416 protein-coding genes, 7 tRNA genes, 1 rRNA gene and 6 pseudogenes are annotated in these 434,150 nt (G+C 68.4%); 245 read left to right on the forward strand and 185 right to left on the reverse strand.

Features of this window, described 5'->3' with window-relative positions:
- From rrf to ASF52_RS13855, 3 genes are all read left to right on the forward strand, one after another.
- Positions 1–83, forward strand: a 5S ribosomal RNA gene (rrf, locus tag ASF52_RS23730); the annotation flags it as partial.
- A 63-nt stretch (positions 84–146) separates the two neighbouring features.
- Positions 147–223, forward strand: a tRNA-Met gene (locus ASF52_RS13850).
- A gap of 140 nt (positions 224–363) precedes the next feature.
- Positions 364–440 (forward strand) — tRNA-Met (locus ASF52_RS13855).
- 297 nt (positions 441–737) lie between these two features.
- On the opposite strand, the gene guaA is transcribed toward ASF52_RS13855, so the two are convergent.
- Both guaA and ASF52_RS13865 read right to left on the reverse strand, forming a co-directional pair.
- Positions 738–2,294, reverse strand: a complete 1,557-nt coding sequence (gene guaA / locus ASF52_RS13860) for a glutamine-hydrolyzing GMP synthase (protein ID WP_056173028.1) — start codon at positions 2,292–2,294, stop codon at positions 738–740.
- Positions 2,295–2,392: 98 nt separating this feature from the next.
- Positions 2,393–3,700, reverse strand: coding sequence for an RsmB/NOP family class I SAM-dependent RNA methyltransferase (locus tag ASF52_RS13865; protein WP_056174082.1), 1,308 nt, complete (start codon positions 3,698–3,700; stop codon positions 2,393–2,395).
- 163 nt (positions 3,701–3,863) lie between these two features.
- Between ASF52_RS13865 and ASF52_RS22980 the strand changes: the two genes are divergently transcribed.
- Positions 3,864–4,028, forward strand: a complete 165-nt coding sequence (locus ASF52_RS22980) for a hypothetical protein (RefSeq protein ID WP_200918712.1) — start codon at positions 3,864–3,866, stop codon at positions 4,026–4,028.
- Here ASF52_RS22980 and panE read toward each other — a convergent pair.
- From panE to ASF52_RS13885, 4 genes are all read right to left on the reverse strand, one after another.
- Entirely contained in the window at positions 4,022–4,966 is a 945-nt protein-coding gene (gene panE / locus ASF52_RS13870) for a 2-dehydropantoate 2-reductase (protein WP_056173031.1), read from the reverse strand. The two genes, ASF52_RS22980 and panE, sit on opposite strands and share 7 nt — an antisense overlap.
- Before the next feature lie 62 nt (positions 4,967–5,028).
- Positions 5,029–5,448, reverse strand: a complete 420-nt coding sequence (locus ASF52_RS13875; RefSeq protein ID WP_056173034.1) for an MAPEG family protein — start codon at positions 5,446–5,448, stop codon at positions 5,029–5,031.
- A gap of 85 nt (positions 5,449–5,533) precedes the next feature.
- Positions 5,534–7,027 (reverse strand): IMP dehydrogenase, encoded by a 1,494-nt coding sequence (gene guaB / locus ASF52_RS13880; RefSeq protein ID WP_056173038.1) that lies wholly within the window; start codon positions 7,025–7,027, stop codon positions 5,534–5,536.
- Between the two features lie 173 nt (positions 7,028–7,200).
- Positions 7,201–8,085 (reverse strand): DUF3313 domain-containing protein, encoded by an 885-nt coding sequence (locus ASF52_RS13885; RefSeq protein ID WP_056173041.1) that lies wholly within the window; start codon positions 8,083–8,085, stop codon positions 7,201–7,203.
- Positions 8,086–8,405: 320 nt separating this feature from the next.
- On the opposite strand from ASF52_RS13885, the gene ASF52_RS13890 reads away from it, so the two are divergent.
- Positions 8,406–9,806, forward strand: a complete 1,401-nt coding sequence (locus ASF52_RS13890; RefSeq protein WP_056173044.1) for an MFS transporter — start codon at positions 8,406–8,408, stop codon at positions 9,804–9,806.
- 1 nt (position 9,807) lies between these two features.
- Here ASF52_RS13890 and ASF52_RS13895 read toward each other — a convergent pair whose 3' ends face one another.
- A complete protein-coding gene (locus tag ASF52_RS13895; protein WP_244473819.1) occupies positions 9,808–10,320 on the reverse strand; it encodes a DoxX family protein in 513 nt (170 codons plus the stop codon).
- A gap of 97 nt (positions 10,321–10,417) precedes the next feature.
- The gene (locus tag ASF52_RS13900) at positions 10,418–11,644 is read right to left on the reverse strand and encodes a multidrug effflux MFS transporter (RefSeq protein WP_056173049.1); all 1,227 of its coding nucleotides are present in this window, start codon (positions 11,642–11,644) and stop codon (positions 10,418–10,420) included.
- Positions 11,645–12,025: 381 nt separating this feature from the next.
- Between ASF52_RS13900 and adh the strand changes: the two genes are divergently transcribed.
- Both adh and ASF52_RS13910 read left to right on the forward strand, forming a co-directional pair.
- Positions 12,026–13,546 (forward strand): aldehyde dehydrogenase, encoded by a 1,521-nt coding sequence (adh, locus tag ASF52_RS13905; protein WP_056173052.1) that lies wholly within the window; start codon positions 12,026–12,028, stop codon positions 13,544–13,546.
- 98 nt (positions 13,547–13,644) lie between these two features.
- Positions 13,645–14,070 carry a DUF779 domain-containing protein gene (locus tag ASF52_RS13910; protein ID WP_056173055.1) on the forward strand — a complete coding sequence of 142 codons (426 nt, stop codon included), beginning with the start codon at positions 13,645–13,647 and terminating at the stop codon, positions 14,068–14,070.
- A gap of 9 nt (positions 14,071–14,079) precedes the next feature.
- Here ASF52_RS13910 and ASF52_RS13915 read toward each other — a convergent pair whose 3' ends face one another.
- Positions 14,080–15,255 (reverse strand): hypothetical protein, encoded by a 1,176-nt coding sequence (locus tag ASF52_RS13915; RefSeq protein WP_056173057.1) that lies wholly within the window; start codon positions 15,253–15,255, stop codon positions 14,080–14,082.
- A gap of 110 nt (positions 15,256–15,365) precedes the next feature.
- Between ASF52_RS13915 and ASF52_RS13920 the strand changes: the two genes are divergently transcribed.
- The 3 genes from ASF52_RS13920 (at position 15,366) to der (ending at position 18,189) form a co-directional block, all read left to right on the forward strand.
- On the forward strand, positions 15,366–15,971 hold the full coding sequence (locus ASF52_RS13920; protein WP_056173059.1) for an NnrU family protein: 606 nt from the start codon (positions 15,366–15,368) through the stop codon (positions 15,969–15,971).
- A gap of 111 nt (positions 15,972–16,082) precedes the next feature.
- Positions 16,083–16,793 carry a tetratricopeptide repeat protein gene (locus tag ASF52_RS13925; protein ID WP_056173062.1) on the forward strand — a complete coding sequence of 237 codons (711 nt, stop codon included), beginning with the start codon at positions 16,083–16,085 and terminating at the stop codon, positions 16,791–16,793.
- A 43-nt stretch (positions 16,794–16,836) separates the two neighbouring features.
- Complete coding sequence (gene der / locus ASF52_RS13930; RefSeq protein ID WP_056173063.1) at positions 16,837–18,189, forward strand: ribosome biogenesis GTPase Der; 1,353 nt, start codon at positions 16,837–16,839, stop codon at positions 18,187–18,189.
- A gap of 25 nt (positions 18,190–18,214) precedes the next feature.
- On the opposite strand, the gene ASF52_RS13935 is transcribed toward der, so the two are convergent.
- The 15 genes from ASF52_RS13935 to ASF52_RS14005 form a co-directional block, all read right to left on the reverse strand.
- Positions 18,215–19,333, reverse strand: coding sequence for a carboxylate-amine ligase (locus ASF52_RS13935; protein WP_056173068.1), 1,119 nt, complete (start codon positions 19,331–19,333; stop codon positions 18,215–18,217).
- Between the two features lie 57 nt (positions 19,334–19,390).
- A complete protein-coding gene (locus tag ASF52_RS13940; protein WP_056173071.1) occupies positions 19,391–19,798 on the reverse strand; it encodes a dihydrofolate reductase in 408 nt (135 codons plus the stop codon).
- A gap of 203 nt (positions 19,799–20,001) precedes the next feature.
- Positions 20,002–20,751 (reverse strand): SDR family NAD(P)-dependent oxidoreductase, encoded by a 750-nt coding sequence (locus ASF52_RS13945; protein ID WP_056173074.1) that lies wholly within the window; start codon positions 20,749–20,751, stop codon positions 20,002–20,004.
- A gap of 10 nt (positions 20,752–20,761) precedes the next feature.
- Positions 20,762–22,252, reverse strand: a complete 1,491-nt coding sequence (gene purF / locus ASF52_RS13950; RefSeq protein WP_056173078.1) for an amidophosphoribosyltransferase — start codon at positions 22,250–22,252, stop codon at positions 20,762–20,764.
- Between the two features lie 118 nt (positions 22,253–22,370).
- A complete protein-coding gene (locus ASF52_RS13955; protein WP_056173082.1) occupies positions 22,371–22,982 on the reverse strand; it encodes a CvpA family protein in 612 nt (203 codons plus the stop codon).
- A 135-nt stretch (positions 22,983–23,117) separates the two neighbouring features.
- Positions 23,118–24,551, reverse strand: a complete 1,434-nt coding sequence (gene radA, locus ASF52_RS13960; RefSeq protein ID WP_056173085.1) for a DNA repair protein RadA — start codon at positions 24,549–24,551, stop codon at positions 23,118–23,120.
- Positions 24,552–24,572: 21 nt separating this feature from the next.
- Entirely contained in the window at positions 24,573–25,670 is a 1,098-nt protein-coding gene (gene alr / locus ASF52_RS13965) for an alanine racemase (RefSeq protein ID WP_082515326.1), read from the reverse strand.
- A 125-nt stretch (positions 25,671–25,795) separates the two neighbouring features.
- On the reverse strand, positions 25,796–27,286 hold the full coding sequence (locus ASF52_RS13970; protein ID WP_056086665.1) for a replicative DNA helicase: 1,491 nt from the start codon (positions 27,284–27,286) through the stop codon (positions 25,796–25,798).
- 269 nt (positions 27,287–27,555) lie between these two features.
- Positions 27,556–28,119, reverse strand: a complete 564-nt coding sequence (rplI, locus tag ASF52_RS13975) for a 50S ribosomal protein L9 (RefSeq protein WP_056086662.1) — start codon at positions 28,117–28,119, stop codon at positions 27,556–27,558.
- Positions 28,120–28,179: 60 nt separating this feature from the next.
- A complete protein-coding gene (locus tag ASF52_RS13980) occupies positions 28,180–29,181 on the reverse strand; it encodes a DUF2232 domain-containing protein (protein WP_056173088.1) in 1,002 nt (333 codons plus the stop codon).
- 154 nt (positions 29,182–29,335) lie between these two features.
- Entirely contained in the window at positions 29,336–29,623 is a 288-nt protein-coding gene (gene rpsR / locus ASF52_RS13985; RefSeq protein WP_056173092.1) for a 30S ribosomal protein S18, read from the reverse strand.
- A gap of 3 nt (positions 29,624–29,626) precedes the next feature.
- On the reverse strand, positions 29,627–30,106 hold the full coding sequence (rpsF, locus tag ASF52_RS13990) for a 30S ribosomal protein S6 (protein WP_056173095.1): 480 nt from the start codon (positions 30,104–30,106) through the stop codon (positions 29,627–29,629).
- Between the two features lie 326 nt (positions 30,107–30,432).
- Positions 30,433–31,137 (reverse strand): MgtC/SapB family protein, encoded by a 705-nt coding sequence (locus ASF52_RS13995; RefSeq protein WP_056173097.1) that lies wholly within the window; start codon positions 31,135–31,137, stop codon positions 30,433–30,435.
- A 35-nt stretch (positions 31,138–31,172) separates the two neighbouring features.
- Complete coding sequence (locus ASF52_RS14000) at positions 31,173–31,430, reverse strand: PepSY domain-containing protein (protein WP_056174085.1); 258 nt, start codon at positions 31,428–31,430, stop codon at positions 31,173–31,175.
- Positions 31,431–31,501: 71 nt separating this feature from the next.
- Positions 31,502–31,876 carry a PH domain-containing protein gene (locus ASF52_RS14005; protein ID WP_056173100.1) on the reverse strand — a complete coding sequence of 125 codons (375 nt, stop codon included), beginning with the start codon at positions 31,874–31,876 and terminating at the stop codon, positions 31,502–31,504.
- 116 nt (positions 31,877–31,992) lie between these two features.
- Here ASF52_RS14005 and ASF52_RS14010 point away from each other — a divergent pair, with 116 nt between their 5' ends.
- The 17 genes from ASF52_RS14010 to lpxD all read left to right on the forward strand — a co-directional run bounded on the left by ASF52_RS14010 (position 31,993) and on the right by lpxD (position 50,080).
- Complete coding sequence (locus tag ASF52_RS14010) at positions 31,993–32,751, forward strand: pyridoxine 5'-phosphate synthase (protein WP_056173103.1); 759 nt, start codon at positions 31,993–31,995, stop codon at positions 32,749–32,751.
- Positions 32,748–33,161, forward strand: a complete 414-nt coding sequence (gene acpS, locus ASF52_RS14015) for a holo-ACP synthase (protein WP_056173106.1) — start codon at positions 32,748–32,750, stop codon at positions 33,159–33,161. The genes ASF52_RS14010 and acpS overlap by 4 nt, the downstream gene beginning before the upstream one ends.
- Positions 33,162–33,278: 117 nt before the next feature.
- The gene (lepB, locus tag ASF52_RS14020; RefSeq protein WP_056173108.1) at positions 33,279–34,079 is read left to right on the forward strand and encodes a signal peptidase I; all 801 of its coding nucleotides are present in this window, start codon (positions 33,279–33,281) and stop codon (positions 34,077–34,079) included.
- 14 nt (positions 34,080–34,093) lie between these two features.
- Complete coding sequence (gene rnc, locus ASF52_RS14025; RefSeq protein WP_056173111.1) at positions 34,094–34,888, forward strand: ribonuclease III; 795 nt, start codon at positions 34,094–34,096, stop codon at positions 34,886–34,888.
- A gap of 67 nt (positions 34,889–34,955) precedes the next feature.
- Positions 34,956–35,858 (forward strand): GTPase Era, encoded by a 903-nt coding sequence (gene era / locus ASF52_RS14030; RefSeq protein ID WP_443136683.1) that lies wholly within the window; start codon positions 34,956–34,958, stop codon positions 35,856–35,858.
- Positions 35,859–36,046: 188 nt separating this feature from the next.
- Complete coding sequence (locus ASF52_RS14035) at positions 36,047–36,979, forward strand: class I SAM-dependent methyltransferase (protein WP_056173116.1); 933 nt, start codon at positions 36,047–36,049, stop codon at positions 36,977–36,979.
- Positions 36,976–37,731: a pseudouridine synthase gene (locus tag ASF52_RS14040; RefSeq protein ID WP_056173120.1), complete on the forward strand. Its 756-nt coding sequence runs from the start codon at positions 36,976–36,978 to the stop codon at positions 37,729–37,731. Before ASF52_RS14035 ends, ASF52_RS14040 begins: the two co-directional genes overlap by 4 nt.
- A 171-nt stretch (positions 37,732–37,902) precedes the next feature.
- Complete coding sequence (locus ASF52_RS14045; protein ID WP_056173123.1) at positions 37,903–38,970, forward strand: 30S ribosomal protein S2; 1,068 nt, start codon at positions 37,903–37,905, stop codon at positions 38,968–38,970.
- A gap of 138 nt (positions 38,971–39,108) precedes the next feature.
- Positions 39,109–40,032, forward strand: a complete 924-nt coding sequence (tsf, locus tag ASF52_RS14050; RefSeq protein WP_056173126.1) for a translation elongation factor Ts — start codon at positions 39,109–39,111, stop codon at positions 40,030–40,032.
- Between the two features lie 152 nt (positions 40,033–40,184).
- On the forward strand, positions 40,185–40,907 hold the full coding sequence (gene pyrH, locus ASF52_RS14055; protein WP_056173129.1) for a UMP kinase: 723 nt from the start codon (positions 40,185–40,187) through the stop codon (positions 40,905–40,907).
- Between the two features lie 147 nt (positions 40,908–41,054).
- Positions 41,055–41,621 carry a ribosome recycling factor gene (gene frr, locus ASF52_RS14060; RefSeq protein WP_056173131.1) on the forward strand — a complete coding sequence of 189 codons (567 nt, stop codon included), beginning with the start codon at positions 41,055–41,057 and terminating at the stop codon, positions 41,619–41,621.
- Between the two features lie 288 nt (positions 41,622–41,909).
- Positions 41,910–42,710, forward strand: coding sequence for an isoprenyl transferase (locus ASF52_RS14065; RefSeq protein WP_082515327.1), 801 nt, complete (start codon positions 41,910–41,912; stop codon positions 42,708–42,710).
- The gene (locus ASF52_RS14070) at positions 42,710–43,576 is read left to right on the forward strand and encodes a phosphatidate cytidylyltransferase (protein ID WP_056173134.1); all 867 of its coding nucleotides are present in this window, start codon (positions 42,710–42,712) and stop codon (positions 43,574–43,576) included. The genes ASF52_RS14065 and ASF52_RS14070 overlap by 1 nt, the downstream gene beginning before the upstream one ends.
- Before the next feature lie 13 nt (positions 43,577–43,589).
- Complete coding sequence (dxr, locus tag ASF52_RS14075; RefSeq protein WP_056173137.1) at positions 43,590–44,753, forward strand: 1-deoxy-D-xylulose-5-phosphate reductoisomerase; 1,164 nt, start codon at positions 43,590–43,592, stop codon at positions 44,751–44,753.
- 197 nt (positions 44,754–44,950) lie between these two features.
- Positions 44,951–46,111, forward strand: a complete 1,161-nt coding sequence (gene rseP / locus ASF52_RS14080) for an RIP metalloprotease RseP (protein WP_056173140.1) — start codon at positions 44,951–44,953, stop codon at positions 46,109–46,111.
- A 301-nt stretch (positions 46,112–46,412) separates the two neighbouring features.
- Entirely contained in the window at positions 46,413–48,971 is a 2,559-nt protein-coding gene (bamA, locus tag ASF52_RS14085; protein ID WP_056173144.1) for an outer membrane protein assembly factor BamA, read from the forward strand.
- 44 nt (positions 48,972–49,015) lie between these two features.
- Positions 49,016–50,080, forward strand: coding sequence for a UDP-3-O-(3-hydroxymyristoyl)glucosamine N-acyltransferase (lpxD, locus tag ASF52_RS14090; RefSeq protein ID WP_056173147.1), 1,065 nt, complete (start codon positions 49,016–49,018; stop codon positions 50,078–50,080).
- Between the two features lie 3 nt (positions 50,081–50,083).
- Here lpxD and ASF52_RS14095 read toward each other — a convergent pair whose 3' ends face one another.
- The gene (locus ASF52_RS14095; RefSeq protein ID WP_082478880.1) at positions 50,084–51,001 is read right to left on the reverse strand and encodes a Crp/Fnr family transcriptional regulator; all 918 of its coding nucleotides are present in this window, start codon (positions 50,999–51,001) and stop codon (positions 50,084–50,086) included.
- A 309-nt stretch (positions 51,002–51,310) separates the two neighbouring features.
- On the opposite strand from ASF52_RS14095, the gene fabZ reads away from it, so the two are divergent.
- The 5 genes from fabZ to ASF52_RS14120 all read left to right on the forward strand — a co-directional run bounded on the left by fabZ (position 51,311) and on the right by ASF52_RS14120 (position 55,156).
- Positions 51,311–51,766 carry a 3-hydroxyacyl-ACP dehydratase FabZ gene (gene fabZ / locus ASF52_RS14100; RefSeq protein WP_443136684.1) on the forward strand — a complete coding sequence of 152 codons (456 nt, stop codon included), beginning with the start codon at positions 51,311–51,313 and terminating at the stop codon, positions 51,764–51,766.
- Positions 51,763–52,575, forward strand: a complete 813-nt coding sequence (gene lpxA, locus ASF52_RS14105; protein ID WP_056173150.1) for an acyl-ACP--UDP-N-acetylglucosamine O-acyltransferase — start codon at positions 51,763–51,765, stop codon at positions 52,573–52,575. The genes fabZ and lpxA overlap by 4 nt, the downstream gene beginning before the upstream one ends.
- Positions 52,572–53,423, forward strand: coding sequence for an LpxI family protein (locus tag ASF52_RS14110; protein WP_056173154.1), 852 nt, complete (start codon positions 52,572–52,574; stop codon positions 53,421–53,423). The genes lpxA and ASF52_RS14110 overlap by 4 nt, the downstream gene beginning before the upstream one ends.
- Entirely contained in the window at positions 53,420–54,592 is a 1,173-nt protein-coding gene (lpxB, locus tag ASF52_RS14115) for a lipid-A-disaccharide synthase (protein WP_056173156.1), read from the forward strand. The genes ASF52_RS14110 and lpxB overlap by 4 nt, the downstream gene beginning before the upstream one ends.
- 63 nt (positions 54,593–54,655) lie before the next feature.
- On the forward strand, positions 54,656–55,156 hold the full coding sequence (locus ASF52_RS14120; protein WP_056173158.1) for a hypothetical protein: 501 nt from the start codon (positions 54,656–54,658) through the stop codon (positions 55,154–55,156).
- Here the strand turns inward: ASF52_RS14120 and ASF52_RS14125 are convergent.
- From ASF52_RS14125 to gltX, 3 genes are all read right to left on the reverse strand, one after another.
- Complete coding sequence (locus ASF52_RS14125) at positions 55,153–56,046, reverse strand: dihydrodipicolinate synthase family protein (protein WP_056173162.1); 894 nt, start codon at positions 56,044–56,046, stop codon at positions 55,153–55,155. The two genes, ASF52_RS14120 and ASF52_RS14125, sit on opposite strands and share 4 nt — an antisense overlap.
- Positions 56,047–56,169: 123 nt before the next feature.
- Entirely contained in the window at positions 56,170–57,459 is a 1,290-nt protein-coding gene (gene gltA, locus ASF52_RS14130; protein WP_056173165.1) for a citrate synthase, read from the reverse strand.
- Between the two features lie 240 nt (positions 57,460–57,699).
- On the reverse strand, positions 57,700–59,124 hold the full coding sequence (gltX, locus tag ASF52_RS14135; RefSeq protein WP_056173167.1) for a glutamate--tRNA ligase: 1,425 nt from the start codon (positions 59,122–59,124) through the stop codon (positions 57,700–57,702).
- 161 nt (positions 59,125–59,285) lie between these two features.
- Between gltX and ASF52_RS14140 the strand changes: the two genes are divergently transcribed.
- On the forward strand, positions 59,286–61,553 hold the full coding sequence (locus ASF52_RS14140) for a ComEC/Rec2 family competence protein (RefSeq protein ID WP_056173169.1): 2,268 nt from the start codon (positions 59,286–59,288) through the stop codon (positions 61,551–61,553).
- Here ASF52_RS14140 and lexA read toward each other — a convergent pair.
- The 3 genes and pseudogenes from lexA to ASF52_RS14160 form a co-directional block, all read right to left on the reverse strand.
- Positions 61,547–62,296: a transcriptional repressor LexA gene (gene lexA, locus ASF52_RS14145; RefSeq protein ID WP_056174092.1), complete on the reverse strand. Its 750-nt coding sequence runs from the start codon at positions 62,294–62,296 to the stop codon at positions 61,547–61,549. The two genes, ASF52_RS14140 and lexA, sit on opposite strands and share 7 nt — an antisense overlap.
- 266 nt (positions 62,297–62,562) lie before the next feature.
- Positions 62,563–63,752, reverse strand: a pseudogene (locus ASF52_RS14150) (IS3 family transposase).
- Positions 63,753–63,842: 90 nt separating this feature from the next.
- On the reverse strand, positions 63,843–64,061 hold the full coding sequence (locus ASF52_RS14160; protein ID WP_056173172.1) for a YdcH family protein: 219 nt from the start codon (positions 64,059–64,061) through the stop codon (positions 63,843–63,845).
- Positions 64,062–64,287: 226 nt separating this feature from the next.
- Between ASF52_RS14160 and ASF52_RS14165 the strand changes: the two genes are divergently transcribed.
- From ASF52_RS14165 to ASF52_RS14195, 7 genes are all read left to right on the forward strand, one after another.
- Complete coding sequence (locus ASF52_RS14165) at positions 64,288–64,470, forward strand: YdcH family protein (protein WP_056173175.1); 183 nt, start codon at positions 64,288–64,290, stop codon at positions 64,468–64,470.
- Positions 64,471–64,617: 147 nt separating this feature from the next.
- Positions 64,618–66,567 carry a propionyl-CoA synthetase gene (locus ASF52_RS14170; protein WP_056173178.1) on the forward strand — a complete coding sequence of 650 codons (1,950 nt, stop codon included), beginning with the start codon at positions 64,618–64,620 and terminating at the stop codon, positions 66,565–66,567.
- A 102-nt stretch (positions 66,568–66,669) separates the two neighbouring features.
- The gene (locus ASF52_RS14175) at positions 66,670–67,788 is read left to right on the forward strand and encodes an NADH:flavin oxidoreductase/NADH oxidase (RefSeq protein WP_056173179.1); all 1,119 of its coding nucleotides are present in this window, start codon (positions 66,670–66,672) and stop codon (positions 67,786–67,788) included.
- Positions 67,789–67,790: 2 nt separating this feature from the next.
- On the forward strand, positions 67,791–68,147 hold the full coding sequence (locus ASF52_RS14180) for a hypothetical protein (RefSeq protein ID WP_056173181.1): 357 nt from the start codon (positions 67,791–67,793) through the stop codon (positions 68,145–68,147).
- A gap of 911 nt (positions 68,148–69,058) precedes the next feature.
- Positions 69,059–70,369, forward strand: a complete 1,311-nt coding sequence (locus ASF52_RS14185; protein ID WP_156630157.1) for a chromosome partitioning protein ParA — start codon at positions 69,059–69,061, stop codon at positions 70,367–70,369.
- A gap of 76 nt (positions 70,370–70,445) precedes the next feature.
- Positions 70,446–70,925 (forward strand): hypothetical protein, encoded by a 480-nt coding sequence (locus ASF52_RS14190; protein WP_056173188.1) that lies wholly within the window; start codon positions 70,446–70,448, stop codon positions 70,923–70,925.
- Between the two features lie 8 nt (positions 70,926–70,933).
- Positions 70,934–71,461, forward strand: coding sequence for a hypothetical protein (locus ASF52_RS14195; RefSeq protein ID WP_056173190.1), 528 nt, complete (start codon positions 70,934–70,936; stop codon positions 71,459–71,461).
- 23 nt (positions 71,462–71,484) lie between these two features.
- Here ASF52_RS14195 and ASF52_RS14200 read toward each other — a convergent pair whose 3' ends face one another.
- Together ASF52_RS14200 and ASF52_RS14205 are read right to left on the reverse strand one after the other, a co-directional pair.
- On the reverse strand, positions 71,485–72,381 hold the full coding sequence (locus ASF52_RS14200; protein WP_056173193.1) for an alpha/beta hydrolase fold domain-containing protein: 897 nt from the start codon (positions 72,379–72,381) through the stop codon (positions 71,485–71,487).
- A gap of 22 nt (positions 72,382–72,403) precedes the next feature.
- Positions 72,404–73,198: a phosphodiester glycosidase family protein gene (locus ASF52_RS14205; RefSeq protein ID WP_082515343.1), complete on the reverse strand. Its 795-nt coding sequence runs from the start codon at positions 73,196–73,198 to the stop codon at positions 72,404–72,406.
- A gap of 209 nt (positions 73,199–73,407) precedes the next feature.
- On the opposite strand from ASF52_RS14205, the gene ASF52_RS14210 reads away from it, so the two are divergent.
- On the forward strand, positions 73,408–73,944 hold the full coding sequence (locus tag ASF52_RS14210) for a hypothetical protein (RefSeq protein ID WP_056173197.1): 537 nt from the start codon (positions 73,408–73,410) through the stop codon (positions 73,942–73,944).
- 58 nt (positions 73,945–74,002) lie between these two features.
- Here the strand turns inward: ASF52_RS14210 and ASF52_RS14215 are convergent, their stop codons facing one another.
- Positions 74,003–74,398 carry a DUF4174 domain-containing protein gene (locus ASF52_RS14215; RefSeq protein WP_056173201.1) on the reverse strand — a complete coding sequence of 132 codons (396 nt, stop codon included), beginning with the start codon at positions 74,396–74,398 and terminating at the stop codon, positions 74,003–74,005.
- A 125-nt stretch (positions 74,399–74,523) separates the two neighbouring features.
- Between ASF52_RS14215 and ASF52_RS14220 the strand changes: the two genes are divergently transcribed.
- The 3 genes from ASF52_RS14220 to gyrA all read left to right on the forward strand — a co-directional run bounded on the left by ASF52_RS14220 (position 74,524) and on the right by gyrA (position 79,437).
- Positions 74,524–75,564 carry an NADP-dependent oxidoreductase gene (locus tag ASF52_RS14220; RefSeq protein ID WP_056173203.1) on the forward strand — a complete coding sequence of 347 codons (1,041 nt, stop codon included), beginning with the start codon at positions 74,524–74,526 and terminating at the stop codon, positions 75,562–75,564.
- 213 nt (positions 75,565–75,777) lie between these two features.
- Complete coding sequence (gene ssb, locus ASF52_RS14225) at positions 75,778–76,350, forward strand: single-stranded DNA-binding protein (RefSeq protein WP_056173207.1); 573 nt, start codon at positions 75,778–75,780, stop codon at positions 76,348–76,350.
- 336 nt (positions 76,351–76,686) lie between these two features.
- On the forward strand, positions 76,687–79,437 hold the full coding sequence (gene gyrA, locus ASF52_RS14230) for a DNA gyrase subunit A (RefSeq protein WP_056173209.1): 2,751 nt from the start codon (positions 76,687–76,689) through the stop codon (positions 79,435–79,437).
- Positions 79,438–79,546: 109 nt separating this feature from the next.
- Here gyrA and ASF52_RS14235 read toward each other — a convergent pair whose 3' ends face one another.
- Positions 79,547–80,686, reverse strand: coding sequence for a GGDEF domain-containing protein (locus tag ASF52_RS14235; RefSeq protein WP_056173215.1), 1,140 nt, complete (start codon positions 80,684–80,686; stop codon positions 79,547–79,549).
- A 444-nt stretch (positions 80,687–81,130) separates the two neighbouring features.
- On the opposite strand from ASF52_RS14235, the gene coaD reads away from it, so the two are divergent.
- From coaD to ASF52_RS14260, 5 genes are all read left to right on the forward strand, one after another.
- Positions 81,131–81,631: a pantetheine-phosphate adenylyltransferase gene (coaD, locus tag ASF52_RS14240; RefSeq protein WP_056173219.1), complete on the forward strand. Its 501-nt coding sequence runs from the start codon at positions 81,131–81,133 to the stop codon at positions 81,629–81,631.
- Between the two features lie 44 nt (positions 81,632–81,675).
- Positions 81,676–82,221 (forward strand): peptidylprolyl isomerase, encoded by a 546-nt coding sequence (locus ASF52_RS14245; protein WP_056174096.1) that lies wholly within the window; start codon positions 81,676–81,678, stop codon positions 82,219–82,221.
- A 17-nt stretch (positions 82,222–82,238) separates the two neighbouring features.
- Positions 82,239–82,763 carry a hypothetical protein gene (locus tag ASF52_RS23280; protein ID WP_244473822.1) on the forward strand — a complete coding sequence of 175 codons (525 nt, stop codon included), beginning with the start codon at positions 82,239–82,241 and terminating at the stop codon, positions 82,761–82,763.
- 4 nt (positions 82,764–82,767) lie between these two features.
- Positions 82,768–83,226 carry a peptidylprolyl isomerase gene (locus tag ASF52_RS14255; protein ID WP_056173222.1) on the forward strand — a complete coding sequence of 153 codons (459 nt, stop codon included), beginning with the start codon at positions 82,768–82,770 and terminating at the stop codon, positions 83,224–83,226.
- A 113-nt stretch (positions 83,227–83,339) separates the two neighbouring features.
- Positions 83,340–84,221: an EamA family transporter gene (locus ASF52_RS14260; RefSeq protein WP_056174100.1), complete on the forward strand. Its 882-nt coding sequence runs from the start codon at positions 83,340–83,342 to the stop codon at positions 84,219–84,221.
- Here the strand turns inward: ASF52_RS14260 and mobA are convergent.
- A complete protein-coding gene (gene mobA, locus ASF52_RS14265; RefSeq protein ID WP_056173227.1) occupies positions 84,218–84,877 on the reverse strand; it encodes a molybdenum cofactor guanylyltransferase MobA in 660 nt (219 codons plus the stop codon). The two genes, ASF52_RS14260 and mobA, sit on opposite strands and share 4 nt — an antisense overlap.
- Entirely contained in the window at positions 84,874–86,031 is a 1,158-nt protein-coding gene (locus ASF52_RS14270) for an Mrp/NBP35 family ATP-binding protein (protein WP_056173230.1), read from the reverse strand. Before ASF52_RS14270 ends, mobA begins: the two co-directional genes overlap by 4 nt.
- Positions 86,032–86,370: 339 nt before the next feature.
- Between ASF52_RS14270 and ASF52_RS14275 the strand changes: the two genes are divergently transcribed.
- Together ASF52_RS14275 and ASF52_RS14280 are read left to right on the forward strand one after the other, a co-directional pair.
- A complete protein-coding gene (locus ASF52_RS14275) occupies positions 86,371–86,874 on the forward strand; it encodes a pyridoxamine 5'-phosphate oxidase family protein (RefSeq protein WP_056173233.1) in 504 nt (167 codons plus the stop codon).
- Positions 86,875–87,032: 158 nt separating this feature from the next.
- Entirely contained in the window at positions 87,033–88,325 is a 1,293-nt protein-coding gene (locus tag ASF52_RS14280; protein ID WP_056173236.1) for a nicotinate phosphoribosyltransferase, read from the forward strand.
- Between the two features lie 7 nt (positions 88,326–88,332).
- Here the strand turns inward: ASF52_RS14280 and ASF52_RS23525 are convergent, their stop codons facing one another.
- Entirely contained in the window at positions 88,333–89,403 is a 1,071-nt protein-coding gene (locus tag ASF52_RS23525) for a methyl-accepting chemotaxis protein (protein WP_443136685.1), read from the reverse strand.
- Positions 89,404–89,661: 258 nt separating this feature from the next.
- Here ASF52_RS23525 and ASF52_RS14290 point away from each other — a divergent pair, with 258 nt between their 5' ends.
- The 3 genes from ASF52_RS14290 to hisN all read left to right on the forward strand — a co-directional run bounded on the left by ASF52_RS14290 (position 89,662) and on the right by hisN (position 93,369).
- Positions 89,662–90,420 carry a LamB/YcsF family protein gene (locus tag ASF52_RS14290; protein ID WP_056173239.1) on the forward strand — a complete coding sequence of 253 codons (759 nt, stop codon included), beginning with the start codon at positions 89,662–89,664 and terminating at the stop codon, positions 90,418–90,420.
- 116 nt (positions 90,421–90,536) lie between these two features.
- Positions 90,537–92,480, forward strand: a complete 1,944-nt coding sequence (locus ASF52_RS14295; protein ID WP_056173247.1) for an AI-2E family transporter — start codon at positions 90,537–90,539, stop codon at positions 92,478–92,480.
- A 103-nt stretch (positions 92,481–92,583) separates the two neighbouring features.
- On the forward strand, positions 92,584–93,369 hold the full coding sequence (gene hisN, locus ASF52_RS14300; protein ID WP_056173251.1) for a histidinol-phosphatase: 786 nt from the start codon (positions 92,584–92,586) through the stop codon (positions 93,367–93,369).
- Positions 93,370–93,477: 108 nt separating this feature from the next.
- Here hisN and ASF52_RS14305 read toward each other — a convergent pair whose 3' ends face one another.
- Positions 93,478–94,461, reverse strand: a complete 984-nt coding sequence (locus tag ASF52_RS14305) for an alpha/beta fold hydrolase (RefSeq protein ID WP_056173255.1) — start codon at positions 94,459–94,461, stop codon at positions 93,478–93,480.
- A gap of 242 nt (positions 94,462–94,703) precedes the next feature.
- On the opposite strand from ASF52_RS14305, the gene ASF52_RS14310 reads away from it, so the two are divergent.
- Entirely contained in the window at positions 94,704–95,177 is a 474-nt protein-coding gene (locus ASF52_RS14310) for an Hsp20 family protein (protein WP_056173258.1), read from the forward strand.
- 69 nt (positions 95,178–95,246) lie between these two features.
- Here ASF52_RS14310 and ASF52_RS14315 read toward each other — a convergent pair whose 3' ends face one another.
- Positions 95,247–95,546: a hypothetical protein gene (locus tag ASF52_RS14315; RefSeq protein WP_056173260.1), complete on the reverse strand. Its 300-nt coding sequence runs from the start codon at positions 95,544–95,546 to the stop codon at positions 95,247–95,249.
- A gap of 90 nt (positions 95,547–95,636) precedes the next feature.
- The gene (locus ASF52_RS14320) at positions 95,637–96,083 is read right to left on the reverse strand and encodes a hypothetical protein (RefSeq protein WP_056173263.1); all 447 of its coding nucleotides are present in this window, start codon (positions 96,081–96,083) and stop codon (positions 95,637–95,639) included.
- A 239-nt stretch (positions 96,084–96,322) separates the two neighbouring features.
- Here ASF52_RS14320 and ASF52_RS14325 point away from each other — a divergent pair, with 239 nt between their 5' ends.
- Both ASF52_RS14325 and ASF52_RS14330 read left to right on the forward strand, forming a co-directional pair.
- Positions 96,323–97,189 carry a Kdo hydroxylase family protein gene (locus tag ASF52_RS14325; protein WP_056173267.1) on the forward strand — a complete coding sequence of 289 codons (867 nt, stop codon included), beginning with the start codon at positions 96,323–96,325 and terminating at the stop codon, positions 97,187–97,189.
- A gap of 25 nt (positions 97,190–97,214) precedes the next feature.
- A complete protein-coding gene (locus ASF52_RS14330; RefSeq protein WP_056173271.1) occupies positions 97,215–97,514 on the forward strand; it encodes an antibiotic biosynthesis monooxygenase family protein in 300 nt (99 codons plus the stop codon).
- A gap of 23 nt (positions 97,515–97,537) precedes the next feature.
- On the opposite strand, the gene ASF52_RS14335 is transcribed toward ASF52_RS14330, so the two are convergent.
- Complete coding sequence (locus ASF52_RS14335; protein WP_156630159.1) at positions 97,538–97,906, reverse strand: hypothetical protein; 369 nt, start codon at positions 97,904–97,906, stop codon at positions 97,538–97,540.
- 147 nt (positions 97,907–98,053) lie between these two features.
- A complete protein-coding gene (locus ASF52_RS14340) occupies positions 98,054–98,380 on the reverse strand; it encodes a hypothetical protein (RefSeq protein WP_156630161.1) in 327 nt (108 codons plus the stop codon).
- A gap of 249 nt (positions 98,381–98,629) precedes the next feature.
- Between ASF52_RS14340 and hemC the strand changes: the two genes are divergently transcribed.
- Entirely contained in the window at positions 98,630–99,565 is a 936-nt protein-coding gene (gene hemC / locus ASF52_RS14345; protein ID WP_082479229.1) for a hydroxymethylbilane synthase, read from the forward strand.
- 13 nt (positions 99,566–99,578) lie between these two features.
- Here hemC and ASF52_RS14350 read toward each other — a convergent pair whose 3' ends face one another.
- Positions 99,579–100,628 (reverse strand): GSCFA domain-containing protein, encoded by a 1,050-nt coding sequence (locus ASF52_RS14350; protein WP_056173279.1) that lies wholly within the window; start codon positions 100,626–100,628, stop codon positions 99,579–99,581.
- Between the two features lie 190 nt (positions 100,629–100,818).
- On the opposite strand from ASF52_RS14350, the gene ASF52_RS14355 reads away from it, so the two are divergent.
- A complete protein-coding gene (locus tag ASF52_RS14355) occupies positions 100,819–101,715 on the forward strand; it encodes a WcbI family polysaccharide biosynthesis putative acetyltransferase (protein ID WP_056173282.1) in 897 nt (298 codons plus the stop codon).
- Positions 101,716–101,730: 15 nt separating this feature from the next.
- Here ASF52_RS14355 and ASF52_RS14360 read toward each other — a convergent pair whose 3' ends face one another.
- A complete protein-coding gene (locus ASF52_RS14360) occupies positions 101,731–102,117 on the reverse strand; it encodes a response regulator (RefSeq protein ID WP_056173286.1) in 387 nt (128 codons plus the stop codon).
- 92 nt (positions 102,118–102,209) lie between these two features.
- Between ASF52_RS14360 and ASF52_RS14365 the strand changes: the two genes are divergently transcribed.
- The 6 genes from ASF52_RS14365 to glmM all read left to right on the forward strand — a co-directional run bounded on the left by ASF52_RS14365 (position 102,210) and on the right by glmM (position 109,170).
- Positions 102,210–102,653, forward strand: coding sequence for an Hpt domain-containing protein (locus tag ASF52_RS14365; protein WP_244473823.1), 444 nt, complete (start codon positions 102,210–102,212; stop codon positions 102,651–102,653).
- A gap of 318 nt (positions 102,654–102,971) precedes the next feature.
- Positions 102,972–103,496, forward strand: a complete 525-nt coding sequence (gene pal, locus ASF52_RS14370) for a peptidoglycan-associated lipoprotein Pal (protein WP_056173290.1) — start codon at positions 102,972–102,974, stop codon at positions 103,494–103,496.
- A 125-nt stretch (positions 103,497–103,621) separates the two neighbouring features.
- The gene (gene ybgF, locus ASF52_RS14375) at positions 103,622–104,599 is read left to right on the forward strand and encodes a tol-pal system protein YbgF (protein WP_056174108.1); all 978 of its coding nucleotides are present in this window, start codon (positions 103,622–103,624) and stop codon (positions 104,597–104,599) included.
- Positions 104,587–105,711 (forward strand): tRNA lysidine(34) synthetase TilS, encoded by a 1,125-nt coding sequence (tilS, locus tag ASF52_RS14380; RefSeq protein WP_443136686.1) that lies wholly within the window; start codon positions 104,587–104,589, stop codon positions 105,709–105,711. Before ybgF ends, tilS begins: the two co-directional genes overlap by 13 nt.
- Before the next feature lie 50 nt (positions 105,712–105,761).
- On the forward strand, positions 105,762–107,684 hold the full coding sequence (gene ftsH, locus ASF52_RS14385) for an ATP-dependent zinc metalloprotease FtsH (RefSeq protein WP_056173293.1): 1,923 nt from the start codon (positions 105,762–105,764) through the stop codon (positions 107,682–107,684).
- Between the two features lie 142 nt (positions 107,685–107,826).
- Positions 107,827–109,170 (forward strand): phosphoglucosamine mutase, encoded by a 1,344-nt coding sequence (glmM, locus tag ASF52_RS14390; RefSeq protein ID WP_056173296.1) that lies wholly within the window; start codon positions 107,827–107,829, stop codon positions 109,168–109,170.
- A gap of 6 nt (positions 109,171–109,176) precedes the next feature.
- Here the strand turns inward: glmM and ASF52_RS14395 are convergent, their stop codons facing one another.
- Positions 109,177–109,503, reverse strand: a complete 327-nt coding sequence (locus ASF52_RS14395; protein WP_056173299.1) for an MmcQ/YjbR family DNA-binding protein — start codon at positions 109,501–109,503, stop codon at positions 109,177–109,179.
- A gap of 222 nt (positions 109,504–109,725) precedes the next feature.
- Between ASF52_RS14395 and ASF52_RS14400 the strand changes: the two genes are divergently transcribed.
- The 4 genes from ASF52_RS14400 to ASF52_RS14415 all read left to right on the forward strand — a co-directional run bounded on the left by ASF52_RS14400 (position 109,726) and on the right by ASF52_RS14415 (position 113,128).
- A complete protein-coding gene (locus ASF52_RS14400; protein ID WP_056173301.1) occupies positions 109,726–110,604 on the forward strand; it encodes an outer membrane protein in 879 nt (292 codons plus the stop codon).
- A 215-nt stretch (positions 110,605–110,819) separates the two neighbouring features.
- Complete coding sequence (locus tag ASF52_RS14405; protein WP_056173305.1) at positions 110,820–111,704, forward strand: outer membrane protein; 885 nt, start codon at positions 110,820–110,822, stop codon at positions 111,702–111,704.
- Positions 111,705–111,813: 109 nt separating this feature from the next.
- On the forward strand, positions 111,814–112,752 hold the full coding sequence (locus ASF52_RS14410; RefSeq protein WP_056173308.1) for an outer membrane protein: 939 nt from the start codon (positions 111,814–111,816) through the stop codon (positions 112,750–112,752).
- A gap of 151 nt (positions 112,753–112,903) precedes the next feature.
- Positions 112,904–113,128: a hypothetical protein gene (locus ASF52_RS14415; protein ID WP_156398881.1), complete on the forward strand. Its 225-nt coding sequence runs from the start codon at positions 112,904–112,906 to the stop codon at positions 113,126–113,128.
- On the opposite strand, the gene ASF52_RS14420 is transcribed toward ASF52_RS14415, so the two are convergent.
- A complete protein-coding gene (locus ASF52_RS14420) occupies positions 113,129–113,677 on the reverse strand; it encodes an HNH endonuclease (protein WP_056173314.1) in 549 nt (182 codons plus the stop codon).
- Positions 113,678–114,348: 671 nt separating this feature from the next.
- Between ASF52_RS14420 and ASF52_RS14425 the strand changes: the two genes are divergently transcribed.
- Both ASF52_RS14425 and ASF52_RS14430 read left to right on the forward strand, forming a co-directional pair.
- On the forward strand, positions 114,349–116,931 hold the full coding sequence (locus ASF52_RS14425; RefSeq protein WP_056174113.1) for a DUF3772 domain-containing protein: 2,583 nt from the start codon (positions 114,349–114,351) through the stop codon (positions 116,929–116,931).
- A 34-nt stretch (positions 116,932–116,965) separates the two neighbouring features.
- The gene (locus tag ASF52_RS14430) at positions 116,966–117,454 is read left to right on the forward strand and encodes a CAP domain-containing protein (protein WP_056174116.1); all 489 of its coding nucleotides are present in this window, start codon (positions 116,966–116,968) and stop codon (positions 117,452–117,454) included.
- 8 nt (positions 117,455–117,462) lie between these two features.
- Here the strand turns inward: ASF52_RS14430 and ASF52_RS14435 are convergent, their stop codons facing one another.
- Positions 117,463–118,293 carry an OmpA/MotB family protein gene (locus ASF52_RS14435; RefSeq protein WP_056173318.1) on the reverse strand — a complete coding sequence of 277 codons (831 nt, stop codon included), beginning with the start codon at positions 118,291–118,293 and terminating at the stop codon, positions 117,463–117,465.
- A 40-nt stretch (positions 118,294–118,333) separates the two neighbouring features.
- Entirely contained in the window at positions 118,334–119,107 is a 774-nt protein-coding gene (locus ASF52_RS14440) for a motility protein A (protein WP_056173321.1), read from the reverse strand.
- A gap of 280 nt (positions 119,108–119,387) precedes the next feature.
- Here ASF52_RS14440 and ASF52_RS14445 point away from each other — a divergent pair, with 280 nt between their 5' ends.
- Complete coding sequence (locus tag ASF52_RS14445) at positions 119,388–121,163, forward strand: glucan ABC transporter ATP-binding protein/ permease (protein ID WP_056173324.1); 1,776 nt, start codon at positions 119,388–119,390, stop codon at positions 121,161–121,163.
- Between the two features lie 86 nt (positions 121,164–121,249).
- Here the strand turns inward: ASF52_RS14445 and ASF52_RS14450 are convergent, their stop codons facing one another.
- Positions 121,250–122,071, reverse strand: coding sequence for a transglutaminase-like domain-containing protein (locus tag ASF52_RS14450; RefSeq protein ID WP_056173328.1), 822 nt, complete (start codon positions 122,069–122,071; stop codon positions 121,250–121,252).
- A 148-nt stretch (positions 122,072–122,219) separates the two neighbouring features.
- The gene (locus ASF52_RS14455; protein WP_056173331.1) at positions 122,220–123,104 is read right to left on the reverse strand and encodes a YihY/virulence factor BrkB family protein; all 885 of its coding nucleotides are present in this window, start codon (positions 123,102–123,104) and stop codon (positions 122,220–122,222) included.
- 161 nt (positions 123,105–123,265) lie between these two features.
- Here ASF52_RS14455 and ASF52_RS14460 point away from each other — a divergent pair, with 161 nt between their 5' ends.
- Together ASF52_RS14460 and ASF52_RS14465 are read left to right on the forward strand one after the other, a co-directional pair.
- Positions 123,266–124,150: a DMT family transporter gene (locus tag ASF52_RS14460; protein ID WP_056173334.1), complete on the forward strand. Its 885-nt coding sequence runs from the start codon at positions 123,266–123,268 to the stop codon at positions 124,148–124,150.
- A gap of 192 nt (positions 124,151–124,342) precedes the next feature.
- Positions 124,343–126,025: an acyl-CoA dehydrogenase family protein gene (locus tag ASF52_RS14465; protein WP_056173337.1), complete on the forward strand. Its 1,683-nt coding sequence runs from the start codon at positions 124,343–124,345 to the stop codon at positions 126,023–126,025.
- A gap of 129 nt (positions 126,026–126,154) precedes the next feature.
- On the opposite strand, the gene ASF52_RS14470 is transcribed toward ASF52_RS14465, so the two are convergent.
- Both ASF52_RS14470 and ASF52_RS14475 read right to left on the reverse strand, forming a co-directional pair.
- Positions 126,155–126,337 (reverse strand): hypothetical protein, encoded by a 183-nt coding sequence (locus tag ASF52_RS14470; protein ID WP_056173340.1) that lies wholly within the window; start codon positions 126,335–126,337, stop codon positions 126,155–126,157.
- Between the two features lie 53 nt (positions 126,338–126,390).
- The gene (locus ASF52_RS14475; RefSeq protein ID WP_056173343.1) at positions 126,391–127,704 is read right to left on the reverse strand and encodes a glycosyltransferase family 4 protein; all 1,314 of its coding nucleotides are present in this window, start codon (positions 127,702–127,704) and stop codon (positions 126,391–126,393) included.
- A 109-nt stretch (positions 127,705–127,813) separates the two neighbouring features.
- Between ASF52_RS14475 and ASF52_RS14480 the strand changes: the two genes are divergently transcribed.
- Both ASF52_RS14480 and ASF52_RS14485 read left to right on the forward strand, forming a co-directional pair.
- A complete protein-coding gene (locus ASF52_RS14480) occupies positions 127,814–129,061 on the forward strand; it encodes a glycosyltransferase (protein ID WP_056173346.1) in 1,248 nt (415 codons plus the stop codon).
- A 142-nt stretch (positions 129,062–129,203) separates the two neighbouring features.
- Positions 129,204–129,566 (forward strand): phasin, encoded by a 363-nt coding sequence (locus ASF52_RS14485; RefSeq protein WP_056173349.1) that lies wholly within the window; start codon positions 129,204–129,206, stop codon positions 129,564–129,566.
- 382 nt (positions 129,567–129,948) lie between these two features.
- On the opposite strand, the gene ASF52_RS23735 is transcribed toward ASF52_RS14485, so the two are convergent.
- Positions 129,949–130,818: a pentapeptide repeat-containing protein gene (locus ASF52_RS23735; RefSeq protein ID WP_443136687.1), complete on the reverse strand. Its 870-nt coding sequence runs from the start codon at positions 130,816–130,818 to the stop codon at positions 129,949–129,951.
- Between ASF52_RS23735 and ASF52_RS14495 the strand changes: the two genes are divergently transcribed.
- From ASF52_RS14495 to ASF52_RS14525, 8 genes are all read left to right on the forward strand, one after another.
- A complete protein-coding gene (locus ASF52_RS14495; RefSeq protein ID WP_443136688.1) occupies positions 130,712–132,148 on the forward strand; it encodes a Do family serine endopeptidase in 1,437 nt (478 codons plus the stop codon). The genes ASF52_RS23735 and ASF52_RS14495 overlap by 107 nt on opposite strands.
- A gap of 80 nt (positions 132,149–132,228) precedes the next feature.
- The gene (locus tag ASF52_RS14500) at positions 132,229–133,545 is read left to right on the forward strand and encodes a replication-associated recombination protein A (protein WP_056173358.1); all 1,317 of its coding nucleotides are present in this window, start codon (positions 132,229–132,231) and stop codon (positions 133,543–133,545) included.
- Between the two features lie 203 nt (positions 133,546–133,748).
- Positions 133,749–134,996, forward strand: coding sequence for an Hsp70 family protein (locus ASF52_RS14505; protein ID WP_056173360.1), 1,248 nt, complete (start codon positions 133,749–133,751; stop codon positions 134,994–134,996).
- Between the two features lie 72 nt (positions 134,997–135,068).
- Positions 135,069–136,526 (forward strand): RluA family pseudouridine synthase, encoded by a 1,458-nt coding sequence (locus ASF52_RS14510; protein ID WP_056173363.1) that lies wholly within the window; start codon positions 135,069–135,071, stop codon positions 136,524–136,526.
- Positions 136,527–136,726: 200 nt separating this feature from the next.
- Positions 136,727–137,212 carry a hypothetical protein gene (locus ASF52_RS22110; protein WP_082479233.1) on the forward strand — a complete coding sequence of 162 codons (486 nt, stop codon included), beginning with the start codon at positions 136,727–136,729 and terminating at the stop codon, positions 137,210–137,212.
- A gap of 13 nt (positions 137,213–137,225) precedes the next feature.
- Positions 137,226–137,885 (forward strand): HAD-IA family hydrolase, encoded by a 660-nt coding sequence (locus tag ASF52_RS14515; protein ID WP_056173366.1) that lies wholly within the window; start codon positions 137,226–137,228, stop codon positions 137,883–137,885.
- 62 nt (positions 137,886–137,947) lie between these two features.
- Positions 137,948–138,781, forward strand: coding sequence for an ATP12 family chaperone protein (locus tag ASF52_RS14520; protein WP_056174118.1), 834 nt, complete (start codon positions 137,948–137,950; stop codon positions 138,779–138,781).
- Between the two features lie 120 nt (positions 138,782–138,901).
- Positions 138,902–140,434: an acyl-CoA carboxylase subunit beta gene (locus ASF52_RS14525; protein ID WP_056173369.1), complete on the forward strand. Its 1,533-nt coding sequence runs from the start codon at positions 138,902–138,904 to the stop codon at positions 140,432–140,434.
- A 124-nt stretch (positions 140,435–140,558) separates the two neighbouring features.
- Here the strand turns inward: ASF52_RS14525 and ASF52_RS14530 are convergent, their stop codons facing one another.
- Entirely contained in the window at positions 140,559–141,113 is a 555-nt protein-coding gene (locus ASF52_RS14530) for a TerB family tellurite resistance protein (RefSeq protein ID WP_056173371.1), read from the reverse strand.
- Positions 141,114–141,330: 217 nt separating this feature from the next.
- Here ASF52_RS14530 and ASF52_RS23530 point away from each other — a divergent pair, with 217 nt between their 5' ends.
- Positions 141,331–141,459 carry a hypothetical protein gene (locus ASF52_RS23530; protein ID WP_274533103.1) on the forward strand — a complete coding sequence of 43 codons (129 nt, stop codon included), beginning with the start codon at positions 141,331–141,333 and terminating at the stop codon, positions 141,457–141,459.
- A gap of 15 nt (positions 141,460–141,474) precedes the next feature.
- Here ASF52_RS23530 and ASF52_RS14535 read toward each other — a convergent pair whose 3' ends face one another.
- The 3 genes from ASF52_RS14535 to ASF52_RS14545 all read right to left on the reverse strand — a co-directional run bounded on the left by ASF52_RS14535 (position 141,475) and on the right by ASF52_RS14545 (position 144,467).
- The gene (locus tag ASF52_RS14535) at positions 141,475–142,437 is read right to left on the reverse strand and encodes a metallophosphoesterase (RefSeq protein WP_056173374.1); all 963 of its coding nucleotides are present in this window, start codon (positions 142,435–142,437) and stop codon (positions 141,475–141,477) included.
- A gap of 117 nt (positions 142,438–142,554) precedes the next feature.
- A complete protein-coding gene (locus ASF52_RS14540) occupies positions 142,555–142,770 on the reverse strand; it encodes a hypothetical protein (RefSeq protein WP_056174120.1) in 216 nt (71 codons plus the stop codon).
- Positions 142,771–143,069: 299 nt separating this feature from the next.
- Positions 143,070–144,467: an aminotransferase gene (locus tag ASF52_RS14545; protein ID WP_056173377.1), complete on the reverse strand. Its 1,398-nt coding sequence runs from the start codon at positions 144,465–144,467 to the stop codon at positions 143,070–143,072.
- 112 nt (positions 144,468–144,579) lie between these two features.
- Between ASF52_RS14545 and ASF52_RS14550 the strand changes: the two genes are divergently transcribed.
- Together ASF52_RS14550 and ASF52_RS14555 are read left to right on the forward strand one after the other, a co-directional pair.
- The gene (locus ASF52_RS14550) at positions 144,580–145,134 is read left to right on the forward strand and encodes a hypothetical protein (protein WP_056173385.1); all 555 of its coding nucleotides are present in this window, start codon (positions 144,580–144,582) and stop codon (positions 145,132–145,134) included.
- Positions 145,124–145,870: an HAD family hydrolase gene (locus ASF52_RS14555; RefSeq protein WP_056173387.1), complete on the forward strand. Its 747-nt coding sequence runs from the start codon at positions 145,124–145,126 to the stop codon at positions 145,868–145,870. Before ASF52_RS14550 ends, ASF52_RS14555 begins: the two co-directional genes overlap by 11 nt.
- Here the strand turns inward: ASF52_RS14555 and ASF52_RS14560 are convergent.
- On the reverse strand, positions 145,867–146,358 hold the full coding sequence (locus ASF52_RS14560) for a MarR family winged helix-turn-helix transcriptional regulator (RefSeq protein ID WP_056173392.1): 492 nt from the start codon (positions 146,356–146,358) through the stop codon (positions 145,867–145,869). The genes ASF52_RS14555 and ASF52_RS14560 overlap by 4 nt on opposite strands.
- Before the next feature lie 150 nt (positions 146,359–146,508).
- Here ASF52_RS14560 and ASF52_RS14565 point away from each other — a divergent pair, with 150 nt between their 5' ends.
- Complete coding sequence (locus tag ASF52_RS14565) at positions 146,509–147,288, forward strand: DUF1499 domain-containing protein (protein WP_056173396.1); 780 nt, start codon at positions 146,509–146,511, stop codon at positions 147,286–147,288.
- Between the two features lie 3 nt (positions 147,289–147,291).
- Here ASF52_RS14565 and ASF52_RS14570 read toward each other — a convergent pair whose 3' ends face one another.
- Entirely contained in the window at positions 147,292–148,209 is a 918-nt protein-coding gene (locus ASF52_RS14570; RefSeq protein ID WP_056174122.1) for an MBL fold metallo-hydrolase, read from the reverse strand.
- A 165-nt stretch (positions 148,210–148,374) separates the two neighbouring features.
- Between ASF52_RS14570 and ASF52_RS14575 the strand changes: the two genes are divergently transcribed.
- The 3 genes from ASF52_RS14575 (at position 148,375) to ASF52_RS22115 (ending at position 152,010) form a co-directional block, all read left to right on the forward strand.
- Positions 148,375–149,715, forward strand: a complete 1,341-nt coding sequence (locus tag ASF52_RS14575) for an Nramp family divalent metal transporter (protein WP_056173399.1) — start codon at positions 148,375–148,377, stop codon at positions 149,713–149,715.
- 149 nt (positions 149,716–149,864) lie between these two features.
- Entirely contained in the window at positions 149,865–151,274 is a 1,410-nt protein-coding gene (locus ASF52_RS14580) for a carbohydrate porin (protein ID WP_244473825.1), read from the forward strand.
- Positions 151,275–151,833: 559 nt separating this feature from the next.
- Positions 151,834–152,010: a DUF1328 domain-containing protein gene (locus ASF52_RS22115; RefSeq protein ID WP_003599466.1), complete on the forward strand. Its 177-nt coding sequence runs from the start codon at positions 151,834–151,836 to the stop codon at positions 152,008–152,010.
- A gap of 126 nt (positions 152,011–152,136) precedes the next feature.
- Here ASF52_RS22115 and ASF52_RS14585 read toward each other — a convergent pair whose 3' ends face one another.
- Positions 152,137–152,355, reverse strand: coding sequence for a NepR family anti-sigma factor (locus ASF52_RS14585; protein ID WP_056174126.1), 219 nt, complete (start codon positions 152,353–152,355; stop codon positions 152,137–152,139).
- A gap of 191 nt (positions 152,356–152,546) precedes the next feature.
- On the opposite strand from ASF52_RS14585, the gene ASF52_RS14590 reads away from it, so the two are divergent.
- Complete coding sequence (locus ASF52_RS14590; protein ID WP_056173403.1) at positions 152,547–153,350, forward strand: response regulator; 804 nt, start codon at positions 152,547–152,549, stop codon at positions 153,348–153,350.
- A 1,009-nt stretch (positions 153,351–154,359) separates the two neighbouring features.
- Here the strand turns inward: ASF52_RS14590 and ASF52_RS14600 are convergent.
- Positions 154,360–154,554, reverse strand: coding sequence for a general stress protein (locus ASF52_RS14600; RefSeq protein WP_056173408.1), 195 nt, complete (start codon positions 154,552–154,554; stop codon positions 154,360–154,362).
- 269 nt (positions 154,555–154,823) lie between these two features.
- Here ASF52_RS14600 and ASF52_RS14605 point away from each other — a divergent pair, with 269 nt between their 5' ends.
- Positions 154,824–155,267: a cyclic nucleotide-binding domain-containing protein gene (locus ASF52_RS14605; protein WP_056173412.1), complete on the forward strand. Its 444-nt coding sequence runs from the start codon at positions 154,824–154,826 to the stop codon at positions 155,265–155,267.
- A 3-nt stretch (positions 155,268–155,270) separates the two neighbouring features.
- Here ASF52_RS14605 and ASF52_RS14610 read toward each other — a convergent pair whose 3' ends face one another.
- Positions 155,271–155,711: a VOC family protein gene (locus tag ASF52_RS14610; RefSeq protein ID WP_056173416.1), complete on the reverse strand. Its 441-nt coding sequence runs from the start codon at positions 155,709–155,711 to the stop codon at positions 155,271–155,273.
- Between the two features lie 235 nt (positions 155,712–155,946).
- Here ASF52_RS14610 and ASF52_RS14615 point away from each other — a divergent pair, with 235 nt between their 5' ends.
- The 8 genes from ASF52_RS14615 to greA all read left to right on the forward strand — a co-directional run bounded on the left by ASF52_RS14615 (position 155,947) and on the right by greA (position 163,600).
- Positions 155,947–156,588, forward strand: coding sequence for a L,D-transpeptidase (locus ASF52_RS14615; protein WP_056173418.1), 642 nt, complete (start codon positions 155,947–155,949; stop codon positions 156,586–156,588).
- Between the two features lie 18 nt (positions 156,589–156,606).
- The gene (locus ASF52_RS22125) at positions 156,607–156,759 is read left to right on the forward strand and encodes a DUF3096 domain-containing protein (protein ID WP_082483460.1); all 153 of its coding nucleotides are present in this window, start codon (positions 156,607–156,609) and stop codon (positions 156,757–156,759) included.
- 157 nt (positions 156,760–156,916) lie between these two features.
- Positions 156,917–159,610, forward strand: a complete 2,694-nt coding sequence (gene ppdK, locus ASF52_RS14620) for a pyruvate, phosphate dikinase (protein WP_056173421.1) — start codon at positions 156,917–156,919, stop codon at positions 159,608–159,610.
- A gap of 190 nt (positions 159,611–159,800) precedes the next feature.
- On the forward strand, positions 159,801–160,055 hold the full coding sequence (locus ASF52_RS14625) for a hypothetical protein (protein ID WP_056173425.1): 255 nt from the start codon (positions 159,801–159,803) through the stop codon (positions 160,053–160,055).
- Between the two features lie 140 nt (positions 160,056–160,195).
- On the forward strand, positions 160,196–161,203 hold the full coding sequence (locus tag ASF52_RS14630) for a cell wall hydrolase (RefSeq protein WP_056173429.1): 1,008 nt from the start codon (positions 160,196–160,198) through the stop codon (positions 161,201–161,203).
- Between the two features lie 221 nt (positions 161,204–161,424).
- A complete protein-coding gene (locus tag ASF52_RS14635; RefSeq protein ID WP_056173432.1) occupies positions 161,425–162,012 on the forward strand; it encodes a hypothetical protein in 588 nt (195 codons plus the stop codon).
- Positions 162,013–162,097: 85 nt separating this feature from the next.
- Positions 162,098–163,084: an acrylyl-CoA reductase (NADPH) gene (gene acuI / locus ASF52_RS14640; protein ID WP_056173435.1), complete on the forward strand. Its 987-nt coding sequence runs from the start codon at positions 162,098–162,100 to the stop codon at positions 163,082–163,084.
- A gap of 54 nt (positions 163,085–163,138) precedes the next feature.
- Positions 163,139–163,600 (forward strand): transcription elongation factor GreA, encoded by a 462-nt coding sequence (greA, locus tag ASF52_RS14645; RefSeq protein WP_056173438.1) that lies wholly within the window; start codon positions 163,139–163,141, stop codon positions 163,598–163,600.
- Between the two features lie 9 nt (positions 163,601–163,609).
- On the opposite strand, the gene ASF52_RS14650 is transcribed toward greA, so the two are convergent.
- Entirely contained in the window at positions 163,610–164,491 is an 882-nt protein-coding gene (locus ASF52_RS14650) for a LysR family transcriptional regulator (RefSeq protein WP_056173441.1), read from the reverse strand.
- 145 nt (positions 164,492–164,636) lie between these two features.
- Here ASF52_RS14650 and wrbA point away from each other — a divergent pair, with 145 nt between their 5' ends.
- Complete coding sequence (gene wrbA, locus ASF52_RS14655; protein ID WP_056173444.1) at positions 164,637–165,236, forward strand: NAD(P)H:quinone oxidoreductase; 600 nt, start codon at positions 164,637–164,639, stop codon at positions 165,234–165,236.
- A gap of 146 nt (positions 165,237–165,382) precedes the next feature.
- Here wrbA and ASF52_RS14660 read toward each other — a convergent pair whose 3' ends face one another.
- Positions 165,383–166,360 carry an L-threonylcarbamoyladenylate synthase gene (locus ASF52_RS14660; protein WP_056173447.1) on the reverse strand — a complete coding sequence of 326 codons (978 nt, stop codon included), beginning with the start codon at positions 166,358–166,360 and terminating at the stop codon, positions 165,383–165,385.
- Between the two features lie 194 nt (positions 166,361–166,554).
- Here ASF52_RS14660 and ASF52_RS14665 point away from each other — a divergent pair, with 194 nt between their 5' ends.
- The 9 genes from ASF52_RS14665 to ASF52_RS14705 all read left to right on the forward strand — a co-directional run bounded on the left by ASF52_RS14665 (position 166,555) and on the right by ASF52_RS14705 (position 175,108).
- Complete coding sequence (locus ASF52_RS14665) at positions 166,555–168,306, forward strand: acyl-CoA dehydrogenase (protein ID WP_056173450.1); 1,752 nt, start codon at positions 166,555–166,557, stop codon at positions 168,304–168,306.
- 72 nt (positions 168,307–168,378) lie between these two features.
- Entirely contained in the window at positions 168,379–169,134 is a 756-nt protein-coding gene (locus ASF52_RS14670; RefSeq protein ID WP_056173453.1) for an enoyl-CoA hydratase-related protein, read from the forward strand.
- A complete protein-coding gene (locus ASF52_RS14675; protein WP_056173456.1) occupies positions 169,131–169,979 on the forward strand; it encodes an SDR family NAD(P)-dependent oxidoreductase in 849 nt (282 codons plus the stop codon). Before ASF52_RS14670 ends, ASF52_RS14675 begins: the two co-directional genes overlap by 4 nt.
- Positions 169,980–169,988: 9 nt before the next feature.
- The gene (locus ASF52_RS14680; protein WP_056173458.1) at positions 169,989–170,861 is read left to right on the forward strand and encodes an SDR family oxidoreductase; all 873 of its coding nucleotides are present in this window, start codon (positions 169,989–169,991) and stop codon (positions 170,859–170,861) included.
- A 10-nt stretch (positions 170,862–170,871) separates the two neighbouring features.
- Positions 170,872–171,876: a magnesium transporter CorA family protein gene (locus ASF52_RS14685; protein WP_056173463.1), complete on the forward strand. Its 1,005-nt coding sequence runs from the start codon at positions 170,872–170,874 to the stop codon at positions 171,874–171,876.
- Positions 171,877–171,970: 94 nt separating this feature from the next.
- Positions 171,971–173,653 (forward strand): methyl-accepting chemotaxis protein, encoded by a 1,683-nt coding sequence (locus ASF52_RS14690; RefSeq protein WP_056173467.1) that lies wholly within the window; start codon positions 171,971–171,973, stop codon positions 173,651–173,653.
- Between the two features lie 105 nt (positions 173,654–173,758).
- Positions 173,759–174,523, forward strand: a complete 765-nt coding sequence (locus tag ASF52_RS14695) for an SOS response-associated peptidase (protein WP_056173470.1) — start codon at positions 173,759–173,761, stop codon at positions 174,521–174,523.
- 144 nt (positions 174,524–174,667) lie between these two features.
- The gene (locus tag ASF52_RS14700) at positions 174,668–174,871 is read left to right on the forward strand and encodes a hypothetical protein (RefSeq protein WP_056173473.1); all 204 of its coding nucleotides are present in this window, start codon (positions 174,668–174,670) and stop codon (positions 174,869–174,871) included.
- Between the two features lie 15 nt (positions 174,872–174,886).
- On the forward strand, positions 174,887–175,108 hold the full coding sequence (locus ASF52_RS14705) for an alkylphosphonate utilization protein (RefSeq protein WP_056173476.1): 222 nt from the start codon (positions 174,887–174,889) through the stop codon (positions 175,106–175,108).
- Between the two features lie 95 nt (positions 175,109–175,203).
- Here the strand turns inward: ASF52_RS14705 and ASF52_RS14710 are convergent, their stop codons facing one another.
- Entirely contained in the window at positions 175,204–175,461 is a 258-nt protein-coding gene (locus ASF52_RS14710; RefSeq protein WP_056173479.1) for a hypothetical protein, read from the reverse strand.
- 286 nt (positions 175,462–175,747) lie between these two features.
- Here ASF52_RS14710 and ASF52_RS14715 point away from each other — a divergent pair, with 286 nt between their 5' ends.
- From ASF52_RS14715 to trhA, 5 genes are all read left to right on the forward strand, one after another.
- Positions 175,748–177,556 (forward strand): adenine deaminase C-terminal domain-containing protein, encoded by a 1,809-nt coding sequence (locus ASF52_RS14715; protein WP_056173482.1) that lies wholly within the window; start codon positions 175,748–175,750, stop codon positions 177,554–177,556.
- Positions 177,557–177,809: 253 nt separating this feature from the next.
- Positions 177,810–177,995, forward strand: a complete 186-nt coding sequence (locus tag ASF52_RS14720) for a hypothetical protein (protein ID WP_056173484.1) — start codon at positions 177,810–177,812, stop codon at positions 177,993–177,995.
- Complete coding sequence (locus tag ASF52_RS23740) at positions 177,992–178,288, forward strand: hypothetical protein (RefSeq protein ID WP_056173487.1); 297 nt, start codon at positions 177,992–177,994, stop codon at positions 178,286–178,288. The genes ASF52_RS14720 and ASF52_RS23740 overlap by 4 nt, the downstream gene beginning before the upstream one ends.
- 324 nt (positions 178,289–178,612) lie before the next feature.
- Positions 178,613–179,740, forward strand: coding sequence for a COX15/CtaA family protein (locus ASF52_RS14730; protein WP_056174129.1), 1,128 nt, complete (start codon positions 178,613–178,615; stop codon positions 179,738–179,740).
- 600 nt (positions 179,741–180,340) lie between these two features.
- A complete protein-coding gene (gene trhA, locus ASF52_RS14735) occupies positions 180,341–181,021 on the forward strand; it encodes a PAQR family membrane homeostasis protein TrhA (protein ID WP_056173490.1) in 681 nt (226 codons plus the stop codon).
- A gap of 32 nt (positions 181,022–181,053) precedes the next feature.
- On the opposite strand, the gene ASF52_RS14740 is transcribed toward trhA, so the two are convergent.
- Complete coding sequence (locus ASF52_RS14740; RefSeq protein WP_082479241.1) at positions 181,054–181,926, reverse strand: glycoside hydrolase family 25 protein; 873 nt, start codon at positions 181,924–181,926, stop codon at positions 181,054–181,056.
- Between the two features lie 201 nt (positions 181,927–182,127).
- On the opposite strand from ASF52_RS14740, the gene ASF52_RS14745 reads away from it, so the two are divergent.
- Entirely contained in the window at positions 182,128–182,580 is a 453-nt protein-coding gene (locus ASF52_RS14745) for a DUF488 domain-containing protein (RefSeq protein WP_056173493.1), read from the forward strand.
- An 8-nt stretch (positions 182,581–182,588) separates the two neighbouring features.
- Here the strand turns inward: ASF52_RS14745 and ASF52_RS14750 are convergent, their stop codons facing one another.
- The 5 genes from ASF52_RS14750 to ASF52_RS14770 form a co-directional block, all read right to left on the reverse strand.
- Positions 182,589–182,795 carry a DUF3606 domain-containing protein gene (locus tag ASF52_RS14750; RefSeq protein WP_056173496.1) on the reverse strand — a complete coding sequence of 69 codons (207 nt, stop codon included), beginning with the start codon at positions 182,793–182,795 and terminating at the stop codon, positions 182,589–182,591.
- 86 nt (positions 182,796–182,881) lie between these two features.
- Complete coding sequence (locus ASF52_RS14755; RefSeq protein WP_056173499.1) at positions 182,882–183,046, reverse strand: ribosome modulation factor; 165 nt, start codon at positions 183,044–183,046, stop codon at positions 182,882–182,884.
- 119 nt (positions 183,047–183,165) lie between these two features.
- On the reverse strand, positions 183,166–183,348 hold the full coding sequence (locus tag ASF52_RS14760) for a DUF3606 domain-containing protein (RefSeq protein WP_056095126.1): 183 nt from the start codon (positions 183,346–183,348) through the stop codon (positions 183,166–183,168).
- A gap of 364 nt (positions 183,349–183,712) precedes the next feature.
- Positions 183,713–183,797 (reverse strand) — tRNA-Leu (locus ASF52_RS14765).
- A 140-nt stretch (positions 183,798–183,937) separates the two neighbouring features.
- The gene (locus ASF52_RS14770) at positions 183,938–184,240 is read right to left on the reverse strand and encodes a FliM/FliN family flagellar motor switch protein (protein WP_056173501.1); all 303 of its coding nucleotides are present in this window, start codon (positions 184,238–184,240) and stop codon (positions 183,938–183,940) included.
- Positions 184,241–184,300: 60 nt separating this feature from the next.
- Between ASF52_RS14770 and lipB the strand changes: the two genes are divergently transcribed.
- Positions 184,301–185,056 (forward strand): lipoyl(octanoyl) transferase LipB, encoded by a 756-nt coding sequence (gene lipB / locus ASF52_RS14775; protein ID WP_082515331.1) that lies wholly within the window; start codon positions 184,301–184,303, stop codon positions 185,054–185,056.
- Here the strand turns inward: lipB and ASF52_RS14780 are convergent.
- The 3 genes from ASF52_RS14780 to ASF52_RS14790 form a co-directional block, all read right to left on the reverse strand.
- Positions 185,053–185,940 carry a cation diffusion facilitator family transporter gene (locus ASF52_RS14780; protein WP_056173505.1) on the reverse strand — a complete coding sequence of 296 codons (888 nt, stop codon included), beginning with the start codon at positions 185,938–185,940 and terminating at the stop codon, positions 185,053–185,055. The two genes, lipB and ASF52_RS14780, sit on opposite strands and share 4 nt — an antisense overlap.
- Positions 185,941–186,078: 138 nt before the next feature.
- The gene (locus ASF52_RS14785) at positions 186,079–186,360 is read right to left on the reverse strand and encodes a hypothetical protein (RefSeq protein ID WP_244473827.1); all 282 of its coding nucleotides are present in this window, start codon (positions 186,358–186,360) and stop codon (positions 186,079–186,081) included.
- A 46-nt stretch (positions 186,361–186,406) separates the two neighbouring features.
- Positions 186,407–186,658, reverse strand: a complete 252-nt coding sequence (locus tag ASF52_RS14790; protein ID WP_056173512.1) for a hypothetical protein — start codon at positions 186,656–186,658, stop codon at positions 186,407–186,409.
- 162 nt (positions 186,659–186,820) lie between these two features.
- Here ASF52_RS14790 and queA point away from each other — a divergent pair, with 162 nt between their 5' ends.
- Entirely contained in the window at positions 186,821–187,906 is a 1,086-nt protein-coding gene (gene queA / locus ASF52_RS14795) for a tRNA preQ1(34) S-adenosylmethionine ribosyltransferase-isomerase QueA (RefSeq protein WP_056173515.1), read from the forward strand.
- Positions 187,907–187,965: 59 nt separating this feature from the next.
- The gene (gene tgt, locus ASF52_RS14800; protein ID WP_056173520.1) at positions 187,966–189,141 is read left to right on the forward strand and encodes a tRNA guanosine(34) transglycosylase Tgt; all 1,176 of its coding nucleotides are present in this window, start codon (positions 187,966–187,968) and stop codon (positions 189,139–189,141) included.
- Between the two features lie 7 nt (positions 189,142–189,148).
- On the opposite strand, the gene ASF52_RS14805 is transcribed toward tgt, so the two are convergent.
- On the reverse strand, positions 189,149–190,213 hold the full coding sequence (locus tag ASF52_RS14805) for a hypothetical protein (RefSeq protein ID WP_056173522.1): 1,065 nt from the start codon (positions 190,211–190,213) through the stop codon (positions 189,149–189,151).
- 122 nt (positions 190,214–190,335) lie between these two features.
- Here ASF52_RS14805 and ASF52_RS14810 point away from each other — a divergent pair.
- Positions 190,336–190,411, forward strand: a tRNA-Lys gene (locus ASF52_RS14810).
- A 141-nt stretch (positions 190,412–190,552) separates the two neighbouring features.
- On the opposite strand, the gene ASF52_RS22690 is transcribed toward ASF52_RS14810, so the two are convergent.
- The 6 genes from ASF52_RS22690 to ASF52_RS23535 all read right to left on the reverse strand — a co-directional run bounded on the left by ASF52_RS22690 (position 190,553) and on the right by ASF52_RS23535 (position 193,985).
- Positions 190,553–190,702: a hypothetical protein gene (locus ASF52_RS22690; protein ID WP_156398885.1), complete on the reverse strand. Its 150-nt coding sequence runs from the start codon at positions 190,700–190,702 to the stop codon at positions 190,553–190,555.
- A gap of 583 nt (positions 190,703–191,285) precedes the next feature.
- Positions 191,286–191,522, reverse strand: a complete 237-nt coding sequence (locus ASF52_RS14815) for a hypothetical protein (RefSeq protein ID WP_056173525.1) — start codon at positions 191,520–191,522, stop codon at positions 191,286–191,288.
- Between the two features lie 666 nt (positions 191,523–192,188).
- Positions 192,189–192,395: a hypothetical protein gene (locus ASF52_RS14820; RefSeq protein ID WP_056173528.1), complete on the reverse strand. Its 207-nt coding sequence runs from the start codon at positions 192,393–192,395 to the stop codon at positions 192,189–192,191.
- A 541-nt stretch (positions 192,396–192,936) separates the two neighbouring features.
- Entirely contained in the window at positions 192,937–193,158 is a 222-nt protein-coding gene (locus ASF52_RS14830; protein WP_056173536.1) for a hypothetical protein, read from the reverse strand.
- A gap of 147 nt (positions 193,159–193,305) precedes the next feature.
- Positions 193,306–193,506, reverse strand: coding sequence for a hypothetical protein (locus ASF52_RS14835; protein WP_056173539.1), 201 nt, complete (start codon positions 193,504–193,506; stop codon positions 193,306–193,308).
- Between the two features lie 347 nt (positions 193,507–193,853).
- The gene (locus ASF52_RS23535) at positions 193,854–193,985 is read right to left on the reverse strand and encodes a hypothetical protein (protein WP_274533798.1); all 132 of its coding nucleotides are present in this window, start codon (positions 193,983–193,985) and stop codon (positions 193,854–193,856) included.
- Between the two features lie 497 nt (positions 193,986–194,482).
- Between ASF52_RS23535 and ASF52_RS14840 the strand changes: the two genes are divergently transcribed.
- Positions 194,483–194,683 carry a ribosome modulation factor gene (locus ASF52_RS14840; RefSeq protein WP_056173544.1) on the forward strand — a complete coding sequence of 67 codons (201 nt, stop codon included), beginning with the start codon at positions 194,483–194,485 and terminating at the stop codon, positions 194,681–194,683.
- Positions 194,684–195,412: 729 nt separating this feature from the next.
- Here ASF52_RS14840 and ASF52_RS14845 read toward each other — a convergent pair.
- On the reverse strand, positions 195,413–195,613 hold the full coding sequence (locus ASF52_RS14845) for a hypothetical protein (RefSeq protein WP_056173547.1): 201 nt from the start codon (positions 195,611–195,613) through the stop codon (positions 195,413–195,415).
- Positions 195,614–196,340: 727 nt separating this feature from the next.
- Between ASF52_RS14845 and ASF52_RS14850 the strand changes: the two genes are divergently transcribed.
- The 12 genes from ASF52_RS14850 to ASF52_RS14910 all read left to right on the forward strand — a co-directional run bounded on the left by ASF52_RS14850 (position 196,341) and on the right by ASF52_RS14910 (position 216,513).
- Entirely contained in the window at positions 196,341–196,556 is a 216-nt protein-coding gene (locus ASF52_RS14850) for a DUF6894 family protein (protein ID WP_056173552.1), read from the forward strand.
- Positions 196,557–196,716: 160 nt separating this feature from the next.
- Positions 196,717–197,772 carry a glycosyltransferase gene (locus ASF52_RS23625; protein ID WP_156630165.1) on the forward strand — a complete coding sequence of 352 codons (1,056 nt, stop codon included), beginning with the start codon at positions 196,717–196,719 and terminating at the stop codon, positions 197,770–197,772.
- A gap of 265 nt (positions 197,773–198,037) precedes the next feature.
- Positions 198,038–200,449, forward strand: coding sequence for a response regulator (locus ASF52_RS14865; RefSeq protein ID WP_056173563.1), 2,412 nt, complete (start codon positions 198,038–198,040; stop codon positions 200,447–200,449).
- Between the two features lie 354 nt (positions 200,450–200,803).
- Positions 200,804–201,580 carry a cellulose biosynthesis protein BcsS gene (gene bcsS, locus ASF52_RS14870; protein WP_056173566.1) on the forward strand — a complete coding sequence of 259 codons (777 nt, stop codon included), beginning with the start codon at positions 200,804–200,806 and terminating at the stop codon, positions 201,578–201,580.
- A 656-nt stretch (positions 201,581–202,236) separates the two neighbouring features.
- The gene (gene bcsA / locus ASF52_RS14875; protein WP_056173569.1) at positions 202,237–204,705 is read left to right on the forward strand and encodes a UDP-forming cellulose synthase catalytic subunit; all 2,469 of its coding nucleotides are present in this window, start codon (positions 202,237–202,239) and stop codon (positions 204,703–204,705) included.
- Positions 204,705–207,317 (forward strand): cellulose biosynthesis cyclic di-GMP-binding regulatory protein BcsB, encoded by a 2,613-nt coding sequence (locus tag ASF52_RS14880; RefSeq protein ID WP_056173572.1) that lies wholly within the window; start codon positions 204,705–204,707, stop codon positions 207,315–207,317. The genes bcsA and ASF52_RS14880 overlap by 1 nt, the downstream gene beginning before the upstream one ends.
- Entirely contained in the window at positions 207,314–208,549 is a 1,236-nt protein-coding gene (locus tag ASF52_RS14885) for a glycosyl hydrolase family 8 (RefSeq protein ID WP_056173575.1), read from the forward strand. Before ASF52_RS14880 ends, ASF52_RS14885 begins: the two co-directional genes overlap by 4 nt.
- Positions 208,534–210,525, forward strand: coding sequence for a tetratricopeptide repeat protein (locus ASF52_RS14890; protein WP_056173578.1), 1,992 nt, complete (start codon positions 208,534–208,536; stop codon positions 210,523–210,525). The genes ASF52_RS14885 and ASF52_RS14890 overlap by 16 nt, the downstream gene beginning before the upstream one ends.
- Before the next feature lie 8 nt (positions 210,526–210,533).
- Complete coding sequence (gene bcsN, locus ASF52_RS14895; protein WP_056174134.1) at positions 210,534–211,547, forward strand: cellulose biosynthesis protein BcsN; 1,014 nt, start codon at positions 210,534–210,536, stop codon at positions 211,545–211,547.
- 148 nt (positions 211,548–211,695) lie between these two features.
- A complete protein-coding gene (locus tag ASF52_RS14900) occupies positions 211,696–213,420 on the forward strand; it encodes a heparinase II/III family protein (RefSeq protein ID WP_056173581.1) in 1,725 nt (574 codons plus the stop codon).
- Positions 213,421–213,496: 76 nt separating this feature from the next.
- Positions 213,497–215,104, forward strand: coding sequence for a bifunctional phosphoribosylaminoimidazolecarboxamide formyltransferase/IMP cyclohydrolase (gene purH, locus ASF52_RS14905; protein ID WP_056173584.1), 1,608 nt, complete (start codon positions 213,497–213,499; stop codon positions 215,102–215,104).
- A gap of 56 nt (positions 215,105–215,160) precedes the next feature.
- On the forward strand, positions 215,161–216,513 hold the full coding sequence (locus ASF52_RS14910) for a DUF2252 domain-containing protein (protein WP_056173586.1): 1,353 nt from the start codon (positions 215,161–215,163) through the stop codon (positions 216,511–216,513).
- Between the two features lie 143 nt (positions 216,514–216,656).
- Here ASF52_RS14910 and ASF52_RS14915 read toward each other — a convergent pair whose 3' ends face one another.
- The 6 genes from ASF52_RS14915 to ASF52_RS14940 all read right to left on the reverse strand — a co-directional run bounded on the left by ASF52_RS14915 (position 216,657) and on the right by ASF52_RS14940 (position 226,091).
- Complete coding sequence (locus ASF52_RS14915; protein WP_082479296.1) at positions 216,657–218,402, reverse strand: MFS transporter; 1,746 nt, start codon at positions 218,400–218,402, stop codon at positions 216,657–216,659.
- Positions 218,403–218,782: 380 nt separating this feature from the next.
- Positions 218,783–220,477 (reverse strand): cation acetate symporter, encoded by a 1,695-nt coding sequence (locus ASF52_RS14920; RefSeq protein ID WP_056173592.1) that lies wholly within the window; start codon positions 220,475–220,477, stop codon positions 218,783–218,785.
- Positions 220,474–220,782 carry a DUF485 domain-containing protein gene (locus tag ASF52_RS14925; RefSeq protein WP_056173595.1) on the reverse strand — a complete coding sequence of 103 codons (309 nt, stop codon included), beginning with the start codon at positions 220,780–220,782 and terminating at the stop codon, positions 220,474–220,476. The genes ASF52_RS14920 and ASF52_RS14925 overlap by 4 nt, the downstream gene beginning before the upstream one ends.
- Positions 220,783–220,903: 121 nt before the next feature.
- Positions 220,904–222,853 (reverse strand): acetate--CoA ligase, encoded by a 1,950-nt coding sequence (acs, locus tag ASF52_RS14930; RefSeq protein ID WP_056173597.1) that lies wholly within the window; start codon positions 222,851–222,853, stop codon positions 220,904–220,906.
- Positions 222,854–223,005: 152 nt separating this feature from the next.
- Positions 223,006–223,275 (reverse strand): hypothetical protein, encoded by a 270-nt coding sequence (locus ASF52_RS14935; protein WP_056173601.1) that lies wholly within the window; start codon positions 223,273–223,275, stop codon positions 223,006–223,008.
- A 47-nt stretch (positions 223,276–223,322) separates the two neighbouring features.
- Positions 223,323–226,091 (reverse strand): ATP-binding protein, encoded by a 2,769-nt coding sequence (locus tag ASF52_RS14940; protein ID WP_056173604.1) that lies wholly within the window; start codon positions 226,089–226,091, stop codon positions 223,323–223,325.
- A gap of 206 nt (positions 226,092–226,297) precedes the next feature.
- Here ASF52_RS14940 and ASF52_RS14945 point away from each other — a divergent pair, with 206 nt between their 5' ends.
- Positions 226,298–226,789 (forward strand): phasin, encoded by a 492-nt coding sequence (locus ASF52_RS14945; protein ID WP_056174137.1) that lies wholly within the window; start codon positions 226,298–226,300, stop codon positions 226,787–226,789.
- 220 nt (positions 226,790–227,009) lie between these two features.
- Complete coding sequence (locus ASF52_RS14950; RefSeq protein ID WP_056173608.1) at positions 227,010–227,366, forward strand: hypothetical protein; 357 nt, start codon at positions 227,010–227,012, stop codon at positions 227,364–227,366.
- A gap of 117 nt (positions 227,367–227,483) precedes the next feature.
- On the opposite strand, the gene ASF52_RS14955 is transcribed toward ASF52_RS14950, so the two are convergent.
- From ASF52_RS14955 to ASF52_RS14985, 7 genes are all read right to left on the reverse strand, one after another.
- Positions 227,484–228,137, reverse strand: a complete 654-nt coding sequence (locus ASF52_RS14955) for a L,D-transpeptidase (RefSeq protein WP_056173609.1) — start codon at positions 228,135–228,137, stop codon at positions 227,484–227,486.
- Between the two features lie 105 nt (positions 228,138–228,242).
- The gene (locus ASF52_RS14960) at positions 228,243–229,049 is read right to left on the reverse strand and encodes a transglutaminase-like domain-containing protein (protein ID WP_056173613.1); all 807 of its coding nucleotides are present in this window, start codon (positions 229,047–229,049) and stop codon (positions 228,243–228,245) included.
- A gap of 74 nt (positions 229,050–229,123) precedes the next feature.
- Positions 229,124–230,044: a transglutaminase family protein gene (locus tag ASF52_RS14965; protein ID WP_056173617.1), complete on the reverse strand. Its 921-nt coding sequence runs from the start codon at positions 230,042–230,044 to the stop codon at positions 229,124–229,126.
- Positions 230,045–230,142: 98 nt separating this feature from the next.
- A complete protein-coding gene (locus ASF52_RS14970; RefSeq protein WP_056174139.1) occupies positions 230,143–230,682 on the reverse strand; it encodes a response regulator in 540 nt (179 codons plus the stop codon).
- A 213-nt stretch (positions 230,683–230,895) separates the two neighbouring features.
- Complete coding sequence (locus tag ASF52_RS14975) at positions 230,896–232,068, reverse strand: transglycosylase SLT domain-containing protein (protein ID WP_056173621.1); 1,173 nt, start codon at positions 232,066–232,068, stop codon at positions 230,896–230,898.
- Between the two features lie 107 nt (positions 232,069–232,175).
- Entirely contained in the window at positions 232,176–233,282 is a 1,107-nt protein-coding gene (gene leuB / locus ASF52_RS14980) for a 3-isopropylmalate dehydrogenase (protein ID WP_056173624.1), read from the reverse strand.
- Positions 233,283–233,367: 85 nt separating this feature from the next.
- Entirely contained in the window at positions 233,368–234,330 is a 963-nt protein-coding gene (locus ASF52_RS14985) for a polyprenyl synthetase family protein (protein WP_056173627.1), read from the reverse strand.
- On the opposite strand from ASF52_RS14985, the gene mtgA reads away from it, so the two are divergent.
- The 3 genes from mtgA (at position 234,329) to ASF52_RS15000 (ending at position 236,920) form a co-directional block, all read left to right on the forward strand.
- The gene (gene mtgA / locus ASF52_RS14990; protein ID WP_056173630.1) at positions 234,329–235,129 is read left to right on the forward strand and encodes a monofunctional biosynthetic peptidoglycan transglycosylase; all 801 of its coding nucleotides are present in this window, start codon (positions 234,329–234,331) and stop codon (positions 235,127–235,129) included. The two genes, ASF52_RS14985 and mtgA, sit on opposite strands and share 2 nt — an antisense overlap.
- A gap of 151 nt (positions 235,130–235,280) precedes the next feature.
- Entirely contained in the window at positions 235,281–236,321 is a 1,041-nt protein-coding gene (locus tag ASF52_RS14995) for a DUF4424 family protein (RefSeq protein WP_082515334.1), read from the forward strand.
- A 32-nt stretch (positions 236,322–236,353) separates the two neighbouring features.
- On the forward strand, positions 236,354–236,920 hold the full coding sequence (locus ASF52_RS15000; protein WP_056173633.1) for a hypothetical protein: 567 nt from the start codon (positions 236,354–236,356) through the stop codon (positions 236,918–236,920).
- Between the two features lie 48 nt (positions 236,921–236,968).
- On the opposite strand, the gene ASF52_RS15005 is transcribed toward ASF52_RS15000, so the two are convergent.
- Positions 236,969–238,210, reverse strand: coding sequence for an argininosuccinate synthase (locus tag ASF52_RS15005; RefSeq protein ID WP_056174143.1), 1,242 nt, complete (start codon positions 238,208–238,210; stop codon positions 236,969–236,971).
- 178 nt (positions 238,211–238,388) lie between these two features.
- Between ASF52_RS15005 and ASF52_RS15010 the strand changes: the two genes are divergently transcribed.
- From ASF52_RS15010 to atpC, 8 genes are all read left to right on the forward strand, one after another.
- The gene (locus ASF52_RS15010) at positions 238,389–239,018 is read left to right on the forward strand and encodes a 2-hydroxychromene-2-carboxylate isomerase (protein ID WP_056173636.1); all 630 of its coding nucleotides are present in this window, start codon (positions 238,389–238,391) and stop codon (positions 239,016–239,018) included.
- A gap of 66 nt (positions 239,019–239,084) precedes the next feature.
- Complete coding sequence (locus ASF52_RS15015) at positions 239,085–239,774, forward strand: DsbA family protein (protein ID WP_056173640.1); 690 nt, start codon at positions 239,085–239,087, stop codon at positions 239,772–239,774.
- A 301-nt stretch (positions 239,775–240,075) separates the two neighbouring features.
- The gene (locus ASF52_RS15020) at positions 240,076–240,648 is read left to right on the forward strand and encodes a F0F1 ATP synthase subunit delta (RefSeq protein WP_056173643.1); all 573 of its coding nucleotides are present in this window, start codon (positions 240,076–240,078) and stop codon (positions 240,646–240,648) included.
- A gap of 68 nt (positions 240,649–240,716) precedes the next feature.
- A complete protein-coding gene (gene atpA / locus ASF52_RS15025) occupies positions 240,717–242,246 on the forward strand; it encodes a F0F1 ATP synthase subunit alpha (protein WP_056173645.1) in 1,530 nt (509 codons plus the stop codon).
- A 111-nt stretch (positions 242,247–242,357) separates the two neighbouring features.
- Positions 242,358–243,233 (forward strand): F0F1 ATP synthase subunit gamma, encoded by an 876-nt coding sequence (locus ASF52_RS15030; protein WP_056173650.1) that lies wholly within the window; start codon positions 242,358–242,360, stop codon positions 243,231–243,233.
- A gap of 45 nt (positions 243,234–243,278) precedes the next feature.
- Entirely contained in the window at positions 243,279–244,739 is a 1,461-nt protein-coding gene (atpD, locus tag ASF52_RS15035) for a F0F1 ATP synthase subunit beta (RefSeq protein ID WP_056173653.1), read from the forward strand.
- A gap of 2 nt (positions 244,740–244,741) precedes the next feature.
- Entirely contained in the window at positions 244,742–244,990 is a 249-nt protein-coding gene (locus ASF52_RS15040) for a hypothetical protein (protein ID WP_056173656.1), read from the forward strand.
- Positions 244,991–245,067: 77 nt separating this feature from the next.
- Complete coding sequence (gene atpC, locus ASF52_RS15045; protein WP_056173659.1) at positions 245,068–245,469, forward strand: ATP synthase F1 subunit epsilon; 402 nt, start codon at positions 245,068–245,070, stop codon at positions 245,467–245,469.
- 19 nt (positions 245,470–245,488) lie between these two features.
- Here atpC and ASF52_RS15050 read toward each other — a convergent pair whose 3' ends face one another.
- From ASF52_RS15050 to ASF52_RS15065, 4 genes are read right to left on the reverse strand one after another with little or no spacing between them, the layout of a single operon-like run.
- On the reverse strand, positions 245,489–246,718 hold the full coding sequence (locus ASF52_RS15050) for a CCA tRNA nucleotidyltransferase (RefSeq protein ID WP_056173661.1): 1,230 nt from the start codon (positions 246,716–246,718) through the stop codon (positions 245,489–245,491).
- Entirely contained in the window at positions 246,715–246,972 is a 258-nt protein-coding gene (locus ASF52_RS15055) for a DUF6111 family protein (RefSeq protein WP_056173665.1), read from the reverse strand. Before ASF52_RS15055 ends, ASF52_RS15050 begins: the two co-directional genes overlap by 4 nt.
- Complete coding sequence (locus tag ASF52_RS15060) at positions 246,969–247,634, reverse strand: CoA pyrophosphatase (RefSeq protein WP_056173668.1); 666 nt, start codon at positions 247,632–247,634, stop codon at positions 246,969–246,971. The genes ASF52_RS15055 and ASF52_RS15060 overlap by 4 nt, the downstream gene beginning before the upstream one ends.
- Positions 247,631–248,200, reverse strand: coding sequence for a DUF1285 domain-containing protein (locus ASF52_RS15065; protein ID WP_056173671.1), 570 nt, complete (start codon positions 248,198–248,200; stop codon positions 247,631–247,633). The genes ASF52_RS15060 and ASF52_RS15065 overlap by 4 nt, the downstream gene beginning before the upstream one ends.
- Positions 248,201–248,450: 250 nt before the next feature.
- On the opposite strand from ASF52_RS15065, the gene ASF52_RS15070 reads away from it, so the two are divergent.
- From ASF52_RS15070 to ASF52_RS15095, 6 genes are read left to right on the forward strand one after another with little or no spacing between them, the layout of a single operon-like run.
- Positions 248,451–249,455, forward strand: a complete 1,005-nt coding sequence (locus ASF52_RS15070) for an AAA family ATPase (RefSeq protein WP_056173674.1) — start codon at positions 248,451–248,453, stop codon at positions 249,453–249,455.
- A 3-nt stretch (positions 249,456–249,458) separates the two neighbouring features.
- Entirely contained in the window at positions 249,459–250,394 is a 936-nt protein-coding gene (locus tag ASF52_RS15075; RefSeq protein WP_056173677.1) for a DUF58 domain-containing protein, read from the forward strand.
- 11 nt (positions 250,395–250,405) lie between these two features.
- A complete protein-coding gene (locus ASF52_RS15080) occupies positions 250,406–253,213 on the forward strand; it encodes a DUF4159 domain-containing protein (RefSeq protein ID WP_056173679.1) in 2,808 nt (935 codons plus the stop codon).
- A 37-nt stretch (positions 253,214–253,250) separates the two neighbouring features.
- On the forward strand, positions 253,251–255,332 hold the full coding sequence (locus ASF52_RS15085) for a hypothetical protein (RefSeq protein ID WP_056173682.1): 2,082 nt from the start codon (positions 253,251–253,253) through the stop codon (positions 255,330–255,332).
- A 53-nt stretch (positions 255,333–255,385) separates the two neighbouring features.
- Positions 255,386–255,631 carry a hypothetical protein gene (locus ASF52_RS15090; RefSeq protein WP_056173685.1) on the forward strand — a complete coding sequence of 82 codons (246 nt, stop codon included), beginning with the start codon at positions 255,386–255,388 and terminating at the stop codon, positions 255,629–255,631.
- Positions 255,628–255,969 (forward strand): DUF6883 domain-containing protein, encoded by a 342-nt coding sequence (locus ASF52_RS15095; protein ID WP_056173689.1) that lies wholly within the window; start codon positions 255,628–255,630, stop codon positions 255,967–255,969. Before ASF52_RS15090 ends, ASF52_RS15095 begins: the two co-directional genes overlap by 4 nt.
- 80 nt (positions 255,970–256,049) lie before the next feature.
- On the opposite strand, the gene ASF52_RS15100 is transcribed toward ASF52_RS15095, so the two are convergent.
- From ASF52_RS15100 to ASF52_RS15125, 6 genes are all read right to left on the reverse strand, one after another.
- The gene (locus ASF52_RS15100) at positions 256,050–256,934 is read right to left on the reverse strand and encodes an alpha/beta fold hydrolase (RefSeq protein ID WP_056173692.1); all 885 of its coding nucleotides are present in this window, start codon (positions 256,932–256,934) and stop codon (positions 256,050–256,052) included.
- A 32-nt stretch (positions 256,935–256,966) separates the two neighbouring features.
- On the reverse strand, positions 256,967–257,470 hold the full coding sequence (locus ASF52_RS15105) for a GNAT family N-acetyltransferase (RefSeq protein ID WP_056173694.1): 504 nt from the start codon (positions 257,468–257,470) through the stop codon (positions 256,967–256,969).
- Positions 257,467–258,573 (reverse strand): microcin C ABC transporter permease YejB, encoded by a 1,107-nt coding sequence (locus ASF52_RS15110; RefSeq protein ID WP_056174145.1) that lies wholly within the window; start codon positions 258,571–258,573, stop codon positions 257,467–257,469. Before ASF52_RS15110 ends, ASF52_RS15105 begins: the two co-directional genes overlap by 4 nt.
- A 10-nt stretch (positions 258,574–258,583) precedes the next feature.
- A complete protein-coding gene (locus ASF52_RS15115) occupies positions 258,584–260,440 on the reverse strand; it encodes an extracellular solute-binding protein (protein ID WP_056173697.1) in 1,857 nt (618 codons plus the stop codon).
- Positions 260,437–262,350 (reverse strand): extracellular solute-binding protein, encoded by a 1,914-nt coding sequence (locus ASF52_RS15120; protein WP_056173700.1) that lies wholly within the window; start codon positions 262,348–262,350, stop codon positions 260,437–260,439. Before ASF52_RS15120 ends, ASF52_RS15115 begins: the two co-directional genes overlap by 4 nt.
- Positions 262,351–262,592: 242 nt before the next feature.
- A complete protein-coding gene (locus ASF52_RS15125; protein WP_056173702.1) occupies positions 262,593–263,381 on the reverse strand; it encodes a c-type cytochrome in 789 nt (262 codons plus the stop codon).
- A gap of 301 nt (positions 263,382–263,682) precedes the next feature.
- Between ASF52_RS15125 and ASF52_RS15130 the strand changes: the two genes are divergently transcribed.
- Genes ASF52_RS15130 through ASF52_RS15140 form a run of 3 tightly spaced genes read left to right on the forward strand, consistent with a single transcriptional unit; the run spans position 263,683 to position 265,699 of the window.
- A complete protein-coding gene (locus ASF52_RS15130) occupies positions 263,683–264,426 on the forward strand; it encodes a 3-deoxy-manno-octulosonate cytidylyltransferase (protein WP_056173705.1) in 744 nt (247 codons plus the stop codon).
- 24 nt (positions 264,427–264,450) lie between these two features.
- On the forward strand, positions 264,451–265,308 hold the full coding sequence (locus ASF52_RS15135; RefSeq protein ID WP_056173708.1) for a prephenate dehydratase: 858 nt from the start codon (positions 264,451–264,453) through the stop codon (positions 265,306–265,308).
- Positions 265,309–265,312: 4 nt separating this feature from the next.
- Complete coding sequence (locus ASF52_RS15140) at positions 265,313–265,699, forward strand: hypothetical protein (protein ID WP_056173710.1); 387 nt, start codon at positions 265,313–265,315, stop codon at positions 265,697–265,699.
- Between the two features lie 27 nt (positions 265,700–265,726).
- On the opposite strand, the gene ASF52_RS23745 is transcribed toward ASF52_RS15140, so the two are convergent.
- The 3 genes from ASF52_RS23745 to ASF52_RS15155 form a co-directional block, all read right to left on the reverse strand.
- Positions 265,727–266,437: a cell wall hydrolase gene (locus ASF52_RS23745; RefSeq protein ID WP_056174148.1), complete on the reverse strand. Its 711-nt coding sequence runs from the start codon at positions 266,435–266,437 to the stop codon at positions 265,727–265,729.
- A 106-nt stretch (positions 266,438–266,543) separates the two neighbouring features.
- A complete protein-coding gene (locus ASF52_RS23300; RefSeq protein ID WP_244473061.1) occupies positions 266,544–267,032 on the reverse strand; it encodes a hypothetical protein in 489 nt (162 codons plus the stop codon).
- A gap of 73 nt (positions 267,033–267,105) precedes the next feature.
- On the reverse strand, positions 267,106–267,831 hold the full coding sequence (locus ASF52_RS15155; RefSeq protein ID WP_056173713.1) for a fused DSP-PTPase phosphatase/NAD kinase-like protein: 726 nt from the start codon (positions 267,829–267,831) through the stop codon (positions 267,106–267,108).
- A gap of 194 nt (positions 267,832–268,025) precedes the next feature.
- On the opposite strand from ASF52_RS15155, the gene ASF52_RS15160 reads away from it, so the two are divergent.
- The 3 genes from ASF52_RS15160 to ppa all read left to right on the forward strand — a co-directional run bounded on the left by ASF52_RS15160 (position 268,026) and on the right by ppa (position 269,607).
- Positions 268,026–268,532 (forward strand): GNAT family N-acetyltransferase, encoded by a 507-nt coding sequence (locus ASF52_RS15160; RefSeq protein ID WP_056173715.1) that lies wholly within the window; start codon positions 268,026–268,028, stop codon positions 268,530–268,532.
- Between the two features lie 69 nt (positions 268,533–268,601).
- Positions 268,602–268,925, forward strand: a complete 324-nt coding sequence (locus ASF52_RS15165; RefSeq protein ID WP_056173718.1) for a DUF2892 domain-containing protein — start codon at positions 268,602–268,604, stop codon at positions 268,923–268,925.
- A gap of 142 nt (positions 268,926–269,067) precedes the next feature.
- Positions 269,068–269,607, forward strand: a complete 540-nt coding sequence (ppa, locus tag ASF52_RS15170; protein WP_056173721.1) for an inorganic diphosphatase — start codon at positions 269,068–269,070, stop codon at positions 269,605–269,607.
- A gap of 19 nt (positions 269,608–269,626) precedes the next feature.
- On the opposite strand, the gene ASF52_RS15175 is transcribed toward ppa, so the two are convergent.
- Complete coding sequence (locus ASF52_RS15175) at positions 269,627–270,886, reverse strand: FAD-dependent monooxygenase (RefSeq protein WP_056173724.1); 1,260 nt, start codon at positions 270,884–270,886, stop codon at positions 269,627–269,629.
- Positions 270,887–271,046: 160 nt separating this feature from the next.
- Here ASF52_RS15175 and tesB point away from each other — a divergent pair, with 160 nt between their 5' ends.
- The 6 genes and pseudogenes from tesB to ASF52_RS15200 all read left to right on the forward strand — a co-directional run.
- A complete protein-coding gene (gene tesB / locus ASF52_RS15180; protein WP_056174149.1) occupies positions 271,047–271,925 on the forward strand; it encodes an acyl-CoA thioesterase II in 879 nt (292 codons plus the stop codon).
- A gap of 315 nt (positions 271,926–272,240) precedes the next feature.
- A complete protein-coding gene (locus ASF52_RS15185) occupies positions 272,241–272,579 on the forward strand; it encodes a P-II family nitrogen regulator (RefSeq protein WP_056094106.1) in 339 nt (112 codons plus the stop codon).
- 132 nt (positions 272,580–272,711) lie between these two features.
- Positions 272,712–274,217 carry an ammonium transporter gene (locus ASF52_RS15190; RefSeq protein WP_056173726.1) on the forward strand — a complete coding sequence of 502 codons (1,506 nt, stop codon included), beginning with the start codon at positions 272,712–272,714 and terminating at the stop codon, positions 274,215–274,217.
- A gap of 201 nt (positions 274,218–274,418) precedes the next feature.
- Positions 274,419–276,506 (forward strand): DNA translocase FtsK (locus tag ASF52_RS15195; protein WP_156630182.1); only part of this gene is annotated, 2,088 nt, incomplete at its 3' end.
- Between the two features lies 1 nt (position 276,507).
- Positions 276,508–276,764, forward strand: a pseudogene (locus ASF52_RS23750) (FtsK/SpoIIIE domain-containing protein); the annotation flags it as partial.
- Between the two features lies 1 nt (position 276,765).
- A pseudogene (locus ASF52_RS15200) lies at positions 276,766–277,303 on the forward strand (DNA translocase FtsK); the annotation flags it as partial.
- A 131-nt stretch (positions 277,304–277,434) separates the two neighbouring features.
- On the opposite strand, the gene ASF52_RS15205 reads toward ASF52_RS15200, so the two are convergent.
- From ASF52_RS15205 to ASF52_RS15220, 4 genes are all read right to left on the reverse strand, one after another.
- Positions 277,435–278,724 carry an alpha-hydroxy acid oxidase gene (locus ASF52_RS15205; protein ID WP_056173735.1) on the reverse strand — a complete coding sequence of 430 codons (1,290 nt, stop codon included), beginning with the start codon at positions 278,722–278,724 and terminating at the stop codon, positions 277,435–277,437.
- Between the two features lie 152 nt (positions 278,725–278,876).
- Complete coding sequence (locus tag ASF52_RS15210; RefSeq protein ID WP_056173738.1) at positions 278,877–279,197, reverse strand: YnfA family protein; 321 nt, start codon at positions 279,195–279,197, stop codon at positions 278,877–278,879.
- Entirely contained in the window at positions 279,194–280,231 is a 1,038-nt protein-coding gene (locus ASF52_RS15215; RefSeq protein ID WP_056173743.1) for an aldose epimerase family protein, read from the reverse strand. Before ASF52_RS15215 ends, ASF52_RS15210 begins: the two co-directional genes overlap by 4 nt.
- A 57-nt stretch (positions 280,232–280,288) precedes the next feature.
- A complete protein-coding gene (locus tag ASF52_RS15220; protein ID WP_056173746.1) occupies positions 280,289–282,070 on the reverse strand; it encodes an ABC transporter ATP-binding protein in 1,782 nt (593 codons plus the stop codon).
- A 185-nt stretch (positions 282,071–282,255) separates the two neighbouring features.
- On the opposite strand from ASF52_RS15220, the gene ASF52_RS15225 reads away from it, so the two are divergent.
- Complete coding sequence (locus ASF52_RS15225) at positions 282,256–283,155, forward strand: metal ABC transporter solute-binding protein, Zn/Mn family (protein ID WP_156630167.1); 900 nt, start codon at positions 282,256–282,258, stop codon at positions 283,153–283,155.
- A gap of 4 nt (positions 283,156–283,159) precedes the next feature.
- Here the strand turns inward: ASF52_RS15225 and ASF52_RS15230 are convergent, their stop codons facing one another.
- The 4 genes from ASF52_RS15230 to ASF52_RS15245 all read right to left on the reverse strand — a co-directional run bounded on the left by ASF52_RS15230 (position 283,160) and on the right by ASF52_RS15245 (position 286,911).
- Positions 283,160–283,792: a LysE family translocator gene (locus ASF52_RS15230; protein ID WP_056173753.1), complete on the reverse strand. Its 633-nt coding sequence runs from the start codon at positions 283,790–283,792 to the stop codon at positions 283,160–283,162.
- Positions 283,793–283,857: 65 nt separating this feature from the next.
- Positions 283,858–284,835: a tetraacyldisaccharide 4'-kinase gene (lpxK, locus tag ASF52_RS15235; protein ID WP_056173756.1), complete on the reverse strand. Its 978-nt coding sequence runs from the start codon at positions 284,833–284,835 to the stop codon at positions 283,858–283,860.
- A 10-nt stretch (positions 284,836–284,845) separates the two neighbouring features.
- The gene (locus ASF52_RS15240) at positions 284,846–286,192 is read right to left on the reverse strand and encodes a 3-deoxy-D-manno-octulosonic acid transferase (RefSeq protein ID WP_082515335.1); all 1,347 of its coding nucleotides are present in this window, start codon (positions 286,190–286,192) and stop codon (positions 284,846–284,848) included.
- On the reverse strand, positions 286,189–286,911 hold the full coding sequence (locus ASF52_RS15245; RefSeq protein WP_056173759.1) for a lysophospholipid acyltransferase family protein: 723 nt from the start codon (positions 286,909–286,911) through the stop codon (positions 286,189–286,191). Before ASF52_RS15245 ends, ASF52_RS15240 begins: the two co-directional genes overlap by 4 nt.
- A gap of 313 nt (positions 286,912–287,224) precedes the next feature.
- On the opposite strand from ASF52_RS15245, the pseudogene ASF52_RS15250 reads away from it, so the two are divergent.
- Positions 287,225–287,701 (forward strand): annotated as a pseudogene (locus ASF52_RS15250) (VIT1/CCC1 transporter family protein); the annotation flags it as partial.
- A gap of 85 nt (positions 287,702–287,786) precedes the next feature.
- Positions 287,787–288,686: a metallophosphoesterase family protein gene (locus tag ASF52_RS15255; protein ID WP_056173765.1), complete on the forward strand. Its 900-nt coding sequence runs from the start codon at positions 287,787–287,789 to the stop codon at positions 288,684–288,686.
- Positions 288,687–288,735: 49 nt separating this feature from the next.
- Here the strand turns inward: ASF52_RS15255 and ASF52_RS22985 are convergent, their stop codons facing one another.
- Together ASF52_RS22985 and ASF52_RS15260 are read right to left on the reverse strand one after the other, a co-directional pair.
- Entirely contained in the window at positions 288,736–288,909 is a 174-nt protein-coding gene (locus ASF52_RS22985) for a hypothetical protein (RefSeq protein ID WP_200927096.1), read from the reverse strand.
- A gap of 314 nt (positions 288,910–289,223) precedes the next feature.
- A tRNA-Glu gene (locus ASF52_RS15260) sits at positions 289,224–289,298 on the reverse strand.
- A 200-nt stretch (positions 289,299–289,498) separates the two neighbouring features.
- On the opposite strand from ASF52_RS15260, the gene ASF52_RS15265 reads away from it, so the two are divergent.
- Together ASF52_RS15265 and rpoH are read left to right on the forward strand one after the other, a co-directional pair.
- Positions 289,499–290,503, forward strand: coding sequence for an RluA family pseudouridine synthase (locus ASF52_RS15265; protein WP_056173768.1), 1,005 nt, complete (start codon positions 289,499–289,501; stop codon positions 290,501–290,503).
- Positions 290,504–290,764: 261 nt separating this feature from the next.
- Positions 290,765–291,655 carry an RNA polymerase sigma factor RpoH gene (gene rpoH, locus ASF52_RS15270; protein ID WP_056173774.1) on the forward strand — a complete coding sequence of 297 codons (891 nt, stop codon included), beginning with the start codon at positions 290,765–290,767 and terminating at the stop codon, positions 291,653–291,655.
- Positions 291,656–291,732: 77 nt separating this feature from the next.
- On the opposite strand, the gene ASF52_RS15275 is transcribed toward rpoH, so the two are convergent.
- The 5 genes from ASF52_RS15275 to purB form a co-directional block, all read right to left on the reverse strand.
- On the reverse strand, positions 291,733–293,163 hold the full coding sequence (locus ASF52_RS15275; RefSeq protein ID WP_056173777.1) for a hypothetical protein: 1,431 nt from the start codon (positions 293,161–293,163) through the stop codon (positions 291,733–291,735).
- Positions 293,164–293,242: 79 nt separating this feature from the next.
- Positions 293,243–294,535 carry an adenylosuccinate synthase gene (locus ASF52_RS15280; RefSeq protein ID WP_056173780.1) on the reverse strand — a complete coding sequence of 431 codons (1,293 nt, stop codon included), beginning with the start codon at positions 294,533–294,535 and terminating at the stop codon, positions 293,243–293,245.
- Between the two features lie 169 nt (positions 294,536–294,704).
- On the reverse strand, positions 294,705–294,992 hold the full coding sequence (locus ASF52_RS15285; RefSeq protein ID WP_082479298.1) for a hypothetical protein: 288 nt from the start codon (positions 294,990–294,992) through the stop codon (positions 294,705–294,707).
- Positions 294,993–295,146: 154 nt separating this feature from the next.
- Positions 295,147–296,007 carry a D-amino-acid transaminase gene (locus ASF52_RS15290; RefSeq protein WP_056173786.1) on the reverse strand — a complete coding sequence of 287 codons (861 nt, stop codon included), beginning with the start codon at positions 296,005–296,007 and terminating at the stop codon, positions 295,147–295,149.
- Positions 296,008–296,067: 60 nt separating this feature from the next.
- A complete protein-coding gene (gene purB, locus ASF52_RS15295; protein WP_056173791.1) occupies positions 296,068–297,375 on the reverse strand; it encodes an adenylosuccinate lyase in 1,308 nt (435 codons plus the stop codon).
- Positions 297,376–297,751: 376 nt separating this feature from the next.
- Here purB and ASF52_RS15300 point away from each other — a divergent pair, with 376 nt between their 5' ends.
- On the forward strand, positions 297,752–299,896 hold the full coding sequence (locus tag ASF52_RS15300) for a TonB-dependent receptor (RefSeq protein WP_056174152.1): 2,145 nt from the start codon (positions 297,752–297,754) through the stop codon (positions 299,894–299,896).
- 37 nt (positions 299,897–299,933) lie between these two features.
- Here ASF52_RS15300 and ASF52_RS15305 read toward each other — a convergent pair whose 3' ends face one another.
- Both ASF52_RS15305 and ASF52_RS15310 read right to left on the reverse strand, forming a co-directional pair.
- Entirely contained in the window at positions 299,934–300,560 is a 627-nt protein-coding gene (locus ASF52_RS15305) for an alpha/beta hydrolase (protein WP_056173795.1), read from the reverse strand.
- Positions 300,561–300,622: 62 nt separating this feature from the next.
- On the reverse strand, positions 300,623–301,549 hold the full coding sequence (locus ASF52_RS15310; RefSeq protein ID WP_056173798.1) for a ring-cleaving dioxygenase: 927 nt from the start codon (positions 301,547–301,549) through the stop codon (positions 300,623–300,625).
- Between the two features lie 92 nt (positions 301,550–301,641).
- Here ASF52_RS15310 and ASF52_RS15315 point away from each other — a divergent pair, with 92 nt between their 5' ends.
- Positions 301,642–302,613, forward strand: coding sequence for a LysR family transcriptional regulator (locus tag ASF52_RS15315; protein WP_056173801.1), 972 nt, complete (start codon positions 301,642–301,644; stop codon positions 302,611–302,613).
- On the opposite strand, the gene ASF52_RS15320 is transcribed toward ASF52_RS15315, so the two are convergent.
- The 4 genes from ASF52_RS15320 to ASF52_RS15335 form a co-directional block, all read right to left on the reverse strand.
- Complete coding sequence (locus ASF52_RS15320; protein ID WP_056173805.1) at positions 302,558–306,016, reverse strand: SbcC/MukB-like Walker B domain-containing protein; 3,459 nt, start codon at positions 306,014–306,016, stop codon at positions 302,558–302,560. The genes ASF52_RS15315 and ASF52_RS15320 overlap by 56 nt on opposite strands.
- A gap of 88 nt (positions 306,017–306,104) precedes the next feature.
- Positions 306,105–306,737 (reverse strand): DUF4194 domain-containing protein, encoded by a 633-nt coding sequence (locus ASF52_RS15325; RefSeq protein ID WP_056173808.1) that lies wholly within the window; start codon positions 306,735–306,737, stop codon positions 306,105–306,107.
- 74 nt (positions 306,738–306,811) lie between these two features.
- Positions 306,812–307,078, reverse strand: a complete 267-nt coding sequence (locus tag ASF52_RS15330; RefSeq protein ID WP_056173812.1) for a hypothetical protein — start codon at positions 307,076–307,078, stop codon at positions 306,812–306,814.
- Between the two features lie 138 nt (positions 307,079–307,216).
- The gene (locus tag ASF52_RS15335; protein WP_056173815.1) at positions 307,217–308,593 is read right to left on the reverse strand and encodes a Wadjet anti-phage system protein JetA family protein; all 1,377 of its coding nucleotides are present in this window, start codon (positions 308,591–308,593) and stop codon (positions 307,217–307,219) included.
- Positions 308,594–308,782: 189 nt separating this feature from the next.
- Between ASF52_RS15335 and ASF52_RS15340 the strand changes: the two genes are divergently transcribed.
- A complete protein-coding gene (locus ASF52_RS15340; protein ID WP_056173817.1) occupies positions 308,783–310,024 on the forward strand; it encodes an acyl-CoA dehydrogenase family protein in 1,242 nt (413 codons plus the stop codon).
- 49 nt (positions 310,025–310,073) lie between these two features.
- Here the strand turns inward: ASF52_RS15340 and ASF52_RS15345 are convergent, their stop codons facing one another.
- The 3 genes from ASF52_RS15345 to ASF52_RS15355 all read right to left on the reverse strand — a co-directional run bounded on the left by ASF52_RS15345 (position 310,074) and on the right by ASF52_RS15355 (position 313,337).
- The gene (locus ASF52_RS15345; protein ID WP_056173820.1) at positions 310,074–311,228 is read right to left on the reverse strand and encodes a dimethylmenaquinone methyltransferase; all 1,155 of its coding nucleotides are present in this window, start codon (positions 311,226–311,228) and stop codon (positions 310,074–310,076) included.
- A 70-nt stretch (positions 311,229–311,298) separates the two neighbouring features.
- Positions 311,299–312,540, reverse strand: coding sequence for a hypothetical protein (locus ASF52_RS15350; protein WP_056173823.1), 1,242 nt, complete (start codon positions 312,538–312,540; stop codon positions 311,299–311,301).
- Positions 312,541–312,683: 143 nt separating this feature from the next.
- Entirely contained in the window at positions 312,684–313,337 is a 654-nt protein-coding gene (locus ASF52_RS15355; RefSeq protein WP_056174155.1) for an ABC transporter ATP-binding protein, read from the reverse strand.
- Between the two features lie 289 nt (positions 313,338–313,626).
- Here ASF52_RS15355 and ASF52_RS15360 point away from each other — a divergent pair.
- The 3 genes from ASF52_RS15360 to ASF52_RS15370 all read left to right on the forward strand — a co-directional run bounded on the left by ASF52_RS15360 (position 313,627) and on the right by ASF52_RS15370 (position 315,274).
- Positions 313,627–313,716: transfer RNA gene (locus tag ASF52_RS15360), tRNA-Ser, on the forward strand.
- A 941-nt stretch (positions 313,717–314,657) separates the two neighbouring features.
- A complete protein-coding gene (locus ASF52_RS15365) occupies positions 314,658–314,858 on the forward strand; it encodes a hypothetical protein (protein ID WP_056173826.1) in 201 nt (66 codons plus the stop codon).
- A 185-nt stretch (positions 314,859–315,043) separates the two neighbouring features.
- The gene (locus ASF52_RS15370; RefSeq protein ID WP_056173828.1) at positions 315,044–315,274 is read left to right on the forward strand and encodes a DUF6894 family protein; all 231 of its coding nucleotides are present in this window, start codon (positions 315,044–315,046) and stop codon (positions 315,272–315,274) included.
- A gap of 63 nt (positions 315,275–315,337) precedes the next feature.
- Here the strand turns inward: ASF52_RS15370 and ASF52_RS22990 are convergent, their stop codons facing one another.
- A complete protein-coding gene (locus ASF52_RS22990) occupies positions 315,338–315,511 on the reverse strand; it encodes a hypothetical protein (RefSeq protein WP_200918877.1) in 174 nt (57 codons plus the stop codon).
- Positions 315,512–315,729: 218 nt separating this feature from the next.
- On the opposite strand from ASF52_RS22990, the gene ASF52_RS15375 reads away from it, so the two are divergent.
- Both ASF52_RS15375 and ASF52_RS15380 read left to right on the forward strand, forming a co-directional pair.
- Positions 315,730–316,995 (forward strand): efflux RND transporter periplasmic adaptor subunit, encoded by a 1,266-nt coding sequence (locus tag ASF52_RS15375; RefSeq protein WP_156630169.1) that lies wholly within the window; start codon positions 315,730–315,732, stop codon positions 316,993–316,995.
- A gap of 16 nt (positions 316,996–317,011) precedes the next feature.
- Complete coding sequence (locus ASF52_RS15380; RefSeq protein ID WP_056173831.1) at positions 317,012–320,149, forward strand: efflux RND transporter permease subunit; 3,138 nt, start codon at positions 317,012–317,014, stop codon at positions 320,147–320,149.
- Positions 320,150–320,402: 253 nt separating this feature from the next.
- Here ASF52_RS15380 and ASF52_RS15385 read toward each other — a convergent pair whose 3' ends face one another.
- The 4 genes from ASF52_RS15385 to ASF52_RS15400 form a co-directional block, all read right to left on the reverse strand.
- Positions 320,403–320,588: a hypothetical protein gene (locus tag ASF52_RS15385; RefSeq protein WP_056173834.1), complete on the reverse strand. Its 186-nt coding sequence runs from the start codon at positions 320,586–320,588 to the stop codon at positions 320,403–320,405.
- A 119-nt stretch (positions 320,589–320,707) separates the two neighbouring features.
- Entirely contained in the window at positions 320,708–322,033 is a 1,326-nt protein-coding gene (locus ASF52_RS15390) for an ATP-binding protein (protein WP_082479300.1), read from the reverse strand.
- A 76-nt stretch (positions 322,034–322,109) separates the two neighbouring features.
- Positions 322,110–322,835 carry a response regulator gene (locus tag ASF52_RS15395; RefSeq protein WP_056173838.1) on the reverse strand — a complete coding sequence of 242 codons (726 nt, stop codon included), beginning with the start codon at positions 322,833–322,835 and terminating at the stop codon, positions 322,110–322,112.
- Positions 322,835–323,380: a MarR family winged helix-turn-helix transcriptional regulator gene (locus ASF52_RS15400; RefSeq protein WP_056173841.1), complete on the reverse strand. Its 546-nt coding sequence runs from the start codon at positions 323,378–323,380 to the stop codon at positions 322,835–322,837. The genes ASF52_RS15395 and ASF52_RS15400 overlap by 1 nt, the downstream gene beginning before the upstream one ends.
- Positions 323,381–323,569: 189 nt before the next feature.
- Between ASF52_RS15400 and ASF52_RS15405 the strand changes: the two genes are divergently transcribed.
- From ASF52_RS15405 to ASF52_RS15415, 3 genes are all read left to right on the forward strand, one after another.
- Complete coding sequence (locus ASF52_RS15405; protein WP_056173844.1) at positions 323,570–324,457, forward strand: branched-chain amino acid aminotransferase; 888 nt, start codon at positions 323,570–323,572, stop codon at positions 324,455–324,457.
- Positions 324,458–324,565: 108 nt separating this feature from the next.
- On the forward strand, positions 324,566–324,820 hold the full coding sequence (locus ASF52_RS15410; protein WP_056174160.1) for a DUF3072 domain-containing protein: 255 nt from the start codon (positions 324,566–324,568) through the stop codon (positions 324,818–324,820).
- 106 nt (positions 324,821–324,926) lie between these two features.
- Complete coding sequence (locus ASF52_RS15415) at positions 324,927–325,154, forward strand: Flp family type IVb pilin (RefSeq protein ID WP_056173845.1); 228 nt, start codon at positions 324,927–324,929, stop codon at positions 325,152–325,154.
- A 30-nt stretch (positions 325,155–325,184) separates the two neighbouring features.
- Here the strand turns inward: ASF52_RS15415 and ASF52_RS15420 are convergent, their stop codons facing one another.
- Positions 325,185–326,015, reverse strand: a complete 831-nt coding sequence (locus ASF52_RS15420; protein ID WP_056173848.1) for a DUF937 domain-containing protein — start codon at positions 326,013–326,015, stop codon at positions 325,185–325,187.
- 216 nt (positions 326,016–326,231) lie between these two features.
- Here ASF52_RS15420 and sfsA point away from each other — a divergent pair, with 216 nt between their 5' ends.
- A complete protein-coding gene (gene sfsA, locus ASF52_RS15425; RefSeq protein WP_056173854.1) occupies positions 326,232–326,942 on the forward strand; it encodes a DNA/RNA nuclease SfsA in 711 nt (236 codons plus the stop codon).
- Between the two features lie 104 nt (positions 326,943–327,046).
- Here the strand turns inward: sfsA and ASF52_RS15430 are convergent, their stop codons facing one another.
- On the reverse strand, positions 327,047–327,877 hold the full coding sequence (locus tag ASF52_RS15430) for an FkbM family methyltransferase (protein WP_056173858.1): 831 nt from the start codon (positions 327,875–327,877) through the stop codon (positions 327,047–327,049).
- Positions 327,878–328,020: 143 nt separating this feature from the next.
- Between ASF52_RS15430 and ASF52_RS15435 the strand changes: the two genes are divergently transcribed.
- A complete protein-coding gene (locus ASF52_RS15435; protein ID WP_056173861.1) occupies positions 328,021–328,785 on the forward strand; it encodes an alpha/beta fold hydrolase in 765 nt (254 codons plus the stop codon).
- A 10-nt stretch (positions 328,786–328,795) separates the two neighbouring features.
- On the opposite strand, the gene ASF52_RS15440 is transcribed toward ASF52_RS15435, so the two are convergent.
- From ASF52_RS15440 to ASF52_RS15485, 10 genes are all read right to left on the reverse strand, one after another.
- A complete protein-coding gene (locus ASF52_RS15440; RefSeq protein ID WP_056173864.1) occupies positions 328,796–329,761 on the reverse strand; it encodes a hypothetical protein in 966 nt (321 codons plus the stop codon).
- Between the two features lie 33 nt (positions 329,762–329,794).
- Positions 329,795–330,556, reverse strand: coding sequence for an ABC transporter permease (locus ASF52_RS15445; RefSeq protein ID WP_056173867.1), 762 nt, complete (start codon positions 330,554–330,556; stop codon positions 329,795–329,797).
- Complete coding sequence (locus ASF52_RS15450; protein ID WP_056173869.1) at positions 330,553–331,476, reverse strand: ABC transporter ATP-binding protein; 924 nt, start codon at positions 331,474–331,476, stop codon at positions 330,553–330,555. The genes ASF52_RS15445 and ASF52_RS15450 overlap by 4 nt, the downstream gene beginning before the upstream one ends.
- A gap of 286 nt (positions 331,477–331,762) precedes the next feature.
- On the reverse strand, positions 331,763–332,248 hold the full coding sequence (locus ASF52_RS15455) for a F0F1 ATP synthase subunit B family protein (protein WP_200918883.1): 486 nt from the start codon (positions 332,246–332,248) through the stop codon (positions 331,763–331,765).
- A 111-nt stretch (positions 332,249–332,359) separates the two neighbouring features.
- Positions 332,360–332,923: a F0F1 ATP synthase subunit B family protein gene (locus tag ASF52_RS15460; RefSeq protein WP_056173874.1), complete on the reverse strand. Its 564-nt coding sequence runs from the start codon at positions 332,921–332,923 to the stop codon at positions 332,360–332,362.
- A 130-nt stretch (positions 332,924–333,053) separates the two neighbouring features.
- Complete coding sequence (locus ASF52_RS15465) at positions 333,054–333,281, reverse strand: F0F1 ATP synthase subunit C (protein WP_018044493.1); 228 nt, start codon at positions 333,279–333,281, stop codon at positions 333,054–333,056.
- Positions 333,282–333,391: 110 nt separating this feature from the next.
- Entirely contained in the window at positions 333,392–334,147 is a 756-nt protein-coding gene (locus tag ASF52_RS15470) for a F0F1 ATP synthase subunit A (RefSeq protein WP_056173877.1), read from the reverse strand.
- Positions 334,148–334,232: 85 nt separating this feature from the next.
- Entirely contained in the window at positions 334,233–334,607 is a 375-nt protein-coding gene (locus ASF52_RS15475) for an AtpZ/AtpI family protein (protein WP_056173881.1), read from the reverse strand.
- A 172-nt stretch (positions 334,608–334,779) separates the two neighbouring features.
- Positions 334,780–335,436: a thioredoxin domain-containing protein gene (locus ASF52_RS15480; protein WP_056173884.1), complete on the reverse strand. Its 657-nt coding sequence runs from the start codon at positions 335,434–335,436 to the stop codon at positions 334,780–334,782.
- A gap of 93 nt (positions 335,437–335,529) precedes the next feature.
- Positions 335,530–336,027: a DUF721 domain-containing protein gene (locus tag ASF52_RS15485; protein ID WP_056173886.1), complete on the reverse strand. Its 498-nt coding sequence runs from the start codon at positions 336,025–336,027 to the stop codon at positions 335,530–335,532.
- A gap of 126 nt (positions 336,028–336,153) precedes the next feature.
- On the opposite strand from ASF52_RS15485, the gene mutY reads away from it, so the two are divergent.
- Positions 336,154–337,497, forward strand: a complete 1,344-nt coding sequence (mutY, locus tag ASF52_RS15490; RefSeq protein WP_056173890.1) for an A/G-specific adenine glycosylase — start codon at positions 336,154–336,156, stop codon at positions 337,495–337,497.
- Positions 337,498–337,560: 63 nt separating this feature from the next.
- Here the strand turns inward: mutY and ASF52_RS15495 are convergent, their stop codons facing one another.
- Positions 337,561–338,754: a site-specific DNA-methyltransferase gene (locus ASF52_RS15495; RefSeq protein WP_274533799.1), complete on the reverse strand. Its 1,194-nt coding sequence runs from the start codon at positions 338,752–338,754 to the stop codon at positions 337,561–337,563.
- 609 nt (positions 338,755–339,363) lie between these two features.
- On the opposite strand from ASF52_RS15495, the gene ASF52_RS15500 reads away from it, so the two are divergent.
- The 6 genes from ASF52_RS15500 (at position 339,364) to ASF52_RS15525 (ending at position 344,686) form a co-directional block, all read left to right on the forward strand.
- Entirely contained in the window at positions 339,364–339,711 is a 348-nt protein-coding gene (locus ASF52_RS15500; RefSeq protein WP_056173892.1) for a septal ring lytic transglycosylase RlpA family protein, read from the forward strand.
- 144 nt (positions 339,712–339,855) lie between these two features.
- Positions 339,856–340,170, forward strand: a complete 315-nt coding sequence (locus ASF52_RS15505) for a polyhydroxyalkanoic acid system family protein (protein WP_056092422.1) — start codon at positions 339,856–339,858, stop codon at positions 340,168–340,170.
- A 75-nt stretch (positions 340,171–340,245) separates the two neighbouring features.
- Positions 340,246–340,455, forward strand: coding sequence for a hypothetical protein (locus ASF52_RS15510; protein ID WP_056173895.1), 210 nt, complete (start codon positions 340,246–340,248; stop codon positions 340,453–340,455).
- Positions 340,456–340,519: 64 nt separating this feature from the next.
- The gene (locus tag ASF52_RS15515; RefSeq protein ID WP_056174164.1) at positions 340,520–342,346 is read left to right on the forward strand and encodes an ABC-F family ATP-binding cassette domain-containing protein; all 1,827 of its coding nucleotides are present in this window, start codon (positions 340,520–340,522) and stop codon (positions 342,344–342,346) included.
- 104 nt (positions 342,347–342,450) lie between these two features.
- A complete protein-coding gene (locus ASF52_RS15520) occupies positions 342,451–344,400 on the forward strand; it encodes a hypothetical protein (RefSeq protein ID WP_156630171.1) in 1,950 nt (649 codons plus the stop codon).
- A 10-nt stretch (positions 344,401–344,410) separates the two neighbouring features.
- Positions 344,411–344,686 carry a hypothetical protein gene (locus tag ASF52_RS15525; RefSeq protein WP_056173898.1) on the forward strand — a complete coding sequence of 92 codons (276 nt, stop codon included), beginning with the start codon at positions 344,411–344,413 and terminating at the stop codon, positions 344,684–344,686.
- Between the two features lie 8 nt (positions 344,687–344,694).
- Here ASF52_RS15525 and ASF52_RS15530 read toward each other — a convergent pair whose 3' ends face one another.
- Positions 344,695–347,022, reverse strand: coding sequence for a lytic transglycosylase domain-containing protein (locus tag ASF52_RS15530; protein WP_056173900.1), 2,328 nt, complete (start codon positions 347,020–347,022; stop codon positions 344,695–344,697).
- A 183-nt stretch (positions 347,023–347,205) separates the two neighbouring features.
- On the opposite strand from ASF52_RS15530, the gene dapA reads away from it, so the two are divergent.
- The 3 genes from dapA to ASF52_RS15545 all read left to right on the forward strand — a co-directional run bounded on the left by dapA (position 347,206) and on the right by ASF52_RS15545 (position 349,319).
- On the forward strand, positions 347,206–348,105 hold the full coding sequence (gene dapA / locus ASF52_RS15535; RefSeq protein ID WP_056173903.1) for a 4-hydroxy-tetrahydrodipicolinate synthase: 900 nt from the start codon (positions 347,206–347,208) through the stop codon (positions 348,103–348,105).
- Positions 348,106–348,186: 81 nt separating this feature from the next.
- Complete coding sequence (gene smpB, locus ASF52_RS15540; protein ID WP_056173907.1) at positions 348,187–348,660, forward strand: SsrA-binding protein SmpB; 474 nt, start codon at positions 348,187–348,189, stop codon at positions 348,658–348,660.
- Between the two features lie 71 nt (positions 348,661–348,731).
- The gene (locus tag ASF52_RS15545; protein ID WP_056173910.1) at positions 348,732–349,319 is read left to right on the forward strand and encodes a peroxiredoxin; all 588 of its coding nucleotides are present in this window, start codon (positions 348,732–348,734) and stop codon (positions 349,317–349,319) included.
- Here ASF52_RS15545 and ASF52_RS15550 read toward each other — a convergent pair.
- From ASF52_RS15550 to rpoZ, 4 genes are all read right to left on the reverse strand, one after another.
- Positions 349,316–349,993: a LabA-like NYN domain-containing protein gene (locus ASF52_RS15550; RefSeq protein WP_056174168.1), complete on the reverse strand. Its 678-nt coding sequence runs from the start codon at positions 349,991–349,993 to the stop codon at positions 349,316–349,318. The genes ASF52_RS15545 and ASF52_RS15550 overlap by 4 nt on opposite strands.
- A gap of 411 nt (positions 349,994–350,404) precedes the next feature.
- The gene (gene pyrE / locus ASF52_RS15555; RefSeq protein WP_056173913.1) at positions 350,405–350,995 is read right to left on the reverse strand and encodes an orotate phosphoribosyltransferase; all 591 of its coding nucleotides are present in this window, start codon (positions 350,993–350,995) and stop codon (positions 350,405–350,407) included.
- 43 nt (positions 350,996–351,038) lie between these two features.
- A complete protein-coding gene (locus ASF52_RS15560; RefSeq protein ID WP_056173917.1) occupies positions 351,039–353,276 on the reverse strand; it encodes a RelA/SpoT family protein in 2,238 nt (745 codons plus the stop codon).
- A gap of 250 nt (positions 353,277–353,526) precedes the next feature.
- On the reverse strand, positions 353,527–353,931 hold the full coding sequence (gene rpoZ / locus ASF52_RS15565; protein WP_056092390.1) for a DNA-directed RNA polymerase subunit omega: 405 nt from the start codon (positions 353,929–353,931) through the stop codon (positions 353,527–353,529).
- Positions 353,932–354,417: 486 nt separating this feature from the next.
- Between rpoZ and ASF52_RS15570 the strand changes: the two genes are divergently transcribed.
- The 12 genes and pseudogenes from ASF52_RS15570 to gmk all read left to right on the forward strand — a co-directional run bounded on the left by ASF52_RS15570 (position 354,418) and on the right by gmk (position 367,380).
- Positions 354,418–356,034 (forward strand): putative bifunctional diguanylate cyclase/phosphodiesterase, encoded by a 1,617-nt coding sequence (locus ASF52_RS15570; RefSeq protein ID WP_244473829.1) that lies wholly within the window; start codon positions 354,418–354,420, stop codon positions 356,032–356,034.
- 33 nt (positions 356,035–356,067) lie between these two features.
- On the forward strand, positions 356,068–357,204 hold the full coding sequence (locus tag ASF52_RS22140) for a BLUF domain-containing protein (RefSeq protein ID WP_082515337.1): 1,137 nt from the start codon (positions 356,068–356,070) through the stop codon (positions 357,202–357,204).
- A 299-nt stretch (positions 357,205–357,503) separates the two neighbouring features.
- Positions 357,504–358,220 (forward strand): carbonic anhydrase, encoded by a 717-nt coding sequence (locus tag ASF52_RS15580; protein ID WP_056173922.1) that lies wholly within the window; start codon positions 357,504–357,506, stop codon positions 358,218–358,220.
- A 91-nt stretch (positions 358,221–358,311) separates the two neighbouring features.
- Positions 358,312–359,250, forward strand: coding sequence for an ACP S-malonyltransferase (gene fabD / locus ASF52_RS15585; RefSeq protein ID WP_056173925.1), 939 nt, complete (start codon positions 358,312–358,314; stop codon positions 359,248–359,250).
- Between the two features lie 14 nt (positions 359,251–359,264).
- The gene (gene fabG / locus ASF52_RS15590; RefSeq protein WP_056173928.1) at positions 359,265–360,005 is read left to right on the forward strand and encodes a 3-oxoacyl-[acyl-carrier-protein] reductase; all 741 of its coding nucleotides are present in this window, start codon (positions 359,265–359,267) and stop codon (positions 360,003–360,005) included.
- Positions 360,006–360,314: 309 nt separating this feature from the next.
- Complete coding sequence (locus ASF52_RS15595; RefSeq protein ID WP_018044468.1) at positions 360,315–360,551, forward strand: acyl carrier protein; 237 nt, start codon at positions 360,315–360,317, stop codon at positions 360,549–360,551.
- Between the two features lie 99 nt (positions 360,552–360,650).
- Positions 360,651–361,913, forward strand: coding sequence for a beta-ketoacyl-ACP synthase II (gene fabF, locus ASF52_RS15600; protein WP_056173931.1), 1,263 nt, complete (start codon positions 360,651–360,653; stop codon positions 361,911–361,913).
- Positions 361,914–362,087: 174 nt separating this feature from the next.
- Positions 362,088–362,237 (forward strand): annotated as a pseudogene (locus tag ASF52_RS22695) (beta-ketoacyl-ACP synthase II); the annotation flags it as partial.
- 103 nt (positions 362,238–362,340) lie between these two features.
- Positions 362,341–363,969, forward strand: a complete 1,629-nt coding sequence (locus ASF52_RS22145; protein ID WP_082515349.1) for a DUF262 domain-containing protein — start codon at positions 362,341–362,343, stop codon at positions 363,967–363,969.
- Positions 363,970–364,215: 246 nt separating this feature from the next.
- Positions 364,216–365,577 (forward strand): endolytic transglycosylase MltG, encoded by a 1,362-nt coding sequence (gene mltG / locus ASF52_RS15605; RefSeq protein WP_056174169.1) that lies wholly within the window; start codon positions 364,216–364,218, stop codon positions 365,575–365,577.
- 268 nt (positions 365,578–365,845) lie between these two features.
- Positions 365,846–366,724, forward strand: coding sequence for a YicC/YloC family endoribonuclease (locus tag ASF52_RS15610; protein WP_056173934.1), 879 nt, complete (start codon positions 365,846–365,848; stop codon positions 366,722–366,724).
- Positions 366,725–366,735: 11 nt separating this feature from the next.
- On the forward strand, positions 366,736–367,380 hold the full coding sequence (gene gmk / locus ASF52_RS15615; RefSeq protein ID WP_056173937.1) for a guanylate kinase: 645 nt from the start codon (positions 366,736–366,738) through the stop codon (positions 367,378–367,380).
- 1 nt (position 367,381) lies between these two features.
- Here gmk and ASF52_RS15620 read toward each other — a convergent pair whose 3' ends face one another.
- Together ASF52_RS15620 and ASF52_RS15625 are read right to left on the reverse strand one after the other, a co-directional pair.
- Entirely contained in the window at positions 367,382–368,428 is a 1,047-nt protein-coding gene (locus ASF52_RS15620; protein WP_056173940.1) for a lysylphosphatidylglycerol synthase domain-containing protein, read from the reverse strand.
- A 70-nt stretch (positions 368,429–368,498) separates the two neighbouring features.
- Positions 368,499–368,903 carry a hypothetical protein gene (locus ASF52_RS15625; RefSeq protein ID WP_200918879.1) on the reverse strand — a complete coding sequence of 135 codons (405 nt, stop codon included), beginning with the start codon at positions 368,901–368,903 and terminating at the stop codon, positions 368,499–368,501.
- Between the two features lie 242 nt (positions 368,904–369,145).
- Between ASF52_RS15625 and ASF52_RS15630 the strand changes: the two genes are divergently transcribed.
- Together ASF52_RS15630 and ASF52_RS15635 are read left to right on the forward strand one after the other, a co-directional pair.
- Entirely contained in the window at positions 369,146–370,459 is a 1,314-nt protein-coding gene (locus ASF52_RS15630; RefSeq protein WP_056174171.1) for a hypothetical protein, read from the forward strand.
- A gap of 109 nt (positions 370,460–370,568) precedes the next feature.
- Positions 370,569–370,844 carry a hypothetical protein gene (locus ASF52_RS15635; protein ID WP_056174174.1) on the forward strand — a complete coding sequence of 92 codons (276 nt, stop codon included), beginning with the start codon at positions 370,569–370,571 and terminating at the stop codon, positions 370,842–370,844.
- 106 nt (positions 370,845–370,950) lie between these two features.
- Here the strand turns inward: ASF52_RS15635 and flbD are convergent, their stop codons facing one another.
- From flbD to ASF52_RS15675, 8 genes are all read right to left on the reverse strand, one after another.
- Positions 370,951–372,318: a sigma-54-dependent transcriptional regulator FlbD gene (flbD, locus tag ASF52_RS15640; protein WP_056173943.1), complete on the reverse strand. Its 1,368-nt coding sequence runs from the start codon at positions 372,316–372,318 to the stop codon at positions 370,951–370,953.
- 55 nt (positions 372,319–372,373) lie between these two features.
- Complete coding sequence (gene fliN / locus ASF52_RS15645) at positions 372,374–372,718, reverse strand: flagellar motor switch protein FliN (protein ID WP_056173945.1); 345 nt, start codon at positions 372,716–372,718, stop codon at positions 372,374–372,376.
- An 18-nt stretch (positions 372,719–372,736) separates the two neighbouring features.
- Positions 372,737–373,324 carry a FliH/SctL family protein gene (locus ASF52_RS15650; protein ID WP_056173948.1) on the reverse strand — a complete coding sequence of 196 codons (588 nt, stop codon included), beginning with the start codon at positions 373,322–373,324 and terminating at the stop codon, positions 372,737–372,739.
- Complete coding sequence (gene fliG, locus ASF52_RS15655) at positions 373,321–374,373, reverse strand: flagellar motor switch protein FliG (protein ID WP_056173951.1); 1,053 nt, start codon at positions 374,371–374,373, stop codon at positions 373,321–373,323. The genes ASF52_RS15650 and fliG overlap by 4 nt, the downstream gene beginning before the upstream one ends.
- A 44-nt stretch (positions 374,374–374,417) precedes the next feature.
- Entirely contained in the window at positions 374,418–376,031 is a 1,614-nt protein-coding gene (gene fliF / locus ASF52_RS15660; protein ID WP_056174176.1) for a flagellar basal-body MS-ring/collar protein FliF, read from the reverse strand.
- 231 nt (positions 376,032–376,262) lie between these two features.
- A complete protein-coding gene (gene sciP / locus ASF52_RS15665; RefSeq protein WP_018044452.1) occupies positions 376,263–376,538 on the reverse strand; it encodes a CtrA inhibitor SciP in 276 nt (91 codons plus the stop codon).
- Positions 376,539–376,639: 101 nt separating this feature from the next.
- Entirely contained in the window at positions 376,640–377,317 is a 678-nt protein-coding gene (locus ASF52_RS15670; protein WP_056173954.1) for a flagellar hook assembly protein FlgD, read from the reverse strand.
- 13 nt (positions 377,318–377,330) lie between these two features.
- The gene (locus tag ASF52_RS15675) at positions 377,331–378,893 is read right to left on the reverse strand and encodes a flagellar hook-length control protein FliK (RefSeq protein WP_156630172.1); all 1,563 of its coding nucleotides are present in this window, start codon (positions 378,891–378,893) and stop codon (positions 377,331–377,333) included.
- Between the two features lie 334 nt (positions 378,894–379,227).
- Between ASF52_RS15675 and mnmA the strand changes: the two genes are divergently transcribed.
- The 4 genes from mnmA to ASF52_RS15695 all read left to right on the forward strand — a co-directional run bounded on the left by mnmA (position 379,228) and on the right by ASF52_RS15695 (position 384,072).
- Positions 379,228–380,376, forward strand: a complete 1,149-nt coding sequence (mnmA, locus tag ASF52_RS15680) for a tRNA 2-thiouridine(34) synthase MnmA (protein ID WP_056173961.1) — start codon at positions 379,228–379,230, stop codon at positions 380,374–380,376.
- 37 nt (positions 380,377–380,413) lie between these two features.
- Entirely contained in the window at positions 380,414–381,067 is a 654-nt protein-coding gene (locus tag ASF52_RS15685) for a class I SAM-dependent methyltransferase (RefSeq protein ID WP_056173964.1), read from the forward strand.
- Between the two features lie 391 nt (positions 381,068–381,458).
- On the forward strand, positions 381,459–383,189 hold the full coding sequence (gene ilvD / locus ASF52_RS15690) for a dihydroxy-acid dehydratase (protein ID WP_056173966.1): 1,731 nt from the start codon (positions 381,459–381,461) through the stop codon (positions 383,187–383,189).
- A complete protein-coding gene (locus tag ASF52_RS15695; RefSeq protein WP_056173969.1) occupies positions 383,176–384,072 on the forward strand; it encodes a tetratricopeptide repeat protein in 897 nt (298 codons plus the stop codon). Before ilvD ends, ASF52_RS15695 begins: the two co-directional genes overlap by 14 nt.
- Before the next feature lie 30 nt (positions 384,073–384,102).
- Here the strand turns inward: ASF52_RS15695 and ASF52_RS15700 are convergent, their stop codons facing one another.
- Positions 384,103–384,729, reverse strand: coding sequence for a glutathione S-transferase family protein (locus ASF52_RS15700; RefSeq protein WP_056173971.1), 627 nt, complete (start codon positions 384,727–384,729; stop codon positions 384,103–384,105).
- A 90-nt stretch (positions 384,730–384,819) separates the two neighbouring features.
- Positions 384,820–385,608 (reverse strand): exodeoxyribonuclease III, encoded by a 789-nt coding sequence (gene xth / locus ASF52_RS15705; RefSeq protein WP_056173974.1) that lies wholly within the window; start codon positions 385,606–385,608, stop codon positions 384,820–384,822.
- Between the two features lie 107 nt (positions 385,609–385,715).
- Here xth and ASF52_RS15710 point away from each other — a divergent pair, with 107 nt between their 5' ends.
- The 3 genes from ASF52_RS15710 (at position 385,716) to glpX (ending at position 389,000) form a co-directional block, all read left to right on the forward strand.
- Positions 385,716–386,420 (forward strand): ceramidase domain-containing protein, encoded by a 705-nt coding sequence (locus tag ASF52_RS15710; RefSeq protein ID WP_056173977.1) that lies wholly within the window; start codon positions 385,716–385,718, stop codon positions 386,418–386,420.
- 151 nt (positions 386,421–386,571) lie between these two features.
- Positions 386,572–387,894, forward strand: a complete 1,323-nt coding sequence (locus ASF52_RS15715; protein WP_056173980.1) for a homoserine dehydrogenase — start codon at positions 386,572–386,574, stop codon at positions 387,892–387,894.
- Between the two features lie 113 nt (positions 387,895–388,007).
- Positions 388,008–389,000, forward strand: coding sequence for a class II fructose-bisphosphatase (gene glpX / locus ASF52_RS15720; protein WP_056173982.1), 993 nt, complete (start codon positions 388,008–388,010; stop codon positions 388,998–389,000).
- An 18-nt stretch (positions 389,001–389,018) separates the two neighbouring features.
- Here glpX and ASF52_RS15725 read toward each other — a convergent pair whose 3' ends face one another.
- From ASF52_RS15725 to ASF52_RS15735, 3 genes are all read right to left on the reverse strand, one after another.
- Entirely contained in the window at positions 389,019–389,285 is a 267-nt protein-coding gene (locus ASF52_RS15725; protein WP_056173985.1) for a YARHG domain-containing protein, read from the reverse strand.
- A 188-nt stretch (positions 389,286–389,473) separates the two neighbouring features.
- The gene (locus ASF52_RS15730) at positions 389,474–390,343 is read right to left on the reverse strand and encodes a tetratricopeptide repeat protein (RefSeq protein ID WP_056173988.1); all 870 of its coding nucleotides are present in this window, start codon (positions 390,341–390,343) and stop codon (positions 389,474–389,476) included.
- A gap of 265 nt (positions 390,344–390,608) precedes the next feature.
- The gene (locus tag ASF52_RS15735) at positions 390,609–392,483 is read right to left on the reverse strand and encodes an ABC-F family ATP-binding cassette domain-containing protein (RefSeq protein WP_056173992.1); all 1,875 of its coding nucleotides are present in this window, start codon (positions 392,481–392,483) and stop codon (positions 390,609–390,611) included.
- A gap of 294 nt (positions 392,484–392,777) precedes the next feature.
- Here ASF52_RS15735 and ASF52_RS15740 point away from each other — a divergent pair, with 294 nt between their 5' ends.
- Genes ASF52_RS15740 through ASF52_RS15755 form a run of 4 tightly spaced genes read left to right on the forward strand, consistent with a single transcriptional unit; the run spans position 392,778 to position 396,251 of the window.
- Positions 392,778–393,464 carry a Crp/Fnr family transcriptional regulator gene (locus ASF52_RS15740; RefSeq protein ID WP_056092281.1) on the forward strand — a complete coding sequence of 229 codons (687 nt, stop codon included), beginning with the start codon at positions 392,778–392,780 and terminating at the stop codon, positions 393,462–393,464.
- A 21-nt stretch (positions 393,465–393,485) separates the two neighbouring features.
- Positions 393,486–394,556 (forward strand): ABC transporter ATP-binding protein, encoded by a 1,071-nt coding sequence (locus ASF52_RS15745; RefSeq protein ID WP_244473830.1) that lies wholly within the window; start codon positions 393,486–393,488, stop codon positions 394,554–394,556.
- Positions 394,492–395,466, forward strand: a complete 975-nt coding sequence (locus ASF52_RS15750) for an ABC transporter permease subunit (protein WP_082515338.1) — start codon at positions 394,492–394,494, stop codon at positions 395,464–395,466. The genes ASF52_RS15745 and ASF52_RS15750 overlap by 65 nt, the downstream gene beginning before the upstream one ends.
- Positions 395,463–396,251 carry an ABC transporter permease gene (locus ASF52_RS15755; RefSeq protein ID WP_056174000.1) on the forward strand — a complete coding sequence of 263 codons (789 nt, stop codon included), beginning with the start codon at positions 395,463–395,465 and terminating at the stop codon, positions 396,249–396,251. Before ASF52_RS15750 ends, ASF52_RS15755 begins: the two co-directional genes overlap by 4 nt.
- 60 nt (positions 396,252–396,311) lie before the next feature.
- Here the strand turns inward: ASF52_RS15755 and ASF52_RS15760 are convergent, their stop codons facing one another.
- Positions 396,312–398,261 (reverse strand): AsmA family protein, encoded by a 1,950-nt coding sequence (locus ASF52_RS15760; protein ID WP_244473831.1) that lies wholly within the window; start codon positions 398,259–398,261, stop codon positions 396,312–396,314.
- A 249-nt stretch (positions 398,262–398,510) separates the two neighbouring features.
- Here ASF52_RS15760 and ASF52_RS15765 point away from each other — a divergent pair, with 249 nt between their 5' ends.
- The 3 genes from ASF52_RS15765 (at position 398,511) to ASF52_RS15775 (ending at position 400,458) form a co-directional block, all read left to right on the forward strand.
- Positions 398,511–399,239 (forward strand): CoA transferase subunit A, encoded by a 729-nt coding sequence (locus tag ASF52_RS15765; RefSeq protein WP_056174004.1) that lies wholly within the window; start codon positions 398,511–398,513, stop codon positions 399,237–399,239.
- A gap of 22 nt (positions 399,240–399,261) precedes the next feature.
- A complete protein-coding gene (locus ASF52_RS15770; protein ID WP_056174007.1) occupies positions 399,262–399,921 on the forward strand; it encodes a 3-oxoacid CoA-transferase subunit B in 660 nt (219 codons plus the stop codon).
- A 141-nt stretch (positions 399,922–400,062) separates the two neighbouring features.
- On the forward strand, positions 400,063–400,458 hold the full coding sequence (locus ASF52_RS15775; protein ID WP_056174012.1) for a hypothetical protein: 396 nt from the start codon (positions 400,063–400,065) through the stop codon (positions 400,456–400,458).
- 65 nt (positions 400,459–400,523) lie between these two features.
- Here the strand turns inward: ASF52_RS15775 and ASF52_RS15780 are convergent, their stop codons facing one another.
- Both ASF52_RS15780 and ASF52_RS15785 read right to left on the reverse strand, forming a co-directional pair.
- Positions 400,524–401,081, reverse strand: coding sequence for a metallophosphoesterase (locus ASF52_RS15780; RefSeq protein ID WP_056174015.1), 558 nt, complete (start codon positions 401,079–401,081; stop codon positions 400,524–400,526).
- A gap of 146 nt (positions 401,082–401,227) precedes the next feature.
- Entirely contained in the window at positions 401,228–401,596 is a 369-nt protein-coding gene (locus ASF52_RS15785; RefSeq protein WP_056174180.1) for a hypothetical protein, read from the reverse strand.
- Between the two features lie 284 nt (positions 401,597–401,880).
- Between ASF52_RS15785 and gntA the strand changes: the two genes are divergently transcribed.
- The 4 genes from gntA (at position 401,881) to ASF52_RS15805 (ending at position 405,289) form a co-directional block, all read left to right on the forward strand.
- Positions 401,881–402,582 (forward strand): guanitoxin biosynthesis heme-dependent pre-guanitoxin N-hydroxylase GntA, encoded by a 702-nt coding sequence (gene gntA, locus ASF52_RS15790; RefSeq protein WP_056174018.1) that lies wholly within the window; start codon positions 401,881–401,883, stop codon positions 402,580–402,582.
- Positions 402,575–403,186, forward strand: coding sequence for a DUF1989 domain-containing protein (locus tag ASF52_RS15795; RefSeq protein ID WP_056174021.1), 612 nt, complete (start codon positions 402,575–402,577; stop codon positions 403,184–403,186). Before gntA ends, ASF52_RS15795 begins: the two co-directional genes overlap by 8 nt.
- A gap of 131 nt (positions 403,187–403,317) precedes the next feature.
- Positions 403,318–404,331, forward strand: coding sequence for an SDR family oxidoreductase (locus ASF52_RS15800; protein WP_056174024.1), 1,014 nt, complete (start codon positions 403,318–403,320; stop codon positions 404,329–404,331).
- Between the two features lies 1 nt (position 404,332).
- Entirely contained in the window at positions 404,333–405,289 is a 957-nt protein-coding gene (locus ASF52_RS15805; protein WP_082515339.1) for an alpha/beta fold hydrolase, read from the forward strand.
- A 307-nt stretch (positions 405,290–405,596) separates the two neighbouring features.
- Here ASF52_RS15805 and ASF52_RS15810 read toward each other — a convergent pair whose 3' ends face one another.
- Positions 405,597–406,106 carry a ferritin-like domain-containing protein gene (locus tag ASF52_RS15810; protein WP_056174027.1) on the reverse strand — a complete coding sequence of 170 codons (510 nt, stop codon included), beginning with the start codon at positions 406,104–406,106 and terminating at the stop codon, positions 405,597–405,599.
- A 348-nt stretch (positions 406,107–406,454) separates the two neighbouring features.
- On the opposite strand from ASF52_RS15810, the gene ASF52_RS15815 reads away from it, so the two are divergent.
- The 20 genes from ASF52_RS15815 to ASF52_RS15920 all read left to right on the forward strand — a co-directional run bounded on the left by ASF52_RS15815 (position 406,455) and on the right by ASF52_RS15920 (position 429,261).
- Positions 406,455–407,216: a histidine phosphatase family protein gene (locus ASF52_RS15815; RefSeq protein WP_056174028.1), complete on the forward strand. Its 762-nt coding sequence runs from the start codon at positions 406,455–406,457 to the stop codon at positions 407,214–407,216.
- 29 nt (positions 407,217–407,245) lie between these two features.
- On the forward strand, positions 407,246–408,130 hold the full coding sequence (locus tag ASF52_RS15820) for an NAD(P)H-hydrate dehydratase (RefSeq protein ID WP_056174030.1): 885 nt from the start codon (positions 407,246–407,248) through the stop codon (positions 408,128–408,130).
- Positions 408,131–408,290: 160 nt separating this feature from the next.
- Positions 408,291–408,366 (forward strand) — tRNA-Ile (locus ASF52_RS15825).
- An 84-nt stretch (positions 408,367–408,450) separates the two neighbouring features.
- Positions 408,451–410,274 (forward strand): site-specific integrase, encoded by a 1,824-nt coding sequence (locus ASF52_RS22150; protein ID WP_082515340.1) that lies wholly within the window; start codon positions 408,451–408,453, stop codon positions 410,272–410,274.
- Positions 410,275–410,965: 691 nt separating this feature from the next.
- A complete protein-coding gene (locus ASF52_RS22700) occupies positions 410,966–411,694 on the forward strand; it encodes a hypothetical protein (RefSeq protein ID WP_156630174.1) in 729 nt (242 codons plus the stop codon).
- Positions 411,695–411,838: 144 nt separating this feature from the next.
- On the forward strand, positions 411,839–412,807 hold the full coding sequence (locus ASF52_RS22155; RefSeq protein ID WP_082515341.1) for a reverse transcriptase family protein: 969 nt from the start codon (positions 411,839–411,841) through the stop codon (positions 412,805–412,807).
- Between the two features lie 428 nt (positions 412,808–413,235).
- Positions 413,236–413,511 (forward strand): phage tail tip lysozyme, encoded by a 276-nt coding sequence (locus ASF52_RS23755; protein ID WP_162241030.1) that lies wholly within the window; start codon positions 413,236–413,238, stop codon positions 413,509–413,511.
- The gene (locus ASF52_RS15845) at positions 413,424–413,609 is read left to right on the forward strand and encodes a hypothetical protein (protein ID WP_056174037.1); all 186 of its coding nucleotides are present in this window, start codon (positions 413,424–413,426) and stop codon (positions 413,607–413,609) included. Before ASF52_RS23755 ends, ASF52_RS15845 begins: the two co-directional genes overlap by 88 nt.
- A 166-nt stretch (positions 413,610–413,775) precedes the next feature.
- Positions 413,776–414,525: a hypothetical protein gene (locus ASF52_RS15850; protein ID WP_056174038.1), complete on the forward strand. Its 750-nt coding sequence runs from the start codon at positions 413,776–413,778 to the stop codon at positions 414,523–414,525.
- A gap of 330 nt (positions 414,526–414,855) precedes the next feature.
- Positions 414,856–415,332 (forward strand): hypothetical protein, encoded by a 477-nt coding sequence (locus ASF52_RS15855; protein ID WP_056174040.1) that lies wholly within the window; start codon positions 414,856–414,858, stop codon positions 415,330–415,332.
- Positions 415,333–415,804: 472 nt separating this feature from the next.
- Positions 415,805–416,050, forward strand: coding sequence for a hypothetical protein (locus ASF52_RS15865; RefSeq protein WP_056174044.1), 246 nt, complete (start codon positions 415,805–415,807; stop codon positions 416,048–416,050).
- Between the two features lie 147 nt (positions 416,051–416,197).
- Entirely contained in the window at positions 416,198–416,452 is a 255-nt protein-coding gene (locus tag ASF52_RS15870) for a hypothetical protein (RefSeq protein ID WP_156630175.1), read from the forward strand.
- Between the two features lie 797 nt (positions 416,453–417,249).
- Entirely contained in the window at positions 417,250–417,810 is a 561-nt protein-coding gene (locus ASF52_RS15880) for a recombinase family protein (protein ID WP_056174050.1), read from the forward strand.
- A 606-nt stretch (positions 417,811–418,416) separates the two neighbouring features.
- The gene (locus ASF52_RS15885; protein ID WP_156630177.1) at positions 418,417–419,433 is read left to right on the forward strand and encodes a hypothetical protein; all 1,017 of its coding nucleotides are present in this window, start codon (positions 418,417–418,419) and stop codon (positions 419,431–419,433) included.
- 1,137 nt (positions 419,434–420,570) lie between these two features.
- On the forward strand, positions 420,571–422,406 hold the full coding sequence (locus tag ASF52_RS15895) for a type I restriction-modification system subunit M (RefSeq protein ID WP_056174056.1): 1,836 nt from the start codon (positions 420,571–420,573) through the stop codon (positions 422,404–422,406).
- A complete protein-coding gene (locus ASF52_RS15900) occupies positions 422,403–423,719 on the forward strand; it encodes a restriction endonuclease subunit S (protein ID WP_056174058.1) in 1,317 nt (438 codons plus the stop codon). The genes ASF52_RS15895 and ASF52_RS15900 overlap by 4 nt, the downstream gene beginning before the upstream one ends.
- Positions 423,716–427,012, forward strand: coding sequence for a type I restriction endonuclease (locus tag ASF52_RS15905; protein WP_082515342.1), 3,297 nt, complete (start codon positions 423,716–423,718; stop codon positions 427,010–427,012). The genes ASF52_RS15900 and ASF52_RS15905 overlap by 4 nt, the downstream gene beginning before the upstream one ends.
- A gap of 38 nt (positions 427,013–427,050) precedes the next feature.
- Positions 427,051–427,365: a DUF6883 domain-containing protein gene (locus ASF52_RS15910; protein WP_156630179.1), complete on the forward strand. Its 315-nt coding sequence runs from the start codon at positions 427,051–427,053 to the stop codon at positions 427,363–427,365.
- Positions 427,366–427,823: 458 nt separating this feature from the next.
- Positions 427,824–428,639: a hypothetical protein gene (locus ASF52_RS15915; protein ID WP_056174063.1), complete on the forward strand. Its 816-nt coding sequence runs from the start codon at positions 427,824–427,826 to the stop codon at positions 428,637–428,639.
- Positions 428,629–429,261 (forward strand): hypothetical protein, encoded by a 633-nt coding sequence (locus tag ASF52_RS15920; RefSeq protein WP_056174065.1) that lies wholly within the window; start codon positions 428,629–428,631, stop codon positions 429,259–429,261. Before ASF52_RS15915 ends, ASF52_RS15920 begins: the two co-directional genes overlap by 11 nt.
- Before the next feature lie 590 nt (positions 429,262–429,851).
- On the opposite strand, the gene ASF52_RS15925 is transcribed toward ASF52_RS15920, so the two are convergent.
- The 8 genes and pseudogenes from ASF52_RS15925 to ASF52_RS22705 all read right to left on the reverse strand — a co-directional run.
- A complete protein-coding gene (locus tag ASF52_RS15925; protein ID WP_244473834.1) occupies positions 429,852–430,961 on the reverse strand; it encodes a tyrosine-type recombinase/integrase in 1,110 nt (369 codons plus the stop codon).
- The gene (locus ASF52_RS15930; RefSeq protein ID WP_056174067.1) at positions 430,958–431,158 is read right to left on the reverse strand and encodes a hypothetical protein; all 201 of its coding nucleotides are present in this window, start codon (positions 431,156–431,158) and stop codon (positions 430,958–430,960) included. The genes ASF52_RS15925 and ASF52_RS15930 overlap by 4 nt, the downstream gene beginning before the upstream one ends.
- Positions 431,158–431,715: a hypothetical protein gene (locus ASF52_RS15935; RefSeq protein ID WP_156630180.1), complete on the reverse strand. Its 558-nt coding sequence runs from the start codon at positions 431,713–431,715 to the stop codon at positions 431,158–431,160. The genes ASF52_RS15930 and ASF52_RS15935 overlap by 1 nt, the downstream gene beginning before the upstream one ends.
- Positions 431,712–432,086 (reverse strand): hypothetical protein, encoded by a 375-nt coding sequence (locus ASF52_RS15940; protein WP_056174072.1) that lies wholly within the window; start codon positions 432,084–432,086, stop codon positions 431,712–431,714. Before ASF52_RS15940 ends, ASF52_RS15935 begins: the two co-directional genes overlap by 4 nt.
- Positions 432,083–432,700 carry a hypothetical protein gene (locus ASF52_RS15945; RefSeq protein WP_056174074.1) on the reverse strand — a complete coding sequence of 206 codons (618 nt, stop codon included), beginning with the start codon at positions 432,698–432,700 and terminating at the stop codon, positions 432,083–432,085. The genes ASF52_RS15940 and ASF52_RS15945 overlap by 4 nt, the downstream gene beginning before the upstream one ends.
- 249 nt (positions 432,701–432,949) lie before the next feature.
- The gene (locus tag ASF52_RS15955) at positions 432,950–433,414 is read right to left on the reverse strand and encodes a hypothetical protein (protein ID WP_056174079.1); all 465 of its coding nucleotides are present in this window, start codon (positions 433,412–433,414) and stop codon (positions 432,950–432,952) included.
- Positions 433,411–434,049, reverse strand: coding sequence for a hypothetical protein (locus ASF52_RS15960; RefSeq protein WP_156630181.1), 639 nt, complete (start codon positions 434,047–434,049; stop codon positions 433,411–433,413). The genes ASF52_RS15955 and ASF52_RS15960 overlap by 4 nt, the downstream gene beginning before the upstream one ends.
- A gap of 15 nt (positions 434,050–434,064) precedes the next feature.
- A pseudogene (locus ASF52_RS22705) lies at positions 434,065–434,150 on the reverse strand (IS5/IS1182 family transposase); the annotation flags it as partial.

The raw sequence follows: 434,150 nt of genomic DNA on the forward strand, positions 1-434,150 counted from the left end.
TCCCATCTCGAACTCGGCCGTTAAACGCACCAGCGCCYATGGTACTGTGTCTCAAGACACGGGAGAGTCGGTCGCCGCCAGACCTGCACAGCACATCACATCCCCTCCAGACGATCCGAACTTGCCCAAAAGGCAAAACACCCTGGCGCGGGGTGGAGCAGCCCGGTAGCTCGTCAGGCTCATAACCTGAAGGTCACAGGTTCAAATCCTGTCCCCGCAACCAACATCACAACAACAAACCAAAAGCCCCCAACCTCACGGTCGGGGGCTTTTCGCTGTGCCAAGGAGCCCGCGGGGTTCACGGGTGGCCCCACGCTGACGCTGACGGGCAACAACACCTTCACAGGCGGTCTTTCNCCCTGGCGCGGGGTGGAGCAGCCCGGTAGCTCGTCAGGCTCATAACCTGAAGGTCACAGGTTCAAATCCTGTCCCCGCAACCAACATCACAACAACAAACCAAAAGCCCCCAACCTCACGGTCGGGGGCTTTTCGCTGTGCCAAGCTGATCAGCCGCGGGTAGGGCCCGCCTGGTCAAGCGAACCAATAACGAGAAGGCCTGAGAGGGTAGGGGCCCCTCGACGACCCCGGGCACCCGACTGGGATCTCTGGATCGGGGGGCGTGAAGAACGCTGTCGTTCCTCCGCACCGTAGTCGTCACAAAGCGCGGGTGCTTCCTATTCGGTAATCCTGCACATACGTTCCGACAGAGGTGGATCGGGTCCGGCGTTCGGTCCGCCTCATTCCCACTCGATGGTGCCGGGGGGCTTCGAGGTGATGTCGTAGGTCACTCGGTTGATGCCCTTGACCTCGTTGATGATGCGGGTCGCAACACGACCGAGGAAGGCCATATCGAATGGGTAGAAGTCCGCCGTCATGCCGTCGACGGAGGTGACAGCGCGCAGCGCACAGACATGGTCGTAGGTGCGCCCGTCACCCATCACGCCCACGGTCTTCACCGGCAGGATCACGGCGAAGGCCTGCCAGATGGTGTCGTAGAGGCCGGCCTTGCGGATCTCGTCTAAGTAGATCGCATCGGCCTTGCGCAGAGCCTCCAGCTTCTCCCCTGTGATGGTACCGGGGCAGCGGATGGCGAGGCCCGGTCCCGGGAAGGGATGGCGGCCGACGAAGGCGTCCGGCAATCCGAGTTCCTTGCCAAGCACCCGGACCTCGTCCTTGAACAATTCGCGCAGGGGTTCGACGAGCTGCATGTTCATGCGCTCGGGCAGGCCACCGACATTGTGGTGGCTCTTGATGGTCACCGAGGGACCGCCAGTGAACGACACGCTCTCAATCACGTCCGGATAGAGGGTGCCTTGGGCCAGGAACTTGGCGCCGCCGATCTTCTTCGCCTCGGCATCGAACACGTCGATGAACAGGCGGCCGATGGTCTTGCGCTTGATCTCCGGATCACTGACCCCCTCGAGCTCGCCGAGGAACAGACCTTGCGCCTCCACGTGGACCAGCGGGATGTTGTAGTGGTCGCGAAACAGACGCACGACCTCGTCGGCCTCGCCCATGCGCAGAAGCCCGTGATCGACGAAGACGCAGGTGAGTTGCTCGCCGATGGCCTCATGGATCAGCACCGCCGCCACGGAGGAATCGACGCCGCCGGACAGGCCGCAGATCACCTTCTCCGAGCCGACCTGTTCGCGGATTTTTGCGATGGCCTCTTCGCGATAGGCGCCCATGGTCCAATCGCCGGAGCATCCGGCGATGTCGCGGACGAAGTTGCGGATGAGCAGCGCCCCGTGCGGGGTGTGGGCCACCTCGGGGTGGAACTGGACCGCGTAGTAATTGCGCGATTCGTCGGCGACCGCCGCGAAGGGGGCATTCTTCGACATGGCGACGGTGGTAAAGCCGTCCGGCAGCTTCGTAACCCGGTCGCCATGGCTCATCCAGACGGGGTAGTGCTCACCCACATGCCAGACGCCCTTGAACAGGGGGCAATCCGACAGAATCTCGATCTCGGCGCGGCCGAACTCGGCATGGTGTCCGGCCTCGACCTCGCCGCCGAGTTGGGCCGCCATGGTCTGCTGACCGTAGCAGATGCCGAAGACCGGGACGCCCGAATCGAAGACGATCTGCGGCGTTCGCGGCGAAGCGTCCGTGGTCACCGATTCTGGACCGCCCGAAAGGATCACGCCCTTCGGCTTCGACTCGGCAAATGCCTCGGCGGCTTTGGTGAAGGGGACGATCTCGCAGTAGACGCCCTCCTCGCGCACACGTCGCGCGATGAGTTGCGTCACCTGGGAGCCGAAATCGACGATGAGGATCTTGTCGTGGTCGGTGATCATGGAACCGGAGTTAGACGAGGCTCACGCACGGTGCAACGGATGGAGCGATGTGCGCCGTGCAGGAACCGCAACCGTCTGGGGATTCTGCGGTTCGGGTGTCAGCTGCCCGCCTTGCGCTCCAGAGTCGCAAGGTAGAATCCGTCCGTGCCGGTGAGAGCCGGGCTCATCTGCAAACCGTGCTCGGTGAACCGCAGGAACGGGCCGAGATCGGGCTTCTCCCCAGCCACCACGGCCGTTGCCGGCACCACCGCGAAGGCGTCGCCAGCGCGCGCGAGAAAGCCAGCGACCGCCGCATCGTTCTCGTCCGGCAGCAGGGAGCAGGTGACGTAGGTGATGCGTCCGCCCGGACGCACCAGGGCAGCAGCGCGGTCGAGCACCGTGGCCTGCTCGTTGACGCGGGCGGTAAGCGCTCCCGGCCGCATCCGCCACTTCGCATCGGGATTGCGGCGCCAGGTGCCGGAGCCCGTGCAGGGCGCGTCCACGAGAACGCGATCCGCGGTACCGTCGAGGTCCGCCAGAACATCGGTCCGAGCCCGGCCGCCGCGCGGGGTCCGGATCTCGGCGCGGGCTCCAGCCCGGCGCAGACGCTCGTGAATGGGTGCAAGGCGACGTGGATCGTCGTCGCTGGCGACCAGTCGTCCGTCATTGCCCATCATCGCCGCCAAGCTCAGGGTCTTGCCGCCGCCCCCCGCGCAGAGATCGATCACGGTCTCGCCGGGCTTCGCGCCGGACAGCAGGCTCGCGAGCTGCGAACCCTCGTCCTGGATCTCGTACCACCCGCCGAGGAATTCAGGCTCGACATGCAGAGCGGGGCCGCGCCCATCCTCGCCGATGGGGATACGCAGGCCGTTGGGCGCGTGGGGCGTCGTCGCCGGGGCGAGATGGGTCAGGCCCGCCATGGCCGATTCACGGCTCTGCCTGAGGGTGTTGATCCGGATATCGAGGGGCGCGCGGCGCGCCAGGGCCCGCAACTCGTCGAGCAGCGCGTCGCCGAATGTCGTTGCGAGGGCGGGCAGCACCCATTCCGGCACGTCGCCGGCGACGTGGTCGGGCGCCTGCGCCAAGCTCGCATCGGTGAGGCGGGTCCGTTCGTGATCGGACAACGGCGCGGGGGCGAAGCGATCGCCCGAGAACTGGGCTGCGATGGTGGGGGCCGCGAGCCCATGCTGGAGGCGCAGCATGCCGATGACGAGGGCGCGCGGACTCTCGTCGTCCATGATCCAGGCGGCGGACGCCCGCCGGCGCAGGGCATCGTAGACGAGGCTGGCGATGGAAGCCCGGTCGCCCGAGCCGGCGAAGCGGTGGGCGAGGCCCCAATCCTTGAGGGCATCGGCGGCGGGGCGACGGCGTCCGGCGATGTCGGCAAGGACTTCGATGGCGGCGGAGAGGCGGGCGGGGGGCGTCAGGGCGAAGGTCCTCCGGGCGGGATCACGAGGGTCGGGCGAATGCCGTGATACGGCCACGCTTAAAGCGCGGCGGGGTCACAGGGGTGTCGAGCTTCTGGCACTATTCCGGGGCACGAAGGCAGCGGGACCACATCGGTTGGTGCCCGGAGCTTTAGAGAACCCCATGCCCCCCGTCATCCATCTTGGCCTTGCCGGACTCCTGTTGCTCTTCGTCGCCGCTTGCGCGACGGCCCCGGCCGCCATCGATCCGACCCCGCCGCCGCGCCGGCTCGACGCGAAGACGCAGCTGGAATACGGCAATCCACCGCCGCCCGGACCGCGCTACTGAACCGTCGTGGCTTCGCGAGTGCGCCGGGCCTCGTAGGCTTTCAGATGCGTGTGGACACGGTCGAGCAAGGGATGCCCGGCCGTGTCGGGCGCCCGTGCGATGAGGTCGCCGATGATCTGGTCGACTTCGATCCGGGCCCCGTTCTCGATGTCGCGCAGCATCGAGGCGGTGAACCCCGACCCGTCCGCCGTGAGGGTGGCGCGGGTTCGCGCCACGAACTTCTCGCGGGGGGCATGGCCAGCGCTCGCCGCGATGCTACGGCACTCCTCAAGCAGGGCCTCGATGAAGTCCCGCCCGCCGGGGGCCGAGACGATGTCTCCAATGGTCGATCGCATGAGGCAGGTCGATCCGGCCAACGTCGCCAGGAAAGTCCACTTCTCCCACATTTCCAGCATCATGGTCTGGCTCAGGCGAGGGTCGAAGGTCGCGCCTTGCATCAGGGCGTCGATGGCTTCGATGCGCGGCGACAGGCTGCCGTCGCGCTCGCCGTAGGTCAGGGTGTGCAGTTCGTTCATCTGGTGGACGGTGCCGTCCGCTCCGAGCGTCGCCGCAATGGCGCAGGTTCCTCCGAGGACGCGCTCCGACCCGAACCGGGCTTCGAGGGCGTCGAGGTGGCGCATGCCGTTGAGCACGGGCAGGATCGCCGTCTCCGGGCCGATGCCGGGGGCGACGTCCACGAGAGCTGCGTTGAGGTCGTAGGCCTTGCAGCTGAGGAACACGAGGTCGAAGGCGCCGGCCGAGGCCAGCTGCGCCGCCGTCACGGTCTTCGGCGACGAAAGCGTCAGGTCGCCGTGTGGACTCTTCAGGCTCAGGCCACGCGCAGCGAGCTTCTCCGCGCGCGCCGGGCGAACGAGGAACGTCACGTCCCGGCCGATCGCGGCCAGCCGGGCACCGAAATATCCTCCGGTGGCTCCGGCACCAACGACGAGTACGCGCATGGGACGATCCCTTTCGATTCGAGGACGTTCTCTCTGGAAAGTTTCTATACGCCCCGGGCGTATCAGCTCGCCAGAATTCGTATGGCGAACACACTCCACATCACCAGGAGGACCACCACGCCGGCGGCGAAGGCTTGGAAGCGATACGAGAGCGGATTGGTCGTGACGTAGAGAACCGCGTGGACCGCCCGCGTCGCGACGAAGACCCAGGCCAGCACCACGAACAGCAGGTCGGCTTTCCGGGTGTACAGTGCCAGCGGCACCAGGGCGTAAAACAGAACCGGCAGTTCGAACTGGTTCGCGTAGGCGTTGGCCGCCCGTTGGGCGCGATCTGGCCAAGTCCTCTGGCCGACGGCGATGTCGCCGACCCGAACGGTGCCGGCCCTCAACGCGGCGAAGCGGACATGCCCCATCCAGAACAGCAGCGCGAAGGTGAGGAACACCTGCGCGAAGGCCGGTGCGAGGATGGCCGGAACCGTCATGGTTGAGTCATCCGCGCGTGATGAAACTCCTGCGCCCGGGGCACGCGGGAGACTGGACGGGGCGAGATTGTTCGTCGGGTGGGGTTCAACCGCGTCCGGGGTAGTTCGGGCTCTCGCGGGTGATGGTCACGTCGTGGACATGGCTCTCGCGCAGGCCCGCATTGGTGATGCGGACGAACTGCGCCTTGTCCTGGAACTCCGGGATCGTGGGGGCGCCGACATAGCCCATGGCAGCGCGAAGGCCCCCGGCAAGCTGGTGCAGCACCGCGGCCACCGGTCCCTTGTAGGGCACCTGCCCCTCGATGCCCTCGGGGACGAGCTTGTGCGTGTCGTTGACCTCCGCCTGGAAGTAGCGATCGGCCGAGCCACGGGCCATGGCGCCGACCGAGCCCATGCCGCGGTAGCTCTTGTATGAGCGGCCCTGGTGCAGGAAAACCTCGCCGGGCGCCTCGTCGGTACCGGCCAGGAGGGAGCCCAGCATCGCCACGGACGCGCCGGCCGCGATGGCCTTGGCGAGGTCACCCGAGTACTTGATGCCGCCATCGGCGATCACCGGCACGTTGGCGCGGTCGGCCGCCTCGACGGCCTCCATCAGGGCGGTGAGCTGGGGCACGCCGACACCGGCGACGATGCGGGTGGTGCAGATGGAGCCCGGGCCGATGCCGACCTTGATGGCGTCGGCGCCCGCGTCGATGAGGGCCTGGGCGCCGTCGCGAGTGGCGACGTTGCCGGCGACGATCTGCACGGTGTTGGAGAGTTGCTTCACCCGGCGCACGGCGTCGAGCACCTTGATCGAGTGCCCGTGGGCGGTGTCGACCACGACCACGTCGCAACCGGCATCGATGAGACGCTCGGCCCGCTCGAATCCGCTGTCGCCCGTGGTGGTGGCCGCCGCCACGCGCAGGCGGCCCTGCTCGTCCTTCACGGCGCCCGGATACGCGACCTGCTTCTCGATGTCCTTGACGGTGATGAGGCCGATGCAGCGGTAGTGGTCGTCGACCACCAGGAGCTTCTCGATGCGGAACTGGTGCAGGAGGCGCTTCGCCTCGTCCTGGTTCACGCCTTCGCGCACGGTGATGAGCCGGTCGCGGGTCATCAGTTCGGCGACGGTTTCGGAGGAATTCGTTGCGAAGCGCACATCGCGGTTGGTGAGGATGCCGACGAGCTTGCCGCGCGAGCCGTTGGGGCCGCGCTCCACCACCGGAATACCGGAGATGCGGTTCTGCTTCATCAGCGCGAAGGCGTCGGCCAGGGTCTCGTCGGGGTGGATGGTGATGGGGTTGAGCACCATTCCCGACTCGTACTTCTTGACGAGGCGGACCTGCTCGGCCTGCTCGTCCGGCTCGAGGTTGCGGTGGATGACGCCCATGCCGCCGTTCTGCGCCATGGCGATGGCCATGGGCGCTTCCGTCACGGTGTCCATGGCGGACGCCAGGATCGGCAGATTGAGGTGGATGGTGCGGGTGAGCCGGCTCGCGACGTTCACCTCGGTGGGCATCACCGAGGAGGCGGCGGGGCGCAGGAGGACGTCGTCGAAGGTCAGGCCTTCGATGATGGAATCTGCGGTGATGCGGGCCATGAACCAACTCCCAGAAGGGGTGAGACGCCGGGTCCGTGGACCTCTTCGGCGTCATCGAGTTGGCAAGGGCCAGTATCATGCGGGCCCGACCCGCGCAAAGGCGGAATCCGCGGGCGGCACGAGGATATCCCCCGTCCGCATGGCTCACCGGCCGCGCGGTCCGAGCCGTTCGGTCACCGGACGGGCGCGAGGGGGCCCTTGTCGGTGTATTCCGGCGGCAGGCCGATGTAATCCGCCGCGATGCCGTCGACGCCCGGCGCACGGCCGAAGGCCTCGCAATCGGGGTCGAGGGGCGCCTCGCCGAGGGTCGTGATGCGGATGCGGTCGTAGCTCGGGATGGCCAGCGGTGCCTTGAATGGATCGACGCCGGTGGCGAGGTAGCCGCCCCAATCCTGTCCGAATTCGCCAGCGAGGTCGTAGGCGTCGCTGATGGGCGAGAAGCGCGGCTGGCTCGTGAACGAATTGGCGGCCCCGCCCCACACCATGGCGGCCCGCTGTTCGTGGCGGCCGTCGAGGGCCTCCGCCTCAATGGTGATGCTGCCGAGGCCGATGGGAATCCGCGGGATCGGGACGCGGCCCACCGACGTGGCGAAGCCGACACCGACCTGCGATGCGATGCTGACGCCGGCCGAGGTGGCGATGGTGGCCCCCGCAGCCGGCAATCCGGTGAGTTCGACGCGGGTGACGGCGGCGCGCACGGTCAGGTCCGCCTTGCGGCCCGAGACCACGTCGTAACGCAGAGACAGTTCGTAGCAGAGCGCCCGGTCCGCGGCGTTGGCGACGAGGCGACGCTCCACGGACGTCAGGCCGGGACCTGAGACGGCCTCGGAAAACGTTGTCGGGATGATCCGGATCGTTCGTGCGGCGGCGGTGGCGGCACGGTCGATGTAGAGCTTCGCCCGGGTGGCGACCTCTTCGCTGCCGACGAGACGGTCGTAGCGGGTGAGTGAGCCGGAATCGTTCAGGAGGACCGTGCCGCAGCCGGCCATGGCGAGCATCAGGGCGAAACCGGCGGTCATGCCGGGTACCCTGAGACGACGTTCGAAGCGCGAGGGCATCCAGGAACCTTGACGGAAGTACGGGAACGGCGGCTCGGCGCATCCGGGGCAGACATGCCCTCGAACGGTACCAGACGGTCCGTGTTGGGCGACAGCTTAGCGGCGGGGACGACCACGTGGAAAGGCGTTCGACGCCCCTCCGCCCGCTGTTGCGGCTGCGTGTGGCGGAAGCGCCACGCAGTTCCGGCACGGTTCCGGCTGCGTTCATCCACCATACGCCAACAGAACGGCACACCGCTCTCAGGAATCGGGACGTAGCCGATAAGTTTCTCTCGCCGCAGGTGCAACCCGATGGCCCATCCGGGACTTGTTGCCGTCCGATGCGCCCGTCTCAGATCGTCCCCCTCGTCGTCGCCACAGCCCTGTTCATGGAGAACACCGACGCGACGGTGATCGCCACGGCGCTGCCCACCATCGCCCGGAGCCTCGGCGAAGACCCTATCGCCCTGAAGCTCGCGCTCACCGCCTACCTCGTGAGCCTCGCGATCTTTATTCCCATCAGCGGCTGGATGGCCGACCGCTACGGCGCCCGTACGGTGTTCCGGGTGGCGCTCGGGGTGTTCATGGCCGGGTCGCTGGCCTGCGCGGCATCCGATTCCCTCGTCGGCTTCGTCGGCGCCCGGTTCTTCCAGGGCCTCGGCGGCGCCATGATGGTACCGGTCGGCCGCCTCGTCATCCTCCGCAGCGTGCCGAAGAGCGAGCTCGTCAGTGCGCTCGCCTACCTCACCATCCCGGCCCTCATCGGTCCGATCATGGGGCCGCCCCTCGGCGGCCTGATCACAACCTACCTCGACTGGCGCTGGATCTTCCTCATCAACATCCCCATCGGGTTCGCCGGGATCGTGCTGGCAAGCGTGTATTTCGAGAACGTACGCGAGACCGCGCGGCCGCCCCTCGACCTCGTCGGGTTCGCGCTTTCGGGTCTCGGGCTTGCGACCCTGATGCTCGGGCTTGCCTCGACGGGGCGCCACCTCCTGCCCGAGGGTGTCTCTTGGGGGTGCCTCGCCGCCGGCATCGTCCTGCTATCGCTCTATCTCCGCCATTCGCGCAGGGTGGCGCATCCGGTCATCCGCCTCGATCTCCTGCGCTATCCGACGTTTCGCGCGGCCGTGACCGGGGGCAGCTTGTTCCGCATCGGCACCGGGGCGATTCCGTTCCTGCTCCCCCTGATGCTGCAGATCGGGTTCGGCCTCGATCCCCTGCAATCGGGCCTTCTCACCTTCGCCGCCGCCGCCGGCGCGCTCCTGATCAAGCTCATCGGTCCGCGCATCCTGCGGGCCTACGGCTTTCGCCGGGTGATGCTGATCAACGCCGCCGTCGCCGCGGGCTTCCTCGCCGCGAACGGCCTGTTCACGGCGCAGACGCCGCACGCGATCATCGTCTGCACCCTGCTGCTCGGCGGCTGCGTGCGCTCGCTTCAATTCACCTGCGTCAACGCCATCGCGTATGCGGATCTCGAACCGCGGGACATGAGCGCCGGAACGAGTCTCGCCAGCGTCGCCCAGCAACTGTCGCTCAGTCTCGGCGTCTCGCTCGGAGCGCTCGCCCTGGAAGGCAATGCCGCCTGGCACGGACGAACGGATCTCCACGCGGAGGATTTCGGACCGGCCTTCCTCGCCGTCGCGGCGATCTCGGCCCTGTCGGTCTTCGCCTTCCGTCGTCTCGCGCCCGATGCGGGCGCGGAGGTATCGGGGCATCGCCGGGTCGCGCCGGCGCCGTGATCTACGCCGCCGCGCGGGTCGGACTGCGTCCAGCGGGACGTTTGCCGCGCGAGGCCGCCTTCGGTGCCGCGGCCCTCGCCGCGGTGGGTCTCGGTTGAGGCCGCGCGCCCTGGCGCCAGCCCTGCCAGCTCCATGCGCCGGGACCTGTCGCAGCGTACAGGAGGAACCCGCCGGCGAGCCCCAGATCCGCGAGCATCAGGGTGCGCTCGGCCACCGCGGCGGGCCCGGAGAACTGCCAGAACGGGTGCAGCAGGACCGCCATGGCGACCGCGAAGCCTCCGAGACCAAGGCCGGTGAGGCGCGGCAGGACGCCGACGAGGAGCGCCAGGGGACCGAACACCTGAACGACGACGGCTGCCGTCGCCACGAGGTTCGGCGAGGGCAGGCCTGTTCCGGCGAGCGTCAGGGCGAAGCCCGAGACGTTCAGCGCCCGAGCGATGCCCGTCGGAAGGAGGGCGGCGGCGAGCAGCAGCCGGGCGAGGAGAAGCAGTCCGTCATGAGTACGGCCGGGCACGTCGCGGGCTCCGTCTGGATTGGTTTGAGAACAAACCATGTCCTGGGGGGCTGAAGACGGGGTTAAGGCGCGGAAAGCCGCTGGTGAAACGGGAAGCTCATCCCGAAACGCCCCCGCGATACAGGCGTCCGCGCTCCGTCCAGGCGACGACCAGGAGGGCGAGGGCACCGAGGGCCGCATAGCCGAGACCGATGGGCAGGACGGTGCCGTCGAAGGCCTGGCCGATGAGGAAGCCGCACAGGGCACCGAGAATCGTGGTGTAGAAGCCGAGGAAGGACGAGGCCGTCCCGGCGATCTCCCCCAGAGGTTGCAGGGCCAGGGCGTTGAAGTTCGGCATGGCGAAGCTGATCAGGAACTGATTGGCGGCGAGAAGTCCGAGGAACAGGCCGAGGGGTGGGCGCCCGCCATAGGCAAGGGCCGCCATCACCTGGACCATTGCGACGGCGACGAAGGCGGTGAGCCCGGCATGGGAGAGGGGTCGCATGCCGAGGCGGCGGACGAGGCGGGCGTTGACCAGGGTCGCCGCACCCATGGCCCCGGCCACGAGTCCGAAGGCGAGGGGAAACAGGGCACCCAGATGATAGAGGCCGGTGTCGAACACCTGCTGGGCCGAGCCGACATAGCCCATGATGCAGCCCGTCAGCAGGCCGAGCGCCGTGGCGTAGCCCACCGCCACCCGGTTGCGGAACGTGACGGCCACAGCTTGGCCGACGACGCGCAGGGAAAACGGGCGTCGGTATTGCGGGTGCAGGGTCTCGGGCATCCGGGCGGAGAACCACACGACGAGGAGGCCGGCGAGCACCAGCATCGACACGAAGACGTAATGCCACGAGCCGAAAAGAAGCATCGCCCCGCCGATGGCCGGCGCGATCATCGGTACGATCAGGAACACCATCATCACGAGCGACATCACGCTCGCCATCTCGCGCCCGGCGAACCGGTCGCGCACGATGGCAGTGGACAGCACCCGGCCGCCGGCCGCGCCGATGCCCTGGATGACGCGCGCTGCGAGCAGCCAGGCGAAGGACGGGGCGATCATGGCGAGCACGGTGCCGGCGACGTAGATCGAGAGGCTCACGAGCAGCACCGACCGGCGCCCGTAGGTGTCCGAGACGGGACCGTAGACGATCTGCGCCGCCCCGAAGCCGATCATGTAGACGTAGATCAGCCATTGCAGCCGGTTGGGATCCGCAACCGCGAACTCGGCCTGGATCTCGGGGAACGCCGGCAGGAGATTGTCAATGGAAATGGCGGTCACCGCCATCATCAGGGCGACGATCCCGACGAACTCACCGAAGCGCGGGCCGCTCCAGACCGAAGGCATCGGTGCTACGGGGGCGGGTGGGGGTGTCAACGACAAGGCGATCCTCGACGCGGGAGCGGAAGTTGGGAGCGGAACGGATCGGAATGCGTGACCGTACCCGCACGAAAGGACAGCCCTGGCCTAACGGCCTGCATGCGAGCTTGATCCCGATCGGCCGGCCGTCGGTCGTGCAGTGGCATGGGTCGAAGGCATGACGGGGTGACGGATGCCGCGCCAACCCGGGTCGCAAAGATCCGCGATCGGGTCTACCATTGCACCCCCTGCCCGGACGCCATCCGGTGCGCGGACGCCGATCCGGGTTGGCCAAAGGTCCACCTTGCGTCGGCCGGTCGTGTGGCCTTGTCTGCCGCACGCATAAAAACGAGATTCGGAGGAAGCACCATGAACAAGCCCGAATTCCTGAACCAGGGCACCAAGTCCCCGTTCTCCGCCCGCTACGAGAACTTCATCGGCGGTCAGTGGGTCGCACCCATTGCTGGCCGCTATTTCGAGAACACCTCGCCGATCACCGGCCGGGTGATCTGTGAGGTCGCCCGCTCGGACGCTGCCGACGTCGACAAGGCGCTCGACGCCGCGCACGCCGCAAAGGAGGCCTGGGGCCGCACCGCACCGAACGAGCGCGCGCGCATCCTGAACAAAATTGCAGACCGGATGGAGGACAACCTCGATCTCATCGCGCTCGCCGAGACCTGGGACAACGGCAAGCCGATCCGTGAGACCACACACGCCGACATTCCGCTCGCCATCGACCATTGGCGCTACTTCGCCGGCTGCCTGCGCGCCCAGGAAGGCTCGATCTCCGAGATCGACCACGACACCGTAGCCTATCACTTCCACGAGCCGCTGGGCGTCGTCGGCCAGATCATCCCGTGGAACTTCCCCATCCTGATGGCAGTGTGGAAGCTGGCGCCCGCGCTCGCCGCCGGCAACTGCGTGGTGCTGAAGCCCGCCGAGCAGACCCCCGCGTCGATCCTCGTGGTGGCCGAACTCATCGCCGACCTGCTGCCGCCGGGCGTGCTCAACATCGTCAACGGCTTCGGCCTGGAATGCGGCAAGCCGCTGGCCTCCTCGCCCCGCATCGCCAAGATCGCCTTCACCGGTGAAACGACGACGGGCCGGCTGATCATGCAGTACGCCTCGCAGAACCTGATTCCGGTGACGCTGGAGCTCGGCGGCAAGTCGCCGAACATCTTCTTTGCGGATGTCGTCAACGAGGACGACGACTTCTTCGACAAGGCGCTTGAAGGCTTCACGATGTTCGCCCTCAACCAGGGCGAGGTCTGCACCTGCCCGAGCCGGGCGCTGGTGCACGAATCGATCTACGACCGCTTCATGGAACGCGCGATCAAGCGCGTCGAGGCGATCACGCAGGGCTCTCCCCTCGACCCCGCCACCATGATCGGCGCCCAGGCCTCCTCCGAACAGCTCGAGAAGATCCTGAGCTACGTCGATATCGGCCGGCAGGAGGGCGCCGAGTGCCTCACCGGCGGCGAACGCAACGTCAAGGACGGCGAGTTCGCGGACGGCTTCTACATGAAGCCGACGGTGTTCAAGGGCCACAACAAGATGCGAATCTTCCAGGAGGAGATTTTTGGGCCCGTCCTCTCGGTCACGACCTTCAAGGACGATGCCGACGCCCTCGCGATTGCCAACGACACCCTCTACGGCCTCGGCGCCGGAATCTGGACCCGCGACGGCACCCGCGCCTACCGCTTCGGCCGTGCCATCCAGGCCGGGCGCGTCTGGACCAACTGCTACCACGCCTATCCGGCCCACGCGGCCTTCGGCGGCTACAAGCAGTCCGGCATCGGACGTGAGAACCACAAGATGATGCTCGACCACTATCAGCAGACCAAGAACATGCTGGTGAGCTACTCGGCAAAGAAGCTCGGCTTCTTCTAACCGTCGACCGCGAGACCACCTTGCCCCGGCCGGAAGGCCGGGGCTTTTTCGTTATCCGCCCCATATCTTCGGCAGATCGCCCGAGCGAGGACAGACCGATGAGCGACGTTGCCACCCGCGAACAGACCACCGCCGATCAAGTGGGCAACGACGGCACGCCGCTTCGCGTCACCGCGACGCCGGCGGCCCTCGCCCTCATCGAGGAGTTGCGCGCCGAGCACGGCCCGGTGATGTTCCACCAGTCCGGCGGCTGCTGCGACGGGTCCTCGCCCATGTGCTACCCGCAGGGCGAGTTCCTCACGGGCGACAGCGACGTGCATCTCGGGACCGTGGCGGGTGCCGATTTCTGGATCAGCCGGCCGCAGTTCGAGGTCTGGAAGCACACCCACCTCATCCTCGACGTGGTGCCGGGCCGCGGCGGGATGTTCTCCCTCGAAAATGGCCGCGACAGGCGCTTCCTCATCCGCTCGCGGCTGTTCACGGACGCCGAGAACACGGCGCTCGCCGGAGCCTGCAAGCTCTGATCACGGGTCTCACGGCCAGACCTTGATGGCGAGGGGCCGGCGCACGAGGTCGCGATCCGACGTGATGGCGCAGCCCTCCGTGCGCAGGGTCACATAGGTGAGGAGCGCGGTGTCGCCGGTGTCGTCGAAGTTACGGCCCATGGCGGCGGGGTCGAGCAGCGACGGATACGCGATCAAACCGGCCGACGCGCCGCAGGGATCGTCGTAGAGGGTCGCACCCGCCAAAAGCAGGCGCGGACGGTCCCAAGTCACGAGATCGCGTGAACTCGTCCAGTAGAATCCGGATTCGGGGAAGTCCGCCGCCTTTCGCGCCATGAACACTGCGATCCAGGCGCCACTGCCGCGATGGCGCACCACCGCACCCACGGGGGTGGGGAAGGGCGCCACGGGCTTGCACGTCGCCAGATGCATCGCCGGTTTGGTGTAGGGGTCTGGGAAAGCTGCAGTGAAGCCGGTGCCGGTCCAGGCGCGCCAGCGCGACGGGTCGGCGGGATCGTCCGTGCGGAACAGGCAAACCCCCGCCGCCTGGTCGCTGCCCTTGAGATCCCAACCGGTGGTCGAGGCGAACATGTAGCGCCAGCGCCCATCGCCAAAAATGTTCGACGGGTTGAAGAAGCCGCGATGACGGCCCTGTTCGACTTCCTGGCGGAACGGAGCACCGGCCACAACCACGGGCGGCGTCGCCCGCGAGAACCGCTGTCCGCCATCCGTCGAGGCGGCGGCCACCACCGTGTTGTACCAGCACTCCAGGTAGACCTTGGAGCGGCATCGGCCCGGATGCTCGTTGGCTTGGTATTCATGGTGGAGGAGAGCGGCGACGGCTTTGCCATCGTCGGTCCAGGTGGCGGCGACCCACGAACGGTCGTCGTACAGAGCCGGGTCGGGCTTCTCACCGGAATCGAGGACGATGGCGCAGTCGAGCTTGAGCGCGTCGAGGGACGGACCCCGCAGGGCGCGGTTCCGGTAATGCATCCCATAGAGCGCGACGGCGCTGGAAGCGTCTCGGAACGCCCGCGCGGAGGCATCCGGCACGTCCGCTCCATCGCAAGCATCGCGGCCCGCCTTGAAGACCACGGTCGGGGGTCCGACGAGTGTCAGCGCCGAGAACGGCGGTTCCGAGGCCGCGCCGGCCGCGTCCGTGAGGCTCGCCAGCGCGAGGAGGGTGCGAAGAATGAGGCGCGTCATCGCGTATGCCTGGACATCCCGTCGAGTTTGGGTTTTGAACCGTTACAGACTGATTGCCGCGACGCCGCGTTTTCGGCGGCTGTCCACATCCCGATGCACGAAAGCCCACCATGCTGATCCTGATCCTCGGCCTCGTGCTGTTCCTCGGCATGCACGCCTTCTCCATGGCGCGGGCCAAGCGCGCGAGCGTCATCGGCGATGTCGGCGAGGGCCGCTACAAGCTCGTCTACACCGGCGTCTCGGTGCTCGGCCTCGTGCTCATCGCCTACGGTTTTCACCTCTATCGCCAGGCCGGCTACATCGCCGTCTGGAATCCGCCGGTCTTCACACGCCACCTCTCCCTCGTCCTGACCCTGCTGGCCTTCATCGTCCTGGCCTCGGCGTACCTGCCGGGCCATATCCGAGCCAAGGCCAAGCATCCGATGTTGCTCGCGGTGAAGATCTGGGCGACCGCCCACCTCCTCGCCAACGGTGATCTCGGCTCGATCCTGCTGTTCGGGAGCTTCCTCGCCTGGGCTGTGGTCGCCCGGATCAGCGCCAAGCGTCGGGCCCTGAACCCCACGGCCGTGGCTGCCCAACATGGCGTCGTCGCGGCCCCGGCCGGATGGCGCAACGATGCCATCGCGGTGGTTGTGGGTCTCGCCGTGTGGTTCGTATTCGGCAAGGTCCTCCACCCGATCCTCATCGGCGTCGCCGCCTGGCCGGGGCAGGCCTGAGCACGACGGCCCCGCGGCGAAGACCGGTCGCCAACGGCGCGGGCCTGTGCTAGGCGCAGGCCTTCCTCTTCCTTTGAGCGGTCGGTCGCGTCTCGGCCGGCGTGAGACAGCATGGCCGAGAACAACGAGTTCATCCGCGAGGTCAACGAAGACTATCGCCGGGATCAGGTCGCCGAGATCTGGCGTCGCTACAGCGGCGCGATCATCGCCGTGGCGATCCTCGTCGTGGCCGCCGTCGGCGGCTGGCGCTACTGGCAGCACGACCAGCGCGTGCGCGCCGATGCGGCCTCCGAACAGTTCGACGCCGCCAACCGCCTTGCCCGCGACGGCAAGAACGCGGAGGCCGACAGGGCGTTCGCGGCGCTCCGCAGCGACGCACCGGGCGGTTATCGCCTCCTCGCCCGCTTCCGCTCGGCCGCCGAGACGTCGAAGCGCGACGGGGCTGCCGCCGCCACCGAGTACGACGCTCTTGCGGCCGACACCGGGGTGAGCGATGCCCTGCGCGACCTCGCTCGCCTCCGCGCCGCCCTCCTGCGCCTCGACGGGCCGCAGCCCGACGCGGCGCTCGCCAGCCTCCAGGGCCTCGCCGCGCCGACCGGCGCCTTCCGCCACACCGCCCGCGAGATGCTCGGTCTCGTCGCTCTCAAGCGCGGCGAATACGAGGCGGCCGGACGCTGGTTCGACCAGATCAATGCCGACCCGCAGGCGCCGCAGAACCTTCGCCAGCGCATCGAGGTCTATGCCGCCCTCGTGGCCGGCGGTCCGGTCTCCGTGACGGTTGCGACGCCGGAGCCTGCCGCGCCACTGCCCGTGACGCGCTGACCAAACGCCTTTCCCCATCCTGTACGACTGAATCGAGCACACCATGGACATGCCGACCGTCGCGATCGTCGGACGGCCGAATGTCGGCAAGTCGACCCTCTTCAACCGCCTCGTGGGCAAAAAGCTCGCCCTCGTGGACGACCGCCCCGGCGTGACCCGCGACCGGCGCGAGGGCGACGTCAACTTCGGTGGCCTCGTCTTCCGCATCATCGACACCGCCGGCCTCGAACAGGCCGATGCCGATTCGCTGCTGGGCCGCATGCGCGCCCAGACGGAGGCGGCGATCCTCGAGGCCGACGTGGTGCTGTTCGTCATCGACGCCCGCGCCGGGATCCTGCCCGCCGACCAGCCCTTCGCCGAGCTCGTGCGCCGGGCCGGCTGCCCCGTCATCCTCATCGCCAACAAGGCGGAGAGCGGCGCGGGCCTGAGCGGCGCCTACGAGGCGTTCTCCTTGGGGCTGGGCGATCCGATCCCGTTCTCGGCCGAGCATGGCGAGGGCATCGGCGAACTCCACGACGCCCTGACCGAAGCCCTGCCGGCGCAGGACGAGGAGGATGCGGACGAGGATCCGTCCGACCGCTCCCTCAAGGTCGCCATCGTCGGCCGCCCCAATGCGGGCAAGTCGACCCTGATCAATCGGATGCTCGGGGAGGAACGCCTCCTCGTCGGCCCGGAAGCCGGCATCACCCGGGATTCCATCTCCCTCGACTGGGTCTGGCGCGGGCGCCGGATCAAGCTCCACGACACCGCCGGCATGCGCCGCAAAGCCCGCATCGACGACAAGCTCGAGAAGCTCGCCGTGTCGGACGGGTTGCGCGCCGTGCGCTTCGCCGAGGTGGTGGTGGTGCTTCTCGACGCCACCATCCCGTTCGAGAAGCAGGACCTCACCATCGTCGATCTCATCGAGAGCGAGGGCCGGGCGCTGGTCATCGGCCTCAACAAGTGGGATCTCGTCGCCGACCAGAACGGCCTCTTGAAGAAGCTGCGCGAGGACTGCACCCGCCTGCTGCCGCAGGTGCGCGGCGTGCCCGTGGTGCCGCTCTCGGGCCTCGCCGGCGAGGGCATCGACAAGCTCATGCAGGCAGTGACGGGCGCGGAGGTGGTGTGGAACACACGCGTCTCCACTTCGCGGATCAACGACTGGCTCAGTGCTGCGACCCAGCGCAACCCGCCGCCTGCCGTCTCGGGCCGCCGCATCAAGATCCGCTACGCCACCCAGGTGAAGAGCCGCCCGCCGCACTTCGCCCTGTTTGGCAACCAACTCGACGGCCTGCCGAAATCCTACACCCGTTACCTCGTCAACGGCCTACGCGAATCCTTCGAGCTCCCCGGCGTGCCGATCCGGCTGTCCCTGCGGACCTCGAAGAACCCGTTCGACAAGGACAACAAGGGCTGAGCCGGTACTCCGTCGCACGGTAGATTCAACTGTCGCCCCGCGTGATGGCCGCTAGCCAATCCACCACCGCGCCGAGGGAGCTTCGGTCATCGGATCGGACCGTTTCGAAAGCGGCGATCTGGCATTCCGCGCTCGTGCCGTCACGGACGATCCTGCGGGCGGCCTCGACCTCCGCCACACAGCCCAGGGCTTCGGCGTCCTCGACGATCAGCGTAAGCAGCCTGTCGAGGGCTTCACCGAATGGCACGGCCTGCTCGCTCGCCTCGTCGATCATCTCCGCCTTCGTACCCCCATGCTGCGCCCGCCAGAGGTTCTCCTGCGCCAGCGCCCGCGAGACGCCGTCGAGGCCGGCGTTCAGGTCCGGGCGGCGCACGGCGCAGCGAACGAGGCAGCGATAGAGCGCCGCGATGGTGATGGCGTTGTCGATCCGCGTGCAGGAATCGGCGATGCGCAGTTCCAGGGTCGGGAATTTGATCGAAGGGCGCAGGGACCACCACAGAAAGCTCGCATCCTGGATCGAACCGGCTCGGGTCATGATCCGAACGTAGCGCTCGTAGGCTTTCGTATCGGCGAAAAGCTCGGGTAGGCCTGTCCGCGGAAGTTCGCCGAAGGCGCTGAGGCGATAAGAGGCGAGTCCCGTCGGCTGGCCCTGCCAGAACGGCGACGAGGCCGAGAGAGCGAGCAGGATGGGCTGGAATGGCAACAGCCGGTTCATGAGGTCCACCCGCGCGTCGGGGTCCGGCACCTCGACATGGACGTGCATGCCGCAGATCAGGCTGCGCCGACCCGCCAGACCCACATCCTCCAGGATACCGGTGTAGCGCTCGCCTTGCGTCGCCACCTGCCTCGCCCAGGCCGCGACCGGATGGGTGCCGGCGGCGAAGACGAGGACGCCGTGCTCCCGTCCGATCCGCGCCAGAATCGCCCGGTGATGCGCGAGGGTCTCGCGGGCCTCGCTAAAGCTTTCCAAGGGCGGCGTGCAGGCCTCGATCTGTGATTCGAGGAGCTCGCGGCCGATCTCCGGCAGGGCAGCCCCGGCCGCGTCGTGGAAAGCACCGAGCGGCCGGTCCGGCGTGCCGCGCGTCTCGGAATCGGCCAGAAAGTACTCTTCTTCGATGCCGAAGCGGTACGAATGCGAGCTCATCGGGGACCTTGGGGCTGGAGGGCTCATCTCAACCCGCAAGCGTAGTCCTTTGTGCCGTCAGGTGCGGAGCGGGCCGCCGACGAGCCACGCGGGATCGAACCAGCGGTCGGCCTCGCCGTCATAGGGCAGGCGGGTCACGTCCCAGTGCTGGATATACTTGGCGTACACGTTCCAGACGCTGATCCCGCCACCCACGAAGATGCGCCGGCCGGGATACCGCTTCAGCACCGCCTCGGGATCCTCGTGGCTGCGGATCACGTCGATGGTGCGGTCCTTGAACGCTAAGTCGGGCACCGACGCGATGGTTTTCGGTCCGGCGATGAGCACGTGGCCCATGGTGATGGCGAAGAACCGCGTGACGTCCTCGACGAAGAGGGGATCGGTGTTGCCCTCCCAGGGGAGATGCCCGTTGAGCCCGAGCTGGCCCCGTTGGCCGATGGCGCAGATGCAGCGAACGTCGATCATGGTGGACCTGGCACTTAGTGATGAGACGGTGATCCGAACCGAAGACTTGTCGGGAGAAGTCAGGGCACGTCGGTTGCGTGCGTCATGCCCCGGAGGACTTTTTTAGTGCGCTCTCCGCCAAAGTGGATACCGGTTCGGCGGGGAAAGCGCGGCAAAACAAAGGCCGCGCGATGTGTCCCGACCCAACGTGGTCGGGCACAGCTCTAGCGCGCCATCTGGGGCGTCAGCACGCGGTCGCTCGGAAAATCGAAGATCTTGCCGGTTTCGGTCCAAGCGGGGCTCGCCAACCGGACGATGTGCGGCGCCAGATCCTCCGGTGTCCTCAAGGTCTCGGGATCCTCGCCCGGCATGGCTGCGCGGCGCATGTCCGTCCGCAGGGGGCCGGGATTGAGCAGCATGGCACGAACCGGCGTCGTCTCGGTTTCGGCGGCGTAGGTCCGGACCAGGGCATCGAGGGCGGCCTTGGAGACGGAGTAGGGGCCCCAATAGGCCTTGCACTTCTGGGCGGCACCTGAGGTCACGAAGATCGCCCGACCGGCATCGGACATTCGCAGGAGCGGATCGAACGAGCGGATCAGGCGCCAGTTCGCCGTGACGTTGATGTCCATCACCTGGGTCCAGGTTTTGGGGGTGACGTGGCCGAGCGGCGTGAGGTTGCCGAGAATGCCCGCATTGCCCACCACGATGTCGAGGCGCTTCCAGCGTTCGTGAAGTCCGGCGCCGAGGCGGTCGATGGCGTCGTAATCGGTGAGATCCAGCGGCACCAGGGTGGCGCTCGAACCCACCGCGCGAACGGCATCGTCGAGTTCTTCCAGCGCACCCTGGGTCCGGGCGACGGAGACGATGTGGGCGCCTGCCTCCGCCAGGGCGAGGGCGGCGGCCCGGCCGATGCCGCGCGACGCACCGGTGACGACGGCGACGCGCCCGGCCAGGGGTTTTTGCGGGTCGATCATGGGCGCGCGTTCAGTCGGCTTCGGCCAGCATCGCCAGCCGGCGCGGACCGGCGATGGCCATGTCGGTCAGGCTCGTCGGGTAGTCGCCGGTGAAGCAATGGTCGGTGTATTGCGGGCAGGCCTCGTCGCGGCGTTCCTCGCCCATGGCCTTGTACAGCCCGTCGATGGAGAGGAAGGCCAGCGAATCGGCGCCGATGTAGCGGCGCATACCCTCGAGATCGTGCGTGGCAGCGAGGAGCTTCTCGCGCTCGGGCGTGTCGATGCCGTAGAAGTCCGGGTAGGTGATCGGCGGGGAGGCGATGCGAAAATGCACCTCGCGGGCGCCGGCTTCGCGCATCATGCGGACGATCTTCACGGAGGTGGTGCCGCGTACGAGGCTGTCGTCGACGAGTACGATGCGCTTGCCCTCGACCACGGCGCGGTTGGCCGAGTGCTTCATGCGCACGCCGAGTTCGCGCACGGACTGCGTCGGTTGGATGAAGGTGCGCCCGACATAGTGGTTGCGGATGATGCCCATTTCGAAGGGCAGGCCGGTCTCCTGGGCGAAGCCGAGGGCGGCGGGCACGCCGGAATCCGGCACAGGGATCACCACGTCGGCGTCGGCCGCCGATTCGCGGGCGAGTTCGTGACCGATGTTCTTGCGAACCGAATAGACGCTCTTGCCGTTCACCACGGAATCGGGCCGGGCGAAATAGATGTACTCGAAGATGCACGGGCGCATGGGCCGGGCCGGCGCGAAGCGAATCGACTGGATGCCCTCTTCCGAGATCACCACGATCTCGCCGTTCTCGACGTCGCGGATGAACTTGGCGCCGATGATATCGAGGGCGCAGGTCTCGGAGGCGAGGATGTAGCGGCCGTCGAGTTCGCCCAGCACCAGGGGCCGGATACCCATGGGATCGCGGGCGCCAATGAGCTTCTTGTTGGTGAGCGCGACGATGGCGTAGGCGCCCTCGATCTGCTTCAGGGCTTCGGTGAACCGCTCCACGATCCGCGGCGCGCGGGAGCGCGCGGCGAGGTGCAGGATCACCTCCGTGTCGGAGGTCGACTGCGTGATGGCGCCATCGCGCACGAGGTCGCGGCGGATCGACAGGGCGTTGGTGAGGTTGCCGTTGTGCGCGACCGCGAGGCCGCCGCTGGCCAGTTCGGCGAACAGGGGCTGCACGTTGCGCAAGATGGTGCCGCCCGTGGTCGAGTAGCGCACATGCCCGATGGCGGCCCGGCCCTTCAGGCGGGCGATGGTCTCGCCATCCGAGAAGGAATCGCCGACGAGGCCGGGGCGGCGCTCCGAATGGAAGACTTCGCCATCGAAGGAGACGATGCCGGCTGCTTCCTGGCCGCGATGCTGGAGGGCATGGAGGCCGAGCGCCACGATGGCCGAGGCATCGGGATGGCCGAAGATGCCGAACACCCCGCATTCCTCGCGCAGGGTATCGCCGTCACGATCGAGGCCGTCCACGGTCCCGGCGGCCGGACCGGCACTCGGTTTCACTGCCAACATGGTGCGGTCGATCCCTGATTGCCCGGTACTGGGCCAGCCAGCCTCGTCACGAAGCCGTCATGCGCGAAGCCAGCATGTAAGCGGCGTCCGCCCGGGCACCAAGCGCCGGCACCGCAGATCAGCGTCGCGAGGCGGGCGTGGCTGGGGACGGTGCATCGCTGCGGCGCTGGGCCGGCACGTCGCCCTCCGGCGGCTCGACGGGGTCGGACGGGTTGTCCGCCTTCGGCTTCTTGAACTGCTTCAGCAGGCCTTCGGGGTTCTCTGGCAACTGCGCCACCAGGGCCTCCCCGGACTTCTCCAGCATCGGGCGGCTGCGGGCCTGGGCTGCCCAATCGGGCATCTTGCCCTGGACGAGCCAGGCCAGGAACACCCAGCCGATGACACAGATCAGGAAGCCGCGCCCAGCGCCGAACAGGAAACCGAGAGACCGATCGATGGCGCCGATGCGCGAATCGAGGATCATGTCCGACACCTTCACGGTTATGATCGAGACCACGATGAGGGTGCCGAGGAAAATCGCCGCGATGGACGCCACCAAGGCCACGGTGGCGTTGGTGACGTGCTGGCTCACCGTCGGCAGGAGCAGGGGATAGAGCTTCCAGGCAACGGCGGCGGCGGCGACCCAAGCGATGATGGCCAGCACCTCTCGGGTGGCGCCACGCACGGCCGCGAGCAACGCGGACACCACGACGATGCCGAGCACGACGAGATCGAGAACGGAGAACGGCATCGTGGGCGATTGTCACTTCAAGGGAGTTGCTTCGGCAAAGCGTATCCTGCGGCTTCCCCCGGCCGCGCCCCTGTATATCGTGCCGAATCCTGGCCGTCACCCTCAAGCCGACCGGCATCCCGGCCGGGACGAGCTTCAATCCTCGTCGTACTCCACCCCACCGCGTCCCCGGCCGGACCCGACCCGGCGCGGGCCGTTGCTGGCGATACCGGCGACGAGGTCGGCGATGTGGCGCAGGGCTTCGGTGGGAAACCCGTCGTTGCCGCCCTCGCCGCGCCCCTGAGGCGTCACCGCCTTGGCAAAGCCGAGCTTCAACGCTTCCTTCAGGCGGGCCGGCGCCTGGGCCACCGGGCGAATGGCGCCCGACAAACCGATCTCCCCGAAATACACCGTCTCGGACGGGAGTGCCGAGCCCGAAAGGGACGAGACCAGGGCGGCGGCGACAGCCAGATCCGCCGCCGGTTCGGTGATGCGCAGGCCGCCGGCAACGTTGAGGTAGACGTCGTGGGTGCCGAGCCGGATGCCGCCATGGGCCTCCAGCACGGCGAGCACCATGGACAGGCGGTTGGGGTCCCAGCCGACCACGGCGCGGCGCGGCATGCCGAGGGAGGAGGGCGCGACGAGGGCCTGGATCTCGACCAGCAGGGGTCGCGTCCCCTCCATGCCGGCGAACACCGCCGTGCCCGGCGCCGCGTGGTCGCGGCCGGCAAGGAACAGGGCGGAGGGATTCGGCACCTCTGCCAGCCCCATGTCGGTCATCTCGAACACGCCGATCTCGTCGGTGGGTCCGAAGCGGTTCTTCACCGCGCGCAGGATGCGGAAGTGATGGCCCTGGTCGCCCTCGAACGAGGCGACCGCGTCGACCATGTGCTCGACCACGCGGGGGCCCGCGATCTGCCCGTCCTTGGTGACGTGACCGACGAGGATCACCGCCGTGCCGGTGGTCTTGGCGAAGCGGATCAGGGTCTGGGCCGAGCCGCGCACCTGGGTGACGGTGCCGGGCGCCGATTCCACCGTCTCGGTCCACATGGTCTGGATCGAATCGATGATGCAGAGGGCAGGCGGCGTCCCCTGCGACAGGGTCTCGACGATGTCCTCGACGTTGGTCTCGGCCGCCAGCTCCACCGGCACGTCGGCGAGGCCGAGGCGCTCGGCGCGCAGGCGCACCTGGGCCACCGCTTCCTCGCCGGAGATGTAGACGACGCGCTCCCCCGTGCGCGCCATGGCGGCGGTGGCCTGCATCAGCAGTGTGGATTTGCCGATGCCGGGATCGCCGCCGAGCAGGATCACCGAGCCGCGGACGAAGCCGCCGCCGGTCACCCGATCGAGCTCGTTGATACCCGATGGAATGCGCGGCGCCTGCTTGACCTCGCCGGTGAGCCCCTCCAGCGGGAACACCCGGCCCTTGGCGCGGCTCGGCCGCGTCTTGACCGGGCCGGACTGGGGGCCGGCGGCACCGGTCTCTTCGGCGATGCAGTTCCAGCCGTTGCAGGCTTCGCAGCGCCCGCGCCAGCGGTTGTAGACCGCGCCGCAGGACTGGCAGACGAAGGTCTGTTGGATCTTGGCCATGACGCGTCCGGAAGAGGCCCCTCAGGCCTCGGTTCCTGTCACATAATGGCGAACATAGCGAGAACCCAGCCCCGTTAGGATCTCGTAGCCGATGGTGCCGGCAGCGTGCCCGACAGTGTCGATGTCGAGAACGTCACCGATGAGCGTCGCGGTTCCACCACGCGCTGCGCCGGGGGCGCCGGTGACGTCGAGAATGACGAGATCCATAGAGATGAGCCCGACGATTGGGCAACGTACGCCGTCGACCAGGGCCATACCCCGTCCGCTCGCCGCACGCGGATAGCCGTCGGCGTAACCGAGTGAGAGGGTAGCGAGGCGGCGTCGGCCATCCGCACGCCAGGCGGCGTTGTAGCCGGCGGTCTCGCCGGCCACGACGGTACGAACCTGCACGATGGTCGCCTCCAGGCGCACCACTGGACGCATGGGATTGGGTGTACCCGGCTTGGGGTTGCCACCGAAGAGCGCATAGCCGGGGCGCAGCAGGTCGTGGTGGGCTCGCGTACCCAGGAAGACGCCGGATGAATTGGCGAAGGAGGCGGGGATTCCCGGCAAGGCCGCGCGCAGGCGGGCGAAGTCCGCAGCCTGCCGCGCATTGATGGCCTCGTCCGGCAATTCGGCACTGACGAGATGGGTCATCAGGAGGTCGATGCCCGCCCGGGCCACGAGGGGATCGTCGACGAGTCCCAGCGCCTCGGACACGCAGAAGCCGAGGCGGTTCATCCCGGTGTCGATATGGAGCGCGGCGGGCCTCGGAGCGCCGGACTCGGCGGCAAGCGCCGCCCACTCGATCATCTCGTCGCGCGATCCTAGGACCGGGCGCAGGGCATGGGCGATGAGCGCGGGGCCGATGCCGGGCAGGAGCCCGTTGAGGACGTAGATGGTCGCATGCGGCAGAAGCGCGCGCGCCGCGACGGCCTCGCCGAGGTGGGCGACGAAGTAGGTTCGGCACCCGGCCGCCCACAGGGCGGGCGCGACTTGGGTGAGGCCGCAGCCATAGGCGTCGGCCTTGACCACCGCCGCGCAGGTGAGGCCGGGCGCCTCGTCCGCGAGGCGGCGCCAGTTCGCCGCGATGGCCCCGAGGTCGATGGTGAGGGTGGCGCCGTGGCCTGCTTCGATCACGCTGTCCAGCTTTGTTCGGTCATTGATTCGGCAGGGTTCGTTCCGAAGCAGACCCTAAACAAGGGCCGGAGGCTTCCACCACCAGATCGCTCGCAGGAATTGTCACCGAATCGCCTGACATGCGATCACATATGCTGGTCGGGGATCCGGTCCGACTGGGCAAGGTTCGAGAACCGCGTGATGTTTGCGTCGAACTGGAGCTCAACCGTGCCGGTGGGGCCGTGGCGCTGCTTGCCCAGGATCACCTCGGCCTTGCCGTGGACGCGGTTCATCTCGGCTTCCCAGGCGAAGAACTCTTCCGTGCCCTCACGGGGTTTCTTGTTGTTGACGTAGTACTCCTCGCGGAACACGAACATCACCACGTCAGCGTCCTGCTCGATGGAGCCCGATTCGCGCAGGTCCGAAAGCTGCGGGCGCTTGTCCTCGCGGTTCTCGACCTGACGCGAGAGCTGCGACAGGCCGATGATCGGCACGGCGAGTTCCTTGGCCAGCGCCTTCATGCCCGTGGTGATCTCGGTCATCTCCTGCACGCGGTTGTCCGAGCGCTTGCCGGAGCCCGACAGGAGCTGGAGGTAGTCGACGATGAGCAGGTCGAGACCCTTCTGGCGCTTGAGGCGCCGGGCACGCGCCGCGAGCTGGGCGATGGAGATGCCGCCGGTCTGGTCGATGTAGAACGGGATCGTCTGCATGTCCCGGGCGGCATCGGTGATCTTGTAGAAATCCTCCGGGCGGATGTCGCCGCGGCGGATCTTGTAGGAGGGCACGCCGGACTGCTCGGCGATGATGCGGGTGGCGAGCTGCTCGGCCGACATTTCGAGGGAGAAGAACCCGACGATGCCGCCGTTGACCGTCTTCATCACGCCATCGGCGCCCTTCTCGCCCTTATAGGCCTTGGCGATGTTGAAGGCGATGTTGGTCACCAGCGAGGTCTTGCCCATGGCCGGGCGGCCCGCGAGGATGATGAGATCCGACGATTGCAAACCGCCCATCTTGGCGTCGAGGTCGGACAGGCCGGTGGCGATGCCCGAAAGTTTGCCCTCGCGCTGGTAGGCCTTGGCGGCCATGTCGACGGCGGTGGTGAGCGCCTCGGAAAATTTCTGGAAGCCGCCGTCGTACTTGCCCGATTCGGCGAGTTCGTAGAGCCTGCGCTCGGTGCCCTCGATCTGGTCGCGGGGCGAGGATTCCACCGGGGCCTCGTAGGCGCCGTTCACCAGATCCTCGCCGATGGTGATGAGCCGGCGCCGTATAGCCAGATCGTAGATGGTGCGGCCGTAATCGCCCGCGTTGATGACCGTGGTCGCCTCGGCCGCGAGGCGGGCGAGGTACTGCATCACCGTCTGGCCACCGAGATCGGCGTCGCCGAGATACGTCTTCAGGGTGATCGGGGTCGCGAGCTTGCCACCCTTGATGAGCTGCGAGGCCACCTCGAAGATCTTGCGGTGGACGTCTTCCATGAAGTGCTCGGCCAGGAGGAAGTCCGAGATGCGATAGTAGGCGTCGTTGTTGACTAGGATCGCGCCGAGCAGGGCCTGCTCCGCATCGATGTTGTGCGGCGCGACGCGGAATTCCTGCGTCACCTGTTGAAGGTTGGCCACGAGGGCGTTGGGCAGGGCCATGGGCTGACTCGAGGCTCCGACTTTTCCAAGCGCGCGGGGATGTGGTCACCCAACCCGCCTTCATTCAGAGGCCAACCATGGCGCACCGTGGTTAAGAGCCTCTGATCACGATCGACCGATCCGCGTGCGAACCCGGCCAGAGCCGGACGCACGAACGCCCGCGACTCAGGCGAGGCGCGGGCGTCTATTTTGGAACAAACGAGGAACAAGTCAAACCGTGAAAGCTATCGCTCCCCGTTCTCCACCGCCCCGAAGGGCCGTGAATCGGCTTACTCGCGGTCGTCGCCGGCCTCGGCCAGCGCCGCGCCGACTTCGAGGCCGAGGTCGTCGAGGTTGAACGCCTCGCGCTCGGTGGTGGACTCGCCGCGGGCCTGACGCTCGGCCTCCTCGGGGGAGCGGGCGACGTTGACGGTCACGGAGACCTCGACCTCGGGGTGCAGCACGACGGGGACGACGTGCAGGCCGAGGGTCTTGATCGGCTGGTTCAGCGCGAACTGGTCACGACCGACCGAGAAGCCCTCGGCGGTGACGACCTCGGCGAGATCGCGGGTCGAGACCGAGCCGTAGAGCACGCCGGTCTCGCCCGACTGGCGGATGAGCACGAAGCTCTTGCCCTCGAGAGTCTCGGCGACGGTCTGGGCCTCGGACTTCTTCTCGAGGTTGCGGGCCTCGAGTTGGGCGCGCTGGGTCTCGAAGTGCTTCTTGTTGCCGGCGGTGGCGCGCAGGGCCTTGCCGCGGGCGAGGAGGAAGTTGCGGGCGTAGCCTGGCTTCACGTTCACGGTCTCGCCCATCTGGCCGAGCTTGGCGACGCGCTCGAGGAGGATGACTTCCATGGTTCTGGTCCTTCGGTTGGGGTTGGGATGGAAAACCGCTGGCCTCGGCCGGCGGCAGGCTCAAGGTCGCCCGGGCACGTCCTTCGGACGGCGCCGGTCGAGGGCGGTGTCGGCGATGCCGAACAGGGTCAAGGCCACGAAGGCGATCCCCTGGGTCACGAACAGGATGAGGTACAGGCCGAACAGTAGGGCGAGACGCCCCGGGCGGCCCCGGCTTCGGTCGTGGAAGGCGGCAAGTCCCTGGATGGCGAAGGCCGCGCTGAGGGCGCCGGCCACGGCCACGCCGAGCACACCGGGATAGCCCGGCGTGAAGGTCAGCAGGAGGGCGACGGCCAGGATGCCGAGGACCCGGCGCGGCATCCGCGTGGAGGGCAGGTCGGGCCAAGGCCGGGGCAGGCGGCCCGACACTTTTACGATTTTCGCGGCGGCCCATAAGTAGAACACGAGGAGGACGGCCAAGCCCTGCGCGGCGAGACCCGGCGCGATGCGGGCCAGGGCGTCGGACACGTCGTCCTTCAAGGTGTCGTCGGGCTTGCTCGCGTCCGGTTTCGGAGCATCCGGGTCCGCCGCATCAGGGGCGGTCTGGGCCGGGACGGCCGCGCGCCCCTGGGTCTGGATCTTCACGATGGTGCGCGTCATGTCGCGCAGTTGCGTGTGGAAGGTCTCGTAGTTCGGCGCCGCGATGACCGCGATGGCGACGAAGGCAAGGCCGGCCGTGCCGGCGGTCCAGGCCAGCAGCCGGCCTGTCGGATACCATTCCATAGTACCGTCGGCGCCGGGCCGGCCGAGGAGCGCGAGGTAGGCGAGCCACCAGGCGGGCAGGGCCAGATAGGCGAGAAAGCCGAGGCCGAGGAAGGGCTGCACCACGAGGGCCAGCGCGAGGCTGCCGGTGACGGCCGCGACGAGGGCGGCCTTGTGGCTCCAGCCGAGCCCGACGATGAGGATCGGGAGCGGGGCGAGCAGATAGAGGATGATGGCGAGTGCCGTCGCCTTCAGCAGCACGCCGAAGAGGAGAGCCGAGACGAGGCCCGCGCCGATACCGATTCCGAGAAACTGACCCATCGATCCCGCTGTCCCACTGTCCCGGTGCCGGGCAGGGTTAGAGGCACGCATCGCCCCAACGTCTCCCAGCCCTCACCATCGAAGGCCGGTACGAAACACTTCTACCGGTGAACCGGCATGTGCCTCGGCTCCATCGGAGCCGAGGCGGTCGTGACTACTTGATCACGTAGGGCAGGAAGCCGAGGAAGCGGGCGCGCTTGATCGCCTGGGCGAGCTCACGCTGCTTCTTGGCGGACACCGCCGTGATGCGCGACGGGACGATCTTGCCGCGCTCGGAGACGTAGCGCGACAGGAGCTTGACGTCCTTGTAGTCGATCTTGGGCGCGTTCGCGCCCGAGAAGGGGCAAGTCTTCCGACGACGGAAGAAGGGACGGCGTCCGCCGCCCGCACCACCACCAGCACCGCCAGCGGCGGGTGCACCGGGTCCAGCACCAAACGCCATAGCTTAAGCCTCCCCGCCGAAGCTGCGCTCGGGGCGGTCGCCCCGGTCGCCGCGATCACCACGGTCGCCGCGATCGCGGTCGCCGCCGAATCCACCACCACCGCCGAAGCCTTCGTCGTCACGACGACGGCCGCGCTCACGATCCTTGCGGTCGTCGCGGTCGCGCTTCTGCATCATCGCCGACGGCTCGGACTCGAGCTCTTCGACGCGGACGGTCATGAAACGCAGGACGTCCTCGGAGATCTGCATCTGGCGCTCCATCTCGGCCAGGGCGGCCGGGGGGGCGTCGACGTTGAGGAGCGTGAAATGCGCCTTGCGGTTCTTCTTGATGCGGTAGGCGAGGGACTTCACGCCCCACATCTCGATCTTCTCGACCTTGCCGCCATTGGCTTCGATGACGCCCTTGTAGGTCTCGACCATGGTCTCGACCTGCTGGGTCGTCACGTCCTGGCGTGCCAGGAAGACGTGTTCGTAGAGAGGCATTAACGGGCCCTTCATATCCAAAGGGACCCGACGGCACATGGGAGTGCGGGATAAGAAGCGTCGGGCCGGTTCGTACGCGAAATCGCCCGGCGCCAAGCCCTTCGAGCCGTTTGAAGGCCCGAGCGGTTGATCGAAGGCGGAGACACGGGACGACGGGAAAAGCCCTTGCGGAACCTCGCCCTATGCCGAACGAATCGGCATCGTCCGTTCAGCCCCCAGCCGGAGCGAACACGAGGGGTGGCGGATAAACCAGTTGTTCGGGCTTGGCAAGGCAGCCGCCATTCGGGCCCAGAGCGGTGAGAAGGGCCGACCTTCGGCTCGGCATCTCAGACGCTGGGATCCCGCGTGGTGGTTTCGCGGTGGATCGTCTCCACGCTCGCGACGGCTTCGTGCCGGCGCAGCCGCTCGGTCAGCGCATCGAGGGTATTGCGGTCGACATGCACGAGGCAAAGGGTGATCTCATCGCTCGCATCGACTCCGTGCTGGCGAATTACGATCTGCCGCAGCTTCGGCGCACACGGCCCGGCGAGGGCGTGCAGGTGTGCGAGGGTCAGCGCATTGTGTCGAGCGACGATGCGCAGATCGTATTTCTGGCGCCGCTCGCGGTAGCGTTCTTCCAGCGGCTTCATGCCCGCCAGGATACCCAGCACGATGGCAGTTGTGGCGATGGCCGGTACGTAGAGCCCGCCCCCGGACGCAAGACCAATGGCGGCCACCGCCCAGAGGCTCGCGGCGGTTGTGAGGCCCTTCACGACCTCACCGCGCAGGAGGATCGTGCCGGCACCGAGGAAGCCGATGCCGGACACCACCTGGGCGGCGACACGCGACGGATCGAGGGTCACGTTCGGTCGGCCCAGGATGTCGGCGAACCCGAAGGCCGAGACGATCATCAGCAGGCACGAACCGACGCAGACCAGCATGTGCGTCCGCATGCCGGCCGCCCACACCAGTCGCTCCCGTTCGAAGCCGATGACGCTGCCGAGCAGCGCGGCCACGAACAAGCGGCCAACCATGTCGACGTTGCTCAGCACGATTCGACGCTCATCGTCCGCTCGTGGGCGTCCGGTTATTTGTTCGGCTTTTCGGACAGGAGTGCCCCCGTCTTCGGATCGGCGTGGAACTGCATCTTCGTGCCGTTCTTCACGCCCTCGCCCTCCCAATGGCCATCATCGGCCTCGAACTCCGTGATGCTGGTGTAGCCCTCCGCCATCAACTTCTGTTTCACCTGCGCGGCGGGCATCCAATCGGCTCCGGGCTGGTCGGCGAGTGCTGCCGTCGATGCGGCAAGGGCGAGCGCCAGGGCGAGGGGAATCGAGCGTGACATCCAGAACTCCATGAGCCGGCAAAAAATCCAGACGGTTCAACGGGAATGCCGGGGGTGGGTTCCTGCGCGGCCTACCGAATCGATGCCGCGATCGCCTGCTGGATGCCCAGGATGTTCGCGCCCCGCTTCAAGGTCTTCTGGATCGGCTCGGCCCTGCCGGACACCCAGATCTTGAGTTCGGAATCGAGGTCGAAACTCCCGGCCGTCTCGACGGAGAAGCAGGTGATCGCCCGGTACGGCACCGTCATGTACTGGACCTTGCGGCCGGTGATCCCCTGCTTGTCCACGAGGATCAAACGCCGGTCGGTGAACACGATGAGATCCCTCAGGAGTCGGAAGGCGACCTGCACGCTTTCACCCTCCGTGAGGATGCCGGCGAGCTGCTCGCTGACCTCCGCCGCCGAGAGGTCGCTGCCGTGGCCGAGAAGGCCGTCGAGAAATCCCATCGTATGCCGTATCCCCGTTCGTACTTGCGAGGCCTATGTAACGATGGTGCTGGCCTGGTGAAACGACCGGGCCGTGTTGATCTCCGTGGGGATCGCGTTTGGAGTCCGCCGGATACATGATTCATCGTTCCTTGCGTCTCGGCGTGAACATCGACCACGTCGCCACCGTTCGCAACGCGCGCGGGGGCGGGCATCCCGATCCGATCCGGGCGGCGCGAATGGCCGTCGAGGCGGGGGCGGACGGCATCACGGCGCACTTGCGCGAGGACCGGCGCCACATCCGCGACGCCGACATGGAGACCTTGGCCCGGGTCCTGACCGTCCCCCTCAATTTCGAGATGGCGGCCACCGACGAGATGGTCGCCCTGGCGATTCGCCTGAAGCCCCATGCCGCCTGCCTCGTGCCGGAGAAGCGCGAGGAGCGCACCACCGAGGGGGGGCTCGACATCGTCGGCGGCCACGAACATCTGGCGCCCCGCATCATTGCCCTGAGCGCGGCCGGCATCCGCGTATCCCTGTTCGTCGAGCCCGATGTCGCGGTGATGGACGCCGCACACCGCCTCGGCGCCCCCGTGGTCGAGCTCCACACTGGGACCTATTGCGAGGCGGTGGCGGCCGGAAACACCGAACGGGTATCGGTGGAACTCGCTCGAATCGCCCGCGCGGCGACGCATGGCGCCAGCCTCGGCCTGGAGATCCATGCCGGTCACGGCTTGGCCCTGGACAGCGTCGGACCGGTGGCGGCGTTGGCCGAGATCGCCGAGCTCAACATCGGCCACGCCCTCATCGGCGAGGCGATCTTCACGGGGTTGGATCAAGCCGTCCGCGACATGCGGGCGGCCATGGACGCCGCCCGGGGAGCGAGCGCCGCATGATCGTCGGCATCGGCTCCGATCTCTGCGACATCCGCCGCATCGCACGCTCCCTCGAACGCTACGGCGAGCGCTTCACCCACCGGGTCTTCACCGACGGAGAGCGGGCGAAATGCGATGCCCGCGCCGCCCGCGCGCCGTCCTACGCCCGGCGCTTCGCCGCCAAGGAGGCCTGCGCCAAGGCGCTCGGCACCGGTCTCAGCCAGGGCGTATTCTGGCGGGACATGGAGGTGGTGAACCTGCCCGGCGGTCGCCCGACCCTACGCCTGACCGGCGGGGCCGCGACGCACCTCGCCGGGCTGATTCCGGCGGGTTATGCCCCCAAGGTCCACATCACCCTTACGGACGATCCTCCCATGGCTCAGGCCTTCGTGATCATCGAGGCGGTGCCGCTCGGCACCCTCCGGGCCTAGCTGGCGGCCCCCTCGCGTTGCGGCTCCTCCGCGCATGGTCTATGCCGCCGCTCGACCGTCGATGACGGACGGGGCCTGGATGTCGGCCTTCCGTGTCGAATCGGAGAGGCCAGCCAGATGGAACGTGCCCGCGTGGACCACCAGACGAAGCATGACTTGAAGGCGGCCGAGACCGGAACCTGGGCCAGCATCAAGGAAACCCTGAAGGTCGGCGGCCAGGCGCTGCTCATCGCCCTCGTGGTACGGACGCTGCTGTTCCAGCCGTTCAACATCCCGTCGGGGTCGCTCGTGCCGACGCTCCTCATCGGCGATTACCTGTTCGTCTCGAAATATTCCTATGGCTACTCGAAATACTCCCTGCCCCTGAGCGAGTACCTGCCGTTCACGGCCGACGGCCGGGTCTGGGCGGCGACCCCGAAGCGCGGCGACATCGCGGTGTTCAAGCTGCCCAAGGACAATGCCACGGACTACATCAAGCGCGTCATCGGCCTGCCCGGCGACAAGATCCAGATGAAGGCCGGCCTGCTCTACATCAACGACGTGCCGGTCAAGCGCGAGAAGATCGCGCCGTTCGAGACCACCGGCCCCTACGGTGAGCAGGCCAAGGCCGAGCAGTACCTCGAGACCCTGCCGGGCGGCGTCACCCACAAGGTGATCGAGCGCGACGGCGACAACGGTTACTGGGACAACACCGAGCCCTACACCGTGCCGGAAGGGCGGTTCTTCATGATGGGCGACAACCGCGACAACTCCACCGATTCGCGCGATCTCGCCAATGTGGGCTTCGTGCCGTTCGAGAATTTCGTCGGCCGGGCGGAGATGATCTTCTTCTCCATCGACGAGGGCACGCCGGCGTGGCAGATCTGGAACTGGCCGGCGAAGGTCCGCTGGGGCCGCCTGTTCACCACCATTCAGTAGGGCGATTGCGAACCGTGGACGAAGAGGCGCGTCCCTCCAGCCGGGCGCGGCGCGCGCCGCGTCCGAAGCCCGGCCTCGCCGTGCTCGAAGCCGCGATCGGCCATGCCTTTGCCGACCCGAACCTGCTGGTCCTGGCGCTGACCCACGTGAGCAAGGCGGGCGGCAATGGCCGTCTCGGCAGCTATCAGCGCCTCGAATTCCTCGGCGATCGTGTGCTGGGTCTCGCCATCGGCGATCTCCTCTACGCCGCGTTTCCGGGAGCCGACGAGGGTGACCTGTCGCGGCGCCTCGCCGGCCTCGTCCGGCGCGAGACCTGCGCCGCCGTGGCCACCACCTGGGATGTCGGTCCGCACCTGTTGCTCGGCCCCGGCGAGGTCCAGAGCGGCGGGCGCCGCAACCAGACCATCCTGGCCGATGCCTGCGAGTCGATCCTCGGCGCCGTGTTCCTCGACGCCGGCTATGCCAAGGCCAAGGCCATCGTGGAGGCCGCCTTCACCCCGGGCGTCGACACGGCCGCCCCGCGGGGACGCGACGCCAAGTCGTCGCTCCAGGAATGGGCGATGGGCCGCGGCCTGCCGATCCCCGCCTACGAGGTGGTGGAGCGCTCCGGCCCCGATCATGCCCCCCTGTTCCGCATAGCCGCCCGGGTCGAGGGCTTCGCGCCCGGCATCGGTTCCGGCCCGTCCAAGCGCCTTGCCGAGCAGGAGGCCGCCCGCCTTGTGCTGGAGCGCGAGGTGCTCGGTCAGACCCCCACCCCAACAATGGAGACGTCGGCGGACGTCCGCGAAGGAAATTCCCCCGATGTCTGATCCCGATTTCGAGACCGACCACGACGACGACGATCTGCCGCCCCTGGTGCCGATCCCTTCGGCGCCCATGCCGGAGAACACCACCGCCGGCTTCGTCGCTCTCATCGGCATCCCGAATGCCGGCAAGTCGACACTTTTGAACAGCCTCGTCGGCACCAAGGTGTCCATCGTCTCCCGCAAGGTGCAGACGACGCGCGCACTCGTGCGCGGCATCGTCATGGAGGGCACGGCGCAGATCATCCTCGTCGACACCCCCGGCATCTTCGCGCCGAAGCGCCGCCTCGACCGCGCCATGGTGCATTCCGCCTGGAGCGGCGCGTCGGACGCCGACGCCGTGTGCCTGCTCATCGATGCCCGCAAGGGCGTCTCCGACGAGGTCGAGGCGATCCTGGCCAAGCTCCCCGACGTGAAACGCCCCAAGGTCCTGATCCTCAACAAAATCGATCTCATCCCGCGCGACCGCCTGCTGGCGCTCTCCGCCTCGCTCAACGAGCGCATCGCCTTCACCCACACCTTCATGATCTCGGCGCTGAACGGCGACGGCATCGACGTGCTGAAGGCGACCCTGGCTTCAATGATGCCGAAGAGCCCGTGGCTCTACCCCGAGGATCAGGTCTCGGACGCCCCGATCCGCATGCTGGCCTCCGAGATCACCCGCGAAAAGCTCTACGACCGCCTGCACGAGGAACTGCCCTACCGCTCCACCGTCGAGACCGATCAGTGGCAGGTGCGGACCGACGGATCGGTGCGCATCGAGCAGACCATCTTCGTCGAGCGCGAGAGCCAGCGCTCCATCGTGCTCGGCAAGGGCGGTCAGACCATCAAGGCCATCGGCCAGGCGGCGCGGCGGGAGATCGCCGAGGCGGCCGAGCAGACGGTTCACCTGTTCCTGCACGTGAAGGTGCGCGAGAACTGGGCCGACGATCCGGCACGCTACCGCGAGATGGGCCTGGAATTCCCCCGCGGCTAGCAAGGTTTCACCCATGTGGTCGCCGGTTTCCCGTCGAGGATCGGCGACCTGTCAGGAAGCCGAACAGGGTGAAGCGTTGGCTTGCCGACGCGAACCTGCTTCGGCATCGGCTATCACCGACCAGCCCAGGTCACCCGTCACGCTCTCAGCCGTCGAGGCGCGCACCATCCGCGCCGGATCGTATCATCATGTCCGTCACATCGTTCTCGCACGCCGTCTACGGCCTTCCGCCCGCTGAACTCATCGATGGGCCGGAGGGGGCCGCCGACGGCGCCGTTCAACTTTCGCCGCTGATCCCGGGGTCGCCACGGATCGAGGATGTCGATCTGGGCAGCCTCGAACGGATCGACGTGCTGGCGCCGGCCGGCACCATCGAGCGGCGCTACGTCCTGGCCCAGGCGTTGCGCGCGCTGCGTCCCGGCGGTCGCCTCACGGCCCTCGCCCCGAAGGACAGGGGCGGATCGCGCTTGGCCAAGGAACTCGCGGGCTTCGGAGCGCCGGCGACGGAGAGCGCCCGGCGCCACCACCGCATCTGCGTGGTCGATCGGCCGGAGGCCATCGGCGATCTGAAGGCGGCCCTCGATGAGGGTGGTCCGCGTCATATCGACAACCTCGCCCTGTGCTCGCAGGCCGGCATCTTCTCCTACGACCGCCTCGATCCGGGCTCGGCCCTGCTCCTGTCGCTGCTCCCCCCGCTCTCCGGCAGCGGTGCCGATTTCGGCTGCGGCCTCGGGGTCCTGGCGCGCTCCGTCCTGCATTCGCCCAAGGTCACGACCCTGACCCTCATCGACATCGACCGGCGTGCCGTGGAAATGGCGACGCGCAACGTCGGCGATCCGCGCGCCACGATCCGCTGGGCCGACATCCGCGCGGGCCATCTCGGCCTCAGCCGCCTCGACTTCGTGGTGATGAACCCGCCCTTCCACGACGGCGGTTCAGAGGATCAGGCCCTCGGCCAGGGCTTCATCGCCCGTGCGGCCGAGGCCCTGCGCCCGGGCGGTACCCTGTGGCTCACCGCCAACATGCACCTTCCCTACGAGAAGCCCCTCAAGGCCGCATTCAAGACCGTCGAGCTGAAAGCATCGTCCGGCGGCTACAAGATCTTCGAGGCCCGGAAATGAGCAAGGCGGGCAAGACCCCGACCCTGCGCCTCGACCGCCTGCTCGCGAACATGGGCTACGGCTCGCGCCGTGAGATCGGGCTCCTCACCGGGGCCGGCCTCGTCGTCCTCGACGGCGCCGCCTTGCGGGATTCGGACCAGCGCATCCCGGTCACACCCGATCTGGCGCAGCGCATGATGGTGGACGGCGCCCCCCTCGATCCGCCGCCGGGCGTGACCCTGATGCTGCACAAGCCGCTCGGCGTCACCTGCTCGCACAAGGAGGCGGGGCCGCTGGTCTACGGTCTGCTGCCCGACCGCTGGCGCCGGCGCGACCCGGCCCTGTCCACCGTCGGCCGCCTCGACAAGGAGACGTCCGGCCTCCTGCTGCTGACCGACGACGGCGCCCTGCTGCATCGGATCATCGCGCCGAAATCCAACGTCGCCAAGCGATACCAGGTGACTCTGGACCGCCCGCTCAAGGGCAACGAAGCCGCGATCTTCGCCTCCGGCACCCTGATGCTGGAGGGCGAGGACAAGCCGCTCCTGCCGGTGGAGACGGAGGTTCACGACGAGACCCGCGCCGCCGTCACCCTGCACGAGGGTCGCTACCATCAGGTCCGGCGCATGTTCGCCGCCGTCGGTAACCACGTCGTCGGCCTCCACCGCGACCGAATCGGCGGGCTCGACTTGCCGGCCGATCTCGAGGCCGGCGCGTACCGGGTGATGGACGAGGCCGCGATCGCCGCCGTTTTCGGGGGCGCACAGGCCTGACGGGCTCCGCCCGCCCCAAAACCTTGCCATCGCAAAAACCGTCTGGTAAGGCCCCGCCCATTCCACACGCGGAGTTGGCCTCATGCCTGAATGAGGCGTTTCCGGTGACCGGTGCCCCACGGGACCCTGGTCGCTTCCTCCGCGGCGGCATAACCGGAGAGACAAAAGATCATGGCCGTTGATTTCAGCATGCGTCAGCTTCTCGAGGCCGGCGCCCACTTCGGGCACCAGGCCCACCGCTGGAACCCGAAGATGCAGTCCTACATCTTCGGGACGCGCAACAACATCCACATCATCGACCTGGCCCAGACCGTGCCGGCCCTCCACCAGGCCCTGCAGGCCGTGAGCGACACCGTGGCCAAGGGTGGCCGCGTGCTGTTCGTCGGCACCAAGCGCCAGGCCGCCGACACCATCGCCGAAGCCGCTAAGCGTTCGGCCCAGTACTACGTCAACTCCCGCTGGCTCGGCGGCATGCTGACCAACTGGAAGACCATCTCGGGCTCGATCTCGCGCCTGCGCAAGGTCGACGAAATCCTCGATGGCGGGGCCCAGGGCCTCACCAAGAAGGAGCGTCTCATGCTCGCTCGCGAGAAGGACAAGCTCGAGAAGGCCCTCGGCGGCATCAAGGACATGGGCGGCGTGCCCGACCTGCTGTTCGTGATCGACACCAACAAGGAGCAGCTCGCGATCAAGGAGGCCCAGCGCCTCGGGATCCCGGTGGCCGCCATCGTCGACACCAACTGCAACCCGGACGGCATCACCTACGTGGTTCCGGCCAACGATGACGCCGGCCGCGCCATCGCTCTGTACTGCGACCTCATCGCCCGCGCTGCCATCGATGGCATCTCGCGCGGTCAGGGCTCGAGCGGCATCGATCTCGGTGCCTCCGAGGAGCCGACCGCCGAGGAGCTGCCCGCCAACGACGAGGGCGCGGCTTCCATCGAGTCCGGCTCGGTCACCCAGGCCGATGTGGCCGCCCTCGTGGAGTCCACCGAGCACTTCGAACTGCTCTCGGCCCCGCGCGGCGCCCCCGACGACCTGTCGAAGCTCCACGGTGCCGGTCCCCAGATCGTTCAGAAGCTCAACGAAGCCGGCGTCTACCATTATTGGCAGATCGCCGCGATGAGCGAAGCGGACGTCGCCAAGGTCGATGCCGATCTCAAGCTCAATGGCCGCATCGGCCGTGACGGCTGGGTCGAGCAGGCCCGTGGCTTCGCCGAGGCCGCCGCCGCCGCCTGAGACCGCCACGGCGGCCTCGAGCCAGGGCCGCCACCGACGGATCGACACCATCATCCTGAAGCCCGGTGCTTTTTCCAGAGCGCCGGGCTCCTTCACTTCAAGAATCCCCCACATCAAGAGTCCCGGAAAGGACAGGCCATGGCCAACATCACCGCCGCACTGGTGAAAGAGCTCCGCGAAAAGACCGGCGCGGGCATGATGGACTGCAAGGGCGCACTGAACGAGACGGACGGCGACATCGAAGCCGCCGTCGACTGGCTGCGCAAGAAGGGCCTCGCCAAGGCCGCCAAGAAGGCCGGCCGCGTCGCCGCCGAGGGCCTCGTCGCCGTCGAGTCCGCCGGGCACCACGCCGCCCTCGTCGAGGTGAACTCCGAGACGGACTTCGTCGCCCGCAACGACAGCTTCCAGGGCTTTGCCCGCGAGGCCGCCAAGCTCGCCCTGGATACCGACGGCACCCTCGAAGGCCTCGAGTCCGCCAAGTTCCCCGGCGCCGAGACCACCGTCAAGGAGAGCCTCGCGAACCTCATCGCCACCATCGGCGAGAACATGACTCTGCGCCGCGTCGCCAAGCTCGACGTGACCAAGGGCGTCATCGCCTCCTACGTCCACGGCCAGGTGGTCGACGGCCTCGGCAAGATCGGCGTCCTCGTCGCCCTCGAGTCCGAGGGTGACGTCGAGGTCCTCTCCACCCTCGGTCGCCAGATCGCCATGCACGTCGCCGCCACCAACCCGGTGGCCCTCGATGCCGCCGGCGTCGACCAGCCGACCCTCGACCGCGAGATCAACATCCTGCGCGAGAAGAACGCCGGAAAGCCCGAAAATGTGCTCGCCAAGATCGTCGAGAGCGGCCTGAAGAGCTACTACAAGGAGGTCACCCTCCTCGAGCAGCCCTTCGTGCACGACGGCTCGAAGACCATCACGCAGGTCCTCAAGGAAGCCGAGGGCAAGGCCGGCGCACCGGTCAAGCTCACCGCCTTCGTTCGCTACGCCCTCGGTGAGGGCATCGAGAAGGAAGAGGCCCCGGATTTCGCCGCCGAGGTCGCGGCCGCCGCTCGCGGCTGATCACGGACCGACGGTCTGACGAAAATGTGAGGGGGGCGGTGGCAGCGATGCCGCCGCCCCTCGACGTTTCGGTCCCGCCTGCGCTAGACACCCCTCCGCTTCCGATTGGCTCGCCGCCCCGATTTCGGGACGGCTTTGAGGGGACTGGCTCGATGCCGGAGACCACACCGTTTCGCCGCGTCCTCGTGAAGCTGTCCGGGGAGGCGCTCGCTGCGCCGGACGGTTACTGGCTGCACCCCCCGACGCTCGCCGGTATCGCCGACGACATCGCCCGTACGCGGGAAGCTGGAATCCAACTCGCCCTGGTGGTCGGCGGCGGCAACATGATCCGCGGTGCGCGCATCTCGGCCGCGGGCTGGATCGACCGGGCCACCGGGGATTCGCTCGGCATGATGGCGACGGTGATGAACTCGCTGGCCCTCGAGACCGCCCTGAACGCCGCCGGCGTACCCGCCCGCACCATGTCGGCCGTGTCGATGCCGACGATCTGCGAGACCTTCGCGCGGCAGCCCGCCCTGCACCACCTCGACAAGGGGCAGGTCATCGTGCTCGCGGGCGGCACCGGCAACCCGTTCTTCACCACCGACACGGCCGCCGTTCTGCGCGCGGCCGAGCTGCGTTGCGATGCCGTGCTCAAGGCGACACAGGTGGACGGGGTCTACTCGGCCGATCCGAAGATCGACCCGTCCGCCACCCGCTACGATCGCCTCACCCACGACGAGGCCATCGGCCGCGACCTCAAGGTGATGGACACCGCCGCTTTCGCCCTCGCCCGCGAGAGCCGTCTCTCCATCGTGGTCGGGTCCGTCCATGCGCCGAGCTCGATCCGGGCCATCCTCACGGGGGAGGCACCGGCCACCCACGTGGTTCCTTGATCCACGCTCCCGCGATCCTCGGATGCGAAACGCCGAAGGACCGCGAACACATTTGCGGGCCACAGGGTTTTGGTTCATTGAAGCCGCAGAACGGGCCCCGGCGGCCCGGCTTCCCTCCCTCTCTGTTCGCGTCGGGACACTGAACGCATGGCTGCTATCCCCGAATTCGATCTGAACGACATCAAGCGCCGCATGCAGGGGGCCGTCACCTCCCTCAAGGGCGACCTCGGTTCCCTGCGAACGGGCCGCGCGACCCCGAGCATCCTCGATCCGATCCAGGTCGATGCCTACGGGGCGATGATGCCAATGGCGCAGGTCGCCACCGTGAGCGTGCCGGAGCCCCGCCTGCTGAGCATTTCGGTCTGGGACCGGGGCATGGTCAGCGCCGTCGAGAAGGCGATCCGTGAATCCGACCTCGGCATGAACCCCCAGACGGAAGGCCAGACCATCCGCCTGCGCGTGCCGGAGATGAACGAGCAGCGCCGCAAGGAAATGGTCAAGGTCGCACACAAGTATACGGAAGAGGCTCGTGTTGCCGTCCGCCACGTGCGTCGCGACGGGCTCGACCATCTGAAGAAGCTGGAGAAGGATGGCGCCATCAGCGAAGACGACGAGAAGCGTCAGGCCGGTGAAGTCCAGAAGGTCACCGATCAGCACATCGCCGAGATCGACGGCGTGCTGGCGTCCAAGGAAAAGGAAATCATGCAGGTCTAGCGCATCTGCCCGAGAGGTGGACACCGGCTTTCGCAACAGCCGATGCGTGACCGAGGATCGGGAGCATCGTCTTGGAGCGGGTATCCGAGACGATGCTCCCCTGCGCTCTGCGACGACTTAGATGTTGAGTTCGTCGTAAGGACGCAGGACGAGGGAAGGTTCTGGGACCGCGGTTCGATTTGATCGATCACGGTTCCAGCGTTCGGCGGATTGCCGTCCGAACGGGACGAAGCACGGGGGAGGGGCGCGTTGGGTCGAACTGAGGGCGCGCGTCACATCGAAGCCGGGATGGTGGGAGGGCAGGGCGCGTCGGCGTTCGAAGTCCGCCCGCCGGCCGTGTCCGGTGCGGCGCCGGTGCTGCCCGCCGGCCTCGCGCTGCCAGCGCCCGCGCACGTCGCCATCATCATGGACGGCAACGGACGCTGGGCGGCACGGCGGGGTTTGCCCCGCGTCGAGGGCCATCGCCGCGGCGTCGAGGCCGTGCGTCGGGCCGTGCGGTCCTCCATCGACCTCGGCGTACGCTACCTGACCATCTACACGTTCTCGTCCGAGAACTGGCGCCGTCCGCCGGCGGAGGTCGCCGACCTCATGGGCTTGCTCAAGTTGTTCGTCCGCCGCGATCTGGCCGAGCTTCATCGCAACGGCGTGCGCGTGCGGATCATCGGCGACCGCGAGGGCCTGAGCGCCGATATCGTCGCCCTTCTGGACGAGGCCGAGGCGATGACCCGGGCCAATCCCGGCCTGACCCTGGTGGTCGCGTTCAACTACGGTGGTCGCCAGGAGATCGTCCGCGCCGTGCGCACCCTCGCCCGGGCCTGCGCCGAGGGCCGTACGAGTCCCGACGACATCGACATCGACGCCATCACGGCGGCCCTCGATACCACCGGCATTCCAGATCCCGATCTGGTGATCCGCACCTCGGGCGAACTGCGTCTGTCGAACTTCCTCACGTGGCAGACGGCCTACGCCGAGTACGTGACCACGCCCGCCCTGTGGCCGGACTTCGACCACGACGCCTTCGTGGCGGCCATCGGCGAGTACCATCGCCGCGACCGGCGCTTCGGCGGTCTCAGCGACAAGACCGGCTGATGGGAAGCCCGAGCGAGGCGGCCCCGGGTGTGCGGCGCAATCCCCTGAGCGGGCGCGAGTTCCAGCTTCGCCTCGTGTCTGGGGTGGTGCTGGCGATCCTCGTGGTCTCGGCCCTGATCCTCGGCGGCGGACCGTTCGCCTTCATCTGGCTGGCCGCCGCCCTCGTCGGCGCCGCGGAGTGGATCGGCATGAGCCGCACCGGCCCGCGCCGGCTGCTCCTGACGATCATCGGCGTGACCCTCGCGGGCCTCTCCCTGTGCCTCCGGGAGGGAGCCACCCCCCTCGTATTCCTCGCCGTCGCCGCGACGGGGACCCTCGGTCTGCTCGTCCTGGCCCAGGACGGTCCGGCGCGGGGCCGCGCGGTGGCGGGCCTTGCCGGCGGCGCCGTGGTCGCCCTCGTTCCGCCGGGTCTGCGCGACGATCCCGGCATCGGCATCCTCGGGCCCGCCTGGATGTTCGCGGTGGTGTGGTCCACCGATGTCGTCGCCTACATCACAGGCCGGACGTTCGGCGGCCCGAAGCTGATGCCGAGTGTCAGCCCGAAGAAGACGTGGTCGGGCGCGCTCGGTGGTCTCGCCGCCGGGACCGCCGCGGGCATCGGCCTCGTCGCCCTGGCGCGGGGCTACGGCTGGAGCCCGCTCGCGGCGACCTCACTTGCCATCGTGGGCGCTGTCAGCGCCGCCGCCTCGATCTTCAGTCAGGCCGGCGATCTGGCCGAATCCGCCCTGAAGCGGCACTGGGGCGTCAAGGATTCCGGCCGCTCCATCCCCGGCCACGGCGGGGTCATGGACCGTCTCGACGGTTTCGCCGCCGTGGCCTTGCTGGCCGGATTGTATCTCCTCGCGCATCGCATGGGCGCGGTCTGAAGGATTGTCTCCGTTGAGTCTCACCGTTTCCATCCTGGGTGCCACCGGTTCCATCGGCCGCTCCACCACGGACCTTCTCGGCCAGCATCCCGAGCGCTTCCGCGTCGGCGCCCTGGTGGGCGGCCGTGACGCCGTCGCGATCGCGAAGCTCGCGCGCGAAATCGGTGCCGACTTCGTGGCGCTGGCCGACGAATCACAGGGGGCGGCCCTGCGCGATCTCCTCTCCGGCACCGGCATCCCCAACGGCGCCGGCGAAGGCGCGGTGCTGGAGGCCGTGGCACGCGATGCCGACATCGTCGTGGCCGCCGTGAGCGGAGCCGCCGGTCTTCGCCCGACCCACGCCGCGCTCCGCCTGGGTCGCACGGTGGCGCTCGCCAACAAGGAGAGCCTCGTCTGCGCCGGCGACGCCTTCATGCGGGACGCCGTTCGCTACGGAGCCACCCTCCTGCCGGTGGATTCCGAGCACAACGCCCTCGCCCAGGCGCTCGGTGACGGCAAGGTCGCGGATATCGCCACCATGACCATCACGGCCTCCGGCGGGCCGTTCCGCACCTGGACCGCCGAACGCATCGCCGCCGCCTCGCCCGCGGAGGCCGCCGCCCATCCGACCTGGTCCATGGGCATGAAGATCAACATCGATTCGGCGTCCCTGATGAACAAGGGCCTCGAACTCATCGAGGCGCATCACCTCTTCGCCATCGAGGCGGCGCGCCTCGACGTGATCGTCCACCCACAATCCATCGTGCATGGCCTCATCACCTGGCGCGACGGCGCCGTCACGGCGGGGCTCGCCATGCCCGACATGCGGGTGCCCATCGCTCATTGCCTGGGGCTCGGCGAGCGGCTGACCATCGCGCGGGGCCGTTCCCTCGACCTCGCGGCGGTGGGGAGTCTCACCTTCGAGGCCGCCGACGAGACACGGTTCCCGTGCCTTCGGATCGCCAGGGCCGCCCTGCGCGACGGCGGTGCGGCCCCGACGGTGATGAACGCCGCCAATGAGATCGCGGTGGCGGCCTTCATCAGTGGCGCCATCGGTTTCTACGGGATCGCCGATCTGGTCGAGCGCGCTTGTACCCATTTCGCAGGGCTCTACCGGCAGGCACCGTCGGATGTCGACGAAGCCCTGGCCATCGACGCCGAGGTGCGGGCCTGGAGCAGCGAAGCCCTGGCGGCTTGATCCCGCCCGGAGCGCGTCGCGGCGAGCTTCGGGTCAAGCCCTCCCTCTTTACCCAAATCGCAGGAAAACCGGCTTTCCGGCTGGTCTTTGCCCCAGTGCGACGCCAGAACCACGCTGGCGCATTTGCGTTCGCCGGCCCCAGCCCCGATCTGCTACAGGCGGATTGGCTTGCCGGCAGGACGCTTCGAGGATCGACGATGGACTTTCTGAACACGATGGGCGGGACAGCCGCCGGATTCTTCGGCAACGTGATCCCGTTCCTGATCGTGCTCAGCGTCGTCGTGTTCGTTCACGAGATGGGGCACTTCCTCGTCGGACGCTGGTGCGGCGTCGGCGTCCACGCCTTTTCCCTCGGGTTCGGCCCCGAACTCTTCGGCTTCAACGACCGTCACGGCACACGCTGGAAGCTTTCGGCCGTGCCGCTCGGGGGCTACGTCAAGTTCCACGGCGACGCGAACGGTGCCAGCGTGCCGGACCCCGATGCGGTGGCGCGGATGAGCCCCCAGGAGCGCGCCACCAGCTTTCCGACGCAGCCCCTGGCCAAGCGCGCCGCCATCGTCGCCGCCGGTCCCATCGCCAACTTCCTCCTCGCCATCGTGCTGTTCTCCGGAGCGATCTACTTCGGCGGACGCTACGAGACACCGGCCCGCGTCGAGGCGGTGATGGCAGGGAGCGCGGCCGAGCGCGCCGGCTTCCAGCCCGGCGACATCATCCGGGCCATCGGCGGCACCACCGTCAACAGCTTCACCGACATGCAGCGTTCGGTCACCACCAGCGCCGGTTCCAGCCTCGCCATCACCGTCGAGCGCAACGGCGAGCGGCAGGTGCTCACCGCCGTGCCGGACGGCGTCGAGGAACGTACCCCGTTCGGGCGGCACCGTTTCGGTCGCCTCGGCATCCAGGGTCCGAAGGGCAGCGAGGCCAAGCTCGTCCATTACGGCCCGCTCCAGTCCGTGGGTCAGGGCGTCTACGAGACCTACTTCGTGGTCGACCGGACCATCGATTACATCGGCAAGCTCGTGACTGGGCGTGAATCGGCCGATCAGCTCTCCGGGCCCATCGGCATCGCCCGGGTCTCGGGCGAGGTCGCCAAGGTCAGCGGTGCGGGCGGACTCATCGGCCTCATCGCCCTTCTGTCGGTGTCCATTGGCCTTCTCAACCTGTTTCCGGTGCCCCTGCTCGATGGCGGACACCTTCTGTTTTACGCCTTCGAGGCCGTGCGCGGGCGGCCACTGAGCGAGCGTACGCAGGAAATCGGCTTCCGCATCGGTTTGGCCCTGGTGCTGTTCCTGATGCTGTTCGCCGCCTGGAACGACGTCCTCAATCTCGGTGCCTCCTGGGGGTCGCGCGGCACCTGATCGACGTTCCCCCAGGCAAGCCTCAGACTCGATCAAATCACTGGCCGCGCTGGCGCATCCGCCGCGCGGCCAAGTTGCGTTGTGGCTTCGTTCACCATGTTCGGCGATGGCGTTTCGGCGTTAAGTGACCGGAAGGCCACGTGTCCCCAAAATCCCCTGTGAGCGGGTGACCCCAACGTTTGCTTCGACCGGGAAACCCGCTAGAAGCTGAGCTTGGGACCAGACGACGGGACGACCGGGCAAACCGGCACCTGTCCGCGGGTGCGAACCCGTACTGATAATAAAAGAGACGGGCGATTACATGATGTCGATGACGGGAAAGCGCCGACGTAAGTCGGCGGAGCGGACCATCGTCCTAGTCGCCACCACGGCCGCAGGGCTGGTTCTCGGCGGCGTGGCGCAGGCCGAGCAGATCGTCGTCCAGGGTAACAAGCGCGTTGATTCCGACACGATCCGGTCCTACGTGACCGGCACCGCCTCCGGTTCGCCCGAGGAAGCCCGCCGCAACCTCCTGGCGAGCGGCATGTTCTCCGACGTTAAGGTGTCGCGCAGCGGCGGCAGCACCGTGGTGAGCGTGCGCGAGAATAACATCATCAACCGGGTGGTGTTCGAGGGAAACAAGAAGGTTGAGAAGGCCACCCTCGAGGGTGAGATCGAAGCCAAGGCGCGTGGCCCCTACAATCAGGGCATCGTCACCGCCGACATGCAGCGCATCCGCGAGATCTACCGCCGCTCGGGCCGCGGCAGCGCCAAGGTCAGCTTCCGCACCGTCGATCTGCCCAACGGCCGCCTGGACGTGATCTATGTCATCGAGGAAGGCGACAAGACCGGCATCAAGGCGATCAACATATCGGGCAACAAGGAATACTCCGAGTCGAAGATCAAGGAGCTGATGTCCTCCTCGGAGATGAACTTCCTGTCGTTCATCAAGACCTCCGATGTCTATGATCCCGACCGGATCACCAACGATCTCGACCTCGTGCGGCGCTTCTACCTCAAGAACGGCTACGCCGATTTCCGCGTCGTCAAGGCCGATGCCCGCTACGTCGAGGCCGAGACCGATGCCGGTTGGGTGATCGACGTGGTGGTCGAGGAAGGCCAGCAGTACAAGGTCGGTGCCGTCGCCATCGATTCGCGCCTTCCCGGCCTCGACACGCAGGGTCTCGATGGCGAAGTTCGCGCCCAGGTCGGCGATGTCTACAACGCCGAGGATGTCGAGCGCACCCTCAGTGGCGTGACGAACCAGGTTGCCCGCCAGGGCTTCCCCTTCGCCCAGGTGCGTCCCACCGGGCAGCGCGATCCGGCCACCGGTACCGTAGCCCTCGGCTTCGTTGTCGAGGACGGTCCGCGCGTCTACGTCGAGCGCATCAACATCCGCGGCAACACCCGCACCCGCGACTACGTCATCCGTCGCGAGCTCGATATCACGGAGGGTGATGCCTACAACCGCGTCCTCACGGACCGGGCGGAGCGTCGCCTGAACGGTCTCGGCTTCTTCAAGAAGGTCCGGTTCTCGAACGAGCCGGGCTCGGCCGCCGATCGCGTGGTCATCAACATCGACGTCGAGGATCAGCCCACGGGTTCGTTCTCGGTCGCCGGTGGCTACTCGACCCAGGACGGCATCATCGGTGAAGTCTCGGTCTCCGAGTCGAACTTCCTCGGCCGCGGCCAGTATGTCCGCGTCGCCGGCACCGCCGGCCAGTACGCCCGCGGCGTCGACTTCTCGTTCACCGAGCCGTACTTCCTCGGCTACCGCCTCGCCGCCGGCTTCGACGCGTTCTACAAGTACAGCGACCAGACCCGCTACTCGCGCTACGAGACCACCGTGTACGGTGGCCAGCTCCGCGTCGGCCTGCCGATCACCGAAGAGTTCGGTATCACCCTGCGTTACTCGCTCTACAACACCGAGCTGCGCGTCCCGAACACCATCCGCCGGCCGTACAACGACTGCTCGAACCCGATCCCGGGTTACACGGCGGTCTATCCGAACAACACGTTCACGGCCAATGGCCAGAACGTGTCGGGCCTCGCGGCCTACCCGAACTGCGCCTTCGACGGTGAAGCCTCCATCGCCCTCAAGGGCTCGCAGGGTAACACTCTCACGTCGCTGGCCGGCCTCACGCTGGCCTACTCGACCCTCGACAACATCGGCCTGCCGCGCAACGGCCTCTACGCCGAACTCAAGCCTGACCTCGCGGGCCTCGGTGGTGACTCGAAGTTCTTCCGCGTGACCGGCGACGCCCGGTACTACAAGGAGTTCTACGAGGACGTGGTCGGCTTCGTCCGGCTTCAGGGCGGTCACATCTCGGCGCTCAACGACGAGCCCCTGCGCATCACGGACCAATTCTTCCTCGGCCCGTCGCTGGTTCGTGGTTTCGCGCCCAACGGCATCGGTCCGCGCGACGTCGGCATCGCCGACAGCCGGTCCAACGCCATCGGCGGCAGCACCTATGTGGGCGGCACCGTCGAGGTCCAGTTCCCGATCTGGGGTATTCCCAAGGATCTTGGCCTGAAGGGCGCAGTCTTCGCCGATGCCGGTACCCTGTTCGGCTACAACGGCCGCACGCAGTTCAACGTCAATGGCGACGCCTTCATCAACGGCATCGCACCCGGCGGCGTCTGTAACTTCAATTCGGCCACCATCGGTGTCGAACCGGAGTGCGTGAACGTTCACGACAAGGCGGTCATCCGGTCGTCCATCGGTGCCTCGATCCTGTGGAACTCTCCGCTCGGACCGATCCGCTTCGATTATGCCTACGCCCTCACCAAGGACGAAGGTGTGAAGGTCCCGGGCACCAACTTCCGCATCGGCAAGGATCAGCTTCAGGCGTTCCGGTTCTCCGGCGGCTCGCGCTTCTAACGACAAAGGCGTCGCCCTTTTCCAAGGGCGGCGCGTTTCCGGTCATGGCAGATCCGATCTTCATCACGCCCGACACCACCCTCAGCCTCGGCGCCATCGCCGAGGCTGCCGGCGTTTCGCTCCCCCCCGCGGCGGACGCGCAGGCAATCTTCAACGGTGCCGCGCCCCTCGAGAGCGCCGGCCCGAGCGATATCGCCTACATGGACAATGCCCGCTACGGTGACGCCCTGGCTCAGACGCGGGCCGGAGTGTGCCTCGTCTCACCGCGTTTCGCCGCCCGTGTGCCGACCGGCACCATTGCACTGATCACCCGTGATCCTTACCGCTCCTATGCGGGCCTCCTGGCCCGGCTCTACCCGGAGGCGATGCGTCCAGCCTCCGTCTTCGGTTCAAACGGGGTCGCACCCGGTGCCCATGTCCACCCGGAGGCCCGCCTCGAAACGGGTGTCCGTATCGATCCCGGTGCAGTGATCGGTCCGGGCGCCGAGGTCGGCTCAGGAACGGTGATCGGTCCGGGCGCGGTGATCGGCCCGAATGTCCGGGTCGGGCGGGATTGCGCCATCGGCGCGGGTTCGACGGTCACCCATGCCCTGCTCGGCAATCGCGTCATCGTCCATCCCGGCGCCCGCATCGGCCAGGACGGGTTCGGCTTCGCCATGGGGCCGGGCGGCCACCTCAAGGTGCCCCAGATCGGTCGGGTCATCGTTCAGGACGATGTCGAGATCGGTGCCAACACCACCATTGACCGGGGTGCCAGTCGCGATACGGTGATCGGGGAGGGGACCAAGATCGACAACCTCGTCCAGATCGCCCACAACGTCGTCATCGGACGACATTGCGTCATCGTTTCGGGCGTCGGCATCTCCGGTTCGACCACCCTGGAGGATTACGTGGTCCTCGGCGGGCAGGTCGGCGTCGTCGGCCACCTGCGCATCGGCATGGGTGCACAGATCGCCGGGTCGTCCAACGTCAACCGCGACGTACCGCCCGGCTCTCGCTGGGGTGGCACGCCGGCCAAGCCGGTTCGCGCGTGGTTCCGTGAACTCACCACCCTCGCACGCCTCGCGGAACGCTCCGGCGGCGACGAGTCGAAGGAGCCGAAGGCCTGACGCTCATGCCATTTCCCGCAGGCGGAGATAGCCGGCCTCAAAGCCCGCCAACGCTCGGAGCGAAGGCCGGTCGTGGATCGTCAGCGCGCGCCCCGTCAGGGTGATCAGGCCCTGACGGCGCAACTCCTGCAGCGTGCGGTTGACATGGACGCTCGACAGGCCTGCGGTATCGGCGAGATCGTATTGCGTGATCGGCATGTCGCACCGATCGTTCTCCACCAATCCCACGGCCCGAAGGCGAAGCTCGAGTTCGCAGAACAGGTGCGCGATCCGCTCGAGAGCCGGGCGGGCTCCGATGTTGACGAGCCACTCGCGCAGGGTCGCCTCCTCCACCTTCTCGGCAGCGCGCAAGGCCCCTGCGATGCTTGGGTGATCCTGCACCACCGCCTCGATCGTCGACGACTCGGCGCGCACGATGCGAGCCGAGGTCAACGTCGTCACACCGTGGTCCATCCGGTTCGACGCTGCCGCATCGAGATCGTAGCTGTCCCCGGGGACGAGATAGGCCGTGATCTGGCGGCGCCCCCCCGTCAGCAGACTGTAGCGGCAGGCGAACCCTTCCATCAGAATCAGGCGTCCGCCCTTCGTTTCGTGCCGGGCGGTCAGGTCGGACCGTGCGGAGAAAGTTTCCGACGAAGCGGTCAGCCGCTCGACGGCATCCCCATCCTGGCTCCCGAGTGCGACGTGACTCTCGAGTTTGCGCCTGAAACGGTTCACGCCTTGGCGGGTGCCGACGCGAAGCGATCCGCCGTTCTCACCGGTTTGGGCTGTCGAGAAGCCGGTCGCCTGCAGTGCCGAGCCGAAACTCACGTCGGTCGTTTGATGACCCCAGGTGGCTTCCGGCTGTTGCGAAGCGACGGGGCGGCCGGTGCGATCACGTGAACGCCGAACCGGAACAGCGGACGGGTGGTTGACGGACATGAGACCCATATCTTGATGGCGCACGATCCAGAGATGCCTTCCGCCATCCTATGGTACGATTTCGCACTGAAGCTTTGGCTGGTCAACGTGCGTGAGCTGGGTTCACGGCGGAACACGCGCGACCGGTTGTCCGACAGGGACGCGTGACTTCCCCCGCCCGGGGGTTGCATCCGGCGAAGTTTCTGCCGAAAGACTTCACCTCAACCACAAAGACTTCGCCTTTTTTCGAATGGCGGATACGAGAACGAGCGGGGCGAAGCGCCGGAAGCGCCGCCGCGTGTCAGGGAGATGATCCGATCGATGAACGAGATGCCGCGCGAGCTCGGCTCGGCCGATATCCAGAAGGTTCTGGAACTCCTGCCGCACCGCTATCCCTTCCTCATGATCGACCGGATCGTCGAGATCGACGGTGACCGCTCCTGTGTCGGCATCAAGAACGTCACGATCAACGAGCCGCAATTCACCGGGCACTTCCCCGGTCTGCCGGTATTCCCCGGCGTGCTCCTCATCGAGGGAATGGCTCAGACTGCCGGCGCCATCTGCTGCCAGCACATCATGACCGACGATCTGCGCGCCAAGCAGGTGTTCTTCATGACCATCGACAAGTGCAAGTTCCGCAAGCCCGTCGTGCCCGGAGACACCGTGCGCTACCACATGACCAAGCTGAATCAGCGCCGCACCATGTGGTGGTTCCGGGGTGAAGCCCGTGTCGGTGACACCCTGGTGGCGCAGGCCGAGATCGGCGCCATGCTGGTGACGGAATGACCGCTGTGGTGGGCATCCACCCGAGTGCCGTGATCGAGGACGGCGCGATCCTCGGGGCCGATGTCCGCATCGGACCGTTCTGCCATGTCGGCCCGGAGGTCAGGCTCGGCGATGGCTGCGAGCTCGTCAGCCACGTGGTCGTGGCCGGCTCCACCACCATCGGATCGCGCACCCGCCTCTATCCCTTCGCCTCCATCGGCCATCCACCACAGGACCTGAAATTCCGCGGGGAGGCGTCGACGCTCACCATCGGCGCCGATTGCCTTATCCGCGAAGGCGTCACCATGAACCCCGGCACCGCCGGCGGCGGCCTGGAAACCACGGTCGGTGACACCTGTACCTTCCTGGCCAACTCCCATGTCGGGCACGATTGCCGGGTCGGCAACGGGGTCGTGTTCTCAAACAACGTCATGCTCGCCGGCCATTGCACGGTGGGCGATTTCGCCATCCTTGGCGGCGGCGCGGCGGTGATCCAGTTCGCCCGCGTCGGGGCGCACGCCTTCGTCGGCGGTATGTCGGCCCTCGAGAACGACTGCATTCCCTTCGGCATGGCACTGGGCAACCGAGCCTATCTGTCGGGTCTCAACATCATCGGGCTGCAGCGCCGGGGCTTCGCCCGCGAGGATATCCATGCGTTGCGCCGCGCCTATCGCCTCTTGTTCGCCCCCGAGGGAACGCTGATGGAGCGAGTGGAGGACGTGGCGGCGGAGTTCGATACCCATCGGGGCGTCGCCGAGATCGTCGCGTTCATCCGAGCCGGCGGCAAGCGTTCGATCTGCACCCCGCGCGAGACGCCGGGCGCGCCTTGAGAGCCCTGCCGGCTCCCCTCGTCCTTGTCGCCGGAGCAGGACGTCTGCCCGAGCTCGTGGCCGAATCCCTGGACCGGGCCGGGCGTCCGTTCCGCATTCTCGCGATCCGGGGCTTCGCAGAGCGTGGCATGCGGGCTCGGGCGGAGGCCACCGTCGATCTCCTCGACATCGCCGGGGTGCTGGCCATCCTCAAGTCCTGGGGGCCGGTGAGCGTGGTGCCGGCCGGCGGCGTCTCGCGGCCGAACCCGGCCGCCATCCTCAACGCCGCCGCGGCCTTGCGCAATCGGGACGCCCTCAAGGCCATCGCCGGTGGCGGCGACGACCGGCTCTTGCGCGGGGCCCTGGCGCTGCTCGAAGAGAACGGCCACGGCGTCGTCGGCGTCCATGAGGTGGCCCCCGATCTCCTGAGCCCCGAGGGCGTCATGGGACGGCACGTGCCCGATGCCGCCGCCCGTGAATCCATCGACACGGGGCGCGCCCTCCTGGGCGCCTTGGCGCCCTACGACGTCGGGCAGGCCGCCGTGGTGGTGGCCCAGCGCGCGGTCGCCGTCGAGGGTCCCGAGGGCACCGATCGGATGCTCGCCCGCGCCCGAGCGCTCGGCCGCAAGCCGTTCGGTCTGGGAGCGAGCCAGCCCGGCACCGTTCTCGTCAAGGTGGCAAAGGTCGGGCAGGACCTGCGCGTCGATCTACCGGCCATCGGCCCGCGTACCATCGCGGCGGCGGCGGCGGCGGGCTGCGCCGGCCTCGCGATCCAGGCCGGGTTCACCCTCATCATCGACCGGCCCGCGACCATCGCAGCCGCCGATCGTGCAGGCCTGTTCCTCGTCGGTCTGGGGATCGACGCATGAGCGACAAGACCGCGCCAAGGAAGATTTGGCTCGTCGCGGGCGAGGATTCGGGCGACCAGCTCGGCGCCAAGCTCATGCGCGGCTTGCGCGACCTGTCGGACCGACCGATCCGGTTCGGCGGCGTCGGCGGCGAGGCGATGACGGAGCAAGGCTTCACTTCGCTGTTTCCCATCGATGACGTGGCGGTGATGGGCTACCTGCCCGTGGCCGCACGGCTGCGAACCCTGCTGCGCCGCATCCGCCAGACCGTGCGCGACGTAATGGACGCCCGCCCCGATATCCTCGTCATCATCGACAGTCCGGGCTTCACCCATGCGGTCGCGTCACGCGTGCGCAAGCGGATGCCGGACCTGCCCATCGTCGATTACGTGTCGCCCAGCGTATGGGCGTGGCGGCCCTGGCGCGCGGCGAAGATGCGGCCGTTCATCGATCACGTCCTTGCCCTGCTGCCGTTCGAGCCGGAAGCCCATCGCCGCCTCGGTGGTCCGGCCTGTACGTATGTCGGTCACCCCCTGATCGAGCGTCTGGAGGAGCTACGGCCCGACGCCCGGGAGGCGCAGGCGCGTGCGGCGACGCCGCCGACCCTGGTGATCCTGCCGGGGTCACGCCGCTCGGAGATCGAGCGGCTGATGCCTGTGTTCGGCGCGACCCTGGGGCAGCTCAGGAAGCGCTTCGGTGAGATCGAGGCGGTGCTGCCTGCCGTCACCCGCCACCGCGCCCTCATCGAACGCCTGGCGCGAGCGTGGGACGCCCCGGTGCGCCTCGTGTACGGCGAGGCCGCCAAGCATGAGGCCTTCAGGCGTGCCCGCGCGGCGCTCGCGGCCTCCGGCACCGTGACTCTCGAACTTGCCTTGGCCGGCGTGCCGATGGTGGTCGCCTACAAGGTCTCGCGTATCGAGGAGGCCGTGGCCCGGCGCCTGATCCAGGTGCCCACCATCGTGCTGCCGAACCTGATTCTGGCGCAGAACGCCATGCCGGAGTTCATCCAGGCCGATTGCACGGCTCAGCGCCTCGTCGAGGCCTTGGCGCCTCTTCTGGCCGGCGGGCCGGCACGCGTCGCGCAGATCGAGGCCCTGTCGCGGATCGACGGCCTGATGCGGCTGCCCGGTGGCGAGGAACCGAGCCGGCGTGCGGCCCGAATCGTGCTGGGCGCGACGCGGGTGACCTGATCGACGGGGTGTACGGCGTACGATAGGTTTGCACGGACCCAATCGTACGGCGGGCTCGGTACGGTGCGACGCACGCTCAAATTCCTCCACACCATGGGGGCCATCGGCGTCATGGGGGCGATGGCCTGCCTCGTCGTGATGCTGAGCTTCACGCCCCCGTCCTCGTCCCTCGCCGGCTATGCGCTGATGCGCGGAGCCATGGGCGCCGTGGCGTCCTGGATCTTCCTCCCTTCTCTCGCTCTGACGCTGCTGGCCGGACTGCTCGCCCTCGCACAACGCGCCTTCCACAATGCGGGTTGGGCCTGGGTGAAGCTCGCCACAGGTGTGCTGATGTTCGAAGGTGGCCTCGTCTACGTTCAGGGACCGATGCAGCAGGAGGCGGACCTCAGCGCCGGCGCCCTGATCGGCAAGGCCGATCTCGCCATGCTGGGCCAATCCCTCGGCGCCGAGGCGAACACCCTCTGGGTTCTCCTCGCGGTCGCGACGGCCAACGTGGTTCTTGGTATCTGGCGCCCGCGTCTCATCCGCTTGTCGGCGCGATCGGATCTGGGGCGAGGACCTTAGCGAAGATCCAAACCACGTAAGGTCTGCACGACGCGGTCCCGTACGCGATCCGGAAGGGGTAGGATCGGGCGTGGCGGGTCGGTGTGGCAGACCCCGAGGGCATCGGCATAGGCATAGATCACGCGCAGGCTCGAGAACTCCTTGAACAGGCTCCAGAGCGGCTGCAATCGTACGTCCAACTCCCGTGCCGCTGTATGGTCTCCCGTCCGGATGGCCCTCACGATCGCCATGGCGGTCTGCGGAAACAATCCGCCCATGACGCTGTACCAGGTGTCGGCCCCAGCCAGCAGAGCCTCGACGGTGTTCCAGTCGCCGCTGTAGCCGAGGGAGAAACCGGCCGGGACGGCCTCGCGCAAGCCTTGCAGATGTGCGGCGATCTCCGGCGGTGCGCAGGCCGGACTTTTGACGGCGATCACGCCGGGTTCACGGCTGAGGCGTCCGACGAGCGCGGCCGTGAAGGCGAAATGGGTGGTGCCGGGATTGTCGTAGATGCAGAGCGGCAGGCCGCTCTCTCGGGCGACGGTCACGAAATGCGCGAACACCTCGTCTTCGGTCAGGGGCGTATAGGAAATGGCGGCCAGCAGCCCGGCCGCGGCCCCCATGGCTCGGGCATCCTGGGCCAGCGCCACGGCCTCGTCCGTCCGCAGGGCGCCGACGCCGACGAGGATCGGAACATCGGTGCCGACTGCATCCAGGGCCGCTTCAACGGCGCGACGCCGCTCCTGCCGGCTAAGATACGGGTACGAGCCGGTGCTGCCGAGAAGGCCAATGGAATCGACCCCGGCATCGCGCAAGGGCGTAACCAGCCGACGCAACGCCCCGACATCGACACATCCGCTCGGATGCGCCGGTGTGATCGGAAAGGCCGACAGCCCATTCGGAAGGATCATGGGTGCCTCCGGGCGGCGAAGGCCGCATGCCTCCGCCCACGTAGCGGGTACGGCCGGGCGGGATAAACCCTACCCGGCTGCACTGTCCCTGGCTCGCCCTCTACCGGATCAGCCGCCCCGCATTCAGGCGCGCTGATCGATGGGCACGTATTCGCGCTTGTCCGGGCCGATATAGAGCTGACGCGGCCGGCCGATCTTCTGAGACGGGTCCTCGATCATCTCGGCCCACTGGGCGATCCAGCCCGTGGTGCGGGCGAGCGCAAACAGCACGGTGAACATCGAAGTCGGGAAGCCCATCGCCTTGAGGGTGATGCCCGAGTAGAAATCGATGTTCGGGTAGAGCTTCTTCTCGATGAAGTAGTCGTCTTCGAGAGCGATCTTCTCGAGCTGGACGGCGACCTCCAGCAGCGGATCGTCCTTGATCCCGAGTTGGCCGAGCACCTCGTGGGTGGTCTTCTGCATGATTCGCGCACGCGGATCGTAGTTCTTGTACACCCGGTGACCGAAGCCCATGAGCCGGAACGGGTCGTTCTTGTCCTTGGCCTTGGCGACGTACTTGGCCACGTTCTCAGGGTGCCCGATCTCCTCGAGCATCTTCAGGGCCGCCTCGTTGGCGCCGCCATGGGCCGGTCCCCACAGGCAGGCGATGCCTGCGGCGACGCAGGCGAACGGGTTGGCGCCCGACGAGCCGGCGAGACGCACGGTGGAGGTCGAAGCGTTCTGCTCGTGATCGGCGTGGAGGATGAAGATCCGGTCGAGCGCCCGGGCGAAGATCGGATTGACCTTGAATTCCTCGCACGGCACCGCAAAACACATCCGCAGAAAGTTCGACGTATAGTCGAGGTCGTTCTTGGGATAGACGAACGGCTGGCCGATGGAATACTTGTAGGCCATCGCAGCGAGTGTCGGCATCTTGGCGATCATGCGCAAGCTCGCGATCATGCGCTGCTTGTCGTCCGAGATGTCCGTCGAGTCGTGATAGAACGCCGACAGGGCGCCGACGCAGGCGACCATGATCGCCATCGGGTGCGCGTCGCGGCGGAACCCCTGGAAAAATCGGTTCATCTGGTCATGCACCATGGTGTGGCGCGTGACCCGGTAATCGAAGTCGGCCTTCTGGGCCGGCGTCGGCAACTCGCCGAACAGCATGAGATAACAGGTCTCGAGGAAATCGCCGTTCTCGGCGATCTGGTCGATGGGGTAGCCGCGATAGAGCAGCACGCCGGCATCGCCGTCGATGTAGGTGATCTTGGATTCACACGACGCGGTCGAGGTGAAACCCGGGTCGAACGTGAATTTGCCGGTCTTGGCGTAGAGCTGGCCGATATCGATGACGTCGGGGCCGATGGTACCGGTCTTGATCGGCAACTCGACCTGCGCGTCGCCCACGGTGATGGTGCTGGTGGCGCTCATGGAGACGTGGACCCTTTCGTGGCAGCGGGGCGGCGCCGGCCCGTGTGGCGATGGTTCACCAACCCGGTTCCGGGGCGCAAGGGCAACGCATGCTGCACTTGCTCACACGAGCATCGGGTTAGCGGATCGGTCGACCGCCTTCAACCGAGCGTCCGCGTCACGAACGCCACGAAGCGAAATCCAGGCCGGTTTGTCATTCGGCCCTGGCGTTCCGCATCGACGCCAGCGAAACCCGCCGCGTCAGGCGGTGGCCTGATCGCGCAAGCGACTGAGGCACTCTTCGCGCCCGAGCACGGCCATGACGTCGAAGACCGGCGGCGAGGTCGCCCGCCCGGTCAGCGCCGCCCGCAGGGGCTGCGCGATCTGCCCGAGCTTCACGGCCGCCGATTCGGCGAAAGCGCGCACGGTGCCTTCCGTTGCGGCAGCGCTCCATTCCGGAAGCGCTTCCAGGGCGGGCAGGATCGCGGAGAGGCGGGTCCGCGCCTCCGGGCCGAGGAGGGAGGCGGCCTTGTCGTCGAGGGCCAGGGGCCGGGCCGCCGTGAGGTAGTAGGCGCTGTCGAGGAGGTCGACGAGGGTCTTCGCCCGCTCCTTCAGGCCGGGCATCGCCGCAATCAGCTTCTCGCGGAGTTCGGGTGCCATGGGCGAGGCGATGCCGCGCGACGGGCCCAGGGCCGGCAGCACGCCGTCGAGGGCTGCGACGAGATCCGCGTCGTCGGCGCCTCGGATGTAGAGCCCGTTGAGATTCTCCAGCTTGGCGAAATCGAAACGCGCGGGCGAGCGCCCGATGGACTTGAGATCGAAGGCCGCGATCATCTCGTCGGTGGAGAACACTTCCTGGTCGCCGTGGCTCCAGCCGAGGCGCACGAGGTAGTTGCGCAAAGCCGCCGGCAGGTAGCCGAGATCGCGATAGGCGTCGACGCCCAGCGCCCCGTGGCGCTTCGACAGCTTGGCCCCGTCGGCCCCATGGATGAGCGGGATGTGCGCCATGGCCGGTGCGTCCCAGCCGAGGGCATCCGAAATCTGGCGCTGGCGCGCCGCATTGGTCAGATGGTCGTCGCCGCGGATAACCTGGGTGACGCCCATGTCGTGGTCGTCCACCACCACGGCGAGCATGTAGGTCGGGTTGCCGTCGGAGCGCAGGAGCACGAGGTCGTCGAGGTCTCGGTTCTGCCAGACGACGCGTCCCTGCACGCCGTCCTCGACCACGGTCTCGCCTTCGAGCGGCGCACGCAGGCGGATCACCGGCTTCGCCCCGGCGGGCGCCTCGGACGGGTCGCGGTCGCGCCAGCGGCCATCGTAGCGAAGGGGCCGGCCCTCGGCCCGCGCCGCCTCGCGCATGGCCGTGAGTTCGTCCGGCGTCGCGTAGCAGCGATAGGCGTGCCCCGACGCGAGCAAAGTCTCCGCCGCCTCCCGGTGCCGGTCGGCCCGGGCGTACTGGTAGATGACATCGCCGTCCCAATCGAGGCCGAGCCAGCGCATCCCGTCGAGGATCGCGTCGATCGCCCCCTGGGTCGAGCGTTCGCGATCCGTATCCTCGATGCGCAGCAGCATCCGGCCGCCGAAGCGACGGGCATAGAGCCAGTTGAACAGGGCGGTGCGCGCGCCGCCGATGTGAAGATAGCCCGTTGGGGAGGGCGCGAAGCGCGTGACGACGGTGGACGACATCGATCTTGGCTTAGACTCTGTAGGGAAGCAGGCGGACGGCGGATCGACCGGCCCGGGGATGGGCATGTAGCATGCGCGAAGGCAGGCGTTAAGAAATCGTCACCCCCACCCCTCAGAATGGTGAAGGGTCGCACGCGGGTCACGCCCGGAGGTGTCGTGGGATGGGGCAGGGGGGCGCATGGACCGCCGGACGGATGTGGGTGCGCGCCGCCGCCCGCGTTCCCGCGCCGTCCCTGTGGCTCGGCACGCTTCAGGAGGGTGTCGCCGCTGGATTCTGCCGGGAGGTCGAACAGCGCCGACTCTTTCCCTGGCTCGCGGTGGCGTTCGGCCTCGGGGTGCTGCTTTGCTTCACTGCGACCTCCGGGCCGCCATCCCTGGCGGCACCGCTCGCCGTTGCGGCGATCCTCATCGCTCTGACGCCGATCTTTGCGGCCAGACCCGTGATCCTGGCGGGTCTCATCGGGCTCGTCGCCGCATTCCTTGGTTTTGCGGCCGCCACGTTCCGCCTCGCGCAGGTGGCGAGCCCGGTGCTGGCCAGAACCACCATCGCGCCCCTCGTCGGGCTCATCGAAGCCCTCGACGAGCGAGAGGAGGGCGCACGCCTCATCGTTCGGGTCGAGAGCTTCGGCACCCTCGCGGCAGAGCAGCGGCCCCGTCGGGTGCGGGTGTCGTTCAAGAAGGCACCGCCGCTGAAACCCGGCGATCGCATCGCCGCGACGGCGCGCCTGCTTCCGCCTCCCGAGGCGGCGCGGCCGGGCGGCTACGATTTTGCCCGCGATGCCTATTTTCGCGGGATCGGGGCGGTAGGCTCCCTCGTCGGCACGATCCAAGTGCGGCCGCCCCCGGAGGATTTGCCACGGTCCTTGCAGCTCGCCGCTGCGGTCGACGACGCCCGCAACGCCCTGACGCGCCGCATCACCGACGCCAATGGCGGGCAGGCCGGCGCCGTCGCGGCCGCCCTGGTGACGGGCAAACGCGGCCTCATCAACGCGGAGACCAATGATGTCCTGCGCGCGGCGGGAATTTATCACGTCGTGTCCATCTCAGGTCTTCACATGGTGCTGGCGGCCGGGGTGGTGTTTTGGCTCGTGCGCGCGCTTCTCGCGCTGGCGCCGGCGCTGGCCCTGCGCTGGCCGATCAAGAAGATCGCCGCCGCCTGCGCCATGGCGGGTGTGACGGCCTATTGCTTGTTCTCCGGCTGGGATATCGCCGCCGAACGGGCGCTGATCATGACCCTGGTGATGCTCGGTGCGATCCTGGTGGACCGACCGGCCCTGAGCATGCGCAATCTGGCGCTGGCGGCCCTTATCGCCCTGGCGCGTGAGCCGGATGGGCTCCTCGGCCCGAGTTTTCAAATGTCTTTCGGGGCGGTGGCGGGCCTCATCGCCTGCGCTCCGCTCATCGGCGCCGTGAGCTTGCGCGGGCAAAGCGCCGGTCCCCTCGGACGCGTTGCGATCTGGATCGCCACGGCGATCATGGGCACACTTGCGACGACCCTGGTCGCACAGTTCGCGACGGCACCGTTCGCGACCTACCACTTCCAGACGGTCCAGCCCTTCGGCCTCGTCGGAAATGCCTTGACCCTCCCCCTGGTCTCGCTCGCCGTGATGCCGGCGGCGGTCCTCGGCATCTTGGCCTACCCCTTCGCCCTCGATCAGCCGGTCTGGTGGCTCATGGGTCTCGCCGTGCGGGGAATGCTGACGATCTCCACCTGGATCGCCGGGTTCGATCGCGCCACCTACGTGATCCCGGCCTTCGGACCCGGCGCCCTCGCGGCGATGACCCTTGGCCTCGTCACGCTCACCCTACCGGTGTCGCGGCTGCGCTGGCTCGGCCTCCTGCCGATGGCCGTCGGCGTCGCCCTGGCCGCGAGCGCGACGCGGCCGGATCTCTATATCGACCGCGAGGGAGCTGGAATCGCCATTCGCGCCCAGGACGGACGCCTCGCAACCCTGGGGAAACCGCCAGCCTTCGTCCTGGAGCAATGGCTGAAGGCCGATGGCGATGGACGCCGGGCCGGCACCGTCACCGCCCTCTCGACCGCTCGGTGCGATCGGCTCGGCTGCACGGCGCATTTGCCGGACGGAAGAGTGCTTGCACTCGTCACCGACAAACGCGCTCTCCACGAGGATTGCATCCGTGCCGACGTTCTGATCACCCGTCGCGATGCACCGCCGGCCTGCGCCGCCAAACTCGTGCTCGACCGTCCATTCCTGGCTGCCCACGGTGCCGCGACGATCCGCTTCCCGCCAAAGGCCGATCCGATCATCACCACGGCACGACGCGCCGGCGAGAGTGTACCCTGGCGCCCGGTGCGGGAAACGGTACCGACGCGGACCCCGACGCCGGCTGTCCCGACCGCGCCGATAGCGCCAGATACAGACGAACCCGAACCTCCCTCCGAAGGCTCGGGCGATACTCTTCAATAGCGACGGACCAGACTGACGAGGCGTCCCTGGATCTGAACCCGATCGGGCCCGAGCACCCGTGTCTCGTAGGCGGGGTTCGCCGCTTCTAGAGCGATGGACGATCCACGCCGGCGCAGGCGCTTGAGGGTCGCTTCCTCGTCGTCGATGAGAGCGACGATGATGTCGCCGGTGTTGGCGGTGTCCTGCTTGCGGATCACCACCAGATCACCGTCGAGGATCCCGGCATCGACCATGGAATCGCCGCGCACCTCCAGGGCGTAATGCTCGCCACCCGAGAGAAAGTCCGGGGACAGGGTGACCGAGTGACTCTGCTCCTGGATCGCCGAGATCGGCGTACCGGCCGCGATCCGGCCCATGACCGGAATGGTGATGGCACGACCGTCGCCATCCGTCGCTCGCGTCGTCGGCAGGCGTGCAACCGGCATGCGCTCGACGGTGCCCTTGCCCTTGCCCCCCTCGACGACGCTCGGCGTGAAACGACGCGACTCCGTCGGTGCCGCAGCGCCCGCGCCCGACTGCCCGCCGAGACTCTCGGGCATCCTGATCACTTCGATGGCGCGGGCGCGATTGGGGAGGCGCCTGAGGAAACCACGCTCTTCCAGCGCTGTGATCAGCCGATGGATGCCCGACTTCGACTTCAGGTCGAGGGCATCCTTCATCTCATCGAACGACGGCGGTACGCCCCCCTCGTTCATCTTCTGTTGAATGAACTGGAGCAGATCCAGCTGCTTACGAGTCAACATGAACGGCACCCGTCCTCGAACAGTACAAAGCGGCACTAAGCCACAGAAACAAATCACGAACAGGTTATGCGTTCCGGAAGTGTTCTGCAAGGGTTCTGAGGAAAGATACATGATGGAGAGGCCAGGCGAAATTGGCGATGGGTCTGTCATCGCCAATTGGCAACGAATCGATAATATTGTTTATCATCAATTATTTATCAGGGTTGGGGTGCCCCCCCGCTGGTCCCTGCTTTGGCCTGCCCCCGTGCGGTGGCCCAAGTTCGAAGTTAGTGCATCGTCGGTCGGGTGACGATGGCAGGGCGAGCGGACGGCACTGATCCGCTCGGTTCCGTTGGCCAGATGACGACCTCTGGTGCAGGTGGCTGGTAGCCCAGCGACGAGTGCGGTCGGATAGTATTGTAGTCTTTCCGCTACTGCTCGATGACGACACTGGCCTTCTTCAGTGTGTAGAACACCTCGCCGTTGAGGAGTTCATCGCGCAGCTTCGCGTTGAAGCTTTCGCAGTACCCGTTCTCCCACGGACTGCCCGGCTCGATGTAGGCGGTCCGCGACCCAACCGCCGCGATCCAGTCCTGAACGGCCTTGGCGATGAACTTCGGCCCGTTGTCGGAGCGGATATGACCGGGCACCCCGCGCAAACTGAACAGATCCGAGAGCACGTCGATTACGTCATACGCCTTCAGCTTGCGAGCAACCCGGATCGCTAGGCACTCGCGGGTGAACTCATCGATGACGTTCAGCATCCTGTACTTGCGCCCGTTGTGCGTGCGGTGCTCGACGAAGTCGTAGGACCAGACGTGGTCGGGGCACTCGGGCCGTAAGCGAAGGCAGGAGCCGTCGTTGAGCCAGAGGCGTGCCCGTTTCGGCTGGCGAGCGGGAACCTTGAGCCCTTCGCGCCGCCAGATCCGTTCGACTCGCTTCACGTTCACCGTCCAGCCGTCACGCCGGAGCAAGGCCGTGATCCGACGGTAGCCGTAGCGCCCGAACTGCAGAGCCAAAGCGATTATGGCGGCGGTCAGAGCGGCCTCGTCCTCGAGCATCACAGCACACTTGCGCTGGGTCGAACGATGCTGACCCAGAACACGGCAGGCAAAGCGTTGCGACACGCCATGCTCGGCAACGACGGAGTCGACACAAGCCCGGCGGCGAGCCGGGCTCAGAAGTTTTGCTGGCGCTGCCCTTTGGGTCCCGAGGCTGCCTCCTTCAGGATGAGCTTCTCCAGGGTCGGATCGGAGATCGCCCGGCGGAGGCGCTGGTTCTCGGTCTCCAAGGACTTCAGCCGCTTCACCTGACCGCCCTTCAGGCCACCTTACTCGGACCGCCACCGGTAATACGTGACCTCGGTGACCTCGATGGACCGGATTGCTTCGGCGACCTTGCGACCTTGCGAGACCAGAACATCCACTTGGCGCAGCTTGGCGACAATATCTTCAGCCGTATGCTTCTTCCGTCCCATGATGACATCCTCCTCTTGGCTCAGAGCCATACCTCAGGGAGGACCACTTTTCAGGGGGCAGGCCAGTTCGGCGAAACTGGCTGGCCTGGGTCAGGCGATGATGTCCGGCGTGATCTGGTCTTCGATGTAGGAGATCCGGTCGCGCAAGGAGAGCTTGCGCTTCTTGAGGCGCTGGATCTGGAGCTGGTCGCCGGCGACGCTCAGTTCGAGGGCGTCGATGGCGCCGTCCAGGTCGCGGTGCTCCTGCTTGAGCCGCTCCAGCTCGTCGGCGAACGCCGTCGGTTCGTCGTCGTTCAACGCACTCGCCATCGCACCCTGTAGCCCCGGGATTCCCGTGCGCCGACCATGCGGCACCGCTCCGCCGACGGCAAGAACCCCCGGCGCGACCTGCACAGGCAAGGTCTCACAGGAGCCGGTTAACCATGCCCGAGGCCGGTCCGGAAAAACCCGCAAGCCTGGCCGCCAATAGCCTTCGACAGCCGGCTTCACATATGTCAGTCTCCGATTCGTCGAAACGAGACAGGAGAAGACACTCATGTCACTGCAGACGCACCTGACCCAGCTCGCCCGGAAGCACGAAGCCCTCGAGCGGGAGATCCACGACGCCAAGCACAGGCCCTCGGCGAACGACCTGCGCATCGCAGAACTCAAGAGAAAGAAACTCCTTCTCAAGGACGAGATGAACCGGCTTCGAAGCGACACCGATTCGCTGCACTGAGCCTGTACAGGCCCAAATTTTTCTCTGAGCGTTCGCCGCCGCCCCTGGTCTCCAGGGCGGCGGTTCTCGTTTGCGGGAAGCCCGCCGTCCCGCATAAGGTCCGGCTCAAGCCGGCGACCACGACCGGTCCGACGACCGGAGGATTCGATGGACGCCCCCGCCAACGCCCGGCCCGGCAACGCCGCCTATTCCGAGGTCCACGCCGCCTCCCTCGCCGACCCCGAGGCGTTCTGGCTCGCTGCGGCGCAGGCCCTCGACTGGGCGAGCCCGCCGACCCGTGCCTTCGACGCATCGGCCGGGGCCTGCGGCCGCTGGTTCCCCGACGGACGCCTCAACGCCTGCCACAACGCCGTGGACCGCCACGTCGCCGCCGGTCGCGGCACGCAGGCGGCGATCCGGTACGATTCGCCCGTCACCGGCACCCGCCGCACCATTACGTACGCGGACCTGCTCGACGAGGTGGCGACCCTCGCCGGGCTCCTGGCCGCGTGCGGGGTGGGCCCCGGCGACCGTGTGGTGATCTACATGCCGATGGTGCCCGAAGCGCTGTTCGGTATGCTCGCCTGCGCCCGCCTCGGGGCCGTCCATTCCGTGGTGTTCGGGGGATTCGCCGCCAACGAACTCGCCATCCGCATCACCGACGCCACGCCCAAGGTGGTGCTCGCGGCCTCGTGTGGGATCGAGCCGAACCGCGTCGTCGCCTACAAGCCGCTGCTCGATGCCGCCATCGCGGCGTCGTCGCACACGCCGCATGCCTGCCTGATCCTGCAGCGCCCGCAAGCGGAGGCGACCCTGGTGCCGGGGCGCGACCGGGACTGGGCCGAGGCCGTCGCGACCGCCAGGGCGGCGGGTCTCCGGGCGGCCTGCACGCCGGTGGCGGCCACGGACCCGCTCTACATCCTCTACACCTCGGGCACGACGGGCAAGCCGAAGGGCGTGGTCCGGGACACCGGCGGCTACTGCACGGCGCTGGCCTGGACCATGCCCAACCTCTACGACGTGGCGCCCGGCGAGACCTATTTCTGCGCCTCCGACATCGGCTGGGTGGTGGGGCATTCCTACATCGTCTACGGCCCGCTGCTGCACGGCTGCACCACGATCCTGTACGAGGGCAAGCCCGTCAGCACCCCCGATGCCGGCGCCCTGTGGCGGGTGGTGTCGGAATACGGCGCCGCCTGCCTGTTCACGGCGCCCACGGCCCTCCGGGCGATCAAGAAGGACGATCCGCGGGCCGAGCGCGTGCGGGACCACGACCTCTCCCGCTTCCGCAGCCTGTTCCTCGCCGGCGAGCGGGCCGACCCGGATTCCGTCGCCTGGGCCGAGCGGGCGCTCGATCGCCCCGTCATCGACCATTGGTGGCAGACGGAGACGGGCTGGGCCATCGCGGGCAATCCGCTGGGTGTCGGCCTGCTGCCGGTCAAGCACGGCAGCGCCTGCGTGCCGATGCCGGGCTACGACCTCGCCGTGCTTGACGAGGCGGGACGTCCGGTGCCGGAGGGCACCATGGGCACCATCGCGCTGAAACTCCCCCTGCCGCCCGGCTGCCTGCCGACCCTGTGGGGAGCGGAGGACCGCTTCCGCACGAGCTACCTCACCACCTATCCGGGCTGGTACGACACCTCGGACGCGGGCGTGGTCGATGCCGACGGCTACGTCACGGTGCTGGGGCGCACGGACGACATCATCAACGTCGCCGGCCACCGCCTGTCCACGGGCGGGATGGAGGCGGTGCTGGCCGCGCACCCCGATGTGGCCGAATGCGCCGTCATCGGCATCCGCGACGCCCTGAAGGGCGAGCAGCCCTGCGGCTTCGTGGTGCTGAAATCCGGCGTCGACCGCGACCCCGGTGTCATCGAGACGGAGCTCGTCGCCCTGGTGCGCGAGCGCATAGGCCCCGTCGCCGCCTTCAAGCTGGCGTTGACGGTCGCGCGCCTCCCCAAGACGCGCTCCGGAAAAATCCTGCGCGGCACCATGAAGCGCATCGCCGACGGCGAACCCTGGACCCTGCCGCCGACCATCGACGACGCCGGCACCCTCGACGAGATCGACGCGAGCCTTCGGGAGCGTGGCTTGGTGTCGGACGGGCAGACACCCTGACGGGCAGATGCCCCGGGGGATACGGGCCCCTCCCGGGCGCGGAACCCTAGCGGGCGCCGCGGGGTTCGGCCAAAAGCACGGGACCGCCCGGGAGAGCCACGCATGACCGTCCGCCTGTTCGAGCCCCTGCGCCTCGATGACCTAGAAATCGAGAACCGCATCATCGTGGCGCCCATGTGCCAGTACTCGGCCCATGCCGGTCAGGCGGGCGACTGGCACCTCATGCATCTGGGGCAGATGGCGCAGTCCGGCGCCGGGCTCCTGACCCTGGAGGCGACGGCAATCTCCCCCGAGGCGAGGATCTCGCCGACCGACCTCGGCCTCTACTCCGATGCGACGGAACTGGCGCTGGGACGCGTCCTCGATTCCATCCGGGCCTCCGCGCCGATCCCCCTGGCGATCCAGATCAACCACGCCGGCCGCAAGGCCTCGAGCCACGCCCCCTGGGACGGCGGCGCCCAGATCGCACCGGACGCCCCCGACGGCTGGCGTACGGAAGCACCCTCGGCGGTGGCCCACGGCGCCGACGAGGTGCCGCCACACGCCCTCGATGCGGAGGGGCTGAAGCGCATCCGCGACGGCTTCGTCGCCACCGCGCGGCGCGCGCTCAGGCTCGGGATCGACGGGTTCGAGCTGCACGGGGCGCACGGCTACCTGCTGCACCAGTTCCTCTCGCCCCTATCGAACCGGCGGACCGACCAGTACGGCGGCGATCTGGCCAACCGGATGCGGTTTCCACTGGAATGCTTCGAGGCCGTGCGCGACGCCGTGCCGGCGGGCAAACCCGTGTGGATGCGCGTCTCGGCCACCGACTGGGTCGAGGGCGGCTGGACCGTGGAGGAGACCGTGGAACTCACCCACGCCCTCAAGCGCCGGGGTGCGGCCGCCATCCACGTCTCCACGGGCGGCCTCTCGACGGAGCAGAAGATCCCCCTGTCGGCCGGCTATCAGGTGCCGTTCGCCGAGCGGATCAAGGCCGAGACCGGGCTGACCACCATCGCGGTCGGCCTGATCACCGAAGCGGCCCACGCCGAATCGATCCTCGCCGCGGGCCAGGCCGACGCCGTCTCGCTCGCCCGCGCGTTGCTCTACAACCCGCGCTGGCCCTGGCACGCGGCGGCCGAACTCGGCGCGAAGGTGCGGGCGCCCAAGCAATATTGGCGCTCCCAGCCGCGCCAGTACAAAGACCTGTTCCACGAGACCCGTCACGGACAACGCTGAGCATGGACGACGACATCACCACCTTCTCGGTCCAGCGCGTCCGCTACGACGAGGAGAACGGCATCTGCCTCATCTCCGGCGCCGACGACGAGGAGGAGCCGGCGGGCTACTTCATCATCCAGATCGAGAAGGGCGACCCCGACGGTCCCCTCATCGAGATCTTCGGCGAGGACCTGACCCAGGCGGACGGCGTCGAAGCCTTGGAGATCGGCCTGCGCTCCCTGCAGTTCACCTTCGACCCGAAAAGCCTCATCGGTGCGGAGATGCCGATGGTGCGAATCGAGTCGCAGACCGAGATTCCCGAACGGGCGCGGACGCGGTTGGCGGTGGCGTTCGGCAAGCGCGCCAAGCGGGCGTGAGCCGGGTTTCGGCGGATCGGTTTTGCAAGACGGCCGCGCAGGAGAAACGCGATGGCACCGGTCAGGGACCGGGCCGCGCTCGTCGGTCGCGTAAGGAGACCGTCCTTGTTGTAGGCAGAAAACCGCGCGCCGACGCACAGGCGGGGCGTTCGAGGCGAGGCCCGCGTCTCCTCTGGTACGTCCTCGGCGGCGCAGTCCGCAAGCGACCGACCGAATTCAGGTGGTCCGCCGTCAGGATCGAGGATTGGAACGACGGCAAGCGATTTTGAAACGCGCAGGCAACGGGCGTCCGTTGCCGCGACCAAACCGAATTCCTGGGAAGCGTTCGTCATACGTTCGGAACGAAAGGCGTTCGCGTGTGGCAGACCAGTCCTCCCGCGCCCTGCAGCCAGCCATGTGAGGGTGGCACTATGCCTTCGTCGTGGGCGCCCCGCTCCGGCCACGCACCCGACGCCGAGCTTTCACCTCGACAAATCCGTGGCGCGCTGAGTCGAAACAGTTCATCGCCGGTCGGAAGTATCACCAACAATTTTTCGTGATGTTCCGTGATGAGGGACACACGCGAAGTGAGCTGTCGGCTCTGAGGACACACCTAAAAATTTCGTTAATTCGAACGCCGATATCACGTTGACGGCACCTTCGAGTTGTATGCATCTGCACACAGACATGACGACGGGCCATCGAAAATGAACTGGTCGCTCTTTGGAAAATCCAAAGCTTTGAAGAACGATGGCAGAAGCATCGATTTTCGTAGCGCCAGCAATTCCGAGATAGAGGATGTCGAGGACGCCTCGCACGAGACTTCGCAGCGATCGGCTCAGCCCATCCCTTTTCTGATGAAGAACAATAAAGATTTTTCCATCGACTCCGTCGGACAGAAATCGGAAATCATTCGGTTCCGGATTTCCGAGATGTCGGACCGCCTCGAAGATCTCCGGTCCCTGAAGGACGATTTCGCTTCGATCCTCGAGCCGATCATCGAGATCACGGATGAACTGCCCAAGGCGAAGATTCGAATCTCCGAGATCGAAGCGCTTCTCGCCCTCGAACAGGCGAACACCTCCGGGATGCGGCGCGAGTTGGCCGACAGGGCGGAACGGCTCGTCGATGTCACCAACAACTTCTCCGCGGCCACCATCCAGTTGCAGCACCTTGAGGCCAGCCTGCGGGACCGGGATACGACGGGCGAGGAATTGCGCGTCGGCTTGCGCGACAAGACGCTCGTCGCCGAAAATCTCGAGCGGCAGCTCTATGCCGAAACCGAGCAGACCCGGGCGCTCCAGGGTGAAAGCAAGGCCCTGCGGAGCGAGGCCAAGGCTCTCGATCAGGCACTGGCCCGTTCCGAGAGCGAACTCCAGGATATCCGCGAGACGCGCAGCCTGCTGGAGCAGGACAATCAGCGCCTGCAGGCCCTGAGCGAGAACCAAGTCGTTCGCATCGAGGAGCTCGCGGTTCGCGCCCAGGACTCCGAAACGCAGCTCGAACTGTCCCGGACGGGGCTTCGAAACCTCGAACAGCAGCTGTCGAATGCCGTCGCGGCGGCGCAGAAGGCCGATGTCCAGTACGAGACCGAGATCGCCGCCCACCGGACCGAGCGCACCACCCTGGCGATGCGGCTCGAAGCCGCCACGAGCCGTCTCGGAACCACGGACCAGATGCTTCAGCAGGTCCGCAATCAATTGCGCGACCGTGACGAGACCGGCCGGGTGGCGGAGCGGGGTCTCAAGGAATCGTCCATCGAGCGGCTGACCCTGGAGCGCCGCCTGGAGAGTACGCAGGCCGACCTCGCACGACAGACCGAGCGCTTCCTGGAGATGCAGCGCCTGCGCTCCGAACTCGATCACCGGTGCGAGATGTTCGCCAAGGCCATCGCGGCGAAGGACGCGGCCCTCGATCAGGCGACCGGTCGGGTCGCGAGCCTCATGGAGCGCATCGAGCAGCACGTGCATCGCCAGGAGGCCGAGCGTGCGGATTTCGAGACCGTCAATCACCGCCTCGTCGAGGAACTCCAGCACGAGCGCTCCGAGCGCAAGATGGCGCAGGGGGCCCTCGACATCGCCCGCGAAAGCCGCGTCTCCCTTCAGAAACAGCACGACATGCTGAAGCGCGCGACGCGTTCGTATGGGGCGGACGAAACGGGATCACGGGCCGAGACGGCGCCGGCGGCACCGCAGGAAGCGAACAACGTCCGGCCGTTCATGCCGGTCGAGAAGTCGACCTGACCCCCCTGCGAATCGGAACGATCGGTGCCGTCACCGTGCGGCGGACAACGACACGACATTCGGTGGAAAGCGGACGATGACCGAGAACGCCCTGCGCGACCGAGAGACCTCGTCCGCCGCTGCCGCCGCCTGGCTCATGCGGGGACGGGCGGAGAGCATGCCCGTCCTGGTTCAGGACGTGGTCCCGCAGAACTTCATCCCGTCGCATCCGACCCACGAGGCAGTACCGATGGACGAGGTGGCGAAGCCGGACAAGCGCAACTGGTCGTCGACCCTCGACCTCATCCACGAGGCGACCACGGCGATCCGCATCAGCGAGGAGCGTGCGACGGAGCTGGAACTCGAACTGCAGCGCACCGTGACGCAGGCCATCGAGCGCGAGCGCTTCCTCGAGCAGAAGATCGCCGCCACGGAGGCGCGCGCCGAACTCGCCGAAGGTCGGGCGAAAGAGGCCGAGGAGTGGCTGAACCGGCTTCACGAGGCGGTGGTCAGCGGATTCACCCGGGCGTCGTCGGAATCCGCGCAGCCCGATGTCCAACGCTCGTCCGTCGCGTAGCCCGTGCCATGGCGTCCTCCTCGCGGCTGATCGAACCCGCACCGCATTCCCAGCCGTTCCCCGTGGGCGGCCGACGTGTGTCCCATGCGCTGGTCCTCTACGAGCCCGCGCAAGAGGCCGAGTGCGACGGGGCCAGAACCCTGCGCCTGGTCGAGCAGGCCGTCGAATCCATGCAGGCCCTGCGTGAGCGGGCGGACTACATCACGGCCCAGGCCCACGATCTGATCCGGCTGACGAACCTCGAACGGGCACAGGTCGAGACCGAATTGCGCAAGGTGCGCGAGGACAAGGCGGCCGTCGAGCGGCAGATGCGGGACGCCGAGCAGGCCCTGGCGCGGGCGAACCTGCGCCTGCGGGAAGCCGAACTCGGGCGGCGGGAAGCCCAGGTGGCGGCGCGGGAGGCCGAGACCCGGGCCGTCGACGCCGAAGCCCGGGCCGTCGACGCCGAACTTCGGGAGCAGGGGCTCGCCTCCTACCTGAAGAAGATCAGCGCGTTCCTCCAGGTGCGGCTCGCCGTGGCCGAGAGAGAAGCCTGAGGCCGACTGGACCCGGCCGGCGCTCAATCCCACAGCACCCGCTCGACGAAGCCGGCGATCCAATCCTGCGCCGCCCGCGCCTCCGGCAGAACGCTGAGGATCGGGTACACGTGCATCAACCCGGGCTCCTCGTGATAGATCACCTCGCAGCCCGTGCGTGCGGCGAGGCGGCGGGCATCGGTGACGAGGATGTCGTGACCGCCGCAGAACATCAGGATCGGCGGCACGCCCGCAAAGGAGCCGAAGAGCGGGCTGACGCGGGGGTCGGTGACGGGCAGGGCGCCGGCGTACCAGCGGCCGGCCGCGCGGGCGCCGGGGCGCATCAGCATCACGTCGCGGGGTTCGATCGCGGCCTGCTCCGGATCGCTCAGGGTGACGTCGAGCCATGGTGAGATGAGGACGAGGCCGCCCGGCGCGGGCAGGCCCGCCGCCACCGCCTGCTGGGCTAGCGCCAGGGCCAGGCCGCCGCCGGCCGAATCCCCCATGACGATCACCCGGCCCATAGGGTCACCGGCGACCAGGTTGCGGTAGAGTGCGAGGGCGAACGGGATCGTCTCGGCGCAGGTGTGGGCGGGCGCGAGGGGATAGAGCGGTACCACCACCCGCACTCCGAGGCGCTCGGCGAGGCGGGCGACGAACCACCAATGAATTCGGGTGATCGGCGCAGCGTAGGCGCCGCCGTGGAAGTAGATCACCGTGCAGGACGGCGCCCGCCCGCGCGGCATGACGGTGTAGACGGCGTGGCCGTCCTGCAGCGTCTGCCCGACGTCTAGGCGGCGGCGCAGGGTGCGCGGGGGGAGGGCGGGCTTCGGATCGAAACCGAGGAATTCCCGCGGCGTCACGTCGGCACGGGCGAACTTGCGCCGACCGCCCGTGAGGCGAATGAGCAGCGCGAGGGCGTGGGCGGCGAGGCTCGGCACGACGGATCGCGTCTCCGCCCGCCTACCGCGTCACGGCACCGACCATCGGCCCGAGGGGCCGACTGAGGTCGGAGCGGTTCATGGACGGCGCGTAGAGGCTCGACACGCTGCCGTCGAGGAACAGGGCGTTGCGGCAGCCGAGCGCATCCTTGAACAGGCGCGCGAAGGCGCCGAAGCTCACGGGGCGCTCGGAGATGGCGAACACGGCAGTGCGACCGTCGTCGCGCACGCCGACGCCGTTGCGGATCTTCTGACTCGGCCCGTCGCTGGAGATCTTGGGGTGGATGTGGCCGTCCACCACCAACATCGGCCCCGATTGCGTGGCGAAATCGGGCTTCGGGTTGACGCGCAGATAGCGGGTGGTGTCGAGGACGCCGGCGCGGTCGCCCTTCACGTAGAAGATGCCGTTGGGCTTGAGGTGGAAGTTGCCCGGGCCGTTGGCGGTGGACACGCCCTTCAGCTCGCGCCCCTCCTCGACGTAGAGGCCGACCGGGGCCTGATCCTTGTCGTACATGCCGGCATTCATGGCGAAGCGCAGGGACGGGCCCTGCCTGTCGCCGAGGGTCGAGAGCGACGAGTAGGGCTGCCCGTCGGGGCCGCGCCAGAACAGCCGAACCTTCTCGCGGCGCAGATCGACGGTGCAGACCGTGTAGGTCTCGCCCTCGGCCTGGACCGGCCTGCACGGCGCGGCGGCGGGGGGCGAAGCGGGGGCGGGGGCGGCGGAGACCGAAGCCGTGCAGGCCAGGAATGCGGCGAGGGCCGGAGCAAGCCATCGCCGCGTCCGGCAGGCGGCATCCTGAAGGGCGAGACCGTGCATCGCGAAACCCTTGCGGCCGGGAGGAGAGCCGGGACGCGCTTCCTCGCCCGAAAGCGGCACGGTTTTCAAGTCGCCCGGCGCGCCGATTGGCCGGGCGGGGCGTGCGCCTTCACGATTGCGGCAAAACGGATCGCTCGCTGAACCGTTGCAGGGCGTTCCGCGTTCCTGTGCCGTTGGGGGACGCAACGGTATCTCTCGGAGAGTGTGAGATGAAACGAGTTGTTCTGGCCTCGGCGGCGATGATCGGCGCCCTCGCGATGATCCCGGCGACGGCGGAGGCGCGCGGCTTCCACGGCGGCGGGTTCCACGGCGGCGGGTTCCACGGTGGCGGGTTCCACGGTGGCGGTTTCGGCGGCGGTGGCTTCCGCGGCGGTTTCGGAGGCGGTGGCTTCCGGGGCGGGTTCGGTGGGTATCGCGGCGTCGGTTTCGGCGGCTACCGCGGTGGCTTCGGCGGTTACCGCGGCGGGTTCTACGGGCATCGCGGCGGCTTCTACGGCGGTCGCGGGTTCGGACGCGGCTACGGCTACGGGCTCGGGGGCCTCGGCCTCGGTGTGGGCCTCGGCCTCGCGGCGGGCGGTCTCTACGGCGGCTACGGCCCGGGTTACGGCTACGGCTACGGTGGCGGATACGCCCCGGTGGGCTACGGTGCCTACGACGTCGGCTACGGCGGCGGCTGCTACACGGTCCCGCGCGTGCGCTGGACGCCTTACGGCTACCGCCGGGTGCTGGTCGAACGCTGCTACTGAGCACAGAGACCCGGTCGCGACACAGGGGGGCTGCCTGCGGGCAGTCCCCTTCTTCGTTTCAGCGCCCCATCTCGTCCCGCCGCATCGGCATGGCGTCGATGGTGGCGAACAGGGTCTCGGCGGGCAGCGGCGCGGCGGCGTCGAGCTTCGTCCCCCCGTCCTTGCCGACGAGCACCACCCGGAACGACGCATCGGGAAGGCCGAGGCGCGCGCGCAGGCCCCGCGCTTCGGCGGTGGTGCCGACCGCCTCCAGAACCACGAGATCGCGGTCGCGCACCCCGTCCGGCACCGCCGCCAGGAGCGCGCGCTGGCGCATCAGGTGCGGATCGTCCGGCCCGGGGGCCGACATCACCACCACGCGGGCCTTCCAGTAATGAGCCGCAAGGGGATTCTCGGCCGCCCTCGCCCCGCCGCCCATCAGCACCATTCCCATCAGCAACAGCCCCCGAACCATCGCGCGTTCCTCGTCTGCACGTCCGTACCTGCACGTCCGTCAACGCGCGAGGACCCGATTTGCCTTCCCCGCCCGGGGCCCCATTTGCCGAACCTCGGGACAGCGTTCAAGATCGGAGATTGCCCATGACCCAAGCGACGAACCCGACCGCCGGCACCGTCAACCGCCGCATCGTCCTGGCCGCCCGTCCGCACGGCGAGCCGAACGAGAGCCATTTCCGCCTGGAGGAGGGCCGGGTGCCGACGCCGCGCGACGGCGAGGTGCTGCTTGCCAACCGCATCCTGTCCCTCGATCCGTACATGCGCGGGCGCATGAGCGCGGCCAAATCCTACGCCGAGCCGGTGGCCATCGGCGACACCATGGTGGGCGCCACGGTGGCGGAGGTGGTCGCCTCGCACCATCCCGATTTTTCCGTCGGCGAGACCGTGGTGGGCTTCGGCGGCTGGCAGGATTTCACCACCTCGGACGGCAAGGGCCTGCGCAAGCTCGACCCCGCCGCGGCGCCCGTGAGCACCGCGCTCGGCGTTCTCGGCATGCCGGGCATGACCGCCTATACGGGCCTCCTCAACATCGGCGCCCCGAAGCCCGGCGAGACCGTTGTGGTGGCCGCCGCCACGGGGCCCGTCGGCTCCCTCGTCGGACAGATCGCCAAGCGCAGGGGCGCGCGCGCCGTCGGCATCGCCGGAGGTCCCGAGAAATGCGCCTACCTGCGCGACGTTCTCGGCTTCGACGCGGCGCTCGACCACCGCGCCGATGACTTTCCCGACGCCCTCGCGGCGGCCTGCCCGGACGGCATCGACGTGTATTTCGAGAATGTCGGCGGCGCGGTGTTCGACGCGGTGCTGCCCTTGCTCAACACCTTCGCGCGCATTCCCGTCTGCGGCCTCGTCTCGGGCTACAGCGCCACGGACCTGCCGCCCGGCCCCGACCGCATCCCGCTCCTCATGCGGGCGGTGCTGTCGAAGCGGCTGCACCTCCAGGGCTTCATCGTCTGGGACTTCGCCGATCAGGAGGCCGAGTTCCTGCGCGAGGTCGGCGGTTGGCTCCGCGAGGGGAGCATCGTCCACCGGGAGGACATCGTCGACGGCCTGGAGAACGCCCCGACCGCCTTCGCGGGACTTCTGAAGGGCCGCAACTTCGGTAAGCTGCTGGTGAGAATCGCCTGAGTCGGTCCCTCCGAATCTTGCCGACGCTTGAGAACGAATGTAGAACATCAGTGACGCGGCGGAACCCCGTGAGTCACGGGGACAACCCGCCCGCGATGATTGCCGGGGCCTTCGGGACGGCCCATGACAGGCGGCGTCGAGTGCGGTTCGGCCCGTCACCGGGCCGGGCAGCGCTTCGGCGCGCGGTGAGATCGATCGAGAGGAGAGAGCGGCATGGCCGGCAGCGTGAACAAGGTGATTCTGGTGGGCAATCTCGGGCGCGATCCCGAGACGCGACGCCTCGCTTCCGGCGATCCCGTGGTCAACCTGCGCATCGCCACATCGGAGTCCTGGAAGGACAAGATGTCGGGCGAGCGCAAGGAAAAGACCGAGTGGCACGCGGTGGTGATCTACAACGAGAACCTCGCCCGCGTCGCCGAGCAGTACCTGCGCAAGGGCTCGAAGGTCTACATCGAGGGCCAGCTCCAGACCCGCAAATGGGCCGACCAGTCCGGCGTCGAGAAGTACACCACCGAGGTGGTGCTGCAGCGCTTCCGCGGTGAGCTCACCCTGCTGGACGGCCGTTCGGGCGGCGCCGGCGGCGAGATAGGCGCCGACGAGGAGGGCGGCGGCCAGATCAGCCGTGGCGGCGATTATGGCGGTGGCGGCGGGGATTACGGTAGCGGCGGCGGTGGCCGCGCCTCCGGCGGCGGTCGTCCCTCCGGCGGCGGCGACCGGCGCCCGGCCCCGTCGAGCGGCGGTGGCTCCAAGCCGAACTACGACCTCGACGACGACATCCCGTTCTAGGTCTTTTACGAAGAGGGCGCGGCACCGGACGGGGCCGCGCCCTCTTCGATTCCACGGGTGGAAACCCCTTCGCCCGGGCGACATCGTCGGGGCCCGGGATCAGGCCGCGCCCGTCCACCACAAGCCGTTGCGGGTCCACGGCTTTCCCGTGCGCGCAAGGCGACGCTCTGTGGCGAGGGCCGGACGGATCGGGTATACGGGGCGGTGAGGCCGGTCGAGGCCGGTTCGCCCAGGCGAGCCGAGACGACGATCCGGCACCCCAAAAGTTCCCCGTGAGGGGTCGTCGTCCATCGACGCCCCGCGCTTCGGGCGCCCACCCGGCAGAGATCCAGAGCCTTGGCAGAGAACGACATTCCCGGCGCCGGAGCGCCCCCCGCCTCCGACATCAAGCCGGTTTCCATCGTCGACGAGATGCGCCGGTCCTATCTCGATTACGCCATGAGCGTGATCGTGAGCCGGGCGCTGCCCGATGCCCGCGACGGGCTCAAGCCCGTGCACCGGCGCATCCTGTACTCGGCCTACGAGAGCGGGCACTTGCCCGAGCGCAAGTACGTTAAGTCGGCCCGCATCGTCGGCGACGTCATCGGTCTCTATCACCCGCACGGCGACCAATCGATCTACGACGCCCTGGTGCGCATGGCGCAGGACTTCTCGATGCGGCTCATGCTCATCGACGGGCAGGGCAATTTCGGCTCCGTCGACGGCGATCCGCCGGCGGCCATGCGCTACACCGAATCGCGTCTCGCCAAGCCCGCCAACGCGCTCCTGGCCGATATCGACAAGAACACCGTCGATTTCCAGCCGAACTACGACGAGTCGCGTGAAGAGCCGACGGTTCTTCCCGCCCGCTTCCCGAACCTGCTCGCCAACGGCGCCGGCGGCATCGCGGTGGGCATGGCCACCAACATCCCGCCGCACAACCTCGGCGAACTCATCGACGCCTGCGTCGCCCTCATCGACGATCCGGGCCTGTCCATCGAGGGACTGACCGAGATCGTCCCCGGCCCCGACTTCCCCACCGGCGGCTCGATCCTCGGCCGGGCCGGCACGCGCCAGGCCTACGCCACGGGGCGCGGCTCCATCATCATGCGGGCGAAATCCCACGTCGAGGAACTGCGCAAGGAGCGCGAGGCTCTGATCTTCACCGAGATCCCGTATCAGGTGAACAAGGCGACGCTCATGGAGAAAATCGCCGAGCTGGTGAAGGAGAAGCGCGTCGAGGGCATCTCGGATCTGCGCGACGAATCCGACCGCGACGGCATGCGCATCGTCGTCGAGATCAAGCGCGATGCCATGGCGGACGTGGTGCTGAACCAGCTCTACCGGTTCACGCCCCTGCAATCGTCGTTCGGCTGCAACATGGTCGCCCTCAACGGCGGCCGCCCCGAGTTGATGAACCTCAAGGACCTGCTCCAGGCCTTCGTGGACTTTCGCGAAGAGGTGGTGTCCCGGCGGACCAAGTTCCTGCTCAACAAGGCCCGCGAGCGCGCCCATGTGTTGTGCGGCCTCGCCATCGCGGTCGCCAACATCGACGAGGTGATCCGCCTCATCCGGACCTCGCCTGATCCGAACTCCGCCCGCGAGGCCCTCATGGGCCGCGACTGGCCGGCCAAGGACATCGCGCCCCTCATCGCGCTGGTGGACGACCCGCGTCATCGCATCAACGACGACGACAGCTACCGCCTGTCCGACGTGCAGGCCCGCGCCATCCTCGACCTGCGCCTGCAGCGCCTCACGGCGCTCGGCCGCGACGAGATCGGCGACGAGTTGCAGAAGCTCGCCGATGAGATCGCCGACTACCTCGACATCCTGCGCTCGCGCCCGCGCATCATGGGCATTGTCAAGGACGAGCTCGCCGAGGTCCGCGAATCCTTCGCCACGCCGCGCCGGACGGTGATCCTCGATTGGGATTCCAACGTCGAGGACGAGGACCTTATCCAGCGCGAGGACATGGTGGTGACCGTGTCCCATGCGGGCTACGTCAAGCGCGTGCCGCTCTCCACCTACCGGGCCCAGCGTCGGGGCGGCAAGGGACGCTCAGGGATGGCGACCCGCGACGAAGATTTCGTCACCCGCCTGTTCGTGGCCAACACCCACACGCCGATCCTGTTCTTCTCGAACATGGGTCAGGTCTACAAGGAAAAGGTCTGGCGCCTGCCCATGGCGGCGCCGAACGCCCGCGGCAAGGCCCTCGTCAACATCCTCGCGATGGATGCGGGCACCGAGCGCATCACCACCATCATGCCGCTGCCCGAGGACGAGGCGTCGTGGGAGACCCTCGACGTGATGTTCGCCACCGCCAGCGGCGGGGTGCGGCGCAACAAGCTCTCGGACTTCGTGCAGGTGAACCGCGCCGGCAAGATCGCCATGAAGCTCGATGAGGGCGACCACATCGTCCACGTGGAGATCTGCCGGGCCGACCAGAACGTGCTCCTCACCTCCAAGGACGGGCAGTGCATCCGCTTCCCCGTGGAGGACGTGCGGGTGTTCAAGGGGCGCGATTCCACCGGCGTGCGCGGCATCAGCCTCGCCAAGGACGATCGCGTCATCTCCATGACGATCCTCAACTCCTTCGAGGCCAGCCCCGAGGAGCGAGCCGGCTACCTCAAGATGCGCCGGGCCGTCATCGGCGACGGCACGGAAGGCGAAGAGGCGAGCACGGAGGCAGAAGAAGGCGTCCAGGAGGCGAGTGCGATCTCCCTCGAGCGCTACAACGAGATGGGCGCCCACGAGCAGTTCGTGCTGACACTGTCCGAGCGCGGCTTCGGCAAGCGTAGCTCGTCGTTCGAGTACCGTACCTCCGGACGCGGCGGCAAAGGCATCACGGCCATGCGGGTCAACGCCCGTAACGGCACCCTGGTGGCCTCCTTCCCGGTGCAGCCCTCGGACCAGATCATGCTGGTCACCGATGCGGGCCAGCTCATCCGCGTGCCCGTGGACGACATCCGCATCGTCGGGCGCGCCTCGCAGGGCGTCACGGTGTTCAACACCGAGAAGACCGAGCGCGTGGTCTCGGTGGAGCACATCGAGGGCGAGGACGAGGCGGGCGACGCCCCCGGCGAGATCACGGGCGAAGCCGCAATGTGATCGCCCGGACCCCCGTCGTCATGGCGACGGGGGTCCGGGACGGGTTCGGGCCCCGTCGGGATGGCGGGGATGCGGCCTCGGGGGCAGGAAGGCGGACGTCGGTGTGGGCTCAAGCCGCCCTGCGCGGGGAGGCGAGGGTGCAGCGGGCCTTGCCCCGCGCCTTCGCCTCGTAGAGCGCCGCGTCGGCGGCGGAGACCAAGCTCGCGAGACCGGTGCCGTCCTGGGGCGACGCGGCGATGCCGATGCTGACTCCGATGGTCGCCGTGCGGTCGCGCCCGAGGCCGTACGGTACCGAGATGCGCGCCGCGAGCCGCTCGCCGAACATGATCAGCGCCTCCGGGGCGAGCGCATCGGCGAGGACCACGAACTCGTCGCCGCCGAGCCGCGCGATGACGTCGTGCGGTCCCACCGCCTGTCGCAGGCGATCGGCGACGGCTTGCAGGAGCTGGTCGCCCATGCCGTGGCCGTAGGTGTCGTTGACGGCCTTGAACCCGTCGAGGTCGAGGTAGAACAGGGCCGTCGGGCGATCCTGCCGCCCCGCCATGGCGTCCGCGAGGCCGAACCGGTTCGCCAACCCCGTCAGGCTGTCGTGCTGCGCCCGGAACGCGTTCTCGCGTTCGGCCCGCATGGTGGCGACCAGCATCTTGTTGAGCCGGAAGCCGGCCGCACTCATGCTGGCGAGATAGAACGGAATCTGCAGGAAGGTGATCAGCAGGACCGGCTCGCCGGTGAACGGCGCGCCGAGGCAGCACGAGCCGAGGGTCAGCACGATCATCGCGCCGGCGAGGCGGGGCGCGCCGAAGTTGCGGAACGAGATGCCGCCAACCATGGCGGCGGCCGAGAGGCACGCGAGGGTCGCCACCACCCAATCCCCGCTGATGAGGCTGATCAGGGTGCCGTAGCCGACGCTCGCCGCCCAGGCGAGGCCGAGGAGGATGTAGAGGTCCGTGGGGGTTTCGCCCCCCCTGGCCGCCGCCCGCCGAGCCTGAACCAACACGACGAGCCGCACGAGGCAGATGACGCATTCGAGAACGCACCAGACCACGAAGTGCGGCTGCGGGATTCGGACGGCGACCAGCATCGACACCGTCAGGGTGTTCAGGACGCCCCCGGCGAAGATCGGAAGCGTGCCGAACAGGCTCGCGATGAGGGCGGCGCGGATCTCGTCCGGAACGTCGCGCCCCGCATCGGTGAGCCACCGCGTGACGCGCCAACGGGGCAGGCTGAACAGCAGGGGATCGTTGCGCATGGAGCGACTCGGCGGCGGTGGGACGGCCCGCGGGCGGCGAAACCGGGGTCCGCCGTCCACGACTCTCCTGCGGCTCACCGGGTGCTGGCCGCGCTTCACCGCTCGCATGTGTTGGGTTAACATTCACACCACGAGGTATAGACGATCGTGCGGATTCGTACCCTCGGCGGTCGATCCCGCGCGTCGGAACGTCTGCGAAGACGAATGCGGCAGCCTGATCATGCCGTTCGCATGCGAGACCGGCGCACCGGCATGGGGCAATAGGCTGATCCGCGACCGGGTCGCACTCGATAGCCATCCGACATCCATCGGCGGTTCGCGAACATCCGACGAGGTCTTGGTCACGGCCGATCCGGTTGAACCGCACCCGCTTGGACGGCCTCGCCCACCGATCGACCGGGCCCCGGTTCCGTTCGGGCGAAAAATGCTCTACCCCGGGCCGCGATGATCCGCACCGCGCTCTACGCCGGCTCCTTCGACCCGGTCACCAACGGACACCTCGACGTGATTCGTCAGGCGTGCCGGCTTGTGCAGCACCTCGTCATCGCCATCGGGGTGCATCCGGGCAAGGCCCCGATGTTCACCGCCGAAGAGCGGGCCGACCTCCTGCGCGACACCTGCACGCCGCTGGCGGAGGCGGAGAGTGCGCGCCTGGAGATCGTCGCCTTCGACGACCTCGCCGTCACCGCCGCCCGGCGCCACGGCGCCACCCTGTTCATCCGGGGCCTGCGCGACGGCACCGACCTCGACTACGAGATGCAGCTCGCCGGCATGAACGGCGCGATGGCGCCGGAAGTCCAGACGGTGTTCCTGCCGGCCTCCACCGGCGTCCGCCCCATCACCGCGACCCTGGTCCGCCAGATCGCCGCCATGGGCGGCGACGTCTCGCCCTTCGTGCCGGCCCTGGTGGCCGAGCGCCTGGCACGACGTTTCGCCGGATCCTGATCCTGTTTCGCCTGAAGAGAGAACACCCGCTCATGAACTTCGGAATCAATCGCCGGATCGCCCTCCTGGCCGTCGCCGCCCTCCTCGGCACGGCGCCCGCGGCGCTGGCGGCGGACGAGAACACCGTGTTCCTCGACACCAAGGACGGTCGCGTCACCATCGAGTTGCGCCCGGATCTGGCGCCGAAGCACGTCGCGCAGATCAAGACTTTGATCAAGCAGGGCTTCTACAACGGCCTCAAGTTCCACCGCGTCATGGACGGCTTCATGGCCCAGACCGGAGACCCGAAGGGCAACGGCACCGGCGGTTCGAGCCTGCCCAACATCCCGGCAGAGTTCTCGCAGACCCCGTTCCGCCGCGGCACCCTCGGCATGGCGCGTTCGTCCGAGCCGAATTCGGCCAATTCGCAGTTCTTCATCTGCCTCGGCGATGCGCCGTTCCTCAACGGCCAGTACACCGTCGTGGGTCTCGTCTCGTCCGGCATGGACGCCGTCGACAAGATCAAGAAGGCGGCCCCCGGTGCCGCCGGCGGCGCCGTGCAGGATCCCGACAAGATCGTGAAGATGCAGTTGGCCCAGGGCGCGAAGTAATCCGGGGGGCGCGGGGCATGGCGGGCGTCGGCCGGGCCTGGGGGTTCTGTAGCCTCGCGTTCGCGCTGCCGCTCGGCACTGTCGGGGCGGAATCGGCGCCCTCGACGGGCCCGCTCACCCTGCCCGAGACCCTGCGGGGCACCGTGCAGGTCCCGTCCCGGCACGGCACAACCTCGAACGGCATGACCGAGAATGGAATGGCGCAGGCCCCCGACGGCAAGCGCCTCGACACCCTCAAGGATCTCTATCCCGCGCTCGCCGCCTGCTGGATCGTGCCGGAAGGCCTCGCCCGCTTCGAGCGCACGGAGATCACCGCCCGGTTCGCCCTTCGCCGGGACGGATCGGTCATCGGAACCCCGCGCGTCACCTTCGCGACGGAAGCTGGCGACGGGCGGGCGCGTGCCCTGCTGGCGGAGGCCGCCGTTTCGGCGATCCGGCGCTGCACGCCCGCGCGGGTCACGGCCGCCCTCGGGGCGGCCATCGCGGGGCGTCCCATCGCGCTCCGCTTCATCCATCACGGACCCAGAGGACAAGGAATCTAGACCCATGGCAGACACCGAGACCCTCACCCTCGAGACCACCAAGGGCCGCGTCGTCATCGGGCTCCGCCCCGACCTCGCCCCCAACCACGTCGAGCGCCTCAAGACCCTCGCGGCCCAGGGCTTCTACGACGGCGTGCCGTTCCACCGCGTCATCGACGGCTTCATGGCCCAGACCGGCGATCCCACGGGCACGGGCTCGGGCGGCTCGGACCTCCCGGACCTCAATGCCGAGTTCAACGCCGAGCCGCACGTGCGCGGCACCTGCTCCATGGCCCGCACCAACTTCCCGCACTCGGCCAATTCGCAATTCTTCATCTGCTTCGGCGACGCCCGCTTCCTCGACAAGCAGTACACCGTCTGGGGCAAGGTGACGGAGGGCATGGACATCGTCGACACCCTCAACAAGGGCGAGCCGCCGCGCTCCCCCGACAAGATCGTCAAGGCGACCGTCTCGGCCGCCTGAACCCGACGGGTTCCGCATCGGGGAGGGTCCGCGCGCCAGGCGTGCGGGCCCTCCTTCGCGTTTCGGAGTCGCGCGCCGTCCGGGTATTCCGGCGCGTCGGAAGCGAGTCGATCATGCACGCCGCCACGCTTCCCCCGCGCGACCTGCTGCTGGCCCTCGCCGTCGTGGCGGTGTGGGGCACGAACTTCGTGGTCATCCGCATCGGGCTCGACCATCTGCCGCCCCTGCTGTTCGCCGGCCTGCGCTTCGTGCTCGCCGCCCTGCCGGGCGTGTTCCTCGTGGCCCGGCCCGCGGCGTCCTGGAAGAATCTCGCCGCCTACGGCCTGCTCATCGGCGCCGGGCAATTCGGCCTGCTGTTCATCGCCCTGCGGAGCGAGATCGCGCCGGGTCTCGCCTCCCTGGTGGTGCAGGTGCAGGTGTTCTTCACCATCGGCCTGTCCATCTGGCTGACCGGCGAGCGGGTGCGCGGCTACCAATGGGCCGCCCTGGCCCTCGCCGTCGCCGGCATCGGGGTCATCGCCGGCCACACCGACGCTACCACCACGCCGCTGGGCCTCGGCCTCGTGATCCTCGCCGGCCTGAGCTGGGCCGGTGGCAACATGGTGGCGCGGGCGAGCGGGGTGCGCAACATGCTGCCCTACGTGATCTGGGGCGGCCTGTTCTCGGCGCCGCCGCTGCTTGCCCTCTCCCTCGTCCTCGAAGGCTGGGACGCCATCCGCGACGGCCTTGTGCGGGCCGATGCCGCCACCTGGGCCGCCGTGCTGTGGCAATCCGTCGGCAACGCCCTGTTCGGCTACGCCGTGTGGGGCTGGCTCCTGGCGCGGCACCCCGCCGCCCTGATCACCCCCATGGCCCTGCTGGTCCCGATCTTCGGCATGGGCGCCTCCGCCCTCTGGCTCGGCGAGCCCCTGCCGGCCTGGAAGATCGGCGCCGCCGCCCTCGTCATGACAGGGCTTGCCATCGGCGTGCTGTATCCGCGCTGGCGGCGGCCCTAGATCGACGGCCGATCCGACAAGCGCGCCTCCGCCGCCGCCAGATCCTCCGGCGTGTTGATGTTCCAGAACGGATCGAGGGGCTCGGCCGGCCAGTCCACCGGGACGGCGCCGTGGGCGCGCAGAAAGGCGCCGACCCGGCGTTCCGCCCGGACCACGAGGGCGTCGTGAAGCGCCGCCCGCAGGGCGACGGGCCAGAGCGCCACGGTGAAATGCTCCCGCCCGTTCGAGGCCGCCATCGCGATGGGGGAACCGGCGATCGGGGCGCTAGTGATGGACGCGTCGCCCAAGGCCGCCGACAGGCGGGCGACGAGATCGACCGGCAGGAACGGCGCGTCGCCGGTGACGCTCGCCACGTGACCCACCCCCGGGTGCAGGCGGGCGGCGTGATCGAGGGCGGCGAGGATTCCCGCCAGGGGGCCGGGGTTGCCCGGCACGCCGTCGGGCACGACCGGACCGGGGAACTCCGAAAACCGGGCGGGATCGCCGTTGGCGTTGAGGATCAGCCCGGCCGCGCATTGGGGCGCGAACCGCTCCACCACCCGGTCGAGGAGGGTTCGGCCGCAAAGGGTGCGCAGGGCCTTGTCGCCCCCGCCCATGCGCCGGGACAGGCCGCCGGCCAGGACGACGCCCAGCACGGCGCCGGGATCGGGCCTCATTCGATGACGATGCGGGGGGCCGCGCGGGGGGCCGAGGCGCCGTTGAGGTTCGCCCAAAGCTTGGCGGCGATGGCGCGATAGACCTTGGCGTGCGGCCCGTCGGGATCGACGGCCACCACGGGCCGCCCGGCATCCGAGCTCTCGCGGATCGTCATGTCCAGGGGCACCTCGCCGAGGAACGGCACGTCGAGGCGGGCGGCCTCGTCGCGGGCGCCGCCATGGCCGAAGATGTGCGAGGCGTGGCCGCAATTCGGGCAGACGAAGGTCGCCATGTTTTCGATGACGCCGAGGATCGGCACGGCGACCTTGCGGAACATGGTGACGCCGCGCCGGGCATCGATGAGGGCGAGATCCTGCGGGGTCGAGACGATGACGGCGCCGGACAGCGGTGTCGCCTGCGCCATGGTCAGCTGGGCGTCGCCGGTGCCGGGGGGCATGTCGACCACGAGGATGTCGAGATCGCCCCAGGCGACCTCGCGCAGCATCTGGGTGATGGCCGACTGGACCATGGGTCCGCGCCAGATCATCGCCGTCTCGGCCTCGATGAGGAAGCCGATGGACATCACCTTGATGCCGTAGCCCTCCATGGGAGCGAGCAGACGCTCCTCGATCACCTTGGGCTTGCCCGACAGGCCGAACAGCTTCGGCACCGATGGGCCGTAGATGTCGGCATCGAGCAGCCCGACCTTGAGGCCCTGGGCGGAGAGCGCGAGGGCGAGGTTGCAGGCGGTGGTGGACTTGCCGACGCCGCCCTTGCCCGAGGCCACGGCGACGATGTGGCGGACCCCCGGCAGGGCCGGCCCGGTGCGGGGCGGCTGCGGGGCGGGGGGCCGACCGGGGGCGGGCGGCTGCGGCGCGGCCTGACCTTGCGCCGGATGCGGGCCTTGCGCCGAATGATTGGGGCCGCGCTCCGAGGTCAGGCTGGCGAACACGCCCGAGACGCCCGGCGTTGCCAGGATCGCGCCCTCGGCTTGGCGGCGGATCGGTTCGAAGCGCTCGGCCTCGCTCGGATCGATGAGGATCGAAAACATCACCCGGCCCGTCGGATCGACGACCACCTGCGACAGGCGCCCGGACGCGGGCAGGGTGGTGCCCCCGGCATCGATGGTGACGGCCGACAGGATCTTCAGGACATCGTCGCGGGTGATCGCCAACACTCGGGCTCCTTGGCGCTACGGGCGGGCGGGCCCGGGCCGGACGCAGAAACGGGCGGCGCCCTCCGCCCCGGACTGGGGTTTCGCGCGCGGATGCCCGCAAGGGGACAGCATGGGGACGCGGCGAGCGCAACCCCGGGCCGCGCGGCCCTTTATCGCGAATCCGTGAATCGCGGGCTCGAATCGGGACGCGGACGACCGCCGGAAACGAGGCTTGGCGAAACGGTGAAGGGCCGAAACAAAAGCGAAGCTCGCCCGTTGTGCCCTCGAACCGATCGCCGGCGCCCTTCAAGGTGCGGCGTCCGGATGCGTCGAGACCGAGTCGGAGATTCCAACCCCATGCACCAGGGCAACCACCGCGATCACGAGGGCGCCAAGAAGCTCTTCGCCCTCATCAAGGACATCAAGGTCGCGATGATGACCACCGCGGACCCCGACGGGAAGCTCTACAGCCGCCCGATGTGGTGCCAGGAGGCGGACGAGAACGGCGACCTGTGGTTCTTCTCCAAGCTGCACTCGCCCAAGACCGCCGAGATCAGCAAGGACAACCAGATCAACCTCGCCTATTCCGACCCCTCGAGCCAGACCTATGTGTCCGTGGCGGGCAAGGCCGAGATCGTGACCGACCAGAAGGTCATCGACGACAAGTGGACCGAGAGCCTGAAGACCTGGTTCCCCAACGGCAAGGACGATCCCGAGGTCGCGCTGATCCGCGTCCACCCGGAGAAGGGCGAGTACTGGGACAGCCCCAACGCCACCGCCCTGCACATCTACGGCTACGTGAAGGCCGCGTTGACCGGCGAGTCGCCCAAGACCGAGACCAAGAAGGTCGATCTGGCCTGATCGTCTCACACGTCACGTTTTGGGAGGGGCGGCTTACCGGAGGGTGGGCCGCCCTTTCGCGTTCCGGCATCCGGCCGGCCGATTGACTCGGAGGCGAGGCCTATGCGCCTTTCGCGGCTGAGCGGGCGTCTCGGTCCCGCGCCGGACGGTGCCCGACCATGATCGACCTCGCGACGCGGGTGTACAACCACAACTTCCAGATCGATCCCATCGTCCGGTCGCTGCTCGACACCGATTTCTACAAGCTGCTGATGGCGCAATCGATCTTCCGCCGCCGTCGCGACGCCCGGGTCACCTTCGGCATCCAGAACCGGTCGAAGAGCGTGCGGCTCGCCGACTTCGTCGATGCCGGGGAACTGCGCGAGCAGCTCGATCACGCCCGCACCCTCACGCTGAGCCGGGGGGAATCGACCTGGCTGCGCGGCAACACCTTCTACGGCCAGCGCCAGATGTTCGCCCCCGACTTCATGGACTGGCTCGAGACGTTCCGGCTGCCCGAATACGAACTCGAGGCCCGCGACGGGCAGTACGTGCTCACCTTCCACGGCCCGTGGATCGAAACGTCGATGTGGGAGGTGCCGGCCCTCTCCATCCTCAACGAGCTGCGGAGCCGGGGCGTCGTACGCCACATGGGCAAGCTCGAACTCCAGGTGCTCTACGCCCGGGCGATGACCCGGGTGTGGGAGAAGATCGAGCGCCTCCGCGCCCTGCCGGACCTGTCCATCGCCGATTTCGGCACGCGCCGCCGCCACGGCTTCCTATGGCAGGACTGGTGCGTCGAGGCCATGCGGGCCGGCCTCGGCGACCGGTTCCTCGGAACCTCGAACTGCCTCATCGCGCTTCGCCGCGAGGTCGAGGCCGTGGGCACCAACGCCCACGAACTGCCCATGGTGTATTCGGCGCTGGCCGACGGCGACGAGGCCCTGGCGCGGGCCCCCTACGACGTGCTGGCGGACTGGCAGCAGGATTACGCCGGCAATCTCCTGGTCATGTTGCCGGACACCTACGGCACCAGCGGCTTCCTCGCGCACGCCCCCGAATGGATGAACGCCTGGACGGGCATCCGCATCGATTCGAAGGAGCCCATCGCGGGCGGAGAGGAGGCCATCGCGTGGTGGCGGTCGCGGGGCTGCGACCCCCGCGAGAAGCTGGCGATCTTCTCCGACGGCCTCGACGTCGAGACCATCGAGGCCATCCACGCGCATTTCCACGGGCGGATGCGCATCGGCTACGGCTGGGGCACCCTGCTGACCAACGACTTCCGCGGCCTCGTACCGGATGGGCGCCTCGATCCGATCTCCATCGTCTGCAAGGTCATCACGGCGGATGGGCGGCCCACGGTGAAGATCTCCGACAACCCATCGAAGGCCATCGGGCCGGCGGACCAGATCGCGCGCTATCGCCGGGTGTTCGCGGTCGCGGACGGGCCGGCGATGCCTGTTCTTGTATGAGCCGGGTTCACGGCTCCGCCCCCTGGACGATGACGCCGTACCAGCCGAGGCCCGTATAGGTCTCGTAGCCAGGCGTCCGGTGAAACGCCGTGACGGCGCCCGAGCGCGGATCACGGTCCGCGCCGCTCGCACGGCCCGCCTTCTGGAGGGGCAGGACTTCTTCGAGGACGCCGCGCCCGTCGGAGGCCGCAAGAACCCGGCACCGGGCATCGACGAGGAGCACCCGGGTCCGGCCCCGATCCTCCGGCGCCACCCGCACGCCCTCGACGATGGCGCGCGCCTGCGTCTCCCAGTCGAAATGGATGGCCAGCACGCCGACGGGCCGCCCATCGCTCACGCCGCCCGCCCGAATGCCGGCGCAGTAGGTCGCCACCTGGGCGTTGCCGAGACGCGGCTGCCGCGCGACATCGGCGGCGACGTAGGAGTCACATTCGTACAGGCCGGCAGCCTCGCGGAACCACGGCTCGGCCGAGACGTCCCGGCCGACCACGTCGTGGAACCGCTCCGGGCGGCCATGGGCAAGGACGATGCCCTCCGGCGAGCACAGCCACAGGTCGAGGTAGACCGTGTAGGCGTCGAGGATCACACCGAGGCGCGCCGTCGCGTGCGCCACTCTGTCGGGCGTCGGGGCAGTGGCGCACGCCACCATGGCCGCATCGGTGGCCCACCAGCGCACGTCGCAGGTGCGCTCGTAGAGGTTGCGGTCGATGAGTTCGACGGCGTTCAGGGCGAGATCGATGAGGCGGTCGTCGCGGGTGCGGGTCGACAGATCCTCGACCTGGGCCTGCAGCCCGGCGATCCGGTCGGACAGCTCGGCCTCGAGGGCCCGGGCGATGCCCTCGACCTCGCCGCCGATGGCCCGGACTTCCTGGGCGACCACGGCGAACCCGCGTCCCATCTCGCCCGCCCGCGCCGCCTCGATGAGGGCGTTGAGGGCCAGGATCTTGACCTGGCCGGTGATGCCCTGGATGCGGCGGCTCTTCTCCGACGAGATGCGCTTGAGTTCCGCGATCTCCGCCGCGACGCCGCGCAGCCCGGTCCCGGAGGGGGACGCCACGGCTCCGTGCAGGAGGCTCAAACCCGACATCCATCTCTCGCTGGTCTTCGACACGCAGCGTCAGGTTGCGGGAAAACGCCTAAGATCGTGTTAAATCCGCCGCTCGCGGCGACTTGTATTTGTATTCTCGGCGTCCGAAGGTCTTATAGAACGGGACGATACTTCCGTGAAGAATCCCGAAGACAGAGTCTCGCGAGCGCCGATGCGAATGAGGGTTCGGGCATCCGCAACCCCGCGTCGCCCCGAGCATTCCAGGGCAGCCCTCGAACGGAGACCTGCATGCGGATCGATCTCAACGCGGATCTCGGCGAGGGTTACGGCGCCTACACCCTGGGCGACGATGCCGCGCTCCTCGACATCGTCACCTCGGCCAATGTCGCCTGCGGCTTCCACGCCGGCGATCCGTCCATCATGGTCGCCACCGCCCGGGCCGCGAAGGCGCGCGGGGTGGCGCTCGGCGCCCATCCGGGCTTCGACGACCTGCGCGGCTTCGGACGGCGGGTGATCCGCGCCACGCCCGGCGAGATCGAAGCGGATGTCGCTTACCAGATCGGTGCGCTGCAGGCCTGCGCCGCGCTCGCCGGCCACCGCGTCACCCACGTGAAGGCGCACGGGGCGCTCGCCAACCTGTCCAACGCCGAAGCCGGCGTCGCGCGAGCCATCGTCCGGGCGGTGCGCGGCGTCGATCCCGGCCTCGTCGTGATGGTGATGCCGGGCCTCGAAGCCGAACGGGCGGCCGAGGCGGCGGGCTTGGCCGTCGTGCGCGAGATCTACGCCGACCGCGCCTATGCGGAGGACGGGCAGCTCGCGCCCCGCAGCCAGGCCGGCGCCGTCATCACCGACGCGGTCGAGGTCGCCGAGCGAACCCGCCGCATGGTGGAGGAGGGCGCGCTCCTCACCCTGTCCGGCCGCCGAATCCCCGTCGCCATCGACACGGTCTGCGTCCACGGCGACGATCCGCATGCGGTGGCGACCGCCGGCGCCGTACGCCGGTCCCTGGAGGAGGCCGGCTTCACCCTGGCACCGTTCGTCGCCTGATCACGGAGCCGCGATCCAGAGCATCCCGCGGAGGGATCGTTTTGCGGCGCCGCACCGTTCCCCCGACGCGGCGCCCGATCCGAGGGCGGCCGGCGTAGCGTCGAGACGGAACCGGCATGGCGACGAGACCCACCACGAAACCCCCGCTGATTCCGCCGCGCCCGACCCGGATCGCCGCCGCCGAGACGCCGGCCCCGACCATGAGCTCGCCCCTCATCGTCGCCGCACTCATCGTCACCGGCCTCTATCTTGGCCGCGACGTGCTGATTCCCATCGCCATCGCGATCCTGCTGTCCTTCGTCCTCGGCCCCCTGGTGAACCTGCTCCGGCGCTGGCACCTCGGGCGCTTCCTGTCGGTGGCCGCCTCGGTACTGATGACGCTCAGCGTCGTGGGTGCCCTCGGCGCCCTCATCGGGGTCCAGCTCGCCGACATCGCCGGCGATGTCCCGCGCTACCGCACCACCATCGAGCGCAAGGTCGAGGGCCTCAAGGACACCCCGGCCGGCCGCATGGCCGAGTATGTCGCCGGCATCGGCCGGACCATGCACCAGGACGGCCCGAAGCCGGAGCCGAAACCCGAACCGAAGCCCGACGCGGCCCCGGCCGCCCCGCCGCCCGAGAAGGCGATCCTCGTCGAGGTGAAGGACCGCGCGCCCGACGCGCTGACCATGGCGGGCACCCTGCTGTCGCCGATCCTGCATCCCCTCGCCACCATCGGCATCGTCTTCGTTGTGCTGCTGTTCCTGCTGATGCAACGCGAGGACCTGCGCGACCGCATGATCCGCCTCGCCGGATCGAGCGACCTGCACCGCACCACCGTCGCCATGGACGACGCCGCCAAGCGGCTCAGCCGCTACTTCCTCGTGCAGCTCGCCCTCAACGCCTCGTTCGGCCTCGTGGTCGGCGTCGGCCTCTACGTCATCGGCGTACCGAGCCCGGTGCTGTGGGGCATCTTCTCGGCCCTGATGCGGTTCGTGCCCTATATCGGCGCCGTGCTGTCGGCGGTGTTTCCCCTGGCCCTGGCCGCGGCCGTCGATCCGGGCTGGACCATGGTGGTCGAGACGCTGATCCTGTTCGCGATCCTCGAGCCCCTCGTCGGCCACTTCATCGAGCCGATGCTGTACGGCCACTCCACCGGCATGTCGCCGTTCGCCGTCCTCGTCTCGGCCCTGTTCTGGACATGGCTGTGGGGGCCCGTCGGCCTGCTGCTGTCGACGCCGCTCACCGTCTGCCTCGTGGTGCTGGGGCGCCACGTCGACAAGCTCGAATTCCTCGACGTGCTGTTCGGCGACCGGCCCGCCCTGACGCCGGTGGAGAACTTCTACCAGCGCATCCTCGCGGGCGATGCCGACGAGGTGCAGGAGCACGCCGAACTCATCCTCAAGTCCTGCTCGCTCGCGGCCTATTACGACGAGGTGGTGATCCGGGGCCTCGAACTCGCCGCCCGCGACGCGGCGCGCGGCGTGCTCACCACCGAGCAGAAAGCCGACATCCGCCAGAGTCTGGCCGGCCTCGTGGAGGATCTCGCGGAGCGCGAGGACGAGGGGGCCGAGCCTCCTGACGCCGAGGAGGCGCGGACCGGCGTCACCGAGGCCTGGGCCGAACCCGGAACCGTCCTGTGCGTGTCGGGGCGCAGCTTCGTCGACGAATCCGCCTGCGCGATCCTGGCCCAGCTCCTGCGGACGCGCGGGATCGGCGCCCGCACGGTGCCGTTCGCCGAGCTGGCGCGGGCGCGGATCGACACCTTCGATCCAGGCCCGGCGCGCCTCGCCTGCATCGTCTCGACGGCGATCAGCGGCGAGCCGACCCACCTCCGGCGGCTGGCCGAACGCCTGCGGCGCAAGCTGCCCCGGGCCCGCCTGGTCGTCGGCCTGTGGCAGGCGGACGAGAACGGTCTCGACGAGGCGGCCCAGCGCCGGGCGATCCCGGCGGACATGCACGTCACCTCCCTGCGCGGCGCCATCGACGCCATCGTGGCCGCCGCCGATCCGGCCACCCCGGATCCCGTGGCGGCGGAGCGGCCGGCCGCGCATCCCGTCGGGGCGCCAGTGCCCGTCTAGGGGCCGGGCGCCCGTCCGATCGCGGGTCGCGCGTCCGTCGGGACTTGACGGCGAGGCGTCGCGTCCGCTTCGCTGCCGTCAGGGTCCCGGACAGGAAGTTTCGATGAGCGTCGTCGATCTCGCGCGGTTCATGGACGATCTCGCCACCGAGTCCGGGCAGGCGATCCTGCCGTTCTTCCGCGCCGCCTTCGGCATGGACGACAAGGGCCATGGCGGGACCTTCGACCCCGTGACGGAGGCCGACCGCGCGGCGGAGGTGATCCTGCGCGGCCTGATCCGCCGCAGCTTCCCGACCCACGGCATCCTGGGGGAGGAGTTCGGTTCGGAGAACCTCGACGCCGAATGCGTCTGGGTGCTCGACCCCATCGACGGCACCCGTGCGTTCATCGCCGGCCTGCCGACCTGGGGCACCCTCATCGGCCTCACCCGGCACGGCGTGCCTGTCCGCGGCCTGATGCACCAGCCGTTCCTCGGGGAACGCTTCTCCGGCGACGGCGCCACGGCGCGGATGCGCTCCTCCCGGGGCGAGCGGATCCTGCGCGCCCGGCGCGGCACGGTCCTGAAGCACGCGCTGCTGGCCACCACCGATCCGCGCCTGTTCGCCGACGGCCCCGAGCGCGACGGCTTCACAGCCATCGAGGCGGCCGTGCGGATGTCGCGCTACGGCACGGATTGCTATGCCTATTGCATGCTGGCGGCGGGCCAGGTCGATCTCGTGGTGGAAGCCGGGCTCAAGCCCTACGACATCGTCGCCCTCATCCCCATCGTCGAGGGAGCGGGCGGCGTCATCACCGCCTGGGACGGCGGACCGGCCGCCGCCGGCGGCCGCATCGTCGCCGCCGGCGACCGGGCACTGCACGTCGAGGCCCTTCGTCTCCTCAACCCGTAGGGCTCATATCAAATCCGGCTGATCGCTTCGCGATGCGGATTTGAGCTTCGCTCAGGCGCCGCGCGGGCTGCCTGAGACTGTCTCCGAATGGATCATCCGGAAACAGTCTCAGGCATCGGTGTAGGCCCCGGCGGTCCTGGTCGGCTCGACGACGGTGCCGGGCACGAACGCGTCGAACGCCGCCCAGAAATCGTCACGGATCGCGTCGGTTTCCGACAGGATCTCGTGGCGGGCGCCGGGTAGGACCAGGATGTGCGCCCCGCGCACCAGCCGGGCGAACCGCTCCGTCGCCCGCGTCTCGCAGACAGGGTCCGCCCCCGCGCCGACGACGAGGGCCGGGATCGCGATGGATGCGGCCACCCGACGGTCGCGCAGGCGCCGCATGGTGCGGAAGGCGCCCGCGAGCCACGCGATGGTCGGATCGCCTACGGCCCCGGCCCCGACGGCCCGCGCCGCCGCGGCGTTGCGGGCATAGCGCACCGGGTCACTCGAGAGGCGGTTGCGGGCGAACGGCTTCGTGGCGATGGAGGTCGGCGTTCCGAACGGGATGTAGCGCCGGCCGAGGCCGAGGCGGTGGAGGATGCGCGCGAGCGCCGAGGCGCCGGCCGGCCAGCGCACCATGCGCAGGGCGAGCATCGGCGCCACGGTGACGATCCGGCTGAACGGCAGCCAGCCCTCGTAGGCCCCGATAAAGGCCACGGCGCCGCCCATGGAATGCGCGAGACCGATATGCGGATGCGGCATCAGGGGCCGCAGGACCGCCTCCTCGACGGCCTTGAGGTCGCGTCGATAATCGTCGAACCGGGCGACGTGGCCCTTGTGCGCGTCGGCGACCTGGCGCTGCGATTCGCCCTGGCCACGCCAATCGAACGCCACGACGGCGAAGCCGCGTCCGCGCAGATCACCGACCGTCTCGTAGTATTTCTCGATGAACTCGGCCCGGCCCTGCAGCAGGCAAACGGTGCCCTTCACGAGACGGGTGGTGGGGCGCCAATGCGCGACCCGCAGCTCGACGCCGTCCTCGGTGCGGACCGCCTTCAGGGCGCCGCCGGGCGGGACAGGATTGTCGGGTGTTGAACCCAGCGTCAGCATCGGCCGATCCTCGTGCGGCAGGCCTTACCCCACCGGTGCGCCTCTTGTGCCATGCCATCCCTTCCGGCCTGTCACCACATCGAAAAAATTGCGAAAAACACCGCGACGCGCGGGTTTCAGGCTCTTGCGAAGACAAACGACTCCGCCAATATCACGGAGGCACCGGCCGTTACGGCGGTGCGACAGGTCCGGCCCTCGGGCGGACCCGATCTAAGCATGTTGCTTCTTATGGAGAATATGTCATGCGCCAGTTCGATCTTGCTCCTCTCTACCGCTCCACCGTCGGCTTCGACCGCCTGTTCTCGGCCCTCGACCAGTACGTCGCCGCCGATCCGGCCCCGACCTATCCGCCCTACAACATCGAGCGCACCGGCGAGAACGCCTACCGGATCACGGTGGCGGTCGCAGGGTTCACGGACTCCGATCTCGCCATCGAGGTCAAGGAGAACGCGCTGACGCTGAAGGGCGAGCGTGCGACCGATCCCGACAAGCCGGTTGCGTTCCTGCACCAGGGCATCGCCGCGCGCGCCTTCGAGCGCCGCTTTCAGCTCGCCGACTACGTCCAGGTGACGGGTGCGGTGCTGGAGAACGGCCTCCTCCACATCGATCTCGTCCGCGAGATCCCGGAGGCGAAGAAGCCGCGCCAGGTCCAGATCGCCACGGGTCGCGCGTCCGCGACCCCGACCATCGAGGGTTCGGTACAGCAGGCGGCGTAAACGCCGCTCCACTCTCAAAACCAGCGGGGCGCCCCGGCGGAAAGGCCGGGGCGCTTTCATTTCGAACCGTCAGGATTCGTCGTCGAAGCGGTCGCCGCGGCCCGGCTCCTTGCAGCGATAGCCGACGAAACAGCGCGGCGTGTCGCCCGCAGGGACGAAAGCCGGAATCGTGATCTCGGTAATCTCGCAGAAGCTGCGGTCCCGGACGAAGCGATCGTAGGTCGGGCCGCCGGTACCGAGGACAATGCCGCCCTCCCGCCCGACGATGCCTTTCGCCTGGGCGCAGCTCATGGTGGTGGTGGACGGCCGCTGTGCGAAAGCCGGGCTGACCGCGCCGACGCAGATCAGCGCGAGAAGTATGCGCGTCATGATCGATCCCTCACGCCGTGGACCCGTCCACGGCACATGGGAAAACGCTTCGCCGTGCCCCGTGATCCTGCGGCGGGACACCGCGCCGTCCTAGAGATCCCCGAAGATGAGCTGGCCCTGGGGGCTCGGACGCCGCGCCGGGGCCCCCGGCCGCGCGGCAGGCTTCACGCTGCGCTTGACGGGCGGACGTTTCGCCACGGGCTCGGCCCGCAGGCGGGCCTTGGCCTTATCGCGGGCGATGGCTTCTGGGGCGTTCGGATCGTCATCGAGCCACTTGCCGCGCTTGATCACCTCGTTGACCCGGCCCTGGTTGACCCCGACCTTGAAGGCGATCTCCTGCTGGGTCATGCCCGTGGAGGCGTGAAGGTCGAGGATGGCGCGGGCGAGTTCGGGCGTCATCTTCTGCCCCGTGAGGCGGCGCGCCGGCTTGATGGTGCGGGTGGCGCGGTCACGCTCGCGCAGGCGCTCCAGCAGGGCGAGCGCCATGAGCATCCCGTGCTCGCGCAGCGACTCCTCGAATTCCTTCAACGTCGCCATGCTGGCTTCCTTGCCGGTGCCGGATCCGCGCTCGGATCTCGGACCGCCATACAAACGTGCCGCGCGCCGTGAAGTTGCGCGCAACGGGAACCGCATGGTTGAGCCTCCCGCCGCACCCTGACAACCGGCCAGAGCCGTCATCCACCGGTATTCGCGCGCCCGACGGCCGGGTTGGTCTCGGGCGTCACCTTCGGATAAACCCCGTCTCCACCCGCCGGAAACCCAGGACGCCGCCCGCGATGATCAGCCCGATCGTTTCCGTCTCCCGAGAAGGTTCGGCCCCCGGTGCGCCATCCCTGGTCGATGCCCTGGAGGGCGGGGCGGTCCTGATGTTCCCCGATCTCGACTTTCCGTTCAGCCCGTTCGAGGAGCGCTTCGTCGAACGGCCCTTCGCCGACGGCAAGGCGAAGAACGTGAACATCCGGGGCGAGGCCGCGAGCCTGCGGGGCGCAGCCGGCACCCCTGAGGAACAGGAGGCTCTGCGCCAGCTTCTCATCCGCTACCGCGCCTTCGCGGACGCCCTCATCGCCCGGTATCTCCCAACCTATGCGGGCAAGATCGCCCTCGCCGGCACCTCCTACCGCCCGTTCGAGGTGGACCAGCGCAAGCTGAGCTGGCGGCGCGACGACACCCGCCTGCACGTCGACGCGTTCCCGTCGAACCCCATCGGCGAGAAGCGCATTCTTCGGATCTTCCGCAACATCAACCCCGAAGGTCAGCCGCGCCTGTGGCGGGTGGGCGAAGACTTCGCCTCGATGGCCCAGAAGTTCGTGCCGAAGCTGCCGGGTTATTCGCCGCTCTCGGCGCGCCTGCTCGCGGCTCTGAAGATCACCAAGGCGCGGCGCTCGGAATACGACCACCTGATGCTGCATCTGCACGACGCTTTGAAGCAGGACATGGCCTATCAGGCCGATGCCCCGCAGGCCGACGTGCGCTTCGCGCCGGGCCAGACCTGGGTGACGTTCTCCGACCTGGTGATGCACGGCGCCATGGGCGGCCGCTACATGCTGGAACAGACCGCCTACCTCCGGGTCGCCGACCAGGCCGACCCCGAGCGCAGCCCGCAGCGCATCCTCGCCCGCACCCTCGGCCGTCCCCTGCGCTGACCCCTCCCCGAACAAAGGACCCGCCATGATCCTCGAAATCGCGCAGATCGACCTCAAGCCCGGCACGGAATCCGACTTCGAGGCCGGCATCGCCCGGGCCGCCGAGATTTTTCGCGACGCCAAGGGCTGCCGCAGCTTCGCCGTGCGCCGCTCCATCGAGAAGCCGCAGCGCTATCGCCTCCTCATCGAGTGGGACACCCTGGAGAACCACACCAAGGATTTCACCGGCTCCCAGGCCTGGCAGGATTACCGCGCCATGGTCTCGCCGTTCTTCGAGGCGCCGCCGAGCGTTGAGCACACGGAACTGACGCTTCAGGCCTTCTGACGCGAGACCGCTGACGCGAGACCTCACTGCCCGGAGTTGCGGACGATCATCTTGATGCGCGCATCGAGGTGGTTCCAGCGGGCGGCGATCCGGCGCCTGGCGCAGGCCTCGAACGAATCGCCCGCGAAGAAGCCGACATGGACCGACCGGTGCCGGCATTCGAGGAGCGGCGGCACCACGATCACCGCCGGTATCGGCAGGGACAGCAGGGCGAGATCGACGGCGAGGCCGAACTTCCAGCCGATCCCGACCCGTTTCGGCTCCGTCGCGTGCGCCTCCCGCAGGCGCCGGCGCTCCGCGGCGAAGGCCGCGGCTCCGTCGCGGTCGGTGCGTCGCAACGGGGCCGGGTCGGCGAGCCCGGGTGGGCGTGAGGCGTCGGACGTGGGTGTCATGGCCGGGATCTCGCGATGGAATTCGGGCAAGCGGCCGGAACGGCCCAGGAGCGCTCACCGCCGGATCCGATACCGGTTCGGTAGAAAAGAACGCAGCAAAACAAAGACCTAACCATGTGTCCCGACCCAATGTGGTCGGGCGCAGCCCTAGCGCAGGGCGCCGGCGATGGAGCGGAAACGATCGTCCAGTCCGCGGATGTGGCCCATGACCGCCTGGCGGGCGCAGACAGCGGCGACGAGGCCCGGCGGCAGGAAACCCGGCCCGGCGCCGGAGCCGCAGGGCATCAGCAGGGACGCCCCGAGGAAGCCGACCCCGCCGAGGAGCAGCACGAGCTTGACCGGGCCGGGCCCGCGGCGGCGACCGCGCATCCGCTCGGGCGCGCGGGATCGCACGGGCGCCGGCTCCGGCGCGTCGGGATCGTCGCGCGGGCCGAACTCGGCCTGATAGTAGCGCTCCAGCTTGCTCACTCTCATCCGGCCGCATCCCCGCCAAGCTTTGCAACCAGGAGGCGTCATGAATCGCTAAGTTTGCGATAACGCAACCGATCGACTCGTCGCGAGCGGACCCGCTCACGCGCGCCCCAGCGGGGTTCAAGGCGGAACCGGGGCCGCTTGTGCGAAACCCGCTTCGGATGCGCCGTGCGGCCCCCGGATGCCCGGTGACAGGGCCGTGCGGACTGCGTACCACGGTGTCAGGACACCCACCCGGAGCGATCCGCGCCGATGACTTCGCCCAAGACCCAGCGCCCCCTCCGCATCGGCACGCGCGGCAGCCCGATGGCCCTCGCTCAGACCGGGATGGTGCGGGACAAGATCGTGGCCGCCAATCCGGGGCTCGAGACCGAGATCGTGGTGGTCAACACCGTGGCCGATCGCATCCTGGACCGGCCGCTCTCGGAGATCGGCGGCAAGGGGCTGTTCACCAAAGAACTCGAACAGGCGCTGTTCGCCGACGTGGTCGACGTCGCCGTGCATTCCATGAAGGATGTGGAGACCTGGCTGCCCGAAGGGCTCGTGATCGCCTGCATCCTCGAGCGCGACGACCCGCGCGACGCGTTCCTGTCGCCGCGCGCATCCGGCTTCGCCGACCTGCCGTCCGGCGCCCGCATCGGCACCTCGTCCCTGCGCCGGGCCGCCCAGGTGCTCATGCGGCGGCCGGATCTCCGCATCGTCCCCCTACGCGGCAACGCCAACACCCGGATGCGCAAGCTGGAGGAGGGCACTTGCGACGCCACCCTCCTGGCCCTGTGTGGGCTGGAGCGCCTCGGCATGGCCGACATGGCCCGCTCCGTGCTCGCCGTCGAGGAGATGCTGCCGGCGGTGGCGCAGGGCGCGCTCGGCATCGAGTGCCGCGCGGATGATTCCGACGTGCGGGCCCTCCTCGCCCCCCTCGTCAGCGCACGGGCGACGGCCGAACTCGCCGCCGAGCGCGGCCTGCTCGCCGAACTCGACGGCTCGTGCCGCACCCCCATCGCGGCGCTGGCCCGCATCGACGGCGACAGCCTGTCCCTCGACGGCCTGCTGTTCCTGCCCGACGGCAGCGCGCACTGGGCGGTCCAGCGCGCGGGCTCCGTCGCCGATGCCGCCCGTATAGGCGCCGAGGCCGGCGCCGAACTGAAGCGCGCGGCCGGCGACACCTATTTCAAGCACCTGCAGTAGGGGCCGGACGGCCTCAGGCGAGGCTGCGTTCGATGGCTTCCTCGTCGCAGATCACGCCGGCCGCGCGGGCGTATTCGAGGCCGAGCGGGTGGGGCACCCGGGCCACGGGCGCCGCATCCGTGAAGGCGCCGAGGAACACCCGCATGACGTGGGCGACGGCCTCGGGCGTCACCGAGCGCAGATCCTCGGCGTAGTACCGGCCGGCATTGGCCGTGCTGGTGACGATCTCGTAGGCGGGGAAATACACCGCGCGCGGCGCGGCCTCGACCACCTCCTCCGCCGCCACTCGCAGGGCCGCCTTGCTGTAGGCGTTGGACACGAGCACGTGCCGGTCGGCGTAGGACGCGATGAGCGGCACCGGCGAGACCGTGAGGATCACCCGGGCGCCCGGATTCACCGCGAACAGCCGGTCGAGGAACGCCAGCATGTCGTCCCGCACGGCGCCCGCACGGGCGTTGACGAAGGCGTAGCGCGCCGGATCGAAGGCGTCGCCGATCACGCCCGGCGCCACGGGCAGGGCCGCCCCGTCGGCGCGATGCTCCCAGCCCTCCGTCAGCCCGAGGGTGAACACGAACACGTCGAGGTCCGCGAACATGGTTCGCACGGCCGCGAGGTGCGTTTCGCGCGACGCCAGGAGGGCCACTTCGTCCGCGAAGCCATCGGGCTCGACGGCGGGGCGGAACGGATCGACGAGGCGTCCGTCCGGCCGGGTCCACGCGGTCACCTCGGGGCGATAGGTGCCGTAGGCCCGGTCGAAGAGCTGGAGCAGTTGGCGCGCGGTGTAGACGTTGCCGGTGCGGGCGCAATAGGTGCCGTACTGGCGCGCCTCCGCCTCCGCCTCGGACAGGCCGGGGGGCGCCGGCTCGGCGAGGTAGCGGCCCAAGCCGGCCTCCGTGAGCGCCCGCGCCACGTGCTGCGCGAAGCAGCTTCCCGCGGTGGCGACCCGGGCCCCCGGCGGGATGAGAAACACCCCGCTCGGCCCCGGCGCCAGGGCGAAGGGCGGCACCCCGGTCACGGCCTTGCGCCAGAATCGCTCGGCCGGTAGATCGGCGTAAGGGTTCATCACCACGGCGGCACCTCTCATCCGTTCGCTCACAGGCTGGCCGCACCGGGCCGTCGCACGGGTCGAGACCCTGACGCGATCCGTCTCATCGTTCAGATCTCGCGTCTGCTCTTGGTCGCCATCCTGGGCGGGACCATGGCGCCGGGCCGTCGCTTCGGGAGAGCCGGTCCGAACGGGTCGCCGCATCGCCGTGCTGGGCAATTGCCAGGCCGACGGCATCGCACGCGCCCTCAGCCTGCTCCTGCCCGAGGCCCGGGTCACCCTCGTCCCCCTGGCGACCCTGCGGCGGGACCACGCCACCCTGGCGCGCCTGCGCGACCACCTCGCGCCCTTCGACCACGTGTTCTCGCAGTTCTTCCCGGAGGGCTTCGTCACGGGCGGCAACGTTCACGCCCTGGCGCAGGGGGATGCGCGCCTACGCCTGTTCCCCACGATCCTGTTTCCGGCCTTCCACCCGGATATGGTCCATGTCGGCGATGTCGGCGCGCTGTCGGCGACCCACCTCGTGCGTTCGCCCATGGGGCCGTATCACTCCGCCATCGCCCTCTGCGCCTACCTGGAAGGCCGCACCGTTGATGAAGCCCTCCGCCTGTTCCGCGACGACGTCTACGCGCGGCTCGGCTACTACGACGCCTGGGACCACGCCAGCACCTACCTCCTCGGCAGCGCGCGCGACCTCGCGTTTCCCCTGGACGCGGAACTCGCGCGCTGGTCGCGGCGGGGCTGCTTCATGCACGTCCTCAACCATCCGAAGCTGTTCGTGCTCGCCGACATCGCCCACCGCCTCGCCCGCGAGGCGGGTCTCGCGCCCCTGTCCGTCGCGGCGGAGGACTATCTCGCCGACGACCTCGTGTCGGATGCGGTCTGGCCGCTCTATCCGGAGATCGCGCGGCGCTACGGCCTCCCGGGAACCACGCACTACAAGCCCAAGGAGCGGAAATGGGGCGCGGCCCCGATTCTGTTCGATCGCTCCGCCTTCGTCGCCGGCAGCTTTTCCGCCTACGCCCGGCATCCGGCGGACCGCCTCGTATGTCCGCGCGTCGCGGCCTGGCGGGCAGACCCGGCGGTGCGGGCTCTGTTCACCTGAATCCCCGGCTCCGGGCTATCCGGCGGCGCGCAGACCCGATGCGGCGGCGATGCCCCGGGCGAGTTCGGCGATGGGCTGCATCCGGAACGGCTTGGCGACGAACAGGCTGTCGCTGACGGCGCGATTGCGCGGATACGTGCCGCTGGAGGCATAGACCACGGGACGGCGGGGATGCAGCGCCCGGAACGCGTCGGCCACGCTCCAGCCGTCGACGAGGCCGGGCAGGTTGATGTCGGTGAACAGCCAGTCGATGGTCGGGCCGGTCTCGCGGATGGATGTCAGCGCCGCTTCGCCGCTCGACACCGCGACGACGCTCAGGCCACCCTGATCGAAGACACGGCTGAGCATGTCGAGCAGCAGGTAGTTATCCTCGACGATCAGAACCCGGCAGTGGGAATCCATCACCCGTCCCAACTCTTCGCCCCAACTCTTTGCAACGACGCGTCTATCCTGATAATGGTTAAGCCTCTTTCAACTCCAGCGGTGGCTTGACCGTGCCCGCATCCGCGCCTCCGATCGACAGCACGCAGGCCCTCGATGTTCCGTTCGCAGCGGGCATCGCGTCGCGGGTCGCCGGCGTGGTGCCGGTCTACGATCCGGCGACCCTGGCCGAGCTCGAAGGAGTGTTCGGCCAGGCGCGGCTGATGGACCTCCTGGGCCATCTCAGGATCGAGATCTCGCAGCGGCTTGGCTGGCCCGATACCGACCGCCTGGCCCTGCGCCACGATGCGCACACGCTGCTCTCGGTCAGCGGTTCGCTCGGGTTCTTCGACCTGTCGCGGTGCTGCCTGGAGATGGAGCAGGCCTGCCTCCTCGGAGCCGATCTGGCCGCTCCTCTGAAGGCGGCCCGAGCCGCGGCAGAAGGGGCGATCGCGGCCATCTGCGCGATGGAAGCCGGCGCGCGGCCCGAGACCCCGTTGGCGGCCTGCGCCGCCTGACCGAACGCGGCAGATCCGGACCGGGCGATCGCACGGCCGCGAGGCCGACCGTTGCGGTGAAGCGACACGAATGCGCGAAAGATCGGGCTCGGTCGAACCGTCCCGACGCCGCCGTATTGTCGGATGACGATAGTCCCATCGGCATCGGCGTGCGGGCTCGCACGTCATCTGCCGCGAATCGATGGTGGAAACGCTCCGTCAAGGTTGACGGAACCTTCGCTTAACCTGCCCGGCTTAGACAACGGGGCTGAAGACACCGCACCAGCCCCGGATATCGGGCCGCGCCGCGCGCCGGCGCCGTTCGAGGAGAACAGGACCATGACCACGATCGCGCGCTCCCGCGTGTTCAGGCTCGCGGCGGCGCTCTGCGCCGCGCTCAGCGTCGCCGCCTGCAGCAACGACAAGGATCTCGCCGACGCCTCCGGCTTCGGCGCCGGCGCGGGTGGGGCCTACGGGGCCGGGGCGGGCACGCCCGGCAGCGCCCAGGACTTCGTAGTCAACATCGGCGACCGGGTGTTCTTCGAATCCGATTCGACGGACCTGACGTCCACGGCGACGGCCACCCTCGACAAACAGGCGGCCTGGCTCCAGCGCTACCCGCGCTACACCTTCCTCGTCGAAGGCCATGCCGACGAGCGCGGCACCCGCGAGTACAACTTCTCCCTCGGCGCCCGCCGCGCCCAGGCGGTGAACGACTACCTCGCCGCGCGCGGCGTCGCCTCGGGCCGCATCCGCACGGTATCGTACGGCAAGGAGCGGCCGGTCGCCGTGTGCAACGACATCTCGTGCTGGTCGCAGAACCGGCGGGCTGTCACCGTGCTCGACCGCGGCGCCGGTTCCTGATCATGCGAGAGGCGGGCGCTTTCGGAAACGGGGCGCCCGCGTTTTGCCGCAATGCGGCACACCTGTTATGGGGCGGGAGGCCAGTCGATGGCCTTCGCGGGACACGTTCACCGGTGCCGATCGCCATGCTCCGTCGCCTCCTCCTCGTCACCTGCCTGGCGCTCGCGGCCCTGTCGCCCGCGGCGGCCCAGGACGGGTCCGATTTCGTCGTGCGCCTGAACCGGCTGGAGAACCAGTCGCGCCAGCAGGCGGGGCAGATCGAGACGCTCCAACACGAGAACCGCCAGCTCAAGGAACAGCTTCGCAAGTTCCAGGAGGATGTCGAGTTCCGCCTGCAGGAGGCCAAGGGCGGTCGCGGTGCGGCATCCCCGAGCGGCAATCCGGCGCCGCAGAAGCCGGCCAAACGCAGCGACGCCTTCGATCCCGACCAGAACCCCGGCCGACCGGGCGCACCGATGCAGCTCGGCACCACGACGCCCTCGAACGCCATGTCGTCAAACGCCATGTCGTCGAACGCCATGTCCGCGGCGCCTTTGGCCGAGGCGCCCCGCGCCCGCACGGTGCCGCCGACGGTGGTGGAGGCCGACGACGAGGAGCCCGGCCTGTCGCCGCCCGGCTTCGGCGGCCCCGTCGATCTCACGCCGCCGTCGCGTGTACCGACCACGGGCGCCATCGCGGCGCCGGCCCGCCCGGGCGTCGCCGCCACCGCCACGGGTGACGCCCGCGCCGATTACGAATCGGCTTACGCCTACATCCTGCAGCGGCAGTACGAGCAGGCCGAGATGGGCCTGCGCCAGTTCATCCAATCCCACCCGCGCGACGGGCTGGTGCCGGCGGCGACCTACTGGCTCGGGGAGAGCTACCTCCAGCGCAATCGCAATCGCGAGGCGGCCGAGCAGTTCCTGAAGGTGTCGACGGATTACGCCCGCTCGGCCCAGGCGCCGGACGCGATGCTGAAGCTCGGGACCTCGCTCAACGCCCTCGGCGCCCGTGAGCAGGCCTGCGCGACGCTGGCCGAACTCGAGCGCAAGTTCCCCGGTGCCGCCCCCTCCGTGCGGCAGGGTGTGGCCCGCGAGCAGAAGCGCGCCCGCTGCGCGGCGTGACCGCGCCGGACTTCGACCCTGCCGCCATCGAGGCGGCGCTCGCTCCCTACGTCGCGCCCGCGATCCCGCATGGCGGCGTGCTGCTCGCCGTTTCGGGCGGTCCCGATTCGACGGCCCTGATGCGGGCCGCCAAGCAGGCCCTCAAGCGGGTCGGTCCCACGATCCCGCTCCACGTCGCCACCGTCGATCACGGGTTGCGGGCCGCCTCGGCCGTCGAGGCGGAGGGCGTCGCCACCCTGGCGCGGGACTTCGGACTGCCGCACCGCATCCTCGCCTGGACCGGCCCGAAACCGGCCCACGGCCTCCAGGCGGCGGCGCGCGAGGCGCGCTACGCCTTGCTGGGCGCCCACGCGCAACGGCTCGGTCTCGATTGGGTGCTCACCGGACACACCCGCGACGACCAGGCCGAGACCGTGCTGATGCGCCTGCTGGCAGGGAGCGGCCCGGCGGGTCTCGCCGGCATGCGGGCCGTGCGTCCCCTCGTCGGTCGGGTCCGCCTCGGACGACCGTTCCTCGACCTGCCGAAAGCCGGCCTCGTGGCGTATTGCATCGCCCATGGCCTCACCCCCATCCAAGATGCGTCGAACGCCGATCCCCGCTTCGCCCGCGCCCGGCTGCGCCGCCTCCTGCCGGACCTCGCCCGGGAGGGGTTGAGCGACGCCCGCCTGACGCGACTTGCCGCGCGGTGCGCCCGCGACGACGCAGCTCTCACCGAGGCCGCCCGCGCCGCCTACGTCACGGCGCGCCGTCCGGCCGATGCTCCCACCCTGGTCCGCCTCGACGCATCGGGGCTGGCGAACCTGCCGGACGCGGTCCTCATCCGCGTCGTCGCCCTGGCCCTCGCGGAGGCCGGGGCGGGACGGCCGCGCCTGGAGCGAATCGAATCCCTCGTGCTCGACGCCCTGCGCCCGGCTCTTCGGGATCGGGCGCCCCTGCGCCGGACCCTGGCGGGCCTGCTGGTTTCCCTGACGCGTGGGAGGGGGTTCACCCTCGCGCCGGCACCGGCCAGGACCGGCGGCGACGGGGCTGGGGACCGCCTTGCCGCAGGAGTACGCGATTTACTTGGCAAGGGGGGCGGGGCTGCCTACATTGGCTCGGAGTGTCCGGACTGATATCCGCCCCATTCGCGCCGCGGGCCCGGATGCCCCCCAGGGATTGATCGATGAACCCGAACTTCCGCAATTTCGCCTTGTGGGTCGTCATCTTCCTGCTCGTGCTCGCCCTCGTGACGCTGTTCCAGAATCCGGGACATCGCGGCGGCGGCGCCGAGATCGCCTACAGCCAGCTCTTGAACGATGCCGATGCCGGCAAGATTCAGACGGTGGTGATCTCCGGGCAGGACGTCAGCGGCTCCTACGTCGGCGGCGGCAACTTCACCTCCTACGCGCCGAACGACCCCGGCCTGGTCTCGAAGCTCCAGAGCAAGGGCGTGCAGATCACCGCGCGGCCGCCGTCGGACAACACGCCGTGGTTCATCCAGTTGCTCGTGAGCTGGCTGCCGATCCTCGTGTTCATCGGCGCCTGGATCTTCCTCAGCCGCCAGATGCAGTCCGGCGCGGGCCGGGCCATGGGATTCGGCAAGTCAAAGGCCAAGCTCCTTACCGAGGCTTCGGGCCGCGTGAGCTTCGACGATGTCGCCGGCGTCGAGGAAGCCAAGGAGGACCTGCAGGAGATCGTGGAATTCCTGCGCGACCCGCAGAAGTTCCAGCGCCTCGGCGGCCGCATCCCGCGCGGCGTTCTCCTCGTCGGCCCCCCCGGCACGGGTAAGACCCTGATCGCCCGGGCGGTCGCGGGCGAGGCCAACGTGCCGTTCTTCACCATCTCGGGTTCGGACTTCGTCGAGATGTTCGTCGGCGTCGGCGCAAGCCGCGTCCGCGACATGTTCGAGCAGGCGAAGAAGAATGCGCCCTGCATCATCTTCATCGACGAGATCGACGCGGTGGGCCGCCATCGCGGCGCCGGCTTGGGGGGCGGCAACGACGAGCGAGAGCAGACCCTGAACCAGCTCCTCGTGGAGATGGACGGCTTCGAGGCCAACGAGGGCGTGATCATCATCGCGGCCACCAACCGGCCCGACGTCCTCGACCCCGCCCTCCTGCGTCCGGGCCGCTTCGATCGCCAGATCATGGTGCCGAATCCCGATGTCGTCGGCCGCGAGCGCATCCTGCGCGTCCACGTCCGCAAGGTGCCGCTGGCACCGGACGTCGACCTCAAGGTCATCGCGCGCGGAACCCCGGGCTTCTCGGGCGCCGACCTCATGAACCTCGTCAACGAGTCGGCGCTCCTGGCGGCGCGTCGCGGAAAACGCATCGTCACGATGCACGAGTTCGAGGACGCCAAGGACAAGGTGATGATGGGCGCCGAGCGGCGCACCCTGGTCATGACCGAGGATGAGAAGCGTCTCACCGCCTACCACGAGGGCGGCCACGCCATCGTCGCCTTCAACGTGCCGGCCACCGACCCCGTCCACAAGGCGACGATCATCCCGCGCGGCCGGGCGCTGGGCATGGTCATGCAACTGCCGGAGCGCGACAAGCTGTCCATGAGCTTCGAGCAGATGACCTCGCGTCTCGCCATCATGATGGGCGGCCGCATCGCCGAGGAGATGACCTTCGGCGCAGACAAGGTCACCTCGGGCGCCCAGTCCGACATCGAGCAGGCGACGCGTCTCGCCCGCATGATGGTGACCCGCTGGGGCTTCAGCCCCGAACTCGGCACCGTCGCGTACGGCGAGAACAACGACGAAGTGTTCCTCGGCATGTCCATGGGCCGTCAGCAGACGGTCTCGGAAGCCACCGCCCAGAAGATCGACGCGGAGGTCCGCCGCCTCGTCGAGACCGGTCTGGAGGAGGCCCGCCGCATCCTCGGCGAGCACAAGGACGACCTCGAAGCCCTCGCTCAGGGACTGCTGGAATACGAGACCCTGTCGGGCGACGAGATCAAGAATCTCATCGCCGGCAAGCCGCCGGTGCGCGATTCCGGCGATGGTCCCTCAAGCACCGTCCGGGGCTCGTCGGTTCCCTCCGCCGGTCGCGGCCGGCCGCGCGAGACCGATGGCGGCCTGGAGCCGCAGCCCCAGGCCTGAACGCCTCGAATTCCCTGGGATAAGCCCGTGAGCCCGCCCCCCGGCGGGCTCACGCATGTCCGGGCCGCGTTAACCGTGCCGGGATAGCCTCGGAGGCGGATTCCGGGTCCACCGCAGCAGACAGCAGACGGATCGCGAACCCATGTCGCGCAAGTATTTCGGCACCGACGGCATCCGTGGGCGCGCCAACGGCGTGATCACGCCCGAACTCGCCCTCAAGGTCGGCCAGGCCGCCGGGCTCCTGTTCCAGCGCGGCGACCATCGTCACCGGGTGGTGATCGGCAAGGATACCCGCCTGTCGGGCTACATGATCGAGACGGCCCTGATCGCCGGTTTCACTTCGGTCGGCATGGATGTGCTCCAGCTCGGTCCGATGCCGACGCCCGCGGTCGCCATGCTGACGCGCTCCATGCGGGCCGACCTCGGCGTGATGATCTCTGCTTCCCACAACCCGTTCGAGGACAACGGCATCAAGCTGTTCGGTCCGGACGGGTTCAAGCTCAACGACGACGTGGAGCGCGCCATCGAGGCGCTCATCGACGGCGAGATGCACAAGCGGCTGTCGGGCTCGCGCGATCTCGGCCGGGCAAAGCGCATCGAGAGCGTGCATGCCCGCTACATCGAGTTCGCCAAGCGCTCGCTGCCCCGCAACGTCACCCTCGACGGTCTGCGGATCGTGGTCGATTGCGCCAACGGCGCGGCCTACCGCGTCGCGCCCGAGACCCTGTGGGAGCTCGGCGCCGAGGTCATCGCCATCGGGGTCGAGCCGGACGGATTCAACATCAACCAGGATGTCGGCTCGACGGCGCCGGCGGCGCTGGCCGCCAAGGTCCGGGAACTCCGCGCCGACATCGGCATCGCCCTGGACGGCGACGCCGACCGGGTTCTCATCGTCGACGAGAAGGGCCAGTCGGTGGATGGGGACCAGCTCATGGCCGTCGTCGCCCGCTCGTGGAAGGAGGACGATCGCCTGACCCAGCCGGGGCTGGTTGCGACGATCATGTCGAACCTCGGCCTCGAGCGCTACCTCGGCGGCATAGGCCTGTCCCTGGCGCGCACGGCGGTGGGCGACCGCTACGTCCTCGAGCACATGCGCGAGCACGGCTACAACCTCGGCGGCGAGCAATCCGGACACATCATCATGTCGGACTACGCCACCACCGGCGACGGTCTGGTGGCCGCCCTGCAGCTCCTCAGCGTGGTCAAGCGCTCCGACCGGCCGGTCAGCGAGGTCTGCCACTGCTTCGATCCCCTGCCGCAGATCCTCCGCAACGTCCGCTACCGCGCAGGCGAGCCGTTGCGGGCGGATTCGGTCGTGACCGCCATCGCGCAGGCCCGCGAGCGCCTCGGCAACGACGGTCGCCTCGTCATCCGCGCCTCGGGCACGGAGCCGGTGATCCGCGTGATGGCCGAGGGCGACGACCGCGCCCTGGTATCGGAGGTGGTCGACACCGTCGTGGACGCCGTGGCCAAAGCCGCGGCCTGATCGCCCTCAATCCCCGTCGAGGGCCGCCGGCGCCACGTTGCGCCACGCCGCCAGCAGGGCGTCGCGCAGCACCGCCTCGTCGGCGTCCCACAGGTCGAGGTTGGTCCAGCCGCGCCGCCCCCATGCCCCCGGCACGGGCGCGAACAGGTCCGGCGCCTCGGCCAGCAGGTGTTCTTGGTCGCCGGGCGTGAGCTTCAGGACGACCCGCTCCTCCTCGACCCACAGGGTCGCGAAGATCCGGCCGCCGATGCGAAAATCGGGATGCCCCTGATGCGCGGCCTCGACCACGCCGGGGAGCAACAGGGCAAGGGCACGGACATCCTCGGGGCGCATCGCCGCGTGTCTACACAGGTGCAGGTTCGGATGCACCGGTCCGGATCGACGCCGGCCTGCCCGCCTGACTTGGCCCGGAGTCTCCACTTGTCTCGTCATAGTCCGGCAAGGATAAGATTTAACGTTAAGCCTGATTTAACCCCGTTGCGCCAATCATGCCTTCGTCATCCGAGCCGGCGCCTCGTCGCTCCCGGCAAACGGTCGAGTGAAGGACTGAATTCCATGCGCCGCTCCAAGCTGTCTGCCTTGGTGCGCTCGTTCACGCTCCTTGCGAGCGTGGGAGCGCCCAGCCTCGGATACGCCGCCGACCTGCTTCCCCCCCTGCCGCCCGAGCCGCTGCCCCCGCCCGTCGAGATCGGCGGCGGCTGGTACCTGCGCGGCGATATCGGCGTGGGTGCCGCGAGCTACGAGAAGGTGGTGACCACCGTGCCGGGCAAGGCACTGCCGCCGAACTATGAGATCCACCAGAAGAGCATGGGCGACCAGTTCTTCGGCGGCGGCGGCGTCGGCTACCAGTTCAACGGCTTCCTGCGCGGCGACATCACCGGTGAATACCGGGGCGGCGGCCGCTTCTCCTTCGTCGAGAAGTTCGATCTGCCCTACGGCAACGGCGTTCCGGCCAAGGGGATCGACTACGACCAGGGCAACCTTTCCACCGTGGTCGCCATGGCCAACGGCTACGTCGATCTCGGCAGCTGGTACGGCGTGACGCCCTTCATCGGCGGCGGCGTCGGCTCGGCCTTCCACACGGTGCACGGCTTCAACGACACCGGCGCCGGTTCGGCCGCCGGCGGCTTCGGCATCGCCGCCACCAAGCGCACCACCAACCTCGCCTGGGCGGCCATGGCCGGCCTCGGCTACAGCGTCACGCCGAACCTCAAGCTCGAGCTCGGCTACCGCTACATGAACCTCGGCCATGTCGGCACCGGCTCGGTGAGCTGCTTCAACGATCCGGGCTGTGCCGGCGCCTCCTACAAGCTCAAGGAAGTCACCTCCCACGATGTGCGCATCGGCATGCGCTGGATGCTCGGCGGTATCGTCGCCGCTCCGGTCATCGCCGATTACCAGCCCGAGCCGGTTCCGCTGATCCGCAAGTACTGACACACCCTCGGGCGTCACAGCACCCATGACCAAGACGGCGCGAACCCTCCGGTTCGCGCCGTCTTGGTTTGCGACAGCAAACCTTCGCCAGCAATCGCGTTAAGCTTAATCCGCTCCTAACCTTCCTCTTTGATACTCGCGCGCATGACGACAGCCAGGTCGGTCCCTACGGGTGCGTGCCGCCCGGGACAGGGTGCAAACGGTTCGGGGACAGCATGACACAGCAGACGCGCCCATCGCATCGCGCCCATGGGCGGACGCGCGCCGCGGTCGCCGGATCGGCCTTGACCCTGATGTCGCTCGCAGCCCTCGTGCCCGCGTGGGGCGCCGACCTGCTGCCGCCCCCGCCGTCGGAGGCCGCCCCCGTGCCCATCGGCGGCGGCTGGTATCTCCGCGCCGATTTCACCGAGAGCTTTCCGCTGCGCCCGACGGACGCGACCCTGCCCGATCCCAACGACCCGGGCATGCCGCCCCTGGTGCGGCGGACCCTGAGCCGCGAGGCCGGCTACGGCGGCGGCGTCGGCTACCGCATCAACCCCTGGCTGCGCGTGGACGCCACCTTCGACCAGCGCCAGGATTCGACCTACAGCGCGTACTCGTCGCGCACCAACTTCGCCACGGGCTACAACGTCGAGGCCGGTCGCCTCGGCGCACTCACAGGCCTCGTCAACGTCTACGCCGACCTCGGGACCTGGTGGGGCCTGACCCCGTATATCGGCGCCGGCGTCGGTTTCGCACGAAACGAGTTTCGCCGGGGCTACACCCAGACCACCTGCCTCATCGACGCCTGCGACGGCGGGCCGGGCGCGGGCTCACGCCCGGCGGTGATCCGGCCCAACCGCTCCGTCACCAACCTCGCCTGGGCGCTCACGGGCGGCGTCGCCTACGAGCTCGGCGCCGGCTTCAGCCTGGATGCGAGCTACCGCTACGTCGATCTAGGGCGCGCCGAATCCGGCCTCGACGCCTTCCGGTCAGGCAGCAGCCTCAAGGATCTCGCCGCCAACGAAGTCCGCGTCGGCCTGCGCTATGCCTTCCGCGACGGCATTCCGAGCCTGCAGGGACTACCCACGGTGTGGAGTAGCGGAAACCCCTACGAGTAGGCCCGGCCGGCTCCGGAGACCGAAACGCTCCGTTAAGGTTACTCAAGTACACATTCCAGAACAGGCTCAGTAAAAACCCAGTCGATCTGACGCCTTGAGGACGACATCGATGCGGACCCTGACCCTCGCGCTCCTGACGACGCTCGCCCTCGGCGCCGGCTCCACCGCCGGCGCCGCCGACCTCGATTACGGCGTCCTGCGCGGCCCGGACTACGAGCCGGCGGCCCCGATCATCGATTGGAACGGCGTGTATGTCGGTGGGCATGGCGGCTATACGTCGGCCGCGCTCCAGCAGAAGAACGTCTTCCAGGATATCCTGGCCCTCCAATTCCGAGCACGCGATATCGAAAGCCAATTCTCGGCTTCGAACCTGCTAGCGATCCCTTCGACGCGTATCGAAGGAACCAGCTACGGTGCGTTCGCCGGATTCAACTATCAGTTCGACGAAGCCGTCGTCGGCATCGAAGCGGACTACACGCGTTTCAATCGCACGGGCGTCGCATCGAACGGCATCGGCCGAATTATGATGACATCCGGCGGCATTGCGGAAACGGTCAATCTCTTTGGTGAATCCACCACAAAAATCGAAGATTATGGAACTATTCGAGCGCGTGGTGGCTGGAGTTTTGGCAGCTTTCTTCCCTTCGTCACAGGCGGCGTTGCGATCGGCCGCGCCATCGTTACGGACCAAGTCCTCGTACAGAACTATGGATACGATGCCAGAACTTATGCAGCCAACCAAGCTCTGACTGCGGGAGCACCGGCTTACGTGTCCCGTCACGATTACCTCAGCTTCAACCCGGCTTATCCTGGCGTTCAATCATCCCCCAACGGAGCGTTGCAGACCGTCCCCGCGGCTCCAGTTGCGATTTCCAAGGGGCCGACGGAGAAGATCGTCGGCGGCATCGCCCTTGGCGCGGGCATGGAATACGCCCTGACGCAGAACATTCTCCTGCGGGCCGAATATCAGTACGTGCTGTTCAACGATTTCGACGGCCACAAGGTCAATCTCAACACCGTGCGCGGCGGTGCGGCCGTGAAGTTCTGATTTTGCCTCGACACCGTCTCCGGTGGATGGCCGGCCGCTGCGCAATGGGACGGAACACGCGCGGGCTTGTTAAGGCAGCACTCGCTTTTGGCGGGGTAGGATAGGGGTGCCGCACCCGATCGATTTCACCGATGCCGGAAACGCCCGAACCATGATCCGCCTCGTCCTCAGCGCCGGACTGGCCTCGGCCAGCCTCGTCCTCGCCGGTCTCGGCCCGGCACAGGCGGGGGGAGAACTCCGTCACCGGCCGTTGCCGCCGCCCGAGATCGCCTATCGAGATCCGGCCTACCTGCCGCCGCCGCCGCCTCTGCCCGTGGTGCGGGTGCCGCGCTCCCTCAATCTGCCCCTCTACAACGAGCCGCCGCGCCGGTTCTGATCAGCTCTCCAGCTCGGAATCCCAGTAGAGGTAGTCCACCCAGGTGTGGTGGTACTGCCGGTGGTCGAATTCCGGCTGGCGGCGGTGCAGCTCGTGCCGGGTCGGGCGGTGCGGCTCGTGCAAGAGGGGCATCTCGGCCTCGGCCGGGGTGCGGTTGGCCTTGCGCAGGTTGCACGGCGAACAGGCCGCGACCACGTTTTCCCAGCTCGACAGCCCGCCGCGCGAGCGAGGCACCACGTGATCGAAGGTGAGCCCGCCGGACGGCAGGCGCAGGCCGCAATACTGGCACGAGAACGTGTCGCGCAGGTAGATGTTGTAGCGGGTGAAGGCCGGGCTGCGCGCCAGGGTCACGTAGCTCTTGAGGGCGACGACGCTCGGCACCCGCAGGGAGCGGCTCGGGCTACGCGCCTCGACATCGTAGCTCGCCACCAGGGTGACGCGGTCGAGGAACAGGGCGGTGAAGGCGTCCTTCCAGGACCACAGCGAGAGCGGATTGTAGGACAGCGGCCGGTAATCGGCGTTCAGCACGAGCGTTTGGAGATCCAGCATGGCGCACCCCTCTCGGCGGGTCGACACGGGGACAACGCGCGGGAATCGCCCGGCGCGCTGCCCCTGTCGGATGAAAGATCAAACGTTTTCGGAGTTTGGACCGGTGCGTCCCGTGGGCGGGCGCGCGCAGAAGGCGCCGTCGGAGCGGCGCAGGCGCGGCGGAAATCACGGAAGGCTTAGGCCAAAAGCGGTCGCATCGGGCGAATGCGCCCGGCTGGTGGCAACGTCCCTCGACGCGGACGACCGTCACCACCTCATCGCACCGATACGAAAAGGCAAAGTCCATCACGGGTTAGTGTAATATCAGCATGACACGCTTGTGAAGGTCACCCCGCATGCGCGCGACGCCATGCCCACAAGGAGCGATGCCCACAAGGAGCGATGCCCACGGGCCGCCGGGCCGGCAGCTCGTTTCCCCACAGGTCGTCTGCCCGCGATCCGCACGCCAGCGATGCGGCCGGGGCGGGGCACGGTCAGCCTTTCGCCCCATTGCTCGGCGATTGCCGCGTCTCCCGACCCTGATCGCCCTGGCCTCGTTCGTGCGATCCCGCAGCGTCGCCCCGGCACGCCGCGCCATTCCGAGCGGGCAGGGCCCCGACACGAAGGACGGCACCTTGCACGAGACGAACGCCCCGACCGCTCATCGGCCCACCGAGGGGAGGGTGCGTCGCATGCCCGGCGGGACCGGGCGCAGGCTGCGTCTCGTCCCGGTCCTGGCAGCGGGATGGCTCGGCCTCGCGAGCTTCGTTCCCGGCGCGGTCTTCGGACAGGCGCCCCAGCCGGCGGCACCCGCCGCCCAGCCGGCCGCCCAGCCGGCCGCACCCGCCAAGCCCCCGGCCCCGAAGCCCGTGGTGTCGGAGGAGATCAAGACCGTCCGCGACACCCTCGACAAGGCGAAGGACGACCTCGAACACCGCGAAAAGATCCTCGCCGGCGAGACTGTCGGCAGCGGCGACCTGACCCGCGCGCGCGATGGCGTCGACGCCATCGCCGACCGCATCCGCCACGTGATCGATCTCACCACTCCGCGGCTGGAGGCGGCCCGCGAACGCCTGACGCAGCTCGGCCCCAAGCCGAAGGAGGGGGCGGAGGGCGAGGACGTCGCACGCGAGCGCACGGAGCGCGAACAGGCGGTGGCCGAGATCGACGAGACCCAGCGCCTCGCGAAATCCCTCCTCGTGCAGAGCGACCAGATCGTCGATCAGGTCACCAACAAGCGCCGCGCGGCCTTCACCCGCGGCCTGTTCGAGCGCTCCACCGCCCTGGTCACCCCGGACCTGTGGATGCGGATCGCCGCCGACATCCCGCGCGACGTCCGCGCGCTTCAGAACGCCGTCTCGGACACCGCCGACCTGTTCGCGCGCAACGGCACCCTCACCAACCTGCTCTTCCTCGGGATCGCCTTCGGCATCTCCATCGCCCTGTATTTCGGTCGCCGCAACATCGCCCCGCGCCTCGGTCGGCGCGACGCCAAGGCCACGGATCCGTCACAGCGCAAGAAGCTGCTGGCCGCCTGGCGGGTCTTCCTCCTCGGCACCGTGCCGGCGGTGCTCGGGAGCTATGCGGTCTACTACGCCCTCGACGTCACCAACCTCCTGCCCATGCGGCTGCTGCCGGTGGCCGGGGCGATCCTCATCGGGCTCGCCTTCATCGCCTTCGTCGAGGCCCTGGCCGACGCCCTGCTGTCGCCCGACAAGCCGTCCTGGCGCACCACGACGATGACCGATGCGGCCGCCTCGCGGATCACCACCCTGGCGGTGAGCATCGCGGTGGTGATCACCGTGGTGAAATCCGTCGAAGCCCTGAACTCCGCGATCTCCGCGGCCCTCCCGATCTCCATCGCCACGCGCGGCCTCGGCGCCATCGCCACCGCCCTCATCCTCGCCATCGGCCTGCACCGCTTCGCCGACACGGCGGAGAAGGAGGAGGCGTGCTTCGGGCCCTACGTGGCGCCCGAGGCCGCCACCGGCATCGGCGGCCCGGCCCGGCTCCTCGGTTGGGCTGCGGTGGCGGTCATCGGCGCGGCCGCGCTCGTCGGCTACGTCGCGTTCTCGACCTTCCTCATCGACCAGCTCGTCTGGACCGCGAGCCTGTTCGTGCTGCTGTTCCTGTTCATCGGCAGCGCCGACACCTTCATCGGCGGGACCCTGCGCGACGACACCAAGATCGCGACCGCGCTCCAGGCCAACACCGGCCTGCGCAAGCGCTCCCTGAACCAGATCGCCGTGCTGGCCACGGGCTTCGCCCGCGTTGTCCTCATCCTGGTCGCGGCCCTCCTGGCGCTCGCCCCCTGGGGCCTCGATTCGACGGACGTGTTCACCTCCGTGCGCAGCGCCTTCTTCGGATTCAAGGTCGGCGACGTCACCATCTCGCTCTCCACCATCGCGCTGGCCGTCGGCCTGCTCGTGCTCGGCATGGCCGTCACCCGGGCGATCCAGCGCTGGCTCGAAAACACCTACCTGCCGGCCACCGACCTCGATGCGGGCCTGCGCAACTCGATCTCGACCATCGCGGGCTATTGCGGCTTCCTGCTCACCCTGGCGCTCGCGTTCTCGTATCTCGGCCTGAGTCTCGAGAAACTGACCATCGTGGCCGGCGCCCTGTCGGTCGGTATCGGTTTCGGCCTGCAATCCATCGTCAACAACTTCGTCTCGGGCCTGCTGCTCCTGTGGGAGCGCCCGATCCGCGTCGGCGACCAGGTGCTCATCGGCGACAGCGAGGGCATCGTGAAGCGCATTTCCGTGCGCTCCACGGAGATCCAGACCTTCGACCGCTCCGCCGTCATCGTGCCGAACTCGAACCTCATCTCCGGCATCGTCAAGAACCGGGTCCGAGGCGACCGTACCGGCCGGGTCTCCATCACGGTCAACGTCCTGCGCAACCAGGACCCGGTGCGCGCCGCCGAGATGCTGGTCGCTTGCGCCAGCGCCCACCCGGACGTGCTGAAGGAGCCTCCGCCCCGGGTGGTCTTCCGCAAGATCGGCGACCCGTTCCTCGAGTTCGAGCTCATCGCCATGATCATCGACGTGAGTTTCGGCCTGAAGGTGCAGAACGATTTGAACTTTGCCGTGTTCAAGTCCTTGTCCGAGGTCGGAATGATCCCGGCCATGGGTCCGGGCTCCAGCAACGTCGTCGTGCAGGGGCTCGAACCGTTCCAGGAGGCCATGGGCCGGATCGCCAGTTCGTTCGCGGAGCCGAGGGGCGACGCGAACGGATCGGCGGGCCGGCGGGAGGCCGAGATGCCGAAGGGGTGAGCAGGTGGGCCAGGGATTTTCGGGTGTCCGGGGCGTGTGTTTCGGAGCCTGCCTCGTCGCCGGAGCGACGCTCACGGGGTGCGCGACGCAGCAGCCCCTCGAGACCGCCACGGCCCTGCCGAGCCTGTACTGGCCGATGACCACCGCCGCGGCGCAGGTCGACGCGGCCACGGCCCGCGACATGATCTCGGCCTACCGCGCCCGCACCGGCGGCACGGCGCTGCGCCTCGACCCCGAACTGCAGAAGCTCGCCGAAGCCGAGGCCGCCGCCATGGCGGCCGCCGATCGGCCGAGCCGCGCCCAGACCGTGCGGGTCGCCATGGAGCGCCTCGGCCACCCGTCGGCCGGCGCCAATCTGTCGGCCGGCTACCACACCCTGGCGGAGGCGTTCTCGGGGTGGCGCGACAGCCCGGCCCACAATGCCGTGATGCTGGCGCCCGACGCCACCCGCATGGGCATCGCCACGGCCTACGCGCCGAACTCGAAATACCGGGTCTACTGGGCGCTGCTGGTGTCGAAGTAGCGTCCCCGTCAGGGGAACTTCATCTTCCGCGAAACCACCGGCGCCTCCGACAGGAGCGTCACCGTCACCCGGCGGTTGGCTGCGAGAAACGGGTTGTCGGGAAACAGCGGCTCGGTGTCGGCCTTGCCCGTGACCGAGGCGAAGCGATCGTCGGGCACGCCGCTGCCGGCGAGGATCTCCCGCACCGAGATGGCCCGGTTGGCCGAGAGCTCCCAGGGCGGAGCGGCTGGCCGCGCGCCGGGACGCTCCGAAGCGGTGAAGCCCGCGATGGCGATGCGGTTTGGCATCTTGCGCAAAGTCGGCGCCAAACGTTCCAGCAGGCGCCGGGTGCGGTCGTTCGGCCGGCTCGACCCGTCCGGAAACATCGAGGCGCCGTCCTGATCGACGATGGCGATGTCGAGGCCCTTGGCGGTCGGCGTGACCATGATGTTCTTCGAGGCCTCGGCGATCTCCGGCATGTCCTGCAGGGCCTGGCGCAGGCTGGCGGCGGCGAGGCCGTACGCCTCAGGCATGCCGGTGTCCGGTGCGCCGTCGTCCGCCGTCCCCTCGACGTCCGGCGGATTGGTGTGGTCGGTGGACTGCTCCGGCGGGATGTCGCGCTTGTGCTTGACGAAGTTCGCCGTCGGCAAGCCGTCCTTCTCGATGATGCCGGCGAAGCGCGATTCCTTGTTGACGCCGAAGGCGTCGCGCATGGAGCCGGCCACCGCCTGCATCTTCTTCTGGTCCTGGGTCGAGTAGGCGGCGATCATCACGAAAAAACTCATGAGCAGCGCCATCAGGTCGGCGAAGGTCACGAACCAGCCGTGGCCGCCATGCGCGCCGCGCTTCTTCTTGGCCACGACTTGGTCTCCCTCTCGCCCGTCGGACCGGCCGCGCCCGTCAGGCCGCCTCGGCCCCGACTTCGTCGCGGTGATTGTGCGGCAGGTATGCGATCAGCATTTCGCGCACGAGCGAGGAGCTTTTGGAATCGCGGATGAGCAGGATGCCGTCGATGATGAGCGAGCGCGAGACGTCCTCCTCCTCCAGCTTGACGTGGAGTTTGTCGGCGAGCGGAAGAGTGACCATGTTGGCGAGGAGCGCGCCGTACAGGGTGGCGAGCAGGGCCGTCGCCATGGCGGGCCCGAGCTTCGACGGGTCCGACATGTTGGCGAACATGGTGACCATTCCGAGGATGGTGCCGATCATGCCCCAGGCCGGCGCGCAATCCCCGAAGGCGCGGTAGATCTTCGAGCCCTCGTCGAGGTGCATGAGGAAGTTGTCGCGGTCCCGCTCCATGGTGTCGCGGATGAAGTCCCGGTCGTAGCCGTCGGCGATGTAGCGCGCGCCCTGGGCGAGGAACGGGTCGGAAATCTCCATGCTTTCGAGGGCCATCGGGCCGGATTTGCGCACCACGTCGGCGATCCGGGTGATCTCCTCGATGAGTTCGCGCGGCTTGATGGCCCGCATGGAGAACGCGTAGCGCAGACCCATGGGCAGGCCGTGCATCATGGTCGAGAACGGGAAACGCATCATGGTCGCGGCGGTGGCGCCGCCGAAGATCACGATGACCGCGTGCTTATCGAAATAGGCGGCGAAATTGCCGCCATCGATCATGATCAGGACAAAGACGGTGAGGAAGCCGCCGATGAGCCCGATACCGGTTGCGAGGTCCATGATCACCGAGCCTTCGGCGGCCGTCGGGGGCCGCGAGAGCGCCCCGGGACGAGGCGCCGTCCCCACGTTGGCGGATTCAGCGTGAACGAACCGTAAAAGACCTCGCGCGGCTTGGCCGATCGTGTCATTCGCCGTTCAGGGAGCGAACGCCATAAGCGCGTCACGTCAAGGATTTGGCCGACCCCGCACGCGGTGGGCGGAGACCGGACCGGCGACGCGTCACGGCGCATCCAACCCCATGCGGGCCGCGCCAGGATCGGCACTCGGAGCGAACGGTATCATGTCGTTGATTCGTCTCTATGCCCGCGTCATGGGCCTCCTCGGGGCCGACAAGCACCTGGCGGTGGTTCTGGCGACGGCGAACGTCGCCCTCGCCGTCGCGGCCTTCGCCGAGCCCCTGCTCATGGGCCGGATCATCGACCAGCTCACCCACCTGAACGCCAAGTCCAACGCCTTCGCGACCCTGGCGCCCCTCATCGGCGCCTGGGTGGCCTTCGGCCTGTTCACCATCGCGGCAGGCGTGACCATCGCGCTCCACGCCGACCGGCTGGCCCACCGCAACCGCCTGTCGTCCATGGCGAACTATTTCGAGCACGTCCTCGAACTGCCGCTCGCCTTCCATTCCTCGAACCATTCCGGCCGCGTCCTCAAGGCGATGCTGGAAGGCTCGAACGGCATGTTCTGGCTGTGGCTCGGCTTCTTCCGCGACCATTTCGTCGCCTTCGTGTCGCTCGCCGTCCTCCTGCCCATGACCCTGTTCGTGAACTGGCAGCTCGGCTCGATCCTCGTCGTGCTGGTGCTGGCCTTCACGGTGCTCACCACCCTGGTCATGCGCCGCACCGAGACCCTGCAGGGCCGGGTCGAGGAATATCAGTCGGGCCTCGCCGAGCACGCCTCGGACGCGCTCGGCAACGTCGCCGTCATCCAGTCCTTCACCCGCGCCAAGGCGGAGAAGGACGCCATGCACGACATCATCCGCAACCTGCTCGCGGCCCAGATCCCGGTCCTGTCCTGGTGGGCGCTCGCCAACGTCGCCACCCGCGCCTCCGCGACCCTGACCATGACGGCCATCTTCATCACCGGCATCGCCCTGCACCAGCACGGCCAGGCCACCGTCGGCGAGGTCGTCGCCTTCATGAGTCTGGCCACGATGCTGGTCTCGCGCCTCGATCAGGTCGCCACCTGCATCAACGGCCTGTTCCAGCAGATGCCTAAGATCGCCGAGTATTTCGAGATCCTCGACACCACCCCGGCGGTGCACGACCGTCCCGGTGCGGCTCAGGTCGCCCGCTTCGACGGCGCCGTCTCGTTCGACGCCGTCGGTTTCTCCTACAATTCCCGCCGCAAGGCCCTGGAGGACGTGTCGTTCACGGCGCAGGCCGGCGAGACCATCGCGCTCGTCGGCACCACGGGTTCGGGCAAGTCCACGACCCTCGGCCTGCTGCACCGCGCCTTCGACCCCGACCACGGCGCCATCCGCATCGACGGCACCGACATCCGCGACATCGGTCTGTCCTCCCTGCGCCACAACATCGGCGTGGTGTTCCAGGAGCCGATGCTGTTCGCCCGCTCGATCCGCGAGAACCTCCTCGTCGGCCGGCCGGACGCGACGGATGCCGAGATGATCGACGCCCTCGAGCGGGCCCAGGCCACCGAATTCATGGCCCGTCAGGCCGACGGCCTCGACACGGTCATCGGCGAGCGCGGCCGCTCGCTCTCCGGCGGCGAGCGCCAGCGCCTGTCGATCGCCCGCGCCCTGCTCAAGAATCCGCCGGTTCTGATCCTCGACGAGGCAACCTCGGCCCTCGACGCCACCACCGAGCGCAAGCTCCAGGGCGCCCTCGAAGCCGTGATGGAGGGCCGCACCACCTTCGTCATCGCCCACCGCCTCGCGACCATCCGCAACGCCGACCGCATCCTCGTCTTCCACGAGGGCCGGATCGTCGAGTCTGGCACGTTCGACAGCCTCGTGGAGCAGAACGGCCGCTTCGCCGATCTGGCCCGAGCCCAGTTCATGGCGGCGGAAGAGCCTGTCGCGATGCAGCTCGCGGCCTGAACGAAAAGGCCCTCCCCGATCTCCGGCTCGGACGGGATCGGGGAGGGCGCTCGGCTGGGTCGCGGTGGCGCTGCGCGCCGGGCGCGCTATTCCCGATGCGGCGTCGCCGCATCCTCCGCCCACACCCGGAACTTGGTCAGGCGGTTGCCGCCGAAGGTGTGTGTGAGGGGTACGTCCGCCGCGTCACGCCCGCGGGCGACGAGGATGCGGCCCCGGCGCGGGGCGTTGTTGCGCGGATCGAACACGTGCCAGGCGCCGCCGAGATAGCATTCCGTCCAGGCGGCGAAATCCCCCGGCCCGTGCGGCTCGGGCTCGCCGATGAAACTGAGATAGCCGGTGCAGTAGCGCGTCGGAACGTTCAGGGCCCGGCACAACGCGACGAACAGGTGCGCGTAATCCCGGCACACGCCGCGCCCGCCCGCCAAGGCGTCCACGGCCGTGCGGTCCACGTGGGAGTAGGCGTACCCGAAGGCGATGTGGTGGTGGACGAAGTCGCACACCGCCTGCACCCGCGCCCAGCCGGGTTCGAGGTGCCCGAACCGGTCCCAGGCCTCGTCGGACAGCAGGTCGGATTCGCAGTACCGGCTCGCGACGAGGAAGGGCAGGGCCTCCTCGGGCAACTGCTCGACGGGGTGCTCCACGGCGTCGGGCACGATCGCGTCGAGGGCGCCGTCGTCGGGGATCTCGGCGTGAACGCTGAGGGTGATGGAGCCCGCCGGCGCCAAGAAGCGCACGGTGCGATTGCCGAAGGCATCGCGAAAGGTCCTGGTCGGCACCGGCGGATCGAGCTGCAGCACGTCGGGCGGGACGGCCGCGAGCCCCTTGACCGGATAGGTGTTGAGACGGGCGATCAGCGGGGTCGGATGGGAAAACTCGTAGCCCATCTCGCAACCGAACCTGATCCGCATGGAAGCCCTCTCCGGCCGGCCGCCGCGCCGACCTTCGCCCTATGCCCGGCCCTGGTGGGAGGGAATAGGCCGCGCAAGTCACACGCGCATGTCATTGCGTCCCCTGTGCGCAGATGAAGCGTCCGGGTCGTCGAAGCCGGGTGAACCCCTAGAGACCGTGGGCCCGAGCCTGCTTCTCCCGCATCCGCGCCTGGAGCCGCACGCGCCGCGCTGCAATGACGGTGCCATTGATCTCGCCGCCGAAGAGGAACATCGCGGCGAGCCAGTACAGAAACACCAGGGCCACCATGGCGGTGGCCAGACTCCCGTAGGTCGAGACGTAGGCGTTGGAGAACCGGTCGAGATAGTAGCCGAAACCGAGGCCGGCGAGGAACCACAGCAGCAGGGTCACGGCGACACCCGGAATCACGGCGAGGAACGAGCGCCGCCCGGTGGCGATGAATTTGTGGGCGATGACGAGGACGCTCACGAGCAGGAAGGCCGTGATGCCGATGCGCCCGATGGCCACCGTCAGGCTCAGGGGTTCCAGGCCGGGGGCGACGTTGATGACGTTGCGCCAGATCAGGGGTCCGAGAACCACCAGCAGGGCGAAGGCCAGCATCGCGAGGGCGCCGCAGATCACGTAGGCGATGGATTCCAGCCGCGTGAGCCACCACGGCCGCTGCTCGCGCAGGCCGTACGCGCGATTGAGCCCGACCCGCAGGCTCTCGACCCCGGCCGAGGAGAAGTACAGGGCCAGCACGGCACCGACGGTGAGGACGCCGCCGCGCTGCTCGGTGAGCACCCGGTGCATCTCGTTGACCACGGGCTTTGCGATCTCGCGCGGCCAGGCGTCGAAGATCAGCACCCCGGCTTCATCGGCAAGCGACTTGGTGCCGAACAGGCCGGCCAGCGCGGCCAGCAGGATGAGGAACGGGAACAGCGCGATGAGGATCGAGAGGGCGATGTGGCTGGCGATGGCCCAGCCGTCATGGGCGATGAAGCGCCGGGCGGCGACGCTTCCGATCTCGAGTGGCTTCGTCAGGCGGCTCACGGGGGCGGGCTTGTCCTCTGCTGATGCATCGTCGGTCGACGGATCGGCCGTCCTCTAAACGCGACGCCGGGGTCCGGCGCAACGCGGAAGGGGCGTTTGGGGGGGCATCGATCCGGCGTGCCTTGTGTTCCAGGCCGCACTGTGGTGCCTGCGCCACCAGCATGACCAGCCCATCCTCCCCCGGATCCACGGCCACCGTGCCGGCCGTCTTCGTGCTCATCTGGGCGACGGGCTTCGTCGCCGCGCGCTTCGTGGCGCCCCATGCCGATGCCGTGACCTTCGTGGCCCTGCGCGTCGTCTGCGTCGCCGGCGTCCTGGCGGTCCTCGCCGCGATGCTCGGCGCGCGCTGGCCGCGCGGGCGCCGGGGCTGGGCCGACGCCCTCGTGGCCGGCATCCTGATGCAGGGCATCTACGTCATCGGGGTGTTCTGGTCGGTGCAGAACGGCCTGCCGGCCGGCATCGCCGCCCTCGTCGGCAGCCTCCAGCCCCTTCTCACGGCGCTCCTCGCCGGGCCGGTACTGGGCGAGCGGGTGAGCCCGCGGCGCTGGTCCGGCATCGGATTGGGCTTTGCCGGCGCCGCCCTGGTGCTCGCCCCCAAGGTCGGGGCAAGCGGCACCTCGGGCATTCCGGTGCCGGCGCTCGCCGCCTGTCTCGCCGCCATGGTCGCCATGACCGGCGGGACCCTGTGGCAGAAGAGCCGGGGCGGGTCCGCCGACCTCCTGTCCAACGCCGCGATCCAATTCGTCGGTGCCGCCGCCCTGGCGATCCCCGTCGCGCTTCTCATCGGGACCGGCCGGTTCGACGCCACCCTTCCGGCCTGGTTCGGCCTCGCCTGGTCGGTCCTCGTCAATTCCGTGGCGGGGATCCTGCTGCTTCTGCTCTTGATCCGGCGCGGGGCGGTGGCGGGCGTCGCCTCCCTGCTGTTCCTCGTCCCCCCGGTCTCGGCCCTGATGGCCTACGGCCTGTTCGGCGAATCCCTCGCGCCGGTGCAGCTCGCCGGCATGGCGCTCGCCGCCGCCGGGGTCGCCCTGGCGAGCCGCGGCTGATGTTTTTCTTTGATGCGACCGGCAATTAAATTAGCGAACCTGCCGCGCGCGAAGGACAAGAGGGATTCTTCTCTCGTAAAATAATGAATTCAAGCGGGAAAGTGCCACTCTGCGGCGAGACGCCTCTACAGACCCGCCGAACCTGCCTATAATGAGCGGCAACCCATCCTCTTTTCTGGAAAGAGTTGCCGCATGTCCGCTTCTCCCGTCACGACCTCCGAACCGCAGGATCTGCTGACCCTCGCCCGCGAGGCCGCCGAGGCGGCCAAGGCGCTCGTCGCCGAGGCCACCCGCCGGGTCCGCACCCGCGTGCTCTCGCCCGAGGGCAAGATCTCGGCGGAGAAGATGGAGCTCGAGCAGCACGCCACCCACGGGCTCGCCTGGATCGCCACCTACGCCGAGGGCGTGCGCGAACTCGGTGCCTACGCCGCCCGCCTGACGGAGTCGGGCGAGTTCGGCGAGACAGAGGCGCTCCTCGTCAGGATCGGGCTCGGCGAATACCTCGACCAGATGTTCTCCGGCATTCCCATGAGCCAGGGCGAAATGGTGCGCCCGACGGGGTCCCTCGGCCTCGGCGCCCGTGAAGTCGCCCAGTTCCGCAACGACGCCGTCGAGGCCCTCATCGCCGACGGCAACACGGCCGAGAACCGTGCGGCGCTCGTCGCCCGCATCCGCGACAACGGCGGCTCGGCCACCATCGGCAAGTCCGGCCTCGACGAGGACATGGAGGCGATCCGCTCCGAGATGCGCCGCTTCGGCCTGGCCGAGGTCGTTCCGCACGCCCACGCGTGGCACAGCGAGAACGCCTACATCCCCATGGAGATCGTGACGAAGATGGCCGAGCTCGGCGTCTTCGGCCTGACCATCCCGGAAGAGTATGGCGGCATGGGCCTGCCCAAGATCTCCATGTGCGTGGTCTCCGAGGAGCTGTCGCGCGCCTATATCGGCGTCGGCTCCCTCGGAACCCGCTCCGAGATCGCCGCCGAACTCATCCTGTGCGGCGGCACCGAGGAGCAGAAGCACCGCTTCCTGCCCGGCATCGCGTCCGGCGACACGCTCCCCACCGCCGTGTTCACCGAGCCGAACACCGGCTCGGACCTGGCCTCGCTCCGCACCAAGGCGGTCAAGGACGGCGACGTCTGGAAGATCTCGGGCAACAAGACCTGGATCACCCACCCCGTGCGCGCCGACATCATGACCTGTCTCGTGCGCACCAAGCCCGAGGAGAAGGGCCACAAGGGCCTGTCGCTCCTCATCGCCGAGAAGCCGCGCGGCACCGACGCCGAGCCTTTCCCCGTCGCGGGCCTGTCCGGCGGCGAGATCCACGTGCTCGGCTACCGCGGCATGAAGGAGTACGAGCTCGCCTTCGACAATTTCGAGGTGCCGGGCGCCAACCTTCTCGGCGAAGTCGAGGGCAAGGGCTTCACCCAGCTCATGCAGACCTTCGAGTCGGCCCGCATCCAGACCGCCGCCCGCGCCATCGGTGTGGCGCAGAACGCCCTCGACCTCGGCCTGCGCTACGCCGAGGACCGGGTGCAGTTCGGCAAGGCCCTGATCAACTTCCCGCGCGTCGCCGACAAGATCGCCATGATGGCGGTGGAGATCAACATCGCCCGTCAGCTCACCTACTTCTCGGCCCGCGAGAAGGACGAGGGCAAGCGCTGCGATCTCGAGGCCGGCATGGCCAAGCTGCTGGGCGCCCGCGTCGCCTGGGCGGCGGCCGACAACGCCCTGCAGATCCACGGCGGCAACGGCTTCGCGCTCGAATACGCGGTCAGCCGCGTGCTCTGCGACGCCCGCATCCTCTCGATCTTCGAGGGCGCGGCCGAGATCCAGGCCCAGGTCATCGCCCGCCGGCTGCTCGAAGCCGCCTGATCCCGACACCCGTATCGCTCCGTTCGCGGAGCGGCACGGTCGAGCCGCCGAACGAAGAACGCCGGAGCCCATGGCCCCGGCGTTCTTCGTTTCGGCTCCGCGAAGGCGCCACTTTTGCCAAGGAAACCGCTATTTGGTGATCTTCACCGAGACCGGATCGCTCGACGGAAAAGTCTCTTCCAGGGCCTCGTCGAGGCGTTCGCTGAGTTCACCCTGCTGGTTCTCGGGCCGGCTCTTGTCGGACCCCTTCGGCGCGGGTTGGCCCGTGGTGGAGATCGTGTCGGTCTCCGGTGACTTGGTGTCCTCGGCCATGGCGGCGTTTCTCCGATTCCCGTGGTCCGCCGCATCGGGCGAACCTCGCTGGATCAACGCGGGTGACCCGCCCCCGTATCCACCGCCGAGCCACGGCGGGGCAGGGCGGCCACGGCGGCACTGCCCCGACGTCCGGGCACCGGCGCCCGGGATGCGGCTTCGCGAAGAACGGTCTCGTAGACTTCGCTCACCCGGTCGAGATGGGCGTCGAGGGTAAGGGGGGCGGCCCAGTAGCGCCCGTGGGCGGCCCGGCTTATCCGCGCGGCGCAGGCGTCGTCCTTCAACCGGACGAGATGGGCGGCCAGGGCCTCGGCATCGCCGGAGCGGAACCAGAATCCGGTCTCGCCGTCCTCCACCGCCTCGCGACCGGCGCAGGCATCGCTGACGATGACGGGCGCGCCGCAGGCCAGGGCTTCGTAGACCGTCAGCGGCTGGCCCTCGTACCAGACGCTCGGGAACACGAGGGCGCGGGCCTCGCGCATCAGGGCGTGCACGGCGGCCTCGTCCTTCCACCCGAGCATCCGTGCCTCGGGGTAGCGCGCCGCGAGATCCGCGGCGGCGGGACCGTCGCCGACGAAGACCGGGCGCACCCCGGCGCGGCGCGCGGCTTCGGCGAAGACCGGCGCGCCCTTCTCCGTGGAGATGCGCCCGACGAACAGGAAATCCCCCGGCGGTTCGGAACGCGGCGCTGCCTTCGCGACGGCGATCGGGTTGTCGACCCGATGAAACAGGGTCGTGGCCGGCAGGTGCGGCCGGATCACCGCTTCCTGCAGGGCGCTGATGGTGACGATGTGGGGGAACAGCCGCCGCATCCCGGCGACGTGGTCGAGGGCGGCATGACGCACCACCCGCAGGAGCTTGCGGGGATAGCTCCGCGCATCGCAGTTCGTCGTCAGGCAGTCCCGCGACATCGGCGTGCGGTGGCAGATGCTCTGCGCCGGGTACTCGTAGAAGCCGCCATTGGGGCAGACGAGGAAGAACTCGTGCATGGTGTAGAGTAGCGGCAGGCCGGAGGCCCGCAGGCTCACCCCGATGGAGGGCGACAGGGCCTTGGCGAAGGCGTGGACGTGGACCACCGTCTCGCGCGGGTCGAGCCCCGCCAGGACCTCGGACAGGCGCTGCGCGGCCTTTGCGTTCCAGATCGCCTGCACGGCGAACGCGAGCTTGTTACGAGTGGAGGCGATGTCGTCCTGGCCGAGACAGACCACCCGGATGCCGGCGGCCTCCAGGCGTGGATCGGCCGGACCGACGGCGGCGAACACCGTCACCTCGTGTCCCCGTGCCCGTAGGCCGAGCCCCGCATCGAGGGCCACCTTGGCCTGCCCGCCATTGATGAAGGCGTGATCGACGACGAGAACGACGTGCATGGCGGGCGTTTCCGTCGAAGATGATGCGTCGGCAACGTTTACCGCTCGTGCGTTGATCTCCGGTAAACCGAGGTCCGGGCGTGCTCGCCCCGGGGACTCGGCCGACGCCATGCACATCGCGATCTTGGCCGAATTCGCCGTGGCGAGCGGAGGCGCCGAGAAGGTGGCGGTGGAATCCGCCCGCGGCCTCGCCGAGGCCGGACACAGCGTCACCTATCTTCAGGCCATCGACGGGCCGGCCGACGCGCTCCTCGACCATCCGGGCATCACCCGCCTGACCCTGCACAATCGCGACATCTGGGACAGACCGGCGCACCGGGCCGCCGTCTCGGGCATCTGGGACGGGCCGTCGGCCGCCCGCCTCGGTGCCGCCCTCGACGCCCTGCCGGTGCGGCCGGACCTCGTGCACCTGCACCAATGGACCCGCAGCCTGTCGCCGAGCGTGTTTCCGCCGCTGTTCGCCCGCGGCGTGCCCGTGGTCGTCACCCTGCACGATTACTTCATGGCCTGCCCGAACGGGGTCTACTACCGGTTCGACCGCGCCGCGCCCTGCGCGCTCACCCCCCTGTCGACGGGGTGCCTCGCCGCCCCCTGCGACGGCCGGAGCCGCCTGCACAAGCTCGTCCGGGTCGGGCGCAACGCCGTTCTGCGCACCGTCCTGCGGGGGCATGCCCTCGACGTGATCCATGTCTGCGACGCCAGCGTCGCGCGGATGGGCCGCCTCCTCGGCCATCTCGACCTGACCCACCACCGCGTCGACAATCCCGTGCGGGTGGCGCGCACCGAGCCCGCCGATCCGGCGCAGGGCGACGCCATGGTGTATGTCGGCCGCCTCACCCGGGAGAAGGGGGCCGACCTCGTGGCCGCGGCGGCCGCCCGTGCCGGCCTGCCGGCCATCTTCATCGGCGCCGGCCCCCTGGAAGCCGAACTCGGCGCCCATCCCCACGTCGAGATCCTGGGCTGGCGCAGCCCCGAGGCGGTCTGGGAGACGGTGCGGGCCCGGGCCCGGGCCCTCGTGGCGCCGTCGCGCTGGTTCGAGACCGGCCCGCTCACGGTCTACGAAGCCCTGGCCCACGGCATTCCGGTGATCGCCTCGGTCCGGGCGGGTGCCGCCGAGCGGATCGTCGACGGCGTCACCGGCTTCACCGTGGAACCCGAGATCGAGGCTCTGGCGGGGGCCATGCGGCGCCTGTCCGACGATTCGGCGCTGCGCAGCCTCGGGCGTGCGGCGAGCGAGCGGTACTGGGCGACACCGACGACTCCGGCCGCCCACGCGGCGTCGCTCGAAGCCGTCTATGGACGCGTCATCGCGGCAAGGGCCGTGGCGGGACAGCCGGGCAGGGGACGGGCCGCCTGACGCGCGCCCTACGGTCGGGCGAACGATTTCCGACGGCCGGCATTTTCCTTCCACGACGATCTTGACGTCCATGTTGCACTGCAACATAAAGCCTTCGCGGCGCGACGTTTTGGAGCGCGCTCCCGCAAGAGAGAGATACGCCATGACCGGCCAGACCTTCGAGATCCCGACCGAGATGCGCGCCTTCGCCGAGAAGAGCGTCGATCAGGCCCGCAGCGCCGTCGGCAACCTGATCGGAACTGCGATCAAGACCTCCGAGCAGCTTCAGACCCAGTCGAAGACCGTGCAGGAGTCGATGCAGACCGCCCTCGCCAAGAGCTTCGACCACGCCCAGGAGAACGCCACCGCGACGTTCGACTTCGCCCAGAAGCTGGTGCGGACCCGCGACCTGCGCGAGGCCTTCGAGCTGCAGTCCGAGTTCCTGCGCAGCCAGATCGCCAGCCTGCAGAATCAGGCCAAGGATCTCGGCGCCCTCGCGCAGAACACCCTGCGCCCGTCGGCCTGATCCGATCCCTACCCCGACGGTGCCGCCCGTATCGGCGCGCCGCGAGACGGTCGGATGAACCAAGCGCCGGAGGTGTGATCCGACCGATTCGGGCACGGCTCCGGAACGGATCGCTTCATCCCTTCGGCGCATTCCATCGAGGCCCGTCCCCTCCGCCAGCGGCGCGAGGGCGGGATTTCGGCGGAGTGCTCCGATTCGGGTAGGATGCGTCCGAACGGCTTCGAGGAGACATGGCCATGGTGAAACGGCGTAAGGGGCCGCCCGCGCGGTCGAGCGCGGTGCGGCGCAATCCGGAGGAAGCTCAAATGGTCGTGGAACCCCGTCTCCCCGAGCCCGAGATCGCGCTGGAATCTGCGGAGGCGTCCGCCCTCGGCACCGAGGTTCATGTGCCGTCGGTCCACGACGCCCTCCTGGAGACGGTCTCCGCCGACGCCCTCGAAGCTGCGGCGGGGCAGCCCGTGTCCTCCGGACCGGCCGAGGCCCAGCCGACGGAAGCGGCCGAGACCGCCGAGACCGCCGACGACGCGACCGAGCCGACGCCCGTCATGCAGCCGCCCGAAGCCCTCGAGGCCGCCCCGGACGCCGTCACCATTCCGGACATCGCGCCCGAGCCCGAGACCGCGCTGGCGGTCGCGACGCTCCCCGTCGCGGTGATGGAAACCGCATCGGTCGCGCAGGCCGTGGCCATGGCCCAACCCGCGCTCCCCCGTCCGACCGAGGCCTCCTTCGACGTGATCGGCGAGATCACGCAGGCGAACGCGACGATCCTGGCGTTCCTGCGGAGCGAGGGCAGCGCCGCCATGGCGCATTGGCACAGCCTGTCCGGCGCCAGGACGCCGGCCGACGCCATCCGCATCCAGGTCGACGAGATGCAGCGGGCCGCCGATGCGTCGCTGACCTGCTTCAGCGTCCTGGCCCGCCGGGCCGGCCGTCTCGCAGCGGGGATCGGCCGGGTCTGACGGGGCCCCTCGCGCCGAGCCCCCGGCACGTCTAGATAACCCGAGATCCCCGCCTCGCCCCCCATCGCCCGTTGCCGACGGGGGGCACGCGGTTCGTTATCCCGGGAGTCCTCGATGCCGCGCTCGTATCCCCTGCTCGTTCCCCTCGTGGCGGCCTGGCTCGCCACCGGGCCGGCCGTCGCGCAGATGGCGCAGACGCCGGACAAGATCGCGCCGGACAAGATCGCGCCGGACAGATCCGCGCCCGAGAAGGCGAGCCCGGACAGCGGCGAGAAGACGGTCCCGCAATCCAAGGGGCAGGTGCATCTCTCGTTCGCGCCCGTGGTGAAGCGGGCCGCGCCCTCCGTGGTCAACGTCTACGCCTCTCATGTCGAGACGCGGGGGGCCAGCCGCAGCGCCATGGACGAGTTCATGCGGCGTTTCTTCGGCGAGAACGGCGGCGGTCGCGGCCGGGGTGGAGCACCGGGCGAGCGGGCGCAGAAATCGCTCGGATCCGGTGTGATCCTCGACGAATCCGGCCTCGTCATCACCAACAACCACGTCATCGAGAACATGAACGAGGTTCGTGTCGCCCTGGCGGACCGGCGCGAGTTCGAGGCGACCATCGTGCTGCGCGACCCGCGCACGGATCTGGCCGTGGTCAAGATCAAGAGCCCGACGGGCGGCCTCGTGGCGATGCCGTTCGGCGATTCGGAAGCCCTCGAGGTCGGCGACTTCGTCATGGCCATCGGCAACCCGTTCGGCGTCGGCCAGACGGTGACCCAGGGCATCGTCTCGGCGCTCGCCCGCACCCAGGTCGGCTCGTCGGACTACCAGTTCTTCATCCAGACCGACGCGGCGATCAATCCGGGCAATTCCGGCGGAGCGTTGGTCGATCTCAACGGACGGCTGGTGGGCGTCAACACCGCCATCTATTCGCAATCGGGCGGCAGCCACGGCATCGGCTTCGCCATTCCGGCGAGCATGGTCCGCGCCGTGGTGGAGACCGCCAAGGGCGGGGCCACCTCCGTGCGCCGGCCCTGGCTCGGCGCTCGGGTGCAGAGCGTGACCCCGGACATCGCCGACAGCATGGGGCTCGACCACCCCACCGGCGTCCTGGTGGCGAGCCTGCAGCCGAAGAGCCCGGCCGAGGAAGCCGGCCTCAAGCGCGGCGACCTCATCCTCAGCGTCGACGGCAAGACCGTCGACGACCCGGAGGCCTTCGGATACCGTTTCGCCCTGAAGGCGCTCACCGGCACCACGAAGTTCGGCATCCTGCGCGGCACCAGCCGGACCAACGTGCTGGTGAAGCTCGGCCCCGCGCCGGAGACCCGGCCGCGCGACACCCTCAAGGTCCGCACCCGCTCGCCGTTCCTCGGCGCCACCCTGGTCAACACCTCGCCGGCCGTGGCGGAAGAGATCCAGGTCGACCTGCCCGCCGAGGGCGTCGCCGTGGCGGGGGTGGAGGAGAATTCCATCGCGGCCCGCGCCGGACTTCAGAAGGGCGACATCATCGTCGCCATCAACGGCGCCCCCATCTCGACCACGAAGGACCTGGAGCGGATCACCCGCAACAGCCTGAACATGTGGGAGGTCTCGATCAACCGCGGCGGCGAGGTGCTCACCTCGGTGTTCGGGGGATAACAGCCGGCGCGAATCCCGCGGGCGGGGTTCGCGCGGCGTTCCGGGTTGCGAAGCCGGCGCCCCCGCGTCTTGATGCGGCCATGTCCGATCTCTTCGTCTCCGCCGGCCTCCAGAACGCCGCGCCGCGTCCGCTCGCCGACCGGCTACGCCCCCAGACCCTGGCCGAGGTGGTGGGCCAGGAGCATCTCACGGGGCCGGACGGGGCGCTGACGCGGTTGCTCGCGGGCAAGTCGTTCGGCTCCCTGGTGTTCTGGGGGCCGCCCGGCACCGGCAAGACCACCGTGGCGCGCCTGCTCGCCCACGAGACCAGCCTGCATTTCGAGCAGATCTCGGCGATCTTCTCCGGCATCGCCGACCTCAAGAAGGTGTTCGAGGCGGCGCGTCAGCGGCGGACCCTGGGGCAGGGGACCCTGCTGTTCGTCGACGAGATCCATCGGTTCAACCGCTCGCAGCTCGATGCCTTCCTGCCGGTGATGGAGGACGGCACGGTCACCCTCGTCGGCGCCACCACCGAGAACCCGTCCTTCGAGCTCAACGCCGCCCTGCTGTCGCGCGCCCGCGTCCTGCTGTTCCGGGCGCTGGACGACGCCGCCATCGCCAAGCTGATGGTTCGGGCCGAGGCCCTGACCGGCCGGCCGCTGCCGTTGGACGAGGAGGCGCGCGGCGTGCTGGTGCGGATGGCGGACGGCGACGGGCGCGCCTCCCTGACCCTGGCGGAGGAGGTCTGGCGCTCGGCCAAAGCCGGTGAGGTCTTCGGCGCCGAGGCGCTGCAGACCATCATCCAGCGCCGGGCGCCGATCTACGACAAGTCCCAGGAGGGGCACTACAACCTCATCTCAGCCCTGCATAAGACGGTGCGGGGTTCCGACCCGGACGCGGCCCTGTACTACCTCTGCCGGATGCTCGACGGGGGCGAGGACCGCCTGTTCATCGCGCGCCGTCTCGTCAGGATGGCGGTGGAGGATATCGGGCTCGCCGACCCGCAGGCCCTCGTGGTCGCGACCGCCGCCAAGGACGCCTTCGATTTCCTGGGCTCCCCGGAGGGTGAACTGGCGCTCGCGCAGGTCACCGTCTACCTCGCCTGCGCGCCCAAATCGAACGCGGTCTACAACGCCTACAAGGCCGCGACGCGGGTCGCGAAAGAGCACGGCTCCCTGCCGCCGCCGCGCACCATCCTCAACGGCTCCACGAAGCTGATGCGCAAGATCGGTTACGGCGAGGGCTACCGCTACGACCACGACGAACCGGACGCGTTCTCGGGCCAGGATTACTGGCCGGAGAAGCTCGGCCGCCAGCACTTCTACGAACCCACCGACCGGGGCATGGAGAGCCGCTACACCGATCGCCTCGCCCATTGGGAACGCCTGCGGCAGGCGCGGCGCGACGCGGACGGGTGACGGTCGAGGAGTGACGACGGGGCGGCGCGTCGGCGGTTTCGGCGGGGCGCTGGTGGCTGCGATGCGCGTCGTCGCGGCGGCCGCTCCGTTGCGTCGGCGGGGCGTGCCGCGTCGCCGCGCTGCACAAAATTCCGTGGACCGGAGACGGTCGAGCCTGTAGGGGAGCCGGCCCAGCGCAACCGATCCATCGCCGGAGACCCACCATGGCGGCCTGCGGCCTCGATTTCGGTACCTCGAACACCACCCTCGGCCTCGTCACCGGGCAGGCGCCCGCCCTGGTGCCCCTGGAAGACCGGCACGTCACGATCCCGAGCGCGATCTTCTTTCCGCCGGGCCAGACCGCCTTCGTCGGACGCGCCGCCATGATGGAATACGTCGAGGGCACGCCGGGGCGCCTCATGCGCAGCCTCAAATCCGTGCTCGGCTCGTCCCTCCTGGAAGAGACCACGCCCGTCGGCCGCGAGCGCATCAAGTTCCGCGACGTCATCGGCCGCTACCTCGCCGCCGTGAAAAGTCGGGCCGAGACCGCCACCGGCGCCTCCCTCGACACGGTGGTGCACGGCCGCCCGGTCCACTTCGTCGACGGCGACCCGGAGGGCGATGCCCGCGCGGAGGACGCCCTGCGGGAGATCGCCCGGGGCATCGGCTTCAAGCACGTCTCCTTCCAGTTCGAGCCCATCGCGGCGGCCCTCGACTACGAGCAACAGGTTCGCGCCGAGGAGATCGCCCTCATCGCCGATATCGGCGGCGGCACCTCGGATTTCTCCATCGTGCGCCTGTCGCCCGAGCGCCACGCCAAGACCGAGCGGGCGGACGACATCCTGGCCAACGACGGCGTGCGCATCGGCGGCACCGATTTCGACCGGCGCCTCAGCCTCGGCACGGTGATGCCGCTGCTCGGCCTCGGCAGCCCCATGAGCCGAGGCGACATCAACGTGCCCAACGCCTATTTCCACGACCTCGCCACGTGGTCGAGCATCAACCGGCTCTACAATCCCCGGACCCTGCGGGAGATCGAGGAGGTGCGCCGCGACGCCCGCCGACCCGAGCTCATCGACCGGCTCTACGCGGTGGTGGAGGCTGAGCGCGGGCATTCGTTGGCCATGGAAGTCGAGGGCGCCAAGATCGCCACGTCGGATGCGGGCCGCGGCAGCATCGATCTCGACTGGGTCGAGCGCGGGCTCGTCGCCGACATCGACCGCACCGGCCTCGTCGCCCACACCGACGAACTCGCCCGGCGCATCGCCGAGCGGATCGGCCGCTGCCTCGCCCAGGCCGGACTCACCGCCGACAGGATCGACGCCCTGTTCCTCACGGGCGGGTCCACCGGGCTGCCGCATGTCCGCGCGGCCCTGACGGCGGCGGTGCCCAACGCCCGGATCGTCGACGGCGACACCTTCGGCTCCGTCGGCACGGGTCTCACCATCGAGGCGGCCCGGCGCGCCGCCTGATTTCCTGTTGGTCGGCGGGGCCTTGCGCGGCCTGCGCTATGCCCCGGCGGGTGCCGGTGGTACGAGCGGGGCATGACCACACGACCACCTTCACGCGGCGGCGCCGGACGCAAGGGCTCCGGGGCCGGAGCGACCAAGCGACCCGGGCGCGGACCCGGCCCCGCCGGCAAGAGCTCGTTCGGCACGAAAAGCGCGTTCGGCGGCAAGCGCCCGTTCCGCAACGCCAAGGACCCCGATCGCGAACGCACGGGGCCGCGCACCAGCGCCCTCGACGCGGCCCAGCGGGCGGCGTCCATGCGCGGCGAGGCCGACAAGCGTGCGCCCTGGCGCCCCGGCGACGCACCCGATCCGCAAGCCGAGCAGCGCGATCAGCAGGAGCTTCCGAGCCGCATCCGCAGCCCCCGGCCGCAGAAGCCCGAGGCGACCCCTGAGGACGCGCCGCGCCGCGCCCGTGCGCCGCGCGCCGAGACGGCTGCCCCCGTCGAAGGCCCGACCCGGCGCGAGCAGCGCGCCGCCGCCTCCGCCACCCTGGCGTCGGGGGTCCAGACCCTCGTGGTCGAGGAGGACGAGGCCGAGATGCGGATCGACCGCTTCCTCACCACGCGGTTTCCGCAGCTGCCCTTCACCCGCGTCCAGAGCATCGTCCGCAAGGGCGAGCTCCGCGTCGACGGCCGCCGCGCCAAGCCCAACGACCGGCTCCTGCCCGGCATGAGCGTGCGGGTGCCGCCCCTCAAGCTCGATGCCGTGGGCGAGCGGCCGCGCAGCCCTCAGCGCGACGCCACCGACGCCGACTTCATCCGCTCGCTGATCCTCTACGAGGATGCCGAGATGATGATCCTCAACAAGCCCTTCGGCCTCGCGGTCCAGGGCGGGTCCGGCACCGTGCGGCACGTCGACGGCCTGCTCGAATCCCTGGCCGGCACGGACGGGCAGAAGCCGCGTCTGGTCCACCGCCTCGACAAGGACACGGCCGGTTGCCTCATCGTGGCCAAGACCCGGCTCGCCGCCGCGACGCTGGCGAAGAGCTTTCGTTCCCGCTCGGCCCGCAAGGTCTACTGGGCCCTCACCGCCGGGGTGCCGCGGGTGCCGCAGGGCCGGATCTCGACTTACCTCGCCAAGGAGGAGCCCACCGACGCGGATGCCCGCATGCGGGTGGCCCAGCACGGCGACGACGGGGCGGCGCACGCGCTGACCTACTACGCCATGGTGGACAACGCGGCCCAGAAGCTCTCATGGCTGTCCCTCAAACCGGTGACGGGGCGCACGCACCAGTTGCGCGCGCACGCGGCGCATATCGGCCATCCCATCGTGGGCGATCCGAAATACTTCAGCATCGAGAACTGGGAGTTGCCCGGCGGCATCCAGAACCGCCTGCACCTGCTCGCGCGCCGCATCGTGATTCCGCATCCACGCACGGGCAAGCCCGTGGACGTGACGGCCCCCCTGCCACCCCACATGGCCCAGAGCTGGAACCTCCTCGGCTTCGACGCGTCGCGCTACGATCCCATCGTCGAGGCACCCGAGGCCTGAGGCGCGGCCACCGGCATCCGGCCGGGAAGGCCACCGCGGAGGCGGACAAGGCGACGGTGCCGCACGCGGCGACCTTGGCAATCCGACCGCATGCCTTATCCTCTCGTGCAACCTGAAGGCTCCGCCGCGCCGCGGCGGGACCTCAACCGCGCCAAGCTGGCCTGCGGGTCGTCTCGCAAGCCGTCTCGAAGGTCACGTCCATGAACCCCGCGACTGTCGCCTGTAGCGCGCTCCTGTCCCTGTCCCTGCTGACACTCGCGTCCGGCACCCTGGCGCAAACGGCGCCGACGGCTCCGCAGGTGCGACCGGCACCCACGCCCCCGTCCCCCGCCCAGCAGCGCCCGGCGACCTCCGGCACGACCGGTCCTGGACAGACGAACCCTGGACAAGCGAACCCTGGACAAGCGGGCGCCGGCCAATCCAATCCGAACCAGGCCACGGCGCCGCAACCGACGCCCGCTCCACGACAGGCCAATCCCGGCCAGCTCCCGACCCAGGCGGCCCAGGCGCCGGGCGGACGCGCGGCGGGTGCGGGCCGGCGCGCTCGGGCGTCCTACGCGAGCTGCAACCGGCAGGCCCATGCCCGTGGCCTGCGCGGCGGGGCGCGACGCCGCTTTCTCATCCGGTGCAAGCTCGGCTACGAACGTCCGCGTCAGCCCCAGTCCGCACCGGCGCGCCAGCCGTGACGGGCGCCCCCCCGTGACGCTCATCGTCTTCGACGTCGATGGCACCCTCATCGACAGCCAGCACCTCATCGTGGCGGCGCAGGGCCTCGCCTTCGCCGAGCACGGCCTCGCGGCCCCGAGCCGGGCCGAGTCCCTCTCCGTCGTCGGCCTGTCCCTGCCTCAGGCGTTCCGGCGCCTCGTCGGCGACGAGGGTCCGGTGGACGGCCTGTCGGAAAGCTACCGGCGTGCCTTCAACCTGCTGCGCCTCGACCCGAACTACGAGGAGCCGCTGTTCCCCGGTATGGAGGCGCTGCTCCAGCGCCTGCACGCCCGAAGCGACATCCGGCTCGGCATCGCCACCGGCAAGGCCCGGCGCGGGGTGGACCGGCTCATCGAGACCCATGGCTGGCGGGGCTGGTTCGCCACCACCCAATCTGCCGACGACGCGCCCTCGAAGCCCGACCCGACCATGCTGCGCCAGGCCATGGCGGAGGCCGGCGCCACGCCCGAGACCACGGTGATGATCGGCGACACCACCTACGACATGGAGATGGCGGTGAGCGCAGGCGCCGTCGCCATCGGGGTCGGCTGGGGCTACCATCCGGCCGGTGCCCTGTTCGGCGCCGGTGCCGCGACGGTGGTGGACACTGCGACCGCCCTCGGCGAGCTGTTTCCCGGCCCCGCCCACCCCTGATCCCCGGATCCGGGATGGCGGCGGGTCTCGCGGGCGCCGCGCCGATGCGCTATCCCCGGCCCATGAGCGACGATCCCAAATCCGACTGGCTCGGCGGCGCCGACGCCCCGCCCCCGAAGCCCGCTGCCGACCCCACCGCCTCCGCCCGCGGCCCCGGCAAGCCGGCCCTGCCGAAGCGCTTCTACGCCGCCGCCGGACTCGCCGAGGCCGAGGGCGGCCTGCGCCTGACCCTCGACGGCCGCCCTGCCCACACGCCGGCGCGCAACCCCCTCGTTCTGCCGAACCGAGGGCTCGCCGAGGCCGTGGCGAGGGAATGGGAGGCGCAGGTCGGGGTGATCGATCCCGCGACCATGCCGCTGACGCGGCTCGCCAACACCGCCATCGATGGCGTCGCCCCCCGGCGCGACGCGGTGATCGACGACCTCTCGGCCTATGCGGGCACCGACCTCCTCGCCTACCGGGCCGGTGAGCCGGATCGCCTCGTGGCCGCGCAATCCGCCGCCTGGGACCCCGTGCTCGACTGGGCCCGCGAGAATCTCGGCGCCCGCTTCATCCTCGGCGAAGGGGTGATGCACGTCGCCCAACCGGAGGACACCGTCGCGGCCCTGCGCCGGGCCATCGCGGCGACGGACGGGCCGTTCCGGCTTGCGGCCCTCCACACCCTGACGACCCTCACGGGCTCCCTCGTCCTGGCGCTGGCCGTGCTCGCCGGGCATCTCACGCCGGCCGAGGCCTGGGCCGCCGCCCACGTGGACGAGACCTATCAGGCGAGCGTCTGGGGCACGGACGCCGAGGCGGCGGCGCGCCACGCCCTGCGCACGGCCGAGTTCGAGGCGGCAGCCCACCTCGCCGCACTGGCGCGCCGAGAGCCGGAACGTGGTTCGCCGAAGACTTGAAATCCATTTTCGCTGAAAGCGCCGCGTGCTAAGTGCGCTTCAAACCGTAGCCGTTGGGCTCTCGCGAGAGAGCCCGTGGGCGCGGGTCCCGTCATCTCTCCAAGGCAAGGCGTTTTCCGCATGAAAGACATTCTCGAACGGCTCGAGGAGCGGCGCGCCCAGGCCCGCCTCGGCGGCGGTGAGAACCGCGTCGTGGCCCAGCACAAGCGCGGCAAGCTGACGGCGCGCGAGCGCATCGAACTCCTCCTCGACCATGGGTCGTTCGAGGAATTCGACATGTTCGTGCAGCACCGCTCGACCGATTTCGGGATGGAGAAGCAGAAGATCCCCGGCGACGGCGTCGTCACCGGCTGGGGCACCATCAACGGCCGCACCGTCTTCCTGTTCTCGAAGGACTTCACGGTGTTCGGCGGCTCCCTGTCGGAGTCGCACGCGGCCAAGATCGTCAAGGTCCAGGACATGGCCCTGAAGATGCGCGCGCCGATCATCGGCATCTTCGATGCCGGCGGCGCCCGCATCCAGGAGGGCGTCGCGGCGCTCGGCGGCTACGGCGAGGTCTTCCGCCGCAACGTCGCCGCCTCCGGCGTCATCCCGCAGATCTCCGTCATCATGGGCCCGTGCGCCGGCGGCGACGTCTACTCGCCGGCCATGACCGACTTCATCTTCATGGTGCGCGACACGAGCTACATGTTCGTGACCGGCCCCGACGTGGTCAAGACCGTCACCAACGAGGTCGTGACCGCCGAAGAACTCGGCGGCGCCAAGGTCCACACAACCAAGTCCTCCATCGCCGACGGCTCGTTCGAGAACGACGTCGAGGCGCTGCTGCAGATCCGCCGCCTCGTCGACTTCCTGCCCGCCAACAACATCGACGGCGTGCCGGATCTCGAGAGCTTCGACGATCCGCTGCGCCTCGACATGAGCCTCGACACGCTCATCCCCGACAACCCGAACAAGCCCTACGACATGGGCGAGCTCATTCGCCGCGTGGCCGACGAGGGCGACTTCTTCGAGATCCAGGCGACCTACGCCCGCAACATCATGACGGGCTTCGGCCGCATCGAAGGCCGCACCGTCGGCTTCGTCGCCAACCAGCCCATGGTGCTGGCCGGCGTGCTCGATTCCGATGCATCGCGAAAAGCCGCCCGCTTCGTGCGCTTCTGCGACGCGTTCTCGATCCCGATCGTCACCTTCGTCGACGTACCGGGCTTCCTGCCCGGCACCGCCCAGGAATACGGCGGCCTGATCAAGCACGGCGCCAAGCTGCTGTTCGCCTACTCCCAAGCGACCGTGCCGCTGGTTACCATCATCACCCGCAAGGCGTTCGGCGGCGCCTACGACGTGATGGCCTCCAAGCACGTCGGCGCCGACCTCAACTACGCCTGGCCGACGGCCCAGATCGCCGTGATGGGCGCCAAGGGTGCGGTGGAGATCATCTTCCGAAGCGAGATCGGCGACCCGGAGAAGATCGCGGAGCGGACGAGCGAGTACGAGGACCGCTTCCTGTCGCCCTTCGTGGCGGCCGAGCGCGGCTACATCGACGAGGTGATCATGCCCCACTCCACCCGCAAGCGCATCGCCCGGGCACTGGGCATGCTACGCACCAAGGAGATGGAGCAGCCCTGGAAGAAGCACGACAACATCCCGCTCTGAGGGCAGGGAGCCGAAGTCCCGCTCACCGGGCGCGCAGGCCGGACACGGGCCCATGCTGCGCATGAGGCAGACCGAAATCGCCGGCCCGACACCTCCGGGCCGGCGGTTTCGTTTTCGAGATCCATCAGCCGTGGCCGTCGGTTCGGCTGGTCGCGAGGATTGGCCGATCCGCCACGAGGCGCCGTTTCAGACGGATCAATGCCTCCCGCTGCAACTCGCTCGGCGCCGAATGCGCGGAGGCGACCGATCTCACGAGTTCGACGAACTGCAGCCGCTCGGCCTCCGTCAGGTGGGCCTTCAACAGCGGCACCAGGGGATCGGCGATTTGCGAGAACGGGTGGCGTGGCTGCGTGTAGGTCCAGGCCCGCTCGAACATCTGGGAGATCCGCTCGATCTCCAGGGGCGTCTCCATCACTTCGAGGATGCGCGTCTTCTCCGCGGCGGTGATCGGACTGCCGGTGCGCACGATCTGGATCAGCAGGATCACGGCGGCCAGCCTGACGTCGTTGACGCGCTGGAGGGGTGATCCGAAGAAATCGGTGAAGGCGCTTCGCGCGCGGCGCTGCAGCCCCTTCGTGTCCCGGTCGACCTCGCGGAGTTGCGAGACGGTGCCGTGCACCCGCAAGACCCAGAACACGACGCCCGCCACGATGGCCAAGGCAAGGAGGAGGATCGGCAAACTACATGCTCCGCGAACGATGAATCGGGTCGAACACGAGCGCAACACAGACCGAGGCGATGGTCAAATCCCCGTGATCGGGAAACGACTTATCCACGATGTGAGCGTCTGTTGAAGATACCCGTATTCAAGGTAGTGCAGAGGATTTCTCAGTTTCTGTGCTGTGGTTTTCGAAAGTCGTGCCATGATCGCACCCCGGACGATCGAGGAGACCATCATGGCGACCGAAAACAAACGCGGCAGTCGCGAAGCGAAGAAGCCGAAAAAGCCCGTGGTCAAGACCATCGCGGCGGCGGCCTCGACCAAGGATATGGTCAGCGCGGCGGTGAAGAACGCCAAGAAATAACAGTCCGGCGAACCGTCAGCCGTGCCGGAGCGCGTCTTCCTGCACGGCGTGGCCGGGCGTGACGATGCCGGGTCCTGCCGCACCACCGAGTTCGAGCAGGACGATCTCGGGCGGAACGCCGAAGCGCACCGGGACCCGGCTGACGCCGAAGCCGCCCGAGACGATCATGTGCCGATTCTTCAGCACCACGTGCCCGTAGGCGAAGTCGTTGCCTTTTCGCGATGGAATCACGGGTGAGTAGCCGAACAGGCGGATCTGACCCCCATGGGTGTGGCCCGCGAGGGTGAGGGAGACGCGGTCGGGCACATCGAGAAATACGTCGGGCTCGTGCACCATGAGGAGCACCGGGGCCGGATCGGTGATCTGCGCGAGGGTGCCGGGCAGGTCGTCGCGGCCCTCGTAATTGCCGACCTTCACGAACGGCTCCTGGTCGCCGAGGCCCGCGATCCAGAACGGGTGCCCGTCCTTCTCCAAGCGAAGCACGGTGTTCTCCATCACCGGGATGCCGCGCGCCTCCAGCACGCGCTGCGCCTCGGTGACGTCGCTTCTGCCCGCCTGCGTGTCGGCGTCATCCCACCAGTCGTGATTGCCCAGGATGGCGTGGACGCCGAGGGGTGCGCGCAGGCCCTCGACCACCCGGGCGAACTCCATCAGCGGCACCTTGCGGAAGGTGACGGTCGGACTCGCCGGATAGTCGCCCAGCATCAGGATCAGGTCCGGCTTCAGCGCGTTGGTCGCATCGACGATCTCGGCGATGCGGTCGAGGGGCATGAACGGCTCGCCGACGTGAAAATCCGCTAGGACCGCGACCCGCAGGCGCAAGCCCGGCGTCCAGCGTGGAAGCACCGGGCTGTACCGGGTCACGACGAGGCGGAAGCGCGGCTCGATGACGAAGGCATAGGCCCCGGTGGATAGGCCGAGAACGCCCGCCGCGCCGAGGCCGCCCAGCACTTGCCTGCGACTCGGCAGGATCAACATCGAAAGGGTCCTCGGGTGACGGGCCGATCCCGTCTCCCTCGGCGCCAATGGTGACGAATTGACGACGGCGCAGGGCGATTCAGACGGTCCCCGCACCACCGAAGGACCACCCGAGCATCAGACCTGCGGAGCGTCCTCGTGCTCGAAGCGCGCCGCCATCCGGGCAGCCTTTGCCCGGGTCGCCACCGCCTTGCCCGCCAGAGCCGACACGAGGACCGCGGCGGCAAGCGCCGGAAGGGCCACGGGCCGGAAGCTCTCCGCGACCCGGCCGGAGGCGGGGGTACGACGGTCGAGTTCGGGGGCGGCGCTCTGGGTCTGATCGGGGGCGTACATGAAACGGGTGTCCTGCTTTGCGCTCATACGGCGGCCGCCGGGGTGTCCTGACCCGCCCGGTCGCCCCACGCTCGCGGGCACCTTGCGGTTCGACCCGGACGCGTGTCGAGCTTCACAGCAACCATAAAGGTGGTCGCAATATGAATGGCGGATTAAGACTACGCGGATGCCCGAAATCACGGCAGCCTTGTTTCTCGTCACAGACAGCCGAGGCAACAGATCCGTGATCGACGTTGCGGCATTGCAATAACCCGCACCGCAATGCGGTCGTTGCTTGAATACAGCTGGCGTGTGGCCCGTCAGCCACGGGCGTGGGACATGGCTTCGAGCCCTTCCGCGGCGATCCACGCCTGGGTCCGATCGAGGGCACGGGTCAGGCGATCGAACAGGGTGTCGATCTCGTCGGGCGCGATGACGAGGGGCGGGCACACGGCGACGCGGTCGCCGGCGAGAAACCGGACGATCAAACCCTCGGCCTGAGCGAACGCGACGCACCGGGCGGCAACGCCCAGCTTGGGGTCGTACTGCCGCTTCGTCTTCTTATCGGCGACGATTTCGAGACCGCCGATGAGGCCGAGCCCGCGCGCCTCGCCGACGATGGGGTGATCGGCGAGTGCCGACAGGCGGGCCTGGAAATGCGGCGCCTTGCGGGCGACGCCCTCGATGATCCCGTCGCGGCGGTAGATCGCAATGGTCTTGAGGGCCACCGCACAGGCGACGGGGTGCCCAGAATAGGTGGTGCCGTGACCGAAGGTGCCGAGCTTGGCGCTCTGCGAGACCATGTGCCGATAGAGCGGCTCGTCGATGGAGATGCCGCCGAGCGGCATGTAGCCGGAGGTCACCGCCTTGGCGAAGGACAGGCTGTCGGGCCGCATGCCCATGGCCTCGGACCCGAACCAGGTGCCGAGCCGCCCGAAGCCGCAGATCACCTCGTCGGCGATGAAGCGCACGTCGTGGCGGTCGAGCACCGCCTGGATCTTGGCGTAGTAGCCCGCCGGCGGCACGATGGCGCCACCGGCCCCCAGCACCGGCTCGGCCACGAACGCCGCCACCGTGTCGGGGCCTTCACGCTGGATGAGGGCCTCGAGTTCGGCGGCGAGACGCGTGGCGAACGCCTCCTCGGTCTCGCCCGCTTCGCCGTACCGGTAATGGTGCGGGCAGCCCGTGTGGAGGAAGCCCGGCAGGGGCAGGTCCCAATCGGCATGGTTGGCGGGCAGCCCGGTCATCGAGGCGGTGGCCACCGTGACGCCGTGGTAGCCCTTCACGTGGGAGATGATCTTCTTCTTCTTCGGCCGGCCGAGCGCGTTGTTGAGGTACCAGGTCAGCTTGACCTGGGTGTCGTTGGCCTCGGAGCCCGACGAAGTGAAGAAGATCTTCGAGGTCGGGACCGGCATCAGCTCCTTCAGGGTCTCGGCGAGCTCGATGGCCGGGTCGTGGCTGCGGCCCGAGAACAGGTGCGTGAACGGCAGACGCGACATCTGCTCTTTCGCCGCCTCCACCAGCTCCTCGTTGGAATAGCCGAGTGCCGTGCACCACAGGCCGGCCATGCCTTCGAGATACGGACGACCGTCGCTGTCGTAGACCCAGACGCCATGGCCGCGCTCCAGGACCAACCCCCCGGTCTCGCGGAAGGTCGCGAGGTTGGTGTAGGGGTGGATGAGGGTCTCGACGTCGCGGGCCGCCAGGTTCGAGAGCATCGGGTGTCCGTTCCATGAAGCGGGCCGCACGGGGCCCTGATCGGAGCGGCCACACTAACGGCCCGATGCCCGGGCATAAACCCGCTCACCGTCGCACCGGACGCACGCTGTCATGCTCTCGCCCACCACCCTCGACCCCGCGAGCGTCATCGCCACACCCGCCCCCGGGCGGGCCTGCGGCCCCTGCACCCTGTGCTGCAAGGTCTACGATGTGCCGGCCGTCGAGAGCACCGCCGGGCAATGGTGCCGGCACACTGCTCAAGGCCGCGGCTGCGCCATCCACGCCAGCCGGCCGGACCATTGCCGGGCCTTCCACTGCCTCTGGATGACGGAGGCCTGGCTCGGCCCCGAATGGAAGCCGGACCGCGCCAAGATGGTGCTCAGCCTCGATCCCGTGTCGCGCCACATGAACGTGCAGGTCGATCCCGGCCAGCCCAACGCCTGGCGGCGCGAGCCGTACTATACCCAGCTCAAGCGCTGGGCCGCGTCGTCCCTGCCGCAGAAGCGCCACGTGCTGGTCCATCTCAACAAGGTCACCACCGTGGTGCTGCCCGACCGCGACGTGAACCTCGGCGTGTTCGAGCCCGGCGACCGTATGGTGGCCCGCGAGCGCGTGACGCCCACCGGCATCGTCATCGAGGTCGAGAAAGTTTCCCATGCGGCGTGAGCGCGGGGGATTGTGCGGCATCCTGTTCGACAAGGACGGGACGCTCGTCGATTTCGACCGCACCTGGGGCCCCGCCGCCCACGCGGTGATGGCGACCCTCGCGGGCGGGGACCGCGGCCGCTTCGAAGATCTGATGCGCGTGAGCCACTACGTCGAGGCCGAGCGGCGCTTCCTGCCGACGTCGCCGCTCCTCGCCGGTGCATCCTCGATCTACGGGCCGCTCTGGGCGCGAGTGCTCGGCCGTCCCGCCGGACCAGAGCTGTACGCCGAGATGGACCGGCTGTTCCGCGAGGCCGCCCTGCGCTCGCTCCATCCCATCGGCGCACCGGCGGACCTTCTCGCGCATCTGGCCGGGGGAGGCTACGCGCTCGGCATCGCCACCAACGACGCGGAAGCGTCCGCCCGGGCCCAGTCCGCGGTGCTGGGTCTGATGCCGCATCTCGGATTCATCGCCGGTTACGATTCCGGGCACGGGGCCAAGCCCGAGCCCGGCATGGTCCTGGCCTTCGCCGCTCATCTCGGGGTCGACCCGTCCCGCGTCGCGCTGGTGGGCGATACGCCCGCCGACACCCAGGCGGCACGGGCCGCGGGGGCTGTCGCCATCGCGGTGCTCAGCGGACCGGCGGGGGAGGGCGCCCGCGAGACCATGGCGGCCCTGGCCGATCACGTCATCGGCTCCATCCACGACCTGCCCGCCCTGCTGGCCGAGATCGAAGGCGCGAAGACTCAAGGCTAGCCCCGAGGAGCGGCCGCATCCTCGCGGGCGACATCGCGCCAGCGCAGCACCAGCCGCTCGAACCCGGCGATGTCCTCCGGAGCGAGACGGCCGAGGGTCCGGGCGACGTAGGCCTTCTGAGCCGCGATACCGCGGGCGGCGAGATCCGCGCCGGCACGCGTGAGGTGGAGGGCGTGCGAGCGCCGGTCCCCGGGGATCGCGCGGCGCTCGACCCATCCGGCCTCCACCAGGCGATCGACTAAGCCGGAGACATTCCCCTTCGTGACATAGAGCCGCGCCGCGAGATCCTGCTGGGTGGCGCCCTCGCGCTCGGTCAGGGTGGACAGCGCATCGAATTGCGGGATCGAGAGGCCCAGCCCACGCAGTTCCGCGCCCATGGCGGCGGTGACGCGGCGGTTGAGGCGGATGAACCGGAACCAGACCCGAAGCGGATCCGGGGTCTCGGCCTCCGGCAACGCCGCGGATCGGTCTGGGGCGGTCGCGCTCATGGTCGCCTCGCTATAGCAGAACCGGTGGGCAGCGGAAGCACGGGCGGGTGGCGCACGGTGCCGACGCCCGGTAAAGCTCGGCGGGCCGCCTCGGAGTCTCCCGCGGCCGCGCGAGGGGCAGCGTGCCCGACAGGGATCGTCGTCAAACCCATGCGTCGTCTGCCCTTCGAGGAGCCCGTCACCCGCGCCGGCCCGCTCGCCCGCACGGTCGCCGGCCTCGCCCTGTTCGTCAGCCTGTTCGCCCTCGTGCTCGTGCGCGATCCGCGTGCGGAGGCCGGTCCGGCCCTGGCGACCCTCGGCGCCGGCCTGGTCCTCGCCGTCACCGCCGTGGGGCTCGCGACGTTCGCCTTCGTACGGGTCTGGCGCGAGGGCGCGCGCGGCCTCGGCGCGGCGCTGGCCGGGCTGTTCGTGGCCTGCCTGATCCTCGCCTATCCGGCCTTCGTGGGCCTGCGGGCCCTGCGCCTGCCCGCACTCACGGATATCTCCACCGATATCGACAACCCACCGGCGTTCTCGCGCTCGCGCACCGCCTTCGCGGCTCGGGACGGGCGCTATCCGCCGGACCCCGGACCGGCGGCGCGGGCCAGCCAGCGCGCGGCCTATCCGCAGGTCGCGCCCTTGACCCTCGACCTCGATGCCGACGTCGCGTTCGAGCTCGCCCGCAAGGCGGCGGTGAACCGGCGCTGGCAGATCGTCGAGGCGATCCGCCCCGGCGGCCGGATCGGCAACGGCCGGATCGAGGCAGTGTCGCGTGGCCTCCTGCTCAACCTCGCCGACGACGTCACCGTCCGGGTCCATCCCCGGGCCGACGGTGCCCGGATCGACGTGCGCTCCGCGTCCCGCCTCGGGAGCCACGATTTCGGCGGCAACGCCGACCGCATCCGCGCCTATCTCGACGAGGTCGCCAACCTCGCCATCGCCGTCAAATAGGCGTCAGGCGGGGGCGTAGCGCCCCTCCAGGCGCGGTGGCCCCTCGGTGACGACGAGGCCGCGCTCCACCAGATCCTCCAGATGGGCGAAGACCGAGAGGGCGGCGGCGCCCCGGAGGGCTGGATTCAGCCCCTGGTAGATCGCCCCAACGATGGCGCGGATATCGCGGTCGCCGGCCTCGATCCGCCCACGGATCGTCGTCTCGCGCTGCCGGCGATGGGCGCTGAGCCCGCGGACGAACCGGCGCGGGTCCCGAACCGGACCGCCATGTCCCGGCCAGTACACGGTCTCTGTCCGCTCGCGGAGCTTGTCGAGGGAGGCCATGTAGGCCCGCATGGAGCCGTCCGGCGGCGCCACGATGCTCGTCGACCACGCCATGACGTGATCGCCCGAGAACAGGGCGGATTCTTGCGGCAGCGCGAAGGCGAGGTGGTTCATGGTGTGGCCCGGGGTCTCCACCGCCTCCAGGGTCCAGCCATCCCCCGTCAGGGTATCGCCCTCGCGCATGAGGCGATCCGGGACATGGTCGCGGTCCGCACTCGCGTCCAGGTGCGGGAACTCGCCCTCGGCCAGATCGCGCGCCGCCCGGTGCGGTCCGCAGCCGACGATGGGCGCCCCCGTGCGGGCCTGGAGCAGGCGCGCTGCCGGCGAATGGTCGCGATGGGTGTGGGTGACCACGATGGCCTCGACCCGCTCGCCGGGGATCGAGGCCAGGAGCGCGTCGATGTTCGCCGCATCCTCCGGGCCGGGGTCGATGACCGCGACGGCACCGCTGCCGACGATGTAGGTGCAGGTGCCGCTCGCCGTGAACGGGCTCGCGTTGGAGCAGACGCGGCGCCGGATCAGCGCCGACAGCCGCTGCGTCTCGCCACTCGTGGGAGCGCCCGAGTCGAAGACCGGATCGTCGCGCGTTTCGCTCATGCGGTCTCCGGGGAGGTCCATGGACATGCCCGCCCCTACGCGATCCCCGGGCGCGCGACAACGCCACGGGAATGAAGCCTTTTATTTTCATTATAGCCAATGCTATATCGCGAGAAGGCAAGCTGGGCGCGGAGCCGCGCCGTCACCGAGGGACCGTACGGAGCGATGGGTTATCAGGACGGCACGTGGCGCTTCCACCGCGACACGCAGGAGCAGCCGAGCCTCGGCGCCATGAACGGCAGCGTTCCGGTGCTCGCCACCGGGACGTGGCTGCGCCGGCTCCTGGCCTTCATCGGGCCGGGGTACATGATCTCGGTCGGCTACATGGACCCGGGCAACTGGGCCACCGACATCGCCGGGGGGGCCCAGTTCGGCTACACCCTGCTCTCCGTCATCCTGCTCTCGAACCTCATGGCCATCGTGCTGCAGGCGCTGGCCGCGCGGCTCGGCATCGCCACGGGCCGCGACCTCGCCCAGGCCTGCCGCGACCACTATTCGCGTCCCGTCGGCCTCGTCCTGTGGCTCGCCTGCGAGGCGGCGATCATCGCCTGCGACCTCGCCGAGGTGATCGGCACCGCCATCGCCCTCAAGCTCCTGTTCGGCATTCCCCTCGTGCTGGGGGCGACCATCACGGCGCTGGACGTGTTCCTGATCCTGCTGCTGATGCGGCGCGGTTTTCGCGCCCTCGAAGCGTTCGTCATCGCGCTGCTCGGCGTGATCTTCGTCTGCTTCGGCGTGCAGATCGCCCTGGCGAGCCCACCCCTGCAGGCGGTGCTCGGCGGCTTCCTGCCGACGCCCGAGATCGTGACGAACCCGGCGGCCCTCTACATCGCCATCGGCATCATCGGCGCCACGGTGATGCCGCATAACCTCTACCTGCACTCCTCCATCGTACAGACCCGCGCCTACCCGCGCACCGACGAGGGCAAGCGCGCGGCCTTCCGCTTCGCCTTCACGGATTCCACCATCGCGCTGATGCTGGCGCTGTTCGTCAATGCGGCGATCCTCATCCTGGCGGCCTCGGTCTTTCACGCCAACGGGCGGACCGACGTGCAGGAGATCGAACAGGCCTACGAACTGCTGTCGCCGCTCCTCGGGGCCGGCATCGCCTCGACCCTGTTCGCCGTGGCGCTCCTCGCCTCGGGGCTGAATTCCACCGTGACCGCGACGCTCGCCGGCCAGATCGTCATGGAAGGCTTCCTGCGGTTGCGCATCCCCGATTGGGCGCGCCGGCTCATCACCCGGGGCATCGCCATCGTGCCGGTGATCGTCGTCACGGCGCTCTACGGCGAACAGGGCACCGCCCGCCTCCTCGTCCTGAGCCAAGTGGTGCTGTCGATGCAGTTGCCGTTCGCCGTGATCCCCCTGGTCCGCTTCGTCTCCGATCGGAGCAAGATGGGCGCCCTGGTGATTCCCGGGTGGCTGAAGGTCCTGTCCTGGGCCATCGCCGGGCTGATCGTCGTCCTCAACGTCAAGCTCCTGATCGACACCGTCATGGGCGCCTGATCCGGCGGCGCGTCGCCCGAAAGGGTCGCGGGCCGCCTCTTTCCGAACCAGCGCACGACGGAAACGGATCCGGGGCACACCCGGGCGCCGCCGGACAAACACACCTCGAAAACATAGCCGTGGCTTACTCTTCCAGCAGAGGCTTCACCATGTCCGGTCCACCCCGCGCCTGGCGGGCGGCATTCGTCTCCTTGATGATCTCCGCAACCCCGCCGCTCGCCCTGGCGCAGGCTCCCGGGGAGATCCCCGAACGGCCGCCGCAATCGGCCGCCGCCGAGCCGCAGGGTGATTTCCCGGTCTCGATCCGGTCGTCGCTCGGCCCGTGGGGCGATCCCGGCGGCCTTCGCGCCGCCTGGGCCGCACGCGGCGTGAATCTGACCCTGCTGTCGACCGACGAAGTGCTGGGGAATCCCCATGGCGGCGTGCGCACCGGCCCGATCTACGCGGGCAAGGTCGAGGCCATCCTCAGGCTCGACCTCGAGCGCCTCGCGGGCCTCGACGGCGTGAGCGCTTTTGCCAACGCCTTCCGGATTCACGACACCGGCGGCCTGCGCGACCGAAGTTTTCAACGGCTCATCACGGTCAGCAACATCGAAGCGTATCCCACCACCCGCCTGTCGGAACTCTGGCTCGAACGGCGGTGGGACTCGGGGCTCGGCCTGCGAATCGGGCAGCTCGCCGCCGACGGGGAGTTCTTCGCCTCCGAGACGGGCAAGCCGTTTCTCAGCAACGACTGGCCGACGATCACCGGCGCCAACCTTCCGAGCGGCGGACCGGCCTATCCCCTGGCCACCCCCGGCATCCGCCTGCGCTACGAAGCCGGCGCGGACCTCTCGGCTCTGGTGGCGGTGTTCAACGGCGATCCCGGCGACCAGCGCGTGGTCAACCGGTACGGAACGAACTTTCGCGTCGGCGACCCGCCCCTGGTGATGGCCGAGATCCAGATGCGGCGGAACCAGGAGACGGAGACACCTGCGCTCGCGGGAACCCTGAAACTCGGGGGATACCGGCATTTCGGCCGGTTCGACGATCTGCGCTTCGGCGCGGACGGCCTACGCCTCGCGGATCGATCCAGCCTCGGGACGGCGCGGCGCCTGCGCGGGACCAGCGGGATCTACGCCGTCGTCGATCAGCAACTCTACCGCCCGGACGGGGGCGGTCCATCGAGCGGTGTGTCGGTCTACGCCCGCGTCTCGGCGAGCCCCTCGGACCGCAACCCGATCGACCTGTGGGCGGATGGCGGTGTCGTCGTCGCCGGCTTGATCCCGGGGCGGCCGGACGATCTGTTCGGCGCCAGCGTGATCTACGCCCGGATCAGTGAGGCTGCGCGCGGCTTCGACCGCGACCGTGTCGACCTGCAGGCGAGTGGGGAGCCGATCCGCACGGCGGAAGCGACCTTCGAACTGTCGTATCAGGCCCAGATCAGACCCGGCTGGACCGTGCAGCCGGATCTTCAGTACATATTCAATCCCGGGGGCGGACTCGCGGACCCCGAGCGCCGGAACACACGGATCAAGGGTGGTTTCGTCTTCGGGATGCGTTCGACCCTGGTCTACTGACCGGACGCGTAGAGGATGGAGGCGATCACGACCGCCGACGCGTGGCGCGAACGCGCACGGGTACGAGCTGCGGCGCGGGGGCCGACCCTTCCACCAGGGCGCCGAGTCCCCGGGACACGGCTTCGCCAACCGAACCCGCTGCCTTCACGAGGCGCCGCACGATCGATCCGACGAACGATGTACTCATGACGGGCTCCTTGATCAGCGACGGGTACCGAACGCGACCGGCGACGGGCCGGTTCCGATGGCGGTTGAGAGACAGATAAGGAGCGATGTCGTGCCTGCGCAGGACCGGAGGTCGATCCGTCGCACCATCACGCCGCTGCGCCCTCAGCTGCCCCCTGGGCCGTGAGCTTGACGGTAAATCTGGCACGCCGAGCACCGGTCCGGCAAGGCGGCACACGGCCGTTGAGGTTTGAAACGAGCCGTGCGCGAAAATCCTTCGCGGTCGCTGTGAATCCGACCGGACGACGCCGGAACCGGGGCGAAAACTTGGCGTTATTGCTGCAATGAGGTCGCAGCCTGACGCTGCGCCAAATCTTTCGAAGGATAGAGTCAGATGCTCGGTTGGGCCGTAACATTCCTCGTCGTCGCCCTCGTGGCAGCTCTGCTCGGTTTCGGCGGTATTGCCGGCACCGCCATGGAAGCCGCGAAGCTCGTGTTCTTCGTCGCCATCGTTCTGTTCGCCATCTCCGCCGTCATCGGCCTGATGCGCGGACGTTCCCCGACCCTCTGACGGGCGTCGGTTCGCACGGCACCGGCCGGGTGGGCATCGGCCCACCCGAAGCGATCAATGAGGGCCGCCGGCGCATCGCCGTGCGGCTCTCGTCGATTCGGATGGTACGGGCGCCGGATCGGCGCCTCAGGATGTCGCTTCGTCCGGCGGGGACGCTTCGAGCTGGGCAATGAGATCGCGGAAGCGGTCGGGTACCGGTTGCTGCACGACCGTATCGTACATGGCCCGAAGGTGCAGACCGATGCGCTTCTGGGTGTGGTCGCTGAGGCCACGGCCACGGGTGTCCTCGTCGGCACGCACGGTACGATCCCCAGGGGCGGGATCGCCCTTGTCGTGTGTGTTCATGCGTCGATTCCCCTTGATGCCGGACACCGGCATCGCCGCGATTGTTTTGCGGCTTGACATAGGTCATGGCTGCAGCTGCAACGCCGATGCGATCAGTCGGTTCCCGTCAGGCGGAACGGAGCTCTCCAATCCGCGTTGTGGCGGAAGCGGCCAAGGCACGTGGCCAAGAACGGCAAAGCCAAGGGGATAGTATGTCGACAGCCCAACTCGTGGTGCAGCACCTGCCGTATCTGCGCCGCTACGCTCGGGCGCTCACGGGTAGTCAGGTCGCCGGAGACGCTTACGTCGCCGCCACCCTCGAGACCCTCGTGAACGAGCCCGAGACGCTCGGCCGCAGTGCCAACGTCAAGGCCGATCTCTTTCGCGTGTTCACGCGCATCTGGAATTCCCTGTCGGTGAACGGCCAGAGCGAGCAGGTGCAGCACGACCTGCCGGCCGAAGTCCGGCTCGGCCAGATTACGCCCCTGCCGCGCCAGGCCTTCCTTCTCTCGTGCCTCGAAGGGTTCTCGGAGGAAGACGCTGCAATCATCCTCGACGTCGACGTCAGCCAGGTTCGCGACCTCGTCGACGAGGCCGGCCGTGAACTCGCGGCCGACATGGCGACCGAGATCCTCATCATCGAGGACGAGCCGCTCATCGCCATGGACCTCGAAGCCCTGGTGGAAGGGCTCGGCCACAACGTCATCGGCGTGGCCCGCACCCGCACGGAGGCGATCAAGATCGCGTCCGAGGGGACCCGCCCCGGACTCATCCTGGCGGACATTCAGCTCGCCGATGGAAGCTCGGGCCTCGATGCTGTCAACGACCTCTTGAAGACCTTCGAGGTGCCGGTGATCTTCATCACCGCCTACCCCGAGCGCTTCCTCACCGGCGAGCGTCCGGAGCCGGCCTTCCTCATCGCCAAGCCGTTCCAGCCCGCGAACGTCTCCGCGGTGATCAGCCAGGCGCTGTTCTTCCAGCAGAGCGCACGCCGCCGCGAGGTCAAGTCGGCCTGAACGCCCCTCGACCCCACGATCCTCGGCAACAAACGACGAAAGGCCCCGTCACATGCCGGGGCCTTTTTGCTGACCTGTTCGGACCGGGCCCGTGGCGGCTGAAGGACGAAAAAACGGGCCGGAGATCGCTCTCCAGCCCGTCGAAAAGGTTCCGGCCTATGCACAAGGGGATGCGGGGGGAGGACCAGGCGGCCGGGGTGACCAGACAACGATCCGACCTCGCTGTCGTTCCGTCTCCCGGCATGGGCAACTCGAATTTTTTGCGCACAGCGGTTTTTTCGCAACACTTGCAGTTCGGCGGAAGCAGGATTTCCGTCAAATCGTAACGATCCGTACTTCGAGCTGTACTGGAGATTGCTCAATTCGAAACAGTCGAGGAACCCGAGACTGCGAGACGCGTTTGCTCGATATCCTGTCAAGCTCCTCATCGGAGATTACGACGATGTTTCGGTCAGGCCTCCTCCTCAGTGTCAGTGCACCGGCTGCGCTCCTGACATTGCTGATCCAGCCGACCGTCCAGCAGGCTGCCGACCAGAGGGCACTCCGGGCAGCACCATCGACCGTCATTCAGGTCACCTTGTCTGGACCGGACCTTCCCGGGCAGCGCGTTGCATCGACGGCGATCAGTCCGGTGCGCTTCGCGTCCGTGAGCCGCCCGTCATCCCTCCCGAAGCCCGGTGTACTCGGACAGAGCGGCCGGACCGCGAGTGAGAAGGATCAGCCGAAGGTTCGCCGCTCGATGCGCGAAGGCTGCGAAGGCGCCATCAGCTCACTGGCCGGACCGGAGGCGCGCCGCATGCTCCCGGGTCGTTGCATTTCCTGATTTTCGTCGACCGGGAGTCGCTCCAGCACAACCTTCGTCATGGTCGCGCATAGGCCGACATCGCCAAGAACTGGTTCTTGGATGAGAAGACTCTGAAGGGGCATGAAAAAGGCCTCGTCCATTTCGGACGAGGCCTTTTTGTTTCAATTGAGCTTGGAACCCCCGAAGGGGCTCCAATGACCGGTATCAGTCCTCGCCTGGGCGACCGGTGCCGGTGGACTGACCACCCTTGCGACCGGCGGACGACGCCAGTTCGCGATCTTGGGAGAACGAGCGCTTCTCGGCCGGCACACTGCGCCCGCCCTTGCTCGCGATCTCCCGTTGCCGCTCCAGATCCATCGAGGCAAAGCCCCGCTTCGAGGTGGAGTTCGATGCCATCAGCGCCTCCTCAGATTTGCTCTCACTGCCAAGACAACCTTCACCAATATCGATGGTTCCTTAGGGAAACCCGGGCTGATCAGCGTAGAGCGGGGCAAGCGTGGCTATAAGCATGGGTATAGGAAACGCTCGCGTACAGGGCACTTCGACGGCCTCGGCGCGGCGGCTCTCCCGCCCCGTGGCTTTGCCGGGACTGGACAATCCGTGTGCGACCCGCATGGATGCGGTATGGAAAACCGTTCGATGCCGCCGCGCGACGCTGGGGTGCACCAATGACCCTCGACACCGAGGTCTCGTCGTTACGGCAGGTGCCGCTGTTTCGAGGCGTCGAACCGTCGCGCCTGAAGCTCCTCGCCTTCACCAGCGAGCGGGTTCATTTCGAGGCCACCCAAGAGCTGTTCGCGCGCGGCGATACCGCCGATGCGGCTTATCTGATTCTCGAAGGCGAAGCCGAGGTTTCCATCGAAGGGCCGCAGGGACCGTTTCGGCTGGCGCTCCTCGGCGCCAACGCCCTCCTCGGCGAAATGGGAATCCTGGCCGACCAGCCTCGCTCGGCCACGGTCGCGGCTCTGACACCCCTGACGGCCCTGCGCATCGACCGCACGGTCTTCCTCGAGCTCCTCGCTCAGTTCCCGCAGATCGGCATCGCGGTCATGCGTGAACTCGCCCTGCGCCTCGAGCAGACCAACCAGCAATTGGCGCAGAGCCGGAGCTGACGTTCACTCCGGGTAGGTGATGAACTCCATCAGCGATCCGTCCGGATCCCGGAAATAGACGCTGAGGCCCCGACCGGCCGCACCGTCGCGTTCCACGGGCCCGCGCTCGACCGGCACGCCGTGCGTCGCGAGATGCGCCATGGCCCCCTCGATGGGGCCGGACCAGCGAAAGCACAGGTCGCTGTTGCCGGGCATCACAGGCTTCTCGGCAAGCGGCGTCGCCTCGATGCCCGGACCATGGACATTGAGCTGCACCCCGCCGAAGCGATAGGCGGCGCCGACGGGGCGCTCCACGATCTCGGCCCCGAGCACGTCGCGGTAGAAGGCCGTCGAACGTGCCCAATCGGAGACGTGGATCACGCAATGATCGAGATGGATCGCCGGGGCGAGGTTGTCGAGGACGTCGCCTGCGTCGGAGACGGGCAGGGTCTGGGTGTCGGCCATGGGCGGATCCTCGTGTGGCGTTCATGATGCGATCAAGCGCGACGCCGACGCAACACCGCGGATCGCCTGATCGAGCCGCGGTTGCCTCGCAGGCTCGCCTGAATATGGCGGTGCGGGGGCGACGCTTCCCCACACCTGCGGCGGGAAAGATACACCCTCGGCGGTCCGGGACGGCTAGTCAGGGGGAAGAATCCTGCAACCCGCCCCCCTCAACCCACACCCCGCGGAGCCAGCCATGTCCACCCGCCGCCTCATCTTCGGCCTGCTCCTCATCGCCCCCCTGGCGGCCTGCAACGCGCGCGGCCCCGTCAATGTCGCGGCCGACGACGATGCCGCCTGGTACACCGGCACCATGCCGGACAAGCCGTTCGACGTGCCCATCGTCGACAAGTCGCGCCTCGACCCGAAGTACCGGCGCCAGATCGTGCGCTACACCGGGCCGGAGAAGCCCGGCACCATCGTGGTCGACATCGACAATCGGCAGATCGCCCTGGTGCAGGAGGACGGCACCGCCGTTCAGTACGGCGTCGGCGTCGGCAAGGCCGGCTTCTCGTGGAAGGGCGAGGCTCGCATCGCCCGCAAGGGCGTGTGGCCGGATTGGAGCCCGACCACCACCATGGTCTCGCTCAATCCCGATCTGCCGCGCACCCGCAAGGGCGGCCTCGACAACCCACTCGGCGCCCGCGCGCTCTACCTCTACCAGGGCAACCGCGACACGCTGTTTCGCATCCACGGCACCAACGAGCCCTGGAGCATCGGCGAGCAACTGTCGTCCGGCTGCGTGCGGATGCTGAACGAGGACATCGTCGACCTCTACGAGCGCGTCCCCGTCGGCACCCAGGTGCTGGTGAAGCGCAACGGCAAGTATCGGGTGTAAGACGAGGACCGTTCGGCCATGACCATCACCATCGCCCACCTGCAGCCCCTCGTCGCCCTCGGCGCCGGGGTGCTGATCCTGCTGATCCCCCGGCTGCTGAATTTCATCGTCGCGGCCTACCTCATCCTCGTCGGGCTGATTGGCCTCGGGGTGTTTCGCGCGCTATCGTGAGCCGGCGCGACGGCGGTCGGTGACAGAGGTACAGAACCGTCACGCGGGTCCCCACTCCGCGCGGCGTTCATCTTGCGTTGCAGCATGAGATGGTCCAACCCGCCGGGTACGATAGGCGCGCAATTCGCGTTTCATTCCAGCAACCGGACGGGTGACGATGGGCAAGTGGGTCTATTCCTTCGGTGACGGCAGGGCCGAAGGCCAGTCGTCCATGCGCAACCTGCTCGGCGGCAAGGGCGCGAACCTCGCCGAGATGTCCAATCTCGGCCTTCCGGTGCCCCCGGGCTTCACCATCACGACGGAAGTCTGCACCGCCTACTACGACAACGCGCAGACCTACCCGGCCGAGCTGAAGGCCGAGGTGGCCGCAGCCCTGGAGGCCGTCGGCAAGCTCACCGGTCGCGGCTTCGGCGATCCGAAGAACCCGCTCCTCGTCTCGGTCCGCTCGGGCGCCCGCGCCTCGATGCCCGGCATGATGGACACGGTGCTCAACCTCGGCCTCAACGACGTGACCGTCGAGGCCCTGGCGACGGGCGCCGGTGACCCGCGTTTCGCCTACGATTCCTACCGGCGCTTCATCACCATGTATTCCAACGTGGTTCTGGGCGTGGAGCACCACGCCTTCGAGGAGGCTTTGGAGCATTACAAGGAAGAGAAGGGCGTCAGCCTCGACACCGAACTCGGGGCAGACGACTGGAAGCATCTCGTCGGGCGCTACAAGGCCATCGTGAAGGCCGAGCACGGTTCCGACTTCCCGCAGGGCGCGGAGGACCAGCTCTGGGGTGCCATCGGTGCCGTGTTCGATTCGTGGATGATCCCGCGCGCCAAGAAATATCGCGAGTTGAACAACATCCCCGAGAGCTGGGGCACGGCCGTCAACGTCCAGGCCATGGTGTTCGGCAACATGGGCGACACCTCGGCCACGGGCGTCGCGTTCACCCGCAACCCGTCCACCGGCGAGCGCGCCCTCTACGGCGAGTTCCTGATCAACGCCCAGGGCGAGGACGTGGTGGCGGGCATCCGCACCCCACAGGACATCACCGAGAAGGCTCGGCTTGAGGCCAAGTCCGAAAAGCCGTCGATGGAGCGGGCGATGCCCGAATCCTACGCCGAGTTGGTCCGGATCTACGGTCTCCTCGAGAACCACTACCGCGACATGCAGGACATGGAGTTCACCATCGAGAGCGGCAAGCTCTGGATGCTTCAGACCCGCAACGGCAAGCGCACGGCCAAGGCCGCTTTGCGCATCGCCGTCGATCTCGCGGCGGAGGGTCTGATCACCCAGGAGGAGGCCATCGGCCGGATCGAACCGGCGGCCCTCGACCAACTCCTGCACCCGACCATCGACCCGAAGGCTGAGCGCAAGGTGATCGCGTCGGGCCTGCCCGCTTCGCCGGGCGCCGCCACGGGCGAGATCGTGTTCAATTCCGAGGATGCCGAGGCCGCCCGCAAGGCCGAGCGCAAGTGTATCCTGGTGCGCGTGGAGACCTCGCCCGAGGACATCCACGGCATGCACGCCTCCGAGGGCATCCTCACCACGCGCGGCGGCATGACCTCGCACGCAGCCGTGGTGGCGCGCGGCATGGGCAAGCCCTGCGTTTCGGGCTGCGGCACCGTCCGGGTCGATTACAAGGCCGGCACCCTGTCGGTGGCCGGCACGGTTCTGAAGGCCGGCGACAAGATCACCATCGACGGGTCCACCGGTCAGGTGCTGTTGGGCGAGGTGGCGATGCTGGAGCCGTCCCTGTCGGGCGAGTTCGCGACCCTGATGGGTTGGGCCGACAAGGTCCGCACCATGAAGGTCCGAACCAACGCCGACACGCCGACCGACGCCCGCGCCGCCCGCAACTTCGGCGCCGAGGGCATCGGCCTGTGCCGCACCGAGCACATGTTCTTCGAGGGCGACCGCATCGTCGCCGTGCGTGAGATGATCCTCGCCGACGACGCCGAAGGACGCCGCTCGGCGCTGGCCAAGATCCTGCCCTACCAGCGCCAGGACTTCGTCGAGCTGTTCACGATCATGTCGGGTCTGCCCGTCACGATCCGCCTGCTCGATCCGCCGCTGCACGAGTTCCTGCCGCATACCGACGTGGAGGTGCGGGACGTCGCCAGCAGCATGGGCGTGTCGGAGGACAAGCTGCGCCGTCGGATGACGGAGCTGCACGAGTTCAACCCGATGCTGGGCTTCCGTGGGTGCCGCCTCGCCATCGCGTTCCCGGAAATCGCCGAGATGCAGGCCCGCGCCATCTTCGAGGCCGCCGTCCAGGCCGCCAAGGAGACCGGCGCCCCGGTGACCTCGGAGGTGATGGTCCCGCTGGTCTTCACCAAGATGGAGTTCGACATCGTCAAGGCGCGCATCGACGCCATGGCGAAGGCCGTCTCCGAGGAGACCGGCAGCGCGGTCGACTATCAGGTCGGCACCATGATCGAGCTGCCCCGCGCCGCCCTGCGGGCGGGCGACATCGCCGAGACGGCGGAGTTCTTCTCCTTCGGCACCAACGACCTGACCCAGACGGCGCTCGGCATTTCCCGCGACGACGCCGCGACCTTCCTCGGGGCCTACACCCAGAAGGGGATTCTCGCGGCCGACCCGTTCATCTCCATCGATCAGGAGGGGGTCGGCGAACTCGTGCGCATCGGCGTCGAGCGCGGCCGGGCCGTGCGTCCGGACATCAAGCTCGGCATCTGCGGCGAGCACGGCGGCGACCCGGCCTCCATCGGCTTCTGCCAGGAGGTCGGCCTCGACTACGTGTCGTGCTCGCCCTACCGCGTGCCGATCGCCCGCCTCGCTGCGGCACAGGCGGCCCTGGCCGCCCGCGACGCCGCCAAGGACGCCGCCAAGAAGGCCTGATCCGGAGGCTCGATCCGAACTCTTCCGGGTGGCTTCACGCCGCCCGGGAGAGTCGCGGCGAAATCCGTTCAACAAATTGTCGAAAACGCGGCGAACCGATTTCGTGCCGGCACGTTCAGTGCTAGTGCCGATCCATTGCGCGAGCATTCCAGCTCATTGGGGCGGCTGCCATCGCGTGGGAACGCCGGCCATGATCGAAACGACGCCCACCCCACTCTACCTCAACGAAAATTCCGCCGTCACCCCGATCCCGAAGGTGGTCCAGCAGGCCTCCCTCTGGACATTCGGCGGCCTCGCCACCCTAGCGCTGTTCGTGTTCGCCGTCGCCACCCAGAGCGGTGCGGATGCGGAGCGGATCGCCGAGATGCGGACGGGCGGCGACAGCGCACCCTCCGCCCTGGTCAAGGCATTTGCCGTCGCCCACGGACGCCCCGGCACATTCTGAACCAACCGTTGCGGAACGGGCTTAACCGCTCCGCAACCATGCCACGCAAATATGCCTGAACCGGCTGCCGCATAGGGAACCCCTTCGGGTGACCTGATCGGCCGACCGGAACGGTGTTGCGGAACGTGGATCGGTTGGGCGTGGGCACGAAACGGGTACGACGCGATTCGAGCCTGCGCTGGTTCAGTGCCGCCATGGCGCCCTGGGCCGCCGGCATGGGCTTCCTTGTCTCGTTCACGGCCAGCGCCGGCACCGACGGCACGACCCGCTCCCTCGCGCACGATGTGCGGATCGCCTCGGCCTTGCCGCACGGGGTCCCCCTCATCGGTGGACGGGTGAGCACCGAGCGGATGCGGGCGGGGCTTCCTGCCGAGCTCGACCGCGGTACCGCTTCGGTTCTGCATGCCAACCTCTCCGGCTCGGCCAACGGCGCCCTCCTGCCGGGACCGGCCGTCTGGAATCCGGAGCTCGAACCGGATCTCGGCTTCGTCCCGCCCCCGGCCGACGGGGAGGAGGCCATCGAGACAAGCGACGGTGCGACGCCCGCGATCCCCCGCGCCGTCGCCCTGTCGTCGACGACCCCGGCCCCGGCCGATGCGACGCCCATCGAGGTCGCGGCCGCGAACCTCGCCATTCCGGGCGGGCTCGCCATTCCGGGGTTCTCGCCGCGCCGCGACGCCGAGGGGCCGGTCGGCGATAGCGCCCGCCATCGCTACGCCGACCTCATCGGTCCCGACGCCCTCGATCGCGAACAGCGCTGCCTCGCCGAAGCCGTCTACTTCGAAGCCCGCAGCGAGCCTGAGGACGGCCAGGCCGCCGTGGCACAGGTGGTGCTGAACCGGGTCAAGAGCGGGCTCTACCCCAGCAACGTCTGCGGTGTGGTCTACCAGAACCGCCACCGCTACATGGGCTGCCAGTTCTCCTTCGCCTGCGAGGGCAAGTCCCTGCGCATCACCGACGGGCCGTCGTGGCAATCGGCCACCCGCATTGCCAGCGCGGTGATCGAGGGACGGACGTACCTCAGCGAGGTCGGCGGGGCGACGCATTACCACGCCGATTACGTGAAACCCGGCTGGTCGCGGCGCCTGCGCAAGATGGACGTCATCGGGCGGCACATCTTCTACCAGCTCAAGCGCGGGCAGACCTGAAGGCCGGTCGAGCGCAAACCAATGAGCAGACGTGATCCGGTTCCATCGAATTCTACCTAAGTAGGGGAAGATCTAAGTAGTCCTAAGCTTAGGTTAATTTTACCCTGAGTCTGAATTCGGCTTGCCCGAGCGGCAACTTGGCTGCCTCTGATACGTCGAGATGCGCGCACCACAACGGCGCCATCCCGCCAGTATCCGCGTCACAGCCCGAGGAAGCCCGCATGACCGCGCCGGTCACCCGATTCATCCCGTTTGCCTCCGCCATCGCCGGCGCCGTTCTGTTCGCAGCCTCCGCCCAGGCGGGCGGCTGTGGCGGTTCCGAATGCTACCGCCACGTCTCGACCCCGCCGGTCTACGGCGCCGTGTCCGAGCGCGTCCTCGTGCGCCCGGCCGAGACCGTCTACCGCACGATCCCGCCGATCTACGAGACCGTGTCTGAGCGCGTCGTCGTCAGCCCGGGCGGCCGTGTCTGGCAGACCCGTCGCGATCCCTACGGCGAGCTCGTTGGTTGCTGGGTCGACGTGCCGCCGCGATACTCTGTGCGCCATCGCCGGGTGCTGGTCCAGCCGGCCCAATCGATCCCCGAGACGATCCCGGCCGAGTACGCCAGCATCCGCCGCCGCGTCCTCGTGCAGCCGGCCCGCGCCGGATGGGTCCCGGCCAATTACGGCAACGGCGGCGGCTATCCGGGCGTCTACGGACCCCGCATCGGCTCGATCCCGGATGCCGTCGGCATCGCCGGCGCCAGCTCGGCGGATATCGGCGTCGGCCTCGGTTTCTCCACGGGCAGCATCTACGACGGGTACTGAGACGCCTGACGCCCCGGCCGAACCGGCCGGGGCGGTTGATTCCGCCCGGCCATGCCACACCTCCCTGCTGACGCGGGAGGTGCGCATGGACCGGTTCAAGGCGTGGGTGGTCGAGAAGACCGAGACGGGGCAAGCCCTGACGTTCCGCGATTTCGACGCGGCCGACCTCATGGACGGCGACGTCACCGTCCGGGTCACCCATTCCACCGTGAACTACAAGGACGGACTGGCCATGACCGGGCGCTCGCCGGTGGTGCGCCGCTTCCCGATGATCCCCGGCATCGACTTCTCCGGTGTGGTCGAGGCATCGGATCACCCGAATTACGCCCCCGGCGATGCGGTGATCCTCACGGGCTGGGGCGTTGGTGAGACCCATCTCGGCGCCTATGCGGAGCGGGCGCGGGTGAAGGGCGACTGGCTCGTGCCCCTGCCGGAAGGGCTCGACGCAGCCGACGCCATGGCCATCGGCACCGCGGGCTACACGGCGATGCTGTGTCTCATGGCCCTTGAACATCACGGCGCTCGGCCTGGCGACGGTCCCGCCTTGGTCACCGGCGCATCCGGCGGCGTCGGCTCCGTCGCCGTGGCGCTGCTCGCCCGGGCCGGCTGGCAGGTCATCGCCTCCACGGGCCGGGCCGGCGAGGAGGATTACCTCCGCGGTCTCGGCGCCACGGAGATCCTCGACCGTGCCGAACTCTCGTCCCCGGGCAAACCACTGGCGAAGGAGCGTTGGGCCGTCGCCGTCGACGCCGTCGGCTCCGTGACCCTCGCCAACGTGCTCGCCGGGACCAAGGCGGACGGCGCCGTCGCCGCCTGCGGGCTCGCCCAGGGCATGGACCTGCCGACCTCCGTGGCACCGTTCATCCTGCGCGGCGTGTCGCTCCTCGGCATCAACAGCGTGACCACGCCGCTGCCGAAACGCCGCGCGGCGTGGGCGCGCCTCGCCAGCGACCTCGACCGCACGGCCTTGGCCGCGATGACCACGACGGTGCCCCTGGCCGAGGTGGATCGCCTCGCCGAACGGATCCTTTCGGGCGGCGTACGCGGACGGACGGTGGTGACCGTTCCTTAAACGGATCGTCGGTCGGGGCGGAACTTAGCCGTACCGAGGCGCATTGCTGGTTTCATGAGCAGTGCATTTGTCAAAGAGACCGAAGGCGGCGAAGCCTTCGAGGATCTCCCCGATCGCCCCATCTCGGAGCACCCGAACTTCGTCACACCCGAGGGGTTGGCGCAGATCGAGGCCGAGGTCGCCCGCCTGCGCGATGCGTTCTCGGCCCTGACGCCCGACGCCAAGGCGGACGAGTCCCGCGTGACCCGCGACCTGCATTACTGGACGGCGCGGCTGGGATCGGCCCAGCTCGTGGAGGTCGAGCCCGGCGACGTGGTGCGGTTCGGCTCCACAGTGACCATCGCCCGCGCGGACGAGAGCCACCAGAGCTTTCGTATCGTGGGCGAAGACGAGGCGGATCCGACCCAGGGCAGCCTGTCCTACGTTTCGCCCATGGCACGGGCCCTGACCGGCAAGGGCGTCGGCGACACCGTCGAGGTGAACGGCCAGGAGATCGAGATCATCGAGACCAAGTAGGCTCGGAGATCATCGAGGCGGAGCCGTCTTGCCCTCGATTCCGGGGCGCAACGTCACGATCTCCTCGGTCATGAAATCCATGAAGGCCCGGACCCGCGCGGCATGGCGCAGGTCCGGATGGGTCAGGAGCCACAGGCCGGCGGACAGCTCCGGCAGGTGGTCCGACAGCCGCACGAGACCCGGGCGTGCGTCGGCCGACCAGCAGGGCAGGGGGCCGATGCCGATGCCGGCCTCCACCGCCTCGCGCAGGCCCAGCACCGTGTTGAGGGTGAGGACCACGCGCTCGGCGGCGGCATGGCTCTCGCGGAACCGTACGAAACGTCCACCCGCCACACCGTCACCCGGCACCACCCACGGACATTCCTCCGTCGGTCGCCCGGTGAACTCGGACCGCCCGTAGACGGCCCAGGCGATGGTGGCGAGCCGGCGCCCGACCAGGTTCGCGGCGGGTGCATCGCTGGCGCGCAGCGCCACGTCCGCGTCGTGGCGCGACAGGTTGAGGGCCTCCTCCGAAACCAGCAGGTGCAGGCGGATGCGCGGGTAGCGCACGGTGAACCGGGCCAGCACCGGCATCAGCATATCGGCGACGAGACCCGCCGGGGTGGTGATTCGAAGGTCGCCCACGGGACTGCGATCCTGCCCGGCGAGTTCGCGGGTGAAGCGCGCGACGTCGGCTTCCATCCGCCCGGCAGCCTCCACCATGGCGAGACCGGCGCCCGTCAGTGCGTAGCCGGCGCGGTGACGGTCGAACAGCGTCGTGTCGAGGGCTGCCTCGATCCCGGCGAGACGACGGAACGCCGTCGAGGGATTGATGCCGAGATGCTCGGCCGCCCGCGCCAGGCCGCCGTGTTCAGCGACGCTGCGCACGAGGCGAAAATCGTCCCAGTCCATTCCGTCGGCTCCGATCGTGCATTCCTGCAAAGATCGTTTTGCAGAACAGGGCGTTTTCGCAAAGGCAGTTCCGAGCGATAAGGCGCGGCGAAACGCGTGCCGGCTCCGATGGGCCGACCCGTGCCACACCGTAGGAGACGACCCGATGACCAAGGTTCTGGTGCTGTACTATTCGTCGTGGGGCCACGTGGAGAAGATGGCCGAGGCCGTCGCCGAGGGCGTTCGCGAGGCCGGGGTCGAGGTCACGATCAAGCGCGTGCCGGAACTGGTGCCCGAGGAGGTCGCCCGCCAATCGCACTACAAGCTCGATCAGGCCGCCCCCATCGCGACGGTGGACGAACTCCCGGACTACGACGCCATCATCTTCGGTACCCCGACCCGCTACGGCAACATGGCCGCGCAGATGAAGCAGTTCATCGATCAGACCGGCGGCCTCTGGGCCAAGGGCGCCCTCGTCGGGAAGGTCGGCTCGGCCTTCACCTCGACGGCGAGCCAGCATGGCGGACAGGAGACGACACTGACGAGCTTCCACACGGTGCTGCTGCACCACGGCATGGTGGTGGTCGGCCTGCCCTACGCGTTCCAGGGCCAGATGGGTGTCGACGAGGTGAAGGGCGGCTCGCCCTACGGCGCCACCACCCTGGCGGACGGCGACGGCTCGCGCCAGCCGAGCGCCACGGATCTGGCCGGTGCCCGCTACCAGGGCCGCCACGTCGCCGGCATCGCCGCGAAACTCGCCGGCTGACGCGACGCCGGGGATTCCCGCCCAAGAAAAAAGGCTCGGATCGCTCCGAGCCTTGAGAGACAAAAGGCCATTTGGGGGCTGAACTGGCCTTCGTTCTAGTCAAACGGACCAAGGCTCCGCAAAGTTCCACCCCCGTTGAAAAGATTTCAGCGTGGAGCCGCGGCACGGCGCAGGCGATCGTTGATCGCCTCGCCGAGTCCCGTCTGCGGGATCGGCGCGACGGCGATGGATTCCGTGCCCGAGGCATCGAGACTCCGCAGGGCGGAGAACAGGTTGGCGGCCGCCTCGGCGAGATCGCCGCCCGGGCTGAGGTCGAGGGAGGCGCGCGCCTCCGTGACTGCGGGCATCCCGCCGAACCGCAGCACGGCCTCGCCGGCCGCCACCGTCGTCGCGTCGAGGCGCACACGGGCACGGGGCGCATAGTGCGAGGCGAGGAGGCCGGGCCCGATGGGACGCGCGCTATCGTCCGGAGCCGGGCCGGCGACGGCATAGCCCAAGATGCGTTCGAGGTCGCCCCGCGTCACCCCGCCCGGCCGGAGCAGGCGTGGGGAACCGTCGAGGCAGGCGACCACCGTCGATTCCACACCCACCGGCGCCGTACCCCCGTCGAGGATCGCGTCGATCCGCCCATCGAGGTCGGCACGCACATGCGCGGCACGGGTGGGGCTGACCCGGCCCGAGCGGTTGGCCGACGGCGCCGCCACGGGTCGGCCGACCCGGGCGAGGAGATCGCGGGCGATGGTGTTGCCCGGCACCCGCAACGCCACGCTCGCCAGGCCGGCACGGGCGAGATCGCAGACGGTGCAGCCCGGGCTGGCCGGGACCACGAGGGTGAGGGGACCGGGCCAGAACGCGTTCGCGAGGGCCAGGGCGGCGTCATCGAACACCCCCTGCACCTGGGCCGCGGCGAGATCCGCCAGATGCGCAATCAGGGGGTTGAAGCGCGGGCGTTCCTTGGCGGCGTAGATCAGGGCCACGGCCGTCGGGTCGGTGGCATCGGCGCCGAGGCCGTAGACGGTCTCCGTCGGGAAGGCGACGGTGCGTCCGAGCCCCAGCAGCCGTGCCGCCTCCAGGATGCCGGCCTCGTCGGCGGCGAGGCGCAGGCTTGACCGGAGATCGTTCATATCTAAACTATCCCTGGAGAGCGGAGCGGCTGGGCCGGGTTAAGCCGTTGCCCCATTGAAGCTTCCCCGCGCAGGGCGATCTCGGAGCCGGCCGGTGCTCTAGCGTCCGGCCGAGGCTTGCGTCAAACACGGGCGGCGAACGATACGCCAAGCGCATCAAGCGCGACACAAGAAGACGCTCATAGGGAGCTTCCATGACCTACCGCGCCCCGGTCTCCGAGATGCTGTTCGCCCTGCGCCACGTCGCCGGGCTGGACGCGACCCTGGGCGAGGCCCTGACGCTTGACGATGTCCGGACCATCCTGGACGAGGCGGCCCGCGTCGCCGACGGCGTCATCGCACCCCTGAACCGCGTCGGCGACCGCCACGGCACGCCCCTTACCGACGGCGCCATCACCACCGCGCCGGGCTGGCGCGAGGCCTACCGGACCTGGACGGAGGGCGGCTGGAACGGCCTGTCCGCCGATCCGGACCACGGCGGCCAGGGCCTGCCGCTCCTCCTCAACGCCGCCTGCACGGAGATGTGGAACGCGGCCAGCATCGCGTTCGGCCTGTGCCCGCTGCTCACCGCCGGCGGCATCGAGGCCCTGGCGCAGCACGGGTCCGAGGATCTGAAGGCGCGCTATCTCGGCAAGCTCGTCTCGGGGGAGTGGACCGCGACCATGAACCTGACGGAGCCGCAGGCGGGCTCCGATCTCGCCCTGCTGCGCAGCCGCGCCGAGCCCGTCGGCGATGGCCGCTACCGCATCGTCGGCGCGAAGATCTACATCACCTACGGCGAGCACGATCTCACCGACAACATCGTCCACCTCGTGCTCGCCCGGCTCAAGGACGCACCGGCGGGCACCCGCGGCATCTCGCTGTTCCTCGTACCCAAGATCCTGCCCGACGGCAGCCGCAACGACCTGCGGTGCTCGGGGCTCGAGCACAAGCTCGGCATCCATGGCTCGCCGACCTGCTCCATGGCCTTCGGCGATGCGGGCGGCGCCATCGGCTGGCTCATCGGCGAGGAGAACCGCGGCCTCGCCTGCATGTTCACGATGATGAACTCGGCCCGGCTCAATGTCGGCCTGCAGGGCGTCGGCATCGCCGAGCGGGCGACGCAGGCCTCCCTGACCTACGCCCGCGAGCGCCGCCAGGGAAAAGCGCCGGGCGCGCAAGGCCCGAGCGCCATCGTCGCGCATGCCGACGTCCAGCGCATGCTGCTGACCATGAAGGCCTACACGGCGGCCGCCCGCGGCATCTGCTACCTCACCGCCGCCGCCCTCGACGCGGCAAAGGGACCGGAAGGGCAGGGCGCCCACGACCGCGCTTCGCTCCTCACCCCCGTCGCCAAGGCGTTCTCCACGGACATCGCCAACGAAGTCACGTCGCTGGGCGTGCAGGTCCATGGCGGCATGGGCTTCGTCGAGGAGACGGGGGCGGCCCAGCACATGCGCGACGCCCGCATCCTCGGGATCTACGAGGGCACCAACGGCATTCAGGCCATCGACCTCGTCAGCCGCAAGCTGCCGCTCCAAGGGGGCGCCACCGTACGTGCGCAGATCGCGTCCCTGCGCCGGGTGGCGGAGGGCCTCCTGAAGGATGCCGACCCGGCCTACGGCCATCTCGGTGCGCGGTTGCGCGCCGGCATCGAGAGCCTCGACCGGGCCACCAGCTTTCAGCTGGCGGCGCTCGCCTCGAACCGTCCGGAGACGGCGCTCGCCGGGGCGACGCCGTATCTGCGCCTGTTCGGCCTCGTCCAGGGCGCGGCCTGCCTCGCGCGGGAAGCCCGCGCCGCACGGGCCGCCCTCCAGGCCGGCGAGACCGATCCAGCCCATGCCGGGCGGATCGCCCTGGCGCGGTTCTTCGCCGAGAACGAGCTGACGGCGGCGAGCGGCCTCGCCGACAGCGTCATTGACGGCGGTGGCTTCACCGAGACGGCAGCCCTCGCCCTGGCGGGGTGAGCGCGGGACGCCCCTCCCGCGGAGGGGAACGGGACCGCGCGCAGGGAACGGCAAGACAGGCGAGACAGCACCATGACCGAGCACGTCGTCATCGAAGACACAGGCGGCGTCCGCCTCATCCGCCTGGACCGGCCCGATAAGTTCAACGCCCTGACGAGCGCCATGTACGACACCCTGCGCGAGGCCCTGGCGGAGGCCGACGCGTCGGAGGCCATCGGTGCCGTGGTGTTTTCCGGCTCGCCCGGAGCGTTCAGCGCCGGCAACGACCTGTCCGACTTCGTCGAGGCCTCGCGGCACCCGTTCGAGGATTCGCCCGCCCTGCACTTCATCCGGCAGCTCGCCCGGACCCGGACGCCCATGGTGGCGGCCGTCGACGGGGTGGCGGTCGGCATCGGCGCGACGCTCACCCTGCATTGCGACCTCGTCTACGCCAGCCCGGCGGCGCGCTTCCGCATGCCGTTCGTGGAACTCGGCCTCGTGCCGGAGGCGGGATCGAGCTACCTGCTGCCGCACCGGATCGGCCTGCAGCGCACCACCGAAATCCTGCTATTCTCGGAAGCCTACGATGCTGACGAGGCCGTGCGCCTCGGACTCGCCAACGCCGTCGTGCCGGCCGACCGGCTCCTCGACCACGCCATGACCCAGGCCGCCCGGCTCGCGGCCCTTCCCAAGGGACCGCTGCAGGCGACGCGCACCCTGATTCGGAGGGATCAGGCCGCCCTGGAGGCGGCGGTGGAGACGGAGGCCGTGGCCTTCGAGGCGCGCCTGCGCTCGCCGGAGGCTCAAGACGCCTTCGCGGCCTTCCTCAACCGGTCGCGCAAGGCGTGAGCCCGGCGCCCGATCTTCGCGCCAAGGTCTGCCTCGTCGCCGGGGCGTCGCGGGGCGTCGGGCGCGGCATCGCCCAGGCACTCGGCGAGGCCGGCGCCACGGTGATCGTCACCGGCCGCTCCAGCGAGACCGGCCCGCGCACGGACGGGCGGCCCGAGACCATCGAGGACACCGCCCGGATCGTGGACGCCACCGGCGGCACCGGCCACCACTACCTCTGCGACCACACCAGCGAGCGGGCCGTCGACACCCTGGTCCACTGGGCCTTGCGCCGCTTCGGCCGGATCGATGTGGCCGTCTCCAGCGTCTGGGGCGGGGCCGAGGGCTATGACGGCGAGCGCTATCCCGACGGGGCCGCCTGGGGCACCCCGTTCTGGCGCCGCTCGGCCGAGCCATTCTCGGAGTTCTTCGGCAGCGGACCCTATCCGGCACTGCTGCTCGCCCGCGCGGTGGCGCCCGCCATGGTCGCGGCGAAAGCCGGCCTCGTCGCCTTCGTGTCGTTCGACACTGGGCCCGGCTACCTCGGCGACGTGTTCTACGATCTGGCCAAGGCGACCACCAACCGCCTCGCCTTCGCCTGCGCGCAGGAACTGGCGCCGCACGGTGTCACGGCCCTCGGCCTGTCGCCGGGCTTCGTCCGCACCGAACGGGTGATCGATGTCGGGCACGCCGACATGGCCACGGAGAGCCCGCTCTATGCCGGCCGCGCGCTGGCGGCGCTCGCCGCCGACCCGGACGTCGCAGCACAGGCCGGGCGCATCCTGCATGCGGGCGACCTCGCCGCCCGGTACGGCTTCACCGATGCCGACGGCACGCGCCCGGCGCGCTTCCACATCGGACCCTGAGAGGACGCCATGACGGGACCCAGCAGCGGATCACTGAAGGGCAAGACCCTGTTCATCACCGGCGCCTCGCGCGGCATCGGGCTCGCCATCGGCCTGCGGGCGGCGCGGGACGGCGCCAACGTCGCCATCGCGGCGAAAACCGACGTGGCCCATCCGAAGCTCGACGGCACCGTCCACACAGCCGCCGCCGCCATCGAGGCGGCGGGGGGGCGGGCGCTGCCGCTGATCGTGGACGTGCGCGACGAGGACGGCGTCGCCGCCGCCATCGCCACCACGGCGAACACCTTCGGGGGAATCGACATCGTCGTGAACAACGCCAGCGCCATTTCGCTGACCCGTACGCCCGAGACGGAGATGAAGCGCTTCGACCTCATGCACGGGATCAACACGCGCGGGACCTACATGGTGTCCAAGTATGCGATCCCGCACCTCGAAAAGTCCGAGAACCCTCATATCCTGATGCTGTCGCCGCCCCTCGACATGGCGGAGAAATGGTTCGCGCCGCACCTCGCCTACACCATGGCGAAGTTCGGCATGTCGCTCTGCGTCCTTGGGTTGGCGGGCGAACTGCGCCGTCAGGGCATCGCGGTGAACGCCCTGTGGCCGCGCACCACCATCGCGACGGCGGCGGTAAGGAACCTTCTCGGCGGCGAAGCCCTGATGCAGGCGAGCCGCACGCCCGAGATCATCGCGGACGCGGCCCACGCCCTGTTCGGCCTGCCGGCCCGGGAGACCACAGGGCGCTTTCTCATCGACGACACGTTCCTGGCGGAGCAGGGTGTCACGGACTTTACAAAATACCGCGTCACACCCGACGTCCCCCTTGCTCCGGACTTCTTCGTACCGGATGCGAGTTCACCGCCTCCCGGGGCCCTCGCCTGAGACGTAACCCGTGATCTTCATCCACCAGCCGGTCGCCGGCGCCGGGCAGACCCTGCTCGAGCGCACCTCCCTCGAATTGCAGGACCCGATCCCCGACGACACCGTGTGGCTCGACATGATCCGCCCGACCCGGGAGGAGGATCTGAAGGTCGAGGCCTTCATGGGCATCTCGGTGCCGACCCGCGAGGAGATGAAGGATATCGAGCCCTCCGAACTCCTCTACGTCGAGGACGGGGCGCGCTACATGACCGGCCGGGTGCTGAGCAAGGTCAGCGACGGCGACGAGCCGGGGCTGGCCGGCATCACCTTCATCCTGCGCGGCAACCGCCTCGTCACCGTGCGCTACGAGGAGCCGCAGGCGTTCCGGATGTACACCCAGCGCGCCGGGCGCTCGACGGGCAACGGGCCCTCCGCCATCCCGTCCGGCGAGACCATCCTCGCCGGCCTCATCGAGACGGTGATCGACCGGGCGGCGGACGTGCTCCAGCTCCAGGGCGAGCGCATCGACCGCCTGTCGGGCAAGATCTTCGAGGAGAAGGCCGACCCGTCCGCCCGCAACACCGCCCTGCAGGACACGCTGCGGGCACTCGGGCGCCACGGCGACCTGATCTCGAAACAACGCGAGAGCCTCGTTTCCATGGAGCGCATCCTGCTCTCGCTCTCGGCGACCTACCGCACCGCCAAGGCCCCGCGCGAGCTGCGCGAGGACGTGCGCTCGACCCTGCGCGATCTCCAGTCCCTCGAGGAGCACGCCACCTTCCTGTCCTCGAAGATCCAGTTCCTCCTCGACGCGACCCTCGGCCTCGTGAACCTCGAGCAGAACAACATCATCAAGCTGTTCTCGGTGATGGCGGTGGTGTTCATGCCCCCGACCCTCATCGCCTCGATCTACGGCATGAACTTCAAGGCAATGCCGGAACTCGACTGGGGTCTCGGCTACCCGATGGCGGTGGTGATGATGGTGGTCGCCGCCGTGCTACCTTACGTGTTCTTCCGCTGGAAGCGCTGGTTGTAGCTGCGTATTCGAACCAACCCGTTAAGGATGTCGCGGCATCATGCCGGCATTCAGCGTGCTCCGGTGGCCGGTCGCACGTTTTCGGAGCGGGTCGATGTCACTGCAGAAAGTAACTATCCGGGCGAAGCTGATTGCCAGTTTCTCGATCATCACGGCATTCATCCTCGGGATCGGCTGGCTCGGAGTGACGGGGTTGTCTCGGGTCGATGCTCTACTCACCGATGTTCAGACCAACTGGCTCCCGAGCATCCAGACGAGTGGACGCATCGACACGGCGCTCGCGCGATACACCACCAGCCTGCTGCGCACCACGCAGACGACCGATGCCGCCGACCGGGCGAAGATCGACGCCGACATGGGCAAACGGCGCGAGCAGATCGCCGCCCTCGCGAAGGCCTACGAGCGGCTGATCAGTTCCGAGACCGAGCGCGCGCAGTTCGAAACCTTTCGCAAGGAGGTGAACGGCTTTCTCGCCGTCGCCGACCGGATCGCCGCGGCGGCGCGGAACGGCAGCGACGGCTACAACCTCTACCTGTCCGAAGCGGTCGAGCCGCGTCGGCGGGCCTCGACGGCCCTGGAGAAGCTCATCGAGATCAACGATGCCGGTGCCCTCAAGGCGCATGAGGAAGGCAACGCCCTCACGGCACAGACGAAGACCATCGCGTTGACGGCCCTCACCCTCGCGGTTGCCCTCGCCCTCGTTCTCGCGATCCTGATCGTCCGCAGCGTCACCCATGGCATCGACGCCGTGGTTCGGCCGATGACCGGCCTGACGAAGGGCGACCTCGCGGTGACGATCCCTCACCAGGGCACCGGCACCGAGATCGGCCGCATCGCCGACTCCGTCCAGATCTTCAAGGACGGGCTCATTCGAATGAAACGCCTGGAAGACGAAACCGCCCAGGCCCGCGCGGGCGCCGAGGCCCAGCGCCGCCGAGCCATGCAGGAAATGGCCGAGGCGTTCGAGCGCGCCGTCGTCGGCGTTGTGGCCTCCGTCGGTCGGTCCGCCGCCGACCTGCAGGCGACCGCGCAGGCCATGAGCGGCACCGCCACCGAAACCGCGAGCCAGTCGGTCTCCGTGGCTGCCGCCGCCGAGGAGGCCGCGTCCAACGTCGAGACGGTCGCGGCGGCCGCCGAGGAACTCGGTTCGTCCGTTCAGGAGATCGGCCGCCAGGTGCAGGGTTCGGCCGAACTCGCCGGAGCGGCCGTGCGCGAGGCGGGTGCCACCGCCGCCCTGGTTCAGGAACTCAGCGGCGCGACGGCGCGCATCGGCGACGTGGTCAAGCTCATCGCCGACATCGCCTCGCAGACGAACCTTCTGGCGCTCAACGCCACCATCGAGGCGGCGCGGGCCGGCGAGGCCGGCCGGGGTTTCGCCGTGGTGGCCACGGAAGTGAAGGAACTCGCGGGCCAGACCGCCCGTGCCACCGGCGAGATCGGCACGCAGATCGCCCGGATCCAGGGCGCCACGGGCGAGAGCGTGCGGGCCATCGAGGCGATCCGCGGACGCATCGGCGAGATCAGCACGGTCGCGACCTCAATCGCGGCGGCTGTCGAGGAGCAGGGCGCGGCGACCCAGGAGATCGTGCGCAACGTGGCGCAAGCCGCGACCGGCACCGGCGAGGTCACGGCGAACATCGCGGGCGTAGCGGCCGCCGCCGAGGAGACGGGTGCGGCGGCAAGCCAGGTGCTGGCCTCCGCGTCCGACCTCTCGCGCCAGTCGGAGCATCTCGGCTCGGAAGTCGAACGCTTCCTTTCCAGCGTGCGCGCGGCCTGACCGTGAATCACCGGAGGCGCACCCCGCACCTCCGGTGACCGTGCCCGTCGGTCTCGACCTTCGCCGCCCCTTGCCGAACCGGACTGGATTTCCGATCGTCCCGTCATGTGTGGACGCTACTTCGCTCTCCAGTCGCCAGAACTCTACCGGCGGTTCTACGGCTATGCCGAGCAACCGAACTTTCCGGCGCGTTACAACATCGCCCCGACCCAGCCGGTGCCGATCGTGCACGTCGAGAACGGGAGCCGGCATTTCCGGCTCGTGCGCTGGGGCCTGTGGCCGAGCTGGCTCAAGGATCCAAAGGACTTTCCCCTCGTCATCAACGCCCGTGTGGAGACGATGACCGAGAAGCCGACCTTTCGCGGGGCCCTGCGCCACCGCCGCTGCGTCTTCCTCGCCGACGGGTTCTACGAGTGGCGCCGCGAAGGCACGGGCAAGACGGCGACGAGGACGCCGTTCATGATCCGCCGGGCCGACGGGGCGCCGATGGCGCTCGCCGGTCTGTGGGAGAACTGGCTCGGGGCCGACGGCTCGGAGATCGATACGGCAGCCATCGTCACCACGGGCGCCAACGGGCTCATGGCGGCGGTCCATGACCGCATGCCGGCGATCCTGTCTCGCGATCAGGTCGAGCCCTGGCTCGACACGCGCGGCGTCGAGCCCGCTTCGGCCGCCGCCCTGTGCCGGCCGTGCCCGGACGACTGGCTGACCCTCGATCCCGTGAGCCCGCGCGTGAACGACGCCCGCAACGATGGGCCGGACCTCGTCGTGCCGCTGGAGCAGCCGAGCGTTGCACCCGAGGCCCCCGGCATACCCGCGAAGGATCGGCCGCGCTCCAGCGACGAGGATGCGCAGGGCTCGCTGTTCTGAGATCGGCCGCTCCGAAGGGCGCCGTGATTTCCGACGTTGCGTCGGGGGGCCAAAGGCGGCATCGCTCGCAACACTGCGTGCGGGGCCGAGACGGTCCATCGGCCGGTTCGGCCCCGCCCGACCACAGAACGGGGAGACGAGACCATGACGCCCGAGGACATCGCCGACCTGAACCGGGCACGTGCCAGTCTGGCCCGGCAGCGCAGCGCCCTGTCGAAGCGCATCGGCGCCAGCGAACTCGCCGCCGCTTCGGCCGCCGAAGACCTGATGCGCATCCTCCTCGCCATCGAGGCGGTCGACCGGGCCCTGACCGATGCGGGACAGCCCTACACCCCGCCGATGGCCTAACGGCGCGACACGGTCATGGACGAGACCAAGGATTCGAACGGCACCAAGCTCGCAGACGGCGATGCGGTGACCCTGATCAAGGACCTCAAGGTGAAGGGAACCTCGACGACCCTGAAGCGCGGGACCCTGATCAAGAACATCCGCCTGACCGGCGATCCCGAGGAGATCGAGTGCAACGCCGAGAAGGTCAAAGGCTTGGTTCTGAAGACACAGTTCCTGAAGAAGGCCTCGTCCTGAGGCGAACCCGGTCCTGAGGCGAACCCGGTCCTGAGGCGAACCCAGGCGCGGGCGGCCGTTCCTTCGGACCGGCCGCCCCGGGAGCCTTGGTCTCTTCAGTCGCCCGTCACGGCGCTCGGCACGCGGATCGGCGAACGGGTCAGGCTCCGGATCGGCTTCAGCGGCCGGCCCGACTTCTCGGCGATGACCCGGTCCTGCTCCTCGATGATCTCCCGCGCCGGGGCATCGCCGTCGAGGCCGCCGAGGATTTCCATGGGGACGCGCCGGTTCGAGGCGCGGGACTCGTCCTCGTAGAGGACATCGAACAGGACGGAGCCACGCTCCTGCGGTTTCGACTTCGTGCGTTTGGCCATGACGGGACGATGCTCGGACGCTGGAACAAAGGGATAGGGCAAAAGCCAACGGCCACGGAGAGGCCCGAGGTGCGCGTACATCCGGCGTCACCCCAAACCGTCATCGTGGCCGTCTCCGGTCGAGCGACGTGGGTCGCGACCGGCATGGGCCTTAGATGGGATCGCGACGGGCGGTTGGCAACCCGTTTCGGGGCCGGCCGTGCCGACTCCCTGCGGGATCTTGGCACGGGCCGTGCCCCTCGGCAGGATCGCGTGAGCGACAGCCGCGGATGCCCAGGGAGCCGGCATGACCGAGAAACCAAACCTGACGCGCTTTTCCGTCGCGCCCCTCGCCAGCATGACGCGGCAACTCGCGGCCGTGGCCTCGGGGCGGGCCGAGCCGGATCGCGTCCTCACCGGGGCTCGCCTGCTCTCCACCTATTCGGACCGCATCCTGCCCGACCGTGAGGTCTGGATCGGCGGCGGCCGCATCGCCGCCGTCATGCCGGCGGGAACCTATCGGGGCCCGGCCGAGCGTATCGACCTCGGCGGGGGCCTTCTGGCGCCGGGCCTCGTCGATCCGCACCTGCACATCGAGAGCAGTATGGTGACGGCCTGTGCCTATGCGGAGGCCGCGCTCCTCAACGGCACCACCACCATCGTGTGCGACAGCCACGAGATCGGCAACGTGCTCGATGTGAACGGCGTCGAATGGATGCTGGAGGATGCCCGTCAGGCACCGCTCAACATCTATCTCACGGTGCCCAGCACCGTGCCGGCGACCTCACCCGATCTGGAAACCGCCGGCGGCGACCTGACGGCGGCCAAGATCGCGGCCCTGTTCGACCAGTGGCCGGAAGCCATCGGCCTCGGGGAGAAGATGGATTTCGTCGCCGTCTGCGAGGGCGATCCGCGCGCGCACGCCATCATCGCGGCATCGCTGGAGCGTGGTCGTCCGGTCTCCGGACACATCTACGGGCGCGGCTTCGTGTCCGCCTACGCGGCCAGCGGCGTCACCGACACCCACGAGGCCATCGACCGGGATATCGCCGACGACCTCCTGGAAGCGGGAATCTGGATCTACCTGCGCGGCGGGCCACCGACGACGCCGTGGCACAGCCTGCCGAAAGCCATCGGCACGGTGCTGGATTACGGTGCTTCGGCCAAGCGCGTCTGCGTCTGCACCGACGACCGCGACGCGCAGGACCTGCTCGCCTTCGGTCTCGACTGGGTGGTGCGCGAGGCCGTGCGCCTCGGCATCCCGAAGGCCCAGGCCTGGGCCATGGGCTCGCTCCACCCGGCGACGCGCTACGGCCTCGACGGCGAGATCGGCGGGTTCGGCGGCGGACGACGCGCCGATCTCGTCCTCCTCGACGACGATCTCGTGCCGCAATCGACCTGGTATGGCGGGGAATGCGTGGTGAAGGACCGGTCGATCACCCCGCTCCTCGACGCCGCCCTGTCGCAGCCCTACCGCTACCCGGCCCCGGCCTACGCGACGGTGCACCTGCCCGATCCGCTGCCGGGCCTGGTTCCGGCGTTGCCGGCGGGTTCGGTGCGGGTCAACGCCATCCGCACCACGCTTCCGGGCATCGAACTCACCCACGAGGTGTTCGACCTCACCCCCAGCGCCGACTGGCCGACGACGCTGGCCGCCAACGACCTCACCTTCGTCACGGTGATCGAACGTCACGGCCGCTCCGGCACGGTCGCACACGGGCTTCTGCGGGCGTTCGGGCTGAAACGCGGCGCGGTGGCGAGCAGCGTCGGCCACGATTCGCACAACGTGATCGTCGCCGGCCTGAACGAGGCCGACATGCGCGTGGCCCTCGACGCCATCGGCACCATCCAGGGTGGGGTCTGCGTCGTGGAGGACGGAGCCGTCGTCGCCCTGGTGCCCCTGCCGGTCGCCGGTCTCCTCTCCGACAAGCGGGTCACGGCGGTGGCCGGGGAAGTCCGTGTCCTGAAGGACGCCTGGACGCGCGCCGGGTGCACCATTCCCTATATGGGGTTCAACCTGATCCCGCTCTCGGTGATTCCCGAGATCCGCATCACCGACAAGGGCCTCGTCCTCGTCCCGGGGATGCGCATCGTGCCCCTGTTCGAGGCCTCCTGAACCCGGTGTTATTTTTGCCGGCTCGCGAGGAACTGGCCAACCCTAGCGCGGGTTGTAAGTCAGGGTCTCAACAGCCTCGCTTCCTCCCAAGCCTTTCAAACAGCCTGTTCGCCCAAGCGGCGGCGGGCTGCTTCTTCTTGCGCCCTCGCGCGTTGAGAGGTTCCTGTGTCCACGAGCAGCGAAGGGCGCGGGCCGGGGCATCGGCGAGCCCCTTCATCGGCAGGCCCACGGCCCGATTCCCCGGAGCGACTCCATGCGTAGCCTACTCACCCTCGTCATCGTCGGCGCCATCGCGTTCATCCTCGTCGGGATGTACGTGGCGCCCTCGCAACCCGACATGCGAGCCTGGTACCTGCGCAATGCCTGCGAGCATCTCGATAAGCTGAGCCCGAAGATCTGCGAGCCCATGCGCGAGGCCGACGGGGCGCGACGCATCTGAGCGCCCTCGCACGCGCGCGCGACTGGTGGTTCCGCGACCGACGCACCGGCGCGATCACCGTCGCCCAATGGCCGAATGCGCCGCTCGTGATGTTCGGCCTCTGCGCTGGAGCGGACTGGGCTTTTGCCCCGGCTGGGCCGGCGGGGACGGTTTTGCGGGGTGTCGGCCTGGGGGCGCTGGTCGTCTGGGCCGTCGACGAGGTCGCCCGCGGCGTCAATCCCTGGCGGCGCTGCCTCGGGGGCGGCGTGCTGGTCGGCCTCGCGCTCCGGTGGACCATGGCCGCCATGGCGTGAGGCCGCCCATGGCGTGACAGCGCCTCGTCCGTCACGCCGTGTTTGACCGCTTGCGGTGCGGCGCCAGTGGCCTATCATCGGGCATCGTCACGCGGAACGAGGCAATACGGATGGCTTTCTTCATCGGAATCGCCTGCCCCTGGCTCGTGGTGGCCTTCCTCGATCTCATGGCGCTGAACCGCAGCCGGGAGTTGGCCGCCGCCGAATAGCGGCCTTCCGTACGAGGCCGCTGCGTCCCCAACAGGCGTTGCCCTCGCGCGAGCCTGCGTCTACCTCCCCGGTCTCCGATAGGGATCGTCGGGTGGCGGACGGGATGGCGCGATGATGTCCAGACATGCAGCCGGCCAGGAGCACACGCGCCGCGCGGGCGAATACGGTGCCGTACGTGTCTGGCTCTACGTGCTCGCGGCTCTCGTGGTCGGCATGGTGGCCGTGGGTGGGGCCACGCGCCTCACCGGCTCCGGGCTATCCATCACCGAATGGCGTCCGGTCACGGGCGCCGTCCCGCCGCTTTCGGCCGAGGCCTGGACGGCGGAGTTCGACAAGTACAAGGGCACTCCGCAATACCGCATCCTTAACCAGGGGATGGGCCTATCCGATTTCAAGACGATCTATGCCTGGGAATGGGGCCACCGGTTCCTCGGACGCTTCGTCGGCCTCGCATTCTTCCTGCCCCTGCTGTGGTTCTGGTGGCGTGGGCTCCTGAGCCGGCGCCTCGGGCTCGGACTCCTCGGCCTCGGCCTCCTCGGCGGCCTCCAGGGCGCCATCGGCTGGATCATGGTCGCGTCCGGCCTCGAGCCTGGCATGACGGCGGTCGCCCCGCTGAAACTCGCCCTGCATCTCACCACCGCGAGCCTCATCCTCGCCGGTCTCGTCTGGCTCGCCGCCGGCCTGCGCGCCGCCCCCTCCGCGCCGGTGCCGGCCAGGCTCAACCGCACGGCCGTGGCCGTGATGGCCCTGGTGTTGGCGCAGATCTTCCTCGGCGGCCTCGTCGCCGGATCGAAGGCAGGCCTCGTCTACAACACCTGGCCGGGGATGGACGGTGCCTTCGCGCCGCCCCTGGCCGAGTTGTTCGCCGTCCGGCCCTGGATCGAGAATTTCGTCGACAACCATGGCCTGGTGCAACTCGACCACCGCCTGATCGCCTATGTCCTCCTTGCCGTGGCAATTCTCCATGCCGTCGACGCGCGGCGGACCCTGCCGGGCAGCGGCACGGCACGGCGCGCCACCGGCGTGGCCGTCCTCGTCCTGGCGCAAGCCGCCCTCGGGATCACGACCCTGCTTCTCGCGGTTCCGCTCTGGGCCGGGCTGAGCCATCAGGTCTTCGCCATGGCGGTGCTGACGATGGCGACGGTCCATGCCCGCCTGAGCCCCGGTGTGACGGCTCGGCCGATGCGCCCCGAAGCGGCACCGGCCTTCGGCTTCGAGGCCTTGACCAACCGCGCGACCTGATTCCGCCGAACGGAATTCGCGCGCGCGGGACGGATTCCAATCCACCGCCTTCTCGCGCTCCGTGTCGACGCGCACGCGGCTTGGAAGAAGGCGCTTCCCTCGGCCGCCAGGGTACACCATCGTTCGGAAGCCGCGGATTATTGCGATGCAGCGAACCCGATCGATGCACGCGCGTTACGCCTCCGGCGACGCTCGGCATTTCGCGTTCTCTCCGCGCCCAACGAACGAGGACCACGACTGCATGACGCTTGGTAAGCCTTTGGTAGAGCCCATTTCGAGCACCGAAACCGTGAAGATCGAGCCCCGGTCTTCGGGAAGACCTGTCCGGCGTCACACACGCGATCGCCAGACGCGCCGCATCGTCTTCGGCCTCACGGGTGTGCTGGGAATCGCTTGGGCCGTTGTGATCGCGAGCCGCTACTCCGGACTGCTTCCGGGGTAGGCCAAGCCACACCCGGGCAGGCGCGAATCCGTGTCACACGCTGCCGGAAGCGTGCCGGCACGAAGCTATTCCTGTGTACAGCACGAACTCGGTAGTTCTCGCCGGGAACGCTCCGGCACGGCCGAGCGTAGCTTTCGTATGACCGATCGGAGTCAGCGATGTTCCTGGCAGAGGATGGACGCCCCGCGGGGCTGAACTGGAACTACACCCCGCGCGAGCTTCTCGCCGACGGGATCGTCCACTTCCTCGGCGTGGCCCTCGGCCTCGCCGGGGCCATCGCGATCGTGATCTTCGCGGCCCTGACGCCGCTCCCGGCCATCGATCAGGCGGCGGTCGCTGTCTACGGCGCCGCCCTCGTCTCGATGCTCGGCGTTTCGGCGACCTACAACATGTGGCCGGTGGGCCGCCGGAAGTGGCTCCTGCGCCGTGCCGATCACGCGCTGATCTATCTTATGATCGCCGGTACCTATACGCCGCTGGTCGCCCTAGTCGGCACCGGCGCCATCGCCTGGGGCCTACTCGCCACCGTGTGGCTGGTGGCCGGCATCGGCATCACCCTCAAGCTGACGCTGCCGGGACGCTTCGACCGGGCCGCCATCGGGCTCTACCTGCTTCTCGGCTGGAGCGGACTGGCGGCCTACGATTCGGTGATCGCGCGGCTCGAGCCCACCGCCCTGTGGCTGCTTGCCATCGGCGGACTGCTCTACTCCTTCGGCGTGGTGTTCCACGTCTGGCGCAGCCTGCCGTACCAGAATGCCATCTGGCACGCCTTCGTGCTGGCCGCCACGGCCTGTCACTACGGCACGGTGCTCACCACCGTGGTCCAGGCCGGGGCCTGAACCCTTTGGACGTTGTGTCCGTTTCGCCTCCGTTACTTGCCGGCGCAGAGGCCCCGTCCGGATAGGGAATGGTGGTCGCGCGGGTCGCAGTCGGTGGCCAGGAACGAGGCCCATTCGGCCGTCGATCCGTAGAAGGCATTGCGGTCGACGTCGCCGCGCACGCCCGGTACCCGGCCGGTGGAAGTGAACTGCCACAGCATCCACTTGCGCTTGGCGAAGCGCTGCTCGGGCTCGGCCGCGGTGGAGCGGACCCAGTGGGGGTAATCCGGCAGCTCGTCCTCGAGTACGTCCTTGTGGAACGTGATGTCCGTGTAGATGATCGGGCGCTTGCCGGTGTAGCGCTCCATCTCGTCGAGCATGTAGCGGATCATTCCCAGCGCCTGGGCCTTCGGCAGCTTCTTCGGGCAAAGCTGCGAATGGCCGTTCCACTCCACGTCGAGAACCGGGGGGAGGGCGGTTGGATCCTGCGGGACGTTCTTCTTGAACCACTCGATCTGGTCCTGGGCCGAGCGGCACCAGAACACGAAATGATAGGCCCCACGCGGAACGCCGGCCCGGGCCGCACCGTCCCAATTCGCGCGGAACCGCTCGTCGACGTGGTCGCCGCCCTCCGTCGCCTTGATGAAGGCGAACTGTGTGCCGGCCGCCCGCACCGACGTCCAGTCGATGGGGCCCTGCCACTTCGAAATGTCGATGCCCTGGATCGGATGCTGCTTGGCGCGCGCGACGCCGGGATGGGGCTTCACGTCGCCCTTGGTCGGATAGAAGTCCGTCGCCGTGCCGGAGCATGCGGCGAGGCCCGCGAGAAGGGCGATTCCGGCGATCCGGCTCGCCCAGCCACCGAGGCGCGTTTCACCACGGCGGGTACGGCGGACGGTCGGGGCAGTCCTGTTCGTCAGCGACATCAATGCCCGGCCCATTACTTTCCACGCACGCAACAACGGGTAAGGGATGCCCGTGCGCGGTTAACAGAGCTTTGACGGCAATGCGGCGGTTTTCGGGAAGTCGTGACCGGTCAGCCACATACGCCGCAGGTTCCACGGCTGGCCACAGGCCGGAAGACACCTAAGTCCCGCTCGAAACGCAGCATTTGCAGAGGAGGCCGGATGCGTAAGACTTTGTTCACCATCGGCTACGAAGGCCTCGATCCCGAGCGCTTCACCCTGGCCCTCACGGATGCCGGGGTCGGGACACTCGCCGATGTCCGCGCCGTGGCGAACTCGCGCAAACGCGGGTTTTCCAAGGGCGCCCTGAAAGCCGGCCTCGAAGCGGCCGGTCTATCCTACAATCACGCCCGGACCCTTGGGACCCCGAAAGCCGGTCGGCAGGCCGCGCGAGCGGACGACCCCGCGCTCATGCGCCAGATCTACTGTGAGGAGGTCCTCGACACCGCGGATGGCGGCCTCGCCCTCGACGCCCTGTGCGACCTTGCCGCCCGAAGTCCGACCTGCCTGATGTGCTTCGAGCGCGACCCCGCCCGCTGCCACCGCAGGGTCTTGGCCGAGCGCATGGAGGCGCGCGGCTTCGTCACCGTCGATCTCTACGGGGTGGACGTCTAGGAATGCCGTCAGACGATGCCGCCGCCATCCTGCGCCGGCCAGGACTTGCCGAGATGGGCCGCGACGGCGCCCGGATCCTCGCCCACCGTAGCAACGGCGTCCTCGACGGCTTCCACTGGGACCTCGAAGTAGCGCGCCCAATAGGCCCGCGTCCAAGGCTCGGTGACGTTCACCGATCTCGGGGCATGTGGATCGGGCTTCAGGTTCTCGTTCATGGGGCGTCCACGGTCGGGGGGCTTGAGACAAGCACCGGATCAACGCGACCCGGTGGGCCGCGGTTCGGTGGCGTCCGGAATGCCGCTCACGCTTCCTTGCCGTCCTGCACCGCCGCATCGTATCCGGCCGTCCATTGCGCGTGCGCCTCGGTGCCCTCCGCATAGGGGCAATCCTGGCGACGCAAACCTTTGCGCGGCGCATGGAAGCCGAGGGTATAATGGTCGAGGTTGTCGTCTGGCATCTGGGTCATGTGCGGTAACGTCGAACTCGCGCGCGAGCTCCCGAAGAGCCGTCGCCCGTTCCGGCGACGCGGCGTCGGGTAGGGGAGATGCCCCAACCGCCGCGTTCGGCGTGCGCCAACCGGATCGCCTATCGCTTCTTGCCCAGCTCCGCGGCGATGTCCTTGACCATGCGGCCGGCCTTCCGATGCGCGGTGGTGAGCTGATCCTGCGTGACGCCCCATCGTTTCATCCAGAACTCGACGGCCTTGCGCTCCGACAGATCGAGCCGGTCCTTGTCGATGAAGCCTCGCTTGTCCTTCAACCCGGCCATGTCCGTTCCTCCAAACCAAAGGCGCGCCGCTCGCAGGCCCGCATGCGAAAGTTTCTCGGGGGGCTCGGAGGCCGGCCGGGCCGTGCGGTCGTGAAGGTCCAGGGTTACCGCCAGCCGCGCCGAACCCGGAGCGGTGGCGATTCCACTCCGCTCCGACAGACGCCAGCACATCCGGCTCCGAATGAATCGGACCTCGGACAACCCACCGATTTAGCAAAGCCACGCGGGAGAATGTATAATCTTCGCGCTCGTCACCGAGCGAAGGAACATCGCCGACCGTTGCGGCGGACCTGTTCCCAGAGCCGAGGTCGGCGGATAAATCCTCGCCACACCTCGGAAGTCTCAAGCACCAACATCGTTATGTTGGTGCGGCCAAGAGGACTCGAACCTCCACCCCTTGCAGGACTAGCACCTCAAGCTAGCGCGTCTACCAATTCCGCCATGGCCGCATCGTCGTCACCATCGTCTCGAAGCCGGCCCGGTCGGGCGAGGCGTCCGTTTCGTCTGGCGCGGCGCAGCAACTAGCAGATGGATCTGGAGCCGACAAGCGGGTTTGCAGGAAATCGCGGGTTTGCAGGAAATCGCGGCTTCAGAGGAAATCGACGCCGTCGAGGACCGGAACAGCGCCTTCGCCGATGGTGACCCCGGGCAGGCGCACCACCTCCGCCTTGCGGATCAGCTCGGTGACCTCGACGGAGATGCGGTTTCCCGTCACCACGATCTGGCCCCGCGCGATCGGATGGTCGTTGGCCAGAATCTCCACCATATCGCTCTCCGTGGCTTCGAGTTCGATGACGGCGCCGCGCCCCATGCGCAGCAGGATGTGCAAGGGCATGTGCCGGCGCCCGAGAACCACCTTGAGGTCGACCTTGAGATCTTCGAGAACCGCCACGCGACCCGTTCCTTCACCCTGGGGAGCGCGCACCCGCACCGGCCCCGGAACCGACTGTCCATGCGCGATGGTGAAGCCTTGGTAAACGAATCGCTAATCGCCCCACGGCTCGGCGTCCGAACCGGGGATTTCTTCGCCCGCGCCGGTTCGCCGCCCGTAGAATGGCGGATCAGCGACGTGCCGGTCCCCTACGAGGAGGCCGTCGTCTACATGGAAGCGAGGGCCGCCGAGATCGCGGCGGGGCAGGCCCGGGAATGCGTATGGCTGCTGGAGCATCCGCCGCTCTACACGGCCGGCACCTCGGCGCGGGCGGCCGACCTCGTCGATCCAGAGCGTTTTCCCGTTCACCGGACCGGCCGGGGCGGGCAATACACCTATCACGGTCCCGGCCAGCGGGTGGCCTACGTGATGCTCGACCTCAACCGCCGGCGCACGGACCTGCGTGCCTACGTGGCCGCCCTGGAGGCGTGGGTGATCGCAACCCTTGAGGCCTTCAACGTCCGGGGCGAGCGACGCGAGGACCGCGTCGGCGTCTGGGTGCGCCGCCCCGAGAAGGGGCAGGTCGACGGCGAGGGAGTCGAGGACAAGATCGCCGCCATCGGCATCCGGGTTCGGCGTTGGGTGAGCTTCCACGGCATCAGCCTCAACGTGGAGCCGGATCTCGCGCACTTCACCGGCATCGTGCCCTGCGGCATCACCGGCCACGGCGTCACCAGCCTCGTCGATCTCGGCCATCTCGTGACCCTGCCGGAGGTGGACATGCAGCTGCGCGCAGCGTTCGAGGCGATCTTCGGGGAGACGGCGACACCGGATTAGACCACCGGCACCCCACGCCCCTTGGCCTGCTCGCCCGGCTCCACATGGATCACCACGACGGCGCCCTCGACGGCGCCCTCGATGGCCGCTTCAAGGCGGTCGCAGATCTCGTGGGAATCCCGCACCGTCATCTCGCCCGGCACCACGAGGTGGAAGTCGATGAAGGTGGCCTGCCCGGCGTGGCGAGTCCGGACGTCGTGCGCTTCCAGGGCGCCCTCTCCGTGGAGCGAGATGAGTTCGCGGATCTTCGTCACCATCTCGGGCGGGGCGGCACGATCGAGGAGGCCACTCACCGAGTCGCGCACCATGGTCCAGCCGGACCACAGGATGTTGAGGGCGACCAGACCGGCGATGATGGGATCGAGAACCGCCGCTCCCGTGAGGAGTACGAGGCCGAGACCCACGAGTACCCCCAGGGAGGTCACCACGTCGGCCATGACGTGGCGGGCATCGGCCACCAGGGCCGGCGAGCGCCAGGCCTTGGCGCGGCCCAGGAGATAGACCGCCCACACCCCGTTGATCGCCGTCGCGACGCCGTTCACCGCCAGACCGAGGACCGGCGCGTCGAGGGGCTTCGGATCGAGGATGCCGTGGAACGCCTCGCGCAGGATCAGCATCGCCGCCGCGATGATGAGCGCGCCCTCGATGACGGCGGAGAAGTACTCGGCCTTGTGGTGGCCGTAGGGGTGATCGTCGTCGGCCGGGCGTGCGGCCACCCGCAGGGCGACGAAGGCGAAGGCCGCCGCCACCACGTTGATGATGCTCTCGAGGGCATCGGAGTAGAGCGCGAGGCTGCCCGTGAGGGCGAAGGCCGCGAACTTGACGCCGGTGACGAGGGTGCCGATGGCGGCGCTCGCCAGGGCGGCCTTCTGAGTGCGGTCCATCACGGCATTCCAGGGTCGGGGTCGGGGTCCGATCGAACCCGCCCTTACGCGCCCGCACGCCCCCAAGGCCACGGCAAAGGTTGAACCCGCCACTGAACGATTGAGGCTCGGCTATAACCGCTGCCCTACCCCCTGCCGTCAGGTGGCCGGTTCGTCGCCGTCGCGCATGGCCTCAGGAATCCGGCCCCGGGCGGCCTCCCGATCGGCGCTCCGGGCCGCCTGGGCGCGCGCCCGCTCGGCCTTTCTGGCGTAGCCCCGCGCGATCCAACGCCACCGGGTGGAGGCCGCGAGGGCGTCGAGGCGGACCGCTTCGCGCTCCCAATAGGTGAGCAGCTGCGAATCCAGGGTCGCGCGCCGGGGCGACGACACGGCGGACGGCTTCGCCCTGGGAGGCTTGGTGTTCGAAGCGGACGGGGGCATGGCGCGGCTTCCCGGAATGGAGAAGGGGTTGGGAGCGGACCCGTGCTCAGGCGGGCGGCGGGCTCTGCGGCTCCGGCGCTTCCTCGACGAGCAGCGCATCGGGGTCGTCGCGGAATCCCGCATCGCCCGCATCGGCCACGGGCGAACCCGGCGTGCCGAACGGACGACTCGGATAGGCCGCCGTGAACTTGTCCCGTGCCGCCTGCGGATCGTCCGCCTTGAGGGTGATGCTCGGGCTGTCGGGCAGGGGCCAGCGCGGATCGGCGGGATCGCGGGGTCTCAACGCATACCAAGTCATTCGGAAGCTCGCTCTGCCTTCTCGCACGGCATCCGTACGGGTGAAGCATGAACCGGAGCGGTGCGCCCGAGTTCCCACGTTCCCGGGCTCCCGAGTCCCCGCTCATCGATCCGAGAGTCGCGCCCATTGATCCGACCCGTCAAACCGTGCTGTTGGCGCGGCATGCGCGTCGATCTCTTCAATTTCGAGTTGCCCGAGGCGGCCATCGCCCTGCGGCCCCCGACCCCCCGCGATGCCGGCCGTCTCCTCGTGGTCCAGCCGGGCGAGCCCTTCGAAGACCGGGCCGTGCGCGACCTGCCCGGCCTCCTGCGGCCGGGCGACGCCCTGGTGTTCAACGACACACGGGTCATCCCGGCCCGGCTCACCGGCATCCGTCATCGTCCCGGCTCCCCCGGCCTGCGCATGGAGGCGATGCTGCACCTGCGCGCCGGCCTGGACACCTGGCGCGCCTTCGCCCGACCGGCGAAGCGCCTCGCGCCGGGGGATCGCGTCGTATTCGGCCGCCACGGGACGAGCGAGCCCTGCGACCTCGGTAGCCTCGACGCGACCATTCAGGAGAAGGGCGAGGCCGGCGAGATCACCCTGCGGTTCGACCTCTCGGGTCCGGCCCTCGAAGCCGCCATCGCCGCCACCGGCAGCCTGCCGCTGCCGCCCTACATCGCCGGAAAGCGCCCGACGGATGCCCAGGACGCCACGGATTACCAGACCGTCTATGCCGCTCGGCCCGGGGCCGTGGCGGCTCCCACCGCCGGCCTGCATTTCTCGGAATCACTCCTCGCCGATCTCGATGCCGCCGGTCTCCACCGCCACCGCGTGACCCTGCATGTGGGAGCCGGCACCTTCCTCCCGGTGAAGGCCGACGACACGCAGGATCACCGCATGCATGCGGAGATCGGCAGCCTCACGGCGGAGACGGCCGATGCCCTCAACCGGACCCGCGCGGCGGGCGGGCGCATCGTGGCGGTGGGCACCACCGCCCTTCGCCTCCTCGAGAGTGCCGCCGACGCGCAGGGGCGGCTGCACCCGTTCTCGGGTCCGACGGAGATCTTCATCACGCCCGGGACGCCGATCCACGCCGTCGACGCCCTCATGACCAACTTCCACCTGCCGCGCTCGACCCTGTTCATGCTGGTCTCGGCCTTTTCGGGCCTGGAGACCATGCGGGCCGCCTACGCGCACGCGATCGAGCACGGATACCGGTTCTACTCCTACGGGGATTCGAGCCTGCTGTTTCCGGCGGGGCGGTAGGGGAGGCCGGCGCACCGTCCCGCCTGCCCACCCGGTCGATCCGGTGCTAAGGAGCGCCGATGTCCGAACCAGCCACGTCCCCCCTTCCGAGCACGTCCCCCCTTCCGAGCGCGTTCACCTTCCGGGTGGATGCCACCGACGGACCCGCGCGCACCGGCGCGATCAGCATGCCGCGCGGCACCATTCGGACGCCCGCCTTCATGCCCGTCGGCACGGCCGCCACCGTCAAGGCGATGTATCCGGGTCAGGTGCGGGAGTTGGGCGCCGACGTGGTGCTCGGTAACACCTACCACCTGATGCTGCGGCCCGGCCCCGAGCGCATGGCGCGGCTCGGCGGCCTGCACCGGTTCATGAACTGGCCACAGCCGATCCTCACGGATTCCGGCGGCTTCCAGGTGATGTCGCTCTCGGCCCTGCGCAAGCTCGACGAGCAGGGCGTCACCTTCCGCTCGCATGTCGACGGTTCGACCCACCACATGAGCCCGGAACGGTCCATCGAGATCCAGGGGCTGCTGGGCTCCGACATCCAGATGCAGCTCGACGAATGCGTTCGGCTGCCCGCCGACCGGGCCACCATCGAAAAGGCGATGCACCTGTCCCTGCGGTGGGCGGAGCGCTGCCGCGTGCAGTTCGGCGAGCAGCCCGGCAAGGCGATGTTCGGCATCGTGCAGGGTGGCGACAGTCCCGATCTGCGGGTGGAGAGCGCGCGCGCCCTCGTGGATCTCGACCTCAAGGGCTACGCCATCGGCGGCCTCGCGGTGGGCGAGCCCCAGGCGGTGATGCTGGCGATGATCGAGACGGTGGAGCCGCATCTTCCCGCCGGCAAGCCGCGCTACCTCATGGGGGTCGGCACGCCCGACGACCTCATGCGTTCGGTCTCCCGCGGCATCGACATGTTCGACTGCGTGATGCCGACCCGAGCCGGGCGGCACGGCCTCGCCTATACCCGCCACGGCCGGATCAACCTGCGCAACGCCCGCCACGGCGAGGACACCCGGCCCCTCGACGAAACGTCGTCCTGCCCGGCGGCGCGGGACTACAGCCGCGCCTATCTCCATCACCTCGTGCGCACGGACGAGATCCTGGGGATGATGCTGCTCACCTGGAACAACCTGTCATACTATCAGGACCTCATGGCCGGGATGCGCGGCGCCATCGCGCAAGGCCGCCTCGCCGATTTCTGCGACGGGACCCGGGAGGCCTGGGCGAAGGCGGAGGCCGAGCGCGCCGCCTGAACGCCCCTCAGGGGCGGGGCAAAACCCTGTAGAAGCCGTCCGGATCGTCGGTGCCCGTCGCGACGGCAGCCCCCAGGGCGGTGACGATGCGTTCGGCGATGGGCAGCCTGTAATGAAGGGCGTCCCAGTAATTCGTGTCCTCGGTCGTCACCGGGGATGGGATTCGGAAGTCCACCACGCGGGCGCCGCGCCGGGCGCCGATCGCGGCGACCCGCGCCTTGCAGGCCGCCTCCCGCGCGCCCTTGGCCGTGCCGGGCAGACCCTGCGCCGCCACGTGCACCGGCATGAAGGCGAGCACCTTGCGCGTGTCCGGCGGCATCGCACCGAGGAGATCGTCGAGCCAGCCCAGCGCCGGCATCGGCGCCGCCACGGCATCGACCGGCGGATCGACCGGGGCCGCCTCGGGCATCGCCGCGCCGCCGCCATGGATATGGGCCGCGGCGCGGCGGGCGTCGTAGCCCGCCTCGGGCGGCGTGAAGACGGCATAGCCGTCCGCCCGCAGCCGCGGCGGCACGCCGGCCCAGCGGGCCAGCGCCACCCGCCAGGCCGCGGCGAGGCCCTGCCCGTTGAGCTGCCGCAGGACGCCCCAGGGTGCCCCCTCCGCGTAGAGCCAGGCGGGGAACGGCCGGAACGTGAGGCGCTTCGTGTCGGCATCGGCCGCGCACCAATTGGCGTCGAGGCCGAACACCACGACTTTCGGCGCGGCGTACCGCAGGAAGACCCGGGCAATGGACATCTGTTCGAACGGCGTCGCGGCGTTCATGGCGAAGTTGGCGAAGCGGCCGCCGAGCACGGGTCCGAGCCGATCCGGATCGAGGAGCCGTGACGTGGAGGAACCGAAGACCGCCGCGTCGTAGAGGCCGCTGCGGGCGACCTGGGGGTACATGAAGCGCTGGTTGCCATCCATCAAGGGCGCCGGCGTCCGCCCGGGCCCGACCCGCAGGCCATAGGGGTCGAGCACGGCGACGAACCCGAACGCCGCCAGCCCGAAGCCGGCGACCGACAGGCCGAACACCCGGGCGAACCCCTGCCAGGCTCCGGCCCGCCACTCCCGTTCCGCCACTGCGCTCATCACATCCCAGCCGCCACGCCCACAGGAAGGCGGTTTGGCGCGGTTGACCCCCACCCGTCGAGCCCCTATTGCGGGCGTCGCCTCCCGACGGACCCGGGCCCCAATGCCCCCGCCACGGACGCGAGCGCGTAGCTCAGCTGGTAGAGCAACGGACTTTTAATCTGTAGGTCTTGGGTTCGAACCCCAACGCGCTCACCAAATTCCCCAGCCACCACGACGTACCGGGCCGCAATCTGCGTGCGGCCGAAGCGCTGCTGTTTCCGCGGCCTGCTCTGCTGTTGCAACGCGATTGCCGTCGTCCCCGGGGCTCCAATTGCCCCGGCCGGTCGGAGGGTGGCGTCAGGACCACACGCGAAGCACGATCATGAGGCCGATCGGGACGACGAAGATCAAGGCCGTCGCCCATTGGATGTCGTTCCGTGTGCTTTCCAGCGCGCTTTCCAACGCCGCGATGCGCGCCTCCAGGGCCCGAAACCTCGCCTCGTCCATCACCGGCTCCCTCGGCCTCTCTCACCTCGCCGATGGTGGAAGGACACGACCTCGGCTGTCCAGTTGAACACCAGGCCGTCGTGACACGAGGCACCGAGCCAGAGTCCGCACCGCCACGACGGAGCCGGCTGGGTGTCGTGAACGGCAGCGTGTGGATTTACGACAAAAGACCAAGGTGCGCGGGGGCGAGTTCGCTGCGCTCCGGCTCGGCGGTTTATCGGGAAACCCGCCCCGTCTGGGCCGGTTTCGCACCATCCGGCATGAGGAGCGACGGCATGTCGGCGGTGAACGATCCCAGCCCCGGCCGAGTTCAAGCCGATCACAAGCCCGTTCCAGTCTGCGAATACGTGCAGGATGCCGTGGTCCGGGTCACCGGCACCTGCAGCAATCCTACTCGCCGATATCGTTCCGACGGGCTATCGGTCCACGGAAATAGCCGGGATCCAGCAGGGGGATACGATCCTCGCGTTCAGGGCTGGCCCGCTCGGGATCATGGCGGCGCGCTGTGCGTGGCTGTTCGATGCCGGACGTATCATTGTCATTGAGGACGTCTTTCGCGGCACGACTGCGAAGACGGACCGGCTCAGCCCGTCGCCTTCGCATCCGCCTTATCGGCCAAGCCCTTCAATTCATCGGCACTCATCCAAGCGATCCCCGAGGGCGAGTGGATGGAATGAGCGATCAAACCCATGCCGATCTTCGTCTTCGCAGCCGCGAGGGCCTTCTCCGAACCCTCGTGCTCCTCGTGATTCCATTGCCCACTCACCTGATTGGTGGTGTCGCCCCAGAGAAGGGTCCACATGGTGATCTCCTTGACCATGAAGGGGAAACGGACCGCCCTCCATTCCGGTTTGGGACGGTCGAAGCACCAGCGGCTACCGTGTGGGCAAGCATTCTGATCCGCGCGCGAACAACACGAGATCGCCCTGCCGTGGATTGTTCAGCGCAAACGGTGTGTCGGACGCACGCGGAAGGAAACCGTTACCCAACTCACGCTCGAAGAACGGGTGCCCGACGGCGTAGAAGCAGCGGTCCTGGACGGCCAGATAATCGAACGACCGACGGAGAATCGGGGCACTCGCATCGGCGCCGGAACAATAGGCCGCGACCTCGACGCTCCCTGGACCGGACAGCCGAACCGCGCCGGTCGACCTTGGATGCACGGTCATCGAAAGCCCGTCATTCAGTGTCACGACTAGGGTATAAGGCGAGCGATTGTGGACGGACCGCAAGCAGTCGGCCGACGCAGCAGTTGATAGCGTACTTCCCAGGGTGACTGCCAGCATGAGGCCACCCAACACTTGCTTCGTCCCACGCATCACTGGTTTTCCCCTGTGCACCTCAACGCGATCGCTTAAGCCATGGCCTGTATCCACGCCAGCGGCATTGCAGCACGAGACCGAACCAAATCTCTCCGCTGTCCTTTCGCGAACACGCGTCGAACGCGGCCCAGACTGAGCCTCCCGACCGCGAAGATTCTGACGGTCTAGCCCGAGAACGAACCGAAGCCCTCGAAGTCGGACGTCGGAGGAACGATTTTGGCCGGCAGGTCGTCCCATCCCCGGACCTCGCCGCGGCGATCGTCGCGGACGAGCTCCAGGGGACGCTTGCCATTCGTGACGCTCGGCGTATGGCGGACGTCGATCGACACATCGGAGAAGTCGAAATGGTCGGTTGTGATGTAGTTCCGCATTCAGATGATCCCGTTGGTATGCCAGGGTTGCACGGATTGTTCAGTGAATGCGTGGCGCGGCACGACGTTCCTTATGGGGCACTCGAACGACGCTTCACGGGGCTTTTTCGATCGGCCCCGGCTGGGAAGGCGACGACATTCCATCTGATTGGCCGATCATCGGTGCCGCGGCTGTCGCTGGACGTCTTTACCGTCGTGGACCGGATGGCCGTCAGCCGGTCGTCCAATTGAAGCCGATCATCGCGATCGCTCCGACGACGGTCATCCCGAGAAGAACGAGACTGACGATTCGAACGCCCTTGTCGCCGGGATGGTTCTCCGACTCGTAGGATGGCCGAAGCGGACGGCCGCACCCGTCATCGGTGCCGCGCGGTTGGTTCGCGAGTCGGGTTGCATGGGTGTCGGGGTGGAGGGTCATCGATCCCTTTGGCAGCTGACGGAAGGTCCTGAGTAACGTCCCGAGGACCCACACGATCAGACGAACAGGTGCGACTCGATCGCCTCGCCGCTTCCGCTGAGACGATCGTGCGTCCGCGAGAGATCAGCCCAGAAGCCAATGAAACACGAGCGTCACCCCCGCGCCGACGATGGCCAGACCCAGCAGGGTGATGCTGCTGACCTGATCGACCTTATCGACGGTGTCTCCGGCGCGGTGCTGCGGTTCAATCGTAGAACTCTGGCTGCCGACAGGTATAGAATCGGCGTTGACGACGTCCAGAGTTGTCTTGAGCGGTGTCGCGGTGGACCGGCTCTGCGCGTTCATGACTGTCACTCCTGCGAGATCGAACAGACGATGCGCGGTCATCGGCCGATGGTGGCTGGGTCTAGAACGACTCGCTCGCGGCCTGACCACGGAATTCGGGGTTCGCTCACGGCGGCGCCTCGGTCGGCGACCGCCGCAACTCGTCGCTCAGGGGTTGCCACGCCCGCGATGGTTCGGATCGATACCGCCATCCGGCCTGGTCTCGTTCTCTATGTCGCCCTCGACGGTCGAATCCGCCGCGATGTCTTCGAAATCGTGGCCGGTCATCCCTTTGGATTGCCCAATACCCGGATTTCCTTTGAGATCTGCGTCCGTTGGGGTCTCGGTCTTCAAATGCTTGTTCGACATGGTGACTCCTGTTGCTTGGCTGGGTCGGCCCTGCCGGGAGGGCTGCCGGTGTATGTTTTCAACCCGACGGCAGGAGCCTCGTTCCTGGCTTTCGACCCCAGGCGACCCTGCGCCGCAACCCACATCGCAGACGCCGCACCGGTGGATCGTTCCCACCGATGGACCGAGCGCGAGATCGGCCCAGATTCATCCTCTGCCGCCGAGAGGGCGAGAGTCCGGTCGCCGAACGCAGCGTTTGGGGTGGCTTGGCGTCGGTTACGGCGCGAAGCAGTGCGGCTCCTGAACGAGCGCCCACGGGACGGTGGGCCTGCGCCCGCTCGCGTGGCGAGATCCCAGCCGCGGGGAGTTCAGGAACGCCGCTTCGCGAAAGAGAGGCTCCCGTGTGCTGCCCCCTTCAGCACCCAGAACCCGATACGGATATAGGCGAGCCACACGAGAAGTTGGCGGCGGATGCCGGTCGGAGCGTGGTCGTCGATCATGGCTGCGTCCCACGTGAGGCCTTGGAGCCCACCACGTCATCTAGTACTTTAGTACTGGTATAAATAGGGCCGCCCCGAGCGGCTACCTTCACGTTTCGGTGCGCCTTCACCGCTGCGCCTCGGGCATGCCTGGCGGAGCCGATTGTCGTAATCGGGAGCGTCGTTCTTGCTAAGACCTACACGTGGAACGATTCACGGCACAAAAGGACGGCCGGCAGCCGCATCGCGGCCGACGACCAGGATCGAGTTTGCGACGATGTCTTGTGCTCTTCGAACGCGAACGCTGGCGAACTCGTGAATGGGAAGGGCCTTGGCATCCGACACAACCGCTGCGACGAACGAATACCCCTCCCAAGGGGTTCTTTCGTCGACCCGACTTCACCCGCCCGGCGCGAAGCCCGGCGGGTTTTTCGTCGCACGCGCTGAGTTCCAATGATCCTCTTCGGCGGATTTCGCGTTTCCCCCGGCGAACTCCAGATCGCCAGGGAGATGATGACATGAGCTACGGCGCCACCGCGAGTGACAGTCCCTTCATCAAGGGTCGGAACGCCCGCCTCAACGGCAGGAGCCGAGAGGCCTGCCCCTACACCGAAGGCACTGCGGATTACGTTGCGTGGATGCAGGCCTTCGACGAGGCCGCGACCGACGATACCGGAACGGAATCCGGAACGATCGACCCGCAGAAGGCAGCCGAGTAGCACGCGCCACGCGTTCTCTTCTCCTCACCCGCCCGGAGCGATCCGCGGCGGGCTTTTTGTGACTCGGTTCGAGCGAAAAGCCGAGGGAGGGGGAGACACGAATTGCTCAAACAGTAAGGCGGACATGGAAGAGACCCGGCCACCATAGGTTGCCACCCGCTGAAATGGATCGACGTCAGACCAGATCCGTATTCCCTAATAATATCTTATAATTGTTTGATCCACTAAGATCTATTTGAACAATAATTTTTCGAACGAATTTCAATACTACCGCACATGGAGAACAAAATACCGAAGATTATAACCTATGTTTTTGCCTTGGCTTTTCTGATTGTCAGCGGGGGGGGATATCGAATGCACAGGAACCCGAGACGACGGTCCCCTCAAGGACTTCACCGGCGGGCACGGCCGGTGAGATGCATAAGGGTGAGCAAATGAAGGCCGGTGAGATGGGTGGCGGTTCCGGGAATACGGGCGTTCCAGGCGCATCACCCGCAGCCGATGGGAATAAGACGCAGGATTCTCGGACGACCGAGACACGAGACCGTTGAGACGGGATCCGCATCCGAAACGCAGCGAGAAATAACCCGTGTGATTCGCAGCTGTGGTGTTCTCTGCCAAAGCGCTTTCTCCCCACAGGGGACGCTTCGTGAGACGCTACCTCCACCCGCCCAGCTCCGGCTGCGGCGGGCTTTTCCGAAGCCGCCCGATCGGGCTCGCCGAATAGCGCTACTGGGTCCAGTACTCGTTCTGAGAGTCGTCGAGGTTCCGCGTGATCACCCGGCCGACCTCCTTCATCAACACACGCATCAGCGTGGCAAGGTGGGCGTCCCCCGAATCGAAGATGTCCTCCGCGAGAGCGAGCGTGAGTCGACCGAGCCGCTCACGGGTCGCAGCGTCCAGTTCCTTACCATCCTGCGGATCGGACATCGTTTCTCCCTCGCTCAAGGCGTTGCGCTCTTTTGCGCCACCACGATTGCGCGGCGACGTTCTCGGAAATATCGGTGCAAATATTACAGGTGCTCAACCTTGAAATCGACAAGACAACCGCCTTGCACAATGGCGCCTGTCACGATTTTGATCTCTCGCTAATCCGACTCATGGAACCGTTTCAGAAATTAATAACATTCCGGAGAGACAAATCATCGCGCAAGTTGAATATTCGAATATTGATGACCAAATTTTTCTTATTGCCGAATTGTTTTTAAGCGTATATTTAAAAAACACAGTGCTACGCCCAGACAGATCATACCGAACTATTATTTATGTAATTAATAAAATAACAACTCGGTCAAAAGATACTTATACTACGACGATGGCGACTTGAACATTGGTCCAGCCCGATAAAACAGACCCCGAGCCCCGACGGATTTCTATAGTCATTGGAAGATGCGACCAGGTGGCGCCCTCGGCATTCACATATATCAGAAGCACACGAAAATGTGCCCTCCAACCTTCGAAACGGGCGATGCCAACAGCAACGCCCAACCGTGGAGCTCGGGTTCGTCCGCCGTCATCGACCTTACGCAGGAGGGAACCAATAAGGATACAAGATCGAAAAACATCAAGCTTCCGCACCGGTCAAACAATGCGTTCTTCCCCATAATGCGCTAAGGTGAGGAAGAGTGATGTAATACCTCAATCCAGAGACACCAACGTGCCGACGCGCTACCGCTTTGACCTGGAAGATGATCGAACAGTATTCCGAGATGAGATCGGCGTCGAAACAGACGATCTCGATCACGCAATCGCTCAGGCTGTGTCGGCCATCGATGAACTGAGATTCATAGGCGTGACCCGAACACTTTACATCGGTTGGCATCTCGTCATCTGCGACGACAGCGGCACCGAGTTGAGGCGCGTCCGGCTTTAAGCCTTATTCGGCAGAGAGCGGATCGGCCCGAAATTCACGACGGTCAAAAGAACCACTGGGCCTCAGGCAAGGCGTCAGCGACCGGGACCGGTACGCGGCTTCCCGCTTCCGGATTGGTGGGTGGTTCCAACGCGCTGCGCTCTGCGCTACGAGATTGCCGATGAGACTACGAAACTTCACACGAAAACTCGATTCCGACTTTCCAGCGGGCCGAATGCCGGGATTCGACGAGAAGTTTTACCTCGCTGCCTATGCCGATGTCCGACAATTCTCGGGCACCCCGCTGCAGCACTATCTGACGCATGGATGGAAAGAGGGGCGAGATCCAAGCCGCGGCTTCAGTGGCGACGGGTATCTCGCGGCGAATCCCGATGTCAAAGCGAGCGGTCTGAATCCGCTGGTGCACTTTCTCGGTCATGGATTGGCAGAAGGTCGGAAAGGATGGGAGAAGGAATCCCATTCCCCCGCACCTGTAGCACGACATCAATACGTTAGAGACAACCCGCTGCTCAATTCTCATGCCGAAAACAGTATGGTTTTCATGTATTGGGTGAGTCAGGATCTGAAGGAGCCTCCGGCAGCGCCGGCTTGGCGTGCCATCTACCCGAAGTTCACGGTCTTTTCCGATGACGATGTCGTACCATTGATGCCGCAGGCATTTGTGCCGATCTTCAAAGCTATTCGTCTGCCTTCCGCCAAATCGGACATCGCCCGCTTTTTCCTCCTACGCGAATACGGTGGCTTCTATATCGACGCGCATGTCGGGCCGACGTCTCCTGCACAATTGATGGAGACGCTCGATAAACTGAATTCTCACGACCTGATCCTGTTCGGCAAAGGCTGGAGCATGACGAAGGTTACGGATTTCGACCTCATGAACGGGGTTCTGGCTGCACGAAAGAACTCCCCGTACATCGATCTGGTTCTTGATCGGATGATAGCGAACGTCCTGGAACATAAGAAAAAAGAAGACGCGACCGCCGCCTATGTTCCCTATGGACTTTTCGAGATGACCGGCACTTACGTCATCATACAGGCATACTTCGATCAGTCACTTCCTCGGCCTGAGATCAAAGCCGAGTATCGTGACAAGATATTCGTTCATTTCATGAAAAACGAAACGGATTCCGGGTTCGAAGTGGCGGCATTCTACACTTACCGGAAACCGAACAATCATTGGAGCGAGCGGCAAAACAGCGAGCGTCTCTTCATCTGAAGTCCCGAACGATGGCCGCAACGGGTCCGGGTTCCGGGTCAGCCACATGACGGCCTCGTGCTGGATGATCCGGCTGAAGGCCGTTTCGGGCGTCCGGGGGAAGCGGGCAACCGATGCTCCCCATTCCGGCCGAATCATCGGGCGCCGGAGTGTCTTCTGCTTTCGCCGCGCGCCTTGTTAACGCGTCCTTAGCCCCTTCCAGCCTCCGGTAGACATAGGCGCGTCGGTGACGCTTCGCGCCCGATTGCGGTGGAACCGGATACTCATGCTCGAGAGATTGCGGATCTCGCTGAAGGTCGTGAACGGCGTCCAGGTCGGTCTCGTGGCGGGCCTCGCCTGCGTCGGCGCATGGCTGATTCTGCCCACCGGCCGGGAGTCCCTCGAGATGCGGGAGACCGCGCGCCTCGCGGCACGCAACCTCGCGGGAGCGATCGACCTCGGATTGAAATCCGTCGAGACCGATGCCCGTTCGGCAGCCATGCTCCTGAAGGTGGGCGAGTCGGCGGCGGACGACGAGCGGCGCGGCGACACCCTTCGCGAATGGCTCGGCCTCCATCCAACCTACGCCGACGCGATGCTGGTGGGTGCCGACGGTGCCGTGCGGGTCTCCGGCGGCGGTGGCAGCGCGCCGGTGGGTCAGGCTTGGTTCCGCCGAGCCCGCGGGGCCGACATCGCCGTGGCGACGGAGCGCGGCGCCGTTCATCTCAGCGTCGCACTGGGCGGCGATCATCTCGTGCTGCGCGTCGGACCGGCTTGGTTCGGCGAACTGGAAGCCCGCGTGCGCGACGGCCTCGCCGTGTCCACATCCCGACTCGCCCTCAGCGTGACGGGTGCGGACGGAATCCCGCTCTCGGGTGTCGCCCCTCCGCGTCCGCTGCCCGACGGCGCCGTCGAAGCCACGACGCAGACCAGCGGCGCTCAGGGATTGGCGAGCACCGGCTGGGCGGTCACCTCGGTGATGGCGCCGGCGCCCGCGAGTGTCCGGCTCCCGGACCGGACATTCGCACTCCTCGTCCTCACCATGATCTTCGGCGGCACGGGACTGGGCTACGCCGTCGCGATGCATCCCGCCCGGCGCCTGCGGCGCCTGGCCCGCCCCCTCGACACCGTTTCGGCACCCGACGAGGCGGCACGGATCACCGAGATCGACGACCTCGAGCGGGCACGCGACTCCCTCGCACCGCGCGACGATCGCGGGACGCGGGATGCCCGCACGGGGCTCGGCCGGATCCGCGCACGCCTGCGCACCTTCGAGGCCATGTCGGGCTGGACCCTGTGGGAGGTCGATCCCTCGACCCGGCAGGTGATCTGGACGGACCCCAGCCACGAGACCGGACTCGCCGGCGACCGCTCGATTGCGCTGGACGAACTGATCGACGGCATTCTTCCGGCCGATCGCGCCCTGATGCGGCTGACCATGGAGGCCGCCATGGCCGAGGACGGTCCGCACGACGTGGTGCTGCGCACCTCCCATGCGGGCCCGGAGGGCGGAGAGCGCCGCCTCCTCGTGCGCTTCCGGCGCGGCGAAGCCCCGGAGGAGGGCGGTGTCCGGCTCCTCGCCCTCAGCCGCGAAATGGACGACAGCCACGAGCCGACGGCCGCCGTCAACGAGCGGCGGCGCGACGCGCCCCTCCGACGGGTCACCGACGGCATCGTCCACGACGTCAACAACGCCCTCACCGTGGTGACGGCCAATCTCGGCATCCTGAAGCGGCGCCATGCCCTCGGCACGGCCGAAGCGCGGCTGGTGGATGGGGCCCTGGCCGGCGCCGCGCGCGGGGCCGCCCTGACACGCCGGATGGCCGGGCTGGTCCGTTCGGACAAGGGAAGCCTCGCGGAGGCCGACATCGCCGCGACGGTGGCGTCGTTCCTGCCGTTCCTACAGGCGCAGGTGCTCGGTGAGATGCCGGTCATGAACCGCTTGGCCGCCGACCTGCCCACCGTGCGCTGCAGCGAACCCGTCATCGAGGTCGTACTCCTCAACCTCGCCTTCCACTTCCGCGATTGCGGCTTCGACGGGTTCGCCGTCGCGGGCAGCACGCACGAGACCGAGTCCGAGATCCTCCCCGGCCTCCTGGCGGGCCGCTATGTCCGCCTCGTCGTGGCCAGCGGCCGCCCGGCACGGCAACGCCCATCGCCCCCGGCCGGGGTCGCGCCGCTGGAGGCGGTGGCGGAACTGGTCGCAGGAATCGGCGGCCGCTTCGCGATCCAATCGGACGGGTCGGGGGCCGAGCCCTTCCTCGCCGACCTCTGGCTTCCGGCCGAGGCTCGTCGCGCGGAGGCCGCCCCAGAGCGGGCTGGCGCGACGCGCCTGCTACGCGTGCTCCTCGTCGAGAGCGACAGTCTCGTCCGGGCGTGCCTCGCCGAGGTGCTGACCGATCTCGGCCATGCTGTCGTCCAGGCGGCCTCCGGTGCACATGCCCTCGAAGCGCTCATGCGGGACGGTGCCTTCGACGCGATGATCACCGATTACGCCATGCCGGTGATGTCCGGCCTGCAACTCGCCGCGACGGTGGTCGAGCGTCATCCGGGGGTGCGCGTCATCATTGCCGGACCGCATGGCCACCTGCCGGCCACCGCCCGCCGGTTCCTCCAGCTCGACAAGCCGTTCCGCGAGGAAGACCTCGCCGCCATCCTCTCGGCCATCGCCGCGGCCCCCCTGGCCCACGCTGCCTGAAACGGGATCAGCCACCCCGGGATACCGGCCCGGGGGACAGGGATGCCTCGACGGCCGGTCCAGGCGGCCATGTCGTTCACCCGCCAGAACGCCGGTCCGGTTTCGCCCGTACCGCATGCGCCTCGCCGGTCGCACTGCCTTGTGGCATTCGCCGTGCGCAGCTGTCGGGTTCGTCGATGGTACGACCGGCCATCCGTCCATGAATGCTCATCGATGTCTCAGGACGACACAGGCCGCGCTCCGGAAGACTTTGATCGGCAGACGGATATTAACCTTCATCGATCATGAATCGGACCGTGCGGTTCTCAGGAATCTGAGCCCAGGTTTTCGCAGGCACAAAGCGAGCTTCGATCCATGCATGGCCTGAAGGCGTCCGCCGTTCTCGGCACCCTCGTCGCTTTTCCGGCGACCGTGTTCGCCGCCGATCTTCCCAATCCCCGCACCACCAGCACCGAGTGGTACACCGGCGCCGAGGCGCAAGGCATCGACGACAGCTGGCGCGTCGCCGTGGACGGGTCCACCAGCGTCACCTCGAACAGCTCCGCCTTCGGCTCGGTGACGGGGACCATCGCGGCTGCCGGAACCCTGACCCAGAGCGGGCCGCGCGTGCGCATCGACGGCACTGCGGGGACCTACTCCTATCCAGGACAGGGCGTCGCCCAGCGCGTCACCGGTTACCAGCAGGAGGGCGCGGGCCTGCTCGGCTACGAGTGGATCTGGGCCGATGCGGCACTCGCCGGCTATCTCGGCTTCAACGTCCGCAGCAACCAGCTTTCCATCGCCGATCCGGGCAACCCCGTCGTCGGCACCGGAGTCGGCCTCAAGGTCGCGGCCAATTTCTACGCCACCCCCACGGACCGGACCATGGTCTCGGCCTATGGCTCGTACTCGACCAAGTTCAACGCCTATTACTCCCGTGTCCGGGCCGGCTACATGGTCGCCGACGGCGTCTATCTCGGCCCGGAGGCCCTGTTCCTCGGCGACGATTTCTTCCGGCAGTACCGTATCGGCGCGCACCTGACCGGCGTCCGGTTCGGGCCCGTGGCGATGTCGGTGGCGGCGGGCTTCGTCCAGGATCGCATCCAGGGCAGCGGCTACTATTCGAGTCTCGAAGCACGCATGCAGTTCTGAGGGGATCTCGGCGCACGGCCGGGCGTCATGTCCGCCGAATCGGATCCGGACCGCTCGAGTATCGCGTGGATCTGACGACACGTCTGCGATCTTGTCGGACGCGTTCGCCACCCGAATCGGTCCCCGCGGCGGCATCGCTCGCGTGACACGCGCTCGGGTCCGGGTACCCTCGCACCGTGCAGCGACATTCTACCACAGGCACCGAATGCCCGGACGGCTCGACCTCCATCGATCGCCCGGCGCCGGCGCCGTCACCGCCTTACTGTGCAGCGCACAAGACATTTCTTCATCCGAGGCCGATTGTCAGATCGCCGTTGCGCCCTTGCGAGACGTTTCCGCTGCAACCAGGGGGAAAAACAATCGTCGGGCCCGGGAATTCCCTCGCGACGTCATAGATTCCGTATCCTGGACCTATCCTCTCCTCGCATCGCCGTCGTGCATTCATCGTTCTGGCAAATCGACACCTTCGCGGATTTGACGGTGTCCGATCCGTCCGGGTCGTACGCGACCGCTCCAGATCCTTCTGGCTGCCCCGAGGACGACTGTCGGCGCTTGTCCATCGACGCAAACAAGCCCTGATTAACCGGCTTTCATGCCTCTTTGGAAAGAACCCGGAGCCATACCGAGGTCCGGTGGGCGAAGAAGGAGCGCGGCGTGTGAGGATCGGGGTCCGATGGCTAGCGTGGATCGTCGCGACCGTTGCCGGTCTCGTCCTGCTCGGCCAGCCGGTCGGTGCTCAGAACCAGCTCGTGATGAGTCTCGCCGCGATGCTGGCGATGCTGGTGTTGTGGGTGTTCTTCGACGGCCCGCGTGCGCGCTTCGTGTTCCTCGCCCTCGGCTCCATGGTGGTGCTCCGCTACGTCCTGTGGCGGGTGACGAACACCCTGCCATCCCCGGGCGACCCCGTCGGCTTCGGCTTCGGCCTGGTGCTGCTGCTCGGTGAACTCTACTGCGTCTTCATTCTGTTCGTCAGCCTCATCATCAACGCCGATCCCCTCAGGCGTCCCCCGCCTCCCTTGGCGGCGGCGGCGGACCTTCCCGAGGTCGACGTGTTCGTGCCGACCTACAACGAGGACGAGAGCATCCTGGCGATGACCCTCGCGGCCGCGCGGCAGATGGACTACCCGGCGGACAAGCTCATCGTCTGGCTGCTCGACGACGGCGGCACGGACCAGAAATGTGCGGATGCCGACCCCGCCAAGGCCGCGGCGGCGCGCCAGCGCAGGGTCGACCTCCAGCGGCTGTGCGGCGATCTCGGTTGCCATTACCTCACCCGCGAGCGCAACGAGCACGCCAAGGCGGGCAACCTCAACAACGGCCTCGCGCACGCACGTGGCGACGTCGTCGTGGTGTTCGATGCGGACCACGTGCCGTTCCGCTCGTTCCTCACCGAGACGGTCGGTCACTTCGCGCAGGACCCACGGCTCTTCCTGGTCCAGACCCCGCACGCGTTCCTGAACCCCGACCCTGTCGAGCGGAACCTGCGCACCTTCGACCGGATGCCGTCCGAGAACGAGATGTTCTATTCGGTGACGCAGCGCGGCCTCGACAAGTGGAACGGCTCGTTCTTCTGCGGGTCGGCGGCCCTCTTGCGGCGTACCGCCCTCGACGAGGCCGGCGGCTTCTCCGGCATCACCATCACGGAGGATTGCGAGACGGCGTTCGAGCTGCATTCGCGCGGCTGGACCAGCGTCTACGTCGACAAGCCCCTCATCGCCGGCTTGCAGCCCGACACGCTCACGGACTTCATCGGCCAGCGCTCGCGCTGGTGCCAGGGGATGTTCCAGATCCTGATGCTCAAGAATCCACTGTTCCAGAAGGGTCTCGAGCCGATCCAGAAGGTCGCCTACCTGTCGAGCATGACGTTCTGGTTCTTCCCCGTGCCGCGGCTGATCTTCATGTTCGCGCCGCTGCTGCACATCTTCTTTGACCTGAAGATCTTCGTCGCAAGCGTCGATGAGTCGATCGCCTACACGGCGACCTACATCGTCATCAACCTGATGCTGCAGAACTACGTCTACGGCAAGTTCCGCTGGCCGTTCGTCTCCGAACTATACGAGTACATCCAGGGCCTGTTCCTGGCCAAAGCCATCGTCTCCGTCATAGCCTCTCCGCGGAAACCGACCTTCAACGTCACCAACAAAGGTGCCACCCTCGACCACGACCACCTCTCGGCCCTGGCCGGTCCGTTCGTCGCCGTCTATCTGCTGTTGCTCGCGGGCTGCGGCGTCGCCGCTTATCGCTACCTGTTCGAGCCCGGCGTCACCAACCTGATGTTGGTCGTGGGCCTGTGGACCTTCTTCAACCTGATCACGGCCGGCGCGGCTTTGGGCGTCTGCGCCGAGCGCAAGGTGACGGAGCGGACGCCCTCCCTCGTCGTCGACCGCCAGGGCGCGCTGACACTGGGCGGCCGCGTCACCGACGTGACGGTGGAGCGCGTCTCGGCCGAGGCCTGCACGGTTCGGCTGAATGCCGCCTTCCTCGCCCCCGGCATGGGGCTGAAGCCGCTGCCCGGCAGCCTGTCGGTGGTGCCGGTGCCGGGCGCCCGCAGGGCCGGCCCGCTCTCGGTGACCTTGCTCGGCGTCGAGCGCACGCGTGACGAGGCGATCTGCCGCCTCGGCTTCGGTGCGCTCTCGACACAGGATTACGTCGCCCTGTCGGGCCTGATGTACGGCGAAGCCGACGCCATGCGCCGGTTTCAGCTGCGCCGCAGGCGCCACAAGGACCTGTTCACCGGAACGCTGCAGTTCGTGTGGTGGGGCTTGGTCGAGCCCGTGCGCGCCCTGCGCTACGCCTTCCTGCCGAAGCCGGCACCCGCGGCCGAGGCCCCGCCGACGGCCCAGACCCGTCCCAGCGAGAGCCCGCGCCTGGGCCTACGTCCGCCCGACTCGAATTTCGACCAGTTCGGCACGGCCCCAGGGTCGGCCGGTCCGGGTCCGGCGGGCTCGGGTCCCACCGCCCCGGGCCCGACAGGCCCGGCGCCGATCCGGCCGGCCCCCGCGGCGGCTACGGCGAACGCACACGAGGCAGGGGCCGGCGACTGGGTCCGCCTGATGCTTGAGTTCGAGAACGAGCGCCGGCTTTCGGGCGGTCGTGCCGATCGCCGCAAGTCGGTGGCATCCTGATGCGCACGCTCTCGCGACGGCCTGTCCCACGGCTCCGCCGTCTGGTCCGCATCGTGCGGGCCACGGGCCTCTGCACGGTCCTGCTCGCAGGCGCGGCGAACGCACAGACGTTCCTCGGCGGCAGACCCTCCGACCGGTTCGGCGGGCCCCCGGCTCCCGAGACGCAGCGCCCGGCCACCGCCCCGACGGGCGGCCCCAAGCTCGGCAATTCGCCCCCGGGCGGTCCCACGGCGGGCCGGGTCACCGAGGCCGGATCGACCATCGCGTCGGCGCGACGACTGCCCTCCGGGACGCGCGGCATGCGCCTCTCGGGCGAGGCCGACAGCCTGCAATATCCGGTGTTCCTCACCCCCGGTCAGGCCCGCGGCCCGGCCCGGATGCGCGTCTCCTACCTGTCGGCGATCTCGGTGGCCCCGGAATCCTCCGAGCTGACCGTCACGGTCAACGACGAGAAGATCGGTTGGACCCGGGTTCAGGCGCCGGGCGCGGTGAAGGTGGTCGAATTCGCGATACCGGACGGTCGCTTGAAGCCGGGCTACAATGCCGTGCGGCTCAGCGTGATCCAACGCCACCGTGTCGATTGCTCCGTCGACGCCACCTACGAGTTGTGGACCCAGATCGATCCGTCCCGAACGGGGCTGGTGGTTCAGCCCGCCGGCCAGGACCTCGACCTGCGCAACCTCGCGGCGCTCGAACCGGACGAGAGCGGAGCCCTGCCGGTGCGTGTCCTGCTCACCGAGAAACCGAGCCTGAAACGCCTGCGACGCATGATCGGGGCGGTTCAGGCGATCGCCCTGGTCGGGCGCCTCGCGCGGCCGGCCGTGGAGTTCGGCGGTCCGATGGCGGGCCGTGCCGGCCTCAACCTCGTGGTCGGCACGGCCGAAGAGTTGCGCGGCGTCGACGGCGTGGCCGACCTCGGCGCGATCACGGGACCCAAGCTCGCGCTGCTTCCCGACCGGAGCGACCGTGCCCCCACCCTCGTGGTCACGGGTGCGGGCGACGGCGACGTGGCCGAGGCGATCCAGACCCTGGCGCGGGCACCGGAGGGGGCCGGGGGCGAGGATCTCGCCGACCTCACCCGTGGCTACGAGGTCACGGGTGGCGAGACCCTGAGCCTCGATGCCGTCGGCATCGCCTCGCAGGAATTCAACGGCCGCCTGCTGCGCACGCGGTTCGAACTCCGGCTGCCCGCCGATTTCGTTCCGGCGGATTACGGGAAGGTGATGCTCCATCTGGCCGGGGCCTCCGCCGCGCGCCTGTCGCCGGAGGCGCGGATCATCGTCGACGTAAACGGCCGGAACGCCGCGAGCGTCCCCTTGGCCTATGCCAATGGGGAGCTGTTCGAGGACAGTGCGGTTCCGCTCCCCCTCGGCCTGTGGCGGCCCGGCCTGAACCGGATCGACATCTCCGCCCAGGTGCCGACGGACGCCGACCGGACCTGCGACACCCTGCAGCCGGGCTCGACCCAGGCGCGCTTCCTGCTCCTCCAGAAGACGCGCATCGTGATTCCGCGCCTCGCGCGCGCCGTGCGCAATCCGGATCTCGCCGCCGTGAAGGGCGGGGCGATCCCGTTCATCGCCGCCGGAGGCCAGCCCCGGCTCGTCCTGCCGACGCCGGACCGGGATTCGGCCGCCGCTGCCGCGGTGATCGCCGCCCGCCTCGCCATCGCGGCCAAGCGGATCATCGACTTCGAGGTGACCTCCGACCACGAGGGCGGGCGCGGCCCCGCCCTCGTGGTCGCCCCCGCCCGTGCACTCAATCCTGCCACCGTCGCGTCCGTGGGCCTCGACCCCGACCGTATCCGGCAGGGCTGGGAGGGTCGGGCCGAGACCGTCGCGGCGCCGGGACCCGCCGGCGCCGAAGGGATCCTCACCCTCGACCGGCTCCGGCGCAACGTTCCCATGCGCTGTGCCTTGCCATCCGCCGTGATGCCGCTTCGCCTCGCGGACGGAGCCGCCGAACGGGTCCGCGAGCGCCGCGCCGGACCGCCCGCCACACCGGTCCCGGCCCCGATGCAGACCGCCTCGCCCCTCGTCCAGCTCTCGGGCGCCGACGGCGACGGCGGCTCCTCGTCGGGGGACCTCGTCGCCAAGTGGGACCAGCGCCTGCGCGCCGGCCCGTCCTCCCTCGACACCCTGGCGGACGCCGGCAATGCCATCTCGGATCGCGCCCAGCAGGTGTGGCACGCCCTGGTGGACGGGGTCGGGATGGCGCCGGGCAAGTCCGTCGAGACCTTCGATGCCCGGGCCTCCCTGATCGTCGCCCAGGGCGCCGGTGCCTCGTTCGATTCCAGCGTCGTCCTGGTGACCGCTCCGAATGCGTGGCTCCTCAAGGCTTCGGCGTCCTGCCTCGTCGATCCGCGGGTTTGGACGAACCTCTTCGGACGTGCCGCCTTCCTCGACGCGGCGGAAGGCACCTTCACCATCGACCAGCCGGAGAGCGTGAGCGTGATCGAGACCCAGCCGCGCAGCCTGTCGAACCTTTGGCTGCTGGCCGCCGCGTGGCTGTCCCTCAATCCCGCGATCTACGTGGTCCTCATGCTGCTGGTGGCGCTCTGCCTCGGCTTGGCGACGGCGGCCCTGGTGCGCGATGTCGGCCGGAGCAACCGATGAAGCCGCTCGTCCACCGCGTCCGCGGGCTCGTCATGGCGGCCGCCCTCGGCCTCGCCCCGTCCATCGCGCCCGCGCAGACCACACCGAAACCGGCGCAGGCCCAGAAAGCCGAGCCGGCCGACGAGCCGACGCGCGAGATGTCCCGCCCCGCTCCCACGGGAACCGCCGTGCCGCCATCCACCGCCCTACCGTCCGCCCCGGGCGATGGGAGCGGCCCGGCGACCACGGTCCCGGTTCTGGCGGGCGCCCTCGGGGATTCGCCCGGATGGCGCACCTACCGCGCCCGGTTCGTCACCGCGGCGGGGCGTGTCGTCGATACGGCGAACGGGTCCATCAGCCACAGCGAAGGCCAAGGTTACGGCATGCTCCTGGCGGTGGCCGCCGACGACCGCGCCACCTTCGAGCGGATCTGGGGATGGACCCGCGCCAACCTGATGGTTCGCTCCGACGCGCTCCTGGCCTGGCGCTGGGCGCCGGACCAGCGCCCGGCCGTGTCCGACCTGAACGACGCCACGGATGGCGACCTCCTCGTCGCCTGGGCCCTCACCGAGGCGGCGGAAGCCTGGGGCGAAGGCGCCTACCGCACGGCCGCGCGCCGCATCGCCGTCGAGGTCGGCCGCAAAGCGATGCTGTTCAAGGACCCGCACGGCACTCTCCTGCTTCCGGCGGTGGCGGGGTTCTCGGCGGCCGACCGACCGGACGGCCCGCTGGTGAACCTGTCCTACTGGGTGTTTCCGGCGTTCCAGCGCCTCGGTCTCGTTGCCCCGGAATACGATTGGCAGGGCCTGATCCGGAGCGGAATCGACATCCTGCGCCAAGCCCGGTTCGGACCGTCACGCCTTCCCACGGAGTGGATCTCCATGAAGGCGGAGCCCCGCCCGGCCGACGGCTTTCCGGCGCTGTTCTCCTACAACGCGATCCGCGTGCCGCTCTATCTCGCCTGGGCGGGGGTGGGACGCCCGGAGGATTACGCGCCGTTCGCCACCCTGTGGAACAGCACGGACGTCGATCGCCTGCCCATCGTCGACACCCGCGACGGGCGCGCCGTCGAATGGCTCACGGAGAAAGGCTACGCCGCGCTGGCCAGCCTCGTGGCCTGCGCCGCCGATGGCCGGGCCGTTCCGGCCGATTTCGAGACGGTGCGCGACACCGAGAACTACTATCCGACGACGGTGCAGCTCCTCAGCATGGTCGCGGTTCGGATGAGGTACGCGTCATGCCTGAAGCGCTGAGCCGTTCCTTCGGCAGCGAAGCCGTGCGCGTTGGCCTCGGGCTCCTCCTCGCCAGCGGTGTCGCCGGGGCCGCATTCGCCCAGACGCCGACGCCCGGTCGGCAGGTCGTCTATGGCGATGGTGCGCGTGCGCCCGCCATCCTGGCGGCTCCCACCACGGCCGCGACCCCCGGCATGGTGGACGAGAGCGCCCTGCGCTACTACGCGGCCCAGAAGCAGACGGCCCGGATGAAGGCCGAGATCGGCCGTCTGAAGCGGCTGTATCCGGGCTGGACCGAGCCGGAGGACCTCGACACCCTGAAGCCGAGCCCGCCGGAGGAAGCCCCGCTCTGGGACCTCTTCACCGCCGGCCGCTTCGACGACCTGCGGGAGGCGATCGCTAACCGCCGGGCGTCCGACACCGCCTGGCAACCCTCCGAAGAACTGACGCGCAAGCTCCTGCGGGCCGAATTCCGAAGCCGGATCACCGCCTTGGGTACCGCACAGGGGGCAAAGCGCGCCGAGGATGTGGTCGCGCTGTATCGGGCCGACCAAGCCGCACTCGACCCGTCCGACGTCGAGAGCATCTGGACCATCGCGGACAGCCTCGCCGCCATGGGCAGCACCGAGGAGGCGCAGACGCTCTATCGCTCGGTGCTTCAGGGCAACGCCGATGCGGGCGCGCGCCGGGCCACGATCCAGAAGGCCATGGCCTACCTGAAGATGGCTCAGGCCGAGGAACTCATCGCCCTCGGCCGCGGCGAGGCCGACCGGAAGGGCGACGGGAAAGCCGAGTTCGATCCGATCCGCCTCGACATCACCCGTGCGCAGATCGCCGCGTTGCTGCACGACGACCCGGCCCAGGAACCCAAGGTTCCGGACCTCGCGGCGTTCCAGGCCTACGCCAAGGCGTCGAACGATCCAGGCCAGACCAGCCTGCTCGGGTGGTACGGCTACAAGCGGCGCCAGTATCGCGACGCCCTCGACTGGTTCAAGCTCGCCATCGCGCATGGCGGCGACGCCATGGTGGCGCACGGCCTCGCCCACACCCTGCGGGCCCTCAATCGGGTGCGGGACGCCGAGGAGGTAGCTTATGCGTGGCGGGACCGTTTCGTCGGCAACGAAATCCTCTACATCGATCTGCTGGAGCGCCGCCTGACGCAGGCCAACCCACCCTTCGTCGAGCCGGCCCGCATCGAGCGCTACGCGAAAGTGGTCGCGGCGTCCGGCTCGGGCGAGGGCGCCCAGGCCCTCGGCTGGTACGCCTACAATTCCTGCCAGTTCGAGGCGGCCCTGGAGTGGTTCCAGCGGGGCGTCGCCTGGCTCCCGGGCGAAACCACGGTGCTCGGCTACGCCCTGACCCTGCAACGGCTCAAGCGCCAGCGCGAGTATCTCGAGGTGATCAACCGCTACGACGGCCTGTTCCCGAAGGTGGTGGACCTCCTGTTCCGCGAGGATGTGGGCGGACCGCCGCTGCCGTGCCAAGCGACGCCTCAGCCCGCTGCGCGGCAGGCCGCCGCCGCACCGCCGGCTGCCGAGCCGAGCTATGGCCGGGTGCCGAAGCCCGGAACGTCGGCCCCGGGCGCCGCCGGCCTGCCGCCCGCGATCCAGCGCAAGGAATTCCCCCTCGCCGTCGCCCTCGACAACCCGCTGCGCTTTCCGGCGCCGTCGGCGCAGCGCCTCGTGACCGAGAACCCGCCCGGCACCTATGCGCCGGAACCGGTCATGCCGGCGCCACCCCTCGTGGCACGCCGGGTTCCCGGCGCGGGCGCCATGCCCTACGAGCGCTACGGCTTCGCCCTGCTGCCCGGCTACAACGGGAGCGACAAGCCGAGCGGCATGCCGCTTCCGGCCGCCGGTACCTTGTGGCGGCAGCAAGAGGCGGAGCGGACGGCGGTGCCGGGTCGCTCGGTTTCCGAGGACGATCGTTTCTCGGCGCCCGGCCGCGCCTCGGCGCTCGACGCAACCGGCGCGGACACTCGACGGGGCCTGCCTTGATCCACCACGTGCGCCGATTTCCTGCTGCCCGGTTCGCCGCCACCGCGGCCTTGGCCCTGCTCGCCATCGGCCCGGCGGCGCAGGCGGCGCCCGTGCTGCGCCTGCCGGGCGCCGGGCGGGTGGTCGCCACGAACGACACCCTCGTGCGCGACGGCTTCGACCAGCGCATCCAGTTCGGCGGTGGCACCGGCACGAATGCGGCGAATCTCGCCCTGCGCACTCAGACCGCCGATCTCGTCCTGGCTTTTCCAGCGAACCTCGCGCGGCCGAACCGCGCCGGGATCGACGCCGAGATCGCCGCCCTGTTTCCCGGTCAGATCCTGCGCGTGCTTCCGGTTCCGCGCCGGAACGCCTACGGCCCCGTCGGCATGGCCGTGGGTGCCGACTGTCTCTACGCCTGGCAGTGGATCGACCTGACCCCCGCCATGATGCAGGCCTCCGGCCGACCGCGCCTGTTCGGCGCCCTGAGCCGACCCGATCCCATCGGGGCGCTGTCGCTCCGCATCCGCCTGTGCCGGACCGAGCAGGCCAGCCTGCCGGACCTCATCGCAGCCGTGGAGAGCATGAGACTGGACCTCGTGGCGCGTCCCCAGGCGGATGTGGGGATCGCGCCTGCCGGCACCGAGCCCACCCGCATCCGGCGCCGCCCCCGCCCGGTCGCGGGCGCAGAGACGGCGCGGAGGGAGCGCGCCACGCCGCCGCGGCCGGTCGAGGCACGGACGAGACCTGAGCCCGCGCCCAAGGCCGGCGCCGTACCGGAAGCGGCCGGTCGCCGATTCATCGCCCCGGCGCCCTCGAACGAGGCTGTCGCGGCACCCGTCACCCGTCCGGTGCCGGGTGCCGTACCGGGTCCCGCGCCCGGCGGCCGGTACATCACGGATGTGATCCAGCAGCCCGAGGCGCCGGCCCGCGGGGTTCCGACGCCCGCGCCCAATCCGGTCGGGCGGCCGACGGGCGGTGAGGCCGTATCGTCGGACCTTCCAGCCCAGGCCTATCGCCCCGGCCAGCGCAGCCCTCGCTGAAACGCCCGCGACGGCGTCTTTCCCGCGATCGCGATCACGCCCCCTCGACCGCCCCGTCTTATGAGGTTAACCAACCCTTAAGACGCACGGCCTAGGTTGAGGGCGAGGGAATCCGGCCATATGCCGGCCCTTCGGGAAGGGAGACGGCGTGCGTTGGGGGGCTGATCGCTGGCGGTTCTATCGGCTGATCGGCCGCGAGGTCGCTCAGGTTGCACGCAATATCTATGTGGGCGCCACCGGACGACCCGATATTCTTGCGGGTGCCCGGGTCACCGGCCTCGTCATCGCGCCTCATGACTTGCGCACCAGCGATGCCACTTTCGCGGACGACATCTATGCCGGATTGTTCGTCTTCGCCGGGCGGTCCCTTTCCGTCAGCGGGCGTTCGCCGTTCGATTACGCGCCGCCATCCCCCGAATGGGCCGACGCCCTCTACGGTTTCGGCTGGCTGCGCCACCTGCGCGCCGCCGACACGGCCCTGGCCCGCGCCAACGCCCGTGCGTTCGTGGCCGACTTCATGGCCGGGCGCGGCGAGGCGGGGCTCGCCAAACCGACGCCCGTGGCGGCCCGCCGGCTCATCGCCTTCCTGTGCCAGTCCCCCCTGGTGCTGGAGGGGGCCGACCACGCCTTCTATCAGGCCTTCCTCAAGACCATCGGCCGGACTGCGCGCGATCTCGAGCGCGACCTACGGCGCGGGATCTCGCCCCAGACCCGGCTGCTCGCCGCCGTCGCGCTCTGCTACGCCGGGCTGTGCTGCGAGGGCATTCAGCCGATCCTGAGGCGAGCCACGCGCATCCTCGTGCGCGAACTCGAACGTCAGATCATGCCGGATGGCGGCCACCGCAGCCGCGATCCGCGCTTCGCCATGGAGCTGCTCCTCGACCTCCTGCCCCTGCGCCAAAGTTTCCTTGGGCGCGGCATCGACCCGCCGGAGGCGCTGCTTCACGCCGTCGACCGGATGCTGCCCCTCTTGCGGCTCCTGCGCCACGCCGACGCCTCGCTGAGCCACTTCAACGGCATGGGCGCCACCGCCGCCGACCATCTGGCCACCCTGCTGGTCTATGACGGTGCCATGGCCCAGCCCCTCATGCACGCGCCGAATTCGGGCTACGAGCGCCTGGAGGCCGGCCGCGTGCTCCTGGTCGCCGATGTCGGTGCGCCGCCGCCGCTGGTCGACTCGATCAACGCCGGAGCGGGCTGCCTCTCGTTCGAATTCTCGAGCGGCCCCCAGCGCATCGTCATCAATTGCGGCCTGCCGGCGAGCGGTCCGGAACTCCGGCGCCTCGCCCGCAGCACCGCCGCCCATTCCACGGCGACCATCGCCGATTCCTCTTCGTGCCGGTTCCTCACCGGGGGCGGGGCCTGGTACGAGCGCTGGGCGGTGACGTGGCTCGCCAGCCGCATCGGGCCCGTGGTCCTGCGCGGCCCTAGGGCCGTGAAGGCGGAGCGCACCCTCGATCCCGACGGCACGCGGGTGCTCGCCGCCCGCCACGACGGCTACGTCCCGGATTTCGGCCTCGTCCACGAGCGGCGCTGGCGCCTGGCCGCCGACGGGTCGGTTGTGGAAGGCGAGGATGCCTTCGTACGGTCGGGGTCGGCACGCGCGAGGGCCCACGAGGTCGCGATCCGCTTCCACCTCCACCCCGCCATCGCCGCCCGCGGCCGAGAGGAGGGCGGCCTCGAGCTCGTCTCGCCCATCGGCGAGGTCTGGCATGTCGAGGCCGAGGGCGCGCAGATGGCCCTGGAAGAGAGCGTCTACTTCGCCGGGCTGACGGGCGCACGACGCACGGACCAGATCGTCCTCTACCTCACGGTTTCGGAGGACACCCGTGTGCGCTGGCGCTTCGCCAGGGCGACACCCACGACGGGCTGAGGACCACCCTGGTCGCCTGCCGGGATTTCGTGTTAGGCGCCGGGCGGTTCCATCGCTTTCGACCGGACAGCCTTCCATGTCGCATGATCAGGTGCGGGTGACCCGCGCGCTCCTTTCCGTCTCGGACAAGGCGGGGCTCGTCGCGTTCGCCCGGGCCCTCGACGCACGCGGCATCGCCCTCGTCTCCACCGGCGGCACCCACCGCGAACTCCAGGCCGCGGGCCTGCCTGTGGCGGAAGTCGCCGATCTCACCGGCTACCCCGAGATGATGGACGGACGGGTCAAGACCCTGCACCCGGCGGTCCATGGCGGCCTCCTGGCGGTGCGCGACAATCCCGAGCATCAAGCCGCGCTCGCCGCTCACGGCATCGCCGCGATCGACCTCCTCGTGGTCAACCTCTACCCGTTCGAGGCCACCATCGCGCGTGACGCATCCTACGACGACTGCGTGGAGAACATCGATGTCGGCGGTCCGGCGATGATCCGCGCGGCGGCCAAGAACCACGCCGACGTGGCCGTGGTGGTCGATGTCGCCGATTACGGCGCGATCATCGCCGAGCTCGATGCCCAGGGGGGCTCCCTCTGCGGCGGCACGCGCCGGGCGCTCGCGGGCAAGGCCTTCGCGCGCACCGCCGCCTACGACGCGGCCATCGCCAACTGGATGGCAGGGCAGGGCGAGGGCACGGCCGGGACCTCGGCTCCGGCCTTCCGCGCCATCGGGGGGAGCCTCGCGCAAAGCCTGCGCTACGGCGAGAACCCGCATCAGAAGGCCGCCTTCTACCGGGCGCCGGGGCTCGTCCGCGCCGGAATCGCCAGCGCGCGCCAGCTTCAGGGCAAGGAGTTGTCCTACAACAACTTCAACGACACCGACGCGGCCTACGAATGCGTGGCCGAGTTCGATCCCGCCCGCATCGCCGCGGTGGCGATCATCAAGCACGCCAATCCGTGCGGGGTCGCCGAGGGTGCGAGCCTCGTCGAGGCCTACGAGCGGGCCCTCGCCTGCGACCCGACCTCGGCCTTCGGCGGCATCGTCGCCCTGAACCGGACCCTGGACGCCGAGGCCGCGGCGCGGATCGTCGAGATCTTCACCGAGGTGATCATCGCGCCCGATGCGAGCCCCGAGGCCATCGCCATCGTGGCGGGAAAGAAGAACCTCCGGCTGCTCCTCGCCGGCGGCCTGCCCGACCCGCGCGCGACCGGCGAGACGGTGAAGACGTTGTCCGGCGGCTTCCTCGTTCAGGACCGGGATGCCGCCGTCATCGACGACATGCCGCTGGATGTGGTGACGAAGCGCGCGCCCACCGAGCGGGAATACGCCGACCTGCGCTTTGCTTACCGCATCGCCAAGCACGTGAAGTCGAACGCCATCGTGTATGCCCGCGACGGCGCCACCGTCGGCATCGGCGCCGGGCAGATGTCGCGGGTGGATTCCTCCCGCATCGCCGCCTGGAAGGCCGCCGAGGGTGCGGCGCGCATCGGAGCCGCCGAGAGCCTCGCCGAGGGTGCGGTGGTCGCCTCAGATGCGTTCTTCCCGTTCGCCGACGGCCTCCTCGCCGCGGCCGAAGCGGGTGCGACGGCGGTGATCCAGCCGGGCGGCTCCATGCGGGACGCCGAGGTGATCGCCGCCGCCGACGCCGCCGGCCTCGCGATGGTGTTCACCGGACACCGCCACTTCCGGCACTGATCTCGCAGGGCGCGCCGCCCGCGCAACGTGCCGCATCCCGACCGAGGCCTACCTCCATGACCGACACCCAGACCTCATCCCGCCGTGGCGAGCGCCGCGCGGCCGGCAAGCGCCTGCGCGATTCGGTGCCGCGCGAGTCCCACGCCGAATGGCAGCCGGCGCCGGGTCGCGATCCCCTGGCGATCCTGAACGCCGGCGATTCCGGCCGGCTCATCGAACTCATTCCCCTGCGCCACGAGCGCATGCGGGCGAACCCCTTCGCCTTCCTGCGCGGGGCCGCCGCCGTGATGGCCGCCGACCTCGTCGGTGCGCCGGCGCCGGGCATCCCGGTCCAGGCTTGCGGCGACTGCCATATCGGCAATTTCGGGGTGTATCGCAGCCCCGAAGGGCAGACCCTGTTCGACATCAACGATTTCGACGAGACTTTGTGGAACGTCGACTTCACCATCGACGTGAAGCGCCTCGCCGCCAGCGTCGCCGTCGCGGCCCTGTCGCAAGGCGAGGACAAGGCGCGCCGCGCGGCCCGGGCCGGCGTGCGGGCCTACCGCGAGCATATGCGGACGCTCTCCGACCTGGCTCCGCTGAGCGTCTGGCACAGCCGGATCGACCTCGACCACGAGATCGGACGCCTCGGCGATGGCGACCTCTGCCGCAGTCTCCTGGCCAAGGCCGCCACCGAGACCTCCGACGGCCTCAGCCACGGGGACGCGCCCGACCTCGATCCGGCCACACAGCGTTCCGACCCGGCGCAGTGGCGCATCGCCGACAAGGCGCCGACGATCTTCCATGCCGGTGCGAACGGCTTGACCGAGGCGGTCGACGAGGCGGCGGCGGCGCTGCTGACCTACCCGCAGAGCCTGACCGCCGACCGCAACCTCCTGGTGCTGCGCTACGTTCAGCGCGACGTGGCCTTCAAGGTCGTGGGGATCGGCTCCGTGGGCACGGTCTGCGCCGTCGGGATCTACGCCGATGCCGATGGGGCGCCGCTGTTCCTTCAGATCAAGGAAGCGCGGCCCTCGGTTCTGGCTCCCCTGGCCCTGAGCCCGTTCTTCCTTGCGTCGGAGGGCCAGCGCGTCATCGACGGGCAGCGCATCATGCAGGCGGCGAGCGACCCGTTTCTCGGCACGTCCCATTCCGGGCCGAGCGGCCGCTCCTATTACGTGCGGCAGCTGAAGAACAAGAAGCTCTCGGCCGTGGCCGAGATCCTCGCCGAGAGCGGGGCGAAGGCCTACGCGAAGCTGTGCGGAACCACCCTCGCGCGAGCGCATGCGCGCTCCGGCGACGCGACCACCATCGCGGGCTACCTCGGACGGGGGTCGGCCTTCGACGAGGCCATCGCCGAGTTCGCCATCCGCTACGCGCGGCAGACTCAGGCCGATCACGCCGCGATGGTCGACGCGGAGGGGTGAGAACGCCGGCTCCGGCCGATCCCGCTCGCATCCGACGAAAAAGGCCCCGTCCTGCGACGGGGCCTTTTCTCATCCGCTGCCCGAAGGCGGGCGACGTCCGGACGAATGTGTCGGATATCGTCCCCCTTCGGGGTCCATGAGGCTCAGGCCGAGCGGGCCGGTGCCTCGTCGTAGGTGAAGATATCGCGATCCTTGGTCTCGGGGATGAACAGGGCCCCGATGACGGCGGTCGCGAGGGCGATGACGATCGGGTACCAGAGGCCGAAGTAGATATCGCCGGTCTGGGCCACCATGGCGAAGGCAGTGGCCGGCAGGAGGCCGCCGAACCAGCCGTTGCCGATGTGGTAGGGCAGCGACATCGAGGTGTAGCGGATTCGCGTCGGGAACAGCTCGACCAGGGCAGCCGCGATCGGGCCGTAGACCATCGTCACGTAGAGGACGAGGATCGTCAGGATGCCGATGATGGTCAGCTTCTGGGCCGAGAAAATGTCGATCATCTTGGCGAAGTTCGACAGGCCGTCCTTCGGGTCGATGACGATCTTCACGATGCTGGGGTTGTTGGCGGTCGGGTAGCCGGAGGCGGTGAGGGCGGCGCCGACATCCTTGGCGAAGGCCGGATCGGCGGCGGCGAACTCCTTGCCGGCGACGGTGACGGTGGCCTTGGTGCCGGCGGCGACCGGCTCTGTGGTGTAGTTCACCGCGGACCGGGCGAGCAGCGCCTTGGCGATGTCGCAGGAGTTGGTGAACTTGGCGGTGCCGACGGGATTGAACTGGAACGAGCAATCCGCCGGATCGGCCTTCACCACCACCTGGGTGTTCTGCTGGGCCGCGTGCAGGGCCGGATTGGCCGCAGCGGTCAGCGCCTTGAACAGCGGGAAGAAGGTCAGTGCCGCGATCACGCAACCGCCGAGGATGATCGGCTTGCGGCCGATCTTGTCGGAGAGCGCGCCGAAGAACAGGAACCCGCCGGTGCCGAGGATGAGCGACCAGGCGATGAGCACGTTGGCGGTGAACTGGTCGACCTTCAGGATCGTCTGCAGGAAGAACAGCGCGTAGAACTGACCGGTGTACCAGACCACGGCCTGGCCGGCGGTGAGGCCGAGCAGGGCGAGGAGGGCCCACTTGGCGTTACGCCACTGGCCGAACGCCTCGGAGAGCGGCGCCTTCGAGCCAGTGCCTTCTTCCTTCATCTTCTTGAAGGCCGGGCTCTCCTGCATCTGCAGGCGGATCCAGACGGAGACGCCGAGCAGCACGATGGAGACCAGGAACGGGATGCGCCAGCCCCAGGCGGCGAACGGCGTGATGGTGCCGGCCGTGCCGTCGGCCAGGGTGGTGGCCACGGGGGCGTAGTTGGCGTTCACGTAGATCTGGGTGAACAGGATCACCATCAGCGACAGCAGCAGCCCCAGGGTCGCCGTGGTCTGGATGAAGGCGGTGTAGAAGCCGCGCCGACCGCGGGGGGCGTGCTCGGCCACGTAGACCGCCGCACCGCCATACTCGCCGCCGAGCGCCAGGCCCTGCAGCATCCGCAAAGCCAGCAGCGCGACGGGGGCGACCCAGCCGACGCCGTACTCGTTCATGGTCGCGTAGGAGGGCAGCAGGCCGACGACGAAGGTCGAGATGCCCATGATCAGGATGGTGATGAGGAAGGTGTACTTGCGGCCGACCATGTCGCCGAGACGGCCGAACACCAGGGCACCGAACGGACGCACGAGGAAGCCGGCGGCGAAGGCCAGCAGGGCGAAGACGTTGCGCGTGGCTTCCGGGTAGGCGGAGAAGAACTGCGCCCCGATGATCGCTGCGAGCGAACCATAGAGGTAGAAATCATACCACTCGAACACGGTGCCGAGTGAGGACGCCAGGATGACCTTCTTCTCGCCAGCACTCATCGGCCGCGTGGCCGAATCGCTGACGGGCATTGCGCTTGACGCAACCATAACGACGTTTCTCCAGTATTTCGATCGCCCGAACGTTGTCCGCCCGTAGCTGTTGGACCCTTGTGCGTATCCAAGTTGTCGTGGCCCGGGGTGGCATGAACCGGCCCCAGGTCCGCGAGCGACGTTCCTGAATGCGTCGGGCCGAATGCTAAGCGACGCCTCGATTTCGCCCAATAGCGCCGCAGCAACGGAGAGTACCGAATTCGAAACGAATTCGGTGAAATGACAATTATTTTTTGTTCTGGGCGAGGATTAAAGCGTCCACCCATGCGTGAAGGGGCGCGGATTGCGCCGCGCCCCTTCAGATCTCGAGCTTTTCCGTCCTCGCAGCCTCAGTGTGCGTGCGCTCCGTCGGCACCGATTCCGGTCTCCGAGCGGATGAACTGTGCCTCGAACGACGCCCGTTCGGCCTGGGCCCGACGGGTGTTGTCGAGCTTCGAGACGACGAAGATCGTCAGGAAGGCGAGCGGCATCGAGAACAGGGCCGGGTTGTCGTAGGGAAAGATGGCGACCGGATTGCCGAATGTGGTCACCCAGACGGCCTTCGACAGCACCACCATACCGACGGCTGCGACGAGGCCGACGAGACCGCCGATGAGCGCCCCCCAGGTCGTCGTGCCCTTCCACAGGATGGACATGGCCAGGACCGGGAAGTTGCAGCTCGCCGCCACCGAGAAGGCGAGGCCCACCATGAAGGCGACGTTCTGGTTCTCGAAGACGTACCCGAGGTAGATCGCCACGATGCCGATGACGACGGCGGCGATCTTCGAGAGACGCACTTCCGCCGCCTCGTTGGTGCGCCCGCGGGCGATCACCTGGGCGTAGAGGTCGTGGCTGACCGCAGAGGCACCCGCCAGGGTCAGGCCCGCCACCACCGCCAGGATGGTCGCGAAGGCCACGGCCGAGATGAAGCCGAGGAAGTACGGACCGCCCACCGCGTTGGCGAGGTTCACCGCCACCATGTTGGTGCCGCCGATCATGCCCTTCAGCTTGTCGAAGGCGCCGGCCGCATCGAGGTTGAAGTAGGCCGGATCGGACATCAGCAGGGAGATGCCACCGAACCCGATGATGAACGTGAGGATATAGAAGTAGCCGATCAGACCGGTCGCATAGAACACCGACTTGCGGGCGGCCTGGGCGTCCGACACAGTGAAGAAGCGCATCAGGATATGCGGCAGGCCGGCGGTGCCGAACATCAGGCCGACGCCGAGCGAGATCGCCTCGATCGGGTTGTTGACGAGGCCGCCCGGCGCCATGATCGCGTCACCCTTCGGGTGCGTGGCGACGGCGGCGGCGAACAGGGTCTCGGGGTTGAAGCCGTAGCGGTAGAGCACCGCGCCGGCCATGAAGGTGGCCCCGCCCAGCAGCAGGCAGGCCTTGATCACCTGCACCCATGTGGTCGCCTTCATGCCGCCGAAGGCGACGTAGACGATCATCAGCACGCCGACGATGATGACGGCGTAGAGATAGGGCAGGCCGAACAGGAGCTGGATCAGTTTCCCCGCGCCGACCATCTGGGCGATCAGATAGAACGCCACCACCACAAGCGTGCCGGTGGCCGAGATGATGCGGATCGAGGTCTGGTCGAGGCGGAAGCTTGCCACGTCCGCGAACGTGAACTTCCCGAGATTGCGCAGGCGCTCGGCGATGAGGAACAGCACGATCGGCCAGCCGACGAGGAAGCCGGTGGAGTAGATCAGCCCGTCGAAGCCCGAGGTGTAGACGAGGCCGGAGATTCCGAGGAACGAGGCGGCCGACATGTAATCGCCCGCGATGGCGAGCGAGTTGGTTCCGGCCGAGATGCCGCCGCCGGCGGCGTAGAAATCGGCGGCCGACTTGGTGCCCTTGGCGGCCTTGTAGGTGATGCCGAGGGTGAAGATCACGAAGAACGCGAACATGCCGATGGCCGGCCAGTTCGTCGCCGATTTCGTGACGTTGCCGAGGTCCGGGCCGGCCGCGTAGGCGACGCTGGCGGCGAGGCCCGCGAGGGTGGTGCCGAGGACGATGGGGTGCCGGAGGCGGATCATCGGCCGAGATCCCGCTTCAGCGCGGCGGTCAGGTCATCGTAGCGGCCGTTGGCGCGCTGGACGTAGATGCCCGTGAGGATGAAGGCGAGCACGATCACGGTGACGCCGAGGACGAGGCCGAGGGAGGCGGTGCCGCCGCCGATCTTCACGGCCAGCAGCGCCTTGTCGAAGGCGATGAGGCCGATGAAGCCGAAGTAGATCAACAGCATGATGGCGGTGAGCGTCCAGCCGAACCGCGTGCGCTCGTGGACGAGCTCTTGGAAACGCGGATTCTGCGCGACGCGCGCAGTCTCGAGATCCGACATGACATGATCCTCCCCGGGCGCTGTCTCTTGACGGACCAGCATCCCGTTGTGACGAAGCGTGTGTGCGAACGCAGGCGCGCGGGCATCGGAATGCCCGCGCGGATGATCGGACCGGTGTCGCTCAGTGAGTCCGGTTCTGGCGATTCTCGATGAGGTCGTCGACGACCGCCGGCTCGGCGAGGGTCGAGGTATCGCCGAGGGACGAGAACTCGTCCTCCGCGATCTTGCGCAGGATGCGACGCATGATCTTGCCCGAGCGGGTCTTCGGCAGACCGGGCGCGAACTGGATCAGGTCCGGAGACGCGATCGGGCCGATATCCTTGCGGACCCAGGCCACGAGCTGCTTGCGCAGGTCGTCCGAGCCCTCCTCGCCCTCCATCAGGGTGACGTAGGCGTAGATGCCCTGTCCCTTCATGGCATGGGGATACCCGACCACCGCCGCCTCGGAGACCTTGGCGTGGGCCACAAGGGAGGATTCCACCTCCGCCGTTCCCATCCGGTGCCCCGAGACGTTGATCACGTCGTCGACACGCCCCGTGATCCAGTAATAGCCGTCGGCGTCGCGCCGGCAGCCGTCACCCGTGAAGTAGGTGCCGGGATAGGTCGCGAAGTAGGTCTGCTCGAAGCGCTCGTGGTCGCCGTAGACCGTGCGCATCTGGCCGGGCCAGGAATCGGCGATGCACAGATTGCCCTCGCACGGACCATCGAGGACCTTGCCTTCGGCATCGACGATGATCGGCTGCACGCCGAAGAACGGCCGGGTGGCCGAGCCGGGCTTGAGCTTGGTGGCGCCCGGCAGGGGGGTGATGAGGATGCCGCCGGTCTCGGTCTGCCACCAGGTGTCGACGATGGGGCACCGGGAATCGCCCACCACCTTGAAGTACCACTCCCAGGCCTCGGGGTTGATCGGTTCGCCGACGGAGCCGAGGACCCGCAGGGACGACCGCGAGGTCCGCTTCACCGGGGCCTCGCCGCCGCCCATGAGGGAGCGGATGGCGGTGGGCGCGGTGTAGAAGATGTTGACCTTGTGCTTGTCGACGACATCCCAGAAGCGGGAGTTCGACGGATAGGTCGGGATGCCCTCGAACATCAGCGTCGTGGCGCCGTTGGCGAGCGGCCCGTAGACGATGTAGCTGTGCCCCGTCACCCAGCCGACATCGGCGGTGCACCAGTAGACCTCGCCCTCGCGATAATCGAAGACGTATTGGTGCGTCATCGACGCGTAGACGAGGTAGCCGCCGGTGGTGTGGACCACGCCCTTGGGCTGGCCGGTGGAACCGGAGGTGTAGAGGATGAAGAGCGGGTGCTCGGCCTCCACGGCCTCGGCCGGGCACTCGTCGGTGACCTGAGCGGCGGCCTCGTCGTAATAGACGTCGCGGCCCGGCTCCATGGCGACGTCGGAGCCCGTGCGGCGCACCACCACCACGTGGTCCACGGCGTCCTTGCCGAGACGCGCGATGGCCGCATCGACATTGGCCTTCAGCGGAACCTTGCGGCCACCGCGCAGGCCCTCGTCGGCCGTGATGACGAGCTTGGAGGCGCAGCCCTCGATGCGGCCGGCGAGGGAATCCGGCGAGAACCCGCCGAACACGATGGAATGGATCGCCCCGAGCCGCGCGCAGGCGAGCATGGCGTAGGCGGCCTCGGGAATCATCGGCAGGTAGAGGGTGACGCGGTCACCCTTCGAGACGCCACGATTGCGCAGCACGTTCGCCATCCGGCAGACTTCGGCGTGAAGCTGACGGTAGGTGATGTGCTTGGATTCCGTCGGGTCGTCGCCCTCCCAGATGATCGCGACCTGATCGCCGCGTGTCTCGAGGTGGCGATCGATGCAGTTGTAGGCGACGTTGGTACGTCCGTCCTCGAACCACTTGATGTCGATATTGCCCGGCTCGAAGCTGGTCTGCTTCACCTTGGTGAACGGTGTGGACCAGTCGATCCGCTTGCCGTGCTCGCCCCAGAATGCGGCAGGGTCGTCGACGGAGGCCCTGTACATGGCCTGATACTTCGCATCGTCCACATGGGCACCTTCGACCCACTCGGTGCGGACTGCCACCACCTTCTCGTCCATGACGTTTTCCCTGAGCGGTGCCCGATCGTATCGCGATGATCCGCGCAGCCGGGGCTTCCCAAAACCTTCTTATGCTTAGGGGGATAGTCGCTGCAAGCACCTTACCGGCGAGACTTCTGGACAGGTTGCCCGAAGATCGGGCGGTGGCGCAGTCAGTTGCAGCCGGTGCAGATTCCCGACCCGATCTTGCGGTCGAGGGTGCGCTCCCGTCGGGTCGGCTCGGCGGATTCCCGGGGGCTCGCGCCGTCGAGGGCCCGGCCCGGCGGCTTGGTCACCCCGGTGGAGGTGATGTTGCGAAATTCGCCGGCGGATTCGAGGTTCTTCAGGGGCGCGGCGTCCGTCCCCTGCGCCGGGGCGGGGGTGGCGGCCAAGGCCATCAGACCTGCGACCAGGAACACACGGCTCGATACGATCCTGAGCATGGGAACCTCCTGCTTTTTCAGACAACGCGCGGAGCCTGCGCGAGGTTCTAGCCTTCCGCGCGCCGGCTCGCCTGGGCTGCGGGGAACAGCATCTCCACCAGGGTACCCTCGTCCTTGCGGCTGGTGATCCGGAACTCGCCGCGGTTGGCCTCCACAAGGGCCTTGGTGATCGGCAGGCCGAGGCCGGTGTCTCCACCCGGGCGCGGGCCCTGCACCGGCGCGGCGCGGTAAGGCTCCAGCAGGGTCTCGATCTCGTCGGGCGTGAGGCCGATGCCGGTGTCGCGGACCCTGAGGGCGATCTCGCCCCGGTCGGCCATGGTGGTGGAGACGATGACCTGACCGCCGGCCTCGGTGAAGCGGATCGCATTGGCGATGACCGTCAAGGCCGCCTGACGCAGGGAGCGTTCGTCGGCGAGCAGCGGCGCGAGATCGGCTGAGAAACTCGTCCGCACCACGATGCGCTCGCGCGCGGCCTCCGGCTGCATCTGAGCGACGCAGCGCGAGACGAGATCGTTCAGGGGAATCTCGGTGAAGTCGAGATCGAGATGCCCGGCCTCGATCCGGGCGAGGTCGTTGAGATCGTCGACGAGGCCCAGAACCTCCGAACCGGATTTGCGAATGTCGTCGAGGTAGTTGCGGTAGCGCTCGTTGCCCAGGGGACCGAAGGGCTCGGTGAGCATCAGATCCGTGAACCCGAGGATGCCGCTCATCGGCGTCCGGATGGCGTGGCTGACGCGCGCCAGGAACGCCGATTTCCGAACGTTCGCCGTCTCGGCGAGACGCAGGGCCTCCGAGGAGGACGCCGCTGCATCCTGGGTGAGCCGCACATCCGGCCCGCGCTGCGGACGAAGGATCGCGCAGAGCCGGGTCTCGGCGTCGCGCGGGACCGTGCGGATGGTCAGCCGGAGGGGGAGGGGGCCGTCCGGCCCGCGGGCGATCACTTCGCAGGCCGCTTCGCCGGGGGACGATCCCGGTTCGGGAACGCCATGCGTGGCGGCCAGCACGTCGACGGCGCTTTCCGGCGCGAACAGACTGAGGAAACTCTCACCCACGACCTCGCGGGGATCGGCACCGAACAGAGCGGCGGCCGCACGGTTGAGGGCGAGGATGCGGGCGCTGTCGTCCAGGGTGACGACCCCCTCGTCGAGGGCGTCGAGGATGCCGAGGGCGTCCTGGGCACGGCGCGCGGCGAAATCCTGCGCGATCCGCTCGGCCGTTCGTGCGCGGGCCGGTTCGTCCCTCACAGCGTCGCGCGCGAGAAGAATTTCGGCCGGGCGGCCGCACCAATCGATGGCCGAGCGCTGGAGTTCGACGCCGCGATGGGCGCCGTCGCTCGCCGTCAGGATCGCGGGCGCGTCGCTCGTCGAGCGTTCGTGCGGGGGCAGGCCGCGGAACAGGTGAGCAATGCCGCCGGCCGCCACGAGGGCCGGGAAATCGGGAAACCCGGCGAGATCGAGGAGCGTGCGGTTGGCGAACAGGACGTCGTCGCCCCGATAGACGAGTACGCCCGTGGGCAGGCGTTCGAGCGTGGCGACCACGGCCGCGTCCGGCGCCGGCTCCTCCGGCTCAGGCGCCCGGGGCGGCGGTCCGGGAAATGCCATCACGGCGCCGCTCGGGTTGGCACGTCCCTCGTCGCGCGAAGCCTCCGCCAGATCGTCGCCGGCGAAACGCGCACCCAGGGCGCGGGCGATCTCGCGGAACGCCGCATGCTCGTGAGTCGTCAGGGACTCGTGGGTCACCGGTGTTTCTTGGGTCACCGGTGTTTCTTGGGTCACCGGTGTTTGTTGAGTCACCGGTGTTTCTTGGGTCGTCGGGGACAGATCGACGTCCGGGGCCGGCGTGCCGGATGCGGCTTCCGACGGCGAGGGTTCCGAGATCAGCTCGTCCGGAGCGGTCTCGAGTCGTTGCGTCGGGCCCTCCTGCGGTGCGGCCTCGGAGAGTGGCACCGGGGTGGGGGGGGTCGGGACGACCGCTTCGGGTTCGGATACAGCAGCGGCCTCGACGCCGCGCACGATGCCGAAGCCCGCGAACCCGCGTGGCGGCTGTCCGGTGCGCGCCAGCGGCGCCCCGGACAGGTCGAGTTCGACGACACGGCTCGGGCCGGCGAGGTGGATGCCCAAGGGGATCGCCCGGAACGTGCGGTTGGCGGCGAGGACGGCGAGCAGACCTTCGGCATCCCGGGCGATGCCGCCTTGCGACAACGCGGTCCAGGATCGCCCGACGATCGCGCCGCGCAGGAGTGCGCCGGCCGGACCGTCCACACGCACGAGGGTGCCGGCCGCATCGGTCGTCCAGGTGAAGCGCGGAACGGCGCTCGGCTCTGCTGGCACATCCGCGGGCACATCGGCCTCCGCCGCAGGCAGGGAGGACGCGGCGGGCGGGACTGTCTCGGGATGCCCGCTCGGAGCAGCCGGCACGACGGGGCGCAGTCGGGGAACGGCCTCCGTCAGGACGAGAACCCGCACGACGCGACCGTCGGACACCGTCCCCAGAACCACGAGACAGGTCGTCGGCGGGGCAAGGCCGCGCCGGTCGAACCGGATGCGGGTCAGGGCGGGCCGGGGCGTCGCCTGGATCTGCGCAGCGAGACGAAGGCTCGGCAGGACGACCCCGTTCGCGTCCGCGATGGCATGCGCCAAAGGACGTGCCGCACTGGATGCGTGGACGAGGCGGGTACCGGCCTCGTCGAAGATCAGCAGGGCGCAGCCGGGCATGCTCAGGAGCGGCCCGAGGCGCGGTTCGCCCCCGAGACTCCGCACCAGGGCTCCCAGCGCCGCATCGTCCGGGACAAGCCCTTCGACCCCGTTATCGAACATTCGCACCCGTTTCACGTGGCGAGCTTATGGAGAGGATGTTTTCTCTTAACCCCAGCCGGGCCGGAGAGTGGACATCAATCGGTGGCGCCACACGTTTACCTGTTGTCAATCTTAATGCAGCCGCACAGGGTGGCATAGGGCGGACGGTGTGTTATTGTGCAGCGCACAACGAACGAATCAACAAGCAGTCCAAGAAGGAGAGGATGATGACCAGCACCCCGAATTATGAAGTCCCCGCCGAGATGCGCGACTTCGCCGAGAAGAGTGTCGATCAGGCCCGCAAGGCGTTCGATTCATTCATCAGCGCTGCCCGTCGCACAGCCGATACGGTCCAGGGTTCGGCCGAGACCGCCCGCACCAGCGCGCACGACGTGTCCGCCCGCGGCTTCGAGTTCGCCGAGCAGAACGTGACGGCGGCCTTCGACCTCGCCCAGAAGCTGGTCCGCTCGCGCGACCTCCAGGAGGCCATGCAGCATCAGGCCGAGTTCGTCCGCAGCCAGTTCGCGGCGATCCAGGCGCAGGCCAAGGAGTTCGGCGGTCTCGCTCAGACGGCGATGCAGCAGAGCGCAGAGAAGGCCAAGGGCGTCATGCAGGAATCGGCCGAGCAGGCCCGCAAGGCCATGGAGCAGGGTGCCGAAGCCGCGCGTAAGGCCGGCGCCGACACCGAGCAGGCCCTGCGCAACGCCACCAACAACTGAGATCCGGCTCGTCCGAGATCCCGGTTCGGTCAAGCCACCGATCGACGCCCGACGGCTCGTCCCGCATCCCAGCGGGGCGGGCCGTTTTCGTCGTCGCCATATTCCTAGGCGCTATGCTCGAAAACCCGATTCCCCTCCGCGCCGCGATGCCTTAACGGTTGCGCCCCGCCGGGCGTCCCGCCACGAGCGGACCGGATCAATCGAGGAGCTGCGTATCCCGATGCGACCTGCCTACCGAATCAGCGTGATGGTCGCGGCCCTGACCGCCGTGCTCGGGTCCCAAGGCGCCAGCGCACAATATTACGACGACGGTTACGACCGTCCGCCGCCGCGCCGCTACTACGACGACCGTGGGCCGCCGCCGCGCCGCGCCTATGACGATCCCTACGGGCGTCCGCCGCCTCGCCGGGTCGCGACGGGCCTCAATTGCGACGCCGTGCAGTCCGGTCTCACGGGCTTCAAGCCCTATTCCTGTCCCTTGCCGGGGCCGCGCCCCCTCGGTGTGCGCTGCTTCTGCGACATGCCCATCGCCTCGTTCAGCGCGCCGCAGACCGCCGTCGGCCGGGTGGTCCCGTAACGGACCGGCCTGGCCCCCATCTCCTGCACCCCGTCTACGGACACGAAAGCGCCGCCCCCTCGAACGAAGGGGCGGCGCTTTCGATTTACGTCGGTTTCTGGCCGGCGCCCGAAAGGATCAGTTCAGAACGACGACCTTGGCGCCGACCCGGACACGCTCGTAGAGGTCGGTGACGTCCTCGTTGGTCATGCGGATGCAGCCCGAGGAGACCGCCTGCCCGATGGTGTCCGGCTCGTTGGAGCCGTGGATGCGGTACTCGGTGTTGCCGATGTACATGGCCCGTGCGCCGAGGGGGTTCTCGACTCCGCCGGCCATGTAACGCGGCAGATCGGGACGGCGGGCAATCATGGCGGCGGGCGGAGTCCACGACGGCCATTCCTTCTTAGCCGTCACGGTCTTCGTGCCAGACCACGTGAAGCCCGGGCGACCGACGCCGACGCCGTAGCGGATCGCCTCGCCACCCGGCAGGACGAAGTACAGCCGGCGCTCGGAGGTAGAAACCACGACGGTCCCGGGCTTGTAGTCGCCCCGGAAGGCGACGAGTTCACGTGGGATCGGAGCCACCTGCGCCTGGGGAGCGGCCTGGACACCCTGGCCGACCGTGCCCTGGTAGCCATAGGGGCTCGCGCCGGTCTGCCCGTAAGCGGGGTCGGCGTAATAGTCTTCGCCGGCATCGCCGCCGAAGGGATCGTAGGGGTTCGCCAGCACCGGGCTGCCGGACAGGACACAGACGCTGAGAATGCCCGCGAGGGCGGAGGCCAAGGTCTTCATCGTTGATGCCTTACCTGAAGCGTAACCTTTGCTATACAAGCGTAAGCGTAGGGTGCCGGTTCCACGAGGCCCTGAAGATTTCGTTTCTCCGCCGATCGCGCGCGATCAGAACACCTCGTCGGTGTGCACGTCGAAGCGGGCGAGGTGCGCGTAGCCGAAGTTGGTGGTGATCGCCACGTCCGTGGCATCCCGGCCCCGGGCCATGACGATGCGGCCGATGCGCGGCGTGTTGTGGCGGGCGTCGAAGGTGTACCAGCCTCCGTCGAGATAGACCTCGAACCAGGCCGAGAAATCCATCGGATCGGGCACGGGCGGAATCCCGATGTCGCCGAGATAGCCGGTGCAGTAGCGTGCCGGGATGTTCATGCAGCGACAGAAGGCGACCGCAAGGTGCGCGAAGTCCCGGCACACGCCCTGGCGCTGCATGAACCCATCCCAGGCCGTGCGGGTGGCGTCCGCACACATGTAGTCGAAGCGGATCCGCTCGTGGACGTAGTCGACGATGGCCTGAACCCGGCCCCAGCCCATGGGCGTGCCGCCGAACAGGGACCAGGCCGTCTCGGACAGCTTGTCCGTGTCGCAGTAGCGGCTGCCGAGGAGGTAGACGAGCACGTCCGACGGGAGGTTCTGGACCTCGATCTGCTGTGCCCAGGGGGCGTACACGTCGGGCTGCCCGGAATCCTGCACGATGAAATCGGCCGAGATGGTCAGCCGCCCCATCGGCGTGACGATGCGCGTGAGGATGTTGTCGAAGACGTCACGGTATTCCTGCGACGGGATCGGCGGATCGAAGGTGATCATATGCGGCGTGAGCAGGTCGGGCATCCGGGAGGGATGGACGCTCAGCGCCAGGATCATGGGGGTCGGCTGAGCCGATTCGAAGGCGATGTCGAACCCAGTCCTGATCTTCATGACGCTTACCCAATCTCTCGAATTTGAAATGTCGTGTCCCGCGGGAAGATCCGGGCAATGCAGTAATTGGACCGTCAACGCGCGATCATAGGGTCCGGAACCCGTGCATCGCCAGCACCCGGCTCGACTTCATCCACGGCGACGCTCACGGTCATGCCGAGGTCGTCCGCGGGAAACCCGAAGAAGGAGCCGTGCAGGGGCACGGCCTGGCGCGGATCGCGGGCAACGGCGACGCGGATCAGGTCGCGGTTGCCCACGATCCCGTTGGTCGGATCGAATTCGATCCAGCCGGCACCCGGCAGGTAGACCTGCACCCAGGCATGGGTGGAGCCGCCGCCGACATGGCGTTCACGGTCGCCACGCGGGTTGTAGAGGTAGCCGGAGACGAACCGTGCGGCCATGCCGAGCGCCCGCACGGCCTCGATCATCAGCACGGCGAAGTCGCGACAGCTCCCGCGCTTCAAGCGCAGGGTGGTGACCGGGTCCTGGACGCCCTTCTCCGAGCGAGCGAGGTAGGCGAAGTTGCGCCGAACGCTGCGAGTCATCTCGGCGAGGAGATCCTGGGTCGCGATACGGCCGTTGGGCGGGACGAAGCCGCGGGCCCAGGCGTCGACCTCGTTGCGCGGATCGGGATGCTGCCGCTCCATCGAGCGGCTGAGGTCGGGGATGTCATCGGCGCCGTAGCCGAACGGGTAGAAGGCCGCGTGCGGGGCGAGCGGGAAGATCGGCGCGAGTTCGGGCGTGTGATCGAGGGTGATGGTGCATTCGAAGGTCAGGGTAGAGGCCCGCCCCTGGAAGGACGCCACGGCGACGCAATTGCCGAACACGTCGTGCAGCCAGCGCAACGACACCGGCTCGGGCGTGATCTTCAGGGCGGCGGAGAGGAGCCGCTGATCGTAACTGTCGCGCGGCCGGAACATGATCCGGTGCTCGCCGAACGCCACCGGCTGACGATAGCGATACGTGGTGATGTGGCGGACGGACAGAATCGGCACGAATCGGCTCCACCGCGCCGGGCGGCGCGGTCTCGTCCTCGATTAATGCAAGAGGTGCGCCCAAGCGAGATGGTGCGATGCAAAAGGCGGGGTTACTCTCAGGGCAGGATCGGCTGCGGCTCGGCGCAGGCCCGCTCCGCCTCGCCAAGAAGGTCCATCGGACGCCACGGTTTCGGGATGAACACAGCCTGAGGGGCGAGGCTGCCCGGTCGCTGCGTGCGCTGGCCCGAGGTGACGACGAGCCGGGTCATCGGCCACAGCAGGGCGATCGCGGACGCGAGCTGAACCCCATCCATGACGCCCGACAGATGCACGTCGGCAAACACCAGGGACACGTCGCCGCCACGCGTGCGCATGATCTCGATGGCCGCCTCGGCGCTGTCGCACCCCACGACACCGAGTTCGGTCTCTTCGAGCAAGGCCTCCGCCAGGGCCCGGGTGGTCGCGTCATCCTCGACCACGAGGGCGAGTTTGCCCGATTTGGAGGTGGGCTTGCCGGCGATGGGGCTGGCGACGGCGGGTGCGGGCTCGGGTTGGCGAACCTGGCGCACGAGGGCGGCCAAGTGCTCGGGCACCCCTTCGGCGATGAGATCGTCGTAGAACGAGGCCAGGGCCTGACCGATTCGGTCGAGGGACAGGCTCGGGCTCAGGGTGTCGGCGGGACCGAACACACCTCCCTCTGGCACGCGACGGTGCGGCGTGCCGTTCGTATCGGCCTCGAAATCGGCCAAGCGGAGCCTCCAGCTTTACGGTCTCGTGGTGGGCCGAGTGTCGGACACACCTACATTAAAGCCGGGAGGGCACGCTGGGTTGCCGAAAATCCATCGTGCGTTCGCGATGCGGGCGCGGAATCAGTCCGCGGAGGCGTCCGCATAGGCCATGACGCCGGCCACGGAGCGGACATCGCGATAGCGGGCGCCGCGCGCGCTCATCATCGCCTCGAACTTCTCGTGAACCTGGGCCACGGACAGGCTCGTCGCCTTGCGGCGTCCGCGCTGAGCCGCGAAGAAGATCGTCTTGTTGGCGCGCGCGGGCCCCGGCAGCATCTGGGCGGCGGCGGCCTTGGGCTTGTCGGCAACGGTGGCGAGGAACTCCTCGGCGTCGTCCGGTCCGAGGAAGTGAGCGAGATAGACCTCCCCCAGCGACAGGTCGCGGCCGATGCGCAGGGCGATGCGGGCGGCGTCGCGCTTGAGCATCTCACCGGCCATGAGGGCGGAGAGGTAGGGGTCGCGGCGCAGTTCGAGGATGCGGGTGCGCTCGGCCGGATCGGCGACGGCGGGGCGGCCGTTGTCGCCCGTCGTCACGAGGGCGGCGTCCTGCGTCAGCCCGTGCTTGGGTCCGAAATCACGCACCACGCCGAGCCAGGTCCGCTCGATGAACTGGAACAGGCCGGTGGCCGAGGAGGTCTGGGCCTGCACCTCGGTCTTGAAGCTCGATTCCTTATCGGCCACCGCCATGAGCAGCACCGGGTCGGTCTGCACGGCCTGGGCCGCGCGGACGATCTTCTGCACGAGGTGGCGGCGGATCTTCATCGGGCCGAACTCGAGGACGTCGTTGGGATCGCCCACCGCGCTTTCGGTGATGAGGAAGTCGTACGAGACCCGGTCGACGGCGTTGGAGCCGAGTTCGGTATCGAGGTCGTGGATCGGCGCGAAGGCGGCCGACGCGGAGAGGACGCTCGCAGGAGTCCCGAGAATGGCGGGCGGGGCGATCTGAACGCGCGGGCGGGGCATCGCCACGGTGGTCATGGCCTGAGCCGACTGAACCACGCCACCGAGGCCGGACCCGGCCGGACCGACCCCGTTGAGGAGGGCCACGCTGAGCCCACCGACGAGAAGCGTCACCAGGAGGACGGAGCGCGTCAGCGCCGCCCGGCTGCCGTGTTCGCGGCCGACGCGGCCGCCGAGGGTCAGGGCGTCGGAAGTGGGGGACGAAACGATCGCGGCGGAACGACCGCGGAGGGGACCCTTGACGGGACCGTTGGCGAGGGCAGTCCGTGACGATCCGACCGTGCGACCCTGCATGTGCTCTCTTCGTCCCCGCGGCTGGTAACTACGGGGAGAGATTAACTTGACAGATGTGGCGACAACACGGCTCCGCTCGTGGCGAAGCCGTGGCGGCCGAGTTTTCCTCAGCCGATGCGCGCCTTGAGGGCGGCCACGACGGCATCGCCCATCCCGGCGGTGCCGAGCGCCTGTGCGCCCTCGGCGGCGATGTCCCGGGTGCGGGCGCCACTGGCGAGGGCGTCCGTGATCGCGCCGTCGAGGAGATCCGCCGCCTCGCCGAGGCCGAACGAGTAGCGCAGGGCCATGGCCAGCGATCCGATCATCGCGAGGGGGTTGGCGATGTCGCGCCCGGCGATGTCCGGTGCCGAGCCGTGCACGGGCTCGTAGAGGGCTTTTCGCGAACCCTTGTCATCGACGGCGCCCAGCGACGCCGAGGGCAGCATGCCCAGGGACCCGGTGAGCATGGCGGCCACGTCGGAGAGCACGTCGCCGAACAGGTTGTCGGTCACGAGCACGTCGTACTGCTTCGGGCGGCGCACGAGCTGCATGGCGCAATTGTCGGCGAGCACGTGCTCCAGGGCCACGTCCGTGTACTCGGCATGGACCCGGGTGACGACCTCCTTCCACAGGACGCCGGACTTCATCACGTTGTGCTTCTCGGCCGAGGCGACCCGGCCCGAACGCTTGCGCGCCAGATCGAAGGCGACGTGGGCGATGCGCTCGATCTCGCCCGTGGTGTAGACCTGGGTGTCGACGGCGCGCTTCGACCCGTCGGGCAGGGTGGTGATCTCCTTCGGCTCCCCGAAGTACACGCCGCCGGTGAGCTCGCGTACGATCATGATGTCGAGGCCCTCGACGAGCTCGCGCTTGAGAGCGGAGGCGTCGGCGAGCGCCGGGTAGCAGATCGCCGGACGCAGATTCGCGAACAAGCCCAGATCCTTGCGCAGGCGGAGAAGGCCCGATTCGGGGCGGATCTCGTAGGCGACGTCGGCCCATTTCGGACCGCCGACGGCGCCGAGCAGTACCGCATCGGCCGCATCCGCCCGGGCGAGGGCCGCGTCGGTGAGCGCCACGCCATGGGCGTCGATGGCGCTGCCGCCGACGAGGTCGTGCTCGGTCTCGAACGCCGCGATGCCGGCCTGCCCCAGGAAGCCGATCACCGTCTCGACCTGTGCCATCACCTCGGGGCCGATGCCGTCGCCGGGCAGAAGGAGGAGCTTGTAGGTGGTCATAGGATCAACTCGCCTGGGTTCATCGTCCCGTCGGACGCTGTACGATGGGCTGCGGCGGAGCCGCAGCATTTGGGGTTGCGGGTGTTCAGACCTTCCGCGCCACGGTGAACCGCGCCGCGTCCCGCAGAATCTGGGCCCTGTCGCCCCAGGCCGAGACCGCATCCTCGCAGACGCCCACGAGACGGTCGCACTCCGCGCGTGCGCCGTCGAGGCCGAGGCGGTCGACGAGGGTGGCCTTGCCGGCGTCCTTGTCCTTGCCCGTCGCCTTGCCCATGGCTTCCGCCGAGGCTTCGCGGTCGAGGATGTCGTCGGCGATCTGGAAGGCCTGACCCAGGGCGTGGCCGTAGCGCAGGAGCGCGCGACGCTGGTCCGGCGTCGCACCGCCCACGATGGCGCCGGCCTCCACCGAGAAGGCCAGGATCGCGCCGGTCTTCATGGCCTGGAGCTGCAAGGTATCGTCGACGGTGAGCGAGACGGCTCCGAAGCGCCCTTCCGCCCCGAGATCGAGGAGCTGGCCGCCGACCATGCCGCCGAGGCCCGAGGCCTTGGCGAGGCCGAGTACGAGATCGGCCCGGATGGCAGGATCGGGCTGCCAGGCCGAATCGGCCAGGACTTCGAAGGCCAGAGTTTGAAGCGCGTCGCCGACCAGGATGGCGGTGGCCTCGTCGTAGGCCTTGTGCACGGTCGGCTTGCCGCGCCGCAGGTCGTCGTCGTCCATGGCCGGCATGTCGTCGTGGACGAGGGAGTAGCAATGCACGAGTTCGATGGCCGAGCCGGCGGCGAGCGCCCCGGCCTCGGGGCCGCCGAGCATGCGGGCGGTCTCGACGGCGAGGAACGGGCGCAGGCGCTTGCCGCCGCCGAGCACGGCGTGGCGCATGGCCTCCATCAGGCGCACGGGGCGGGTGATCTCGCCGGCTTGCGTCTCGGCGGTCAGGCGGTCGGCGAGCCAGGCCTCGACGGTGTCGGCCACCGTGGCGAGCCTGTGGGAAAACGCGTCGACCGGGGCATCCGCCTTGACCGAAGCGTGAGATCCTTGCGTTGACGTCATGGTCGGGCGGGCCTTCGGAAGTGTGAGCGTGGCGCGAGCGGAGGAGGTTCGAATTCAGGACGAGGCCGAGAGTGCCGAGCGGCCCCTGCGGCGCAGGCCGCCCCAGGCAGCCGCACGCCCGGCCCGTGGCCGCGGCCTGCGCAGGCTCGTCGGCCTCGTGCTGCTGGTGCCCGCCCTCGCGGTGGGTTTCCTGCTCGTCATGGCGCTCGTCTATAGCGCGGTGACCCCGCCCTCAACCCTGATGCTCGGGCGATGGGCGGCCCTCAAGGCTGTCGACCGGCAGGCCGTGGCCCTGTCGGCGATCTCGCCCCACCTCGTCCAGGCGGTGATCGCCTCGGAGGACCAGCGGTTCTGCCTGCATGGCGGCGTCGATTGGAACGCCCTTCGGGACGTGGTCGACGACGAGGAAGGCCCGAGCCGCGGCGCCTCGACGATCTCGATGCAGACCGTGAAGAACGTGTTCCTGTGGCCGGGGCGGTCGGTCCTGCGCAAGGGCCTCGAGATTCCCTTGGCCCTGGCGACGGATGCCCTGTGGGGCAAGCGCCGGATGCTCGAGGTCTACCTCAACGTCGCCGAGTGGGGCGAGGGGGTGTTCGGAGCCGAAGCCGCGGCGCAGCGCTGGTTCGGCAAACCCGCGCGCGACCTGACGCGCGCGGAGGCGGCCCTGCTCGCGGCGGTGCTGCCCAATCCGATCCTGCGAAACCCGGCCCTGCCGTCGCGCGGCGTTCGCGCGGCGGCCGCTCGCATCCAGGCCCGAATGAACGGGGTGGGCGGGCTGATGGGCTGCCTCAAACGATAGCCCCACCTCGACACCCGGGGCGCGGAGGCGGCGGCGGGAAACGCCGTCGCGGTTCGTGACCCGCGTTTGAGGATTTCTCGATGCGGCCGACGTGATATCGCGATCCGCCCGGTGATTCGGCGCCGGCCTCGATTCCGGACGATCGCACGCCATGCTCCGCACGCTCCCACGCCCATCCCTCCGCGTTGCGGCCGTCCTCCTGTCGGCGAACCTATTCGCATCGGTCTCGGTCTCGCCCGCCCGGGCGAACGACAGCGCGGCGGAACTCGACGCCGGCGGTCTCGTCCTGGTGAAGGACCGAGACATCGGTCTCGTTCGCGAGGATCTGCGCATCGGCCTCGAACGAATCACCGTGCGCTACGTCTTCCGCAATCGCTCGGCGAGCCCCCGCACCGTGCGGGTGGCCTTCCCGCTGCCCCCCATCGATGGCGCCGAACTCTCTTTTTCGGCCCAGGATCTGCCCGATGAATCGAGCGCCAACTTCGTCGGCTTCACGGTGGCGGTGGACGGCATACCCCTGACCCCGCAACTCGAGGAGCGCGCCTTCCTCGGGGACCGCGAGGTCGGCGATCTCCTGCGCAAGCACGCCATTCCCCTCAACCCCATGCGGCGCGACGACCTCGCCAAGGCGCTGGCCAAGTTGTCGCGGCCCGCACGGGCCGAACTCGTCGCCGCCAAGCTGATTCCGGAGGCAGCCGAGATGGGCGAGGGCCTCTGGCGCAGCGAAGCGAAATTCCATTGGGACCAGACGTTTCCGCCCGGGCGCGACCTTGTCGTCGAGCACGTCTACCGGCCGGTCAACGGCAGTCTGCTGATCGGCGAGAGCGACCTCAAGGACCAGGCTTTCCGCGCCCGCTACTGCCTCGACGATGCGGGGGCGGCGGGGCTGCGCCGGATCATCGCCGCCGCGGGGGCGAAGCCGGTCGATGCGGGCGGAGGCCCGAACGCCGTCGTCCGCGCCGTGGTGGTTCCCTACATCGTCACCACGGCACGCAACTGGGCCGGCACCATCGGGACTTTCGCGCTCACCGTCGACAAGGGGCATCCCAAGACTCTGGTGAGCCTGTGCCGAAACGGCCTCGTCAAGACCGGCCCCACGACCTTCGCCTTCACCGTCACCGACTTCGTACCCGATGCCGATCTGAGGGTGCTCTACGTCTCGCCGGATGCGGAGGCGCTCGGCATCCGTTAGAGGAGGCCGGAACGCTTCCAGAGAGACACGCGATGACCGAGCCGACCTTCGAACTCACCCTGGAGCGCATCGCGCTGATCCGCCGGATGGTGGTGGCCTGGAACCGGGAGGGGAGCGGCGCCCCCATCGTCCATCCGGACGCGCCCTACGGCAGCACGGATCGGGACGGCGACATCTTCAACGTCACCGGCGACGACGACGGCGCGGACGAGGAGCACCGGACCCTCGGCGACGGGCTGGCGGTGTTCTGCGCGAACGCGGTCCTCAAACCGGGGCGCTACGCCTATCACAACACCCTGGCCAAGCTCGATTCGGCCGATGTCGGCGACGTGTTCCGCGACGAGACCACCGGCGAGACGCCGGAGCACGTCACCTTCGACATCACAGCCGAGCATATCGCCCTGGTGCAGGCCCTGAACGTGGTGTGGGACACGGCCCGTGACGTGCCGGCCATCGACGTGGCCCGGCCCTACGGCACCGCCTCGGAGCCACCGACCCTGCACCACGAGATGCAGCCGGCCCTGCAGATCTTCCTGCGCTACGCCGATCTCGGCCCGGGAATGTTCCGGAGAGGCGTGGCCGGCTGGATCCCGGCTTGACCACCGCTCGGACAAGCTCTCCCCCGTTGCGGGGGAGGGCCGCGCGGCTCAGGCGCCGAGCTTCTTCTTGCGCTGGGCGAGGGTGCGCAGGCGCAGGGCATTGAGCTTGATGAAGCCCGCCGCGTCGCGGTGATCGTAGGCCACGGCCCCTTCCTCGAAGGTGACGAGGTCCTGATCGTAGAGGGAGTTCGGGCTGGTGCGGCCGATCACGTGGATGCCGCCCTTGTAGAGCTTCAGCCGGACCTCGCCGGTGACCATCTCCTGGCTCTTGTCGATGAGGGCCTGGAGCATTTCCCGCTCCGGTGAGAACCAGAAGCCGTTGTAGATCAGCTCCGCATATTGCGGCATGATCTGGTCCTTGAGGTGCGCCGCACCCCGGTCGAGGGTGATCGACTCGATGGCGCGGTGGGCCGGCAGAAGGATGGTGCCGCCCGGCGTCTCGTACATGCCGCGGCTCTTCATGCCGACGAAGCGGTTCTCCACGAGATCGAGGCGGCCGATGCCGTTGTCGTGGCCGAGCTGGTTGAGCTTGGCGAGCAGCGAGGCTGGCGACAGCGCCTCGCCGTCGATGGAGACGGCGTCGCCCTTCTCGAAGCCGATGGTGACGATGGTGGGGGTATCGGGCGCCTCTTCCGGCGACAGCGTGCGGGAATAGACGTAGTCCGGCACCTCGTCGGCGGGATCCTCGAGCACCTTGCCCTCGGAGGAGGCGTGCAGGAGGTTGGCGTCCACCGAGAACGGGCTCTCGCCGCGCTTGTCCTTCGAGATCGGGATCTGGTGCTGTTCGGCGAAGGCGATGAGCTGCTCGCGGCTCTTCAGGTCCCACTCACGCCACGGGGCGATGACGGTCACGTCGGGCTTGAGCGCATAATAGCCGAGCTCGAACCGCACCTGATCGTTGCCCTTGCCGGTGGCGCCGTGACAGACGGCATCCGCGCCGAGGCGCTCGGCGATCTCGATCTGCTTCTTCGCGATCAGCGGCCGGGCGATGGAGGTGCCGAGGAGATAGACCCCCTCGTAGACTGCGTTGGCGCGAAACATCGGGAAGACGTAGTCCCGCACGAACTCCTCGCGCAGATCCTCGATGAAGATGTTCTCGGGCTTGATGCCGAGGAGCTCGGCCTTCTTGCGCGCCGGCTCCAGTTCCTCGCCCTGGCCGAGATCGGCCGTGAAGGTGATGACCTCGCAGCCATAGGTGGTCTGCAGCCACTTCAGGATGATCGAGGTGTCGAGACCGCCCGAATAGGCTAGCACGACCTTGTTGACGGGCTTCGGGTTCGCGTCTGGCATCGGACTCGCTTCGGGTTCGGACATCGGGCGTCTGGCGCGGCTTATCAGCGGAGCGATGGACGGTGCAACCGCCGTGCCGCCGACGCGTTCGTCAGCGTGACAGTGGCCCTGGCGACCTTGCCCCCGTCGCTTCCAGGGGCCAATCTGGCCGCTTCCAGAGAATCCGGAGATTCGACGTATGCCGCGCCGGCCGACCCTCGAATTCTGGTACGAGTTCGCATCCACCTATTCCTATCTCTCGGCCATGCGGATCGACGCCCTCGCGGACGCGACCGGTGTCGAGGTGCGCTGGCGGCCCTTCCTCGTCGGGCCGATCTTCGCCGCCCAGGGCTGGAACTCATCACCGTTCAACCTCTACCCGGCCAAGGGTCGGAACATGTGGCGCGACGTGGAGCGCGAGGCCGCCCGGATCGGCCTGCCGGCGGTGACGCGTCCCGATCCGTTCCCGCAGAACAGCCTCAGCGCCACGCGGGCCGCCACCTACGGCATGGACCACGACTGGCTCGTGCCGTTCTCGAAGGCGGTCTACGAGGCCGAATTCGCGCGCGGACAGTCCATCGCCGAACCACCCGCCGTGGTCGCCCTGCTCAACGGCCTCGGCCTCGACGGGACGATCATCCTCAAGCAGGCGGCGTCGGAAACGAACAAGGGGCGCCTGCGCGTCAACGGCGAGGAGGCGCGCTCACGCGGGATCTTCGGCGCACCAACCTTCCTCACCGGCGACGGCGAATTGTTCTGGGGCAACGACCGCCTCGAGCAGGCGCTCGCCTGGGCGGCGGGCGACCGGCCCGGGGCCATGCGGGAGTAGGCGTTTCGCCCCGAGCCGATCGGGATTAGAACCGGGCCCGACCTCTCCTCGATCCCGGGCCGCCCCATGCGCTTCGACCGTCGGCATTTTCTCGCCTCCACCGCCGCCATCGGCCTCGCGGGCGCCGGCCGGGCGTTCGCCCAGGGCTACGGCCAGACCTACAAGGTCGACAGCGACGAGGGCCGCCCCGTCGCCAACATGCGCCTGCCCGGCGAGATCGTCGGCGAGATTCCGGGCCTGAAGGGGGTGACCTATATCGGGCCCGCCGACGCCGAGACGACCCTGTACGAGTTCTTCGACTACAATTGCCCGTACTGCCGAAAGGCCGCCTCCGACATGGTTTCGCTGGCGGAGAGCGATTCCACTCTGCGCATCGGCCTCGTCAACAATCCGATCCTCGCGCCCCAATCGGCCCAGGCCGCCAAGGTGGTGCTGGCCGTGCAACGCCGGCTCGGCTCGGCCGCCGCATGGAGCCTGTACCGAATCCTTCTCGCCGGACGCGGCACCATCGACGGTACCGGCGCCCTCAAGGCCGCGGCCAAGCTCGGCGTGCCGTCCGCCGAGCTGGAGACCATCGGCGACAGCGAGGAAGTCCGCCTCGCCCTGAAGGCCCAGATGCGGATGGCGGCCGATCTCGGGCTTGCCGCCACACCGTCCTACGTGCTCGGCAACACGGGCCTCCTCGGGCATCCCGGCGCCAAGTCCCTGGCCCGGATGATCGCGGCCACGCGGCGTTGCGACCGGATCGCCTGCTGACGCCCGCCTCACCTTCGCCACCGTTCGGCGCGACCGCGTGTTCGAGACGCTGCTGCGTCGCACGAGCGGCCGTGCCCCGATCGGGCGCGCAACCCCCTCGACGGGCTGTCCCGTGTCGGCGTGGCCGATCGTCTTGCGCCCCTAGAACCCGCATGCTAGGCCCTCGCCGCGCCGGAAGGGCGGGTTTTTCCATGACCCGCGCAGACCGGCACGTTCCCAATCCTGACGGTTTCGCAAACCTGCGCCGGACACGGCACGCAGTGGCCGAAACCCTAGGGCCGGATTGAAGAGAGAGCGGCGCGTGGCGCAGAACGGTTCCGAGGCGGCTTCCCCGGTTGCAGGCGTGGCGGCGCGCTATGCGTCGGCCCTGTTCGAGCTGGCGCGCGACGAGCGCGATGTCGATGGCGTGGCGGAGAGCCTGGAGCGCTTCGGCGGCCTGCTCAACGAGAGCGCGGATCTGCGCCGTCTCGTGCGCAGCCCGGTTTTCTCCGGAGCCGAGCAGGAGGCCGCCATCGGCGCCGTGCTCGACAAGGCGGGCATCACCGGTCTCGGTGCGAACTTCATCCGCCTCGCCGCCGCCAACCGCCGCCTGTTCGCCCTGCCGGACATGATCCGCGCGTTCCGTGTGCTGGTCCGTGAATCCAAGGGCATCGTCCGCGCCGAGGTCACCGTCGCCGAGCGCCCCTCCGACGCCGTCGTCGAGGAGATCAAGGCCAGCTTGCGCGATGTCGCCCGCGCCGAGATCGACCTCGACCTCAGGATCGACCCCAGCCTGATCGGCGGCCTCGTGGTCAAGATCGGCAGCCGCATGGTGGACGCCTCCCTGCGGACCAAGCTCAACGGTATTCGCCTCGCGATGCGGGAAGCCCGGTAAGGACCCGTCAGGGTTCCCCCGCTCCCGTTCTCCACCCATTCAATCAATCAACGACAAGAGGCCCGACGATGGATATCCGCGCCGCCGAGATCTCCGCGATCCTGAAGGATCAGATCAAGAATTTCGGCCAGGAAGCCGAAGTCTCCGAGGTGGGCCAGGTCCTGTCCGTGGGTGACGGCATCGCCCGCGCCTACGGCCTCGACAGCGTCCAGGCCGGCGAGATGGTCGAGTTCGAGTCGGGCGTGCGCGGCATGGCCCTCAACCTCGAGCAGGACAACGTCGGCATCGTGATCTTCGGGTCCGATCGCGACATCAAGGAAGGCCAGACCGTCAAGCGCACGGGTGCCATCGTGGACGTGCCCGTCGGCAAGGCGCTGCTCGGCCGCGTCGTCGACGCGCTGGGCAACCCCATCGACGGCAAAGGCCCCATCGCCACCACCGAGCGTCGCCGCGTCGACGTGAAGGCCCCGGGCATCATCCCGCGGAAATCCGTGCACGAGCCGATGGCCACCGGCCTCAAGGCCATCGACGCGCTGATCCCCGTCGGCCGCGGCCAGCGCGAGCTGATCATCGGCGATCGCCAGACCGGCAAGACCGCCATCGCCCTCGACACCATCCTGAACCAGAAGCCGGCCCACGCGGGCACCGACGAGAACGCCAAGCTCTACTGCGTCTACGTCGCCATCGGCCAGAAGCGCTCCACCGTCGCTCAGTTCGTGAAGTCCCTCGAGGACAACGGCGCGCTCGAATACTCCATCGTCATCGCCGCAACTGCGTCGGACGCGGCACCGATGCAGTTCATCGCGCCCTTCGCCGGCTGCGCCATGGGCGAGTACTTCCGCGACAACGGCATGCACGCCGTGATCGTGTACGACGATCTCTCCAAGCAGGCCGTGGCCTACCGTCAGATGTCCCTTCTGCTGCGCCGCCCGCCGGGCCGCGAGGCCTATCCCGGCGACGTGTTCTACCTGCACTCGCGGCTTCTCGAGCGCGCCGCCAAGATGGGCGACGCCGCCGGCAACGGTTCGCTGACCGCGCTGCCGGTCATCGAGACCCAGGCCAACGACGTCTCGGCCTACATCCCCACCAACGTCATCTCGATCACCGACGGCCAGATCTTCCTCGAGACCGACCTGTTCTACCAGGGCATCCGCCCGGCGGTGAACGTCGGCCTCTCGGTCTCGCGCGTTGGCTCCTCGGCCCAGACGAAGGCGATGAAGAAGGTCGCCGGCAAGATCAAGGGCGAGCTCGCGCAGTACCGCGAGATGGCCGCCTTCGCGCAGTTCGGCTCGGATCTGGACGCCTCGACCCAGAAGCTCCTGAATCGCGGCTCGCGCCTCACCGAGCTCCTGAAGCAGCCGCAGTTCTCCCCGCTGAAGATGGAAGAGCAGGTCGCTGTGATCTATGCCGGCGTCAACGGCTACCTCGACGCCCTGCCGGTCTCGAAGGTCCGTCCGTTCGAGGACGCCTTGCTCTCGACCCTGCGCACCAAGCACGCCGATCTGCTCGCCAAGATCCGCGACTCGAAGGATCTGTCCGACGACAGCGCCAAGACGCTGAAGGGCGTCGTCGAGGCCGTGGCCAAGTCGTTAGCCTGAAGGACCCTCGGCCGATCCGCAGATGATCGGCCGAACGTCAGTGTAAGCGAGGTATCCGGAAGGCCGGATACCTCGCCTTGAGCCGCAGCGGATGGATCTGGAAGTCACCCCATGGCGAGTTTGAAGGATCTGCGTAACCGCATCGCTTCGGTGAAGGGCACGCAGAAGATCACCAAGGCCATGCAGATGGTCGCCGCCGCCAAGCTGCGGCGCGCCCAAATGGCCGCCGAGAGCGCGCGTCCCTACGCAGAGAAGATGTCCCAGGTGCTCGGCAACTTGGCCGCCAACCTCGTCGGCGGCGTCCAGGGTCCGAAGCTGCTCTCGGGCACCGGCTCGGAGAAGACCCACCTCCTCATCGTCTGCACGGCCGATCGAGGCCTGTGCGGCGGCTTCAACTCGTCGATCGTGCGTCTGGCCCGCGAGCACATCCGCCGGCTCACCGCCGAGGGCAAGACGGTGAAGATCGTCACCGTCGGCAAGAAGGGCTACGACCTCCTGCGCCGCCAGTACCGCGACCAGATCATCGAGAACCGCGATCTGCGCGGCAACAAGCCGGTGGATTACGAATTCGCCGCCGAGATCGCCGACAGCGTCATCGCCCGTTTCGAGGCCGGCGAGTTCGATGTCGCGACGCTGTTCTACTCGCGCTTCCGCTCGGTGATCGCCCAGGTTCCGACCGCCCAGAAGCTGATCCCGGCGGAACTGCCCGAGACCGGTGCCACGGCCCCGGACGCCGCCCTGCAGTTCGAGCCGAGCGAGGAGGCCATCCTCGACACCCTGTTGCCGCGCAACCTCACGGTGCAGGTGTTCCGGGCGCTCCTCGAGAACGCCGCCTCCGAGCAGGGAGCCCGCACGGGTGCCATGGATTCGGCCACGCGCAACGCCGGCGAAATGATCAAGAAGCAGACGCAGATCTACAACCGTACGCGTCAGGCCATGATCACCAAGGAACTCATCGAAATCATCTCGGGCGCCGAGGCCCTCTAGGCCGCTCCGGCACCCTGACCGCAACATCGTCGAAGGACCCGTATCATGGCGAACACCGCTACCCCCGGCGCCGGCTCCAACAAGGTCGGCAAGATCACCCAGGTCATCGGCCCCGTGGTCGACGTGCATTTCGACGGCCATCTGCCCGAGATCCTGAACGCCCTCGAGACCAAGAACAACGGCAACCGTCTCGTCCTCGAAGTCGCCATGCAGCTCGGTGAGAGCACCGTGCGCTGCGTCGCCATGGACACGTCGGAAGGCCTCGTGCGCGGTCAGGAAGTCACCGACACCGGCGAGGCCATCAAGGTGCCCGTGGGCTTCAACACCCTCGGCCGCATCATGAACGTCATCGGCGAGCCCATCGACGAGGCCGGCCCGATCGTCTCCGAGACCCTGCGCGCCATCCACCAGCCCGCGCCGTCCTACGCCGAGCAGTCCACCGAGTCGCAGATCCTCGTCACCGGCATCAAGGTGGTCGATCTTCTTGCTCCCTACGCCAAGGGCGGCAAGATCGGCCTGTTCGGCGGCGCCGGCGTCGGCAAGACGGTGCTGATCATGGAGCTGATCAACAACATCGCCAAGGTGCACTCGGGCTATTCGGTGTTCGCCGGCGTCGGCGAGCGCACCCGCGAGGGCAACGATCTCTACCACGAGATGATCGAGTCCAAGGTCAACATGGACCCGAAGGAGAACAACGGCTCGGCCGAAGGCTCCAAGTGCGCCCTCGTGTACGGCCAGATGAACGAGTCCCCCGGCGCCCGCTCGCGCGTCGCCCTCACGGGTCTGACCATCGCCGAAGACTTCCGCGACCAGGGCCAGGACGTGCTGTTCTTCGTGGACAACATCTTCCGCTTCACCCAGGCCGGCTCGGAAGTGTCTGCGCTGCTCGGCCGCATCCCGTCCGCCGTGGGCTACCAGCCGACGCTCGCCACCGACATGGGCGCCCTGCAGGAGCGCATCACCACCACCACCAAGGGCTCGATCACCTCGGTGCAGGCCATCTACGTGCCGGCCGACGATCTGACCGATCCGGCGCCCGCCGCCTCGTTCGCCCACCTGGACGCGACGACCGTGCTGTCCCGCTCCATCGCCGAGAAGGGCATCTATCCGGCCGTGGATCCGCTCGACTCGACCTCGCGCATGCTAAACCCCGCCGTTCTCGGCGAGGAGCATTACGCGGTAGCGCGTCAGGTCCAGCAGACCCTGCAGCGCTACAAGGCCCTGCAGGACATCATCGCGATCCTGGGCATGGACGAGCTCTCGGAAGAGGACAAGCTCACCGTCGCCCGCGCCCGCAAGATCGAGCGCTTCTTCTCCCAACCCTTCTCGGTCGCCGAAATCTTCACCGGCTCGCCCGGCATCCAGGTCCCGCTGGCCGACACCATCAAGGGCTTCAAGGGCCTCGTGAACGGTGACTACGACGATTTGCCGGAGGCGGCGTTCTACATGGTCGGCACCATCGAGGACGCCAAGGAGAAGGCCAAGAAGATCGCGGCGGCGGCCTGATCTTGAGCAGCAAGATCGGTCTTCTCCTCGTCGGTCTCGTCGTCGGCGCCCTGGCCGGGTACCTCACCCGGCCCCAGGCCGCCGAAATCAAGATCGGGGATTTCAGCCTCGAAGTTCAGGGTGACAAGCCGGCGGGTACGTCCGGCGGTACCCTGACCACCGGCCAGATGCAGCATATCGGCATCTTCGCGGTGATCGGCGCGGCCCTCGGCCTCGGGGTCGGCTTCGTCGCCGGCCGCGGCCGGGCCTGACACCCTCTACGGCGCACGGCCCCGGGCCGCGCGCCGTTCCGCACGACAGACACACCCGAACCGGGATTCGCGACGTCATGGCCACCTTCCAGTTCGATTTCGTCGGTCCCGAGCGGACGGTGTATTCCGGCCCGATCGAGGCCGTGCAGCTTCCCGGCATCGAGGGGGAGATGACCGTTCTGCCGGGCCATGCTCCGGTGCTCACCGCCCTGAAGGTTGGCGTCATCGTGATCAACGAGGCCGGCCACGCCGGCAAGCGCGTCCTCGTACGCGGCGGTTTCGCCGATATCGGGCCGACCTCCGTCACCGTCATCGCCGAACGGGCCAATCCCTTCGAGGAGATCACACCGGAATCCCTCGACCGCGATATCGCCGCCGTCGAACTCCTGCGCGATGCGACCACGGATTTCGCCAAGAAGGACGAGCTCAACGGCCAGATCGTCCAGCTTCAGGATGCAAAGGTCGCCCTCGCGCTCTGAGGTCGAACCGGCCCGAAATCTACGAAGCCGCGCGCTCGAGCAAGGCCGTGCGCGCGGCTTCGTCAGCCGGGCAGCCGGCCGCGAGCCACTGCGTCCGCGCCCGTCCGAGGCGGCGCCCGATCTCCGGTCCAGCCGGGATACCCCGTGCGACGAGGTCGGACCCGGTCAAGGGGAAGACCGGAACCGACACTTCGCCCCGTACCATCAGCCCGAGTAGATCACCGGCCTCCGCCGTGATTTGTGATGGACACGCCCCAAGGGCGTCGCTGGCCAGGGCGATGGGCTCGGCGCCATGAGCGGCCGTCAGCCTGCGCATCTCCATCACGTCGATCACGGTTCTGCTCCGCAGAGCCACCAGCGCACGGGCATAGCGCCCGAGCCGATTCTGTTCCGCCTTCGACAGCCTCAGGCGAGCGGTCAGGCGTTCGGCATCGTCCGCCGAGAACACCGAAAGGGCCGCCAGCCGCGCCGGCGCGTCCCAGGGGTGCCGGGTCGTCCGTTCGAACCGTCGCAGGTCACCGATCCCGCCGACGAGCCGGCCGAGGAGGCCGGTCTCGCTCAGAACGGTCACGGCCGGAACCGCCCCAGGGGCGAGGAGCAGTTTCAGCAGTTCACCGCGCACGCGCTCCCGCGACAGGCCGTCGAGGGCGGCCCGGGCGCCGATGCAGGCCGCAAGCCCCTCCGCATCGGGTGCTTCGGCGCCGTAGCGGGCGTGGAAGCGGAAGAATCGGAGGATCCGCAACGCATCCTCACGGATGCGTGTCGCGGCTTCGCCGATGAAGCGCACACGGCCGGCACGAAGATCGGCGAGGCCGCCGGTCGTGTCGTGGAGGTGACCCTCGGCATCCACCGAGAGGGCGTTGATGGTGAAATCCCGCCGCTGCGCATCGAGGCCGAAGTCGCGGCCGAACCGGACCACGGCGTGACGTCCGTCCGTCTCGATGTCCTCGCGCAACGTCGTGACCTCGAACGTCGCAGTCCCGGCCATCAGCGTCACGGTTCCGTGCTCGATACCCGTGGGGATGCTGCGCAGGCCCGCCGGCCTGGCGCACGCCACCACGGCTTCCGGCAGGAGCGTGGTGGCGAGATCGATGTCGTTGGACGGATGCCCGAGGAGCGCGTCGCGGACGCAGCCTCCGACGAGGCGGGTGTGTTCCCCCGGAACGCGCAGCGCGGCCAGGACGCGTGCGAGGCCGGGAGTCGCCAGCAGGGTGCCCAGCCCATCCGGGTCGAGGCGGTGCGCCGTCACTGGAAACGACCCGGCACGACCGCGCCGTTCTCCAGGCGCGGCGGTACGTAGCCGCCGCGATGGCGCTCACCGAACAGTCCGGTGGCGACGAGGGAGAGGATCACCAGGACGATTCCCGCCATGGTCAGGCGAAAGACCTTGCCCTCCCAATGGGCATGATGGCGCGGATGCCGGCCGCTGAGGGCGAGATAGCCCGCGAACAGCAGGAACGGCAGGAGGAAGATCAGCACTTCTTCGACGAGCTTGCGGATCATGAAACTCTCATTCGCGGCGACGTGCCGGATGGGGGATACAGGCGTTCGTGGAGGTTGTTCACGATGCCGGCGGTCACGCCCCAGATCCGATGATTACCGTAGGCGATCACGTGGTAGCGCCGGGTGCGCCCTTGCCAAGTCGCGGTCTCGATTCGGCGTCGACCCGGATCGAGCAGGTAGGATAGAGGCGCCTCGAACGTGTCGGCGACTTCGTCGGGGTTGAGACGCAGGGTGGCGGCCGGATCGACGAGTCCGAGCACCGGCATCACCAGGAAGCCCGTGGCCGAGAGGTAGGGGTCGAGATAGCCGAGGGTCCGGATGGCGCCGGCCTCGAGGCCGATCTCCTCGCGGGCCTCGCGCAGGGCCGCGTCGGCGGGCGTCGCGTCGGTGGGATCGATCTTGCCGCCCGGAAAGGCGATCTGGCCGGAATGATCGCGCAGGTGTGCGGAGCGCACGGTGAACACCACGCCGAGGCCGTCGGGACGCGGCACCACCGGTACCAGCACCGCCGCATTCCGGTGTGGCCCGGGCGGCACGACGTCGATGCCGTCGAGATCGTGGTCGCCCCGCGGATTGGCCGTCGGGTCACCCGGCCCGGGTGGTTCCGCGTCGAGATACCGGGCGGCGCGGTCGATGAGCTCGGCGACGGCGTCGAGTCTCATGCGGTGGCGGTGGGTGCGATCCGGTGGAACGTGCCGCCCGCGGCGATGCCGAGCCAGCCGTCGCGTTCCTCGGCCAAAGCCACGAGATCGTAGGTCAGCGCCCGGGTCACAAGCGCCCACAGGCCGCGCCGGACGTGCACGTAGGGGCGCAAGCCGCCGGCCTCGTCCTCCTCGAACCGCAGGGCATGGTCGGAACCCACCGCCACGAGGTCGTCGACGTTGGTGCGCAGCGCGATGCGGCGGCCGTCGCCGTCGCCCTCCACCGCCATCTCGACGGCGACGAAGGCTGCATCCTCGACGGTGATTCCGACGCTTTCGACCGGCGTCACCAGCACGATGCTGCCGTCCGGCTCGCACCGGAGGATGGAAGCGAACAGCTTCACCAGGGCCGGGCGCCGGATCGGCGCACCATCGTGGAACCACGTCCCGTCGGCGGCGATGCGCATGTCGATGGCGCCGCAATAGGGCGGGTTCCACTGGTCGACGGGCGGGGGACCGCGTCGGGGCAGATCACCAAGGGCGGCGCTCAAGCGGTCGATGGTCGGGTCGGATTCGTTTGGTGCCATGACGGAAAGATAGCGCTCGAAGCCGCCTTTGGAACGCCTGGAGGCAGGCCTGTTTCGTTGCCCGCATGCGTCCGATTCGCGACAGGAAAGGCACTGTCGAACCGAAGGCGAACGCCTGCGGCGTCGCGCCGACCTTGCCAGGGCGGCGCAAACGGCGCCACACTCGACCTGCACGGCCACCGCATGGCCGTTCCCTGACTGCTGCCATCGACCCCCAGAAGTCGAGGCGGAACGCGAGGACCGACACCGCATGACGCAAGGCTCCCAGCCGGCCACCGCCCTCGACGACGGCATCGTCGCCACGGCGGAAGCGTGTCTCGGAGCCGTCGGCGCGGCGCGTGAAGCGGTTCACAAGGTCATTTTCGGCCAGGAGCAGGTGGTCGATCTCACGCTCATCACCATCCTGGCGGGCGGCCATGGGCTGTTGGTCGGTCTCCCCGGCCTCGCCAAGACCAAGCTGGTCGAGACCCTCGGCACCGTCCTCGGCCTCGACGGGCGCCGGGTCCAGTTCACCCCGGACCTGATGCCCTCGGACATCCTCGGCACGGAAATCCTCGACGAGGATGCCAACCGGCACCGCTCGTTCCGGTTCGTGAAGGGGCCGGTCTTCACCCAGTTGCTGATGGCCGACGAGATCAACCGCGCCAGCCCGCGCACCCAGTCGGCCCTGCTGCAGGCGATGCAGGAGCATTTCGTTTCCGTGGCGGGCGAACGATACGATCTGCCGCGGCCCTTCCACGTGCTGGCGACCCAGAATCCCATCGAGCAGGAGGGCACCTACCCGTTGCCCGAGGCCCAGCTCGACCGTTTCCTGCTCGAGATCGACGTCGGCTATCCGGATCGGGCCGCCGAGCGCCGCATCCTCATCGAGACCACGGGCGTCGACGACCACAAGCCTCAGGCGGTGATGTCCACCGAGCAGCTCCTTACGGCCCAGCGCCTGGTGCGCCGCCTGCCCGTGGGCGATGCCGTGGTCGACGCGATCCTCGACCTCGTGCGTTCCGCCCGGCCCGAGGGGGGCGACCCGTTCCTCAACGGCAAGCTCCTGTGGGGGCCCGGCCCCCGCGCCAGCCAGGCCCTGACCCTGGCGGTCCGCGCCCGTGCCCTCATCGAAGGCCGCGTCGCGCCCTCCATCGCCGACGTGAAGGCCCTCGCCGAACCGGTGCTCAAGCACCGCATGGCCTTGAGCTTCGCCGCGCGTGCGGACGGGGAGACCGTCCCGGGTCTCATCGCCCAGCTCGCGGCCAAGCTCTAGCGCATGGCCATAGCCCCCACGCGGACGGCCCCCACGCGGGTCCTCCCCGCCGAGGCCCGCGTTCCCGGGCGGCGCGAGACCGAGAGCGCCCTCGGCCTCGCCGAGCGGATGCCGCGCTTGATCCTCGAAGCGCGACGCGTCTCGACCACCCTGGCCCACGGCCTGCACGGCCGCCGCCGGGCGGGACCGGGGGAGAGCTTCTGGCAGTTCCGGCCCTTCGTCGCCGGAGAGGCCGCCGCACGGATCGACTGGCGCCGCTCCGCCCGCGACGACCGGCTCTACGTCCGCGAGCGTGAGTGGGAGGCCGCGCACAACATCTGGTTCTGGATCGACCGATCGGCCTCCATGGGCTTCGCCTCGCACCTCGCCCAGGCGCCGAAGGTCGAGCGCGCCCTGGTCCTGGCATTCGCGCTGGCCGACACCCTGGTGGACGGGGGTGAGCGTACGGGACTTCTGGGACTGACCCGCGCCGTCACTTCGCGTCGCATAGTCGAGACCCTGGCGCAGGCGCTCGTCGGCGACCACGCCGGTCTCACACGCGACATGCCGCCCCGCGCTTCGCCGGGTCGCTTCGACGAGGCGATCCTGATCAGCGATTTCCTGTCGCCGCTCGCCGAGGTGCGCCAAGCCGTGGAGGCCATCGCGGCGCACGGCACCCACGGCCACCTCGTGATGATCGTCGATCCCGTCGAAGAGACTTTCCCGTTCTCGGGCCAAGCCGTCCTGCACGATCCGGAAACGGACCGGACTCTGGCCATCGGCGACGCCGGAGCCTGGGGTGAGGCCTACCGTGCCCGCATCGCCGAGCATCGGGCCGGCCTCTCCGAGATCGCCCGCGCTCAGGGCTGGACCCTGACCATCCACCGCACCGACCGACCGGCCAGCGAAGCCGCCCTTCGCCTGCTCACCCTCGTCGCCGCCGCGCGCGGGACCGGCTGAGGATCGTTACCGTGCTCGGATTGCCCCTGACCTTTGCCGCCCCCCTGGCGCTCGCCGCGCTCGTTGCGCTGCCGGCCCTGTGGTTCCTCCTGCGGGTGACGCCGCCGCGTCCGCGCCGCATCGACTTTCCGCCGCTGCGGATCATGGCCGACCTGCTGCCCAGGCGCGAGACGCCGGCCCGCACGCCGCCATGGCTCCTGATCCTGCGCCTGCTCGTGGCGGCCTTTCTGATCCTGGCGGTGTCCGGGCCGGTCTGGAACCCGTCGGGCCTCGGCGGGGAGACGGGACGCACGCCCCTCGTGGTGATGATCGACAACGGATTTTCCGCCGCCCACGATTGGCGCGAGCGCCAGCGGGTCGCCACCGATGCCGTGGAGACCGCCGCCCGCGACGGGCGTCCCGTGGCCCTGATGGCGTTGGCCGAGCCGGCCGCGCCCATCGAGGCCCGCGTGCCCGCCGATGCCCTAGAGCGCCTGCGCGCCATCGCGCCCCGGCCGCACCTCGCGGAGCGTGCGACACATCTGTCCGTCCTGGCCGCCTTCTTCGAGCGGACACCGGGCGCCGCTGCGCTGTGGATCAGCGACGGCGTCGCGGGACCGGGCGAGGACACGTTCGCCAAGGGCCTCGCAGACCTCGTCGGCAAGCACGGCACCGGTCTCACCATCCTGCGCACCGATCGGCCGCCGGCCCTTGCGCTTTCGGCCGCGGAATCCGGCGGCCGGCTCACGGCCCGTGCCCTGCGCGCCTCGCCCAACGGTCGCGACGGCGGCACCGTGCGTGCCCTCGACGCGAAGGGCCTGCCGCTGGCCGAGCACGACTTCACCTTCCCGGACGGTGCAACCGAAGCGGCGGTCGCCTTCGATCTGCCGGTGGAACTGCGCAACGGCATCAGCCGCCTCGAGATCCTTGGCGAACGCTCGGCCGGCGCCGTGACCTTGGTGGACGAGCGCGGCAAGCGCCGCCGCGTCGGGCTCGTCTTCGGCGGAACCAGCGATCAAGCCCAGCCGCTGTTGGCCCCGACTCACTACCTTTCCCGCGCCCTGGTGCCTTTCGCCGACGTGCAGGAGCCGCGCGGCGCCAAGGGCGTCGCCGAATCCGTTTCGCAGATGCTCGATGCGCAGGTTTCTGTGCTCGTGCTGGCCGATGTCGGTGCCCTCGACGCCGCCACCCTGGAGCGGGTCGAAGCCTTCGTCGATGCCGGCGGCCTACTCCTGCGCTTCGCCGGGCCGCGCCTGGCGGCGGGCAACGACCCCCTCGTGCCCGTGCGCCTGCGCCGGGGCGGTCGGACCCTCGGCGGGACGCTATCGTGGGACAGCCCGAAGACCTTCGCGACCTTCGCGCCGGAGAGCCCGTTCGCCGGACTCGTTCCACCGGCGGATATCGGCGTGCGCCGGCAGATCCTCGCCGAGCCCGACGGCGAGCTCCCGGGACGGACCTGGGCGTCGCTCCAGGACGGCACTCCCATCGTGACTGCGCAGAAGCGGGGCCAAGGGCTGGTGGTGCTCTTCCACGTCACCGCCGACACCACATGGTCGAACCTGCCCCTGTCGGGCTTGTTCATCGACATGCTGCGCCGGGTCGTGGCCCTGGCCGGCACCGGAGCGGCGCCTGCCGGCGACGTCGCACGTCCCCCGGCGGTGCTCGCCCCACGCCTGACCCTCGATGGGTTCGGGGCCCTCGGCGCGCCGCCGGCCGGCGCCACCGCCGTGCCGGCGGATTACGCCGAGCGCGGCTCGTTCGAGCATCCGCCCGGCTTCTACGGTCCCGCCGATGGCGGCGTCGCCGTCAATGCGCTGACGGTGGCCGACCGTCTCAAGCCCATCGACTTCGCGCCCCTCGCCAGCGCCCGCACGGGATCGCTCGCCGGTGCCGAGACCCTCGATCTGCGCGCCACGCTCTTCACCCTGGCCCTCATGCTCCTCCTCCTCGACACCCTTGCGGGGCTCTGGCTCGGTGGCTTCCTTCGCCGGACGGGCGGACGGGCGGCAGCGGCCGCGTTCGTGCTCCTCTGCCTCGCGGCCCCCGACTTCGCCCCGGCGCCGGCTTGGGCCCAGGCCCAAGCGACCGGTCGGCCGAACGGCATCGACTCGGCGCTCGCGACCCGTCTCGCCTTCGTCGTCACCGGCGACGAAGCGGCCGATACGGCGAGCCGCGCGGGCCTCGCCGGCCTGACGCAGGTGCTGTCCAACCGCACCGCCCTTGAGCCCGGCGATCCCATCGGCATCGATCCGGCCAAGGACGAACTCGCGTTCTATCCCCTGATCTACTGGCCCATCGTCGCCGGCCGACCCCAGCCGAGCGCCGTCGCGATCCGACGCATCGACGCGTTCATGCGCAACGGCGGCACCGTCCTGTTCGACACCCGCGATGCGCTGACGGCCCGCCCGGGTGGACCGCCGACGCCGGAAGCCCTCTACCTGCGCACCATGCTGTCCACTCTCGAAGTCCCCGAACTCGAACCGATCCCGGCCGACCACGTGCTGACCAAGGCGTTCTACCTCGTCGACACGTTCCCCGGCCGGTACGCCACGGGCCAGACCTGGGTCGAAGCCCTGCCGCCGGCGGCGGACGGCACCGAGCGCCGCCCGGCGCGGGCTGGGGACGGAGTGTCGCCCATCGTCATCACGGGCAACGATCTGGCCGCCGCCTGGGCCGTGGGCAAGCGCGGCGAGCCGCTCTACCCCGTGGTCGGCGGTGAGGAGCGCCAGCGCGAAATGGCATTCCGTGGCGGGGTGAACTTCGTGATCTACACCCTGACCGGCAACTACAAGGCGGATCAGGTCCACGTGCCCGCCCTGCTCGAACGGTTGGGCCAGTGAGCGGAGCCGGATCCGGAATGCGGGAGGCCATGCGCCGATGCTGAGCCTCAGCTTCACCCCCCTCGTCCCATGGCCGGTGCTGGCCGGTTTCGGGATCCTGGTCGCGCTGTTCGCCGTGCTGGCGATCCTGGCGCGCGGCGGCACGGCCATCCTGCGCGCCGTGGCCCTCGCCTTGGTGCTGCTCGCCCTCGCCAACCCCGCCCTGGTCCGGGAGGACCGGGAGCCCGTCAAGGATATCGTCGCCGTGGTGGTGGACCGATCGGGGTCCCAGGGTCTCGGCGACCGTCCGGCCATGACCGACGCCGTGCGGGCCGAACTGCAGCGCCGCTTCGGGGCCCTGACGGGGATCGAGCCGCGCTTCGTCGACGTGCCGGACGCCAAGGAGAGCGACGAAGGCACGAAGCTGTTCACCGCGCTGTCTCAGGCTTTGGCCGATGTGCCGCCCGAGCGGCTGGCCGGCGTCGTGATGCTCACCGACGGCGTGGTGCACGACATCCCGGCCTCGGCGTCGGCGCTCGGCATCAAGGGGCCGCTGCACGTCCTCGTCACGGGGCATCCGGACGAGCGCGACCGGCAGATCAAGCTCATCGAAGCGCCGCGTTTCGGCATCGTCGGGCGGGACCTCACGATCCGCGCCGAGGTGATGGAACGCGGCGGCACCGGCAACGCCGTCGTCACCGTGCGGCGGGACGGCGAGGAGGTGGGCCGGCGTGCCTTCCCGACGGGACGGCCCTTCTCCCTCACCATGCGGATCGAGCACGGCGGCCCCAACGTGGTCGAGATCGAGGTCGAGCCGCTGCCGGGCGAGCTCACCGTCGTGAACAACCGCGCGGTGCTCCCCATCGAGGGCATCCGCGAAAAGCTCCGGGTGCTGCTGGTCTCGGGCGAACCGCACCAGGGCGAGCGCACGTGGCGAAACCTGCTCAAGTCCGACGCCAACGTCGATCTCGTGCACTTCACCATCCTGCGGCCGCCGGAGAAGCAGGACGGCACGCCGATCTCGGAGCTGTCGCTCATCGCCTTCCCGACGCGTGAGCTGTTCGTCCAGAAGATCAAGGATTTCGACCTGATCATCTTCGACCGCTACGCCAACCAGAGCGTGCTGCCCTCGGCGTATTTCGACAACATCGTCCGCTACGTCCGCGAGGGCGGAGCGCTCCTCGTGGCGGCGGGACCGGAATTCGCCGGCCAGGCGAGCCTGTCGCGCACCCGGCTCTCGGCGATCCTGCCGGGCGAGCCCAACGGCCGCGTGGTCGAGCAGCCCTACAAGGCCGGGCTCACCGGCATCGGCACGCGCCATCCCGTCACCCGGGCCCTGCCCGGATCGGAGGCCTCTCCGCCGGCCTGGGGCGACTGGCTGCGCATCGTCTCGGCCCAGGTGAAGCCCGGCATCCAGCCGATCCTCCAGGGGCCGAACGCCCTGCCGCTGCTAGCCCTGTCGCGCGAGGACAAGGGTCGCGTGGCGCTCCTGCTCTCGGACCACGCCTGGCTGTGGGCGCGAGGCTATCAGGAGGGCGGCCCCTACCTCGACCTGCTGCGCCGCCTCGGTCACTGGCTGATGAAGGAACCCGCCCTCGAGGAAGAGGCCCTGCGCGCCCAGACCACGGGGCGCGGACGCGAAGTCCGCGTCGAGCGCCAGACCATGGCGGACACCGTCGAGCCCGTGACCGTCACGGGTCCCACGGGCGTCGAGCGCACCCTGACCCTGGCGCAGGCCGAGCCCGGCCTGTTCTCATCCACCTTCGAGGCGGAGCAGCTCGGGCTGCATACCCTGCGCTCGGGGAGCCTGATCGCCTTCGTCAGCGTTGGCCCGCCGAACCCGCGTGAACTCGCCGACGTGTTCAGCGACACCGAGCGTCTCAGGGCCCTCGCCGAAGCCACGGGCGGCTCGATCCGCCGGGTCGCCGAAGCCGGCGGCACCGTGGTGCCGCGCCTGCAGGCGGTGCGCGGCGGGCGCTTGGCCGGGGCCGACTGGATCGGCTTCCGCCCGAGCGACAGCGCCAACATCCGCGGCGTCGCGGTCTATCCCCTGGCACTCGGCCTGTGGGCGCTCGCGGCGCTGGTAGCGGCCGTATTGGCCATGTGGCTGGTGGAAGGGCGGCGCGGCCGGACCGGCTGATCGCCCTCTCTCGGGACATTTGCCAATCCCCCATTCGGCGGTATCCTGAGGGCATGTCCGTAGAAGCCCTCTACCTGCTGCGAAAGACCGAACCGCGTCCGGGCCCACAGGATCTCGATAGCGTGGTCGTGACGGCTGACGTGCTCACCGACGACGGCGATGCGGTTCCGGCCGGCACGGAGGGCACCATCGTCGGCGTCTACGGCGACGGCGCTGCTTTTGTCGTCGAGTTCATCGAGCCGCTAGGCGCCCTGGCGAACGTCGCGGCCGATGGATTGAGGCTCGTGGAGCGTGCTTGAGCCTCGACGACCAACCAACATCCTGGCTCATCGATCAGGATAAAATCACGAAGTATCTTCTGAACCTCACGCACCGATCAGGCGGTCCCAAGCCGCGATTCTTCCTGGCCTTCGGCTTCGCGATCGAACGACCGCAAATCCTGGCCCACGCATTGGCCAGCCATCCCATCCTGAACCCGCCGGGCCGCGAACGCACGATGCCCCTCGGCTATCCGCGCCTCGTCTTCGAGGGACCGCTCGAAACGCCGGATGGGCGCGCCCCGCAGATCCGCACGGTCTGGCAGTGCGAGCATCCCACAGAAGCGCGCTTCCTGACGGCCGTTCCCCTCACGCGCTGAGCGGCGATAGCTTCGCGGGGGTATGCGGATCGGCTTTCGCTTGGTCCACCACAGGCATGGTAGACGGCAATGAACGCAGTTCATGCCCCACGCCCCTCGAAAAACCGTGCGATCTCCGTCGCCGCCCGGTCCGGCGCCTCGCGGTGTGGAAAGTGCCCGACGCCCTCCAACGGCGCGAGGTCCAGGTCCGAAAAGGTCTCGCCGAGGCGGTCGGTCCAGGCGTAGGGGAACAGCGGGTCGGCGGTGCCCCAGCGCACGCAGGTCGGCACCGCGATGGGATCCTGCGGCGGGGCCGTGCCCGCGATCATGGCGAGGCGGCCGGCCTGCGCGCTGAGGTACCAGTTGAAGCCGCCCTGCAGGTTGCCCGGTGCCATGAAGTTGTCGGTGAAGGCGTCGAGCACCGCGTCGAAGGCGGCCGGGTTGCCGCCGGCCCAGTGGCGCAGGAAATGGCCGATGTAGAGCCGGCAGGCCTCGCGCGACGAGCCCACGAGGTCCGCGGCGAACGGCTTCACCTGAAACGACTGGTACCAGATCTCGGCCAGCATCTCGGGCGCGGCCAGACGCGGGCCGATACCCGGATACGGACAGTCGAAGAAGAACAGGCCGGTGAGGCGGTCGGGCGCAGCGCGGCCCAATGCCTGCCCCACATAGGCGCCGACATCGTGCCCCACCACGCCGGCGCGTTCGATCCCGAGGGTATCGAGGAGCCCCACCATGTCGGCGGCGTGGACCTCGGCCCCGGCCCTGTCGGAGGGGCCGGGATCGGGCTTCTCGCTCATGCCGAAGCCGCGCAGGTCGGGGACGATGAGGTCGAAGCGGTCGGCGAGCCGGGCCATCACCGGCTCCCAGGTCAGCCAGAATTCCGGCCACCCGTGGAGCAGGACCAGGGGCTTACCGCGCCCGGCGCGGGCGACGTGGAGAGCGATGCCGTTGGCCTGCACGGTCTCGTGGTGGATGGGTGTCATCGTTCACTCCCGCGCGGTTGCCGCGCGGGGGATCAACGCCGGCGCACCGCGCTCACGTTCCCCGACACCGTCCCGGCGGCACCGGACACGAGTTCGCACCACAGGAAGCGGGTGGGATCGACGGGGCCGGGCGGAATCAGCCGGCCGGGCGGCACCGGGCTGAAGCCGAAGCGGCGGTAATAGGGGGCGTCGCCCACCAGCACGACGAGGCCGTGGCCGGCGCCGCGGGCCGCATCCAGGCTCGCCCGCATCAGGGCGGCGCCGATGCCGCGCCCCTCGAAGCTCGGATCGACGGTCAGCGGCCCCAGCACCAGGAGCGGTGCTTGCGCCTCCGCCGGCCCGAGGCGCACGGAGCCGACGAGGTCCGTGCCGATCAGGGCCGTGAAGCCCAGGTCGGCCAGCGGCGCGGTGCCCTCGCGCAGGCGATAGGCGGTGCGGGCGAAACGTCCCGGCCCGAAGGCGCGGGCGTGCAGGCGCTCGATGGCCGCGGCGTCCCCGGGATGCTCCATCCGCAGGACCAGGGGCAGGGAGGTCACGTCGCCCGGGCCGAGAAATCGATGCGCGGGTCGATCCAGGTGTAGATCAGGTCCGACAGGAGGTTCACCGCGAGCCCCACGAGGGAGAAGATGTACAGGGTCGCGAATACCACCGGATAATCCCGCCCGACGATGGAGGTGAAGGACAGCAGCCCGAGACCGTCGAGGGAGAAGATCGTCTCGATGAGAAGCGAGCCGGTGAAGAAGGCGGAGATGAACGCCGCCGGGAAACCCGCGATGACGATCAGCATGGCGTTGCGAAACACGTGCCCGTACAGCACCCGGCGCTCGGACAGGCCCTTCATCCGCGCCGTGAGCACGTACTGCTTGCGGATCTCGTCGAGGAACGAGTTCTTCGTCAGCAGGGTCGAGGTGGCGAAGGCTCCGAGCACCAGGGCGGCCAGCGGCAGAGCCATGTGCCAAGCGTAATCCACCGCCTTGCCCCACAGGCTCAACGAGTCGAAGTTCTCGCTCGTGAGGCCGCGCAAGGGGAAGATCTGGAAGAACGAGCCGCCGGCGAACAGGATGATGAGGGCAATGCCGAACAGGAAGCTCGGGATGGCGTAGCCGACGATGACCACGCCCGAAGTCCAGAGATCGAAGCGCGAGCCGTCCCGCACGGCCTTGCGAATCCCCAACGGAACCGAGATCGCGTAGGAAATCAGCGTCATCCACAGGCCGAGCGAGATCGACACCGGCAGCCGCTCGCGGATCAATTGCAGCACCGACACATCGCGAAAATAGCTGTTGCCGAAATCGAACCGGGCGTAGTCCCAGATCATCTTCAGGAAGCGTTCGGGTGCCGGCTTGTCGAAGCCGAATTGCTGTTCGAGCTTCTTGATGAAGGCCGGGTCGAGCCCTTGCGCCCCGCGATAGCGGGCGTTGGCTTCGCCCCCGCCGCCACTCGACCGAGCGGCCCCTCCGAGATCGCCGGCCCCACCGGTGACCCGCGACAGGCTGCCCTCGCCCTGGCCCTGGAGCTGGGCCAGTACCCGTTCGACGGGTCCACCGGGGGCGAACTGCACGATGACGAAGGTGATGAGCATGATGCCGAGGATGGTCGGCACCATGAGGGCGAGGCGGCGCAGGATGTAGCCGAGCAAGGAAGCGTCCTCAATTCCGGCCGATGCGCCGGGCTTGTGCCGCATCGTACCACCATAGGGCGGGTGCGCCGAGGTCGTAGGCCGGGCCCTTGGCCGGGCGGCCGTAGACGTCCCACAGGGCGAGGCGGTGGTCGGCCTTGTACCACATCGGCACCCAGTAGCGTCCGGCGCGCAGGGTCCGGTCTAGGGTGCGGCAGGCGGTGACGAGTTCGGCCCGGGTTGCCGCATTGGCCACCCGGTCGATGAGCCGGTCGACGGCCGGGCTGGCGATCCCCGCGAGGTTGTTGGAACCCGGCGTGGCCGCACTCCCCGATCCGTAGGCCTCCCGCAGCTCGGCGCCGGGCGTCATGCCGCTGGCGTAGCGCCGGGAGGTCACGTCGAAATCGAAATCCTTGAGACGGGACTGGTACTGCGAGGCATCGACCACCCGCATGCGCGCCTTGATGCCGATGAGGCCGAGGTTGCGGATGAACGGGTGCGTCACCGGCTCGAACACCGGATCGCTGTCGAGGAACTCGAGTTCCAGTGGCCTGCCGCTGGGCAGGCGCACGACACCGCCGTCGCGGGTGCAGCCGGCTTCGCGCAGCAGGGCCACGGCGCGGCTGAGATTGGCCCGGTCCTGGCCCGATCCGTCGGAATCCGGTGGGCTCCAGGCTTCGCCGAACACCTCCGCCGGAAGATCGGCGCGCAGGGGATCGAGCAGGGCGAGTTCGGCCGCATCGGGGGTGCCGGTGGCCTTCAGGTCGGAATTCTCGAAGAACGAGGCCGTGCGGATGTAGGCCCCATAGAACAGGTTCTTGTTCGACCAGGCGAAGTCGAAGCACAGGCCGACGGCCTCCCGCACGCGGGGGTCGCGAAACGCCTCCCGGCGGGTGTTAAGGAACCAGCCCTGCGTCCCGGAGGGACGCGCATCGGGCACGATCTCCTTGCGCACCCGGCCCTCCGTCACGGCGGGGAAGTCGTAGAGCGTCGCCCAGACCCGGGACGTGAACTCCTCACGGAAGGTGAATGCGCCGCTCTTGAACGCCTCGAACGCCACCTGCCGATCGCGGAAATACTCGTACCGGATGGCGTCGAAATTGTTCTGGCCGACATTCACCGGCAGATCGACGGCCCAGTAATCGGCCACGCGCTGCAACTCGATAAATCGGCCCGGCTCCAGGCGCCCGACCTGATACGGACCGGAGCCCAGCGGCGTCTCCAGGGTCGAGGCCTCGAAGTCGCGGTGCTGGTAATACGCCGCCGAGAACACCGGCAGGCCCGCCACGAACAGGGGCAGGTCGCGGCTGCGGCCGGGCACGAAGCGCACCACCACGGTATCGTCGCCGTCGGCCGTCGCCTCGCTCATGTCCCGGAGCATCTGGGCGATACCGGGATGACCCTTGGCCTTGAGGATCGTGAGGGAAAACGCGACGTCGCGGGCTGTGAGCCGGGTGCCGTCGTGGAACCGCGCCTGGGGCCGCAGGGCGAAATGGTAGGTCAGCCCGTCCTCGGAGACCTCGACGGACCGGGCCAGCAATCCATAGAGGGCGTCGGGCTCGTCGAGCGCCCGCACCATCAGGGAATCGAAAGTGAGGTTCATGCCGGCGGCGCCATCGCCGCGCAGGACGTAGATGTTGAGGGTGTTGAAGGTGTCGCTCGCCTGGTTGCCCAGGGTCGAGGCGAGCTGGGCCGAGAAGCGGCCGCCGCGCGGCGCCTCCGGGTTCACGTAATCGAAATTCTTGAACGCGGCCGGGTATTTCAGTTCGCCGAAGCTCGACAGACCGTGGCGCGCCGCCCCTTGCGCTCGGCCGGATCCGGGCAGGACGCAAGCACCCGCGACCGCCCCGGCACCAAGGACGAGGGTGCGCCGGCTCGGGCCCCTCAACGCGGCGCCCCGGTCTTGGCGGCCAGGGCCTCGTCGTACCACCAGGTGCTCGGAAAACCCGAGCTGCCGTAGGTCGGCAGGACCTTGGGCCGGGCGAAGCGGTTCCAGCGGATCGTCCGTGAGACGTTGGAGGCCCATTGCGGCACTACGTAATCGTGGGCGAGCAGCACCCGGTCGAGGGCGTGGGTGGCGGCCAGCACGCCCGGCCGGTCCTTTGCGTAGATCACCCGGTCGATGAGGGCGTCGATGCCCGCATCCTTGATGCCGATGAGGTTGCGCGAGCCTTCCTTGCCGGCGGCGGCCGAACCCCAGTACTCGCGTTGCTCGTTGCCGGGCGAGAGGGATTCCGGCCACGACGACGTGGTGATGTCGAAGTCGAAGGCGCGCAGTCGGTTCTGGTACTGCGCCTGGTCGATGACCCGCAGGTTGCTCTGGATCCCGATGAGCTTGAGCTGGGCCGCGAAGGGCAGCACCACGCGCTCGAACACGCTCTGGAACTCGAGGAACTCGACGGTCAGCGGCTCGCCCGTCTTGGCGTCGACCATCTGGCCGCCACGCAGTTCGTAGCCGGCCTCCTTGAGGAGGCGCACGGCCTCGCGAAGGTTGGCGCGCACGGAATCCGGCGTGCCGGCCACGGGGTTGGTGTAGGGGGTGGTGAAGACGGAGGCCGGGACCTTGTCGCGCACGCTCTCCAGGATCGCCAGTTCCTCGCCCTGCGGCAGGCCGGAGGACGCCAGTTCCGAGCCGTAGAAATACGAGTCGATGCGCTTGTAAAGGCCGAAGAACAGCGACCGGTTCATCTCCTCGAAGTTCATGGCGAGGTTGAAGGCCCGGCGCACCCGCGGATCGGCGAACTTGGCGCGCCGCGTGTTGAAGGCGAAAGCCTGCATGTTGCCGTTGCCGCGATCCGGGAACTCCTCCTTGACGAGGCGGCCGTCCTTCACGGCCGGGAAATCGTCGTAGGCGGTGGCCCAGTTGCGGGCGATGTTCTCGGCGCGGAAGTCGTAGAGGTCGCCCTTCAGGGCTTCGATCTGCACGGTGGCATCGCGAAAGTACTCGAACCGCATGGTGCCGAAATTGTTGCGCCCGGCGTTCACGGGCAGATCCTTGCCCCAGTAATCGGCCACGCGCTCGTAGGTGGCGCTGCGGCCCGGCTCGAACTTCGCGAGCCGATAAGGGCCGGACCCCAGCGGTATCTCCAGGGTCGTCTGCGTCACGTCGCGGGCTCTGCCCTGCGTGTCCGTTCCCGTCCACCAGTGCTTCGGCAGGACGCGCAGCTGCCCGATCACCTGGGGCAGTTCGCGGTTGCCGGCTTCGGCGAAGCTGAACGTCACCTCGCGCGGTCCCGTGACCTCGGCCTTGGTGACGTTGTGGTAGTAGGCCGCGAGCGAGGGGCTGTTCTCCTTCTGCACGGTGAAGGACCACACCACGTCCTCGGGGGTGATCGGCCGGCCGTCGTGCCAGCGCGCGCCCTCGCGTAGGCGATAGGTCACGGCGGAGAGGTCGTCGGCCAGCCTGAGCCCCTCGGCGAGGAGTCCGTAGGACGAGAACGGCTCGTCGGCCGATTCCGTCGTCAGGGTATCGTAGAGCTGGGCGATGCCGTTCTCGAGGTCGCCCTTGCGGCCTGCCACGACGATGTTGAAGTTGTCGAAGCCGCCCTGCGCCCCAAGGCGCACGAGGCCGCCCTTGGGCGCGGCCGGGTCGGCGTAGTCGAAATGCTTGAAGTCGGCCGGGTACTTCGGCTCGCCCATGAGGGTGACGGCGTGGCGCCAGTCGCCCGACGGCGCATTGGCGACCGGCATGCCGGCGACGGGATCGGGTGCGGCAGAGGCCGAAGTGATGGCGCAGAGGGTCATGGCGCAGACCGACACGGCGGCGGCGAAACAACGTCCGATCAGGGCTTGTCGCATCACGATGGGGCGCTCTTTTCGATTTCGACGGCATCCTCGCGGGCCGTCCGCACGACTACCGCAAGGGCCGTTCTAGGACGGACGGAGGGGACACGCCAAGCGGCCCCATTCGCGCAGGACGAAGGGTCCGCATGCGCGCGGGACGCCCGACGCGTCCTGGCGCGGGCGTCGTCGCGGGCCTTCGAACGAAAAAAGGCCGGGACTGAGCCCGGCCTTCACGATCGTGACAGTGCTGGCGCGACCTACTCGGCTGGCTTCTCGGCGGGAGCCGGAGGCGCGGGCGGAGTGGGCGGCTTCTCGGGCGCCGCCGGGGGGGCAGGCGGCGCTTCGGCCGGGGGAGCAGGAGGGGCGGGCGGCTTCTCGGCCGGAGCTGCGGCCGGGGCCGGCTTGGCCTCCGCGGGCTTGGCAGCGTCAGGCTTGACAGCGTCAGGCTTGGCTTCGGCGGGCTTCGCCGCATCGGGCTTGGCTTCCGCCGGCTTGGCCTCGGCCTTCTTCTCCGCCGCCGGCAGGGGCGCCGGGGTATCGGCGAGGGTACGCAGATACGCGATAACGTCGGCGCGCTCGGCGGGCGAGGTGATGCCGGCGAACGCCATCTTGGTGCCGGCGGCGTAGCCCTTCGGGCTCGTCAGGAAGTGGTCGAGGTCGTCGTAGGTCCAGGTGCCGCCCTTCTCCTTGAGGGCGGCCGAATACTCGAACCCGCTCTCATGGGCCTTCTGGCGCTCGACGACGCCCCAGAGGTGCGGGCCGACCTTGTTGGGGCCGCCCTTGTCGAAGCTGTGGCACGAGGCGCACTTCTTGGCCGCCGACTGGCCCTTGTCGGCGCTGGCGCTGGCGAGCCGGATCGGCAGGGGCTCGGCCTTCGCCTCGGGGGCGCCACCGGCGGCCTTCGCCTGGGGCTCCGGCAGGGCGTAACCCGCGGCCCCGGCGGGCTTGGGGTGGTAGATCAGCTCGGCGACGAACCCGGACCCTACGGCGAACAGGAGTGCGCCGAGCGCAGCACCCGCGACCTTGTTCAGCTCGAAAGAGTCCATTCTCGACAACTCCGATGCGTCCGGCTGGGCGCGCTTGCGGGCGGGTCCGGACACGGGGATGTGTCGGACTTTGGAAACAGTCGAGGGTGCTTAGCCGCTGGAGCCCGATCTTGACAATGGCGCGCGGCGACGCCGCGTAGTCGCAGAGGCCGATCCGTCACCGGTGTGGCCCCCGGGGATCGCCCCCGGTGCATGACAACACCCCACCCCGCTGATAAGCGACGGGCTTCGAACGCGCCGGGAACGGACGTTTTCGAAGTCAGAGATCCTCGGCAGCCAGCCGAAGCGATGGGCGAAAAGAATGTCCGATCCCCTCGTGCTCATCCCCGCCCGCCTCGCCGCGACCCGCCTTCCGGACAAACCGCTCCTGGATCTCTGCGGCGCGCCGATGATCGTCCATGTCTGGCGCCGGGCCGTCGAGGCCGGAATCGGCCCCGTGGTGGTGGCGACCGATACCACGGCCATCCGCGACGTGATCGAGGCGGAGGGGGGCATCGCGGTGATGACCCGAGCCGACCACCCCACGGGCTCGGACCGCCTCGCCGAGGCCCTGGAGATCATCGATCCGCAGGGCAACCACACCATCGTCGTCAACGTCCAGGGCGACCTGCCGACCATCGATCCCGCCATCATCGGTGCCGCGATCCTGCCGCTCGCCGACAAGGCCGTCGACATCGCCACCCTGTGCGCCGTGATCACCGACGCGGCGGAGCGCGACGATCCCAACGTGGTCAAGCTCGTCGGCCATCCCGTCGGCGAGAACCGCCTGCGCGCGCTCTATTTCACCCGGGCGCGGGCGCCGTGGGGGGAGGGGCCGCATTACCACCACATCGGCCTCTACGCGTATCGCCGCCGTGCGCTGGCGCGTTTCATGGCCCTGCCGCCCGGCACCCTCGAAACCCGCGAGAAGCTGGAGCAGCTGCGCGCCCTGGAAGCCGGCCTGCGCATCGACGCCATGATCGTCGACGACCTGCCTCTCGGCGTCGATACCCCCGCCGACCTGGAGCGGGCGCGCGCCGTCCTCTCGGCCCGGCGCCTGAACTGAACCGTTGGACGCGAAAAGATTCCGATGCCCCACCGCACCATCTCATACCAGGGCGAGCCCGGCGCCAACTCGCACATCCTCTGCGCCCAGGCCTACCCGGACTGGACGCCGCTGCCGTGCCCGACCTTCGAGGACGCCTTCGCGGCGGTGAACGAGGGCCGGGCCGCCCGGGCGATGATCCCCATCGAGAACTCCATCGCGGGCCGGGTCGCCGACATCCACCACCTCATCCCGACGGCGCGCCTCCACATCGTCGCCGAGCACTTCCTGCCGATCCACTTCCAACTGATGGTGCTGCCGGGGACCGAGGTGGGGACGCTCAAGTCCGTCCACAGCCACGTCCATGCGCTCGGCCAGTGCCGCAAGATCATCCGGCGCCTCGGGCTCCGCGCCGTGGTGGCGGGCGACACGGCGGGCGCCGCCCGTGAGGTGGCGGAGACCCGCGACCCGAGCCGGGGTGCCCTGGCGCCGGCGCTGGCGGCCGAAGTCTACGGCCTCGAGATCGTCGCCCGCGATGTCGAGGACGAGAGCCACAACACCACCCGCTTCGTGGTGTTCGCCCCCGAGGCCGAGCCCCTCGCGGCGGAGGCCGGTCCGGCGGTGACGAGCTTCATCTTCCGGGTGCGCAACATCCCGGCCGCCCTCTACAAGGCACTCGGGGGCTTCGCCACCAACGGCGTCAACATGTCGAAGCTCGAGAGCTACATGGTCGAGGGCCAGTTCTCGGCGACCCAGTTCTACGCCGAGGTCGACGGCCACCCCGACGAGCCCGGCCTCGCCCGGGCCCTTGAAGAACTTGCCTACTTCTCGCGAGAAGTGCGGATCATCGGCACCTATCCGGCCGATCCCTATCGCGAGGTCAGCCGCCTGGCGGCGGAATAGGGCCTTGAGCGAACGCGACGCAGCGAGCCGGATCGTGAGCGGGATACCCGAGACTGACGACACGACCCCCTGCCTGTTCGAAATCCATCATGGATCGACCGTGCTTCGGGTCGCCGACGATTGGAGCGGGCACGTTCTGATCGAGCGGATCTACAACGGCCTGCGCGAAGCGCGGCGATCCCGCGACGTCGGGCATACGGTCCCGACGGCACCGACGCCCGGCAGCGAGGCCGAGAACCTCACGGTCGAGGCCGCCCTGTTCCACGGCTTCCGGCCGATCGACGGCACCGCGGATTATCGCGCGAGCGCGCAGCAGATCGTCGCCCTGGTGCATGCGGCGCGGGAGCAGGGTCGGATGGATGTGCTGCAGACAAGGGAACCGAACGACTGATCCGACCCGACAGGGTCGGGTCAGGCCCTAGCCGCCCCGGCTCGCGCTGCTCAGCCCCGCGGTCCGACAGATGTCCTTGGCGGGTTCGTTGAGGATGGTCTGAGCCGCCGGCACATCGCGCTCGGCATCGGCCATGCGCGCCTGGATCGGCGAAGCCGCGGGGGCCGCGGGGGCCGCAGCGGCGTACGCCATGGCGGTGGTGGGCATGCTCGGGCCCGTCGGTGCCGGGGCGCCCGGCTTGCGCTTCTCGTAGAACGCGTTGCCGCCGGCCACCGCCACGTAATGCATGTTGTTGTAGGGGAAGCGCAGGCCAGCCGTGTGGAAATGCATGGCCCGGCCGACCTTGGGGTGGCGCTGCCCGGCCAGCACCGCGTCGGTCACGTCGGCGACGCGCTGGAGATCCTTGGCCTCCATCGACTTGGTGAGCACGCCCGGGGCGAATTGCCGGGGCTGACCGACCACCGAGCAGATGCCGCTGCCCTGAGGCGCCGACTGCACCCGGTTCATCACCACGGTGCCGACGGCCAGGAGGCCGTCGCGGTCGCTGCGGTTCGATTCGAAGTACATGGCGCGCCCGAGGCAGTCGCGCTCCTCGTCCGTGGCGGCGACGGGCTGGGCCATGGCGAGGCTGCCCGTGTTCTGGCCCGGGATCAGGGTGGAATTGCAGGCCCCGAGGGCGGGAATCACCACGATCAAGCCGAGGAGAGAACCCGTTTTCGTCGCCCACGAACCCTGCATGCCGTCTCGCTCCATCGTGATTTCCGTCGCCGGGGCGCAGGCCCCTGACGATCCGCGACGGCCAGGCTTGGCCGCCATTCGGGTCTTTTTCGGGCAGGACCCGGGCTCAGGCGGCTTTCGGACGGGCCGCGTTCGCCATCGCCGGGGACTGTGCCGTATCGGCCTCACCCGCGACCACGACGGGGGCGGGGACGGCGGGGAATTCGAGGACGCGCAGGAGTGGGGCGGGGGTCGCATCCGCCGAAACCGCGGGCTTCGACGCGATCTCGCCGGCCTCGGTCTCAGCCGCCACGATCTCGGACTGAGGCACGGGCGCCGGGCGCGATTGGGCGAACAGGGCCGCCCCCGCCTTGGGTCCGGCAGCCTTGATCAGGGTGGCCTCGCCGCAGGTGCCGGCCATGCGCTGACCGAGGTCGAGGAGGCGTTCGCGCTCGACGCAATAGGCCGCCACCCGGGCGCGGGCATATTCGGGCATGCCGGCGATGAGCGCATCGAGCTCCGCCCCACGCGCCCGATACAGGGTCGTGATGAGTTCGACGGGGATCGGGTACTTCGCCAGGGTCGGCGTGGTCGGCCGGAGGGGAGAGGCTGCCATCGCGGGTCTCGTCACTGTGCGGAAGCATCAGTTCGGCCCGGTTTGGTTAACGGGGGGTTACCGGGCCGGGCGGCTATTCCCGCTTGATCAGCCGGTCGACCACGAGATCCGACCAGAACCCAGGCCGAAACTCACGCTTCAGGGCCTCCGGGTCGTAGACCGTCTCGACCCACGTGAGGAAGTCGAGGCCGCGGGCCTCGCCCTCGCGAAGGTAGAGGTCGAAGAATGCATCGAGGATGCCGGTCTTGGCGAAGCGGAAATGGCCGTAGCGGGCCGAGAGCTGGCCCATGGCCTCCGCGACGGGCCGGCTCTCGTGCAGGATGAGGTAGAGCACCGCCCCCATGCCGGCCCGGTCGGCGCCCGACTTGCAGTGCATCATCGCCGGATATTCGACGCCGGCGAAGAAATCCTTGGCGGCCAGGATCGTCTCGCGGGACGGCGCCTCGCGCGAGCGCAGGACGAACTCCACGAGGGTCAGGCCCTGGCGGGCACAGGCCTCGCGCTGGAGCGGCCAGGACCCGTGCTCGCGCCCGCCGCGCAGGGAAATCACCGTGCGGACGCCCTGGCGCTTGAACCAGGCGAGCTGGTGCGGCGTCGGCTGGGCCGAGCGCCACAGCTTGCCCTGTCCCACCCGGTGCCGGTTGAGGTAGGCCAACCGGAACACGCCGTGATCGACGAGGAGCATGTTGGCCCACGCCTTCGCCCGCGAGACCGGCCCGGCGATGGGCTTCTCGAACCGGGCGATGCGCGCCATGCGCCGCGCGTAGCGGGTCTCGGGCTTGAGGAAGCGCTTGAACACGGGGCGGGGAACGTCGCGGCTCTACGGGGGAGGAGCCCCGGCATCTAACAGGCGCGCCCTGGCCCGGCAAACGGCGGGCCCCTCGGGACAAACGAGGTCGGCGCGACCCGGCATCGCCCTTGCCTTGTGTTCGCCCGGATCGTCATCTCCGATACCGATGCCTGATCGATCGACTTCGAGCGCGGGGACCCGTCATGAGCACGAGCACCACCAGCATTCGCCGCGCCCGCCCCACCGACGCCGACCGCCTGTCGGACGTGTTCGAAGAAACCTGGCGCGAGGCCTATCGGGGCATCATCCCGGGTGTTTCCCTCGAGCGCATGATCGCCCGGCGCAGCGCGCAATGGTGGCTCGGCGCGGCCCAGCGCCGGCGTCCCCTCGTGGTGGTGGAGACCCGCGAGGGTGTGGTCGGCTACGCGGTCTACGGGCAGGCCAGGGGCCGGGGTCTCGGCACCGCGGGCGAGATCGACGAACTCTACATCCTGCCCGAGCATCAGGGGCTCGGCCTCGGCCGGCGGCTGTTTCGGGCCGTGCGCAACGACATGATGGATCACGGCCTCCACACCCTCGGGGTCTGGGCCCTTGCGGGCAACGACCGGGCGAAGGCGTTCTACCTCGGCCTCGGCGCCACGATCGTCGGGGACGCCAGCGACAGCATCGCCGGCTCGGTGCTGCCCAAGGTCGGCTACCGCTTCGCCTGAGGCCGGCTCGCCGAATCGTCATGGCCTCCCCATCTCATCCCTGTGGCCGACTGGCCGAGGGGAGAGCCGATGACCGCCAGCGGACACGAGACCGTCACCGCGAAGGACTGGGACGACCGGGTCGCGCGCCTGACGGAGAAGCTGCCCACGCGCCTGGGGGAGGCCCTCGATTGGCTGCGCGAGCCGTCGCGGCGCATCGTCCGGATCATCGCCGCTCTTCTGTTCATCCTCGGCGGTGTGTTCTCGATCCTGCCGGTACTCGGCCTGTGGATGCTGCCCGTCGGCCTCGCGCTGCTCAGCGAGGACATTCCCGGACTCAAGGTTCCCCTGGAGCGCAGCGCACGCTGGATCGTGGCGACGTGGGCGCGGGTGAGGGCGTCCTTCCGGCGCTAAGCCCGCGCGCCCGGGCGGAGGCGTGATAATCCCCGCCAAACGTAGCCGGGCGACCGGGCCGGAGATTTCCTTGAGGCGGCAACGGCTTTAAGAGACGCCCGGAGAGGCCTCTGCGGCCCGAAGTGCACGGGAGAAACAGCCCATGATCATCGACAATGTCTCGATCGGCAAGAACGCGCCCGATGATGTGAACGTCATCATCGAGGTTCCCATCGGCGGCGACCCGATCAAGTACGAGATGGACAAGGAATCGGGCGCCCTCGTGGTCGATCGTTTCCTCTACACGGCGATGCATTACCCGGGCAATTACGGCTTCATCCCGCACACACTCTCGGGTGACGGCGATCCGTGCGACGTGCTCGTCGCCAACACGCGCGCCATCGCGCCGGGCGCCGTCATGAGCGTGCGCCCCGTCGGCGTGCTGGTGATGGAGGACAATGCCGGCGAGGACGAGAAGATTATCGCCGTGCCGTCGCGTCACCTCACCATGCGGTACGACCGCGTGGAAAATTACACCGACTTGCCCGACATCACGATCCATCAGATCCAGCACTTCTTCGAGCACTACAAGGATCTGGAGCCCGGCAAGTGGGTCAAGATCGTGCGCTGGGGCGACAAGGCCGAGGCCCACCGCCTCATCCACGAAGGCATCGCGCGCGCGAAGGCCAACAAGGACAAGTAGGACCCGTTGCGCGGGCGGCCTAGAGCGCCTGCCCGCGCAAAAGTTTCGGCAGGGTGCCGCGTACCGCGGCGGCTTGCCCAATGAACAGGCGCTTGAGGCCCGGCAGGCGATCGACGAGGCCGAGGCCGAGATCGCGCGCCAGGCGCACCGGCAGGGCGTCCGTGGAGAACAGGCGGTTGAGCCCGTCCGTCATCGCCCCCATGGCGAGGGTCTCGAACCGGCGTTCGCGCTCGTAGGTCTGCAGCACGTCGGGGGCGCCGGGATCGAGGCCGAGCCGCAGGGCGTCGGTGACGGCCTGCGCCAGGGAGGCCGCGCCCGCGAGCCCGAGGTTCAGCCCCTGTCCCGCGATGGGGTGGATGACGTGGGCCGCGTCGCCGAGCAGCGCCATCCTGTCGGCCCGGAACCGGCGGGCGATCCCGAAGGCGAGGGGGTGCGCGCTCGGCCCCGCCTCCAGCACGATCCGGCCGAAGCCGAGGCCGAATCGGCGTTCGATCTCCACCAAAGTCTCGTCGGGTCCGCCACCGAGAAGAGCCGGCACGTCCGCCGCCCGCTCGGTCCAGACGATGGACGAGCGGTGCCCCAATGCGCCGCCCGCGACGAGGGGCAGGATCGCGAACGGGCCGCTCGGCAGGAAATGCTCGTAGGCCCGGCCCCCATGGGGACGCTCATGCCCGATGGTCGCGACGATGCCCGATTGCGGATAGGACCAGCCGACCCAGCCGATGCCGGCCCCTTCGCGCAGGCGCGAGCGCGCTCCGTCCGCCGCCACGAGGAGGCTCGCTGTCTCGGCTCGTCCATCGGTGCGATGGAGTTCGGTGGCCTCGGGCCCCGGATCGGCGGACGCGATCCCGACGGGATCGAGGACCACCCCCGCCGCCGCGCAGGCCGCCAGCAGCGCGGCGACCAGGGGTTCGGCCTCGACCATATGGGCGAAGGGCTCGCCCGCCACCGCATCCTGGGGGGAAGGCTCCTGAGCGAAGGTGAGGAAGACCGGTCGCACCGGGTCGGTGAGGCGGCTGTCGCTCACCACCATGTCGCGGATCGGCTCGGCCGCCGCGGACACGGCCTCCCAGATCCCGAGTTGGGCGAACATCCGTCGCCCCCCCGCCGCCACGGCGAAGGCCCGGCCGCGGTGGCGCGCCGCGCCGGACGCCAGGGCCGGATCGCAGACGGTGACGGCGAGCGCCGGGCCGTGCGCCCGCTTCAACGCCAGGGCGAGGCTCAGCCCCGGGATTCCGGCCCCGGCCACCACCACCCTGCGCTGCCCCGATCCCGTCATCTCGCGTCCCCGTCCCGATCCGCCCGGAGTGCCACTCCCCGGGGTCGAGGGCAACGCGCGGGCCGCCTCCGCGGCAGCGGCATCGTCGCCGGCCGCATGGATCGCGCCCCCCAAGCTTGCTATGGCGGCGGCATCGTCCGTTCCACCACCGGGGGTCCCCATGGCCGGCATCGTCGCCGAACTCCTCGACATCCTCGATCTCGCCCCCCTGGGACAGGACCGCTTCCGGGGCGAGAGTCTGCAGACCGGCTGGTTTCGGGTGTTCGGCGGGCAGGTGGTGGCCCAGGCCCTAGTGGCGGCCTCGCGCACGGTGCCGAAGACGCGTCCGCCGCATTCCCTGCACGCGTATTTTCTGCTCGGCGGAGATCCGAAGGCGCCCATCGACTACGCCGTCGAGCGCATCCGCGACGGGCGCAGCTTCGCGACCCGCCGGGTGGTGGCGAGCCAGCACGAGCGGGCGATCTTCGCCATGTCGGTCTCCTATCACGACGCGGAGGAGGGCGCCGTCCACCAGGCGACGATGCCCGACGTGCCGCCCCCCGAAGAGGTGGCCGAGGCGCCGGCCGCCGCCGCGCAGGCAGCCCGCGAGGGCGCGGCGATTCCGGCGCCGATCCTGTCCTATTTCGGGCGCCGCCGCCCCATCGAGCTGCGCCCCGTGGAGATCGAGCGCTACCTCAGGCGGGCGCCGCGCGACCCGCGCTTCCACGTCTGGATGCGCGCCGTCGACCGGCTGCCCGACGATCCCGCCATCCACCGGGCGGTGCTGGCCTACGCCTCCGACATGACGCTGCTCGATGCCACCCTGATCCCGCACGGGCAGACGGTGTTCGACGGAGAGATCCAGTCGGCGAGCCTCGACCATGCCCTGTGGCTGCATCGCCCGTTCCGCGCCGACGAGTGGCTGCTCTACGCCCAGGACAGTCCAAGTGCCGGGGGAGCGCGCGGCTTCGCCCGGGGGCAGATCTTTTCGCGGGACGGCAGCCTCGTGGCGTCCGTCGCCCAGGAAGGCATGATTCGGCCGCGACGCGCCGAAGGCTGACTCCACGCGGCGGCGCGGCGCCGATCTCCAGGCATCTCGCGAGGTGCCCGGACACCTCTCAATCTGCCTATCGATGCGCCATAATGCTTGCGAACAGCGCAAACTTGGCGGGAATTTCGCCCGTATCCAGGGCACGGTACGGACAGTTTCTAAGCAGATAGGGCCGAACGCGAAAAGTTCCCGTTGGCATAGTCCTTGAATAACGAAGGGCGAGCGTCTGGGTCAGTCCGATCCACGCCGAACATCCGGACCCGTCGGGTCGCGACGCGAGAGCGCGCCGGCCGGGCAACCAATCGGGACAAGGGGGCGCCGCCCATGAAGATCGTGATGGCTATCATCAAGCCGTTCAAGCTGGAGGAGGTCCGGGACGCCCTGACCGGCATCGGCGTGCACGGGCTCACCGTCACCGAGGTGAAGGGTTACGGCCGCCAGAAGGGCCACACCGAGATCTACCGCGGCGCCGAGTACGCCGTGAGCTTCCTGCCCAAGCTGAAGATCGAGGTGGCGGTGGCCTCCGACCTCACCGGCAGCGTCATCGACGCCATCGCGGCCGCCGCCCGCACGGGCCAGATCGGCGACGGCAAGATCTTCGTTCTTCCCCTCGAGAAGGCCGTCCGCATCCGCACCGGCGAGACCGACGTCGACGCCCTCTGAGGCAGCCCCTCGCAGTCCGCAGCCGTACTTCGGGTCCGCGCGCCGGCCCCCGGGAGAGTCGGGCCGCCCGCCGGTCCCCGCCCCACGATCGTCCCCCTTCAGCATCGCACAGTGACCGGGAGTCCTGTTTCCATGAAACTTCGCAATGCCCTGGCGCTCGGAATGGGAGGCGCCGCCCTGGCGCTCCTGTTCATCGAGCCATCCCTCGCGCAGTCGCCGACCACGGAGGCCGCACCGGCCGCCGCAGTGGCCGCGCCCGTCCCGAACAAGGGCGACACCGCCTGGATGCTGATCTCCAGCGCCCTCGTGCTGCTGATGGTCGTACCGGGCCTGGCCCTGTTCTACGGCGGCCTCGTGCGTACGAAGAACATGCTCTCGGTGCTGACGCAGGTCTTCGCCATCGCGTGCATTTCCTCGCTGCTGTTCGTGATCTTCGGCTACAGCCTCGCCTTCACCAACGGCGGCGGCCTGAACGACTTCGTCGGCGGGTTCTCGAAGGCCTTCCTGAAGGGCATCGACGCCAACTCCACCGTCGCGACCTTTTCGAACGGCGTCGTGATCCCCGAATACGTCTACATCTGCTTCCAGATGACGTTCGCGATGATCACCCCGGCCCTCATCGTCGGCGCCTTCGCCGAGCGGATGAAGTTCTCGGCGCTCGTCGTGTTCATGATCCTCTGGACCACCCTCATCTACTTCCCGATGGCCCACATGGTCTGGTATTGGGGCGGCCCGGACGCCGTCGGCAACGCCGCCAAGGCGCTGGCCGCCGCCACCGACGACGCCTCGAAGGCGACCGCACAGGCGGCCCTCGACGCGGTGAACGCCGATGCCGGCCTGCTGTTCAAATGGGGCGCCCTCGACTTCGCAGGCGGCACCGTGGTGCATATCAACGCGGGCATCGCCGGCTTCGTCGGCTGCCTCATGCTTGGCAAGCGCATCGGCTACGGCCGTGACCTGCTCGCTCCGCACTCCCTGACCATGACCGCCATCGGCGCCTCGCTGCTCTGGGTCGGCTGGTTCGGCTTCAACGCCGGCTCGAACCTCGAGTCCAACGGCACCGCCGCCATGGCGATGCTCAACACCTTCGTGGCCACCGCCGCCGCCGCCCTCTCCTGGCTGTTCGTGGAGTGGATGCTGAAGGGCAAGCCCTCCCTGCTGGGCATGCTGTCGGGTGCCATCGCGGGCCTCGTCGCAGTCACCCCGGCCGCCGGTTTCGCCGGTCCCATGGGTTCGATCGTGCTGGGCCTCGTCGCGGGCGCCGTATGCTTCATCATGTGCTCCACGGTGAAGAACGCGCTCGGCTACGACGATTCCCTCGACGTCTTCGGCGTGCACTGCATCGGCGGCATCCTCGGCGCCGTGGCGACCGGCATCCTGGTGAACCCGGATTTCGGCGGCGTCGGCCTGCCGGACTACGCCTCGAAGCCCGGTGAACTCGCGGTGGGCACCTACGAGACGGCGGCGGCCCTGATGAGCCAGCTCAAGGCCGTCGGCTTCACCATCCTGTGGTCCGGCATCGGCTCCGCCATCCTGTACAAGCTCGTCGATCTCACCATCGGCCTGCGCGTCACCCAGGACGAGGAGCGCGAAGGCCTCGACATCGCCGATCACGGCGAGCGCGCCTACAACTACTAGGATCGATCCCAGGGCCGACTTCCGGGGCGGCCCGAGGCAACACGAAAGAAGGCCCCGGATCGCACGATCCGGGGCCTTCTTTCGTCTGCACGTCATCTTGGACACCTGTCGCATTCGGGAGCTCAGGAGCACACTTAAACCCCCGTTAACCGCGCGGGCGTTAGCGTTACCGGATCGTTTCCCCATCGCGTCTGGTTCCGAATGCGCTCGCTTCGCCGTTCCGCATCGCCCTACGACACGTTCGTCGACAGCTTTCGGCCGTTCCTGGCCAAGCGGATGACGGAGTTGGGCGGTCTCATCCTGTTTGCCGGCGCGACGGCCCTGACCGTCGCCCTGGCGACGTGGTCCATCGACGACCCGAGCCTGAACCACGCCACCGACCACGCCGCCCACAACGTGCTCGGCACCAGCGGGGCGGTGATGTCCGACCTCGCCATGCAGCTCCTCGGCCTCGGCTCCCTTGCTTTCGTCCTGCCACCGGCCCTGTGGGGGGTGCAGCTCATGCGCTCCCGTGCCCTGCCGCGCGGGGGCCTGCGCATCACCCTGTGGATCATCGGCTTCTTCTCCGCGAGCGCGGTGGCCAGCGCCCTGCCGTCCACGGCGCGCTGGCCCCTGCCCACGGGGCTCGGCGGCGTCACCGGCGATGCCCTGATCCACGCGGCCCGCACCATCGTGGGCATCGTCGCCTCGCCGGCCGCGGCGTTGGTGGGCTTCCTCTTCGCCGCCATCGCCATCCTGAGCCTGACCGGTGCCTGCCGGGTGGGCGAGATCCCGGAGGAGGAGGACGAGCCGCTGCATCCCGTGCGGCCGCCCGCCCGCGCCCGCAACGACGACCGCTACGAGGACGACGAACCGAGCCTCGGAGTCGTGTCCCTCGGCGCCCTGGCGCAGATGCTCATGGGTGGCCGCGCCGCCCTGGCCTCGCGTGTCGAGACCTGGCGCGAGGGCCGCGCCGCGCAGGCGGTTGTCGCCCATGACGGCGCCTCGCCGGCCCTGGCGGCACGGCGCGCCTTCTCCGACGACGACACCCCCTGGGAGGCACCCAGCCCGCGCGATCCGCGCCGCGAACCGGTGTTCGACACCGAAGCTGCGCCCGCGCCCGTGCGACGGGCCGCTCCCGTGCTGCACGACGACGAGCCCGACGATGGCGGCGAGGAGCCGGTCTTCGCGCAAGATCCCCAGCCCGCGCCCCCGGATGCGCGCTCGCGCGTCGCCGCGCCGCCGTCGCCCCCCGTGCCCCAGCGGCGTCCGGCCCCGGCTCCTGTGCACAATCCGGGTGCCTACGCGGTTCCGGCGCTGGGTCTCCTGGCCGAGCCGCCCCTGGTCTCGCCCTCCGCCCAGGTGTCCTCGGAAGCCCTCGAGCAGAACGCGACCCTGCTCGAAGCCACCCTGAGCGATTTCGGCGTGCGTGGCGACATCCTGGCCGTACGGCCCGGCCCCGTCGTGACCCTCTACGAATTGGAGCCGGCCCCCGGCACCAAGTCGAGCCGCGTGATCTCGCTGGCCGACGACATCGCCCGGTCCATGTCCGCCGTCTCGGCCCGCGTCGCCGTGGTCCCGGGCCGGAACGCCATCGGCATCGAGCTACCCAATGCGCGGCGCGAGACCGTGTACCTGCGCGAGCTCCTGGCCTCCGTCGATTTCGCCGAGACGAAGCAGAGCCTTGCCCTGTGCCTCGGCAAGAACATCGGCGGCGAGCCGATCATCGCCGATCTCGCCCGGATGCCGCACCTGCTGGTGGCCGGCACCACCGGCTCCGGCAAGTCGGTGGCCATCAACACCATGATCCTCAGCCTGCTCTACCGGATGACCCCGGAGCAGTGCCGCCTGATCATGGTCGATCCGAAGATGCTCGAACTGTCGGTCTACGACGGCATCCCGCACCTGCTCTCGCCCGTGGTCACGGACCCGAAGAAGGCGGTCATCGCCTTGAAGTGGGCCGTGCGCGAGATGGAGGAGCGCTACAAGAAGATGTCCAAGGTCGGTGTGCGCAACATCGACGGGTTCAACGCCCGACTCGCCGAGGCGCGGGGGCGCGGCGAGATCCTGACTCGGACCGTGCAGACCGGTTTCGATCGCGAGACCGGCGAGGCCGTCTACGAGAACGAGGAGATGGACCTCACCCCGCTGCCCTACATCGTCATCGTCGTCGACGAGATGGCCGACCTGATGATGGTGGCGGGGAAAGACATCGAGGGCGCGATCCAGCGCCTCGCCCAGATGGCACGCGCAGCCGGCATCCACCTCCCGTCAGGTTGTCGAGGCCGTTGCGCAGGCCTGCCGCGGCCTNCTGCCCTACATCGTCATCGTCGTCGACGAGATGGCCGACCTGATGATGGTGGCGGGGAAAGACATCGAGGGCGCGATCCAGCGCCTCGCCCAGATGGCACGCGCAGCCGGCATCCACCTCATCATGGCGACGCAGCGCCCGTCGGTCGACGTCATCACCGGCACCATCAAGGCGAACTTCCCGACCCGGATCTCCTTCCAGGTGACGAGCAAGATCGACAGCCGCACGATCCTCGGCGAGATGGGCGCCGAGCAGCTNCGGCACCATCAAGGCGAACTTCCCGACCCGGATCTCCTTCCAGGTGACGAGCAAGATCGACAGCCGCACGATCCTCGGCGAGATGGGCGCCGAGCAGCTGCTCGGCCAGGGCGACATGCTGTTCATGGCCGGCGGCGGGCGCACGACGCGCGTGCACGGGCCGTTCTGCTCGGATTCGGAAGTCGAGAGCGTCGTCGCTCATCTCAAGCGCCAGGGCCGGCCGTCCTACCTTGAGGCGGTCACCGCCGACGAGGGCGAGGGGGCTAAGGGGTCGGCCTCCGACGAGGTCGAGATGGACGGTGCGGTGTTCGACCAGGGCAGCTTCGGCGAGACCGGCGGCGACCTCTACGCCCAGGCCATGCAGGTGGTGCTTCGGGACAAGAAAGCGTCCACGTCCTACATCCAGCGCCGCCTGCAGATCGGCTACAACCGCGCCGCCTCCCTCATGGAGAAGATGGAGATGGAGGGCATCGTCGGACCGGCCAACCACGCCGGGAAGCGCGAGATCCTGGTCGAGGCGGACGCTCACGTGAGCTGATCCGCAAGAGCTGATCCGAAAGCGTTCTCGATGAAAACAGAACCGCCCCGAAGGGAAACCCTCGGGGCGGTTCTGTTTCGCGTCGCGGTGTCTCGGGGGAGCGGAAACGAAATCCCGCTCTCCCGACGGGATCAGGCCCGGCTGACGCTCGCGGCGTTGATCTCGGCGATCTTCGTCGCACCGACCTGACGCATGATCGTCTCGAACTCGCGCTGCATGAGGGTGAGCACCATCTCGACGCCGGGCTGGCCGAAGGCGGCGAGCCCCCAGGCGTAGGGGCGGCCGACGCAGACGGCGGTGGCGCCGAGCGCCAGGGCCTTGATCACGTCGGTGCCGCGCCGGAACCCGCCGTCGATGAGGATCGGCACCTTGCCGTTCACGGCCGAAACGATCTCCGGCAGGACGCCGATGGTCGATTGCAGGCTCTCCTCGGCGCGGCCGCCGTGGTTCGACACGATGAGGGCGTCGACGCCGTATTCCATGGCCTTCTTGGCGTCCTCGTGGGTGACGATGCCCTTGAGGACGAGCTTGCCCTTCACGATGCCGCGCAGGCGCTTGACGTAGTCCCAGGTCATGCCGGTGCCGTAGAGGTTCGTCACCTTCGACACGTCGAGGTCGTCGAACATTGGCTTGCGGCTCACCTCGTTCTTGAAGCCGGGCGTATGGCAATCGGTGCAGGTACGGGTATCGCTGCGGCGCTCACGGAACAGGGTCTCGGTGTTGCGACCGCCCTGCCGGTCAACGGTGAGCACGATGGCCGGGGCGCCGGCCTTCTCGGCGCGCTTCACCAGGGCCTCGGTCACGGCCCAGTCGTCGGTGGGGTACAGCATGTACCAGACCGGGGAACCGCGCTCCTTGATCACGTCCTCGATGGAGGTGCTGCCCACGGTGGACAGGATCATCTGATGGTTCTTCGCCTTGCAGGCGCGGGCGACGGCGCCCTCGGCCTCCGGGTGGAACGCACCCTGGCTGGAGATGGGCGCCAGTGCGATGGGGCTGCCCCAGGTCTCGCCGAAGATCTTCACCGTGGTGTCGATCTTGCGCACGTCGATAAGGCGGCGGGCGCGGATGGCGATCTTCTCGAAGCCCTCGCGGTTGGCCTTCAGGGTCTCGTCGCCGTCGACGCCGCTGGCGAGGTAGCCGTAATGGGCGGGGGGCAGGGTCTTCTTCGCCACCGCCTCGAAATCGAAGACGTTCAGGGCCTGGGCGGGATTGGCGATGAGGTCGCCGTCCATGACGGGCGCCTGCCGGAGGACGTCGTAGCTCTGAGCCATCGCCCCCGAAGTGCCGGCGGCGAGCATTCCGGCGACCGCGCTGATGGCGCCCGGTGCGAGGATCGGGCTGGCGGACAGGAATTCCAGCAGTTTCCTGCGATTGAGCGACGCCTCTCGACCGTTGGTCTGCTGGTTGTGGCTTGACATGTGAACTATAAATCTCGCGCGTCGGGTACGACAGGCGACGGTTTTGACCTATTCGCAGTCGAAAACGCAAGATGCCGCACTGCAAAACAGCCATGCTGCAGTGCAATTAATCGGCCTGCAGCTTTGCCCCATCCAGTCCCACGGCGGACCTTTCAGGTGCGCGGACCATAGAGGATGAGGCCCGCCCCGGCGAGGCACAGGGCGGCGCCGGTGACATCGAAGCGGTCCGGCCGCTGGCCTTCCGCGCCCCACATCCATAGGAGGGACGCGCCGATGTAGAGCCCGCCATAGGCCGCATAGGCGCGGCCGGCCGCCTCGCTCTCGACGCGCGTCAGCAGCCAGGCGAACAGCCCCAGGGCCACGGCGCCCGGTACCAGCCACCAGGCCGAGCGCCCGAGCCGCAGCCAGGCCCAGACCGAGAAGCACCCGCCGATCTCGAACAGGGCGGCGGCGGCGTACACGACACCGGTCATGCGACGGTGAATCGGTACGTGGTGACCGCCGAGAACGATTCGCCCGGACGCAGGACGGTGCTCGGGAAGTCGGGATGGTTCGGCGCGTCGGGAAATCCTTGCGCCTCGAAGCACACGGCATCCCCGGCGCGGTAGAGCCCACCACCCGAGCCCGTCGCCGTGCCGTCGAGCATGTTGGCGGTGTAGAGTTGCAGGCCGGGTTGGGTGGTGGCCACGGTCAGGTGCCGGCCGCTCGCGGGATCGTGCGCGGTGGCGACCGTACGCAGGCCACCGGCTCCGCGCAGCACGAAGGTGTGGTCGTAGCCATGGCCCCGGATCAATTGGCGATCGGCCGCGCGGATGCGGGCGCCGAGGGCCGTGGGGGTGCGAAAATCGAAGGGCGTGCCGGCGACCGCGCACCGCTCGCCGGTGGGGATCTGATCCGCGTCGACCGCCAGGTATGCGTCGGCGGCGATTCCCACCACGTGGTCGAGCGCATCGCCCGCGCCCTCGCCGGCGAGGTTGAAATAGCTGTGGTTGGTCAGGTTTAGAACCGTCGGCCGGTCGGTCTCGGCCGCGTAGGTGATGGACAGGGTCTCGTCGTCGGGAAGGGCGTAGGTCACCCGCACGTCGAGGGTGCCGGGGAAGCCCTGGTCACCGTCGGGCGAGCGATGGGCGAGGGTGAGGTCGGTACCGGTCGCCGATTCAACCCGCCAGACCTTGCGGTCGAACCCCGCCGGGCCGCCATGCATGGTGCTGTCCCCCTCGTTGCGGGGCAGATCATGGACCTGTCCGTCGAGGCTGAACCGGCCGTGCGCGATGCGATTGGCGTAGCGGCCGATGAGGGCGCCGAAATGCGCGTCGCTGGCCTCGTAGCCGGCGAGGTCCATGGCGCCCAGGACCACGTTGGTTCTCCGTCCCGTCCGGTCGGGTGTCTCGATGGCGGAGACGATTCCGCCGTAATCGAGGATCCGCACGGTAAGCCGCCCGCGCGCGAGGGTGTGGCGGGCGACGGGTTGCCCGTTCTTGGTGCGGCCGTAGGGCTCGGGTGTCATCGGCGGCGTATCTCCGCGGGGGTCACGGGCGGTCGACGTGCGCGTCACGCCGTCGCCTCAAGGCGCCAGGGTCTCGTCGGGGGCGTCGCCCGAGAGCTGCATCCGGTGCAGGCGGGCATAGGCTCCGCCACGGCCCATGAGGTCGGTGTGGGTGCCGGTCTCGGCGACGCGGCCGGCCTCCATCACCACGATGAGATCGGCGTCGCGCACCGTCGAGAGGCGGTGGGCGATGACGAGGGTGGTGCGCCCGCGCATGAGGCGCAGGAGCGCGGCCTGGACGAGGCGCTCGGACTCGGAATCGAGCGCACTCGTCGCCTCGTCGAGGAGCAGGATCGGCGCGTCCTTGAGGAAGGCGCGGGCGAGCGAGATGCGCTGGCGCTCCCCCCCCGACAGCCGCCCACCGGCGGGGCCGACGCGAAATTCGTAGCCCTCGGGCAGGCGCGAAACGAAGCCGTGGGCGGCCGCCGCCTCCGCCGCCGCCTCGATCTCGGCTCGGGTGGCGCCGGGGCGGCCAAAGCCGATGTTGGCTGCCACCGTGTCGTCGAACAGCACCACCTCCTGGGACACCACCGCAACGGCCCGGCGGAGCGACGCGAAGGTCACGTGCCGGATGTCCTGACCGTCGATGGACACGGCTCCGGCATCGACGTCGTAGAGGCGCGGCACGAGGTTGAGGAGCGAGGATTTTCCCGACCCCGAGCGCCCCACGAGGGCCACGGTGGCGCCGGCCGGCACGGCGAGGTCGATCCCCTCCAGGGCCGGCGCGTCGGCGCGGTAGCGGAAGCGCACGTCGGAAAAGCGGATCGCGCCGCCGCCCACCAGCAGGTCCCTGGCGTCCGCCGCCTCGCGGATCAGCGGGGCCTCGTCCATGAGGGCGAAGTAGCGCTGCAGGGCCGCGCCCGCCTCCTGCAGGATGGCGTTGAGGGTGCCGAGCGCCCGGGCCGGCTGAGCGGCGAGCAGCAGGGCTGCGACGTAGCCGGTGAAATCCCCCACCGTGCGCTCGCCCGACATCACCCGCTGGCCGACCAGCACCAGCACGGCGGCCACGGCGAAGCCGCCGCCGATCTCGAGGAGCGGATCGAGGCGCCCGCGGGCGTTGGCCGCCTTCATCTTGAGGCGGCGTACCTCGTCGAAGGCCCCCTGCGCCCGGCCCTTGAGGTAGCCTTCCAGCGCGTAGGTCTTGGCGATGCGCGCGCCCTGCAGGCTCTCGGAGATGAGGCTCGCGGTGAGCCCCATCTGCTCCTGCGTCGTCGTCGAGACCCGGCGCAGCTTCTTGCCGACCCGGCCGATGGGGCCGGCGACGAACGGCACGGTCACGCCGGCCACCAGGGTCAGGAGCGGGTCCATCCAGATCAGCGCCGCCACCAGGGCGATGAGCATGGCGATGTCGCGCAGGAGCACCGTGGAAATGCGGGTGAGCGCCTCCTTGATGAAGGCGAAATCCGTGGTGAAGCGCTGGGTGAAGGCGGCCGGGCTCTCGCGCCCGAGCTGGGCCAGATCCGAGTCGATGAGGTGGGCGTAGAGGGCCGCCTGCATGTCGGCCTCGACCCGCGTGACCACCCGGTTGGTCAGCACCGTCTGGCCGAACAGGGCGAAGCCCCGGATCGACGTGATGGCGATGACGATGAGGGGACCGTAGGCGAGGGCCGCCGTGTCCTTGGCGTCGAAGGCGTCGAAAGCGCCCTTGATGAGGGCCGGGTAGAACCCCGTCGCCGCGCCCACGATGGCGATGAGCACGAGGACCACGGCCAGCGTCGCCCGGTGGGGGCTGAGCCACTCGCGCCAGACACGGCCCAGGAGGGGGAGGGTGTCACCCCTCAGGAGCGGCCGACGCGCCATGGTTTTTTATGACTTTCTCAACGCCCCGAGAAATCGGATCGGCCGGTGTTTGCGGCCGGGGGGACGAGAGATCAAGTCGAGGCATCCAGGCTTGGCAATGTGATAATGTTACACTACTGAACCGAGGAAGCCTGAACCGAGGACCTTTGCCGATGTTGCGTGGACGCCTCCCGACCGGACTGCCGATGGCGTTCGCCCTGCTGCTCGCCGTTCTCTGCGGCGCGGCGCCGGCCCTGGCCGACCCCGAAAAACTCCGTGTGGTGGCGACGTTCTCGATCCTCGGCGATCTCGTCTCACAGGTCGGCGGCGAGCGGGTGGCGGTGACCACCCTGGTCAAGCCCGACGCCGATGCCCACGGCTACGCGCCGGCCCCGAGCGACGCCCGCACGCTCGCGGCGGCCGACATGGTGGTCGTCAACGGCCTCGGACTCGAGGGGTGGATCGACCGCCTCATCAAGGCGTCCGGCGCCAAGGCACCCGTCGTGGTGACCTCGAAGGGGATCAAGCCCATCGAGGAGGCCGACGACCATGGGCACGGCCATGCCCACGACCACCACGCCGATCCGCACGCCTGGCAGAGCATCGCCAACGCCAAGGTCTACGTCGCCAACATCCGCGATGGGCTCGCCAAGCGCGATCCAGCCCATGCGGCGGCGTACGCGGCCCGGGCCACGGCCTATCTCGGCGAACTCGATGCCCTGGAAGGCGAGGTCCGCGCCACCATCGCGAAGATTCCCCCCGCACAGCGGCGGATCATCACCACCCACGACGCCTTCGGCTACTTCACCGCCGCCTACGGCCTGACCTTCATCGCGCCGCAAGGGGTCTCGACGGACAGCGAGGCGAGCCCGCGCGACGTGGCGCGGATCGTCCGGCAGATCCGGGCGGAGAAGATCCCGGCGGTGTTCCTCGAAACCATCGCCGACCCGCGCCTCATGGAGCAGATCGCCCGCGAGAGCGGTGCGGCCATCGGCGGCAAAGTCTATTCCGATGCCCTGTCGGGCCCCGACGGCCCGGCACCGACCTACGTGGCGATGATGCGCAACAACCTGACGGCCTTCGCGCGGGCGCTCGGCCCACGCTGACGCGTCAGCGCCGCGACTCGGCGGCCATGCGCAGGGCGAGGCCGGCCAGAACCGTGCCCATGAGCCAGCGCTGGGCCACCTGCCAGGCCGGACGGCCACCGAGGAAGGTGGACACCGACCCGGCCCCCACCGCGATGAAAGCGTTCACGCCGACGCTCACAACGATCTGGACCGTGCCGAGGATCAGGGCCTGGACGAGGACGCTGCCCCGCGCCGGGTCGATGAATTGCGGCAGCAGCGACAGATACATCACCGCGATCTTCGGGTTCAGCAGGTTGGTGACGAACCCCATGGTGAACAGCCGGCCCGGGCCGTCATGGGGCAGGGCGCGTGCCGCGAACGGGCTGCGCCCGCCCGGCCGCACGGCCTGCCAGGCGAGGTAGAGTAGGTAGGCGGCCCCGGCCCAGCGCAGGGTATCATAGGCGAACGGCACGGCGAGCAGCAGGGCGGTGATGCCGAAGGCCGCGCACAGCATGTAGACGACGAACCCGAGCGCGACGCCGCCGAGGGAGATCAGCCCGGCCCGCGGCCCCTGCGCGATGGAGCGCGACACGAGGTAGATCATGTTCGGCCCCGGCGTCAGGACCATGCCGAGGGAGACGAGGGCGAAGGCGAGGAGGCTGGTCGATTCGGGCATGATCCGACGCTAACCCCCCATCGCGCACAACCACAAGGACACTTGAACGAGGGCGGACCGGACACTCAGGGGCGGGGCAGGATGTCCGCCAGTTGCGCCGCGAGGGCACCGGCATCGACGAACGCGAGGGTCACGGGCAGGACCGTGACGCGGGTGGCGAATTCGGGCGGCAGCCGGACGTGGTCCTTCCGGGTGGTGACGAGGTCGACGCCGAGGCGCACCGCCTCCGCCGCGAGGGCGCCGAGTTCGGCCCGTCCGTAGGGATGGTGGTCGGCGAAGGCGCGGGTCGCGACCACGTCGGCGCCGGCTTCGCGCAGGGTGGCGAACATCTTGTCGGGCCGGCCGATACCGGCGAACGCCAGGACCCGGCGCCCGGCCCAGTTGCCTTCCGGGACGAGCCGGGCGCGGTGCACCGGCAACCCACGGTGCGCGGCGTCCTCGGCCACGGTCTCGCCGGGGGCGCCGGCGCCGATGAGAACGAGGCCGTGGATGTGGCGCCATTGCCGGGCGAGGGGCACCCGCATGGGGCCGGCGGGGAAAACGCGGCCGTTGCCGACGCCCACCCCCGCATCCACCACCGCGAAGGACAGAGCCTTGGCGAGCGCCGGGCTCTGCAGACCGTCGTCCATGACGATCACGTCGGCGCCCGCCTCGATGCAGTGAGGCGCGCCCGCCAGCCGGTCCCGCGCCACGATGGTGGGGGCGAACCGGGCGAGCAGCAGGGGTTCGTCGCCGGTGTCCACGGCGGCGTGCCGGTCGGGATCGACGCGCACCGGGCCGGCGAGGCGGCCGCCATAGCCACGGGTCAGGAAGGCCGGGGATGCGCCGAGGTCGCGCAGGAGACCGGCCACCGCGAGGGCGGTCGGCGTCTTGCCGGCGCCGCCGAGGGTGAAATTGCCGATGCACACGATGGGACAGGGGCCGGGCGTGCCCCGCCGGTCCATCCTGGCGGCGCTGCGCCAGCCGTAGAGGGCGGCGAGGGGCGCCAGAGCCCGTGCGACGGGGTGCCCAGGCCCGGCATGCCAGAAGGCCGGGGGCCGCATCAGGCCCGGCTCACTGCGCCGTCATGGCGGTGAGCCGCATCTGCGCGATGAACGGATCGAGCACCGCCAGGGTGCGATCGACGGCGCCCTCGAACGGCGCGAGGGCCGCTGCTCCCGCGCGGGCGATGGCGTCGATGCGGGCGGGTTCGGCGAGAAAATCCGCGAGGGCCGCGGCAAGGTCGTCCGCGTCGGCGACGCAGCGGGCGCCACCGGCACCGTCGAGGGCCCGGTAGACCTGCGTGAAGTTGAAGATGTGCGGCCCGTGCAGGACCGCGGCGCCGAGGCGCGTCGGCTCGATGGGGTTCTGGCCGCCGTGCTCCACGAGGGAGCCACCGAGAAAGACCAGGGACGTCAGGCGATAGAACAGGCCGAGTTCGCCGAGCGTGTCGGCGACGTACAGGTCGATGCTCCCGTGCGGGCGCCCGCCCTGGGAGCGCTGGGCGCTGCGCAATCCTTCGACCGAGGCGCGGGCCGCGACATCGCCGCCGCGATGGGGATGGCGCGGGACCACGATGGTGAGGATTTCGGGCCAGCGGCGCTTCAGCACCGCGTGGACGCGGGCCGCCACGGCGTCCTCGCCCGGATGGGTGCTGGCCGCGACCCAGACGGGGCGGTCGCCGATGCAGTCGCGCAAGTGCGCGAGCTGCTGCTCGTCCACGGGCGGCACGTCCGAATCGTATTTGAGGTTGCCCGAGACGACGACCCGGGGTGTGCCGAGCTGGGCGAAGCGCGCCGCATCCTCCTCCGTCTGCGCGAGGCAGACGGAGATGCGCGCCAGGAGCGCGCGGGCGGTGCGGGGCGTACGGCCCCAGCCGCGGAACGAGCGCTCGGACATCCGGCCGTTGACGAGGATCAGGGGAATGGCGCGGGCGTGGAGGCCGGCGACGGTGCTGGGCCAGATCTCGGATTCCGCCACCAGGGCGAGGTCCGGCCGCCAATGGTCGAGGAAGCGCCCGACCCAGCGCGGTGCGTCGAGGGGCATGTACTGGTGCACGGCTCCCGACGGCAGGCGGCTGCCGATGAGATCGGCGGCGCTGCGGGTGCCCGTGGTGACGAGGACGGAGAACCCCCGCGCGATCATGCCGTCGACGAGGCCGACGAGGGAGAGGATCTCGCCGACGCTGGCGCCGTGCATCCAGACGAGGCGGCCGATGGGGCGGGCGCGGCCGGGCAGGCCGCGGCGCTCGGACAGGCGCCCCGGGTCCTCCTTGCCCTGGCGCGAGCGCCACGCCAGCAGACCAGCCACCGCCGGCTCGCCGACGAGGAGACCGTAGCGATAGAGCTTCAGGATCGCCGTCAGGGGCGGGGCCTTGGTGGGGATCGCCTTCACCGACGCGGGCTGAGCCGGCGCTCTCATGCGGGGTTTCCCACCCGGTCGGTGCGGCCGACGAGGGTATAGGCGCGGTCGTGAACGCGGTTCATCTCTGCCTCCACCGCGAGGCGCAACGCCTCGAACGCCTCGGGTCCGGTCTCGCGGGGCACGTGGATCGGCGTGCCGAACACCATGGCGCCGCGCCCGAACGGGAGGCCGAAGCAGGCCCGGTCCCAGCTGTTCAGCCGCAGGTGCCGGCTGGTGACCACGGCCACGGGCACGATAGGCCGGCCGGAGAAGCGGGCGAGGGTGAGGATGCCGGCGTCGCAGCGGCGCGAGACCTTCGGCACGTCGGCGCTGAAGGCGACGGATTCACCGTTCTTCAGGGCGCGCAGCATGGCGCGCAGGCCCTCGGCACCGCCCTTGGCCTTCACGTCGCGCACGGCCCGCCCGCGCGCGCCCGACGCCCGGATCACCCGCACGCCCATGCGCTCCAACGCGATGGTGTTGATGTTGCCGTCGGCCGAGCGCGAGATGATCGTGGCGATGCGGTCGTGCGGCCGGCGCATGAACGAGATCATCGTGTGCTGGCCGTGCCACATGCCGGCGATGAACGGCCCGAGGCCGTCGAGCCAGGGATCGGGCTCGGCCGGCTCCATGGAAAAGCGGTTGGTGGCGCGCACGAGGCGCAGGTACCCGCCCGCGGCGCGGCCGAGGGCCTGCTGGACCGCTGGGGCGCGGCCGATGCGCTTGAGGACACTCATGATGCAACGCCTTCGCGGCGAGGTGCGCGGACCGACCCGGCGAGAGGGCCGGGAAGGGCCGCCTTGGCCGTCGCCGGGCGGTGTCTAGCGCCGTTCCCCGCAGGGGCGCAACGCTCGGCCTCCGTGCACCCCCGGTCCGATTTTCGACGAAAGGCGGCAAATCCCCGTCGACACCCGACAAAATCGCTTTTTCATAACAGTTCTAAATTATAGATTGGAATGAATCAAAACTGGCGACCGGGCGATGATCGCGACTGCGGGCGCCGAGACGCGCATTCCTTCCCCAACCCCGGATGCGGCAACCGACGCGAACCGGGCTTTCGTCCTCCGCTACGTTCAGCCGGCGCTCGCCGGACTCATCGACGGCTCGGTCTCGACCCTGGCGCCGATCTTCGCCGCGGCCTTCGCCACGCACAGCAACGGCGCGACCTTCCTCGTCGGGCTGGCCGCCTCCCTCGGTGCCGGTATCAGCATGGGCTTCACCGAGGCCCTGTCGGATGACGGGTCGATCACCGGACGTGGATCGCCCTGGATGCGCGGTCTCGTCTGCGGCGTGATGACGACGCTGGGCGGCCTGGGGCATACGCTGCCGTACCTGATCCCCGATGCGTGGCCGAATGCGTTCGCCGTGGCGACGGGTCTCGCCGTCCTGGTGGTCGTCATCGAGCTGTTCCTCATTGCCGGCATCCGCACGCGCTACATGGCCACACCGTTCTGGCGGGCCGCGCTTCAGGTGGTGCTGGGCGGCGCCCTCGTGCTGGCGACCGGCATCGTCATCGGCAGCGCGTGAGTGGCGTGTGGTGCGCGCCGACCGGGTTGACCCCGCCGCCGCGAGTGGCGATGCCGGGCGTGACTTCCATCCGCAACGGACACGCATGTTCCGCCTCGCCCACATCACCGACCCGCATGTCGGGCCGCTGCCGCGCCCGCGCCTGCGCCAGCTCTTCAGCAAGCGCGCCACGGGCTACGTGAACTGGCGGCGCGGGCGCAAGAACGCCCACGACATGGACCTGCTCGCCGCCCTGGTGGCCGACCTGCAGACGCAGCCGCACGACCACATCGCCTGTACGGGCGACCTCTGCAACATCGGCCTGCCGAGCGAGTGGGCGACCTCACGGGTGTTCCTGGAGGCCCTGGGCGATCCCGAGGCGGTGAGCTTCGTGCCGGGCAACCACGACGCCTACGTGCGCGGCTCCCTCGACGGGCTGCTGGCCGCCTGCGGCGCCTGGACCACGGACGACGACGGCACGCCGGGCGTGTTCCCCTATCTGCGCCGCCGCGGCCCCGTGGCGCTCATCGGCCTGTCTTCGGCGATCCCGACGAAGCCGTTCGTGGCCAGCGGGCGCCTCGGCCCACCGCAGATCGTGGCGGCTCGCGGCATCTTGGAACGCCTCGGCGCCGAGGCCGAACCGCCGTGCCGGGTGGTGATGATCCACCATCCGCCCCATCCGGGCGGTGCCTCGTCGGGGCGTGAACTGAAGGATGCCGAAGCGTTCATGGCGATGATCGCGCAGGCCGGAGCCGACCTCATCCTGCACGGCCACAACCACGTCGGCAGCGTGCATTTCGCGAAGGGGCCTGGGGGACGGCCGGTGCCGGTGGTGGGATGCACCTCGGCCTCGGCCCGCGAGGGCGGACCGAACCGGCGGGCGAGCTACTACCTGTACACCATCACGCGCGGTCCCGCCGGCTACGGCATCGCGGGGCGGGAGCGGGGACTCACGGAAACCGGCCTCATCGACGATCGCGGACCGCTACGATTGACGCCAGCTTGACCGGCGCGCAGGTGCGTCGCCCGCGGACGGGCGACGCCGGGATAGCCCGTCAGGCGGAGAGGCCGGTCGGGCGGTTGGGCGTGCCGAGGGAGGCGAGGAAACCGAGATCGGCCTCGTAGCGCTCAGCCTGGGTGCGAGTGAGGCCGCTCACCAGGACTTCAGTCCCACGATAGACAGTATAGGTGCCATCGTGGGTCGGCGTGACGCGAATGGTCTGGGACATGGCAAACACCTTGTCTCGATCTGGAATCGTCGAACGCTGTGAAGTCGCCGATGGTAACCCAAACTTAAGACGCAGCAAGGCCGAGCCCGGCGCGCGCACAAGACTTTCGTTGCGGCAACGCACCATCCGCGGCATGAATAAGGTCGACAGAACGGATTTTGGGGAATGACCACCGGCGCTTCGCAAGTTCCGCAGCGCGTCACGCCCTGGACGATCTTTGCGACCAGCGGAAACAACGCGTCGGGCGAATGCCTCGACTTGAAGCGAATCAACTCGACTTGCACCGAATCAAGTAGACTGGAGATAAAGTGGATTGGCGCGCCCACGGGGAATCGAACCCCGGTCTGATCCGTGAGAGGGACCTGTCCTAACCGCTAGACGATGGGCGCGGTCTTCAATCCAACGCGGCCCCCTTGGGGCACCGACGCCGCTTCCCGTTCACTCCGATCCCGTGGGACCGTCCGGCGGGAGGAAGCTTCCCGGCGGTGTTGCGATCGTATAGCGACGGTCCGGCGAGGGAGCAAGTGCCCCCGCGCGTGATTTTGCGCGATCCGTCCGGGTCGCGGTGAACGGGGCGGAGGGACGATCGTTGCAGCAACCAGAGGACCGTCGGGCGACACTCGCCGACGACGTGACGCCGGAGCGCCTCGACCGCGCCCTGGCGCGGGCATTCCCGGACGTGTCGCGGGCGCGCCTGCAGGATCTGATCCGGACCGGACAGGTGACACGCAACGGCGCGGTGGTGCTCGATCTGTCGGTGAAGGTCGGGCCCGGCACCGAACTCGCCGTGACGATCCCGACCGCCGTGGCGGCGACCCCGCAGGGCGAGACCCAGGATCTCGTCGTGGTCTACGAGGACAGCGACCTGATCGTCATCGACAAGCCGGCGGGTCTGGTGGTCCACCCCGCGCCCGGACATGATTCCGGCACCCTGGTTAACGGCCTCATCGCCCATTGCGGCGACAGCCTGTCGGGGATCGGCGGCGTGCGGCGGCCGGGAATCGTCCACCGTCTCGATAAGGACACGAGCGGGCTCCTCGTGGTGGCCAAGAACGACCGGGCGCACAAAGGCCTGACCGAGCAGTTCGCCGATCACGGCCGCACCGGCCCCCTGGAGCGGGTCTACCGCGCCCTGGTCTGGGGCGTGCCCGAGCCGCGCATCGGCACCATCGACGCCTATCTCGCCCGCAGCATCCGAAATCGTGAGAAGATCGCCGTGGTGCGGGCCGAGACGGGTCGGGAGGCCATCACGCACTACCATGTCGAGGAAGCCCTCGACGCGATGGGTCTGGTCGCCCTGGTCCGGTGCGAGCTGGAGACCGGACGCACGCACCAGATCCGGGTGCACATGAGCCATCGCGGCCACCCGCTCCTGGGCGACGCCGTCTACGGCAGCGCGTTCAAGACCAAGGCCACGCGGCTGGGCGAGGAGGCCCGTGCCGCGCTCCTGGCCCTCGGGCGTCAGGCCCTGCACGCCAGCGTGCTCGGCTTCGCCCATCCGCGCACGGGCGAGACCCTACACTTCGAGTCGCCGTTGCCGCCCGAGATGGAGGCGCTCCTGTCGGCGCTGCGGAAGAAGGGGGCGACGACCTGAGGGAACGCAGTACCCGCGTGGCGCATCTGTCACAGTCAAGCCCGGACCCGAAGGGCGTGCGGAACGGCACCGCCCGGCGCGGCGTTTCGTGTCACCCCTGAGCCATCGGCGACATCGCGCGTTGACCGCGATGTTCGTTGGGCGAGCCGCCTTCCGGGGTCTTCTGTTTCCCGGTAGAGATGGGGAGCCGAAACGCCGGCTCAAGGGAGCGGCGGTTCGGTTCGGGTCCGCCCATTCGGGGACCATTCAAGGAGGAAGACCATGGCCGGCGCATTGCCCGTGCTCGCCACCGAGGGTGGCCTGTCGCGCTACCTCGATGAGATCCGCAAGTTTCCGATGCTGGAGCCGAACGAGGAGTTCACGCTCGCGAAGGATTGGCGGGAGAAGGGCGATCGTGGCGCCGCCCATCGCCTCGTCACCTCGCACCTGCGCCTCGTGGCCAAGATCGCCATGGGCTATCGCGGCTACGGCCTGCCCATCGGCGAAGTCGTGTCCGAGGGCAATGTCGGCCTGATGCAGGCGGTCAAGCGTTTCGAGCCGGACAAGGGCTTCCGCTTGGCCACCTACGCCATGTGGTGGATCAAGGCGGCAATCCAGGAATACATCCTGCGCTCGTGGTCCCTCGTGAAGATGGGAACCACCGCCAACCAGAAGAAGCTGTTCTTCAACCTGCGCAAGGCCAAGGGCCGCATCTCGGCCCTGGAAGAGGGCGACCTCAAGCCGGATCAGGTGGCGCAGATCGCCGTCAAGCTCGGCGTGCCCGAGCAGGAGGTGATCGACATGAACCGTCGCCTCTCGGGCGACACCTCCCTCAATGCGCCGTTGCGCGAGGAAGGCGAAGGCGAGTGGCAGGATTGGCTGGTCGACAACAGCCCGAGCCAGGAGACGGTGCTCGCCCGTGAGGAAGAAGGCCAGAACCGGCTCTCGGCCCTGCGCGATGCCCTCTCGGTGCTCAATGCCCGCGAGCGCCGCATCTTCGAGGCGCGGCGTCTGGCCGACGATCCGATCACCCTCGAGGACCTGTCGGGCGAGTTCGGCGTCTCGCGCGAGCGCGTGCGGCAGATCGAGGTGCGTGCCTTCGAGAAGATCCAGGAGGCGGTCAAGCGCAACCTGGCGTCCCGCGAGGCACCGCGCGCAGCCGCCCACGCCTGAGCGGAGCGACGACTTCAAACGACAAGGGCGGCCCGAAGCGCTCGGGCCGCCCTTGTCGTGTCAGCGGTCCCGGCCCGTCAGCGCCACTGCGCGAAGGCTTTCTCCATCACCTGCGTGCCCGCCGCGCCCTTCTCGAAATTGATGATCGCGCGCGCACCGGAGTTGAACTTCACCGCGAGTTCGAGCCAGTTCCGGTGAAGGAGCAGGTCGGTGTTGCGGTCGATGTCGTTGCGCAGGGACGACAGACCGATGAGGAACAGGTTCTCCCGCACCCGTACCGGCAGGCCCGAGACCGGCGACCCGCGGGCATTCTCCTCGTCCTTGGCCTGAAGCAGCCCGATGTCCTGCACCGTCCGGCGCGCGGCATTGGTGCCGTCCGTGGTGAAGGCGAGCTCGATGGTGTGCGATGCCGGCAAGCTCGCATCGAGATTGCGATTGATGGTCATCTGCAGGGTGATCCCCGCCTCGGGGAACTCCACGTTCGCGCGAACGGCCGTTTCGAGGGCCTGACCGCGCTCGCCGTTCACGGTTTCGAGGCGCCAGAGGACGCGCCCCTGCACAACGGTCGGCTGGGCGTTGGTGGCGGACGTGTTCTCCTCGTAGAGGACGGCGCGCTGCGCCACGGAGACGTCCGGCTGCACGGCGCCCGCCGAGGAAGGCGCCTGCGCAGGCCGTGCCGGCGCCGGCGGCGCCACGGGGTCGCCACCGATACGGTCGGCATACTTGGTCTCGGCGCTGTCCTGCGCCGTGTCCTGTTGCTCGGCCAGGGGTTGAAGGTCGGCCGGCTTGTCGCGCAACAGAAACGCCGCCACCGCGATCAGGCCGATGACGGTGAACAGCACGGCTCCCACGACGGCGTTGCGCAGGAGGCGCGACCGTCCGGCCCGCGGCGCGACCACGTCGATGCGCGGGCGCTGACGGGCACCGCCCGCATCGGCCACGAGGTCGTCGGACGCCGGTTCCTGGGCGGACGCGTCCGTCGAGGACGACACCGCCTCGGCGGCGGGATCGGCCACGGCGGCGGGCGACCGACCCTTGCGGGCCTGGATCGGGATGATCGGCGCGCTCGCCGGCTCCTCCGGCGGCATGAACGGGGTCCGGCCGAGGTCCGGCGGGGGCGCCGGCGGCAGGAACGGCTCCGGGGCCGGAGCGGTGGGGCGCAGGGGCTCCGACCCGGGGGCGTCCGGCAGCGATTCCGGCAGATCCCGCAACGCATCCGCTGTGACGGGCTGCTCGGGCTCGGGCTTGAGTTCCGGCACGGGCTCGGACGGAGGCTCGGCCAAGGGCTCGGGGGCCGGAGGGCCGTGCTCGGTCTCGAGCCGATCGATGGCGGTCTCGAGGGCCCGCGCCTCAATATCGATATCCGCCTCGGACAGGGGGGGATCGAGGGAGCGAAGCTGGCCGATCAGGGCGCTGCGCGCACGCTCGTACACGGCCTTGCGAAGGGCCGGCGAACGGTCCGGCATCGCTTCGAGGGCGCGCGCCAGCAAGGGGTAGTAATCGGCCATCGTGACTGGGGTCCGCTCAACTCAGGGCGGGCCGGCACCCCGCCCGAGAGCGGATGCGCCGCCCATCCTCTCAGACGCGTTAATCCTCGAAGGGGCTGTGCATCAGAATGGTGTCGTCGCGCTCCGGCGAAGTCGAGAGCAGCGCTACCGGCGCACCGATGAGTTCCTCGATGCGGCGCACGTACTTGATCGCCTGAGCCGGGAGATCGGCCCACGAGCGGGCCCCCGCCGTCGTGCCCGACCAGCCCTCGATATCCTCGTAGATGGGTTCGACCTTGGCCTGCGCCGCCTGGTTCGCCGGCAGGTGGTCGATCACCTGTCCGTCGAGGCGGTACCCGGTACAGACCCGGATGGTCTCGAACCCGTCGAGGATGTCGAGCTTGGTCAGCGCGATGCCGTCGATGCCCGAGGTCTTCACGGTCTGGCGCACCAGAACGGCGTCGAACCAGCCGCAGCGGCGCTTGCGCCCGGTGTTGACGCCGAACTCGCGGCCCTTCGCGCCGATGGTCTCGCCGATCTCGTCGAACAGCTCCGTGGGGAACGGACCTTCGCCGACCCGGGTGGTGTACGCTTTCGCGATGCCCAACACGTAGCCGATGGCCGAGGGCCCCATGCCGGAGCCCGTCGCGGCCTGCGCCGCCACGATGTTGGACGAGGTCACGAACGGATAGGTGCCGTGGTCGACGTCGAGGAGCGCGCCCTGCGCGCCCTCGAACAGGATGCGCTTGCCGGCCCGGCGCTCCTCGTCGAGGAGCTTCCAGACGGTGTCGGCGTAGGGCAGGATGGTGGGCGCGATGGCCTTCAGTTCGGCGAGTAGGGCGTCGGCATCGACCTCCTCAATGCCGAGGCCGCGCCGAAGGGCGTTGTGGTGGGTCAGGACCCGCTCGATCTTGGCGGCCAGCGTGCTCTCGTCGGCGAGATCGACGACCCGGATGGCGCGGCGCCCGACCTTGTCCTCGTAGGCCGGTCCGATGCCGCGCTTCGTCGTACCGATCTTGAGACCCGCGTTCGAGGTCTCGCGAAAATGGTCGAGCTCGCGGTGCAGAGGTAGGATCAGCGTGGCGTTATCGGCGATCCGCAGGGTTTTCGGCGAGATCTCGACGCCCTGGGCCTGAAGCCGGGCGATCTCGTCGACGAGGTGCCACGGATCGACCACGACGCCGTTGCCGATCACCGACAACTTGCCGCCCCGCACCACGCCCGAGGGCAGCAGGGCCAGCTTATAGGTCACGCCGTTGATCACGAGGGTGTGGCCGGCATTGTGGCCGCCCTGGAAGCGCACCACCACGTCGGCCTGCTCGGAGAGCCAGTCGACGATCTTGCCTTTGCCTTCGTCACCCCATTGGGCGCCTACGACGACGACGTTTGCCATTCACTCAAGACCTGTCCCGAGGACCCGCGCGAAAACGATCCGGCCATGGAGGCCGGACCGTCCCACGTTCCTCGGGTCTTTCTGCGATCCGTAGCCGGAAATCAAGCAACTGGCCGATCCGGCTCCGAATCACCGGGGGAATACGTACCGTGCGGTCGCCCGAGGGCGGCTACTTGGCCTCGGTGCCCGGCTCGCGACCGGGGAGGTCGCCCGGCTTGATCACCGGCATGGAGCCCGGGTTCGGATCGGGCGGGCGCACCACCATGCCGGGGGCCGTGTTGCCCGGCGGCTTGATCACGCCGTCGTTCTTCTCGAGTCGGTCGCTCAGGGTGCCACCGGTGCCGGGCGGGCCGGCATCGGGCTGAATCTTGTCGGGAACCGGGCTGCTCGGCGCCGTTACCTGAGCGAAGGCGGCGGTCGCCAGCAGGCTCAGGCCGGCGGCCAGGGGCCATATCATGCGCATCGTGACACCTTCTGGAAGACAGGGTTCGTGCCGGAAGAACCGATCCGGGGCCGATGCGTTCCTGGCGTGAGTGCGTTCCTGGCTTGAGTGTGTTCCTGGCGTGAGTGTGTTCCTGGCGTGAGACGGATGTCCTGCGGCCGTGCGGGATTCAATCGCTCGCGCGGGCGAGTTCGAGATAGAGTTCGCGCAGGCTCAGGGTGTGGGGGCCGGGGGCGCCGGTGCCGATGGGCTGCCCGTCGAGTTCCACCACCGGCATCACAAAGGCCGAGGCGCTGGTATAGAACGCCTCCGCCGCCGCGTGGGCCTCGGCCACGGAGAACAGGCGCTCCTCCAGGGCAAGTCCGGATTCGGCGGCGAGACGCAGCACCGCCTGCCGGGTGATGCCGGGCAGGAGCGCCGTCGAGAGCGGACGGGTCACCAGGGTGCCGCCGGCCGTGACGATGAAGGCCGTCGACGACGAGCCCTCCGTCACCGCATCGTCCTCGACCATCCAGGCCTCGCTGACGCCCGCGGCGGCGGCCTGCTGCTTGGCGAGCACCTGGGCCAGCAGCGCGATGGACTTGATGTCCCGGCGCTTCCAGCGAAGGTCCGGCACGGTGATCACCCGGGCGCCCTTGGCCGCCAGGGGGTTGGCCGCCACGGTCTTCGCCTGCGTGAACATCATCACGGTCGGCGCGGTGCCGGCCGGCGGATAGGCGAAGTCACGCTCGTACACGCCGCGCGTCACCTGCATGTAGACGAGGCCCTCGGTGACGCCGTTGCGGGCGACGAGCTCCGTCTGCAGGGCGACCCACTCGGCCAGCGTGTGCGGATTGGCGATGTCGATCTCACCGAGCGACCGGTCGAGGCGGGCGAGATGCGCTTCGTTGTCGACGAGGCGGCGATCGAGGATCGCCGAGACCTCGTAGATCCCATCGGCGAACAGGAAGCCGCGATCCATGATCGGCACCCGCGCGTCTTCGAAGGGGAGGAAGTCGCCGTTGAGGTAGACGATGCGGGGGTTCGACACGGAGCGGGACCTTTGAATCGCCGATGGGAAGGGCGCGACGCAGGATTTGTGCGACGGGGCTCAGGAAGCCCCGAACACCCGTGAAAAGATCGTGTCGACGTGCTTGAAGTGGTAGCCGAGGTCGAAGCAGGCCTCGATCTCCGCCGGGCTCAGGGCGGCGGTCACGTCGGTGTCGGCCTTGAGCAGGGTGAGGAAGTCGCCCTCGCCGCGCCAGACCGGCATCGCGTTGCGCTGGACCAGGCGGTACGAATCCTCGCGCGAGACGCCGGCCTGGGTCAGGGCCAGGAGAACGCGCTGCGAGTGGACGAGGCCGCCGAGCTTGTCGAGGTTGCGCTGCATCTGCTCGGGATAGATCAACAGCTTGTCGATGACGCCGGTGAGGCGGCCGAGGGCGAAATCCAGGGTCACGGTGCTGTCCGGGCCGATCATCCGCTCGACGGAGGAATGCGAGATGTCGCGCTCGTGCCAGAGGGCGACGTTCTCCATGGCCGGGAGGGCGTAGGAGCGCACCATGCGGGCGAGGCCCGTGAGGTTCTCGGTGAGCACGGGGTTGCGCTTGTGCGGCATGGCCGAGGAGCCCTTCTGCCCTTCCGAGAAGAACTCTTCGGCCTCCAGCACTTCCGTGCGCTGGAGGTGGCGCACCTCGATGGAGAGGCGCTCCACCGAGCTCGCCACCACGCCCAGCGTCGCGAAGAACATGGCGTGGCGGTCGCGCGGGATCACCTGGGTCGAGACCGGCTCCGGCGACAGGCCCATGGCTTTCGCGACGTACTCCTCCACGCGCGGATCGATGTTGGCGAAGGTGCCGACCGCCCCCGAGATGGCGCAGGTCGCCACTTCCTCGCGGGCCGCCACGAGGCGGGCGCGATTGCGCTCGAACTCGGCATAGGCCTGGGCGAGCTTGAGGCCGAAGGTGACGGGTTCGGCGTGGATGCCGTGAGAGCGGCCGATGGTCGGCGTCAGCTTGTGCTCGAACGCCCGGCGCTTGATCGCGGCGAGCAACGCGTCGACGTCGGCGATGAGGAGATCGGCGGCGCGCACGAGCTGCACGTTGAAGCAGGTGTCGAGAACGTCCGACGAGGTCATGCCCTGGTGGACGAAGCGGGCCTCGGGGCCGACGATCTCGGCGAGATGGGTGAGGAAGGCGATGACGTCGTGCTTCGTCACCGCCTCGATGGCGTCGATGCGCGCGACATCGAACACGGCGTCGCGGCCCTTCTCCCAGATCGTGTCGGCGGCGGCTTTCGGCACCACGCCGATCTCGGCCAGCGCCGTCGTGGCGTGGGCCTCGATCTCGAACCAGATCTTGAAGCGGGTCTCGGGCGACCAGATCGCGGTCATCTCGGGGCGGCTGTAACGGGGGATCATGGGCGCCTCGGAGGTTTTCGCGATGCAGACGGGTGCTGAGGGGCGCCTAGCATGGGCGGGGGTGCTGCCTCAACCGAAGTCCGGCGGCCCGGGAGGCCCTAACAAATGTGATATTTTTATCGAGATGCTGGAGTTTCGATTACAATCTGGAAACATTCCGATGTCGAAGGAGGACGGATTTCCTGTCCATTGCGGGCAACTTAACCGCCTTACTGGACCGGCTCTTAGAAGCACTCGAAACTGGAAACCCTCCTAACCTCTTCAAATCGCTTGCCGTTTTCACGCCCGGACATACAGGAGCTTTCGGCCGCGTGAAATGTTTCGCGCCGGCGACGACGCGCCCTCGATTCGGGCGATACGACGAAAGTTCACGATCATGCTTCGGCGACGGGATGGGCAGGCGGTAGGGCTCCTGCTGGCGGGGACGTTCGCGGCCGGGACGGCACAGGCACAGATCGCGACGCCGGCGATCGGCAGCGCGGTCACCCTCGATCAGCTCAGTGTCGAGGGCGCGGGCGGCACCGTCGGCTACCTCACGAAGCGCACCCGCTCGGCGACGAAGACCGACACGCCGCTCATCGACACGCCGCAATCCGTGACGGTGGTCACCCAGCAGCAGATCCGCGACCAGGGCTTCCAGAGCATCAACGAGGCGATCCGCTACGTGCCGGGCATCATCCCGCACCAGGGCGAGGGCAACCGCGACGATCTTGTGATCCGCGGTCAGCGCTCCAACGCCGATTTCTACGTCAACGGCGTGCGCGACGACGTTCAGTACTTCCGTGACCTGTACAACACCCAGCGCATCGAAGTGCTCAAGGGCCCCAATGCCCTCGTCTTCGGTCGCGGCGGCGGCGGCGGCGTCATCAATCGCGTTCTGAAGGAAGCCGACGGCACCCCGATCCGCGAGGTTCTGGTCCAGGGCGGCCAGTTCTGGAACAAGCGCGTGGCGCTCGATGTCGGCGACCGGGTCAGCGACAGCGTGTTCTTCCGGATGAACGGCGTGTTCGAAGATACCGGCACCTACCGCGATTTCGTCGACATCCGCCGCTACGGCTTCAATCCGACGATGACCTTCCTGCTCGGCCCGGCGACGACGCTCAAGCTCTCGTACGAATACTTCCACGACGAGCGCAACACGGACCGGGGCATTCCCTCGCAATTCGGGCGGCCGTACAATTACCGACGCAACACCGCGACCTACTTCGGCAATCCGGATCTCAGCGTCGCGCGCATCGACGCCAACATCGCCACCGCGACCCTGGACCATCGCTTCGATTCCGGTGTCGACCTGCACAGCACCCTCCGCTTCGCCGATTATCAGAAGTTCTATTCGAACGTCTATCCGGGCGGGGCGGTCAACGCCGCCGGCACGTCCGTGAACATCACCGCGTACAACAACGACACTCCCCGGACGAACTACTTCTCGCAGAACGACTTCACCTATAAGTTCGACACCGGCCCCCTGAAGCACACCCTGCTCGCCGGGTTCGAGCTCGGCTATCAGGAAGGCCGTGCCTTCCGCGAGGAAGGGTTCTTCGCCAACGGCGGCCTGACGCTGGCCGTCAACCCGCGCTTCCCGACGACCCGCGCGCCGGTCAGCTTCCGGAACACGACCGGCGCCAACACCCGCTACGACCTCGGGTTGGCCGCCGTCTACGCGCAGGACCAGATCGAGATCGGACCGCACCTCCAGTTCATCGGCGGCCTGCGCTACGACCACTTCGACTTCAAGGCCGACAACCTCAACGCGACCGGTTCGACCCCCGTCCGCACCACGCGCATCGACAATCTGCTCTCCCCTCGGGCCGGCGTCGTGGTGAAGCCGATGGACAACCTCGCCTTTTACGGCAGCTACAGCGTCTCCTATCTGCCCTCCGCGGGCGACCAGTTCAGCAGCCTCGCCCCGGGGCTGGCGATTTCGCAGCCCGAGCGGTTCGAGAACGGGGAGATCGGCGTGAAGCTCGACGTCTCGCCCGTGCTCCAGCTCACCGGAGCCCTGTACAACCTCGACCGGTTCAACCAGCGCCTCGCCGATCCGAACCGGGCCGGCTTCTTCCTGGCCACCGGCCAGACCAACACGCAGGGCGCCGAGATCGGAGCCAACGGCTACGTCACCGAGTGGTGGCAGGTGGCCGGCGGCTACGCCTTCACCGACGCGACCATCGTCAGCGGCTTCGGCACGGCCGCCCAGGGTGTGCGACCGGGGAATCGGGTCGGCCTCGTGCCGTTCAACGCCTTCACCCTGTGGAACAAGTTCGACGTGACGCCACAATTCTCGTTCGGCGTCGGCTACATCCAGACCGGCCACACCTTCGCCTCGGCGGACGACACCGTCCGCCTGCCGGGGATCACCCGCTTTGACCTCGGACTGTTCTACCGGGTGAACGAGTTCGTGCGGGCCCAGGTGAACATCGAGAACCTGTTCGACCGGCGCTACATCGCCACCGCCGACGGCAACAACAACATCACCCCCGGCGCACCGCGCCTGGTGCGCTTCCAGGTGGTGGCGAACTTCTGAGCCGGGCAGGGGCGCCGGCCCAGTGGCCGGCGCCCCTTCAGATCGCGAGTCCCGCCAGCCAAGCCTCCGCCGTCGTCACGTCGGCCTGGGACAGACCGTGCCCGACGGGGAGTACGCCGTGCTCGACCCGGGCGCCGGATCCGCGGAAGCGCTCGGCCAGCGCTCGCGCGTTGGCCTCCGGAACGATGGGGTCCTGCGCGCCGGAGAGCATCAGCAGGGGCAGCCCCGTGAGATCGAACGCCGGCGGCTGGGCCAGCGGCAGCATCGGACGCAGGAGTACGGCCCCGGCAAGGACGCCCGGATGCAGCATGAGCAGGGCGGCGGCGATGTTGGCGCCGTTGGAGAAGCCGAGCGCCACGGGGGCGGGGAGGCCGTAGGCCGCCCGCGCGTCGGCGACGAAATCCGCCAGGTCCTTCGCGCGGCGGCGCACGTCGTCCTCGTCGAACACGCCTTCGGACAGGCGCCGGAAGAAGCGCGGCATCCCGTTCTCCAGCACAGGTCCGCGCGGCGACACCAGGGCCGCGCCCGGTGCCACGGCGCGGCCGAGGGGCAGGAGATCGGATTCGTCTCCGCCGGTGCCGTGGAGCAGGAGCAGGGGCGGACGGTTCGCACCGGGCTCGAAGCGGTGAACGAAGGCGAGGGTCTTCGGGGTGGACGCGGTCATGGCGGACCTCCGGGTGTCACGAGCGGCCCCGGCCCGCGGGAATGCGGGCCGGGGAAGACTGGTCAGGCGAGGGGCGGCAGGGCCGCCTCGATCCGGGCGCGGTGCGGCTCGAGGCCGGCGGGCAGCTTCAACCCCGTGCCGAGGTCGGCGATGGGCTCGTCCACGCTGAAGCCGGGCACATCGGTGGCGATCTCGAACAGGATTCCGCCGGGCTCGCGGAAGTAGACCGAGCGGAAGTAGGCCCGGTCGCGCTGCTCGGTGACCCCGAGCCCGTGACGGGTGGTGAGGGCCTCGACCATCGCCGCCTGCGCGGCGTCGTCCGCCGCCCGGAAGGCGATGTGGTGGACGGAGCCCGCCCCCTGGCGGCCCCGCAGGAATTCACCCACGGCCCGCAGGGTGACGAAGCCGCCCTCCGCGGCCCCGCTCGCGTATCGGGTCGAGGACCCCTCCCGCGTGTCTTCGGTGAAGCCGAGAACGTCGGTCAGGATCGCCGCCGTCGGTCCGGCCTCGCCGAGCAGCAGGGTGACGCCGTGCAGGCCCCGGATGGCATGCTCGGCCGGCACGGTACCGGTCCAGGCGGACGCCTCGCCGGCCTCCGCGACACCCACGAGGGCGAGCATCGTCCCGTCGGGATCGCGCAGGCGCAGGGTCGGCTCGCCCATCACCGCGACCGGCGCGTCGTGGACGATTCCGGCTTCGAGGAGGCGCTGCAGCCACCAGCCGATGGAGGCGCGGGGCACCCGGAACGCAGTCTCGCTGGTCTCGCCGATGCCGACCCGGCCGGGGGCCGCGTCGGCGATGGGAAAGAACGTCAGGATCGTGCCGGGCCGGCCGGTCTCGTCGCCGTAATAGAGGTGATAGGTGCCCGGATCGTCGAAGTTGACGGTCTTCTTCACCAGCCGCAGGCCGAGGACCTCGGTGTAGAAATCGAGATTGCGCAACGCCGAACCGGAAAACGCGGTGACGTGGTGGAGTCCGTGATGGGTCATGCTGCTGTCTCCTTCTGCTGGGGACAAGATGGCCCTTGCCGCATCCCGCTAAAACGGAAACGATGGAAACACATCGTTTCCGGAATGCAGGCATGAAACTCCCCGATTTCGAAGCTTGGGCGGTCTTCGCCAAGGTGGCGGAGACCGGCTCGTTCGGGCAGGCGGCGCGCGACCTCGGGGTCGCGCCCGGCACCGTGTCGAAGGCGGTGGGTCGCCTGGAGGCCCGCATCGGCGCGCGCCTGTTCCACCGCACCTCGCGAAAGCTCGCGCTGACCGAATCGGGCCTCGCGGCACGGGACGGGGCGGCCCGGCTGCTCGCCGAGGGCGAGGCGGCGGAGGCGCAGGCCCGCGACGGAGCCGCCGCGCCGCGCGGGCGGGTGCGGCTCGCGACCCCGATGTCGTTCGGCGTGATGCACGTCGCGCCGCTGCTGCCGGACTTCCTCGCCGCTCATCCGGGCCTGACCATCGACCTGCATCTCGGCGACGCCCTCGTCGACCTCGTCGGCGGCGGGTTCGACCTCGCGCTGCGCATCGCGGCCCTGCCGGATTCGTCCCTTCGGGCGCGCCGGCTCTGCACGGTCCACCGCTCCCTCGTGGCCGCCCCCGCCTACCTTGCCGCGCAAGGGCGGCCGGAGCATCCGCGCGACCTCGCCCGTCACGCCTGCCTCGGTTACGCCTACCTGCCGAGCCCCGACCGCTGGCGCTTCCTCGCGCCCGACGGCACCGAGGCCGTGGTGATCCCTGGCGGGCCGCTGCGCGCAAACAACGCCGACGCCCTGGCGCCGGCCCTGCGCGCCGGGCTCGGACTCGCCGTGCAGCCGGACTTCATGCTGTGGGACGATCTCGCGGCCGGACGGCTGGAGCGGGTGCTGCCCGGGTGGTCGGCCCCGCCCATCGCGCTCCACCTCATGACGCCGCCGGGCGATCCGCGCCCGGCCCGGGTCACGGCCTTGGCCGACTACCTCGCCCGCACACTCTCGGCGGCGCCCTGGGCGCGCGGCACCGACGTCACGCAGCCGCACCGGGCAGGCGAAACCCCTCGATCCCCTGGCGTTCCGGGTTGATGGCGGCGAGCGCACGCTTGGCCGCTTCCAGGGGGTGCTCGGATTCGATGCGGACGCCCTTCAGGTCCGGGCTCTTGTAGACGGTGACGATGGTGTCCATCACCTCGGTGAGCGTCGTGCGCTTGTCCTCGGGCGCGGCGATGAGGAGCTGCAGGCCCCACGCCTGGTAGAGGTCGACGAGGGCTTGGGAGTTGCGCACGTCGAGCTTCGAGAACGCCTCGTCGAGGAGGCAGAGGCCGAGCCCCGGATTCTCGTCGCCCGGTCGGTCGCCGGGATAGTAGGCCGAGGCCAGGGAGGCCGCGATGGCGACGTAGAACGGCGCCTGCGCCTCGCCGCCGGAGCCGCGCAGAGCCCGGTTCGACATGGTGGTGCGGTTGCCGGCGGCATCGCGCATGCCGATCTCGTAGACGAAGTAGTTGCGATAATCGGCCAAACGCGCCGCGCTCTCCTCACCGGCGATGAGGGCCGAGATCTCCTCGATGGCGGCCGAGAGCGGGCCTTCGGCCGGCGTCTCGCCCTGGCCCGGCAGGACCGCCTGCGCCGCATCGGGCGAGCGTGCGACTTCGGTGGCGAGCGCGTGGACGGCGGCGTAGCGCCGGTCGACGGCGGCCTCGAAGGCGTAGGTCTGGCCGGTGAAGGTCTGGCTCGACAGGCGTTCGTTGAGGGCGTCGAGGCGGGCGCGGACGCGCTCGAACTTGTCGGCGAGACGCGTCAGCAGGTCCTCGGTCATCAGGCGGCGCATCTCGCCTTCCGCCCGCACGGCCTGATCGCGGTAGCGCCTGAGCTCGTGGCCCGCGACCTCGTCGTAGGCGCGCCGGGTCCAGCCGTAGCCGAACGAGGCCGGAGCGTCGCCGCGCCCCAGAGGGTTGTCGATCCGCCACTGCACGCAATACTCGGCCAAGTCGCGCTCGGCGGTGCGGCCCTGCGTACGGGCCGTCTCGAGGGCCTCGCGGGCGGCGCTGCGGGCGGCGGCGGCGGCGGCCGCGAGTTCCTTCGCGTCGAGGCCGGCGAGGTCCGCCCGGGCCTTGGCCACGGCCCGCGGGTCGAAGCCCTCCGGACGCACGAGGCGGATGCGGACCGTGTCGCCGCCGACCCAGCGCGCATGCGCCGAGCGCCGGGCGGCCAGCGCCGCGCGCGCCGCCTCGCGGGAGGAGGCGACCTTGGCCTTCAGGCCCGCTTCCTCGCCCAGCAGGGCATCGCGCTTGGGTTCGAGCACCTGCACGAGTTCCGTGAGGTAGGCCGAACGCTCCTTCGCGAGCTCCTTCAATTCGGCTTCGAGGGCGCCGGTATCGGCCTTCTCGACGCTCTCGCGCTCGGTGGCGAGACTGCGGCGGCGGCCCTCGATGGCGTCGCACTCGGCCCGCAGGCCGAACAGGTCGATGGGCGCTTCGGCCAGACGTGCCTTGAGCTGCGCGGCGATGCGGGCGGCCTCGCGCAGCACGCCGGCCTCGCCGCGCAGGCGCCGCGCCTCGGCCACAGCCCGCTCCATGGCCTCGCGGCCCTCCTCCGTCGGACCACGGCTGCCGCGCGTCATCATGAGCTGCACGGGACGGACCACCGAATAGGCCATGCCGGAGGTCGAGCGCCCGCTCGGCGCCACGGCCCGGCTCATATGCGCGAGGGCCGCATCGTCGGGGGCGAGGTCGTAGCCGCCGAGGCGCGCGGCGAGGAACGCCTCGGCGTGGGGATCGCGGGTCTCGATCATGCCCAAGGGGCCGTCGTCGTAGCGCCCGCCCCGGCGCCGGGCCGTGTCCGTGGTCTTGACCAGAAGGCAGCGGTAGAACTGTGCTTTCCGGGCTTCGAGATGGGCGAACGCCTGATTCAGCCGGTCGGGCTGCACCACCAGGGCTTCGCGAGCACCCCCCAGAAGGCCCTCCAGGGCCATGCCCCATTTCGGCTCGACGATCTCGGCGAGTTCGCAGACCGGCACGGCGTCGATGCCCAGCCGCGCGAGTTCGTCCCGGAACGCCGCCACATCCGAGGACAGGCGCGCGCCCTTGGCCGCCCCGCCACCGGCGAAGGGCGCCGACAGGCCCTGCGCCTCCGTCTCGGCGGCGCGGGCGCGCAGGGCCATGTCCTCGGCCGCCGTATCGAGGGGGCCGGCGATGTCGGGCATGTCGACGAGCGCCGTCACCAGGGTATTCAGGGGCCCGTCCGAGCGAAGCGTTTCCTCCGGCGGGGCCTCGCGGCGGAGCCCTGCGCGGGCGCAGGCCTCGACGAAGCGGGCCGCACCCGGAGCGACCCGGCGGACCTCGCCGATGACCGCCGTCAGGCGGGCGACGTCCTGGATCAGCCCGACGAGGCCCGTCACCCGCAGGGTGAGGTCGCGTCGGTCGCGGGTGAGCACGGCGAGGCCCGCATCCGAGGCGGCGAGCCGCCCCTGCGCGTGGGTCCCGGCCATGAGGGCCTTCTTCTGCGCGATCTCGCCGTCGATGTCGCGCACGAAGCCCTGGCTGGTGGCGACGCTCTCGCGGGCGATGCGCAAGCGCTCGGCGACATCGGCGAGGCCGGTGCGGGCGGTTGTGTAGTCGACGACTCGGCGGCGCAGATCCGCGCCGGCGGCCCGCAGGTCGTCGAGGGCCGCCGACAGGCTCGCCTCCGCCCAGGTCTCGTAGCGGGCGAGGATGCGGCCGAGATGCGACAGGCGCCGCTCCAACTCCTCGATGGTCTCGAGGAGACGGCGCCAGTTCTCCACCGACTGGCGGATGCGGGCGACGTCGAGGGGCTCGGGCTCCAGCACGAAGGAGCGCACGAAGGCGGAGGAATCGAAGATCGGCTTGAAGGCGACCGCATTGGAGAAGGTGCGCAGGAAGTGGCGGGGTTCGGGCACCGGCGCGCCCTCGCGCAGGAGCCCGAGCACCTCCGCGGTGAAGCGCTCGCCGGACGCGCGGAACTCCTCGAAGGTCTCGGAGCGGATGCGCAGATCCTTGGCGATCTCGGCCCAGGGCGCGACGAAGGAGCCGTCGGGCGTCTCGCGGACGTAGTCGGCGATCTCGAAGCGATGGCCTGTGCAGACGAAGCGCGACAGGGTGGTCTCGCGGCTGTCCTCGGCCCGGGCGCTCAGCGCCAGCCCAACGGAGACGACGCGGCCCGAGACCGGGTTCTCGAACACGAGGACGATGAGGGTCTCGCAGGCCTCGCGGGTCGGGCGGCCGCCCTCGGCCGGGTCGCTGATCCAGCCGAGGCAATAGTCGCGCACCGTGCGGGCCGAGCGGCCCGACGCCGAGGCGTTGAGCGCCAGACGGCTGGCGTTGTTGCCGGCCAGCACCGTGCCGACGGCATCGAAGATCGTCGACTTGCCGGCCCCCGTCGGCCCGACGAGGGCCGTCGCGCCGCGGATGCGAATCTGCTCGCGCCGGATCAGGTACCAGTTCGAGAGGGCGATGTCGGTGAGGCGATACACTGAGGCCGGGTGATTTTTGCACGCTGCGAAGGATCGTCGGGCCTTCGCTCGCATGGCCGGGGGCGGCGAGGCAAGCCGGCCGGGGCGATCAGGCGGCGTCATCCCCGGCCGAAGCCCAGGCCCGGACGTGCTCCATCCAGGCGTCGGGCGAGAGCACGCCGATGCCGGGCAGCACCATCAGGGGCGTGAGCTTTTCGGTTCTATCGCGCTCGCCCAGGCGCAGGGCGCCTTTCCGGGAGAACAGCCGCAGGATCTCCAGCAAGCGGGTCTCCTCCGGCGGGTCGCTGCGGGTGGCGGTGCGGATCGATTCGGCGATGTCGTCGGTGGTGCATTCCACCACCCCCTCGGTGGTGACGCGGTGGTCGCGAAGCCCTTCCTCGTAGGCGAGCCGCAGGGCGAGCAGCACCAGGGTCTCGTCCTTGCGCAGGCGCTCGGCCTGACCGTCGTGGCGCACGCCCTCCGGGGGCACGCGCAGGAACACCATCTGGTCCCGGTGCGAGACCTCGAAACCGTACCCAAGGCAGGCGAAGTAGCTCTGGAAGAACGGCGCGTAGTGCCGGGCGAGGTCGTAGGTCCGCCCGATGCCGGGGGTGCCGGAATAGACGCACTGGCTCTTGAGCAGCACCTGCAGGGCGCGGGTCAGCTCCTCGTCGGAGGGCGCACGGGCGCCGGGCGGCGGCGGCTCGTCGCCGTCGACGATGGCGCGGAAGGCTTCGAGCATGGCGGTGGTCCGGGAGCGAATGGGACTCGCGAGGCCGCGTGTCTATCCGCCTCCCGCCGGTCGCGCCAATCCGCTCAGGCGGCGGCGGCTTCGGCCCGGAACAGGGAAATGCACTTGGTGTCCCGGTGCATGCTGAGGATCGAGGCCCGGTCGAGGGACGGGTTGGCGGCGAGCACACGGCGGACCTCGGCGACGATGCTGTCGTAGCGCGCCGCGTCGTAGTTCTGCTCCAGGGGGCTCACGGCGATGTACGTCTCCACCACCAGCACCCGTTCGCAGCGCTCACGCCCGACCTCGACGGCGACCCAGGCGGATTTGATCAAGCATTTGCCGGATACCATGGCCCATCTCCCGAAGACGCGACGTTCTTCCGCGCTGCGCGTCGGAGACCAGGATGAACCCTGTCTTCGCAGATGCCAAGGGTGGTCGTTGCATGGGACGCCGAAGTCTCGCGGCGATCGAATATTGCGCCGCAGCACTCAGCGTGTGCGTTCCAGCAGGAAGTCCGGGCAGTCGAGCCAGCCGTTGGCAACCCGGCCCTCGACCCGCGAGAGGCGGTAGCGACCGCTCAGGCTCCCGTCGAACAGCACGTCGATCTCGCGCAGGCGCTGGAACACCACGAAGGCATCGACGTCGGCGATCGGCATCTGCGAACCCCGCACGGCGCCCTTGCGCCCGAGCCGGCCCTCGAGGAAGTCCACCATCCGGTCGGGCGTCACCGCCACGCGGTGGCGGAACGCGTCCTTCGCCGCGATGAAGGCCTCCACGGCCGGATCGAGGAAGAGTTCCGGCAGGGGCTCGCAGTCGATGGGCGGGCGCTTGAGGCGCGGCGCGTAGAGGTGGACGGCGCCGATGGGCGGGCGCAGGAGCGAGATCCCGGCCGGTGGCATGCCCTCCATCGGCGCATCGGTGCCCGCCACGGCGCGGAGCGCCGCGGCCGTGCGTTCGATGCGGTCGGAATCCCGGTGGTCCATGTAGCGCAGGGCCGCCGCGATTCGCCGCTCCAGGCGGGCGACGATGTCGGCCACCGCGTCGAGGTGACGGTCGAGGCCCTCGAAGATCGCCAGGATCTCTGCGAGATCCGCCCGCACGGCCCGCTCGGCCACCTCGACATCGGGCGCACGGCCCTCGCGGATCCCGGCCTCCGCCAGGGCCCGCAGGGTGAGGGGATCGCGCAAGGCGCGGCCCGCCTCCCGCACGATACCGGAGCGGAAGCGGAACGGGTTCAGGCGGGTGTGCAGGGTGCGGTAGTCGCTGACGATGTGGCGGGCCACGAACTCGTCGAAGTAGAGCCGGAAGGCCGCGCGCTGGTCCTCCTGCGCCAGGATGCGCGCCTCGATCTTGCGCATGGAGCCGGCGAGCGTCCGCAGGTGGCTGAGGAAGGCCCGCGATGCCTTGGCGGCGTTGACCAGGGCCTCGGAACGCTCGGCCGGGTTGGCGATGGCGCTCTCCAGGCTGCCCAGCACATCGAGCACGGCGCCGCCGTAGGAGCGGGTCTCGCCCCGGTCGAGGCGGGCGAGTTCCTCGATGAGGATGCGGGCCTCGGGGTCGAAATCCACCACCGGCACGTAGCGCTCGCGCCGCTCCACCAGCCAGCCGGAGTCCAGCAGGCGCCGGTAGACGGCCGAGCGCCGCTCGATGGGATCGACGGGCGTGGTCTCGTCGTCGGCGATCTCGCCTTGGGCGAAATCGGCGGAGAAGTCGCCGATGGCGGCGAGCAGCTCGGTCTTGCGCAGGGGCTCGGCCGTATCGCCGAACACCCGCGCGTGCAGGTGCAGCAGCAGGGCGGCGTTGAAGGCCCGGCTCGGGGAGGCGAGGGGCCGGAACAGGTCGTCGGACAGGCGGGTGAACAGCATGGGACTGGGACGGACTGCAGCCCGCCGGAACGGCGTCTGTCAATCGATCCGAGGCCCGTAGCGGACCGAACGGGCGGTTTCCCTGGGGGAAGCGACCGTCCGGGTGGCAGTGGGTGGCGGGAACGCGGACATGCTAGGACGGACGGCAAGGCGCCGCGAAGGCGTCACCGAACCATCACGGGAGACCCCATGCCGAAGCCGGATCAAGAGCCCCGTCGCAGACAAGAGCCCCGTCCGCCCGAACTCGTGACGCCGTGGCGCACGGAGGCGCGCGCCGCCCTGCAGGCCGAGGCCCGAGCCTTCGCCCGCGACGTGGTAATGCCCATCGCCGACGAACTCGACCGGCAGAAAGCCGAGATGCCGCGCACGCTCATCGACGCCATGGCGCGGAAGGGCTGGTTCGGCATCACCATCCCGACGGAGCATGGCGGCCTCGGCCTCGGGGTGTTCGAGTATTGCCTCGTCTCGGAAGAACTCGCCCGGGCCTGGCTGTCCGTGGGCAGCATCCTCGCGCGGGGCCAGGGCCTCGGCACCCAGGTCCTCGACGAGGGGCGCCGGGGCGAGTTGCTGGCCCGCTCGGCCCGGGGCGAATGGATCGGCAGCATCGCCCTGTCGGAGCCGACCGCCGGCTCGGATCTGGCCGGGGTGCAGACCCGCGCGGTGCGCGAGGGCGACACCTGGGTGCTCACCGGCACCAAGCGCTGGGCCGGCTTCGCGCAGGCGGCCGATTTCGTCGAGGTTCTGGCCCGCACCCGCGATCCGGAGCCCGGCGAGTCGCGCTCGGCCGGCCTCGAGCCGTTCCTGGTGGTCAAGGAGCCCGGCACCTTCCCGGCCGGCATGACCGGCCAGGTGATCGACAAGATCGGCTATCACGGCTTCCTCACCTTCGAGCTCGCCCTCGACGGCGTGCGCGTGCCCGAGAGCGACCGGCTCACCGGCCTCTACGGCGACCAGGGGGCGGATGCCGATGCCGGCGGTTTCGCGTCCGTGCAGCGCGGCCTCAACATCGCACGGGTGCACACGGCGGCGCGCGCCGTCGGCGTCGCCCGGGCGGCGGTGGAGGATTGTCAGCTCTACCTGCAGGAGCGCGAGCAGTTCGGCCACCCCATCGGCGACTTCCAGGCCCTGCGCTTCGCCCTGGCCGACATGGCGGCGGAGGTCGCACAAGCCCGCGCGTTCTGGCAGCAGGTCGCGCATCTGCTCGATGCCGGCGAGGCGGCCGAGAGCGAATCCGCCATGGTCAAGCTGCTCGCCACCGAGATGGCCGTGCGGGTGACCAACCAGGCGATGCAGCTTCACGGCGGCAACGGCTACACCACGGAACGCCGGGTGGAGCGCTACTGGCGCGACGCCCGTCTCACCACGATCTTCGAGGGTACGAGCGAGATCCAGCGCCGGATCATCAGCGACCGGATGCTGCCGCGCCCCTGATGGAAGCGTCCCGGATGATGGGTCCGGGACGCAGCTCAGGGCCGAGAGACTACCCCTTCCAGCCCTTCAGGGCGGCAAACGGGCTGCTCGACGGGTCGGGCGGGGGCGGATTGAGGATCGGCTCGACCTGCGCGACGGCGTCGGCCAGCGAGAAGGCGGAGCCGGTGGGCAGCTTGCCGCCGGCCGCATCCTTGTGGCCGCCGCCGCGGAACCGGCGCGCGCCCTCCAGCGCCGTCTCGTCGTTGGAGCGGAACGACATGTTGCCCGTGCGCTGGACGTTGAGGACGCGCTTGGCCTTGCCCGCATCCATGATCAGGTCGGAGACGCGCTGGAAGGTGCCCGAATCGAGGCCGAAGGACAGGTAGGTCCCGTCCGAGAGCGGCTGGAACAGGTCGGAGCGTGCGAGCACGCGGGCGATCCGCATGCGGGTGGTGAGGCGGGGATCGTCGGTCTCGTCGCCGGCCAGATACCCGTCGACGATTCCCGTGCGGATGGCGCCGACCCCGGCTTCGAGTTCGGCCGGTGAGGCCCCGGCGCGCAGGCGTCCGGCGAGGGCGACGAGGAGGTCGCTCACGAAGCGGTCGTGCCACGCATGCCCGATGGGCACGAGGTTGGAGACGTTGTCCCAGAACACCTCGTCGAGGGCATGGCCGCCCGCGAAGGTCGGCCGGTCCTTGCGCCACAGGTCGACGGCATCCACGGCCTCGACGAGAGCGAGGAGGTCGGCGTCGCCCTCGATGGCGTCGGGCGCGTACAGGGTGCGGCGGCGATAGGCGAGCTTCGTGGCGCAGCGGCCCTCGTCGATGAGCACGACGATGGCGGGATCGTCGAGGTCGAACCGCATCACGCCCGGATCGTCTGCCTCCGGCACAGGCTCGAGGGTCTGCTCGCGCAAGCGGTCGATGGAGGAGGCATGGTGGTCGAGGACGATGAGCCGGTGCCGTTCGGCCTCGGCCCGGCCCCGGTTCATCGCGGCGAAGTTGCGGATGAAGGTCACCGCCACGGGCTCGAGACCGAGATCGGTGAGGATCAGGGTCTCGGGCTGCCGCGTCCGCCCGAGGCGCTTCAGCTCGCCCTCGACCACGGGCCCGACATCGCTGTAGCGCGGCACGTGGACGATCCGCGAGACCGGAACGAAGCGCCCCACGATGGTGGAGGCGCCGTAGCCGTCGAGGTCGTGATGGGTGATCTGGGTAACGGTCAAGACGGGGTCCTCGGCGGGCGGCGTCCGCGGCTTATGACGCGTTTTCCGGCCCGCGGCGACCCGTGACGGATCAGCTGGTCTGCTTGCGGGCGAACACGGCCCCGGCGAACAGGAGCGCCGCGCCCCCGGCGATGAGGCTGATCATCAGGAGCCGGCGGGGCTGCTGGGCGGATTCGGCCTGCACCGGCTGGACGATCATGCTGAAGAACTCGACCTGCCGGCTGGCGATGATGCGCGAGCGCTCGTAGGCGGCCAGGACCTTGGAAAAGTACTTCTCCGCCTCGTCGCGGTCGTTCTCGAAGGCCTCGAACTTGGTGAGGGCGTCGGCCAGGATGCGCCGCTGTTCCGGGTCCTCGCTCGCCGACTGGTTCTCGATGCGCGTGATGGCGTCGTCGAGATCCTTGATCTGGGACTTGATGTCCTGGATGCGGCGCGACTCGGGACCGAGGTCGCGCTGGCCGAGATTGAGCTGCACGGCTAGGTTGATGCGCGCGGTGCGCAACTCGCCGATCACCTTGAGGTTGCTGTCGTTGGTCTTCTTGGCATCGAGAATGCCCTCGCGGTTGCGCAGGGTCGCCATGGCGAGGCGGACCTTCGTCATCCGCTCCTCGGCGAGCTTGAGTTCGCGCGCGCTTTCGACCACGGCGTCGGCGCGCGCGCGGTCGCTGAGCGCGTTCACCATGCGCTCGCTCTCCTTCAGGATCGCCTGGGTGAGGGCCAGGGATTCGGCGGGATCGAAGGCGCTGACCGTCAGGCTGATGATGCCCGAACCGCTCTCGATCTTGGTGGTGACCCGCTCGCTCCAATATCGCACGAAGCGCTCGATGGGCTTGTCCCGGTCGAAGCGCGAGAGGAAGTCGATCCCATCCCGGGAGAACATGTCCCGCAGGGGCAGGTCCTTCTCCAGGACCTCGATCATCGGCCGGCTGTGGATGTAGTTGAGGGCCACGAGACTGTCCTGGGCCACCATCTGGGAGACGACGCCCTTGGTGGTCCCGACCTGGTCGGACGAGGCCTTGTCGGCGGAGCCCAGCGCCGGCCGCAGGGCGAAGCGCGCCTCGGTGACGTAGCGATCCGAGGCGATGAGCCCGAAATAGATCACCCCCAGCAGCGTCGGCAGCACGAAGCAGAGCCCGAACAGGATCGGGATGACTGGGTCGGACTTGTTGTGGCTCTGGTAGGAGCGGATACCCTTCTTGCGGTCGGCGAAGCGCGAGACGCGGGCGACCTGACGCAGGGACTCCGCCACGGCATTCGAGCGGTCGGCCGTGGTGACGGGCTGCCCGGTGGGGTTGCGGATCTCGACGCTCATCTGCCTTCAGCCATCCATTCCGTTCGGGCGGCCATCCTTCGCCGCGCGTACCCTATTCCACGATTGGGACGGCGAAAGCATGTCCGGGCCCCTGCACGCCCGAATGAGGGCACGGGCGAACGCCCGCTTCGCCGGTGCCGCGGTCATGCGTTCAGGCGGCGGTAGACCTCGATGGCGTCGTTGACGTCCTCGTACAGGATCGCGCGCCCGTTGATGAGCACGATGCCCTGCTGGCACCAGGTCCGGATCACCTCCATGCCGTGGGAGACCATGATCACGTTGGAATTGACGCGGCGGGCGGCGAAGGCCTCTTCGCAGCGCTTCTGGAAGCGCGCATCGCCCACCGCCGTGACCTCGTCGATGAGGTAGCAGTCGAACGGGATCGCCATGCTCATGCCGAAGGCCAGGCGCGAGCCCATGCCCGACGAGTAGGTCCGGATCGGCACGTCGAGGTAGCTGCCGAGTTCGGAGAAATCCTCGACGAATTCGAGCACCTTCTTCGGATCCTCGCCATAGATGCGAGCCACGAAGATGATGTTGTCCCGGCCCGTCATCTGCGGATGGAAACCGCCGCCGAAGCCGAGGGGCCACGACACCCGCATGGTGCGCTGGACGCGCCCCCGCGTCGGCGCCTCGGTGCCGGCGATGAGGCGCATCATCGTGGACTTGCCGGCCCCGTTGATGCCGAGGATGCCGTAGGAGACATTGGGTTTGAGCGTGAACGACACGCGCTCGAGGATCGTCCGGCGGTGCCCATCCGTCCGGTAGACCTTTGTGACATTGTCGAAGCGGATCACGGTCGGTTTGTGGCTCCGGGAGGCTCGGGCCCGGAGAACGGGCCGCGCGTCCCGCGTTTCGCCCGCGAAAGCGGCGAATCTGAGGACCACCGTCCGGGGTATCAACGGAGCGGGGGCAGGGGCCGTGTCGCCGGGACGCGGGAAATCGACACATTCGCGGTACGTTCGACACGATCGCGCCTTGCACCCCGCCGACACGGCTTGTACAGCGTGCCACCCGCGGCGTCGCGGCGATCCTGCAGGCCCCGGATTTACCAACCGGACGCCGTCGGTCGCGATGCAGGGGGCTGGAGGGGTGGCCGAGTGGTTGAAGGCGCACGCCTGGAAAGTGTGTATACCGGAAACGGTATCGCGGGTTCGAATCCCGCTCCCTCCGCCAGTTTCCTATAAACCACCGCAGATCAACGGCTTTTAGCGCTCGATCCCGGCCCACGTGCAGACTATTGTGTCACCGTGGCTGTGGGGAGCGAAGCCAACGGTGCGCCGTCCCGATATTCTGCGATGTCGCCGGGGTCGCGTATACGTCCGTGTCCCGACTCGCCTCGGTGGGTTGGCGGTTCCGTTCGAAGGTCTCGTTCAGCGTGAGAGCCTGTGGGCCGAATGCCGCCGGCAACGGCGAGCGGCGCAGGGACGAGGCCACCGATCAAACCGCCGGGGCCAAGGGCCCCACCGGGCGCTGCCAAACCCTCCGAGTAGGGACCCGGTTTGCGGAAAGATTCATCTGTTCGACCACCTCCGCCCGGATAAACGTCTTCACGCGGATCCAAGGTCTCCTCGAAGGCGTCCCGCGTCGTGATCTCGAGGAACAGCCTGCCCTTCGTTGCCATGTTGCGGTAAGCCGGGGTCGGAATCACGCCTTCGGGCGTCGGCTTGGCAACCGCCGTTCGTGTGACGGCTAGAGATGTCTGTAGCCGCAAGCAGACCGCGAGCGAAACCACGACGATGCATCAGGAGTATCCTGAGATCATGGGATGCACCCTGGAAAAGCACGATCTCGGGGCGCCCCATAGGCAGTCCGTACGTCAACCCCAGCTTTCCGAAACCTAGACTACGCGATATTTGACACGATCCACCTCGACGATTTCTTATCCTACCCTCCGAGCGGTCATCACTCATTTGATAACTCACCTGGCCCGTACACCTTAGCTTGTCGGGCATCACACGCAGGCGTTCGGGACGGCGTTTCATCGGGACGCGAGTTCGCCCTTCCCTTGGTGAGCGAGCGTTCACGGCGCGAGGGCGTTGCACCCAACAATCGCGCGTCAACGAATGAACATTCCGCCGCCTCGTGTCGTTTCCAGTCCTTGCCCAGGAGCCGTGATGCTGCGCGACGAACATGAGGAACTGCCGGTCGCATCCAGCGAGACCGGCGGAATCGTTCTCAGCGAAATGACGCGCCTGCGCCTGGGGCGTCAGCTTCAAGCGATGTATGAACCGGTCATCGATGAGCCCCTCGACCCACGGCTTGCCGAGCTGATGATGCAGCTGGATCGCGATAAGGCCGGAAATCCTCATGCTTGATGGTGCCCGAGGGTAGAAATCCGATCAGCGGGGCGGCATCCAACGGGCGATCCTAGACGGAATGCCGCGGGGGATTTCCTGTCAATGCCCCGACGCGACAGGGCTTTCCAACGTTCATGGGCCGGCTTAGGAACTGGACGCAGCGGCTTCGACCCGTTCCCCCGCCACTGACCGAACGCTCCCTCATGCCCGCCTACCGTTTCACCGTCACCATCGCTAGCGATGTGCCGCACGAGCCGGTGTTTCGGCACCTGCGCGACGCCGATGCGGCCTGGGACGAGGCGGGTCGGCTTGCGCGCGAGATCTGTGCGGCGAGCGGCGATCGGCGCCTGATGCAGGCCGTGGTCGTCGTGACCGATGCGGCGGGGGAGATCGTCCTCGAATTTCCCTTTACGGAAGCCCTCACGGCGCCCTGAGACGAGAACGGCGCCGGTGGCCCGAAGCCACCGGCGCCGCTGCGACCGTCGGGTGAAGGCGGTTCAGTCGAGCTGAGACGCCTCCGGACAGGCCGCGCGGATGGTCTCCGGTAGGGCGGCGAAATCGGCGTAACCGGCCTCGCGCGCCATGGCGTCGAGGGCCGACACGGCATCGGCGGCGCTGCCGGTCCACAGCACGGCGCCGTTGGTCTTCTGCTTGATCTGGAAGATGCTCATGATGCGTTCGCCCAGGCTATCGAGGGATCTCGAAGGTCAGAACGCGCGAAGTGCGCCGCAGTTGCGGTAAGGTCGAGCGGTTCGGTCCTTCGTCACCGCCGACGATCCGGCTATGTTCGAAGCCCGGAACGACGCCTTGAAAAGGCCGGCGTCGGGCGTCACGGCTCGGCGCCTCATCCTCGGCCCTGTGGGCACACCTCGAGCGAATGCCACAGCCCATGCGCGCGCGCGACCTTCTTCCGGCCCTCGCCCTGCTGCCGGCCTTTCTCCTCACCCCGATCGGCGCCGAGGGGACGAGCGGAGCGAAGGCGGCCGAGACCGCTGCCGTCCCGGATGCCGCCGCCCTGGCGCCCGCCGTCACCGTTGTGCCGGCCGAAGAGCGAGAGGTGGTCGAGCGGGCGGTGGTCACCGGCACCCTGGTGCCGCGCGACGAGATCCTGGTCGCCCCCGAGATCGAGGGCACCCGCATCACCGAACTCCTGGTGGAAGAGGGCGCGCGGGTCGAGAAGGGCCAGCCGCTGGCCCGCCTGTCCCTGGAGATGATCGTCACCCAGGAAGCCGCCAACGCCGCCGCCCTGGCGCGGGCCGACGCCGCGATCGTCCAGGCCCGCAGCCAGATCGTTCAGGCCGAAGCCGCGCAGGTCGAGGCCAGCCTGGCCCTCGAGCGGGCGCGAAGCCTGGTGAAGACCGGCAACGCCACGGCGGCCGTGCTGGAGCAGCGGGTCTCGGCGGCACAGGGCGGGGAGGGGCGTCTCGCCGCCGCCCGCGGCGGGCTCCAGCTCGCGGAGGCCGACCGCGCTACCGCGCGCGCCCAAGGCTCCGAGATCGCCCTGCGGCGCGCCCGCACGGACATCCGCGCGCCCGAGGGCGGCATCGTCAGCCGGCGCACGGCAAGGGTCGGTGCCACGGCGAGCGCCGTCGGCGAGCCGATGTTCCGCCTCATCGCCCGGGGCGAGATCGAACTCGAAGGCGAAATTCCCGAGGTGTCGATGCCGCGGCTCAAGCTCGGCGATCCCGTCAGCCTTGAGGGCGAGGAGGGCCGCATCCTCACGGGACGCGTCCGCCGCATCGATCCGGAGGTCGACCGCATGACCCGCCTCGGCCGCGTCCGCATCGCCCTGGCACCCGACCCTTCCTTGCGCATCGGCGCCTTCGCACGCGGCAAGGTCGAGGTCGCGCGCCGGCGCGGGGTCGCCGTACCGCTCTCGGCGGTGCTCTACGCAACCGATGGGGCCGCCTCGGTCTTCGTGGTGAAGGACGACCGGGTCGAGGCCCGCCGGATCGCCCCGGGGCTCGCCGCCGACGGCATCATGGAGGTCCGTTCGGGCGTCCAGGCCGGCGAGGCGGTGGTGGCACGCGCCAGCTCCTTCCTGCGGCACGGCGACCTCGTGCGGGCGGTCCGGCCGGCCGGGCAGGCCGCAGGGGCGCAAGCCGTAGGGGCGAAAGCCGCGGACGCGACGCCTCCGCAAGACGCCACGCGCTGAGATCGGACCCGCCGCCATGCGCCTCAACATCTCCGCCTGGGCCATCCGCAAGCCGATCCCCTCCATCGTGCTGTTCCTGGTGCTGGTGGTGCTCGGCCTCGTCAGCTTCCGCGCCCTGCCGATCACCCGGTTTCCCAACATCGACATCCCCATCGTCGCCGTCACGGTGACGCAGGCGGGTTCCGCCCCCTCCGAGCTGCAGACGCAGGTGACGAAGGTGGTGGAGGACGCGGTGGCCGGCGTGAAGGGCGTCAAGCACACCATCTCGGCCATCACCGAGGGCATCTCGACCACCACCATCGAGTTCCGCCTGGAGACCAACACCGACCGGGCGGTCAACGACGTCAAGGACGCCATCTCGAAGGTACGGGTGAACCTGCCCCGCACCATCGACGAGCCGATCATCAACCGCGTCGAGATCGCCGGCCTGCCGATCATGATCTACGGCGCCGCCGCCCCGGCGATGACGCCCGAAGACCTGTCCTGGCTCATCGACGACGTCATCGCCCGCCAGATCCAGGGCGTGAAGGGGGTGGGCGGCGTCGAGCGCCTCGGCGGCGTCGCCCGCGAGATCCGCGTGACCCTGAAGCCCGACCGCCTGCTGGCGCTGGGCATCACGGCGGCGGACGTGAACCGCCAGCTGCGCCTGACCTCGGCCGACATGGCCGGCGGGCGCGGCGAACTCGGCGGCCAGGAGCAGTCGATCCGGACGCTCGCGGGCGCGGCCAGCCTCGACACCCTGGCACAGACCTCCATCATCGTCCCGGGCAACCGCAAGGTCCGCCTCGACGAACTCGCGACCCTGGTGGACGGCGCGGAGGAGCCACGCACCTTCGCCCGCTTCAACGGCGAGCCGGTGGTGGCCTTCGCCATCTCGCGCGCCACGGGGGCGAGCGACGCCGAGGTCGCCACCGCCGTGGCGAGGAAGATCGACGAACTCCGGGGCAAGCACCCGGGCGTGCGCTTCGATCTCATCGACACCTCGGTCACCAACACGGTGGGCAACTACCACTCGGCGATGCTGAGCCTCGTCGAGGGCGCGGCGCTGGCCGTCATCGTGGTGTTCCTGTTCCTGCGGGACTGGCGCGCGACCCTCATCGCCTCCATCGCCCTGCCGCTGTCGGTGCTGCCGACGTTCTGGATCATGAACACGCTGGGCTTCTCGCTCAACGCGGTGAGTCTCCTCGCCATCACCCTGGTGACCGGCATCCTCGTCGACGACGCCATCGTGGAGATCGAGAACATCGTCCGGCACATGCGCATGGGCAAATCGCCCTACCGCGCGGCCCTCGAGGCGGCCGACGAGATCGGGCTGGCCGTCATCGCCATCACGGCGACCATCATGGCGATCTTCGCCCCCGTCTCGTTCATGAGCGGCATCGCCGGGCAGTACTTCAAGCAGTTCGGCCTCACCATCGCGGCGGCCGTGTTCATGTCGCTGCTCGTGGCGCGGCTGATCACGCCCCTGCTCGCCGCCTACTTCCTGCGCGATCACGGGCCGGAGGACGAGCGCGAGGGTCCGGTCATGCGGGCCTACACCCGCGTGGTGGCCTGGTCCGTACGCCACAAGTTCATCACCCTGGTGGTGGGGCTCGCCTGCTTTGCCGCCTCGATCATGTCCACCCGCCTCCTGCCGGCGGGCTTCCTGCCGGCCGAGGACGCGGCGCGCACGATCTTCGTCGTGGAGCTTCCCCCGGGGGCGCGGCTTGCCGACACCACCCGGGTCAGCGACGGCCTCGTCGACCGGATCAAGACCCTGCCGGAGGTCCGCAGCGTCTTCGTCGACGGCGGCCGCCAATTGCCGGGCAAGAAGGAGGTGCGGCTCGCCACCTTCACCATCAACCTGACGCCGAAGAACGCGCGGCACCGCACGCAGAAGGAAGTCGATGTCGCCATCGGCGCCCTCCTGCGCCAGGAGCCCGACATCCGCTCCTGGGCCCTGCGCGAGAGCGGCCAGCGCGACCTCACCCTCATCGTCTCGGGGCCGGACAAGGCCGTGGTGGCCGACGTGGCGGCCCAACTCCAGCGCGAGGCGGCGCAAGTCCCCCACCTCGTCAACGTGCTCTCCACCGCGCCGCTGGACCGCACCGAGATCCGCATCCGCCCGAAAGCCGGGGTCGCGGCCGATCTCGGCGTCTCCACGGACCTCATCGCCGAGACCGTGCGGGTCGGCACCATCGGGGACATCGGCGCCAATCTCGCCAAGTTCAACGCCGTCGACCGGCAGGTGCCGATCCGCGTGATGCTGCCCGAGCGCCTGCGCGGCGACCTCTCGCAGCTGGAGACCCTGAAGGTGCCGGTGAAGGGCGGGGCCTCCGTGCCGCTCTCGACGGTGGCCGATCTCAGCCTCGGGCGGGGGCCCACGGCCATCGACCGCTACGACCGCGCCATCCGGGTGGCGCTCGAGGCCAACATGGAGGGCTCGGACGCACTCGGCTCCCTCATCGCCGCGGTCCTCGACCTGCCGGCGGCCAAGAACCTACCGCCGGGCGTGGTCATCCGCCAGACCGGCGACGCCGAGGTGATGGGTGAGGTGTTCGAGGGCTTCGCGCTCGCCATGGGTGCGGGCCTGATGATGGTGTTCGGCGTCCTCGTGCTGCTGTTCGGCAACTTCCTGCAGCCGCTCACCATCCTGTTCTCCCTGCCGCTCTCCATCGGCGGGGCGATCCTCGGGCTGCTCATCTTCAACAAGCCCATCTCCATGCCGGTGGTCATCGGCATCCTCATGCTCATGGGCGTGGTGACGAAGAACGCCATCATGCTGGTGGATTTCGCCCTCGAGGAGATGGCCAAGGGCGTCGACCGGGCCACCGCCATCACCGACGCCGGCGCCAAGCGCGCGCGGCCCATCGTCATGACCACCATCGCGATGGCGGCCGGCATGGTGCCTTCGGCCATGGCCCTCGGCATCGGCGGCGAGTTCCGCGCGCCCATGGCCATCGCGGTCATCGGCGGCCTCATCGTCTCGACGGGCCTGTCGCTGATCTTCGTGCCGGCGATCTTCGTGCTGGTTGACGACCTCTCGCGCCTGTTCGTGCGCCTGTTCGCCCGCTTCATCGGCCAGAAGGACGAACCGGAGGACGGCGCCTTCGCCCTGCCGGCCGCGTCCGCCAACGACCAGAAAGGCTTTCCGCCACGCATCGCGGCGGAGTGAATTCTTCTCGGTTCGCGTTCCTTTCGCAAGGACGGAAGGTCGGCGTGAGCCGTAACGCGCTCGCTCTCCTCCAGGTGACGACATTCATGGATCTCGCGGACAGCGCGGGTCCCCTCTCCTGGAAGGAGAGGGGACCCGCGCTCGGTCCATGCCGATGCCCGAACCGATCAGGTAATGACGCCCCCAAACGAAAACGGCCCGAACCTGAGAGGTCCGGGCCGCAAAATCGCGTCGCAAAAAACCGAAAAGAAGCTCAGGCGCGCTCGGCGAGGCGGCTGGCGCCGTAGCAGAGGCCGCCGGCGACGATGAACAGAACCACGAAGGTCTTCACCGTGGAATAGAACAGAGCCGGCTCGATGCCCGCGTCCGTATAGAGCAGCAGGCCGATGGCGGCGATGGGCAGGAGCAGGAGGGCCAGGATCGGGGTCAGCGGGTTCATGGGGTCACTCAGCCTCGACGCGGACCCGACGTGCCGGCCCGTATGATCGCGATTACGTCCACCTCCTTAGCACTCCGGTCCGTACGGCGCCAAGGGTCGCGCGGCGCCAAGGGGTCGCGTCAGGCCGGAATCCGCACGGTGGCGCGCAAGCCTCCGAGCGGCGAGTCGTGCAGGCTGACGTCGCCGCCATGCGACCGGGCGATGTCGCGGGCGATGGAGAGGCCGAGTCCCGAACCGCCGGCATCCTGGCGTGCGTCGTCGAGGCGCACGAACGGCTTGAACACCTCCTCGCGCTGGTCGAGGGGAATGCCCGGTCCGTCGTCGTCGATGGAGACGAGAAAGCTGCGAACCTCGCGCCGGCCGACCACCGCGACGGTGTCGCCGTAGCGGGCGGCATTGGCCGCGAGGTTGAACAGGCAGCGCCGGATGGCGTCGGGCCGCAGGGTGACGCTGGCCTCGCCCTCGATCTCGACGGCTTCCACGTGGGCGCCGAGGCGCTCCATGTCCGTGCGCAGGTCCTCCAGCATCGCACGCATGTCGGTGGGCACGGCGAGTTCGCCGGAATCCCCGCGCGCGAAGGCGAGGTAGGCTTCCAGCATCCGGCTCATCTCGTCGACGTCGCGCTGGAGGTCCTCGACGTCGGCCGTCTGGTCGATGAGCGCCAGGGTCAGCTTGAACCGGGTGATGATGGTGCGCAGGTCGTGGCTCACCCCGTTGAGCATGGTGGTGCGCTGCTCCATCGCCCGTTCAATGCGACGTTTCATCTCGATGAAGGCGTGACCGGCCTGGCGGACCTCGCGGGCGCCGCGTGGGCGGAACTCGATCTCGCGGCCCTTGCCGAAACTCTCGGCGACGGCGGCGAGCCTCAGGATCGGCTTGATCTGGTTGCGCAGGAACAGGATCGCGACGCCGAGGAGCACCAGGGACGATCCGCTCATCCACAGGAGGAAGATGTGCGAGTTCGAGGCGTAGGCCATGCTGCGCCGCGCCGTGACCCGCAGCACCCCGTCGGGAATGGCGACGCGGATCTCGATGAGGCTGGAGCGGCCCACCGTGTCGATCCAGTACGGTCGGCGGATCTGGCGCTTGATCTCATCGGACAGCACTTCGTCGAGGATCGAGAAGAACGGTCGCGGCCCGGCGACGGGCAGCGTCGCCCCCTTCAGGATGTCGAGGTCGAGGTTGAGCCGGGTGCCGGCGATGCGCGTGAGGGTCTCGGCGTCCTTGTCCTGGGGGTAGCTCTCGTAGACGTCGATGAGGGCGGCCACATCCGCCGTCACCGCCGCCGACAGGCGCCGGGTCACGAGCTGCCAGTGCCTCTCCATGAACGTGTAGGCGATCACCGATTGCAGCAGCACCACGGGCGCGATGATGATGATCAGCGACCGTGCATAGAGGCCCTTCGGCAGGAGGTCTCCGATGGCGCGGCTGAGGAGCCGCCACATCCGTCGCGGCGGCGGCACCCGCGCGAGGGCCGTCAGCAGCCGATTCGGCGCGTGCGTGCGCGGCACGGCCCGGCGATCAATCGACGGCGAGGCGGTAACCGACGCCCCGGACGGTCTGCAGGAACAGGGGGTTCGCCGGGTCGACCTCGGTCTTGCGGCGCAGGCGGTTGATCTGCACGTCGATGCTGCGCTCGGCGGCGAGGCCGCCGGCCCCGGCGAGCGCCTCGCGTTCCACGTTGGCGCCCCCGGCCTGGGCCAGCACGGTGAGGATCTCGCGTTCGCGCTCGGTGATGCGGATGGTCTCGTCGGCGCGGCGCAGCTCGCCCCGGTCGATGCGGTAGGAGAACGGCCCGAAGGTCACGGTCTCGAGGCCGGGCTCGCGCGCCGGGGCGCCCTCGGCGCGCCGCTTGATGATGTTGTTGAGACGCAGGATCAGTTCGCGCGGCTCGAAGGGTTTCGGCAGATAATCGTCGGCGCCGATCTCGAGGCCCATGACCCGGTCGTTGGGGTTGGAGCGGGCCGTGAGCATGAGGATCGGCACCCGCGAGGTCTCTCGGACGTGGCGGGCGTAGTCGAACCCGCTCTCGCCCGGCATCATCACGTCGAGGACGAGGGCGTCGAACACGAAGCACTGCGCCTTGGTGCGCGCCTCGGCGACGTTGGCGGCGGCGGTGACGCGGAAGCCCTGCTCGTAGAGGAAGCGGGTGAGGAGCTCGCGCACGCGGCGGTCGTCGTCCACCACGAGGATGTGGGGCGCGTTGTCGGCCAGCTCGACGCTGGCCTTCAGACCGGGGAGGGACATCAGGCGGCGCTCCGGGCCCGGCGGGCCATGAGGCGACGCACGGCGGCGCGCTCCTCGGGCTCGATCATGGCGAGCAGGAAGTTCTGGGCCGAGAGCGCCCCGCCTTCCCCGGCGCCGGGCGCCGGCTCGGCGAGCGCCCGCGTCACCCGGTGGGTCTGGACCCGGATGAGGTCGCCCGCGAGCGCGGTGCCGCGATCCGTACAGAACAGCAGCCGCTGGCGCCGGTCGCTCGTTCCGGTCTTCTGGACGATGTAGTCCTGCTCGATGAGATCCTTGAGCACCCGGTTCAGACTCTGCTTCGTGATCCGCAGGATATCGAGGAGTTCGGCGATGGTGAGGCCCGGGTAGCGATCGACGAAGTGCAGCACCCGGTGATGCGCCCGGCCGAACCCGTATTGCGCCAGGATGCGGTCCGGGTCACCGACGAAATCGCGATAGGCGAAGAACAGCAGCTCGATGAGGTCGTCGCCGGGGCTTTGTGATGAAGCGGTCTCCGCCGGACCGTGTGCGTCGCTGCCGGCCGTCTGGGTCGCGGGAAAGGTCACGTCGGGGGCGGCCTGATTTTATGTCAGTGTTATTGACATATTTCAGGTGCGTTGCTACCCGTCAAGCCTTCCGGTAGGGCGTCACGACCCCGTGGCCTGTTTCAACTTCTGGCCTGTTCCGCCGCCCGACCCCCGACTCCCATCTGACGCCGGCTTCGAGGGCAAGCCCGCGTGCCGAGGAAGCCCACCATGTCCCTGATCCCGTTCGACGCGCGCGAGGGCACCATCTGGTACGATGGCGCGATGGTGCCGTGGAAGGATGCCAAGATCCACGTGCTGTCCCACGGCCTGCATTACGGGTCGTCGGTGTTCGAGGGCGAGCGGGCCTATGGCGGGCGCATCTTCAAGAGCCGCGAGCATGCGGAGCGCCTGCTTCGCTCGGCCGAACTCCTCGACTTCAAAATTCCCTACAGCGCGGCCGAGATCGAGGCGGCCAAGGAGCTCGTCCTGCGGACCAGCGGCCTCGCCGACGCGTATCTGCGCCCGGTGGCGTGGCGCGGCTCCGAGATGATGGGCGTGGCCGCCCAGAACAACACCATCCACCTCGCCATCGCCGCGTGGGAATGGCCGAGCTACTTCGATCCCGAGACCAAGATGAAGGGCATCCGCCTCGACATCGCCGATTACCGCCGGCCGGACCCCCGCACCGCCCCCTCCACCTCGAAGGCGGCGGGCCTGTACATGATCTGCACGATCTCCAAGCACCGGGCCGAGAACAAGGGCTACGCCGACGCCCTGATGCTGGACTGGGAGGACAACGTCGCCGAATGCACCGGCGCCAACGTGTTCTTCGTGGCCGACGGCGTGATCCACACCCCGCTCGCCGACCGCTTCCTCAACGGCATCACCCGCCAGACCGTGATCGAGCTGGCCAAGCGCCGCGGCATCCAGGTGGTGGAGCGGCGCATCCTGCCGGCCGAGCTCGAAGGCTTCTCGGAGTGCTTCATCACCGGCTCGGCGGCCGAGGTGACGCCGGTGTCCGAGATCGGTCCGTACCGGTTCGTGCCCGCCAGCCTGACCAAGACGCTGATGGACGACTACACCGCCGAGGTGCAGCCCAAGGCCGAGGCGGCCTGAGGCCCGCGACATCCGACCCAAGGCCCCCGGGGGCCTTGGGTCGGGCGATGCGGAACCGCGACCCCGACCATGCGTTCACAGGGAACATTCCATGAACGCGAGGCGATGATGACCAAGGCTGCTGAGAAGGCCGTCGCGGCCGACGAGACCAATCCGAAGATCGACCCGAAGGACACGTCGAACCAGATCAAGGATCCGAGCGAGTGGACCACCGGCGGCGAGCCGATGACCGGCGCCCAGGCCTCCTACCTCAAGACCCTGTCCGAACAGGCAAAGGACCCCGACGCCTTCTCGCCCGACCTCGACAAGGCCGAGGCCTCGCAGCGTATCGATGCCCTTCGCAAGGAGACCAAGGGCAACTGATCCACACCGGGGGCCGGCTCGAATTCTACGTTCGGGTTAAGCCCCCGGAAGTATCTGACCGGTTACCGTTACGTTGCTTCGGAACCGGCAGGGATTTTTTCGAACGATGGCTGGGTTTCCGAACGGTTTCGAGCATCGCGGTGATCCCGATGCGGCACAGGACATCCAGCGCGGGCGGGCACGGTTCGCCGCCGACGCGAGCGGCGCGACGGCCGTCGAATACACGCTCCTCGTCGGCCTGATTGGTCTTGCTCTGGTCGGGGCGATGCGCGCCTATTCCGACAAGATGGTGATCGTCTACAACACCCTCGCCACGGCGATCACCACACCCTGAAGGCGCCCCGGGAACCGGCGGAACGCGACGTCAGCGCCCGCCTGACTTGCCGGACTCCGCCTTGCCCGACCCGGTGCGCGCGGTGGCGTCGCCCGACGGGTTCGCGTTCCGACCGCTCTCCTGTTGACGGCCCTCTTGCCAGAATGTGTCGAACAGGCGCTGCATCGCCTTGGCGTTCTCCTGCTGGACGTCGAGGCCGGACTGGAACATCTGCTGAAACAGCTCGAAGGGCGCCGCGTCGTTGGTGGCCGGGGCCGGTTGCCCGGGCGTGACGCGCGCCGGGGCGGGCTGGGGCGCCAACCGCGTCGGCTTCACGGCCGTGCGGACCGGGGGCGCCTTCGGCGCCGGCGTTCCGGGCGCGAGGGCGCCACCGGCCGTCATGAAGGCGTTCACCATGTCGGTCCAGTAGGGATTCGGCGGAATGCCGAACGCGTTCGGCGCCGGCGCGGGCGCCGCCTGCGGCGTCTGGTTGATCATCACGTGGACGATGCCGGCCACCACCATCCCGACCATCACCGGCAGCATCTGCTTGAGCACCGGCGTGGCGATGCCGCTCGTTCCCGCCGCCTGCTGCAGCACCGCCTGGCTCAGATGCGGCGAGCCGAAGAGCTGGCGGACCAGCATGTCCATCTGCGGCGAAGCCGATGGGCGCGGCGCCGTCGCACCAGCACCCGCCAGACTGAAGAGGTGGGCGAAGCCCGTCGGGTCGTTGGCGGCGTTGCGCTGGAGCCCCATGGTGAGGGCGGGCAGCAGCGCCTCCATGGCCCGCCGGGTCTGGTCCTGCGACAGACCGAACTGCTGTCCGAAGCCCTGAGCGCCCGGACCGGCCTGCGCCTGGAGGATATCGAACAGGTTGAACATGGAACTGGGCCTCGTGAACGGATGGGCGACGCCGATCCGGGTCGTATGCTCGCGTGCGTGGGTTCAAGTCTGTCGCATCGGCGGTTGACTTACCAGCCCGCCGATGGCGATGCCCCCTGCGGGAGGCCCGGAATGCCGATTCCGGACGGCGTTTCCCCGTCGAATCGACACGGCGCCACCCGTTTTCGCCACCGACACCCTCAGCAAGGCGCCCCGATGCGGTTTCCCGCGCCCCTCATCCCCGCGCGCCTCGTGCGCCGCTACAAGCGCTTCCTCGCCGATATGGAGCTCGCGGACGGCAGCCTGGTCACGGCCCACTGCGCCAACCCCGGGGCGATGCTGGGCCTGCTGACGCCCGGCGCCCGGACCCTGCTCTCCGCATCGACGAAGCCGTCCCGGAAGCTCGGATTCTCGTGGGAGCTCGTGGAGGCCGACCTCCCCGGGGGCCCGCAATGGGTCGGCATCGACACCCAGCGCCCGAACGCCCTCGTGGCCGAAGCGTTTCGCGCCGGGGCGTTGCCGCAGCTCGCCGACTATACGGGCTTGAGGCCGGAGGTCCGCTACGCCGCGGCGAGCCGCGTCGATTTCCTGGCGCAGGGGGAGGGGCTCGGGCCCTGCCACGTCGAGGTCAAGAACTGCCACCTCCTGCGGACGCCCGGCCTCGCCGAGTTCCCCGATTGCGTCGCCGCCCGCAGCGCCCGGCACATGGCGGATCTCGCCGACGTGGTGGCGAACGGCGGCCGGGCCATGCTCATCGTCGTCGTGCAGATGTGGGCGACCCGCTTCGACGTCGCCCGCGACATCGATCCGGCCTTCGACGCCGCCTTCCAGACCGCCCGCGCGGCCGGCGTCGCGGTCCACGCCCATCGCTGCCGGGTCGACCCCGAGGGCGTCGCCCTCGCGGACGCGATTCCCGTGGTCGGGTGACGCCTCATGCCGGTCGATCGCCTCGCGATGCGGATTTGGGCTTCGCTCAGGCGCCGCGCGGGCTGCCTGAGACTGTCCCCGAATGGATCATCCGGAAAACAGTGTCAGGCACTCCGCTCGAAGATCAGGTTCAGCCGGGTCCGGGCCAGGAGGCGGTAGCCGTTGGCCTGCAGCAGGGCGGGCAGGTCGATCTGCCACTGGTCGGTGCCGTTCTCCACGAGGAGCAGCTGCGGATGGAGCGAGACCGGGGCAGTGCGGAAGAACGGCTCGAGGATGAGATCCTCGGCGCCCTCGACGTCGAGTTTGATCGCGTCGATGCGGGTGATGCCTTCGCCCTGCGCAAGGTCGAGGAGGGTGACGGCCGGCACGCGGATCTGCGCCCCCTCGTTGGTGCCGACGATCTTCAGGCTCGACTCGCCCCGGTTGCGCGGATCGACGAACAGGGTGAGGGCACCCGCCTTGTCGGCCACCGCGCAGGCCACGGCCTTGACGGTGCCGAACGGGTTCTGGCCGATGTTGTAGGTCAGCCGGTCGAACACGTCGGGCTGCGGCTCGACGGCGAGGATGCGGGCCCGCGGCCCGGCGAAGGCCGCCACGAACAGGGCGTACGCGCCGATGTTCGCGCCGATGTCGAGGAAGGTGCAGCCTGGTTCCAGGCGCGCTTTGAGAAGCGCACGCTCCTCGGGATCGAAGAATTGCGGCGTGAAGAGCACCTTCTTCTCGCAATTGTTGTTGTACGGGTAGAGCCGCATCCGGGCGCCGTAGCGCTCGACGTCGAGGGGCTTTCCGCGCAGCAGGCCGATGCCGATCCGGCGCAGGAACAGGGCGAGGCGGCGGGCGCCCCAGCTCCCGTAGGAGAGCCGGCCCGTGCGTCGGGCGATGCGCGCGACGAGGCCGGTGGGGGCGTAGGTGCCGTAGGGCTGCGTGTCCTTCATCGCCAGGGGTGATGCCAGCCCGATCCGGCGGGGGCAAGCGCCGGCGCCATCCGGGGGGCTTCCCTCCATCGCCGGCGCGGACCACAACGGCATCGGCCCCGCCCGCTGCCGTACCCCGAGCCTCCCATCACCCCGAGCCTCCCATGCAGACCTTCCTCTCCGACGGCGTCAGCATCGCCTACCTCGACACGCCCGCGCGCGACGGGGCCGGCGACCCGATCCTGCTGATCCACGGTTTCGCCTCGAACCACCGCGTCAACTGGGTCAACACCCTCTGGGTGAAGACCCTGTCGGAGGCCGGGCGCCGGGTGATCGCCCTCGACAATCGCGGCCACGGCGAGAGCCAGAAGCTCTACGATCCGGAGGCCTACGGGTCCGACCTCATGGCCCGGGACGCGGCCCGCCTCCTCGACCATCTCGGCATCGATCGCGCCGACGTCATGGGCTATTCCATGGGCGCGCGCATCGCGGCCTACCTGGCGCTGGACGACGCACCCCGCGTGCGCTCCCTCCTCCTGGGCGGCCTCGGCCTGCATCTCGTGGAGGGACGCGGTCTGCCGAGCGGGATCGCCGAGGCCCTGGAGGCGGAGCCCGGCACTCCCGCGCCCAACCCCACCGCCGCAGCCTTCCGCACCTTCGCCGAACAGACGAAAAGCGATCTCAGGGCGCTGGCCGCCTGCATGCGCGGCTCGCGTCAGACCCTGTCGCGGGCCGAGGTCGCCGAGATCCGGGCGCCGACCCTGGTCACCGTCGGCACCCTCGACACGGTCTCCGGGCCCGGCCCGGCCCTCGTCGCCCTGATGCCCAACGCCCAGTCCCTGGAACTGCCCAACCGCGACCACAGCACGGCGGTGGGCGACCGGCAGCATCGCGCGGGCGTCCTCGCGTTCCTCGACGGACGGGCCTGAGACCGGACATCTACGCGGCGTCCGGGTCCGAAAGCCACGCAGGAACCCAGCGCTCGGGCCGGGGGGCACGGGCAAGGTCGGCACGCCCCTGATCCACGGGCGCCGGCGCCCCGTCGATGACCGGGCGGGTCTGATAATCGAACCGCGGCAGGATGGTCCCGTCCGCGTGCATGTCGAAGTGCATGGTGAACCACAGGCCGCATCCCGGCTCGGACAGCGCCTGTGCGTCGCGCAAAGCCCGGAGTATGGGCTCCATGAGGGCTGCTTCGGGAATCGGCTGCGGTCCACGTTCGAAGACACGCGCTTGAAACAGGTCGCCGACGAGGAAGACCTCGAACCGGGTCGAATCCCAGGGGTTGCGGCCTTTGGGACGATGAGCATTCAGGAGATGGGCCAGATCGGCCAGCGCCGGATGCCGGCCCCAATAGGCTTCGCGCTCCTCGCTCCGACGCGCCATCCGGGTCGCGAACACGCTGCTGTCGCCCGGCACCGCGACGGCCTCGAGGTCGGATCGACCCAGCCGTCCACGCAACCACTCCGCCAAGTCATTGAGGCCGTCCTCCACGACGAGTTCGGACGGCGCGAAATCGCTCCATGTGCCGCCATCGTCGAAGGCCCCGACCGCGAGACGCGCGAGGAAGGCTTCGAGGCTCGGGGCAATGACGCCAGCCTCGCCTTCGGAGCCCAGGCCGACGATGCTCGGCGCGTTCGGATCGTGTCCGGGCGGGAGCCAGAACCCCGCCTCCGATCCGTCCGGCAGATGCAGGAACAGGGCGAATTCCCGGCGCAGGGGTGTGCCGTCCACGATGGGCGCATCATCGGTCCAGCTTCCGGCAAGATCGAAGCAGCCGACGCTGCCCCAGGGCCGGCCCGCGAGCCATTGCCCGAACTCCATCAGCAGGCCGGGAGGCTCAAGGCTGGGCGGAAAGGCCCGGCGGATATCGGCCTCGTCGACCTTGTAGACGCGCGTAGACATGCCTCGTTTCTCCATCCCGACGGCGACGGCCGCTCAGCTCTTCAGGCGATACCCGGTGCGGAAGATCCAGGTGACGCCGGCAAGGCACAGGGCGAGGAACACGAGGGCCATGGCGAAGCTCACGCCGATACCGACGTCGGAATTGCCGAAGAACGACCAGCGGAACCCGCTGATGAGATAGACCACGGGATTGGCGAGACTCAGGGCCCGCCACACCGGCGGCAGCATGTCGATGGAATAGAAGCTGCCGCCCAGGAACGTCAGCGGCGTGACGATGAGGAGCGGCACGAGCTGCAGCCGCTCGAACCCGTCCGCCCACAGGCCGATGAGGAAGCCGAACAGGCTGAAGGTCACCGCCGTGAGCAGGAGGAAGCCCACCATCACGAACGGATGCTCGATGCGGATCGGCACGAACAGCGTCGCGGTGGCCAGGATGATGAGCGCGATAAGGATCGATTTCGACGCCGCCGCGCCGACGTAGCCGAGCACGATCTCCAGGGGCGAGACCGGTGCCGACAGGATCTCGTAGATCGTGCCGGCGAAGCGCGGGAAGTAGATGCCGAACGAGGCGTTGGCGATGCTCTGCGTCAGGAGCGAGAGCATCATCAGGCCGGGGACGATGAAGGCGCCGTACGCGACCCCGTCAACGGAGGCCATGCGGGAGCCGATGGCCGCGCCGAACACCACGAAATACAGGGACGTGGCGATGACGGGGGCGACGATGCTCTGCAGGGCGGTCCGCCAGAAGCGGGCCATCTCGAAGCGGTAGAGCGCGCGGACCGCGTACCAGTTCATGGCCGTTCCTTCACGAGGTCGACGAAGATGTCCTCCAGGGAGGATTGGCGGGTATCGAGGTCGCGAAAACCGATGCCGGCGCGGGCGAGGTCGGCGAGCAACCCCGTCAGGGCCGCGTCGCCCTTGGTGCTGTAGGTGTAGACGAGGTCGCGCCCGTTCTCCGCCAGTTCGAGGTCGTGTCCCGAGAGGGCGGGGGGCAACGCCGCGAGCGGGGCGTCGAGGTGGAGGGTGAGCTGCTTCTTGCCGAGCTTGCGCATGAGCTCGGCCTTCTCCTCGACGAGAATGATCTCGCCGTTGCGGATCACGCCGACCCGGTCGGCCATCTCCTCGGCCTCGTCGATGTAGTGGGTGGTGAGGATGATGGTGACGCCCTGGTCGCGCAGCTTGCGCACGAGGCGCCACATGTCCTGGCGTAGGGCCACGTCGACGCCGGCCGTGGGCTCGTCGAGGAACAGGATGCGGGGCTCGTGGGCGAGCGCCTTGGCGATGAGCACGCGCCGCTTCATGCCCCCCGACAGGGTCATGATCCGGCTGTCCTTCTTGTCCCACAGGGAGAGGTCGCGAAGCACCCGCTCGATATGGTCCGGGTCGGGGGGCAGACCGAACAGGCCGCGGCTGAAACCAGTGGTGGCCCACACGGTCTCGAAGGCGTCGGTGGTGAGCTCCTGCGGCACGAGGCCGATGGCTCGACGCGCCGCCTTGTAGTCCGTCGCGATGCAATGTCCGTCGACGCGGATGCTGCCCGCGCTCGCCGTGACGATGCCGCAGACGATGCTGATCAGCGTGGTCTTGCCGGCGCCGTTGGGGCCGAGCAGGGCGAAGATCTCGCCCTTGCGGATGTCGAGGGAGATGTTCTTCAGGGCGTTGTGCCCCGTACCGTAGACCTTGGACAGGTTGGCAATCGAGATGATCGGCGGCATCGAGTCTCCGCTTGGAGGGCGCTTGCGCGCGAGGGGCCGGGCTACGGGACAGATGAGTCGGCCCGGCGGCGGGGCCGACCGGCGCGGGCTCTCTCTCCTGAAAGGAGAGGGACAGGGTGAGGTGTGTAGCTCATCCGAATCGGTCACACACCTCACCCCAACCCCCTCTTCCAGGAGAGGGAGCCTGTCGCGATCGTCCGATCCCGGCCGAGCCCCGACCCGCGAACGATCCGGGAAACGAAAAAAGCCGCCTCGCGGCGGCTCTCCCGTCAGGTCGATGGAGCGTTCAGGCCCGGAGGCGGGTACGGACCTCGCCGAGGCTCTGGCGAACCAGATCCTGGGCCGCGTCGCCCTGCATGCGCTCGCGCAGGATAACCTCCGAGACTTTCACGGCGGCGTCGGCCGCGGCGGCGCGGACCTGGGCGGTGGCCTGGACCTCGGCCTGGGCGATCTTGGTTTCGGCCGACTTGGTGCGGCGGGCGATGAATTCGTTCAGGCGGGCATGGCCCTCGTCGGCGATGCGCTGGGCCTCGGCGCGGGCACCGGAGACGATGGCCTCGGCCTCGGCCTCGGCGGAGGACCGGCGCTTCTTGTAGTCGGCGAGGATACCGGCGGCTTCTTCACGTAGGCGGCGGGCCTCGTCGAGCTCGGAGCGGACGCGCTTGGCCCGGCCGTCGAGACCGTTGGTGATCTGGTTGAAGCCGCCGACCTTCCAGACGACGGCCATGAACAGCACGAAGGCGACTGCGACCCAGAATTCGGCTTCCAACAACATGCTCGTCGTCCCAACTCGATGGCGCCCGGGCCGGAGGATCGGTCCTGGGCGGAGCCGTCGGCCCCCGGAGGGACCGCCGGCCGGTAAGGTGTAGGGTGGCGTGCCCGCTCAGTGCGGGAGGGCGACGCTATCGAGGGCCTTGGCGATGGCCGCCTCGTCCGGGCTCCGGCCGGTCAGGCGCTCGACGATGGCGGATGCCGTCTCGCCGGCGATGCCGCGGACATTGCCCATGGCCTCGGCGGTGCGGCCGCGGATGGTGGCCTCGGAGGCCGCGATCTTGGCGTTGAGTTCGGTTTCGAGCGCCTTGCGCTTGGTCTCGGCGTCCCGCGTCAGGGCCGTGCGGGTCTCGAGTGCGATGGCCTGGGCTTTGGCCTGGGCATCGCTCAAGGACTTCTCGTAGGCGGCTCCGGCGGCGTCGGCCTCGGCCTTGAGGCGTTGGGCCTCGTCGAGGTCCGACGACAGGCGATTGGCGCGGTCGTTCAGGATGGACTGGATGCGCGGCAGGGCGATCTTGTCCATGAGGTAGTAGAGCAGCCCGAAGGCGAGGGCGAGCCAGATGAGCTGGGACGCGAAGGTGTGGCTCTCGAAGGGCGGAAAGCCGCCGCCGTGCTCGGAGGCCGGCGTCGCGGCGAAGCCTTCATGCGTTGCGGTCGGATGAGCCGGCTGAGCCATGACGTCCTTCGGTCAAATCGGGGGACTTGCGGTCAAATCAGAGACTGGGGCCGGACGCGCCTTGCATCCCTTTGGAGACGCCGCATCCCCTCGGGGATGCCGCGTCCGGCCCGGTATCGGTTCGCTGGACTTAGACGGCGAACAGGAGAAGCAGCGCGACGAGCAGCGAGAAGATGCCGAGCGCTTCCGTGAGGGCGAAGCCGAGGAGCAGGTTGCCGCGCTGGCCGTCAGCGGCCGACGGGTTGCGCAGGGCACCGGCGTAGAACTGGCCGAAGAGGTTGCCGAGGCCGATGGCGGCGCCCGCCATGCCGAGACAGGCGAGGCCGGCACCGATGTACTTGGCAGCTAAGGGATCCATCAAATTGCTCCTGGGGTCCGTGTCGTCGTTGCGTGGAGAGAATCCGGGCCGCGAGGGCGGACCCGGGGACGGAAGGGGTGCCCGGCCGCGAGGGCCGGAATCCACCGGCCTTAGTGGCCGGGATGCAGCGCGTCGCTGAGATAGATCGAAGCGAGCGTGGCGAAGACGTAGGCCTGCAGGCCGGCCACGAGGAACTCGAGGGCCGTGACCGCGACGCTGAGGGCCAGAGGGAGGGGCGAGATCGCCCCCCAGGCGCCGGCGGCGAGGAGCGCCGGAACGAAGCCCGCGAAGATCTTGAGGGCGATGTGGCCGGCGAGCACGTTGGCGAACAGACGCACCGCGAGGCTGATGGGGCGCGAGATGAACGACACGATCTCGATGGCGACGATCATCGGCAGGAGCCAGCCGGGCACGCCGGAGGGCACGAACACCTTCAGGAACTTCGTGCCATGGGCCATGAAGCCGTAGACGATCACGGTGCCGATCACGAGGAAGGCCAGCGCGAAGGTGACGATGATGTGGCTGGTCACCGCGAAGGCGTAGGGGATCATGCCGAGCATGTTCAGCACGAGCACGAACATGAACAGCGAGAAGATCAGCGGCATGAACCGCTCGGAGCCGTGGCCGGCGGACTGGCGCAGGGTCGAGCCGATGAACTCGTAGAACACCTCGGCCATGGACTGCATGCGACCCGGCACCACCGAGCGCTGCGCGGTGGCCACGATGGTGATCAGCGCGATGATCCCCACGGCGGCGAACATGTACAGGGCCGACTGCGTGAACGCGATCTCCTGGTTACCGATATGTCCGAACGAGACGAGCGGCTTGAGCTCGAACTGGTGGATCGGATCCATCTTTACGGCCATTGCCGCTCCCGTCCTTTTCGAAACCGAACGGGCCGGAGGCCCGCCACCACCAATCGCCGCGCGAGCGGCGTTCTCACGAAATCGCCTAGCGATCCCGTTCCTTCGTCGGCGCCTTCGAGAGCGATCCCGAGACACGCATGACGTTATAGACGCCGGTCAGGAAGCCCAGCATCAGCAGGACGATCAGGCCCCAGGGTTTCGTCCCCAGGAAATGATCGCACATCCAGCCGAGTATGCCCCCCGCCAGGACGCCGGCGATGAACTCCGTCGAGAGTCGCATCGCCTGGCCGAGAGGAGAGGGCCCGGTCGAAGAACCGGAACGCGACGAAGGACCGGGAGGGGCGCTGGGCCGCTTCCGCTCGATCTGCGTCTCGAGACGTTTGAGCCTCTGGGAGAGGTCCTCGTCCCGCGCTTGCTCCCGTTCGGCTCCGCGCCCATCCCCAGCGTCGTTGCCGCTCATACGCGAAAACTCACATTGGCGAGAGCGGAGAGAACCGGCCGGGACGCCTCCTTCAAGCGGGCGGCAACATAGTTTCGCCCACCTTGGGTGTCAAGGCGACCTCGACACGACTTAACATATTGCGCCCATTCGGGAATTCGCTGTTTTGCCCGTGCATCGCAAAAGCGATGCGTCAGGCGCCGAGAATCGGCTTGATCACCTTCTCCATGCCCTCGATGGACATCTCGCCGGTGTAACGCTCGCCGTTGATGAAGAAGGTCGGGGTGGAATCCACCTTGAAGGTGTCCATGCCACGCTGCTTGACCGTGTTGATGGCCCCGTAGAGCTTCTGGTCCTTGAGGCAGGCCTCGAACTTGTCCTTCGAGAAACCGGCCTGGCGCAGCATCTGCTCCAGGGCGTCCACGGGCGATTGCGGCTTCTGCACGTAGGCCCAGCCCTGCTGCTGGTCGAACAGCAGGTCGGTGATGGGGTAGTACTTCGCGTCGCCGTCGCAGCGCGCCAGCATGAAGGCCGCGGTGGCGAGCGGATCGAGGGGGAATTCCCGCAGGGTGAAGCGCACCTTGCCGGTGTCGATGTAGCGCTCCTTGAGGACCGGGTACGTCGTCCGGTGGAAGGCGGCGCAATGGGAACAGGTCATCGAGGCGTACTCGATGATCGTCACCTTCGCGTTCTTCGGGCCGAGCCAGACGTCGCCCAAGGGCCCGGGCTCCATCAGGGTCGAGAGATTCGCCCCGCCTTGCGCGAACGCATCCAGGGTGAACCGGGGCAGGAGGGCCGCCGCGCCGATGGCGAGGCCGGTGGCTTTGAGGGCGTCGCGCCGGGTGATCATGGTCGTGACAGGCTCCGCTTGCGGACAAACGCATCGTCTCCCGCCTGCGGTAGAATCTGCCGGCCGTCCTGACAAGGCGCGCGGGCGCCCGACTCAGCGCCGGGGCACGGCTTTCGGGGCCGTCGCGACCACCGCCATGCCGAGGCGGTCGAGGGCATCGCGCAGGGCGTCGTCGTCGATGGTGCGGACCGCGAGTGCCACTTCGCCGCGGCGGACGGGGTCGACGACGGGCGGTGGCACCTTTCGGCCGATACGGTCGACCCGGCCCTGGCGCATGACGATCTTGGCGACGCAGGCCCAGCCGTAATGGGCGTTGACCCGCTGGATCACGATCGGGGCGAGGTGCTGGAGTTCGAGGGCGAACACGCCCTCCACCCGCACCACCAGGGTGCCGGGATCGGGGCGACCCTCCTCCTCGCGCCGGCGCCGGCGCGGCCATTCGAGCTTGGAAGGCTGGCAGTAGCGCGCAAGGCGCTCGCCGACGATCTCGGGCCAAGCGGCGAGGATGTCCGTGGAGGCGAAGCCCTGCGCGGCGAAGGCCGGGCCGATGCAGGCATCGAGGAGTTCGGCGAGTGGCTTGACCCGCGCCATGCGCAACCGCTTCCGTTTCCCGCCGCCGATCCACACCGTATCGCGCCCGAATGGTTAGCACGGCGTTGCGTGCCGTCGAAGGCCCGGTTGGAGGCGTCGAGCGGCCGGGGTAAGGACGGGTGCCCCATGCCAGTGCCGAGCCCCGTGACCGACGCATCTCTGCCAAGCCCCCTGGCGGGCGATCTACCAAGCCCCCGGGCGGACGATCTGCTGACTTGGTACGACCGGCACCGCCGCGTCCTGCCCTGGCGCGCCCTGCCGGGGCAGGCGCCGGACCCGTACCGGATCTGGCTTTCCGAGGTGATGCTGCAGCAGACCACCATCGCGGCGGTGAAACCCTACTTCCACAAGTTCCTCGAACGCTTCCCCAGCGTGGATGCCCTGGCGGCCGCCTCCGAGGAGGCGGTGATGTCGGCCTGGGCCGGGCTCGGCTACTATTCCCGGGCACGCAACCTCCACGCCTGCGCCAAGGCTGTGGCGGAGGCCGGCGCGTTTCCCGACACCCTCGCGGGCCTGAGGAAGCTTCCCGGCGTCGGCGCCTACACGGCCGGCGCCATCGCGGCCATCGCCTTCGACCGCCCGGAGGCCGCCGTCGACGGCAACGTCGAACGGGTGATGACCCGCCTCTACGCCATCGAGACGATGATGCCGGCCGCCCGCACGGAGGTTCGCGCCGTGACACAAGCCCTGGTGCCGCACGACCGGCCGGGCGATTTCGCGCAGGCGGTGATGGATCTCGGCGCCACGATCTGCACACCCAAGCGCCCGGCCTGCGCCCTGTGTCCGTGGATGGCGCCGTGCCGCGCCCGGGCCGCCGGCACGCAGGAGACGTTTCCGCGAAAACTGAAGGCGGTGAAGGGGACCCTGCGCAAGGGCGCGGCCTTCGTGGCGGTCCGGGCCGGCGATGAGGCGGTCCTCCTGCGCACCCGCCCGCCGGAGGGCCTGCTCGGCGCCATGGCCGAGCCGCCCATGAGCCCGTGGGAGCCGGATTACGATCCGGCCCAGGCCCTCCTCGACGCGCCGTTCGACGCCCGCTGGAAGCGTCTGCCGGGGCTCGTGCGCCACGGCTTCACGCATTTCCCCCTCGAGCTGACGGTCTTCCTCGCCCGCGTCGCCTTGAGCACCCAGGCCCCCGCCGGCATGCGCTTCACGCCCCGGCGGAATCTCGACGACGAGCCACTGCCCGGCGTGATGAAGAAGGTGCTGGCCCACGCCTTCGATCCGAAGCCCGAGCCGGTGAAGCGCGGGCGCCCGAAGGCCCTGCGGGCGGTCGCCGACACGCCGCTCTTCGCCGAGCCGGAGGAGGAGGCTCCGCCGCCACCGCCGAGTTTTCGCCCGGTGCCGAAGCCGGCGCCGCGTGCTGTGGTGGCACCACCCGTCGAGGACGGGGAGGGGTTTTTCGGGGAGCCGGAGGAGGAGGCGCCTGCCCCGCCGCGAAAACGCGGCCGGCCGAGGACGCGCGGGCAGTAGGGCGCGACCCCTCCCTACTCTGCGGGAGAGGGCATTCCGCGGAAGGCGGGCTGTACCAGAAACTCAGGCGGCCGAACCCATGGCCGCCCGCATCCGGGCCCGGAACACGTCGATCACCACGGGCTTGCCGTCGCGGGTGGCGTGCCAGAAGTCCCAGCCGTTGCAGGCCGGCAGGCCCTGCACGAGGGCGCCGATCTTGTGGATCGAGCCCGAGGCCGGGCCGGCCATCACGGTGCCGTCGGGGCGCACGATGGCCGAGTGCCGCCCGCGCGCGTCCGTGAGGGTCTCGCCGGCACGAATGTGACCGGCCTCGAGAACGCTGAGGAAGGCGACGCGGGGCTCGGCGCGCTTCGTCGGCGCCACCATGAGGGCGGCCTGCGACAGGGGCTCGACGGCGTCGATGCGGGCGCGGGCCGCGTCGGCATAGACGGTCTCGCGCTCGATGCCGATGAAGCGGCGGCCGAGGCGCTTGGCCACGGCGCCGGTGGTGCCGGTGCCGAAGAACGGGTCGAGGATCACGTCACCCGGATTCGTGGCCGATAGGATGGTGCGGGCGAGCAGGGCCTCCGGCTTCTGGGTCGGGTGGACCTTCAGGCCGTCGGCGCCCTTCAGGCGTTCGTCGCCGGTGCAGAGGGGGATGAACCAGTCCGAACGCATCTGAACGTCGTCGTTGCCGCCCTTCAGCGCCTCGTAATGGAAGGTGTAGCCCTTCGATTCGGCCGAGCGCGACGCCCAGATCAGGGTCTCGTGGGCGTTGGTGAAGCGCTTGCCGCGGAAGTTCGGCATCGGGTTGGCCTTGCGCCAGACGATGTCGTTGAGGATCCAGAACCCGAGGTCCTGGAGCGCGCCGCCGACGCGAAAAATGTTGTGGTAGGAGCCGATGACCCACAGGGTCGCGTTCGGCTTCATCACCCGGCGGGCGGCGGTGAGCCAGGCGCGGGTGAAGGCGTCGTAGGCGGCAAAGCTCGAGAACTGGTCCCAGGCGTCGTCGACGGCGTCGACGCGGCTCTGATCGGGCCGCAGGAGCGAGCCCTCGCCGAGCTGGAGGTTGTAGGGTGGATCGGCGAACACGCAGTCGACGCTGCCCGCCGGCAGGGCGTTCATGGCGCCGATACAATCCCCAACGAGAATCTCATCGAGGGGAAGGCGCTGAACGGGGGGTACGAGACCCATCCGCGGCGCCGACACGAGTCGCCCGGTACGCGAGACACTTTTCCGGGCGACGGTATCGGCAACCGCGGTACGCAGGGGAGCCATGGCAAACACCGGTTACGCGACTGACAAGGCGGACCATGCGGCCGTTAACGTAAAGGGCGGGTTGCCGGGTTGAGGCGAATGCGTCTCGATTTGGGGCTGCAGTTTTTGCCGGGTGCGTTGCCGGACCGTCCCGCAGGCTAATTGCGAGCACCGATCGGTCCTGCATCAGTGTTGCCCTGGGTGTCGGAGGGCATAACCCGAGATGTCGCCAACATTTTCACCGATCCGGAACACGGGTAGGGCGGGGTCTGCTGAACCCCCGGACGTCAGGCAACCGGCCCCCAAGCCGCGATCTTGAAAATAATCTTTCTCCTTCGGCCCCGGGAGGGCGGCGCATGGCTGGGTTTCGTCGCGCGCAGGGCAGTTTTTTGCTGCTCGGTGCGGGGGCAGGCAGAGCCCGCGGCCGGATCGGCCCACGGCAGCATTCACTTGAAATGAAACGTCTTTTCGGCTTTCACACATCGATCCACACTACATTGTTGTACAACTACAGATGATGCCTCGGATCTAGCCTCATATGTGACCGCAAATGCCTCATTTCACCCGGTCTCATTTTGGCCCCGTTCGAATTCATTTTGCCGGCCATCCGAAACAACCGAGCAAGACCGAATGAACATCAATTCCGTTCGTGTGGCCGCCACCCTCATCGGCACCGTCATGACCTTCGCCAGCCTGCCGGCCGCCGCCCAGAGCGGTGGCGCGTCCTGGTACGGAAGCGGTCGCCAGACGGCCAACGGCGAGCGCTTCAACCCGAACGGCATGACGGCCGCCCATCGCAGCCTGCCCTTCGGCACACGGGTGCTGGTGCAGAACAAGCGCAACGGCCGCTCCGTGGTGGTGCGGATCAACGACCGGGGGCCGTTCGTGCGCGGCCGGATCATCGACCTCGCCAAGGGACCGGCCCGCGCCATCGGCATGGGCGGCGTGACCCATGTGGCGCTGAGCGTGGTTCACTGAGGCGCGCATCGCAGCGCGCCTCGTGAAAACCGAGGCCCGCATCGCGTCGCCTCCCTCGAAAACGTCACCTTCCGCGGCCGCCGGCGTTGTCTCGCCGGCGGCCGTCCCCATGTCGGGGGTCGGAGCCAACCGCGCAGGACCCCCATGGCCAAGCCCCTGATCGTCGAAATCCCGCATGAGCTCGGCCTGGCCGAAGCCCGCCGGCGCATCGCCGACGGGATGGGTCAGGTCCAGGGGCTGCTCGACAAGACCGGCGTCGCCGTCGACAAGTTGGCCTGGACCGACGACCGCCTCGACTTCGCCATGGCGGCCATGGGCCAGAAGGTCGACGGGCAGGTGGATGTCGGCCCCCAGACCGTTCGGGTCGAAGTGCGCCTGCCGCTGCTGCTCGCCCTGTTCGCCGAACGCATCCAGAAGAAGCTCGGCCAGGAGGGCAACCTGCTCCTGACGAAGAAGTAGGCGGGACCGGAAACGAGGCGGAACCGGCACGCCGGGCGCCCGTTCCTCACGCCCGACCTTTTCGCGAGGCCTGCCATGTCGAATCCCGGTGCTCCCGTTCCCGAGACGCCCTACGAGGCTCCGCAGACGCCGCCGCCCGGGCCCGATCTGCCCGCGCCCGAGTTTCCCGGCCATACGCCGACGGAAGCGCCCGACGTGACGCCGGACGAGATTCCCGTGAACGATCCGGGCGTCGGCCCCGATGTCGGCCCTGCGCCCACGGGTCCCGCCAACCCGGTCATGTAGGGTTTCCGCGTCCGGCGCCCCGAACCATTTGTTCACGGGCGCCGGCACTGCCATAAGCCCGGCCATGGCCGCTCCCCCGCTTCTCACCCTCCAAGACGTCGCCCTCACCTTCGGCGGCACGCCCCTCATCGAACGGGCCGAGCTCGCGATCTCGCCGGGCGAGCGTACCTGCCTCGTCGGCCGCAACGGCTCGGGCAAGTCGACCCTGATGAAGATCGCCGCCGGATTGGTGGAGCCCGACAAGGGGTTACGCTTCGTCCAGCCCGGCACCACCATCCGGTATCTGGCCCAGGAGCCGGACTTCTCAGGGTTCACCACCACCCTCGACTTCGTAGAAGCCGGGCTCACCCACGGCGACGAGGCCTACCGCGCCCGCTATCTGCTGGAGAGCCTCGGCATGACCGGGGAGGAGGACCCGTCGCGCCTGTCCGGCGGCGAGGGCCGGCGCGTGGCCCTCGCCCAGGCCCTGGCGCCCGAGCCCGACATTCTGCTCCTCGACGAGCCGACCAACCACCTCGACCTGCCGGCCATCGAGTGGCTGGAAGCCGAACTGAAGAGCGTGCGCGGCGCGCTCATCCTCATCAGCCACGACCGGCGCTTCCTCTCGGCCCTATCGAAGACCACGGTCTGGCTCGATCGCGGCACCACCCGGCGGATCGAGCAGGGATTCACCACCTTCGAGGCGTGGCGCGACGCGTTCTTCGAGGAGGAGGAGCGCGACCGGCACAAGCTCGAGCGCAAGATCGCCGACGAAGAGCATTGGCTGCGCTACGGCGTCACGGCCCGGCGCAAGCGCAACGTCCGGCGCCTCGGCAACCTCCATCAGCTCCGCAAGGACCGGCGCGAGGACCGCCGCCCCGTCGGCACCGCCACCATGAGCTCGACGGAGGCCGACCCGTCGGGCGCCCTCGTGGTGGAGGCCAAGGGCGCGGCGAAAGCCTACGGGGAGCGCACCATCGTCGCCGACCTGTCGATCCGGGTGATGCGCGGCGACCGCCTCGGCATCGTCGGCCCCAACGGCGCCGGCAAGACCACGCTGATCAACCTGCTCACCGGCCAGCAACCGCCGGATTCCGGGACCATCGCGCTCGGTACCAACCTCAAGATGATGCTCCTCGACCAGACCCGCGCGGTCCTGGAACCGTCGATGACCGTGACCGAGGTGCTCACCGGCGGCAGCGGCGATTCGGTCACCGTCGGCGGGGTGAGCCGCCACGTCATCGGCTACATGAAGGACTTCCTGTTCGCGCCCGAGCAGGCCCGCACCCCCGTGAGCGTGCTGTCGGGCGGCGAGCGCAACCGCCTCCTCATCGCCCGGGCACTCGCCCAGCCCGCCAACCTGCTGGTCCTCGACGAGCCGACAAACGACCTCGATCTCGAGACCCTCGACCTCCTGCAGGAGATGCTCACCGACTATTCCGGCACCCTGATCCTGGTCAGCCACGACCGCGACTTCCTCGACCGGGTCGTGGGCAGCGTCCTCGTCAGCGAGGGCGAGGGCGCCTGGATCGAGTATGCGGGCGGCTACACAGACATGATCGCCCAGCGCGGCGAGGGCGTGCAGGCCCGCACCGTCGCCTCAACCACGCGGGCGGGCCGGGCCGAGCAGCGCGAGCGCGGCAAGGCGCAGGAGGCCGCCAATGCGGAGGCCGCCCCCCCCAAGGGCAAGCTCAACTTCAAGGACCAGCACGAGCTGAAGACCCTGCCGGAGCGGATCAAGAAGCTCGAATCCGACATCGGCAAGCTGAGGGCGGTGCTGGCCGACCCGCATCTCTACGCCCGCGATCCGGCGCGCTTCGCCAAGGCCTCGGGTCTGCTGAGCGAGGCCGAGACCCAGCTCGGCCAGGCCGAGGACCGCTGGCTTGAACTGGAGATGCTGCGCGACGCGTGACGGCCTTCATGATGCCGTGAAAACCGTGTGATTGGGTTGGCTTCGCCAAGCGCCACTTCGCCAAGCGCCGCTTCGCGAAACGCCGCCTTCCACCGGGATCGAACGTGTCCGCCTCTCTTTCCGCCCTGATCCGTCGCACGGGCTGGCTCGTCGGCCTGCCCGGCGTCGCCGTGATCCTCGGCGTCGCCGTGCCCCTGGTGACGCCGCCCCTGGAGGCGCGCCTCGACGCGGAGGCCGCCGCGATCGTGCGCGAGACGGCGCGGGCGGGCACCGAGCCGTGGCTGCGTGCCACGGCACGGGGCCGCGACCTCGTGGTGTTCGGCGAAGCGCCCGACGCGGTGTCCCGCGACACCACCCTGGCCCGCCTCGCCGCCCTGCCGGGCCTGCGCCGGATCGAGGGCAGTCTCGGGCTCGTCGAGACCGCCGCTCCCTTCGTGTGGACGGCCACGCGCACGGGGCCGGACCGCATCGCGCTCACGGGCAACCGCCCGGCCGAGATCGGCCCCCTTGCCCTGACCGACCGTCTGACCCCGTCCCTCGCGCCGGGCACGCGCCTCGACGACGACGCCCGTGCGGCCTACGGCGCGCCGGCCGAGTTCGCGCAGGCCGCCGCGGAAGCGATCTCGGCACTCAAGGCCCTGCAGCCCGGCGCCCGGGTCGAACTGTCCGACACGCGCCTGTCGGTTCGGGGGGAGGCGATCTCGACGGAGGAAGAGGCGCGCCTGCGCGCGTCCCTCGCGACGCCGCCCACGGGGTTCACCCTCGGCACCATCGAGATCCTGCCGGCCAACGTTCCGGACTTCGCCTTCGGCCTCGCCCGCGCGCCGGGCGGCGCCATCACCCTCACGGGCCACGTGGTCTCCGAGGCCGCCCGCGCCAGCCTGCGGGCCCGCGCCACGGAGATCGCCGAGGGCGCCGGCATCCTCGACGAGACCCGCACGGCACGCGGCCTCGATCCCGCCATCGATCCCGCCGGCCTCGCCGCTTTCGCCCTGCGCCTCGTCGCCTTGCTGCAGGAGGGCGGCGTCGCCTTCGCGCGCGGCGCGGTGTCGGTCACGGGCGTCGCCCTCGACGGGCAGGCGGTGGACGAGATCGCGACCCTGCTGCGCGACGGGCGCCCTTCCGGCGTCGCGGCCGGGCCGGTGCGCCTGGAGACCCGGCCGCTCAAGCCCTACCGCGTCCAGCTCCGGCGCGAGGCCGACAGCGTGACCCTGGGCGGCCACCTGCCGGACGCGGCAACCCGCGAGCGCATCCTCGCGGCCCTGCGTCCAAAGTTCTTCCGCGAGCGGATCGTCGACCGGAGCCGCCTCGCCGACGGCGCCCCCGAGGGCCTGACGGGCGCCCTCGATCAGGGCATCGCCACCCTGGCGGTGCTGGCGCGCGGCGAGATCCGCATCGCCGACCGCGCCCTCACGCTCACGGGCGACAGCCTCTACGCCGAGAGCGCGCGCCGCATCGAATCGGATCTGCCCCGCGCGCTGCCCGCCGGGTGGCAGGGCAGTGCGGCCATCGCGGTGCCGGGCGTGGGTACCGCCCCCGACGCGAAGGCCTGTGCGACGCGGTTCACCGCCCTCGATCCGGGCCGGGCCCTGACGTTCGTGCCCGGCAGCGCCATCCTGACGGCGGCGTTCTATCCCCTCCTCGATTCGGTGGCGGCCTGGGCCAAGGCCTGCCCCACGGGCCGCATCGCGGTCACCGGCCACACGGACCCGGCGGGCGCCCCGCCGGCCCCGAAGCCGGCCGTCGAGACCGCCGTGGACAGCACGGCCTCCGTCGAGCCCCCGAAGGACGCCAAGGCGCCCACGAAGGCCGACACCAAGGCGAAGCCCGCCACGGGCGCGAGCGCCAAGGCCGCCACCAAGACGCCTCCCGAGAAGCCGTCCGCCAAAGCGGACATCCCGTCCGAGCCCGAGCCGGACCTGCCGCGGCAGCGCGCCCTCGCCCTCGTCGAGTATCTGCTCCAGGCCGGCCTCCCGCCGGACCGGGTCGCCGCCGATCCCGCCGCGCAAAGCCGCCCGCCCGCCGAGGGCATCGGCCTGGCCCTGCGTCCATGAGGAGTCTCGCGTGATCCCCCTGCTGACGCTGATCGGCCCGGCCCTGGTGCTCGGCTTCCTCCTCGGCGCGGTGGTGGGCCGCTTCGCCGGCCTGCCGCGCACGGGGTCGACCCTGGCGGGGACCCTCGCCCTGGTGCTCGCGGCGGCCGTTGCGGGCGGGCTCAGCCTCGCCGGGCTCGTTCCGGGCCGCGCCGGCCTCTGGGTCGAGGTCGGTGCTCTGATCCTCGCGGCCTACCTCGCGGGTGCGGCCGTGGGCGCCGTCTCGCCCGGGCGACAGGCGGCCTGACCTGTCCCTCAGCGCGCGCCGCGCTGCAGATCCCCGTCGATGAGGAGCGCGCTCTTGGTGTCGAGGCGGGTGCGGTAGATCTGTAGGTTCTCCATCACCCGCTGGACGTAGTTGCGCGTCTCCGTGAAGGGGATGCGCTCGACCCAGTCGATGGGGTCGACGCCCGCCTTGCGCGGATCGCCGTAGGCGTCGATCCACTTCTTCACGTTGCCGCCGCCGGCATTGTAGGAGGCGAAGGCGAGGATGTAGGAGCCGCGCCAATCGTCCATGAGCTCGCCGAGATGGGCGTGGCCGAGGCGGGCGTTGTAGGCCGGATCGCTGGTGAGCCGGTCCTGGTCGAAGGCGGCGCTGACCCGGCGGGCCGTGCGCTGGGCCGTGGCCGGCATCATCTGCATCAGGCCGCGCGCGCCGACGCTCGACTGGGCCAGGGGGTCGAACTGGCTCTCCTGCCGGGCGATGGCGAAGACCATGGCCTTCTCGACCAGGGGCACGGCGGCAGACGCCTCGTAGGCCGGGATGCCGATGGTCGGGTAGGCGTGGGCGTCCAGCGGCAAACCGCGCTGCACGGCGATCTTGCCGATGGCCACGAGCGCCCGGGCGTTGCGGACATCCGCCGCGATGTTGCCGAGGGCATTGAGTTCGGCCGGATCGGAGAGCTTCGTCGCCGCGTCGATGTAGAGCGGCAGGGCCAGATCCTTCAGGGAGGCCGCCTCCAGCATGCGCAGGGCCCGGACGTAGAGCCGGTCCGAGAAGGCCGCCTGCGCGGGTGCGTCGAGCTCGGGAATCGAGCGGAGCGACAGGTTGGCGCGGCCGAGCTTCGCCCGGGCGAGCTGGCCGTAATAGGCGATGGGCTGAAGGGCGGCGCGCTCGTAGGCGGCCTTCGCCACGTCGGTCCGCCCCTCGGCCTCGGCGGCGCGGCCCTGCCAGTAGGCGGCGCGGGCCTGCGAGATCGGCGTCTCGGCGATGGCGGCGGCGGCGTCGAAATGACGGGCGGCGGTTCCCGCGTCGTCGAGGAAGCGCAGGGCGATCCAGCCGGCATGGAACTCGGCCTCGATGCGCTTCTCCACCGTGCGGGCGCTGTGGCGACCGGCGACGATGTAGGCGGTGCGGGCGTCGCCGAGATCGACGAGCTTGCGGGCGACGATCCGGCGCTCCACCCACCACTCGTCGCCGTCGACGAGGACGTCCGGGTTCGTCGGCGCGACGGAGAGCAGGGCGGCCGCCTCGGCATACTTGTCGGTGCGGCGCAGGTGCTGCGCCCGCGACAGGATGTAGGACGAGTCGTTGCGCAGGGACGGCGGCACCGCGTTGAGGGCACCGGGCGCGCCCGAACTCTTGTCCTCCACGGCGCGGCGGGCCCGCACCAGACTGGCGTAGCTCCCGCCCGCGAGCGCGGCGGCGCGGCCGGCGGTCTCGTAATCCTCCTTGAGGAGGGCGCGCTCCATGCGGAAGCGGTGGTCGATGCGGGTGAGCACGCCCGGAAAGGCGTCCATCACCTTGGCTTCGAGGCTGCGCCCGAAGGTGTCCGAGCGCCACAGCTCGCGCACCAGGGCGGCGGCGTCGGCATCGAGGTTCTCGGCCCGGAACGCCAGCGCCAGGGCGAACCGGCCCGGCGCGCTCGCGGGCTTGGAGGCCGCGAAATAGGCACGCACAATGGCCGGTCCCTTGCGCTCGATGAGCAGGGCCTCCTCGGCGCGCCGACGCAGCAGCGGCCCGGCCGGCCAGTCCGGGTTGGCGCGGGTGAACGCGATGGTGCGCTCGAACCCGATCCCGGCGCCGGCCCGGATCGCGACCCATTCGAGGAGCGCGCGGGCGGCCGGGTCCTTGAACCCGTCGCGCAGGCGGTCGCCGTCCCCGACGCGCCCCTTGCGGTAGGCGTCGATGGCCTGGCGCAGGGCCGGCACGTCGATGTCCGGGGCGATGCGGGCGGCGCGGACCGGATCGGGCAGCTCGGGCACCGGAGCCGCGGGCGAGACGGCGGCGTCGGGCAAGGGGAAGGCGATGCCGGCTTCCGGGTCGGCCGAGGCGTAGGCCTTCACCGTGGCGGGCAGGCCTGTCCGGGCCCCGGGCGGTGCGGTGTCGGCCGGTGGGGTCTCGGCGGTCCGCGCCTCGACCTTCAGGGCATCGGCCGCCACGGGATCGAGGGTCTTGGTATCGGTCAGGGCGCTCGACGGGGCGGCGGCGTCACTCGCCGGTAGCGCGTCCGATCCCGCCGCGAGCACGCCGGAGCCGAGGGGGCGAGGCAGGGTCGAACCGACGAAGGCCGTCCCGGCCAGGGCGGTGCCGCCCAGGAAGAGGGCCAGGGCGGCGCGATGCGAACACGTCCGGAACACCATGGATCTTACGAATCCCTGCGGGAGCGGGCCTCCTTCAAGCTCATCCAAAGGGCGTTAAGAAGGCATTAACCCCGTCAAAGCAGCGTTTGCGCCCGTGCGGCCGAGGCCTTATGTCTCCCCGCCTGATACGGGGCCGGTCCTGGCCCCGGCGCATGACGAGCCCCAAGGGCCGGGAACGCCAGGATGACCAGCACGACCACCCGGCGCCTGAAGGGCGCGATGACCGCCCTCGTGACGCCGTTCCGGGACGGCGCCTTCGACGAGGCCGCGTTCCGTGACTTCGTGAACTGGCAGATCGCGCAGGGCATCCACGGCCTCGTGCCCGTCGGCACCACGGGGGAGACCCCGACGGTGACTCCGGCCGAACACGATCGCGTGGTCGAGATCTGCATCGCCGAGGCCGCCGGGCGCGTGCCCGTGATCGCGGGCGCCGGCTCGAACTCCACCGCCGAGGCGGTCGAGCGCGCGCGCCATGCCGAGAAGGCCGGCGCCGATGCGGTTCTGGTGGTGACGCCCTACTACAACAAGCCGTCCCAGGCCGGGCTCTACGCCCACTTCAAGGCCGTCAACGACGCCATCGGCATCCCGATCATCCTCTACAACATTCCCGGCCGCTCCATCGTCGACATGAGCGTCGAGACGATGGCACGCCTTGCCGAGCTGACGAACATCGTCGGGGTGAAGGACGCGACGGCCAGGCTCGACCGGGTCAGCCTCCAGCGCCAAGCCATCGGGCCGGACTTCGTCCAGCTCTCCGGCGAGGACGCGACAGCCCTGGGCTTCAACGCCCAGGGCGGCTGCGGCTGCATCTCGGTGGTGTCGAACGTCGCCCCACGCCTGTGTGCCGACCTGCAGGAAGCGACGCTTTCCGGCGACTACGCCAAGGCGCTCCGGCTGCAGGACATCCTGATGCCCCTGCACACGGCCATGTTCATCGAGCCGAACCCGGCGCCGGCGAAGTACGCCCTGTCCCGCCTCGGGCACATGCGCGAGGATCTGCGCCTGCCGCTCCTGCCCGTGAGCGAGGAGAGCAAGGCGGCGATCGATGCCGCCCTGCGCCATGCCGGTCTTCTGGACGGCTGAAACCGCTGGCGAAACCGCACGCGACAGACCATATCCCTCGGCCTGGCCGTATTCCGGCGGCTGGCCTGAACCGACGATGTGATGGCACCCAAACCCGATCCCGATCGCCGCGTCGTCGCCGACAACCGCGCCGCCCGCTACCATTACGAGATCACCGACACCATCGAGGCCGGGCTCGCGCTCACTGGCACCGAGGTCAAATCCCTGCGCAAGGGCAAGGCGACCATCGGCGAGGCCTATGCCGGGCCGTCGGGCTCCGACCTGATGCTGTTCAACGCCTACATCCCCGAATACGTCGAGGCGAACCGCTTCAACCACGAGACCAAGCGCCCGCGCCGGCTGCTGCTGCACCGAAAGCAGATCAACAAGCTCATCGGCGCCACACAGCGCGAGGGCTTCACCGTGGTGCCCCTGAAGATCTACTTCAACGAGCGCGGCCGGGCGAAGATCGAGCTCGGCCTCGGGCGCGGCAAGAAGCTCCACGACAAGCGCGAGGCGACGAAGCAGCGCGACTGGGAGCGTGACCGCGCCCGGATCATGCGCGACCGCGGCTGATTTTTTGAAACCTTGTCCGCCGGGGTGGAGCGGAGATAGCCTGACGCCGCCCCAACCGCCGGATCGCCGTCATGACCCCCGACTACGCGTCCCTGCCCGCCGACCTGCCCGTGCCGGAGGATGACGGCGCCGCGCGCCACCTCGAAGGCCTGATCGCGCCCGACGTGTCCCTTGAGGCGACGGACGGAACGCGGGTGTCCCTGAGCCGCCTGCCGGGCCGTGCGGTGATCTATGCCTATCCACGCACGGGCGAACCCGGCCGGCCCACTCTCGTGCCCGAGTGGGACGCGATTCCGGGCGCGCGCGGCTGCACACCCCATGCCTGCGACTTTCGCGATCACCACGCCGAGCTGATCCGGCGCGGGGTTTCCCATGTGCACGGGCTCTCGACGCAGACGAGCGCCTACCAGCGCGAGGTTGCGGCGCGCCTGCACCTGCCGTTCAGCCTGCTGGCCGATCCGCATGGGGCACTCACGCAGGCGATGCGGCTGCCGACCTTCACGGCCGGCGGCCTCACCCTCCTGCGCCGCCTCACCCTGGTGCTCGACGACGGGCGGGTGAGACAGGTGTTCTACCCGGTGTTCCCCCCCGACCGCAGCGCGGCGCAGGTGATCGCCTGGCTCGACGCGGGCGCATCGTCGCCCGAGCGGGCGGACTAACCCTCCGGATTGTCCTCGCCCTGGCGGATGCCGTAGCGGGTCTCGAGACCGAGGCTCGGGCGGGCCGAGCGCTCGGGGGTCTCGCCGCGCGAGCGGGTCGCGGTGTCGCCGGGGCTGCGGGCGTCCGGGGCGGACCGCATGGTCCGCTCGCCCGGATCGCGCCCGACCCGGGGGATGAGCTGGACGAGGTCGAGGAACTCGTCGGCCTGCCGGCGCAGGTCGTCGGCCACCATGGCGGGCTGGGTCTGGATCGTGGAGACGACGGTCACGCGCACGCCCTTGCGTTGCATCGCCTCGACGAGGGAGCGGAAATCGCCGTCGCCGGAGAACAGCACCATATGGTCGATGCGGGGGGCGAGTTCGAGGGCATCGATGGCGAGCTCGATGTCCATGTTGCCCTTGATCTTGCGCCGCCCGGCGGAATCCGTGAACTCCTTGGCGGGTTTGGTCACGACCCGGTAGCCGTTGTAGTCGAGCCAATCGATCAGCGGGCGGATCGAAGAATACTCCTGATCCTCGACCATGGCGGTGTAGTAGAATGCCCGAATGAGATTGTCGCGCGCCTGGAATTCCTTCAACAGACGCCGGTAATCGATATCGAACCCAAGCGCTTTGGTAGCGGCATAGAGGTTGGCCCCGTCAATGAAGAGGGCGCTGCGCTGCTGTGCGCTCATGTAATGATCCATTTTCTGATAAGCATTTAGGTCGTAGCGGCCTTGAGCGCTCCGATACCCAAAAGATCTGATAGTTTAATTGTACGCATCGGCCTCGGAAGACCTGACTTCAAATCGGCGAGCTCGACAAACGACCGTGCTTCAAAAACGAGCGCCGAAACAATCTAGATCACTAATGCAGGTTAATAAGAATTTTGTCAAGCTCAAGCATAATGGCACTGGCTTTTTATGAAATTACCCGGCCTGGTTTCAATGCGTTTCCAGAAGATGTAGAAGATGTAATTGTCGATCGCTTGGCGCACCAGCTTGGCGCGCCTGCTTGGGTGATGTCGACGACCCAGATTTGGGGCCGATACGCGGACAAGTGGCCGGCCCCGACGCAAGTTCCGGAGGCGCGGCGCCGTATGCCTCTCACTGTTTCGGTGAGACCCGGCTGCCGGGCTTGACCGCCGGCAGGGCGGCGAGTTCGGGCGGCAGGGCATCCGCCGGATAGGCCGGGATGTCGAGGGTGACGAGGGTGACCAGCGGCAGGCCGATCTCGCCGCGCCCGCCCGAGCGGTCGATGAGGCAGGCCGCGCCCACGATCTCGCCGGCCTCGCCGCCAAGGGAGGCGAGGCACTCGCGCGCCGAGAGCCCGGTGGTGACGATGTCCTCGACGATGACGGCCCGCATCCCCGCCGGGATGCTGAAGCCGCGCCGCAGGGTGAAGGGCCCGCCGGGGTCGCGCTCCACGAAGATCGCGCGGGCGCCGAGGTGCCGGGCGGTCTCGTAGCCCGGCACGATGCCGCCGATGGCGGGCGAGACCACGATGTCGACGGGGCCGAACCGCTCGGTGATCTTCGCCGCCAGGGCCTTGCACAGGCGCGCAGTGCGGACCGGATCGGAGAAGATCGCCATCTTCTGCAGGAACACCCCGGAGTGCAGGCCGGAACTGAGGACGAAATGCCCGTCGAGGAGGGCGTTCGCGTCTCGGAATTCGGCGAGCACCTGCTCAGGGGTCATGATCTCGGCTCCGGTCGGTTCGGGATTGCGGGCGTATGTAGGCTCAGCCGTTCACCCGGTCCACCCGTGCCACCGTGCGCTTGCCGCGCAGCTCCGCCACGATGGCGTTGAGGTGCTTCAGGTCCCAAACCGCCAGATCGATGACGATCTCGGTGAAGTCCTGGGTTTTGCGCTTCATCGAGAGGTTGTCGATGTTGCCGTCGTGGTCGGCGATGACCTGGGCAATGGAGGCGAGCACGCCCGGCTCGTTGATGGATTGGAGGGCGAGGCGCGCCGGGAAACGTTCGCTGGCGCCGGCCTCCACGTCCCAGCGCACGTCGAGCCAACGGTCGGGCTCGTTGTCGAAGGCGGCCAGGGCCGCCGACTGGATCGGGTAGATGGTCACCCCGATCCCGGAGGTGAGGATGCCGACGATGCGGTCGCCCGGCACGGCGCCGCCATTGGGCGCGAAGCTCACGGGCAGGTCGGTGTCGAGGCCCCGGATGGGGATCGCGTCGGGGCGCCCGGCCTCGGACGGTCCCTCCGGGAAGGTCAGACGCATGGTCTGGTCCTTCGAGAGGCTGAGGCGTCCGGCCCCGCCGGCGACGGGCTGCTGCAGGGGGGAGGGCGCGGTGCGGCGCTCGTCCTTGTGGTCGGGATAGACCGCCCGCACCACGTCGCCCGAGAACATCTCGCCCCGGCCCACGGCCGCGAACACGTCCTCCGTCGAGAGGCGGGCGAGGCGCGGCAGGGCGCCGCGCAACTTGTCCTCGGAGAAGCTCTTCGCCGCCCGCTCGAAGGCCCGGTCGAGGATCTGGCGGCCGAGGCCGGCATATTGACGCCGCACGGCCGAGCGCGTCGCCCGGCGGATGGCCGCGCGAGCCTTGCCGGTCACCACAAGGGATTCCCAGGCGGCCGGGGGCGATTGCCCGTCGGCCCGGGCGATCTCGACCTCGTCGCCGTTGACGAGTTCGTGCAGGAGCGGCGCCATGCGGCCGTTGATCTTGGCGCCCACCGCCGAATTGCCCACATCCGTGTGCACGGCGTAGGCGAAGTCGATGGGCGTCGCCCCGCGCGGCAGGGCGATGAGCCGGCCCTTCGGGGTGAAGCAGAACACCTGGTCCTGGAACAGCTCGAGCTTGGTGTGCTCCAAAAACTCCTCCGGGCTGTCGCCCTCGGCCAGGAGTTCGATGGTGCGGCGCAGCCACTGGTAGGCGCCGCTTTCGGTGGCGAGCCGCGGATGGACGCCGCCCGCGTCGTCCCGGGCCGCCCCCTCCTTGTAGAGGGCGTGGGCGGCGATGCCGTACTCGGCGATCTCGTCCATGGCGGCGGTGCGGATCTGCAGCTCGACGCGCTGGCTCTTCGGACCGATCACCGTGGTGTGGATCGAGCGGTAATCGTTCTGCTTCGGGGTCGAAATGTAGTCCTTGTAGCGCCCCGGCACCATTGGCCAGGTGGTGTGGACGACGCCGAGGGCCCCGTAGCAATCGGCCAGGGACTCGACGATGACGCGAAATCCGAAGATGTCCGACAATTGCTCGAAGGCGACGGATTTGCGCTCCATCTTGGCCGAGATCGAGTAGGGGCGCTTCTGCCGTCCCGTCACGGCGGCGGTGATGCCCTGGGCTGCCAGCCGCGCGGTGAGGTCCTGCTCGATGCTCTCGACTAGGCGCTCGGACTTCGCAGTGAGGTCGGAGAGGCGCTGCGCGATGGTGGCGTAGATCTCAGGCTTGAGGTTGCGAAGCGCCAGATCCTCCAGTTCCTCGCGCAGCTCCTGCATGCCCATGCGACCCGCGAGGGGCGCGTAGATGTCGAGGGTCTCCTCGGCGATGCGCTCGCGCTTGTCGACGCGCATGTGGTGGAGGGTGCGCATGTTGTGCAGGCGGTCGGCGAGCTTCACCAGCAGCACGCGGACATCGGCCGCCACCGCCAGGAGGAGCTTGCGGAAGTTCTCGCCCTGGGCCGCGCGCTTCGAGACGAGGTCGAGGCGCTTCAGCTTGGTCAGGCCGTCCACGAGGGCGCCGATCTCGGGGCTGAAGATCGCGCGGATCTCGTCCAAGGTAGCGGCGGTGTCCTCCACGGTGTCGTGCAGCACGGCGGCCACGATGGTGGCGTCGTCGAGGCGCAGATCCGTGAGGATCGCGGCGACTTCGAGGGGATGGGCGAAGAACGGGTCGCCGGACGCCCGCTTCTGGGTGCCGTGGGCGCGCATGGCGTAGACGTAGGCGCGGTTGAGCAGGGCTTCGTCCGTGGCGGGGTTGTAGCGCTTGACCCGCTCGACAAGCTCGTATTGGCGCATCATCCGCGAGACAGACCCTTTTCGGCTTCGAAGTCCCGCACCGCGCGGGCGCCCCCCCTGGATTTGTCCCGCATCGCACGCGCCCACGCCAGCCCCCAAGGCGCGCGGGCGGACATTAATGCGGCCCCCCGTTGGTTTTAGAACGTCGCAGGCCGCAGCGAAGGCGCGACGAGCAGGGTTTCGGGCGCGGACATCCAACAAAAAACCCGGCCGCGAGGCCGGGTTGTTCGAAACGTCCCGTCGGGTGGACCGATTACTCGGCCTCTTCGTCCGTCTCGGTCGGGGGCGCCAGGTTCTCGAGGCCGCGCAGAAGATCTTCCTCGCTCATGCGGTCGAACTGCACGTCGTCGCTGGTGGATTGCGGGGCGACGGCGGCGGCGGCGGGCGAGCTCGACAGCAGCGGCACGGTCTCGGCCTCGGGCTCGTCGACCTCGACGTATTTCTGCATCGAGTGAATGAGCTGTTCCTTGAGGTCGTCGGCCGTGATGGTCGCGTCGCCGATCTCGCGCAGGGCGCAGACGGGGTTCTTGTCGCGGTCGCGGTCGATGGTCAGGGGTGCGCCGGCGGCGAGCAGGCGGGCGCGGTGGCTCGCGAGCAGCACGAGCTCGAACCGGTTCTCGACCTTGTCGATGCAGTCTTCAACGGTGACGCGAGCCATGTGGACGGCTCCTTCCTCGAACAGGGTGTGGGGAATTGAACCGGCCTCTTACACCCCTTGACGTTTGGCAACAAGGCAGGGGTGGGGATGGAGCGACGCCCCTGGGCAGGGGCGTGCGGTCTCGCCCATGGCTCGGCCCCGACGCAACGAACGGCCGTCGATCCCGGAAACTTCGGAAACGCGGGATCCCGGACTTGCAAAGCACCGGCGAGGGCGCTCCCCCGAGACGACGCGGTGCGACGTTGTGCGGCCGAGTTCAGACGCGATCATGGTAGCCACGGCTTAGTAGAAATTTAGCTGTTCCCAGGCAGACCGTTCGATAACACGCCCATGGCGATTTCAGCGCCGGCATCGGATTGCTTTGATATGGCCGCTCCACTGCGCAATCAGATCGACACAACCATCCGAGACATAACAAATATCAATTCCGGCTCCCCGACGGAGGTCCCATCCTTCGTCGCTGGTTTGCTGCCGTACCTGAATGCCATGCGCCACGGCCTCCTGCTGATCGACGAGACCGGACGCATCGTCCTCGCGTCGGGCCAGACCTTGCACCTGCTCGGGAGCGAGGAGGCCTTGATCTCCGTGGGATCGTCCCTTCGACAGGTGCTGTACCTCGTCCGGCACCATGCGGGGGATACCTGGAGCCAGGTTCGAGCCCAGCTTCCGCGCTCCTTCGTGCAGCCGGACTCGTCCCGGTTCGAAGTGACCCTTCGCGGGCACCTGCTGGAGGTGCACCTGCACCCCGTCGCGGGCGGGCGCTGGGCCGTCGCGTTCGAGGATGTCACGGCGCGGCGCGCCGCCGAAGCGCAAGCCGAGGAGATGGCCCGTCACGATCTGCTCACGGGCCTGCCGAACCGCCTGCTCCTGCGCGAGCGCCTGAAGGAAGCCCTGGGACGGTTGCAGCGGACCGGGGAGGCCTGCGCCGTCTTGCTGATCGATCTCGACCGGTTCAAGCCCATCAACGATACCCTCGGCCACCCCATGGGAGATGCCCTCCTGAAGAAGGTCGCCGATCGCCTGCGCTCGACCGTGCGGGTCACGGACACCGTGGCACGGATCGGCGGCGACGAGTTCGTGATCCTGCAAACCGGGATTCGCGGAGCATCCGATACCCAGATCCTCGCACGGCGCATCGTCGATCTGGTCGGCCGGACCTACATGGTCGAAGGGCAGCTCCTCACCATCGGCGCCAGTGTCGGCGTCGCTCTCGCGCCGAACGACGGCGAGGATGCCGACCGGCTCCTGAAGAACGCCGACCTGGCCCTCTATCGATCCAAGCTCGACGGGCGGGGCACCTATCGCTTCTTCGAACCGGAGATGGATGCGCGCATGCAGGCGCGCCGTCAGCTCGAACTCGACATGCGTCAGGCCCTGGCACGCCGCGAGTTCTACCTGCACTACCAGCCGCAGCTCCAGCTGGAAGGCAACCGTCTCGTGGGGTGCGAGGCCCTGATCCGCTGGCAGCACCCCGTGCGGGGCATGGTCTCGCCCCTCGACTTCATTCCCTTGGCGGAAGAGATCGGCCTCATCGTTCCCATCGGCGAATGGGTCATGCGTCAGGCCTGCCGCGACGCGGCGACCTGGCCCGCCCCGCTCTCCGTCGCGGTGAACGTCTCGCCGGCGCAGTTCAAGAGCGAGCGTCTGGTCGAGATGGTCATGTCGGCCCTGTCGGCCTCGGGCCTCCCTGCGACGCGCCTGGAAGTGGAGATCACCGAAGGCGTCCTCCTGAACGAGAGCGAGAAGACCCTGCAGACCCTGCATCGCCTGCGCGAACTCGGCGTCCGCGTGTCGATGGACGATTTCGGGACCGGGTACTCGTCCCTGAGCTACCTCCGCTCGTTCCCGTTCGACAAGATCAAGATCGATCGGTCCTTCGTCAGCGACCTTTCGGGCAAGCGCGACGGCGAAGCGATCATCCGGGCCATCGCGGGCCTGGGGCGAAGCCTCGGGATGACCACCGTCGCCGAGGGCGTCGAGACCGCCGACCAGTTGGAGCGTATCCGGGCGGAGGGGTGCACCGATGTGCAGGGCTACCTCATCAGCAAGCCCATTTCCGCTTCCGAAGTCTTCAAATTCCTCACACTCGACAACCCCAGATAAAAGATTGCGGTTATTTTCGATTTCGGAGTTTTCATGATGAGCGACCTTTACCGACTGGTCTATGCCAGCAAGAATCTTCTTCAAGGCACGGACGCCGAGATCGCGCAGGCAGTCTCCCAGATCCTCGCGGCCTCGCAGCGCAACAACACCGGCGTCGACGTCACGGGCGCACTGATGTTCAATGCCGGGGCGTTCGCGCAGGTGTTGGAAGGCCCGCAGCGCGGCGTCGAAACCACCTTCGAGCGCATCCAGTGCGATCCGCGCCACGGCGACGTGACGGTTCTGCAATGCGGCCCGGCCGAGAATCGCAGCTTCACCAATTGGTCCATGGCCTTCGTCGGGCAATCCGCACTCGGCAAAACCCGTTGGGAGGGAATCGCGTCCGCGAGCGGATTCGATCTGACCCGCCTCGACGGCGACGCGGTGTTCGCCATGCTGCACGAACTGGTGCTGGACGAGGAAGGCCTGCCACCGGCGAGCCTCGCCGCTTCCGGGACGCCCGCGGGGGCCGACAAGCCGGTGGAAGCCGAGAAATCGGCGGCCACCGGCAGATTTCCCACTCCTAGATCCGGGGCGACGCTGGACGTCGCGCGCGTCCGAGCCGAGTTGCCGCAACCCGGCCAAGCCTTGCAGGCCAGGCACGGATCTTCGATCGAGCAAGACGCTTCCGTCGGGGAAGACGCTCCCGTGCGGGAAGACGCTTCCAACAGGGAAGACGCTTCCAACAGGGACGGCGCCCGCACCGAGCGAGGTGCTTCCATCGTGCAGGATGCGGGACGCAGACAGGACGGCGGGACGGCGCAAGCCGCTGAAACGAAGGCCGGCGAGGCGAAAGCCGCCCGCGCAGCATCGGACGACGGGGATCGTTTTGCGGCCAAGCCCGATGCCGTCCTCACGGTGCTGCGCACGGCCCTGGCGCAGGAGCGTCAGTTGACGACGGACCTGCGCAACGAACTCGACGGCCTGCGCATCGCAATCGCACTCCAGCAGGAACAGTCGGACCGGCTCTCGCGGGAGCGCGACCTCTGGGCCGGGCGTGCGCAGCTGCTCGCGAGCGCCATGAGCCAAGAAGCGGGTGCGGTCCCGGGGCGTTCCGGAAACGGGGATCGCGGCACCGCGCCTGCGCACCGGGAGGATCGCTCGGGCTCGTCGATCAAGGCCGTCGCCTGAGAGGGCCGGGGCACGTCGATGACCGGACACGCCGTCGGAGTCCCCGGCGGTGGGACGACGAGGGGTCGCGTCCCCCGAGTTCCGCCCCGGAATACACTTGATTCGAGCCGGACGGCGTAGGGAAGGATCCGGCGTCGTGGGGCCAAGCCCCCCGGGATGAGGCGGCCCGTACGTCCGAACGGGCCGCCTCATCCCGGCACCGCCCTGCGCGAATGGCCCGGGCGACACCGTGCCGAATACTCCTTATCGTCGCGCGTCCGGGGCTCGCCCGAGACCGGAACGAGGGGAGCTCCAAACCGATGACCACCCTGCTCAGCCGCCGCGGCCTGCTCGCCTGCGGCTGCGGCCTTGGCGCCGCGTGCTTTGCCGCCACCAGCCTGCCGGCCCTTGCGGCAAGCCCGTCCGCGAAGAAGACGACGCTCGGCGCCGACGAGGCCCTGGAGACCCTGAAGCAGGGAAACCGCGCCTACCAGACCGACAGCCCCGTGCGCGCCGTGCAGGGCCGCGAGCGCCGCATCGAGATCGCGCTCGGCCAGACCCCGTTCGTGGTGCTGGTGAGCTGCTCGGATTCCCGCGTCTCGCCCGAGATCCTGTTCGGCCGGGGCCTCGGCGAACTCTTCATCGTGCGCAACGCCGGCAATTGCGTCGACACCGCCGCCCTCGGCTCCATCGAGTACGGCGTCTCGCAGCTCGGCGTGCCCCTGGTTCTGGTGATGGGCCACAGCCGCTGCGGCGCCGTCGAGGCCGCCATCGATGTGGTGAAGAACAACACCGTCTATCCCGGCTCCATCGGCCGGATGATCGAGCCCATCGTCCCCGCAATCCTGTCGCAGCGCGACAAGCCCGGCGATTACGTCGAGAACTGCGTCCGGGCCAATGTGAGCCGTGTGGTGAACCGTCTTCGCTCCGCCTCGGAGCCGTCCCTGCTCGATCCCCTGAAGGCCGGCAAGCTGCGGATCGTCGGCGCCTCCTACAGCCTCGACACCGGCACGGTGGATTTCTTCGACGAGGCCTGACCGGTGCCGTCCGTCGCGTTCGACGGGAATAGTTGACACGGGGGGCGGGCGGTGCGACTGCGCCGCCCTCTTCGCGAACGAGGACAGCTCAATGGCGCGCGCACTCATCTTCCCCGGCCAGGGCAGCCAGGCCGTCGGCATGGGACGCGCGCTGGCCGAGGCCTTTCCGCAGGCCCGCGCGGTGTTCGAGGAGGTCGATGCGGCCCTCGGGCAGCACCTCTCCCGCCTCATGTTCGAGGGGCCGGTGGACGAGCTCACCCTCACGGCCAATGCCCAGCCGGCCCTCATGGCGGCGTCGCTCGCCACCCTGCGGGTGCTGGAGGCCGAGCGCGGCCTCGATCTCAAACGCGACGTGGCCTGCGTCGCCGGCCACTCCCTCGGCGAATACACGGCGCTCGCCGCCGCCGGCACCTTCTCCATCGCGGACGCGGCGCGGTTGCTGCGGATTCGCGGAGAGGCCATGCAGGCGGCGGTCGCCCCGGGGGCGGGCGCCATGGCGGCCCTGATCGGTGCCGAGATCGCCGCGGCGCAGGCCATCGCCGAAGAGGCGGCGCAGGGCGGCGTGTGCGACGTCGCTAACGACAACGGCGGCGGCCAGGTGGTGCTGTCGGGCGATCGCGCCGCCGTGGAGCGCGCGGTCGCCCTGGCGCAGGCCCGCGGGATCAAGCGCGCGGTGATGCTCAACGTCTCGGCGCCGTTCCACTGTCGCCTCATGGCCCCGGCCGCCGAGGCCATGCGGGCGGCCCTCGGGCAGGTCGCCATGCACACCCCCGTGGTGCCGATCTACGCCAACGTCCTGGCCGCCCCGATCACCGACCGCGACGCCATCCGGGACGCGCTCGTCGCCCAGGTGACCGGCACCGTGCGCTGGCGCGAGAGCGTCGCCGCCATGGCGGCGGAGGGCATCGACTGCTTCAACGAGATCGGCGCCGGCAAGGTGCTCACCGGCCTCGTCAAGCGCATCGCCGCCGGGGCCGCGGCCAGCGCCGTCGGCACGCCCGACGACGTCGCGGCGTTCCCCACCTTCTGAGCACAGGACGAGCCATGTTCGATCTCTCCGGCCGCAAGGTTCTCGTCACCGGCGCCACGGGCGGCCTCGGCGGCGCCATCGCCAAGACCCTGCACGCGCAGGGCGCCACCGTGACGGTGTCGGGCACCCGGCGCCCGGCCCTCGAAGCCCTGGTGGCGGAACTCGGGGGCGAGCGCCTGCACATCGCCGAGTGCGACCTCTCCGACAAGGCGGCGGTGGAGGCCCTGGTGCCGGCGGCCGAGAGCGCCATGGGCGGCCTCGACGTGCTGGTGAACAACGCCGGCATCACCCGCGACAACCTCCTCCTGCGGATGAAGGACGACGAGTGGGACGCGGTGATCGCCGTCAACCTCAGCGCCGCCTTCCGCCTGTCGCGCGCCGCCGTGCGGGGCATGATGAAGCGCCGCCACGGCCGCATCATCAACATCGGCTCCGTCGTCGGCACCACGGGCAATCCGGGCCAGGTGAACTACGCCGCCGCGAAGGCCGGCTTGGTCGGCATGACCAAGGCCATGGCGGCCGAGGTCGCCACCCGCAACCTCACGGTCAACTGCATCGCGCCGGGCTTCATCGCCTCGCCGATGACGGACGCCCTGAACGAGAAGCAGCGCGAGGGCATCCTCACCCGCGTGCCCATGAACCGCCTCGGCACCGGCGCGGAGATCGCGGCCGCTGCCCTCTACCTCGCCTCCGACGAGGCCGGCTACGTCACGGGCCAGACGCTCCACGTCAACGGCGGCATGGCGATGGTGTGAGCGCAAGCTTTGCTGCACCGCACACCCGGAATAGCCCCGGGCGGCTCGAAAAAGCCACAGCGATGAACGGCTTGTGAACCGGGCCTCGCCAGCACCGGAACCCTGTGTTAACACCCCGCCTGCCGTGCGAGGGGGGTTGACGGTTCGGCGTGTTGCGGAGATTTCCATAACGACGCGGACCTTGTTAAGGACCGCCCGAGACGCGCGCGATCGAACACACCGGCCGTATCCCAGACCAGCCCATTTCGGTCACGGGCCGGCGGCCACGGCGACACCATCACGACCTTGAAGAGCTAAGGACCAAGAACGATGAGCGATATCGCTGAGCGCGTGAAGAAGATCGTTGTCGAGCACCTCGGTGTCGAGCCGGAGAAGGTGGTCGAGGGCGCGAACTTCATCGATGATCTCGGCGCCGACAGCCTCGACACCGTCGAGCTCGTGATGGCGTTCGAGGAGGAATTCAACGTCGAGATCCCCGACGATGCGGCCGAGACCATCCAGACGGTCGGCGATGCGGTGAAGTTCCTCGAGAAGAACTCCGCCTGAGGCACGACGAGGCGCCGATTGACTCGCGAGTCATGAGCGGGGTCGTGTCCGACCCCGCGCGCCATTCGTTTCATGATGGGACCGGTTCGGGATAGCGCGATGCGTCGGGTTGTGGTGACGGGTTTGGGCATGGTGACGCCGCTGGCCAGCGGGGTCGAGGCCACCTGGAGCCGGTTGATCGCGGGTGAGTCGGCGGCCAAAGTGGTCACGGCGTTCCCCGTCGACGATCTCGCCTGCCGCATCGCCTGTTCCGTGCCGTTCGGCGACGGCTCTAACGACACCTTCGATCCGGATGCCTGGATGGAGGCGAAGGAGCAGCGCAAGGTCGATCCGTTCATCGTCTACGCCATGGCGGCCGCCGGCCAGGCGCTGGACGACGCCGACTGGCACCCGAAGAGCCACGAAGATCAGTGCGCCACCGGCGTGATGATCGGCTCCGGCATCGGCGGCATCGGCGGCATCTACGACGCGTCCGTGACCCTGCACGACAAGGGTCCGCGCCGGATCTCGCCGTTCTTCATCCCCGGGCGGATCATCAACCTGGCCTCCGGTCAGGTCTCAATCGCCCACGGCCTCAAGGGCCCGAATCACTCCGTCGTCACCGCCTGCTCCACCGGCGCCCACGCCATCGGCGACGCGGCCCGGCTGATCCAGTTCGGCGATGCCGACGTCATGGTGGCAGGCGGCGCCGAATCCCCGGTGAACCGCCTGGCGCTCGCGGGCTTCGCCGCCTGCCGCGCCCTCTCCACGGGCTTCAACGACGACCCGACCCGCGCGTCCCGCCCCTACGACAAGGCCCGCGACGGCTTCGTCATGGGCGAGGGCGCCGGGGTGGTCGTACTGGAGGAGTACGAGCACGCCAAGGCGCGCGGCGCCAGGATCTACGCCGAGGTGGTGGGCTACGGCCTCACGGGGGATGCCTACCACATCACCTCGCCGGCCCCCGACGGCGACGGCGCCTTCCGCTGCATGAGCGCCGCCGTCAAGCGCGCCGGCATCCAGGCCTCCGACATCGACTACATCAACGCCCACGGCACCTCGACGCCCATGGGCGACGAGCTGGAGCTGAAGGCCGTGGAACGCCTGCTCGGCGACGCCGCGCCCCGCGCCGCCATGTCGTCCACCAAATCCGCCATCGGCCACCTGCTGGGTGCCGCCGGCGCCGTGGAAGCCATCTTCTCGGTGCTGACCATCCGCGACGGCATCCTCCCGCCGACCCTCAACCTCGACAACCCCTCCGTCGAAACCGCCATCGACCTCGTGCCGCACGAGGCCAAGCGCAAGCGCGTGGACGTGGTGCTGTCGAATTCGTTCGGGTTCGGTGGGACGAATGCGAGCTTGGTGATGCGGCGGGTGGATTGAGGCCATCGGCTTCCATCACGAGGGGTCAACACCTCCTCTGACGCTTTCGAGACTATCTTTCCGTCAGTTCAAATAGCTGCGTGGCCGGTTGCGGCATCGGGTAGAGCGTAGGTCCCCTCTCTTGGAAGGAGAGGGGACCTGTCGCGGTCGATCGATCCGCAATGGGCCCTTCTGCCGACAATCAACCTCAACAATCCATTCGTGGTCACCGCCATGGATCTCGCGTCGCACAAGGCCAAGCGCAAGCGCGTTGACGTGGTGCTGTCGAATTCGCTCGGGTTCGGTGGGACGAATGCAAGTTTGGTGATGCGGCAGGTCGAATGACGCCAGAATTGACTCTCGTATAAGCCATACAAACCTGTTGACGGAATCGGCAGACATCAGCAATATTCTTACTTGATTAGATTTTTCAATTGTGGAATTTTTCGTGGCGAAATCACCCAGCGACAGCAAAGCAGATTTCACTAAAGCTCCTCAGCCTTCAGTTGATCGGATTGAGGAAGTTGCAACAAGAATACTTACAGGGGATATATTACTACCCAAATTTCAGAGGAATTTTGTATGGTCAAAAGGACAAATATTAGAACTATGGGACTCTATCGCAAAGAATTACCCGGTAGGAAGCGTACTGCTGTGGCGTAGTAGGGAAGAGCTACAGTCCGAAAGAAGCATTGCGGACCTCAAGATTGCAGATACCAAAGAAGATTACCCGGTAAACTATTTACTTGATGGACAACAACGACTTTCGTCGGTTTGTGGTGCGATTTTTTGGAACGGCTCGGATGCGAAGAGCCGATGGAATATTGCTTATGATCTTCGTCACAAGAAATTTCTGCACCTAGAAACGCTTGATAGTCCTCCAAATCATCAAATTCGTCTCAACTGGCTTCCTGACCCCGCCCAGTTCTTTGGTCAGATGGCACGTGTTTCTTCTGAGACAGACGCCGCAGCGTTAACTGCGGCTGGGAATGAGTTGTTTCGACGCTTCAAAGACTACAAGATAGCGACAGTTACTTTGTTGGATATGCCGATGAATGATGTCGCACCAATATTTGAAAGAATAAACAGCAAAGGCACCCCACTTACTATCGTTGACCTTATGCGAGCTGCAACGTGGAGCGACAGCTTTGACTTGATCGAGTCAATCGAAGCAATTTTATCGTCTATTGAGGAGAAGGGCTTCGAAAATATAGATCAGAAAGTTGTTCTAAGAAGTTTCTCCGCGGCGGCTGGCGGAGGATTTTCTGAAGGTAGTATAGACAACCTAAGAAAATACAAGTCGTCAGAACTTAAGATCGCACATATCGCAACCGAGAATGCCTATAGAATCGCAGTCGATTTTTTGTCGACAGATCTTAGCATTCCGTCAAGTAAACATATCCCTTACGCGAATCAGATTGTAGTACTTTCCGAAATATTCCGAATTCTCCCCAACCCATCGGCGATACAACGGTCAAAGATTCAGCACTGGTTTTGGCGGAGTGCAGCTTCCGGCTACTTTGGAGGGTGGAACACTGGTAACATGGCGTCGGATCAAGCGGCGGTCGGAAGATTCGCGAGAGGAGATCTCGAAGCCTTGTCATCTGGGCTCAGTAATCTCGGAAAAAATATTTGGCTGACCCAGCAATTTCGCCTCAACACAGCTCACGCAAAGATTTTGTCACTTATTCTTGCATTTAACAGTCCAATTGATCTGCTTACAGGTCAAAAAATTGATCCTGATAAGGCTTTACATTATGCAAACAGCAAAGAGTACCACCATTTTTTCCCGCGAGACTTTCTTGCTGCGAGGGGAACCGATAGCCGTCAAATAAATTCACTAGCAAATTTTATAATGCTTACTTCTGCCAGCAACAAAAGAATAACTAACAGATCTCCATCTGACTATCTTATAGAAGCCAAAAATTTACTAGGAACTGAACTGCGAAACGTTTTGCAGAGTAATTTAATCTCTGACGCTGCATATGAGGCGGCACTTCACGATGATTACCCGCGTTTCTTGGACGAAAGAGCGAGAACGATTTCAAACTGGGTGAACAAACTAGCTGGTTGGTAAAAGTAAAAGCGGCTATCAACCCCGATACCTCAGTCAATCATCGAAATTTCCAACTAAGCGCTGGGATCTCCTAAACAGCGCTTAGTCCACGTAACTGGATATCGTTCAACCCCCATTTCGCCACAAAACCGACCAAACTCGCGCGCCTAACGGCCAGCCCGTCGCGCCCATTCGAGGCGGCGCGAGACTGTCCCACGTCCGAAAAACACGGCGGGGGAGGGGGCCCGAGGCCCGAACAGGATGTCCATGTTCTTCCGCAAGCGCCCGAATCCCGAGCCCGTGCCGGCCGCCTCCGAGGAGCGGGCCTTGCCGCAGCGCCTGTCGCCGCGCAGCCCGAGCGAGGCCATCAAGCCCACCGCCGCGCCGCCGCCGCCCGATCTGCCGGAGCGCCGCCGGGGCGGCCTGCTCGCCACCATCTCGGGCCTGCTCACCCTGTCGGTGGTGCTGGCCATCGGGGTGATGATCGGCATGACGCTGTTCGAGCGGCAGGTGAAGGAGCCGGGGCCCCTGCCCGCCGACAAGGTGGTGGTCATCTCGCCTCGCAGCGGCACCTCCGAGATCGCCGAGGCCCTGTCCCGCGAGGGCGTCATCGCTCACACCGCCCTGTTCGAGTGGGCCGCCCGCCTGAGCGGCAAGGCCCTCAAGGCCGGCGAGTACACGTTCAAGGCCCATGCCAGCATCAACGAGGCCATCGAGACCCTGTCGTCGGGCCGCCAGGTCCAGCACGCCGTCACCTTCCCGGAGGGACTGACGAGCGAGCAGATCGTGGCGCGGCTCAACGACAACGACATCCTGTCGGGCGACATCAACGAGATCCCGGCCGAGGGCGCGCTCCTGCCCGACACCTACAAGTTCGAGCGCGGCGCCACGCGTCAGCAGATCGTCAACCTCATGCGCGCCAAGCAGCGCGAGGTCCTGGCCGACATCTGGAAGCGCCGCTCCGCCGAGATCCCGGTGAAGACCCCGGCCGAGATGGTGACGCTGGCCTCCATCGTCGAGAAGGAGACCGGCCGGGCCGATGAGCGGCCCCGCGTGGCGGGCGTGTTCGTCAACCGCCTCAACAAGCGCATGAAGCTGCAATCGGACCCGACCATCGTGTACGGGCTGGTGGGCGGGCGCGGCACCCTCGGGCGCGGCATCCAGCGTTCCGAGATCGAGCGCGCGACCCCCTACAACACCTACGTGATCGAGGGCCTGCCGCCCGGCCCCATCGCCAATCCGGGCCGCGCCGCCCTCGAGGCCGTCGCCAACCCGTCGCGTACCAAGGACCTGTTCTTCGTGGCCGACGGCACCGGCGGCCACGCCTTCGCCGAAACCCTGGAGGGCCACTCGCGCAACGTCGCCCGCTGGCGCCAGGTCGAGCGTGCCCGCCAAGCCCCGACCCCCGACGCCGCCGTCGACAAGGTCGAGCCCAACCCGACGCCCGATCCGGGCCGCGCCTCGGCCTACGCACCGGCCGACGGCACCAACTTCGCCGGCGGCGCCGACCCCTCGGCCCCGCGTCCGAAGGCCTTCGACGCCTCCGAGGGCACACGCCTCGATCCCCTACGCAACAAGACCTTCGACCTGAATTCGCCCAAAAGCGTCCCGGTGCTGAAGCAGCCGTGAGACGCGGGGTAGCCGCGCGCGTCCCCGCGCCCCGCTTGTGGGGAGAGGGCCGCGACGCCCCCGTCGTCGGCGCGGCGAGGCGGCAGCCGAGGGTGAGGGGGCGGCCCCGAACGAGCCTCCTGCTGATGAGAGGCCCCCTCATCTTCGCTTCGGCTCCGCCTGCGCTCCCCGCCTGCACGCCGAGGTGCAGGCAGGCCTCTCCCCGCCCGGCGGGGAGAGGGGAGCGGCAACCGGTGTGGCTCTCCTTCGAATACGGTCCCGTCCAACAATGATCCTCTCCAGCATGACAGGGTTCGCCCGGGCCGCCGGCACCACCGGGGCGGTGCAATGGGCCTGGGAGGTCCGCGCCGTGAACGGGCGCGGGCTGGAGGTCCGCCTGCGCGTGCCCAACGGCTACGACGCGGCCGGGGAGGTCGCCCGCACCGCCCTGCAGAAGACCCTGGCGCGCGGGCAGTGCCAGCTCTCCCTCAACCTCTCCCGACCCGACGCGGCCCCGCGCATCAGGATCAACGAGGGGCTGCTGGCCGAACTCGCGGCGGCGGTGGCGCGGGTGCCCCGGCCCGAGGGCGTCGCCCCGGCGACCCTCGACGGGCTCCTGGCCCTGCGCGGCGTCATCGAGGCCGAGGACGAGGCGTCGACGGATACGGAGGCCCTCCACCGCGATCTCGCCGAGGGGGTGGTGCGCCTCGTCACCGACCTCGTGGAGGCCCGCCGCGCCGAGGGGCGGCAACTGCGCGCCGTCATCGAGGCGCAGCTCGCCGAGATCGGCCGCCTGACCCGAGCGGCGGAGGACTGCCCGGCGCGCAAGCCCGAGGCCGTGCGCGCCCGCCTCGCCGCCACGGTCTCGACCCTGATCGCGGTCGGCAACCTCGACCCCGACCGCCTGCACCAGGAGGCGGTGCTGCTCGCCGCCAAGGCCGATGTCCGCGAGGAACTCGACCGCCTGGCCGCCCACCTCGCCAGCGCCGCCGACCTGCTGGCGGCCGGTGGTCCCGTCGGCCGCAAGCTCGATTTCCTGGCGCAGGAGCTGGGCCGCGAGGCCAATACCCTGTGCGCCAAGGCGAACGACATCGCCCTGTCGCGGATCGGACTCGACTTGAAGGCCGTGGTGGAGCAATTCCGCGAGCAGGTTCAGAACGTCGAGTAGGTTTTTTTGCGATGCAGGCGACGGCGATCGAGCGGCGCGGGTTCATCCTCATCCTGTCCTCACCCTCGGGCGCGGGCAAGACCACCCTGACGCGGGCCGTGGCCGGCGACCCGAAATGGGGCCTCGACCTCTCCATCTCGGTGACAACCCGCGCGCGCCGCCCCTCGGAGATCGACGGCAAGCACTACAACTTCATCGACCGCGAGGCCTTCGACGCCCTGCGCAGCGCAGACAACCTCCTCGAATGGGCCGAGGTGCACGGCAATTTCTACGGCACCCCGCGCCGCCCCGTGGAGAAGGTACTGGGGGCCGGCCGGGACATGATCTTCGACATCGACTATCAGGGCACCCGGCAGGTGCGGTCCAAGCTCACCCAGGACGTGGTGACGGTGTTCATCCTGCCGCCCTCGCTCGCCGAGCTGCGCCACCGCCTGGAGCGCCGGGCCGAGGATTCGCCCGACACCATCGAGAAGCGCCTCGCCAACGCCCGGATGGAGATCCAGCGCTGGAGCGAGTACGACTACGTCATCGTCAACGACGACCTCGACGACGCCTTCCGCTCGCTCGAAGGCATCCTCATCGCCGAGCGGCTGAAGCGCGACCGTCGCACCGGCCTGACGCCGTTCGTCGAGGGACTGCTCGCCGAGCCGGACTGAGCTACACCCGGGGCGAGACCACCGTGGCGCGGCGCGCCTCCAGCATCTGCCACGCGATGAGGGCCGGCACGCCCAGCACCACGTCGGGCACGCGCTTGGCCAGCGACAGCGCCAGCGCCGTCCCGGGATCGAGGCCGAACAGGCCGCCGAGGAGCACGAACCCGCCCTCCTGCACCCCGAGCCCGCTCGGCACCGGGAACGCCGCGGACTTGATCGCCTGACTCAGCGCCTCGATCACCACGATCTCGGTCCACGTCACCCCCTCGACGCCGATGCAGGCGAGCGCGATCCAGATCTCGACGGCGCCCATGCCCCAGGCGAGGAGGTGGAGGCCGAATCCGGCCGCGAGCGCACCGCGCCGATCCGGGGCCCAGACCGCGTCGAGGGCGTCGTAGACCCCGCCCGGCGCGCCGTTCCGCGGCGTCACGGCCGCGCCAGCCCAGCGGCGCATCCGGTCGGTGGAACGGCGCACGAGGTCACGGGCCGCGCCGCTGCGCTGGACCGCGAAGAAAGCCGCGACGATCACCGCCGTCACGGCGAGCGCCCCCGCCGTCCAGGCCGCCAAGGCCTCGGCGGTGCCGCCGCCCACCCGCGTCAGCAGCACCACGCCGAGGAGCGCGAACAGACCTTGGGTTGCGACCTGCATCAGCATGTCGACGAGGATCGAGGCCGCCGCGAGCGACCCGGTCACGCCCCAGAACGTCAGCAGGCGTCCCCCCACCACATCCCCCCCCACCGAGGCGACGGGCAGCAGCACGTTGATGCCCTCGCGCACGAAGCGCAGGATGAGGAACGCCCCCGTTTCAACCTGAGCGAGCCCCGCAAGGAGCCGCGCCCAGGCAAAACCACAGGTTGCGACGATGGCCGCCCGCACAAGGACGATGCCGACGAGGCCGAGGGCGCCGATCCGCCCGAACGCCTCCCCGACCGCATGCAGATCGTGCGTCACCACGAGCCAGATCCCGAGGCCCAATCCCAGAATCGTCCCGATCAAGGGCAGCCGGCGCAGGAGCGCCCGGCCGATGGCGCCGGTCGAAGACGGCTTCATGATGGGCGATCCTGGCGGATCGAAACGCTTCGGATCTGCATCATCGCGGGGGGCGGATAGCCTCGGGAATTCAGGGCGCACGCGGCCCGGAACACGGATCTTCCGGAGTGCCGGGCGGCGTTAGCTTAGCTTTGGGGCCGAAATCGGGGAGGAGGGCGGCGAGGATCGCCCGACGGTCCCCCGCCGGATCGATGAGGACGATGCGCCCCTCGGCGAGGCTCGCGGTCGTTGCCACCGCCACGGTCCGTTTCGGGCATGGTCCGAGGCAGCCGACCTCTACGAGGCGGGGCTTGAGGAGGCCCCCCTTCGACGATCCGCCGCACTCCTTCAGGGCGCGTTTGAGGATCGTGCGCACGGCGCCCTTGGGCAGTCCCTGACGCTTGGCGCATTTGGTGCAAACGAGAACGACATCACCGAATTTGGCCCGGGCGTACCGGATCTTATCGGGCGTCACATCGGTCAGGTCTCGTGTCATCGTGTTCCTCGGCGGGGCGGTCTGCCCGGCGTTCATTCGTTCCTGCGCTCGACCCGGCCGCTCGGGTCTAGCCACCCGGGCTCGACCGCTGAAGCCACGCCTTAAAAAGGGCCGAAAAACACGGGACTTCCCAAGGTAACGGCATGGGGTCGAAAGGGCTCCGCGCCGCCTCCGGTGCCATGGGTGCCGGAAGCGCGGTGTGGGGTCGCGTTCGCGCGCCGAGCCTTCAGGAATCCGATGCGATGAATGTCGACGAGGTCAAGCAGTCGGAGCGCCTGCGCGGGGTCATCGACCTCGCACTGCGGGCGGTCCCCGATCTGCGGCGCAACGCCGAGACCGTAGAACCGATCCCCACCGGCCGGGCGCCGACCCTCCTGCGCAGGGCGAGCGAACGCCTCGACTGGCGGCGCCTTCCCGGCCTGCGGCCGGCATCCTCCAAGCCGCCGAACCTCACCATCGACCTAATCCGCAACTTCAGCGTCTTCGTGCTGCTACCGACGCTGATGCTGGCGATCTATCTCTACGGCTTCGCCGCCAACCAGTACGTCGCCGAAGCACAATTCACCGTCCGGGGCAATGTCGAGCCCATGGAGGAGGCTTCGGTCGGCCAGTTCGCCGACCTGATCCAGAAGCATAACAGTCAGGACAGTTTCATCGTCAAGGACTATATCCAGAGCCAGACGCTGGTGTCCAAGATGGAAGAAACGTTGAAGGTCTCGGCGATGTTCGCCCGTGACGAGGCCGATTTCTGGACCCGCTATCGGCCGCCCCAGCCCATCGAGGACCTGGCTCGATACTGGCGTAAGCATGTCATCGCCCGCATCGACGTGATCTCGGGCGTGATCACCCTGACGGTTCGCGCCTTCACGCCGCAGGATGCGCTCGCGATCTCCAAGGAGGTGATCGCGCGCACCGAGGTGCTGATCAACCAGATCTCGCGCGCGGCCCAGGCCGATCTCGTCGCCCATGCCGAAGCCGATGCCGTGCGGGCGCAAACACGCCTGCGCGAAGCCCACCTCGCCCTTCAGAAATTCCGCAACCGCTGGGGCATCATCGATCCGATCAAGGCGGCGGAAGCGACGCTGACGACCCTCGGCAGCCTGCGCAAGGATCAGCTCAAGGCCGAAACCGATCTCCAGGTTCTTCGCGGCTCGAACCTCGACGAGAAGTCCCGCAGCATCCAGACCCTGGTCGCCAACCTCGCGGCGATCCAGCAGCAGACCAAACGGCTTCAGGATCAGCTGACGACGGAAGGTCTCTCGGGTTCCGACCCGTCGAACAACATGACCCGGGCGCTGCTCGAATACGAAGGGCTGCAGGTCGAGAAGACCATCGCGGGCAAACTGAACGAATCCGCCAATCTCATGGTCGATCGGGCCCGCGTCGCGGCCACGAAGCAGCAGATCTTTCTGGCGACCTTCGTGCCGCCGGATCTGCCCATCGCCTCTCTGTATCCGCAACGCGGATATGCCCTCGTCGTCGGCTTCTTCTGCTTCCTGGTGGTGTGGAGTTCCATCGCCCTGATCGTCGCCGGTTTGAAGGATCAGCGTCTCTGAGGCTGCGACCGATCCGGCCGGATCGGATCGCGGCTCTCGGTCAGCGGTTCGTCGTGGTATCTCGCCGAGCCGGCATTCCCGCCCGCCCATGCGTCACAGCCGGAACGACATGTCCGAATTCTCCGACCTCATCGCTCGCGCCGTAAACCCGTCCATGACGCGCGAGGCACGGGAATCCGTCTACGGCGTGGTCAAGGAAGCGGTGCAGCGTCTCCAGACCCGCGATGGGCTGGCGGCGGACGATCCACGCATCGCGCTGCAGCAGCACCTCGTCGAGGAGACGATCCGCGACGTCGAAGCCGATATCGCCCGCTTCGTGTCCCTGGAGAAGCTCGAGCGGGCGCACGCGGCCCAGGTCGCCGACGAGGCCGCGCGGAACCGCTGAGGGCCATTGGGGGGTGAGCTGAACCCAATCCCCCGTAAAGCGGTCTCCCTGGAGAGCCAGCGGCGAGCCCCGGAATGCTCGTCGGAGCACCTCCTTCACCCGGGCGTCAGCCGTAGGCGGCAGCCGCCCGCGCGCTGCCGGGTTCGGCCACGCTCAGACCGGCATCGACATACTCGTTGAGCTTGTTCCGCAGGGTCCGGATCGAGATGCCGAGGATCTTGGCGGCATGCGTCCGGTTGCCGAGGCAATGGTCGAGGGTGTCGAGGATCAGGTCGCACTCCACCTGCGCCACCGTCTGGCCGACGAGGCCGCGGGTGGCGGCTTCGGCGACGCGCGCGGCACGCTCGGCCGGACCGGCGGCGGGACCACCGATGCTTTCGCCCTCGGGCGTCAGGATCGCGTCGGGGCCGATCTCCGGACCGGAAGCCAGCAGAACCGCCCGGTGAAGGGTGTTCTCGAGTTCCCGCACGTTGCCGCGCCAGGGATTGGCACGGACGAGCCCCTGCGCCTCGCGGCTCAGGGGTCGCACGGGCACGCCGTTCACCTCGGCGTATTTCCGGGCGAAGTGGCCGGCGAGTTCGAGAATATCGGCGGGGCGCTCACGCAGAGGCGGCAACTTTAGGTGAACGACGTTGAGGCGGTAGTATAGATCCTCGCGGAACGTGCCCTTTCGAACCTCGTCGAGGAGATTGCGGTTCGAGGTCGCGAGCACCCGGATATCGACCTTGACCGGCGCCGAGCCGCCGACCCGGTCGATCACCCGCTCCTGGAGGGCACGCAGCAGCTTCGATTGCAGCCGCACGTCCATCTCCGAGATCTCGTCGAGAAGGAGAGTGCCGCCGCTGGCCTCCTCGAAGCGGCCGATACGGCGGGCGACCGCGCCGGTGAAGGCACCCTTCTCGTGGCCGAACAGCTCGGATTCGAGGAGCGCCTCGGGGATCGCCGCGCAATTGACGCAGACGAAGGGCTTGGCCGTGCGGTTCGACTTGCCGTGGACGTGGCGGGCCAGCACCTCCTTGCCGGTGCCGCTCTCGCCGGTGATGAGCACGGACGCCTCCGAGCGGGCGACCTGTTCGGCGAGCTTCACCACCCGCTCCATGGAAGCATCCCGCCAGACGAAGGCGCGCCCGTCTTCGGAGACCGCCTGCAGCACCGCGGCGATGAGCTCGGGGTCGGGGGGCAGGGGAATGTATTCGCGTGCGCCCGCCTGGATGGCCGCCACCGCCGCCTTGGCATCGGTGGCGATGCCGCAGGCGATCACGGGCGTGCGGATGCGTTCGTCGGTGAGCGCGGTGACGAGTTCGCGGATCGGCAGACCGACATCGATCATGATGAGGTCGGCGCCCTTGGCCCGCAGCACAGCCAGTCCCTGCGGCAAGCTCTCGGCATTGGTGACCGCCGCCCCCCTGTTCATGGCGATCTTGGAAGCGGTGACGAGTTCGCCGTTGAGGCGTCCGATGATGAGAAGCCGCATGGCTCAAGGTCTCCGTGTCGGGGCCTCGCGCGGGCGCGCGGTGGGCCGGGAATGGTCAGTGATCGTTCTTGATGATCTCGGTCATGGTCACGCCGAGGCGCTCCTCCACGAGGACGACCTCGCCACGGGCGACGAGGCGGTTGTTGACGAAGATGTCGATGGCCTCGCCGACCTTGCGGTCGAGTTCGAGCACGGCACCGGGCTGGAGCCGCAGCAGATCACCGATGGGCATGCGCGAGGAGCCGAGCACCGCCGAGACCACCACGGGCACGTCGAAGACCTGTTCGAGGTCGGCTGCACTCTTGGGTGTGGTCGGCGCCTCACGGATGGATTCGGTGCCGAGTCCATCGAAGGACGCATCCATTCCATTGAGCTGCGGCAGGGTGAAATCGTCCGACATGGTCTGGCTTTCAAAGGATCAGGCGTTGAGGCCGAGGGCATCGAGCACGGCGGCTTCGATGCGGGCGCGGTCGCGCACCACACCGCCGTCGGCCCATTCCATCCGGGCATCCCCCGGAGCGAGGTCGGGTTCCCCGAGAACCACGAGGCGGCCCTCGAAGCCACGCTCGCGCGCCAGACGCTTCACCAGGGCTTCGGCTTCGTCGACGAGGCTCTCGTGGACGCGGACCACGAGGTGAGGCACGCCGCGCAGATGCTGCAGGGCGGAACGGGCCGCATCGCCGATGGCGGCCAGGGGCTGCGCATCGAGAGCCTCGCCGGCGATGCGCCGGGCCAGCGCCACGGCGAAATCCATGGCCTGCGCCTCGCGCTCGGCGTCGCGTGCGTCCGCCTGGCCGAGCAATCCGGCCGCGGCGAGCCCGAGGCGCGTAAGGGCATCGGCCATGCGACCCTGCGCCTGCATCTCGGCCTGGGCGCGGCCCTCCTGCACGCCACGGGCGTAGGCGTCGGCCACCGCCTCGGCCAGGGCCGCATCGTCCTTGGGCGAGGCGACGCTGGCGGGGCGGGGCCGGAAGTCGGTGTCGAACAGGAAGGGACGGGCGTTCAATAGACCAGTTCCTCTTCACCACTCGACTTGGCGATCATGATCTCGCCCTTCTCGGCCAGGTCCTTGGCGAGTTCGGTCATCTTGGCCTGGGCCTCGTCGACCTCCTTGAGGCGGATCGGCCCGAGCGATCCCATCTCGTCGGTGATGTTCTTGGCCGCCCGGGTGGACATGTTCGACAGGAAGAAGCCGCGCACGCGCTCCTCCGCCCCCTTCAGGGCCCGGCACAGGGTATCGTTGTCGATCTTGCGCAGGAGGGTCTGCACGCTGCCCGGATCGAGCTTCAGCAGATCCTCGAAGGTGAACATCAGCTGGCGAATCTTCTTCGCCGACCCGCGGTTGGCCTGATCAAGGGCGGCGAGGAATCGGCCTTCCGTCTGGCGGTCGAAGGCGTTGAACACATCGGCCATGAGCTCGTGGGCGTCGCGCCGCGTCGTCTGGGCGATGGTCGAGACGAACTCGACGCGCAGGGTCTCCTCGATGTGGCGCAAGGCCTCCTTCTGCACCGTCTCCATGCGCAGCATCCGGTTCAGGACGTCGATGGCGAAATCCTCGGGCAGGATGGTCAGCACCTTGGCGGCGTATTCCGAGCGGACCTTCGAGAGAACCACGGCCACCGTCTGCGGGTACTCGTTGCGCAGGAACGAGGCGAGGATCTCGGGATCGATCTGGGTCAGGCTCGCCCAGACCCGCTTGCCCGAGGCCCCCTTGATCTCGGCCATGATCGAGGAAACCTGATCCTGCGGAAAGATCTTGAGGAGGAGCGATTCAGTCCGCTCGAAGTTCGACGTGATGCCGCCGCCCGACGACAGGCGCGAAACGAAATCGACGATGAGCTTCTCCACGGTCTCGGCCTCGAGGGAGCCGAGCTGGACCATGGCGTGCGAGACCTTCTTGACCTCGTCCTCGTCGAGCATCTGCCAGATCGGCGCACCTTCGGTATCGCCGAGCAGCAGGAGGAGGGCGGCGGCGCGCTGGGTGCCGGGCATGGCGGCGAAGGCCGCTCCGCCGGCATTGGCCAGTTCCGCCGCGATATTCAAACCCGAGGACATGGCCTCAACTCCTTAGGGACGACGCGCGAAAGGCTAGGCGGATCTCAGTTGTCGTTGATCCAGTTGCGCAGGACCTCGACGGTCTCGCCGGGGCTGGCACGGACCATGTCGACCACTCGTTGCACGGTTTCGGCCTGAACCTGGCCGTTGATCTTGGCGAAATCGACGAGGCGGGCGGTCGGGTTGTCGCGTGGCGCCATCATCGCATCCAGCGCAGGGTCGCCGGTGCTCGCGGACGGGCCGGCCACCAGTGCGATGGCGACGGGCTCGGCGGTGAGCACCCTGCGCAGGAGCGGACGCACCACGGCGAGCAGCACGATGAGGGTCAGCATGGCCAGGACCGTCAGCTCGACGATGCGCATGACGTCCTCCTTGGAGGGAGACATCAGGGACTGGACGAGGCTCGGCTCGATGAACTCGGGCGGGGCCGGAGCCTCCGCGAAGCGCAGGTTGACCACCTCGACCTGATCGCCGCGCGCCTTGTCGAAGCCGATGGCCGTGCGCACCAGGGTCGTGATGCGTTCGACTTCGGCCGCCGGGCGCGGCTGGTAGGTGGGTTTGCCGTCGGCCCCCGGCACGTAGGCTCCGTCGACGAGGACCGCCACGGAGAGCCGCTTGACCCGGCCGCCCTCGACCACCTCGGTCTTGGTCACCCGCGAGATCTCGTAGTTGGTGGTCTCTTCGTTCTTGTTCGTGGAATCCTTCTGGGCCGGGGCGGCGCCCGGCTGATTGGCTCCGGGCAGTTCGTTGCCGACGCTGACGGCCCCCTCGGTCCCGCCCGTCAGGGAGGTCTCGCTGCGGGTCTGGGTCGAGCGCACGACGCGGCTCTCGGGATCGAAGCTCTCGGAGCGGCTCTCGATGCGGTTGACGTCGAGTTCGGCACTGACCTGCACCCGGGCGCGGCCGACACCGACGATGCCGGCGACGATCTCCTCGATCTGCGCGCGCAGGCGCCGTTCGAGGCCGACCTGCTTCTCCTCGAGCCCCAGCCCCTTGTCGGCCTCTGCGTCACGGGCGCCATCGGCGAGAAGTCGGCCGCGCTCGTCGACGATGGAGACCCGCTCGGGCTTGAGCCCCTCCACCGCCGAGGCGGTGAGGTGGCGGATGGCGCGCACCTGGGACGGATCCAGGTCGCCCATGAGCTTGAGCACGATGGCGGCGCTCGGCGTCTCGCGGTCACGGTCGAACAGGCGCCGCTCGGGGATCACGAGGTGGACGCGCGCGGCCTGGACCCGGCCGATGGCGCGGATGGAGCGGGACAGTTCCCCCTCGAGGGCCCGCAGGTGGTTCACGTTCTGGACGAAGTTGGTGGACGAGAACGCATCGCCCTTGTCGAAAATCTCGTACCCCACACCCGCCTGGCCCGGCAGCCCCTTGCCGGCAAGATCCATGCGCAGGCGGGGAAGATCGGCGCGGGGAGCCATGATGGTCTGACCGGCATCGCCCTTGGTCTCGTACTTGATGCCCCGCGCATCGAGGTCGCGGATCACCGCGGAGGAGTCGGATATGGACAGGTCGGCGAACAGCACGCCCATGTCGGGCTTCGAGACGCGAAGGATCACGAAGGCGAAGAAACCGATCAGCGTCATGGTGACGGCGGCCATGGCGGCCAACCGCGCCGGCCCCAACTTCATCACCAGTTCGAGAACCGATTTCACCGCGCGACGCACCCACCCGAACAAGCGTGGCGGACACCCCGCCCCCGCCCGGCAAAATTTGCCCAGGCCGTGGTTAGCGAGCGGTTAACGATGCGGAGACCATCGCGGGAATCCGAACGAGCGCCCCCCGAAAACACGAAAAAACCGCGTCCCCTGGGGGGCGCGGTCTTTCGAGAGGATCGGCGGGCGCTTTCCCCGTCGGACGAGGCGGTCCCGGTCAGATCCGATTCGTCAGTGCCGGTAATGCTGGATGCGCGTGGTGCGCAGGCCGGCAAGGCCGTGCTGGTCGATGGAGAACTGCCAGCTGAGGAACTCCTCGGTGGTGAGGGTATAGCGCTGGCAGGCCTCCTCCAGGCTGAGCAGGCCACCCCTCACGGCGGCGACCACCTCGGCCTTGCGACGGATCACCCAACGGCGGGTAGTCGTCGGGGGAAGATCGGCAATGGTTAATGGACTACCATCAGGCCCGATCACATACTTCACTCTCGGGCGGCTTGGTTCGGTCATGATACGCTCTACAACTCGACTGACCTGTCGAGATTGGAAGCTACTTGCCTCCACTTAAAATATGTTGAAGCGGAACGATTGCATCTGATTCGTCTCGACGCTCATGTGGACAACCCTGTTCCGATGCTCCGCACGCTGCCGATTGGAACCCGTGCAGAGTCGATCAGGAGGACCGGTGCGGTGCCGCTGAGATCGATCCCGTCGACCTTGCCGGTGATCTGCGTATCGACGTTCACCTGGGTCCCCGTCGCGTCGCGGGCATCGACCTTGATGGAATAGGTTCCCGACGGCGCGCTCATCCCCGTGGATGCCCGCCCGTCCCACACATAGCTCTGCGCCCCGGCCGGCATGGCCTTGCTCTGCGTCGCCACGACGTTGCCCTGGGCATCCGTGATGGTGATGGTCGCCTGGGTGGCGGCGCGCGAGGGCGTCAGGGTCCAGGTGGCCGAGCCGCCGGCCAGATCGGCGGTCTTGCCGTCGGCGGTCACGGTCTGGCCGATGAAGCCCGTGGCGGAAGCCGAACTCGACGCCTTGGCGTTGGTGAGGATCGAGTCGAGGCGATCGTTGGACTTCAATTGCTGCTCGACGCCCGCGTACTGCACCAGCTGCTGGGTGAACTGGTTGGTGTCCATCGGGTCGAGGGGATTCTGATTCTTGAGCTGCGTCGTCAGCAGCGTCAGGAATTGCGTGAAGTTGCCCGCGATCTCCTGGGCGGACGTCCTGGTGGTCGAACTCGCCGACGCGGCGGTGTTCGCCAAGCTGCTGATGCCGGATGACATATCGGATGCCCCTTCAGATTCGGATGTCGAGGCCGGTCAGGCCCCTCAGGGTGCGTACGGGGATGGCTTCGAGGGCGGCGAGGCCCTCGGGCTGGTGGGAAAGGCCGGGTCCACCGGAGCGGCCATCGGGGCGGCGCCCATCGGAGCCCTTGTTCTCCGTGCCCTGGCCGCCGGACTGCGTGTCGCTGCGCAGGGACAGGCTGATGTTGGCCTCAGGGGCGTCGAGGCCGGCCTGCGAAAGGGCCTGCTGCAGGCTGCCGGCATCGCGCTGGAGCAGGGCGAGGGTCTCGATGCGGTCGACGACGAGATGTGCCATCACCGTCCCGCGCTCCTTGTCGATGTCGAGGCTGACGTCGATGCGTCCGAGTTCACCGGGATCGAGCCGGATCTCGAAATGGTTCGAACCCTGAAGTGAGCGTAGGCCGATGGTCATCGGCACGGCTCCCAACGGTACGGCGGGCGCGGCGGCTTGCGGCGCGGGGGCGGCCGTGACCGACGCACCGGACGCCGCCGTTGCGGCGGGCGCGGCCGAGAAGCCCGGCACGAGCGCATCAAAATTCTCCCGGACGGCGGACAACCCTTCGGGCATGGCGAACGCCGCGACGGGCTCGGCGCTGCCGAACGCCTCGTGCACGGCCACCGCCGCATCGGACTTGCCGCCGAGTGCCGGATCGAACTTTCCGGCCGCCGATATGTCCGGCCGGGCTAGGGTATTCTGCCCAGCGGCGGCGGGCGCCCCGCCCCTGGACGACGGGACGCCCCCGGATGGAAGCTGGAGCTGCCCCGTCGAGGACGAGACTTGCCCAGTCACGGCTGAGGCCTGACCCGCCGCATCCTGCCCCCCCGACACCGCGTCCCCAGCGGCGGATGTCTGCCCCCCTTGGCCGGGTCCTGCTTGGAGCATGGGCTGGGGCGGAGGGGGCGCGGGCAGAACGCCGAAGCCCATGAGGGAGATGGCCGGCTCGTCGGCCGACAGCTCGGCGGGGTCCGTGTCCTCCTCCGTCCCGTCGCCGGTACCCACTTCCGAGGAACCGATGATCGCCGCGACATTCGAACTGGCGAGGACCGCCCCGGCCATGCCCGCCTCGGGGGAGCCCGCAGCGCCGGCCGGAACGGGGGCGACGACGCCTGCCCGGTCCTGCGACAGGGCGTTCGTCCCAGCCCCAGCCTCGCCGGATGGGCCGGCATTCGCCTTTGTCGAGACCTTCGCCGGAGGAGCCGGGGCGTCACGCACGGCTCGGACGGGCGCCGGTGAGCTTTCAGCCCCGGAGGAATCGATCCTCGATGGCCCGGCCTTGGTCCGTTCCGTGGTCCGGGTCTGCCCCGTGTCGATGTCCGGCGTCCGGGCTCGCTCGGATCGGCTCGCGATGTTCGCGCGGGCAAGCTCGGCCCGGGCGGTCTGCGTACGGGCGTCCGGTGTACGGACGTCCTGGGGCCGGGTGGCCACAGTCGCACGGGACGGTTCGGGATCACGAACGACGAAAGCGGCCCGTGCCGGGGCTTGCGCCGAAACACGGGGGGCGGTCGGCGTCGCACGGCGCAGGAGAAAATCCGTTTCGAGGAACGTCTGCGCCATGGGTCCAAGGTCTCCTTGTCGGATCCTGGAGCAAGGGACGCGCCAGCCTCCCGAACCAGTCAATATCTTGTAAAGACGAGATTTTTTCGTCTCGGCCCGAAGGCGATGCGGCGAAATCTGCGCGTCGCCCGGCAAAACTTGCCGGGTCTGCAGAGGGATGCCCGACTCCGAATGAGCCGTTTCGTTCCTAGAGACGCGCTCGCTTCGAAGGCGCGGCCCGAGTCCGTTCCGGTGGCGATCGGCCCTGCCGGCCCTGTCCCTGGAACTCGGGCGCAAGGAACGCTATAGACTCGCGACCGGGACCGGACCGGCCCCGTCGGTGAAACCTGGCGCGATGAATTCCCTCGATCTTCCCAAGGCCCCGCACGAGACGCGTGTCGTCGTCGCCATGTCCGGCGGCGTCGATTCCTCCGTCGTGGCCGGCCTCCTGAAGCGCCAGGGCTACGACGTCGTCGGCATCACGCTCCAGCTCTACGATCATGGCGCCGCGACCCACCGCAAGGGCGCCTGCTGCGCCGGTCAGGACATTCACGATGCCCGCCGGGTCGCCGAAGTCCTCGAGATCCCGCATTACGTCCTCGATTACGAGGATCGGTTCCGGGAATCGGTGATCGACCGGTTCGCCGAGAGCTACCTCGCGGGCGAGACGCCGATCCCATGCGTCGAGTGCAACCGGTCCATCAAGTTCCGCGATCTCCTCGCCACGGCGCGCGACCTCGATGCGGACGCCCTGGCGACGGGCCATTACGTCGCGAGCCGGCCCATGCCGCAGGGCGGACGCGGACTGTACCGCGCCCTCGATCCCGCCCGCGACCAGAGTTATTTCCTCTACGCCACCACGGGCGAGCAGCTCGATTTCCTGCGCTTTCCCTTGGGTGAATTGCCGAAGGACGAGACCCGGCGCCTTGCCCACGAACTCGGCCTGTCGGTGGCCCAGAAGGCCGACAGCCAGGACATCTGCTTCGTGCCGCAGGGACGCTACGCCGACGTCATCGCCCGCCTGCGGCCCGACGCGGCCCGGGCCGGCGACATCGTCGATCTCGCCGGCCGGATCCTCGGTCGCCACGAGGGCATCGTCCACTACACCGTCGGCCAGCGCCGGGGCCTGCGCCTCGCCGTGGGCGAACCGCTCTACGTGGTGCGCCTGGAGCCCGACACCGCCCGTGTCGTCGTCGGCCCGCGCGAGGCCCTGGCCACCAGTCGCATTCGCCTCACCGACGTGAATTGGCTGTCCGAAAGCGTGCCGGTCGATCTGCCCGTGGCCGTGCGGGTGCGGTCGACGCGGGAGCCGCGCCCGGCCCATCTCACCCTCGACACCGCCGCCGGCACCGCCGAGGTCGTTCTGGCGACGCCCGAGGACGGCGTCTCGCCGGGCCAGGCCTGCGTGATCTACGCGGATGACGGCCCGCGTGCGCGGGTGCTCGGCGGTGGCACCATCCGGCGCATCGACGCGTTGCAGGCTGGAGCCGCGCAGGCGGCCTGACCCACTCTTCCACTTCCCACAGGACTTCGAGATCGACATGCTGAGCGAGCCGCGGGAGGCCGGTCCGAGCACCGCCCTGATGCGCAAGGCCTATGCCCGCTGGGCGCCGGTCTACGACGTCGTCTACGACAAGCTGACCGAACCCGCCGCCCGCGACGCCGTGGAAGCGGCCGTGGCCTGCGGCCCGCGCATCCTCGAAGCCGGCGTCGGCACCGGCCTCTCCCTGGGGTACTACCCGCGCACCAGCTTCGTCTGCGGAGTCGATCTGTCCGAGGACATGCTGAAGCGCGCCCGCGCCAAGGTGCTCCGGCGCGGCCTCACCCACGTGCGCGGTCTCCAGGTGATGGATGTCTGCCGCCTCGGCTACGCCGACGCCAGCTTCGACGCCGTGGTGGCCCAGTTCCTCATCACCCTGGTGCCAGATCCGGAAGGCGCACTGTCGGAGTTCCTGCGGGTGGTACGGCCGGGCGGTGAGATCGTGCTCGCCAACCATTTCGGTCAGACGGACGGGCCGATGGCCAAGGTCGAGGAGATCGTGGCCCCGCTCTGCACCAAGATCGGATGGTCGTCCGACTTCAAATCCACACGGATCGAGGCCTGGGCGCGGACCAACGGCGTCGAGTTCATCGGCGTCGCCCCGACCTTCCCGGGTGGCTTCTTCAAGATCCTGCGGATGCGCAAACGCGCCTGACACCGCAACCCCGCGAACCTCTGAATCCGGCCCGGCGCGTCCCGCACGCTCCGGGCTTCTTCATGATTGCGGCTTGGAATTTCATCCTCCTCCGAAGGTCCTTCGCGCGGTCGCACCGGACCAAAGCGTGGCTGTGGCGAGGTCGCAACACCCCAAAACCATCCAGACTTTGCCTTGGGAGGCGCCAGCCCCCGCCGCGATCCCGCCATAAACCGGGACCACCTCATGCCGTGCGGTAAACGGTAGTCCCCCCAACGATTTACCGCACAGTTCCGAGTCATTCGACGAGTGAACCACGTGGGTTCGCACGCCACCCGCGTGGGGTCGTGCGGCACACCGGACGACCGGACCTCATGTCCAAGCGTAGCAGGCCGGGGCGGCGAGATTGACCATGGACGCGCGCACCACCGACAAGTCCAAGCTTCCGAGCCGTCACGTGACGGAGGGACCCGAGCGCGCCCCCCACCGCTCGTACCTCTATGCCATGGGCCTCACCAAGGAGCAGATCCATCAGCCGCTCGTCGGCGTGGCTTCGTGCTGGAACGAGGCGGCGCCCTGCAACATCTCGCTGATGCGTCAGGCCCAGGCCGTGAAGAAGGGGGTTTCGGCCGCCAACGGCACCCCGCGCGAGTTCTGTACCATCACGGTCACCGATGGTATCGCCATGGGGCATGCCGGCATGCGCGCCTCCCTGCCGTCCCGCGAAGTCATCGCCGATTCCGTCGAGCTCACCATGCGCGGCCACGCCTACGACGCCCTCGTGGGGCTGGCCGGCTGCGACAAGTCCCTGCCCGGCATGATGATGGCCATGGTGCGCCTCAACGTGCCGTCGATCTTCATCTACGGCGGCTCGATCCTGCCCGGCTCGTTCCGGGGTCGGCCCGTCACGGTGCAGGACCTGTTCGAGGCCGTGGGCAAGGTCGCGGTGGGCGATATGTCCCTCGACGACCTCGACGAGCTGGAACAGGTCGCCTGCCCCTCGGCCGGCGCCTGCGGCGCCCAGTTCACCGCCAACACCATGGCGACCGTCTCCGAGGCCATGGGTCTGGCGCTTCCATACTCGGCCGGTGCACCGGCTCCCTACGAGATCCGCGACAGATTCTGCATGACGGCGGGCGAGAAGGTGATGGAACTCATCGCCAAGAACATCCGTCCGCGCGACATCGTCACCCGCAAGAGCCTCGAGAACGCGGCGGCGGCGGTGGCCGCTTCGGGCGGCTCCACCAACGCGGCCCTGCACCTGCCGGCCATCGCGCACGAATGCGGCATCAAGTTCGACCTGTTCGACGTCGCCGAGATCTTCAAGCGCACGCCCTACATCGCCGACCTGAAGCCGGGCGGGCGCTACGTCGCCAAGGACATGTTCGAGGTCGGCGGCATCCCGCTCCTCATGAAGACGCTCCTCGACCACGGCTTCATGCACGGCGACTGCATGACGGTGACCGGCCGCACCATGGCGGAGAACATGGAGCGGGTGCACTGGAACCCGGACCAGGACGTGGTGCGGGCCGCCAACACGCCCCTCACCCCCACGGGCGGCGTCGTCGGCCTGCGCGGCAACCTCGCCCCCGAGGGCGCCATCGTGAAGGTCGCGGGCATGCCGGCATCCGCCCAGGTCTTCACCGGCCCGGCCCGGGTGTTCGATGGCGAGGAGGCCTGCTTCGAAGCGGTCCAGAAGCGCACCTACAAGGAAGGCGAGGTTCTGGTCATCCGCTACGAGGGCCCGAAGGGCGGCCCCGGCATGCGCGAGATGCTCTCGACCACCGCGGCTCTGTACGGCCAAGGCATGGGCGACAAGGTCGCCCTCATCACCGATGGCCGGTTCTCGGGCGCGACGCGTGGGTTCTGCGTCGGCCATGTCGGGCCGGAAGCCGCCATCGGCGGCCCCATCGGCCTGATCCGGGACGGCGACGTCATCACCCTGGATGCGATCAACGGCACCCTCGACGTCGCCGTGAGCGACGAGGAGTTCGCCACGCGCCGGGCCGCTTGGACGCCGCGGACCAACTCGGCGACGTCCGGCTACCTGTGGAAGTACATGCAGACCGTCGGTCCTGCCGTGGACGGCGCGGTGACCCATCCGGGCGGCGCCGAGGAGACGCACACCTATGCCGACATCTAGGACCGCCCTCGGCCGCCCCGTGCGGCCGGACCGGGCCGCCCCGGATCGGCCGACGCGCGGACGGCTGCGCGTCGCCATGGCGGCCGGGCTCCTGTTCCTATGCGGAATGCCCGTGGAGGCGCTCGACGCCACTGCACGCACACCTGTGCCCCCGGCGGGCTATCGCACCGCCCGCGAGGCCCTGCGCTCGGGCGTGCGCGACTACAACGCCGGCGACAAGGAAGGCGCCGCGCGTGCCCTCGAATACGCCGCCGGCCAGGGCCACGCCCTCGCCCTGTGGAAGCTCGGCCGCATGTACGCCGAGGGCGACGGCGTGCCCCACGACGACCTCAAGGCGTTCGAGTTCTTCTCGCGCATCGCCGACGACACCACCGACGACGGGCCCGACGCTCAGAATTCGGGCGTGATGGCCAGCGCCTTCACGGCTTTGGGCGCCTACTTCCTCGACGGGATCAAGGGCACATACGTGCGCCCCAACCCCGAGCGCGCCTACGACATGTTCAACTACGCGGCGTCGTATTTCGGCGACCCGAACGCCCAGTACAACCTCGCCCGGCTCTACCTCGACGGCACCGGCGTCGAGGCCGATCCGCGCCAGGCCGCGCGGTGGTTCAACCTCGCGGCCGAGAAGGGCCACGCCCCGGCTCAGGCGCTCCTCGGCGAACTCCTCATCAACGGCCAGGGCGTGCCGAAGCAGCGCGCCCGCGGTCTGATGTGGCTCTCCCTGGCGCGCGAGGCCGCGCAGGGCCGTAAGGACGACTGGATCGTCACCCTGTACGACAAGGCCTGGACGGCCGCGAGCGAGGACGACCGCCTGACCGCCCAGGCACAGGCCCTCCAGGCGCAGGCCCAGGTCACCGGATCGGCCCGGCGCCGACGCTGAGGTACAAGCCGCAGCGTCGGGCCGTCCGGCCTACGGGTTCGTGCGCGCCGCGAGCGCCGTGATGAAGGACGGACGCTCCAGGGTCGTGGCGACGTAGCGGGCGAGCTTGGGCCAACGCGCGGCATCGACCTTCTCGTCGGCCAGGTGCAGGTTGTGGAAGCCGGTCACCACCGAGATATCCGCGATGCTGAAAGCGTCGCCCACAAGGTACGGCCCGTCGATCTGCGCTTCGAGGTAATCGTAGATCTTCGGCAGATCCTCGTTAAGCGCCTTCGTGACAGCGGCTTCGTCGCCCGGCTGGCCCAGCAATTTGGGCTTCACGACCCGGTTGGCGAAGGGGGCGATGATCACTGGAAACATTTCCGTATCGCCGAACTTGTCGAACCAGATCGCCCGGCCGCGTGCCTTGGCTTCCGTTGGCAACAGCGGCGGAGTCGGATGTTTCGCCTCGATGTAGAACAGGATTGCGGACGAATCCGCGAGGAGGAAACCGTCGTCGTCCATGGCCGGGATCTTGCCGAGCGGGCTGGCGGACTGAAAGGCGGCGTCGGGATCGTGGAAGAACAAAGGAATGTGCTCGGCGCTCTGCTCCTTCTCGGCAAGCGCCACGAGGACCTTGCGGACGTAAGGGGAGTAGCCGGTACCGTAGAGTTTCACGTGGGAAGGCTCCTGTTCCAGAGGGACGCGGCGTGGCAACCCGCCACCGGCCCCTTTGTTCAGGAAAAACCGACCCGAGCGGGATGAAGGTCAGGCGAGTTCCACCGTCACCGGTACGTGGTCGGACGGTTTTTCCAGCCCGCGCAGATGCTTTTGTACCGAGGCCGAGACCAGGCGATCGGCGGCCCGGGGCGAGAGCAGGAGGTGATCGATGCGAATGCCGGCATTCCGGTTCCAGGCACCGGCCTGATAATCCCAGAACGTGTAGAGGCCGGGCTTCGGATCGCAGGCCCGTAAAGCCTCGGTGTAGCCCTCGGCCAGGAGCGTGCGGAAAGCCGCACGGGTCTGGGGCAGGAAGAGCGCGTCATTCACCCAGGCCGCCGGATCGGACGCGTCCTCGGGCTCTGGGATGACGTTGTAGTCGCCTGCGAGCACCACGGCTTCCTCGCTGGTCAGGAGATCGCGGGCGTGGTGCCGCAGGCGCTCCAGGAACGCGAGCTTGTAGGGGTATTTCGGGCTGTCGACGGGATTGCCGTTGGGCAGGTAGAGCGAGGCGACCCGCACGGGTGCCGTATCGTCCCCCGTGATCAGGCCTTCGATGTACCGGGCCTGCTCGTCGGTCTCGTCGCCGGGCAAGCCGCGCCGGACCTCGCTCAGCACGAGGGGGGCCCGCACCAGCAGGGCGACGCCGTTATAGGCCTTCTGCCCCAGGGTCTCGACGGCATACCCCGCCCCTTCGATCTCGGCGCGCGGGAATGCCTCGTCCTGGCATTTCAGTTCCTGGAGGCAGACCACATCGGGCTTGGCCTCGTCGAGAAACGCCACGAGGTGGCCGACCCGCTGCTTGATGGAATTGACGTTCCACGTGACGATCCGCATGGGGCTTGATGTCCTGAACCTCGGCGTCGCCCGTCATCGGGGCTTCGCGCAGCGGTGGCAAGCCGTCGGGGCGATCGCGAAGTCGAAGATGGACCGGGAAAAAGGATATGCCCGACACGTGGTTCGCGCCGCTCCAGGCCTATTGCGAGCGAACCGACGCGACATTCTGGGCCGAGCCCATCAACGCGGTCTCGAACGCGTCCTTCCTGGCGGCCGCGTTCGCGGTGATGCGGCACGAGGGGAGGGGCAGGCGACCCGACGCTCCCGTGCGAATGCTGGCCGGACTCGTCGCCCTGGTCGGCCTCGGCTCGTTCCTGTTCCATACCCTGGCGGTACGCTGGTCGCTCCTGGCCGATGTCATTCCCATCGCGCTGTTCATCCACGCCTACTTCTTCCTGGCCTTGCGGCGCTTCTTCGATCTCGGGTCGGGGCCGGCCCTGGGTCTGACGTTGCTGTTCGCCGGGGTCGGCTTCGGTCTGGAACCGGCGTTGACGGCCTTGAGCGGCAGCGATGTCGATGCCGTCAGCAACGGCTCCATCGGTTACGTCCCGGCGATCCTGGCGCTCTTCGGTGTCGGCGCCGGTCTCGCCCGCTCGCCCGGAATCCCTCAAGCACCGGCGCGGCACGGGGCCGGGCGGGCGCTCCTCGGCATCGCCGCCCTGTTTGGCGTCTCCCTGGCTTTCCGGACCCTCGACCGGAGCCTGTGCGCGAGCGTACCTCTGGGCACGCATTTCCTGTGGCATGTCCTCAATGCCGGCGTCCTCTACGGGCTCCTCGTGACAGCCCTTCGCCACGGCGCACGGAAGGCGTGAGCACGCCGTCGGCGGGTTTGTTGCACCCCCTGGAAATTCGTTGCAGAAGAGCCCGCCGCTCCCGACCGGGGCGAACGGAATGCCCCGTGGACGGTCGCCCTGTACCGGGCAAGCCCTGGACGGGCCACTGGAAGATGACGGATCGCGCGCCATGAAACAGCCCCTCCGCCTCGGCGTCGCCGGCCTCGGCACCGTCGGTGCCGCCGTGGTCCGCATGGTCGCCCGCCGGGCCGACGCGCTCGCCGCCGCCAGCGGCCGCGAGGTCCGGGTCGCCGCCGTGTCGTCGCGTGATCGAGGCCGAGACCGTGGTCTCGACTTGACGGGCGTCACCTGGTTCGACGACCCCGTGGCACTTGCCGCGAGCCCGGACATCGATTGCGTGGTCGAGCTCATCGGTGGCGCCGAGGGTCCGGCGAAAGCCACGGTGGAAGCGGCACTCGCGGCCGGCAAGCACGTGGTCACGGCCAACAAGGCGTTGCTGGCGCGGCACGGCGCCGCCCTGGCCCGGGCGGCGGAAGCGAAGGGCGTCAGCCTCGCCTACGAGGCGTCCGTCGCCGGCGGCATCCCGGTGATCAAGGCCCTGCGCGAGGGGCTCACGGGCAACGCCGTGTCGCGCGTCTACGGGATCATGAACGGCACCTGCAACTACATCCTCACGCGGATGGAGCGCGAGGGCCTGACCTTCGAGGCCTGCCTCAAGGATGCGCAGGCCCTCGGCTACGCCGAGGCCGACCCGACCTTCGACGTCGAGGGCTTCGACACCGCCCACAAGCTCGCCATCCTCACGAGCCTCGCCTTCGGCGTGGAGATCGACGCCGAGGGCGTGTCGGTGGAGGGCATCTCGGCGATCCAGCCCCTCGACCTCACCATGGCGGAGGAGCTGGGCTACCGCATCAAGCTGCTTGGGGTCGCTCAGGTCGCCGAGGGCGGGATCGAGCAGCGCGTACACCCGACCATGGTGCCGAAATCCTCGGCCATCGCCCAGGTGATGGGTGTCACCAACGCGGTGACGATCGACGCCGACGCGGTCGGTGAACTCACCCTCATCGGCCCCGGTGCCGGCGGCGAGGCCACGGCCTCGGCGGTCGTCTCCGACATCACCGACATCGCGGCGAACGTGAACCGCCCGACCTTCGGCCGACCCAACGCGGATCTCGGCCCCTCCCAGCGCGTCGCCATGCAGCGGCACGAGGGCGGCTACTACATCCGCCTCACGGTCCACGACCGGCCCGGCGTCGCCGCGGGTGTCGCCACCCGCATGGCCGAGCGCGACATCTCCATCGAGAGCATCCTGCAGCGCCGTTCGGAGAGCGCGGCCTCCAAGGACCCGCACGGCCGCTCGGGCCAGCCCGTACCCCTCGTGCTGATCACCTACGCGGCCACCGAAGGAACCATCCGCGCGGCCCTCGACGCCATCGCGGCCGATGGTCTGCTGGCGGAGGCGCCCCAACTCATCCGGATCGAGCGGGAATAGGCGCCCGGCGCAAGATTTCGCTGGAACACCGGAAGAAAACGCCCGGAACAGTAGTGTTTCTCGAACTTTAGTTCATAGAGAGCGCACGAACGGCGAGAGGCGCGGACAGGTCCATGGCGTACGGCAAGACACCCCCCGGCGGTACGGTCGATCGTACCCTGGCCCTGGAACTGGCACGGGTCACGGAGCGCGCCGCCATCGCCGCCGCCCATCTGCGCGGCCAGGGCAAGGAGCGGGAGGCGGATCAGGCCGCCGTCGATGCCATGCGGGTCGAGTTGAATACGCTTCCCATCGACGGCACCGTGGTGATCGGCGAGGGCGAGCGCGACGAGGCGCCGATGCTCTACATCGGTGAACGCCTCGGCACCGGAGCGGGCCCGAAGGTCGATATCGCCGTCGATCCCCTCGAAGGCACCACCCTGTGCGCCAAGGACATGCCCGGCGCCATCGCGGTGATGGCGCTCGCCGAGGCCGGGTCCTTGCTGGCCGCCCCCGACGTCTACATGCAGAAGATCGCCATCGGCCCCGGCTATCCGGCGGGTCTCGTCGATCTCGATGCCAGCCCGGCCGACAACATCGCCGCCCTGGCGCGCCACAAGGGGATCGACCCCGCCCAGATCACCGCCATCATCCTCGACCGGCCACGGCATATGGCCCTGGTCGCCGCCGTGCGGGCGACGGGCGCCGGTATCCGCCTGATCTCGGACGGCGACATCGCCGCCATCATCCACACCACCAGCCCGGACGAGACCGGCGCCGACATCTACCTCGGCATCGGTGCCGCCCCCGAGGGTGTCATCGCCGCCGGGGTGCTGCGCTGCATCGGCGGCCATATGCAGGGCCGGCTCATCCTCGACAGTCACGAGAAGCGCGAGCGCGCGGCACGGATGGGCATCAGCGACCCGAACCGGAAGTACGAGCTCCACGACATGGCGCGCGGCGACGTCATCGTGGCGGCCACGGGGGTCACGGACGGAGCCCTCCTGAAAGGCGTGCGGTTCAAGCAAGGGCACGTCGAGACCGAGACGGTGGTCTATCGCTCGGCCACCGGCACCGTGCGCCGGATCATCGGCGAGCATCGCCGGACCCGACCCTTCGAAGGCTGACGATGGGACGGCCGGGACTCAGTCCCGGCAGCCGTTCCGTTGCTCTTCACGCACGATATCGGCAATCTTCGCGCGATCGCGGGCGGAAAGCGGGACATCGCGGATTTCGTCGTAGCGGCAATCGGCGTTGCCGAAAGCCTTGATGCCGCGGGCCGTCTTGAAGCAGTAGCCGGCCTCGGCATAGACGGCATTGCGCTCGCCCCAGAACGCGTCGCACGGAAAGGCGGCCCAGGCCGGTGCGGCAGTCGGGACGAAAAGGCAGACAAGGATCAGACGACGCAGCATCGGAGAGCTCCCATGGATGCGCGATCCTGCCGCGTTTTCACGATGCCGCACATGTCCTCAGCCGTAAATTCCGAGCCGAGATTGCCCGGAGGCAGGCAAGCTTTCCCAAGTGGAGGCTCTCCGAGGCCCAAGAACTCCGCTCGATTGCTCCGGACCAGGCCGAGCCCGCTATCGAGCGGAGGCTGCCGTCAGTTGAAGAGCGAACCCACACCGCCCTGGACGCGCCCGAGGCCCTGCTTGGCGATGGGATTGCCGGGGTCGAGCTGCGCGGCGCGCTGGTAGCTCTCCATCGCCTCCTTGCGGCGGTTAGACTTCTCGTAGGCGACGCCGCGATAGGCCCAGGACGTCGCGTCCTTGTTGTTGACGTTGAGCGCCGCGTTGTAGTCCTCGATGGCCTTGTCGAACTGGTTGGTGGCAATCAGGCTCTGGCCGCGGGCGGCGTAGGGAGCGGCGACGAACGGGTTGCGGTCGATGGCGGCGTCGAAATCACCGATGGCCTGGGTGTTCTGGTTCTGCTTCTGCCGCACGAGCCCACGCGCGTGATAGGCCTCGGCGGATTCCGGCGTCAGGCGGATCGCCTGGTTGAGGTCGTTGCCGGCGCCTTCGAGGTCGCCCTGGGCGCGCAGCACGTTGGCGCGGCCGATATAGGCCGGGCCGTAGTTCGGGTCCGCCGCGATGGCCTTGGAGAAATCTCCGAGCGCAGCGTCGTTGCGGCCGATCTGGCGGTTGGCGAGCGCGCGGTTGTTGTAGGCCGAGGCCGAGTTCGGATCGATCTGCACCGCCTTGGTGAAATCGCCGATGGCGTCGTTGAACTGGCCCGAGCGCGCATAGGCCGCGCCGCGCGTGACATAGGCGGCGGCATCGTTCGGGTTGCGCTGGATCACTTCGCTGAGCGAGGCGATGTTCACGTTGGTGGCGCCCGTGGTGTCGGTCTCGAGGACGGCGAACTGCTTCGGCGCACCGGCATTGCCATAGGTCTCGCACCCACCGAGCGCGACCGCCACGAGGGCGGCCCCGATCAGCCCCGCCTTCGATGCCCGCAGCGTCAGAACCGTCATGAACCCGCTCCCCCCGGGCGTCCGTGCCCTGCACGGTACCGCCCAACCAACTTGTGCCCGAACCTGAGGCCGCCCCGATCCGCGAGCCCGCGCCGGAACGGTCGCGCATCGCGGTGAACGCACACTTAAGAAAGCGCCGTTCCCGACCCTCAAGCCCGGCGATGTGGCGAACGTATGGCTCGTGACACCGATGGGCTCCGGGGAGCCCCGGCGCCGGTCAAACGCTTCGGCCGTGTGGTGCCGGAGCCGCAGGTCAAGGCCTCCGTCAGGCTTCCGCGGCCTCGATGGCGCCGCTGAGCTCGAGCCACTCCTCCTCGGCCGATTCGAGGGCGCTGGCGGCGTCGGAGCGCATCTTCGCGAGTTCGCCCGCCTTGGCGGCGTTGGCCTGGAACGCGGTACCATCGGCGAGCGCCGCGTCGATCTTGGCCATGGCCTCGGCGAGCTTCTTCATGCGCGCCTCAACCGCCTCGATCTTCTTGCGCAAGGGAGCGAGGGCCACCCGGCGTTCGGCATTGGAGCGCCGCTCCACCGCCTTGACCCCGCCGGCCGCCTCGGACGCCTCCTTCTCCGCCGGCCGCTCGGGACCGGCGAGGACGAAGCGGCGATAATCGTCCATGTCGCCGTCGAAGGCCTTCACGCTGCCGTTGGCGACGAGCCAGAGCCGATCGGCACAGGCCTCGACCAGGAAGCGGTCGTGGGACACGAGGATCACGGCCCCTTCGTAATCGTTGATCGCCTCGACCAGGGCCTGCCGGCTCTCGATATCGAGGTGGTTCGTCGGCTCGTCGAGGATGAGCAGGTGCGGCCCCTTGAAGGCCGCGAGGCCCATGAGGAGCCGTGCCTTCTCGCCACCCGAGAGCTGGGAGACGGGCGTTTCGGATTTCGTGCCCGAGAAGCCGAGCCGCGCGGCGGCGGCGCGGGCCTTGGATTCCGGCACGTCCGGCATCAGGTCTCGGACATGGGCGTAGGCGCTCTCGGCGGGGCGCAACTCGTCGAGTTGGTGCTGGGCGAAGTAGGCGACCTCCATCTTGCCCGAGCGGCGCATCTCCCCGCTCAACGGTGGCAGGCGTCCGCCGATGAGCTTGCAGAAGGTCGACTTGCCGTTGCCGTTGGCCCCGAGCAGGGCCACGCGGTCGTCGGGGGCGAGGGACAGGTTGAGTCCCGACAGCACGATGCGGTCGGGGTAGCCGGCCTGGACCCGCTCCATGGCGACGATGGGCGGCGAGAGCGGCCGCTCCGGACTCGGCAGGCGGAAGGCCGGCACGTCGTCCTCGATCACCGAGGCGATGATTTCCATCTTGGCCAGCCGCTTGACGCGGGACTGCGCCTGCCGCGCCTTCGTCGCCTTGGCCTTGAACCGATCGACGAAGCTCTGGAGATGCGCCCGCTCGGCGTCCTGCTTCACCTTCGCCTTGGCCTGGAGCGTGCGCTTCTCGGCGACCTGGCGGGCGAACGAGGTGTAGCCGCCCCGGTAGATCGCGAGCTTGCCCCGGTCGAGGTGCAGGATGTGGTCGACGCACTCGTCCAGCAGGTCCCGGTCGTGGGAGATGATCACCGCCGTGCGCGGATAGCGTTCGAGGTAGTCGTACAGCCAGATGGTGCCTTCGATGTCGAGGTAGTTGGTCGGCTCGTCGAGCAGAAGCAGGTCGGGCTCGGAGAACAGCACCGCGGCGAGGGCCACGCGCATGCGCCAGCCACCCGAGAAGTCGGAGCACGGGCGGCCCTGCGCCTCGGCATCGAACCCGAGGCCGTGCAGGATCGCCGCCGCGCGGGCGGGTGCCGAATGCGCTTCGATGTCCACGAGCCGGGTCTCGATCTCGGCCCGGCGCAGGCCGTCGGCGTGTTCGGCGTCCGCCATCAGGCGCGCGCGCTCGGTGTCGGCCGCGAGCACGACGGCGTGCAGGGTCTCGGGGCCGGCCGGGGCCTCCTGGGCGACGGCGCCGATGCGCATGCCCTTGGGCATCGACACGGTTCCGCCCTCCGTCGGCAACTCGCCGAGGATCGCCCGGAACAGGGTGGTCTTGCCGGCCCCGTTGCGGCCGACGAGCCCGACCCGGGCCCGGTCCGGAATGACGAAGGTGGCGCCGTCGAGGATCAGGCGCTCGCCGATGCGATAGGTAAGGTCGTTGACGCGCAGCATGGACGGCGTTCTGGCGCCGTGCCCCGGCCGTGGCAAGCGTCGCACCGCGGTTTCGAACCCTCCCGGACGGTTTCCCCGCCGGCGCGCCGGATCGGACGCGTTCCGAGGCGGCGGGATCGGCGCGGGGCGGGCCTATCCACGCCGATCTGGGAGGCGGCGGCTTGACCGCTCCAGACCCGGCGGTCACCATCGCGGCGCGGTAAGGACCTGTCAGGTGCCGGGCTAGAATGCCGGATCGGCGGCGATCCCCTTGAGGTCAGGATCGGGCGCAGGGCGCCACCAGGAGTTTTTTCGATGAGTCGGCTGGCGACAATCCCGTTCTTCAAGGAACCGGGAATCGAGTTGTCGTCCTACGAGACGCGCTGTCATTGGCGCCGGTTCGACGAGAACGAGGTCCTGGTCGACTACGACGACGTCTCAACCGACGTGTACTTTCTCGCCTCCGGCGAGGTTCGCATCCTCAACCGGTCGCAATCCGGCAAGGAGGTGATCCTCGGCGAGATGCGCGGCGGCGCGTTCTTCGGCGAACTCGCAGCACTCGATGGCATCGGCCGTTCGGCCAACGTCACCGCGCTGACGCGGGGCGAGGTCTGCGTGGTGCCGGCGCCGATCTTCCGCCAGATGATCTTCGCCTCGGAGGCCATCGCCGACCGGCTGTTCCGCCTCCTCGCCAAACGCGTGCGCGAACTCAACACCCGCATCATGGAGCACGCGCTCCTCGATCTGCGTCATCGCCTCTACGCCGAACTGCTCCGCCTCTCGGTGCCGCGCACGGGCGGGGACGGCGCGCGCGTCGTGACCCCACCGCCCTATCACCACGTGCTCGCCGCCCGCATCGGCTGCCGGCGCGAGCAGGTGACCCGCGAATTCACCGTCATGGCGGCCGACGGTCTCATCGACCGCACCCGCGGTGCCCTCGTGATCCGCCGGCCGGACCTGCTGGAGGCCCGCGTGGCCGAGGCTCTGCGGGAGGACAGCTGAACCTTGGGCGATACCGGTTCAGTGCCCCGCCTCGGTCTGGAGGGAGTCACGAAGCGTTTCGGCGACGGGGTCGCCGTAGCGGATGTGTCGCTGGCCCTGGCGGCGGGGGAATTCTTCTGCCTGCTTGGGCCATCGGGCTGCGGCAAGAGCACGTTGCTGCGTCTGATCGCGGGGTTCGAGACGCCGAGCACCGGGCTCATCCGGGTCGATGGTCTGGATCTGGCAGGCCTGCCGCCGCATCGGCGGCCGGTGAACATGATGTTCCAGTCCTATGCCCTGTTCCCGCACAAGACCGTCGCGGGCAACATCGCCTACGGCCTCGATGGTCTGAGCCGGACGGACAGGAGCGCCCGGGTGAAGACCCTGCTGGCCCGCGTGCGCCTGGAGAACTTCGAAGACCGCAGGATCGAGACCCTGTCCGGCGGCCAGCGTCAGCGCGTGGCCTTGGCCCGCGCTCTGGCCCGCGAGCCGGGCGTCCTTCTCCTCGACGAGCCCCTCGGCGCCCTCGATCGGGGCCTTCGCGAGGAGACGCAAGGGGAGTTGCGCGCCCTCCAGCGCCGGCTCGGCACCACCTTCGTCATGGTCACGCATGATCCCGGCGAGGCGATGGCGCTGGCCGACCGCATCGGGGTGATGGATCGGGGCCGCCTCGTGCAGGTGGGCGACGCCGCCACCCTGTACGAACGTCCCGCGACCCGCTTCGTCGCCGGCCTGCTCGGCGACGTGAACCTGATTCCCGGCCGGATCACCGGGCGCGACGGCGAGTGGATCGTGGTCGAGACCGGGTTCGGCCCGCTGCGCGCCTCTGCCTCCGAATCCGCCCCGGGGGAGGGGGAAGCGGCCACCCTCGCCCTTCGCCCGGAACGGATCGGCATGGATGCCTCGGAGGGACCCGCCGGCACGATCACGGAGGTGACCTACCTCGGCGTGCGCGTGCGCAGCCAGGTCCGCATGAACGACGGTACGCTCCTGCGGGTGAGTACGCCGGCGGCGAGCCATGCATTCGGCCTCCAGGCCCGGGACCTCCATGGCCCAGGCGACACGATCCGCCTCGACCTCGCCCCCGAGGCCTGCCGGATCCTACCGCCATGATCCGGTTGCCGGCATGATCAGACCCGCCCGCCTCCTGGCCCTGGTACCGGCCCTGTGGCTCGGAGCCTTCGTGCTCCTGCCGGGCCTGATCATCCTCAAGATCAGCCTCTCCTCCGCGGCCACGGCCCAGCCGCCCTACCTGCCCGTGCTCGATTGGAGTGCGGGCTTGGAGGGGTGGAGCAGCTTCCTCGAAGCCCTCGATTTCACCAATTTCGAAACCCTCCTGAGCGATACCCTCTACCGGGATGCCGCCCTGTCGTCCCTGGCGCTGGCAGGGCTCGCGACACTGATCCTGGCGCTGATCGGCACGCCCATCGCCCATGCCATGGCGCGCGCGCCGGAGCGGGCGCAACCCCTGCTGGTCGCCCTCGTCATCGTGCCGTTCTGGACGAGCTTCCTCATCCGCATCTACGCCTGGATCGCGATCCTCAAGCCGGAAGGCCTCCTGAGCGGCGCCCTCCTGCGCCTCGGACTGGTCGACCGCCCCCTGGAGGTCCTCGGCACGCAAGGGGCGATCCTCATCGGGCTGACCTACGCCTATCTGCCGTTCATGGTGCTGCCGCTCTACGCCGTCATGGCGCGCCTCGACCCGCATCTGCGCGAGGCCGCGGCGGACCTCGGCGCCTCGCCGGCGCGGGTCTTCTGGAGCGTGACCTTGCCCTTGGCGCGGCTGGGCCTCATGGCCGGAGCGCTCCTGTGCTTCGTGCCGATGGTCGGCGAATTCATCATCCCGGATCTGCTCGGCGGCTCCGACACCCTGATGCTCGGTCGCGTTCTGTGGAGCGAGTTCTTCTCCAATCGCGACTGGCCGCTGGCGTCTGCGGTGGCGATCCTCATGCTCGCCCTCCTGGTCGTCCCCATGGTTCTCCTGCGCGACTCCGGCGCGCGTCCAGGGGAGGCGGGGCGGTGAGCGTCTTCGGCCGCCTTTCCTTAAGCCTCGGCCTCGCCTTCCTGTACGGGCCGATCTTCGTTCTCGTGGCGTACTCGTTCAACGCCTCGGCGCTGGTCACGGTCTGGGGTGGATTCTCGACCCGCTGGTACGGCGTGCTGTTCGCCGATGGGCCGTTGCTCGCCGCCGCAACCGTGTCCCTGCACGTCGGCGTCGCGGCGGCGGCGCTCGCCACCCTGTTCGGCACCTTCGCTGCGCTCGCCCTCGATCGCGGCGGACGTTTCCCCGGTCGGCCCGTCTTCGGCGGCCTTCTCTACGTTCCCATGGTCATGCCTGAGGTCGTCACCGGGCTGGCCCTGCTGCTGCTGTTCGTCGGAACCGGCTTCGAGCGCGGCCTCGTCACCCTCGTGGTAGCGCACGCCACCCTCGGCCTCGGCTTCGTCGCGGTGATCGTCGGTGCCCGGTTGAAAGGCATCGACCGCGCCCTGGAGGAAGCGGCCGCAGATCTCGGCGCCGGGCCGCTGCGTGTGTTCGCCACGGTCACCCTGCCGCTCATCGCTCCGGCAGTGGCGGCGGGCTTCCTGCTGGCCTTCACCCTGTCCCTCGACGATCTCGTGATTGCGAGCTTCGTCACCGGACCGGGCGCCACCACTCTGCCGATGCGCCTCTACAGCCAGGTCCGCCTCGGGGTGAACCCGGAAATCAACGCCGCCTCGACACTGCTGGTCGGTGGCGTCACCACCATCGTCCTCACCGCCTCATGGCTGTCGGCACGTCCCGCACGGTCTTCGGTGAAATCCGTCTGATCGCCACGCGATGCGGGCGACCATCGGCTGACGCTAGGGCGATGGGGCGACGGAGCAGGATCAGGGCGCGTAGGCACGGGCGGCCGGCGGCAGATCAGGCTTCCCGCCTGCCGCTGGATGGCGCAGGGCACCGGTCGCCGTGAAGCCGGAGTCGCCATCCTCCGGGGCGGCCTTGCGGACCACGACGGCGTTCCACGGGCCGGTGATGGCATAGCTCGGCCCCGGCCGGGTGGTTCCATCGGGGGCCGCGCGCGGCAGGATCTGCGCCCGCGTCTCGATGCGACGCTCGGGGAGGACGACGGCGCCGCTCAAGGCTCCGGTCAGCGCCGATGTCCGCAGGGTGGCGTCGACGATTTCTCCGATGCCATCGACGACCCGCAGGCTCAGGCCGGCATGCTCGAAGGCGGTCCGGCCGTTGCGGCGGGCCAGCGCGCCGGCCGCGACGGCACCGTTGCGGTGGACGACATCGGCGAGATCGATCCCCGCCAGGGCACCACCGTCGATGGCGACGCTCGCGCGTCCATCGATATGGCGCACGAGGGCGTCCGGCGTCGTTCCCGCGCCCTCGAAGGTGAACTGACCGCGTGCGCCTCCGAACACCCAGCGATCCTGGCCGAGATCGACCAGGAGGGCGCCGAGGTCGAGACGGTCGAAAGCGCCCTGGAGCCTGACCTCGGTCTTGTCCGGATCGTCCACCCCGGGCGTGAGGCCGAGGCGGCCCTTCACCAGCCCCCCCTGCAGGGTCGCGCGATTCAGGGATGCCTCGATACCGCCCTGGCGCACCAGGACGCTCGCGGCCACGTCCTCGAACGCGAGCGGTCCCATGCGGGCCTGGCCGGCCGAGATCCGCAAATCGAGGTCTCCCCCCGTGAGGGGCCGCAGGGCGAGACTGCGTCCGGTCCGACCCGGCGGGTCGTCCGCATCGAGGCCGAAGAGGCGCAGGGTTTCGGCGAGGAGGGGCGCGAGGTTGAGGGTGTCGGCCGCCAGGGTCGCCTGGATCGACGGACGCGCACCTGCCAGGGAAACGGAGCCGGCGCCCTCGAAACGGTCCTCGCCGATATTCAGGCGCACGCTCGGCAACAGAAGGGTCCGCTCGCGTACCTCGAAGCGGCCCGAGAGGGCGAGGGCTTCGATCACCGGGGAGAGAGCCATATCGCCCCCCATCCACCCCAGGGTCTCGGGCACGGATCGAGTCCGCAGACTGGCGCTGCCGGTGAGCGCCGGTTGAGCCGTGAAAGACCCATCTCCCTCGATGGAAAGGCTGCCCGCCGGCCAATCGGCCGTCGCCGCGAACGGGCTGCGTGCGCCGGCGGCGAGATCGGCCGCCCGTAATCCCGAAACGGTGAAGCGGGCCGGAACCGCGTTCCAGCGGAACGCGCCCGCGATGTCGATCTCCGGGCTCCAGGCCGGCCAGGAGACGTTGAGATCGACATCCTGCGCGGTCTGGGCCTGTCCGTCACGCAAGTCGCGCCCGGTCACGGTGACACGGCTCAGGGTCAGGCGACGGGGATGGGCCGCGCCCGGCTCCAACAGACGCGCTGCCCGTGCCCTCGGTTCGGCCCACCGCATATCGTCGTCGCGGGTCGGCAGGTTCACCATCCCGCCCTCGAGGGAGGCGGTGGTGACCTCGATGCGGCCAGTCAGGAGGGCGAAGAGATTGAACTGGAGCTTGAGGGCTCCGCCTTCGGCGAGGGGGATCTCGCCGCCCATCGAAGTGAGGCGCACGCCGCCGAGGCTGAGGCGGGGCAGGGGAAGGAGAGCCGATTCCGCGGGGCCGGAGGCGCTCAGGACGATCCCGTAGGTACGTGCGAGCGGGCCGCCGAGAAAGGCGACCGCGCGCTCGGTCGGTACCGCCCACGGGAGACAGCCCGCCGCGAGGCCGGCGGCCAGGACACCCAGGCCGAGGAGGGAAGCGAGACGTCGCAGCGACAGGGCACTCCGTGCGGAGGAACGCGAGCCGGACCCTTCCGGCGCGTCCAGCCGATGATCGTCACGGGCGCCCCCACCCATCGACGAACACTGATGCGATTCAAATCCCTACGCCCTCCGGAGCGGTTTGTCTCCCAGGGCCCGGGGCCGTGCACCGGCCAATGCCGGCGCGGGAGGGGACGTCCGAATCGGATGACACCGGTGGGGACCTGTCGGGGCGCATGGTAAACCCCCGCTGGTCATCACGAATTGCTTGGCGTAACCGCAGCGAGGCGCGATGCTGACGGCGGGCGGAAAACCTGTTGCCGGAGACCTTTGGGGAGGGCGTTGATGAAGAAGGTACGCAAGGATGCGACGGAGGCCCTGGCCGGTCTCCTGACCGACGGGATGACGGTGATGGCCGGGGGCTTCGGCCTGTGCGGGATCCCCGACGAACTCATCGACGCGATCCGCGCGTCGGGGGTCAAGAACCTCACCGTGATCTCGAACAACGCCGGCATCGACGGCGTCGGCCTCGGCAAGCTGCTCGAGACCCGGCAGGTCGCCAAGATGATTTCGTCCTACGTCGGCGAGAACAAGGAATTCGCCCGGCAGTATCTCGGCGGCGAACTCGCCATCGAGTTCAATCCGCAGGGGACCCTCGCCGAGCGCATCCGCGCGGGCGGTGCCGGCATTCCGGCCTTCTTCACCAAGACGGGCGTCGGCACCCTCATCGCCGAGGGCAAGGAGGTGCGTGAGTTCGAGGGTGAGAACTACGTGATGGAGCGCGGTCTGTTCGCCGATCTGTCCATCGTCCACGCCTGGAAGGGCGATACGGAGGGCAACCTCGTCTACCGGAAGACGGCGCGCAACTTCAATCCGATGATGGCCACGGCCGCCAAGGTCACCGTCGCCCAAGTCGAGCACCTCGTGCAGCCGGGCGAGATCGACGGTGACGCGGTCCACACGCCGGGCATCTTCATCAAGCGGATGATCCACGTGGCGACCCGCGAGAAACGCATCGAGCAGCGCACGACGCGCAAGCGCGGCGAGCCCGCCATCCCCCCCGCCGCCGTCTGACGAGAACGCAGGAGACACCCCCATGGCCTGGACCCGCGAACAGATGGCGGAGCGCGCCGCCAAGGAGCTGCGCGACGGCTTCTACGTGAACCTCGGCATCGGCATTCCGACGCTGGTGTCGAACTACATTCCCGACGGCATGTCGGTGCAGCTGCAATCGGAGAACGGCATGCTCGGCATGGGCCCGTTCCCGTTCGAGGGCGAGGAGGACCCCGACCTCATCAACGCCGGCAAGCAGACCATCACCGAGCTGCCGACCACGAGCTACTTCTCGTCCTCCGACTCGTTCGGAATGGTGCGGGGCGGGCACATCAACCTGTCGATCCTCGGCGCCATGCAGGTCGCTCAGAACGGCGATCTCGCCAACTGGATGATCCCCGGCAAGATGGTGAAGGGCATGGGCGGCGCCATGGACCTCGTGGCCGGCGTCAAGCGCGTCGTGGTGGTGATGGAGCATGTCGCCCGCAACAAGGACGGCTCCGAATCCCCCAAGCTTCTCTCGGCCTGCGACCTGCCGCTGACGGGAACGCAGGTGGTCGACCTCGTGATCACGGATCTCGGGGTCTTCACCATCGACAAGAAGGGGAACGGCGGCATGACCCTGATCGAGCTCGCCGACGGCGTGACCGAGGACGACATCCGGGCGAAGACCGAAGGGGCCTTCACGACGCGTCTCGCCTGAGCCGCCTCGTTTCGGGACGCCGAAGCCGGGCACGGCGCCCGCATGGCTAAGCGCCCGTTAAGCCGACTCGTCGAAATGTCGGCGCAGGCCGGGGACCGGGCGTTCCCGGCCTGCGTTGCGTAAGACGAGGATGATCGGCTGATGGATCACGTTCCGGCAAGGATGGACAATGTCGTGCCGTTCCGGCGGGCGGCCCCCACGACCCCACCCCCGGCCGGAAGCGTTCCGCGCAAGGCCACCAACGCGACCCGGCGCGGCGACCAGCGCGCGGTGATGGATGCGGTCTACGCCACCGGCACTCTGGCGGTCGCGGCCGGGGACCGGGAGACCAAGCTCATCGCCGCCCGTCTCCAGGTCTACGGCTTCCTGACCATCGAGGAGATCGACACCGACGGTGCGCTCCGGCGCCTGCGGCCCTCCGAGTCGATCCGCGCCCGCCCCGAACGCCCCTGGCGTGTCACCAAGGCGAGCTACGGCGCCGGTCTCGCCGTCTCGATCCCGGCCGTCGACGGCTTCCTGTTCGAACAGCCGGCCTGAGCGGAGGGCATCATGCGGTTCCCAGCGGAGCCGTGCGCTCGGGGCTAAGATCCTCGCGTTCGAGCTCAGCGCAGGCCGCGCAGCGCCATTTCCTCCGGCGCCTGTTCGGCGGCGTCCTGGCGCGCCAGCGCGGTCGCGAGATCGACGGGGCGGTAATCCCATGCGTCCATGCCGACATCGCAGGCACGGCTCGTGTCGGGCAGGCACGCATGCGTGTGTCCGTAGAGATGCCGCGTCCCACGCCAGAAGCCCGGCCAGGACCGGTGCGGGTAGTGCGACAGGAACAGGCGCCACGCCGCGCCGTCGGATGCCGCCACGGTGATCCGGGCGCTCGCCTCCGGCGGATCCGCCCATGGCAGGTCCAGCACCCGGTTGGTGTCGTGATTGCCCCGGATGAGCCGTTTGGTGCCGTTGAGGCGCGCGAACACCCACGCGCAATGCGCGCGACTGGCCCCTGCGGCGAAGTCCCCGAGGTGCCAGACGTCGTCGTGGGGGCCGACGACGGCGTTCCAGCGGTCGATCAGGGCTTCGTCATGGCCCTCGACGGAGCCGAAGGCGGACCGGCGCCGCTCGACGAGGGGCGCGTCTCCGAAGTGGGTGTCGGCCGTGAAGAAGGTTGCCATGCATCCTGCCGGGAGGGGCGCCCCCGGGACTCGAGAACGGCGAAAGGGCTCGCGGTTCCCGACATGGCGCGGCCCGAGCGGCCAGCAAGGCGACGTGCTGACTCAGGCGAGCCGACACCGTCGTCCTCCTGGCCGAACCGGCGCCGTCAGTCGTTGACCGCCGGAATGGCGAGCGGGGGTGTCTGCTGGTGCTGCACGACACGCCACTCCTCGTGGGAGAGACGTCGATACGTCGAGGTGCAATTGGCTTCGTAGGTCTCATCGTCCCGCGAGGCTTTCGCATTGTAGGCGATGACGATGAGGCCTTCCTGCGGACGGGAGATCTGGCCGTTGGAGATGTCGATGTGCGACCAGCGCGGCGTATTGGCGACGGCCTCGATCGCCTGATTGCCACTCATCACGAAGGGTGGGTGCGGCAGGACCATCAGGCATTCGCCGTCGACCAGTTCGCGATAATGATCGGCATCGCCGACCCAGAGACTCTTCTCGAAAGACCAGACCCGATTGTCGTCCACGGTGATATTCTCCCTCGTCCAAGGCTCGAGATCCAAGGCTGGTAGGAGAAGCCCAGCGCCGAAGGTTCGTTCCGCCGTCGTTCCGAGCCCTCGAATACGCTGCCCGTCGAGGATCGGGCCGACGGCCTGAACGCGGGGGTCGTACCGACGAGCGAATCCCCTGTTGGCAAGTCCCGCGACTTCTCGTCCACCTCGGAACACCCTGCACCTGCCCCCTGTTGCCCAGATCCACGCCACCGGCTGCCGCACTCCTGCGCAACCGGGTGGCTGAGTGACGAGTGCGTATGCAGTTTCCGAGAGACGACCGCGATCACGCTTTGGCCCACGCGTTCCGCGACTTCATCCGCGACCCGCCGTTCCCCTGTGTCGGCGCGAAATCGGCCTTGTCCAAGGGGCAGATGAAGATCGTGGTGGCCCGCGACATCACCTCCGGCTGGGACGACATGCGGATCTATCCCGCCCTCCTGGCCTTCGCGGCGCGCTACAAGCGGGCGCCTGATCTGTTTCAGAGCTTCGCAGTGGTGTTCGAGGGGCCGGGCGACCTCGGGGAAGAGCAGTTCGAGCGCCATCTCTGGGCCCGCGCCCAATCCCTCGCCGACAAGGATTGCTGGCTTGGCCAGCCATGGGACCAGCGTGTAGCCGACGATCCCGAGAGTCCGCATTTCTCCCTGAGTTTCGGCGGCGAGGCCTTCTTCATCGTCGGCCTGCATCCACGCGCGAGCCGACCCGCCCGGCGCTTCTCCTCTCCGGCGCTCGTGTTCAATCTTCACGCCCAGTTCGAGGCCCTGCGGGCGGCCAACCGTTACGAGAAGCTGCGGACCTCGATCCTCGAACGCGATGCGGCGTTGGCCGGGTCCGTGAACCCGATGCTGGCCCGCCACGGGGAAATGTCGGAGGCGCGCCAGTACAGTGGGCGGGCGGTGTCCGAGGCTTGGCGCTGCCCCTTCCAGGGCCGGACCGGAGCAGGCGGAACCCACGATGTGTGAGGCGCACGCATACAACGAGATCGCGCCGCGCTCAGGCGTCGCCTTCACCCTCGACAGGGGGCAGCGCCTCACGGTCATCGATCCGAAGGGCGAGCAGGTCGCGGATCTGTTGGCCTACAACCGGCGCGATACCGGTGAAGTCCTTTCTTCCGGGCGCACCCTCGACTACGCGAGCCGGATCTACCTCACCACGGGCGACCCACTGTATTCCAACCGCTCCAACGTGATGCTCACCATCGTGGCCGACACGGTCGGACGCCACGACTTCCTGCTGACCCCGTGCTCGAAGGATACCTTCCGGATCATCTATGGCGACACCGACCCGCATCGCGGCTGCTTCGGCAATCTGGCAGCGGCGCTCGCCCCCTACGGCATCGAGCCGGATCAGATCCCCATCGCGTTCAACTGCTTCATGAATGTGCCCATCGATGCGACGACCGGTGTCATCCGCGTGGAGGCGCCCCTGAGCCGGGCGGGAGATCACATCACCTTCGAAGCTCAGACCGACCTCGTCATCGGCCTGACGGCGTGTTCGGCCCTGCAATCCAACAACGGGAGCTTTAAGCCGATTTATTACCGAATCGATCCTCCAGCAGGTGCATGAGCGGAAGGGGGACATTCCGGCGCGCGTGAAATCCGCGCAAGCCCGTCATTGTCCGCAACGCCTCCGACTCCCGCGCGTAGGCCTTCCGATAGGGGCCCTCGCTGGCACCCACCGAAGCGGAGGAACGGTAGATGAAGCATAAGGCCCTGCGCGATCAGGTGATCGTCATCACCGGCGCCTCGTCCGGCATCGGCCTCGCGACCGCCCGCATGGCCGTGAAGAGCGGCGCGCGCGTCGTGCTCGCGGCCCGCAGCGGCACGGCCCTCGCCGCAATCGTGTCGGAGATCGAGGCAAGCGGCGGACGGGCGGTCTCCGTCGTGGCGGATGTCGGTGTGCGGTCCGATGTCGAGACGATCGCAGAAATGGCGGTCGCGACGTTCGGAGGCTTCGACACCTGGGTCAACGTCGCCGGCGTCACCATCTACGGTTCGCTGACGGAGGTGTCCGACACAGATCATGCCCGACTGGTGCAGACCAACCTCTGGGGCACCGTCTATGGCTCCCTCGTCGCCGTCGCGCATCTCGGGCGGCAGGGTGGAGCGCTCATCAATGTCGGCAGCGTCGCCTCCGATCTCGCCTTCCCGTTCCAGGGAATGTACTCGGCGACAAAGCATGCGGTGAAAGGCTTTACCGATGCGTTGCGCATGGAATTGCGACACGCCGGTACTCCGGTCTCGGTAAGCTTGATCAAGCCGACGTCCATCGACACGCCCCTGCCACGGCGTGCCCGCAACTACATGAACCGCGAACCGATGCTGCCCCCGCCGGTCTACCCGCCGGAAGAGGTCGCAAACGCAATCCTGCACTGTGCCGTGCATCCGCAGCGCGACGTCTTCGTCGGTGGCGCCGGAAAGGTGTTCGCGGCCAGCAAGGAATTCGCGCCCGGCGCGTTCGATCTCCTCGCCCCGGCCATCGTCGCCTTTCAGCAGCGGCCCGGCCGCCCGAGACGTCCGGCGGGCACGCTCCACGGACCGGAGCAGGACGACACCGGTCATGCGAGGGGCGATCAGCCCGGCTACGTCATGCGAACGAGCGCCTATACCCGTGCCAGCCTTCACCCGGTCGCGCTGATCGCCGGCGCAGTCGGTCTCGGCCTTGCCGCGACGGCTCTGGTGGCGCCGCGTTCCACCGGCCGACGGTCCTAAGATGAGGGCGACCGCACAACGCCTGCCATCCCCGCCACCCGTTCAACCTTCGACGGCCGACCGGGCTGTGGCGCGCCGGGTCGTCGACCTGGGCCAGGGTCGCACCCTCGCCTATGCGGAGGCGGGGGAGGGCCCCGCCATCGTCCTCATCCACGGGACATTGATGGCCCTGGAGGATTCCTGGCTCGCCCTCGTGCCGACTTTGGCCCAGCACTATCGCGTCATCGCGGTGGATCGACCAGGCCATGGGATGAGTGCGCGGCGGCGGCTCGTCGATGCCTCGCCCTGGCGCCAAGCGGAGATCATCCGGGATGCGATGGCGGCCATCGGCGTCGACCGCCCGTTGCTGATCGGTCACTCCTTCGGGGGCACCGTCGCGTTGTGCCACGCCCTGCGATTTCCGGAACAGACGGCCGGAATCCTCGCCCTCGCGCCGCTGTGCTTCCCGGAGATGCGTCTGGAACAGGTGCTCTTCGGGCCGCGGTTCACGCCCGGCCTCGGAGAGGTTCTGGGGCCATTGCTCGCGGGATTGGCCGACCCTGCCCTGCTGCCGCTCCTATGGCGCACGATCTTCCTGCCTCAGGCCATGCCGTCCTCGGTTGCCGAACGCTTTCCGTTCGCGCTGGCGAGCGGGTCGGAGCGGATGATCGCCGAAGGGGAGGATGCCGTCAGTGTCTGGACGGCGCTGACCCGCGCCGCGGCCGCTTACGGAACCTGCAAGGTGCCGGTTCATATCCTCGGGGGCACCGCCGACCTGGTTGTCAACAACGCCCTCCACGGCGCTCTGGCGGCGCAAGCGATCCCGCGCGCGCACTTCGACTGGGTGCCGGGCGCCGGCCATATGCTTCATCATTTTCACCAGAACACCGTGCTGGCGTCCGTGAGAGATCTGATCGAGCGTGACCACGTCGGACAAACAGGTCGGACAGGCGCAGCGCCCAAACTCGGCACACGGTGATCTCGGCCGACGAAGCTCGGGCCGAGACGCAACGGCACCGTCGAAACACGCGACAGCCCCGCCGCCCGATCGGATCACGGGTCGACGGGGCGTGCTTACGCAACAGGAGCCGGTACGCAACTTGGCTCGCAGCGAGAATGCCGGGGCTCGGTTATCATCACGTATCGTCACGGAACCCGGATTTCCCGAAACGGGAAAGGCCTCGAAGGCTCGGGGCCGATCCCACGTCGGTAGACACCGCTCCGAGACGTCCGGACCCTCGCCGGGTCGACCCGGGCCGCCAGACTGTCTTCCCCACGCGCAAGCGCTACCGGCTCGCAGTCGCACCGCTCAGGGTCAGTTCGAGGTAGCGCTGGGTCGTCGGCGCCACGAGGGCGGCGACGGCTTTGGCCATGCCTTCCTCCTGCTCGAGGGACAACGTGAAAGCCGACCTGTGCGCGCTCTGGCCGGCAGCCTCGCCGATGGTGAGAAGCGACGTATAGGCGGCGATCTCGAAATTCTCGAAGGCTTGGTTCGCAAAGGTGTTCTTGAGGATCTCGTCCTGGGCCGGCACGTGAGCGATGGCCATCATGTTGCCGACGAATCCAAGGAATCCCTCCTTCAGGACAGACGGCGTTTCCGACAGGGACGAGAGAGCTTCCTCCAACCGGTCGCGTTGGCCATGGGTTTCCTCGATGTGGCGGCGGAGAGCGACCTCCATCTCCGGATAGTTCTCGAGGCGCTCGACCTGCCGCTCCATGATCTGGAGCGCCTGCAACTCCAGGGCGTGGGTATTCTTGAGGGCCGTGACGTAGATCGCTCGTGCATCGCTGGTCATCGGACGCTTTCCTTACGACGATGGCGGCTATGGCCAAGTTACTGCGGTGAACTGCGCCTTGATGGCACGTGGTTCTTCGACAACTCTGCTCATGCCAACCCGTTGCGTATGCGCGATCAGAACCACGATGACGCTGAGCCGCACCTTCCATCCCGTTGGTGATCTTGCCCGTTGGTGATCTTGTGACACTTTGCCCCCGCCGCCACGCGAGCATCGAGCATCAAGCCATGGGCAACCCTGCGAGGCGACGAGGCCGGCGGCCCGGGAACCGAGGCGGCACCCAACCGGAACGTGGCCGCTGGCGGGGCGTTGCGCTCGGTCTAACCGATCGGCGCTCCGGAGATTTCCGTGCCACAGGGACACCCACTTCGGCTCTGGATCGTCCGCCACGGCGAGAGCTCCGGCAACGTCGCCCGGGATGCCGCACAGGCGACGGGCGCAGCCCGGATCGACATCCCCGAGCGCGATGTCGACGTCCCCTTGAGCGCCCTCGGACATCGGCAGGCCGGTGCCGTCGGCCGCTGGTTCGCGGCCTTGCCCGAGGACGAGCGCCCGAATCTGCTCCTCGCCTCGCCCTATCGTCGTGCGGTCGAGACCGCCGAAGCGATCAGGGGGGCGGGCGGCCTCGCGGCGGCGGCACCACCGCTTCTCGTCGACGAGCGCCTGCGGGAGAAGGAATTCGGTATCCTCGATCGCCTGACACGCGCCGGCATCGAGCGATACCATCCCGAGCAGGCCGCACTCCGGAGCGACCTCGGAAAGTTCTACCACCGCCCCCCAGGCGGCGAGAGCTGGTGCGACGTGATCCTGCGCCTGCGCAGCGCCCTCGATACGATCTCGCTCCATCACGATGGCCGCCGGGTGCTTCTCGTCGCACATCAGGTCGTGGTGCTGTGCTTGCGGTATCTTCTCGAGGAGATGACCGAGGATGGGATCCTCAGCATCGACGCGGACGGCGACGTAGCGAATTGTGGGGTGACCGAGTACGCCTTCTCGGCGTCGGCAGCGCCCGGCAGCGGTCTCGCGCTGGTGCGCTACAACTTCGTCGCACCCCTTGAGGCGGACGGCGCCCCCGTTACCTCCGAACCGGACACCGACGCCGTGCAATAGTTTTCGCGGCGACGATGGAGGATCGATCCATGCAGTCCGTCACGCCAGTCACCGAGCACCTGCTCCGGAGCATGGCCCCGCCCGAGCCGGACGGCGACAGCAAGGACAGTCGCGGTCGTGTGCTGATCACGGCGGGCTGCACCGGCCTTCCCGGCGCGGTACTTCTCGCCGCCAATGCGGCCCTGCGCGCCGGCGCCGGAAAGGTGCAGCTTGCCGTCTGCCGCGATCTCGCGATCCCGATGGGACTCGTCGTCCCGGAAGCCTTGGTGGTCGGCCTGTCACAGACCGAGGATGGCGGCATCAGCCGGGCCTGCGCCGACGGCCTCGCATCGCGTGCGGCATCCAGCGATGCGGTTCTGATCGGACCCGGCATGGCCGAGGACGCGGATACCGAGGCCGTGACCACCGCGCTCGTTCACAAGGCGAGGGACGTCGCCATCGTCCTCGATGCCGGTGCCCTGATCGCGCTCCGTGCCGACACCGACCTGACCCGCACGCGTAGGGAACCTGCGATCATCACCCCGCATGCCGGCGAGATGGCCCAGCTCCTCGGCCTGGAGCGCGAGGCGATCGAGGCCGATCCCCTCGCCGCGGCACGCCAAGCGACGGAGCGCTTCGGAACGGTGACGATCATGAAGGGCGGCCGGACTCACATCGTCGCCCCCGACGGCCGCGCATGGTGCTACGAGACGGGACATGTCGGATTGGCGACCTCCGGATCGGGGGACACGCTCGCCGGCATCATCGTCGGTCTGCTCGCCCGCGGCGCCGGACCGGAAACGGCCGCCCTGTGGAGCGTGTACGTTCACGGCGAAGCCGGTCGCCGCCTCGGACGCCGCTATGGCGGGATCGGCTACCTCGCCCGGGAAATCCCGAACGAGATCCCATCCATTCTGGCCGAGGTGCTCGTTTAGGTAGGAGATCGGCGGAGCTGAAGCCTGCCGATCGGAGCGCAATCGAGTCTCGGCGGTCCGACGCAATCCAGCCTTGCCGAGCGACCGACTTCGCGATAGCCAGAAGCATCGGCCCCCGTTCCCCGCGCGGATGGGAAGGCATAGGCTGAACCGATAAGTCGGGCCTGTAGCTCAATGGTTAGAGCCGACCGCTCATAACGGTCTGGTTGCAGGTTCGAGTCCTGCCGGGCCCACCACTTCCCCACTAAGCGCTTGTGGTGGAACAAGATACTGATAGAGAAGGGGTTTCTCAGCGCGACTGTGACACAGGACTGTGACACATGGCGGACGAACCCGTGGCCCATTACCCGAACCTCACGACTCGCGCTGGCACGTACTACTTGCGTATGCGCGTGCCCCTGGAACTGGTTCGGGAACTCGGCCGAACGCACATCACCAAGAGCCTAAAGACCAAAGAGCGCCGCGTGGCGCTGGCTCGCTTTCGATTGGCTCAGGCACAGGCTGAGAGAGACTTCGAGGCCGCCCGATGTCAGAAAAAGGATGCGGACGCCCTTCGTACGCTTCTAGCAAAGGGGCGCCTTGAGCGCTTGATGCCAGAGCAGGTGCAGGAGATCGCCCAGCGCTGGTTCGCTAGCGCCGTGCAACACGTTGCACGATCGGCTGAGGAACAGGAGCGCCTTCGCATCCTGGATTGGGACATCGTGTTGGAGGATGCAAAGGCTGAAGGTGCGCTTCTCGAAAGTCCCGATCCCCTCCACTACGAGGAGCGCATTCAACACACCACCGACCAAATACTGCTTGCTGCCGGCGTGCCGCCCGTGCCGCTCGGCTCGGGGAAAATCCAGCGGCGCGTTCGTCAGCCGAGGGTCGATCGCAACACAATGCAGTACCGGCAACTAGCTGGCTTCGTGCGTCGCGGCCTCATCTCCTTGAACCGGAATCACGTCGCGCAATTGACTGGCGAGCTGCATCTTGACCGAGCCGAGGAGATCGGCCTTTCAGCCATTGGAGGATCGCTGACGCCGAGGAGAACCCTGGATGAACTCATAGCCGCGTTCGAGGCTGATCCAGGGCGTGGAAGCCGAACTGGCAAAACGAACGTTGATTACGCGATGGTTTTTCTTGCCCTCCGAGAGGTCGTCGGGGCTTCCACCCCAGTCACACGCATCTCACGCGAGCAAGCCAAAAACGTCCGCGATCTCTTTAGGACGCTCCCGCCCAACGCAACGAAGCGGTTTCCTGGCAAGACACTTTCGCAGGCAGCGGAGATAGCAGCACGGACGGGCTTGGCATCCTTGAATACGCAGACGGTGAATTCACACCTGACGAAGGTCGCAACACTCTTTAACTGGGCTGTTCGAGAAGAGTGGATCGAGAAGAACCCTGCTTCGGGACTGTCGATCGACGAGGCCGCCCAGTCAAAACGTGAGCCGTTTTCGATTTCACAGTTACAGTCGATGTTCACGGCTCCCCTCTTCACAGGTTGCCAAGATGGCGATGCTGGGTACGCAAAGCCCGGCTCCGAGCGCCCCCGAAGTGCACGCTTCTGGGTGCCGCTACTAAGCCTGTTCCATGGGCTCCGCCTGAATGAGGCTTGCCAGCTTCGCCCCGAAGACATTGTCGAGCGCGATGGTGTGCCGGCGATCTTTGTCAGGTCCGCCGATATCAGCCAGCGCGTTAAGAGCCGTGCCGGGACCCGGATCATCCCTCTGCACCCCGAAATAATCGGCATCGGCTTCCTAGCCTTTGTGGTCCAGGCGCGTATCGACCAAAAGGAGCGCTTGTTCCCCGAGCTAAGTCAGGACACACGAGGCTACTATTCCGATGCTTTCCAAAAGTGGTTCTCCCGTTTTCTGGGTAGCTGCGGTGCGATCGGGCCCGGTAAGAGCTTCCACTGCTTCCGGCACGGCTGGGCGGACCGTCTACGTGAAGCAGGAGTGCCAGAAGTTCGTAGGCGGGCGCTGGGGGGCTGGGCCAACACCGGTGTTGACGCGGGTTATGGGCGTGGATTTCCCACTCGGATGCTGGCTGATGACATCGCGAGGGTCGCCTACCTCGGCCTTGACCTGACGTTCTTACGGACATCCTCCCCGAATAGCGAGACTGCTTCCACGCTTGGCGGTTGCTCTGTTGATGAGACCTGATAATGCTGGAGACGAAAGACGGGATTATCGCCTAGCTAGGTCTAAATGGCAAAGCACAAGGATTTTTTGGCTGTAACGTATGCGCTATAAATGTGATCCTTGTATTATAAAGATTCAATTAAAGAGAGATAAATAGATAAGCTGAAATAATTGAAGAGATACTGACCCATACTGGCGACATTAATAACTTACGGATGGCAATGAATGGAAAATGTTGCTAGGCACTTACAAGTCCGCGCTATATCTCTCCACCAGAGTGGAGATGATGGCGACACATTTGCTCGGTCTGCATACAACAGATACTACTATGCTATGTTTTTGAGCGTTCGAAGCTGCCTCTCGGGCCTGAATGCTGCATGGTCTCGACTTCCTCACTCTAACTACCCGGAAGTCTTGGAAAACACGGTACAGAAAAAGATAAACGATGGCCGTCGTCGCGCTCAGAAAATCAGTGATCAAAAGCTTTTAAGAATCTGCTCACAAGGACTCAATGCGGCGCGAAATCTAGCTGACATAATGAAGGCTGGCTACTCGATCAGGGTTATATCTGATTATCAGCCAGAGATAAGAGTATCATTTGATTCGAGTGATAGATTTAATTTAAACGGAGTTGACATAACTGTTGCTCACCAGTGGCCTCAGCAAGCGAAAGTTTTCGGTGTTTTGATAGCTCAGGCTTGGAGGCAGATCGATGTTTGAGATTGAGTTTTTGGCAGATATGATTGGCCAATTCGATGTTAAATTAAGTGGGCCGATTGTATACAGCCCCTCCGAAGTCGACTTGTTTTACGCCTTTATAAAAACAGAACTCAATGAGAAAGGTGTAGAAGTACCATCGAAATCGAGCCTATTGGAGATTTCGGGCTTTCTCCAAGCACAAGGATTTACAGTTAATTTCATCAGAACCGGCGGATCGTATCAAGATGCGGAAGCAGGTATACGGGCGATTGTTTCACGCACCATTCCAAATGATATTTTATACTGCTTCATGTCAGTGGATGCTGGAGTTGCGTCAGTATGGATAACGCCTAAGCGAGCTTTATCTGAGATTGAGTCGTCCCTTCTGCGCGCAAAGATCGAAGACTATTTAAGCGACATCGATCTGAAATTGGATCAGATAATCCTTACATTAGACGAAAATCTACCAAGCAAATTCGCCTGCCTTACATACATCAGAATAAAGGCGCCTATAGGGCTGCCGCAAATAGTAGAAGCTATGAAATCTAGGGGGTTTGATGTTCCGTCCAATGAATGGATGTCTAAACACTTAGATAATATACGCAAGGGGGGATTAATTACACGTCTTAAAAGCGGAGGTTATGCTGTTTCTTTAAGTGGTCTAAAGGCTTTAGGTAGCGCCAAAGACCGAACTAGCCCTGATATAACGCGAGTGCTTGATCTCGCACGCCGTGTGCGGTAACGTGATGGCGCGGGAGTCTCAGGCGCGGGTGTGTATCATGCCCATTTGCCAAGGTTAAACACATAAGGTCGCCGTCTAAAGCGGCGGCCTTCCTTCGAAAGTCCACCACTTTAGACGGCACTCTACGGAAGCTTGCTTCGCTAAATGAGACTCCCGCAAACCCTTCTGAACTCAATCTTTTTTACATTTGCGCTTGAGCAAGAGTTTGTTTCTGCTTTTGGAACTTCACTTCAAGCCATAGAACGTTCTGAAATCGAGCGATTAGCGGCTTTGCAACTCCCCCCAATAACATCTGAGGACGCTTTAGCGTTGATGATTGGGGTGAATCCAGGAATGATCTGGTCGCTCGTAAATAGGAATTACAAATACTACGACTCATTTGTCATAAAGAAGGGCGCGAAAGAAAGGCGCATTTCAGCTCCGCGCGTCTCTATGAAATTAATCCAAAAATGGATTTCGCTCCACTTGGAGAATGCATATGATCCGCCGGACCATGTCTATGGATTTGTCGCCGGACGATCACATTTAGATGCAGCGTCCAAGCACTGCGAAGCACAATGGATCCATTCCTTCGACATACGAAACTTTTTTCAAAATACACCAAGTAACGTCGTTGAAAATTCTCTTCTTGAAATTGGATATAAAGAGCCGTCTACGGACATAATCGTTCCGCTATGTACTCTAGCGGGGTTTCTTGCCCAGGGTGCGCCGACAAGTCCGGTGTTGTCAAACATGGCCTTCAAAAAGGTTGATGCGCAACTGGCTGAAGTTGCAGCGGCTGAAGGTTTGAATTTGACGCGGTATGCTGACGATATTGTATTCTCGGGCATAAAAGCACCTAACTCCGCGCTCATCGAAATAATAAAGCGCATCCTAGCGCAAACTCCTTGGAGTTTGGCTGAAGAAAAATCCCATTTCAGCGAGGCGCCTAATCGCCGCAAAGTCCACGGATTATTGGTTCACGGAAATAAGCCAAGATTGACTAAAGGTTATCGGAATCGCATACGTGGATTTGAGCATGCTATGCACAAGGGCAAAATCAAGCCAGAAGACTTGATCAGGATCAAAGGTCACTTAAATTATGCCGCATACGTAGAAAAAAAGTTTATATAGCGGTATATTCTGTGTATGTCTTATCTCATCGGCGCCGCTACCGAAACTGCGGCACCTAAACCTGTAACTGCCAGCATGCTCGACGGGATCGCGAGCGACCTCCTGAAGTTCGCTTCGCGCCAGCTCTTCCGCTCGCTCCTGTCCAGCGTGTTCGGCGACGGCTCAGGCGGCACCGGCTCCAACACCGGGATCGGTGGTGGACTCAGCGCGGCCATCATGGGCGCGTTCGGGGTGAAGGCAGCCCAGACCCAGGCGACAAGCGCTGTCGGCACTGACATCGGAGCCTCGCTGATCGGCGGCGTGGACAAGGCGTCCGGCACGGCGGCATCCGGCATCCGGTATCGTCTCTCTCTCTCTCTCTCTCTCTCTCGGATGCTGCCAAGGGCGCGACAGGCAGCTTCGGGGATGTCCCGTCCAAGATCGCGACCATGCTCAAGGGCCTGGGTGCCTCGGACGCGGGCGTGGCCGGCTTCCTGGGCAACGTTCGGGCGGAGAGTGGTTTCAAGGCAGACGCGGTCAAAGCGAAGAGCGGGGCCTATAGCCTGATCCAAGCCCTCGGACCGCGCAAGGCGGAGCTGTTCAAGACCTACGCTCGCCCCCGTCCGTCGACGATCAGGTGGCCTTCATCAAGAAGGAACTCCAGACCACCGAAGGCGCCTCGCTCAAGATGCTCCAGGGCTCGTCGACCATCGCGGACGGCGTGAAGGTGGGTGTGCGCTTCGAGCGTCCTGAGGGTTATGCCGACGCAGCGCGGGCGGGCGACCTCTCCCTGGTCCCCGACTTCGGCAAGCGGCTGGGCTAAGCGGGCAAATTTGGGTTCGTGGGTTCGGTCACACCCGGAGCCCAGAGCCTGGAAGGTGCGCCCCTGTCGGACGAGACCGTGTCAAGCTCAACAGCCGGTTCGACGAGATCAGCACCAAGACGGCCGGGCTCGACACCTCGTTCTCGCAGATAGGCAACGCTCTGGAGTGCGCCAACCCGCAAATCCTCAGCAGCGTCGACGGGGTTACCAGTTCCCTGACGCAGGGCGGCTCGAACATCGGGCCGGCCTTCAATCAGGTCTCGACCGACATCACCAAGGGCGGCTCGTCCGTCCTGACGGCGTTCGAGAGCCTGAAGAAGAGCGCGGCGGCGGCATCGGGAAAATCTTCGACATCGGCTCCGGCAGGAATGGCGACGGCCTCGACCTCAGCGCCGGATCGGTTGCCTCGTGGTTCCACTCCGGCGGCATCATCGGTAGCGGAGCGCAGGTCACCGGGCAGGCGGCGGCCAGCCTGTGGTCCGGGGCTCCGAAGTTCCATACCGGCGGCATCGTCGGCGGGCTCAAGAGCCGCGAGCGCGCGATCATCGCCAAGGACGACGAGGCGATTTTCCCGACCGTCCGGATGGCCGACGGCTCATTCGGTGTCCGTGCAACGGGTTTCACCGGTGGCGACATCGTCATCCAGGCCAACGGCTCGTCCGGCAACGCTCAGAAGGATCAGGCCCATCAGAAGGGCATGGCCCGCGAGGTGAAGGAAAGCCTACGCGCCCTGATCCGCGAAGAGATGTTGAACAACAGCCGGGCGGGCGGATCGCTCCAGAGGCAGGAGGCTACTGAGACTGGGCGTGCAACTTGTTGCACCGCCTGTCCGGTGATTGACAATGTATTGTGCCTGGGGTGTACCCTACACAAAATCCATTGTCAGTATCAATTGCTATTTTTCTCAATAAAATAAATACTTTTGCTTGCCGTCAGAGTAAATACAAGGTAGGCGTTTCTAGTAGATTCTGGCGATTGCGTCATTCGCGCAGGACTCGGCCGTGATGAAGCCGGGCCCATCCCTACCCCGGAGTAAATCCATGAAGCGAACTCCCATCACCGTTCGTGCGTCGGCTGATCTCGTCTCGAAAATCGACGACGTCGCACGCGACCTCGGATCGAAGACTGTTCAGCGTGTTTCGAGGGGCGCCGTTATTCGTGCGGCCTGCGAGGAATACGTCACGCGCCACTCGTCCCGTGCAACGCGTTGCACGGCTTCCGCCAGACCTACCTAGGAGCAAGTCCCATGTCCCAAGATGCAGGCATCATCCGGATCACCCGCGCGACGCGGATCGAAGCCACCCCTCAACCGATCGTCGTGTCCCGGAAGTCGGCCGACCTTGCGCTTACGCAGCGCAGTGCAGGGGCAAAGCCGGGCACGCGCGGTCCTCACACCAACCTCTTCCAGGGAGGCATGCCTGCGAAAAAGAGCGCTCCGGCACCGGAGCTGACCGTCGCTCAACGCGTGACGGCCTTCGCGGCGACACGGAAGCTCACCAAGCCCCAAGTGGCCATCCTCGGCGTCGTCGCGTCCCATGTTTTGACCTACGGCGCCGCCCTGACCGACGACGGCTTCGTGGTCGCGAAGACAGCGGGCGTCGATTACGAGACCGAGTTCAAATCGGCACGCGACAAGCTCCTGAACGCGGGCATTCTCCGGATGCGCTCAGTTGGTGCGATCGGCATCGACGGCTTCGACCTCGGCGCAGGGGTGAACCTGTGAACTGCATCGCCCTTCAGCGCGTGGAGGCGAAGTTCGCGGGGCGCCCGCCTCTCGACCTCGTGGCGTGCGCCCGTCTTCTGTCTCGGGCCCACGCGGCGCACGCTCTTGATCTTGGCACGCGGCGTGTACCCCCATGCGTCGAGGCAAAGCATGCGCGGAGGGTGGTGCGTGTTCAGGGGCTCGACTATTTCTGGGCCGTTGTCGCACTCCAGGCAGCCATCGCCGACCTCATTGAGGAACATCCGTATACTGTCAGGGGGGCGCTGGCATCCGATCTGAGGCGGTTTGCGGGGCGCCAGCTTCGGCATGTCGCCGATCCTGCCGGAGCCGTCAACACAGGCTTCCCAATCCAGGCCCTCCTGCCTCCTAGGCGCTACCTCCCTGACACCGTGCCCGCCGCCCTCGTTGAGGTGTTCGGCGAAGCTCTGGACCTCATGCCCTGCGCCCTCGCAGCCTGACTGGAGTACAAATCATGAACACGGATCGAGACCCATCCCTGATACTTCCCCTTGCGGACTACCCGTTCGCGGTCAAATGCCTTGCCGACCTCGCCAGCATCGCGGCCGATCTGGAGCCGAAAGAGCTGGCCAAGATGATCCGCAAAGCATCGCCGGCTGATCGCAGGAACCTGCACCGGCTCGCCCTTACCGTCCTCTGCGGAACGAGCCCGAAGCTGGCCGCTGCCGCAGAGGCCTTCCCCCCTTCCCTCGAAAACTAGGAGGCAGCCATGTCCCGCTCCCCCACTCGCGCACGCCTATCTTCCCGTGCACACCGTAAACCGATCCCGACACCCCCGCCCGCCGCAATGCTGGACGCCATGCGCCCCGTCTCGGCGGAGCGAACCCTGCGAGAGAAGCTGGCACTTGTGACCGGCGCTCTCGTCGCGGACCTCCTCACTGCGCAGGAGAAGACTCTGGAAGAGGCCGCCACCCTCACCGGCTTCTCGACCGCTCAGCTCCGGGCCGATGGGTTGGAGTTTGCCATGGCCCTTGTCCGCGCCATGGGCTCCGAACTGTCTGCCCTCATGGATGCCGACACGGCAGAGAGCGAGGCTGCCCAAATCGCCCGCATCGCCGCCAATGCCCATGGCACGGCGCACGTGCCCGGCACGATGGTGTGAGCTGTTCCGATACGAACCGACACGATACCGAAACGAGACTGTCCCATGCCCCGCCCATGCTCGCTTTGCTCACACCCCTCACTGGCTGCGATCGATGTCGCCCTTCAGGGCGGGGCTTCGCTCGACGAGGTGGTTGCCCTCTTCGAACTTCCCTCACGGTCCGCCCTTCAGCGGCACCGCGTCAGCCACTTGGGCCGCGCGGTGACCTTCCACATCCCGCCGGCTGTCTCCGCGCCACCCCCGACGCCGGTTGCGATCGACACACCTGCGCACGATCCTGTCAGTCCGGAAGCGGCGCTTGCCGCACTCTTCGAACGAGCGACTGGCGGCCCGGCGCGGTCACTTCAGGAAATCACCCAGCTCACGGTGAACGGCCTTATGCACGTGTATGCAGTGGCAAACACCTCCGGAGACCTAGGCGTTTCCGTCCGAGCCTTGCGCGAGCTGAGGGCGCTACTCCAGTTTCATGCCCTGGTCCCACCCGAGAGGCTTCGCCAGCACCCTGGCTGGCACGAACCGCCACAGCCGCGTGATCCGGTTTTCGCGCTTGAACGCCTGCTTCTGGCCCAAGCTACCGGCAGCGCTAACGAGGAAGCCGCCGCACGCGCAGAGCTTGGCGACCTCGCTTGGCCAGCGGACCCGATCCACTGACACCAGCCGTTCCAATAGACCTTGCTCCAGTGGACCGTTCCACACCCCATGATTTTCCGTTCCAAGAAAATAGATTTGACTTTTGGAACGGACGGAGGCTCCATGTCTAAGATCCTAATGGAACAAAACGATTGGAACGCCCCGCAATGCTTATCGGCTACGCCCGCACGTCGACCCTGGAACAGGAAGCCGGCTTGGAGGCCCAGGTCCGCGACCTCACCGCCTTGGGGTGCACCAAGCTCTACAAGGAACAGGCCTCATCCGTTGGACCGCGCAAGGTGCTCGACGCGGCTATGGAGTTCGCGCGTGAGGGCGACACGCTTGTGGTCACGAAGCTCGACCGCCTCGCCCGGTCTGTCACGCACCTGGGCACGATCATCGCCGCTCTGGAGGCCAAGGGCGTGGCCCTGCGGATCGAGAACCTGGGCGTGGATACCTCGACCTCCACTGGCAAGCTGATGCTGAACGTCCTCGGCGGCGTGGCGCAGTTCGAGCGGGAGATGATGCTGGAGCGCCAGCGCGAAGGTATCGCGAGGGCCAAGGGCGAGGGCGCTTACAAGGGCCGGAAGCCTACCGCACGCGCCAAGGCGGCCGAGATCAAAGCCCTGGCGGCTGAGGGCTTGAGCATGGCGGCCATCGCGGCGCGGCTCGGCATCGGTAAGGGCAGCGTACACCGCGCCCTCGCCCCTCAGGGCTCCACCCCGTAACGGAGCAACACGTTGCACGGGCCGACTCCAGCCCTGTGCACTTACTAGAGCGGCACAACCCCTATGAGCACCGAGACGCCTGCCGGACCGGCCTCACCCGTGAGAAAAAGAACACGACCAGAGAGCGAGACGTCGCGAAGCGGCGGCTCAGAGTCTTCCGAAGGCGTAGGGCACGGCGGATTGGCAAGGGGGGCCTTCCTTCAAGAAACCCATGGAGACAGTCAGACGTCGCGAAGCGGCGGCTGGAAGCCTTCCGGGGGCGTAGCGCACAGCGCCTCAGAACAGGAAGCGCCGCCCCGTTATTCCTTTGACGAACCCGGCCAACGGACTCTGCCACCTGTCCGGACACGCACGCGGCCGATCCTGAAGCGCCTGGACCCCGCAAGGGGCTTCGGCTTCCTCTTCGCTAGAGAGGACGCCCGGCACGATCACATCGAGGCTAACTTCACCGCGAAGGTGCGCGGCACGGCAGACGAGCTGAACACCGTCCTCCGCCGGCTGCGAGGCAGGGGGGGGCGCGGGCCGTTCAGCCTTCGTGAGAGGAACCGGACGAGCTGGCACCTCGACACCCGTCCTGGGGCCAGCCTCTTCGAGGCTCAAGGGACCGTGGAGGGTTCGCTAGAGCATGGCGTCCTCGTCCTGAGGCTACGCGTCCAGCTCAACCCGACCCGCTTCCTGGCGCACCAAGGCGACCCGAACCCCGGCGCCATCTCCCTGAAGCGCCCGCACGAGGCCTTGTACCCTGATCCGGAGGTGGAAGCGCGGCTTTCCGCCCGCACACTCGACGGCGGAGACAACGTCCTCACAACGCCTGCGCAGGTGCCAGCGTTCGACAAGCGCGACCCATGGTGGGCGGGCATCCTGCGCACCTACACCGGCCACATCCGGAAGCTGATCGTCGACCTCCTGACGCCGACGGGCTCGCGGGCTCAGCTCGACCGTGCTGAGTTCGATGCGATCCGCACGGCCGAGGTTCAGCTCGAGTTCTACCACCCTGATGCGGTCTCCTGGGTCGCGAACTTCCGTAATGCCCTCAACGTCGCGGACGATGCCTCCGGAAGCCGCCTCTACCGAGGTGCGGAGGGGCAGCGGAACGCAGTGGCGGCGTACCTGGGTCTCACGAAGGACGCCCGCCTCAAAGTCTACGCCAAAGATGTGGGCAGAGTTCGTTTTGAGGTAGTCTTTAAAGGCGCCTCCCGTATTTCGCAGTTAGTCCTAAGGAATGGCCTATCGCCAAGTCATGGCATCGCTGATAGATTTATTTGCCTCCGAGACGAGGCGGTAAAGCAGCTCCGAAAGGCATGGGGGAAGGTGATGCAGGTGACGCAAGAGACCGCCGCCACCGGCGACATGTTCGACTTCATGGCGCGGCTCAACAGCGGTGTCCCGGCCGAGAACCGCCGGACCATGCTGTCACTGCTTGGCAATCATCGCCGGCTCACGGCCACGCCGTCGGCAGGGATCGCCCCTGAGCCCGTGTGTCGTGCTCTCGTCCGGGAAGGCATCTTGGTCCCTGCCGGGATCGTCACCCGTGGGCCCCGTCGGTACGCCTTGGCGCCGGAATGGTCCGAGATGTTCGACAGGCTGCTAGGCCGATCAGACGCCGTACGGTCGCTTCACTAGGAGTCCCATTCGTGCAGCACGTTGCACCAACTGCCCCCCTCGACGACTTCGCCTCGACGCTCCTAGCTCTGAACCGGACGCCTGCCGGGCTTTGGTCGATCCTCCTGCTCTCGGAGATCGAACGCCTTCAGCGACGGGGCGTAGCGGCCAATCTCGATATGCTCGTGCGTGGCACCGGGCTCTCACGGACCCAAGTCTGGGGTGCGATCGTTGAGGCGGAGAGTGCCGGCTTGCTGCGAGCCAGGCTGATCCACCAGCATCGGATGGTCCACAAGCTCACGCCGGGAGGCCATGCTGCCTTGGACGAGGCCCGCACCATCGTTGCGGCCCTGAACGGATATGACCAGGGACCGGTAACGATTGCCGGGGGTGGCACTCAGTGCCAGGGGGGACCGGTAAATCCTACCGGGGGTGATCAATTTGATCAGGGGGAGGTGCAAAATTTGCACCTGGGTAGTCAAAATGACCAGGGCGGAGCCCAGCCTCAAAACACAACTCAGGTCCGGTCTCGTGCCCGGACGAGAGACGGCCAAGGGCTCCACGTGGTCGGTACGGCCTAGGTCTGGACCTGCTTCAGCGGGACTGCTCAAAGGCAGCTTGCGACCCAACTCAGCCGCCGGGAGCGCTGCCGATGTCACTCCAAAGCGGTCATTCGTCGGCCTGCTGGCAACTTCAGCTTGGGGTGGTGAGCCGTCATAAGGTAGCGCCCGAAAGCCGACGTTCGGCTATGCGCTCATGTCAGCCGTAGAACCCGGTCAATCTATGCCACGGAGTGGCCAACCCTGAACTAACCTTCCACCAGGTCCACTTAGTAACGGCTGATCAGTGGTCCTGACGCGTCGCAGGCGCGCAAGCGGATGGCTGATGGCTGTCGCACGGAAGGTTTGCGTCCGCTGGAGCCGGCATCAACGGCCTTGCAGCCGCCAAGGCGTTCCGCGATAGGGAACACTCCGTCAACCTGACCGAGCGAAGTCCCAACCTCGGGGACGTCGGGGCATTGATCTGTTTCGCTACAGAGCCCCCGTCCTGAACCAGGGGCGGTTTGCTCTTCCCGCGTCCGGTAAGCATAGCGATGCCTGTAATGGAACGGTGCTGGCGTGCTACGGGGTGCGCCCATCTGCTTCGGACGAGAGTCGAATGAGTGGCACTGCTCTGTCATCCCTAATCTGGTCCGTGGCCGAGGTGCTGCGCGGGCCCTACAAACCACACGAGTACTCCAAGGTCGTGCTACCCTTCACAGTGCTGCGCCGCCTCGACTGCGTGCTGGCCCCGACCAAGGCCGCCGTCTTGTCGGAGAAAACGGCGAAGGAAGGTATGGGCATGAACCCGGAGCCGTTCATGCTCCGCGCTGCGAAGCAGACCTTCGTCAACACCTCCCCCTACGACTTCGCCAAGCTAATGGGCGATCAGGACAACATCCGCCCCAACCTGGAGGGCTACCTCCAGGCCTTCTCGCCCGTGGTCCGCGACATCTTCGAGCGCTTCCGTTTTGCCGAGACTCTCGACCGACTCGCCAAGGCAAAACTTCTCTACAGGGTCGCCGAGAAGTTTGCGGGCATTGATCTTAGCCTGACCAAGATTAGCAACGAGCAGATGGGCCACGCCTTCGAGGAGCTCATCCGTCGCTTCGCTGAGGTGTCGAACGAGAAAGCTGCGGAGCAGTACACGCCCCGCGATGCCATCGAGCTGATGGTGAACCTCCTCTTCATCGAGGACACGGACGTGCTTACTCCGCGCAACCCTGTGGTGCGCCGCCTTTACGACCCTACGGCGGGGACGGGCGGAATGCTCTCCATGGCCGAGGAGTTCGTTCACGGTTTCAACAAGGCTGCCCGCTTCACGATGTTCGGCCAGGAACTCAACGACGAGGCTTATGCGATCTGCAAGGCCGACATGCTGATCAAGGGGCAGAACGTCGCGAACATCGTCCCGGGCGACACGCTGAAGGAGGACGGCCACGCGGGCGAGCACTTCGACTACATGATGTCGAATCCGCCCTACGGCTACGACTGGGACGACGCGAAGGACGTAGTGGAGAAGGAGCGGCGCGATAAGGGCTACGCGGGGCGCTTCGGCCCCGGCCTGCCCCCGAAGTCCGACGGGCAGATGCTGTTCCTGCTCCACCTCGTTTCGAAGATGCTGCCTGCCCAGCAAGGCGGCAGCCGCATCGGCATCGTCATGTCCGGCTCGCCCCTGTTCACGGGGAGCGCGGGGTCGGGACCGTCGGAGATCCGCCGCTACCTGCTGGAAAACGACCTCGTGGAGGCCATCGTGGCCCTGCCCACCGAGATGTTCTTCAACACGGGCATCGCCACGTATGTCTGGCTCCTGACGAACCGGAAGCCTGAGAACCGGCGCGGTCGGGTCCAGCTCATCGACGCGTCGGGTCAATCCGAGAAGATGCGCCGCTCGCTCGGGTTCAAGCGCAAGCGCTTGGGCGAGACTCACATTAAACGGGTCACGAAGCTTTTCGGCGATTTCGTCGAGGCTCGCTTGGCCACCATCACGGACAAGGACGGCAAGACGGAGGAGAAGCTACTACTCGGCGACGCGCCCGAGCCCGTCGTCCCCGAGGGAGGGCGAGTACGAGTGGTGCCCGTCTCGCGTATCTTCCGGAACGAGGCGTTCGGCTACCGCACGATTACGGTGGAGCGTCCTCTGCTTGGCGATGACGGCAAGCCCGTGCTGGGACAGAAGGGCAAGGGGAAGGGCAAGCCCGTTCCGGACACGGCCCGGCGCGACACGGAGAACGTGCCTTTGGGCGAGGAAGTGGGAGACTACCTGCGGCGCGAGGTGCTCCCTCACGCTCCTGGCGCATGGATTGACGGGGAGAAGACCAAGGTCGGTTACGAAATCCCTTTCAGTCGCCACTTCTACATCTTCGAGCCGCACCGCTCGCTGGCGGAGATCGACGCGGACCTAAAGCGGACCACAGACCGCATTCGAGCCATGCTGGACGGGTTGGCGGCATGAAGCCCGGCACCTCTTTTCCGACTAAGCGGCTGAAGTGGATGGCGGACATCCGCCCGAGCGGGGTGGACAAGCACAGCGTCGAGGGGGAACCCGAGGTACGCCTGTGCAACTACACCGACGTCTACAAGAATGATCGAATCACCGACGACATGCCGCTCATGGCCGCCACCGCGTCCGAGGACGAGGTGCGGCGGTTCTCCCTGCTGCCCGGGGACGTCATCATCACCAAAGATAGCGAGACCCCCGACGACATCGCCGTGCCGGCTGTAGTCACGGAGCCCCTGACCAACGTCATTTGTGGGTATCACCTGACGCTCCTTCGGCCCTTCCCGGGCACGGTTGGGCGATTCCTGTTCTGGTGCCTTAAGGCCGCGGAGGTGAAATCGCAGATGTCTCTCGCCGCTCAGGGCGTGACCCGCTTTGGCATCACCACCAGAGCCACAGCACGGGTGACCGTCCCGTGTCCCGACAAGGAGACGCAGCGCGCCATTGCAGACTTCCTCGACAGAGAGACGGCCAAGCTGGACGCCCTCGCCGCTGAGCAGGAAGCACTACTCGTGTTGCTGAAGGAGAAGCGGGCGGCAGACGCGTCCCAGTTCATTACCAAAGGGCTGAATTCCTCAGCCGAGATGAGGGAAAGCGGCGTACCCTGGATTGAATGCATCCCAAAGCACTGGAGCGTCATGCCCTTGATGCGTCTCGTGGATGAGGACCGCCCGATCATGTACGGCATTGTCTTACCTGGTGAGGACGTCGGCGCGGGCATCCCCATCGTGAAGGGCGGGAACGTGAAGCCGAGCCGTCTCAACCTCGCCAGCCTGGCGAGGACGACCCCCGAGATCGAGGCCCCCTATGCCCGTGCCCGTCTCCGAGCGGGCGACCTCGTCTACGCCATCCGGGGAACTATCGGCGACTGCGAACCGGTTCCGCCCGAACTCGAAGGAGCGAACATCACGCAGGATGTGGCGCGAGTGGCTCCACAAAAGGGCATTAACAGTTCCTGGCTTCGCCACGCACTCCTTTCCAAGCCCGTGCGTGAAGCCCTTGCCTGTGGCTCACTCGGAGCCGCCGTGCGGGGTGTCAACATCTTCGACCTGAAGCGAGTCCGTATCCCGGTCCCACCGCCCGAAGAACGCGATGCTATCGCCCGCCTGCTCGATGCCGACGCGCGCGCGATAGACGATCTTGCTGCCGGAGCCCGGGCCAGCATTGCTCTGCTCCGCGAGCGCCGGGCCGCCCTGATTTCGGCGGCGGTGACGGGCCGCATCGACGTGCGCGTCGCCGCGGCCCGGGACCTTGAGGTGGCCGCATGACTATCCACCAGGAGAAGGCCTTCGAGGACGGCATCTGCGTGGCCATGTCGACCCGGGGCTGGCTCTATGAGCCGGGGGCGGCGAAGGACTACGACCGCACCCGCGCCCTGTATCTCCCCGACCTCCAGGCGTGGATGGAGGAGGCTCAGCCTGATGCTTGGGCGGCGCTGGAGAAGACGCATGGCGCGTCGGCGCTCGCTGTCCTAGCCGACCGGCTGCGTGCCGCACTGAACAAGCAGGGCGTGCTGTCCGTGCTGCGCGACGGTTTCGACGTGATCGGCCTGAAGACCGCCCTCGCCGCCTGCCGCTTTCGCCCTGCCCTGGCCATGAATGAGCTCCTTCAGGCGCAGTACGCCGCGAACCGCCTGCGCGTGGTCCGCCAGGTCCGCTATTCGCTAGCGGGCGAGGATTGTCTCGACCTCGTCCTGTTCCTAAACGGCATCCCCGTCGCCACGGCGGAACTGAAGTCGGCCTACACCCAATCGGTCGCCGACGCGGTGGATCAGTACCGCGAGGACCGCCCGCCTTACCCCAAGGGGGGCAGGCCCGAGCCGCTTCTGTCCTTCCCGGGCGGTGCTGCGGTCCACTTCGCAGTGTCCAACACCGCCGTCCGCATGTGCACGCGCCTGAACGGACCGGGGAGCGTCTTCCTGCCCTTTGACCAGGGCAACGCGGGGGGCGCAGGCAATCCGCCGAACACGAACGGTGCGCCGACAGCCTACCTCTGGGAGCGGGTGTGGGAGCGCGACTCCTGGCTGGAAATCCTGGGCCGCTACCTGGTGCCGGTGAGGGACGATGCGAAGCGACTGAAGGACTGGATCTTCCCGCGCTTCCACCAGCTCGATGCGACCCGGAAGCTCGTTGCCGCCGTCCGAGCCGAGGGTGCGGGAGGACGCTTCCTCGTCCAGCACAGCGCGGGCTCGGGCAAGACCAACTCCATTGCCTGGACCGCCCACTTTCTGGCCGACCTACACAATGGGGCGAGCAACAAGGTCTTCGACACGGTCCTGGTCGTCTCCGACCGCACGGTGCTGGACAAGCAGTTGCGTGAGGCCATCGAAGCGTTTGAGCGCACCAATGGCGTGGTCGCCGTGGTCACGGGCGACGGCGCGGCGAAGAGCCAGGAACTCGCTCAGGCCCTTGGGGCGGGGAAGAAGATTGTAGTCTGCACCATCCAGACCTTCCCCTTCGCGCTGGAGAAAGTGCAGGAACTCGCAGCTACGGCGGGCAAGCGCTTCGCCGTGATCGCGGACGAGGCGCATTCATCTCAGTCGGGCCGGGCCGCGTCGGACCTCAAGATGGTCCTGACCGCCGAGGAAATGGCGCAGCTCGAAGACGGCGGCGAGGTGAGCACCGAGGACATTCTCGCTGCCCGGATGGCCGCGCGCGCCTCCCAGGACAAGGCGGTCACCTTCATCGCCTTCACGGCCACGCCCAAGGCTAAAACGCTGGAACTCTTCGGGCGGCTGCCCGACCCATCGAAGCCGCAGGACAAGGACAACCTGCCTGCGCCCTTCCATGTCTACCCCATGCGACAGGCGATCGAGGAGGGCTTCATCCTCGACGTGCTGCGGAACTACACTGCCTACAAGATGGCCTTTAAGCTTACCCACAAGGGTGAGGAGATGGGCGAGCGGGAGGTGGAGGCGGGCGAGGCGCAGAAGCGTATTATGGGTTGGGTGCGCCTCCACCCCCATAACATCGCAGCGCGCGTGCAAATCGTGGTGGACCACTTCCGGGAGAACGTCGCTCACCTGCTTGGCGGCCAAGCTAAGGCGATGGTGGTCACGGCGAGCCGCAGGGAGGCTGTGCGCTGGATGAAGGCGATGGAGGCCTACATCAAGCGTCGGAAGTATCCCATCGGGCTGCTCGTCGCTTTCTCGGGCGACGTGGACGACCCTGAGACCGGCTCCGGGCCGTTCAACGAGGCGACGATGAACCCCGGGCTGAACGGGCGTGACATCCGCACGGCTTTCGGGACAGAGGAGTATTCGATCCTCCTCGTCGCCAACAAGTTCCAGACGGGCTTCGACCAGCCCCTACTCTGCGCAATGTACGTGGACCGCCAGTTGGGCGGCATCCAGGCCGTGCAGACCCTGTCTAGGCTGAACCGCGCCTACCCCGGCAAGGACACCACCTACGTGGTAGACTTCGTGAACGAGCCGAAGGACATCCTCGCCGCTTTCCGCCAGTACCACGACACGGCGGAGCTCGCGGACACGTCGAACGCGGATACGGTCCTGGACCTGCGAGCGAAGCTAGACGGCACGGCGCTCTACGACACGAACGAGGTAGAGGCCGTGGTGCGCGCTACAGTGCGGGCGGGAGGGGCGCAGGCGGGCCTAGACGCGGTGATCATCCCTGTCAGCCAGCGGCTGCTCATTCGCTATCGCGCGGCCCAGCAGGCTTTCGCTGCGGCGGACGAGGGCAGCGAGACGCGCAGGGCCGCACAAGACGAGATGGGATTCCTGCGGCAGTTCCGCCACGACCTCGGGGCCTACGTACGGGCCTACGAGTTCCTTGGCCAGATGTTCAACTACGGGCAGACCTACTTCGAGAAGCTCCAGGTCTTCGCCCGCCTGCTGCTGCCGCTACTGGAGTTCGGTAGGGAGCGCGACACGGTGGACATGTACGCGCTCGCGCTGACCCATCACCGCATGCGCGACCTAGGGCAGCAGAAGATGAACCTCGGCGTGGGGGCCGCCGAGCCGCTGAAGCCGATGGGCGAGTCCGGGTCCGGCCAGCCCCAGGACAGGCACAAGATGCGCTTGGCAGAGATCGTGAAGGCCCTGAACGACCTCTTCGAAGGCGAGGTGACGGAGGGCGACGCGGTCACCTACGTCGACCAGGTCATCAAGGGTAAGATGATGGAGGACGAGGGTCTGCGCGCGCAGGCGATGGCGAACACGAAGGAGCAGTTCGCCAACTCGCCTGACCTGGGCGGCGCGCTGCTGCACGCCGTCATGGACGTGATGGCGGCGCACCAGACCATGAGCGCTCAAGCCCTGAACTCGGAGGAGAAGCGGGCGCGCATCCTGACCACGCTGCTCGGGCCGGGACGGCTGTGGGAGATGCTGCGCGATGCCCAGCACGATACTGTTCCCCCCATCGCCGAGCTGGACCGGGTCGCGCTAGTGACGGACTATCTGGATCCGAACTCTAGTCGTGTCATCCCTGCAGGAAGCAAAGGCACGGTGGTCGGCTCATGGGCCGAGGGCGAGGCGTTCGAGGTGGAGTTTACCGAACCCTTCGCCTGCCTGGCGACGATCCCAGCGACGGCGGTCGCGCGATGAGCGGGGCTGCGTCTCGCGAAGCGCCGATCTTCCACAACATGTCCGACGCGGTCGTGTCGGAAGCGAAGGTGCGCGATTACCTGCTCGCCACGTCCCACCCCGACGGGCGTGGCAAGGCGACTTTCTTCCTCGCCCGCGGCTTCACGCCCCAGGACTGGCACGAGATGGCGGACGCCCTTCGCGCCCAAGGGTCGGAGAATCCCGTTGAGCGTTACGAGTCGACCCCATACGGAAGGAAGATCATCGTGCGATGCCACATGGTTACGCCCGACGGCAGGAACCCGTGTATCCTCACGGTCTGGATGGAAGAGGACGGCAAGCCGATCAGGTTGGTCACGGCTTATCCTGGTTGACGGGCAATCGGGCGACCGACCTTCGCTGGGCCATCATCTCGCGCGATGGCCGTCACGTCTGGCTCGGGCGGAACTCTGATCCGTCCTGGTACGAGATCTCGGAGGGCCGAGCGGCCATTGGGCGCCCGAGACACCCCGGGTGTGGATCAGTGGGGTCCCGATACCAATTGGGGCAGCAAGTGTCTGCTTCAGAAGCAATGGGCGGGGTCCCGGCTTGGCTCCGATCCACATGCCAAGGGACGAGGTATACCCACCTCGTGTAGCATCCCATGGCTGACGACTCCCGCAATACCGAACCGGAAGGATAACCTTAAAGCCCCTACCACTCGCACTTGAAGGCCGCCGCTCGCCTTCCAGTTATGTGCGGCATCTTATGGAAACGCCCCATGCTGAGCGCGATCCTAAACGGGAAGGGACGCCGCCTACCAATCTCACTGCCGTCTGGAGCTTCGCTCCGTATGGCCTTCGTGCGGTCCGAGGACATCCTGACGGCGACGGTGTTCGAGCGCCTCGCCTATCTTGATGGTCCCGTGCTTTGGGCGTTGCTCGTAGCTACGTTCAAGCCTCGCATTTTACCCGAACGCAAAGTTGCGGAGCTCACTGGCATCGAGTTCTGGCCGACGTGGTGGCCGGCCGGCGAGGCGGCGGGCGGATCGGTCGAGCCCGACGTAGTCATGCGCTTCTCGATCGGCGACCCGCCTGTGGACGTCGTGCTCGTCGTCGAGTGCAAGCTCGGCGGCTTGCAGTACCCCGATCAGTGGGCGCGGGAATGGATTGCCGCGCAAGGCGAAGGCGCTGCGGACGAGGCGGTCGAGACATACCTCATCGCGCTCGGCGGCTTGCCCGCCAGCGCCGAGACTGTCGTAGAGGCGTTCACCGGCACGCTGCACGAAACTGTCGGCATCGAAGTGAAGGCAGCCGCAGCAGATTGGCGGGACCTCCTGCGGGCGCTAGACGAGCTTGATGTCGCTCGGCAGCCCGATCGTCGGATTGTTTCCGACGTGAAGGCAGCGTTGGCGTTGCACGGCTATGCCGAGCACATTCCGATGGGTGGGCTTGCCGCGATGGTCCCGAGCCTCGGAATCCGATCGGGTTCGGCCGGGGCGCTGCGATGGCCGGGAGAGCCGCCCCAAACTACCCCCGCTGCAAGGTCTGCAACGGCACCCGTCGCGCCAGTAAATGATACATTCGCGGGCTGGGACAACCGCGTCTCCCCGTTCCTCGGCTTGCGAGACCACCCGAACCTACGCTGGAGCGCTGACGATGTCCGATGAGCCTACCCTGGACGTAGCCCTGGCGGACGTGCGCAAGGCGTACCGTCTGTTGTGGTGCTATCAGAAGCGCGTCTTTGACATCGTCAAGCTGGTCGCCGCCGAGTTCGAAGACATGGCTTTCTACAACTGGCGTACGTTGCATGCCGGCCCTCCAAGCCGGAGCGACACGAACCCGATGAGTGGCCGCTCGACCTGGGAGATGCTCCCGATGGTCAAAGTTTCGTATCTGTTTCTCCCGGGCGGGACAAACCACAACGCAACTGTTGCGGGACAATGGATGCTTGAGGTGCTAGTCGAGTCTGATCGAGGCTTCGTCGACACCGAGGACGGTTCTGAGCCGGACCCAGCTATTTTCGTATCTCCGGAAAACGCGGCATCCACGATCTCGATCTTCGCATGGTATTGTCGGGGCGAGACGTCGAAGAATTGGGTGGGCGGCGTCTGGAAAGTACTTCCTTGGCCAGAGGGAGACGCTGTGAAGATCGATCACGCAGATCTACCTTTCGCGACCTTCAGACGCGATTTCAATCTTGCAGCCCTGCCAGACAAAGACGCTGTCCGTGCCGCAGTCGCCTCATTCCAAGCCACCGCAAGCGAGGCGCTCGGCGTCAACCTCGCGTAACGTTGGCTTGTTTCTGTCTCTCCTGGCCAATTAGACAGCCGGCAACCAGACCGTCCGAAAGTCCGAGAAGGGTCGAGAGCGGCCCCCGGGGCTATGTCCGCTTCGATGCATCTGGCGTCCGGAAGCAGACGGGCAGGAAACCACCCTTCTCGGACGTTCGGCGGGGGTACGAAGCGTCAGATTTCTCCCGCTAGGGCTGCCTGGAGCCTGGGCCGGAGCGATGCCAGCTTTGCTGATAGCCGGCCTCGCCCTTTCGCCCGTAGCAGAGGCCAGCCGGCGCGAGCCGCTGGCTGGCGGCCTTCCGGCGCTCGCAAGCGCGATCGGTGGCTGGATCATCTCCGGCTCCGCCACGGCAGGCCTCGTTCTCGGCAGCCCAGGCCCTAAGAGCCGTTCCCGTTCGGATTGAGTCGTGGGTTGCGGAAATGCACGCAGCATCGGTGTGCTGATCCAAGGTCACGCGTCCGCGTAAGCCCGTGCAATTTGTTGCACGGTCCAGCTAGGCCTTCCGCGAGTGCCACAGGAGTGTTACACATGGGCACCTGTGAGGTTTAGCTAAGTACCTGTTTTATTTGGTTTCTTGCTGTAGTAGGTTAAGGTCCTGCCGGGCCCACCATCGGCTTTTTAAGACCCTGATATATAGAGATTTTTCGCTTTCGATCCCGCACCGGAGCCGATGGTGCGGGAGAAGTCCTCGCCTCTCGGGCCAGCTTGGCGCGGTTCGCCGTCCGCGTGTAGGTCGCGCTTTCCCGGCGCCCGTCCGCCCATCCGAACAGCGCGTTGAGCTGGGATTCCGTCGCGCCCTCTTCGACGGCCCGGCGCGCGCCGGCCTTCCTCCGCCCGTGCGCGGACCCGGGGCACTTCGCTTCGCGGCAAGCCTTCCCAAACCAGTTGCCGAACGACTCCTTACCGAAGGACAGGCCCCGTTCCGTCGCGAGGAACGTCAGCTCGCCCGTTGCCGCGGCGGCAATCGAAGCGGCGAGGGGAGGGAGGATCGGCGCGATCACCACCATGCCGGTCTTCTCGGTGCGGATCGTGAACTCGCCGTTGCGGACGTGGGGCCTGCCGAGGCGCACCACATCGCCCCGACGCAGCCCGGTGAAGAGCAGAAGATCGAAGGCGAGCCGCTGGCGGGTATCGATCGGCCACTTCGCCTCGAAGCGTTCGAGTTCGTCCTCGGTCCAGGCGTGGAAGCCGTCTTCGTTGTTGCCGGCCAGGAGCTTGATGCCGGTCGTCGGGTCGATCTTCACATGGTCGGCGTCCAGGGCCCAGCGGAAAAGCCCACGCAGGGACTTCAGAAAGTTGTTGGCGGCATAGGGGGTGTCGCGGCGGCGGTCCCGGCCGGCGAGGATCGCGCGGCGATCGATCGCCGACAGCAGCTCATCGCCCGCCGTTTTCTCCATGGCGCGGTAGAACCCGTGCCGCTGCTTGCGGGTGGCGGGCTTCAGTTCGGACCATTCGGCCGAGGCGACGTACTTCGCGATCAGCCAGGACAGCGTGCCGGGCTTCGGGCCGGCGATCGGCGCGAGCGGCTTCCCCTCGACCGCGAGGCGGTAGTCGCGCCAGAACTCCGGGCTGCCATAGGCCTCGCGCATCCGGGTGCGCGGCCCCTGGCCGACCCGCACGTACCAGACCACCGTGCCGTGGCGGGTGGTCTCACGGACCAGATGGGGCGGGCGAGGGCGCGGCATGTCGGCGGTCATAGGACCACCACGCGCTCATCGTTGGCAACCTCGTCCGGCAGTTGGGGAGCGGCGGCGTGGTTCGGCGGGAGCACCGTTTCGACGGCGACGCCATCGGAGCGGACGACGATCCGCATCACCGGTAGACCGGCGGCCTGGACGGCTCGGATCGCCCTGGCGATATCAGCCTGCGTGACGACAGCGGCGCGGCGGGGCATCAGCCTGCTTTCGCTTCGGCGGCCAGATCCCGCGCTTGATAACACCGCGCCACGACGGTTTCGATCCAAGACGCGTTCGCGTTCGTTGGCCACCGTTTGCCTGTCATGATGTCGGTGAGGATCTTGACCTCGAAGTCCCGCAGGAAACGACCGCCGTGCTTCCTCGCGATCGACCGGTTTAGGGTGAAGCAGTGCTGGCAGACCTCCTGCCAGGATCCGATCGCGCCCTGTCGAAAGATCGGCAGCCCGAACTTGCGGGTCATGGCGTCCGGATGGTCTGGAGCACCCCCGACAGGCTCGGCCTGCTGGAACTCGTTGGCGTAGTTCCATGGGGCTGCCGACCCTGCGTCCCCATTCGACGCGGCGTCGCGGTTCGGCCGAGGCTCGGCTACGGTCTGCATCCGGTTGAGGGTGTCGGCGAGATCGTGAAGGTCGGTGCCGGCCGTCGTCAGGGTACGGGCGATGGCTCGCGCGGCGGCGATGACTTCGCCGTCCTTGTCGCTGGCGAGCAATGGAACGAGTTTGGCGACGCGCTGAGCTAGGGTCCGAGCTATCATGATGCGCCTCCCAACGCTTGGGCTCGTTCATCCGAGCGGGGATGGACAGGGCTAGGCCTCGCTGGGCTCTCGGCCCAATCCGGGTTCTCGCCCTCGGGTCCGAACAGGTCCGGCAGAACGCACTCGACGACGCGATGAAGCTCGTTCAGGCGTCGGTTCTCAGCCTCCCCCGCAGCGTTCCGGATTGCCTGCGCAGCCTTGCTGTGACCGGGCACGGCGCGATCCCTCGGGCTTCCGGTCGCGACATAGGCGTCCCCGTGCACGAACGCCTGGAACACGAGATCCACGGCGATGATGCCGATGCGGTCGCGGGTCTCGGCCGGCAGGGCGTGCCACGCCGCCTCCACCTCGGATTGACCGGGTACCTTCATGCCGACCTCCCGAGCGTTCGGAGATCCACAGCGGGGTCGCACCCCTCCAAGGATCGGGCGATGTGAAGGAAGGCGCTCTCGGCCATGCTCTCGCCGAGGCGGACGTAGTGACAGACCAGCGCGCGCAAGCCGCCGAGGGTCGCCGGCGGCGTCTGATCCAGGGCCTTCCATGCGTGATGTGCGCGCTCGGCCGCGGCGTTGCACCGGCACATCGACGCCTCATCGTCCTCGTCGAGGGTTTCGCAGGCGACGGTGTGTGCGATCTCGGCGGTGTTGGCCGCGTCGAGGACGGCGTAGATCGGATCGGGCACGCTGGGGTCGGAGGTCGAGCTTCCCAGAAGCATGACGATCTCGGCGATGCGGGCCTCGGCGCGGCCATAGGCCGGCTGATAGTCCGCCGCGAACTCGGCCTCTTCGGCGAGCCACCAGCGCAGGTGCGCGACGAGAGCGGCCGCGCCCGGCTGGGTCGCGCAGGGCGTCGCCAGGACAGTGTCCAAGGCGTCCTGCAGCTCACAGCAGGCGTTGAGGCTGTCCTCGCCCTCCGGCGCGGTCTGGAACGTGTCCCAGGCTTGCCGGTGGTGGGCGATGGCGGCGAGGATCGGATCAGGCGGCATCTCGCTCCTCCCTGTCCCTCAGACGGACAACGAGGATGTGGAGGAGGTCGCTGCACTCCGTGCGGCGGTACCGATCACGGGCCCAGGTGTAGGCAATGGCCGGCCAGAAGTCCCCGCGCGGCCCTCGACTGATCGTGAGCCCTTGCCGGACGGTCTGCATTACCTTCGGTTGGGCGAGCAGGGAATCGAGCTTCGCGGTGGGCCAAACGCGTCCGCCAACGTCGTGGTAGCCGGGGAGATCGGACAGGCTCATCGGCCCGGCCCTCCGGCATCGGCGAACAGCAGGGGCTGCTTTTCCTGAGCGAGGGCCCACACCTCGACGCAGGTTTCGTGGCCCAAGAGTTCGTAGGCGGCCTGGACGAAGGCCTGCCGCTTGGCGTCGACCTTCGATGCCGACTGCGCCTGACTGGCGCCAAGCGCTGCTGCCTTCTCGGCACGGCGCAGGACACCGATCCGTTCCTGCAGGACCGGTCGGCTTCGGCGCTTGCGCTTGAGCGCAAGTTCCGCCCGGGTCCGCCAGGTCGGATCGTCCGTCCCGGTGCCAAGGGCAATCTGGTCCTCGATCGCCAGGATAGCCCCGTCGATCTCAGCCAGGATCGCCTGTCCCTGCGCGCTCGTCTCGATGGCATCCACGCGGATCTCGGTGCCGTCGCGCAGAAGGATGGTGGTGACGCCCCTGATGGGGGGCGTCGGGAGTTGGAAAAGAGAGGTCATGATGCAGGCGCCTGCTTCGAGGCATTGCTACCCAACACCCTCAGGGTGTCGGAAACCAGCGCGTAGAGGATGCCTACTTCGTCATCCGCATCGAGTTTTTCGGCCCGGGCATCGCGGTCCGCCCAGGGGATAAAGCTTGCAGCAATCTCAGCCTTAACAATCAGGCCACGGGCCGTATGTGCTTCGAGGGACCGGGCGCGGAGAGCTGCTGCATCGTGGGCTCGGGTAGCCGCCTGTGCTGCCATTCGGAGCTCCGGGATGTCGTGGGCAAGCTCCCTCCGCTCGATTTCAGCGCGCCAGCCATCCCATGCCGCAATAATCGCCTCGGCGCGCTTTTGGGCACTCTGGTCCACCTTCCGGTAGCCGCCGCCTGCGAGCAACTCGCCCTCAGGTTTTCCACCGATGAAGACCCCCATCCTCGGAGTGGCTCTTAGCTCTTCGATCTGGTTGGAACCATAAGAAGCGTAGCCTTTTGCAGTTTGGTGCGGGAGCGGAAAGCCGCTCGCGACATCGTAGCCATAAACCCGCAACTCACGGGGCATTTCCGGAGCATTGAGGGCTTCATTTGCATCGTCTAGTCGGTCAAGAGTCCGTTTCATTTCCGCAACGAGCCCAGGCCATGCTTGTCCAAGCATGACTAGGCTCTGGACTCATAACCAATAACTGACGGTCGCTGCGATGGAGACGGCGGCGAGATAGTTGGTTGCGAGCCTGTCGTATCGCGTGGCAACGCGAC

The organism is Methylobacterium sp. Leaf112 (genome assembly GCF_001423295.1).
Lineage (GTDB): Bacteria > Pseudomonadota > Alphaproteobacteria > Rhizobiales > Beijerinckiaceae > Methylobacterium.

What these genes read in the sequence shown, in the direction of transcription:
- guaA (WP_056173028.1), bottom strand. Translation starts at nt 2,294, where the DNA reads ATGATCACCGACCACGACAAGATCCTCATCGTCGATTTCGGCTCCCAG.
- ASF52_RS22980 (WP_200918712.1), top strand. Translation starts at nt 3,864, where the DNA reads ATGCCCCCCGTCATCCATCTTGGCCTTGCCGGACTCCTGTTGCTCTTC.
- panE (WP_056173031.1), bottom strand. Translation starts at nt 4,966, where the DNA reads ATGCGCGTACTCGTCGTTGGTGCCGGAGCCACCGGAGGATATTTCGGT.
- ASF52_RS13875 (WP_056173034.1), bottom strand. Translation starts at nt 5,448, where the DNA reads ATGACGGTTCCGGCCATCCTCGCACCGGCCTTCGCGCAGGTGTTCCTC.
- guaB (WP_056173038.1), bottom strand. Translation starts at nt 7,027, where the DNA reads ATGGCCCGCATCACCGCAGATTCCATCATCGAAGGCCTGACCTTCGAC.
- ASF52_RS13885 (WP_056173041.1), bottom strand. Translation starts at nt 8,085, where the DNA reads ATGCCCTCGCGCTTCGAACGTCGTCTCAGGGTACCCGGCATGACCGCC.
- ASF52_RS13890 (WP_056173044.1), top strand. Translation starts at nt 8,406, where the DNA reads ATGCGCCCGTCTCAGATCGTCCCCCTCGTCGTCGCCACAGCCCTGTTC.
- ASF52_RS13900 (WP_056173049.1), bottom strand. Translation starts at nt 11,644, where the DNA reads ATGCCTTCGGTCTGGAGCGGCCCGCGCTTCGGTGAGTTCGTCGGGATC.
- adh (WP_056173052.1), top strand. Translation starts at nt 12,026, where the DNA reads ATGAACAAGCCCGAATTCCTGAACCAGGGCACCAAGTCCCCGTTCTCC.
- ASF52_RS13910 (WP_056173055.1), top strand. Translation starts at nt 13,645, where the DNA reads ATGAGCGACGTTGCCACCCGCGAACAGACCACCGCCGATCAAGTGGGC.
- ASF52_RS13915 (WP_056173057.1), bottom strand. Translation starts at nt 15,255, where the DNA reads ATGACGCGCCTCATTCTTCGCACCCTCCTCGCGCTGGCGAGCCTCACG.
- ASF52_RS13920 (WP_056173059.1), top strand. Translation starts at nt 15,366, where the DNA reads ATGCTGATCCTGATCCTCGGCCTCGTGCTGTTCCTCGGCATGCACGCC.
- ASF52_RS13925 (WP_056173062.1), top strand. Translation starts at nt 16,083, where the DNA reads ATGGCCGAGAACAACGAGTTCATCCGCGAGGTCAACGAAGACTATCGC.
- der (WP_056173063.1), top strand. Translation starts at nt 16,837, where the DNA reads ATGGACATGCCGACCGTCGCGATCGTCGGACGGCCGAATGTCGGCAAG.
- ASF52_RS13935 (WP_056173068.1), bottom strand. Translation starts at nt 19,333, where the DNA reads ATGAGCTCGCATTCGTACCGCTTCGGCATCGAAGAAGAGTACTTTCTG.
- ASF52_RS13940 (WP_056173071.1), bottom strand. Translation starts at nt 19,798, where the DNA reads ATGATCGACGTTCGCTGCATCTGCGCCATCGGCCAACGGGGCCAGCTC.
- ASF52_RS13945 (WP_056173074.1), bottom strand. Translation starts at nt 20,751, where the DNA reads ATGATCGACCCGCAAAAACCCCTGGCCGGGCGCGTCGCCGTCGTCACC.
- purF (WP_056173078.1), bottom strand. Translation starts at nt 22,252, where the DNA reads ATGTTGGCAGTGAAACCGAGTGCCGGTCCGGCCGCCGGGACCGTGGAC.
- ASF52_RS13955 (WP_056173082.1), bottom strand. Translation starts at nt 22,982, where the DNA reads ATGCCGTTCTCCGTTCTCGATCTCGTCGTGCTCGGCATCGTCGTGGTG.
- radA (WP_056173085.1), bottom strand. Translation starts at nt 24,551, where the DNA reads ATGGCCAAGATCCAACAGACCTTCGTCTGCCAGTCCTGCGGCGCGGTC.
- ASF52_RS13970 (WP_056086665.1), bottom strand. Translation starts at nt 27,286, where the DNA reads ATGGCCCTGCCCAACGCCCTCGTGGCCAACCTTCAACAGGTGACGCAG.
- rplI (WP_056086662.1), bottom strand. Translation starts at nt 28,119, where the DNA reads ATGGAAGTCATCCTCCTCGAGCGCGTCGCCAAGCTCGGCCAGATGGGC.
- ASF52_RS13980 (WP_056173088.1), bottom strand. Translation starts at nt 29,181, where the DNA reads ATGGGTCAGTTTCTCGGAATCGGTATCGGCGCGGGCCTCGTCTCGGCT.
- rpsR (WP_056173092.1), bottom strand. Translation starts at nt 29,623, where the DNA reads ATGGCGTTTGGTGCTGGACCCGGTGCACCCGCCGCTGGCGGTGCTGGT.
- rpsF (WP_056173095.1), bottom strand. Translation starts at nt 30,106, where the DNA reads ATGCCTCTCTACGAACACGTCTTCCTGGCACGCCAGGACGTGACGACC.
- ASF52_RS14000 (WP_056174085.1), bottom strand. Translation starts at nt 31,430, where the DNA reads ATGTCACGCTCGATTCCCCTCGCCCTGGCGCTCGCCCTTGCCGCATCG.
- ASF52_RS14005 (WP_056173100.1), bottom strand. Translation starts at nt 31,876, where the DNA reads ATGGGATTTCTCGACGGCCTTCTCGGCCACGGCAGCGACCTCTCGGCG.
- ASF52_RS14010 (WP_056173103.1), top strand. Translation starts at nt 31,993, where the DNA reads ATGATTCATCGTTCCTTGCGTCTCGGCGTGAACATCGACCACGTCGCC.
- acpS (WP_056173106.1), top strand. Translation starts at nt 32,748, where the DNA reads ATGATCGTCGGCATCGGCTCCGATCTCTGCGACATCCGCCGCATCGCA.
- lepB (WP_056173108.1), top strand. Translation starts at nt 33,279, where the DNA reads ATGGAACGTGCCCGCGTGGACCACCAGACGAAGCATGACTTGAAGGCG.
- era (WP_443136683.1), top strand. Translation starts at nt 34,956, where the DNA reads ATGCCGGAGAACACCACCGCCGGCTTCGTCGCTCTCATCGGCATCCCG.
- ASF52_RS14035 (WP_056173116.1), top strand. Translation starts at nt 36,047, where the DNA reads ATGTCCGTCACATCGTTCTCGCACGCCGTCTACGGCCTTCCGCCCGCT.
- ASF52_RS14040 (WP_056173120.1), top strand. Translation starts at nt 36,976, where the DNA reads ATGAGCAAGGCGGGCAAGACCCCGACCCTGCGCCTCGACCGCCTGCTC.
- ASF52_RS14045 (WP_056173123.1), top strand. Translation starts at nt 37,903, where the DNA reads ATGGCCGTTGATTTCAGCATGCGTCAGCTTCTCGAGGCCGGCGCCCAC.
- tsf (WP_056173126.1), top strand. Translation starts at nt 39,109, where the DNA reads ATGGCCAACATCACCGCCGCACTGGTGAAAGAGCTCCGCGAAAAGACC.
- pyrH (WP_056173129.1), top strand. Translation starts at nt 40,185, where the DNA reads ATGCCGGAGACCACACCGTTTCGCCGCGTCCTCGTGAAGCTGTCCGGG.
- frr (WP_056173131.1), top strand. Translation starts at nt 41,055, where the DNA reads ATGGCTGCTATCCCCGAATTCGATCTGAACGACATCAAGCGCCGCATG.
- ASF52_RS14065 (WP_082515327.1), top strand. Translation starts at nt 41,910, where the DNA reads ATGGTGGGAGGGCAGGGCGCGTCGGCGTTCGAAGTCCGCCCGCCGGCC.
- ASF52_RS14070 (WP_056173134.1), top strand. Translation starts at nt 42,710, where the DNA reads ATGGGAAGCCCGAGCGAGGCGGCCCCGGGTGTGCGGCGCAATCCCCTG.
- rseP (WP_056173140.1), top strand. Translation starts at nt 44,951, where the DNA reads ATGGACTTTCTGAACACGATGGGCGGGACAGCCGCCGGATTCTTCGGC.
- bamA (WP_056173144.1), top strand. Translation starts at nt 46,413, where the DNA reads ATGATGTCGATGACGGGAAAGCGCCGACGTAAGTCGGCGGAGCGGACC.
- lpxD (WP_056173147.1), top strand. Translation starts at nt 49,016, where the DNA reads ATGGCAGATCCGATCTTCATCACGCCCGACACCACCCTCAGCCTCGGC.
- ASF52_RS14095 (WP_082478880.1), bottom strand. Translation starts at nt 51,001, where the DNA reads ATGTCCGTCAACCACCCGTCCGCTGTTCCGGTTCGGCGTTCACGTGAT.
- fabZ (WP_443136684.1), top strand. Translation starts at nt 51,311, where the DNA reads ATGCCGCGCGAGCTCGGCTCGGCCGATATCCAGAAGGTTCTGGAACTC.
- lpxA (WP_056173150.1), top strand. Translation starts at nt 51,763, where the DNA reads ATGACCGCTGTGGTGGGCATCCACCCGAGTGCCGTGATCGAGGACGGC.
- lpxB (WP_056173156.1), top strand. Translation starts at nt 53,420, where the DNA reads ATGAGCGACAAGACCGCGCCAAGGAAGATTTGGCTCGTCGCGGGCGAG.
- ASF52_RS14125 (WP_056173162.1), bottom strand. Translation starts at nt 56,046, where the DNA reads ATGATCCTTCCGAATGGGCTGTCGGCCTTTCCGATCACACCGGCGCAT.
- gltA (WP_056173165.1), bottom strand. Translation starts at nt 57,459, where the DNA reads ATGAGCGCCACCAGCACCATCACCGTGGGCGACGCGCAGGTCGAGTTG.
- gltX (WP_056173167.1), bottom strand. Translation starts at nt 59,124, where the DNA reads ATGTCGTCCACCGTCGTCACGCGCTTCGCGCCCTCCCCAACGGGCTAT.
- ASF52_RS14140 (WP_056173169.1), top strand. Translation starts at nt 59,286, where the DNA reads ATGGGGCAGGGGGGCGCATGGACCGCCGGACGGATGTGGGTGCGCGCC.
- lexA (WP_056174092.1), bottom strand. Translation starts at nt 62,296, where the DNA reads ATGTTGACTCGTAAGCAGCTGGATCTGCTCCAGTTCATTCAACAGAAG.
- ASF52_RS14160 (WP_056173172.1), bottom strand. Translation starts at nt 64,061, where the DNA reads ATGGCGAGTGCGTTGAACGACGACGAACCGACGGCGTTCGCCGACGAG.
- ASF52_RS14165 (WP_056173175.1), top strand. Translation starts at nt 64,288, where the DNA reads ATGTCACTGCAGACGCACCTGACCCAGCTCGCCCGGAAGCACGAAGCC.
- ASF52_RS14170 (WP_056173178.1), top strand. Translation starts at nt 64,618, where the DNA reads ATGGACGCCCCCGCCAACGCCCGGCCCGGCAACGCCGCCTATTCCGAG.
- ASF52_RS14175 (WP_056173179.1), top strand. Translation starts at nt 66,670, where the DNA reads ATGACCGTCCGCCTGTTCGAGCCCCTGCGCCTCGATGACCTAGAAATC.
- ASF52_RS14180 (WP_056173181.1), top strand. Translation starts at nt 67,791, where the DNA reads ATGGACGACGACATCACCACCTTCTCGGTCCAGCGCGTCCGCTACGAC.
- ASF52_RS14185 (WP_156630157.1), top strand. Translation starts at nt 69,059, where the DNA reads ATGTCGGACCGCCTCGAAGATCTCCGGTCCCTGAAGGACGATTTCGCT.
- ASF52_RS14190 (WP_056173188.1), top strand. Translation starts at nt 70,446, where the DNA reads ATGACCGAGAACGCCCTGCGCGACCGAGAGACCTCGTCCGCCGCTGCC.
- ASF52_RS14195 (WP_056173190.1), top strand. Translation starts at nt 70,934, where the DNA reads ATGGCGTCCTCCTCGCGGCTGATCGAACCCGCACCGCATTCCCAGCCG.
- ASF52_RS14205 (WP_082515343.1), bottom strand. Translation starts at nt 73,198, where the DNA reads ATGCACGGTCTCGCCCTTCAGGATGCCGCCTGCCGGACGCGGCGATGG.
- ASF52_RS14210 (WP_056173197.1), top strand. Translation starts at nt 73,408, where the DNA reads ATGAAACGAGTTGTTCTGGCCTCGGCGGCGATGATCGGCGCCCTCGCG.
- ASF52_RS14215 (WP_056173201.1), bottom strand. Translation starts at nt 74,398, where the DNA reads ATGGTTCGGGGGCTGTTGCTGATGGGAATGGTGCTGATGGGCGGCGGG.
- ASF52_RS14220 (WP_056173203.1), top strand. Translation starts at nt 74,524, where the DNA reads ATGACCCAAGCGACGAACCCGACCGCCGGCACCGTCAACCGCCGCATC.
- ssb (WP_056173207.1), top strand. Translation starts at nt 75,778, where the DNA reads ATGGCCGGCAGCGTGAACAAGGTGATTCTGGTGGGCAATCTCGGGCGC.
- ASF52_RS14235 (WP_056173215.1), bottom strand. Translation starts at nt 80,686, where the DNA reads ATGCGCAACGATCCCCTGCTGTTCAGCCTGCCCCGTTGGCGCGTCACG.
- coaD (WP_056173219.1), top strand. Translation starts at nt 81,131, where the DNA reads ATGATCCGCACCGCGCTCTACGCCGGCTCCTTCGACCCGGTCACCAAC.
- ASF52_RS23280 (WP_244473822.1), top strand. Translation starts at nt 82,239, where the DNA reads ATGGCGGGCGTCGGCCGGGCCTGGGGGTTCTGTAGCCTCGCGTTCGCG.
- ASF52_RS14255 (WP_056173222.1), top strand. Translation starts at nt 82,768, where the DNA reads ATGGCAGACACCGAGACCCTCACCCTCGAGACCACCAAGGGCCGCGTC.
- ASF52_RS14260 (WP_056174100.1), top strand. Translation starts at nt 83,340, where the DNA reads ATGCACGCCGCCACGCTTCCCCCGCGCGACCTGCTGCTGGCCCTCGCC.
- mobA (WP_056173227.1), bottom strand. Translation starts at nt 84,877, where the DNA reads ATGAGGCCCGATCCCGGCGCCGTGCTGGGCGTCGTCCTGGCCGGCGGC.
- ASF52_RS14275 (WP_056173233.1), top strand. Translation starts at nt 86,371, where the DNA reads ATGCACCAGGGCAACCACCGCGATCACGAGGGCGCCAAGAAGCTCTTC.
- ASF52_RS14280 (WP_056173236.1), top strand. Translation starts at nt 87,033, where the DNA reads ATGATCGACCTCGCGACGCGGGTGTACAACCACAACTTCCAGATCGAT.
- ASF52_RS14290 (WP_056173239.1), top strand. Translation starts at nt 89,662, where the DNA reads ATGCGGATCGATCTCAACGCGGATCTCGGCGAGGGTTACGGCGCCTAC.
- ASF52_RS14295 (WP_056173247.1), top strand. Translation starts at nt 90,537, where the DNA reads ATGGCGACGAGACCCACCACGAAACCCCCGCTGATTCCGCCGCGCCCG.
- hisN (WP_056173251.1), top strand. Translation starts at nt 92,584, where the DNA reads ATGAGCGTCGTCGATCTCGCGCGGTTCATGGACGATCTCGCCACCGAG.
- ASF52_RS14305 (WP_056173255.1), bottom strand. Translation starts at nt 94,461, where the DNA reads ATGCTGACGCTGGGTTCAACACCCGACAATCCTGTCCCGCCCGGCGGC.
- ASF52_RS14310 (WP_056173258.1), top strand. Translation starts at nt 94,704, where the DNA reads ATGCGCCAGTTCGATCTTGCTCCTCTCTACCGCTCCACCGTCGGCTTC.
- ASF52_RS14315 (WP_056173260.1), bottom strand. Translation starts at nt 95,546, where the DNA reads ATGACGCGCATACTTCTCGCGCTGATCTGCGTCGGCGCGGTCAGCCCG.
- ASF52_RS14320 (WP_056173263.1), bottom strand. Translation starts at nt 96,083, where the DNA reads ATGGCGACGTTGAAGGAATTCGAGGAGTCGCTGCGCGAGCACGGGATG.
- ASF52_RS14325 (WP_056173267.1), top strand. Translation starts at nt 96,323, where the DNA reads ATGATCAGCCCGATCGTTTCCGTCTCCCGAGAAGGTTCGGCCCCCGGT.
- ASF52_RS14330 (WP_056173271.1), top strand. Translation starts at nt 97,215, where the DNA reads ATGATCCTCGAAATCGCGCAGATCGACCTCAAGCCCGGCACGGAATCC.
- ASF52_RS14335 (WP_156630159.1), bottom strand. Translation starts at nt 97,906, where the DNA reads ATGACACCCACGTCCGACGCCTCACGCCCACCCGGGCTCGCCGACCCG.
- ASF52_RS14340 (WP_156630161.1), bottom strand. Translation starts at nt 98,380, where the DNA reads ATGAGAGTGAGCAAGCTGGAGCGCTACTATCAGGCCGAGTTCGGCCCG.
- hemC (WP_082479229.1), top strand. Translation starts at nt 98,630, where the DNA reads ATGACTTCGCCCAAGACCCAGCGCCCCCTCCGCATCGGCACGCGCGGC.
- ASF52_RS14350 (WP_056173279.1), bottom strand. Translation starts at nt 100,628, where the DNA reads ATGAACCCTTACGCCGATCTACCGGCCGAGCGATTCTGGCGCAAGGCC.
- ASF52_RS14360 (WP_056173286.1), bottom strand. Translation starts at nt 102,117, where the DNA reads ATGGATTCCCACTGCCGGGTTCTGATCGTCGAGGATAACTACCTGCTG.
- pal (WP_056173290.1), top strand. Translation starts at nt 102,972, where the DNA reads ATGACCACGATCGCGCGCTCCCGCGTGTTCAGGCTCGCGGCGGCGCTC.
- ybgF (WP_056174108.1), top strand. Translation starts at nt 103,622, where the DNA reads ATGCTCCGTCGCCTCCTCCTCGTCACCTGCCTGGCGCTCGCGGCCCTG.
- ftsH (WP_056173293.1), top strand. Translation starts at nt 105,762, where the DNA reads ATGAACCCGAACTTCCGCAATTTCGCCTTGTGGGTCGTCATCTTCCTG.
- glmM (WP_056173296.1), top strand. Translation starts at nt 107,827, where the DNA reads ATGTCGCGCAAGTATTTCGGCACCGACGGCATCCGTGGGCGCGCCAAC.
- ASF52_RS14395 (WP_056173299.1), bottom strand. Translation starts at nt 109,503, where the DNA reads ATGCGCCCCGAGGATGTCCGTGCCCTTGCCCTGTTGCTCCCCGGCGTG.
- ASF52_RS14400 (WP_056173301.1), top strand. Translation starts at nt 109,726, where the DNA reads ATGCGCCGCTCCAAGCTGTCTGCCTTGGTGCGCTCGTTCACGCTCCTT.
- ASF52_RS14405 (WP_056173305.1), top strand. Translation starts at nt 110,820, where the DNA reads ATGACACAGCAGACGCGCCCATCGCATCGCGCCCATGGGCGGACGCGC.
- ASF52_RS14410 (WP_056173308.1), top strand. Translation starts at nt 111,814, where the DNA reads ATGCGGACCCTGACCCTCGCGCTCCTGACGACGCTCGCCCTCGGCGCC.
- ASF52_RS14415 (WP_156398881.1), top strand. Translation starts at nt 112,904, where the DNA reads ATGATCCGCCTCGTCCTCAGCGCCGGACTGGCCTCGGCCAGCCTCGTC.
- ASF52_RS14420 (WP_056173314.1), bottom strand. Translation starts at nt 113,677, where the DNA reads ATGCTGGATCTCCAAACGCTCGTGCTGAACGCCGATTACCGGCCGCTG.
- ASF52_RS14425 (WP_056174113.1), top strand. Translation starts at nt 114,349, where the DNA reads ATGCCCGGCGGGACCGGGCGCAGGCTGCGTCTCGTCCCGGTCCTGGCA.
- ASF52_RS14440 (WP_056173321.1), bottom strand. Translation starts at nt 119,107, where the DNA reads ATGGACCTCGCAACCGGTATCGGGCTCATCGGCGGCTTCCTCACCGTC.
- ASF52_RS14445 (WP_056173324.1), top strand. Translation starts at nt 119,388, where the DNA reads ATGTCGTTGATTCGTCTCTATGCCCGCGTCATGGGCCTCCTCGGGGCC.
- ASF52_RS14450 (WP_056173328.1), bottom strand. Translation starts at nt 122,071, where the DNA reads ATGCGGATCAGGTTCGGTTGCGAGATGGGCTACGAGTTTTCCCATCCG.
- ASF52_RS14460 (WP_056173334.1), top strand. Translation starts at nt 123,266, where the DNA reads ATGACCAGCCCATCCTCCCCCGGATCCACGGCCACCGTGCCGGCCGTC.
- ASF52_RS14465 (WP_056173337.1), top strand. Translation starts at nt 124,343, where the DNA reads ATGTCCGCTTCTCCCGTCACGACCTCCGAACCGCAGGATCTGCTGACC.
- ASF52_RS14470 (WP_056173340.1), bottom strand. Translation starts at nt 126,337, where the DNA reads ATGGCCGAGGACACCAAGTCACCGGAGACCGACACGATCTCCACCACG.
- ASF52_RS14475 (WP_056173343.1), bottom strand. Translation starts at nt 127,704, where the DNA reads ATGCACGTCGTTCTCGTCGTCGATCACGCCTTCATCAATGGCGGGCAG.
- ASF52_RS14480 (WP_056173346.1), top strand. Translation starts at nt 127,814, where the DNA reads ATGCACATCGCGATCTTGGCCGAATTCGCCGTGGCGAGCGGAGGCGCC.
- ASF52_RS14485 (WP_056173349.1), top strand. Translation starts at nt 129,204, where the DNA reads ATGACCGGCCAGACCTTCGAGATCCCGACCGAGATGCGCGCCTTCGCC.
- ASF52_RS14495 (WP_443136688.1), top strand. Translation starts at nt 130,712, where the DNA reads ATGGCGCAGACGCCGGACAAGATCGCGCCGGACAAGATCGCGCCGGAC.
- ASF52_RS14500 (WP_056173358.1), top strand. Translation starts at nt 132,229, where the DNA reads ATGTCCGATCTCTTCGTCTCCGCCGGCCTCCAGAACGCCGCGCCGCGT.
- ASF52_RS14505 (WP_056173360.1), top strand. Translation starts at nt 133,749, where the DNA reads ATGGCGGCCTGCGGCCTCGATTTCGGTACCTCGAACACCACCCTCGGC.
- ASF52_RS14510 (WP_056173363.1), top strand. Translation starts at nt 135,069, where the DNA reads ATGACCACACGACCACCTTCACGCGGCGGCGCCGGACGCAAGGGCTCC.
- ASF52_RS22110 (WP_082479233.1), top strand. Translation starts at nt 136,727, where the DNA reads ATGAACCCCGCGACTGTCGCCTGTAGCGCGCTCCTGTCCCTGTCCCTG.
- ASF52_RS14520 (WP_056174118.1), top strand. Translation starts at nt 137,948, where the DNA reads ATGAGCGACGATCCCAAATCCGACTGGCTCGGCGGCGCCGACGCCCCG.
- ASF52_RS14525 (WP_056173369.1), top strand. Translation starts at nt 138,902, where the DNA reads ATGAAAGACATTCTCGAACGGCTCGAGGAGCGGCGCGCCCAGGCCCGC.
- ASF52_RS23530 (WP_274533103.1), top strand. Translation starts at nt 141,331, where the DNA reads ATGGCGACCGAAAACAAACGCGGCAGTCGCGAAGCGAAGAAGCCGAAA.
- ASF52_RS14535 (WP_056173374.1), bottom strand. Translation starts at nt 142,437, where the DNA reads ATGTTGATCCTGCCGAGTCGCAGGCAAGTGCTGGGCGGCCTCGGCGCG.
- ASF52_RS14540 (WP_056174120.1), bottom strand. Translation starts at nt 142,770, where the DNA reads ATGTACGCCCCCGATCAGACCCAGAGCGCCGCCCCCGAACTCGACCGT.
- ASF52_RS14545 (WP_056173377.1), bottom strand. Translation starts at nt 144,467, where the DNA reads ATGCTCTCGAACCTGGCGGCCCGCGACGTCGAGACCCTCATCCACCCC.
- ASF52_RS14550 (WP_056173385.1), top strand. Translation starts at nt 144,580, where the DNA reads ATGCTCTCGCCCACCACCCTCGACCCCGCGAGCGTCATCGCCACACCC.
- ASF52_RS14555 (WP_056173387.1), top strand. Translation starts at nt 145,124, where the DNA reads ATGCGGCGTGAGCGCGGGGGATTGTGCGGCATCCTGTTCGACAAGGAC.
- ASF52_RS14560 (WP_056173392.1), bottom strand. Translation starts at nt 146,358, where the DNA reads ATGAGCGCGACCGCCCCAGACCGATCCGCGGCGTTGCCGGAGGCCGAG.
- ASF52_RS14565 (WP_056173396.1), top strand. Translation starts at nt 146,509, where the DNA reads ATGCGTCGTCTGCCCTTCGAGGAGCCCGTCACCCGCGCCGGCCCGCTC.
- ASF52_RS14570 (WP_056174122.1), bottom strand. Translation starts at nt 148,209, where the DNA reads ATGAGCGAAACGCGCGACGATCCGGTCTTCGACTCGGGCGCTCCCACG.
- ASF52_RS14575 (WP_056173399.1), top strand. Translation starts at nt 148,375, where the DNA reads ATGGGTTATCAGGACGGCACGTGGCGCTTCCACCGCGACACGCAGGAG.
- ASF52_RS14580 (WP_244473825.1), top strand. Translation starts at nt 149,865, where the DNA reads ATGTCCGGTCCACCCCGCGCCTGGCGGGCGGCATTCGTCTCCTTGATG.
- ASF52_RS22115 (WP_003599466.1), top strand. Translation starts at nt 151,834, where the DNA reads ATGCTCGGTTGGGCCGTAACATTCCTCGTCGTCGCCCTCGTGGCAGCT.
- ASF52_RS14585 (WP_056174126.1), bottom strand. Translation starts at nt 152,355, where the DNA reads ATGAACACACACGACAAGGGCGATCCCGCCCCTGGGGATCGTACCGTG.
- ASF52_RS14590 (WP_056173403.1), top strand. Translation starts at nt 152,547, where the DNA reads ATGTCGACAGCCCAACTCGTGGTGCAGCACCTGCCGTATCTGCGCCGC.
- ASF52_RS14605 (WP_056173412.1), top strand. Translation starts at nt 154,824, where the DNA reads ATGACCCTCGACACCGAGGTCTCGTCGTTACGGCAGGTGCCGCTGTTT.
- ASF52_RS14610 (WP_056173416.1), bottom strand. Translation starts at nt 155,711, where the DNA reads ATGGCCGACACCCAGACCCTGCCCGTCTCCGACGCAGGCGACGTCCTC.
- ASF52_RS14615 (WP_056173418.1), top strand. Translation starts at nt 155,947, where the DNA reads ATGTCCACCCGCCGCCTCATCTTCGGCCTGCTCCTCATCGCCCCCCTG.
- ASF52_RS22125 (WP_082483460.1), top strand. Translation starts at nt 156,607, where the DNA reads ATGACCATCACCATCGCCCACCTGCAGCCCCTCGTCGCCCTCGGCGCC.
- ppdK (WP_056173421.1), top strand. Translation starts at nt 156,917, where the DNA reads ATGGGCAAGTGGGTCTATTCCTTCGGTGACGGCAGGGCCGAAGGCCAG.
- ASF52_RS14625 (WP_056173425.1), top strand. Translation starts at nt 159,801, where the DNA reads ATGATCGAAACGACGCCCACCCCACTCTACCTCAACGAAAATTCCGCC.
- ASF52_RS14635 (WP_056173432.1), top strand. Translation starts at nt 161,425, where the DNA reads ATGACCGCGCCGGTCACCCGATTCATCCCGTTTGCCTCCGCCATCGCC.
- acuI (WP_056173435.1), top strand. Translation starts at nt 162,098, where the DNA reads ATGGACCGGTTCAAGGCGTGGGTGGTCGAGAAGACCGAGACGGGGCAA.
- greA (WP_056173438.1), top strand. Translation starts at nt 163,139, where the DNA reads ATGAGCAGTGCATTTGTCAAAGAGACCGAAGGCGGCGAAGCCTTCGAG.
- ASF52_RS14650 (WP_056173441.1), bottom strand. Translation starts at nt 164,491, where the DNA reads ATGGACTGGGACGATTTTCGCCTCGTGCGCAGCGTCGCTGAACACGGC.
- wrbA (WP_056173444.1), top strand. Translation starts at nt 164,637, where the DNA reads ATGACCAAGGTTCTGGTGCTGTACTATTCGTCGTGGGGCCACGTGGAG.
- ASF52_RS14660 (WP_056173447.1), bottom strand. Translation starts at nt 166,360, where the DNA reads ATGAACGATCTCCGGTCAAGCCTGCGCCTCGCCGCCGACGAGGCCGGC.
- ASF52_RS14665 (WP_056173450.1), top strand. Translation starts at nt 166,555, where the DNA reads ATGACCTACCGCGCCCCGGTCTCCGAGATGCTGTTCGCCCTGCGCCAC.
- ASF52_RS14670 (WP_056173453.1), top strand. Translation starts at nt 168,379, where the DNA reads ATGACCGAGCACGTCGTCATCGAAGACACAGGCGGCGTCCGCCTCATC.
- ASF52_RS14680 (WP_056173458.1), top strand. Translation starts at nt 169,989, where the DNA reads ATGACGGGACCCAGCAGCGGATCACTGAAGGGCAAGACCCTGTTCATC.
- ASF52_RS14690 (WP_056173467.1), top strand. Translation starts at nt 171,971, where the DNA reads ATGTCACTGCAGAAAGTAACTATCCGGGCGAAGCTGATTGCCAGTTTC.
- ASF52_RS14695 (WP_056173470.1), top strand. Translation starts at nt 173,759, where the DNA reads ATGTGTGGACGCTACTTCGCTCTCCAGTCGCCAGAACTCTACCGGCGG.
- ASF52_RS14700 (WP_056173473.1), top strand. Translation starts at nt 174,668, where the DNA reads ATGACGCCCGAGGACATCGCCGACCTGAACCGGGCACGTGCCAGTCTG.
- ASF52_RS14705 (WP_056173476.1), top strand. Translation starts at nt 174,887, where the DNA reads ATGGACGAGACCAAGGATTCGAACGGCACCAAGCTCGCAGACGGCGAT.
- ASF52_RS14710 (WP_056173479.1), bottom strand. Translation starts at nt 175,461, where the DNA reads ATGGCCAAACGCACGAAGTCGAAACCGCAGGAGCGTGGCTCCGTCCTG.
- ASF52_RS14715 (WP_056173482.1), top strand. Translation starts at nt 175,748, where the DNA reads ATGACCGAGAAACCAAACCTGACGCGCTTTTCCGTCGCGCCCCTCGCC.
- ASF52_RS14720 (WP_056173484.1), top strand. Translation starts at nt 177,810, where the DNA reads ATGCGTAGCCTACTCACCCTCGTCATCGTCGGCGCCATCGCGTTCATC.
- ASF52_RS14730 (WP_056174129.1), top strand. Translation starts at nt 178,613, where the DNA reads ATGTCCAGACATGCAGCCGGCCAGGAGCACACGCGCCGCGCGGGCGAA.
- trhA (WP_056173490.1), top strand. Translation starts at nt 180,341, where the DNA reads ATGTTCCTGGCAGAGGATGGACGCCCCGCGGGGCTGAACTGGAACTAC.
- ASF52_RS14740 (WP_082479241.1), bottom strand. Translation starts at nt 181,926, where the DNA reads ATGTCGCTGACGAACAGGACTGCCCCGACCGTCCGCCGTACCCGCCGT.
- ASF52_RS14745 (WP_056173493.1), top strand. Translation starts at nt 182,128, where the DNA reads ATGCGTAAGACTTTGTTCACCATCGGCTACGAAGGCCTCGATCCCGAG.
- ASF52_RS14750 (WP_056173496.1), bottom strand. Translation starts at nt 182,795, where the DNA reads ATGAACGAGAACCTGAAGCCCGATCCACATGCCCCGAGATCGGTGAAC.
- ASF52_RS14755 (WP_056173499.1), bottom strand. Translation starts at nt 183,046, where the DNA reads ATGACCCAGATGCCAGACGACAACCTCGACCATTATACCCTCGGCTTC.
- ASF52_RS14760 (WP_056095126.1), bottom strand. Translation starts at nt 183,348, where the DNA reads ATGGCCGGGTTGAAGGACAAGCGAGGCTTCATCGACAAGGACCGGCTC.
- lipB (WP_082515331.1), top strand. Translation starts at nt 184,301, where the DNA reads ATGCGCGATGGTGAAGCCTTGGTAAACGAATCGCTAATCGCCCCACGG.
- ASF52_RS14780 (WP_056173505.1), bottom strand. Translation starts at nt 185,940, where the DNA reads ATGGACCGCACTCAGAAGGCCGCCCTGGCGAGCGCCGCCATCGGCACC.
- ASF52_RS14785 (WP_244473827.1), bottom strand. Translation starts at nt 186,360, where the DNA reads ATGCCCCCGTCCGCTTCGAACACCAAGCCTCCCAGGGCGAAGCCGTCC.
- ASF52_RS14790 (WP_056173512.1), bottom strand. Translation starts at nt 186,658, where the DNA reads ATGACTTGGTATGCGTTGAGACCCCGCGATCCCGCCGATCCGCGCTGG.
- queA (WP_056173515.1), top strand. Translation starts at nt 186,821, where the DNA reads ATGCGCGTCGATCTCTTCAATTTCGAGTTGCCCGAGGCGGCCATCGCC.
- tgt (WP_056173520.1), top strand. Translation starts at nt 187,966, where the DNA reads ATGTCCGAACCAGCCACGTCCCCCCTTCCGAGCACGTCCCCCCTTCCG.
- ASF52_RS14805 (WP_056173522.1), bottom strand. Translation starts at nt 190,213, where the DNA reads ATGAGCGCAGTGGCGGAACGGGAGTGGCGGGCCGGAGCCTGGCAGGGG.
- ASF52_RS22690 (WP_156398885.1), bottom strand. Translation starts at nt 190,702, where the DNA reads ATGGACGAGGCGAGGTTTCGGGCCCTGGAGGCGCGCATCGCGGCGTTG.
- ASF52_RS14815 (WP_056173525.1), bottom strand. Translation starts at nt 191,522, where the DNA reads ATGGTCAAGGAGATCACCATGTGGACCCTTCTCTGGGGCGACACCACC.
- ASF52_RS14820 (WP_056173528.1), bottom strand. Translation starts at nt 192,395, where the DNA reads ATGCGGAACTACATCACAACCGACCATTTCGACTTCTCCGATGTGTCG.
- ASF52_RS14830 (WP_056173536.1), bottom strand. Translation starts at nt 193,158, where the DNA reads ATGAACGCGCAGAGCCGGTCCACCGCGACACCGCTCAAGACAACTCTG.
- ASF52_RS14835 (WP_056173539.1), bottom strand. Translation starts at nt 193,506, where the DNA reads ATGTCGAACAAGCATTTGAAGACCGAGACCCCAACGGACGCAGATCTC.
- ASF52_RS23535 (WP_274533798.1), bottom strand. Translation starts at nt 193,985, where the DNA reads ATGATCGACGACCACGCTCCGACCGGCATCCGCCGCCAACTTCTCGTG.
- ASF52_RS14840 (WP_056173544.1), top strand. Translation starts at nt 194,483, where the DNA reads ATGAGCTACGGCGCCACCGCGAGTGACAGTCCCTTCATCAAGGGTCGG.
- ASF52_RS14845 (WP_056173547.1), bottom strand. Translation starts at nt 195,613, where the DNA reads ATGTCCGATCCGCAGGATGGTAAGGAACTGGACGCTGCGACCCGTGAG.
- ASF52_RS23625 (WP_156630165.1), top strand. Translation starts at nt 196,717, where the DNA reads ATGAGACTACGAAACTTCACACGAAAACTCGATTCCGACTTTCCAGCG.
- ASF52_RS14865 (WP_056173563.1), top strand. Translation starts at nt 198,038, where the DNA reads ATGCTCGAGAGATTGCGGATCTCGCTGAAGGTCGTGAACGGCGTCCAG.
- bcsS (WP_056173566.1), top strand. Translation starts at nt 200,804, where the DNA reads ATGCATGGCCTGAAGGCGTCCGCCGTTCTCGGCACCCTCGTCGCTTTT.
- ASF52_RS14880 (WP_056173572.1), top strand. Translation starts at nt 204,705, where the DNA reads ATGCGCACGCTCTCGCGACGGCCTGTCCCACGGCTCCGCCGTCTGGTC.
- ASF52_RS14885 (WP_056173575.1), top strand. Translation starts at nt 207,314, where the DNA reads ATGAAGCCGCTCGTCCACCGCGTCCGCGGGCTCGTCATGGCGGCCGCC.
- ASF52_RS14890 (WP_056173578.1), top strand. Translation starts at nt 208,534, where the DNA reads ATGCCTGAAGCGCTGAGCCGTTCCTTCGGCAGCGAAGCCGTGCGCGTT.
- purH (WP_056173584.1), top strand. Translation starts at nt 213,497, where the DNA reads ATGTCGCATGATCAGGTGCGGGTGACCCGCGCGCTCCTTTCCGTCTCG.
- ASF52_RS14910 (WP_056173586.1), top strand. Translation starts at nt 215,161, where the DNA reads ATGACCGACACCCAGACCTCATCCCGCCGTGGCGAGCGCCGCGCGGCC.
- ASF52_RS14915 (WP_082479296.1), bottom strand. Translation starts at nt 218,402, where the DNA reads ATGAGTGCTGGCGAGAAGAAGGTCATCCTGGCGTCCTCACTCGGCACC.
- ASF52_RS14920 (WP_056173592.1), bottom strand. Translation starts at nt 220,477, where the DNA reads ATGATCCGCCTCCGGCACCCCATCGTCCTCGGCACCACCCTCGCGGGC.
- ASF52_RS14925 (WP_056173595.1), bottom strand. Translation starts at nt 220,782, where the DNA reads ATGTCGGATCTCGAGACTGCGCGCGTCGCGCAGAATCCGCGTTTCCAA.
- acs (WP_056173597.1), bottom strand. Translation starts at nt 222,853, where the DNA reads ATGGACGAGAAGGTGGTGGCAGTCCGCACCGAGTGGGTCGAAGGTGCC.
- ASF52_RS14935 (WP_056173601.1), bottom strand. Translation starts at nt 223,275, where the DNA reads ATGCTCAGGATCGTATCGAGCCGTGTGTTCCTGGTCGCAGGTCTGATG.
- ASF52_RS14940 (WP_056173604.1), bottom strand. Translation starts at nt 226,091, where the DNA reads ATGTTCGATAACGGGGTCGAAGGGCTTGTCCCGGACGATGCGGCGCTG.
- ASF52_RS14945 (WP_056174137.1), top strand. Translation starts at nt 226,298, where the DNA reads ATGACCAGCACCCCGAATTATGAAGTCCCCGCCGAGATGCGCGACTTC.
- ASF52_RS14950 (WP_056173608.1), top strand. Translation starts at nt 227,010, where the DNA reads ATGCGACCTGCCTACCGAATCAGCGTGATGGTCGCGGCCCTGACCGCC.
- ASF52_RS14955 (WP_056173609.1), bottom strand. Translation starts at nt 228,137, where the DNA reads ATGAAGACCTTGGCCTCCGCCCTCGCGGGCATTCTCAGCGTCTGTGTC.
- ASF52_RS14960 (WP_056173613.1), bottom strand. Translation starts at nt 229,049, where the DNA reads ATGAAGATCAGGACTGGGTTCGACATCGCCTTCGAATCGGCTCAGCCG.
- ASF52_RS14975 (WP_056173621.1), bottom strand. Translation starts at nt 232,068, where the DNA reads ATGCAGGGTCGCACGGTCGGATCGTCACGGACTGCCCTCGCCAACGGT.
- leuB (WP_056173624.1), bottom strand. Translation starts at nt 233,282, where the DNA reads ATGACCACCTACAAGCTCCTCCTTCTGCCCGGCGACGGCATCGGCCCC.
- mtgA (WP_056173630.1), top strand. Translation starts at nt 234,329, where the DNA reads ATGGTCGGGCGGGCCTTCGGAAGTGTGAGCGTGGCGCGAGCGGAGGAG.
- ASF52_RS14985 (WP_056173627.1), bottom strand. Translation starts at nt 234,330, where the DNA reads ATGACGTCAACGCAAGGATCTCACGCTTCGGTCAAGGCGGATGCCCCG.
- ASF52_RS14995 (WP_082515334.1), top strand. Translation starts at nt 235,281, where the DNA reads ATGCTCCGCACGCTCCCACGCCCATCCCTCCGCGTTGCGGCCGTCCTC.
- ASF52_RS15000 (WP_056173633.1), top strand. Translation starts at nt 236,354, where the DNA reads ATGACCGAGCCGACCTTCGAACTCACCCTGGAGCGCATCGCGCTGATC.
- ASF52_RS15005 (WP_056174143.1), bottom strand. Translation starts at nt 238,210, where the DNA reads ATGCCAGACGCGAACCCGAAGCCCGTCAACAAGGTCGTGCTAGCCTAT.
- ASF52_RS15010 (WP_056173636.1), top strand. Translation starts at nt 238,389, where the DNA reads ATGCCGCGCCGGCCGACCCTCGAATTCTGGTACGAGTTCGCATCCACC.
- ASF52_RS15015 (WP_056173640.1), top strand. Translation starts at nt 239,085, where the DNA reads ATGCGCTTCGACCGTCGGCATTTTCTCGCCTCCACCGCCGCCATCGGC.
- atpA (WP_056173645.1), top strand. Translation starts at nt 240,717, where the DNA reads ATGGATATCCGCGCCGCCGAGATCTCCGCGATCCTGAAGGATCAGATC.
- ASF52_RS15030 (WP_056173650.1), top strand. Translation starts at nt 242,358, where the DNA reads ATGGCGAGTTTGAAGGATCTGCGTAACCGCATCGCTTCGGTGAAGGGC.
- atpD (WP_056173653.1), top strand. Translation starts at nt 243,279, where the DNA reads ATGGCGAACACCGCTACCCCCGGCGCCGGCTCCAACAAGGTCGGCAAG.
- atpC (WP_056173659.1), top strand. Translation starts at nt 245,068, where the DNA reads ATGGCCACCTTCCAGTTCGATTTCGTCGGTCCCGAGCGGACGGTGTAT.
- ASF52_RS15055 (WP_056173665.1), bottom strand. Translation starts at nt 246,972, where the DNA reads ATGATCCGCAAGCTCGTCGAAGAAGTGCTGATCTTCCTCCTGCCGTTC.
- ASF52_RS15060 (WP_056173668.1), bottom strand. Translation starts at nt 247,634, where the DNA reads ATGAGACTCGACGCCGTCGCCGAGCTCATCGACCGCGCCGCCCGGTAT.
- ASF52_RS15065 (WP_056173671.1), bottom strand. Translation starts at nt 248,200, where the DNA reads ATGGCACCAAACGAATCCGACCCGACCATCGACCGCTTGAGCGCCGCC.
- ASF52_RS15070 (WP_056173674.1), top strand. Translation starts at nt 248,451, where the DNA reads ATGACGCAAGGCTCCCAGCCGGCCACCGCCCTCGACGACGGCATCGTC.
- ASF52_RS15075 (WP_056173677.1), top strand. Translation starts at nt 249,459, where the DNA reads ATGGCCATAGCCCCCACGCGGACGGCCCCCACGCGGGTCCTCCCCGCC.
- ASF52_RS15085 (WP_056173682.1), top strand. Translation starts at nt 253,251, where the DNA reads ATGCTGAGCCTCAGCTTCACCCCCCTCGTCCCATGGCCGGTGCTGGCC.
- ASF52_RS15090 (WP_056173685.1), top strand. Translation starts at nt 255,386, where the DNA reads ATGTCCGTAGAAGCCCTCTACCTGCTGCGAAAGACCGAACCGCGTCCG.
- ASF52_RS15100 (WP_056173692.1), bottom strand. Translation starts at nt 256,934, where the DNA reads ATGACACCCATCCACCACGAGACCGTGCAGGCCAACGGCATCGCTCTC.
- ASF52_RS15120 (WP_056173700.1), bottom strand. Translation starts at nt 262,350, where the DNA reads ATGCGACAAGCCCTGATCGGACGTTGTTTCGCCGCCGCCGTGTCGGTC.
- ASF52_RS15125 (WP_056173702.1), bottom strand. Translation starts at nt 263,381, where the DNA reads ATGGACTCTTTCGAGCTGAACAAGGTCGCGGGTGCTGCGCTCGGCGCA.
- ASF52_RS15130 (WP_056173705.1), top strand. Translation starts at nt 263,683, where the DNA reads ATGTCCGATCCCCTCGTGCTCATCCCCGCCCGCCTCGCCGCGACCCGC.
- ASF52_RS15135 (WP_056173708.1), top strand. Translation starts at nt 264,451, where the DNA reads ATGCCCCACCGCACCATCTCATACCAGGGCGAGCCCGGCGCCAACTCG.
- ASF52_RS23745 (WP_056174148.1), bottom strand. Translation starts at nt 266,437, where the DNA reads ATGCAGGGTTCGTGGGCGACGAAAACGGGTTCTCTCCTCGGCTTGATC.
- ASF52_RS23300 (WP_244473061.1), bottom strand. Translation starts at nt 267,032, where the DNA reads ATGGCAGCCTCTCCCCTCCGGCCGACCACGCCGACCCTGGCGAAGTAC.
- ASF52_RS15160 (WP_056173715.1), top strand. Translation starts at nt 268,026, where the DNA reads ATGAGCACGAGCACCACCAGCATTCGCCGCGCCCGCCCCACCGACGCC.
- ASF52_RS15165 (WP_056173718.1), top strand. Translation starts at nt 268,602, where the DNA reads ATGACCGCCAGCGGACACGAGACCGTCACCGCGAAGGACTGGGACGAC.
- ppa (WP_056173721.1), top strand. Translation starts at nt 269,068, where the DNA reads ATGATCATCGACAATGTCTCGATCGGCAAGAACGCGCCCGATGATGTG.
- ASF52_RS15175 (WP_056173724.1), bottom strand. Translation starts at nt 270,886, where the DNA reads ATGACGGGATCGGGGCAGCGCAGGGTGGTGGTGGCCGGGGCCGGAATC.
- tesB (WP_056174149.1), top strand. Translation starts at nt 271,047, where the DNA reads ATGGCCGGCATCGTCGCCGAACTCCTCGACATCCTCGATCTCGCCCCC.
- ASF52_RS15185 (WP_056094106.1), top strand. Translation starts at nt 272,241, where the DNA reads ATGAAGATCGTGATGGCTATCATCAAGCCGTTCAAGCTGGAGGAGGTC.
- ASF52_RS15190 (WP_056173726.1), top strand. Translation starts at nt 272,712, where the DNA reads ATGAAACTTCGCAATGCCCTGGCGCTCGGAATGGGAGGCGCCGCCCTG.
- ASF52_RS15205 (WP_056173735.1), bottom strand. Translation starts at nt 278,724, where the DNA reads ATGTCAAGCCACAACCAGCAGACCAACGGTCGAGAGGCGTCGCTCAAT.
- ASF52_RS15210 (WP_056173738.1), bottom strand. Translation starts at nt 279,197, where the DNA reads ATGACCGGTGTCGTGTACGCCGCCGCCGCCCTGTTCGAGATCGGCGGG.
- ASF52_RS15215 (WP_056173743.1), bottom strand. Translation starts at nt 280,231, where the DNA reads ATGACACCCGAGCCCTACGGCCGCACCAAGAACGGGCAACCCGTCGCC.
- ASF52_RS15220 (WP_056173746.1), bottom strand. Translation starts at nt 282,070, where the DNA reads ATGGCGCGTCGGCCGCTCCTGAGGGGTGACACCCTCCCCCTCCTGGGC.
- ASF52_RS15225 (WP_156630167.1), top strand. Translation starts at nt 282,256, where the DNA reads ATGGCGTTCGCCCTGCTGCTCGCCGTTCTCTGCGGCGCGGCGCCGGCC.
- ASF52_RS15230 (WP_056173753.1), bottom strand. Translation starts at nt 283,792, where the DNA reads ATGCCCGAATCGACCAGCCTCCTCGCCTTCGCCCTCGTCTCCCTCGGC.
- lpxK (WP_056173756.1), bottom strand. Translation starts at nt 284,835, where the DNA reads ATGCGGCCCCCGGCCTTCTGGCATGCCGGGCCTGGGCACCCCGTCGCA.
- ASF52_RS15240 (WP_082515335.1), bottom strand. Translation starts at nt 286,192, where the DNA reads ATGAGAGCGCCGGCTCAGCCCGCGTCGGTGAAGGCGATCCCCACCAAG.
- ASF52_RS15245 (WP_056173759.1), bottom strand. Translation starts at nt 286,911, where the DNA reads ATGAGTGTCCTCAAGCGCATCGGCCGCGCCCCAGCGGTCCAGCAGGCC.
- ASF52_RS15255 (WP_056173765.1), top strand. Translation starts at nt 287,787, where the DNA reads ATGTTCCGCCTCGCCCACATCACCGACCCGCATGTCGGGCCGCTGCCG.
- ASF52_RS22985 (WP_200927096.1), bottom strand. Translation starts at nt 288,909, where the DNA reads ATGTCCCAGACCATTCGCGTCACGCCGACCCACGATGGCACCTATACT.
- rpoH (WP_056173774.1), top strand. Translation starts at nt 290,765, where the DNA reads ATGGCCGGCGCATTGCCCGTGCTCGCCACCGAGGGTGGCCTGTCGCGC.
- ASF52_RS15275 (WP_056173777.1), bottom strand. Translation starts at nt 293,163, where the DNA reads ATGGCCGATTACTACCCCTTGCTGGCGCGCGCCCTCGAAGCGATGCCG.
- ASF52_RS15280 (WP_056173780.1), bottom strand. Translation starts at nt 294,535, where the DNA reads ATGGCAAACGTCGTCGTCGTAGGCGCCCAATGGGGTGACGAAGGCAAA.
- ASF52_RS15285 (WP_082479298.1), bottom strand. Translation starts at nt 294,992, where the DNA reads ATGATATGGCCCCTGGCCGCCGGCCTGAGCCTGCTGGCGACCGCCGCC.
- purB (WP_056173791.1), bottom strand. Translation starts at nt 297,375, where the DNA reads ATGATCCCCCGTTACAGCCGCCCCGAGATGACCGCGATCTGGTCGCCC.
- ASF52_RS15300 (WP_056174152.1), top strand. Translation starts at nt 297,752, where the DNA reads ATGCTTCGGCGACGGGATGGGCAGGCGGTAGGGCTCCTGCTGGCGGGG.
- ASF52_RS15305 (WP_056173795.1), bottom strand. Translation starts at nt 300,560, where the DNA reads ATGACCGCGTCCACCCCGAAGACCCTCGCCTTCGTTCACCGCTTCGAG.
- ASF52_RS15310 (WP_056173798.1), bottom strand. Translation starts at nt 301,549, where the DNA reads ATGACCCATCACGGACTCCACCACGTCACCGCGTTTTCCGGTTCGGCG.
- ASF52_RS15315 (WP_056173801.1), top strand. Translation starts at nt 301,642, where the DNA reads ATGAAACTCCCCGATTTCGAAGCTTGGGCGGTCTTCGCCAAGGTGGCG.
- ASF52_RS15325 (WP_056173808.1), bottom strand. Translation starts at nt 306,737, where the DNA reads ATGCTCGAAGCCTTCCGCGCCATCGTCGACGGCGACGAGCCGCCGCCG.
- ASF52_RS15330 (WP_056173812.1), bottom strand. Translation starts at nt 307,078, where the DNA reads ATGGTATCCGGCAAATGCTTGATCAAATCCGCCTGGGTCGCCGTCGAG.
- ASF52_RS15335 (WP_056173815.1), bottom strand. Translation starts at nt 308,593, where the DNA reads ATGCTGTTCACCCGCCTGTCCGACGACCTGTTCCGGCCCCTCGCCTCC.
- ASF52_RS15340 (WP_056173817.1), top strand. Translation starts at nt 308,783, where the DNA reads ATGCCGAAGCCGGATCAAGAGCCCCGTCGCAGACAAGAGCCCCGTCCG.
- ASF52_RS15350 (WP_056173823.1), bottom strand. Translation starts at nt 312,540, where the DNA reads ATGAGCGTCGAGATCCGCAACCCCACCGGGCAGCCCGTCACCACGGCC.
- ASF52_RS15365 (WP_056173826.1), top strand. Translation starts at nt 314,658, where the DNA reads ATGCTGCGCGACGAACATGAGGAACTGCCGGTCGCATCCAGCGAGACC.
- ASF52_RS15370 (WP_056173828.1), top strand. Translation starts at nt 315,044, where the DNA reads ATGCCCGCCTACCGTTTCACCGTCACCATCGCTAGCGATGTGCCGCAC.
- ASF52_RS22990 (WP_200918877.1), bottom strand. Translation starts at nt 315,511, where the DNA reads ATGAGCATCTTCCAGATCAAGCAGAAGACCAACGGCGCCGTGCTGTGG.
- ASF52_RS15375 (WP_156630169.1), top strand. Translation starts at nt 315,730, where the DNA reads ATGCGCGCGCGCGACCTTCTTCCGGCCCTCGCCCTGCTGCCGGCCTTT.
- ASF52_RS15380 (WP_056173831.1), top strand. Translation starts at nt 317,012, where the DNA reads ATGCGCCTCAACATCTCCGCCTGGGCCATCCGCAAGCCGATCCCCTCC.
- ASF52_RS15385 (WP_056173834.1), bottom strand. Translation starts at nt 320,588, where the DNA reads ATGAACCCGCTGACCCCGATCCTGGCCCTCCTGCTCCTGCCCATCGCC.
- ASF52_RS15390 (WP_082479300.1), bottom strand. Translation starts at nt 322,033, where the DNA reads ATGTGGCGGCTCCTCAGCCGCGCCATCGGAGACCTCCTGCCGAAGGGC.
- ASF52_RS15395 (WP_056173838.1), bottom strand. Translation starts at nt 322,835, where the DNA reads ATGTCCCTCCCCGGTCTGAAGGCCAGCGTCGAGCTGGCCGACAACGCG.
- ASF52_RS15405 (WP_056173844.1), top strand. Translation starts at nt 323,570, where the DNA reads ATGTCCCTGATCCCGTTCGACGCGCGCGAGGGCACCATCTGGTACGAT.
- ASF52_RS15410 (WP_056174160.1), top strand. Translation starts at nt 324,566, where the DNA reads ATGACCAAGGCTGCTGAGAAGGCCGTCGCGGCCGACGAGACCAATCCG.
- ASF52_RS15415 (WP_056173845.1), top strand. Translation starts at nt 324,927, where the DNA reads ATGGCTGGGTTTCCGAACGGTTTCGAGCATCGCGGTGATCCCGATGCG.
- ASF52_RS15420 (WP_056173848.1), bottom strand. Translation starts at nt 326,015, where the DNA reads ATGTTCAACCTGTTCGATATCCTCCAGGCGCAGGCCGGTCCGGGCGCT.
- sfsA (WP_056173854.1), top strand. Translation starts at nt 326,232, where the DNA reads ATGCGGTTTCCCGCGCCCCTCATCCCCGCGCGCCTCGTGCGCCGCTAC.
- ASF52_RS15430 (WP_056173858.1), bottom strand. Translation starts at nt 327,877, where the DNA reads ATGAAGGACACGCAGCCCTACGGCACCTACGCCCCCACCGGCCTCGTC.
- ASF52_RS15435 (WP_056173861.1), top strand. Translation starts at nt 328,021, where the DNA reads ATGCAGACCTTCCTCTCCGACGGCGTCAGCATCGCCTACCTCGACACG.
- ASF52_RS15440 (WP_056173864.1), bottom strand. Translation starts at nt 329,761, where the DNA reads ATGTCTACGCGCGTCTACAAGGTCGACGAGGCCGATATCCGCCGGGCC.
- ASF52_RS15445 (WP_056173867.1), bottom strand. Translation starts at nt 330,556, where the DNA reads ATGAACTGGTACGCGGTCCGCGCGCTCTACCGCTTCGAGATGGCCCGC.
- ASF52_RS15450 (WP_056173869.1), bottom strand. Translation starts at nt 331,476, where the DNA reads ATGCCGCCGATCATCTCGATTGCCAACCTGTCCAAGGTCTACGGTACG.
- ASF52_RS15460 (WP_056173874.1), bottom strand. Translation starts at nt 332,923, where the DNA reads ATGGCTCAGCCGGCTCATCCGACCGCAACGCATGAAGGCTTCGCCGCG.
- ASF52_RS15465 (WP_018044493.1), bottom strand. Translation starts at nt 333,281, where the DNA reads ATGGATCCCTTAGCTGCCAAGTACATCGGTGCCGGCCTCGCCTGTCTC.
- ASF52_RS15470 (WP_056173877.1), bottom strand. Translation starts at nt 334,147, where the DNA reads ATGGCCGTAAAGATGGATCCGATCCACCAGTTCGAGCTCAAGCCGCTC.
- ASF52_RS15475 (WP_056173881.1), bottom strand. Translation starts at nt 334,607, where the DNA reads ATGAGCGGCAACGACGCTGGGGATGGGCGCGGAGCCGAACGGGAGCAA.
- ASF52_RS15480 (WP_056173884.1), bottom strand. Translation starts at nt 335,436, where the DNA reads ATGATCACCCGGCGCGACGCCCTCAAAGCCACCGGCCTCGCCATCGGC.
- ASF52_RS15485 (WP_056173886.1), bottom strand. Translation starts at nt 336,027, where the DNA reads ATGGCGCGGGTCAAGCCACTCGCCGAACTCCTCGATGCCTGCATCGGC.
- mutY (WP_056173890.1), top strand. Translation starts at nt 336,154, where the DNA reads ATGCCAGTGCCGAGCCCCGTGACCGACGCATCTCTGCCAAGCCCCCTG.
- ASF52_RS15495 (WP_274533799.1), bottom strand. Translation starts at nt 338,754, where the DNA reads ATGGCTCCCCTGCGTACCGCGGTTGCCGATACCGTCGCCCGGAAAAGT.
- ASF52_RS15500 (WP_056173892.1), top strand. Translation starts at nt 339,364, where the DNA reads ATGAACATCAATTCCGTTCGTGTGGCCGCCACCCTCATCGGCACCGTC.
- ASF52_RS15505 (WP_056092422.1), top strand. Translation starts at nt 339,856, where the DNA reads ATGGCCAAGCCCCTGATCGTCGAAATCCCGCATGAGCTCGGCCTGGCC.
- ASF52_RS15510 (WP_056173895.1), top strand. Translation starts at nt 340,246, where the DNA reads ATGTCGAATCCCGGTGCTCCCGTTCCCGAGACGCCCTACGAGGCTCCG.
- ASF52_RS15515 (WP_056174164.1), top strand. Translation starts at nt 340,520, where the DNA reads ATGGCCGCTCCCCCGCTTCTCACCCTCCAAGACGTCGCCCTCACCTTC.
- ASF52_RS15530 (WP_056173900.1), bottom strand. Translation starts at nt 347,022, where the DNA reads ATGGTGTTCCGGACGTGTTCGCATCGCGCCGCCCTGGCCCTCTTCCTG.
- dapA (WP_056173903.1), top strand. Translation starts at nt 347,206, where the DNA reads ATGACCAGCACGACCACCCGGCGCCTGAAGGGCGCGATGACCGCCCTC.
- smpB (WP_056173907.1), top strand. Translation starts at nt 348,187, where the DNA reads ATGGCACCCAAACCCGATCCCGATCGCCGCGTCGTCGCCGACAACCGC.
- ASF52_RS15545 (WP_056173910.1), top strand. Translation starts at nt 348,732, where the DNA reads ATGACCCCCGACTACGCGTCCCTGCCCGCCGACCTGCCCGTGCCGGAG.
- ASF52_RS15550 (WP_056174168.1), bottom strand. Translation starts at nt 349,993, where the DNA reads ATGAGCGCACAGCAGCGCAGCGCCCTCTTCATTGACGGGGCCAACCTC.
- pyrE (WP_056173913.1), bottom strand. Translation starts at nt 350,995, where the DNA reads ATGACCCCTGAGCAGGTGCTCGCCGAATTCCGAGACGCGAACGCCCTC.
- ASF52_RS15560 (WP_056173917.1), bottom strand. Translation starts at nt 353,276, where the DNA reads ATGATGCGCCAATACGAGCTTGTCGAGCGGGTCAAGCGCTACAACCCC.
- rpoZ (WP_056092390.1), bottom strand. Translation starts at nt 353,931, where the DNA reads ATGGCTCGCGTCACCGTTGAAGACTGCATCGACAAGGTCGAGAACCGG.
- ASF52_RS15570 (WP_244473829.1), top strand. Translation starts at nt 354,418, where the DNA reads ATGCGCCACGGCCTCCTGCTGATCGACGAGACCGGACGCATCGTCCTC.
- ASF52_RS22140 (WP_082515337.1), top strand. Translation starts at nt 356,068, where the DNA reads ATGATGAGCGACCTTTACCGACTGGTCTATGCCAGCAAGAATCTTCTT.
- ASF52_RS15580 (WP_056173922.1), top strand. Translation starts at nt 357,504, where the DNA reads ATGACCACCCTGCTCAGCCGCCGCGGCCTGCTCGCCTGCGGCTGCGGC.
- fabD (WP_056173925.1), top strand. Translation starts at nt 358,312, where the DNA reads ATGGCGCGCGCACTCATCTTCCCCGGCCAGGGCAGCCAGGCCGTCGGC.
- fabG (WP_056173928.1), top strand. Translation starts at nt 359,265, where the DNA reads ATGTTCGATCTCTCCGGCCGCAAGGTTCTCGTCACCGGCGCCACGGGC.
- ASF52_RS15595 (WP_018044468.1), top strand. Translation starts at nt 360,315, where the DNA reads ATGAGCGATATCGCTGAGCGCGTGAAGAAGATCGTTGTCGAGCACCTC.
- fabF (WP_056173931.1), top strand. Translation starts at nt 360,651, where the DNA reads ATGCGTCGGGTTGTGGTGACGGGTTTGGGCATGGTGACGCCGCTGGCC.
- mltG (WP_056174169.1), top strand. Translation starts at nt 364,216, where the DNA reads ATGTTCTTCCGCAAGCGCCCGAATCCCGAGCCCGTGCCGGCCGCCTCC.
- ASF52_RS15610 (WP_056173934.1), top strand. Translation starts at nt 365,846, where the DNA reads ATGATCCTCTCCAGCATGACAGGGTTCGCCCGGGCCGCCGGCACCACC.
- gmk (WP_056173937.1), top strand. Translation starts at nt 366,736, where the DNA reads ATGCAGGCGACGGCGATCGAGCGGCGCGGGTTCATCCTCATCCTGTCC.
- ASF52_RS15620 (WP_056173940.1), bottom strand. Translation starts at nt 368,428, where the DNA reads ATGAAGCCGTCTTCGACCGGCGCCATCGGCCGGGCGCTCCTGCGCCGG.
- ASF52_RS15625 (WP_200918879.1), bottom strand. Translation starts at nt 368,903, where the DNA reads ATGACACGAGACCTGACCGATGTGACGCCCGATAAGATCCGGTACGCC.
- ASF52_RS15630 (WP_056174171.1), top strand. Translation starts at nt 369,146, where the DNA reads ATGAATGTCGACGAGGTCAAGCAGTCGGAGCGCCTGCGCGGGGTCATC.
- ASF52_RS15635 (WP_056174174.1), top strand. Translation starts at nt 370,569, where the DNA reads ATGTCCGAATTCTCCGACCTCATCGCTCGCGCCGTAAACCCGTCCATG.
- flbD (WP_056173943.1), bottom strand. Translation starts at nt 372,318, where the DNA reads ATGCGGCTTCTCATCATCGGACGCCTCAACGGCGAACTCGTCACCGCT.
- fliN (WP_056173945.1), bottom strand. Translation starts at nt 372,718, where the DNA reads ATGTCGGACGATTTCACCCTGCCGCAGCTCAATGGAATGGATGCGTCC.
- fliG (WP_056173951.1), bottom strand. Translation starts at nt 374,373, where the DNA reads ATGTCCTCGGGTTTGAATATCGCGGCGGAACTGGCCAATGCCGGCGGA.
- sciP (WP_018044452.1), bottom strand. Translation starts at nt 376,538, where the DNA reads ATGACCGAACCAAGCCGCCCGAGAGTGAAGTATGTGATCGGGCCTGAT.
- ASF52_RS15670 (WP_056173954.1), bottom strand. Translation starts at nt 377,317, where the DNA reads ATGTCATCCGGCATCAGCAGCTTGGCGAACACCGCCGCGTCGGCGAGT.
- ASF52_RS15675 (WP_156630172.1), bottom strand. Translation starts at nt 378,893, where the DNA reads ATGGCGCAGACGTTCCTCGAAACGGATTTTCTCCTGCGCCGTGCGACG.
- mnmA (WP_056173961.1), top strand. Translation starts at nt 379,228, where the DNA reads ATGAATTCCCTCGATCTTCCCAAGGCCCCGCACGAGACGCGTGTCGTC.
- ASF52_RS15685 (WP_056173964.1), top strand. Translation starts at nt 380,414, where the DNA reads ATGCTGAGCGAGCCGCGGGAGGCCGGTCCGAGCACCGCCCTGATGCGC.
- ilvD (WP_056173966.1), top strand. Translation starts at nt 381,459, where the DNA reads ATGGACGCGCGCACCACCGACAAGTCCAAGCTTCCGAGCCGTCACGTG.
- ASF52_RS15695 (WP_056173969.1), top strand. Translation starts at nt 383,176, where the DNA reads ATGCCGACATCTAGGACCGCCCTCGGCCGCCCCGTGCGGCCGGACCGG.
- xth (WP_056173974.1), bottom strand. Translation starts at nt 385,608, where the DNA reads ATGCGGATCGTCACGTGGAACGTCAATTCCATCAAGCAGCGGGTCGGC.
- ASF52_RS15710 (WP_056173977.1), top strand. Translation starts at nt 385,716, where the DNA reads ATGCCCGACACGTGGTTCGCGCCGCTCCAGGCCTATTGCGAGCGAACC.
- ASF52_RS15715 (WP_056173980.1), top strand. Translation starts at nt 386,572, where the DNA reads ATGAAACAGCCCCTCCGCCTCGGCGTCGCCGGCCTCGGCACCGTCGGT.
- glpX (WP_056173982.1), top strand. Translation starts at nt 388,008, where the DNA reads ATGGCGTACGGCAAGACACCCCCCGGCGGTACGGTCGATCGTACCCTG.
- ASF52_RS15725 (WP_056173985.1), bottom strand. Translation starts at nt 389,285, where the DNA reads ATGCTGCGTCGTCTGATCCTTGTCTGCCTTTTCGTCCCGACTGCCGCA.
- ASF52_RS15730 (WP_056173988.1), bottom strand. Translation starts at nt 390,343, where the DNA reads ATGACGGTTCTGACGCTGCGGGCATCGAAGGCGGGGCTGATCGGGGCC.
- ASF52_RS15735 (WP_056173992.1), bottom strand. Translation starts at nt 392,483, where the DNA reads ATGCTGCGCGTCAACGACCTTACCTATCGCATCGGCGAGCGCCTGATC.
- ASF52_RS15740 (WP_056092281.1), top strand. Translation starts at nt 392,778, where the DNA reads ATGAGTCGGCTGGCGACAATCCCGTTCTTCAAGGAACCGGGAATCGAG.
- ASF52_RS15750 (WP_082515338.1), top strand. Translation starts at nt 394,492, where the DNA reads ATGGCCCAGGCGACACGATCCGCCTCGACCTCGCCCCCGAGGCCTGCC.
- ASF52_RS15760 (WP_244473831.1), bottom strand. Translation starts at nt 398,261, where the DNA reads ATGGGTGGGGGCGCCCGTGACGATCATCGGCTGGACGCGCCGGAAGGG.
- ASF52_RS15765 (WP_056174004.1), top strand. Translation starts at nt 398,511, where the DNA reads ATGAAGAAGGTACGCAAGGATGCGACGGAGGCCCTGGCCGGTCTCCTG.
- ASF52_RS15770 (WP_056174007.1), top strand. Translation starts at nt 399,262, where the DNA reads ATGGCCTGGACCCGCGAACAGATGGCGGAGCGCGCCGCCAAGGAGCTG.
- ASF52_RS15775 (WP_056174012.1), top strand. Translation starts at nt 400,063, where the DNA reads ATGGATCACGTTCCGGCAAGGATGGACAATGTCGTGCCGTTCCGGCGG.
- ASF52_RS15780 (WP_056174015.1), bottom strand. Translation starts at nt 401,081, where the DNA reads ATGGCAACCTTCTTCACGGCCGACACCCACTTCGGAGACGCGCCCCTC.
- gntA (WP_056174018.1), top strand. Translation starts at nt 401,881, where the DNA reads ATGCAGTTTCCGAGAGACGACCGCGATCACGCTTTGGCCCACGCGTTC.
- ASF52_RS15795 (WP_056174021.1), top strand. Translation starts at nt 402,575, where the DNA reads ATGTGTGAGGCGCACGCATACAACGAGATCGCGCCGCGCTCAGGCGTC.
- ASF52_RS15800 (WP_056174024.1), top strand. Translation starts at nt 403,318, where the DNA reads ATGAAGCATAAGGCCCTGCGCGATCAGGTGATCGTCATCACCGGCGCC.
- ASF52_RS15805 (WP_082515339.1), top strand. Translation starts at nt 404,333, where the DNA reads ATGAGGGCGACCGCACAACGCCTGCCATCCCCGCCACCCGTTCAACCT.
- ASF52_RS15810 (WP_056174027.1), bottom strand. Translation starts at nt 406,106, where the DNA reads ATGACCAGCGATGCACGAGCGATCTACGTCACGGCCCTCAAGAATACC.
- ASF52_RS15820 (WP_056174030.1), top strand. Translation starts at nt 407,246, where the DNA reads ATGCAGTCCGTCACGCCAGTCACCGAGCACCTGCTCCGGAGCATGGCC.
- ASF52_RS22150 (WP_082515340.1), top strand. Translation starts at nt 408,451, where the DNA reads ATGGCGGACGAACCCGTGGCCCATTACCCGAACCTCACGACTCGCGCT.
- ASF52_RS22700 (WP_156630174.1), top strand. Translation starts at nt 410,966, where the DNA reads ATGTTTGAGATTGAGTTTTTGGCAGATATGATTGGCCAATTCGATGTT.
- ASF52_RS22155 (WP_082515341.1), top strand. Translation starts at nt 411,839, where the DNA reads ATGAGACTCCCGCAAACCCTTCTGAACTCAATCTTTTTTACATTTGCG.
- ASF52_RS23755 (WP_162241030.1), top strand. Translation starts at nt 413,236, where the DNA reads ATGCTCAAGGGCCTGGGTGCCTCGGACGCGGGCGTGGCCGGCTTCCTG.
- ASF52_RS15855 (WP_056174040.1), top strand. Translation starts at nt 414,856, where the DNA reads ATGTCCCAAGATGCAGGCATCATCCGGATCACCCGCGCGACGCGGATC.
- ASF52_RS15865 (WP_056174044.1), top strand. Translation starts at nt 415,805, where the DNA reads ATGAACACGGATCGAGACCCATCCCTGATACTTCCCCTTGCGGACTAC.
- ASF52_RS15880 (WP_056174050.1), top strand. Translation starts at nt 417,250, where the DNA reads ATGCTTATCGGCTACGCCCGCACGTCGACCCTGGAACAGGAAGCCGGC.
- ASF52_RS15895 (WP_056174056.1), top strand. Translation starts at nt 420,571, where the DNA reads ATGAGTGGCACTGCTCTGTCATCCCTAATCTGGTCCGTGGCCGAGGTG.
- ASF52_RS15900 (WP_056174058.1), top strand. Translation starts at nt 422,403, where the DNA reads ATGAAGCCCGGCACCTCTTTTCCGACTAAGCGGCTGAAGTGGATGGCG.
- ASF52_RS15905 (WP_082515342.1), top strand. Translation starts at nt 423,716, where the DNA reads ATGACTATCCACCAGGAGAAGGCCTTCGAGGACGGCATCTGCGTGGCC.
- ASF52_RS15910 (WP_156630179.1), top strand. Translation starts at nt 427,051, where the DNA reads ATGTCCGACGCGGTCGTGTCGGAAGCGAAGGTGCGCGATTACCTGCTC.
- ASF52_RS15915 (WP_056174063.1), top strand. Translation starts at nt 427,824, where the DNA reads ATGGCCTTCGTGCGGTCCGAGGACATCCTGACGGCGACGGTGTTCGAG.
- ASF52_RS15920 (WP_056174065.1), top strand. Translation starts at nt 428,629, where the DNA reads ATGTCCGATGAGCCTACCCTGGACGTAGCCCTGGCGGACGTGCGCAAG.
- ASF52_RS15925 (WP_244473834.1), bottom strand. Translation starts at nt 430,961, where the DNA reads ATGACCGCCGACATGCCGCGCCCTCGCCCGCCCCATCTGGTCCGTGAG.
- ASF52_RS15930 (WP_056174067.1), bottom strand. Translation starts at nt 431,158, where the DNA reads ATGCCCCGCCGCGCCGCTGTCGTCACGCAGGCTGATATCGCCAGGGCG.
- ASF52_RS15935 (WP_156630180.1), bottom strand. Translation starts at nt 431,715, where the DNA reads ATGATAGCTCGGACCCTAGCTCAGCGCGTCGCCAAACTCGTTCCATTG.
- ASF52_RS15940 (WP_056174072.1), bottom strand. Translation starts at nt 432,086, where the DNA reads ATGAAGGTACCCGGTCAATCCGAGGTGGAGGCGGCGTGGCACGCCCTG.
- ASF52_RS15945 (WP_056174074.1), bottom strand. Translation starts at nt 432,700, where the DNA reads ATGCCGCCTGATCCGATCCTCGCCGCCATCGCCCACCACCGGCAAGCC.
- ASF52_RS15955 (WP_056174079.1), bottom strand. Translation starts at nt 433,414, where the DNA reads ATGACCTCTCTTTTCCAACTCCCGACGCCCCCCATCAGGGGCGTCACC.
- ASF52_RS15960 (WP_156630181.1), bottom strand. Translation starts at nt 434,049, where the DNA reads ATGCTTGGACAAGCATGGCCTGGGCTCGTTGCGGAAATGAAACGGACT.